Source organism: Paenibacillus sp. UNC217MF (genome assembly GCF_000686865.1).
Lineage (GTDB): Bacteria > Bacillota > Bacilli > Paenibacillales > Paenibacillaceae > Paenibacillus_B > Paenibacillus_B suaedae.
Genome location: NZ_JMLT01000003.1, coordinates 1 through 461,373 on the forward strand (window position 1 = coordinate 1; position 461,373 = coordinate 461,373).

Sequence of the window (461,373 nt, forward strand, 5' to 3'; positions counted from 1 at the left end):
AAGACCGACCTCCACCCCTAGGTTAGATGTGACGAAGGAATGAAAGGGCTTAGACCCGTTGAGACATGGGAGAGAGAATCGCTAAGGCGAAGTGGAGACGTGCGCATATGGAATAATATAGGTGGTTGATGCCTCACCTTTGTTTTCGCATGCCCTTGCTACGATCCCCAAGTCACCGGCTACTACAAGTCTTCTTCCCTCACATTTACCATAGGGTGAAATCCTGCGAATTCATGAGTCTGAGTGAGGAAACTTAATCATTTTGAGGGAGTTTAATAACCACTAAGGATAGATGAATTCGATTTTTTATTTGTTGCGCCGATTTCCTATAACGTTCTTTTATCTACGAACCCTCACTGGTCTTAAGGGAGTGACAGGCCGCGACGTGGTTAGGCACAGGTTTGTCTAGCTGACCCCATTTCTCCGAAACCGATTCGGATCAACCTCAATAAGATCTTACATTGTCTGTTTAGTCATCAAAAAATCTTGAATTTGTTTCATATGGTAGCTTTCATGAGATATAAAGAATTCTGTTAAGTATGTTCCAATAGTGAATCCCCGATCTCCCGGGTAAACTACAGAAAATTGATTATCTTCCAGCTTCATTAAATTATTTATCATTATTTGGCGATTCTTAATTGTTTCTTCGATGATTTCTTTCTTATTTCTCCCCTCTCCATAAATAATGGATTGTTCATTAAATCCTAAATAGTCCGGATGTTCTCTTAATTCAGGAGATTTACTTTTTAATAAATTTGGGAATGTGACGTTATTAAAATAATCATCCCATTTCATGATATGGGTAATAACATCATGAATTCTCCATTTCCCTTCACCAAGGGGTGAAAACCATATTTCATCCTTTACGTTATCTAAAGATTCTACGAACGATACAAATTCATCTAATTCAGAAATTAATTGTAGTCTCATTTTCTTTCCCCTTTGTAAATTCATCCAGGGAAATTATACCACACCACAAGAATGTATGTTCTCTTTTATATTCTAAATCTTCTTTTATGCACTTGCACTGGTATCAGTATTCATGACATCAATCTCCCTTGGATAGCGCTTCTATCTTAGGATAATCGATGTGTCCAGCTGCTCTCGCTTCTCTGCATCTCAGTTGCCAGTCGGAAACTCTTCAGCCGCCAACCGGATCGAGGGGCGAATGCACCAATCGTGAGTCACGCTTTCCTCAATGAAAATAGAATATAGATCGATTCAATTTCATGGAATTCTTCCAAAACCCACGAGGTTTTAGTTAAAATTCGCTGCAATCCCTCCAGCCCAAGATAGCGGATTTGCACGCCAATAAACTCTGTAAATCCAAGGTATCCCGGATTTACATGCGCCGATCGAAAATTAAGGAACCCGTGACCCGGGCATCTGCTGGGGAGGTGGTAAACAAATGGTTTAGATTCTCAATGATATCTGAATCCGAACCTTACTCAAATAGCCCGCCCTCCGATGAACAGAACTGAATCCATCCAGCTCGTTCCAAACTCAACTTCAGCAGTTCCTCTGGTTGGCTCCAGTCATAATGAATGATATTGAGGGTAATGTCCAGACCATAGAAGCGTTCCCCCGGCTGCTTCAGAACATCGATGCATCGTTTTGCGAAATTGGGTCCGTAGGTATCGATATCTAATATGTTGATTTCAATCTTCCGTCCCTTGAGTAATTCCGGATCCGATTCCTGAATTAGAATCAGAGTGTTGATACTGTCGGTTGCCGCACCTCCAGCGATATTGAAGAAGCAAAGGTTCCGTTCAGGGAATTGTTTGAGTTGGGGCTGCAAAATTTTCGATTGGTGCCGGCAAAGATCCCTCAGCCTGATCCGCAGCCCCATGAAAGAGGTTTGCTTCACCGCCCATTTGTCCCGGAAGCCTAATTTTATCCCCCCGCTTAACTCGGGACCAAGTTTGTACACCAGGGTACGCATACCGCTAAGATATGAATTGTCAACACTCGACATTTTCACAAATATGTTCTGAATAAAGCGAGGCATCTTCTTTAATGATTCAATACTCCGGGCTGACTTGAGACAGTTCAAATGATACGCCTGTTCATCAATACTTGCGTTGAAAAGGGGATGAGTAATATCCAGTATAGGTAATTGAGTTTCATTCTCGAAAACTGCATAGGGAATGCGCTGATCTTGATTTGCCTTCATCATTTTCAACCCCATCTCACTTGAAAGACGATTTGAATCTAACGAAAACCCACAGCGAGCGTTGATCTTCCTTTAGAATTCAAAGGGACTCTGAACTCGAAATAGAAATTAATCCTTAGACTCCTTGAACGTCAATTATTACTTCGTTTGGTAACGCCACTTAATTTCCGATAACGTTGTCGCGGCTGATGATTTTCATACTGTGATGGCTGATAGCCACGGTCGCGCTCCTTTCCATGCAATCGGCACAATGTTTTTCTGTGGTATTTAATAACAAGTTCGCGTTTGCTAAAATAGCGTGGTTTTGGGAGGATAGTATGAACGAATTAGAGCAAATTGAACAGAAGTACAATTTTACGTACCCGAAACTATATAGACAGTTGTATTTAGACGGTATGTTGGATTCGGGCGGAGAATATGGGCAGGATTGGAACGCAAAGTATTATGCCAAATTAGCCCAAAACCCGCCTATGCTGTTTTTCGGCTTTGACTTTGAGTTGCTGAAATGGAACAGCATCGTTGAAGAAATCGAAGCATTCAAAGACCCTGACGATTATCGTCAGACGAAACCAGAGTTTCAGTTTGTTCCATTTGGTCGACAAAAAAACGGAGATTTGTATGTGTTCCAATTTGATAGACAAAACGGTGAGGATGTACCTGTTACGTTGGTTTATCACGATGATATTACCGCTGTTGTTTTGGCGAAAAATTTACAGGATTTTATTTTTCGGGACTTGCTTGAAGATTTAACGAATATGAAGTATTCCCATACAGCAAGTGGCGATTTAAAAGTCAATTCTGCCAACCTATTAAGAACACACCGAAAGTATTTGAAGCATAGTCAAGTTGAAAAGTTGGAAGAAATATATGCTAGAGATGTTTTTGAATACATAGAAACGACCTCAACTGGGCACGAATTGCCACTGGAAGGGTTAATCTCAAACGTTGAATTAGAACAGGTGTTAAAACAGGAGATTAGTTTCGACGCGCTCGACAACGAGTTTGAGTATTGCAATTCATAGACACGCACAAGACGTCAGCACGTCTACAGGCTGACGTCTTCACTTTGTCTTTTCGATTTGGATTTCTGATACATCCATAAACATAGAAATGCTGTTCCGAATTGATTAGCGCAGGGGGAACAGTGCTTTCTTAAAGCCTTTTCATAATATCTTTCTTCTTCAGACCATTCTTTTTAGCTTTTGCATGCCAAAAAGAGTGTGTCGCTGCAAATCGCCAGGCAAAGCGTGGGAAATTTGGACTGAACAGCAAGGAATCATCACTCCCCTGCGAATGTATATTTTTTGCCAGTCTCTCCATTGCCCTTCCTAGATTTTTTAAAGGGCCCTGGCCAAGTGGTACCTTTTCGATAAAACCCATCATTTCACCAGCGCCTTGCCCGATTCCTTGTCCAAAATGAAGGCCGGATCGTATGCACCAATTTTTGATGATTTCAAGAGCAATGCAAGTTTGCTTCCCCTCATAAAATCCATTGTTTACAAGAGCATAAACGTAAATTTCCTTTTTCCGTTCTGCTTTCATATACCCTTCAAGAGTAGTCAGCATCCCTAATAAATGCGACGGTATTGCATCGAAGTATAGAGGAAATGCAAAAATTAATGTATCCATGTGGCAAAGCTCGATGTATTGCTTATCGGTAAGCGGTTTTTTATTCATGTTATAGTTTGTTATTTCATGCTCGGAAATTATTAAGGGTTCAAGTGCTTTGAGCATCCTGCCCGAATTGCTCTTTCCTAACTTGGGGCTTCCATTTATCATAGCGATTCTCATTATATAACCCCCTTGATTGTTTGCAAGCTGTTATGGAAATACATCTTGTTTCCTATGGAATTTAAGTTCACGCTATTCGCCGCAACCAGAGCTTGTGCGGTTTCCTTTTCTGCGTTGGTTATGTCACTGCCATAAAAATGAACCGATAGAGTGAATTTGTTATCATACCGGAATCGGTGATGGGTTTCTCCATTTTTGATTGCAAAATAAGGCAGAAGATATGGTAAGCTCCTATCCACAATATTGCACACAAAGGGGCTGTAGCTCCCATAAACACATTTACTAATGATAACCAGCTCATGGCATTTTGAAAGAAGTTCGCCCATATTGTCATAACCATCCTTTATAACGCATTCTCCCGGTGTTCTGACCCAGCATCCGAAGCAACCAATGCATTTACGGATTGTTCCATTATCTGATATAACCGTTACGTCTGTATTTTGTGTATTTTGGTTATCATACAGCGCTATGAATTCTTGTTGATTCAAATCATGTATAATCATTTTCATCATTCTATCTCCTTAATACAATTGTTTATAAAAACATGAATCCAGTCCCCGGAATATCGGATACCCTGATTGGTAAGCAGTGAGGCTATGCCGTGTACCATTGACCAAAGAACAATCAATTTTTCGGAATAAGCTTCCTCTGGCAATCCTATGCTGTGAAACATTTGATACGCCGTTGTCCTGAATAAAGCAAATGGCGGATAATCATTGGCGTTATCATTGTCCAAATCAATGGTTAATCCTGAGTGATAGAAAAGAAACTGAAAATATTGCGGATTTTCAATAAAAAAAGAAATATAAGCCTGCCCTAGCAGCGAGGTTGCTTCGAGACTGTTTTCCTGTCCACGAATTGATGTACGCATCTTATCCATAAATCGCTCCGTTACATGCTCGCCCATAGCATATATCAGCTCGTCTATATCTTTAAAATGACTGTATGGTGCGGCATGACTGACGTTGCATTTCGCTGCGACCTTACGCAGGGAAAAACCTTTTAACCCATCTTCATTAATAAGCCCTATACCAGCTTCGATAAGTTTATTTCGCAAATCACCGTGATGATATCGTTTTTCTTTCATTTGATATATACTTCCTTTCATATAACTTGACACTGTAAAGATCATAATAAACAATCTTTACAGTGTCAAGTTGAACTTTCGAATCCCTCTTTCACTTCCTCACGTATTAATTTCCGATAATGTACATCTATTCACGAAAAGCCCCAGCCTTAGATAGCTCTTCAGGCTGGGGCTTTTGTTGATGTTGCGTCTTAATGCTAAATCAAACGTTTTTCGTAAAACACAATTGTCATTTTATCGTTAATTTGCACTAATTCCCCTGTCTTTTGATAACCTAATTTTTCATAGAGATAACAATTCCCCTGCTCTTGTAATATGGTATCCAATTCCCAAATTCGCGCATCGTTGTATATATCTTCGATTATAGAAAATACCTTGTGTGCAATTCCTTTCCCTTGATGCTCAGGCAAAATAAATATTGGGCTGACGCGATAGATTTTATTCTCTTTCCTTACAATTCTAATTGCACCTATTGAAATATTTGAACTTTTTATAATGTAATAATCCGTAAACGATTGATTTAATCGATCAATTATTCGTTCCACAGATTCATAAGCAGGGCTGGTTTCATAATCTTGATATTTATGTAACAGCGGCATAAATGCTTTGATTTGCATTTCGTGAATCATCGTTGCTTCATTAAGGCCTGATTTGATTAACGTGATGTCCATTTTATTACTCCCTCCAGATGCAAACTTATGACGTTACCTTTTTCGGTTTCCAGCAATTGCGTATAACGCCACCGACTTAAGGCGACAAAGTTGCCGGGTGCGATGCGCTTAGTTATCAATTATATTATTTTCGTCTTGTTCTTTTTTTTGTGCTCTTCTTTGTTCCCGTGCTTTATAATAACGAATTACATAATTTATTTCTCTCTTCTCATCTTTTGGAATACTGATCCATTGGGATTCACTTTTAATATTATATTCAAATTTCGCTTGTCCCTTGGCATTTGGAATAGTACCGTGAAACGTATCACCTGCGAAATTCCCATCTACATCATATCTATATAAGCTAAATCCATCAGATTTTTCTATCAGCAATACGAATTTTGCATTTGGGAGCGATCTAGCACTACTTGAATCTCCACTTATTTCTGGTGGAAACCCAATAAAATGCTTTGTTTTTGGTTCTACATCTTGTTTTAAAATAGCAAATTGTCTTAACATCAATGCCTCCAAGAGTTAAATAAAATCGAGCAACGTACATTGCGATGCTAGTAACGATGTTATATGGTGTCGGGGCCTACTTCAAAATCTTTAATAATATACGTTTAAAAAACGAGTCTGACAACTAGTTACCGTTGCATTTTTTGAGATTTTCTATTCATTTAGAATCTTTAAATTTCTTCAACTCATACCAACATATTATCAAGAATAAGATACTACCTGGTAAAAACGTAATAAAATATATCCATTTAGGTGCAAGTCCTGTCGGAGACAAAATACCTCCACACATTATAATGAAACTAACTAAGGATCGAAGCCGAAAGTCTTCCTCTATATTCATTCTTCAACATTCCCATTATCACCAAGGACTCATAATTTTCTTCTGATTTAATACATTCCCTTAACAAGCCTTCTACCTTAAATCCGGCCCACTCATATACGTGTCTTGCTCTATTATTATGTTCTTTAACATCCAACCAAAGCCTATGCGCTTTAAGATGATTAAACACGTATTCTTGTATCAGCTTCATTGTTTCCTTCCCATAACCTTTACCCTTTTCACCTATATTAATTCTAACTAATTCAATACAACCATTTTGATTGGATAGTCCTGATAATATGAAATACCCAATCTTCTGACTATTTGAGTTCTCTACAATCATATATATAAAATCATCGCTTCCCAATGCATCCTGGTGTTTATCCCTGGTCCAAGAAATAATATATTTCTTGCTATCTGGATGTTTTTCTAATGAGATAATGAAGTCTAAGTCCTCTATTCTGGCTCTCCTAAATTGAATGTTTTTCGATCTCATTAAGTACTCTAAGGTCAAATCATATCCTCCTCCTATCATATTTAGTAGCTCTTGCACAAGTTTTCACACTGAACCTTCTTCGATTTGCTCAATCAGACTCATCAATTCCAAGAGATCGGACAGTTCTGCAGTCGGGTTCACCTTCATCTGCTTCAACATTTCTTTATCGGATCGATAAGCTATAAACCTTATCCCTGCGCTAATAGATGCCTTTCCATCTATCCATGAATCGCCTATAGAGAGCCATTCATTCGCTGAGTTCTTAAATTCATCCAACACTCGCAAATATCCATCCGGTGAAGGCTTCAATGATTTCATTAACTCCCTACCAATAATGAAATCAAAATATTCATAAATACCATTATCTCTTAATGCGATTTCTGCAGCTTCAACAGAATTATTTGTTACAATTGCAAGGTGATATCTACCTTGAAGTTTATTAAGGATCTCCACTGCACCGGGCTCCAAATCAGCCCCCTGCATTCCACACACTTCATGCTTCTTCGCAATATCCCACATTTCATTCAGTAACTCTTCAGTCATTCGATTCGTTTGTATTGCTTCCTCAACAATTGTTGATGTTGTATGGTAATCAAGATTATATCCAGCGGGTAGGATCTCTTTCGATACGAGAAAATGATAGGTTTCATACTTCATGGCTTGGAAGTCAATTTTTGAGCTTAAAATCGTATTATCCATATCAAATACAATGCCTTTTAATTGATGCCTCATAGGATACCTCATTTACAAAGATGTGTTCTTAAAAAATCAATCACATTTTCAAAGGCGCTTTGAACTTGTAGTTCACTAAAGTTATGATCAAAAACATGATCCGCTCCTTTTATAGTTATTAACTTTGTAGCTACTCCCTTTTCCTTTAACTTCTTGTGCATTAATACTGATTGTTCGTAGGGAACATCTGTATCTTGATCACCATGAAGCAATAATGTTGGGGGAAAATCTACCGTTATATTATTGATTGGGTTATATTGAATTAATTTAGTAAGATCATGTTCATTATTGATTCCCGTTACTTCTTTTAACCAGACACCGTGCTGTCGGCAATATAAATAATAATTAAATCGTTCCCATTGGCCATTCGTAACTTCACGATCCCCGACATGCTGACAGGCTGCCTCCTTATTTATAGTCGGTTTCTGACAGTAGTATTCACTTGGTTTAGATAACCATTCCCCAAGGATATCCCCATAACCATAAAATGAAACGATCACTTTAGGTCTAATATCCATTGTTCCAATTAATAAGCTGAGATAGCCACCAGCTGAACTACCCATAACTGCAATATTATTTACATCGAAATCAAACCATTCGATTGCTTTCGTTCTTACCCAAGTAATTGCGTCCTTTATATCTTCTATGATATCCTCAAATCCAGTTTCAGGAGCAAGTCGGTAATCAACGCTGACTATACTAAAGCCAGATCGTCTGAAATATTCAATCTGATCTGAGGATAACCATGATCTTGCTCCAAAAATTAACGCTCCTCCATGGATATACAAGATCACAGGAGAATTTCTACCCTGATAATAAATATCTGCACTTATAGAACAATTATTTACTTCTTTATAGATCTTCGTATCTTTCAAGACTTATTCCTCCTTTCGTTATTACCGAGCATTTCAGCTAGCGTTTCTGTATTCGTAAAACGCCCCAGCCGATAACTCTTATCTTAGGCTGGAGCGTTTGTTGTCTGATTATCTTCCATGATTATACATCTAACAACCAAGAGACGTCACTGTCCCATATTCTTTGATTAAGAAACTTTCGTTCCAATGATCATCTTTATACGTTCTCGTTCTTCGTTCTTATCCAGGTACTCAAAAAATCCAAGGCGATTCCCCCAAGGATCTGTAAAGGTTCCCCATTTGACCGGAACCTCTGGTTTTGAGTAAATTTCAAAATCATCTATTTCTAACAGCTCAATTAATCTATCTTTTTCAGCTTCAATATTCGTTGTTCCTAAACGTAATGGTCCATTTCCTTCAGTAGGTATTCCTTCTGCAATCTGTAACCAACATCCGGGAATCAGTTCCCACTCCGCAAACCCTTCATGTGGAATAAAATCAGGCTTTCTATGTAAGAGCGTTTCATACCACTTCTGTCCTTCTTCGATATTCGATACCCGAAATTGAGTAGTCATCTCAAAAATCATTGTTAGCTCCCTCCCAAATTAATTGTTCTGACAATATTAGGCCCTTAGTATTTCTTTTTTCATTATCAGTAAATCTTCAAAAATAGGTCTTTGTACTGTACTAATGTTTGAAATGTCGATTTCTTCTAACGCTTTAAATTCAAGTCTTAAAGATTCCTTGTTAGGATCACTGAATTTTACGGTATTTCCATCATTCCCTATCTTCCCATTGAGATCTACCAGTGCATTGAATATAAACATTACAAATACGACTTCATTCCCATCGGGATACCGATACTGCATTCTAGGTCCACTATATACCCCGTAAAGTTCATTTTTACAAACTTCTAAACCTGTTTCTTCAAGAACTTCTCGTTTCATTGTTTCTTCAATCGTTTCTCCTGGCTCCATTCCCCCACCCGGTAAACCCCAATCCCCATAATCAGAACGCATTTGAAGTAATATTCTGTTATCTTTGTCCCGAATTATGGCTCCTCCTGTTACTATGATTCTCATCTTTGAACTTTCCTCTCAATTTTGTTTTATGGTTTGCGCTAGTTTCATAGTTAGGTATTCGCGACGCCTCACTACCTTAAGGACGAAGTCGGCCGAATAAATTTTTTGCCATATGTACTTCATACTCATTTCTATCAAATTCTTTATAAGAAATTGCATCGTGCCAGGAATTTGTCGTTTCTAACACAATTCTCTTGAATCCTTTAGCTATTGCTCTTCTTTCAAGCTCTTTTAACATTTTTTGAGCTAATCCATGTCTTCGGTATTCTTTTTGTACCGACATTCTAACAATTCTCCCTGTATCAACCTCTTCACGAATTAATGCACCAGTGCAAATAACTTTTGTATTTATTCTGCCAACTAAAAAGTGATTTCCCCTACTACTATAATTAAGGACGATTTCATTGAGATCTTGATTTAATGATTCATCCAACGATCCAAATCTCTCCTTTAGTCCAGCTAAAACAATACGTTTAGCATCTTCTTGTGTGTCTTTACTTACTTCTTCGATTACAAGAGTTTGATAAACTTCTTTCAAATTGAGATCTCCATCCTTGAACTGCTTAAATTGACTACAGCCAAACCAAGGGTCGAATGATCCAAAGCATGAATATTGTGTTAGACGAACCCACTCTGACTCCGCTTTCAATTTCATTTGCTATTCATTTAATTGAATTGCTCCCCACATGTTCCCATTGAGATCTACGAATTTAAGAACCCATCCGAATCCTTCATCTTTATAAAAAGTAATTTCAGCTCCAATTTCTTTCAGATAATCATGGAACTGATGAATTTGCTTGGTGTTGTAGAGCAATACAGGCATCTCTTGTCCATTAAATATGAAGTTAGCACTTGTTATTTCATTGGTTTCCCACAACATTAACATTGGCCCTTCTTCCAATGTTAAAAAGGCATGATGCTGCTCTTTAGATTTCCCTGATAATTTGAATCCAAGGTGCGATACATACCACTCAATTGATTCATCCAAGTCTTTGACTGGAATTTGCATGTGTTCTAATTTTGTTAGAAAAGCATCGCTCATCCTCTTCACTCCTAAAATGAATAATTTCAAACTCTTTGTGATTTTATCTAACTTTTTGTATTCACGAAACGCCCCAGCCCTAGAAAGCTCATATCTTAGGGTGGGGCGTTTGTTGTCTGACCGACTTCCATGATTATACATCCGATACTCTACTCATTATAATTCATATTCCTGTATATCCTTTTTAAGTATCCTGAACGCTTTGTTACTTGGAACAATTAGATAGCTTTAAATATTCATGCTTCAAAATACTCATCATTATACGATCTACATATTGGCCATTTTTATAGACTTCGTCTCTTAGTATGCCATCCTTCTTGAAACCAGCCTTTTCATAAGTCCGAATAGCACCAGGATTATCAGCATCTACCGTCAAATACACCTTATGAAGGTTTAAACGCTCGAACGCAAAACCCAGGACAACACCTGTCACTTCTGTAGCGTACCCTTGCCCCCATACCGTTTTGTCCCCAATCCAAATACCAAATTCAGCATGCTTGGACCAAGGATGGATGTTAAACAATTGGGTACTGCCAATCGCGATGCAGTCTTCTTTTATTATGGTAAAATAGACAGCTGATAGATCTGTTTGTGCGTACCTCCGTGTACCTGGATTGGTACATATTTTAGCCCACAATTATCCGAAGTAAAGCCACGTCCACCTAAGACTCAACTGTAGTTATATTTTACCTTTTTTACATCTGCGTACAAGCGTTCCTATATTGGAAATAAAAAAAACAAATCCGACTCTATCATTCCCTCGAATATCGATTTTCGATCTCTTGTTTAAATACTTCTATTGGCCTGGAGTAATTAATCGGTTTATAAAAACTATCATTATTCCATTTATTTAGCTCAATATAATTTGCAAAATCGAAACTTATATTCTGCATTATTAACACTACGTCATTCATTGTGCTTATTACACTTCTGTTATTTGTGGTTGTAAATATAATATCTGCACAATCATTTATATATTGATTTATTCTTGCCTCATCAAGGTTTTCACTAATTAAATAGTCGGTTAATTCTTTCAAAAAGATATTTTTTAGGTTTTTATATTGAGTACTCCTTACTCCTACTATCGTCAAACTAAGTCTCGATAAATCATTCATAAAGATAAGGTACTTTCTCCTATTTACTACAACTACATTCGCATGCCAGCTAAAAAAAGAATCAGAACTGTCTATTTTTGTTATTGTTCTTTCCATTTTCAAGTCTTGTAATAATTTTTTAGTCCCTCGGATCACAAGCACAAAAATCACCTCTATTTTTGGTTTTAATAAAATCTTTGCAGGTGGTTTCGTCTAACGTCTCTGTATTCATGAACCCCGACGGGGTTGCCTGCCGAAATGCCTCTCCGAAATCCAGTTCTGCAGACCAAGGCTCCGTTAGGAGCCGCTGCATAAATATTAGAGATGTCTGCACATCACTGAATTAATTTCAATGCCTATTTAACATTAAGCACACTATTATCTATCGCCATCAATTACTTCTAGTATCGCAAAATAATATATACTTTACAAAATAATAGGTTTGTAGCTCATTGCTTTATCGACTATCTCTTCTGGGCTATACTCGATATCACTCCAAAATATTAAATCTGAGACATGAGGATCTGGCACATTACTTTCAAGTAAATTCATCATCTCATCTATTTCGTGCTCTGTTCCTTCACAATTCATAATTTTTCTTACGAGAATAATCAATTCATCTCTACTTAGTTTTTTGTTCATTCTTTACCTCTCAAATAAAAAGTTCTCTATTGGGTGATATTCTTTCAGAAATCCTTTTATTTTGTCTTCTCCAAAATAAAAACCCTTAAGCTGTGTATCAAAAAATTTCTTTAATTCTTCTTGATTAATTGAATAAACAACCTGGCTTTTTTTCAGATCTGTTCTCGTTATATATATCTTTTCAAGATCGTATTGAATTCGTATCTCTTTATTGATCTTTAATTTAAACACAATCCCTGCATTAATGCTTCTATTTGAAGGTATTTGGTTCAACTCTATAATTTCTGATTCAGGTACGGAATTAATCCAGTTTGCAATATTTTCAACTTCGTCTTGCCCTAATTTAATATCTACCCAATTGATGAATGCACCAGATCCTTCTTTTGTATATACCGCCTTGGACATCTCAGTACTTGCGATTTGTTTTATTTGAATCTCCTTTGTGATATTGTTCGAATCAACAAACCAGAGATATATTCCCCCTAATAGAACAATGGGAATAATAATTGCTTTTAGACTATTCAATGGGATCTTAATTGCATATCCCCCCCAATTCATACTAACGTTCCTGTATTCAGGACGTCCGATGAAGTCAGATGTGTTCGTAAATCCAGCTTCCCTGCCAAATGCTTCTGCGGCCAAGGGGCGAATGCCCCGTGAATATAATGTTATATGTAGTTGCCTCTGCTTTGAAAGCAAGCTTCCAAAATTCAATGATCTTCAATACAAGAATTTGTTAGTAGTCCGATGATTTGAACTATTTCTGCTTCTGCTACCTTATTAGGTCCCTCCATAAAATATCCCTTCATTCCTACTTCTAATGTTTTTCTATGATGTGCTCTAGAACTAGGAAATAGAATCCACATCCTTGCTGTTCCACTTATATTTACTTGCTTAATTCGTCCATAATAAGATTTCCAAACTCATCTTCAAATTCAGGGTGTATCACCCTTAAATCTATTGTATTATTCATAAAATCCGATTCTATAGCAAAATCACTTCGATAACCTTGATAAGGAAGATTTTGTCTTCCACCTTCTTCAGGTATAAAAAATCGATACTTAACAAGAAAATCTGGAGGATGTTTTCTTAATGTCTCATAAGGAACCCACATACGTTTATGTTCCTTTCTTCTTTTATCATGCTTTGCATTAGGCAATTACTTATAACGTTCTTGTATTCACGACCCCACCGACTTGAGACGACAAAGTCCCTGGGCGCGATGCGGTTAGTCGGTACGGATGTGTCCGCCTGATCCAACTTCTCGGAAATTCCTCGAGTGAATCAATGGGCGTAAGCCCCGCAGTGTAAATACAGTGTTAGGTGAAGTTGCTGACTTCTTCGAAATCCACTTACAAGTTATTTTATTTCTTCCTTTAGATACTCATTTAATTTCTTAACATTGTCAGTTACATATTCAATTTCTTGATTCTCTTGTTTTATTAATACATATAATGGTGTGCTTATTACGTTTATTCTCTTATCTGGAATTCCGATACCTGGTACTCCGAAACTGTAGACACTTATTCTATTACCTGGATCTTCCAATCCTTTAACCTTATTGCTATTACTTGCTGGATACTCATAGACAAAAAGTGTATATTGAGTCTTTTGAAAGGAATAAGTTGCGATTATATAAACAACAAAACATACGAATAAGCCTGATCCCAAATAATATAGATATTTATTTATTGAGTTTTTCATGGTTTAATCCTTTTGTTTTCTTATTTAATTTACTACAGTATTTCCGTCTAACGTCCTCAGTTTTCACGATAAAGGAGCGACAGTAGCTGGGTCGAAAACTTAGCCTCTCAGGATTGTCTGCTGATCCACTTCTTCGAATCAGCAGCGTGAGTACGGTGTTATGGGAAGTCATCGACTCCATTGATATACAAATTATTAATTGTTGTTATTAAGTATAGTAAGGTTATAATTTCGCTATGACCTCGTCAATGTTATCCCATTCATAAATTAATTCATTCAGAGCTTTTCCCCCAATTATTATCTGAGTTGAATCACATAATTTAGCACCATAATGTTCATAAAAATAGCGGGTCTTGTTATCTTCTAGAACATCAACAAAAATGTTTTGATATCCTAAAAATTTAAAATGTAGAAACAATTGTCTGAGTAATTCTTTTCCTAAACCTCTTCCGTGATATTCCTTAAGTATGTATATAGATGTTAAGTCACCTGAATTAGGAACTATATTCGTTTCTCTCTTACCACAATCTGCAAATCCAACAATTTGTCCTTCTGGGTTCTCTGCTAGAACTACAAAATTATCTTCTTTTTCAATGTTTTTGATCCATACATCAGTTCTTTTTTTATATGATAATTTTGACAAGAAATCATCTGGGATAATACCTTTGTAAGTTGTTCTCCAACTATCCACATGAACTTTTGCAATTCCTTCTGCATCGTTTATCGTTGCTTTTCTTATTCGCATAATATAATCACCTCTTAGGATTAGTTAATACAAATATTACAAACACTTATCCATAACTATATATAATGAGTAGTAGCATCTCTTCTGTTGAAATTTATTTACGATGACTTCTCATAACGTTTTGGTACCTACGCCTTCCTGATATACGTAATAATCTTTTTTACAAAATCAGATCTCAAAATATTGATATCTTATCTTAAGACCTTCTTCCAACTCTTCTTTTTCTTGAAAATCAACATTCATATATTCATAAATTTTTCTCCAGAATTGAATTGCGGGAATATAATTAGATAGTTGGCCTATTGCATACCTCCCAGGACATTGTTGAAATAAATCTTGAACAGCCTGTTTCCCTAAGCCTTTCCTACGATATTTTTTTAAAATGAAAAACGAATTAATCAAATAATCATATCGTTCTGGATTCGTAAAAGGAGAGCTTTGAAGTAAAATGAAACCGATAATATCATCCTCATGCTTAATAAAAAATGGAATTAAACCTTCTTTCTCAAAAAACCATTCAAAAGCATCAAATTCAAATAAACCACTCTCTTGATTAAATTCCTGTTCTTCATTAAATTCCGATAAGTCATGAAGAAACAATGTCATCAGGTGTTTTAAAATTATTTTCTGATTCAACTCAACTTTGACTACTGACATCTCAGATTCACCTCAATAATAGGACTTCAAGAATTTCCTTCTTCTAAGTATAACTTCGAAACCTCTTATTGGAAATATAATCCTCACAAAGCAAAAGGGCACATCCATCTACTTATGATGAATGTGCCCCCGATGTACATAACTTTCCCGCTTAAATCCGGTCATCTAGATTGACGGTACTGCAACCGATGCGTCCCTGAACCGAGCGTCGTTTCATATTCTTCAACAGGCTCCCAGATCTGGTTGTCGATTCGCAGTGTCGCAGTCGTATTGGCTGGAATGCTCACTGTCAGTTCGACCATACCATCCTCCAGCTTCCACTCGATTGCAATCTCACCGTATGCTGTTTCCCGCTTCACTCGCAGCCAATCTAGGCCATAACCAAAATGCGGCTGCAAATAGAAATGCTTATACGCAGGCTGCGCCTCATTGATTTCCAAGCCGACGACATAGCGGTACACCCACTCGATAATGGAACCGTAGGCGTAATGGTTGTAGGAATTCATACTGTCATTCCATAGCGAGCCATCCTCCTTAATGCCGTCCCAATGCTCCCATATGGTGGTTGCGCCTTTCTTGATCGGATAGAACCATGATGGATAATCCTCTTGGAATAAGAGCTTGCACGCAAGCTCGTGATGTCCCCATTGACTCAAGACGAGGTTCAAGTACGGTGTCCCTAGAAATCCGGTCGTCAAATGATCCTTCTCATGCTTCAACAATTCTACCAAGCGCTTCACAGCGCGTTCCTTCACGCGCTCACCAGCTAGATTGAACATCAACACCAGCACATGTGCGGTTTGCGTATCAGACGCCAGTCTGCCATTCGGCGTGATGAACTCATCCTGAAGCGCTTGAAGAATATGCCCGTGCAAGCTGCTATAGTACTGAGCATCCTCCACTTCGCCCAGAATAACCGCAATACGCTGCAGCAAGGAGGTCGAATATGCATAGTAAGCTGTCGCGATAAACCATTCCTAACTCAAAGCAAATGGGATCCTCTTTGTTCTCACACCGTACCTTCTTCACTATGAGCATAGTCGTCACCTGATTTCATGGAGTAATAGAAACATAGTACTGCTGCATATTTCCATAAATTATACCTTCAAGTCACTATACTTGGAATAACTATTAAAAGAAATCTATTATTATTGAAGGAATGTGATAGCTGCCATTCAGCCTTTTCTCATGCTCTGACCTTCCAAATGCAGCAAAAAAAAGACGCGCCAATGCCCCATGCACAGCTGCGCGTCTTCTACATCAATTATTTGTATAAACCATGATCCAGTCGCAGTCCATATCTCACTTCTAATTCCCATTGCTCGATCTCCAACTTATGCTTGCCAATCAATGCAGTTCATCCGCATGATGATCATCTACTTCTCCTGCTTCCGCTGCAGTTAGAACATGCAGTGCATCAGCTGTACGCAAGTCTTCTTCCTCCATGTACCAGGGTGGTTCCACCGCAATTGCAGAGTTCGTCTCGCTTGCGGTTCCATCCCACTCAGACTGAGTACTCGCAGCCTCCTGCTTCGGCATTGATTTCACAGTCCGCTTCGCAAGAAGCTCCTCCTTCACTTCCGATGCCAGCTCTTGATTCCGCACCCACCGTGCAATAATTCCGTTCATCTCACGTGCTTGCTTCGTCGGAATTTGGTGCTTAGCCCCCTTCAGCCAATACAAATGATAATGCGGCAAATATCGCTGGAGCTTGACCGCATAACGATGGAAACCTTTGTCCTTCTCGCCATAAATCAGCAGCATAGGCGCCTGAATGCACTTCAACTGCTCTGTGCAGCGATGCTTCAATGACGCTTGATAATACTGCTTCCAATTCGATACATCCCCACGCATCGCCGTACGTTTCAAGTTCCGGTATGTCGTCCGGCTGTCCGCATTTCCGAACGAAATAGCCCACGCAAGCAATGACTTGGCCCTCATCGCCGTCAGTGCGATCGCAAGCGCAATTCTTCCTCTTAGCCAGTAATCGCTTGCTTCCGCCATCGTACTCACAAGAATGCCGCCCTTGAATCGATGCGGGTGTGATAGTAGCGCCTGAAGCGCTACGGCTCCGCCAGTCGAGTATCCACAAATATAGGCCTGCTTAATGCCAAGCTCGTCAAGCAGCTTCACCATATCTTGGACAATGAGCGGATACGTAATGGGTTCCTTGGAAGCATCACTCTCCCCATGGCCGCGAATATCGAAGGTGATGACTTGATGAGTAGACGATAATTGCGCCGCTTGATATCGAAAGTTGGCCGAGGTCAACAGTGGCGGATGAATAAACAATATGGGTGTACCTGTGCCATACGTATGGTAGTGCAGATGAATTCCATTAATAAGCCTCTTGGGCATCAGTCTCACCTCGTAACGAATATAGAGGTAAAGATACCCTTTCTCCGCTCGATCTATGCACATTTGCACGTTTACCCGCTGTTCAATAACACGCTCAAAGCGAGACGACATACACAAATGCACTGCTGGTCTCCCACCCATATTTGTGCATTTTTCTCACGAGACAGTACAGGTGTACAGACTCAATTCCAAGTTCCCCAATATAATGTACCATCTTAACAGAAGGAGTTGTTATTCATGACATGTCCTCGTCCGTTCTGCCCGCCAGCAGAACCAATCGTATGTCCGCCAAGACCAGTAATTCGTGATTTCTTCCATCCTCAAATACTGCCTATCATTCATCCGATCGAAGTGATCAACCGTCATCATTGCTGCCCGATTCCTAAGCATGTATTCACGGTTGTCGAAAGAGAGGAAGTTGTAGGCCCTGTAGAAATCAGAAGCGTGAAAAATGGCAAGCGTACTGTTGGCACTCGCGGCGTTCGTCCAAAAACAAAGCGCAAATAACATCACCTGATTTTCAAACTACGCATCTTCCTATTTGGCAGGTTTATTGTCAAAAGAGTCGGTACACGGCTCTTTTTTCTTTGATCCCCTTCGGACATGCATAATGAAATTGCCCATCGGTACATGCTTGTTTCGTCGAAGTACTTAGATTGGATTCGGCTGGGATGCTTCAAGCGTCTTGATAAATGTCCTGATCTGGCCGAAATGCATGGCTTCATGACTTAACAAGAAGAAGAACATTTGGCTAGCCTTCGTAAATTGAAGAAAAGGATTGACCAAGTCGAGATCCCAGTTTCCCACAATTCGCTCACCGATCATATGACGCTGTGCCTCCAAATGGGTGATGATCTCCGCCAGAGCAGGAGCATCCCCATTCCATTGCGAAGGACTTGTTCCATTGGCGAAATAGCCCACATAATGTTCAGGCAAGTGCTTTTCCATAAAGACATTCTGGAAAATTCCTTGATCCCATGCCACAGCAAGGTGACCCGCATGCCAACGGATAGAGTTATTGCACCCTGCTGGGATCGTATCGACAATTTCCACGTCTACCTTATTCAAAACTTCGATTACCCATCCTCTCCAAGTTTGGAAACTATTTAGCACCTCATGCTCCAAATGAACCGATTCCACTACACTTCACTCCAATCTGAATGAAAGAGTCATCCCTTCTCCTTACATATATCGCTCTTGCCATCAGTTCAATGCCTAAAATTATGAATTTCCAACGAATTCTATCCTAAGCTTTCCTAAAACCGATCGCCTGTTACGCCCTTGTGTCTCACATCTGTATATCCAAGCTGTCCTGCGTGAAATTCATTCGCGCAGCACAAAAGCATGGGAGTACAGCTTTATTGAATCCTGCTGATGAAAAAAGAAAGAAGACAGCTGTCATCAGCCGTCTTCCCCCTTGGTACGATCATCGGTTATTTATTCTGCTACTCATGTGAACCTTGTGGTTGACCGACCGCCGTCATGCAGCGGAACACCGCGTGCTGGGAGCACACGCGGTGCGAAAAAATTCAATACGCTGCACACCATCTGCCGCTACGCATCTGAATCTTTCTCGACGTGGCCGACAAGGCGATCCAATCTTGCAATTTGGAAGCCGTATTCATACATGGCCGCGGCAACAATGGACAACCTTAGCATCTCACTGCCATCTTGGGAACATAGCTTCATCGTGATCTGCATGAACTGCTCATTATCTTCCTCCATCTTATCCAGTTCCAAGCTGTTCGGCTTTACCTTGTCTTCGAACTTCAACAGTACATGCTCATGACATTTAATCAGCATTTCCAAGTGTTGATCGAACATTTGATTCGTCTCCGGCTCACGGGCTGCTTGGAAGTAATGTTCATCGATAGCTTCCAGCACCTCAATTCCGCTGCGGAGCGTATGCAGCAGCTGCTTATATACAACCAACTCGCGTGAGCGGCTATACTTCGCTCGCTTCAGCTTCTTCGTCTCTTCTTCGAACAGCTTATACTTATCGGCGAGTACCTTCAATGAATCCACCAGACTTTGCTTCTCTTCCTGGAACACGGATTCCTTCATTTCATCCGAGATGACGGTTCTCAGCAGCAGCGACATTCGACTGAAGCATGATTCAATCAACGTAATGAACTGTGCCTTCGGATTCGGCGGGAAGAACAAAATATTAATAAGACAAGCAGAACCAATCCCGATCAATATCTGCGCGAAGCGAAGCAGGGCGAAATCCCATTGACCTGATGCTTCCATAACGGCAATGACGGTCACGAGCGTCAACCCTACTGTCTCTTCCATTTTCATTTTCAGACAAATCATAATGACCAGTACGCATACAATACCGACGGCTATCGGCTCATGCGAGAAATACATCCCTGCCAATAAGGCGATTGCAGCGCCCAATGTATTCGTCTGGAGCTGTTCAAGAAAATATCTCCATGAACGATAAATCGAAGGCTGCATCGCAAATATCGCGGCAACGGCGGCGATGACCGGGGTTTTGAACTGGAATATTTGACTAATGAACAACGCTAGCGTAACCGCAATCCCTGTCTTCAGCACTCTGGCTCCGAATGCCATCCTCGATCCCTCCATTTCTGCTAGACGGCACTCACACTCCCTTATTGTATACACGAATCCATCCCGCTTCAAGACAAGGTAGACGGCTAATAAAATGGATCACGCCTAAATATTCTGCTCTGTTGTTGTTTCTTCGCCCAGCACCGCAGCGATAGTCGACGCAGCTGCTTCTGAATGCGATAAGGGAAAATGATGCCCGTACGGCAAGCGAACTAGACGCTCATCTCCCTCGAGTAAGGCAGGCAGCTGATGCAGCCTCTCCTTCTCCCCCCATACGATTCCTACGAGCGAACTAGCCAGCTTTACTTCTTTGGGCGAAGTCATCGTTTTCGGCAATTGATGATAGATGGCTTGCATGATAGAAGCATTCGCATTAGCAATCCGAGGAGAACGAAAACTAGCCTTCATTCTTGACACATACCCGTGTGGAATTGACGATGCATGTTCGAACACTCCCTCGCGTAGCATTGCCTTATTCATTACCGAAGCAGGCATGTGCTTCAGCATAAAAGCTGCAAGTGTGCGTCCGCGGCTGATAAACGCCCTTACAGCACCACGCGGCCGCTGCAGCACAGGCTGCAGCATAATCAGCTCCTCCACACTGCCATGTAACCGAATGGCACATTCATTCGCTACCCACGCACCATAAGAATGACCTATCAGGGTTACGGGCTCTTGAAGCTGAATGGCCGCCGCAACGCTGTCCACAATGCCCGCAGCCAGATTTCGGTCAGCCCCATCAATTGAAGGTGAGCGACCGAACCCCGGCAAGTCAGGAACAATTAGTGGACGGCCCGTTCGCTGATACAGTTCAGCTGCCAACGGAAGCAGATCGTCTGCTTGACTAAGCCAGCCATGCAGCAGTACAATCGGCACTCCGCATCCTTCCCTTATCCACGCAGCCATCGAACCGAATCGACCTCTGGCGAAGCTTCTCTCCCCTTTGTCTTCCGAAAATGTGAGACGGTAATCCATATCTGCAATAGCAAACGGTAATATGTCTCTGCAATCCAGTGGTGTACGATTCGAACCCTGACGTATCGAACTCTGATGCAGCAGTTGCTTCGCCGAATCATTATTGAAGCTGCGATCCGTTACGAACGCCAATGATTGCGACGGAATGCCCGTCAGTTTTTCCCCACCATATCTCATAATGGCCGATAGCAACCGGATTGGCATAGACATCACTGGCGCTCCTACGTGGAGCTGCCGAGCAATTTCGCGTAATAGCTCCTTCATATTTGGTTGTTCGGCCTTATCACCAACAAGATTGTATGTTGCTGATTGACGAGTTGAATTCGCCTGATCCCTAGCCAGCAACACAATAGTTTCTGCGACCTCGTCATTCGTTACAAGAGGCAGCCAATAATGCTTCCCTCCTGGAACGACCGGCATCAATCTGCTGCGAACCGCCTTCACTAAGATCCCAAGGCCATCCAGCTGCGGCGTACTTCCAGTTGGCCTAGCACCAACAACGGTGCTAGGATTGACAACAGATAGCGAATAGCCAACGCGAGCAGACTCTTGACGAATCCACAGATCCGCCATGAACTTCATACGTTCGTAAGGGGCAGCATCGGGCGGCACGAACCGACTCACATCATCAATGGAAAGCCCGCTAACATTCGTGTCTTGTTGAAAGGGACTCATATAGCCAACTACATGAATGAAGTGTCGAAGTCCCTTGCTACCATGAATCTCTTCCGCTAACCGACTTATTGCCTGAGCACCGTGAAGGAAGGTTCGCTCTGCTGTTGAACTTGATTGAGTAATCTGCATCGCTCCACCGGCATGGATCAATACATCAGATTGCCTCGCTAATTGCCAATCCTCCTTCTTCAATCCCAGACATTCCTGCTCCAAATCCCCCTCGATGAACACAATACGGCTTCTTACCGATTCTGAGTACTTCTGGAACAGCTTTTCTGCTCGTGTCGCGGAACGTACGAGAAGAAGCAGCCTTTCATCACCATCCTTCAACTGCCGGATTACCTCTCTTCCAATAAACCCCGTTGCCCCAGTAATCAAGATCGTTTCCTTGTTGTACATCATGTTATTGCCCCCTCTGATAATTAGTACTATTCAGTTCTAATTCACGTCAAAAAAAAGCCTCGCCTCAGCGAAGCAGTTGAAAAAAATGTGCAACCGTATGCCGGACACGCGGCAGGCTTGGTTCTGTATCACCTAGCAGCAGTGCCCCTTCTATCGCGGACAGCAGTACAACTGCCAATCCATACGGATGATGATGGCTTGCAATCTCTCCGCTTGCTCTTGCCTGCTCGAACATCCGCTCGAACAAAGGCAGCTGCTGAGCGAAGAATTGTCCGATCTGCTGACGAACCTGAACCGCATCAAGCGGGCTCTGCATGAATAACGACATGAAGGGGCATCCCACTTGAACATCACACTGCTCATGCTGCTGCGAAACAGCATCCACGAATGCCACCACTCGCTCCTCTACGGTTAGATCGGTTCGTTCAAGCAGGCTTCCTAACAGCTGTTCATATTGTCCCATCCAATAGACGAGCACTGAACCAAGTAGTTCCTCCTTGCTTTTGAAATGGTAATAGATGTTCGACTTAGACACATTGCTCGCATGCATAATCTCATCCATGCTCGTATAGGCATACCCTTGGCGCAAAAATAGCGCTGCAGCCGTGCCAATGACTCGATCTCGATTCGATAATGGTGGTATTCGTTTTCTCTCATTCATAACTAGTACTATACAGTACTAAACCAATATTTACAACCTCTATTCACGGTTTTTATCTTTCCATACACGAACAGCCCTTGCTTCGACAGCAAGGGCTGAGTGTGATTGTTCACGGATGCAGACAGCCTGTTAAGCGCAAGTGGACTTATGTAACCATCAGCGTAATGACCAATAATTCATACAGAACCAGCGGCAAGATAACGTTATTATACATGTAAGCATTGTATAAGCCTCGCTGCATAACCGGCTGCTGCGTCTGTACGTACACAATTCCCCGATCCACATTTACAATAACACCATCACAGATAAATCCGTCTATTGTCTGAATACGGACGGGTCGATTCATATACGAATGGCATATATGATGCAACTTTTCACGAGTATCTCGCAAGCACTGCAAGTGAGAGCCATCCGCTTGATATATAACTTGCGGCTCGGTTTGAGATGGAAGCGACTGATCGGATGATGGCTTCGAAGCATTCATAGCATACGACCTCCATTCTGTTCGAATGTCACACACTTCCACCTTATGTCTCATACCGTCCGATCATGACCGATTTGCATACATTCTCACGGTATGAACCGCCTGCTCCATCGTTACCAGAGCTGATGTGCTGGCGTCTGGATGTACAAGTTCTACCTTCCCTTCAGCAATATGCTTGCCGATAACGATACGCATTGGACAGCCAATTAGATCCGCATCGGCCAGTTTCACGCCGAACCGCTCATCGCGATCATCCCACAGCACAGTCGCACCGAAGCTGCTCATATCCTCAGCCAATCTCGATGCTGCTTCAGCTTGTGCTGCATCCTTCATCGATACTGGAATGATATGTACCAAGTAAGGTGCGACAGACAACGGCCAGCGCAGCCCTCGTTCATGCTGCATCTGCTCCACCATTGCGCTCATCATGCGGGATACGCCAATACCATAGCATCCCATCAGAAGCGTCTGCATTTGACCCGACTTGTTCATCACCTGTGCGCCCAGCTTATCCGTATACTTCGTTCCAAGCTCGAAGACATGTCCTAGCTCAATTCCAAGATGGAACGACAGTGCATGACCACAATGTACGCATCGTTCTCCCTCCACGACATTCCGATAATCGCCAACCATAGTGAGTTCATAATCTCTCCCAGCCATCACATGCATCAGATGGTAATCCTGCTCATTCGCTCCCACAATCGCGTCTTCCACATGAGCCGCATCCTTATCGACTATGCACTTGATCTTCAATCCAACTGGCCCTGCAAATCCTGTGGGAGCGCCTGTTACTCGCATTACCGTCTCGGCATCGGCGAGTTCCAGCTGATTGGCTGTCAATGCTCGCATGACTTTCGTATCATTTACTTCATGATCCCCGCGAACGAGCACTGCAACTGGCTCACCATCTGCCACATATAACAATGTCTTTATCGTTTGGGACGGTTCCACTTGCAAATAGGCTGTCAACTCATCAATTGTCTTCACCCCAGGGGTATGGATACGTGCAGGCATATTTGCTGTCGATGCCTCTCCTGTTAAACGTGCTTCCTCAATTTGGACAGCCTTCGTGTCGACATCCTTCGTATGTCCAGCTTCGAGCGAATCGGGAAGCGCTTCGGTATTCACCGCAGATGCAGATGCAGAGTCAGACTGACTTACAGCCTTCTCAAGGTTCGCGGCGTATCCGCAATGCCCACAAGACACAATCGTATCTTCACCAATGCTGGTCAGTGCCATAAATTCATGTGTTCGTCCGCTTCCGCCAATCGCGCCAGCATCTGCCTCCACTGCACAATACGTTAGATTCAGACGCTGCATCACCCGATGGTATGCGTCAACCATTCGATCATATTGAGCTTGAAGCGACTCTGCATCCAGATGGAAGGAGTAAGCATCCTTCATGATGAATTCCCTGCATCGCAATAATCCATGTCTAGGCCGTCGTTCGTCACGATATTTCGTCTGAATTTGATACAGTGTAAGCGGCAGCCTCTTATACGAATTGACTTCATCTCGCACCAGTGCCGTAACGACTTCTTCATGTGTCGGGCCGAGTACGAACTCCCGTTCATGGCGATCACACAGCCGCATTAGCTCTTCACCATATACCTCATACCGTTCCGATTGCCGCCACAGGTCTGCAGGCTGCATCGCTGGCATGAGCATCTCCTGAGCACCTGCCCGCTCCATCTCTTCTCGAATCAGCTCCTGTAAATTCCGAAGCACTTTCCAGCCAAGCGGCAAATACGAGTATACGCCCGCCACAACTTGCCGCATGTAACCGCCTCTCAGCAGCAGCCGATGACTGGCAGTCTCCGCATCTGAAGGCATATCCCGCATCGTAGATTGGAACAATTCACTCTGTTTCATCTCAATCCCCCTCTTCTTCTCTCCATAATAAAACAACGCACCCATCCCATAAGGGACGAATGCGTTGTCGTGGTACCACCCTAATTCAGCAGTCGGCATATACCGACAGCTCTCACTTGTTCCATAACGGGCCTGCGCCCGGCAGATCGAATCTGCAGCTGCAAAGTAGGAAGAATGAAGCTGCAAGGGAATCATTGCACCAAGTTGACTCCTCTCTGTACGTGCATCTCGTTCACTCTCATGTCTTTGGTCGTCGCTTTTCGTGGTATATTTTCTAAATAAATTACATGTTCTGTTACTCGGTGTCAAGTATCTCATCCACCGATACCCGATTACCGCATCACCCAGTAGCCCAACTTCAACAATAAACCCAGTACCAATAACGCGATACCGACTCCCCGCTTCTCTTTGTCGTTGTTGAAGGCATATACGCCTCCCACTAAGATTCCGACAATTGGGTAAATAGCGGTGGCAATGATTACGATCAAGAGTGAAGTGCAGCCTATATTGCGCTCTGACGCTTGCTCTTCGCTAGGTCGATCATCTGACTTCTCACTGGCAATCTGATTCGAAATCATGGAACCACAATTTTTACACTCCGTGGAGCCTTGCTCTACATTTCCATTACACTCAGAGCATGTAAGCTCCACTTGCTTCACAGCCAAGATGCCGTTGTATTGCTTATCTTCCTCTGGCGTTCCCTGTAAGGAGGCGTCCTTCAGGGAGTGACTGCAGACGATGCATACCGATGCGGACTTTTCGTTCGAATACCCACAGTTGCTGCATATTTGGATCGCCATGCGCGATGCACTCCTTCCGTTACCCAGCCAAATCTTGAATACGCACTGATTCCGTTGTAAAGCAATTGCAAATTGACACAATCCGTTCCGAATAACCTGTACGCTCCTTTAGCGGCTAGGCTTACTGCTACAGCTACAGCTACAGCTGCATGAACGCTGGGAAATGCTCCTGCAATCCCTGCTTCAGTACATCAATAGGCTGCATGCCGATATCCGCTAAATTACTCAAGGCAATAAGCACCGAATCCGACTTCGCATCCCGAATCATCGTACAGCTGTAGCCCGATAATCCCCCATTATGATACGAGATATGCGGTCTGTCCGGATATACGACCCATCCGTAGCCATAACTGCGTTCCTCATCAATTCGAGCTTGCGGCGTGAAGATCGCATCGATTGACTCCGCACTCGCCACTTGGCCTGAGCGAAGGGCACGATCCCAGCGGAACAGGTCTTCGGTAGTGGAGTAGACAATGCTTCCTGCACTGTTATGGCTTGGTATATCTTCCTTCCAAGCGAGTTCTCCCCCTCTAAAGCCGATCCCCATATTCGGCTCACTGCGAAGTACATCCATACGTCCACCTGTTCTTGTCATACCGAATGGCTCGAAGAATTCCTTCTCGATATACGTTTCATACGATTGATCCGACAGTCTCTCTACAATCAGTCCAAGCAGCGCATAACCGAAGTTGCTATAACGATACGCCCCTTTTGCACCGGATGGCGTGACAGTATCGAGCGCCAGCGTATGCAATGGCCTTAGATCCTCATGTACATTCCAATCAATTAACGCATCTTCGTCCAATCCAGAGGAGTGAGTGAGCAGCTCATGGAGCGTAACATCTGCAAGCCTTGTACACTCAGGTACATACTTCGCAAGCTTATCTTCTACACGAAGCAGCCCTTGCTCCTGCAGCTTCATAATGGCTGTTGCCGTAAATTGCTTGGCAATTGATGCAATTTTGAATACTGTATCCTTATTAATGGGCTGCCTCTCTTCCACGTTCGCTAGGCCGTACCCTTTACTTATGACAATCTCACCCTGTGACGCCAGCAAGATCGATCCGTTATATCCCTGCTTCTCTAACAATTGATCCACCCAAGCTGCCAACTCCATAACGGTCTTATCCCCTTCCCATGTTCTTCACAGCTTGCTGCTCTGAAGATGAACTCTACTAGTGAGTACTACGTCGTTACTGACTTCGATATCTATGGCAGGGTTTCCTTCATTTTCTAATCAACGTCACAAAAACGCCTCCCATGCTGATAGCGAGAGGCGCTTTACAAGATTAATTAAGGTATGGAGTTGTTCCTCATTTGTGACGGATCACGATCTGACTATTCCAATTGCACAACTGCCCCGACGATGCCCTGTCAGCTTCAACATTAAGAAACTAGCTTCAGCCCAATTGCTGCTCCGAGTACCAAGGAGATGAATAAGATTCTCTTCCAATCGCGGGACTCCCCGTAGAAGAGCATCCCGAGGATGGCACCCCCAGATGCGCCAATTCCCGTCCATATCGCATACGCCGTCCCCATCGGGAGCGACTTCATCGCAATAGACAGACAAATGAAGCTAGCGCTGAATGCTGTCGACATAAAGACGAAGGATTGCCAGTTGCGATCCTTGTTCAGTTTACTAATCATCGCCACGCCAAGCATTTCACATAATCCTGCTGCAATGAGACTTATCCAAGCCATTAGGATTCAGCTCCCTTCGCTTCGTTCTCATTCGTCACCAGCTTTAATCCCATCACACCTGCTAGCATCACAAGGATAAGCAGCATTTTGATCATTTTGAACGGTTCTCCAAAGAAAGCCATTTCTGCGAATACAGTTCCAGCAGTTCCAAGTCCAACGAATACGGCATATACCGTCCCTACAGGGAGCTTCTTGCCTGCCATAATCATCACATAGAAGCTGACAATAATTGAAATGGCCGTACCTCCCCATTCCCATACATTGTTCGCGTGCTTCAATCCGATCACCCAGAAGACCTCAAAGAAGGCGGCGATAAATACGTAGATCCAATGCTTATTCATTTGTTGCTCTCTCCCTTCCTTGCTATCTCTATAACGAGCACTATTCCATGCACTGCATCCCACAGATGCAGCTTACACCATTCTTATTTTTTTCTATATTTCCTCTCAAACAAGAGATTCATTGTTCATACCACTTCACGAACTAGTCTCGTGTCAGGCTGCGCCAATATATGCGCCATGAAGCATCGAAGCGGCGTCGGAATCTGTCCGGGCCGCCAAGCAGCATTTCAACGAGAATGCCATCAACAAGACACATATAAGAAGCGGTCATCATCTCCATATCCAGTTGATCAATCTCCGCTCGCTCCACTCCTAGCTTGAACACGGCCATAAGCTCCCGTTCCATCTGATCCAGATGGGCGTTGACCAGTTCCATAACCCGCTCCTGCATGATAACAGGCGGAAAGAACATCACCCGCAGCAAGAATTTCAATTGATTGCTCGTTTCATAGCGTGCCTCATACTGTTGAATCAATCCGTACAGCACATCCTTAATCGGATGCTCACGGTGAGTCTGAATGTACCGCTGCAAGTGTCCCATTTCCTCTTGTACTGCACGGCGGATTACGCTAACAAACAGATCATCTTTATTTTTGAAATGAGCGTAAATAGATGGCGTCTTGATGCCTACCTGTTCCGCGATATTCGCAAGGGAAGCCCCTTCATATCCGTGTTCTGCAAAATGATTCAACGCGACCTCAATAATTCGGTTAGCTGTCATTCTACTCATCTCCTTCAGGATAACTAATATTCGTTAGGTAATGCACGCAGCGTTCCCGCATGCCATTACGACGGCACATTTTATCCTAACTAATATTCGTTAGGTACATCTTTTCACATCTCATCTCTTTTGTCAATCACGAGTTCGATAGTTAAATATCCTTTTATTTATTTTAAATACGATACATCTTCTCTAACCAGAGCTTCACAAGACTTATCGAGAAAAGGATAAAGCAACTCTGCCTACAAATGACGAACAGAAAGTTCAAATGTTTATCCTAATGACATCCAAAAATGCGAAGCAAAACCTGATCCCATTTTCCGATAAAAAGGGACTGAACGCTATAGTAGGATACAAAAGCAGCCATTGAACAGTGAACCTCCCGCTTATCACTCCGGAATTTGGAAAAATGGCGATAATGACAGTAGCATCAAGCCTAATCTGTAAGTGACCTGTAAATGATCTGTACGTGACCTGTACATGACCCCTGTATGTGACATGTGCGTGAGCCGGGAGACGATATCTCCGCGGCTCTTCTGTCGTCTACAGATAGACAGGTTCAGATTGCGAGTACAAACCAACCCACCAACCCTACGAAATCAATACCTTACATAAGCATAATCAATGAAGTGATACAGATGATGCGATTCTCTTTTTCACAACTCACATCGATATAACGCCCTACATATGTTCCGGCGCTTCAATGCCAAGCAGGTTCAGCCCCGCTTCAAGCACATATGCCACCGCTGCGACGATACGCAATTTGTGGCGGCGCTCGATCTCATTCTCCACGAGAATCTGCTCCTGATGGTAATAACGGTTGAACTGCTTGGCTGCATCAAGCAAATACCGGGCGAAGATGGATGGCTCATTGCTAGCCACCGCCATCTGAAGAGCACGCTCATACTTGCTGAGAGACTTCAAGCAGATCCATGCTTCTTGACTTACTCCTCCTGTCGCAATTGATTTCTTTCCCAACTGCTCACCTTGCCTCTCGGCTGCATCCTTGCCAAGCGTCGCGGAATCCGCTGGACAATCAGAGTATGACGTCCATCCCCCTTTGACGAGCAAGCTCTTCGCTCTGACGAGTGTGAACTGTACATAAGGGCCGGTTTCGCCCTCATAGCGCAGCGCATCCTCCAAGTTGAAGTCAACAGACAACATACGACTGCTCTTCAGGTCACCGAAGATGATCGCACCAATCCCAACCTTCGATGCCACCTTGTCTTTCTCTTGCAGAGATGGATTCTTGTCTTCGATAATTTGGAGTACGCGATTCTCTGCCTCATTCAATACCTCATCAAGGAAGATAACCTTGCCCTTGCGCGTAGACATCTTCTTCCCTTCAAATGTCATTAAACCGAACGGTACATGAGCACATTCCTGTGCCCACTCATATCCCATCTTGGTAAGCACAGCGAATACCTGCTGAAAGTGCAGCTGCTGCTCCGCGCCAACTACATAAATCAGTTTGTCAGCCTTCATGACTTCCTTACGATAGATCGCCGTTGCCAAATCACGTGTCGGGTAAATCGTTGTTCCGTTGGATTTCAATATCAAGCATGGCGGCATGCCCTCATCATCCAAACGAACGACCATCGCCCCATCACTTTCTTCGAGCAATTGAAGCTGCTGCAAATGAGCGACGACCGCATCCATCTTGTCATTGTAGAAGCTCTCGCCAAGAACGTGGTCAAAGTGAACGCCGAGTCGTTCGTACATGCGGTTGAATTCGACCATACTTGCGTTAACGAAATACGTCCACAGCTGTACGGTCTCTGCATCGCCCGCTTCAAGTTTGCGGAACCATTCGCGCGCCTCGTCTTCCAGCTCCGGCTGCTGAGCCGCCTCCTCGTGGAATCTTACATACAGCTTCAAGCTCTCACGGATTGGATCTTGGCGCAGCGTATCATCATCCCCCCACAGCTTATAGGCCGTAATCAGCTTGCCGAATTGGGTCCCCCAATCCCCAAGGTGATTCACCTTCAACACTTCGTATCCTGCGGCTTCGTACAGGTAAGCGAGCGCATTTCCAATCATCGTAGAACGCAGATGACCGACATTGAACGGCTTCGCAATATTCGGGGACGACATATCAATAACGACACGCTGCCCCTCTCCGATCGACAACTTGCCGAATAACGGCTCCTGCATGCGAGCAAGACAAGCCTCGCCATAGTAATCTTGATCAAAACATACATTCACATATCCGCCAGAGGCTTCCGCTCGTATCCGAATGTTATCGCTCTCTTGATTGATGCGTTCAGCAAGTTCCACCGCAATCTGCTGCGGAGAACGTCTCCACTGCTTCGCCAATGGGAAGCAAGGGAACGCCAAGTCGCCCAGCTCGCTCTGCGGAGGTACTTCCAAGGCACGTTCGATGTCTGCCCCGTTCATGTTCATTATAGGTTCTAGTACTTGCGCGGCAATTTCTTTTAGCATAGGTTCCTTCTCCTCCTGTTGTTGGTTACGGTTCGCAACACGTCAAAAAGCCCCCGTCTACAAAGAGACGGAGGCTTGAATCCCCGTGGTACCACTCTACTTGACCCTATCCGGAAGCTTGTTGCTCCGAAAAGAATCCACTCAATAAATAACGGCTGTCGCCGGGCTCCCCTACGTCCCCATATATAAGGCAGTTCACAGAGCCAACTCCCGGGTCCGCTTCCTCTTCATTCCGTATCGGCTTCCACCATCCCGATTCGCTGCAGCACGGATTGTGCAGAGTACTCTCCCGTTCAACGTTGTTGCGTCGATTTTCATTTTACACATTATATCCAGAACAATTAGGAAAAATCAACCTATCACATGCATTATTTCAGAAAAATATTTCTTACTCTGCCGCCATTCGAGTACATAACGTCATGACCAGTAATGATTCACATCAAATTCGAGTCTCATTCTACTACTATCCGGCCAGCATCGATTACCGCATTGTATACTTGCGATCCTCAGTTCCATTCAATTCGACCGCAATATCTAGATAAGATTGCTCAATAAATTGGCATACATCTGGATAGATTAGAGGCTTGCCTGTTATATAGCGGCGATCTGGCGTTCCATGATCACGTATTAACAATTCACTGATCACTCTTGCACTGCCAACACCGGTCTCCACATATTGCTTCACGGCCGCCCGTTCAGCAGCAGTAAGCCCATTCCCAGCATTACTAACTTCTTGAACCACAGCAGCAGGCTCGGGCTCCGTCCACGACCATAAGTCGAACTCCTCTAGAATCGGTGCAGGAGCAGGTGCAGGTTCAGGAGCTGCGCTAGGCTCGCTTGTCTTAGGCGAAGGTGAAGCATTCCTCACCACCGGCTTGCGTCGCAGCATATTGATCTGCTTGTCCAACAAGGGCAGTCCAAGCGACAATTGCCGTTGTAGCTGTTCAGGCAAATCTGCCACAGAATAGGCATCTGGTGCAGGTTGCCAATCGTTGGCTATCTTCAACAGGATCTCATCAAGCTCATAATCAATGGCCTCGAATCCCTTCTTAATCGTCGCCACGATTGCAGCATCAATCCCTAAGTGCTCCTTCAAGTGCTCAATGCCGAATTTTTTGATCTCGCCTGTTTTCCGGTTTTTTACCTCATGCTGATATCGAAGAGAACGGCCGCATTCGCATCGCAGCTCTGGACTTATCGTCCCCGCATCTTTATACCCCGTATAAATCCAATCATCTAACAGCGCCTCGATGTCCTCTGGTGCCGCATGTTCTGGAACATGATGCCCCTTCTCCTTCGCCATCGCATTGGCGAACGCCGTGCGGCGAGAGCGAACGAGATAGTGATTCAGGAACTCACGTTGGTTATCATTGAGCTGAGATAACATCTCATCCCGTTCCTGGATAGTTAATATCATATCTTCTCCTCCTCGCGCTTTGCTCCATTACTGTCTATTGTACAGGAAGTAGAGCATGGAAGTGAAGGCATGCCTCACATGAAAAAGCCGCCCTAGCGCAGGCAGTCAATCACTCCCTCGCTGGGCGGCAACCTATGGTAGGCACATCGATAAGAACGGCGATCTCTAGGAAGAGAAGCTAAAAGAAGAATACTTATTCTTCATCAATGGCATTTTACGATCGGATCTGGACTTGCCATTATGAAGCATCAATTCGTTCCTGCGGCGCTTGAAAGCATTTCTTGCATACCTTAATCTGTACGCCATTCCCTCTTGTCCGATTATACAGCAGCTTAATGCGAGTGCTGGCGCAGACCGGACATGTACCTCGGCCACGTGAAGGCAGATTCCATAATGATTTACCGCGTTTGTTCTTCGCCATTCTATCCCCTCATTTCCTGTCAATTCATTCGTTCTCCTACCCTTATGTATGAAGGAGGGGAAATATGACTGTATGATTTAGCTTCATCATTTCCATCAAATCCCACTAACTCACAACACTTGATAAACACATTCCTTCACCGCTTTCGCTTCAACTCATGGTATGATGGAGATAAGTACTTCGGTATGAACATGAAAGAAGAAAAGGAGAATGATAATGGCAATTCGCATTCTTACCGACAGCGCTGTTGACCTCCCTCAATCCGTCATTGACGAGTTGGGGATTACGGTCATGCCGCTAATCGTTACTATAGACAATGAACAATATGAGGACGGAGTAACAATTACGCCGAAAGCCATGCTCGATGGCATGCGCGAAGGCAATGTATATAAGACTTCTCAACTCTCGATGGAGGTACTGCAGACAACCTTCCAATCGATTGCCGAAGCGAACGAGGAAGCTATCTATATTGCGTTCTCGTCGGAACTGTCAGGAACGTATGCCTCTTCCCGCATTATGCATGATATGGTACAAGATGACTTCCCGTCCTTCACTTGCAGCATTATCGATTCCAAATGCGCTTCACTCGGGTTTGGCCTTGTTGTTAGACAGGCTGCGCTCTGGGCGCGTGAGGGATTGCCTAGGGAAGAGATTATTACACGCACACAATCCCTTGCCCGGCAAATGGAGCATGTGTTCACGGTCGATGACCTGCAATATTTGTATCGCGGCGGACGTGTCAGCAAGTCATCAGCCATCATTGGCGGACTGCTCAATATTAAGCCCGTGCTTCATGTTGAGGATGGAAAACTCATTCCCGTCGATAAAGTAAGAGGCAGAAAGAAATCCATTCAGCGTCTTGTCGAACTGATGGAGGAGCGAGCGAATCTCGATGATAAGCAGCAGGTTATCGGCATCGCCCATGGTGATGACGCAGAAGCGATGGAGCAGTTGAAGTCGATGATTACTGAACGCTTCGGGATGACGAACTTCCTGATTAGTTCCATTGGCTGCGCAGTTGGCGCTCATTCAGGCCCAGGAACATTAGCGCTCTTCTTCCCGAATAAATCCTATTCCGTATAAAGGTTTCAGCATGGCTGCCTTGGAATTGAAGATGCAGGAGACGAATTTACTCGCTCCTTGAACAATAAGATGCCCGCACAATCGGCGCTAACCGAATCGTGCGGGCATCTGCTTCTTATGTCAGCTTCTGGACTATTGTTACATCCATTTCGCCAATTGATCCTCTATCGTATCTAATGTTACCTTGGACTTCTGGAATAATGTAGATGGCACGCTCGCGTTATATTTCACGATTTTCTGATTCACATCGGACATCGCAGCCGATACGTCGGCTTGGGGCTGATCCTTGCTCAGCTTCATAATACGCTGCAGTTCATCTCTAATCTCATGCTGAAGCGCAAGCCAGGAAGGGACTACATTCGCGTTGTGCAACACCCCATTCAACGGGTCTCCGCCTCGCACCTCTAGCGGCTTGCCCTTGTCAGGCAAATCATCCAATCCGCCCTTCTTCTCATATTGGGTAAAGACATCATCCAACCAATTGCTCATCATTCGTTCAGTTGCTATCGTTTGCGGTGCGTCCTCTGCGATTTCCGATTTGATCGGCTTAACTTCTGCTGACTGCTTGCTTTCCTTTCGGAACCAACCCATTGCGATCCCCCCAATCACATGAATAACATAATTATCCATTCCATTTCACAATTTTGTCTAGTATGCACCATCCTTTAAATGTGACAATTTCGTGCGAGTTACATTGTGCACTTAACTCCGCATAGCAAAAAACCCATTGGAATTCATCCAATGGGCCGTCACTATTGGTTATTGTCAGACTAGCTTGTTCAGAGCCTAAGAAGCTACAGAATGTTCAGTTTCTTCCTCGCTCTGCGTTCCATCAGATTGCTGCTTCGTACCGTTGAAGAGCAGGTTCATAACCAGCGCGGTAAAAGTTCCTGCTACGATTCCGTTATCCGTTAAGATTCGAACCGTTGACGGCAGGCTCGCGAACAATTGAGGCACTACCGTTACACCAAGTCCCATCCCTACCGAGCAGGCAATAATGAGCAGATTCTCATGACGATTCATATCTACTTGAGAGCCGAGCATCCGCAGACCGCTCGACACAACCATACCGAACATGGCAACCATGGCGCCGCCGAGCACTGAACTCGGAATCAACGTCGTTAATGCAGCAATTTTCGGTACAAGTCCAAGCAGCATCAGCAATCCGCCCGCTACCACGATCACATCACGTGTTTTCACACGGCTCATTTGGATAAGCCCGACATTTTGCGAATAAGTTGTATATGGAAAAGCATTGAAGATACCGCCAATCGTTATGGCTAGACCCTCTGCCCGATAACCACGTGCCAGATCCTTCGAATCCACGTCGCGGTCTATAATTTTGCCTAGAGCCATGAACACGCCTGTAGATTCAGCAATGCCGACCATTGCTACAATAATCATAGTCAGGATAGCCGTCATATTAAATTTCGGAACGCCGAAATAAAATGGCTGTACTGCATGGAACCAGGAAGCCTCCGCTACGGGAGTGAAATCAACCTGACCCATGAGAGCTGCGATCGTTGTGCCAATGACAAGCCCTAATAAGATTGATACCGCACGGATAAATCCAGCGGATAGCTTGTTCATAATAACGATAAATATGAGTACACCGAAGCCAAGCAGCAAGTTCGTTGGACTGCCGAAGTCCGGATTGCCTTGGCCTCCTCCTAAATCCGTGAATGCAACAGGAATTAGCGTTACACCGATAATCGTTACTACAGAGCCCGTTACGACAGGCGGAAATAGACGAATTAACTTGCCGAATAAGCCCCCGAACAAGATGACGAATATGCCCATTGCAATGATGGCTCCGTAAATATACGAAATGCCAAAATCCTTCCCGATTGCGATCATTGGCGTGACGGCTTGGAACGCACAGCCTAACACGACAGGCATCCCAATGCCGAACCACCGATTCGCAAATACTTGCAGCAGCGTGGCGATCCCGCACATAAATAAATCAATGGCAACCAAGTACGTAATTTGCTCTTGATTGAATCCTAAATTGCCGCCCACGATGAGCGGAACGATAACCGCTCCGGCATACATAGCGAGCACATGCTGCAAGCCGAGCGAGAAGGTTTGCAGCGGATTCCGATTTTTTACAAAAATACGGTTATCGGCTCGGCTCATTGCTGCACCGCTTCCGATGTCGTTTCCGCAGTTTCATCCACGAATGTTACGCCCTCATTTGACAGAGAAGCAATGCGAGCCAAGGATTCAACACGGTATCCTGCATCGAGCAGCATTTGGCGTCCTGGTTGGAATGACTTCTCAATAACGATTCCAAAACCAGCTACACTTGCTCCTACCTGCTCCACAATACGAGCCAGGCCAGAAGCCGCTTCACCATTTGCAAGGAAATCATCAATGATCAGTACACGATCATCAGCGGACAAGAAGCGCTTCGACACCGTTACCTCATTCGTCTCTTGCTTCGTGAAGGAGTATACCTTCTCTACAATAATGTCTTCGCGCAGTGTCAATGACTTCTGCTTGCGAGCGAAGATGAGCGGTACATTCAACTCCAGTGCTGTCATCAAACCTGGGGCGATTCCGGAAGATTCAATGGTAAGTACCTTCGTAATACGTTCACCTGCATAACGACGCACGAATTCTTGACCAATCGCTTGCATAAGCGCTGGATCCATCTGATGATTAAGGAACGAGTCCACCTTCAATACATTGTTGCCGAGCACTAATCCCTCTTGAGTAATCTTATCCTGAAGCTGTTTCATGTCCAGTTCCCCTTTCGACGTATACAGTTGAACGTCTCTCTTCTCTAATACGACAACAACCCGATTCCAATCCCCTCCGCTGCAGGAAGGTGATTGGAATCGGGTTGTACGAAACCTGAATGCTGGTTAGTGCTTGTACGATTCGAATCGTCAGCCTAACAAACATGCAAGCTATCGACTGTGAACCTCGTTTCCCAGCAGAATCACTGAAAGAAACGGCCGCGCTGCAGTATTACGGAATACGGACGTATTCACCCAAATCCACGACATAATGTGCGGCACGCTGGTTCCCCGTAGTCCAATCATTCCGGTGATTGGGTAGAAACATGCAGGCCAATTCCTGCACCTATACGAGAAGACGCTGCTTTATGATTGTAGCGGTAAGTATACCTCATTTTTTTACTGAAAGGAAGTAACAATTTCTGAAAATAACTGTTCCTATCTTCTTAATCAAATAATGTCAGCTGCTCAGCTGGGAGCGGCGGATCTTCCAGTCCAAGCATACGCTTGAACTGCTTCCCATTGTGCGCTGCATCGCCTCCCGAATTATTGTTGAAGATCATCCAGCAGCGGTTCGTATTCATCAAGAGAGATTGGATATGTCCCTTCCACTCTGTAAGCTCTTGCTCATCATAACGGTACAAATAACGAACATCTCGCCAATTCGGCTGACCGCTTGCATTCCAGCCAGATTCATTGCGGCCGTGCATCCGAATCATGGTAGCCTCTGCCTGTGTCGATACAAGTACCGTTGGCACACTTCCTTCACCTGCCTGTGGTTCATCGCAAATACTATGAATCCAGCCTTCCTCGCGCATAAATGCAAGCGTCCGCTCACGCACTGGTTCCACAAACCAGCTCTGATGTCTGAATTCAAGAGCAACAGGCAAGCCCTCCATCCATTCCCGCGTACGCCGTAAGATGTCTACATTTCTGCGGTCGCAATGGAACCAGGGAGGATACTGAAACAGCACTGTTCTAAGCTTGCCCGCTTCTTGAAGCGCCTCGACGGATTGACGGAACACGTGAAACATCTCCTTCGTACTCGTATAAGGATGCTTCCCGCGAGAATGCCCTGTCATCCCCTGATACGCCTTAACGATAAATCCGAAGTGCTCAGGTGTCTGTTCGCACCAACCCAGCATTCGCTCAGGAGAAGGAATAGCATAGAAAGAACTGTCCAATTCCACGATTGAAAAATGCCGTGCATATTCACTTAGCTTCTCAGCAGCTCTTGTCCCCGGCCCATACAGCGCATCCTGATCCCCCCAGCCCGCTAGTCCAACTTCAATCTGATGATGCTCCATCCCCGACTCCTTCCACACCTTGTATTTGCTCTTATGTACACGCCATACTCATGTCTTCTTCATAAACGTCGAACCATCGGACAATATTTCCTTACTCATCATGATACATATCAATTTCAGTTCTGCAACTTATGTACATTACGCCCCTTCGTGCCAAAACAACCTTTTTCTGAAAAATATACTCATAACAAGATAATAAATGTACACGCTATAAGTGAGATAAGCGCTCTCCGCATTCAACATCTTGATCGTTGAATCGTTGCTTCAATAACGATAATTATGCTACTATATATTTGTTAGCAAAAGCTAGAAATAGAATATTATACCCTAGATGCGAATATCGCCTTGAAAGGATGACCAAATACGATGACTACATCAATGAATGCTAGCGAAACTATGCTGTCGCGCCACTCTGTTCGTAAATATGTTCCACATACACCAATTGCCTCTTCCGAATTGAACGAGATCTTGGAGCTTGCCGGATCCGCACCATCTGCTTGGAACTTGCAGCATTGGCGCTTCCTCGTCTTCCAACAGGAAGATACGAAGCAGAAGCTTCTGCCCATCGCCTACAATCAGCAGCAGGTTGTTGACTGCTCGGCTGTCATTGCCGTGCTTGGCGACACACAAGCGAACTTGATGGCGTCAGAATTGTATGGCGAGCAGCTGCAAGCAGGCAACATCTCGCAGCAAGTGCATGATACACTGGTAGGCAACATTAACCGCGCCTATGCATCTTCCGAGCAGGTTGGCACCGAAGCAGCGATCCTCAACAGTTCACTTGCTGCCATGCAATTGATGCTTGCCGCCAAAGCTAAAGGCTGGGACACTTGCTCAATGGGCGGCTTTAGCAAGGAGCAGTTCGTTACGGAATTCAACATCCCGTCCCGCTATGTGCCGGTGATGCTTATTACACTTGGCAAAGCAGCTGCACCTGCGCATGCAACAAGCCGCTTGCCATTGGAGCGTACGGTGTTCCATGAATCATTCCCAGCGAATCAATAAGATATGATCCTTATTTTTTGAGCACAATGAAATACAAAAGCGCCCATCCCATGGATGTGGCGCTTTTCTCTGTTGCTTAGGATTAGCTCGGATTCCAGCGCATCTTCACTTCCAGCTCGCAGCATCGTCCTGCCGCAGGATCCGTGTTGAAAATGATTTGGATACCATCTGGCGTAAATTTTACATCCAGCCTCGACTGTACCCCGATCTCGCGTATAAGCCGTATCACCTCAGCCTTGTTGCCCCGCTGCGCTGCGTCCATAACGGCAGTCGCCAGAGAATGCGAGCTCCTCAGTCGATCAAGCACACGTACCGCCTGCTCCGCTAGGGAATAGGTACTGGCTGCTGAGGTTACAAATATGCTCGAATCCATAGGCGGATAAGTTTCTGGAATGCGATCCCGCTTACCCAATACCGGTCGGACAGAAGGCACTCGTATGATGGATTGCAATGATCCTACCCGACACGTAATCCCTGGTTCATTAGACGACATCTCACACATCCCTCGTTTCTAAGTAGTCCGTACGAAGAAGGTACTATGTCAGCCTATGTAAGAGGAGCACATTTCGTGTTCTTCATTGCGGCTTAGCGGCGTGCTAAAAAATGCTCCAATCGTATCGTTCGGACAAAGCGCCAAGCAGATGTACCCCTGCTACACTATTGCCTTTCTTATTCAGGGAAGGCCCAACGACACCGATTCCCATCTTGCCAGGAATGACTGCAAGAATACCGCCAGACACACCGCTCTTGGCCGGGATGCCCACGTGAATCGCAAATTCTCCCGAGGCATTGTACATGCCGCACGTCACCATGAACGAATTCGCAATCTGCACATAATGCTTCGGAATGTAGCAGCGTCCTGTCTGTGGATTGCAGCCGCCATTTGCCAATACAAGAGCCATACGCGCAAGATGGTCGGTATTTACCTCAATTGCGCATTGGCGGAAATACACCTCCAGCGTATCCTCTACATCCGCTTCAAGTACACCATTATCCTTCAAGAAATAAGCCAATGAACGATTCCGATGTGCCGTATCCTTCTCGGATTGGTATACTTCCTCATTCCACGTGATGGAAGGGTCATCCGCCAATTCTCGAATGAATTCAAGCATGCGCATTGATTTTTCCTCAGGCGTTCCCCCCTCAATTAACGAGGCGATAGTAATCGCCCCTGCATTGATAAAGGGATTGAACGGCTTCCCAGGGTCAACGAGCTCAAGCTTCAAGATTGAGTTGAAATCATCACCAGTGGGCTCCATCCCTACCTTATTAAATACAACTGCCTCGCCGCTATCGAGCAAGGCCAAGAGCAGTGAGAAGACCTTGGATATGCTTTGCATTGTAAATTTGAACTTGCAATCGCCTGCATGCACCTGTTCACCTTGAATACCGAACAAGGATATGCACAGCCCATCCTTCGGAGCATTTGCAAGCCCCGGTATATATGAAGCGACCTCTCCATCCTGTGATACTGTCCGGCTCTCCTCTACCCAATGAGGGAGCTCTCTTCTAAGTTGCTGCCAATAGGTCGTCATACGTAATGTACACCTTTCCTTCCTTCAACCAACATTGCGATAAACATATCAGCATCTCGCTGATGAGATATATATGGTTATATCTATCGTTTCTTGGTTAGCGGGTTCACATGCGTCAGCATGTTATGCTGTCCAGCCTGTACTCTAGTCCTCACGCTGAGGCTCCGTAACACGCGAAACCTTGTTCACAATCTGTGATTCATACTGGGCAAACGCAGGTACAACAGCCCATCCCCGCTCCTCCATCATCATTTGCAGCCGCAGCTTCCGTTCATTCAGCTGCCTGCGTGTGTCACCAATCTTCTGTTCATCTTCGGGAGTGCAGGCAGCGAGAAGCTGTTCCAAGCGAACGACTTCGCGTCCTACATGCAGCTCTTCCGGCAACAGGCCCGCATTCTGCATCATCAAATAAGCTGGTCTCAATTCCTCAGGAACATGCGACAAGTCTTTGAGCACCAGAGGCTTCCCCTTGCCTGGCAGCTCATCGAATCCACCTTCATTCATTGCCTCTTGAATCTTCTGCTCTGCCATCCATCCGATAATATCCATGATTGCACACCTCGCTATTCGACTACATCTAATGTAGACATACCCTGTAATAGGATACCACTAATCACCCCAGAATTTTAACTGGAAAATTAACAAAAAGAACTCACCCTCAGCCAATGAGGGCAAGCTCTTGTTATTCGTGCCAGTTCAATTACAAATCAATTGGAATCGCTGCTTGTGATTTATGCCAATCCTCTTCGTGAGTCAGTAAAAATTGCTCTGTCGTTAAGTAAAAAGAGATAGGCGGCTTCTCTTTTAAATAATGGCGCTGCATGAGCAGGTCATAGTGGACTTGGCGGTTGCGTGTTCCCGTGAGTACGGGAAGATCATCATGTTCATCCAAATAATCATCGACCGCAGCCTGAACCATATCTAGATATATCGGAATGTGCTTGTCTTTCTCTTCAAATATTTCGTACGTATAATGGGACATATAGAACTTCTGATCCGATTCCCCACCTAAATAACGGCGCAGGCGTTTCAAATCAATGCTTTGATCCCCTAGGAGCAGGGTCGTTCGTTTAATCTCTTTTGGCATATCTTTCTCATATTGAAGCACCGCTCTGCGGACATCTTCTAACGTTACATGCACCGCTTCAAGAGCTGCCTTAGAGTTTTTCTTATCCCGTTTGAACCATTGTGTGAACCAACGCATATCAGATCCCACCTTTCTGCCTCCGTATGATAAGGAAGATGGAAGCAGGAATCATGTATCCGCTTACATCTCTATTATAACATAATTTTCATTAATCGACATGTTTGGTTGTTCCGGTATTCCTTTAACATATGAATAACCAATGTTCATCTCATTCACTCACGCGCAGGAAAAGAAAAATGTCGATTTACCATATATTACGTATTTTAAATTTGAAGGTTTCACGTTATAAAAAAAGACCATCTCTGCATGGCAGTCGCGATGACTGCGAGAGATGGCCTTTCCCTATGATTAATGAAGAAATATTGAAGGTCTATGTGCGCGCGATGAAAACTAGCGAGGATCAGTTCTTATGCTTCAGTCGATACTGCTGCTTCATGACGTGCGCGAGCGAGCTTTGTTGCTTCTACCATGTTGCGCAGTGCAGCTACCGTCTCCGGTTCGCGGCGCGTCTTCAGACCACAGTCTGGGTTAATCCAGAACGTCTCAACCGGAAGCACTCGAAGCGCTTGCTCGATAATCCGATCAATCTCTTCCACAGCAGGCACACGTGGGCTATGAATATCATATACACCCAGACCAATGCCAAGCTCATAGCTCTGCTCCTCTAGTGTTGCAATCATATCGCCGCCACTTCGTGCCGTTTCGAGCGAGATCACGTCCGCATCCATCTTGCGGATCGTATCAACCATGTCGGAGAAGTCGCAATAGCACATATGCGTGTGTACTTGCGTCTCAGGCGCTGCTCCGCATGTTGCAAGCCGGAAAGCAAGCACCGCCCAATCCGTATAATAGACAGCGTCCTCCGCCTTAAGCGGCATACCTTCCTTCACTGCAGGCTCATCGACCTGGATCATGCCAATACCTGCAGTCTCCAGTGCTGCAATCTCTTGACGAAGCGCGTACGCCAGCTGGAATGCCGCCTGCTCGCGAGGAATGTCGTCACGTACGAACGACCAGTTCAAGATCGTTACCGGCCCCGTAAGCATCCCCTTAACCGGCTGAGACGTCAGGGACTGTGCAAATGCCGTTTCCTTCACCGTCATCGCCTCTGTGAACGCCACATCTCCGTACAGAACCGGTGGTTTTACACAGCGCGAACCATAGGATTGAACCCAGCCGAACTTCGTGAATGCGAACCCGTCCAGCTTCTCACCGAAGTATTCGACCATGTCCGTGCGTTCGAATTCACCATGTACCAGCACGTCAATGCCGATCTCTTCCTGAATGCGAATCCAGCGTGTCATTTCCTCTTCCAAATACGTTTCATACGTCTTCGCATCCCATTCTCCCTTGCGGAAGCGAAGGCGTGCGCGCCGGATATCCGCAGTTTGCGGCATACTGCCAATCGTTGTGGTCGGCAGCAGTGGCAGCGATGGCCAGCGCTTGCGCTGAAGCTCCTTGCGTTCCTCGAATGGAAGACGTTCAATTCCTTTTTCCTTCTCTGCACGAAGCAGTTCTTCCAACGCTTGAACGACTTGCGGACGCTGTCTTGACGGTTCTGTCCGCCATGCTTGAACACGAGCACCGCTCTCTGCTAATGCTGCACGCGTCTCTTCACTCGGGCTTGAGAAGTGACGAGCAAGTAGGGCAGTCTCCTCCAGCTTCTCATCCGCGAACGCCAATGCCTCGCGCACTGGTGCTGACAGCTCAGTTTCCCGCGCCGCCGTGAGTGGTACATGAAGCAGGCTGCATGATGGCTGAATAATCCAGCGTTCCTTCGGTACAATCTCTTCCACAGACTCGAGCCATGCTGCTGCTGCAGCCAAGTCCGTACGCCAAATATTGCGGCCATCAATAATGCCGACAGCAAGCTGCTTCTGCGCAGGGAATCCGAATTGACGAAGCGCTGCTTCATTTCTCCCTCTATCATGAACAAAGTCTAATCCGAGCGTATCCACCGGAAGCGACACGAACGCTTCGTAGTCGGACACCGCATCGAAGTAGGTCTGAACCCATAACGATAAACTTGGTGCTGCCTTACGCAATTCGGCATAGACTTCCTTCACAGCAGCCCAATGCTCGCTTGGCATTTCCAGCACGAATGCAGGTTCATCCAATTGCACAGCCTGCACACCTTCACCCTCCAACTCGCTAAGCAACTGTCCGTATACCCCTACGAATTGGCGAAGAACGTTCAGGCGCTCTTCCGGTTTAATCCCTTTAATAAAGCGGACATAAGTATATGGCCCGATGATGACTGGCTTACCTTCAATGCCATGAATCTGCTTCGCTTGGCGATAGGCTTGCAACGGGCGATTGACCGTAAGTTGCGGCGCCTTGCCTTCCCATTCCGGCACAATGTAGTGATAGTTCGTATTGAACCACTTCGTCATCTCGCAAGCTACCGCATCCTGTGTTCCGCGAGCCAAGGCGAACAGCAAATCTGCGTTCACTTCTCCACCATCATATGCAAACCGTGACGGAATCAATCCAAATGTGGCCGTCATATCAAGCACATGATCATACCAGGAGTAATCATTTACTGGAATTAGGTCAATGCCAGCGTCCTGCATCGTCTTCAGCCGAACATCATTGATGCGCGCCAATCCTTCTTCCAGCTGCTGAACAGAACTATTCCCAGCCCAATATTGCTCCAATGCCTTCTTCCATTCCCGGTCGTATCCGATCCGAGGGTAACCTGCTGTGCTTGTCTTGATTGAATGAACTGTCATCATACTGCCCCTCTCCATGAGTCATTTTGCCGTACGGGATATAATTGGACAATTTCTATCGCTTAACACGGAATTAAGATTGCAGTTGAGCGCTCTACCCCACCATATGTGACTTTATCACTCAGACTTCAGATATTTTCATTGCATCCCAATATGCAAAAAAGACATTCCTGTCCAACAACAGAAATGTCTCGTAAACGTCCATGAAGTCATAGTGGAATAGATCGATCCTTCCGTCTCATTAGCAGACTGCCCTCATGCTAAGAGGAATCGAAAACCGATATCCATGCTTACGAACACTTCCCTATCTCCCGTAGGTACGAACAGTGTTGTCAAAACAGGCAGGTCTCCTGGCTTCAGCTTCATTGGCCTTTGCAGCCTTCCCGATCGATTACGACCAGTGGCTCTCTCGCAATACCTCAACTGTCACAGTGGCGGGACCGCGCCGGATTTCCAACCGGCTTCCCTATTAAGCTTCGACGTTACCCAAAGCACCTGTTTCCTCCTATTCAATTGCATTGAAAGTCGCAGTCACGCTTCCCCCAATTGAGAACGATTATATATCTAACCAGAACGAATGACAAGGATTTTTTCTCATCTCTACCCAAAATAAACAAATACCGGAGCTGTCACATTATCTTCATTAAACTCTAATTCACTAAGCGTCTATCCATGCACAATAGGCGAGCCTCTCGGCTCGCCTATTGATGATTACGGGTTGATGCGCTAGATGACCATTCCTTCATGCAGAAAGACAATATCTTCACCTTTCTCATCTAGCGTCAATTCACGATTATCCAAGAACCATACATCATTTTGCTCCATAAAGAACGTAATGCCGTTCACAACTTCCGTCACTGCTGGATATTGCGGACTGTCTTTCATGATGCCGAATGAATAAGGTCCTGAAGCACTGAATCCGCTGTAGCGGACGAATATGCGTACTGAGTCTCCTGCTGTAAATCCCCAATCAGCCAAAAAACGCTCGACTGCCTTCGCTGTAACGCGTAATTGCATGTTCAGACCTCCTTAATCATACCTTTCATCCGATTTGATCATACCATGTGGCCGCCACTTTTGTTAACACCAAAGTTGACAGTTCGTCAATGATCCGCATCATCATTACCGCATAATACGTTCGGCGATATAATTATATGCTACCTTCTGTTTAGGAACATCACGATCTCTACCGAGAAATTCTGCCAGGTTACAGCTTGATGCGTTGAAGCCGCAGTGCATTCAGTACAACGGATACCGAGCTGAAGGCCATAGCCGCACCTGCAAGCCATGGGGCAAGCAATCCAATTGCTGCAATCGGGATGCCTATCGTATTGTATACGAGTGCCCAGAACAAGTTCTGCTTAATGTTGCGCATGGTACGGCGGCTCATCTCCATCGCATCCGCAATGCCGTTCAAGTCGCCACGCATTAAGGTTACGCCTGCCGTCTCCATTGCTACATCCGTACCTGTACCGATCGCGAACCCTATGTCCGCTGCTGCCAGAGCTGGCGCATCATTAATTCCATCGCCTACCATGGCCACAACACTGCCTCTCTGCTGCAGCTCGCGCACATGCTGTGCCTTCTGTTCAGGCAGCACCTCTGCAAATACATCATCAATCCCTACTTGTGACGCGATTGCTCTGGCCGTGCGTGTGTTGTCTCCCGTCATCATGACAACGCGTATCCCCATTTGATGCAGCCGCTCAATGGCCTTCTTCGAGGAAGCTTTCACTTGATCGGCAACGGCAACTATGCCTTTCCAGCTGCCATCAACCGCGATAAGCATTGCCGTCTTACCTGCCTGCTCCATATCTTGCAATGCTTCCTCTGCATCGCTGCTTGCTACCCCGTTCTTCTCCATCCATCTGCGTGTGCCGACAATAATCTGATGCCCATTCACCTCAGCCGCTATTCCATATCCAGGTTCAGCTCGGAATGAATCCGGTTCGACCGTGCTGATTCCTTGCTCAGTCAATCCCTTCACAATCGCCTGTGCCAATGGATGCTCGGATTGCTTCTCAGCAGATGCTAGTAAGGTCAAGAGTTCTGTCTTCTCGTCTTCATTCCCATCATGCAATACAACATCTGTAAGCGAAGGAGCCCCTTCTGTTACGGTTCCTGTCTTGTCGAGCACAACCGTCTGCACCCGATAGGCGCCTTCCAGATGCTCGCCGCCACGGAATAGTACACCATATTCTGCAGCACGTCCGGTTCCTGCCATAATCGACGTTGGCGTTGCCAAGCCGAGCGCACACGGGCAAGCGATTACGAGTATGGCAATGGTACGAGACAAGGCTACACCGAAGTTGCCTGGTTCAACAGCGAAATACCAAATTAAGAATACAAGCACCGCAATTCCAACGACTATCGGCACGAAGATGCCTGATATTTTATCAGCGATCCGCTGAATCGGAGCCTTGGAGCCCTGTGCCTCCTCAACGATTTTAATAATTTGCGAGAGCGCCGTCTCGGAGCCGACCTGAGTCGCTTTCATCGTAAATGCCCCCTGCGCATTCACGGTAGCCCCGTATACATTATCGCCGGCTTGCTTCTCAACAGGGACACTTTCACCGGTAAGCATGGATTCATCCACGGTCGAAGTTCCGCTAACTACAATGCCGTCTACCGGTACTTTCTCACCCGGGCGAACAAGTACGAGATCCCCACTTGCCACATCCTCCACAGGCACTTCCACTTGTTCACCGTCGCGCACAACGGTTGCCGTTTTGGCACGCAGCCCCATCAGAGCCCGGATCGCTTGAGAAGACCGTCCTTTAGCCGAAGCCTCCAGCCATTTACCAAGAAGAATGAGCGTAATGAGAACAGCACTCGTCTCAAAATACATCTCAGGATGGTGAAGCTCGCCAATCTGCCATTGCCACGCCAAGTACACACTGTACACATAAGCTGAGGTCGTACCGAGCGCAACAAGCACATCCATATTGGCGCTCCCACTGCGGAGTGCCTTAAATGCCCCAACGTAGAAACGTGCCCCTATAATAAATTGAACCGGCGCTGCCAGTACCATTTGTACCCAAGGGTGCATGAACCATTCCGGCACCCAAATCCATGAGGTGAAAGAAAAATGACCCACCATGGACCACAGAAGTGGAATGGACAATAGGGCAGAGACGAGGAACGTATTGCGCAATCGACGCATATTCCGCTGTGTTGGCGATTCCTGTTCACTCTCGCCTTCTTCCTTCTTCAGCCGCCCCGTATAACCTAGCTGAGAGATCTTATTCAATATATCTTCTTGCTTCAATCCAATAAAGGTGACCTTCGCCGTCTCCGTTGCTAAATTGACTGCTGCCGTCTGCACTCCCTGCATACGGCTCAGCCCCTTCTCAATGCGAGTGGAGCAAGCGGCACAAGTCATTCCTTCAATTTGCAAATCCAACGTTTCTACCGGAACCTTGTATCCGAGATGCTCGATCTTATCAACGACTTGCTGCAAGGTTACTGCATCACCGTCATATTGCACAGCCGCTCGTTCTGAAGCAAGATTGACAGATGCTTCTGCGATGCCGTCCATACGATTCAAGCCTTTTTCAATTCGTGTTGCACATGCGGCACAGGTCATTCCTTCAATCGGCAACATTGCTTGCTTTTCTGCCATTGTCATGTCCTCCTTATCCTTCTTAAGCATACCCCTATACCCTATATCTGATTCCAAAAGAAAACTCCTCTGAAGGAGTGTTCTTTGCAGTAATCAATCAGCGTATTCAGCATAATATGAGAATCGGCGCCTAATCATTACACGACGTCGTAGCCTTGCTCCTCAATTGCCTCACGGATTTGTTCCGGCTTTACTTTGGACTCATCATAAGATACGGTTACTTGTTTCGCAGCCAAATCAACCTGTGCAGTTGCACCTGTACCTTCTACCGCTCGTTCTACTGCTTGCTTGCAGTGCCCACATGTCATACCTTCTACTCTCCATGTTTCGTTAACCATCTTACTTCCTCCTCTGTCCATTCCTTAAGGGAACAGGCCATGTTCTTATTTTAGTAATTTATGAATCGTTGTTAGCAGCTCGTCTATGACTTCCGGCTCCCCGTCTTGCAATCGCTCAACGACACAACTCTTCATATGCCCTTCGAGCAGCAATTTGCCAACTGAATGAAGTGCAGACTGGATGGATGCGATCTGATTCAGCACATCGTCACAGTAGGTATCTTTTTCAATCATGGATTTCACGCCTCGCACCTGACCTTCAATGCGATTCAAGCGGTGAACCAGCTTCTTCTTCATCTCATCTGAGTGATGACTCTTCCGCTTCCCGTCTGGAGTGTGGTGCTCGCACCCTTCTTCACTTGTATGGCAAGCATCTTCTGTACCAAAAGCAGCGGTCATCACGTCATCGACTTGTTCATCGATACGTTCGTTTGACATTTGTGTATCACCACCTCATGCATTAACTATACTATACCCCCCTACCCTATGCAAGCCCTTTTTTTGAATGCTTGCTTCTGCAGCTAACTCGAATTTCTCGCTGTGGTAAATTAGGGTTGGTTATTTCTTCGGAAAATGGTTAAAATTTAAGTGTTAGTCTGGCTTCAGGCCCATTGTCTAACAGACGAACTTATTGTTATTACTTTCGAGGAGGCACACTTATTATGACCCAAATGACAAAAGTGTCCCGCGTCGCGTTGATCGGATCGGGCTTTGTTGGCTCCAGTTACGCGTTCGCGTTGTTCAATCAAGGGTTGGCCGCTGAGCTAGTCATTATCGACGCTAACCGCAAAAAAGCAGAAGGGGATGCGATGGACTTGAATCACGGTCTTCCGTTCGCATCCAATATGCGCATATGGGCTGGAGACTATAGCGATTGCAAGGATGCTGACCTCGTTGTTATTACAGCAGGTGCGAACCAAGCACCAGGAGAAACACGTCTTGATCTAATCGGCAAAAATGCGAACATCTTCAAATCAATCGTTACTTCCGTCATGGAGAGCGGCTTTGATGGATTGTTCCTGGTCGCAACAAATCCAGTCGATGTTCTTACATATGCAACCTGGAAATACTCAGGTCTGCCTGCTCATCGCGTCATCGGCTCCGGTACAATTTTGGATACCGCACGTCTGCGTTATTTGCTCGGCGAAAAAATCGGCGTTGATCCACGCAACGTCCATGCCTACATTATGGGCGAACATGGAGATACTGAGCTCCCTGCGTGGAGCAATGTCAGCATTGGCGGCCAGCCGCTCGAGCATTATCGCAAGACGCATGGAGAGCCGACACAGGAAGAATTGGATGATATCTTCCTGAATGTACGCGATGCTGCTTATCACATCATCGAGCGTAAAGGGGCTACCTACTACGGAATCGCAATGGGCTTGGCTCGCTTGACAAAGGCTATTCTGAAGAATGAGAACTCTGTGCTGTCCGTATCTGCCTTGCTGACCGGACAATATGGTCTGGATGATGTGTACATCGGCGTTCCTGCCGTCGTAAATCGCCAAGGCATCCGCGATGTATACGAGCTTCACCTGTCTGAAGACGAGATGCAGAAACTTCATCATTCCGCAGGCGTGCTTAAGCAAGCAATATCTTCGGTATTCCCGAAATAATGTTGGTTGTTGATTGTGAATAAACGAATGGCGCACTGTCCATAGACGGTGCGCCTTCCTAATTACGCATTCACAATCATTGTACGTACTTGCTCTGGAAGCTCCGCAGCCTCCTCCTTCGACAGGCCAGCTGTCGATACTGGAGGAAGAACGGTTACCTCCACATGAGCAGGACTGATCCAATTCCCATTCGCCTCCATCAGCTTGTAAGAACCCGATATCCGAACAGGCACAATAGGGAACCCTGTCTTCGTAGCGACGCGGAAGCCGCCATTTTTGAACTCACCGATGTGTTCACTCTTGCTTCGTGTTCCTTCAGGGAAGATGACGATCGGATGTCCACTTTCTACGAGCTTGCCCGCCTCATTCAGACTGTTCATGGCTTGGCGTACGTTGCTGCGGTCAACGAAGATGCAGCGCAAGTACTTCATCCACACACGAATGAAAGGCAGCTTCGCCAGCTCTGCCTTGGCCATCAGCGCTTTCGGCTTGCCAACATGCCCAAGCATGATCGGCACATCGAAATTCCCTTGATGATTCGAGATAAAGACGGCTCCGCCTTCTGGGATATGCTCCAATCCACGAACCGTTACCTTCGCACCGGCTACACGCAGCAATGACCGCGCCCATTTTCCGACCTGCTTGGCCGTGTAGGCATCCAGTTCTTCATACCGACCTTGCTTATATAGTCGATTGGCCTTCCACATCCCAGGGATAATGAAAAGTAAATAAAGCCAAAAATAAATAAACCAAATCAATGTTCGTATGAATTTCATGATGTGATGTAATTCCCCTCTACAACGTATCGATGTATGATGCCATTATTAAATCATTCCTGTTATGCACATCAAGCTAGACTATCAAGCTATTCTATCAAACCAGTCAATCAAGCCACTCTTGTGAGCAAGGCACACCCTCAACGGAATTCGCTGCAATGATGGCATTATGGACGGCATAAGCAAGCACCTCGGCTGCCCACATGCCCACCAGATCAACAGAGGCGTCTATTCCGCCTGTTGTCATCGCGAACACTGTATCTCCGTCATACATCGTATGGACAGGATAAATGGTACGAGCCAAGCCATTATGCGCCATTTGTGCAATTTTCGTCATTTCGGTCTTTGTGAATGTTCCATTGCAAGCGACTGCGGCAATTGTCGTATTTGTCCCCGGCTTCATCGTCGCTTGGAAGGGATTAGCCAATTGCGTTAGGAAAGACAACGGATCAATGAACTGTCCCTTCTCATCTGCTCTTGCCCCAGCTAATGTTATACCATGCTTCGGATGTCTCACTTCGCCAACCGCATTGACAGCAACAGCCGCACCAATAACAAGACCATTTGGCAATTGTACAGAAGCCGTACCAAATCCGCCCTTCATTGCTCGTTCCACTCCCGCGAACTTGCCAAGCGTTGCACCTGCGCCAGCACCTACATTGCCTTCGGCAACCGCTTCAGACGTCGCATTCTCAACAGCCGAATATCCCATCTCTGCAGTTGGTACGACTGTCGGATTGCCTATCGCCAAGTCAAATAAAATAGCTGATGGAACAATTGGCACCTTAGCAACGCCGACATCAAGTCCAATCCCCTGCTCCTGCAATCGCTGCATTACCCCTTGTGAAGCAGCGAGTCCAAATGCGCTTCCGCCGCTGAGACACAATGCATGAATATGCTGAACGAGAGCGGTTGGCTGCAGTAACTCCGTTTCACGAGTGCCAGGCGCTGATCCCCTGACATCAACGCCGCATACAGCCCCTTGTTCTGCTACAATGACTGTACAGCCTGTATGTGCCTCATTATCATGCGCATGCCCGACAACAATACCTGGTACATCCGTGATTGCGCCAGGATAGCGAGCAGGCTTGCCCCCGGGTTTGATATTCCAATGGGAAGATTGCATATTCGCACCCTTTTCTGTGATCGTTGTTAGATGTCTATTTCCGGTTCTCATGATTCGATGATGCATGAAGCGTCCAGCTGCGGAATCATACAACATAAATGCTACTCGTAACTCGCTGGTGACTCGTCGAGCTTTGTAAATTCAGGCCGATTCATGCCTAATTCTGCGCTTTCCCGAGAAATAATAGGCTGTACATTCCTTGAATTCTGTCTAAGCCGCAACTATCATCTACAAGTTATTACCCCAGCCCCATTCCGTTCACAAGAAGAGAGAGGAGCCCGATGCTAGGGCTCCTCTTATTATTAATTATACGAGTCCGAATAGACGTCGGCAGCGGCCAGGACGATTCGCTCGGAATCGTTCGACATTACCTTGATCCATGATCGTGACGTATACCGTACAGCCGTCTTCGCCGCCGAATGTTACATTCGTGCAGTTGCTTCCATGGAGGCGGATCTCTTCTGTCACGGTTCCGTCTGGAGCAAGAACCGCGACTGTTCCTTTGCCGAAGCGTGCGACATACAGATTGCCGTCAACATCACATCGCATGCCATCCAATCCAAAATCAGGGAACTGATGGAACAGACGCTTATTCGAGATGCTGCCATCCTCCTGAAGATCATATACCCAGATCCGTCGTTGAACCGATTCATTGACATAGAGCAAGCCTTCATCTGGGCTAACCTCGATGCCATTGGTCGTACCCATCCCTGATTCCAGAAGCGTCATTTCTCCATCTGGACGAATACGCCAGATTTGCCCTGTATCATCGGCCCACTTCGGATCGCTAGCAAATACAATATCATTTGCCATGATCGCAATATCGTTCGGTTGATTCATCGTTGGATCATGTGCCAGAACGTGCAGTTCCTTCGTAACGAAGGAATAGCGGAATACGTGATGCCCTGCATAATCCGCAATGCACATGTCTCCATTGCGAGTAAAGCGTATACCATTGCCAATGCATCCCTCAGGCAGCTCCAAGAATACGGAGCATTCGCCTTCTGGCGTTACCTTGCCAATCGTGCCCTGCCGTTCATAATTGACAGCATACAAGTTGCCTTCCTTATCGCAAGCAGGTCCCTCTATGCCTTGTGTAAATCCATGCTGTGGCGTAAATACCTCACTGCTTCGCATCTGAATCCCGGATCCATCAAACGTCTGATCCATGCAATCTCACTCTCCCTATTCGCATGTACATCATTTACAACGTTAACGATCTTGCAAGTGATAGGACTGTACAGAAGCAAATCGCTATCACAGTTGCCCTTGCAGCATGACAGCGATTCTATCCCCGCTTCCTAGCCTGAATCTACATTACTCTCAACACGAACTTCTGGAAGCTTGTATAAATGAATCAATGAATGATACTTGTCCAACAATTGTTCCCGCAAATTAATCATGATCTTCCATATCACCGGCATCCATTTGGAATGTACGCCATTTTTCCTTCTCTTGAACATGTGATTCAATCATGTCGCGCTTCAGTTCCCAAGCCTTCGTGCTTACGTCAACATGATACTGCTCCGGATTCGACTTGCGCAAATATTCCGGCCAGAACAGCTGAAGCTGCTCCTTATGGTAATTACGGATTTCTTCCAGATTCGGACGCTCATAGACTAGTTTGCCGTCCCGATATACAGGTTGAAGCAGCAGTTCTGCTTCATAGTGCTCTACATACTTGTGCAAATATGGATGAATCGGATCGAATAACTTAATCTTTGCCCGACGTTTTACCTCATCTTCTTCAGAGAGGCAAATGTAATCCGCAATTGCTTTTTTCTTCTTCTTATGAATAATGCGGTATACATCTTTCTTGCCTGGTGTCGTTACCTTCTCAGGATTAGCCGAAATCTTGATTGTCGGCTTCATCTCGCCGTTCACTTCACGCGATACGAGCTTGTACACTCCGCCAAGAGATGGCTGATCCGCTGCAGTAATAAGCTGCGTACCAACTCCCCACATATCCACGCGGGCACCCTGTGATTTCAAGTCTGAGATGGTATATTCATCCAGGTCATTGGACGCACATATTTGTACATCCTTCAAACCAGCATCATCCAACAACTTGCGGGCTTGAATCGACAAATAGGCAATATCGCCGCTATCGAGTCGGATGGCTTGCAGCTTCTTCCCTTTCTTCTCCAACTCCATACCAATCTGAATGGCATTCGGTATTCCACTGTGCAGCGTATCATACGTATCAACGAGCAGCGTCACCTGATCAGGCAATGCTTCAGCGAACACTTGGAATGCCTCTTCCTCGCTCTCGAAGCTCTGCACCCATGCGTGTGCATGCGTACCTTTTGTCGGAATGCCGAATCTGCGGCCTGCCAGCATGTTAGACGTTGCATGGAAGCCAGCCAAGTAAGCGGCGCGTGCCCCCCATAGAGCTGCGTCGGCTTCCTGTGCACGACGTGTGCCGAATTCCATCAGAATATCAGTGGAAGCAACATGCTTAATGCGCGATGCCTTCGTTGCAATGAGTGTCTGGAAGTTCATGAAGTTCAGCAGTGCCGTCTCAATCAGCTGAGTCTCGAACACGCGTCCTTCAACACGAATAAGCGGTTCATTCGCAAATACAAGCGTACCTTCCCGAACCGCATCGATCTGTCCCGTAAAGCAGAAGTTGCGCAGTTCCTCCAGAAATGCTTCCTCGTACTGCTCCTCCTGCATGCCGAGATACTCAATATCTTCTGTTGTAAAATGCAAGCGTTCAATATATTCAACGATGCGCTCAAGGCCAGCGAACACAGCATACCCGTTATGGAAGGGCAGCTTGCGGAAAAAAGCTTCGAACACAGTCTGCTGATTGTGAGTGCCATTTTTCCAGTGTGCATACATCATATTAATTTGATATTTATCTGTGTGTAGGGCCATTGATGTATTCATCAGGTCATCTCTCTTTCTACCACTTACCAGTCATACAGTATGCGGCATTAACTATTCTGTGCGGTACCCACTTATAATCTGAGCACCGAGTGAATTGCGGAAGTGCTGTAGCGCCCATTCATGCGCATGCTCATTGAAGGTGGCGACAGCATCCTCATGGACAATAATCTTATATCCCATATTATAAGCATCTACAGCTGTATGAAGCACGCAGATGTCCGTACATACTCCAACTAAATGGACTTCTTCAATCTGTCTTGCTCGCAGTCTCATATCAAGATCCGTGCCGCAGAATGAGCTGTATCTGGTCTTATCCATCCAGTATACTTCGGATTGATGGCGTTCGTATACTTCAGCTACTTGACCGTATAGATTGCGCCCATCCGTGCCCCTAATATTATGCGGCGGGAACAGAGCCGTTTCAGGATGGTAGGGATCTTGTTCTTCGTGCAGATCAACCGCCATCGTTACGAAATCTCCAGCATTCACGAAGGAATCTACCAACTCCGCAACACGATTCTCAATATGTACGGCCGGTTCCCCACATGGAAGTCGGCCCAATACAAAATCATACGTATAATCTATGACAATCAATGCCTTCAATTCCGAATCCATCTCCTCTCCGAGACCTGATATCCGATAGTTAGCTTAACGTCATTATGACAAATCGGTGCTAAATGTCAACCTCCCGCGCGTTGACCTCTCACGTGGAAAGTCCCCGTTGCCATCGTGCCAAGCTCCCCTTGCTCATTCACTACCGTGCCTTGAAGCGTGAGCACGCGCTTCGTTGCATGAACGACATGCGCCCTTACTTCCAATATGCCTGCCTTCATTGGTCGTAGAAAGTTCACATTCAGGCTTCCGGTAACAATATTCGGATCTTGCTTGTATGCGGAAGCGGCGATTCCCATCGCATTATCAAGCAGGGAGGACAACACGCCCCCATGTACAATGCCTATCATATTCAAATGGTGAGCCTTCGCATCTAGCCGGAGGATCACTTTCTTCTCATCCGCATGAACGAGCTCACAACCCAAGTATCCCCAGAACGAAGACTGCGCACGTGCCTCTAATTCATCCCACTGCAGATTCTGCTCATTGCTCATGTTAGCCACCTCTCGATTCTTCCGCCATTATTTACCTAATAGTATACTAACATTATGCCCTTACTTCACTAACAAATTGTTGAAAGTAGAGAAGGCCGATCTCTATCAACGACCGGCCTTCCCCTTCTATCTTATCACAATGCATGCATATTGCGCAGCATCTACTCTTTGTCCTTGTCTGTATCATCTGATGCGATCCCATCCCGATGGCCATCGCGCTGCAGCCGGCGCTGTGCCTCTTCCTCCACTAGCTTGCGCCTTAGCACCTTGCCAACCATTGTTTTAGGCAGCTCCGCTCGGAATTCAATTTGCCGCGGAATCTTGAATGCAGCGAGCTTAGCCCGGCACCATCCTTCCAGTTCCTTCTCTGTAATCGCAGCTCCTTCCACTGGCACGATGAAGGCCTTGACTGTCTCCCCCCGATAAGGATCCGGTACACCGATGACAGCTGCCTCTTTTACCTGCGGGTGCTCGAACAGCACTTCTTCCACATCGCGCGGGAACACTTTAAATCCGCTTGCATTGATCATTTCCTTCATCCGATCGACGATTGAGAAGAACCCGTCGGCATCCATCTTGGCCATGTCGCCTGTATGCAGCCACCCCTCTTTCAACACATCTGCCGTCTCCTCAGGTCGATTCCAGTATCCCTTCATGATCTGCGGCCCTCGTACAGCCAGTTCGCCAATGGCGCCGACTGGCATCGTCTCTCCAGTGTCTGGATTGACGATCTTAGCATCTGTATCGGGAAATGGAATGCCAATGGTTCCGATCTTCCGATATCCCCAGAGCGGATTCGCATGTGTAACCGGTGAAGCTTCCGTTAAGCCATAACCTTCAATTAACCGGCCTCCTGTAATGGCTTCGAACCGCTCTTGCACCTCCAATGGGAGTGGTGCAGAGCCAGACACGCACGCCTGCACAGACGATAGGTCGTACCGTGCTACCTCCTTATGGTGGTTAATTGCAATGTACATCGTCGGAGCTCCTGGGAAGATCGTTGCTCTTTCCTTATGAATGCACTCGAGCACCTGCATCGTATCGAACCGAGGCAGCAGAATAAGCTTGCTTGCCAGATGAATTCCTAAATTGAGCAGTACCGTCAAGCCGAACACATGGAAGCATGGGAGTGCCGCAAGGAACGTTTCCTTGCCGCGCTGCGCGCGATAGAACCAATTTGACGTCTGCACCGTATTGGCAATCAAATTATAATGCGTCAGCATCACTCCCTTCGCTCTTCCGGTTGTGCCTCCTGTATATTGAATCATGGCGACATCCTGTTCGGCATCCACAGAATGCGCGCTCGTTAGGGGCGCACTTGATGCGAGCCATCGCTTATAGCGAACAACACCCGGAACATCAGGAATTGCGAGCGATTGGCCATCCTTCTTCATCTTCAATGGATACAACCAATTTTTTGGGAACGGCAAATAATCCCGAATAGAAGTAACAATCATGTGATTCAGCTTCGTCTTCTGCCTCACATGAAGTACACGAGCAAACAGCAAATCCAATGTAATGATCGCGGTTGCTCCGGAATCCTCCAGTTGGTGGGCCAATTCTCCCTCCATGTACAGCGGACTCGTCATCACCGCAATTCCACCCATCATCAATGTACCGTAATAGGCTATGATCATTTGCGGGCAATTCGGCAGCATGATGGCAACCCGCTCTCCTGGACTCACACCAAGTGAGCGCAGGCCTCCAGCAAATTGATAGACAGAAGCGAGTAGTTCACGATACGTAAGCGTCTTCCCCATAAACTCAATAGCTGCGCGCTCGGGGAATTCTGCCGCAGCCTTCTCTAGCAGGTGGGCCACATTATGCTTCGGATAGTCGAACGACGGTGCTACTTCTTCGGGATAATGGCGCAGCCATGGCCTTTCATCAGAATAGGCATTCATGATGCTACTCCCCTTCCTCGTTCTAGTTGCGCTTCACCATGCATCAGCGCATATTGATTGCTGCTCATTGTTAATCTAGACAACGGTGTAACGCTCGTTCGCAATAATGCGTGCAGCGATAGCCCGCTTCCGCGAGGTCAAGGATAATGGAGTGGTGCGGCTGAATTTCTTGAGCAGCGATAACTGCGTGCGAAGGGCATCTCCTGATGCTGCTTCTTGAAGCGTTTCTTTGGCTCTCTGTTCAATTACCTGAAGCGCATCACGAACGAACACCTGTGTCATTTGCAGAGCAAGCGCAGCCTTCTCTTCACCTAAGCGGCTAACCAGCTTATCCGTTCGGAGAATCGCACTTTCTGCTGCGTAAATATAAATCATCATGTCTGCGAGTGCGGAAAGAACCTCCTGCTCTTGCTCGATGCGCGTACCATACTTCTGAACCGCCGTTCCGCCCACAACGAGAAAAGCAGTTTTCATTTGGTTCAACAACTTATAAAGTTCAGCCATTGGGCCATCTTCTTCATCGCCAAGTGAAGGGCTGAATGCCAGAACCTCTTCCTGCAGCTGCTCTAGGCGCTCCATTAACGGAAGCTCACCCTTTAATGCTTTTTTCAGCAAGGTGCCAGGGATAAGCAGTCGATTAATCTCATTCGTGCCCTCGAATATCCGATTAATGCGTGCATCACGATAGATCCGCTCGACCTTGTATTCTTGGATATAGCCATAACCGCCATGGATTTGCACGCCCTCATCCGCAATCGTGTTCAGTGCTTCACTGCCAAATACCTTAATAATGGAGCATTCAAGCGCAAACTCGGCGATTGCTTTGGCCGGAGATACGCCTGCATGGGCTGAATCTTGCGCTCCCGTACTGGAAGAGCCATCATTGACGCCTTGCAGCATCGCATCAATATATCCTGATGTTCGATATACCATGCTCTCTAACACATAGGTCAGCGTATTCATCTCCGCGAGCTTCTTCCCAATAAGCGGGAAACTGCTGATTGGCTTGCCGAACTGTGTGCGAGCATTCGCATATGCGGAAGCCAACTGGATCGTTTCCTTCGCCGCACCCAAACAGCCTGCCCCCAGCTTGAATCTGCCTATATTCAAAATATTAAATGCGATCAGATGCCCCTTGCCGATTTCGCCAAGCACATTTTCAATCGGAACACGGACATGATCGAAGTAAATCGGGCAGGTGGATGAGCCCTTGATCCCCATCTTTTTCTCTTCCGGCCCAACCGTAAATCCTTCCATGCTTCGCTCCACAATAAATGCTGTAAATTTCACACCATCTACCTTGGCATACACAATGAAAATATCTGCAAAACCTGCATTCGTAATATACAACTTCGATCCGCTCAGAATGTAATGAGTACCATCATCAGACAGCTTAGCCGTTGTTCGTGCGCCGAGCGCATCAGAACCGGATGCTGGTTCTGTTAGACAATAGGCAGCGATCTTAGCGCCTGTCGCCAGTTCAGGCAAATACGTGCGCTTCTGCTGATCCGTTCCAAAGTACACAATCGGCAGAGTGCCGATGCCAACATGAGCGCCAATGGACAATGCGAAGGAAGATGCACGGGCCAAGTTCTCATTGACAATCGTAGAGCTTACCTTATCGAGACCAAGCCCCCCATAGGCTTCTGGGATATCTGTCGCTAACAGTCCAAGCTCTCCTGCCTTGCGCATCAATTGAACAGTCAGCTCATAATTAAGATGTTCAATATCCTCATCATGCGGCAGCACATCTCCCTCAACAAATGCCTGGGTCGTGTCCGCGAACAATCGCTGCTCCGAAGTGAAATCCTCTGGTGTTACTACCCACTCCAGATTCGGCTCGTCAATGACGAAGCCACCGCCTCTTACACGCGTCGTAGACGCAGCTTCCATGCTTCATTCCTCCTATCCATTCTCATTCTTGATCCCGCCGTCTTCCTGTCTAGTACGATTCATGCAGACAAGTCTATGTGCCGTTAATCCTCATCCGAATCTTCGATGCGATTGCAAGATCCTCACCGTTCTCTTTACGCGGCGGCAGAACCTCAAATACGCCTGCAGCCCCCATCCCGCCGCCGATGCACATGGACACAACACCAAGACCACCACCTCTGCGGCGCAGCTCATAAATGAGACTTGTGGTCAGCTTCGCGCCCGTGCAGCCAAGCGGATGACCAAGCGCAATCGCTCCACCATTTACATTCACAATGCTGTCATCAAGTCCCAGCTCCTGAATGACTGCAAGGCACTGTGCGGCAAATGCCTCATTTACCTCATAGAGCGCTACCTCTTCCTTCGTGATTCCTGCAAGGCGAAGCGCCTTCGGGATAGCTTCAACTGGTCCGATGCCCATCACTTCAGGCGGGACGCCCGCAACGGCAAACGAACGGTATACCGCGAGCGGTTCCAACCCTAGTTCTTCTGCCCGCTCCCGGCTCATTACCATGACCGCGGCCGCTCCATCGCTATACGGTGAGGAATTGCCAGCTGTTACAGAGCCCTGTGCGGCAAAAGACGGCTTCAGCTTGCGCAACGTATCCTCATTTGTCTCTGGGCGAATGCATTCATCTATTCGAAAATCGATGGTCGTACTCTTCAGTTTGCCGCCTGCTTCCTCCCAAGTTCGCTTAGCCTGAACGGTCACCACTTCATCGTTGAATTTCCCGTCCGCATAGGCTTGAACGGCACGTTGGTGGCTCCTTGTCGCATATGCATCCTGCATCTCGCGGGTTATGCCAAATTGCTTGGCGACCCGTTCCGCTGTGTGACCCATACTGATATAGATCTCAGGACGTTCTTCAGAGATAACCGGATGAGGAGACAGCTTGAAGCCTGTCATAGGAACATGTGACATGCTCTCTACGCCTCCGGCGATATTGACATCCGCAGCTCCTGTCATAATCCGCTCCGCTGCATAGGCAATTGCCTGCAATCCGGATGAGCAGAATCGATTGATGGTGACCCCAGGAACCGTATGGGGCAGCCCTGCATAAAGCGCGATTGTCCTCGCTACATTCAGCCCCTGCTCCCCCTCCGGCATCGCACAACCGAGAATGACATCATCTATGTCATGCTTCTCTAGTCCTGGGGTTCGCTCCAGCACCGCCTCAATGACGGTCCGTCCCAAATCCTCCGCTCTCGTGTCAGCCAGTGCTCCACGCTTTCCCTTGCCTACTGCTGTTCTTGCTGCCGCTACGATGACTACTTCTCTTAATGCTTTTGCAGGCGTATCCGCTACCATGCATATCCCCCTCTCACCCAATTGCCTTCCAGCAACAGAAACCAATGCCAGCTATCACCGCCCAGTTGCTCTGTTGCTGTTCTGTTGCTCTGTTGTTTTTCTGTTCTGTTGTTCTGTTGTTCTGTTGTTCTGTTACTGGTTGCTTCTTTGTTTCTTTGCTGCTATCCAAACCACTGCTCCGGCCCTGCTTGCCAGTATGATGTCTAATTCGATATGCCCTAATTGCGCAGCGGCTTCCCCTTGCTCAGCATGTGCTGCATCCGCTGCTGTGTTTTCCGTTCTCCGCAAAGAGATAAGAAGGCTTCCCGCTCCAAGTCGAGCAGATGCGATTCAGATACGAGGCGATTGGCAGGCACGTCTCCACCTGTAAGTACACGTGCGAGCTTGCGAGCAATTAACGCATCGTGCTCACTTATGTAGCCGCCCTCCAGCATATTGGATACGGCTAACTGCAGGACGCCAAAGCCTTCCCGTCCAGCTACGCGTATAGATGGTCGGCCTGCCTCCTGTACTTGCCCCACATACCCTGCCGAATCCATAGCGAGAACGGCCTGCTTCGCTTCATAGATACGGCGCTGCTCCGCGAATAGCACACGATCTTGGGATCGTACATAGGCGAGTCGCAGTGCATCATGACCGCTGTTCGACACTTTGGCCATGGCGATCGTCTCGAATGCGCGCACAAGTGATGCGTTCAGATCATCATCGGGATGCGGCAGCCGATGTGAGAGCGCAATCGCCGTTTCCTTGCAGCCTCCCCCACCAGGAATCAGTCCAACTCCGGTCTCCACTAGTCCGAAGTATGTCTCTGGACTGAACACAATCATATCGGCCGGCAGGCACGCCTCCACACCTCCGCCAAGTGTCATTCGGTGCGGTGCAGCAACGACGGGCCGCTGCAAGCCCTTCAGCTTCATCATCGCTCGCTGGAATTGGCGGATAATGAAGTCGATTTCGTCCCATTCCTCGGCCTGAGCTTCGCCGAGCAGAAGCATCACATTTGCCCCAACGCAGAAGTTACGTCCCTCATTCGCAACAATGAGACCTCGGTAGTCACGCGCTACGATATCTACGCTCTTCTCGATCATGGATAAAATATCTTCCCCGATTGCATTGTTCGGAGAATGGAATTCCAGACAGGCCACATCATCGCCGACATCAATAAGACTCGCACCGCTATTGCGTGCGATTGTCCTTCCCTGTTCCTTCAAAGAGCGAAGCAATATCGATTGTTCACTCTCCACGGCTTGCTGCCATTCTCCTGCCGCGGCGAAGAACAATCCGCTGCTTCGCTGCTCATAGAACCGCTCGTGACCTTGTTCCAGCCATGCCTCCACCCAGTTCGGAATTTCTGTGTCCTCCGCCCTCATGCGTGCGACACTATCCCGAAGACCAATCGCATCCCAGCATTCAAATGGGCCCAGCTCCCAATTGAAGCCCCATCGCATTGCTTTATCAATATCCTCGATATGATCTGCAATTTCCCCTACCTTGGAAGCTGCATAGCACAATACCTGCTTCATCATGCTCCAGATGAACTGTGAACCTTGGTCACGGCCGCTGATTGCAGCTCTCAGCTTGGCTGCCGTTCCCTTCTCCCGCTTCGCCTGCTGCAGTGTCACCGAAGCAACCAGCTGCCTCGGCCCATACGTCCAATCCTGCCAACGCAGTGCATGGATCGGATCTTCTCCAGGTAAACCGCTGCGTACCTTGCGATAGAATCCTTGGCCGCTCTTCTCTCCTAGCCAGCCTCGTTCTACCATTTCTTTGAACCAAGGCGGCAGAGCAAACGCATTCCGCTCCGCTTCTGTCTCAGCATGATCAGCCACATTGTTCGCTACATGGAGGAATGTATCTAGTCCGACGATATCCAGCGTTCGGAATGTAGCACTCTTCGGCCGCCCGATAATCGGCCCTGTTAAGGCATCGACCTCCTCGATGGTAAGACCGTACCGTTCCATTTCTTGAAGCGTGATCACCAAGCCGTACGTCCCAATTCGATTGGCAATGAAGTTGGGCGTGTCTTTGGCAATGACTACTCCCTTGCCCAGTCTGCGCTCACACCATTCCTTGGCCCCTTCTAATACCGACTGATCCGACAATGCATTCGGTATAAGCTCCACCAGATGCATGTATCGTGGCGGATTAAAGAAATGAGTGCCGACAAATGATCGCCTAAATGCTTCTGATCGCCCTTCCAACATGGATTCAAGGGAAATGCCTGACGTATTCGAGCTGATCAGCGTCCCTTCTTGCCAGTGGCGCTCTATTTGCGCCAGCACCGTGCGCTTCACGTCCACTCGTTCCGTGACCGCCTCAATAATCCAATCTACCTGCGCAAGTTCCTGCAAATGATCCGCTGTATTACCCGGTATGATACGCTCTGCGAACGCTTCCATATAGAGCGGTGCTGGGCTCGACTTCTTCAATCGCGCAATCGCTTGATTAGCGTGGCGGCTGCGGACATCTGGATGCTCCAGAGTCTTGCCTGCCTCCACTTCGTCCTCCGTCAGCTCTTCTGGCACGATATCTAATAACAGACATCGTATGCCTGCATTCGCCAAATGAGCTGCGATGGCAGCTCCCATTACCCCTGAGCCAATAACAGCTGCCCGTTGAACCTCATTCCATTGTTTCACCTCGGTACCCCTCCTACTGCAGGTGCATGGTATAGCCCAGCTGCCTTTCATTTGCACGTACACACTTCCCCGCAATCTGTCCTTCTATATTCCTCACCCCTTCTCAGACGCTGCCCAGGCCACCATGAGCAAGCCTCGTATGTCAATCAGCTAACGCAGCGTAGAAAAACGGCCATACAAGCATGCCGTGCTTCACTCCACCTCCCTGAACATTAGGTTCCACATACAGACTTGACGAGCAGCTCAGCAATATCGGCACTGCGCACATCGCTTCGCTCTTTCGCCTTGACACCATCCTCCATCATCGTGAGGCAATATGGACATGCAGACCCAATCACAGAAGGCTGAACCTGAAGCGCCTGCTCTACCCGCGCCACATTGACGCGCGTCCCAGACGTTTCCTCCATCCACATCTGACCACCGCCTGCCCCGCAGCACATCGCATTAGCCCCACTTCGTTCCAATTCAAGCACCGTTAGTTCCGGCACTGCACGCAGCAGTTCTCTAGGGAAGTCAATAATCCCGTTGTAACGTGCCAAATAGCAGGAGTCATGCCAAGCGACGCTCTCGTGAACCGGATGAACGAAGCGAATACGCCCCGCCTGCCACAACTGATACAGCCATTCTGTGTGATGATATACCTGCACTTCTGAATCCAACCCAAAATCCGGATACTCTTTCTTCAATGTGTGATACGTATGCGGACAAGCGGTAACGATCCTTCGGACACCATATTTGTGGAACGTTGCAATATTCTCTGTGCACATCTGCTGAAACAAAAATTCATTGCCCATACGCCGCGCGGTATCTCCTGAGCTCCGCTCTTCATTGCCAAGAACAGCAAATGCCACATCAGCTGCATGGAAAAGACGAATTAGTGCCTTCGTTACGTGCTGTGTACGCATATCATAGGAACCCATAGCTCCCACGAACAGCAGCACCTCGAAATCTGGACGCTCCTTAACCGTCGGCACAGTTATGCCTGTTTCCTTCGTCCACTCTGCGGCCCATTTGAATCTGTCATTGCGGCTGATCCCCCATGGGTTGCCCTGACGCTCAATATTTTGCAGCGCTCGTTGTCCGTCCACAGGCATTTGCCCTTGTGTCAGCACCAGATAGCGCCTCATGTCTACAATTTTATCGACATGCTCATTTCCGACTGGACACTGATCCTCGCAGTTGCGGCATGTTGTACATGCCCATAGTTCTTCCTCGGTAATAACATTACCGATCAAATCGATTGACTGAGCAGACGGATGCTGCTCATCAGGTATGTTTCTCAGCCATCTCTCCTGCTGCTTAGCCATCGTCCCCTGCATCCCTTGCGGAAATCGCTGCAGCGCAGCTGGCTCATCAAATGCACCTTCGGCCTGCTGCACACCTTCCTCCGCCATGCGGTGGAACGGCAGCGACCCAGGTGCTGCCAAGCTTGGTACCCACGGGTTGGTCGAAGTTATGGCTGCCCCTTTCTCGGTTAAGTGATCACGCAGCTTCGAGATGAGATGCATAGGAGAGAGAAGCTTGCCCGTATGCGATGCAGGACACACATTCGTACAGCGTCCGCACTCCACGCAGGCATACAGATCAAGCAGCTGCTTCCGCTCGAATTGCTCGATTGCTCCAACCCCGAATGATTCTGCCTCCTCGTCTTCCAAATTGATCATTTTCAGCTTCCCTGTCTCTTCCTCTGGACGCTTCAGCCAGAGATTAATCGGTGCAGTTATCAGGTGGAAATGCTTCGATTGCGGCACATATATGAGAAATGAAAACAAAATCAGCAAATGTAACCACCAAAATAATTCATATCCGACGGTGAGCCACAGTTCTGCATGTGCGCCAACTGACAAGGGCATTACGATAGCCGATGCAATTCCTGCCGAAATCGAGCCATTAGGCCCTCCAACTCCATTCATGGCCTCTAGCGCATAATCGAATGTCATGGTGCCAATGACAGACACCATCAATCCGCCGATGAAGAACAGTACAATTGAGGGCTTCCACCCCCGCTTCAAGCGAGGCAGCCTCTCCACGTAGCGTCGATAGACTGCAAACAATACTGCTATGAGCACCATGAGCACTGTCCATTCCTGAGCCACGATGAAGACATGATGAGCTGGCAGCGGCAGTGAGTGGCCGGTCAACCCCTTCCAAATCAAATCTAGTGCTCCGACCTGCAAATGGAGGAATCCGTAGAACATTACTGCATGCATAAACCCACTTCGCGGATCCTTCCACAGCTTGCCTTGACCGAACGTCTGTCCTATGGCACGCATGGTTCGCCTCGCCTGCTCGGTTGGCTTCGTGCCTGCCAGCCCCAAGCCTATGTAGCTGACTCGTCGTCGAATTGCAGCAGCGGCCAAGCATATGCCTATCGCAACAACGAAGAGAAAGACAAGCCATTTTACATAAATCAGCACCATACCTCCCCTCCCTTTTGGGTGATACATGCATGATCTCGTTTTGCTCAACATAGCTGTTCGTAATGAACTATGTTTGATGGATATGAGTTGGGACATGAAAAAATACGTTCTTGCCTTTTATGACCACTGGTTAATGAAATTCGAATAAAAGTAGTAGAGATAAGTCCGAAGATTTCTCCATACAATGATCGTAATGAAGCCGGAACTTGGGGTGATGACCTTGAATTTAGTTGTGCTTATGAAGCAAACGTTCGACACAGAAGAAAAAGTCATAATTACAGATGGTCTGCTCTCTGAAGACGGAGTAAAATGGATAATAAATCCCTATGATGAATATGCCATCGAAGAAGCCGTACGATGGAAAGAAAATCATGGCGGCGTAGTCACCGTAGTGACTGCCGGTCCTGATCGTTCCGAGGAAGCGCTTCGCATAGCGCTCGCAATGGGAGCAGACGAAGCCGTACATCTTGTTCTGTCGCCAAGTGAAACAGGGGAGATGGATGAATTCACAATCTCTCACTTGCTCGCAAAGACATTGCAGGAGAAACAGCCGGATCTAATCTTCTCTGGTCACTTCTCTGTTGATCAAGGCAGTGCTCAGGTTGCTGTCCGTGTCGCCAGCCTGCTCGACCTGCCACATGTCGCTGCGATCACTTCGATCGAGCGTATCGATGATTCGCAGGTAACGGTCAGTCGTGACGCAGAAGGTGATAACGAGAATCTCAAAGTGACCTTGCCTGCATTATTTACGGCACAGCAAGGATTGAACGAGCCCAGATATCCGACTCTACCAGGCATTATGAAGGCGAAGCGGAAGCCTATCGAAAAGCGGTCGGCTGCCGAACAGCTTCAGAATGAATCTTATGCTCCTGCCACAGAGCGAGTAGCCCTCGAGCTTCCTCCCCCAAGACAGGAGGGGCAGATATTGAAGGGCACTGTATCGGAGCAAGTAGAGCAATTGGTTCAATCGCTACGCGATACTTCCTCTCTCTTCTAACTCTTTCTAACTAGGTTGCAAATTGAACATGCACTTACTTGTAACGATTGAGCCTTAACATGAAGCCGCAAGCGTGCTATCGACTGGAAAGGAGTGCTGCTATGAGCCGCACATATGCTGTTATTGCTGAAATACGCGGAGATCGATTGCGCCAGGTTACATTCGAAGCGCTTGGTGCTGCCGCGCAAATGGCGAAGCCTGATGATCGAATTATTGTCCTTGTCATTGGGTTTCAACTTGCAGAGGACACAATCCAGTCCTTGATGATTCCAGGAATTGCGCAAGTTAGCTGCGCAGATGATGAGAGGTATAAATATTACGAGGCGGAGACGTATTTCGCGGCACTGCATGCCTTTACCGAGCAGCAATCGCCGGACGTCGTGCTGCTTGGGCATACAGCGATGGGACGTGATCTCGCGCCGATGCTAGCAGCTCAGCTCCATACAGGTCAAATATCCGATGTCGTATCGATTCGTGCGGATGACTCCGACACGACCTTCCTAAGGCCTGTCTATGCAGGCAAAGCATTAGAAACTAGACGCTTCGCCAATCAAGCACGACCTTGGATCATCACGGTTAGACCTAACAACTTCACTCCTGTTACTCAACAAGCGGGTTTACTTCCGACTTACGAGAGCATTCAGCAGCCGCAAGTTGATTCCTTGCTTGCCCCCGCCCCATCCCTACGGACGGTTGTCCACGAAGTCGTCACGAAGATGAGCGGCTCCGTTGATTTGTCAGAGGCCAAAATTATTATTTCTGGCGGTCGAGGTGTGAAAAGTGCCGAAGGGTTCAAGCCCCTGGAACAGCTGGCACGTGTGCTGAATGGAGCAGTCGGCGCTTCGCGCGGAGCTTGTGATGCGGGCTATTGCGACTACTCGTTGCAGATCGGACAGACGGGTAAGGTTGTTACACCTGAGATTTATTTTGCCTGCGGGATTAGTGGAGCCATCCAGCATATCGCAGGAATGAGTCAAGCTCGAATCATTGTTGCCATTAATATCGATCCGGAAGCCCCTATCTTTAAAGTAGCGAATTACGGGATCGTCGGTGATTTATTCGAGGTGGTGCCGCTGCTTACCGAACAATTCCGCAAGCTGCTCTCCTGATTGTTTCGCAGGCTGCCAACGGCTCAATCTCGCTGACGACTATACTGCTCCTATGCCGCATACGTCGTCTGTGTACCTTGGAGCAATGCTGCCTACTATGAAAGATAATCGATGATCCCCTCTCCGTTCATAAGAAAAAGAAGGCTTCCCACATCATCTGTAGGAAGCCTTCTTCTATTCAACCGTGCTTAATCGCATGATTCTGGCGCTTCAGGAGTTGCTGCTTCTACTTCAATCTTATCAGATACCGTATCACGAATAACCGACATAACCAGTTGCAGCATGTAATTCACATCGCTCTGGCTTTGCTGGAATTCCACAACGAGTGGAATATTGTCCAGTTCATCCTGGAGCTCACTAATCTCATTCTCGATCTTTTCTACCATCTTCGCATTTTGGAACGATTGGAAGGCAACCAGTTCCTTCTGCTTTTTCTTAATCATGGGGATCAGCTCTTGTACCCTAGTGTGCGTTTGAATTTGCTTCTCAGCTTGCTGATATTGCCGAACCTCATCCGTTGTTATGATGAGTTCAGACAACTGCTTCGCCTTCGCCATAATATCTTCTCGTACTAGCAAATCCCGCGTATTGAACTTCGGTATACCGCATCCCGATCGATGGGCGTGCTCCTCATGATCCGAGTGTTCTGCGTGTTCCGAATTCACCTTCGAAGATTGTGATTGTTGCGTCAATGAGAACCTCTCCCATCTATTCGGCCTGAATTGTATTGGTAAAATCTATCTCTTCTCGTTTATTGTATCCGAAAATAAAGAAAAGGTTAAGAAGTCATTTGCATCGGTTGTGTGACAAGCACACCCTTGATGTAATAGGACATCACATCTGTAATCTTAACATGAACGATTTGACCGATCAACGAGGCCGATCCTGCAAAATGGACAAGCTTGTTCGTGCGCGTTCGTGCGGATAGAATGTCCGGGTTATTCTTGCTCTCCCCTTCCACTAGCACCTCCACCACTTGATCTTGCAGCCTTTCATTGCTTCGACGGCTCTGATCCTGCAGCAGGGCGTTCAAGCGCTGCAGGCGCTCCTTCTTCACTTCCATCGGAACATTGTCTTCCATCCCTGCCGCCGGTGTACCTTCGCGCGGGGAATAGATGAATGTATAGGCAAAGTCGAACTCTACCTCCCGTACAAGTGACATCGTTTCTTCGAACTGTTCGTCCGTCTCGCCAGGGAACCCCACAATAAAATCCGTTGTAAAGACAACATCCGGTATCGCCTGTTTGATTTTAAATGCCAACTCCAGGAAGCGCTCCCGATCATACTTGCGGCTCATCTTCTTCAATATTTCCGTGCTCCCTGACTGTACAGGAAGATGAATATGCTCAACCAGGTTGCCGCGCTTCGCAAGCACTTCAATTAATCGATCGTCAAAGTCTCTTGGATGTGAAGTAGTGAAGCGGATACGCGGCACATCAATAGTTCGAATTTCGTCCATCAGATCGCCAAACGAGTAATCGATGTCCGTAAAGTCTTTGCCGTAAGCGTTGACGTTTTGACCAAGCAGTGTAATTTCCTTGAATCCTTGACGAGCCAAGTCTCTTACTTCGGCAATTACGTCTTCCGGACGGCGGCTGCGTTCTTTGCCACGGGTATAAGGAACGATGCAATATGTACAGAACTTATCACAGCCATACATAATGTTGACCCAAGCTCGCATCCCTTCCCGCTTCTTCGGCAGATTCTCGATGATGTCGCCTTCCTTAGACCACACTTCCACGACCATTTCCTTGTTAAACAAGGCATCGCGCACCAAGATCGGCAAGCGGTGAATATTATGCGTACCGAATACGATATCAACAAATTGATGCTTCTGCATAATGCGATTCACGACATTTTCTTCTTGGGACATACAACCGCACACGCCAAGAATAAGCCCAGGTCTTTGCAGCTTCAATGTCTTCAAATGTCCAAGCTCACCAAATACTTTATCTTCTGCATTTTCACGAATCGCGCATGTATTTAATAAGATAATATCTGCTCGTTTGCGGTCTTCCGTTTTTTCATAGCCCATCTGTTCAAGCAAGCCGCTCATCGTCTCGGAATCATGCTCGTTCATTTGGCAGCCAAATGTATAGATAATATATTTCTTTCCAACACCTAGTCCCTGCAGCTCCTCAGGCACGGCCTGATCATAGTGTACCTGTACATCCTGCTTGCCCCTCTGCTTCTCCTGACGTTGGTTAGGCTCCGAAATAATGTTGATTTCACGACCATTTATACGAATCCGTTTACCTTGTTCATCCTCGGAAATGACTTTGGCATTCGAGAAATCAAAATATTTGGAGTAATCTTTCGACTCTTTGTTCATTGGTCGGCACTCCTTCTTCTCATTCGATTCTGTAGTCTGTAGGTTATCTATGTACATGAACATCACTTCAAATTATACCATCATCCGAAGTGGAGAGCCAAGAATGAACTTCCAGATTTAGTATGAACTCTGTTCTTACGAAGTGGTATCTATGCAAAAAAGGCGCAGCCCTGTGAGGACTGCACCTTTCATTTCGAAAGTATGATTCAATAATTAATCAATGATCTCAGCAGTATCGCCGTTTTTCACGCCAGAAGCATTCGCTTCGTCTGTGTCGATATGCATGTCCAATGCAAAATTCTCAGATACGCGTGCAACCACGTGTTCAAATACAACACCGCGCTCTCCACCTACACGTACGCGAAGCTTTTGCTTGTCTTGAATCCCCCATTTTTCTGCATCAGAAGTATGGAAGTGAATGTGACGAGCAGCTACGATAACGCCGTCTTGCAATTCAACTTCCCCTGCAGGTCCTTTTACAAGAACGCCTGGTGTACCTTCGATATCTCCAGATTCGCGAACAGGTGCTTTTACACCGATTGCGAAGGAGTCAGTGCGGGAAATTTCCAATTGGGATGCAGGACGTGCTGGTCCCAAAATACGAACTTTATTGAAGGAGCCTTTGGAGCCTACAACTTCAACTGTTTCATTCGCAGCAAACTGTCCTGGTTGGGACAATGGCTTGAACTCCGTCAATTGATAACCTTTACCGAACAAAATCTCGATATGTTCTTGAGTCAAATGAATATGGCGAGCGGATACGCCGACAGGTACGTTTTTCATTTCTCTTCCACCTCACGTATGTGTTCTCTCTAGCTAGTACCAAATCATATTATACTACGAAATGCAACAAGGCATGCGCCTAAAGACGCATGCCTTTTCAACAATTATTTGAATTCTGCCACCAATTTGTCAAATTCTTCAGAAGAAAGGCGAATATTTTGCTTCGCTAACGGTTCATCACGGAATCCAGATACAAGATTCTCGTAGCTCTTCTTCGATTTATCTTGATAGATAAGACCTGTTATCATTCCATCTGTTTCCATTAACTTCGTCATTGCTGCGATCCGATTGGACGGATCATAGCCTTCTACGGATTCCAGATTGATGATGTTTTCCTTGAACCAGTCATACGTATTGATCTTGTTGAATGTTACGCAAGGGCTGAATACGTTGATTAAAGAGAAGCCTTCGTGCTTAATGCCTTCCTCAATCAGAGAAGTCAACTGCTTCAAATCACTAGAGAACGACTGTGCTACAAAGGTAGCTCCCGCAGACAGTGCAATCTCAAGCGGACTTAATGTGTTCTCGATTGCGCCATCTGGTGTACTCTTCGTCTTGAACCCAACCGCACTACGTGGCGAAGTCTGACCTTTCGTCAATCCATAGATTTGGTTATCCATGACGATATACGTAACGTTGATGTTCCGGCGAATCGCATGTACGGTATGTCCCATCCCGATTGCGAAGCCGTCTCCATCTCCACCGGATGCAATAACAGTCAGGTCACGGTTAGCTAGCTTCAACCCTTGTGCAATTGGCAGCGCACGGCCGTGAATGCTGTGGAAGCCATATGCATTGATATAACCGGAAATCCGACCAGAACATCCAATCCCGGATACAACAGCCAAATTCTCAGGTTCCAGTCCGACGTTGGCTGCCGCGCGTTGAATGGCTGCCTGAATTGAGAAGTCGCCGCAGCCAGGGCACCAGTTCGGCTTCACATTGTTGCGAAACTCTTTGAACGTTGCCATACTAGACCAACTCCTTGCTTTGTTTGTACAATTCCAAAGGCAGGAACGGAGTTCCATCATATTTATTAATTCGGCGAAGCTTCTCTCCGAATCCAACGTTCAATTTTACTTGATCAGCCAGTTGGCCAGTAGCATTGTTCTCAACAACGACGATTTGCTTCGCCTTCTGCGCATGCGGTGTGAACAGCTCTGTTGGGAATGGATAAATTTGACGAACCGTAATATGGTTGGTCTTTACCCCATCCGCTTCCAAGTGTCTGCGTGCTTCATCAATCGTACCGCCAGTGGAGCCCATGCCTACGATAAGTAGATCTGGTTCTTCATGCGGCACATCTGCGTGAATCGCATTCGTCACCTGCAGTCCATTCAGTTTGTTCAACCGTTTGTCCATCATCTTCTTGCGGTTCACTGCACTCTCAGACGGTCTGCCGATCTCGTCGTGCTCAACGCCAGTTACGTGGTGAAGTCCGCCTTTCTCCCCCGGAACAACACGTGGAGAAATTCCGTCTTCCGTAAGTTCATAGCGCTTAAACTGTTGATTCGCCTCTAGTGGAGGAACATCGCTCATCAGCTTACCGCGATCGATTATAATTTGCTCATAATCAAGCATCTCACAAGTTTGCTTACCGAGAGACAACTGCAAATCCGTCAAGACGATAACTGGACATTGGTACTGCTCAGCCAGGTTGAATGCCTCTACTGTATCGAAGAAGCACTCTTCTATTGAACTTGGCGCAATTACAATCTTCGGAATCTCACCATGCGTTCCGTAGATCATCGCGTTCATATCACTTTGTTCCTGCTTCGTCGGAAGTCCAGTACTTGGACCGCCGCGCTGTGTATTCACGATAACAATCGGAGTCTCCGTCATGCCAGCAAGACCGATTGCTTCCGTCTTCAGGGAAAGACCAGGACCTGCGGATGCAGTCAGTGCACGTACGCCGCCATAGTTGGCGCCAATCGCCATCGTAACTGCCGCAATCTCATCCTCTGTCTGAATAACCGTGCCGCCGAACTTCGGCAGACGCTTAATCAAATATTCCATAATCTCGGATGCAGGCGTAATCGGATATGCTGCCATCAGACGGCATCCTGCCGCTACCGCACCCAAGCCAATTGCATCGTTACCAATCATGAACAGCTTCTGCTTGCCGTCAGCCGGCTCCAGCTTGAAATCGTCAAGCGGACCGCCTGCTTGCTCCAGTACGAACTCCGCACCTCTACGTGCAGCTTCAACGTTCTTCTCCACAACTGCTGGACCCTTGCGGCTGAATTCCTCTTCAAGAGCTTTGTTGAAGACTTCCAGCGGCAATCCAAGCAATGCCCAAGATGCGCCCGAAGCAACCATGTTCTTCATGAGGGAAGCACCGAGTTCCTCAGCAATCGATGTGAAAGGAACCGCGAAGAGACGTGCATCCACACCTTCTGGAACGGATGGATTGAACTTGGCATCTGCGACGATAACGCCGCCTGGACGAAGTTCACCAACGTTCAAATCAATGGATTCCTGATCGAATGCAACCAAAATGTCCAAGTCATCCGAAATTGCGCGAATTGGCTTCGTGCTGATTCGAATCTTGTTGTTCGTATGACCACCCTTAATACGAGAAGAAAAATGACGGTACCCATATAAATAGTATCCAAGACGATTCAATGCCGTCGAGAAAATACGGTCCGTACTTTCTACGCCTTCCCCTTGCTGACCCCCGATTTTCCAAGACAATTGACTAATCAAGCTCGCCCACTCCTTTTGAAAGGTGACTCGCATATGCACCACGACGGATGCCACCAAAATTCGCTAAATTGTAACAAGTAAAATATTGTAATGGTTGAGTCACTCTCATTCTATGTGCAGAGGTTGGAAAAAGCAAGCGTTTTCGCCGATGTCCACGATAGCAAGATTCGATGGATATGATACCTTCATGAGATGAATGGACAATTATCCTTCTCGGGCAGGAAGGTTCGTCTTCAGAAATTGCAGAGCATTGCTATGAGCAATTCGATTGACAAATTCCGACGAATATCTACGCTCTATTGCTTCCAGCAAATTTCCGTACTGTCCAGCATGCTCCAGACCTTGAACTTTGTCATCAATGCCATCGAAGTCCGAGCCGAACATAATATGCTGTTCACCGCCGAGCTCGCAGATCCGATCAATATGGCGAAGCAGATGCTCAATAGTCACTTGCTGGCTATCTGCAATAAAGGCAGGTACAAAGGTGATCCCGATTCTACCATTCCGATCGATTATGGCTTTGATCTGTTCATCACTTAGATTTCTTGGGTGCTTACGCACATGTGCCGAATTGGAATGGGAAGCGAACACTGGACGCTCAGTAAGCTCTAGCAGTTCCCATAATGCTCTTTCATTCAAATGGGATACATCAACGAGTATCCCCAGCTTGTCGCATTCGCGAATAAGCTGCCGCCCTTTGTTCGTAAACCCAGCCTGCCTTGGCTCCATTGTTCCGTCCACAGCCCAGTTCGAATGATTCCATGTCAAGCCAAGAAAGCGAACCCCAAGCTCATATGCAGTCCGCACATACACCATGTCGCCTTCCAGCCCATCAGCGCCTTCTATAGACAGCAGAGCACCCGTTAACTGTGGCGAACGCTCCCAATGCTCTACATCTTCACGCCAGCGAATGAGGGACACATCAGGCAGCGAGCATATGCGTTCACGAAGCAGGTCAATACAGCGCAAGATTTGAGAAAATTGCGGCTGACCGCTAATCAATGCTTCTTCCAGAAATACCGCAAATACTTGCATCCCTACCTGACCGGTCTGCATGCGCGGCAGCGTAATATCTAATGCATCCTTGCTCATAAAATCCAACTTGCCTTCATACAGCATCTTGTACAGAACATCACAATGAAAATCAATGATCCGTTGGCTCATAATTCTACGTCCCCTTCTCAGCTTCTTTAGTTCTTAATCCGGTGAAGGCAGCTGTTTATGTTCTAGTTCTAGTTACCAAGCTGCGCTTGTCCCATTGCATCTCATCTCTAACCCATCTGCTCCCGAGGTAGAACAAAGCAAAAAACCTGCTTACGTTGTAAACAGGCTGAATAAATTCATTACTTACGCACCACTGTCGACGTATATTATCTGGGTTCAACTATCAGTTTGATTGCAGTCCGATCTTCTCCATCGATGACAATATCCGTGAAAGCGGGAACACAAATCAGATCCACACCGCTCGGCGCAACGAATCCCCGTGCAATGGCAACGGCTTTAATCGCCTGATTCAAGGCACCTGCGCCAATTGCTTGCAGTTCGGCTGCTCCCCGTTCACGCAAAACCCCTGCTAACGCTCCAGCTACCGAATTAGGATTGGACTTTGCTGAAACTTTTAATACTTCCATGGAAAGTACCTCCTCGGGATTGTTAAGGTTAGACTCCATTATTAAAACATATTCGTGAAAGTCCTAAAAATTCCTTCACAATGCAGATTCCTTCACTTCCTCACGATGAACCTGAGGCATCCTCCTAATGAAACAGATTCTGTGCATAAAAAAAGCGAGGCCCAGTGCCAACGCACTCACCTCGCTACGCTTTCGTATTCCTATTCCATGATCCAGTCGTCTTCGCGGACGCGGATCTTCTCAAGCTTAACTGCCTTGCCGGTTGTCTCATCGATCTCGACGACAAGTCCATGGAACTGCCATTTCCCTTCGTCAACGACGAAGCGGACAGGCAGCTGTGTCTTAAACTTGCGCAGTACAGCTTCCCGTTCCATGCCTAGTACGCCTTCCTTGGATCCAACCATGCCGACATCTGTTAAGTATGCCGTTCCACCTGGCAGGATTGTATCATCATTCGTCTGAACATGCGTGTGCGTTCCTACAACGAGTGATGCACGGCCATCCAGATGCCATCCCATCGCGATTTTCTCCGATGTAGCCTCAGCGTGGAAGTCAACAAGAATGGCACGCGGCTTCTTGCCAAGTGACTCAAGGATCTCATCTGTCTTGCGGAAAGGGCAATCAATCGCCGGCAGGAATGTACGCCCTTGCACGTTGACAATCACCAGTTCCTTGCCGTTGGCCTTAATGACCGCATGGCCTTGACCTGGTGTTCCTGGCGGGAAGTTCGCAGGGCGAATCATGCGCTTCTCGTCGTCAATCCATTCGAATATATCCTTGTTGTCCCACGTATGGTTACCCATCGTAAAACCATGCACGCCTAAATCAGCGAATTCCTTGACAATGGCCGCCGTAACGCCTCTGCCTCCTGCTGCATTTTCAGCATTCGCAATGATAATATGTGGGTTATGCTTTTGCTTGAGCGACGGAAGAAGCTGCTTCAAAGCCTTACGTCCTGTATTTCCGACGATATCACCGATAAACATTACTTTCATCTAGCCTGAGTCCTCCTTGCAGCAACCTCTATTCGAGCCTGATCGGTACGATCGATCGCAGAGGCCGCTTTATATCTCCTAAAAGGGAGAAGTGGCCTAATAAGGCCACTTCTCCAAATCCTATATGTGCATCTTACTTCGCATATTCAACCGCTCGGGTTTCGCGAATGACCGTAACTTTAATATGCCCCGGATAATCCAATTCGCCCTCAATTGTCTTCGTAATCTCGCGAGCGAGGCGATACGCTTCCGCATCATCAATCTTATCCGGCTGTACCATTACGCGAACCTCACGTCCCGCTTGAATCGCGTATGATTTCTCAACGCCCTCGAACGACTCCGAAATCTCTTCCAGTTTTTCAAGTCGTTTGATGTATGTTTCAAGCGTTTCCCTACGAGCTCCCGGTCTAGCTGCTGACAAGGCATCAGCCGCAGCGACCAGCATAGCGATAACGGATGTTGCTTCACAATCGCCATGGTGGGATGCGATACTGTTAATGACTACAGGATGTTCTTTATACTTCTTCGCCAACTCTACGCCAATTTCGACGTGAGATCCTTCAACTTCATGATCCAACGCTTTTCCGATGTCATGCAACAGCCCGGCACGTTTGGCTAACGTTACATCCACTCCGAGCTCTCCTGCCATCAAACCAGCAAGATAAGCCACTTCCATAGAATGCTTCAGTACGTTTTGTCCGTAGCTTGTACGGAACTTCAAACGTCCCAATATTTTGATCAAATCAGGATGCAATCCGTGTACACCGACTTCGAACGTAGCTTGTTCTCCGTATTCGCGAATACGCTCGTCCACTTCCTTGCGCGATTTCTCCACCATCTCCTCGATGCGTGCTGGATGAATACGTCCATCCGCAACGAGCTTCTCAAGAGATGTTCTTGCAATTTCACGGCGAATCGGGTCGAATCCGGACAGAATAACCGCTTCAGGTGTATCGTCAATGATGAGATCGATTCCTGTCAATGTCTCGAGCGCGCGGATATTGCGTCCTTCGCGTCCGATGATGCGGCCCTTCATCTCTTCGTTCGGCAATGCAACAACGGATACCGTCGTTTCTGCGACATGATCTGCAGCGCAACGTTGGATAGCCATCGTAATAATCTCACGAGAGCGCTTGTCCGATTCCTCACGAGCCTGCTGCTCGATTTCTTTAATCATTTGTGCCGTTTCATGACGCACTTCTTGCTCTACATTCGTCAAAATAATTGTACGCGCATCTTCCATCGTCAGATTCGAAATGCGTTCCAATTCTGTAACTTGCTGCTGACAAATTTGATCGACCTGTTCTTGTGTTTCTTCGATTCGTCTCTCTTTAGCAGCTACTTGTTCTTCTTTACGTTCCAGCGCTTCTAACTTTTTATCCAACGACTCTTCTTTTTGCAATAAGCGTCTTTCGAGTCGTTGAACTTCGTTCCGTCGTTCGCGGATGTCCTTCTCCGCTTCATTACGAAGCTTATGGATTTCGTCTTTTGCTTCCAACACCGTTTCTTTCTTCAGTGCTTCAGCTTCCTTGCGTGCGCCATCCATAATTTGTTCCGCGGCGTGTTCAGCACTCGTTATCTTCGCTTCGGCAAGCGATTTGCGAATCAGGTATCCGATTCCAAACCCCAAGAACAATGCGGCCACAACGAGAACGATCGCGAGCCAAAGTTGAACGTTCATTGCCTCACCTCCCGTTGGTTCCTCCAAGCACTGCTTGGGACAGGTTACATTTGTGGTTTTCAAGTTTCCCTATTCATTAATTAACTCAATGGACTGGCGCGAATACGCCAGCTTATGTGTATGCCTTGCGCATACACGGGCGTCGCCTTGAGGCGACAATCGGAAATCAGTAAATTGGCGAAATGAATCATTAGAAATCAATCTCTGGAAGAGGAGATTGATCTCGTGAAAATAAAGATACATGTTCATTTTATTATTCAAGAAAAGATATTGTCAAGCAAATGACGTGAGTGGTCATTTTATTATTCCTCGATGTCGTGGGAAACTTCCTCTTCTTCACTGCGCTCATCTGCTGCAGTGTAAGCTGCGCGCCTAGCCATATCCATTGGATAGCCTCTACGTGCAAGGAATGCGGCGACCTTCTGCTTGCGCAGATGCAGTTCTCCCTTTGTCTGCCGCCATTTTTTGCGAGCTGCGGTCAATGCACTGTCCCACTCTTCATCTGGGTCTATCGAATGAAGAGCTGTCTCAATATGCCGCTCTTGGACTCCTTTCTGCTTCAGCTCATGCTGAATCCATCGCCGCCCCTTCATATGTCGATTCAAGCGCTGATGCGTCCATTGCATCGCATATGATTTATCATCGACAAGCCACTCTCGTTCCAGACGATCAAGCACCTCTTGCACTATCCCATCCTCATAGCCCTTCTGAGCTAGCTTACGGGCGAGTTCAATGCGAGTACGTGGTTTGCGTTGCAAATACTTGATCGCCTGCACGTAGGCCTTATTCCCTTCGTCTGCGCGCAATATCTCCGTGAGCGAGTCCAGAGACAACTCAGTACCTTTCAATAACCGAAACTTTACCATCACATCTTCATGCACTTCTAGCGGTTCCGCTCCATCGAAATGAATCTTATAACGGCCTGCCTGCCTCTCGATTCGCTCTACACGAGTAATCGTTACGATGCGTTCGCTATCCTTCAAACGACTCTCCTCCATACAAATACATAGAAGCACCTTCGCTTAACGCGAAGGTGCTTGAGCTAACAACAAATTATTCGTCGTCACCTAATTCCAATTCAAGTGCATCATCGTCATCTTCACTGACACCCTTATCAGGGATTGTTGTAGTCAGATTGCTTGCTGCACGAATTTGATTTTCGATTGTAAGGGCAATCTCCGAATGTTCCTTCAAGAATTGCTTGGCATTCTCGCGGCCTTGACCCAGACGCTCTCCTTCGAAGGAGTACCATGCACCGCTCTTCTGCACGATATCCATCTCTGTACCAATATCGACGATGCTTCCCTCACGAGAAATACCTTCACCATACATAATATCGATGTCCGCCTGTTTGAATGGAGGCGCAACCTTATTCTTAACGACCTTAATCCGAGTGCGGTTACCAATCATGTCCGTACCTTGCTTAATGGTCTCAACACGACGCACATCAAGACGAACGCTGGAATAGAACTTCAAGGCACGGCCACCAGGAGTCGTCTCAGGGTTACCGAACATAACGCCAACCTTCTCGCGAAGCTGGTTAATGAAGATCGCAATCGTCTTCGACTTGCTGATTGCACCAGACAATTTACGCAAAGCCTGCGACATTAGACGTGCTTGCAGGCCGACATGGGAATCACCCATCTCGCCTTCAATCTCTGCTTTCGGCACAAGTGCAGCAACAGAGTCAATAACGATAATGTCTACTGCACCACTTCGTACCAATGCTTCCGCGATTTCAAGCGCCTGCTCCCCTGTGTCCGGTTGGGATAACAGGAGCTCATCGATATTAACGCCAAGCTTGTTCGCATATGCTGGATCCAATGCGTGCTCCGCATCAATAAATGCAGCTTGTCCACCTGTCTTCTGTACTTCTGCGATCGCATGAAGTGCAACCGTTGTCTTACCGGAAGATTCCGGTCCATATACTTCAATAATACGACCTCTCGGCAAACCACCGATTCCTAGAGCTATATCTAATGCAAGCGATCCACTTGGCACAATCTCCACTTGCATGTGATTGGATTCGCCAAGTTTCATGATCGAACCTTTACCGAATTGTTTCTCAATTTGACGCAAAGCCATTTCTAACGCAGCGCGACGATCTGACACAAACTCACTTCCTTCACTGATTCGTTTGATATATACATCATAACGTGTTTTATTCAGTTTGCCAAGCATTTTTTCGAACATACATTCGTTTTTCACGAACGTTTATTACTTTTATTTACATATTATCCACATACCAACATCTGGTGCACCAACAAAAAAAACCGCAACAAAGCGTGTATATACACTTCGTTACGGTTCTTCCGTATCTTATGATTCGATTGTATCCTCCACCACTACATTTGTCAACATTTGTTAATGGATATGTACAGTTCGATCCTGCAGCCTTCTCCACAATCGATACATAATAGCATATACAGTACGGCGGCGGATTCCTTCTCGATCTCCGTTCAAGCGAAGCTCTTCCACTACGATTTCCTTGCCCTTCTCCGCAATTGCAATATAAACGAGTCCTACAGGCTTCCGCTCGGAGTGAGCTGGTCCTGCTACGCCTGTTATGGCAACAGTGAAGTCTGTATCTGCAATATCACGCATCCCTTCAGCCATTGCCTTGGCTGTTGGCTCGCTGACCGCACCAGGCGCATTTTCACCCTCGAGCAGTTCATGAGGCACGCCTAGAATGCGCTCTTTCATCTCATTCGAATAGGTTACCGCCCCGCCGGCAAACACTTGAGAGCTTCCCGGAACAGCTGTGATCATGTCTGCAAACATCCCGCCCGTGCAGCTCTCAGCTGCGGACAAGGTCATGCCAAGCAGCGATAACTGCTCCACCAACACCTCTGGTAAAGATACATCCTTGGCAGCATACAAATGCATCCCCAGTCGGTTGTGAATTTCCTGTTCAACCTGATCAAGCTTCACATCTGCCTCGTGCTGATCTGTTCCTTTAACGGCTAAGCGAACGAGAACCTCGCCTTCCTTAGCATAGGTGGCAATCGTTGTGTCCGTCTGCTGTTCAATGAGATCAAGAAGAGTATTTTCCAATCCAGATTCACCTATGCCTGCGAACTTCAACATCCGTGTATATAAGGAAGACTGATCAATGAGTTGCTGGCTCTTCAACCAAGGAATCGCCTCATTATCGAGCATCGGCTTCATTTCACGAGGTGGTCCAGGAAGCAGTACATATGTAGTACCATCATGCCGCAGGGCATTTCCTACAGCAAGCCCAGTCGAGTTCTTCAGTACATCAGCACCGTCTATCACATTCGCCTGACGCTTATTGCTTTCGACCATATGTATGCCGCGCCCCGCAAACATCTCTGTCATTTTGACCATTGCGGGCTCATCATAGGTCATCTTGCGGCCCAACATCTCCGCGAGCACATCCTTCGTCAGATCATCCATCGTCGGTCCTAGACCACCCGTGAAGATAAGCAGATCGGAACGCTTGCATGCCGTTTCAATACATTGTCGAATCCGCACTGCATTATCCCCAACAACCGTATGATAGAACACATCTACACCAACCACTGCCAGTCGCTGCGAAATATATTGCGCATTCGTATTGACGATTTGTCCCAGCAGCAGTTCTGTCCCAACTGCAATGATCTCTGCTTTCATGCCAACCACCATCCCTATAAGTCGTTATCAAGCATTTTACAAGTCTATACATGCGAATAGGTGCCTCTTCCTGCCCGGAGAGCCGGAACTATGGAAAAAGCACCTATTGACCTATCAGCTTCCGTTATCAATCCGAAAGGTGAAGCACATTTTTATTTTTTACAAAGTAGTCAATTCCCGAGTATACGGTAATTAACGCTGCGACCCAAGTCGACAAGATGTCAAACCGGAAATGAACGAACGCAAATGGGAAATTGTTCAGCAGCATCGCTGCAATCGCCGTAATTTGGGTTGCTGTTTTCCATTTCCCCCACTTGCTTGCAGCAACAACAGTTCCTTCGAGCAAGGCAACTTGCCTTAGGCCAGTAACCGCAAATTCACGGCTAATAATAACAACCGCAATCCACGCATCACATTTTTGCATCTCAACTAGTGAGATAAGTACCGCCGCTACGAGCAGCTTGTCTGCAAGTGGATCAAGCAGCTTGCCTAAATTTGTAACCATTTTGCGTTTACGGGCGATATAACCATCCAATCCATCGGTACTTGCAGCAATAATGAAGATCAAGGCCGCAATAATCTGGTTGTAAGTAATCGAGAAACCCTCTAGTTCAATCGCAGGCAAATAATCAAAGTTCACCAATAGGAAGAACATCATTATTGGCACAAGAAAAATACGGACTAACGTTATCTTGTTCGCCAGATTCACGCGAGACCCTCCCCGGCTAAGTCAAATTCAAGCGCATGAGTAATTCTTACCTTGGCAATTTCCCCAATACTCAATGGCTGGCCGGAAATAAATACTTCCCCGTCAATTTCAGGGGCGTCGAATTGCGAGCGGCCGATGAACACATCATTGCGGCCATCGTAACGCTCAACAAGGACTTCCAAAATATCACCAATACGCTTTTCACTTACTTCTTTTGATACTTGGCGTTGAATTTCCATAAGGGTATTCGCACGCCATTCCTTAACATCATCAGGCACATGGTCTGGCAGCCTCGTTGCAGGCGTGTCCTCTTCGGAAGAATAGGTAAATACGCCAAGCCGATCGAACTTCATCTCCCTGATGAAGTCGCATAGTCTGTCAAAGTCTTCGTCCGTTTCTCCAGGGAACCCTACGATAATAGACGTACGCAGCGCTACACCAGGGATTCGTTCACGGATTTTGTTCACCAGCTCTCGTGAATCACGCTGGCGACCAGGACGTCTCATACGCTTCAAAATGCTATCTTCGCTATGCTGCAATGGCATGTCGATATACTTGCAAATCTTCGGATTGCTCGCAATCGCATCCATAAGCTCCTCAGTAAAAAATCCAGGGTATGCATAGTGCAGACGAACCCATTCCACACCCGGAATTTCGCTTACTTTATTCATTAACTCCGGCAGCTTGAAACCGTCGTATAAATCCACACCATAATTCGTGGAATCTTGGGCAATTAGGCTAATCTCCTTGACCCCTTGTCCTGCAAGCTGAGCTACCTCAGCAAGAATCGATTCCATTGTACGGCTGCGGAACTTACCTCTCATGATTGGTATACTGCAAAATGTGCAGTTATTGTCGCAGCCTTCGGCTATTTTGACATATGCCGTATAGCGCGGAGTCGCCACTTTGCGTGGAAGGATGCGATCATAATCGAATACGGGATTGCCTACACGAATTGGCCTGCTTCCTTGCAGGGCTTCATCAACAATATCATTGATTTTGTCAAAATCACCGGTACCAACGATACCGTCAATCTCCGGCATTTCATCAAGCAGCTGCTCCTTGTATCGCTGCGTTAAGCATCCAGATACAATAAGTGCCTTCAAGTCAGCAGTTTCCTTCAAATCTGCTAGTCTTAAGATCGTATTAACCGATTCTTCCTTAGCAGCATCAATGAATCCACATGTGTTGACGATGATTACCGTTGCTTCTTCTTCGTTTTCCACCAGTTCATATCCACGCTCATAAATTAAGCCGGACATAATCTCGGAATCAACCAAGTTTTTGTCGCAGCCCAACGTTACGATTTTAATCTTTTCTGTCATTTTACATCCCCCATAAGGCAGACTCCTATTGGAGTATTTTCACATCCGTATGTCTATGTACCTCATCAAGTATAATACAGGCATGACTTTGGAGTCAAAAAAACAAAAAGAGCCCAGCATCCTTCCCTCTTGCAGCTTAGTGATGATGGGCTGTCGTTTACCGATAATTCGTAAACTGTAGATCTAGTGGCAGATTTGCACCTCGTAACAGCGTCATAACAGCTTGCAAATCATTTTTACTTTTTCCAGTAACCCGAATCTGATCACCTTGGATCTGACTCTTTACTTTTAGCTTCGAATCACGGATCATAATGTTAATTTTCTTCGATACATCCTGATCGATTCCTTGTTTGCATTTCGCTCGCTGCCGCACCGCAGCAGAAGCTGCAGGTTCAATTTTGCCGAACTCCATATTTTTAATGGCTACGCCGCGCTTGGCCATTTTGGACTGCAAAATATCAATGACATTTTTCAGTTTGTACTCGTCATCCGAAACAATTATCACTTCATCCTTCTCAAGTGTAATTTTACTTTTGCTCCCCTTGAAATCGTATCGAGATTCGATCTCCTTCATTGCTTGTGTAATCGCGTTATTCATTTCCTGTAGATCCAACTTGGATACAATATCAAATGAACTGTCCGCCATCATTAGCTCCCCCTTCACAATACTGCTGTCAAATCAAACCCTTTGTATGTTCATAGTTATGTATATACACAAAGGCATTCTTACACAGACCTAAGCCTGCAAAAGAATGCCTCTGTAGCATGCGATTGTCTAAAAACGGACACGTGCTGGCGCTCGGAACATATCAATAATACCCAGCAAAATATGAGCCAGTCCGAAGCCTAACACACCGTACCCCCAAACACTTGGCGTCAAGTAATACCCTAACAAGCTGACCACAATACCTGCTCCGGTAACGATCCAACTGGTTGCCATCGCTCGACACCTCACTTTATTTTATTGGAGAATAACAATGATCGCCGCAGCTATTATTGTCTCCTCTCACAAAGTGAATATGTCATGTATCATGATGCAATTCACACCAAGTACCTAAGGGAAAGGCCGCTAGCTTAACGTGAGCCTTGGTTCGCATTGTTCGTTGAGGCTTGACCTTGCTTCTCCGTTTGCAGCTTCTGAGCTTCCTCATAAGATACCCACTGCAGACGAATATTTTTGGAGCCTTCGTTATCGGATTTCGTCAATGCTTCGCCGGCAACTGTTACTTCAATTGCTTTGGCGTAGCCTGCGCGAATGAACATGCCTTGTTCGGTCATATCGAACGTAACGGTCTGATCCTTCTCCAATGTTGCATAATGAAGCTTCTTCCCGCTGCTGTTCTTCTCATGAACAGCCAGCCAGCTTCTGTCTCCTGCCGCTTTAATTTCAACCTTCACTGGCGTGTTTGCTGGAGCCGATACGTTGTACACATCCTCAGAACGCTTGGAGGATTCCAACACGATGATTGGCTTCTGCTCCTGTTTCGGAGGTTCAGGCGTAGTAGGCTTAACCGGCTGCTGAACCGCTCCACCGGCATTGTTTTGTCCTGCTTTGTCGCCATTCGCCGCTCCATTTGAGCCTGTAGATGGATTTTGTGTCTCTGTAATATTCGTATCATCAGAAGTGTTATCCGTTGTGCTCGGATTCACTTTCATCACGACGAAGAAATATACTATGACACCAATAAGAATGATGAATGCCCATAGAAGCAGTGTCGATGCCCAGCGTCCGAATCGATCAGACGGCGCTTGTACACTACGTTTCTTCGTACGCATTAGCGGTTCAATTGTTGGCTCTGGTTCCGGCGTTGGGATGTCGTTGCGGTAATACTGCAATACTTCATCAGGATTCAAGCCTACCGTCTCTGCATACGTCTTCACGAAAGCACGTACATAGAACGAACCCGGCAGAACCTTATAGTCCCCTTCTTCAATCGCTTCCAAGTAACGTTTACGTATCTTCGTTGCTTCTTGCACATCATCCAGAGAGAGATTTTTCTCTACTCTTGCTTTTTTCAATAATTGCCCTAATTCTGACACAACTTCACCTCCTGTCCTTAATCCAAGCTGCACTTGCGTACTGCTTTATGTTAAATTTCATTATAATTTATCGTAAACGATTCATACGTAATTTCCTCATCCGGGTTATTGCGCAATTCAATAATATAATCGAAGAAATCATAACTATAGCCGGTTTCTTGAACAAATATGTCTGGATGCTCTATAACCTTCGTGGATGGCATGTTGATAATTTCATCTAGCAATACAGCATGCTTCTCATTTGAACGAATCGTGCTGACAATGCCATCGATAATAAAAATATTGTTAGGATTCAATTCTTCATCCGACATTTGGCTGCGTACGGTCTGCCTGAGCAGCGTCGAAGATACAAACGTCCAGCGCTTCATCGCACACACACTTCCAGCAATGATGGACTCTGTCTTGCCAACCCGCGGCATTCCTCGAAGTCCGATCACCTGATGCCCATCACGCTTGAATATTTCACCCAGAAAATCAACCAGCAGTCCAAGCTCATCCCTTGTAAAGCGGAATGTCTTCCGATCATCAGAATCGCGTTCAATATATCTGCCATGGCGTACAGCCAGAATATCAACCAACTTAGGCTGCCGTAGTGCGGACACTGTAATATTGTCAACCTTTTTCAGCATCTGCCCCATAATTTCGATCTTCTCATCATCATCCGTTTGTAGAAGCATTCCTCTTGTCTTGTCTTCCACACCATTAATCGTCAAGATATTCACTTCTAGCATACCAAGCAGCGAAGCAATGTCTCCAAGAAGACCAGGTCGGTTCTTATGTATCTTATATTCCATATACCACTGTTTGTACTCCATGACACACCTCATCCACGGTTATCCGCCGTTTTCCATTCTACAATACATGGGACACAAATTCCACCGGAGTATAGCTAAAAAACGAGAAAAAACGCAATACTTTCTTATTTTCTCCGATTAAGTACCATTATAGCAGGTTTTGAGCATGTATTCATGTCGTTTGCGCGTGGTTATGGGTATGAAAAGAAAGAAAGTTCGTACCAGAACTTCCTTTCTTTTGATATATGGACAAAATGACGAATTACCCGTTTTGATCAGCCAATTTTACCATCAAACGAGCAATCGTTTGCCGCTCTTCATCAGAGCCTACATTCCATAACTCCCTCAATGCACTTTCTTCTGCATTTTTAGGATCAACCTTTTCTTCCAGAAATGATCCGATCTCAAAAGCAAGCTTGGAAATCGTTTCTTCAGACATGCCTAGCCCTTTTGCTTGCTTGACACGCTCACCAAGAAACTTTTTCCACGAGTCGAAGTTTTCAAGTACTGATGACATGAGAACGCCCTCCTTGTGGCCTAGTGTGAATTCATCAGTCGTAATATGTGCCTCTGCCGCCGGAATTATACGTTCTGTCTGCAAACAGATCGCTTACATCTGCCATCCACCGTTGGGACTAATAATCTGTCCTGTAATATAACCGGATTCCGGCAATGCCAAATAGTAAATAAGGGAGGCTATTTCTTCAGGGGTTCCAAGCCGTCCTAACGGAATATCTTCTTGCAATGCCATTCGCTCTTGTTTATCCAGATGCTTCACCATATCGGTATCCACTACCCCTGGAGCTACTGCATTTACGGTTACACCAGAAGGAGCCAGCTCTTTGGCCAATGCTTTTGTAAACGCATTAACCCCGCCTTTGGCCATCGAATACATGACTTCACAAGATGCTCCAGTGATTCCCCAAATTGAAGATACGTTGATGATTCGACCGTACTTCTGCGTAATCATGTAAGGAGCGAACCGCTGGGTGCACATAAACATCCCCTTCAGATTGATATCCATGCAGTCCGTCCATTCTTGTTCTGTCACATCCGTGAACAATCCGTAATAGGCAACCCCAGCATTGTTAACCAAGATGTCGGGTGTAAACCCCAGTTCATCAAGCTTGTCCTTCATTCGATCTAGCTGTTCCATATCTCTAAGATCAGCTGAAATCGTCATTACTTGCGCCCCGTGATTGATGCATTTACGGGCCACCTCATTTGCTGCTTCATGTGAATGCAAATAATGAATAACAATTTTCATGCCGACTTGGGCGAAGCGCTCCGCAATCGCAGCTCCAATTCCTCGGCTTGCTCCGGTAATAAGAACAGAAGTATCTGACAATGCTTTCATACATGTTCTCCCCCTATGGACAAGTATTCTCTTTAGATAAAAAAAGAAGACGCACCTATTGATAGGCACGCCTTCGTATGTTACGGTTGTTCGACAATAGATACTGCCAGCCGATTCCAATCAAAATGATCTTTCAACCGTTGATGAACTTGTTCTAACGTTAGCGTCTCGTATACCGAAAGTATATCAAATAAATCGGTATCACGGAACTTATACTTCGTAAATTCATTGGCAATTGCTTCAGGTGAATTAAGCATGCGCAAGTATGAGCCAATCGCTTTGTTGCGAATACGCTCAAATGCTGCCTGCTCAAAGCCCGACGCCTTGCGTTCATCAATTAGCTCCTGCACCCGCTTCACTAGGCCATCAGGGTCTTTTGATTCACCGCCGATAATGGAGAATGCATAGTCCGGACTGCAGGTATATTCGCTGCCAAAAGAATCTGTCGTCAAACCCTCCTCATACAGGGTCTGATACAACTGCGAACTACTGCCCATCATCAAGTCCAGCATGAGGCGGGTTGTCACTTCGTATTCCAAAAGCGCTCTGCCCTCTAAGCCCGGACGCGGTTCCTTGCAGCCAAATAGACAACGCGGCAGAGAAACGGGCAGCTTCGCCACACGTCTTGCTTCCTTAACCTCTACAGGCTCCTCTTCAAAGATCCGGCGAATGTCGCCCTGTGGCTCGAATGATTTGGCCGCTTGATTGCTCCGCACAAGTTCGAAGATGCCATTCGGATCAACACCGCCTACAACGAACAGCAGCATATTGGAAGGATGATAGAAGGTATGGTAGCACGTATAGAGCGTCTCCTTCGTAATGGTTCCAATCGATTCGATTGTGCCTGCTATGTCGATATGTACAGGATGGATGTGGTACATTGCCTCAATGAGGCCGAAGTACACTCGCCACGCTGCATTGTCGCGATACATGTTAATCTCTTGGCCGATAATGCCTTTTTCTTTTTCTACATTTTCATCTGTAAAATAAGGTCTCTGCACGAAATCAATCAATGTCTGCAGGCTCTCTTCAATGTGTGAAGTGGAAGAGAACAAATAGACCGTACGATCAAATGAAGTGAAGGCATTCGCAGATGCCCCCTGTTCAGCGAACTTCGCGAATATATCCCCTTCTGGCTCTTCGAACATTTTATGTTCTAAAAAATGGGCAATCCCATCGGGGACTTGAACCTCTTCTTGTCCTTCTACTTGAAAGTGATTGTCGATGGAGCCATATTTTGTAGAGAATGTTGCGTATGTTTTCTGGAATCCCGCTTTTGGCAGCACATACACATCTAGACCATTGTCCATCCGCTCATAATATATAGTTTCTTGCAAATTGGAGTATTGACGTTGTTCCATCGATTAAGCCTCCTCCTTATTGCGCAAGAAATAAATGGTATCCAAGTGGAAGGTCTGCGCGACTTCTTGAATATGTGCAGCTTCAATATGCTCTACCTCATCAATGAGCTGGGATGTTGTGCGCTCTCTTCCCGATAACACTCGATTGAAATCAAAGCCAATCATCTCAAACGAAGAATCATCAATCTCCCGCAATTGATTCGCAATCATGGCCTTCGTCTGGCTAATTTCAAGCGATTGCAGCTGCCCAGCCTTCATCGCATCCAGCTGCTCGATAATAATTTGACGGGCTCTGTCGAAGTTCTCGAACTCAATACCTGACTGAATGGTACAAATACCCTTGTGGCCTTCAAAGCGAGAAGCTGCATAGTATGCAAGGCTGTTTTTCTCCCGTACATTTATAAACAGCTTTGAATGCGGGTAACCGCCTAATATGCCATTGTACATAAGCACGGCAGGATAAGCATCGTCCGCATACGTAATCGTAGATCGAAGCCCCATATTCATTTTGCCCTGGCTAACCTCCAAACGTTCAATGACGGTGTTCGGTTCACCAATACGTGGTACTGGAATAGAACGTGCATATGGTGTCTCCACGTTTCGATCGATACGGAATGAAGCCTCGACACAGCGTTCTACTTCTTCATAGGACGTATCTCCAACAACATATACATCAATCGCCGCATGCTCAAGCAGCCAGCGATACTTATCGGTTAAGGTCGCTGCATCAATTCCATCCAGATCGTCCCGATTACCAAGCGCATGCAGTCGATACGGTTCATTCTTGCACATTTCTTCCACACAGCGTTCTGCTGCGTAGCGAATTTTATCGTTGACAATAGATTCAATCCGCTGACGCACTGTCTGCTTCTCTTCTTCTACATACTTATTGCGCAATGTTCCATTGTCCATAACTGGTGCTGTAATGGCTTCACCCAAAAACTGAAATGCTTGGGCAAGCAAAGACTCAGATGAATTTACAAATGCATCATTAATAACGTCCATGCGGAACTGGATAATTTGATAATCTGCTCGCTTGAACACATCGAAGCCGAAGCCCGCTCCATACAGCTCATCAAGTCGCTCGCGGAACCGAATCGTCTCTGGATAAGAAGCCGTCCCTCTCCGTAATACAAAAGGCGTAAGTGCCGTACTCGTTACGGTATCCTCTTGAAGAGGAATGCCCACATACACAGAGATGGCGAACGTTTTGAAGCGCTTTGTCGGCATAACATGAACACGCATGCCTTTAACCTTTCCCCGTTCAAATGTCGGTTTGCTCACCATATCTAACCCCATTTCTTCCGTGATTGTCACGGTGAATTGCAACCATGTTGCATGTTATATTCAGTGATAATCCAATGTATACCTTCTCGCTTCCGTACACATATGATCAATCGTTCAACATCCCTAACATACCGAAATGGAAACAAAGAAGCAAATGGACTGAACGCCATTGCTTCTTCATCCCGCTTCTGTATGTAGCATCCCGTACCGTCTCATCTCAACCGTCGCTTCGGTCACTTGATTACATACAGAAGATATGTTTGCCGATTGTTTTGACTTGAGGTCGAGTCCAAATCCACTTCGAAGTTGCCGTCTCAGGGTTGAAATAGTACAGACAGCCACCAGAAGGATCCCAGCCATTAATGGCGTCCTTCACTGCTCGTTTGGCATTCTCGTTCGGTTCCAGCCAAATCTGTCCATCCGCTACTGCAGTAAATGCCCCTGGTTGAAAAATTACGCCATACGCTGTCTTCGGAAAGCTTGGCGACTTCACACGGTTCAATATTACCGCAGCTACAGCTACTTGTCCCTCATAAGGCTCACCGCGCGCTTCGCCATACACGGCATTGGCCATAAATTTTAAATCATTCTCCGACAACCCTAAATTGTTGGAGCCGCTAACATTATTATTTGTTGAGCCAGATGGCTTGTTAGGTGCCGTTCCTCCCGAAGTTTCAGGCTTCCAATTTTTTGTAGCTTTTACTAGCATTTCTTTGGTTTTGGATCCAACGATTCCGTCTGACTTCATTCCGAACTTCCATTGGAACCATGTCACTGCATTCTTCGTCGCGGGACCAAAGATTCCATCTGTCTTGCCATCATAGTAACCAAGGAATTTCAATCGACCTTGTAACTCCTTCACATCTTGGCCTTGGGAGCCTTGCTGCAGTGTTGCATTGCTAAATGTGGCTTCCGTCTTGCCCATATGCTTGTACTGGAACGCTCCAATTAGCATGAATACAATACATATCGTGATCCAAATCATCCGTTTTCTCATGCCTAACGTCTACCTCTCTCTTGTGAATTTAACAGGATTGGCAACATTATTATGAGATAACGGATAGAGATCTATGCACTTACAGCCAACACCTACTGCATAAGCAAAAGAGAGCGCAGGGCGCTCTCTTTCTGTATCCTATTTAGGATGAAATTTTGCTTTGTTGATATTGTTCCAATGTGATCAGCACTTCACGCGGCTTACTGCCCTCATGCGCGCCAATCAAGCCCTGCATATGCATATGATCAATCAGACGACTGGCGCGGTTATATCCGATGCGCATCCGGCGCTGCAGTAGCGATGCCGAGGCTTGCTGCGCTTCGAGCACGATTTGAATCGCTTGATCATACAACTCATCGACCGGTTCATCAGAAGCATGTCCACTCTCATCGATTTCCGGCACCAGCTCTTCGTTGTATTCCGCCTGCGCTTGACCGCTTACGAACCCAACGACTGCCTCGACCTCTTGGTCGGACAGGAATGCGCCCTGCACACGAATCGGCTTGGATGAGCCCATCGGTAGGAATAGCATGTCCCCACGTCCGAGCAGCTTCTCGGCGCCTGCCATATCCAGAATCGTTCGTGAATCCACCTGGGACGATACACCGAACGCGATACGAGACGGAATATTAGCTTTAATAACCCCGGTAATAACGTCAACCGATGGGCGCTGGGTGGCAATAATCAGATGGATACCAGCTGCACGCGCCATTTGAGCTAATCGGCATATTGAATCCTCTACATCATTGGCAGCGACCATCATCAAGTCCGCGAGCTCATCGACAATAATGACGATATAAGGAAGTACCTTGTCTGGCTCATCTGCAACCAGCTTGTTATACCCTTCAATATTCCGAGTCGCCGATTTGGAGAACAACTCATAACGCTTTTCCATTTCAACAACGATTTTCTTCAAAGCAAGCGAAGCGCGTCTTGGATCAGTAACGACTGGCGCAAGAAGATGCGGGATGCCATTGTATACATTCAGTTCTACCATTTTCGGGTCGACCATGAGGAACTTCACTTCATCCGGCTTCGCCTTATACAAGATACTCGTAATAATCCCGTTGATACATACCGATTTCCCCGAACCTGTAGCACCTGCAACGAGCAAATGAGGCATTCGAGCAAGGTTGCCTACAATCGGCGTCCCGGCAATATCACGGCCTAATGTAATGGACAACCGTGACGGAGCATCAATGAAAGTTGGTGTCTCCATGACCTCTCGCATCGTAACGATTGATACTTCATTGTTCGGAACCTCGATCCCAATCGCGGATTTCCCTGGTATGGGCGCTTCCATCCGAATGTCCTTCGCTGCTAAGGCAAGTGCGATATCATCAGACAGGCTGACAATGCGGCTAACCTTAACCCCAATGTCAGGTTGGATTTCATAGCGGGTAACTGCCGGCCCTCGAACGACCTCTAGTACCTTCGCTCGAACGCCGAAGCTCTCGAGCGTAGCTTCCAGCTTGCGAGCTGTCTGCATGAAGTCGGCTTGATCGCCGCCCTTCCCATTTCCCTGCTGCTTCGCAAGCAGGTTGAATGGAGGCATCTTGTACGGCTTCGGAGGCGGCTTTTGGACAACGACTGCCTGCCCTGAGCCTTCACCGTCACTGAGCAATCCATCTGTCTCCAGATGGATATCACCCTCATCACCTGTAAGCTCATCCGCATGGTTATGCTCAATCTGCCCGTGCTTCATGTCTTTCGACTTAGCTTGGTTCTCATTGTTCCAATCATCTTCAATGTCGTCTGCTGCCTCATCAATAGGAGAAGTGTGCGGCTTGGTAAATCCACTGATTGCTACATCCTCTTGGGAATCCGAATTATCAATATGATCGACGTCCGCAGTTGCTGTAAAATCACGGAACAATGGAGCATGGGATTGTTCGTCATCCTGTTCAATACGAGCAAGGAGTGCGTTCAGCTTCGAAGCTTTGCTTACCGTATTCATTGCAGCGGCTCCAGCCTCTGGCTGTATAGTGTGCTCTTCATTTAATCTAGCTGCGTGCGGCTTGCTTGTATATACAGCAGAACCTTCATTGTATTCTTCATCATCTTCTTTGGTGGCGAGGAATCGCTTCTTGCTTGCCTCACTGATTTTGCCGAATATCTGCATAAATACAGGTGTGCGGCCTTGTAAATTCTCATCATCTTCTTCATCATCAAGCGCATCATCGAGCATGTAATCGTCGTCTGCGTCCTTCTTCGCCGATTTACGCTGCTTGTTTTCCATTCGTTTGCGCTCATTGATACGCGCTTTGCGCTTCTTCTTCATGACAGCCGCGAATTTCTTCAATTGGGTGCGAATCAGCCTCACAAGCTCAACATAGGAAAGCTGTGTAGCCAGCATGAAACCAATGAAGAGCATGACGATGGTGAGCAGTTTTGTTCCTAATGCACCAAATAATACAAATAAGGTACAATAAAGAATTGCACCTATATATCCGCCGCTAATGTCTTTCTGCAGCATCGTTCCAGCCGTGCCTGTATCGGTTGCTTGCACGAGTTCTAAGTTCAAAGCATTATGTATGTCTTTCAATATGTATCCAGCACTTACTTCATCCGTTGCAGTTGGCAAAATACGTTGTTCTACCGCGTGCACGGTACTTATCATCGTCAAAGCAAGAATAATGACCATGATGCCGCTCTTGCGGGAGTTCCAGCCTGAAGGCCACTGGCGTTTAATCATTACCGACAATCCAATATATATGAACACGAGCGGTATGAAAAAGTACCATTTACCAAGCAGCAAGCCTGATATTTTAGATAAGGAGCGCCCGAACGCCGCCCCGCCAGCCAGCGCAATGACGGAACAGGTAATCAGCAATATGCCATAAATTTCGTATTTCAGGCTCTTGCTGAAGGATTGCTTTTTCTTCTTCTTACGGGCCAAAATGCCGTCACCTCCATCCCTTATTATAACACAGAACAACCGTTCTTCCTATGACCATTCCATAACAAGGGAATTGAGAAAAATAAAAAAGACAGAGCCGGGTAGGATCTGTCTAAATGAGAAATATGGATCAGTGTGGATCACGTGACCTCACATCGCACAAGATAACACTTAGCGTAGAGGAATAATCGTACCGGGTGAAAACCCCGGATCCAGAAAATCATGCATACTTGTGTCTTTCAGCAATCGTTCGATACGAACCGTCGTATTGTCAACCTGCTGTACAAGCAAGGTGCGTCCCTGCCACTGCATTTCGAAAAAAGACGGCTCCTTGTCAATCCCTTGCAGCACTTGCTCCATCGGAATAATTGTGTGCAGCATTATCCTCGCTCCTTTGCTGGCACATACATTGCCTGTGTACCAGTATGCTGCGGATTAGTCCCACACTGTCCACCTAATAGCATTGGCTGCTCAGACGTGTTGGCCTGATGTTCACAATGATTCGAATGTGCTCCATGCTGGGCATGCTCATGATGGCCTTGATTATGTTGTGCTTGTTCATGCTGGACGTGCTCATGATGACCTTGATTATGATGGCCTTGATCATGGTGCCCCTCCTTCGAACATCTCTCTGCACGCTTCTCTTCAATCAAGCGATTCAAATGCTCCAATGCAGTACCAATTCCGCCGACTTCATCAATTAGGCCATGCTTGACAGCATCCTGTCCGATTACCGTCGTCCCAATGTCGCGGGTCAGCTCGCCAGTTGTGAACATTAAGTCCTTGAATTTGTGTTCCGAAATATTCGAATGAGCTTTAACGAAGCGAACGACACGTTCCTGCATTTTCTCTAAGTACTCAAAGGTTTGCGGAACGCCAATGACAAGACCTGTTAATCGAATCGGATGAATCGTCATCGTCGCTGTCTCCGCGATTACACTCACATTGGCAGACACAGCAATCGGCACTCCTATACTGTGCCCTCCTCCAAGTACCAAGGTCACCGACGGCTTGGACAGGGAGGATATCATCTCTGCGATAGCCAGACCTGCCTCTACATCGCCACCAACCGTGTTCAATACGATAAGTACACCCTCAATTTTATGATTTTGCTCCACTGCGATAAGCTGAGGAATGACATGTTCGTATTTCGTTGTCTTGTTCTGTGGAGGCAATACGATATGCCCCTCAATCTGACCGATGATATTCAAGCAATAAATATTTGACTCACCAGTTGACGGAATCGATGCCGTCCCCAGCTGTTGGATCGTTTCTACCGTTGGCGGACCCTTGGGTAGCTGCTGCGGCTGTCCCTGTGGATCTAAAGGCTGTTCGTTCATCATGTTCCATTACCTCCAATTGACCGGTACAATGCCGTCATAGCATGCTTCACCCTGCGATGTTTTATACAGCAGCGGGAACGCAAAAAGCCGCCGTCCCTACCTTACGGCAGGAACGGCGGCTGATAACGTTCGTGAGCGAGAATGACTGGTGACTGGGATTCTCGCTCACTTCGTTCTATACTTCCATAATGATTGGCAAAATCATTGGACGACGGCGCGTTTGCTCGTATAAGAAACGTCCAAGCGCATCCTTCACATTCGTCTTCAGTGATGCCCATTCGTTCACATTTTCATTCATTAGCTTATGCAGTGTTGAAGTGACGATGCGGTTCGCTTCATCAAGCAGTCCTTCCGATTCCCGAACATAGACAAATCCGCGAGAGATGATGTCTGGTCCTGACAAAATCGTACCTTCCTGCTTGCTGAGTGTAACAACAACAACCAAAATTCCGTCTTGGGAAAGCAGCTTCCGATCGCGCAATACGATATTGCCGACATCGCCGACACCAAGACCATCGATAAGTACATAACCGGATTGAACCTTAGAGCCACGACGTGCAACACCATTTGTAATTTCAACAGTATCACCGATATCTGTAATGAAGATATTCTCGCGCTCAATTCCGACTGCTTCCGCCAAATCAGCGTGGTTGCGCAACATACGGTATTCACCGTGAATCGGAATAAAGTACTTCGGTCTCATCAGATTCAACATCAGTTTCAATTCTTCTTGACTGCCGTGACCAGATACATGGACGCCAGTCTTCGATCCGCCATAGATGACATGTGCGCCTAGTCGGCACAATTCATCGACAGTTCTACCTACGTATTTTTCGTTTCCTGGAATTGGTGTAGCTGCGATAACTACGGTATCACCTGGCAGAATATCAACCTTGCGGTGCGTAGAACGCGCCATGCGCGTCAAGGCTGACATCGGCTCGCCTTGGGAGCCTGTGGACAGGATTACTACCCGGTCAGCAGCCATCTTGTTCACTTCTTCAGGTTCGATCAGCATTCCATCAGGTATGTTCAAGTAGCCAAGTTCGGAAGCGATCGTGACGACGTTCACCATGCTCCGACCAATGACTGTTAATTTACGGTTTGTTGCATATGCTGCATCAATGACTTGTTGAATACGGTGAATATTTGAAGCGAATGTCGCAACAACTACACGCTGCTCTGCCTTCCGGAAGATATCTTCCAGAACGACACCCACACTACTTTCTGATGGTGTAAAGCCTGGGCGTTCTGCATTCGTACTGTCGGACAGCAGTGCAAGAACTCCTCTCTGGCCAATTTCCGCCATACGCTGCAGGTCAGCATACTGACCGTTGACCGGCGTATGGTCAAACTTAAAGTCTCCTGTATGAACGACGCATCCTTCGGGTGTATCAAGACATACACCAACCGAATCCGGGATGGAGTGGTTCGTCTTGAAAAAGCTTGCACGAATAGCTCCGAGCTGAATTTCCGAGTCAGCTGTAATTAGAATTCGCTTTGTTTCACCTAGCAAATTCGCTTCCCGCAATTTGCTCTCAATCAATCCGAGCGTTAATCTTGTTCCGTATACTGGAACGTTCAAATGCTTCAGTACATATGGCAACCCGCCAATATGATCTTCATGTCCGTGCGTAATCAAGATTGCTCTTACTTTATCTCGATTCTCCGTGAGGTATGAAATATCCGGGATGACAATATCTATTCCGAGCATGTCTTCTTCCGGGAACTTCAACCCTGCGTCTACGACGACGATATCGTTACCGTATTGGACGACGTACATATTTTTTCCGATTTCACCTACGCCGCCCAATGCGAAGATGGACAATTTATCAACGTTGTTTTTCTTCGACAATTGGATCTTAACCTCCTATATTCAATTGGCCGTCGTACCAATGAACATCCTTCTTTTGAAAAATATACCGCACCCAGTCACTTGATATCCATTATACATGAACAAAAGTAAAAAACACAAGTCGGCGATTTGTCCTCCTATTGTTGCCGAAAAACACAAAACCGATGCTGGTTCTCAGCATCGGCTTCGTAAGTGCGCTATTATGCACATTGTAAAAGTTCTATTTTCCTATTATTTCTTAATGGATTGAACAAGCTCACGGATCGCTGCAGCCTCATCCGAAGTTGCCTCAACAAGCGGCAAACGGACGCTCCCTACCTCGAAACCAGCTAACTGGAGAGCATACTTCACTCCAACTGGATTCGGGCATAAGAATATTCCCTTAAATACGGGGAACAGTTCGAGATGCAGTCTGGCTGCTTCTTCATGTTGACCAGCCAGATAATGTTCAATCATCGCTTTCATCTGTGCACCTACGAGATGGCTAGCAACGCTGACAATCCCATACGCACCAACGGCCAAAGTAGGCAATGTCATAGAATCCTCACCGCTATACACTCTAAAAGAAGCGGGTGCACCAGCAACGATCTGCGATGTTTGCTCAAGACCAGCACACTCCTTCGTAGCAACTACATTTGGCAGTTCAGCCAAACGTAGCGTCGTCTCGACAGAAATGCTCGATGCAGTCCGTCCTGGAACGTTGTACAGCATGATTGGCAAAGAGGTAGAGTTCGCAATGGCCTCAAAATGTCGATACATGCCTTCTTGTGTCGGACGATTATAGTAAGGAGCGACAAGGAGGATGCCATCAACGCCCGCTTCCTCTGCTGCCTTCGTCAAATGAATGGAATGAGCTGTATTATTGCTACCTGTACCAGCAATAATGCGTGCACGTCCATTTGCCTTCTGAGCTGCAAAACGGAATAGCGCAATCTTTTCGTCGTCTGTCAATGTAGGAGATTCCCCTGTCGTCCCACACACAACGATACTGTCGCTCTTCTGTTCTTCAATCAAAGCATTCAGCAAACGCTCGAACTCAGACCAGTTTACCTCATTATGTTCATTGAACGGCGTCACCATCGCCGTAATTAATCTACCAAAATCCACTAAAGGCTCCTCCTCCTGCGACAATATGCACAAGACCCGGACATCCCTAGCGCTGCGTGCTATCGATTCAGATGGAACTTCGCATGCAGCGCTCGCAAAGCCCGAACCATATCTTCCTTGCGTACAAGAACCCAAATCGTTGTATTGGAGTCGGCGGATTGAAGAATCTGAATTTCTTGCTCTGTCAAGGCTTCTACGATGTGTGCCATAATACCTGGCACCCCATTGATGCCTCCACCGATTACAGATACTTTCGCACAACCCGATAACGATTTTGGCTCGAATCCCATCTCTTTGAGCACATGCAGTGCCCGCGGCGCATCGCTATCAAATACTGTATAAACCGCACCAGAAGGGGTTACATTAATAAAATCAACGCTAATTTGATTTTGTGCCATTGCCTTGAACACTTTTAATTGCAAATCATATACGCCTTCGCGCGATTCCACCGTGATTTGCGTTACATTGCCGACGTAGGCAATTCCCGTTACAAAGCGATCAACGATGTCAGGCTGCATATCTCGGAACCCTTCCGGATTCGTAACGAGCGTTCCTTCTTCATCGCTGAATGTAGAACGAACGCGAACAGGCACCTGCGCTTGCATCGCAATTTCCACCGCGCGCGGATGAATAACTTTGGCGCCGTGATGTGCCATGTTGCATATTTCTGCATAACTAACGATCGTAAGCGGCTTCGCGTCCTCTACCAGTCGAGGATCTGCCGTTAGGATGCCGTTAACATCCGTATAAATATCGACAATTTCTGCGTGCAGCGCCGCACCCAATGCTGTTGCAGATGTATCACTGCCACCACGGCCAAGAGTCGTAAAGTCACCTGTTTCTGTTTGGCCTTGGAATCCTGTTACAATTACAACCTGTACATCTTTCCACGCATCAACGACCCGATCCGGAGTAACATCCAGAATACGGGCATTATTGAAGTGGCTATCTGTCTTGAAACCAGCTTGAGCACCTGTTAGCACAGTAGATGTAATCCCCTCACTGTTCAACAAGCTGCACAGGGTTGTAGCCGAGATAATCTCGCCGCAGCACAATAGCATATCCTTCTCACGTGCTGGCAAACTGTCCCCGTTCTGACCGGCCCAATCAAGTAATGTATCGGTTGCATATGGCTCTCCTCGTCTTCCCATTGCTGATACAACCACAGCTAATTGGTAACCCTGCGCCAGTTCCCGACGGATATGGTGTATGACTCTTTCTCTGGCTTCGGGTGTAGACAAGGAAGTTCCACCAAATTTTTGTACTAATATTCGCATGTATTATTTCCCCCAACTAATGAACACTGACTGCCAGAACGAAATATAAGGCTATTCAACGAATCACGCAGTGACCAAGCTGAACACACCTTGTCAAGTAAGACAAAAAGGCAGGAGCGGCCTGCCAATTACTGCCGCTCCGAAGCGATGTACTCTGCGATTTGTACCGCGTTCCATGCAGCGCCTTTCATTAAATTGTCGGATACGACCCACATATTCAATGCGCGTGGCTGAGACAGATCACGACGCAAACGGCCAACGAAAACATCTGGCTTGCCTGCAGATTCGGTAGCAAGCGGGTATTTCTGTTCAGAAGGCTCATCGACGAGCGTCAATCCTGGCGCGTTTGCCAACAGCTCGCGCACATCCTCCATTTGGAAGTCGTCCTTCAACTCAACATATACAGATTCAGAGTGGCCATATACGACCGGAATTCGGACGCATGTTGCCGTCACTTGAAGGCTATCATCATTCATGATCTTCTTGGTTTCACGGATCATTTTCATTTCCTCGAGCGTGAATCCATTATCTTGGAACTTATCGATTTGAGGAATAGCATTGAATGCGATTTGATGCTTCACGGGCAAAGAACCAACTGGAAGAATGTCCGGCTCAACTTCATTGCCTGCAAGCACTTCTGTAGATTGACGCAACAGCTCGCTAATCGCTTTGCTGCCAGCGCCTGACACTGCTTGATACGTAGACACGATGATGCGGGAAATACCGTAGCGATCATAGAGCGGCTTCAAGGCTGCTACCATTTGAATCGTGGAACAGTTCGGATTGGCAATAATGCCTTGGTGTTCCTTCACTTTCTCGATGTTCACTTCTGGAACTACGAGTGGTGTGTTGGGATCCATACGGAATGCATTGGTATTGTCAATACATACCGCTCCGCGTTCTACAGCTGCTGGAGCCAACTCTTTACTAACGTCGCCGCCTGCGCTGAACAGGGCAATATCAACGCCTTCGAAGCTCTCCGGTTTCGCTTCCTCAACCGCAATTTCTTGACCGTCAAATACGATCTTCTTACCGGCTGAACGTGCCGAAGACAACAACTTCAAAGATTGAATGGGGAATTGACGTTGTTCCAATAATGCAATGATTTGTTCCCCTACTGCACCCGTAGCACCGACTACAGCAACATTATACCGCTTCTGATTCGTCATCTGTCGTTTCTCCCCTCTATACCCACAATCTTTCAAACATCTATATTATGATAATTTGCGTGGTATGCTATGTTCAGTATAAGAACCGTTCAATTAATACCGGTTGAAGCTGCTTGCCTTCTAATGCTGCATAGCATGCCTCTGGTACCAAGTCCATGCGCGCCACCAATGAATTCGGCTTCTGCTGTGGATTATCTTGGCCGAACGGAACGAAGTATATGTTCTTGGCTACAAGGAGTTTGGCTATATTGGCTGCGTTTAAACCGAGTCCATCATTAGTCGAAATCGCAAGCACAAGAGGGCGCTGGTTGCGCATTTGTGCTTTGGCTGCCATTAGGACAGGGCTTTCTGTCAATGCATTTGCCAGCTTACTCGTCGTATTGCCTGTGCAAGGCGCGATCACCATCACATCCAGCAATTTGGATGGTCCGAGCGGTTCTGCGTCCACAATTGTAGAAATGATATCATTACCAGTAATCTCTTTCAACTGTTTCTGCCAGTGATCGGATTCCCCGAAGCGTGTATCGGTCGTCATGACCGAATGTGATGCAATCGGGATAACGCGCGCTCCAGCATCTACGAAGCGTTTCACCTGAGGCATTACTTCTTCTAATGTGCAGTGTGAGCCTGTTAGTGCATAGCCAACTGTCTTCCCCGTGAAGTTCATTGTCCATTCCCCCGATTCCGCATGTCCTCAAGCAACAGCTGCGTGATACTCTGTGCCAATATTCGTCCAGCAGACTTCGGTGCGACAATGCCTGGCAATCCTGGTGCCAGCATAGCCTTGATCCCCCGCTTCTCCGCGAATCGGAAATCCACGCCACCCGGCAGGGAAGCAAGGTCGATAATCACGGCACGGTTAGGGATTTGCGCTATGACCTGCGCTGTGACTATCATAGTCGGTATCGTATTAAAAAGCAAGTCGATATTTGCCGCCTGACGCGCGAGATCTGCTATGAAAAAAGGCTTGAAACCCATTTCTGTCGCTCTGGCAAAATGTTCATCTCTGCGCACCCCAATCCGCACATTAGCCCCTAAGCCAAGAAGGGTACGTGCCAATGTGAACCCTGTTCTCCCCATCCCAAGTACGACCGATTCAGAACCATGAAGGGTGATATCGGTGTTCTGAATCGCCATCATAATCGCGCCTTCAGCCGTCGGAATGGAATTGTATATTGCAACATCATCCCGATCGAACAATTCAACAAGCGAGAGGCGGTATTTCGCACACAGCTTGCTTAAATATGGTTTGGCCATCCCCGTAAAGACAACACAGTGCTCCGGCAGTACCGCAATATGCTCTTCCGTCAGCACCAATTCATCCGATGTAAAGATGGCATGAACCTTCCCACTGTCATCAGTTCCTACAGCAGGAAGCACAAGAGCATCCGCCTGCTTCAACAGCTCGATAGAGAGGGATTGGCGCTGTACGCCATGATATGGGTTTTGCAGTTGATCGTACCCAACGATCGTGACACTGGCATCTAATTCAGTCAGCTTATGGATGATCTCAAGCTGGCGAGCATCTCCGCCAATAAACACGACCTGAACTCCAGTCAACATCCTCGCTGATCACTCCTTTCACAAACGTGCACACAACGTATAAAACATCTTATGCGCACGCCTAAAAAGGGTGCAGCCATGTGCAAGCCCATCTCAAGACGTAAAAAAAACGCAGCTGATTTACCAAAACGGTAATTCAACTGCGTCCTGTTTAATCATTATTTTACTTCGTTCCGGTATGGCCGAAGCCGCCTTCTCCGCGTTCCGTATCAGTCAACTCGTCTACCTCGACAAGTTGAATAGAAGGAACGAATTGAATCACCATTTGCGCAATACGCTCATTGCGCTCAATCGTGAAGTGAGTCTGTCCAAGGTTGGCAAGCAAGACCTTCACCTCGCCGCGGTAATCGGCATCAATCGTTCCTGGTGAATTCAAGCAAGTAATGCCATGCTTATAGGCAAGTCCGCTGCGTGGACGAATCTGTGCCTCTAAGTATCCAGGCATTGCCATGCAAAATCCAGTAGGCACGAGTGCGCGATGGCCGGGTGCTAATGTAAGCGGCTCTTCTACCGCTGCATATAGATCGAAGCCTGCTGCGAGTTCGGACATTTTTTGAGGGAGCGGTACATCCTCATTGCCTGGCAGGCGTTTAATTTGAACTTGGTGTGATTGTTGTAACAAGTTGATCCCTCCTGAAAGCCGATATTGCTTTATCATTTGCTCCGACCATTGAACCTGCGAATGGATGGGAAAGCATACGGTTCAATACAAAGGTAACGTCTTCTAGTTTAATCGATTCAATTCGAGCGATGATCTCATCCAGCGTGAAATGCTTGCCTAGCATCAGCTCATTTTTCCCTAATCGATTCATTCGGCTGCCTGTGCTCTCAAGGCCGAGGATAAGGCTTCCCTTCAACTGCTCCTTGCCTTTGTGAAGTTCTTCCTCAGACAAGCCCTTCACTGCCAGTTCACCTAGCATATCCAAGGTTAAATCAAGCACTTCCTTCGTCTGCTTCGGTGCGGTTCCTGCATAGAGCGTGAATAGACCGCTATCTGCATGTGACGAATGATAGGAGTAAACAGAATAGGCAAGTCCACGCTTCTCTCGAATTTCCTGGAACAGGCGAGAGCTCATGCCGCCACCGATCAAGTTGTTGAGCAATATCATAGCGTAAAGGCGCGGATCTGTCATCGAACAGCCTGGCAGGCTGAGACAAATATGATTCTGTTCTGTCTTCTTCTTATGATATATGAATTCACTATGGAAGCTTGGTTCCGTTAATATGGCCGCAGGCTCATCATTCGTGAATTGTCCGAAGTGCTTCTCCAGCAATTCGATGATCGAGTCATCAAAGTTACCTGCTACTGCAATGACCGTATTCGAGACCGTATAATGATTCTTCATATATGCGCGGAGATGAACAGGCCCCATTGGTGTCAGGCGTTCCTTCGTTCCTAATATCGGATATGCGAGCGGGTGTGCGCCAAAGGCAGCACGAGTAACCAGATCATGCACCGTATCATCCGGTGTATCCTCATACATCGCAATTTCTTCAAGGATTACATTTTTCTCTTTCTGCAATTCCTCGTCCAGCATGGATGACCGGAAAAACATATCGGACAGCACATCAACCGCTATCGGCAAATGCTCATCCAATACTTTTGCATAATAACAGGTATATTCTTTGGAAGTGAACGCATTAACACTTCCTCCGATCGCATCGAAGGAGTCTGCGATTGCTTTCGCATCAAACCGTTCTGTTCCTTTGAACATCATATGTTCGATAAAATGGGAAATCCCGTTGGTCGTTTCATCCTCATTGCGTGAACCTGTCTTAACCCATATCCCAAATGAAACGGAACGGCAGGTTGGTATTTTCTCCATCACGACACGAAGGCCGTTAGACAGCTGCACTTTTTCCACCGGCAATTCCTCCTCGTCCAAGTACATTCCAAGTATGCCTTTCTAATCCTACCAGAAATCTGATCACCTCTCAACTTCAATCGGAGGCACCCGCTTCTCAGAAAGTGTTTCTCCTACCGTACCTGGTACAATGCCCTTTTGCTTCAATATCCGAATCATTTCCTTCAAGGCTGTACTGGATGGCTCCGTTGGATGCATGAGGATCAGTGATCCCGGTTCTGTCTTCTCTTGAAATCTACGCAGTATCGTAGCCACAGAGGGCTTCATCCAGTCTCTCGTATCAAAGGTCCACAGCACTGTCTTCAATCCGAGTGCATGTGCTGTACGTACCGTCAACATATTGAAGTCTCCTGATGGTGGAGCGAACCATTTATTCTCTACGCCAAGCGTTTGCTTCAGCAATTGCTTCGTCTTCTCAATTTGCTGCGTCTGGTGCCCCTCGCTTAGCTCGCTCATATTGGGATGAGAGTATGCATGATTCTCCATCTCATGTCCCGCCGCCTGAATCCGCTTCGCAATGTCAGGATTTTTCTTCAACCAGCTGCCGTCTAAGAAAAATGTCGCATGCACCTTCTCATCTGCTAGCACTTTCAGCATTGGATCGATGTACTCGTTCCCCCAAGCGACATTGATCATAAGCGCTGCCATCGGCTTATTCGGATTCCCTCGATAGATGGGCTGTGGATCTAGACTCGTCAATGAGACCTCCGGCTTCACCTCGCGCATGACCATTTTCAATTCAGCCGAACGATCTTTCCCCGAATTGGCAGTGTACGTTCGCTCAATATCTACTTCCTGCCCATTGTATCCGGGTATTGCCTTCCACACCCGATCAATGCGGGCATTAATTGGAGCAATATATCGTTTGGCTGCTTCCTCCTTAATTCGAGCCATTAATGGATCATTCGCAGCCTTATCCTCTACCCCCGATTGGTAAGCATAGCTCACGGCGAGCTCTGCCTTCTTCTCCTGCAAATAGCTTCTCACATCGGGCTGCGCTACTGCTGCCAGCACGATGACAACTCCTGCTGTTACGGCGAACCATTTCTTTAACATTGGCTGCATCCAGTCCATTCCCTTCCAAGATAGTCCTTTTGATTCTATGCGATTTCGGGACGAGTTATTCGGTCTGGAAGCAATCTATGCCTATCATGCAATCAATACCTATTTTTTGCATCAAAAAAAGAGCCAGAAACCAGTCTGCCTCTTTCCTTGCTACGTATGTTGCCTTCTCAGGCTTGTCTTGCTCGCTGTATCCGACTTAGCTTTGCGGCTTAGACGGACGCGGTCCGCGAGGTGGACGATTGCCGCCCCCTTGTGGTGGTCTGCTGCTGCGTGGACGTTCTGTAGCTGCAGCTTCGGAGCTTGCAGTTCCTTCTGTCTGTGCAGGCTGAAGCAGCACTTTGTGGGACAAATTGATGCGTCCCTGTTGGTCGATCTCGACAACCTTAACCTCAAGCTTATCGCCAATTTTAACGACATCTTCGACTTTCTCTACACGCTCAGTTGACAATTGAGAAATATGCACAAGACCTTCCTTGCCTGGAAGCACTTCAACAAATGCACCGAACTTCTCAACGCGTTTCACTGTTCCTGTGTATACTTCACCAACGACAACTTCCTTCACGATACCCTCGATAATTTCACGGGCACGCTCATTGGACTCTGCATTTGTAGATGCGATGAAGATGCGGCCATCCTGCTCGATGTCAATTTTGACACCTGTTTCCTCGATGATTTTGTTGACGACTTTACCGCCGGCACCAATAACATCACGGATCTTATCTGGATTAATATGCATCGTCAAGATCTTAGGCGCATACTGTGACAAGGATTCACGTGGAGTTTGGATGACTTCATTCATTTTACCCAAGATGTGCATACGTCCTGCACGTGCTTGATCCAACGCTTGTGTCAAGATGCTGCGGTCGATACCATCAATTTTGATATCCATTTGAATGGCTGTAACACCTTCAGCTGTACCAGCAACCTTGAAGTCCATGTCGCCGAGGTGGTCTTCCATACCTTGAATATCGGACAAGATGGAGAAGTGTTCCCCGTCTTTGATCAGACCCATTGCAATACCTGCAACCGGTGCCTTGATCGGAACCCCTGCATCCATCATCGCAAGTGTGCTTGCACAAATACTTGCTTGGGAAGTAGAACCGTTAGATTCTATGACCTCGGATACAAGTCGGATTGTATACGGGAATTCGCTCTCAGGCGGAATCACCTTGGACAAGGCACGTTCACCGAGTGCACCGTGACCAATCTCGCGGCGTCCAGGAGCACGAAGCGGACGAGCTTCCCCTACGGAGAATGGAGGGAAGTTGTAGTGATGCATGAAGCGTTTCGACTCTTCCAAGCCAAGACCATCCAAAATTTGCACATCTCCAAGCGCGCCTAGCGTACAGATGCTGAGTGCTTGCGTTTGTCCACGTGTGAACAAGCCAGATCCGTGAGTACGAGGCAAGAGTCCTGTATCACAATCGATCGGACGAATCTCCTCAAGCTGTCTGCCGTCTGGACGAACTTTATCATGTGTAATCAAGCGGCGAACTTCTTCCTTCACGATATCGTACAAGGTTTCGCTCACATCACTCATATTCTCAGGCGTTTCCACATACAATTGTTCGAAGTGTGCAGTTGCTTCCTGATTGACTGCATCAATCGCATCTTGACGCGCATGCTTCTCAGGAATACGAATTGCCTCAACGAGACGTTCCTTTGCGAACGCACGAACAGCTGCATTCACATCTGTATCAACTGCGTGCAACTTCACTTCCATCTTCGGTTTAGCTGCCATCGCAGCGAATTCTTCAATCTTCGCTACAATTTTCTTAATTTCATCGTGACCGAACATGATTGCTTCAAGCATAACCGATTCCGGTACTTCGTTCGCTTCTGCTTCAACCATCATGATCGCGTCTTTTGTACCCGATACAACAAGGTGAATATCGCTCTTTTCCTCTTGTTCAACGGTTGGGTTGATAATAAATTGACCGTCAATACGACCTACAATCACGCCTCCGATAGGGCCATTAAATGGCACATCAGATATCGTCAATGCAGCGGATGTTCCGATCATTGCCGCGATTTCTGGCGGGCAGTCTTGATCCACGCTCATAACCAAATCCACGATTTGCACATCATTGCGGAAACCTTCCGGGAACAATGGGCGGATTGGGCGGTCAATAAGGCGGCTGGCAAGAATCGCTTTCTCACTTGGACGACCTTCGCGCTTGATGAATCCTCCAGGAATTTTACCTACAGCATATAATCTTTCTTCGTAATTGACAGTCAATGGGAAGAAATCTAGATCTTTAGGTTCCTTCGATGCGGTAACGGTACACAATACGACTGTATCACCGTACTCGACTTTGACTGCGGCATTTGCTTGCTTGGCCAAACGACCCGTTTCCAGGACAAGCCTTCTGCCGCCAAGTTCCATCTCGATGCGGTTCATCGGATCCCTCCTTAAGTTTCACTTTATATTCTTCGTTACTACTCCCATTATTTCCTGCATTTCATTTGAAATACCGTCCTGATGGGAGTTTGTCTACTATCACAATATGTAGTATCATATGCAATCACTAAAAAGCAACCCGGTTGCATGCCGCGATAAGAAGCGGCAATGAACAACCAGGCTGCTTTGGTTCGTGCTATTAACGGCGAAGACCGAGTCTTGCGATCAATGCGCTGTAGCGTTTAACATCTTTGTTCTTAACATAAGCCAACAATTTACGGCGTTGACCTACCATTTTCATCAAACCACGACGGGAATGATGATCCTTCTTGTGTGTACGAAGATGGTCCGTCAAGTTTACGATGTTTTCAGTAAGGATAGCGACTTGCACCTCCGGAGAACCTGTATCCGTAGCGTGCGTCTTATGTTCTTCAATAAGCTGTTGTTTACGCTCTTGAGTCATAGCCATCCTATTCACCTCCTAAAATATGTGTTAGTTTACGCCATTAGCCTCGTCATCGACGGTGAGATCGAATAACCAAGCTATGGACAGGTCGTTTTTCACGACAACGTTATTAGTATAGCATCTCCATCTACAAAAGTAAAACAAGTCTTAGCAATCAATTCGTACAAAGATAGAAGGCTAAGAATATTGTGCACAATATTAGACGCCAATTGTTACTGCAGGCGCCTTATCCATCGTGCTTAGACGTTGGCGCGCTTCCTCTGAATCCGCAGTAATCTGTGCGATCAGCTCTTGTATGGAGCTGAACTTGCGCTCTGGACGAATGTAGCTCATCAGGGCAACCGTTACGGTCTCCCCGTATATATCTTGATCAAAATCAAACAGATGCGCTTCAACCGATTGGACGGTTTCTCCCGTCTTGAATGTCGGCTTCAAGCCAATATTCAGCACACCATCATGCCACGTCCCGTGAACCAGCACCTTCACTGCATATACGCCATTCGCTGGGATGACATATGCTTCTTCTGCCCGGACATTCGCAGTTGGGAAGCCCATCGTACGACCACGGGCGTCACCGTGAACAACCTCGCCGCGAATGATATACGTTCGGCCTAGCAGTCGATTCGCATTGACAACATCACCTTGCAGCAGACTCTCGCGAATCCGTGTGCTGCTCACCTTCACTGCGGTCTCAACATCATTATGTGCCGGTATGATATCCACAGTAAAGCAACCCTTGCCCCATTCCTGCAGCAATTGCGCAGTGCCTTCTCCACCATGACCAAAGCGATAGTCGAAGCCGACAACGACGTGTTTTACCTTCATACGGCAGATCGCTTCTGCGAACTGCTGCGCGGTAACCTTAGCGAATGACAAATCAAAATGTACAACATACAAACGGTCAAGCCCAAGCTGACTCAAAATCCGTTTTTTCTCCGACAATGGCGTAATGAATCGTTCATACTCCGGCTTGCCGAATACTCCCTTGGGATGTGGATGGAAAGTCATCAGACTTACGGGCAATTGATGCTGCTTCCCGTAGTCCAACGCATGCCGAATGACCTGTACATGTCCCTCATGAATACCGTCAAAATGTCCTAATATTAATACTTGCGGCTGCTCCTGCAGTCGCCAGCTCGAATCATCGAGCGCTGCATGTAATGCTATCGTTTCCATTGTAATCAGAGCCCCTGCGTATTATCGATTTGTGGTTAAACTCCCAATCCAGTTACACGGACAGTAAACCAAAGTTCCTACCTACTAGTATGTTCTCCCTTTCACAAGAGTAGACAAAAGCTAGCGCAAGCCGAGTCAATTGCCTGCTCGAATCGCGCACAGCATTATATACATTACTCGTTCGGAAGAAATACCTTCACAGGACGCAATACCGATTGCCCCTGTGGAACTTGGAATATCCCATAGAACGTTCCTTGTTCATCATACAATCGAATCGTACCATTCGTCAAAGGTTTCGGCTGTAAAGCGTGCAAAGGAATTGATCGGCCGGTCAATGCATAGTGGGCAAACTTCTCAGAAACCTGAATTCTAGGCATATCTGAGATTGCATCCTCCACAGATAGAAGCATCGTTTCAAATGTTCCATCCGCGACAGCCTGCTCAATCTGATCGAAGGTTACACATTGTGAAGGAACAAACCCAGCAGATACCGTTCGCATCAGCTTCGCCATTGTAGATGGAACGCCAAGCTTACGACCGATATCAACACATAGTGTTCGGATATAAGTTCCTTTGGAGCACTCAACTAGAAAACGTACTTCCGGTTCAGAGGTGCCTAACTGTACATCTAGAAGATCAATGTTATGGATCGTAACTTGGCGCGCTTTACGCTCCACCGTCTTCCCCTCACGCGCTAGATCATACAGTCGCTTTCCGTCTACCTTAACAGCGGAGTACATCGGAGGCACTTGTTCGATATCCCCGATAAAGGATAGAATCGTCTCACGAATCATCTCTTCCGTCAAATGCGAAGCGTCCGAGCGCTCCAGTACCTCTCCACTTAGATCCTCGGTATCTGTTGATACACCGAATCGGAGGGTTGCCTCATACTGCTTAGGCATCTCCTGCAAATACTCAACGATCCGTGTCGCCTTGCCTATACATAGCGGCAGCACTCCAACAACCTTCGGATCCAATGTTCCCGTATGCCCGATACGCTTCTCCCAAATAAGGCGGCGTACTTTGGCAACTACGTCATGGGACGTCCAGTCCTCAGGCTTCCATACGGGTAATACACCATGATAGTTACTCATAAAGCTTGCTTCACCCGTTCTATTACAATGGTAATGACTTCTTCTAAAGTACCAGTAAGCTTGCAGCCTGCTGCACGGACATGACCGCCTCCACTAAAGGATTGAGCAATCTCAGCCACATTAGCAAGCCCTGCGGAACGCATACTCACTTTTACTCCTGTATCATCTACTTGCTTAAATAAAAGACCAACTTCTACACCATCGATATTGCGTGGATAATTGACCAAGCCTTCTAGATCTTCATTAAGCGCCCCGGTCTCTTGCATATCCTGAGGAGTCACGTACAACCAGGCAATTCGATGATCCTCGCTAAATGCCAATCGCGATAGGCCGCGCTGTATTAGCTGCATCTGTGCCATCGACATCTTCTCAAGCAATCGATCCGCAATGTCATTGCCGTTAACACCCTGCTTAAGCAGCTCAGATGCGATCGTCATCACATGTGGTGTCGTGTTGCTGTACCGGAATCCCCCCGTGTCAGTTAGCAAGCCAGTATACAGTACTGTCGCTACATCTAAATCGAGTGCAAGCCCGTAGGAAGCAATCATATCGAATAATATCTCAACGGTCGCCGCAGCATCCTCGCGGATGACTGCAACTTCCCCATAGTGGTCATTCGTTGGATGATGATCAATATTTAAAATACGAGCATCCTTATCGATCCATTCTGCTATTTTTCCGATGCGCGCATAGTCCGCACAATCCACACAAATAACAGTATCAAATGGCTTGACAGCAATGTTTTCAAGTTCTGCATGAACGTTGATTTGATCAGAGCCCGGCAAATAATTTAGCTTATTAGGAACTCCATTCTCATTCACCATGACATAGGATTTGTTCCATTGACGAAGCAGCCAGCCTACCGCCAACGTTGAGCTTATCGCATCTCCGTCAGGCTGAACATGTGCAACCACAAGAAAATGATTGCCCTCTTGAATAAAGTTTCTAGCTCTCTCGATCTGCTGTGCATAAGATAGCGTCGTTAGTCCAGTCATTAATAACCTCCATACAGACAAGTGAATCGAGCCTTGGCCCGATTCACTTGTGCGTTCTTATGCTGCTGACTTAGTTATTGTCGCGACCGCGAATTTCACCAAGCAGCTTTTCAATATGGCTACCGTATTCGATTGAAGAATCGATCTTGAACAGCAGCTCTGGAGTATGACGAAGACGAATTCGCTTGCCAATCTCGGAACGAAGGAATCCGCTCGCCTTCTCCAATGCTTTCATGGATTGTTCCTTTTGTTCTTCATTGCCCATGACACTCAAGTACACTTTGGCTTGTGACAAATCGTTCGTTACATCAACGCCTGTCACCGTAATGAAGCCGATTCGAGGATCCTTAATCTCGGTTTGGATCAACTGGCTAAGTTCCTTCTTCATCTGCTCGCCAACACGTCCGGAGCGAAAGTTCGCCATGGGAAACACCTCATTTCATATATAGCTTACAACATCATCTGAGTTGAAACCATTCTATTTGCGTTCGATGGTTTCCATGACAAAGGCTTCGATGATGTCGCCTTCCTTCATGTCATTGTACTTCTCAAGCATAATACCGCACTCGTAGCCTTGCGCAACTTCCTTCGCATCATCCTTGAAGCGCTTGAGCGAGTCGATTTTGCCTTCGTGAACAACTATGCCGTCACGAACAAGGCGTACTTCTGCAGAGCGGGAAATCTTACCTTCTGTAACCATACATCCTGCGATTGTACCGACTTTGCTGATTTTGAATGTATTGCGTACTTCAGCATGACCGATCACAACTTCTTTATATTCTGGATCAAGCATACCCTTCATCGCCTGCTCGATTTCTTCAACAATCGAGTAGATGACACGATGCAAGCGAACATCAACCTTCTCTTGATCAGCAGTAATCTTCGCTTGTGCGTCTGGACGGACGTTAAAGCCGATAACGATAGCGTTGGACGCTGTTGCCAAGATGATGTCAGACTCTGTAATTGCACCAGCGCCGGAGTGAATAATCTTAACGCGAACTCCCTCAACTTCAATCTTCTCGAGCGAGCCGCGAAGTGCTTCAACAGAACCTTGAACGTCACCCTTGATGATTACGTTCAATTCTTTCATCTCGCCGTCTTTAATGTGCTTGAACAAGTCATCCAACGTTACACGAGTGTTCGCACCCAATTGGCTCTCTCTATATGTTGTCGAACGCTTCTCAGCAATGGAGCGAGCCTTACGCTCATCATCGAACGCGACGAACATATCGCCAGCTTGTGGAACATCTGTAAGACCTGTAATTTCGATCGGTGTAGATGGGCCTGCTTCTTTCAAGCGACGACCACGGTCATTCACCATTGCACGCACACGGCCAAAGCATGTGCCTGCTACGAATGCATCTCCTACTTTCAGCGTACCTTGTTGAACGAGGATGCGAGCAACTGGTCCACGGCCTTTGTCCAGCTCTGCCTCAAGCACCGTACCGCGAGCATCCTTATTCGGGTTCGCCTTGAACTCGTTCACTTCGGATACGAGCAGGATCATTTCGAGCAATTCTTCTAAGCCCGTACGCTGCTTCGCAGAAACGTTAACGAAGATAGTGTCTCCGCCCCACTCTTCTGGAACCAATTCATATTCAGTCAATTCTTGCTTTACACGATCGACATTGGCTTCTGGCTTATCGACCTTGTTAACAGCTACGATGATTGGGCAGTTCGCTGCCTTTGCGTGGCTGATTGCCTCTACCGTTTGCGGCATAACACCATCGTCAGCAGCAACAACGATAATCGTAATGTCGGTTACTTGTGCACCGCGGGCACGCATCAACGTAAACGCTTCGTGGCCCGGTGTATCCAGGAACGTAATCTTCTTCGAGTTGAACTCAACTTGGTATGCACCAATATGCTGCGTAATACCGCCTGCTTCTCCACCCGTAACGTTCGTCTTGCGGATTGAATCAAGCAATGTCGTTTTACCATGGTCAACGTGACCCATAATCGTAACAACTGCTGGACGTTCAACCAAGTCTGCTGCATCTTCTTCTTTTTCTTCTGTTTCCTCGAAAGGATCTTCGGATACAGGCAGCTTCAAATCAACTTCAACCTTGAATTCGTCTGCAATCAACTGGATTGTATCCAAGTCTACTTCTTGGTTGATTGTTGCCATAACGCCCATGAGCAAGAACTTCTTAATAACCTCGGAAGCGTCTTTATGAAGCAATTTTGCCAATTCACCTACTGTCATTGCACCGCGTACAATAATCTTTTTCGGCGTATTGTCAATTTTCTCACGCTGTACCTGCTGTTGATTATTTCTGCCTCTGTTCTTGCCGCCGCGGCCGCGCATGCCTCCGCCATTACGGTTGTCATCGAAGCGTCTCTTATTATTATTATTGTTGTTTCTTGATTGATTTCTTCCACCGGAGAAATCCTCACTGCGTTCACCGAAGTTTCTGTTCGGACGCTGCTGAGTGCCTTGACCGGTACGTGCTTGATCACCTTGACGCTGCTGGCCGCCTTGTGCAAAGCGCGCTTGACCACTGCTTTGTTGGCTGCCTTGACCTGGACGTGATCCGCCACCTTGGCCTGGACGCGAGCCGCCGCCTTGACCTGGACGTTGTTGTCCGCCTTGGCCTGGGCGCGAGCCGCCACCTTGACCCGGACGTTGTTGTCCGCCTTGGCCTGGACGTTGTTGTCCGCCTTGGCCTGGACGTGATCCGCCACCTTGGCCACCTTGGCGAGGGCCGCCACCTTGACCTGGACGGGATCCGCCCTGTCCTTGACGCGGTGCGCCTTGGCCTGATCTTTGCTGGCCGTTAGATCTGTTACCTTGGTTTTGCTGTTGTTCACCTGATCGACGTTGTTCTTGTCCGTTCATATTCCCCTGTTGGTTTCCTTGTCTATTATCCATATTAATGTTTATCTCGCCCTGTCTATTATGGTCTTTTTGACCGTCACGACCTTCACCGCGATTACTGCGATCCTGACGTTCATCACGCCCGCCTCGGTTATCTTCGCGCTGATGGTCGCGACCGTCACGTTGCATTTGCTGCTGTCCAGCACGTGAGTCGCGCTGATCCGACTGGTCCTGACTTGAATTTCCTGCCGATTGGCCAGCTGTTCTATCTGGTACTTCTGTTGTTTTTGACTGGCTGATGTTCACTTTCGGGTGTGGGGTGCTATTGCTTTCCCGCTTCGCCTGCGCATTCTCCTTAATCGTGCGCATGTACGATTCGACTTTCCCCACGGCATCATTCTCCATTACGCTCATATGATTGTTAACTGGTATGTTAAGACGTTTGAGTATCGTAATAATTTCTTTGCTGCTCATATTAAGCGATTTGGCATATTCGTAAACTCTTGTTTTGTCCTTAGTGTTCTCTTGTTTGCTCAATATACTCCACCTCCGACATCGTTTTCAGCCCGTTCGTCATCATGGTCGCAAATCCATCATCCGTTACCGCCAATACTACCCGTTGCAATTTCCCGATGCTCTCACCGAGTTCGGTTCGCGTAAATCCGATAGCAAGTGGCACCCCGTACGACTTACATTTATCTCGAAACTTCTTCTTCGTGTTGTCAGAAGCGTCCGCCGCAACAATCACCAAGCGTGCTTGCTTATTGCGAATCGCCTTGAGGACTATCTCATCACCAGTCGCAAGCTTCCCTGCCCGCTGGGCAAGACCTAGCTGCGACTTGACCTTACTCATGATCGTCCTCCTGCTCCTTCAAGGCGTGGAATTCATCCTCCACCTTGATGAAATCTTGAGCAAGCTGTTCATAGATGGCAGAGTTCACCTGATGCTTCAAAGCCCGATCAAGCGCACGAGACTTATGTGCAAGTCTGAAGCAGGACAACTTCCCACATAGGTATGCGCCGCGTCCAGACTTCTTCCCTGTCAAATCGATTAGAACCTCGTCCTGTGGTGTCTTCACAACACGGATTAGCTCTTTCTTCGGCATCATTTCTTGACATGCGACACACTTGCGAAGTGGAACTTTCCTTGTTCTCATGACTCAATCCCCCCTTACGATTCGGTCATACATCCCTGATTGAAGGAGACGACCGCTTCATATGGCGTTGGTCGCGCCTTCAGTGTTTATTCGCTTACTTCCATGCTGTCATCTGGTGTGTGCTCATCAGAAGACATTGGAAGCCCTTCTTCATCAGCTTGAGTCTCGCTTTTAATATCAATTTTCCAGCCAGTCAATTTTGCAGCAAGTCGAGCGTTCTGACCCTTAATCCCAATTGCCAGTGACAACTGATAATCAGGCACGATGACACGAGCCATTTTCTCAGCTTCACGAACTTCCACATCAACAACTTTGGATGGGCTCAGTGCATTCGCTACATACTCACTTACATCTTCTGACCAGCGCACGATATCAATTTTCTCGCCACGCAGCTCATTAACAATTGTCTGGACACGCATACCTTTAGGGCCAACGCATGAACCAACTGGATCAACTTCCTCGTTGCGGGAGTATACCGCAATTTTAGAACGTTGACCCGCTTCACGAGCTACCGATTTGATTTCAACGACGCCGTCGAAGATTTCAGGAACTTCCAGCTCGAACAAGCGCTTTAGCAGTCCAGGATGCGTGCGGGACAAAATAATTTGCGGCCCCTTGGTCGTGTTCTCCACTTTCGTAATGTATGCTTTGGTGCGATCGCCGTGCTTGAACTTTTCATTCGGCATCAACTCATTCAATGGAAGAACTGCTTCCACTTTACCCAAATCTACATACACATTACGCATGTCCTGACGTTGTACAATACCTGTTACGATATCATCCGACTTGTCGATGAACGCGTTATAGATAAGTCCACGCTCAGCTTCCCGAATACGCTGTGTCACAACTTGTTTCGCTGTTTGCGCAGCGATACGGCCAAAATCACGAGGTGTAACCTCAATCTCACAAATATCATCCATTTGGTAGTTCGGATTATGTTCGCGAGCAGCATGAAGTGAAATTTCAAGACGTGGGTCCAACACCTCGTCCACTACGTTCTTGCGTGCATATACTTTAATTACTCCAGTTGCCCGATTGATGTCTACACGTACATTTTGTGCAGTATTGAAGTTGCGCTTATAGCTCGAGATCAGAGCCGCTTCAATCGCATCAATGAGTACTTCCTTGCTAATTCCTTTTTCTCTTTCGATTTCCGACAACGCGTCAATAAAATCCATACTCATTTGGTGAGTTCCCCCTTTCAGCCGAATCCGGCTTCATTCCAATAATGTTACATTCAGCAGAACGATATCCAATCGTTGATTACAATCGTCCTAAAAAACGATAGCAAGACGTGCGCTCGCTACCTTCTCATACGGAATTGCATGTTCCTTCTTGCCGACTTGAACGACAACCGTCTGTTCATCGAAGGAAGTGAGAACCCCTTCGAACTCCTTCAATGCGCCAATGGGTTCGTATGTAGTCACATACACATGCTTGCCTACTGCCTTAACGAAGTCCTTCGTCTTCTTCAGCGGGCGTTCCGCGCCTGGAGACGATACTTCCAAGAAGTACGCGTCTGTAATCGGATCGTTTTCGTCCAGCTTCTGGCTTAATACTTCACTAATACGGCCGCAATCCTCAATGTCAATGCCGCCTTCCTTGTCCACAAATACGCGAAGAAACCAACTACTGCCTTCCTTCACATATTCCACATCGACAAGTTCGAAGTTGTTCTCTTCCAAATAGGGTGTGATCATATTCTCAACTGTCGATTTGATATTGGCTGAGCTCAAATTCAAGAACCTCCTGAATGTTAGGAATAATGATGTTCCTCTATGTTAGAACCCGATACTAAACATGAAAGAGTGGGTTTCCCCACTCTTTACGTAACGGATTTATCCACATGATTACCAAAAAAATTATATCATAGCCATCTACAATATGGCAAGGGTGTCTCCGATCATGCACTAGAACAGAGATAATTGGTTTGTCTCCGGCAGTCCCCGGAAGCATCCCATCTGATTCAGGAGCTCGACAATCGTCTTCGTTGCCTTGGAACGCATCTGGAAATCCTCGATGGACAAGTACTCCACCCCATCGCGAGAAGCCGCAATATTGCGTGCCGCATTATCCCCGATCCCTTGTACTGCAGAGAATGGCGGGATGAGCGAGTTGCCATCGACAAGGAATTTCGTTGCATCTGATCGATATAGATCGATTGGCTTGAATGAGAATCCACGGGCTGTCATTTCAACCGCCATCTCTAAGATCGAGATCATGGCCTTCTCTTTCGTTGTTGCTTGGAAGCCCTTCGCCTCGATCTCATCGATCTTCTTATTGATCGCATCATAACCTTGGCAGCATAGTTCGATATCGAAGTCCTCCGCACGAACAGTAAAGTAAGTTGCATAGAACTCAATTGGATGGTACAGCTTGAAGTAAGCTGTACGTACCGCGGAAATAACATAAGCAGCAGCATGGGCTTTCGGGAACATGTATTGAATCTTCAAGCAGGAATCAATGTACCATTGCGGCACATTGCAGTTTTTCATCTCTTGAATCCATTCATCACTAAGACCTCGGCCCTTACGAACGCTCTCCGTAATTTTAAATGCAAGCCCAGCGTCCATACCGGCTTTGTAGATTAAGTACAACATGATCTCGTCACGACAACCGATTACGGTCTTAATCGTACAGATCCCATTCTTAATCAGTTCCTGTGCATTACCGAGCCATACGCCCGTGCCATGGGACAATCCAGAGATCTGCAGCAAATCGGCGAACGTGCTTGGCTGTGCTTCCACAAGCATCTGGCGCACGAAACGTGTTCCCATCTCCGGTACGCCAAAGGTCGCAACCGGTGTCCGGATCTGCTGCGGCGTTACGCCGAGTGCGTCAACGGAGTTGAACATACTCATGACCTTCGGATCATTCATCGGAATCGTCGTCGGATCAACGCCTGTCAAATCCTGCAGCATCCGCATCATCGTCGGATCATCGTGACCCAGAATATCAAGCTTCAACAGGTTATCTTCGAAGGCATGATAATCGAAGTGCGTCGTCTTCCATTCAGCCGTTGTATCATCCGCCGGATATTGAACGGGTGTTACGTCTTCCACTTCAATATAGTCTGGCACAACGACGATACCGCCCGGATGCTGACCTGTGCTGCGTTTTACGCCGGTACATCCTGCTGCTAGACGGTTAAGCTCTGCTCCGCGCCATCGCTTGCCGTGATCTTCTTCATATTTCTTCGCGAATCCATAAGCCGTCTTCTCCGCTACCGTACCAATCGTTCCCGCACGAAATACACTCTTTTCACCGAACAGCACCTTCGTGTAGTTGTGTGCGACAGGCTGATAGTCCCCCGAGAAGTTCAAGTCGATATCGGGAACCTTATCCCCCTTAAATCCAAGGAACGTCTCGAACGGAATATCTTGTCCATCGCCCTTCATTGGCTGGCCACACTCCGGACAATCCTTGTTCGGCAGGTCAAATCCACTCGGCACACTGCCGTCCGTGAACCATTCGCTGTGCTTGCATTCCGAATTGCGACACGAATAATGCGGTGGCAGCGGATTAACTTCTGAGATACCAAGGAACATCGCAACGACGGAAGAGCCTACGGATCCCCGTGAACCAACCAGGTAACCATCTTCATTGGACTTCTTCACAAGACGCTCTGAGATCAGATAGTTCGCGGAGAATCCAAATTTAATGATTGGTACCAGTTCCTTCTCCAGACGCTGCACAATAATATCGTTCAACGGTTCCCCGTAAATGCTCATTGCCTTATTGTAGCACTTATCACGAATTTCCTGATCTGCACCCTCGATGTTCGGTGTGAATAATTCCTTCGGGAACAGGTCGAAATCTTCAAATCGTTCCAACAGCGTGTTCGTATTCTCTACAACAAACTTGTAAGCTTGTTCCTTACCCAAAAATTCAAATTCTTGAAGCATTTCATTCGTCGTGCGGAAATGCGCATCCGGTTTGCGAATATCCTTCAGTGGACTGAAGCCCGTAATTCCATGAATGGTAATATCACGGAACATCTTGTCTCGTGGATGCAGGTAATGCACATTGCCTGTTGCGACGACGAGCTTATTCTGCTTTTCGCCAATCTGAACAATTTTGCGAATAGCGTCTTCGATCTCGGCCGTCGATCCAACCAAACCCTTCTCTACCAAATGCATATACATCGTCAAAGGCTGGATTTCAAGGACGTCATAAAACTCTGCTACTTGCTCGGCTTCCTCCACCGACTTGTTAAGAACGGTCTCGAAGAATTCGCCTTTCTCACAGCCGGACATAATGAGCAAGCCTTCGCGCATCCCCACCAGTTTACTCTTCGGAATGCAGGCTACCCGCTTGAAATATTCTGTATGAGACATGGACACAAGCTTATACAGATTTTTCTTACCTACTGCATTAAGCGCATAAATGCCGCAGTGAAATGGACGGGCATTTTGTAGGTTCTGACCTACATAATCATTCATGCGTTCCAGCGTCTCGATTCCGATAAGCTGCTGAGCGTCCTGAAGTAGTCCCGTAAGAATGCCGCCTAGTGCAATCGTATCGTCAATCGCACGGTGATGGTTCTCAAGTGATACTTTATATTTAGCTGCCAACGTATTGAGTCGGTGATTTTTGAGTGTCGGATGCAGCAAACGCGCTAGCTCCAAGGTATCGAGCACCGGATTCATCATATCTGGCAGATTCATTAGCTTCAAGTTATGCTGGATAAAGCCAATATCGAACCTCGCGTTATGCGCAACAAGAATGGTATCCTGGGCAAATTCCACAAACTTCGGAAGCACTTCTTCGATATCTGGTGCATCAGCTACCATTTCATCCGTAATATTAGTAAGCTGTTGAATGTTATAAGGAATCCGTACATGCGGATTGACGAAAGTGCTGTACCGATCAATTTCTTTGCCTTCTTGCATTTTGACAGCTGCAATCTCGATGATTTTATTGTTTGTTACAGACAAACCGGTTGTCTCGATATCGAATACGGTATAGATGGCATCTTTCACCGGACGATTGTCCGCATTTAGAACAACTTCCATATTGTCATTCACGACGTTCGCTTCTAAGCCATAAAGCATTTTAATGCCATTTTTCTTGGCTGCCTTCGCTGCCTCTGGATAACACTGAACGTTGCCGTGATCCGTTACCGCGATCGCCTTATGGCCCCACTTCGCCGCCTGCTTCACATAATCGCTGATAGACGTAACTGCATCCATTGCACTCATCGTGGAATGAAGATGGAATTCCACGCGCTTCTCCTCAGCAGTATCCTTGCGTTCTGCCGGTGCCTTTACTTCATTCAGATCATTTGGCATCATGACAAGCTCAGGGACTTGCATGAAGCGATCGTACTCAACACGTCCACGAGCTTTGAGCCATTGACCATTCGAGATGAGGCTCAGCATTTTAACGTCTTCCTTCGTCTTCGCGAACATTTTCATCGCCATAGAGTCAGAAAAATCAGTTAGGTTGAATGTGAATAAGGTACTGCCATTGCGAAGTTCCTTCATCTCAACGCCAAATACCGCACCTTGAATCGTGACACGCTTCTCTTCATCCTGTACATTCATGATTGGAGTCGGCTCATCCTTAATGTCGTATCCGACATGCAGACGCTCTGGCGCTTCTCCTTCTTCTTCCTCGATTTCACGTGCTGATTCTTCCATCATTTGCTGAATAACTTGGCGCTCTTCTTCCATCAGCTTCTGCTGGAATGCTTCATAGGCTTCCGTATCATGGCTGCCCTGCTGCATCGTTACACGAAGTGTGCGTGTGAAATACGTCTCAAAGAACGTCGTGCAATATTTATCAATCTGCTTCTTCTTCGCCAGCTCTAATGATGTCGCATCCGGCAAAAAAAGCTTGATCAAATCTTTCTCAACTTCATACTGTCCTTTGTGCAGCCAACCGTTAACTGAAGCAACCTCTCGCTTGACCCATTCCATGAACAAACTCCAATAGGCATCTACGATCTCCTTATTTGGAAGCTGCTCTTCATAGTGGAATATGATCTTAATCTTGGCAATGTGGGACAACTTGTCCTGTACACGCAGGCAAAACGTACGGTAAGCTTCTGCCGGAACGACAGTTGACTTGCCTATATAAATCGTCCACTCCTTATTGGAGCGGCTGCACTCCACTCTATCAATCCATCCATCATGGAAAAAGCTATCTAACAGTTCAACAGGAACCTCCGCCTGTCTCATCAACAATTCAAATCGCTTCCGTTTATCTGTCATATAGACTGAAGCACCTCCCAACCCCATACTGCTGCCGTACCTAATGGCAAAGTGGCAGTGTGTGAACAAAGAGAAGCCCCCCTCAATCGAGCCATCGTCCGGTGTTCCGTTGGATGTTCCAATGATGGAAGCTTCCCTTCATTGCGCCCCTGCTTCGAGGAGCATGTATCTAATTAATACGCTCGTGCAAATACGACCGTATGCTTGGCATCTTCTCCGCAGACAAGGCACTTGGTCTTTGTCGTTTGCGGTTCGAATGGAATGTTGCGGCTTGTTGCACCAGTCTCATCCTTAACATGCTTCTCGCACGCTTCCGATCCACACCAGCCAGCAAGTGTAAATCCACGTTTTTCTTCCATTTGTGCCTTCATCTCGTCAATTGTCTCTACCGAGTAGAAGTGCTCATCACGGAAGGAACGTGCACGCTCGAACATTTCTTGATGGACGTCAGCAAGCATGCGGTTCACTTCTTCAACCAAATCCGCCTGCTGTACAATGCGCTTCTCGCCTGTTACGCGGGATACCAATACGCAAACACCATTCTCCATATCACGCGGGCCAATTTCAAGGCGAACAGGCACGCCGCGCATTTCATACTCATTGAATTTCCAACCTGGGCTAATATCAGAGCGATCATCCATGCGAACACGTACGCCTGCTTGCTTCAATTCGCTGAACAACTCGTTAGCTCGTCCCACAACTTGCTCGCGCATCTTCGCTGGCCCAATTGGAATCATAATAACCTGTGTAGGAGCTACCTTCGGAGGCAATACAAGACCTCTGTCATCGCCATGCACCATAATCATGGAACCGATTAGGCGGGTGCTGACCCCCCAAGAAGTAGTATGAACAAATTCCTGTTCATTTTCACGCCCCAAGAATTTAATATCAAAAGCAACCGCAAAATTCGTTCCCAAGTAATGCGATGTTCCGGCTTGAACGGCTCTGCCGTCTTTCATCATCGCTTCAATGGAGAACGTATCTACTGCGCCGGCAAATTTTTCAGAAGGAGTCTTCTGACCTTCAATGACCGGAATTGCGAGATAATCCTCTACGAATTCACGATATGTTTTCAACATGAGCATCGTTTCTTCGCGTGCTTCCTGCTCAGTCTCGTGCGCAGTATGGCCTTCCTGCCACAAGAACTCACTTGTACGCAAGAACGGCAATGTGCGCTTCTCCCAACGAACTACGTTCGCCCATTGGTTAATCAACACAGGCAGGTCACGGTACGATTGAATCCATTTGGAGTACATATGGCCAATCATTGTCTCGGATGTCGGACGAATCGCCAGCTTCTCCTCTAATTGTTCGCCGCCTGCTTCGGTTACCCAAGGCAGCTCAGGATTGAAGCCTTCGACGTGTTCTTTTTCCTTCTGGAAAAAGCTCTCTGGTATGAACATAGGGAAGTAAGCGTTACGATGGCCAGTAGCCTTGAAGCGGCGATCCAGCTCGTCACGAATATGTTCCCAGATTTCGTATCCATCTGGGCGGAATACGATACATCCCCGGACTGGAGAATAATCCATCAAATCCGCCTTCTTAATCACATCAATATACCAACGGGAGAAGTCCTCCTGCTGTGGGGTAATCTCCGTAACAAACTGCTTCTCTTTCGACATAACGGTATACGTTCCTCCCGATAAACACGGTTATTCGTATTCTAGTATAAATGAAATGAACCGTGATATAAATGTTAACCTTTAACCAATCGTAATATATCATTGTAGGTTACAGCAAGCATCAATAGCATGAGCATTGCAAAACCTACAAAATGAACCATGCTCTCCCTGCTCGGATCAACAGGCTTACCTCTGACAGCCTCCAGCCCAAGGAATACGAGACGGCTTCCATCCAACGCCGGGATTGGAAGCAAATTGAAGATTCCCAAATACAAGCTCAAAATCGCCGTCCATAATGTAAGCTGTTCGATCCCTTTCTTCGCAATCTGTCCTGTTACTTCGAACGTCCGAACCGGACCGCCCAAGTCGTCCAGTTTAAATTGACCAAAGATAAGCATGCGGAATCCTTCAAAAATCTTCTCCGTCGTATTCACCATTGATGTTGAGGCGAACGATAGCGTCTCTCCGAATGAGGCCGTTCGTGTCGGCAGTACCGGTACGATACCAACCTTGCCGCCTTCTTGACCTTCTACCTTCTGCGGAGTCAGTGTCGTAGTGAAGCGTTCTTCACCGCGCACAATAAGGAATGTCATCGGCTTGCCTTCGGATTCAGCAATCAGCTTAATTAATTTGTCACGATCGCCGCCAATCTGCTTGCCATTCACTTCCTCGATAATATCTCCCTTTTGCAGTTGTGCCTGTGCAGCAGGAAGTCCTGGCGATACGTCCCCAATCTTCACAGACGTCGGGTTCTCGACTGGAACGCCCGAAATGGCTACCGAAACGCCAAACAAAATAAATGCGAGCACAAAGTTCATAAATGGGCCTGCAAAAATAGCAAGCGCCCGTTGGCCCACTGTCTTGCTGCCAAACTGGCGATCATGAGGCGCGATCTGAATTTCGTCGCCCTTCACAATCATTTTAGCTTGCGGATGAATATCGTACGTAACTTCTTCATCCTCAACATCCAGCGTCAGCTTCAACGTATGCTCCAGATCAATCGTCTTCACTTCGCCACGCACAACCTGCTTGCGCATGTCTAATTGATCCAGATACAGCTTCGTCACCCTGTTATCACTGGACACACGTATCGCTATCGTCTGCCCTGGACTGACCTCTACAATTTCAGGATCTTCGCCTGCCATCCGTACAAAGCCGCCCACTGGCAATAACCGGAGTGTATATTTGGTTTCCCCACGAGTATAGGAGAATACTTTCGGCCCGAATCCGATAGCGAACTCTCTAACGAGAATCCCCGCCCGTTTCGCGAAAATAAAATGTCCCCATTCATGAATCGTTACGATAACGAAAAAGACGAGCACGGTTAAAAATACGATTTGCACCATCTGCACTGCGTAGAATCCTCCTTTGTGTGCGTGTTCAATCGTCCTAGCACAACACTAGGCTTCAAGAACGGCCCAATAACAATCGGACAGCGGTTTGTCTATATAGATTATCATTATTCTCCAATCCCGCACAAGAGAATCCATATCTAGTGAATGGCGATTATAAAATGGACAGAGCCTCCGAACGCGTTCGCATATCTGTCTCCTGAATAGCTTCCAAGGACGGATGCGGAATCGCAGTATGTTTCGATATTAAGGTACTCACGATACGTTCAATATCCAAGAAGGAAATTTCACCGCGCAGGAATCTTGCTACAGCCACTTCGTTCGCAGCATTAAACACGGTAGTAGCTGTACCCCCTGTTCTGCCGCATTCATAAGCATAACGAACCATAGGGAATCTCTCTGTATCCATCTCACGGAAATGAAGCTTCGCCACCTCAGCTAAATTAAGCGAAGCCGATGTATTCGGAAGTCTTTCCGGATACGCCAATGCATACTGGATAGGTACGCGCATATCAGGAACCCCCAATTGCGCAATAATGCTTCCATCCAAATATTCGACAAAAGAATGAATAATACTTTCAGGATGGATAAGTACATGAATTTGATCATAAGGCAAATCGAACAGCCAGCGAGCTTCAATCACTTCAAGCCCTTTATTAGCCATTGTTGCTGAATCGATCGTCACCTTCGCGCCCATAGACCAATTCGGATGCTTAAGTGCATCCTCAACGGTAACATTCGCCAGCTCGTCCCTTGTACGATCGCGGAAGCTGCCGCCTGATGCTGTCAATGTAATGCCACGAACTCCGCGCATCGGCTCTCCGTTCAAGCATTGGAAGATAGCGGAGTGCTCACTGTCAACTGGCATCAGCTTGACGCCTTTCGCTTGTGCACGTTCTGTTACCAGATGACCAGCTGTTACCAGCGTTTCTTTGTTAGCAATGGCAATCGTCTTGCCTTCATCGATAGCCGCGAGCGTTGACTTCAGACCGACACTTCCTACAACCGCTGTAACGACCGTATCGGCGTCAGTACCCGCTGCCACTTCGACCAATCCATCTTCACCATAATACAGTTCAACACCCTGGGGCAGTTGTTCCCGCAGGCGATCTGCTGCAGCCTTATCGTGAACCGATACAATGCTGGGCTTGAACTCTCGTATCTGCTCAAGCAGCAATGTTGTATTGTTCCCAGCTGCTAACGCTTCTACCTTAAACTGCTCAGGATGCTGTCTGACGATGTCGAGTGTCTGTGTCCCGATGGAGCCGGTCGATCCAAGTATGGATATCCGCTTCATGACCTCACCTCTTCATCCTATTCATAGCTATATCTATTACATGATAACATCATCGCTGTTCTCTCGATGACGTTCAATTTACAACGTTAATAATCCGATCAAATGCACAAATGGAAATACGACAAGCCAGCTGTCGCATCGATCCAGAACACCGCCATGCCCAGGCAGCAACGTACCTGAGTCCTTCACACCACGAACTCGCTTATATGCCGATTGAATCAAATCACCGAACTGACCGACAACAGCAGCAGATATCCCAATGCCAAATGCAAGCGGCAAGCTGACAATATCCGGTCGTCCGACAGCAAATAATAGCGCCACAATAATTGATGTCAGTACACCGCCAATTGCTCCTTCAATCGTCTTATTAGGACTAATCGACGGCCAGAGCTTGTTCTTGCCGATCGCACGCCCAATGAAGTAAGCACCAATGTCCGATGACCAAATGGCTGCAAACAGCATAAGCGTCCAGAATAAGCCGTCCTCTCCCATTGAAGTACGCGTTAGCATCATATATTTGAAGCCAATACCAATATAGAATGCTCCTAGCCACAATTGTGACACTGCTTCAATTGACACTTTGTTTTTGGATAATACGGTCACACCCAGCATCAGCAGCAGGCTGATCCATACAATAGCCTCCAATGACAGATTCCATCCAATTGATAAGCTTGTCCACGGAATCACAATCAAGGACATCGTTGCGTAGCCAATCAACGATGCCAGATCGAACGGTGATACATGATGCATTCGAGCAAATTCATAATAACCTACAAAGGCAAGTGCGAGGAGCAGCAGTTCATATGGCAGACCGCCAATTATGCATAATGCGCCGAACAATAGTCCTGCTATAAGCCCTGTAACGATGCGCTGTTTCATATAGACTGTTCCTCCAACTTATTGTAATCCACCGTATCTTCGCGTTCTGCGCTGATACTCCATAACGGCCTCCATTAGATGTCGCTCAGTGAACTCTGGCCAGTAATCATTGGTGAACCACAATTCGCTGTACGCGATTTGCCAGAGCATGAAGTTACTTAATCTCATTTCTCCGCTTGTACGAATGAGCAGATCAGGATCAGGCAAGCTGCTGGATAAGAGATGATCATGGATCATGCTCTCATCAATCGAACCAACTTCAATCTCACCTGTTTTCACTTTACGTACAATATCACGAACACCTTCTACGATTTCACGCTGACTACCATAATTCAAAGCAAAATTCAAAATAAGTCCTGTATTGTGCTTCGTCTTTTCAATGGCTTCCTCAAGTGCCAGAATCGTATGTTTAGGCAATCGGTCACGATAGCCCATCATACGCACTTGAACATTTTTCTCAATCAATTCTTCGAGTTCGATCGCCAAAAATTCCTGTGGCAATTTCATGAGAAAATCGACTTCGTCCTTTGGGCGTTTCCAGTTTTCGGTCGAAAAAGCGTACATCGTAAGCACTTTTACGCCCATATCATTCGCTGCGATGGTTACGCGCTTAACGGCTTTCATTCCTGAATGGTGGCCGGCAACGCGCGGCAAGCCCCTTTTTTTAGCCCAGCGACCGTTACCGTCCATAATGATCGCCACATGTTGTGGGATATTATCCGGCATCAGTTCCAGCTGCTTGTGGCCTCCACGCTGCTGTAACCATGTTTGGAATCGCTTAATCATTCGGTCTCCTCCAACCCGGTGATGAAAAAAAGACAATAAACCCCACCGTTCGGAGGGGCATGAAGAACAAAAAGAATAGGTTCTATCGTGTCTAACTTTTATACTTCCATAATTTCTTTTTCTTTAGCAACTAATACTTTATCAACTTCAGCGATGTATTTGTCAGTCGTCTTCTGGATATCTTCTTGATGGCGACGGGACTCATCTTCTGAAATATCCGTTTTCTCAAGCTTCTTGATGTCATCATTCGCATCACGACGAATGTTGCGGACAGCAACTTTTGCTTCTTCACCGAACTTCTTCGTGTGCTTCACGAGCTCTGCACGACGTTCTTCTGTCAACGCTGGAATCGCAAGACGAATCATTGATCCATCGTTAGCTGGAGTCAGTCCAAGATCCGACTTCATAATTGCGCGCTCAATATCAGACAATGAGGATTTGTCCCAAGGCTGGATCATAAGCGTGCGCGGATCTGGCGTGCTGATGTTCGCCAATTGGTTAACCGGCGTCATCGCGCCATAGTATTCTACTTGAACACGATCAAGCAATGCAGGTGTTGCGCGTCCAGCGCGCAATGTTGCCAGTTCCCGTTTTAGAGCGGCAATCGCCTTTTCCATGCGTTCTTCTGCGTTTTTCTTCACTGCTTGTGGCACTATTCTACACTCCCTTTTACAATCGTTCCAATCTTCTCGCCGAGCACGACGCGCTTGATATTGCCAGACTCCGTAATTGCAAATACAATAAGCGGAATGTTATTGTCCATGCACAGCGAGGATGCCGTTGAATCCATTACACCCAAGTTGCGGTTCAATACTTCCATATATGTCAATTGCTCAAACTTCTCAGCTGTCTCATCCTTGAATGGGTCAGCCGAGTATACACCATCGACTTTATTCTTCGCCATCAAGATCACATCAGCTTCGATTTCAGCGGCACGAAGCGCAGCTGTCGTATCCGTCGAGAAGAATGGATTCCCGGTCCCTGCTGCAAAAATAACAACACGTCCCTTTTCCAAATGACGTATTGCACGACGGCGAATATATGGTTCTGCGATTTGTTGCATCGCAATCGAAGTTTGTACACGAGTCGGCACGCCAATTTGTTCGAGGGCATCCTGTAAGGCAAGCGAGTTCATAACCGTTGCAAGCATCCCCATGTAGTCTGCTGTTCCGCGGTCGATTCCTTTTTCACTTCCCGCAATACCGCGCCAAATGTTGCCGCCTCCGCAGACGATTGCGACCTCTACGCCAAGCTCTACAACTTCTTTCACTTGCTCGGCAATGGAGTTGATCATTTCGGATTCGATGCCGTATCCAGCTTGCCCGGACAACGACTCTCCGCTTACTTTAAGTACGATACGTTTATAAACCGGTTGTTTCAATGTATACCCTCCACTTTTCCATAACGGCCGCTAAAAAAGAAGGAACACGATGTGTTCCAACTTTTAAGCGCGTCTGTTGATTACGTAGTAGCCGCGTTCGAATGCTCTCTTTTCAAAAAGAAAAGATTACTTCAGGTTCGCTTGAGCCATAACTTCTTCAACAAAATTATCTTCTTTTTTCTCCAAGCCTTCACCAAGCTCGAAGCGAGCGAAGCGACGGATAGAAATGTTTTCACCGATTGTTGCGATTTTTTCTTTCAGCAACGTTTCGATTGTTTTGTCTGGGTCTTTAATGAAGGATTGCTCCATCAAGCAATACTCTTCATAGTATTTACCGATGCGGCCTTCAACCATTTTTTCAACGATTTTTTCAGGCTTGCCTTCGTTCAATGCTTGTGCTTTCAAGATTTCTTTTTCTTTCTCGATTTCCTCTTGAGAAACTTCTTCGCGGCGAACATATTTTGGAGCAGTCGCTGCGATTTGCATAGCTACATCACGAGCGAAATCCTTAAAGTTGTCCGTTTTTGCTACGAAGTCTGTTTCGCAGTTGATTTCAACCAATACGCCGATACGTCCGCCAGCGTGGATGTAAGACTCAACCACACCTTCCGTTGCGATACGGTCGGATTTCTTTGCTGCTGCTGCAAGGCCTTTCTCACGAAGCAATTCAGCTGCTTTCGTCAAATCGCCGTTAGCCTCTTCCAATGCTTTTTTGCAATCCAGCATACCTGCGCCTGTTTTTTCGCGCAATTCTTTTACTGCACTCGCATTTACTGCCATGTCGTATTTCCCTCCATCAATAAATTGGTACCCACGTATATGTACGATTAACGGCACCGAACGTTATACAGCTTAAAAAAAGGGCGGCGAGAGGTGAACCACCTGCCAACCACCCTTTTGTTCATCCAATTAGTATTCCAAAATTACGCTGTTGTTTCTTCGCCTTGATGAGCTTCAACAATTGCGTCAGCCATCTTAGCAGTCAACAATTTAACTGCACGGATTGCATCGTCGTTACCAGGGATAACGTAGTCGATTTCGTCCGGATCACAGTTTGTATCAACAATACCTACGATTGGGATACCCAGTTTACGAGCTTCCGCAACAGCGATGCGCTCTTTGCGTGGATCGATAACGAACAACGCGCTAGGCAAACCTTTCATATTTTTGATACCGCCCAAGAACTTCTCGAGGCGATCTTTTTCTTTGCGAAGAATGATAACTTCTTTCTTCGGAAGAACTTCGAATGTTCCGTCTTCTTCCATCGATTCGAGTAGCTTCAAGCGATCGATACGTTTTTGGATTGTTTCGAAGTTAGTCAATGTACCACCCAACCAACGTTGGTTGATAAAGTACATACCGCAACGCTCAGCTTCTTCCTTAACGGAATCTTGAGCTTGCTTTTTCGTACCTACGAACAAGATTGTTCCATTTTCTTCGCCGACGGATTTTACAAAGTTGTAAGCTTCCTCGACCTTTTTCACTGTCTTTTGCAAGTCAATGATGTAAATACCGTTACGTTCTGTGAAGATATATCTGTCCATCTTCGGATTCCAACGACGTGTTTGGTGACCGAAGTGTACCCCAGCTTCCAAAAGCTGTTTCATGGAGATAACTGCCATCTTCACTACACCTCCTAATATGGTTATTTATCCTCCGCCAGTATCCTCTTTCGTTGAGACTTCCCGCAGTCAACCCGACAGAAAGCACCCTCACTGAAATACACTGACGTGTGTTCTTAACACCGTCATTTAATATACCATAACGCCTACCCGGTTGCAACCACTTTATCCACTGTTCGGGTCAAGTTATACTACTTGTTATTCGAACTTGCAGGCTGCTGCGGTACAAGCTTATATCCAGCCTGCTCGGCAGCTCGATGAAGCTCCGTATCCGACATCGGTTCTATCGAACGCTGACCGATAAGACATAGCTGAAGAAGGAGACTCCCTAGCACAATTCCGGCGCCTAACCCGATAAGAAAGCGGCGATCCTTAATCATGTGATCCCTCCTGCTGCCCCAACCGGATAATTAACTGGAGCTCACCAATTGGCATTCCCAGATGGTCTGCAATAGCCTGCTCTGTCCATCCGTTCTGAAAGAGTCTAAAGATCTCCGCGTATCGTGTTTGAATGGGAGCGCTAGACTGTTCTTCATGAAGTTCTTCATGAGAATCAGCTTCATCTGCAGCATGAAGTTCTTCCTTACGAGACGAGGCAGATCTATGTCCGCTCGGAACGGATAACGATCCCATCTGCGAGGGAATCGTCTCTTGTAATTCTGAGTCTTGCGTATTGGCCGTGCGCTGCTGAAGCTCCTGCTCGCATTCAGACAGTGCGGAGGGATGACCTGCTTCTAATTCCGTATGTACAGGTTGTGCAGTTGTCTGCTCTAAGCTGCTCCATTTGCTCTCCCATGCTTGTTCAAGCTTGTCCATTCGCTTGCGCAGCGCTTCATCCCGGTACTCTCCCTCTTGCTTCATCCGCTCAATGACTTTTAAGAGCTTCTCATTTTCTTCTTCAAGTTCTGTCATATAATGCTCAAGTGTCTCTTCCATATTACGTCGTATTTCTGTGGTGTCCATTGTTGCCTGAGCGCGAGGACGAAGCCATCCAATGACAGCGATGACACCACCTAACAGCACAATGTAGATCCAAGGTTCCATGTATGCACCTCCTTATGTTGTCACGCTTCCTAAATGCAAGCGCCGCGATCCTCACGTTATGCGGGAACCCGGCGCCACCATTTAACACATGAAATCGATATGCTTTCCTTTGAAAGGATGTTGAGCCGGAACCATGACTTGCTCAGTTTCATCTTGTTTTTGCTCCGAATGGCTGTTATCGCTTCCATCTCGTTCTGCATGGTTCCCACCTTCATGATGTTGATTGCGAATGAGAGCATCCTGTGATGACTCCACCTGTGCATTTCGTTCCCGCGACTTTTCCATCAACCTTTGGGCTTGTTCGTTCAGCATCGCTTGTTCTGTTACAGGACGCTGTTGCTGTTGATGCTGCAATGTCGATGACTCTTGCGTTCGTGGTATCGCGATTTGCATTTCTACGGGCTTCCAATTCATCGAATCACCCCGGTTAGGCTATTGTCCTTCACCTTAACGGTAAGTTGTCATCATGATATCGCCGTCAACGATCCGGAAGGAAATACGCTGTGCCATGTCTTTGATGAAACGAACATTGCGGCCAATAACCAGCTTAGCTCCACCGTATATCGTATGAGACACATCTATGGAAGACACAGCTGTGTCCTCAAGCAACTTCTCAATCTCCAGCATACGCTCTCGCATTTCAGTCTGCTCTCCAACAAGCTGCTTTTTCGTAGAATTCAGCTTAATGCGCATGCCTAGCTTCTCCCCTGTCAACTGCCCAGTAGCGGCAAGCTGATCGAGTATGCGAAGTGCCTTTTCGGTTTTTTCTACGTTCTCAATATTATATTTAAGCTTAGTCCGTAAATCCGTCAATTCATTGCGCAAATCCGGCAGCACCCCTACTTCAATTACGGTGGCCGTGGACATCGTATTGCCAATTGTACGTGCAATCACTCGCTCACCTGCTTGTACAATCCCGCCCACAATAAGTCCCTTGGTGCCTTGGCATACAACCCGCTTGCCTGCTCGAATATTGGAGTGCATAATACTCTGCGATACATTGACCTCAGTGCCCGCAACGACGGTCGCCTCCTGAATGAACGAACATTTCACATGGGTTCCGGCCTTGACCATCCCTTTATTGCCGGCAATAATGCCTCCGCTTACCTCAATGCAGCCTTCCGCAGTAAGCGTTGCACCTTCTACACCACCATATACGCGAATATCTCCTGAAGCTTTCACAGTAAAGCCTGTCAGCACATTGCCGCGAATGACAATCGTACCGACAAAATCAATATTACCAGTGCGATAGTCCACATCTCCGTTTACTTCATACACAGGGAACACACTGATTCGTTCCGGCTCAATACGGGATATGAGTCCGTCAATCGCCGAATAAAGCGCATTTTCCGCCTCATCTAAAACAACATTCTTCCCTTGCTTGAATCGTGCCTCACGCCCAGTGATGGCCTTCATCTCCTCACCAAGAACGGACATGCCGGGTATCCCTTCTTGGCTCGGAATTCGCTTGGCTATCATTTGACCCTTCTTCACATTGTCCAACTGCTTCACTTCACGGAAATTAACCGTTCCGTCTTCCCGTTCAGCCGGCTTGGACTCCTTCCCGTTCTGCGGAAGCAGAAGCTCTATTCGACCATCTACACCGTGTACGGGTGCTTTTCCATGAGCGACCATCGTCGCACCTCGAGCAAAATTGTTCGGATTCGCAGCGATATCCTTCAATACCTGAGACTGTACTCCATATCGAATGCCGTAGGAACGCAGCAATTCGTCCAGCTCTTCAATCGTGCACGTGAGCCCTTCAACAGCCTTCTTAAAATGGAGATGCGCCTGCAATTTATCTTCAGATACGGTTACTTCCAAATACTCTTCCAATGCCAATGTCATACTCACGAAAAACCCCCCTTTCTTTTTCTCTTTATTCAGCGTAGTTTCTTCTCAACTATTCCGTATCCCATCAATTTTCCATCAGCATTGGCTTCTGCTTCTCCAATACGGTTCGAAGTCTCAGTATCGCCTTAGAGTGCAGCTGCGAAATTCGAGATGGTGATAGTGACATCACTTCCGCTATCTCACTTAGTGACAAATCCTCATAATAGAACAAGGAGATCACTGTTCTCTCTTTATCGGTTAATTTATCAATTCCCTGAACAAGTGCTTCCTTTAAATAGTACTCATTTACCTTATACTCCGGATTCTTCGCCGTCTCATCGATAAGAAGCGATATTCGCGTCTCAGAGTCGTCCTCACGAATCGGATCTTCCAATGAACAAATCGACATGATCGATACGTCTTGAAGCATCCCTTGGAAGTCCTTCTCACTGACTTGCAAATAGGAGCTCATCTCTTCATCCGTAACTGTACGCAAGTATTGCTGCTCCAATTGCTGATAAGCCTCTTCAATTTTCTTCGCCTTCTCTCTTACCGAGCGAGGTACCCAATCTCCAGAACGCAGTCCGTCTAGGATGGCTCCACGAACCCGCCATGAGGCATAGGTTTCAAATTGCAGCCCTCTGTGGTAATCGAATTTCTCAACAGCATCTATCAGGCCAATCACACCATGGCTTGCCAGATCGTCCTTACTTACATTGCGAGGCAGACCTGCAGCAAGTCGATTCGATACGAAGTCGACGATCGATAGATGATTTTCTATCAATTGCCGCTTCGCATCCTGATCACCATGATCCTTCCAGCGTTCCCACAGTCCCTCTTGCGAGCCAGGTTGTAATTTCTGTACGCTCACCGACAGTCAACCTCCTTACTTTTGTACGAAGTGACGAACAGCCTGTGCCAATTCCTCCGCATCTGGTTGCGCTTTGGTCACGAGCTTGGGTGGTTGCAGCGGTTGGAACGAGCCGCCTTCATCTTCTACCGGATTTGACTTCGAATCTGCACCGTTCGGCCGCAGTAAATCTCGAAGAACATCCTCTTCATCCGGAGTTGTCATGTCCAACATCGTCCCTGCGTTTGGATTCTTAGATGCGCCGGCCTCAGGCTGCTTGCCTTCATCGTCAGATAGCAGCACGCCCAAGGCAAATCTGACCCCATATGCGAGTCCGAACCATATTACAAACGCAATAATTGCTCGGAGCAAACTCGTCGTCCATACATTATTGCTCCATGACACCATTAAGGCAAAGATAGATCCAACAGCACCGAATATGTAATTCCAACGTATTGTTCCTCTCATGCTATATATCCTTTTCACCCATCTGCACGCTGCGAATGTGAAGTCTCCCGTCATCACAGAACAGTTCTATCGTTCTCCCATAATTGGCGCCTGTGTCTTCGGCATGAAGCGGGATACTGTATTGCTCCAACATCGATTTGCAGGAATCTACATTCCGTGGTCCGATACGCATCATATCGTTATTCGAAGCAAAAGCAAACATCTGGGCGCCTCCTGCCATCTTCGCATGAACCCGGGACAGAGAAGCACCCGCTTCTGTCATACGGCGTATCAATTCTGGAATGGCAGTATCCGCATACTTGGCGATGTTGCGATTCCCCTCTCTAGCAATATCCGAAGACGGCAGCATAACATGCGCCATTCCGGCAATTTTGGCAACCGGGTCATATAACGTCAATCCAACGCACGATCCGAGACCGGTCGTTCGTAAGGAACCGAAACGGCATACCTGCAAATCAGCCATTCCGACTTTTACAACCGTCGACTCTTCTATCATTCGAATGGCACTCCCAATGCAGCAAATATTTTGTCAAAAGAGTCCGGGTCAGGTATTAAGAAAAAGGTTCCTTGCACTTCATCACAGTCTTGCAAAAACTTCGTATCGATTAGCAACGCACTGTCTCCCATTTCCCCGTATTGCAGTATTCCGTAGTTGAGCACTGCGCCCGCCATATCGATAGCAAGTTGAGGAACCGTTGGCGACATCGCCATATGAGTGAAATCTGCCAAGGAAGACAAGTAAGAACCTGCTAAAATGTTGCCGATCTCCGACAAGGCGGACAATTCCATGTCATTGAAACATTGACTCGTATCTGATGGCAATGCTTCCAAGTGCGACAAAAGACGCTTAGCGGCATCCGTATCGAACATAAAGAACAAATGACTTGGCGCATCTCCTTCGACACGAAAATATATTGCAATCACAACATGTTCTGCGCCACCAACCTCGTCCGCAATTTCCTCGAACGGCAGAAGCCGCACCTTCGGTACAGCCATGTCAATCGGTCGGTTGAGCAGCCGGGATAGTGCCGTTGCGGCGTTGCCAGCACCAATATTCCCGACTTCCTTCAGAACATCCAGCTTGAACTCTCCGAGTCGTTCGAATAAGTGCACGCTGTTATGCCTCAAGCTGTTCTAATCGAATAATTTCACTCTTATTCAGCACCTCGGCCAAATGGAGCATAATAAGTAAACGCTCATCCCCAATCTTAGCTACGCCGCGCAAGTATTTGGCTTGAATGCCGCCCACAACCTCTGGGGCCGGTTCGATATCTTCGTCCATAATATCAATAACATCATTGGCACTATCCACGATAAAGCCAACTTCCAAATCTTCATAAGCTACGATAATAATACGAGATTGTTCCGTCACTTCCGCAGACGGCAATCCGAATCGACCACGAAGCTCGATGACCGGAACAACAACCCCGCGCAAGTTAATAACACCTTTAATGAAGTCGTATGTTTTCGGAACCCGTGTGATAGGGAGCATACGCTCTATCGTTTTTACCTTTTCAACTTCGATTCCGTATTCTTCTTCCCCTAACGTAAAGACAACGACCTTTAACTCTTCTGCCATGTCACGTCCTCCTTCATTTGAATATGACTATTTTGCAATCATAAATAGACATTGAGGATTACTTCAGCAACGCATTCGGATCAATGATCAATGCAACTTGTCCATCACCGAGAATCGTTGCTCCTGAGAAGCCTGGCGCATTTTTTAAATAGCTTCCTAATGGCTTCAAAACAATTTCGCTTTGACCGATAAAGTCATCGATAGCCAATGCTGCTATACGTTCACCTTTGCGTACGATGATGATCTCAACCTCTTCTTCCTCCATATCCGAGTAATTCGGGCAATCGAAAAGTGTGCTGAGTGATAGAAGAGGGATTACACTGTCTCGGTAATCAACCATCCGGATACCACCATGAACCCGGCGTATTTTTTCTTTCTTGACCATGCTTGTCTCCACAATAGAGCTAAGCGGAATCGCATACTTCTCACTTCCCAAACGGAAGAGCATTGCCGATAATATGGACAATGTAAGCGGGAGCTGAACGATAAACTTCGTTCCTTGTCCTAGCTTAGACTCAACAATGACGTGTCCACCTAAAGATGTAATCTTGGATCTTACTACATCTAGTCCAACACCCCTGCCAGATATATCCGAGACCTTCTCTGCCGTACTGAATCCAGATGCGAATAGCAGCATATATACCTGCTCATCACTCATTTGAGCTGCTCTCTCCGCAGTGACAACGCCATTCTTGATGGCTTTCTTCAATACCATCGCACGGTCGATTCCGTGACCATCTTCTTCGATTTCGATGAAGACATGATTGCCGCTGTGGAAAGCCCGCAAATGAACAGTCCCTGTTTCTGGCTTGCCGGCTGCGATACGATCCTCAATAGATTCAATACCGTGGTCAACTGCATTGCGCAGCAAGTGAACAAGTGGATCTCCGATCTCATCAATTACGGTGCGGTCAAGCTCTGTCTCAGCACCGGTTATAATAAAGTCTATCTTCTTATCAAGTGATTTGGCTAAGTCACGCATCATCCGCGGGAATCTGCTGAATACCGTATCAACAGGAACCATGCGCAGCTTAAGCACAATATTTTGCAAATCAGAGCTTACTCGTGACAAATGCTCCACCGTATCTGTCAAATCATGATGCTTGAGATCACCTGACAATTGCTCGAGCCGTACGCGATCAATGAGCATTTCGCTTAGTAGATTCATCAGTACATCGAGCCGTTCAATATCTACGCGAATCGTCCGGTTTCCAACTGCTTTTCCAGTTGCTGGCGTGCTGCTTGGTTTGCGTGCAGGCGCATCCGAAGCTTCGGATGCCGCTGGCTGCTCTGTCTTCACTTCTGGCTTGGCTGGCGCTGCGGTTGCTGCTGCTTCTTGTCTGCCTGCTTGTACTTCTTCGATTTGACTATTCCAATTGCGGATGTCTTCAAGCGTGAATGGCTGTACTTGTACGCTGTCCAGCTCTGAGACTTGTCCGATCTCTTGCTGCAATCGCTCGGCATCTTCACCGCTGACAAAGAATACGGTAAAGCCATTGTCGAACTTATCCTGCTCTATGTCCTGTGCAGGAGGATTCGACTTCACTACTTCACCGTACTGCCCAAGCACCTGAAATACCATATAGGCTCTAGCTGCCTTTAGTACGCAATCTTCACGCAATTGGATGTGGATGTAGTACACATGCATGCCTGCTTCCACCGATTGTTCCAAGATACTTCTCTGGAATTCATCAAGCCGCTCATTTTGCTCTTCAGCATCATCTGCGGAGCTTCCGTCTGCGGAAGAAGCTTCCTTCTTGTAATCGCCTTTGACAATCGATTGGAGAGCTGCAACAATTGCCGTCACATCTGCCTTGCCTTCTCCACCGTTAGTAATATCGGAGACCATAGCTTCCAAAGCATCCAAGCTTCGGAATAACGTATCAAAAATGAAGGAGTCCATCGCGAGCTGTTGGTTTCTTACAAGATCCAATACGTTTTCCATCTGGTGTGTTAATGAGGCCAAATCCTCAAACCCCATTGTCGCCGACATCCCTTTTAAGGTGTGGGCCGACCTGAAAATGACTTGCACGATCCCAACATCGTCTGGCTGGTTCTCCAACTCTAGCATGTGCTCGTTCAACGCTTGCAAATGGTCGTTCGCTTCGTCAATAAACATGGACAAATATTGATTCAAATCCATGCTCGAACACCTCCTTTAACGATTTGCACAACAGTATCTGATCATTTCATTGCATGTGTAATGGACTTTGCCATCTGATGTAGTGGAATTACTTGCGATACGCATCCCAACTCGATTGCCGCGCGCGGCATGCCGAAGACGACGCAGCTTTCTTCACTTTCGACAAAGGTTGAAGTTACGCCCTCGTCGGCCAACCGTTTCATCATTTTCGCACCGTCACTACCCATTCCCGTCAACAGCACGATATGCCGTTTCAGTCCCTTCAACGGCAGTAGTGATTCGAACAGGGAATCTACTGATGGACGATGTCCGTTGCGGGGCTCACCTTTGGATAAAGCAATCGAATATTTCCCCTCTGCATTGCGCACGGCCATCATATGCATGCCACCTGGTGCAATGTAAGCTACCCCAGTCTGCAGCACATCGCCATGCTGCGCTTCCCTTACTTCAATATCACTGTAATTGTTCAAACGTTCAGCTAATGATTTTGTGAAATTAGGCGGCATATGCTGAACCACCAATATCGGTGCGGGAATATGTTTAGGTAATGCTGACAACAGCTCTTTCAATGCACGCGGACCGCCCGTCGATGTCCCAATGGCAACTATTTGCTCAAATCTCGTTGAGTTGGCTGCATTCGCTGTTCCAACGAATTCTGAGGCATTCAGATGCGTGACATCTAGGCGCTCTTCGTGATTAGGATGCAATTCCTCGTTCGCATTCGGAGCAACTGGCTTCCCGGCACGAGTACGGCCAATAATCGGCGTATCCTCCATGCTGCGCTGTGTCTGCATTTCCTTCGCTGCCAATTTTGCAGCCGCTCTAGAAGTAATCGGGCTCTTCGCTCTCAGCTTATTCCCATCATCTGTACGAGACTTTAAACCGGATTGATGCGGAGGCCTTGGGACGAGCTCTTCTGTCGGTAAAGCAGCTGCGTACTCCCGCTTTAGCCGCTCCCCTTGTTCCCGCAGTCGTTCCAGCTGACGCTTTCTTTCTTGAGAAGCAATTGCAGTATGCAGCTTCTCCCGCAGCATTTCTCCAACCTTATGTATATCTTTCGTCCCACCCGCAGGGCTTGGTTTACATACGAAGTCAAAAGCTCCATATTCAAGTGCGGATAATGTCTCCGAGCGCCCTTCTTCTGTTAAACTTGACAGCATAATGACCGGGGTAGGGCAATCTGTCATTATGCTCTGAAGTGCTACGAGGCCATTCTGAATCGGCATCTCAACATCCAGCGTCACTGCATCTGGCTTCAGTTCCATCACTTTGTGTACAGCATCTACGCCATTTGAGGCAGTACCGATAATCTCAAAGGAATGATCCTGGATAATTAAATCAGATATAATCGTTCGCATGAAGGCCGAGTCGTCCACGACAAGCACTTTCTTGGTTGTCAATTTCTCATCACGCTCCCTAAGCAGCCATTTGTGAATGCTGCGTCCTCCATTTCTTCATGCCTTACATTTAGGAGGACCATCTGCCCAGCCATTTCCGCAAAAATTGCTTAACCCCTCCAGCTTGTCCAGTCTGCCCGATTCCGTGAATGTAAGCATTGGCTAGTTCACGAAGCTGCTTGGCAACTACACATTGTGGATACAAAATAGCGAATGGAATTTGCCTCTTTACGGCCTGCATCACATGGGGATCATCATATAAAATCCCCAGCGTCGGAATCGGATGATTCAAGAATCGTTCCGCTACCGTTGATAATCGCTCAGCCGTCTGGCTTCCCTCTTTCCAATCTGAAGCTCGGTTGATGACAAGACGGAACGAATGATCAGGTCTCGCAGCGGAAACGACCTTAATCAGTGCATAGGCATCCGCGATGGCCGTTGGCTCAGGTGTGGTTACAACAAGCGTCTCATCCGCTGCTGAGAGAAATTGCATCGTCTCCTTACTCAGGCCCGCTCCCGTATCAAACAAGATGACATCATACTGTGATGACCATTTCTCCATTTCTTGGATGAAGTGTTCAATATGAACGGAAGGCATATCCAATAATTCTTGGAACCCGGAGCCCCCTGGAATGTAGTGCATTCCTCGAGGACCTACCTGAATAATATCCTGCAGGGAGTGCCCGTCTCGCAAGACGTGCATGAGGCTCACACCTGATGTCGCACCGAGCAGAACATCAATGTTCCCCATGCCGATATCCGCATCGAATACAAGTGTTCGATACCCCGCATCTTGGAGGGAGAGCGCGAAGTTCAACGTAAAATTGGATTTCCCCACGCCGCCCTTACCGCTCGTAACGGCAATAGTACGTGCAGATCGAACTTCAGAGCTTCCCTGCGCCATCCGAGATGACACCGTGGAACCAACTCTTTCATGACGGGATTCTACCAACTGTCTTAGTCCTTCTGCTTGATCGTAGCTCATTTCGTCATGCACCTACTATTCGTCTTACCGCTTCATCCACCTGGAACGGCTCGATATCGTCCGGGACATTCTGTCCTGTAGTTATATAACTGAACGGAATCGTCGTTCGATCTGCAAGTTCAAGCACTGAACCGAATGTATCTGTCTCATCCGCCTTCGTGAATATGATCCGATCGATGCGCTGTCTTGAGAAACGCTCCAGTATAGCGATCATATCTTCCGTCTTGGAAGTTAAGCTCAATACGAGGAATGTCTCACTGTCTGGGAACGGCTTAAGCATCGTATTCAACTCATTCACATACATATCGTTGCGGAAATTGCGCCCTGCTGTATCCATAATGATCAGATCACAGCCTTGAAGCGCCCGCAATGCCCGTTCCGTGTCATTGGGCGAGGTCACAACCTCCATCGGAACGTTCAATATCGATGCATATGTTCTGAGTTGTTCAACAGCTGCAATTCGATAGGTGTCAGAAGCAATTAGACCTACCTTGCGTTGATGATGGAACATTTGATCTGCAGCCAGCTTCGCAATCGTCGTCGTCTTACCCACTCCAGTCGGCCCAACGACATACAAAATGCGGGTAGCAGGTGTCAATCCATGGACAACATGCGACTGAAGCTTCTCTTCTACGATATCTTTCACATAGCCCCTCAGCACATCAGAATCAGGCTCTTCCTCACGGTTCAACTTGCATTGCTCCCAAGCCTGCTGCACGTATCCATATGCAGCCTCTTGCGACAGTCCTTGAAGCCTGAGATGACGCTCTACCTCCTGTGCGCTCTCTGACCATGAATCATAGTTGACGCGCTCCATTACTTTACGCATCATCCGTTTCATTTCAGCCAATTCTTTCTGTAAATGCGGGTCAGTCGGATCTTGTTCAATCGATGTCATCGGCATAACGGCCCGTTCAGACCGTGCAAATGGAAGCTGCGTCCAAGGCACAGCAGTACTCTCTTCTTCTAAATCAGCAGACATCGTCTGCATGGAATTTGGAGGCTGAACCGCCCTATTAGAGATCATTGACTGCGGCATGCGACCAGCTGCATCTGCCTGCGGTTGCGCGGTTCCACGTTCCACATTTATTGCAGACTGACCATTGCTGCCGCCTCCCCCATACATGGAGCGAGCAACCGATGAAGGAACATACGATTGCATCGCCCCATTGACAGGAGGAGTATTGGGTTCTGTGGAAGACTTGGCTGTAGGCTTAGCTTGTTCGTCGACCGCCGCCACTACTTCAATAGCTCGCTTACGGAACATGCCAAGAATACCGCCTGTCTTAACTTCTTTGGTACTGACAATGACCGCATCTTTTCCAAGTTCTTGCCTGATTTGACTCATGGCCTCCGGCATCGTTTCGACGAGGTATTTTTTCACCCTCATACATTCACCACTCCGACGCTTTGAATTTCAACATTTGGTTCAAGCTCATTGTAGGACAGAACCGGAACATCCTGCATCGCACGCTCCATAAGCTGCCGCAAGTACATGCGAATGTTCGGAGATGCCAGCATGATCGGCGAATGTCCGGTCTGTAGCAGCTTCTGAATCTGTTCACTCATGCGCTGATATACCTGCTGTGTCGTATTCGGATCTAGTACAAGGTAAGAACCATGCTCGTTCTGCTGCACATTGTCCGAAATTTTCTTTTCCAAGCTTGGTCCAATTGTGATCACACGCAGCGTCTCGCCTGGAGTTGAATATTGCTGTGTAATCTGGCGAGCAAGCGCTTGACGCACATATTCAGTTAATACATCCGGATCCTTCGTATATGTACCGTAATCTGCCAGTGTTTCGAATATGGTTACCAGATCGCGAATCGAGATCTTCTCTCGCAGAAGCTTCGCCAGAACTTTCTGAACATCCCCGATCGTCAATACATTTGGAATCAGTTCATCCACAAGAGCAGAATATTGTTCCTTAACCGTTTCAACAAGCGATTTCGTCTCCTGACGTCCAATAAGCTCGTGTGCATGCTTTTTAACGATTTCAGTCAGATGCGTAGCCACAACAGAAGGCGGATCTACTACCGTGTATCCTGCCAATTCGGCACGCTCCTTCATCGCATCATCCACCCATAATGCTGGTAGTCCGAATGCCGGCTCTACCGTTTCAATTCCTGATACCGATTCATCATCATAACCGGGATTCATCGCCAGATAATGATTGAGCAGAAGCTCCCCACGGGCTACCGCATTGCCCTTAATCTTGATGACATATTCATTCGGCTTCAATTGGATATTGTCTCGAATGCGGATGACAGGAACGACCAAGCCGAGCTCTAACGCGCATTGGCGTCGAATCATAATAATACGGTCGAGCAAATCCCCGCCTTGCTGTGTATCTGCAAGCGGAATGAGTCCATAACCGAACTCAAATTCAATCGGATCAACCTGCAGCAAATTGATTACACTCTCTGGACTGCGCACTTCTTCAATCTGCAGTTCTTCCTCAAGCTGCTCTTCTTCGATTTGCCGCTCATCGATGTTCTTCTGCATCCGATATCCAGCAATCCCAAGAATGACAGCAAATGGAATCGTAGATCCAATTCCAATTGGCGTAAGTAATCCGAGTAACGCGATCGTGCCTGATACGATATAGAGCAGCTTCGGATAAGCAAACATCTGCGCTCGCAAATCTTCTGCCAAGTTTCCATCAGATGCCGCCCTTGTTACGATAAGACCTGCTGCGGTCGAAATAAGAAGCGCTGGAATCTGGCTGACAAGTCCATCACCGATCGACAATATCGAATAAGTAGATGCTGCATCGCCAAATGATTTTCCATGCATCGCCATTCCGATAATGAAGCCGCCGATCAAGTTAATAAGCAGGATGATGATACTTGCAATCGCATCCCCTTTTACGAATTTACTGGCACCGTCCATGGCGCCATAGAAATCCGCTTCTCGGCTAATCTTATCGCGGCGATCACGGGCCTGCTGTTCGTTGATAAGTCCTGCATTCAAGTCTGCGTCAATTGCCATTTGCTTACCCGGCATCGCATCGAGCGTAAAGCGTGCTGATACTTCAGCGACCCGCTCAGAGCCTTTCGTAATAACAATAAACTGTACAATGACAAGAATGAGGAAGACGACAAGACCAACCGCAATATTTCCCTGGGTTATCCACTCACCGAATGTGGCAACAACGTCACCAGCTTCGCCATTCGTAAGGATTTGCTTCGTAGTGGATATGTTCAATGCGAGTCGGAACAATGTCGTAATGAGCAGCATAGCCGGGAAAATCGAGAAGTTCAACGCTTCCCTCGTATTCATGGCAATGAGCAAAATCATGAGCGCGATCGATATATTGATTACGAGTAAAATGTCAAGCAACCAGGTCGGTATAGGTAAAACCATCATGAGTACGATACCGATAATACCGACCAAGACGAATAAATCTCTCGTTTTCACGGAATGCACCCTCCATCCTTGATCAAGATTAATCAATTGCCTTTGCCTTTTACTTTGTATACGTATGCCAGTACCTCAGCCACGGCTTGGAACAAATCGGCCGGAACGGTATCGCCAATATCGGCCCTCTGATACAAAGCACGGGCGAGCGGCTTGTTTTCCATCGTTATGACGCCGTGTTCCTTGGCAATCTGTTTAATACGGAGCGCGACGTAATCCTGTCCCTTGGCTACAATCTCCGGTGCTTCCATCGCACCACCATCATATTTCAGTGCAATTGCGAAGTGCGTCGGGTTTGTAATGACGACGTCTGCTTTCGGAACCTCCTGCATCATACGCATGAGTGCCATACGTCGCTGTCGTTCACGAATTTTACCCTTAATTAGAGGGTCACCTTCGGTCTTCTTGAATTCGTCCTTAATGTCCTGTTTTGACATCCGTAAGCTTTTCTCGTATTCATATCGTTGGTACATGTAATCCAGAGCGGCAAGCACACATAAAGCCACTCCAATCTTCATGCCAAGCATAAGTGTCAAATGCCCTGTAAATGACATGATGTCATTCAAAGGAACATGGGACAGCATGACGATCGTATCTCGCTCCCCCCACAATGAGGTGTAGACGATTACACCGATCGTCGTGAGCTTCATAATGGATTTTAGAAATTCAACTACAGAACGCATGGAAAAAATATTTTTGAAACCTTTTACCGGATCAATCTTCTCCAGCTTCATCTTCAGCGGCTCACCAGTAAATAAGAAGCCCACCTGCATGTAGTTGACGACGAGCGCAATAACGATTGCTGAAATAAACAATGGTGCCAGTATAACCATCAGTTTAAGAAATATGGAACTGAAGTAGTCCAGCACATTGTTCGCCGTCACATCCATTGTAAGCCGATTCTGCAGCACATCTTGGAACAGCTCGACGATCCGATCCTTCATAAAACCGCCGAGCACGAACAAGCAAGAGAACCCAGCCAAGAGAATGAACGCTCCTGAGAGATCCATACTTTTGGCAACTTGCCCTTTCTTGCGGGTTTCTTGCCTCTTTTTCGGCGTTGCTTTCTCTGTCTTCTCTTGCGAGAACAGCTGCAAATCAAGAGGATAACGCAGTACATATGCGTGGCGATTCGACTCATCTCTGTGTACATCGTGAAGCTGCTTCATCATCTCGCCCCCTGCATCATGCGTAGCAGCTGATCGAGCGCTTCGAACAGCGTAGAGAACAATTGCTGCAGTACGTAAACAAGACCTGGTACGACTAGCAGCAGCATAAGAAGACCAACAATTAGCTTAAGCGGAATCCCAACGACGAAAATATTGAATTGCGGCGCCGTTCGCGCTAGAAATCCAAGTGCTACGTCCGTTAAAAATAGAGCGACGATAAGCGGTGCAGACACTTGGAAAGCAATGATGAATGCTTCAGTGAATGACTTAACAATGAAATCTGTAATATTCCCATTTGCGATTTGAGCAAAAAAAGCATTCTCATCTAACGGCAGCCACTTAAAACTTTGCATAATTCCGTCGATAAAGTAATGGTGGCCATTCATTCCAAGAAACAATAGAACAACAAATATGTATTTAAAGTTGCCCATCACAGGCGAACTTGCCCCGGTCAACGGGTCAATGACATTGGCCATGCCGAACCCAATCTGCATATCGATGAACGAACCTGCTGTCTGCACGATAGAGAAGAACAGCTGTGCTAAATATCCGATGAGCAGGCCTATCATTATTTCCCGGACAATATAAATGATATAAGTTCCATCTGTCGGTACACTCTTACCAAGCCCAAACAATAAATAAGCGATTAAGCTGACAAAGAATGCAAGTCCGATCTTGAACCTAATCGGCACGCCTCGGGAAGAAAAGACAGGAACAGCGACAAAGAACGCCGTGATTCGACACATCGAGAGCAAAAAAACAGGGAAAGCTTGTACGAGCATTTCCATGGCTTCACTGCCTAACCGATATAATGATGCAAATTATTTAAAATATTGTGCGTAAAATCCACGAGTGTCGTTAAAATCCAGGGTCCGAACAACAGCACAACGATCATAACTGCCACAATTTTCGGTACGAACGCAAGCGTCTGCTCCTGAATTTGTGTCGTCGCTTGAAAAACGCTTATTAACAATCCGACGACCAAGGCAACTACCAACATCGGTGCGCTCACTTTAAGAACAGTGAACACAGCCTGTCCTGCCAGACCCATAATAAATTCTGCACTCATGTTCATTCCTCCCGTTCGCCATGTCTGACTCGCGTCATGTATTGAAGCTCATGAGCAGCGATTTCACTACGAGATACCAGCCATCTACGAGCACGAACAATAAAATCTTGAACGGCAGCGATATCATAACCGGAGGCAGCATCATCATCCCCATGGCCATAAGCGTACTGGCCACAACCATATCAATGACCAAGAATGGAATAAAGATCATAAATCCCATTTGGAACGCCGTCTTCAACTCACTGATCGCGAAAGCAGGCACGAGTACGGTTAACGGAATATCTTCGTATGTTTTCGGTTTATCCGTTTTGGTGTATTTCATAAATAAGAGCAAATCTTTCTCACGTGTATGTGAGAACATAAACTTCTTCATCGGAACAGATGCCTTCTCGAGCGCTTGGGTCTGGTTCAACTCACCCTTTAAATACGGCTGTAGGGCTGATTGATTCACTTCGCCAATTGTCGGGGACATCACAAACAAAGTTAGAAAGAGCGCCAGACCAATCAACACCTGATTGGGCGGCATCTGCTGCGTCCCTAGGGACGTCCGCACGAACCCAAGGACAACCACAATTCGTGTGAAGGAGGTCATCAGCACCAGAATTGCTGGAGCTATGCTCAATATCGTAATAAGCAGCAATATCGAAATTGATGATGCTCCCGGTTGTCCTCCGCCCCCGACCTTAATGTCGATGTCCGGAATAATGGGAGATGCCATAGCCCAATGAGCTGACATGCTGGATACAAACAGTGCGACGGTTACAGATAGTAACAATTTTTTGTTCATGAATCCATCTACCGATCTTCTTTATTATCTTCCTTCAATAACTGCTCCACTTGCTCGCTGCGCTTCGGCATGCGCTCAAGCTTCTCATGAAACATTTCATGGAATGAGACAGACTCCGTCTCTTCTGGCTTCGTGTTACTGTCAATAGTTCGTCCATTGCGTCCAACTCGCAGACGTTGTTTCCACTCCGACCAGGATGTTGGCCATGCCGCTGTCGGCTGCTCGCGTTCAAGCGCCGCGGTAAAGCGTGCCGCTTGGGCCGGATCGGATATTTTATCGATAAGCGTAATATCTTCCCCAATGCCCAATACATAGACGACATCGCCAACTTCTACGATTTGCATCGACTTGTTTGGTCCGAGGCCGGTGCCGCCCAACGTTCGGATACTTTGGTTCATTTGCCACATTCGGTTTTTGCGGCTTAACAGCTTGATGAACAGCACGATAAGTACGATGATGACGGCAAGTGACAACAACACGGTCAATAAGCTCGATAAATATCCATCGACACCAGATGATTGCATCAGTTGACCGCTGTCAGTTTTCATACAATTAACCTAATGTCTTCTTGATTGCTTCGATTACGCGATCCGCTTGGAACGGCTTCACGATGAAGTCCTTCGCTCCTGCTTGAATCGCATCAATAACCATTGCCTGCTGTCCCATCGCGGAACACATAATGACTTTGGCATTCGGATCGGATTTGCGAATTTCTTTAAGCGCTGTAATTCCATCCATTTCCGGCATTGTAATATCCATTGTAATCAGGTCTGGTTTATGTTCTTTGTACTTTTCGATCGCCTGTGCACCGTCCGATGCTTCCGCGACAACATCATAACCATTTTTAGTTAAAATGTCGCGAATCATCATTCGCATAAACGCTGCGTCATCTACGATCAAAATACGGTTTGCCATCGTTGAGAATCCTCCCCAAATCTTATTGTAGTTTTTGAATTCGATCCCACTGATTGATAATATCTGTGACACGCACGCCGAAGTTCTCGTCGATTACAACAACCTCGCCCTTCGCGATAAGCTTGTTGTTGACAAGAATATCGACAGGCTCGCCTGCCAGCTTGTCCAGCTCGATAATGGAGCCCTGGGAAAGCTCCAAGATGTCCTTGATCTGTTTGTGTGTCCTACCTAATTCTACTGTGACTTTGAGTGGGATGTCCAACAATAAATTTAGATTAGATTCATCCGTTTGTTGGTATGGAGCCGATTGGAAACTTGCGAATTGCACAGGCTGCACGTTCACATTCCGATTCGGTGCAGTCCCAAATGCTGCAGCGTGATCTCCACGCATATCCATACCAGGTGTATGCATTGGAGCATTTGTATAAGGTTGCTGCATAGCATGCCCTCCTCCCATTGGATCATGATAGCCCTGCATCGGCGGCATATGGGATTCCATTGCCGGTTGAACTGGTGCTGTCATAGATGGTTCATAAGCTGATTTGGCTTCAGGCTGCATTTCTGCAACCGGAGTTTCTGCAGCAGCCGCAGGTTCATCTGAAGCTGAGCAAAGCAGCAGTGAGACCATATTCCGCGCAAACGGAACTGTTAATATTTGCATGATCGTTGAATCGATCAGATCACTAATCGTCAATCGGAACGATACCTTAACGAGTACATTATCTTCAGGCAATGTATCTACGCCTGTTCCATTAGACATATCCAAGATGCCAATTCCAGGAGGAGAAATATTCACTAAGCGATTGAAGATAGTAGACATCGAAGTCGCTGAAGATCCCATCATTTGGTTCATAGCTTCTTGAACGGCACTAATATGAATTTCAGTCAAATCATGACTCGTGTTCGTGCCATCTCCGCCAAGCATCAAGTCTGCAATTACCTGAGCATCCGATGTTTTGATAACGAGTGAGTTTACACCCTCAAAGCCTTCTACATAGCGAACGTGTACGGCCACGTGCGGCTTCGGAAACTCATTCTCCAAGTTCTCACGCTGAAGCAGCGAAATACGAGGCGTTGTAATCTCTACTTTCTTGCCAAGCAGCGTGGACAGTGCTGTTGCTGCACTGCCGAATGTGATGTTGCCAATTTCGCCCAATGCATCAATTTGAATCGGGTCCAAAAACTTTTCAATGGAAGGAGTACCGGCTTCTTCGGCAGACGGTTCATCTGATGATCTCTTCAACAACGCGTCAATTTCCTCCTGTGACAAGTAGTCCTTACTCGTCATGCTCTTCCACTCCTTCATCTACAACGTGATCGATTTGTACTGAGACTCGATCCTTATACACACCAGGTGTTCCTATATATTTCTCGCGTTCGCCGACCCGAATTGACAATCCACTGTCAACCGGCTTATTCAACGCGATCACATCGCCAACCGCGAGCTGCATTAGCTCATGCACCGTAATATTGGATGTCCCCAGCTCCACCGATATCGGCAGCTTCGCCTTTGTTACGCGCTGGCGTAATTTTTCAACTTCAATCGGCTCTCTTGTCTTCTTCTCTGATACGAACCAATGGTGCACAGAGAGCTTCGGCATGATCGGCTCAATGACGACATGCGGGATACACAAGTTGATCATCCCCGTCGTATCCCCGATTTTCGTGCTCAAGGAGATGAGCGCTATCGTTTCATTCGGCGATACGATCTGCATGAACTGTGGATTCGTCTCCAATGCTTCAAGTCTTGGTTCAATATCAAGGACATTTTTCCAAGCTTCTTGCAAACTGTCGAACGCACGGCTGAATATTCGCTCCATAACCGTCGTCTCAATCTCTGTTAACGCATTGATTTTCGATGGAGCCATACCCGTACCGCCCAACATGCGATCCAGCATCGCAAAGGCTACGTTAGGATTTACTTCGAGTACCATTCGCCCCTTGAACGGCTCAGCCTCGAAAATATTCAGAATCGTCATCTTCGGAATAGACCGAATAAATTCGTCATACGGCAGCTGTTCTACCTGTACGACATTGATTTGTACAAATGTCCTGAGTTGCGCAGAAAAATATGTCGTTAAATATCTGGCAAAATTCTCATGGATGCGTGTTAAGCTGCGGATATGATCCTTAGAAAATCGAACAGCCCGCTTAAAATCATAGGAGCGAATTTTACGCTGCGTCTCCTCTTTCTTAAGCTCTTCTGCATCCATCTCACCTGAGGACAACGCCGCCAGCAAGGCGTCAATCTCGTTCTGTGACAGCACGTCAACCAATCGTTTCACCCCCTTACAGGAATCAACTACAACAGATGTAACCGCCCTTGTTAGAGGCGTTGCATAATGAAATCGGTCAAGTCGATTTGAATGACCTTGCCCTCTGGCAACTGCTTGTTAATCAATTCGAGCAGCTTGGAACATAACTGATCTTGTCCCTTCATGCCTTGCAGTTCCTCCGGCTTCATGTCTGCGAGCGTGCGTAAGATCAATGGTTTAATACGCATGTCTTTGATCTTGTCAAACTGCTCCTTGGTCTTCTTGCTGTCCAATTGAAATGCGAATCCTGTCAGTACGATATAGTCGTGATCTGCCAGGTTCGTCTTGATTTCATTCATACTGGACGTCATTTCTACAATTTCATCGGCAGACAGTCTAGGCACAGCAATGTTCCCAGTCGGGTTAGCTTGTTTCCCTGGTGTTGAGTTCGACATCATAATAACTACCAGTGCAATTAACGTGAGCGCTAGCAGCACCGTAATCATCCACGGCAGCATTCGTTTCATGGTTGTCCCTCCGATAATTCTGTCTTCTTCGTTCCGGCAATAATGCCTACAGAACGTATGTATTGTTCAATGCAACTAATGACTTCCTGCCCTTTCTCCAGCACAATAAACTTCTTGCCTGTCGTCAGGGTAATATACGTGTCGGGTGTCTCCTCTACAGACTCGATAAGAAGGGCGTTCACCCATACAGGCGATCCATTCAATCTCGTAACAGATATCATTCTATTCCTCCTTTCGAGCGCCGTCCGTCATCCCGCAGACGGGGGATTATGCCCCCACAGCCTGCGGGATTAAGGAAGCAGGATTACCTACCGCTTATCGCTTCAAGTTAACAACCTCTTGCAGCACTTCATCGGAAGTTGTGATGATGCGAGAGTTCGCTTGGAAGCCGCGTTGCGCAACGATCATTTCGGTAAATTCAGAAGTCAAATCAACGTTCGACATTTCCAGCTGTCCGGAAATGATCGCGCCTGTACCAGCTTCTGGACTGTTTGCTTCCGACAATTCATCAAGAGCGCCGCCCTCAATCGCATTCGGAGTCAATCGGTACAAGTTGCCTCCCACCTTCTCCAAGCCTTCTGGATTCGGGATCTTCGCAACACCAATTTTGACGCCTGTTGCTTCAGTCGTACCATCATCTCTCTTCGCGATAATTTCGCCATTTTGTGCAATAGTGAACGCAACGATCTCTTCATCCAATTGAATTCCGCCACCGCCAGCGTCCAGCACTCGCAAACCATCGGAAGTTACCAATTGACGCATTGCATCGAGATGGAAATCACCAGCGCGAGTATAGAAGGTCGCACCATCATCACCCATTTTTACTGCAAAGAATCCATCTCCATCAATGCGCAAATCGAGCGGACGGTTCGTCGTCATCGCACTGCCGCCTGTATGCACATTGTCTATGGAAGCAACAACAGCACCAAGTCCGATCTGCTTAGCATTGACGCCCCCCATACCACCATCGCCTGGTGCAGTCGTTCCTGATACCGTTTGGCTCATAATATCCTTAAAGGTTACGCGTCCAGCCTTGAAGCCTGCTGTATTTACGTTCGCAATGTTATTGCCGATTACATCCAGCTTCGTCTGAAAGCCGCGCATTCCGGATACACCAGAGTACATGGATCGAATCATTCTTTTTACCTCCGACTATTCGTTATTCCGCTCACTTCTGTCGTTCCATGAGCGATGGCCTCCTTAACGGTCCAGCCATTTCATACCGTGCCCTGCCATTTACACATTTCTCAACCTCATCAATGTAACTGCCAATGAACATTAATTCATAAGGACGGCACTGTCTATTTGCGTAAAGATGTGATCCTGCTGAGAAGCTTCATCGAGAGCCGTGATTACCGTTCGAGAGTGAACATTCACAATGAACGCCTGCTTGTTAACAACAACCAGTGATTGCTTAGCTCCTTTGGATTCCGCTTGTGAAATAGCCTGCTTCATCTTTTGCATCAAATCCGGTGTCATGGACATCCCGCGCTCCTTCATCCGAAGTTGCGCATGGTGACTGAACCGTACGTCTTCCTGCTTATGCAGCTCTTGATTCAGCAGCTGCTGAAACTGGAGGGCAGCGCTTGTCTTTCCGCTTGATGTCGCCCTCGACAAAGAATTTGTCTGTACAGGACGAATTGGCGGCAAATGCCCTAGTGAGCCTTGGATATTCATGAATTGCCGTCCACGGCTTGTTCCGGCTTGCTTGTCGCATTCCCATCCACTTGTCCGCTTGAAGGCATGCGAATTTCAGAAATGTACTTCATTTCGACTTCGTCCTTGCCTACTTTGGCGTACATCTGATTGTCACGAACTAGAATGGAATCCACGATGCCCGTCTTGATTTGGGTTGTGCTTTCCTTACCGTCCGTACTTGCCGCATCTTTCTGCGCAATCCATGTAATCTCCTTGCCGATCATATTGGAGGACATTCCGAGTGTCTGCTGCATCGTGTTCATTTGCGTCGAAATGTTCATTAATTGTTCGACAGAGCTGAATTGCGCCATTTGTGCGATAAAATCACGATCTTGCATTGGCTGCATTGGATCCTGATTTTGCAATTGCGTGATCAGAATTTTAAGAAATTCATCCTTCCCGAGCTTCTTCTCTTCCACACGACCGGCCAACGCCATATTGTCCTTGTGATAGTTCGGGAAAGTCACGACCTTTTGGAAGTTATTGCTCTTTACATTGTTAACTTCTCCTGGCACTTCCGCCCCTCCCTTCTCCTTGCTTGCTGCTACCAAATGCGCATCAATTATACAGATGCTGAGAAGGTGGATTGACCATGAGCACGCAGTGCTTCCTTCACCTGCTCTTCGTCCTGCTTCAGCGCTGCTGTATCTTCAATAGCTGCTGAACGCTGCTTCGATTGACGCTCCGATGATTGTTGACGATTGGCATTGGATTGCCGCTGTTCCTGGAACATCGATGAAGCCATTGACGAAGATGGCTGCTGGGCAACTTCAATCTTCTCAACTTGAATGCCCTGCGTCTGTAATGCTCCTCGAAGCATTGACATCTGCTGTTCCAGCATCTCTTTCGCTATTCCATGCTCCGTCATAAAGCGAGCTGTCAATTGTCCGTTATGTATTGTCAAGCGAATATCGACCTGCCCCAAATGCTCAGGGTACAACGATATTTTCGCTTCTGATACTGGACCCAGCTTGCTAAAGCGAAGCTGCTTCACGATGAAGCCGGACATTTCATCCGCAAATCGATCCGCATGAACAACAGGTGTAGATTTCGTTGTATTCAATCCTTCCTGTCTCATCGCCCATTGACCTGCCAGCATGACCTGCTGCGTTGGCTGAGCTTCTGTGCTATCAATCGTAGTCGATTCTACAACCGCTCCTGCCGCAGCGGAAGTAGCTGCCGGACGAAGCAGTGTGTTTAATTCGGTAAGCTTCTTCATAGCACCAAGCACTTGTCCCGCCTCTTGATCATCACCACTTGTCAATGCCGCCTGATTCGCTCCACTGCCGTTAAGAAGACGCATTAGTTCTTGAGACCCATCTGCATCAGTCTCAAGCCCATCCCCCTTCGATTGAAGGGCAGCACGCAGCATATGTGCGAAGTTATCCGATTCCCCCGTGCCTTTTGGCGCATCCAAGTATGACGCTAACTGAGCCATAATATCGCGCACTGCAATGGTGATTGTCTCAGGCTGTGCAATCAGATTTTGAAATTGTACGGAATCGCCTTGCTGCCCTGGCTGCTGTTCTTGCAGCCACTGATGAGCTTGCATTAGCCATTGCTGCAGCGCAGCCATAAGAGCAGGGTCTGGATCTGCTGCAAGCTGCTCATCCAGCTGCTTTAGCGGGTCATCGAACCATTGCCCAATCGCCTCAGTCAATGATTCCTCTCCTTCCGAACCCAGTGATGCCAATATTTCATTTGCTGACATCATTGAACCGAGTGTTGAGGACATCATTGCGTCTCCTTCTGCTCCGGCACCGCTCATGCACTGAGCAAGTGTAGCCCAGAAACCAGAAGCTCCTGTATCGCCTTTCGATTGAACTCCACCGAAAAACGATGCCGCATTAACAGCAGATACGTTCGTAATCGTTCCTGACATGTTTTCACCTCCTTCCGTTACATACGGTTATTGGTTCGGCAATAATTTGGCAACTAACTTAGCTGTCTTCGTCTTGTCTATGTCTGTCATGGCATTAATCAATTTCGAGCGTGTCGCATCGTCAACCGAACTCAGTACTGTCAGTGCTTTGTCCGGATTTATTTTTGCTGTTTCAAGCAGGAAGCTTGCTCCGCTCTTCGGTGTCATGCTCGAGAACGTTTTGCTGAGCTGCGAACGATCCAGCCCTGTTTGCGCCTCTTTGCTGTTCTCGTTTTTCTTGAGTCTCGCTTGCAGCGCGCGAATTTCCAAATTGTCGGACGGCTTAATATCCTTCAACATCATGGATGCTTCAGCTGCCACCTTGGGATTCATCTTCTCGAGAACTTTGACCCGGTTGTCTTGTTTCATTGCATTCAGTACGAGCACAATCTCTTCCGTTGCCATATTCTCTAAGATCGGAGCTGCTTTACTCGGCATCATCTTGGCATACACGTTCGCCAAATCCTTAATTTGACGATCATATTGCTCTTGATTCGCCTGCTGCTCCTGATGATTGCTTTTCAGACTTTGAAGCTGGTGCTTCAACTCAGAAACTTCCCCCTCAAGACTTTTCCGTTTGTCGGCCAAGACTCGCAAATCCTGATCTTTAGAAGCAAGCAGCGCCTTTAATTCTGTAATTTGTTCAGATTGCGCCTTGGTTTCTTCCTTCTGTGCCTTCTTTTCTTCCTTCGCTTTATCCTTCGGAGCTTCCTCTGGAGTCACCCACTTGTTCACGATAGGAATCTCACTGGCAATCGACACGAGCTGGCTGCGCCAATTCGCATTAAAGAGTGTCAACAACACACCGATTAAAATAATCGCAAAAATGATTGGTGTCACAAAGAACAAAAAACGCTCAAAACCTGAATAATTGCTTTCTTTTTCTTCTGTCATCATCTCTGACACTGCTATCCCTCCTGCTTGTGCGGCGGGTTCGAACCGGTATCCATGTTAGCGGGCGGCCATGTGATAGCGGACCGTTGCGAGCTCGTCCATCTCACTTTGCTCCCACAATGCCATCTGCCGCTTGAACTCCTCTTCTGCTTTTTCACGGGCTTTGGTCCATACCTTTTCATCCGTCATTCGTTCTGCAAGCTCACCCTGCTTGTCCTGAACATGGATTTCTGCTGACCGTACCCGTGTCCTCGCATGTTGGATTTGCTGTTCCACATGGGAGATGTACTGCTGCCAAGCTTGAACTTCAGCTACTGGCGCACAGCTGTCCACACTACTCTGCAGCTGCTGCCTTGCTGTCTCGAATTCTCGAAGACATTCTTGCAGGCTGTTCTCTTCCGCATGCAGATGTCCAACAGCCTCTGACAGCATCCATTCCGCTTGTTTCTTCTCATTCGTCCTCAGATCCAGAACCTTCTGGAATGAATAATGAAAAGCTCGCACTGCTCATTCAACTCCCTGGAAATTGCATCATTAATTGTTCCACCGTATCCTCATAGGAAGCTTCCTCTTCAATACGCTGCTTCGTAAAGGTTTCGATCTGCTCGATATAGGCAATCGCTTCATCGATAGCAGGATTGCTGCCTTGCTGATAAGCGCCGATGTTAATCAAATCTTCCGATTCACGGTAGACTGCCAGCAGCCGCTTCAACTGCTCTGCTGACAATTGGTGATCCTTCGGCACAATATCCTTCATAACCCGACTGACGCTGGCCAATATATCAATTGCAGGAAAATGTCCCTTATTGGCGATGTTCCGGTTCAATACAATGTGTCCATCCAGTATCCCCCGAACCGCATCGGCAATTGGTTCGTTCATATCGTCACCATCTACTAAAACCGTATAGAACGCAGTAATTGAACCGCTTGTTCCCGTTCCTGAACGCTCTAGCAGCTTCGGTAAGCTTGCAAACACGGACGGTGTATAACCGCGTGTCGCCGGAGGCTCCCCAACGGCAAGTCCAACCTCACGCATTGCCATTGCATAACGAGTTACTGAATCCATCATCAGCATCACATTCATCCCACGATCTCGGAAATACTCTGCTATCGTTGTCGCAATAAGCGCGCCCTTAATCCGAACGAGCGCAGGCTGATCCGAGGTTGCAACAATAACAACCGAACGAGCAAGCCCTTCAGGTCCTAAATCCCGTTCGATAAATTCAAGCACCTCGCGTCCGCGTTCCCCAATCAGGGCGATGACGTTTACATCGGCATCTGTATTGCGTGCAATCATGCCAAGAAGTGTACTCTTCCCGACACCAGATCCGGCAAAAATACCAACCCGCTGCCCGTTCCCAATCGTTAGCAAACCATCAATTGCCCTTACTCCTACTCCAATCGGTTCGCTTACACGCTGACGCTTAAGCGGGTTGGACGGAATATTATTTGTCGAATACTGCGACATTCGTGTCGGCAAGAAAGATCCGTCGAGCGGTCTTCCTAGCCCGTCTAACACCTTGCCAAGCAGTTCTGAGCCAACCGATACACTCAATGGCTTTCCTGTGCCTACAACATCACAGCCAGGGCCAATGGATTGCAGCTCGCCAAGCGGCATAAGAAGCACTTTATTGTCACGGAAGCCTACCACTTCCGCCATCAACGGCTCGCAGCCCTTCGTCGGGTAGATATAACATACTTCCCCAACACTTGCATCCGGCCCCTCAGATTCAACCATCAGCCCGATTACTTGCGTTACCTTACCATTAACACGAACTGGATCTATTTGCCGTAAATGATCCATATATTTATTCGCATTCCATTTGTAATTAAGCGCCATCGTCTATACGCTCCTCTTGCTGAATCGCCACCTGCAGAAGTGCCTTCTTGATTTCAGACAACTGTGTGTCTATGCGGGCGTCGATGCTTCCAAGGGATGACCGTACAACACAACCTCCATCGTTCACGCTTGTATCTGGAATAATCTCCAGTTCTGCTTGAGAGTCTATTGCAAATCCAAGCTCCTCACGTGCTGCATGGACGAAGGAGAACTGCTCAGGCGACACACACAGTGTAATTGTGCCGCTCTCACGCTTGCGGGCAAGTGTTCTTCGAGCGATTTCGAGTATAATGTCTGGGTCAACCGTGAGCTGCTGCTGAATGACCTTCTCAGCAACGGCACAGCTAAGCGTAACGACGAAAGGCTCCGCCTCCTGGAGGATTTGCTCTTTGGCCTGATACGCTTGCTGCAAAACGGCTTGAGCTTCAGCAATCTTGCGCTCATATGCCTGCTGTATTTCCTGCTCCGCTTGTGCCATCCCTTGCTGATAGCCTTCGTCATATCCTTGCTTCTTCATTGACTCGACAAGCTGCTCATCTTGTTCTCTTCGCTCTGTCCACCAGGCATCGATCTGTTCACGAGTTTCGCTTAACATCGTCTCAGCCTCGTCTGCTGCATTGCGTACATGCTCTTCAGCGAACGATTCTGCATCATCGAGAATGGACTGCCGCAAGCTTGCAAGCTGCTCATCCTTATTCAAGACATGTTCCGCAGTCAACGGCTCAGCTTGATCTTCTACCGGTGCTGCGTCCTGTCTGAGATGGCGGCGCACCGCCTCCAGCATTCTCAGCTGCTCGACAGGAACATACTCGGTTGATTTGATGACATTAGACAACGATATCATCTCCTCCGCCGCGAGCGATGATCACTTCACCCGCTTCTTCTAAGCGACGGATAGTCGACACGATTCGAGTCTGTGCTTCTTCCACATCACGAAGCCGTACAGGCCCCATAAATTCCATTTCTTCCTTGAATGTATCCGCCATACGCTTGGACATATTCCGGAATATCGACTCGCGTACCTCTTCGCTTGCAACTTTGAGTGCGAGCTGCAAATCGCTGTTGTCGATGTCGCGGATAATGCGTTGAATCGAACGGTTGTCGATATTGACGATATCCTCGAATACGAACATTCTCTTTTTGATTTCTTCGGCCAATTCCGGATCCTGAATTTCGAGAGAGTCCAGAATCGTCCGCTCTGTTCCTCGATCGACACCATTCAAGATATTGACGATCGATTCGATGCCGCCTGCGCTTGTGTAATCTTGGGTAACCGTCGACGAAAGCTTCTGTTCAAGCACCTGCTCCACCTGACTAATAACTTCCGGCGAAGTGCTGTCCATCAACGCAACTCTTCTCGCCACCTCTGCCTGCTTCTCAGGAGGAAGCGAGGATAGGATGACCGAAGCTTGTTCGGTCTGCAAGTAAGAGAGAACCAGCGCAATCGTTTGAACATTCTCGTTCTGTATAAAGTTGAAGATCTGCTGTGCGTCAGCCTTGCGTGCGAAGTCAAACGGTCTCACCTGCAGCGTTGCTGTCAGGCGATTAATAATATCCAGCGCCTTCTGCTGTCCGAGTGCCTTCTCCAAAATTTCTTTTGCGTATGTAATACCGCCTTGCGATATATATTCCTGTGCTAGGCAAATTTGGTGAAATTCGCTCATTACCGCTTCTTTTTCCGCTGCATCTACTTTGCGGACATTTGCAATTTCGAGCGTAAGCTGCTCAATTTCTTCATCCCTAAGATGTTTGAATATTTGAGCTGACACTTCCGGCCCGAGCGTTATGAGCAAAATCGCCGCCTTCTGTCTGCCTGTTAATCCGCCTTTGACCATTCCGCTCACCTCGATTCCTCTACTAGCCATGTGCGCAGCAATTTAACAAATTCATCCGGTTTCTTCTTCGCTAGCGATTCCAGCTGTTTGCGTACCTGATGCTCGCCAGTCAAATTCTCTAAGTCAATAGAAGGAAGTTCGAGTTGAGACGGACCAGACATTTCGGTCTCGTAATATTCTTCTTCCTCTTCTTGTCTGCGTTTGCGGACGACCGCGTAGGTAATTCCTCCTGCCACAGCTAGTAATCCAAGCGCACCCGCGCCATACCATACCCAGTTCGGAATCGACTGATTGTCCGACACGACTCCATCTTTAGAACCATTTTGAGTCATAACAGAAACTTTTTGCGTCAGATCAACGTCTGTATATGTAACACCTGAATCTCTCAATTGAGTGGCAACAATACTGCGCAGCACCTTTTCGACTTGCTGCACTCGATCTTGTTGCATTTGATCTGAGTCGATTGCTGCATGAATGGTTAAATCTTTAACAGCATATGGACTTGCTTCAATCGTGTTCGATATCCGATTCACATCGTAATTGGTCGTGCGTTGGGATTTCTCGGAGTTCGTCTCTCCGCCGTTAGATGCAGAAGGATAATTCGTTACTTCTCCATCGCCAACGCCAGCAACACCACTTTCAGGTGAACCTTTACCTGTATGGGATTCCTGCATTTCCTGTACGCTAATTTCAATTCCTTTCATCTCTTCCTTATTTACAGGCTCGACAAGATCTTCTTTCTTGTGAATTTTGTCGAAATTCAATTTGGCAGAGACAAGGATATGAACCTTGTCAGCCGGAAATTGGCCATTAAGGAACTGCTGAACGGTCATGCGAATATCGTTTTCATACTTACGCTGAATTTTGAGTTGCTCATCGACTTCACCGAGCGCGTTTTTACCATTACCGCCGACTGAACCCGAAGCGAAGAACATACTTTCATTGCTAGAAATCGTAATATTTTCAATCGGCAAATGCGGCACAGCTGTCTTCACCAAATTGAAATATCCATCAACTTCTGCCTGGTTCGGCTGATAGCCGCCTTTAAAGCTAAGCACGATGGATGCCGATGCTTGTTCTTGATCCGGTGTAGCAAATACCGTCTCTTTAGGCAAATTGACGATTACTTTTGCATCCTGAACGCCTTGCATTTGACGCAGTAACCGTTCGACTTCTCCGTTCAATGCGTTCTTATAACGCACGTCAAATACATTGTCGGTCATTCCGCTCATTAGCCCGTCAGCGCCGAATGATTCGAAGCCGATCGAGCCATTCTTCACAATCCCTTGCGCACCAACATCCACCTTAACTTTTGCAGCTGAGGTGCTTGGGACAGATATTTGGCTTCCATTGGAACTTAATTGATACGGAATGTTGTTTGAATTTAGATACTCAATGATGCCAGCCGCATCATTTGCGTTCAAATCGCGAAATGCGAGTTCATACTCGGTTTTCGAAAATAAATACGTCATGATAACTGCAGCTACGAGTACAAGGCCAATTGTCGACAACAGCAATGCCTTTTGTTTCTTGCTGAATTGATTCCAATATCGAGACGCTTTATCACGATATTGGGTCACTTTTTCATTCACTTCACGTCACCCCACCCAAACTATGTAAGACATCACGCTGTTATAACTGCATGCGCATAATATCCTGATACGCTTCAACGACCTTATTGCGCACTTGAGTAGTCAGCTGCATGCCGAGTAGCGCACGCTCTGAGGCGATCATGAGTTGATCGACATCAACTTCACCCAGTATAAACTTGTCATTCATCGTCTGGACTTGCTGCTCTTGTCCTTCAAGTTGCTGGAGTGCATCTGCAAAGAAAGTGCCGAAAGACTTTGTCACTTCTGCTGGTGAATTCTGCTTCAGCCCTGCTGCGGCCGTAGAAGACGTGGCCGGCTGAGCCATATGTATTGGGAGCATTGTATTCTGAATCACTCTTTTCCCTCCTTATCCGAATGGTTCGGCAGATTTTTGTCGAAAAATAGCGAAATTATCCCTTGCCGATCTCGAGCGCCTTCATAACCATCGATTTGGAAGCATTGAGTGCTGTCACATTCGCCTCATATGATCGAGTTGCTGAGATCATATCGACCATTTCCTTCGCTATGTCGACGTTAGGCATCGTTACATAACCATTCTCATCTGCATCCGGATGTGTCGGATTGTATGCGATCTTGAAGGCCGAATTATCCGCTTTAATTTGGGATACCTTAACCCCTCTTGATGTCGGCTCACCCTTCATCGCAGCTTCAAAGGATTGTTGAAAAGTCGGCTCTGTCGGTGACATGACGACAACCTTGCGAGTGTAAGGTACGAACTTCCCGTTCACATACTGTGCACGCGTCGTCTCCGCATTCGCGATATTGGAGGAGATGACATCCATGCGCAATCTTTGAGCGGTTAAACCGGACGAGCTAATTTGAAAACTGTTGCTAATCTTCATAACTATCGATTACCTCCTAACATCCATTGATGTTCGCATCATATTAATATGATGGTTAAGCTGCTGTATAAAGGTGTTGTAGCGCAACTGGTTTTCCGCCTGCATCGTCATTTCCCGATCCATGTCGACGTTGTTGCGATTATTGCCCATCACGGTAGCTTGGTCGCGAATCACCTGCATGGACGGCGTTGATTGAGAAGGCCCAATATAAAAGTGCTTTTCATTCGTTCGGCGACCTACCAGAGACCCGCCCTCCATCTGATCTCTCAGGAGAGATTCAAATTGCACTTCCGAACGCTTAAAATATGGCGTATCGACATTCGCAATATTATTTGAAATCGCATTCTGCCTCGCTACAGAAGTTTGAATGGCACCTTCCAGGCGCGACATATGAACGCCATTCAATAAATCCACAATAACCCCTCCTTTTCGTTGTTTAAAATTTTGACTATATTACTATACCATTTACTTTGACGTTTCTCCTTCTTTTTTTCGACAAAATATTTGTTTTTGTGCATAAGTCGAAGGACGCATGTGCATGATTCGCGATTATTCATTCAATTTGTTAATTTTATGACAGAAGAAGATAATTAACGCCATACCTATCATCTTAAACTTTGGGTTATAACACAATAAGAAAAAAGCCCTATCTTTCGTCCGAAAGTCAGGGCTTTTTCTAAATAGTTTGTCGAACATTTTGACTGGTCTATATCTCAATAACAATTGTCACACTTTGTCGGATTATACTACAATATATATTGGCTCAAGTCCCGGTTCTGAGAAATATCTGCTAGTTTTTCACGTACATATTCCGGTGTAATCTGAAATGTCTCCAATGTCAGCTCTGGCGCCTCGAAAGACAAGTCTTCGAGCAGCTTCTCCATGATCGTATGAAGGCGTCTTGCCCCGATATTCTCCATGTTCTGATTCACCGTTGCAGCAATATTGGCAATCTCCCGGATTGCTTCATCCGAAAATTGTATTTCAATATTCTCTGTCTTCAATAATTCGACATATTGCTTCGTCAATGCGTTTTTCGGCTCCGTCAAGATGGACACGAAGTCATCCAGCGACAGATTGTTCAATTCGACACGAATCGGGAATCGTCCCTGCAATTCGGGAATAAGATCAGACGGCTTGGCGATATGGAAGGCACCTGCTGAAATAAACAACACATAGTCTGTTTTTACAGGCCCATACTTGGTCATAATGGTTGAGCCTTCTACGATCGGCAAAATGTCTCGCTGTACCCCTTCTCTGGATACATCCGGGCCAGAACCTCCCCGTCCGCTGGAAGCAATCTTGTCGATCTCATCAATGAAGATGATGCCGGATTGCTCTGCACGTCGAATGGACTCCTGAGTAACATCGTCCATATCAATTAACTTACCCGCTTCTTCTTGTGTTAAAACTTTGCGTGCTTCCTTAATCGTCAGCTTGCGCTTCTTCATGCGCTTAGGCAGCAGATTGCCGAACATCTCCTGCATGTTCATGCCCATCTGCTCATTACCTTGGCCAGACAGGAAATCAAGCATGCTCGGTGTATTCTCTTCCACGTCGATTTCAATCATATCGTTCTCGAGCTGTCCAGACAACAATTCGAAACGTACTTTGCGGCGCTTCTCTTGGATGCCTGGGTCTGGCTCTTTCTCAGGATTTGCCTGTTCCTGGTTGTTGCTCTGGCCGAACAACATCTCAAACGGGTTACGGCCATTCTTATTCGATTGAGGTGTAGGGACTAGCAATTCGACAATACGCTCGTTTGCCATTTCCTCTGCTTTGTCCTTCACCTTCTCTGTACGCTCCAGCTTCACCATTCGAATCGATGTTTCTACCAGATCTCGAACCATGGATTCGACATCTCGACCGACATAACCTACTTCGGTGAATTTCGTCGCCTCCACTTTAACAAATGGCGCATGAACAAGCTTAGCCAGGCGACGGGCAATTTCCGTCTTCCCCACACCTGTAGGCCCGATCATTAAGATATTTTTCGGAACGATCTCATCTTGGATGCTCTCATCAAGCAGTCCACGGCGATATCGGTTGCGCAGTGCAATCGCAACGGCACGCTTCGCATTCTTCTGACCAACAATATACTTATCCAATTCAGTAACGATTTGTCGCGGTGTCCACGCTTGCTGATTCATTACTATCCCTCCGCTCCGGCTGCCATACGGCTATTAAATTTGTTCAACCACAATATTGTCATTCGTATATACACAGATTTCACTTGCAATCTGAAGTGAAGCTTCCGCCATTTCTTTGGCTGTCATATTCGGAGAATGTCGTTTCAAAGCGCGTCCAGCAGCAAGTGCAAATGATCCACCAGATCCGATTGCGATGACATCGTCATCAGGCTCAATAATCTCTCCCCCGCCCGAAATGAGCAGCATATGGGTCGCATCCATTACAATCATCAATGCTTCTAATTTGCGAAGCACACGATCTTGACGCCAGTCCTTCGCAAGCTCGACTGCTGCGCGCTGCAGATTGCCGTGATGCTCCTCCAGCTTGCCTTCGAACTTCTCGAACAATGTAATCGCATCCGCTACCGAGCCTGCAAATCCAGCGACTACCTGACCGCGATATAAGCGGCGAACCTTGCGTGCGTGCTGCTTCATCACCATGTTGTTGCCAAAGGTCACCTGGCCGTCGCCTGCAATCGCAGCTGCACCATTATGTCTTACCGCACAAATCGTTGTTGCATGAAATGAATATTCCACTCTACCAAGCCTCCTGCCTTATGAACGCGCAAAGGAACCAGACATGCACAAAACGGCCGCTGCTTCCTTACGCTTCACCAATTATTTGATGTGGATGCCATGCTCTTCCTGAAATGCACGCAGCGTATCAAGCGCACGATGTGCGATGGCTTCGTTCTTTTCTTTTTTGTTGCGAATACGAGTCTCCAGCGGCGGGAACAAGCCAAAGTTCGCATTCATAGGTTGGAAATGTTTAAAGTCCGCAGTGGTAATGTAATTCGCCATGCTTCCTAATGTCGTTTGCTGCGGCAATACAAGACATGAATTGCCCGCCGCATACCGTGCTGCATTCAATCCTGCAATCAATCCCGATGCTGCAGATTCCACATAACCTTCTACCCCTGTCATCTGACCAGCAAAGAACAAGGATGGTCGGCCCTTGAATTGATAAGTTGGTTCGAGCAGCTTCGGTGAGTTAACGAACGTATTGCGGTGCATAACACCATAACGTACAAATTCGGCTTGCTCCAAACCAGGAATCATGCGGAACACCCGCTTCTGTTCTCCCCATTTCAAGTGAGTCTGGAAGCCAACCATATTGTACAGTGTGCCTGCTGCATTATCCTGACGAAGCTGAATAACAGCAAACGGCGTCTTGCCTGTATTCGGATCAACTAAACCTACTGGCTTCATTGGCCCGAACAGAGCTGTCTGTTTGCCGCGGCTCATCATGACCTCAATCGGCATGCAGCCCTCAAAGTAAACTTCCTTCTCGAATGTCTTCAGTTCAGCTTTCTCTGCTGTAATAATCGCCTCGTAGAACGCATTGAACTCTTCTTCATTCATTGGGCAATTCAAATATGCAGCTTCACCCTTATCATAACGAGAAGCCAAATATACCTTGTTCATATCGATTGTATCTTTATCAATGATAGGCGCTGCCGCATCGTAGAAGTAGAAGTACTCCTCACCCATCAATTCTTTAATACGTGCGGATAACGATTCGGATGTCAAAGGACCTGTCGCAATGACAGTAATACCATCTTCAGGAATATCCGCAACTTCCTCGTTGCGCACCTCAACTAGCGGATGCTCCTTCAGCGTGTTCGTAATCTCATCCGAGAAGCCTTCACGGTCAACCGCCAATGCTCCACCTGCTGGTACAGCATGTTTATCAGCTGCGCTCATAATCAATGAGTTCATGTAGCGCATTTCTTCCTTCAATACACCTACTGCATTGCTCAATCCATTTGCTCGCAGCGAGTTGCTGCACACCAGTTCAGCAAACCGTCCGCTATGGTGAGCTGGAGTCTGTTTGACAGGTCTCATTTCATATAGTGTGACAGGCACGCCTTGCTGTGCAATTTGCCATGCCGCCTCGCTCCCCGCCAATCCTGCACCAATGACGGTTACTCTAGGCTGATTCATTTGTTGATATCCCCCTCAGTTGTATGCAAAAGCACTGATCGCGGCTCCTTGAATAAGCAGCCGCGATGCAGAGCTAACCTTTATTATCGTAATTCAGACTGTAAACTTGTGAAGATAGCACAAGAATTACAGCAGCGAAGCCTGACATCCCACAGCATGGTCACGTTCATTTATGTGTATGCCAGCAGCTCCTTATTCATCATCTGAATCTTCTTGCACCTGCTCATTATGATCACAGCTTGTGCAGATTAGCTTCGTTCCTTGCTTGCTCCGTTTCTCAATCATCAAGCTTCCGCACGAAGGACAAGGCTTAGCAGAAGGGCGATCCCACATCACATTATCGCATTCTGGGTAGCGGTCGCATCCATAGAAGACACGTCCCTTCTTACTGCGGCGCTCAACGAGCTTGCCTTCGTGGCACTTCGGACAAGTAACACCGGTATCTTTTACAATCGGGCGTGTATTGCGGCAATCCGGGAAGCCTGAGCATGCCAGGAATTTACCGAACCGACCCATCTTGTATACAAAATGACGTCCGCATTTCTCACAAATCTCATCGGACACTTCATCCTCGATTTCGATTTCCTTCATTTCCTCTTCCGCTACAAGCAGTCGTTTCTCGAAGGATTCATAGAAATCCGCAAGTACCTTGACCCAATCCTGCTGTCCTTCACCGACATGGTCTAAATCCTCTTCCATGTGAGCGGTAAATTCGACATCCAAAATTTCTGGGAAGAACTCTTCCATGAGTTGAATGATCAGCTCTCCCAATTCTGTTGGGACGAACTTCTTCTCTTCAATCGCTACATATCCGCGCTTCTGAATTGTCTCCAGTGTTGGCGCGTATGTACTCGGCCGTCCGATTCCAAGCTCCTCTAGCGTCTTGACCAGTCGAGCTTCTGTATAACGCGGTGGCGGCTGTGTAAAATGCTGCTTCGGCTCAATCTGTTCGGTCTGCATGCTGTCTCCAACAGTGAGCGGAGGCAGAAACTTGTCATCCTCAACCGTGCCATCGTCGTTGCCCTCCACATATACCTTCATAAAGCCAGGGAAGCGGATTTTAGATCCGTTCGCACGGAACATCGTTTCTCCAACCTTAATATCTACGGTCATCGTATCCATAATGGCAGATGTCATCTGGCTTGCCACGAACCGTTCCCATACCAGCTTGTATAGGCGGAACTGATCCCGGCTCAAGAAGGACTTCATCTCGTCAGGAGTTCGCATTATGGATGTAGGTCTGATCGCTTCATGCGCATCCTGCGCATTCGCATTTTTCTTCACATATTGACGCGGAGTCTCAGGCATATACTCATCGCCGTAATGACCCTTAATGAACTCTCCCGCTTCTTCCTGTGCTGTCTGGGAAATACGCGTAGAGTCCGTACGCATATACGTAATGAGACCTACCGTTCCCTCTTTGCCAAGGTCGACCCCTTCATATAATTGCTGTGCAACAGACATCGTCTTCGCCGCACGGAAATTCAATTTGCGGGCAGCCTCCTGCTGCAAGGAGCTTGTCGTAAACGGAGGCGAAGGATGACGTAGACGCTCTCTCTCTTTCACTTCGCTGACGACAAATGAATTGCCCTTAATTGCTTGAAGAATTTCATTTACTTCAGCTTCGCTCGTAAGCTCTCTCTTCTCCCCATTGATACTGTAGAACTTCGCATCGAATGAAGACTTGCCCATGTTCAAGCGTGCTGTAATCGTCCAATACTCTTCCGGAATGAACGCGCTAATTTCATTTTCCCGGTCGATGATCAGTTTGACGGACACGGACTGTACGCGTCCGGCCGACAATCCTTTCTTCACCTTCTTCCACAAAAGCGGACTTATCTTATAACCGACCAAACGGTCAAGGATACGTCTCGCTTGCTGTGCATGAACGAGGTCCATATTGATTTGACGCGGGGTTTTGAACGCATCCTTCACCGCTTGCTTCGTAATTTCATTAAATACGACTCGGCAAGCTTCTGACTGATCCAATTCGAGAGCGTGTGCTAAATGCCAAGCAATCGCTTCTCCTTCACGATCGGGGTCAGCTGCGAGATACACTTTTTTTACTTTTTTCCGAGCATCCTTCAATTCTTTCAGGACGCTGCCTTTACCGCGAATCGTTATATACTTGGGTGCAAAATTGTCCTCGATCTCAACGCCAATTTGACTCTTCGGCAAATCGCGAACATGCCCCATTGATGCTTTCACTATATACTTGCTTCCTAAATACTTTCCAATTGTCTTGGCCTTCGCAGGTGACTCGACAATTACTAGTGAATCCGCCACAGGCGCATCCTCCTCTCCAGCATACTGCACTATCATTCCGAGCTATATACGGCCCCCGGGCCTTCTCGGATTCGTTTTTTTAATTGTAAGGATAACAAAACTTCATGGAGTTGCGCAAATGTCGAACTGCTGCGCTGCATTAAGTCATCGATTGTACTGTCTTGATCACAAATGAGCTTATAAATGCGCTTCTCTTCATCAGTTAGGGGTTGTTCCCCAATAGCGTCGACCGTTTCATTATTGTACGACGAAGGGATTGTTGTCAACCAACCTTTGAATTCTTCCACAATATCACTAGCCGAACGAACTAATTTAGCCGAGCCTTCGTACAGCAATTTCAACGTCCCTGCCGACTTCGGAGATGTAATCGGACCAGGAACGGCAAATACTTCGCGATTCGACTCTAACGCCATGTCCGCCGTAATTAAGGCGCCACTGCGCAAATTGGCCTCTACAACAACTGTTCCCAGAGACAACCCCGCAATAATTCGATTCCGAAGTGGGAACATTCCCGGGTGCGTCTTCATGCCGAGCGGATACTCGGTAATGACAATTCCGTTCTCTACAATTCTTCCTGCCAAGCTTCGATTCTCGGGTGGATACACTCGGTCAAATGACGTCCCCATGACTGCAACCGTTCTGCCATACTTGAGAGCGCCTTCATGACTGGATGCATCTATCCCTCTCGCTAGCCCGCTAACCACATGCAGCCCTATATGTCCTAGCTGCTCCCCTAGTGTAGCTGCGACCTTCTTGCCATATGACGTAGGCATTCGTGTACCTACGATACTAACGGAAGCTTCCCCGAGGCATTTCCAATCTCCTCTACCATATAACACCCAAGGATATTGAGGGATTTCCTTCAATAATAATGGGTACTGTTCATCAAGCGCCGTTATCCATTCAATGCCGCTGCGCTTCGTGAGCTCAAGTCGCTGCTCGAGACGGTCGGAACGAAACTGTGCAGCTAGCTTGTCAGCCACATTCGGCTTCAATCCAGATTCCTGCCACTGCGAGGAAGATCGATCGAACCAGCATGGCAGCCCCAATAGCCCTATTCTATCCATTAAGTCACGAATAGTGTGCCATCCAATTCCTTCTGCTTCATGTAGTGCAAATAAAATGTGACGTTCAGTCCATCTGCTCATCGCATTCTTTCCCTTCATTAGAGAAGCGCGAATCCGCTTCCCTTATTTTGCTTGAGATATTAACAGATTGCAAGTGTCAACCCATTGTTTTTGAAATTCATAGAACTTTAATTTGCTAACAAAATAAAAAAAAGCAACCTTTATACACGTTTCCGTGCAATAAAGGTTGCTTACCTTTTGAATATTAGGAATTCACAACATGCGTCGTGCAGGACTCAAGCATTCCACGCTCTTCAAGTACAGCAACAAGCGTGCTGCCCATTTCCGAAGGAGTAGGCGCAACTCTTACACCACAAGCCTCCAGCGTAGCAATCTTCTCAGCAGCAGTTCCCTTGCCTCCTGAAATAATGGCGCCTGCGTGACCCATACGCTTGCCTGCAGGTGCTGTCGCTCCGCCGATGAAACCTACTACCGGCTTCTTCATGTTATCACGAATCCACTCTGCTGCTTCTTCTTCAGCTGTACCACCGATCTCACCGATCATGATAACAGCATGTGTATCTGGATCTTCATTGAACAGATGCAAGATATCAATGAATTCAGAGCCTTTGACCGGGTCACCACCAATGCCAACTGCAGTAGATTGGCCGATGCCGCGCGTTGTTAATTGATGAACAGCCTCATATGTGAGTGTTCCACTTCGGGATACGACGCCTACATGACCTGGTGCATGAATATATCCCGGCATAATACCGATCTTGCATTGTCCTGGTGTGATGACACCCGGGCAGTTCGGACCGATAAGACGTGTGCGCTTGCCTTCCATGTAGCGCTTAACCTTGACCATATCCAATACAGGAATACCCTCTGTAATACAGATAACCAGATCTAGATCGGCATCTACTGCTTCCATAATCGCATCTGCTGCAAATGCTGGCGGCACATAAATAACACTCGCTGTTGCGTCTGTTGCATTCTTGGCTTCCACTACCGTATTGTAAACAGGAAGTGTAACCACTTCACCGTTATCAAGCGTAATGTCAACCGTAGTTCCGCCTTTGCCAGGGACAGCGCCTGCTACCATCTGTGAGCCATACTCAAGCCCGCCCTTTGTATGGAACATGCCTGTAGCACCCGTCATATTTTGTGTAATAATCTTGGTATGTTTATCAATTAAGATACTCATTGACTCTCATCCTCTCGTCCGTGAATTATTGAACCAAAGCGACAATTTTCTGCGCACCGTCTGCCATCGAATCGGCTGCAACAATATTCAATCCGGATTCATTCAGAATGCGCTTGCCGATCTCCACGTTCGTACCTTCCAGACGGACGACGAGCGGCCGATCAAGACCAATTTGCTTCGCAGCTTCAACAACACCGTTTGCAATGACATCACAACGCATAATACCGCCGAAGATGTTTACAAATATGCCTTTTACATTTTCATCCGACAAAATGATCTTGAATGCTTCTGTTACTTTCTCCGTTGTAGCGCCGCCCCCTACATCTAGGAAGTTAGCCGGCTCTCCACCGTAATATTTAATGATATCCATCGTGGACATCGCAAGACCTGCACCGTTAACCATACAACCGATGTTGCCGTCGAGGGCGATATAGCTCAAATCGAACTTGGATGCTTCGATTTCCTTCTCGTCTTCTTCATCCAAATCGCGCAGTGCTTGAATGTCCTTATGGCGATACAGTGCATTAGAGTCAAAGTTCAGCTTCGCATCCAAAGCCATAACTTCGCCTTCACCTGTTATAACGAGTGGGTTGATTTCTGCAATCGAGCAATCCTTCTCAACGAATGCTTGGTACAGGGCAACCATAAATTTAACAGCCTTGTTGACCAGTTCAGCAGGAATATTGATTGCATATGCGAGCTTGCGCGCTTGGAAGACTTGCAGACCGACCGCAGGATCGATTACTTCCTTCACGATCTTCTCCGGTGTTGCTGCAGCAACCTCTTCAATTTCCGTGCCGCCTTCTTCAGACGCCATCATCACGACGCGACCTGTACCACGATCAACAACTACACCAATGTAATATTCCTTCTTAATGTCGCAGCCCTGTTCAATCAACAGACGCTTTACTTCCTTGCCATCCGGACCTGTTTGATGCGTCACGAGCACTTTGCCAAGCAATTCCGTCGCATATGTACGCACGTCATCTAAGCTCTTCGCTATCTTCACTCCGCCCGCTTTACCACGGCCGCCTGCATGAATTTGCGCCTTGACGACAACAATGGGAGTGCCCAATTCTTCAGCTGCCTGGACGGCTTCATCCACCGTAAAAGCAACCTTCCCTTCTGGAACAGCAACGCCATATTGCTTCAATACACTTTTGCCTTGATACTCATGAATATTCATCGTGCATCCCCCTATCCGATCGTTAGCCTCATGGGCTTATTCCGATTCGAAGCCGAGGTTGTAGGGCAGAAGCATAATGAGTTAGCTCCTGTTACTACACCTCGCGGCGCGTCCGTGAAATTGGGGAACCGCTTCCGCCGCTTCGCCACCGCTACTCACAATAACGGAAAATATATACAATCCGAACACATTGTATCATGATTTTAAAACGCTTTCCTCTCATTTTCGTCAAGAACGTACATTTTTTTGATATTGATATCATCTCATTTTGAGATTAATAGGGAACAACTCTTCGAAATCGCCGCCGAAATTGACGCAAGTACTGCCTACAGCTATAATAATTATTACCTGCGCCTAATCTGCTTGCAAGAAGCCTGTTCCAATATATTAGGTAGATTAAGGAGATTAGTAGATTGAGGAGATTGCAATTACGGATTTTTTGATAAATGCTATCGTAGACGCTATAGTTATATAACGAGTGTAGATAAGGAAGCACCTTTCCCTCGTATTCCAGTTTTCGGCTGAGAATAACGATTGAGAGGTGTTTTTTTGTGTACGGAAATTTATGGGGTGCTTCTGTGTACGGCGTAGAAGGAAGACTCATTCATGTGGAAATTGATATTTCGCCCGGGCTACCTCAGGTGACGATTGTTGGCCTCCCCGATGCCGCCATTCGCGAATCCATTGAACGAGTGCGAGCCGCTGTTCGCAATTGCGGCTGGAAGTTCCCACTAGAGCGGATCACGATTAATTTGGCACCTGCTGATCTGCGCAAGGAAGGGACATCATTCGACATCGCCATGGCGATAGGACTGTTATGTACGAGCGGACAGATTCCAAACCAGCCATTTGAGGATATGCTCCTCATTGGAGAGCTGGCACTCGATGGTTCTACCCGTGCGGTTCCAGGTGTGCTGTCTCTTGTTGACGAAGCGCGCCGAAGAAAGTTCACCCGTGTTATGGTTCCTGCAGACAATGTTGCTGAAGCATTACTGGTAGAAGGAATCCAAGTATTCCCGCTCCGCCATCTAAGTGAGCTGCGGGAAATCCACAGTGTAGATGACTTGCCGATTGCTTCACGAGAAGCGAGAGACAGAGATAGTAGTGAAATGAAAAAGGAGGAAACGGTAGCAAGGAATTTGGAGGATTACGCCGACGTAAACGGTCAACTGCATGTCAAACGTGCGTTAATCGTTGCAGCAGCAGGGATGCATAATGTACTGCTGAGCGGCCCTCCGGGCACCGGCAAGACAATGCTTATCAAGAGACTTCCTACAATCTTACCGCTTCTGAATGAAGCTGAAGCGCTCGAGGTATCCAAGATCTATAGTGTATCGGGGAAATGGAGCCACTATGGTATAGGTCTAATGATGACACGCCCCTTCCGCTCCCCCCATCATTCCATCTCTGCTGCTGGACTTATTGGTGGAGGTGCGATCCCGAAACCAGGTGAAATCAGCTTGGCTCACCGTGGCGTCCTCTTTTTGGATGAGCTGCCCGAGTTCCCGCGCCAAGTGCTTGAAGTGCTCCGCCAACCACTCGAAGAACGAAGCGTTACCATCGGCAGAGCACGCGCCGTCTTCCGTTTCCCTGCTCACTTCATGCTGGCAGCCTCCATGAATCCATGTCCTTGTGGATATGCCGGTTCCCGTACAGAAGAATGTCGTTGTTCACATGGACGACTTGAGCAATATCGAAACAAGCTGTCAGGCCCCCTGCTCGATCGGATTGATGTTCAGGTTGAAGTACCTCGTTCCCCTATTTCCGATTGGTCCAGCAGCAATCTAAGCTCCGAGGAGATGCGCAAGCAGGTTATGCGAGCACAACGGGTACAAGCTCAGCGCTATGAAGGACTGAATATCCAATTCAACAGCGAGCTCTCAGGCTCTTATTTGAAGACATACTGCTGCTTGTCGGATAACGCGAAGAATATGCTGCAGCAGGCTTATGATCAGCTAGGCATGAGTGCACGAGCACATGATCGCCTCTTGAAGCTATCCCGAACGATCGCGGATATCGAAGGAAGTGAAGTTATCGAGGTTGCACACGTAGCGGAAGCGATCCAGTACCGTACATTGGACAAGCGGAATCATGCTTGAATGAACGGATTAGAATGCTCCCTGAAATAGTTCAATGTCGGGTGGAGTTCTATGATCCGTCGAGTAGGTAATCGCTACTGCATCGAAGCGTATATGAACCTCATCTAAGCGATGTCGATGCATATATGCCGTTGCCACTGCTCGCACCTTGCGCTGCTTGCGCCAATCGATTGCCTCTGCCGCACCGCCATAACGCAATCCCGCGGTGCGGCTTCTAACCTCGACAAACACCCACACATCGCCATCGTTCGCAACAATATCAATCTCACCTAACTTACAACGCCAATTCACATCAATAATGCGGTAGCCTCTACGTTCTAAATAAACAATCGCAAGCTGCTCTGCCTCAGTTCCCCGCTCACGACGATTAAGCTTCATCGGCACACTGCTCTTCCGGCTACCTGACATATGAGGTGGATTACCCGCATCAGCTGATGACATCTGTTGATTGTTCCTATGTGATGCCTTCCCATGATGATTACGTTCCACGATTGATCCACCCCTTATCCGCTCGCTGATCCGCTTTATATACAAAGGAGAGCACCTCTGCAACCAATTGATAAAGGGCTGGTGGGATTTGCTGATCGATATCTAGTTTAGACAATACTTCAACTAAGGAAGCGTCCTCTTGAATAGGGACTCCGCTCTCCTTCGCCTTTTCGAGAATGCGATCAGCTATTTGACCATGTCCCTTAGCTACAACAACTGGGGCTTCCCCTTGTTCGGGATTATAAGTAAGTGCAACTGCCTTTTTGCGTGGTGTGGCGCCACCTGCCTTCGCAGACGCATGCGTCTCTTCTCTAACACCGTGACGTGCTTCTTGCTGATTCCAATAACTCGTTCCCGAGTTAGGTGGTGGCTGTACAGGCTCAACGGAAGCTGGTCGAGGGATAGACGGTTTGTTATTCATATCTTCATGTCCACCCCCTTGTAAGGCTTCGCGGCATAATCATCCATGCTGATTTCTGGAGATTGCACTGACCCTGCATCAGAACGCTTCTCAGGAAGCGGTAGTGTTCGGAAAGCGGACAGCTGGTAACCGATTTGCTCCAGTGCTTCTTCCGCTTCATCACGCAACCCATCCATCCATTCACCAAGCCGTTCATCAGCATGATGGATATGCAATGCAACCGCATTATCTACAACTTGAACATCTACGAGCGTACGCCCGAGCACCTTCATATTCAAATCGAACCAGAGTCGGCAATTGCCCGCATCAAGCTCTCCTCGCTTGCTCTGACGGGATTGAATGTGAACGGCCGCAGTTTGCTTGCCTTCCGGCGTTACAAGCGGGACAAACAATGTAATATGGGAGAATGGAGCTTGGCGATCAGACGCGAGCAGCAGCTGTTGGCCGGTGACATGCTGTACAAGCTGTTGGGCTGCCTCACGGAGTGCATGCGGGACTCCATCCGCTTGCAGCAATTGAAGGAGGGCACTCTTCAGCGACTCTCCAACTGCCGCTCCCTGCTGTGTTGCACTGGCTGTCAGGTGGTTCATATCCAGCTGTGCCATCCCTGATACAACTGGTGCCGCTGCCGTCCCTGCCTTCGCTGCTGCCCCGCTAGACATCACTTCTTGAGAAGCTGCACTGCGCCCCGTTCCTCCATTCATAACAGATGCTTTGTCCGCTGCTGCATCATCCGCAGCCAATGCTGAAGCATGCACAGTTGCCGCTGCAGACTGTGCGGGAGTCCCGAATTGCGGTGCTGTGTTTCCACTGCCGCTTCCCATTAGTCCACTACTTCCTGATGCACTTGAGTTGCCTGATGCCGCAGCAGTGCTACCACCGCCGCCAACAGCCGGCTGTCCATTTTCACCCACTGTCTGCTGCGGCTGCTGTGAAGTCAGCTCCATGACTGCAGCTCGATGAGCCTGCTGTTCATGCGACACGCCGAGCAATTGAAGGACTTTACCAATCCATGCACCACTCTGAACCATCGGTTGAGGAGAAGATGATGTTCCAGAAGCTCCAGCAGTCCCTGAAGCACCGTTTCCGCCCAAATTGCCGTTCTGAAGGGAGATAGATCGTACTTGTTCTCCATTTTGGACACCTCTGCCCACAGCTGATGTCGGATCCATACTCGTGCCGCTAGTACTCCTATTAAGTGTCTCAGGCATAGGAGAGGCAGAAGACTGACCACTAGGAGCACTTGTGGCGCCACCATTCGCAATTGCAGCCGCCCCCGCTCCTCCGTTAGCCTGCTGACCTGATGTTTGCAGTCCCTCTGCAAGCAGTGCACGTATGAGTGTTTGTGCCTCGCGCAGCGGTTGTGTCCACAGTGTACCTGCATTGCCAGTATTGGCTCCGCTGCTGCCAAGAGAGCCGCTGCCCAAGACCAGAGACTCATCCCCAGCGCGCATAAATCCTGCAAGCATATCCGTCAGCGGCTTGCCGAACAGTGCTTGCCGCAGACCGCTTAATGTATCTGCTGTGAGCGGCAATTGCCGACGAAGCGCAAGACCTGCTGCTTGCATCCATTCCGATGCTGCCACTCCAGGAGGTTTCGAGGCCATCGCTTGGCTTAGCTTAGCTGCAAGCTCCTTCGTTAGCGGCAAACCAGCCCGCTGTAAATCTTGCAGCAAGCGGCGTGCCCATGCTTCATCCGGCAATCCAGATTGCTTGAGTGCTTCTTCCATTGATGGCAATGTGCCGACAGAAGGGCCCTCCGTCTGTTTCAATATAACCAATCCATCCGACTGCTGCCCCTGTACCTGCATCCACGTCGTTTGCCCTGGCTGCATCGGCGCATCCAGCACTGCACGTACAGGAACACCATTTACTGATACGACGGCCTCGCGCCCGTTTTCAGACACTTCCGTTACAGTCGCACGAACGACCTGACCCGTTTTTAGTTCCAATGAACGCTGCTCGCCGGGTCTCGCCTCCCCAGCCAAACTTCGTACCAATTGTGATATATTCATGTCCATCCCACGTCCTCTGCAAATAGCTATCTTATATATCGGCATAGAGCAGACGAATAATGAGTATTTATCCGCAGCCATCGTTCACTAGAACAGAATAATAGATAATTACTTACCGTTTATCAGATGGTGCTAGAACAGCGTCAACTGCTCCTCTTCAGGAAATAAGGAGGACAAGAAGCTCTTGCGATGCATCGGCGTTGGCCCATGAAGGAGCAGCTGTTCCCGATGCAGCTTCGTTCCATACCCTTTATGAACGGCTATGCCATACTCTGGATAGCGGTCATTCCATTCGCCAATGCATAGACGGTCACGCGTTACCTTAGCGACGATCGAAGCAGCTGCGATCGATTGACTATTGGCATCACCTTTAATAATCGCCTCTTGTGCATATGGCAAATCTATCTTCTCTGCATCGACCAACAGCACTTCAGGCTGAGTCACCAACCCTTCAACTGCTTCTTTCATAGCACGACGAGCTGCCTGCTTAATATTAATCTGATCGATAGTAGCGGCATCTACATGTGCAACTGACCATGCTATCGCTTCTGCTATAATAATGTCATACAGCTCATTGCGCTTCTTCTCCGACAGCTTCTTCGAATCATTGATCCCATCAATAATAAGACCTTGCGGCAATATGACAGCTGCTGCAACAACATCACCAAATAGACAGCCGCGGCCGACCTCATCAATACCTGCAATATGCTGAACGCTGCGTTCCCAATATTCTCGTTCCCAAGCTAATAAGTCAACGGGCTCTGCTGTTGCCTCCTGCTTCTTTCTCCCCATGCGAACATGATCCTCCCCAACCTGTCTTTACTTCACTGCCATATTAGTAACGGCTGTACCTAAAGAAATAGCGCCGTACACCACTCCGGCGTTAACGGCGCTATCCTCATACTCCAAACATCCTACCTATATCTACCGAACAGCTATTTCACCATAAATGAATAAGGCTCTTCGAACGTAAGACGCCCCAACTTGCCAGAGCGCAGCTCTCGCAAAATAATGCCAGATGCCTTCTCTAAGTCGACTCTTCCGCCACCCATTAAGCACCCGCGCTTGCGTCCAATGTCCTCCATCAAACGCACAACTTCATCTGGATTGTCCACATCTATGACTTCGTCCGTCATGCCGAACCGCTCAGACAGTCGATCCCAGTAATGGGATGCAACATATTTCAGCGCGTAAAACGCGATATCTTCCACATTCAATATTTCTTCGCGAATTGCTCCGGTTGTCGCCAATCGGTAACCTACTTCCTGATCCTCGAACTTAGGCCACAAAATCCCTGGTGTATCGAGCAGTTCCATTTCGGAGCCTACACGAATCCATTGCTGACCCTTAGTAACGCCAGGACGATCGCCAGTTGCAGCTACCGATCTACCAGCCAGCTTGTTAATGAGTGTAGACTTCCCTACGTTTGGAATTCCAACAATCAATGCACGTACTGGACGCGGCTTCATTCCCTTTGCAATTTGTTTCTGGAACTTCTCTTCGAGCAACTTGCGCGCTGCCTCAGGAATCTGCGATACATTGCTTCCTGTTGACGCATCGACAGCAATTACAGCGTGACCTTCATTGCGGAAATATTTCATCCACTTCGCCGTTACGTCTGGATCTGCAAGATCGCTTTTGTTCAGAATAATAAGGCGCGGCTTATTGCTGAGTATATCGTTAATCATTGGATTGCGGCTCGACACAGGCAGGCGCGCGTCCAACAGTTCGATCGCTACATCTATCAGTTTTAACTTCTCCTGGATCTGACGTCGCGCTCGCGTCATATGACCCGGAAACCATTGGATTGACATCGCTATCCACCTCCTTGGCAGCCGTAACTCAACTAATGATGTTGAATCAACTTAACATGCGAGATTGGCCAGAAGATGACGTCTGCGCGTCCAATGACATCTTTCAACGGAATAAATCCGAGCATGCGGCTATCGGTACTGTTGCTCCGATGGTCACCCATGACGAAGATATGTCCTTCTGGAACTTTGTTCGGCTGAGTCGAATCACTTGGGAAATTACGGTCATTATATAACATATCATTTTTATGAGCTTGATCTATTGCTTCTTGTATGTACGTCTCTTCTACCTTCTTGCCATTAACGTACAAATCATCACCGCGATATTCGATCGTATCACCGGCAACACCAATTACACGCTTAATTAAATCGCGGTTCTCTTGTGGAACGTGAAATACAACAACTTCTCCTGTCTTAGGCTGTCTGAACTCATACAAGATCTTATTCACGATGAGCCTCTCACCCGTCCAGAAGTTAGGTTCCATCGAAGGACCATCAACTATAAACGGAGCGAACAGCAACCATCTTACGACAACGACAAGGACAACAGCTATCGCAATCGCTTTAATCCATTCCAACAATTCGTTTTTCTTCGGGCTGGCCGGCTTTTCAGCCGTTTCTTCCGGCGTATTCGGTTCCATCAATTGGTCGTTTTGATCCATTCGCTGTGCCCCGCTTTCTCCTAGGATGCGTATTTGAAGTTCACGTCATGCGCATTGCGCACTCCAATCCATACAAATAGCAAAAGGGAGCTTGCAGTCAAGCAAGCCCCCCGGTTGTTCCTTAACGGATTTCTTTGATTCTCGCTGCTTTACCGCGAAGATTGCGAAGATAGTACAGCTTCGCACGACGCACTTTACCACGGCGAGCCACTTCGATTTTATCGATTTTCGGAGTATGAAGCGGGAACGTACGCTCAACACCTACACCGTAGGAAATTTTACGAACAGTAAACGTTTCACTGATTCCGCCACCACGACGCTTAATAACAACACCTTCGAACAACTGGATACGCTCGCGAGATCCCTCGATAACTTTAACATAAACCTTCAAAGTATCGCCGGGACGAAAGCTTGGAATATCCTTGCGAAGCTGTTCTTGCGTAATCGCTTGTACGATATTCATCTAGGACTCCCTCCTTCCACACAGGTGTTCTTGCATCTCAGCATGCCTAGTGCATTCGCCTCATCGTATGCAGAGGACCACCGTATTCCAAACAACGAAATTAATTGTAGCATATGAACGAATAGAACACAAGCGCCTTTTCAAGGCTTGGCTTCTTTCCAATAATCATAGGCATGCACTGCATAACCGGTATAAGAATGGTGATCTGCAAGCATCTCTGGAAGCTTGTCCAACTGCTTCAGCATTTCTTCAGCACCCTTCTCATAAAAAGAAACATGCGCGCCTTCAAAACTCTCCTTCATTTCCACAGTAACTACGAGACGTTTGCCTAACCGATCCGCCATCTGCATCTCCTGCTTCACCACAGCAACAATTCCATTGCTGCCCCCAGCCATATTACGGAACGCCATCAATGTCACATAATCCATACGCCCTATCATCCATTCACTAACCGACAGTTCCGACTTCCCCGGAATAAAGGTTCGATCCAGCCACACTGCGAGATCGACACTCGTCTCAAGCTGAGAATCAGACTTGGTCGATTCGACAAAAAACGCCATATTGTCTACCCACTGTAAAATGACCTCGTCCTTATCACTGCGCCATTGCGGAAGTACATAAGGCTCTACATCCAAATGAATGCCATAGAAGCGCTCTTCAGGCGCGACAGCGCGATTGTAGCGTTTGACATAATCAACGAGCTTCGATATCCGCTGCCGATTCTCTGTTAATGCCCAACCAGGATGTCCACCCATAGCATGCATCTCAATTCCAGCATCATGCGCTTTCTTGACAAATTCACGGTACGCTTCAAACGGTTGCTGAAGATCCAAGCGAACATACAAAAAGTTGATTCCCTTTTCCTTTGCAAATGCAATGATGTCATCAGGCTGATTTATCGCTAACTCTGCTTGCCATACATAGGTTCCAATGATGGTTCCTGTACGATCAATTGGAGGCGGCAGCGGGACAGTAATCTCCCCTGGATTAGGATTCGGATCTGGTTTTGGATCTGGTTTTGGATCTGGAACTGGGTCAGGCTCTGGCCCTGGGGGATCCCCTGGTTCGCCATCTCTCTCCAGCATATGATTCCAATAACGATAATCATGGATGGCAACTCCTGTGAAGGAGGTATGATGCCGCAGCCGCTCCTGAACCTGATTCAACACCGACTCCATTGCCTGCACACCCGCATCATAGAAGGTAGTGTGAGCTTCCTTCATTGGCTTCGTGTTGACCCCAATCCATATCGGTGTCCCGACGCGGTCTGCGATCTCTATTTCATTCTGGACAAGCTCCAAAATTCCGTTCCCGCCTTCTATCTGCTGACGGTACGCCATTAACGTTACATGATCGAAACGGCGAATGATCCATTCCGACAACGATGTCTCTTGTGCATCTGGAACCGTGATCGAGTCAAACCATACCGGCATGTCGACGCTGAGCTCTAAATCGCTGCGGCTCTTGACAGCATTCAGCCAATCGCTCATATTTGCCGTCCAAGAGCGAATGATCGATGGCTGATCATCTCCCCAATCTGGAAGCACGTAGGGCTCAACATCCAAATGCAGCCCCTTGAAACGCTCATCCGCAGCAGAATGCTGATTATAAGCGCTAACCCACTCTGTCAACTTCATCATCTTGTCCCGATATTCACGCAAAGCCCATAAGGGATGCCCTGCCAAGCCATGCACTTCAACTCCTGCTTGACCTGCCTGCTTCAGAAAGCGCCGATATGATGCTTCTGGAATCGTCATATCCATATGCAGATACATTACATTAATGCGATTCTTTTTGGCAAAATCAATCAGTTGCTCCGATTCTGTCTCTATTCTCTCCGCCTGCCATATCCACGTCGCCTTTCGCGTATCATCCGGCTTTGAAAAACCGACCAAAAACATGGTCGTAATCAGAAGCAGCAGCGTTCCGATACGCGAAGCATATCTCTCCACGATATCCCTCCATTCACAATTTATATTGCTTTTTCAACCATTTTCGACATGCTCAAAATGGTGACTCCATTATAAATGTGTAAGATTGGAAAATATACGTGAGGATAGACCTGTTTTTCAAGACGTCGTATTAACGAGGCCTGACCCAATGATTGCAGCACATGTACATTAGACTATCCTTGACCCAGAGTAAAAGTATGCAAACGCTCATACATAGGACTTTGATTCATATGTGTCTGGAACAGCACGATCTCTTCACCCGTCCATTGATTCGGAGGAAGTGGTTCGCTGTTCATGGTGAAGGGCTGACCTTCCCCTCCGCGATACTTGCGGGCCAGCGTAATATGCGGGCGATAAGGGCGTTCCTCCGGTTCGAATCCTAAAGGCGAAGTAGCGGCTGTAACGCTATGGTGCAATTGTCGCAGTTTGTCGATTGCTCCTCCTAGACCAGCCCATAGCACACGTGGGGCTTCTTTTGTCCCAAAGCTTCCCACGCCATCGAATTGCAGATCAATTGGAGCGCCCCCTCTGGACACCTCCTTCAATACATGTACAATCCGCTCAATAACATGCTCATCTACCGCCCCAAGGAATTGGAGCGTAATATGAAGATCCTGCGGGTGTACCCATTTTGCAAATTGCCAGCGCTGCTTCCCTGCTGTGCACCAATCTTCCAATACTTGAACAGCAGACTTCGGCAGTGGCATCGCAATAAACAACCGCAATCCATTCTTACGGATCTCATTTTTACTCATAACTTTGCCTCATTTCATTGGAATTCATGATGTCCCATGTTACATGCGACCTATGAACAATATTGTCCCCATTATTTATTATTTTCGTAAACAACGGTTATGCAATTTGGCTTATACGCGTAACGAATGAATCCAATAAAAAAAGACTGAGATTTTATGTCCATCGTACATAGAATCTCAGTCATTTATGGTGGAGCAGTCTATTCACCAATCCACTCATTGAACCGGTTAGCTCTCATTAAGCGTTGCTTCGCTCGGCATCACTTTTCAAGCGTTGTACTATTTTCAGGTCGTCCTTACTCAGCTCCACATGCTCCAGCAAATCAGGACGCCGTTCCAGCGTCCGCTTCAGAGCCTGTTCGCGTCTCCATATCTCTATATTGGCATGATGGCCACTGATGAGTACATCAGGAACCTTCCAATCGCGGAACTGTGCAGGACGGGTATAATGCGGATATTCAAGCAGTCCTGTACTGAACGAATCCGTTACAGCAGACATCTCATTGCCCAGCACGCCAGGAAGCAGACGAACAACAGAATCAACCACGGTCATTGCGGGCAATTCACCGCCTGTCAATACATAGTCCCCTATAGATAGTTCATCCGTCACCAAGTGCTCACGAATGCGCTCATCATATCCTTCATAATGGCCGCACACGAATATTAAATGGGACTCCTGTGAAAGCTCCTCTGCTTTCTTCTGCGTGAAACGCTCTCCTTGCGGGCACATTAAAATAACGCGTGGTTTCGCAGCTTTATCGTGACTACCCATCGGTTCTGCTATTCTTGAAGCCCTCTCTTCGCCTGCCTTCACCATTAAGTCTTCGACCGCCGCAAAGATCGGCTGCGGTTTTAGCACCATACCACCGCCACCGCCATACGGATAATCGTCAACAGTTTGATGCTTATTATCAGAATAATCGCGGAAGTTGACCGTGTTAATAACAACATGTCCATTCTCACGCGCTTTCCCTAATATACTGGATCCGAATACCCCTTCGCACATCTCTGGGAAAAGGGTCAACACATCGATACGCATATTAAATAAGTCCTTCCATAATATGAACCGTTACGACCTTCTCCTGCACATCAACCGTAAGCACAACGTCATCAATGACCGGAATCAAGATTGATTTTCCTTTCGCAGGCTTCACAACCCAGACATCATTTGCACCTGGAGACAATATCTCATCAATGATCCCAAGCTCTTCGCCTTCGTCTGTCACGACTTTACAACCAATAATCTCATGGTAGTAATATTCATCTTCATCGAGCTCGTCCAGCTGCTCTTCGCTAACTTTCAGCATCCAACCTTTATATTTCTCAACCTCATTGATATTGTCGAATTGCACAAATTTAATGATGTACATATTTTTATGTAAACGCGACCGCTCAACGGTAACGGATACACTGTTATTGGAGTTCGGTTGCTGCAGAACTAACTCGCTCTTTTGAGCGAAGCGTTCCTCCGGGAAATCTGTTGTCGGGATAATTTTCACTTCACCCCGAATGCCGTGCGTATTGACCAATTTGCCGACATTAAACATTCTTTGAGCCATGACTTATCCTCCTGCCGTTGGTAATCACCATTCATTCAATCTATCGTAAATATTCGGAGGCCCAACCTGCGAATATCTTCTTTCTAGTGTAACACATTCAGCCTCATGCATACGAAAAAGGGCTAGGATTTCATCCTAACCCTCTTGCGTGCAATTATGAAATAATGTCCACGGCAACTCGTTTTGGAACTTTAACAGCTGCCGACGTGACGACCGTGCGAAGCGCCTTAGCGATACGACCTTGCTTCCCGATAACCATTCCGACATCGTCAGGATGAACGTGAAGCTCATACACGATGACATGGTCCTTCTCCACGACGTCCACACGGACCTCCTCCGGATGATCGACCAAAGCGCGTGCAATTACTGACACTAACTCTTCCATTCGCGACCCTCCGAACGGTTAGATTATTTCTGGTGTTTCAGTTCATGGAACTTTTTCATTACGCCAGCTTGGCTGAGCAAGTTGCGAACCGTGTCAGATGCTTGAGCACCAGTTTGCAACCATTTCAAAGCTTTTTCCTCGTCGATGTTAACGACTGCTGGTTGAGCTACCGGATTGTAATGACCGATTTCCTCGATAAAACGACCGTCACGCGGGGAACGGGAATCGGATACAACTACACGATAGAATGGTGCTTTATGAGCACCCATGCGTTTCAAACGGATACGTACTGCCACGAAATTCACCTCCTTAACGGAATTCGAATAATCAATCGAGCGAGTATAAAAACTGCGCTCGTCTATGCATTAACGGAAAGGAAATCTCATTCCTTTACCAGCCTTGCCTGCTTTACTCTTCAAGTTCTTCATCATCTTAGGGCCTTTCGGACCCATCATGTCGGAGAACTGTTTCATCATCCGGCGCATCTCATCAAATTGCTTGATAAGACGGTTCACATCAGCCAACTGAGTTCCGCTGCCCGCTGCAATCCTCTTACGACGGCTGTGATTAATTAGATCTGGATCTTGGCGTTCTTCATTCGTCATCGAACGGACAATCGCTTCGATTCGACCCATTTGACGCTCATCCACCTTCAGGTTCGCATTTTGCTTCACCTTATTCATCCCTGGAATCATATCCAGAATCTGATCGATAGGACCGAGCTTCTTTACTTGTTGCATCTGCTCAAGGAAATCATCGAATGTGAAGGCTGCGTTGCGCATCTTCATTTCCATTTCCTTGGCTTTCTCTGTGTCGATGTTCATTTGCGCCTTCTCGATCAAGGAGAGCATGTCCCCCATGCCGAGAATCCGTGATGCCATCCGCTCTGGATGGAACGGTTCAAGCGCGTCCATCTTCTCACCGAGTGTAGCGAATTTGATTGGGCAACCCGTAACTGCCTTAACAGACAAGGCTGCACCACCACGTGTATCGCCATCGAGCTTGGTCAGCACAACACCTGTAAGCTCAAGCTGTTGGTTGAAGCTCTCTGCAACGTTGACCGCATCTTGACCAGTCATCGCGTCAACGACGAGCAGCACTTCATCTGGCTTCGCTGTAGCATGAACTTGCTTCAGCTCTTCCATCAATGCTTCATCGATATGCAGGCGACCTGCAGTATCGATAATGACATAATCAAGGTTATTCTCCTTCGCATGCTCCAATCCGCGACGAGCGATTTCTACCGGACTCACTTGGTCACCAAGTGCAAATACCGGAACCTTAATCTGCTCGCCAACCACTTGAAGCTGCTTAATCGCAGCTGGTCGATAAATATCGGCAGCGACAAGAAGCGGCTTATGATTCTGCTTCTGCAGCATCTTCGCAAGCTTGCCTGAAGTAGTCGTCTTACCAGCACCTTGGAGACCGACCATCATAATGACAGTTGGCGGCTTGTTAGCCTTGGCCAGCTTCGCAGCTGTACCACCCATCAATTCCGTCAATTCCTTATTGACGATGTCGATAATGACCATGCCCGGTGTGAAGCTATTCATCACTTCCTGACCAACGGCCTTCTCTTTCACCTTGCCAATGAATTCCTTAACGACCTTGAAGTTAACATCCGCTTCGAGCAGCGCCAGGCGTACCTCGCGCATCGCTTCGTTGACGTCATCTTCACCAACCTTGCCTTTGCCGCGCAGCTTGCTGAATACATTCTGTAATCGGTTCGTTAATCCTTCAAATGCCATATTATCTCACCCCGTTCCCTTAATCCAACGCCTGCAGTTCACGGACAATCGTCTGCAGTTCCGCGCGCTGCGGGTCGGGTATGCTATCCATATCGTCCATTGCACGTTGCAGCGCCATTACGATCTCTGTCCGACGTTCGAACTTCGACAGCAAGCCGAGCTTGCTCTCATAAGATTCGAGCGTCTGCTCCGCCCGCTTAATATGTTCATACACCGCTTGGCGGCTGATACCGAATTCGGCTGCAATCTCGCCTAGTGAAAAATCATCTTGAAAGTAACATTTCAGGAACGTCTGCTGCTTCTCTGTAAGCAGTGGTTCATAGAAGTCGAACAGCATATTAATTCGGTTCGTCTTAGCCAGTACCTGTTCCTCGTTCATACGGGCCACTCCTTTCGTAAAGGAAAAACACTTTACAGCCCATCGACGTTTCTTATCATACCTAAATCACAACTCCATGTCAAGGGTTGAACCTTAACATGGTGGAATTATTTTTTTGAGACCCAGATCTCAGTGTTTCTTCCTGCCTTCTAACTAGATTACATAGCGGTAGATACATACAAAGTGCAGGACAGAGCCGGCTAATACGAACAGATGCCAAATCGCATGATGATAAGGAAGCCGGTGCCACACAAAGAATGGGATGCCTGCCGTATAGCATACTCCCCCAATCACCAGCAGCATAACACCTTCAAAAGGAATCGCCTGCACCAAGCTGTCCCATACCGTTATCATCAGCCACCCCATAATTGCATAGGCAATCGTAGAGAACCACATATGACGTCCTGTATAGAATGCCTTGTATATAATCCCTGCAATCGCAGTCCCCCATATTAAACCTAGCAGCTGCTGGCTGAACTCATCATGCAGCACGACGAGCAGGAAGGGAGTGTACGTTCCCGCAATAAATAAGTAAATTGCCATATGATCAAGGATCGTAAATCGGTACTTCGATCTCCCCTCCGGCAAGCCGTGCATAATCGTCGAGGTTGTAAACATCATAATCAAGGTAATCCCATATACTGAAGCTCCGATCATATGCGCCGACGTCCCGCGCTCCCACGCGGCACTGATAAGCACGCCTAATGCCCACACACTGAACAATAATCCAACTGCGTGGGTAATTACGCTTGCCCGCTCCTCACTGGATATATTACGGCTCCACTTCATAGTCATCCCTCCCCGCGGCAATCCTAGCTGCCTGCTGTGCATACGCCCATATTTCACGGCGGATCACATTATATGCACATCAGATAGTGTCGGTGAGAAGGAAGGACTTAAGCGAGTTTACCTATTTTATTTGCACTGACTCTTCATAAATCGAATGCTTTCTCTTGTATCATTTAAATACTGAACGGCCGCATCATATGGATTGGACGCCACATAAATGAACAATACGTCAATAATGTGCAGCTGCACAAGCCGCGAAGAAGAAGCTGCCCTGCCTGCTTGGAATTGGCTAGAAATAAAGAGTGAGAAAGGGAGAAGAGCCCGCAAGGATTACGTAATATGTCACATTTATCATCCCATTATAGACAAAAACCCCAGCACGTATGGTTCTGCCGGGGTTCCTTATCGTTGTTCCAAAGACTTACTCAACCTCGTTCTGAGCAAAGTTGATCTAGTGGAGGCTCAAGGATCAAAGATTCTTATCCATATCTTTCAATCCGTCTTCCACGCGTTTCATTGTTCACCGCACTATTATTTGGTTCGTCGTTTGAACTCGCAATTTATTTACAGGGTCTTGCTCATAAGGTCATAGCTCTTCCACGTATGGAATCCAAGCTTCGCATAGAAGTCGACCAGTTCCGTCCAGTCAATGACTAGCTGGCGCATGCCGCGCTGCTGCAATTCAGCGATTCCCGCCTTGACCAGACCAAGACCGTATCCCTTGCCGCGGTACTGATCATCAACACCAAGCGGCCCAATACCGCCAAGCGGCTCTTCGAACAATGGCGCCCAATACGTATTCTGCGCAATCAGCGGAGAATGCTCGTCATTGACCCGGCAGAAGCCGATCATTTCACTGCCTTGGAACAATCCTATGAATTCTCTTCCCTGTCCTCCGCGTTCCCAATAGCATTGTGCCTCATACAGCCATCTGCCCGGAAAGCAGCGACGGAAAAATGTCAACATTTCTTCCTTGTCCTCAGGCGTGAGCAACTTCACGTTCGCTCCATCTGCAAATTCTGGAGTCACGATCAGATCGGTCTCATCTGAGGACAGCATGTCGCTAACCTCATAGAGCTGCTTGAATCCTCTCTTCTCCAGCCATTGACGGTGCATTGACAACGCTTTCGGGAGGCCCGGAACATAATGCCACGGATCACGTCCGATGAATACTTGAGATGCGCCAGCTTCACGCAATGCCTCTTCAGCCCGTCCGAGCAATTCAGAACCTATCCCCTTCCCCCTTGCTTCGGAACGAACGACAAGTGCCTGAATCCAGCCTCCTCCTTCTCCTAGCTTCATCTCGCGCTCTGTTTCCTGCCATTTCTTCGCGATGATAAATCCTAGAAGTCTGCCATCTGAATCTTGGGCGATCCAGGAGCCAGGCAAGTAAACGTTTACATCTCGAAAACTATTTTGTACGAACAGCTGTTGTCTCATTGGGAACAGGTCGCCCAGTTCACGGTTCCACAACTCGCACATCGGCTCCGCCCATGCTTCATTAAGTGGAATGACGTTCACATTTAACCCCTCCTACGATGAAGTCAATCGTCCCCGCCAATTGACTACATGGATGTCTGTTAGTATGTTATTAAAATATAATTACAAGATTATTATAGGTAATCTGAAATATTACTTCAACATCTTTTCCGCAAAATAGTCTACGACGTGCATGACCTTCACTTGCTCGGCTACGCCATCCCGTTCTACGCCTACTTTCATTTGCATTAAGCAGCCCGGGTTGCTTGTCAGGATAATCGAAGCCTGTGTCTCGCGAACAGCATCCATCTTCCGATCAACAATCGAGTTAGCCATGTCTGGCTGTACAATGTTGTAAATACCAGCGGATCCACAGCATACATCCGCGCCTTCCAGCTCTTTGTATCGGATGCCAGGAATGCGGCGAATAAGCTGTCTTGGCCCACTCGAAGCCCGCATAACGTTCCGCAAATGGCAGGAATCCTGATAGGTTACCGTTTCAGATGGTTCGGATGATTCAGCAGTCCCACAGTTGCCTTGCGGCATTACCGGAAGATTGCTCCAACGCTGTGAACGCATAAGCAAATCACTGATATCCTTCACTTGCTTTGCGAATTTCTTAGCCGGCTCCACCCATTCCGACTCTTCTTTCAGCAAATGATCATACTCTACAAGCAACGCTCCACATCCGCCTGCATTTGAGGCAATATAATCAACACCCGCATCACGGAACGCCTCAATATTTTGCTTCGCCAAATCCCTAGCTGTAGCCGTATCACTTCCGCCATGAGCGAACAAAGCTCCACAGCAGCCTTGGGATTCCGGAATGATGACATCATAGCCGGATTCGGTTAGCAATCGGATTGTATTCACATTCGTTTCAGTGAACAAGACGTCCATAATACACCCACGGAATAACCCTACTGTGCCGAGCTTTTCGCCTTTGGCCAGGAAGTGACGGCCACCAGCCCGCTTCACTACACCTTGGCTATCCGCTTCAGGCAGGATGCGCTCCATCATTTGCATCTGTGGAGGAAGCCAGCGCAGCAAGTTCTTCTTCCGTGCAAAACCCTGCAATCCCGAACGCTGATACGTTTGGAGAAGCTTACTCATCCGCAACAGACGATTGTGCTTCATAAATACAGGGCGCGCGATGCGATTCAATCCCTTAACCGCAACCGGCGGCTTATTGTGCGCATGCATGGCTTCTTTCGTCTGCTCAAGCAGCTGACCGTATTTCACATCCGACGGACATACAGGCTCGCAGGCCCTACAGCCCAAGCACAAGTTCATCTGTTTCTGGAAAGATTCATCCGGTTCCATAATGCCATCTGCTACTGCCTTCATGAGTGCAATTCGTCCACGAGGGGAAGCAGCTTCCAATCCAGTCTCTTGATAAGTCGGGCAAGTCGGCTGACAAAATCCACAGCGCATACAGTTCATCAGCTGCTCATAATCGAGCGTCTTCACGAGTTCTTTCTGCAGGGGATTGTTTGTCTTCTCTAGTTGTTGTTGACTCATCGGGAAACCACCAGCCTTTTGCGAGCAGCCTTAGCAAATATCTTGCCTGGATTCATAATTCCATTCGGATCGAACACTTGCTTAATGCCTTTCATCACGTCGATGCCTGTAGGTCCAACCTTCCATTCAAGATATGGAGCCTTTACCGTTCCAACTCCGTGCTCACCGGTAATCGTGCCGCCCAAGCGAATCGCTTCCTCGAAAATGTCCGCGAACGCTTGCTCAACACGGTGAATCTCATCCTCATTCCGCGCATCTGTCGGACAGGTCGGATGAAGATTGCCGTCTCCTGCATGCCCGAACGTACAAATATTCACCCCATATTGCTCTGCAATACGATTGATGGCCAGTACCATTTCCGCAATCTTCGAGCGCGGTACGGTCGCATCCTCTAAAATTGTCGTTGGACGAATACGAGCCAATGTGGACAATGCGCTGCGGCGTGCCTTCATCAGCTGTTCAGCCTCAATTTCATCCTTCGCAGTCTGAACGCGATCTGCACCTTCCTCACTGCATATCTTCGCAATCGCTTCCATATCGCGCATGACAACGTTCTCATCTTGACCGTCCTGTTCAATAAGCAGAACTGCCTGCATGTCTGTTGGAAGCCCGATATGATTATACTCCTCAACTACGCGAATCGTCGGCTGATCCATGAATTCAAGTGTTGCTGGGATGATGCCTGCGCCTACAATACGTGACACGCTGCGGGCAGCAGCATAAATATCTTTATAGGATACGAGCATTGTCTTGCGGATACCCGGTGCGGGCAGCAGCTTAACCGTTGCCTCTGTAATCAACGCAAGCGTTCCTTCGGAGCCTACTAACAGTTTCGTTAAATCGTAGCCTGCTACATCCTTGTACAACTTGCCTCCCGTGCGGATCACTTCGCCATTCGGCAGTACCGCCTCGAGTGCAATCACATAATCCTTCGTCGTGCCGTATTTCAAACCGCGCAGGCCGCCGGCCCCTTCCATGATATTGCCGCCCAAGGTTGAGATAGACATGCTGCTTGGATCAGGCGGATAGAACAGTCCACGCTTCTCCACTTCCCGATGGAACGTCTTCGTATTCAAGCCAGGCTGGAAGGTTGCTGTAAGGTTCTCGGTGTCCATTTCAATGAGCTTATTCATACGAGTCATGGCTACGACGATTCCCCCTGCTACAGGGACAGTTCCGCCGCACAGGTTGCTTGCAGCGCCCCTAGGAACAATGGGAATACGGTATTCGTTCGCAGTGCGCAAGATCTCCTGCACATCTGCTGTCGATTCCGGATATACAACAGCATCAGGCAGAGACTGCATCATCGGTGTAGCATCATAAGAATGCGTGACCAAGCTCTCCTTATCATCGCGATACCGCTCTGGCCCAAGCAGCTTGAGCAGTAGCTCGCGTGCTTCAATCGTTATCATGAATGAACTCCTCCTTGGTGTCTTGGATCCAAGTCAACATCTGAAGTGAACGATTCAACACTCTCCTCCACATCTGCTGAATTGTTCAGGTCATCTGATGACTTTTGGCATATTATAACGTATGATTGAGACAAATGTCACTCGATTTCGAAAAATAATTTTATAATATTTATTATTTTTGATTTAATATTTCAGAAAGAGAGGTTTACAGCAACATGACCGAATTTCGATTAAAAAAAGGCTCGGAGCTCATTCAAGAACATTTACTAGAGCAGCTGCGTGGAGGAATATATATGCCCGGCGACAAGCTGCCTTCTGTCGAAGCACTTGCTCAACAATATGCAGTAGGTCGTTCTACCATACGTGAGGCCCTCAGCGCACTTAAGGCAATGGGCTGGCTTGATATCCGTCACGGCGGCGGAACCTTTGTACGTAAGTATGAGCAAACACCATCTGAGCAGTTCCAAGGATGGCTAACCGATGTGGAGTCTGTGAAGTCACTGATCGAGGTTCGTAAAATGATAGAGGTTGGATCAGCCGGACTCGCAGCCAAAAGACGTACATCCGCTGATTTGCAGGCTATGGCTGCGTGTCTGCATCGTATGGAGAAGCATCTGGAGGATGAAGAAGCTAGTCAGCATGATGACTTCCTGTTCCATGTTCTGCTGGCTGAGGCCAGTCACAATGAAGTGCTTATTCCGATGCTACAAATGTTCCATCAGAAATGTGCTGAGCATATGGGCGAGACTAGACGCATGTGGTTGTTCGGAGAGCGTTCCTCCACCACTCAGCTTCTGGAAGAGCATCGGCAAATCTACGAGGCAATTGACGCGCAGGATGACAAACTCGCGTCTCACCGCATGCTCGAGCATTTATCCAAAATTGAAGCACGACTGGATTAAGAGAAACAAATGATGAGAGCTTCAATTCACCCAGTCTAGTATTATTATCTTTTTAAAATAGTTATTAAAAAGAAAGATCATCCATGCTATAATGTTAAAATTATGAAATTGCATAGGATGTGAGACGCATTGAATCGTTCGTTCTACTCGCTTCTATCCAGCAGATCCTTCGCTAATCTCGCAGGATCTCTGTACATGATGACATTGATTGCAGCAGTCTACCAAATGACGGATTCAGCTGCCTTTGCCGGAGCCGTGTCCTTTGTCCGTTCAATGGCGATACTGGCGAGCAGCTTCATGCTGCCAATCTGGTACCGCCGCATGAGTATCGCTCATGTTACGCGATTGTTTTTGCTTTTGCAATTCGCATTATCAGCCGTTGTCGCATTCTCTATATCGCCACTTGCATCAATGTTATCGACAACACAGTTTCTCGCCTATTCTTTCTGTGCCATAGTTGGTATCGGATACGTAGAAGGCTGTGCTTCTGCAGCGGCAAACGCCTTATATCCGCGCCTAGTTGAAGAGGATAAGAGAGTTCACGCCAATAGCCTTGTTTCGACCAGCATGCAAATGCTGTCTCTGCTTGGATGGACTATGGGGGGAATTCTCGTCGCTAAGCTTGGACATTCCCTTGTTCTTCAATTGTCCGCAGGCCTTCTCTTTCTTGGTTGTCTCTGTATCTTGCGATTGTCGCACAATCAAGAATCAAGTGTAGGCGCAGATAAGAAATCTCATTCCATTATGGCCGGCTGGACGTACCTGTTCACACATCCGAAGCTGCGCGTTATTACGTGGATGGACATCTTGGAGGGAGTTGCAGGCGGAATATGGATTGGCGGTGTGACACTCGTCTTCGCGCAAGAGGTGCTTCATAAAGATGAAGCCTGGTGGGGATATATTAATGCTGCCTATTATGCGGGAACGATTCTCGGCGGACTCCTTACACTGAAACTGTCTGCACGCATTCATAAACATCTAGTCGGCACAATTCTGATCGGATCATTTGGAGTTAGCTTACTCGTATACGGATATGCATGGAATACGCAAGCATTTGTCGCTTTAGCTATCGTAGTTCTGATGGGTCCATTTTATCAGCTGCGAGATATTGCCCAGCGTACCTATGTGCAGCACATCACCCCACTTGAAGAGCAGCCGCATGTATTTGCCGCTCAGAGCACCATCTCATACATATTGTTCGGAGTTTCCGTACTGTTCGCCGGAACAATCTCCGATATTTGGGGAGCCCAGGCCGTATATATCGTTGGCGGCACGATGTATCTGCTGTCTTCCGTTACAGGATTTTTATTGCGGCGCAAGCAAGGAGCTTCAATCTCGGAGGACAGTCCCCCTTACTCCACCTGACTCGCATAAAAATGCTGTCAATAATGAAGAAGACGGAGAGCCACTTCAGGCTCCCCGTCTTTGCGTCGTCCACATTTATTCACTTATATATTGCGGTGCAATGAAATCAGCTAACCAGATCGTATGATTGCCGTGATAGAACAAAGTTCCTTCATGCGCGGCTCTCGCCGCATCAATGACAAGCATTACAGGGCTATTGTCCTTTCGTCTTCCTACAACCATGGCCGTCTCTTGATCCGCTGACAGGTGAACATACTGTCTTGCCATGGGGCGCAGTCCTTCTCTGCGTATTTGGTCTACGATGCGCCGAGACGTTCCGTGATACAGCAGGTCTGGCGGATGAGCTGCGCTTTTCTTTATTTTGTGCGGTATCGAATGGCCATACATTGCCCGAATCCTTCCATCCAGCACCTCGAACCTTTTCTTGTCTGACAGCTCAATCATTCTTACAAAGTCTGTCTCTAGCAAACTTCGCTCTGGATGGCTGAAATGAAGTGCATGGGAAAGTTGTTCAATCCCCACCCAGCCCTCTTCATCCATCTCCAACTCATACTCCCATGGCGCATGACGAAGCGCGTAAGAAACCTCTTTACTAAATCTCGCGTAATCCACAGGCTCACCATCCATACTGGAACGATATGCTTATTATTATATCATTAGATTCAACATTCACCTATGAGAGTTGGGCGCGAGCTAGGAACGAATCTTGCGTTCTCTGCGCAATAAGTAAAGGAAATACGGAGCACCGATTACGGCAGTCACTAACCCCGCCGGGAATTCGATTGGCGGAACGATAGCGCGTCCAATCGTGTCGGCCGTCAACACCAAGATAGCGCCTAACAAGCCTGATACGGGCAAGAGAATGCCATGTTTAGCACCAACAAGCCGACGCGCCATATGCGGAGCGATCAAGCCCACGAAGCCAATCGCGCCGACAACCGCCACCGATGCTCCTGCCAAGGCGACCGAAACAGCTACCAGCGCAAGACGAAGACGCTTCACCCGTTCTCCCAGGCCTGTCGCTACATCATCCCCCAGACTCAGTACATCCAGCCTCGAAGACAGCAGCAGCGCAAGCGGGATGAGTGTCAGCATCCACGGCAGCACACCCATCACCTCGTCCCAGCCTCTGCCCCATATGCTTCCGGTAAGCCAAATAAGTGCTGCATTGACGCTAACCGGATATTTGAACATGAAGTACTGGATGCCTGCATCACACATCGCTCCAAGCGCTATACCCGTCAGTGCCAGCGTCGTGGGACGAGCTCCGCGCCTGTATACGAATGCAAATAGAAGCAGGGCTACCAAAGCCGCTCCTGCAAACGCGGATAAAGGCAGCGCGACTGCCGATGACCCGGGAAATAAAATAATGGTTGCACAAGCCGCCAGGCCTGCCCCCTTCGTAATTCCGATCACATCCGGAGAGGCCAGCGGATTCCGCAGTACGCCCTGCAGGACAGCTCCTGATATAGCAAGTCCGGCACCCACAAGAACGGACAAGACGATTCTGGGCGAACGGTATTTGCCAAGGATGAACGCATGTTCCTTGCTATGCCCCAACATTGTCTCTATCACTTGGTTTGGCGTTATATAGACCGCCCCCACTCCAAGACTGATCAGACCCACGATGAGAAGCAGCGCAACTAATGCGAGCACGACGAGCCGATGGCGGCGCGCCATATTTGCAGATTTATTCATTGTGCTTCCCTCCTGCATATGCCAAGTACAAGAAGAATGGTGTCCCCAGCATGGCAGTAACAATCCCGATTGGCGCCTCATACGGATACGATATATAGCGCGAAACAATATCCGCATACACCAACAGAACTGATCCATACAGGGCGGAGCAAGGCAGTACATAACGCAGATCAACACCGACCATCAGCCGGACGATATGCGGTACCAGTAGACCTACGAAGCCAATCGGGCCAGCAACGGACACCGAGCCTCCCGCCAAAATAATGACGAGCAGACTGCCGACTAACCGTGTTGCCTCGATTCTTGCCCCGAGCCCCCTTGCCACATCATCCCCCATACTCAGCATCGTTAACGGCTTCGACAGAGCCAAGGCGCCCAGCAAGCCGATGCTTGCCCACGGAAGAAGCACGCCGACATGGTGCCAATTCCGATTACCTATCGCGCCGACCAGCCAATAGAGAATGCTATCCGTCGTGTTCTCATGGAACAAGATCAATCCTTGTGTTATGGACGAAAGAAAAAAATGGATGGTCATTCCGACAATGGCGAGCCGAGCCGGCTTCAAATCCCCACCTGCGCTGATGAAATACACGATAAAGCCGCTTAAGGCCGCTCCCGCAAATGCGGAATAAACAAGCTGCTGCTGCGTCAGCTCCGGCAGGAATACCGTTGATGCTACGACTACGAGCGAAGCGCCCGCATTGACGCCGAACACCTGTGGATTAGCAAGCGGGTTGCGCGTCATCGCCTGCATAATCGTACCCGCAACTGCCAAACTCGCACCGATCAGAATCGCGATTAGCGCACGGGGCAATCGGATCTCCTGCACGATAAGCATCTCCTTCGTTCTGTCCGCGAAGAACAAGGCCTTCAGCAAAGTTGGAAATGAAATCGAGGAAGAGCCCAGTGACACATTAATCATGACCCCTGCCGATAATAATGCGAAGCCAAGCAGCAGTGACAGTCCGAACGCCTTGCGCCTTCCGCCGCGATGTAATCCCGTCATGCGTTACAATGCCTCCTTCTTTCTCGTTCCTAGGCAGACAAAAAATAGGCGTTAACAAGTAACGCCTACCTCGCCCGCTTCCTGTCGCACAAATTATTTCTCCGCTTTCCCGCTGCCGTACAGTTTCGAAATTGCTTCTTCCATCATTAATTCCCCAGCAACGATGCCACGCCAGCGTGTCCATAAATTGCGATCCACTTCAATGACCTTTTGGTTCTTCACGGCCTTGAGCTCCTGCCACAACGGACTTACGGACCACTCGTCCACGATCGTTTGCTCTCCGTCTGTCTTCATCAGGAACAAAATATCGGGATTGATATTCAGCAACTGCTCCAAAGTTAGCTCCGCATAGGGTTCCTTCGGATCCTGTATCGCATTCATCAGACTGACCTTTTCCAATACGGCTCCGTCATAGGAGGAAGATGTATGTGCCTTGAAGCTTTCTTTGCGCAAAGCAGCCGACATGACGGTCTGCTTCTCGTCTGATGGCGGCACTTGAGCCTTCAAAGCATTGATTTTATCCTTATGCTGCTCCAACCGCTTTTTCCCTTCCTCACTCATGTTCAAGGCATCCGCTATCGTCTGGAAGGAAGCCAAATTGTCTTCATAGCTTGCTTCTAGACTCTTCAGCACGATTGTAGGAGCAATTTGCTTCAAATCTTCATAAATCGCTTTATGACGTTTCCAATCCGCGATAATCAAATCCGGCTGCAGCGAGCTTATTACTTCCAGGCTTGGCTGCTTGCGAGTCCCAACTGACGTATAATCTCCAATCTTATCCGCCAGACTCTTCAAAATTCGATCTTTATTTCCGTCATCGGCAATGCCGACAGGCTTCAAATTAAGTGATGCAAGTGCATCAACAAAGGAATATTCGAGCACAACGACCCGCTTGGGCGATCCTTTCACTTCTGTTGTACCAAGCTCATGCTTAATTTCTCGCACGGCTTCTGTTTCCTTAGCGGCTGGTTGATTTCCGCCAGCTTGGCCGCCCTCACTTGCTTGAGAGCCGCATCCCGCAATAAGAAGTACTGTGAATAAAATCGCTAGTATTGCTTGATATTTCTTTTTCAAAAGTTACTACCCCCTGGTGTCCAACATAAAGCTAAATACACTTCTCATTATTACTGAGAATCATTATCACTTGTACATCATATTGAGATTTGATCTAACTGTCAATATAATCTGAAAATATAAGTTATAGTATTTTATGGTAGTATAAATCTCGCTTATATTTCTGTCTCCAATGCACCTTCATTCGAACTTGATTTTGCATTCCCTTTTTCGTGAACGTTCGTTTTGTGGTAAACTAACACTAACCTATTTTGAATCTTTTATTGAGAATAAGGGAGAAAGCCATCATGTATCCGGATATTCAGCATTTTAAGGCGGAGTTTTTCAAAGCTTTAGCGCATCCTCTTCGAATTAAGATACTTGAGATCTTATGTGAAGGGGATAAAACGGTTAACGAGATACAAGCCATACTTGGCACGGAGGGATCTTCTGTATCGCAGCAGTTGGCTGTTCTGCGCAATAAAAACGTAGTATACGGCGTTAAGGATGGAACCTCTGTCATTTATTCCTTGCGTGACCCAATGATCAAGGATTTACTTGAAGTCGCGAAGCAAATATTTAACAATCACTTAGTCAATTCCATATCCATGTTGAAAAACATGAAAAACCAAGAATCATCCTAAAAAAGAGAGGAATATGAGTCCGTGACTCCTGTTTCCTCTCTTTTTTGTATAAAAGCATGCCACACCCCTTCCTATACGCTTTGACAGGTATGCGAAACACCTTTATCATTTTAAATATTCAAATAATCAAATATTTAGAAATGGTGGGTATTATACATGAAACCGTTGTGGTGCGGACGCTATGCCAACTATAGCTTCCAATCATTCAAGAAAGATATGATTGCAGGCTTAATCGTCGGTGTGGTTGCCATTCCATTAGGCATGGCATTTGCCATAGCCTCCGGCGTCAAGCCTGAATATGGCTTATATACGACGATTATCGCCGGATTTTTTATCTCGTTGCTTGGTGGATCCAAGTTTCAAATCGGAGGCCCTACCGGCGCATTTATTCCGATTTTGTTCGCCATTGTCATGCAATATGGATTTGAGAACCTGCTAATCGCTGGCTTCCTTGCAGGTATTATGCTTGTATTGATGGGATTGCTGCGCTTAGGAGCCGTGATACGCTTCATCCCGCGGCCTGTAACCATCGGTTTTACCTCAGGGATTGCCGTCATTATTTTTACAGGTCAAATTGCCGATTTTTTAGGGCTTCACTTAGAGAAGCAGGACAGCTTCATCGCCAATATGCGCGAGCTGATCATTCATATCCCAGCGTTCAACATCTACAGTGTTCTAACATCCTGTATTTGTCTTGCTGCCCTCCTGCTCGTGCCGAAGTATATGCCAAAGATCCCGGCTTCTCTAGTCGGTCTCCTCTTAGCCAGTTTGGCAGCAGCTTGGTTGTACCCTGGTCAGGTTGCTACGATTGGAACGACGTTCGGGGCGATACCTAGCGGCATTCCAGCTTTCCACTGGCCAGCGCTAAGCTGGGATCGTATCATTCTGCTGCTTCAGCCTGCATTCGTCATTGCACTGCTCGGCGGAGTGGAATCTCTGCTATCCGCACTTGTTGCCGACAGCATGACAGGTGAAAGACACAACAGCAATCGCGAGCTGATCGGGCAAGGCATTGCGAATATGATCGCACCATTGTTCGGGGGTATTCCTGCAACCGGTGCAATTGCTCGTACGGCAACCAATATACGCAGCGGGGCTGCTTCTCCGATTTCCGGGATGGTGCATGCCATCGTCGTACTGCTCGTGCTGCTGTTCCTTGCTCCTTATGCTTCGGCAATCCCACTGGCTGCAATGGCACCGATATTGATGATGGTTGCCTGGAACATGAGCGAGCGTAAAATATTTGCGAAGATTGCACGTACCAAAACGGCAGATTCACTTATTTTATGTATTACTTTTTTGCTCACTGTGTTCACGAACCTGACAGTCGCCGTTCAAGCAGGTCTCGCGGTGTCCATTATTTTGTTCATCAAACGAATGAGTGAAGAAGTGAAGGTGAATAAAGTTCTTCCTGATCCGCAGGATCAAAAAGCCAAAGTATCTGCAAGAGTCGTAAATGATGGACGAAAATGTCCGCAAATTAGTATCGTAAGCATCGAAGGAACGCTGTTTTTTGGTGCTGCTCATACACTGGAGCAATCACTGTCCTCACAATTCGAGGAAACTCCTCGTGTACTAATCTTGCGAATGGGTCGCGTGCCATATATGGATACAACAGCCGCTGCGCATCTATCTACATTCGTTAGTCGCATCCGCCAGCATGGAGGAATCGTGCTGATAACCGGCATTGCTCCCCAACCTGAAGGGATCATGAACAAAACGGGTCTGGCAGCGATGATCGGGACTGAACATTTCTTCCAACGTACTGGAATTGCCATAGATTATGCACTGACTCGTATTGTTAACGTTCAATGTCAGGGCTGTACGCATTTTGCTTTTCGGGAATGCAGGCAATTATCAAATGTTCAGACTCTGCCTGAACTGTCAAATCAGCCGCTTTCGCAGCGCAGCACTCTACAAATTTGATATCGCTATACACAAGCTTCAAAATACCTGTGATAACAAGAGGTAAGAGAAACCATTCCTTCTTCTCAACCAGCATCATCTTGCAAAAAAAGGCGTCCCAAAATGGGACGCCTTCTATCCGTATTCAGATTCGATTTAAGCTTGCTGATCATCCGCTTGCTCATCTTCTGCTTGTTCTGCTTCTGCAATCAATCCTGCGAACAAGGCATGGACGAACTGCTCGGAATCGAATTCCTGCAAATCCCCCATCTTCTCGCCGAGTCCGACCAGCTTCACAGGCAAGTTCAATTCTTGACGGATTGCTATGACGATACCGCCCTTCGCTGTACCGTCAAGCTTCGTGAGCACCAAACCGGTAACCCCACTCTTCTCGCCGAACAGCTTCGCTTGATTGAGAGCATTCTGCCCTGTGGTTGCATCAAGCACCATCAACACCTCATGTGGAGCGTCAGGTACTTCACGCTGAATGACACGGAAGATCTTGTTCAGCTCTTCCATCAGGTTCGACTTGTTCTGCAACCGGCCCGCCGTATCGCAGAGCAGCACATCAACATTGCGCTGCTTCGCAGCCTGCACCGCATCGAACATCACCGCAGCAGGATCAGAGCCTGCCTGTTGCTTAATGACATCGACTCCTGCACGCTGGCCCCATACTTCCAATTGCTCAATTGCCCCGGCACGGAATGTGTCTCCGGCAGCGAGAAGGACAGATTTACCTTCCTGCTTGAACCGATGTGCCAATTTTCCGATCGTAGTCGTCTTGCCGACACCGTTGACACCAACGAACAAAATAACCGTCATGCCATTCGGATTCATATTCAGCTTGCTTGTATCATCGCCGCGCAGAAGCCCGACAAGCTTCTCGGACAATACCGGCTGCAGCTCAGCTGCTTCCTCGATTTTACGCTTCTTCACCTCATCGCGAAGTTCGTCAATCAAGTTCATAACCGTTGTCACGCCAACATCGGCACCGATTAAGATTTCTTCAAGTTCTTCATAGAAAGCTTCATCAATCTTTTTGCGCCGCGTAATAAGCTCTGTTACTTTCTCCACGAGCCCTTTGCGAGTTTTCTCCAAGCCTTCCTTGAAAATATTCGTTACGGACTCGGTCTTTGCCGCGATGCTTTCCTTCAGCTTCTTAAAAAAACTCATGTCCTTCCCCGCCCCTTATGCAATGATTGCTTCGTCATCTTCCAACTTCACGGATACGAGCTTCGATACGCCGCCCTCTTCCATCGTGACACCGTACAGTACATCAGCTTCTTCCATCGTCCCTTTGCGATGCGTGACGACGATAAACTGAGTCTGCTCGGAGAATTCACGCAAATATTGGGCGAAGCGTGTAACGTTCGCTTCATCGAGTGCCGCTTCAACCTCATCAAGCACGCAGAACGGCACTGGCTTCACGTGCAAAATAGCAAATAGCAGCGCCATTGCTGTCAAGGCACGCTCACCGCCGGACAACAGCTGTAAATTTTGCAGCTTCTTGCCTGGTGGCTGCGCCACAATGTCAATCCCCGTTTCCAGTATATGTTCCGGATCAATCAGAACGAGATCAGCCCGTCCACCGCCGAACAGCTTGGAGAACACGACTACGAACTGTTTGCGGATCGCATCGAATGTTGCTTTGAACCGCTTCGACATCTCGTCATCCATCTCGCGGATAACTTGATAGAGCGTCGTCTTCGCTTCAATCAGATCATTTTTCTGTTCACTGAGGAACTGATAGCGCTCATTCACACGTTCAAACTCATCGATCGCACCAAGGTTTACTTCGCCAAGTGCTGCAATCTGTTTCTTCAGATCGCGCACTTCCAGCTTCGCTTCCTCAATGTTCTCAGGTACTACGTATCGATGCTTCGCCAGTTCAAAGCTAATCTCGTACTCTTCACTGAGCTTGCGCAGCAAGTTATCCAGTTCAACGTCAAGGCGATTCGCTTGAATCTCCGTCTGACGCATCGACTCCTCCACTTGCTTCAGCTCCGTACGCTGCTCCTTCGTATCGCTTTCTGCAAGCTCCAGTCTTGCCACACATTGCGCACGATCCGCACGTTTGAACTCAATCTGCTTGCCCGTTTCTTGTTTCTTCACATGGAAATGGTTCAAGTCTTCAGTCTGCTTCATCGTCTCACGCTCAGCGGTCTCCAGATCAATCTGTACCTGAATCAACCCTTGCGTCAACTGCGTATACTCATGTTCGTACGCCTTGGCTTCCTGCTCAGAGCGTGTCAACTGCTCCTGCAGCGAGAAAGATTCCTGATCGAGCTTCCCTTGACGAACCTTCAAGTCCGTAAGCTGCGATTGCAGCACTTCCTTCTCTGACTCGTTCGCCTTGCGTGCAGATTCAGCAGTCTCTATCGAGACATGCAGACGATCCTCATCAATCTTCAGCTCGTCAAGCCGAGCCTCCGCGGTACGACGCCCAGCGTCCAGCGTGGACATCTCCTCCGCAGCGTGTGTAAGCTCCTGCTGCTCCACCTCGAGCGCTTCTGCCAACTGGCGTTCTTCCTTCTCCAGCTGCGCAATCTCGCTCGTCAGCTGCTGTTCATTGATGCGCTTCGTTTCGCCTTGCTCGCGAAGGTCATCGAGCCGCTTCAGTCCTGTCGTTGTGCGCTGCTTCAGCTCCGTATACGTCTCCGTGAGCTTGGCAAGCTGCTTATCAGCTTCCTTAATATCTGCTTCCAGCTGTTCCAATTGACGCTGGCGTCCGAGCAGGTTCGCGCTCTTCTTATTCAAGCTTCCGCCTGTCATTGAGCCGCCGGCATTGACAACATCGCCTTCAAGCGTCACGACACGATAACGGTACTGCAGCTTCGCCGCAATTCGGTTCGCATCTTCCAGCGATTTCGCAATGACCACATTGCCGAGCAAGCTGCCGACAATACTTGCATACATGTCGTCCGACTTTACCAAATCCGCCGCTACACCTACAAAGCCTTCCGTACCATTCACAATACGACGATCTGTCTCATGTAAGGAGCGTGGTCGAATAACATCCAGCGGCAAGAATGTCGCACGTCCTAATTGACGCTGCTTCAGGAACATGATGGCATTCCGCGATACCGACTCATTCTCCATAACGATATGCTGTAAGGCTGCGCCAAGTGCAGTCTCAATCGCCGTCTCCAATTGCTCTGGCACACGGATCAATTCCGCAACCGCACCATGTACGCCCTGCAATCCATTCGGTCGACGTGCAGCCTTAAGCACTTCCCGTACGCCGAGCATGAAGCCGTCAAAGTCATTTTGCAGCTCCTGCATCGTATCACGACGAGACACCATTGCATCGGCTTTTTGCTGCCATTTGCGCACAGCCTGCTCCGTCTCGGAGAGAAGCGACTCATCCTGCTTCAACTGCTCACTCTCTGTAAGATAACGATTACGAATGTACGCCAAATCTCCTGTTAGCGTTTCACTGCGGCGCTTGGCATCTTCGACCTTCTTCTGAAGATCCTTCTGCTCCTGCTCGCGCTTGTTGCGTGCTGTATTCATTTTATCAAGACGCTTTTGCAGGGATTCCTTCTGCTGGTCATAGTAGCGAATATCATTGCGCTGCTGCGCCATTTGATTCATTACTTCGAGCAGCTGACCCTTCAAGCTCTCTTCCGCGTCTGAGCTTGTCCCGCCAGCTACGCCAGCAAGCCGTGTCTCTTCGGCAACAATAAGTCCGCGAATTTCAGCCAGTTCAGTCTGCAAGGCCAACAGCTTCTCGCGAACAGATTGCACTTCCAACTGCTTCGCACGCATTCGTTCCGAAGTCGTCGTCAGCGTTGTCTTCATCTGCTGCTCATTGGACGTCAGATTCCGCTTGCGCTCCCTCAGAACCTCGCCTTGTCCTTCGCACTTCTCATACTCCTCACTGTAATGAAGAAGCGTTGCCTGGAGCTTCTCGAGCTCCTCTTCCAGCTTGCGAAGCTCAATGCGGTGCACTTCCAACTTGGCATCATGCTCGCTTACTACCGTTGACAAGGACAATTCACGTTCCTTCAACTGTCCTAGCTTCTCGTTCGCCTGTTGCCAAGTGATGTGAAGCTCCTCTATTTGATGAACGTAAACTGCAATTTCTTTGTTCTTCAACCATTCACGAAGCTGCTTATAGTGTCTAGCCTTCTCAGACTGCTCCTTAAGCGGCCCGATCTGATCCTCTAATTCCACCACAAGATCGTGAATGCGGAGCAAGTTCTGCTCGGTCTCATCCAGCTTCTTCTTCGCGTCTCGCTTCCGAGACTTGTATTTCACAATCCCAGACGCCTCTTCGAATATCCCACGACGATCTTCTGAACGAGTACTGAGGATTTCTTCAATTCGGCCTTGTCCGATAATGGAATATGCTTCTTTCCCGATTCCTGTGTCCATGAACAGTTCGGTGATATCCTTCAATCGACAAGCTTGCTTATTAATAAAATATTCACTGTCGCCGCTTCGATGCACACGACGTGTCACCGTCACTTCATTGAAATCAAGCGGAAGTGTCTCATCGCTGTTATCGAGCGTTAAGGACACTTCTCCATAGTTCACTGCTTTGCGCGCATCACTGCCTGCAAAGATAATGTCTTCCATCTTGCCGCCGCGAAGTGACTTGGCGCTCTGTTCCCCGAGCACCCAACGGATTGCGTCAGAGATATTACTCTTTCCGCTGCCGTTTGGGCCGACAACGCCGGTGATTCCCTGGACGAACTCTAATTCCGTCCGATCCGCGAACGATTTAAAGCCCGCCAGTTCTAACCTTTTTAAGAACATCGTTCTACGATCACCTCAACGATTATTGTACCATATCGCGAATCCGAATCGTCGCATGGACATGCTGTCAAATTTCCGCGCGGTAACGTAGCTTCGGACAAAGAAAGAGCAAAAACCAGCCTGTAAGCAGCTCCAATTCCGCTCGCTTCGCGCGCTGTTCTTTGCTCTTTCTGCGAAACTGGCCGACGCACGCGCCGGCCTTACAGTACGTTATGATTTCGGAATGACTAATTGCTCGAGCGCCTGTGCCGCGGCTTGTTGTTCCGCTTCTTTCTTCGAGCGGCCAACTCCGCGACCTAAACATTCGTCACCCATACATACTTCAGATACGAATTCACGTTCATGTGCTGGGCCGCGCTCTTCGATAATTCGATATTCGAGCGAACCCAAATTGTGATGCTGCGTCAATTCCTGCAGCTGTGTCTTGTAATCATTCGTCTGCAGCTTGCCGTCAAGCGTGATTTGCGGGAAGATATGCTCACGCAGAAAATCCCGCACCACCTCTAAGCCTTGATCCAAATAGAGCGCGCCGATGAACGATTCAAAAACATCCGCCAACAATGCGGGACGCGTACGTCCTCCCGTCAGCTCCTCTCCCTTGCCTAACAGAACATACTTGCCGAAACCAAGCTGGTTAGCAAATTTGACAAGAGATGGCTCACAGACGATGGAAGCACGCATCTTGGTCAACTCCCCTTCGGGCCGTGTCGGACATCGGTGATACAAAAATTCTGACACCGTCAGCTCCAACACAGCATCGCCCAAAAATTCAAGGCGTTCGTTGTCTTGGTGCTGGCCGAAGCGGTGTTCGTTCACATAGGAAGCATGGGTGAACGCTTGTTTCAACAGCTGTCTGTTCCGAAAATGAATGTTCAGTTTCTGTTGTAACTGCTTCAATTCTACACTCAACTGTCTGACTCCTTATGCTTCGTATTTCTTCAAGACAATTGTAGCGTTATGTCCGCCGAAGCCAAATGAGTTGGACATCGCTACTTGTACATCAGCTTTACGAGCTACGTTCGGAACGTAATCGAGGTCACATTCCGGATCCTGATTTTCCAGGTTGATCGTCGGTGGAATCATGCCATGCTGCAGTACCAAGCTGCAAATGACTGCCTCTACGCCGCCTGCTGCACCGAGAAGATGCCCTGTCATGGATTTCGTTGAACTCACTGCTGTCTTATAAGCATGGTCGCCTAGCGCTGACTTAATCGCTTTCGTCTCCGAACGATCTCCTACTGGAGTTGAGGTACCATGTGCGTTGATGTAATCAATCTGCTCTGGTGCCAATTCGCCATCCGCCAGCGCACGAGTCATGCACAATGCTGCTCCTGTCGGGTCAGGCTCTGTCATATGGTGAGCGTCACCGCTCATCCCATAGCCAGCCACTTCCCCATAGATACGAGCGCCGCGTGCTAGAGCATGCTCCAGCGACTCCAGAACAAGTACGCCTGCTCCTTCGCCCATAACGAAACCGTCACGGTCTACATCGAATGGGCGGCTAGCGCGCTCTGGCTCATCGTTGCGAGTCGACATCGCACGCATCGCGCAGAAGCCTGCCATACCGATCGGACGGATCGTCGCTTCTGCTCCGCCACAGATCATTACATCCGCGTCGCCGCGCTGAATAATCTTGTATGCGTCGCCAATGGAATGCGTCCCCGTCGCACATGCGGATACAGCTGCTGTATTCGGTCCGCGAGCTCCAACAGTGATGGAGACTTGGCCAGATGCCATGTTCGCAATCATCATCGGAATGAAGAATGGACTAACGCGCTTAACGCCTTTCTCCATCAATATCGTATGCTGATCTTCCCATGTGCCAAGACCACCAATACCGGATCCGACGATAACGCCAACACGATCTGGATTCGTCTGTTCTCTTACGTCCAGCTTCGCGTCTTCCAAGGCGTTCTTACTTGCAGCTACTGCGAATTGAACAAATCGATCCATACGCCTTGTTTCTTTTTTATCCATGAAATCTTCTGGATTGAAATCCTTCACGGAAGCGGCAATTTGCGTCGGATAATCGGTAACATCAAATGCTTCTATGTGAGATACTCCAGACTTCCCTTCCAACAGGTTATTCCAGAATGTCTCAATATCCGAGCCGAGAGCGGTCACGACACCCATGCCGGTCACTACAACCCTGTGCTTCAATCAGAATCACCTCTACTTCTGCAGTTCAAGCTTCTATATGATGGAGAATGCGGCATACCGCCGCATTCAGATATTGCAATAATGAGGAGAAGTCCCGTTAACGAAGAACGGGACTCAGTAACTTAGGTATGAGATTGTATGTAATTCACTACTTCTCCAACCGAAGTAATTTTCTCCGCGTCTTCATCAGAGATTTCCATATCAAACTCATCTTCCAATTCCATCACCAATTCCACAACATCGAGGGAATCAGCGCCAAGATCCTCCTTGAAAGATGCTTCAAGCGTTACTTCTGCCTCATCAACGCCAAGGCGTTCAACGATGATGCGCTTTACACGCTCCAACACTTCTGCTGACATCCGGTTCACCTCCTCTTTGGTATTATACGAAAAAACATTGTAAATTGCCATATCAAAACGGCTTGCTGGTAGAAACGACCTGATCTCTCACAGTCGTTTCCACTTATTAGGTAAAAGATGCATTATTGCTGATCGCTCAACACTTATGCACACCCACCCATTATATCGCTTAACGTTCATGCTGCCATGAACGGAGAAGCCTCCTACATGTACATGCCGCCATCCACATGGATCGTCTGGCCTGTCATATATTCCGCATCATCAGATGCCAAGAAGCGAACTGCCTTCGCAATATGCTCTGGCTGACCTAGACGATTAAGCGGGATCTGACTAAGCAGCTGCCCCTTCATCTCTTCAGACAGTGCATCTGTCATATCTGTCTCAATAAAGCCTGGCGCCACACAGTTGACGGTAATGCCACGGGATGCAAGCTCGCGCGCAGACGCCTTAGTAAGGCCGATTACACCAGCCTTAGCTGCTACATAGTTGGCTTGACCCGGATTGCCAATTACACCTACGACGGACGAGATATTAATAATGCGGCCAGAGCGCTGTTTCATCATCGGGCGAGTCACTGCCTTTACGCAATTGAATACACCCTTCAAATTCGTCTCAATGACTTGATCAAACTCTTCTTCCTTCATCCGCATAATTAAATTATCTCTTGTAATTCCGGCATTATTCACCAATATGTCAATACGGCCAAATTGATCCAACGCTGACTTTACAAGAAGATCCGCCTCTTCTGTCTTGCCCACATTTGCTTGAACGGTGATGGCTCTGCGTCCCATTGCCTCGATCGCAGCTGCAGTATCCTTAGCTGCCGCTTCGCTGCCTGCATAGTTCACAACAACATCTGCACCAGCCTCAGCCAGACTTAGCGCAATTGCTCGTCCTATGCCGCGAGAAGCGCCTGTGACAACCGCCACTTTGCCTTCTAAGCTCGACATGGTCATGTTCCTCCCTTATACTTGCCCGGGCGTATACCGCAGCGGGTTACGCCCAGCATCACTAGAATGATAATTGCAGACATAAGATAGATATAGAATATCGATTGTATGAATAACTGCTAACTATTGCTATTATTCTGCAAGATACGCTTCTATGGCTGCTAGGCTATTGATCGATACAATCTTCACCGAACGGTCTATCTTCTTAATCAGTCCAGCAAGAACGGAGCCTGAACCCAGCTCAATGAATGTATCAACGCCCTGCTCGATCATATAGCGCACACTGTCTTCCCACAATACTGGCGAGAACACTTGCTCTACGAGCAGCTCACGAAGTAGCTCGCCCGCTTCCTCTGGACGTGCAGATACATTGGCCACAACCGGTACAGATGCATCTTGGAAGGTAACGGTCTTCAAGACTTCGCCCAGTCGTTCTGCTGCTGGCTTCATTAACAGTGAATGGAATGGCCCGCTAACCTCCAGTTGTTTTACACGTTTAGCGCCAGCCTCTTTCCCACGTTCGGCAACCGCCGCTACACCCTCCGCTGTACCTGATACAACGATTTGGCCAGGACAGTTTACGTTCGCCATCTCTACTGAACCTGTTGTTCGGCTAATATCATCACACAGCGCTCCCAACTGCTCGCGCTCTGCACCTAATACAGCCGCCATGGCACCTTGTCCATGCGGAACAGCCTGCTCCATGAATTGTCCGCGCTGCCGCACAATTGCGACTGCATCCTCGAAGGATAGAACCCCCGCTACAACAAGCGCACTATATTCACCCAAGCTGTGTCCTGCGACGAAGTCTGGACGAACACCAGACGCTTCAAACGCGCGATACAGTGCATAGCTCGTAACAAGAAGCGCTGGCTGCGTGTTTGCTGTCTGCTTCAAGTCTTCCTCTGGCCCATTGAATACGAGCTCCTTCAGAGGGAATCCAAGTACCTGCTCTGCTGTATCGAAAGCCTCCTGTGCAGCAGGAACGGCCTCATAGACGTCCTTGCCCATACCAACCGCTTGAGCACCTTGTCCAGGAAAAACGAATGCAATTTTACCCAAGATTGTCCACTCCTTAATTTATCCATGAATGAGTATAAATCAGAACTGTGCTTTCCTTAATCACGGAGAAGGACATCCCTCTACCAAACGATAACCGAAGCTCCCCATGTCAAGCCGCCGCCGAAGCCAACGAGCAGGATCGTGTCTCCCTCTTGAATGCGGCCTTGCTCTGCAGCCTCTGCAAGTGCAAGCGGGATGGAAGCTGCCGACGTATTCGCATAGTAAGGCAAATTAATAACGCATTTGTCCTCCGACAGGTTCAGCCGCTCCAGAGCTGCATGGATAATCCGCGTATTCGCCTGGTGTGGAACCATCAAGCTAACATCTTCCTTTTTCTTCCCTGCCTTCTCAAGCGCTTCTTCTGCCGCATTTCCCATAATGCGAACAGCGAACTTGAATACTTCGCGACCGTTCATATAAAGATAATGGCGCTTGTTTTCAACCGTCTCCGCCGACGCAGGCATACGCGAACCACCGGCTTCAATTTTCAGAAGTTCACCGCCATTGCCGTCTGCGCCAAGCACGAAGGATTGGAATCCTCGGCCTTCCGGTACTGGACCAAGCACCGCTGCACCCGCACCATCTCCGAACAGGATGCAAGTATTGCGATCCGTGTAATCCGTAATGCGCGACAAGCATTCTGCACCGATTACAAGTGCGTACTTGTATGTGCCCATTGCAATAAAGTTGCTTGCATTAGCAAGTCCATATACAAATCCAGAGCATGCTGCTGACAAATCGAATGCTGCCGCTTTCGTCGCCCCAAGCCGCTTCTGAACAAGACAAGCGGTGGACGGGAATGACATATCTGGTGTAACAGTAGCTACGACAATCAAGTCCAATTCTTCTGCTGAGATGCCCGCCGCTTCCAGTGCCTTCTCCGCTGCATAAAAAGCCAAGTCAGAGGTTGCCTCATGCTCTGCCGCGATCCGGCGCTCCTTAATTCCCGTTCGTGATACAATCCACTCATCGTTTGTATCGACCATTTTCTCCATGTCCGCATTTGTCAACACACGTTCGGGTACGTACTTACCTGTCCCAATAATTCCTACTGACCGTAAGCTCATCACGCATCACTCACTTCCCACTGTTAGTTCCGCCGACTCCCATAGAAATCGTCTCAATCAAATCATTTTGCAGCGCTAAACGTGCTTGCCGAACTGCATTATGAACGGCTCGCGCATCTGAAGAGCCGTGCGCCTTAATTACAAGTCCGTTCAAGCCTAACAGCGGAGCTCCGCCATGTTCCTTGTAATCCATCGTCTTGCGCAAGCCCTTAAGTGCTGGCATCAACATCGCTGCCGCAAGCTTCGTATACCATGTACGCGTGAACTCCCGCTTCAACACGCCAAATAATGAGCTTGCCGTTCCTTCCAGCGACTTCAACATGACATTGCCAGCAAATCCATCGCACACGAGTACGTCACAAGTACTCTCCAATACGTCTCTGGCTTCGACATTGCCTACGAATTGAATCGGCAGCTCCGCGAGCAGCGGATAGACCTGCTTCGTCAATTCATTGCCCTTCATCGCCTCTGTACCTACGTTCAGCAGTCCGACGCGCGGCTTCGCCATGCCATGTACCTTCTCGCGATAAATACTGCCCATCAAGGAATACTGCGCAAGATGCTCAGGCTTGGCATCCATGTTCGCACCCAAGTCCAGCGCTAGCACGCCTCTGCCATCCATCGTCGGGATCATTGGAGCCAGTGCAGGCCGCTCCACACCATTCATACGGCCTACAATGAGAAGGCCTGTCGTCATCAACGCTCCCGTATTGCCTGCCGATATCATGCAATCCGCTTCACCTTCACGAACCATACGTCCCGCAACAACCATCGAGGCTTCCTTCTTGCGACGAACTGCCTTAACCGGTTCGTCATCCGCTTCAATTGTATCTGGCGCATGAATGATGCGCACATTCGATGGGGAAGTGGTCATATACGGAGTGAGCTTTGCTTCGTCTCCCACAAGCAGCAGTTCAACATCCGACCATTCCTTGGCTGCCGCCAATGCACCTTCTACATTGCTCTTCGGCGCATGATCTCCACCCATCGCATCAATGGCGATTCTCATGCAGTTCTCCTCCTTCGCTGCTAATCACCGTTCCTGCCGAACGATAAATGACAAAGTTCCCTTGGAACACCATTTCTTCTCCCACATAACTAAACACTTCCACCTTCGCCTTGCTTCGTTCGCCTGAAATTGAGCGTACATACGCTTTCGCGATACACTTCTCTCCCAGCTTCACGGAACGAAGAAAGCGAATATCCGCTGATGACGTTAATGCAATCTCGTCATTAATGACCGCAACCGCAAGCGAGTTCGCTTGCGCGAACAGATGATGACCGCGTGCGATATGTGTTCTTGAGAAGACGTGTTCATCACGGATTTCAAATATCGATATCCCGCTGCGATCCAGCTGCAGGTCAACAATATCACCAATAACTTCATGTAGCGGCAAGGATCTTACTTGATCGTAGGATTGCTCTGCCATTAGCTTCAATCGTTCCCTTAATTCAGGAATCCCGAGCTCCATCCGGTCAAGCCGAATCGTCTGGATACTCACCTTCAACTTGCGGGTTAATTCCTGATCAGTCACGAATGGATTCTCTTCAATGATTGCGGCCAGCTGCTGCTGACGCTGTCTCTTAGGTAAACGCTCGATGTCCCGCACCACCTTTGCTCTTTGCCCAATATGCTAAAGGCTTGGCTTGCCGCATAAGCTGACTGTCCAACCCTTATGTATATCATAGATCATTTTCATCGATTTGAAAAAAGGTATTTAGAACCTGGTACTAAGAGTAGTATATATAAAAATGGGTCTAAAGGAAAGCACCAGTTTTTATACCCCCTCTTTCCCTCCTAATATTATCCAGGGTGAGAGAACAAAAAAAGTAGCACCCGTGAGATCACGAAGTACTACTTTTCCTGCATAGATATCCGATTATTGTTTGATAATCTCTCTAGCTTTGTATGTTCCGCACACTTTGCATACATGGTGCGCCAATTTCAACTCACCGCATTGTTCGCATTTTACCATGCCCGGCACGGACAATTTGAAGTGCGTACGGCGCTTGTCACGACGTGTTTTCGACGTTCTTCTTTGAGGTACTGCCATGTTTACACCTCCTTACCCAAGTTACGTGTTATTTCTACTGTCAGCTTTCTATTTCTTAAAGAAATCTTGTAACCCCGCCAGTCTCGGGTCGATTCGCTCAGTCGAGCATCCGCATGGATGTTCGTTGCGGTTCGTGCCGCAAGTCGGGCACAAACCCTTGCACGCCTCGTCGCATAGCGGCGCATACGGCAAGTTCATTAAGAGCGCCTCTTCCACGTAAGGCTTCAAGTCGACAAGGTCGTCCGCCACCGTAATGACGTCCTCCTCATCTCCTTCAGCGGGAAGATCAGTAGAGTCCTTCAGCTTGAACTGCTCATCAAACGGAATAACGTACGTCTCGGTAAACGATGTTAAACAACGCGAGCATTGCAGTTCCATCTTAGCAGTCAGCTTGCCATGAGCTCGAGCGAACCCATCACCTTCCGCCTTTACCGACAGTTCGACATGAACCGGTTCAGAAATGGCAACATCAGAGCGCTCACGCGCTACCTCATCGGCACGAAATGCCGTATCAATCTGCGTTTCCCCTCTACCAGCAACTATGTCTCGAAATCGAAATTCCATACTATCACTCCAAACAAACAAAATTAATTATAGTATAGCGATTAACGTCATGCTTTGTCAACCAAATTCGTTTGACAGTTTGCCAGAGCCGGAGCGCGATTCCCCTTCCTATGGAAAACCATTCAATCATGGTATGATTTGATTATCAATACCCGTGGATTGTCTGGGAAAGAGATCCGTCAATAAGCATTCAATGCATCTACTATAGATACTATTGAGATACCATATTACCGCATTCAGCGCCTGAAAGGAAGAGACGTGAATGAGAACGCTCGGAATCGTTGTTGAATACAATCCGATGCATAACGGTCATGTATATCATCTCCAGCAATCGAAAAAAGTTTCAAATTGCGACGCAGTGGTCGCTGTCATGAGCGGACATTTCCTACAGCGTGGCGAACCAGCCTTGACCGATAAATGGTCGCGAACGGATATGGCACTTGCAAATGGCGTCGACCTTGTCCTCGAATTGCCTGTGGCCTACGCTGTTCAGCCTGCGGAATGGTTCGCCTACGGCGCTGTTGCCACCCTGCAAGCGACAGGCGTAGTTGACGCTCTCTGCTTCGGCAGCGAGCTTGGTGATGTTGAACCGTTCTTACGTGCAGCAGATATCCTCGTTAACGAGCCTTCGGGCTTCACAGATCAGCTGCAGGAGCATCTGAAGGCAGGTTTAACCTACCCTGCTGCTTATGCCGCAGCAGCGGGACAAGCAATGACGGCAAGCCGCACCAGCCCTTCTTCATCCGAGGCTGCAGACTGGATGGCGCAGCCCAACAATTCCCTTGGCCTGCACTATGTAATGGCGCTCCGCCGATTGAATAGCGCAATCAAACCGCACACGATTGCTCGCACTCAGGCCGGCTACCATGATACGGAAGCACCAGAAGGCTCAATCGCGAGCGCAACCGCCATTAGACGATTATGGACGGAAGAAGGCACTCTCGAGACATGCGCACAATATTTGCCGTCAAGCACACTGCGTATTCTTGAGCAGGAGCATCGCTTCGGCAGAGCACCAATGTGCTGGGATTGTTATACGCGTGAGCTGATATATCGACTACATCAGTTGTCCCCTGAATCCATTGCGCGTCATCTAGAGGTTACGGAAGGGCTCGAGTATCGGGTGAAACAGGCACTCGGCCAAATGACAGCACAACGCGTGGAATCCCTGCTTGAGCAGCTCAAGACGAAGCGCTATACCCGAACGAAGCTGCAGCGGATGCTCGCGCATATTTTGCTTCACCATGACAAATTCCATTTTGGATCCGATGGCTTGAAGAAAGGGCCCTGGTACATTAGAGTTCTTGGGTTCACGGACACAGGACGCGCCCTGCTGAAGCGAATGAAGCAAAGCGCAGAACTGCCGATTGTGTTAAGCGTGAATCGCGATAACTTCAATCTCGGAGGTTATTGCGGTCTGGAAGCTGATATCCGAGCAACATCGCTGTATGCGAACGCCTTTGAGCGTTGGAATGCTCGTGATGCTTATCGGGACTATTACGAGTCACCTCGGCGACATCAATCAAACTGAGGGAAGAATAAGCACAAAAGATCGAGCATGGGAGCATTCGTCCCCCACCTCGATCTTTTGTCTATCTAGCCCTTATTTCATATTGAGAAGATATATCAGCCTGTATTCCCTCATATCTGCATCACGATAGTTGCCCACTCCATGATCAGACAAGCTTTGCTTCATGCTATTAAAGCTCGCCGCTACTTATTCCACGAGCCCTTCGCTTTACTCTATACGTTTACTGAGCAGTCTTCTGCTCGGCGCCAAACTTCTGAATTGCGTTCAGTGCATCGCCCACTGTACGTACCGATACCAGCTTCATTTTCGTATTCATCGTTTCGAGCTTCGCCTTCGCTTCCGCATAATTGCCTTCTGGAGCAAGGAATAGCGCCGTCTTCTCACGATCAGCAGCCACAACCTTAAATTGAATGCCACCAATCACACCTACATTCCCGCCAGGTTCAATCGTTCCTGTTCCTGCTATCCGATAGCCTTCAGTTAAGTCTCCTGGGGTTAAGCGGTTTATCAGCTCCAAGGTAAACATAAGCCCAGCGGATGGACCGCCAATGTCACTGTCTTTGAAGGTTATGGTTTTTCCTTTATCCTCAGGTATAGCTTCCTTGCGTTGTCCGTACCGAAGACCAAAGCCAACTCGCTTCTCCTCTTTCTTATTTGGATCCGTCAGTTCCACCAATGTCGCCTTTACAAGCTTCTCTTTCTTGTCACGCTCAACCTTGACCTGCACCGTTTCTCCAGCTTTGCGGCCCTTCATAACTGCTTGTAATGCTTCGAAATCATTAACCGGCTTACCATCGACTTCGATGATCCGATCATTGGTCTCGAACTCATTGTGCGCAAGGTTCGGGTAGTTGTAAATAACATACACGCCTTCGGATTTCAATTGGTACGGGATCTTCAACTGGTTATAGGCAGCCAGTACCGCGCCTAGCTGGGAATCACTCATGTTGAACAATTGCTCAGTCACATATTCCTGTTCGCTTCTTCCTTGTAGGGAATCCGCCTTCTTCCCAAACTCGGCATGCGGGTCAAATGATTTCCATAATAGCAATGCAAGGTTCGCATATGTGCGGCGCACCGTGGTAAGCATAAATGTCCCTTCTTCTGTGTCGTCTCCAGCTTGGACACTTACCATTGGCTTCACCTGCTCGGCACTGCCCGGCGTATATATCACATATGGTGTTGGCATATACACCATCACATACAAGAACAAGAGTGCTGCAAAGAACCATTTCCAACTGCCTAATCGCCAACGCTTCGAGCCTTGGCTGTCACGTACTGCTTCTTCTTCCATTATTGCATTCCCTCCTGCTGCTTCCGCTCGCCCCTGCTTCGTTGTACAAACTGGTCTAAAGCCTGTCTTTGGTACGTACATATGTGGAAGTACCCTACTTCCAATACTGTTGCAAGAGGTGAACATCATGTTTTCATTTCGAACGCCGCTATCCCAACACCCGTTAACGACGCTGTTGATGGGAAGTATGGCAGTTCTTCTCGTTATTTGCATTGTATCGTATCCGGATCAAGCATTCCAAGCATCACTTCAAGGCTTGAAAATATGGTGGAACATTATATTCCCGGCATTGCTGCCGTTCTTAGTATTGTCTGAAATGCTCTATGCTTATGGATTCGTCCATGGACTTGGTTCCTTGTTGGACCCCCTTATGCGTTTGTTGTTCCGTCTGCCTGGAGTTGGCGGCTGGGCGTGGGCGGTCGGCTGGACGGCCGGCTATCCAGCAGGAGCCAAGGCTGTTGCCCAACTGCGCAATCAACAGGTTCTATCTCGTCAGGAAGCTGAGCGGCTGCTCTGTCTGTCCCATACGAGCAGTCCCCTTTTTATTATAGCAGTCGTAGGTGTTGGGTTTATGCAGAAGCCTGAGCTTGGGCTAATCATCGCCATTATTCACTGGGCTTCCTCTATCCTAACTACACTTCTAATGCGGTTCATTCACCGCATGCGCCCTGAGTCGCAACCATTACGCACATCTGCTTCACTATCGAAATCTCACCAGAAATTCTACCAACGGATCATTGGGCAGATGGAGGGCGCCCATCGTCAGGATGGCCGTCCCTTCGGCAGAATGCTGGGCGAGTCCGTTACTTCAGCTGTCCAAACCTTAATGATGGTCGGCGGCTATATGATGATATTCTCCGTTATCATTCAAGTGCTGCGCATCGCAATTCCGCAGGAGCTTGGCAAATATATCTTGAACGGATTGCTTGAAGTAAATTTAGCGGCATATACGCTCGGTTCAGCAGCGTTCTCATCTCCTGTATTTCAAGCAGCGCTGCTCAGTTCCGTTATTGCCTGGAGCGGCATCAGTGCTCTTCTTCAAGTTCACAGCATTATGAAGACGACGGATCTACGCTTCGGCCATTTTATACTATCCCGTCTGCTTCATGCCTTATGTGCATTTCTGCTTACTTATATGCTATGGTCGCCACTTCATTCCCTGCTCCAATCATCAGATTCAGCAATGTCAGCATTATGTACGCTAGCAACCAACCCATCCAATGCCTATGATGCGCCTGTGATCGCGGAATCAAGCAGCCTGCTTCCGTTATTGACTTTCATTAGTCATTTGCCAATATGGGCTCAAGCTTCCATGCTCATTCCCGTAGCCTGTCTATTCCTATTCACTTTATTCATACTGGCACAAACCGTTGGACGGCTGTTCACCCGAGGCTAAACAAAAAAGTCCATATCGACCGTTGATTCATACTGGCGACATGGACCTGCTGCTTACTTCGTATCTTTGTATTTATCACGCAGTGCCAATTCTACTTCAGGTGCCACCAATTCGCTGACGTCACCATTGAATTTCGCAATTTCCTTGACCATGCTTGAGCTCAGATAGGAATATTTCGGATTCGTCATCATGAATATCGTCTCCACTCGTGGGTTAAGCTTCTGATTCGTGGAAGCCATCTGCAGCTCATATTCGAAGTCGGTGACAGAGCGAATTCCGCGCACGATCACATGGCCCTGCTTCTGCTCCATATAATTGACCAGCAAATCACGGAAACTGTCAATTTCCACATTCGGGATATGCTGAGTAATCTGCCCAAGAAGCTCCTTCCGTTCCTCTACACTGAACGTTGGCTGCTTCGACAAATTGTTCAACACCGCTACGATGAGCTTATCAAATTGCTTAGCCGCTCGTTGTATAATATCAAGATGCCCAAGTGTAACCGGATCGAAGCTTCCCGGATACACCGCAATGCGCGGCTCATGCACTTGCTCTGTATGTTCCGTCATGACAATGGATCCTCCTTATGCCCTACAGCAGATTAAATTCTTCTGCGCGTTTCATTTCCTCATATGGTTAGAAGCTTATGCGTTCTGTTCAAGCTCAGCTTCCTTCTCTGTCTGTTCCTTGACCCGATATACCGTAATTCCAATTTCTCCGTACTCTGTTTTCTTCCATACGTAGAGAGGACCGATCTCTTCGGGATATTCATGCTTCGAGTCATGCTCAACGACAATCGTCGCATCCTCCGAGATTAACCCGTCATTCCACATGCCTTCCAGCAGTTCGTCCGCATCCTTCAATCGATATGGCGGATCAAGAAAAATAAGTTCAAATGAAATATCACGCTTCGTTAATGCCTTAATCGCCCGCTTGGCATCATTGCGGTATACTTCACTCTGCTCCGCGACCCCTGCCGCCTGAACGTTGTGCTTCACAACTTCGACAGCCTTGGGATCCTTGTCCACGAATATCGCTTGTTCCGCACCACGGCTTAGCGCCTCGATGCCAAGTCCACCTGTTCCTGCGAACAGATCCAGCACACAGCCGCCATCAAAATACGGCCCGATCATGCTGAACAAGGCTTCCTTGACTTTATCTGTCGTCGGCCGCGTCCCCATGCCGGGTACCGGCTTCAACGAGCGACCTCTTGCTGTTCCTGAAATAACTCTCAATTCACTCCACCCATTCTTATGCGCCTCAGCGCAGCTTATCCGTATAATCATGATGGTATGTAACGGTAAACTTCATGTATTTCGACGTTTATCGTATCACATTTTCTCCTAATTTGAAAAAGGAAAACGTGTCCTCATTCAGAGTTAGCTTCTTCATCACACAATCCCTCTATAAAAAGAAAAGCTCCTTATCCGGAAATTAGGGTTCCCGATAAGAAGCCTTATCTATCAACGTCAACTTAGCGATGCAGCTTCTGCAGCAGTTCCTTCACACTAACAAGCATCTGCTTGCGCGCTTCATCGTCAATTGTCGTCACGGAGGCAAAGAACCGATGTACAAGCACTTTCATGCCGACAAATTCAAAAATGCCGCTATCTGTCGTCTTCTGCATGGCCTCATACATGCCGCTCTGCTCATATTGCTCATGTGTGTTGCCATGTGTGGACAAGAGCAGCGCCGACTTCCCTAACAGCAGCTTCTCTATGCCGTCAGCACCATATTTGTAGGCGAAGCCATACGAAAACACACGGTCGATGTACCCCTTCATAATGGCAGGCATACTTGCCCACCAGATTGGATAAATCATGATGATATGATCTGCCCACGTAATATGACCCTGCTCCTCCTCAATATCAGGGGGCAGCTCATGCTGTCCGAACAATTCGAAGTCTTTAGCCGACAGCACCGGATTGAACTCCATTTCATACAAGTTGCGAACCAATGCGGCATGTCCCTGATCCTCCAATTCAGCTTGTACCATTTCCATAATGGCATGATTGAAGCTGTTCGGATTGGGATGTGCGTATATAATCAGATGCCTCAACTCGATCTCCTCCTACCTATGTGACCATCAACCCTGCTTATACAGCCGGGCATGTCCATTTTGGTTATAGGATGTGAGAAAGCGGCATCATTTATCGAGCCCTACAATTTTTTTTCGACATGTATATTTCTGCCCAATCGGGCAATCATTAAAGTATCGACATCATCGAATGTCGTAGACAACCGCGGAGAAGACTTACGTTTCCCCATAAGCTCTTCGTCCGGTTTCTCCTCTCCCATGAGGGTGTCCTAGCAATAGGGCACCCGTTTTAATTTACTCCAAACCCTTATTACATTAAGATTTCAAACGTTCTTTACATGTTGATTTATTCAGCGAGATTATCTTGGTGTGAGGACTTAATGGGGACTTAGCCAAAAGCGGGATACTCTGTCCAAGCAATATCCAACTATGCTCTTAACCGCTCACTAATTTCACTGAAGTGATGTATACGGCTGCTAAAGCATTATATTGCTGGATATGATGAACTTTTCAGAGTACCATTTTAATTCTCATGCTTTACGTTCTTCAAAGCTGTAGGGAGTTTCTTAGCACCGAAAACGATCTTTGCTTTTTTCGCTTCTTTTTCAGCACTTTTCTCCAATCGTTTCATGAGAAACATTTCAATGTTCTTTTTCATCCTTGACACCTCCTTTCGGTAGTAATGTTAAGGCTTGTACAAAGAGAACAATCGCTATAACACTAGATTGCAGAATTAAGTTACCACTTGCTATCAACATTGCTATGTACTTATACAGTATATCATTTTTCTGGACAGTAAGATCCTCAAACCAATTTGGGGCTCGAAAATAATAGATACAAACGGATACCAAAGTCAAAACAACAGCAGTCGTTTTCGATAGGAGTATCATAGGCGTTATCACACAAAACAATGAGGATATGATCATACATGCAGTTAGTGAAGAAAAATGTGCCCCTCCAGAAAACCTTCTACTAGCAGCTAATGCCACTAATGCTAGTATAGATTCATATAGATGTCCGAAGATAGTCCCTAAAGTAACTGTAATCAAGATTACTCCATATTTATTTAATTTCATTGCAATTCCATATTCTAAAACCTCTACATCAACATCACTCTCAGGGTTGTTCTTCTTCAATTTTATTGCAATGCTTCTCGATATCGCCTCTAACACTTTCGTAATCTCCCCGATCCGAGTAATAGTAAGCAATGCCAAAGCTTGCTAATGAAAGTATCATGAGCAATATGTAATTCTGAGACAGGATTATTAATAAAGTCAAGAATATCGTTACTGCCGATATCATTCCCGAAATAACAACAATTCGATGACTATACTCTGAATACTTAATTCTGAATGTATCATGAGGCGGCACGATGATGAATGAAAATCCTCTTCCCGTCATCCATAGGAATAAGGCAATGGCCGCACCAACAACAATAGAACATAATTGAATAGCGTTAACAGGGAACCCCGTATAAACAAATATTACTGATTTATCAGCTATCCCTATGGCGGCCAAACAGTAGTATACAATCATTTGGATCGATATGTATGCCGATAATCCTGATCCGATAATAAATGCTGCATAATGCAGCCTGTATTCCAACACGGAATAGTAAAACATTACAAATATGATATATTGCAAGGGCAAATCCAAAGCAGGTAAATTAATTACAGTCCTCATTAAAAATGAACATATTACTAATGCTACGGATAATACAAGTATTTTATACTTGTACCTTAATAAAGGCTGCTTATATATCTTTAGGATCAAAGCATTAACAACTGCAGCATCGAGGATACTAAATAATATGTAAGTTAAAGACTGACTCACTTTGCACCACCCTTTATAGTTATATAAGATTATTATAAGACAGTATCTGAGAGTATGGTAATGTTAATTGACATTATGAACCAACAAAAAAAGCCCTAGATGACCTAGAGCTTTGATCAATCATTATCTTTTACATCGAGTTCGACATAAGGATCATTCTCGCCGGTCTTTACACCATCTACTGGAATCCCAAGCACCTTCATTTGACCACCTTCCTTTTTATCCAGTATACCCAATGAAAAACCTACATGAAAGGAATTCGACTAGCTTGGGGATTCACCTAAGTTATTGAACATTTAAAATGTCGTCCACACTCACCCATTGCCTTTCCCCATCGAGTTAGCAACCTAACGCGTTTACCAAGTGAGTCTACACTTAACACAATACCTGTAAGCATACAACTCTCGAATGGGTCGTAGATCTCCATAGTTAAAACAGTTTGCTCCTGCATAGATTCCTGCAGCCTGCTGCCGATCAGCTCCCACTCTTATTCATCGATCGGAGAAGGTGCTCATGCTAAAACGATATCTAATCGATCGGGCCATTCTAAAATAGGAACAACCATGGACGTCTATGGGCATATTTTCGAATCAGTGGATCGAAAGACAACTTCCATTTTTGATGATGTATTATTCAGTGGCGATGGGGACTAAACTTGAAATTTGGGGACTAATTGTACTAATCATTACATTTTTTCGTCTTTTTTAGTCCATTACCAACAGTGCGCTTCCCTTATTCTATAAGTGTTTATCCATCATGACCGTTTAATACCGTTTATCCATTTCCACATTTCCCATGAGGTGTCCTAGCAATAGGGCACCCGTTTTAATTTGTCAGAAACCCTTATGTATGGAACTTATGATGCGTCTTGAAAAAAAGTTGATCCAAGGCTTGCCTTGGATCAACTTGATATTTAAACACACACACTATTTATATATCGGCATTACGTTACGACAAATTCGACGAGGATTGGGGTAGCAGGGTCAAGCGCATCTCCTCCAGGAATCGTTATCGTTGTTGTCGTTACTGTCGACGTATCTGCTGTCTGGATAGTGCCATTAATATAGAGAATATAATAAGCGAATAAACCTGGGAATGCTGTTGCTGCAGCACCAGCGTCATTCGTAAAAGCTGTTGCGGCAACAGCGAATGTGGCGCCAGTTCCAGTCCCGACTCCAATCGTAGCTGCAAATTTCCGACTTGCTACAAATGGTTGAGTAATAGGCATTATTTTCTCCTCCTTTTCTTAAGGGATGCTATATTAGATGCAAGTGGGACAAGTATTGAACCTTGCAGTTGTCTTAAAGAAAAAACACATTTAAAAACCAACATAAAAACTGCTCTGGAATATAACCAGAACAGTCTATGATCAGCATATGAAACAATCGTTCTTGGTTAATTCACAATAAACTCAACGATGAGCGGCGTGGCAGGATCAAGCGCATCGCCGCCAGGGATTGTTATTGATGTTGTCGTAACTATAGACGTATCTCCCATTTGGAGAATCCCATTGATATAAAGGTCATAGTAGGCAAATGAGGCTGGAAATGAAGTTGCTGCAGCACCAGTATCATTTGTAAATGCTGTGGCCGCAATCGTAAACGCAGCACCTGTTCCCGTGCCTGCTCCGATGGTCGAACTGAATTTCCTGCCTGCCAGAAACGGTTTAATAATTGCCATTTATTTCACTCCTCTTTTGGGATACCTTATCTAATGCTTATCCTAGAGGTACTGATTGTGTACATGACATGGTGAACGCTCAAGTTACAATTTGATCTTTTCCAAAAATAAGCATGCTTGCAAAATTTTCGTGTTTTCTTTCCTCCAACAATCTTGGAGAAAGAGAAAGTATACCTTCTTTGGTTAAAGGTCTTTCTCGACTTAAGGTAATATCTATGTATCCTATTTTTTCACCTCCTGTTGTAAGATTGCGGATCGAAATTATATCCCACATACAGGAAACAAGCGACTAATTGGCCCCTCATGATCTGTTCCCCGCTTTCTTAAGTTTGTTTGATCCCTAATCCGAATCACCCCATTTCCGCATGAAAAATTCGTATGAACTGAAGCGTTATAGGAACGCCGTCCACTGGCACCTCATCAATGGTTAATGCCCCAGCCGACACCTTGTACACAATAAGCGGCTGAAGAACGCCGTTGATGAACAAGTTCGTGTAGGATACAGTTGCCGGATCCAGTATGTCCGAGCTTCCGTATTGCGGCAGCGCATTCTCGTTCGTGTACGTGGATTTTACCCCGTCGCTTCTTGTAATGAATTGGAACGTTTCTACCCTCAGCACTTTGCCCGTCTCCGGTGGAGTCGGCGGTACCGGTGGAACAGGAAATATTAGCGCGCACCCAGGGGGTGGCCATATGCTTCCGGACGTCAGCCCACTCGCCTGGGCATATTCGAATTTCAGCTTACTACTCCAAGGTTTCGACGTTATGCGAATCACATTATCACCGTTCATATATCCACCTGTCCCCTTACCCAAATTTATGTCGTGCTTTGATAATGCTTATGATATTCATATCCTTTTAGCCTGCTTAGGGCATATGTACATTTCATAATCAAATCCGCAAAAAAAGGCTGCACAAGAGCCAATAACAATGCTCTGAAACAGCCCTTCGTCATCGTGTTCCGCAATATTCAGCCGAAAAACAAGCAACTTGATAACCATCATCCGGTCTCTGACCGGCCTTACCTGAAATTTATGTAGAAGCAACATATTTTCCACAAAGACAGCCTTCCTTCGAGATCAGTTCACGTTCACGGATAGAATAAGGAGTGCCTCTCATTCCAGCATCAAACATACTAGCTGTCCAAGGCCACTCCTTCCTTCCACCGCGGCATCGCGTTCAAGGCTCGTCCTTTTTGAACAACAGCTTAGATTTGAGGGGAGTTGTCATCTTTCTCCTGCTGATTGTCTCGCTTATCCCCCTTCTGACTGTCGTCTCGATCGTTACTTTTATCCTTCAATACAAAGATCGCCTTTTTGATTACATTTGGGACTGGCACACCGAGTCGGCCTCCATTCTCAACAATCGAAAGCACTTCATTAGCCATATAAAAATAGGTTGTCGCATCTCGAATCATCTCTTTGCTGTCAAACGCGATATCGATCTGATGAGCGAGTGCAATAATGAAGAAAATGAATACTTTGCGCGCTATCCCGATAAGACCGACCCGACTCAACAATTTCCCTTCAACAGCGGAAGCTAACATCCCTGTCACATAATCTAATATTACCATCGTTAACAGAACCTGAACTAACGCAGGCCATCCTCCAAATACAAACGAAAACGTCCCTCCAACAGCTGCAGCACCCGTTTTGAGTAGAAGATTGAATCGGTCCATGCTTGCCCTCCTCTGCAGTCGTATACACTTTGGCCTGTATCTAGCACTTTCAATGCCTCTGCTAGAGTATTGACGAAGCACTCGCAGACCCTGACTATATGTTATGCAGCATGCTCGTTGCCCGACAAAGGCAAGCCTCCTAACTCGCTTTCATTGCACAACAATGGTCAGGATGATTTTGATTTACTAGAATGAAAGATTTGCACTCAGTCAAATAATGGCCTAACCTCCGCTTCCCCCTGCACTTGATCAACAGCAAAATACGGTACCCCACGGAGTACCGTATCCCTATGCCCCTATTCCTTATTCAATATTCCGGCTCGCTTCAATTGTCCCTTTACCTTGGACTATCCGTTCATGGCTCACTTGAATGGATGATCCAAGATCCATCGAAATCCTTGCAGGAATGAGTTCGAAGGTAGAGACAACTGCCCGATGATCAGACGGCCATGGCGTAATCGCAATATCAGTATAGGGACCTCTCTCGCCTACAATACAGCTGTCAATCGTAGCAGACGGCCCTCCCGCATAGACAAAATCAATTCGATCATGGACTTCATCCGGTTCAATATGTCCATTCCCTCCTGGCGTCCAAGTCACGGCCGGCTTCGTGAGCGGATCCGAGTGCACTTCCCGATAGGAATCTCGAAACTGTAGCTGCTCCAATCGTATGGATACCGACCATTCGACAGCTACGCCAAAGTGCATGCTCTTCGCTTCATCTGTCCAATCCAGATGGGATGGAGCATTGAAATCGCCTGTGAGAAACACGGGAACGCCTTGACTTGCCAATTGTCCGAGCAGATGGAACCGACTGTTCATCTCCTGCATATGAATTCGGTTCTCGTTCGCCACCGCAGCTGCAGCATTCAGCCCATCCCGTATGTCATAGGGTCCATACGGCTCGTGGCACAGGTGAACATTGCTCATGGCAGCCACCTCGTCCGGCGCAACCTCTACCCAAATGAACTCCTTATGCGCCGATTGATGAAGTGGATACCGGCTCAAAATACTGTGCCCCTCATCATAGTAAAAGTTCAGCTTGCGAGCGAGCGCAGGAAGCTGTCCATCTGCTTCTTGTATGCCGATCACATCCGCTTCTGCGGTTCGAATGGCTTCCGCAACCTGAACAATCGAAGTACTGCCTCTCCAGATATTGAATGTCATTACCTTTAGGTTACGTCCGCTCTCCATTTCTTGAACAAACGTATCCCGCCTGTTCCTCATCACATAACTCCCTCCCCAACCCAGTAACCCAGGTTACGAACTCTCATAACGTGTATGAACCGCTACGGATGAACATGACAAAATGTATCGTTCTATCACTGACATTCTCCATAACGCTCGATTCCCCTTCTAGTCCTCTAAGAGAAAAACAAAAGCCGCTGAATGCTCAGCGGCTCAAATTCGTAACCATCATAGATGGAATGTTCCATTACGCATAGGGTTCTGCTAGACAGTACTCGTCCTCCATATGGCGAATCCATTCTTCCAGCTCATCCAGCTGTTCGAAGGTTCGTACTGCAATAGGAGCACGGTTAGGTACGTCTCGCTGCAAGATGACAGTATCGCCCGCCATCATGCGTTCCCTTGCATGTCTATAGATTGTATCCACCCGTTTCCAATCCTTGTGTTCATAAGCGCTCCCAATCTGCGTGAGATCGATAGTGATATTCATACGCTATCCCTCCCTTGAATGGGTATGCCTTACAATATATAATATAACCTATTTTTCTCAAAACGTACCCGATTTTTAAAGATGAGCCATCCAACTATACACCATCTGAGTTCGTGCTCTGTTCCTTGCCACGAACTCGCTTCTTCCCGAATAGCGATTTACTCCCTTGAATCCCCTTATCGACCAGGTTGTATATGCGCTTGGACTCCTTCGTTAAGAGCGGACCTAAGATCGCCAGCAACAATACATATAGCACGGCAAAAGATTGGACAACCGGTAGCAGCCCTCCAGCCTTGCCGATATTCGCCATAATAATGGAGAACTCTCCTCTTGAGGCCAATGTGAAACCAATGTTAATGGAAGCACGGCTCGATAAGCCTGCTGCGCGACCTGCCAGCATCCCTGCGATGACATTCCCGATTATTGTCAAGATCACGGCGACAATCGCCATACCAACTGCTCCCCCTAATGTCATCGGGTCAATCGTTAAGCCGAAGCTGAAGAAGAACACAGCCCCAAAGAAATCACGGAAGTTGATCACATAATGTTCAATCCGCTTCACATGCTGGGAATCAGCAAGTACAAGTCCTACTAATAGAGCTCCAATCGCCTCTGCCACATGCAGTGTTTCCGAAAATCCAGCTACGAGGAACAGTGTTGCCATCACCAAAATAAGGAACAGTTCTGATGATTTCCCGTTCAAGATTCGATCAATGAACGGCATCGCCTTGCGGCCCAAAATAATGAATAACAAAATGAATACAAGTGCAGATCCTGTTGTCATCAGTACCGTTCCGAGGGATGCGCCCCCGCTAAGTACAAGACCGGACAAAATGGACATATGAATGGCGATGAATAAATCGTCAAACATAATCATGCCCATAATCACTTCAGTTTCCGGATTCGCCGTCCGTTTTAAATCGACCAATACTTTCGCTACTATCGCGGTTGATGAACTTGTCATAATCCCGCAAATGACCAGTGTCTCCGCAAGTGGCATTCCCATCAGCCAACCTATCAACAAGCCGGAGACGAAGTTAATCGCAATATAGGAAATTCCTCCAACCACGATGGATTTCCCTGATTTGAGCAAGCGTCCTACGGAGAATTCCAGCCCCAAGTAGAACAACAGGAACAGTACCCCAATACGACCCATAAAATCAATAAAGACTGAACTCTCAATGAAACGGAAGTCAAATATCCAAAAATGCGGCGCGTGCGGCCCAACCGCCATCCCGATTAGAATATAGAAAGGAATGACAGAGAAGCGAAGCTTCGTTGCAATAACGCCCACTAGTCCAATTAAAGCAATAGCTAATCCAACCTCGAAAATAATCGTATCCATAGTTCACCCCGTTTTCTGCTTATTCGCTTCCACTTAACAGCCAAGGCTTAAGCAGCTTAATATGTTGTCTTTCCCCTGCAACGACAAGCGTTGTATGAGCAGATAACACGACATCAGGTCCTGGATTGATTATTTTCTTATCCTTTTCAAGAATCGCTATAATCGTTGCCCCTGTCGTTTCGCGTACTTTAATTTCTCCGATGCTCTTGCCAACGCAGGCTGCATGAGTCTCCACCTTGTACCATTCAATCATGAGGTCATCCAAGGCAACATTGACCGTCTCGAGTGCCTTCGGCTTATAGATAAGCCCACCAACGATAGCAGCAACTGCGCGCGCCTCGTCATCATCCAATGTCACCATCGAAATACTCTCTTCTTGATCCTGCTGATCAAAATGATACATCTCCCGACGTCCATCATCATGCACTATGATGACCAATTGATCTCCATTGCGAGCTTCCAACTGATATTTACGACCGATTCCTGGCAATTCTGTTTCTTTCATATTCAAATGAAATCCCTCCAACCGTCCATAGGTTTATTTTTCTCACATTGTGAAATAAGGAACTTTATATACATGTCAAATACATCTTTCTTGCAGCACAAAATAATCCATGTAAATAACGATTTTTAATGCCATAGAGAACATCTTGCACTGCTATTCCTTATTCAATTTCAAGCACAGTCTTGTGAATGAATGTAAGAGATTTACACTACGAACGTAGAGGTGAATTTGATAGGCATGAGAAATAAACGCTTCCGTATAACGAAGAAACAGCTGTGTAGATACCTAATAACAGGGGGCATACTAAAGGTGAATTCCTTGAAGAAGAGAATAAACATCACTACAATCTTCTTCACAAATAGCTGCTTCATGGCAGAGGTATGCCGTGAAACCGGTATAAACTGCTGCTCATGAAAAGACTTCGTCAGCTTGGAAGGATTGTTCCAGTTGACGCGATCTTCCTCGACCATAAACGTGGAAAATACCGAACACAAAAGCAGGAGGGCAACACACACAACACCAAGTATGCTGTTTTTCTCCCACTGCACACTCAATCTTGTCATATCGCACCCCCTGTCGTTAGTTAATCGTACATTTTTTTATTAGAAATAAAGATTATCATGCAGATCTGTATCAAGCAAGAAAGATCGAATATCCATTCTCTGGATGAAAGCGATTCCGCTCAACTGCAATGGTTCACTTCGACGCTCGAGTCGACATTGCGCCAGATGATTGTGGATCCTTATCATCACCATGACCGTCCTGTACTTCATGATCTTCCTTCTCATCATGAAATTCCACGCTCGATTGCGCTGTAATATAATCGAAGGGCGTATAATGAACCTCGACCGGCTCCCGCTTCACGAATTGCTTGTAACCAACCCATCCTACGATCATCATCAGAAATAAACTAAACATGCCGGTCATAACTGTGAAATAGATCATTGCATCCTCCTCAGTCGCAGAAATGAGCGTTACTAGATACTACGCAGTACAAGTGGAAACGTTTCATTTTTTCATAATCATTCATTCGTCTAATTACGGAAGCCCCCATCTGAATGGATAATTTGCCCCGTAATCCATTCTGCTTCGTCACTCACCAGGAATGACACTAAGCGCGCTGCATCCTCTGGTGTACCAATGCGCCCCGTTGGGAACTTCGGTCTTAAGAAGTCCTGCACGAATGCTTCCATTCCGGAATCGGTCGGACCAGGATCGATCGCATTCACCGTAATTCGATGAGAGGACAGTTCAGCAGCCAACGAAGTAGTGAAGGCGGATACTGCCCCCTTTGAGGCTGCATAAGCCAAGTTGCCAGGCTGCGGTTCCTTGTCCTGCCCGGACACGAAGTTCACGATTCTGCCGCCTACTTCCGCTGCCTCAAGCCGCTTCGCGAATTCCACTGATAACATCATCGTTCCTCTTACGTTCACGATACAATGATGATCGATAATCTGTGCCGTCACATGGTGATGGTCGACCTCTATACAATGTGTAGCATTGTTAATGAGGATCGTGGGTCTGCCTAGGCGATTCTCGACTTCATCCAGCAGCCGAACAGCAGCATTGGCATCGAAGTAATCGAGCTCCATATGTTCTACCCGAACCCCGTATTCCCTAAGCTCCTGTGCAAATTGCTCTGGCCAGCTGCCATTCGCGTCCTCATAGCCGGTCTCCTTATCGTAGTGGCACAAGTGTGTAAAGAACACATCGACGCCTTTCGCTGCAAGCTCTCTGCAAATAGCTGCACCAATTCCTTTGGAGCGGCTTGCTCCAGTTACAATTGCAATATTACGTCTATTCTCGTTGTACATATTTATCGTCTCCTTATGGGTAAGGAACGGCAATCGCAAGCGTATCGGAGATGCCCATGTACCAAAAAAAGCAGACACCCATGGCGTCTGCTTGGTCAGTTCATAGCACTTAACCTTGCGTTCCTTGTAATGGGTATAAATAGACACACCTATCCCGTCATCGAATCTCGTTCGGAATGGTACGATCTATTCAGTTACGGCTCCATTACAAAGTCCACATATTAAATATGAATCCCCTCTCATACATCTCCTATGCCCTATTGTATGCCTACATTCGTAATATATCAAGGTTTTCTCGCCATCATCCGCCGCGGGCTGCACGTACTGTGCTTGGGATGAGCTCACTGTCAAAAAAAGACGCCCGGCAGAATGCCGAGCTCCTCTTCTCATGCTTATGTCATTTCATGCGCCATTTTCAACTAGCGAACAAATCGCAGCCATACAATATCTCTTCCTTCATTGACCCCAATGCGCACGTTTGCTCCAGGATGAATACTTCGATACTCCTCACCCTGAAGATCAGTGGATCCAGTCAAGCGGAATACTTCCTCACGATCCCCCGAATGAATCGTAAGCCGCTCTGCCTCTATTGCCTTGACACTGCCTTCATATTCTTGCACGACAACAGCCGCCTTACCTGGCTCGATCATCGTGGAATTCACGAAGCCAATCGTAAATGCAGCGGTTCCACCAATAAGTACGATTACAGTTAGGACAATCCACATCCATTTTTTCATACGCAATTCCCCTTCTGACTGACTCGGTGCACATACCGCCTTTGCTCCATCAGCGTTTGCCTTCATTATAACATAGGCACTCATGTACCTCACCTTATCAATGACTACGGTGCTTATACTAAGTTCCTGATGTTTATCCTTGGGCAGAGTCAATCTGGGCAGGTTCGCCAAGCTCTAATACCGCCTGCTGCTCGGCAAGAATTCCTGTCATAATCGCTGCATACAATTCACCGATGACCGCACTGGATTCATTGAACGGCTCCAAGCCATCCATCGTCAATACACCGTACGTTCCAAGTGAAATGCAAATCAATGAGCGATAAGGACTCTTCGATTCTTGATTGCGTTCCCAATCCTCGTCTTTCAGCACATCTGCACATTGGACAGTAACCTGCTTACGGAAGGAACGTCCCGCTACAGAGCGATCGATATGAAGATGGCGCTGTCCAACATAATGGTTCGGGAAGCCAACCGAAGCAAGCTGTAGAATTAGTATGGGCTCCTCATACTTCCAAATGCCGCAGCGATGATGACCGCCTGGAGCGCACTTCATATCTACGGCGAGCATATCCAACATCCGCTGCAGCAGGAAGTTCGATTCGTGAAGAACAGCATACGGGTCTGCCATTCCCCGCAACCCATTAAGCGCATCAGCGAACGGCTTCATATTGCGCAGCGCGGACAGCATTTGAGAAGATGCGTGCTCCGTGAGGCCTCCTGTCACTTGCAAATTGTCCACTTTATCCTGCAGCAGCTTCATTCGATCCTCCCGATTGAGCACCTCATGAATAACTTCAGTAAACTTCTTGTTAATATAGAGTGTCTTAATGAAATAAAACACCAATCCTGCCGCAATCACAACAGCAAAGAGCTGATATGACCAGGCCGGCAGCTTGTCAAGCATCGCTTTAATGATCGCTTCCATATCGTCCCTCCTCTCTTACCTGTCCTTGGATCAAGAATATGACGGATAATGAGCGAACATGCATTCTGCCTTTGATTTTTTTCGAATATAACAAGAAAGAACCGTTCAGTCCTCCCTGATCAGGAAGCAACCGAACGGTTCTCTGTATCCCAAACTCGTGCTTGATTATCCGTGTTGATGCCGGACTGCTGGTCGTACCGGGATGGAACGACTGCGTGTCGTGCCAATCTGTACCGTCCACGTAATTACCTTGCCTGCTATGCTGACAGCTAGTATCGTATACAGCGTGTCGACAAGCGGCAGGAAGAATAAGGACAGCAGCAATACCGCTATATCAAAAATAATAAATACTGTACCTATGCTTAAGTTCATCTTACGGCTCATAAATAATGCCAGAATGTCATCACCACCTGAAGCGCCTCCATGACGCAGCACGAGACCTGCTCCAAGTCCTGTCAACAATCCAGATAGAACAGCTGCAAGCACCATATTACCGCCTAGATTCATATTCCATGGCGAAAAGCGCTCGCACATCTCGTACGTTAACGAGAACACTCCTGTTGCAATTGCCGTATTCATAATGAATGTCCGCCCTTTCAAAAACCAGGCAGCAATAAATACCGGAACATCCATGCATAACACGGTCAGCGCCGGCGACCAATTAAACGTATACTTGCCAAGCAGCGCTAAACCAACAAACCCGCCTTCAGCCAAATGATTCTGAAAATTAATGTGATAATAACTGAAAGCCAACAACATTGATCCTACCATCATCCAAAAAATCTTACGTAATTGTTCGTTCCCCATCTTCGTAACCTCTCGTTTCGTAATGTAGCCCTTCGACTAACCGAGAGGAGACGGATAGGGGTTCCTATCCTTCGAACCATCATAATTCACGCATCCTTCTCGTGTCAGTCTCCGTCATAGCGACAATTGACAAATCAACGAGAAGAAGCTAGATGTAAGAAAGATCATAACGTTTCCAGACTGTCCTTTGGGGTTTCATCCTTCGGGGACGCATTGGTATCCTGATCCTTTCTTGTTTTGTCTTTTGTATTGCTTTACTGATTGTATTATACCATAATGTATATTCCCTCTAAACCAATCCCATTCTGCAAATATCGCTGTCGTTCGGATTTATTTGCAATGAACTGCTCCGAGCTTGGCATAGTCCTAGTTAAGATCGATATCCTCCCTGATTTCCTCCGAATTACTCACAAATTGGACACTTTTACATTTCATTTTTCAATTTTGTCCTATTCGTTGTTGCGTTCCTCTTCTGTTACTCCTCTATTTTTTCATCATGTTCATAAAGCTATCATATTTAGTGTGCGCGAGATCACATTGTGACGAATATCACATCTATAAAATAACAGCATAAACCACTGTGATGCCGCATGCATTCGTTCATAATCTACTGCGCATCGTATGATCGTCATTAATTAAGGAGGAAACTCTTATGTTACAACCTCGCACGATTGAAATTGTGAAATCTACAGTTCCTGTATTAGCTGAGCACGGCTCTCAAATTACAACACGCTTCTATCAGCTCTTGTTCAGCAATCATCCAGAGCTGCTTAATGTATTTAACCATGCCAATCAACGACATGGCAAACAGCAGATGGCACTTGCCAATGCGGTCTATGCCGCTGCAGCGAATATTGACCGATTGGAGACAATCTTGCCAGTCGTACGCCAAATTGCCCAGAAGCACCGGGCACTTAACATCAAGCCAGAGCACTATCCAATTGTCGGCAAGCATCTTCTGCTTGCTATCAAGGATGTACTAGGCGAAGCTGCTACTGATGACATTATTGAAGCCTGGGCAGAAGCATATGGCGTTATTGCCGACGTATTTATTCAGGTAGAGGCAGAAATGTACCAGGAAGCCGAACAGCAAATCGGCGGCTGGTCAGATGTGCGACGCTTCCTCGTTGTCCGCAAAGTGGAGGAAAGCGACATGATCACCTCCTTCTACTTGAAGCCTGAGGATGGACAGCCAATCTCCTCCTTCCTTCCTGGCCAATATTTAACGGTTCGGGTTCAGCCGGAGGGACATGAAAATACCCATTATCGCCATTACAGCTTGTCCCAAGCCCCTCAATCCGATACTTACCGCATTAGCGTAAAGCGCGAGAGCGGCGGCGAACATGCACCTGCCGGCATCGTCTCCACCTATCTGCATGACGAGGTGCAAGTAGGTGATGTCATCGAAGCGACTGCACCTGCTGGCGATTTCACGTTGAAGCCAGGTACGGCCCCAGTTGTGCTGATTGGCGGCGGTGTTGGGCAGACACCTCTTCTCAGCATGCTGCACACGCTGGCGGCAGCAGAACCGAAGCGGGATGTCTATTCAATTCATGCTTCGCGCAATCAAGCGGCGCATGCTTTTGGTCAAGAAATGAATGATCTAGCCGCTCAGCACAGCCATATCCACACTTTCTTCTGTTATGAGAAAGGCAGCGAGGCAGAAGCTTCTGTTCACACCGGCTTCGTGGACGCGCAGTGGCTTAGCTCCATCGTTCCCGCTTCCGTATGGGAGGATGCGGACATTTACTTCTGCGGCCCAGAACCATTCATGAAGGCCATCTACCGAGCAGTGAAGCAGCTTGGGGTTTCTCCTGAGCGTATTCATTACGAATACTTTGGCCCAGCAGGTTCCTTAGAAGTTTAAACCGCAATGACGACAGAAGGGACACTTCTTGCGCTCAGCAAGGGTGTCCCTTCTTCATGTTCGTTATCCGAATCTCTTAACATTCTCTATATACAACTGTTGGGAATTAGAATACTTTTTTCAGTTCCCGCTCTTCCTTCAAAATCTCGACAGCCTCCCGGAAGCGCAAGGAGTGCACGACTTCCCTCTCACGCAGGAACTTCAATCCATCCTGCAAGTCGACATCATCCGTCATGTCGATTAACCATTGATACGTAGCACGCGCCTTCTCTTCTGCCGCAATATCCTCATACAGATCCGCGATCGGGTCGCCCTTGGCCTGTATGTAGGTCGCCGTCCATGGATCACCAGCCGCATTGCTGTAGAACAGCGCTTTCTCATGCGCTACAAAATGTGGCCCCAGCCCTGCATCTTCCAGTTGTCGCGGTGTTGCATCCTTCGTCAGCTTATATACCATCGTGGCGATCATTTCGAGGTGAGCAAATTCCTCGGTCCCAATATCCGTCAACAGCCCAATTACTTTATCTGGTATCGTATACCGTTGGTTCAAGTAGCGCAGCGCCGCTGCCAGTTCTCCATCCGCCCCCCCATATTGCTCCATCAACAGCTTCGCCATGCGAGGATCACACTTGCTGACACGTACTGGATATTGCAGCTTCTTCTCATAGATCCACAATTCCGCATTCCCTCCTGTCCATCAAGTTATTTGCCGCCTGACGACACACTGCTAAACCTGCCATGGCCAAGGCGTGGTAGCCCATGTAAATGGACAGCCCGAATAAGAATGGCCGAAGTTCATAAGCGGGCCATACTGCTCTTGGAACTGATGGGCAACCTTCATTCGCTCACTAACGTAGTAATTGAACTGCTGAATCGCCTGCAGATCTCCCGGATGAGTGTCCAAGTACAGATTCAGCTCCAATAATACGAAGTCGATTACTTGCAGCTGCTCCAAGCTTCTGCGGTATTCCTCGGTTTGATAAGGATGTACACTCATCGTCAAGCTTCTTCCTCCCCTCGCTGGTTTCTGCGGGAATGGTACGGGCTGTATAGGGCAGGCCATAAGGTTCCACAGCGTAGTGCCTGCGCAGGTGGAAACTGTGGGAGATTAGGCGGCTGGAACGTGATGAACTGGTTGATGGGTACGACAAAGACGGAATAAGGCAGTGGCGGACAGGGGTCACACGGACTTCGGAACGGGAAAAATACACGCTCCTGCGGCACAGCCTGTTCCGTCGGACAACAGCCGCTTCTCTCTTGCTGTCCAACCGGAGGCAGATCTTCTGAAGCTAAATTTCGCTGTAATTCGTGTTCCATGACACTCTTTACGCCTCCTTGCATTCATGTTCGCATTTACTCGATCTCTTACTTGTATGTGAGAGTAGGAATGTCCCATGTACATAATTTAAGCCAAGATGTGACAGATCTGCTTCTCTGTACACCTTGGCTTTGTTGGCGGTATAGGAATGAATGTCAAATGATAAAGAAAGAGTGTTTAGCTTCGTTTCTGTCGCTTACGATACAATCCCTTTGTTGGTGATGCCGTATATCGCTTGCTGTTCGCCAAATCTTTGCACCGTATCCCGGAAGCTCATGCCGATTCGTTCCAAGAGCCTGCATGAGGCCTTGTTCGCAGCTTGTGTTTCGGCGATCACTTCAGGCAATCCTAGTTCGCGAAATGCGTAATCAATCACTGCTGTAACTGTCTCTGCCGCATATCCAGAGCCCCACCATTCAGGCAGGAGCTCATAAGATACCTCCGTACTGACGCCATCATGGTGCGTATCCAGAGAAATCAACCCGATAAACGCATTCGTTTGCTTTTCTCTAATGATCCAGAACGAGGCTCCTTCCTGAGAAGCAAGCATTCTGCGGAAGCTGCCTGTAATCGCCTCTTCCTCTGTCCATGCCCCGCCCAGATATTTGCGTACCTCCTCGTTCACATACAGCCGTCTTACATTATCATAGTCACTTGCTTGCAGCTTGGTAAGTGTACAACGTTTCGTCTCAAGCAACATATAGCCCTCCGATATGATTACAGGATTCAAAATGATCCTCCTATTAAAGCACACTTGGGTGGCATTTGAAATCCCATCCTATATCTTTATTTACATAGATCTATATCTACACCGGCACGAGCCCTCACGGCACAGCGCTTGTCAGCTTCAAATAGCTCGCGCATGTTTATGTAATTCCTAAGCATGCGTGTTATCCATTCTACCCGTGTTGACCCTGACGAAGAAGCCGATTTACTGTTTCCCGCCGCACACCAATAAATTGGCCGATTTCTTCTTGTGTCAATAATTCGGTAATAGGCATCGTATCCGCATAGCTTCTCAGCCATGCTGACAACAGCTCTAGTCGTTCACTCGGTGTCCCGATAGTCAAATGATCAATGCGCTGCTGCATGAAACGCAGCTTATCTTGAAGCAGCTTCGCAACATCCAGCGCCTTGTCCGGCTGCTGCCGCAAGCCTTCATACCACTCCTCAGCCGGAATCCGTTCCACGACCGTCTTAACCATCGCGATCGCTGTTCCGTGACATTCCTTCGGCGTGATTAAGGAATGATGCGGGACGATTTCGCCCGTGTATACGAGGTTGAACAAAATAATATTGCCGTTCTCATGCAAGCGTGTAACCTTGCACAGCCCGCTTATAATGCGGTACAAATACGTTCCTTGATCTCCTTGTCGAAATAAAACTTCTCCCCGATGCAGTGTCATAATCATTTTTGCTGCCCCCCTTAATTGCCGTTCCGTCTATGAATGCTGCCGCATTCGCACGTATGTTGTACCTATTGTACCGATTTCTCACCCTTTTGACCACGTTTGGTTGTTGAAATACGAATATTTGTTCGGTATTATGGATATAATAAGAACAAGGGTTCCCCTTCCGCTCTTTTTAAATAGATATCTCATGCCTCACACGACATGAGGCCATGCATATGGCACACACGCGATATATACAAGGAGGAAGAACGCGCATGGGCACACCATTCGCATCGAACGGCTCTCCCCCCCACAACGGAGAAGATGCCTACATCGTCAAGCAATATATTATTCAAACGCTAATCTTGGATGTGCTGGAACGCGACATTGAACGGATTGGAGCCTCTAATTTGAAGATGGCCGACATCTACACACAATGTCTAAGACAAGCACAAGATAATGTTTCTCTCGATTTGTACCGCCTACGCAAACAGTTTCGCAACCGCGGCATTAAAGTGTATGAGGAGGAACGGCTTGAACATGGGATTCGTGTCCAATACGTATGCCGAGGCTATCAACATTCGTTCTACATGCTGCGCGGCTTGATTCGTGCAGAGGTGAAGAACCGCATGCAGGCTTACTTGAACATTGCCGCCTCCCAAGCTTCGAATCCAGACACAAGTATGGGCAGTCCCCTTACTCGGCACCAATAGGTTTACAGCCCCATATTCACCGCTGCCTCATCTTATCCACTTCCTCAGAACAATGCCCCTTGGCAAGGACGGAGCAGCCGCTCTTCTGATGTTTGCTAAGGGGCATTTCTGATCACGTGCTTGCCCAGCATCGTCAATGAGACAGCCCGCAGAATTCACTGCATCCTCGAACTTTCGATTGTTGGAGTCTATCCCCTATTAACGCTGTGGATGAATACACAATGGAAAAGATAAAAACCTGTTGAGGATTTCTCAACAGGCTAACCAGTCCCGAGTTGGGGAAATTGGCATTCTTCGTTATGGCTTTGTCAGGCTTAGAAGTCAAATTAGGCTCAGGTGCTCTCTTTCTTCTTCTCTTGACTCGATTAATAACGCGGCTCTATTTCAACTAAGTTGCTTAATTTAGTGGTAAGTCTGTCCGTGTATCGAGCTAACCTTCTGCTTATCTCCATCTTCATGTACTCTTTCGTTATATGAAAACTATCCTCATAGCCATGGTACGCATAGTGTAATATCATTGTACTATCATGCTTCTCTTCATCTACAATACGAATTTCTTTTTTCAACATCTCCTGTCTTCTTTTGGACAGGTCGGTAGAGATATCATTTGCAAGGATTTGAGCAGCCTTGGTATACAGAGATTTCAATGTCTCAGAGGATCCCTTCATTTCGTGAATTTTCTTAGTTACCATCGTACACATCACCGAAAGTAGAACATAATCGCGCATTAATTCAATATCTTCCCTCTTTGGCTGGTTTAACTCCCCGCTTGACATATCACTATGCCTTCTCAACAGAGCCTCCCGATGTTGTGGCAACATCATCCGGCTGGACTCCCAAAGACCATTCTTCTCGAGCTTTTTACTCATTTATAATGCCCCCCGATTTTCAGGGATCTCTCTACCGCTTGACCTGCATAGGTAAGAGAAGAAGCTCTGATAATTGCCGCATTGCCATATCGATCCTTAATCATATCCGTCACCTTATCCAGTGCTCTAGCTCTGACTTGATCTTCAAAGAGCGTTAGTTGATACTGCTGGTCATCTTCCAATGTGCTTAGCATAACACCTACACGACGTACAGGCATTCGATCCCAATATTGATAAAAAATTCGCTTGACCATATCAAATACTTTATTTGTATGATTCGTCGGATCCGGCATTTTCATTTGGCGTGAGAATCCTGTGGGCGCTTCATACGGGCTGCACATGCAGCTTACGGTTACGACCCAGCCCATATACCCTTTTATCCGACAATCTCGGCAGACTTCCTCCGTCAACTCCAACAGGATAGTATCGATCTCCGTAGAATGCACATAATCCCTCGGCAGGGTCATCATGTGACCAATCGATTTGGGAGGTGTTTGAAATGTACCCGGTGTTACCGGACTATCATCCAAGCCGTTCGCAGTTCGCCACATCACCTCGGCATGAATATCCGACTGTTTGCCGAATCGAGCTCGAAATTTATTTTTGAGCTGGGGCAATGGAGTTCTCGCAATATCCCCAATCGTAACTATCCCTAGTTTCGCAAAATGCTTGCACATTCGAGATCCAACACCGAACATTTTATGAACGGGCTCTTTCCACAGCATGGTGGGAACGTCGGATGGATGCAAAGTAAAAATACCGCTTTTATTTTTTTTGGCCCAAATATCCGTTGCCGTCTTAGCCAATATTTTATTGGTACCGATCCCGATTCGAATCCGCACCCCTGTCTGGAGCATTACCCGTTTCTGGATTTCCTTCGCAATGGTGATTGGATCACCAAAAATGGATTGACTGGCTGTCACATCCAAAAATTGTTCGTCAATACTAAACACTTCAACCAAATCCGTAAACTCTTCATAAATCTGAGTAATCATCAATGAAACATCGATATAATGCTGCATACGAGGACGCATAATGATGAGATCGGGGCATTTCTTGAGTGCTTCACCCAACCGTTCGGCTGATGTCACACCAAAACTTTTAGCGATCGGGCACGCGGCCAGAATAATCCCTGAACGACGTGTAGGGTCACCAGCTACTGCTACTGCTTTATTTTGATATTCTGGATGATCTGCTTTTTCTACACTTGCGTAGAAGCTTTCGCAATCGGCCAAAAATATTACCCTTTCCCTTTTCTGACTCACATTAAAGCCCTCCAATAGTTATAAATCATATTACATACACAATCACAAAATAAGAACGTATATTCCTATTGTATGACGAACGTACATTCGTTATGCAAGTAATAGGCTGCCCGGCACATCCAAATGCTGTTCATCCATACGGGGCTAAACAACAATAAGGTCTGCACATTTACTAATGGCTTCGCCAAGTCGAGCCGCCCCACTGTATGACACCATGCTTCTTAGTTGTAGGGCAAGCTGCAAGTGCGATACCAGCACGACGAGCAGGATCGCCTACTACAACTAGCAGACGATCCTTGTATTCAGGGTGTGAAACCTTCCCCGCACTCGCATAGAACGATTGACAATCTGCCAACATAATAACTCGTTCTCATGATTTATTCGGTTTGCCATCCATACACCCTTCACCCCACTGAGAACGTTTGTTCTTATACACTCAGAATACCGAACATACATTCTCTTTTCAACAGGGATATTTTGAAAATTCGGATCGAATGGTGTCGAGCAGGCAAGGATCTACTGCGGATGGCGTATAACTTCAAATTCACGCTGAATGTATGTAAAGTTTAAGTCGTTTCATGTGACTGAGGGATCACCTCACGGGAAGGAAGAGAATGTGATATGATGAGATCACCATAGGATAGAACGGACAAGAGAGGAAGACGTAACGTGTGTGGACGATATACATTAACCGTGACCATTGAACAGCTAATGGCGCACTATCTGCTTGATTCAGGAGCCCTCGTGCCCTTCCATGAGCCGCGCTACAATATTGCGCCGAGCCAGCAAGTACCTGCCCTGATTCATGATGGTACGAAGCTGCGGCTTGGACCGCTTAAGTGGGGCCTCATTCCAGCTTGGGCGAAGGACGAGAAGTTCGCTGCACGAACAATTAATGCACGCGCCGAAACCGTTGGGGACAAGCCCGCCTTCCGCCTCCCATTCCAGCGGAAGCGATGCATTATACCAGCAGACAGCTTCTATGAATGGAAACGCAGTCCAGATGGAACGAAGCAGCCTATGCGTATTAGACGCACTGATGGCGGTATTTTCAATATGGCAGGATTATATGACACATGGGTCAATCCCAATGGGGAGAAAATCAGCACCTGCACGATCATCACGACGACTCCGAACGAGCTGATGGAGCCGATTCATGATCGAATGCCGGTTATTTTACCAGAGGATCAGCTGTCATTCTGGCTTGATCGCCGAATGACCGACACTGGGAAGCTTCAATCCGTTCTCCTTCCCTATCCGTCTAAGCTAATGGAGGTCTACCCTGTCAGCGCTAAGGTGGGGAATACACGAGTGGACGATCCCTCCTGTATCGAGCAGATAAGCGAGCAGCACCAAGAGGAGACACCAGACAGCGTCCCCCCTACCTTATTTACGCTATAAACCTATCTCTAGCATATAGCAGTATCACGCCATGCTCCTTCATCTCGCAATCGCGCACCTTAGAGCATCCGATACTCCGATGCTCATTCAATACGAGGCTGATGGAGTTCCCCGGAGAAATTCCGCCAGGCGTCCCCGCTGTAGAGCATGGTGGCGGAAGTGCATATCCACAAGCAAGTACCATTCCATCGCACTCAAGTAACCGAAGCCTGGATGCATCGTTCTATGATGCTCTGGAATCGAAGCAATAACAGGTTCAAGCTCGTTCATGCGCCGCAGTACTGCCTGCATGCCTTCTACAATCTCCTCCTTGCTGGCCGGTTGGGGTGGCGTATATTCTGGAGAGGCTGGCACCTTCACACGAATAGGAGGGATGCTCCCGGCCGCAAAGACCATACTGCCCTGCTGCGTCTTCTCCAACTGGTCACTACTAGCTGCATCTGCAGTCATGTCGCGGCATACTTCCACCTGGCGAAGCTGCATAAAGAGCGCAGAGCGGATCAAATGCATATAGACCTGCCCGAGCGACCACTCCTCCTCACTTGGCTTGCGTGTAATCTCCTCCATACTATAAAGATCAAGCTCCTGCACAACCTGCTTCACTGATTCCTCCAGGCTTAACAGTGACTGATGCGGGGTCATATTTGTCATTAGTAAAGCTCCCTTCGAACGAATATACCCCTACTATACGCGAACGCTACTGACAACAGTATGTCAGTAGCGTTTTAACTGCTGCAATATTTTTTCTGCCTCAAAGCGGACAAGGGCTGTAAGCGACTCCGGTTCCAATACAACAGCTGCCGAACCCCACCCTAGAATCCAACCAAGCACATCTTCAGGTTGTCTCACTCGCAATGTCACAAGTGCCCCTTCTGGATGTTCCTCCATGGTATCGATAAAGAAATATCCCTGCTCCTTCACACGCTCAGCGGCAGCGGCGTGCAGAAGCACACGTACAAGGAGCTGGCGATCATCTGTCGGCTGATAAGACTGTAGGGAGAAGTCGGGCGGACGAGTGAATGATTCATCGAGCAGTTCTAAATCCTGTATGCGACTAAGTCGGAAATGTCTAAGTCCCTGTCTAAGATGACAATAAGCCACCATCGACCATGTTCCTTTGATATGCACAATCCCGTAGGGATCTACCTTGCGAACATGTTCTCTACGGCCATCGTCCCCTTGAACAAGCTTCACATAGCGGAGGCGCACACTTCGCTCCTCCATTACAGCACGCCGCAGCAGAGCAAGTCCTTCTGCATGCGCAGAATGGGCAATGAGCTTCAAGGAAGAGCGCATCCGTTCCGTATCCTGCCGTACCGATTGTGGCATGACTGATTCAAGCTTGCGCCGAACGGCCTGTATCGTATCTTCATGAGCTCTTCCGAACTGCTGCTCCATATAATCTACGCCAAGCAAAATCGCCTCTGCTTCCTCCGCTGTAAAATGAACAGGCGGCAGAAAATAGCCATCCATGAGCGAGTATCCTTGGCCGGGAGCTCCGATAATCGCAACCCCTGCTTCACAGAGCGCCTGAATATCGCGATAGATTGTACGGACACTCGTCTCGAATACAGATGCCAGATCTTCTGCACGCAGCGTACCTCTGCGCTGCAGCTCCAGTACAATCGCCATCATGCGATCCGTCTTATTCATCGCTAGCTTTACTCTTCAACAACAAGCTCGCCCTTCATTCCATCATGGCCAGAACCGCACATGATCGAACAATGGAACTCAAATGTACCCGCCTTATCTGCTGTGAACTCGGCAGTTGCGCCGTCTTCCTGCAGTTCTACGTTGTAGTCCTCCAGCTTCAAACCGTGCAGACCCTGCTTATTGCTCAGCGTCAGCTTCACCTTATCGCCCTTCTTCACCTTAATGGTTCCAGGTTCGAATTTATAATTTGTTGCCTTAATGGTTACCGCACCTGTCCCTTCAGAGGAAGTAGCCGTCCCCTCCAACTCTTTGGCGGAATCTTTCGCCGAGCCGCAGCCAGCAAGAGATACAGCCAGCAGCATGGCAGCTAATGCAGCTGCGCCAATTTTCATCTTCTTCATGTCATTCGCCTCCACATATAAATTGATTAAGAAATGTCAATCATCTACAAACGTTATACCCCTATATAAGCATATTTTGCATGTACGGATCGCAAAAATATTGAAGTGTGCCGAATTCGTCACCATTGCAAGGCCATTTCGTGAGCAATGTACTCGATGATCATCATTCTCTACTATTCAGAATCCTCCCTAGACCTATATTGCTGCAATGAAGCCAAACCCTATTAACCAGCATAGATCCGGCATAACGCACAAGAAGCCCAGTCCTCCTAAGAGAACTGAGCTTCTGCGTATAACTATAGAACCAAGGCTTCAAGAAAAGGGCGTGTATCAGCGGAACATCCCCCATAGCTTCAATAAATGGAACGTATTGTTCGGATCGATCTTCTGCGCAATGATAAAATCAGCGAACTGATCCTCCTGCTGGCTCGTTAGCGGCTCATTGAGCACCTTCGCGATTTGCTTCATCAAGCGCTTAATTGTCGCGCGATTTTGCAAATCTGCCTTGCTCAATCCTTCGACAAGCTTTTTCACACGATCTTTCGTCACCGGATTTTTCAATTTCAGCTTTATTCGCTCCACCAGCTGTGGGCTAATGCCGTATTTTACATAACTCATGCGGGCAGCACCTCCAGAACATATCCTGCAAATCCATGCAAGTTCAAAAAGGTTGGTTATCAAAATCATGCGTTTTGAACAACCTCTAAACGGAATACTGTTCCAATATATGCTTGCCCGCTTGTCTACTATCCGCCCGTTTTCATTCTATCCGCACTACTACCATCGACTAATCGAGAAGCTCCCCTTGGAATAGCTGCTCCTGCTGGGCAGCATCGCGGAGCGGAGCGTATTCAAGCGATGTCCAATACGCCTCAGATCGGATAAGCTCTGCTGCATCATCCCGCGCCTGTTCCAGCACAGCGAAGTCGCTCGACATATCCGCGACCTTGAAGTCTGGCATCCCGCTCTGCTTCGTTCCGAAGAAGTCGCCAGGACCGCGCAGCTCCAGATCGCGCTCTGACAATTCGAAGCCATCGTCTGTTTCCGTCATAATGCGCATACGTTCTTGCCCAACCTCCGACTTCGGATCCGCAATGAGTACGCAATAAGACTGATGCTCGCCGCGTCCGACACGTCCACGCAGCTGATGAAGCTGAGACAAGCCGAAGCGCTCTGCATCCATCACGATCATGAGCGTCGAGTTCGGTACATCAACACCAACCTCGATTACAGTCGTCGATACAAGTACATGAGTTTCTCCTGTACTGAATGTGCGCATGACCTCGTCTTTCTCTGATGGCGTCATGCGGCCATGCAGCAAGCCAACATGCAAATCCGGAAAGGCCTGCTGCATTTGCACATGCACATCAATCGCATTTTGCACATCCAGCTTGTCCGACTCTTCAATAAGTGGACAAATAATATAGGCTTGGCGACCAGCGGATACCTCACGACGGATGAAGCCAAGCACTCGATCCATCATGTCATGCTTCACCCAGTATGACTTAATGGCTTTGCGTCCTGCAGGACGTTCACGGATTGAGGATACATCCATATCGCCAAATGCCGTAATCGCCAGCGTGCGCGGAATTGGCGTCGCCGTCATCAGAAGCACATCTGGATTCATCCCCTTGCGCCGTAATATACTCCGCTGATTGACACCGAACCGATGCTGCTCATCTGTTACGACAAGGCCGAGCTTCCGATAATGAACGTCATCCTGGATAAGCGCATGCGTCCCAACCAAGATATCGATCATGCCCATCTGCAAGGAAGCAAGCAGATCCTTCCGTTTCCGTCCAGTCAAGCTGCCGGTTAACAGCCCAACCTCAATGCCATGCGGTTCGAACAGTTTCGTTAGCGAACGCATATGCTGCTCCGCTAATATTTCTGTAGGCACCATGAGCGCTCCCTGATAGCCTGCACGTACGGTAGCGTACAGGGCAACAGCGGCAACAACCGTCTTACCAGAACCAACATCACCCTGAAGCAGACGGTTCATGCAGGTGTTGGCCCGCATATCACGTAAAATATCGGTTACTGCCTTCTTCTGGCCATCTGTAAGCTCGAAGGGAAGACTGCGGACGAACTCGCGAATTGTCGCATTATCCACCTCATGTGCAACGCCGTCGGCGCGCTCGCGAGTCACTGCACGGAATACATGCAGCTTCAACTGGAATAGCAGCAGCTCCTCGTAGACCATTCGTCTTCGTGCTTGCTTGCCTTCCTCCGCATCTTGCGGCATATGCATCGCTCGTACTGCCAGCTTGCGCGGCATCAGTCGATAGCGCCGCATCAATTCCGGGGGCATTAGCTCAGGAATTGCTTCTCCGAACTGTTGGAGCGCTTGGGTAATCGTCTTGCGCATCCATGTCTGCGTAATCTTGCTGCCAACCGAATAGACCGGCTGCAAGGTATTCTTACGCCCTCCCCCACGGTCAGAGAATTCGGATGTCGACACCGTCATTTGCAGCCGGCGTTGATCCCACTTCCCTGTCAATACAATCTCCCGGCCTTGTGTCAGCTGCTCGCGCAAGTAATGGCGGTTGAACCAGGTGGCCGTAATGAGCCAATCTTCTACCATCACCTTGCAGGACAAGCGAGACTTGCCCCCAAATCGCTGAAGGACAGGAGCACTCATCACCCGTCCCTCAACAGTTACTTTCTCTCCATCCTTCAGCTCGCTAAGCGGACGAAGATGAAAATCATCATAACGATATGGAAAATAATCAAGCAAATCAGCAACGGTAGAGATGCCAAAGGCGTGAAGCTCTTGTTGTTTCGAAGCGCTCACGCCTTTGATCATCGTTACCGGACATTGTTTAAGTTCAATCATAATTGCACCACACTTACCCTATTGCATAGATTCGGCAGTATCCGTATCAGCTCGCCACATGAACACAGCGCCTACGCCTGTTCCGACGTGGGTGCCGATAACGGCTCCGATGGCCGTATATGACAAGGAGCGAATATCAAACCGCTCCTTAATCGCTTCCATTAGTTCATCTGTTGCAGATTGGTCACTCGTGTAGCCCATCACGACATGAACCGGATGGCCTCCGTGATCCCGCTCCAGCAGTTCAACGATGCGTGCAACAGCACGCTTATGACCGCGAACCTTGTCCACTGCACATACTTCACCTGCACGATCTACAGACAAGATAGGCTTAATGTTTAGCAGAGTACCGAACATCGCAGCAGCTTTGCCGATACGTCCGCCTTTATGCAAAAATTCCAATGAATCCACTAAAAAGTATAAAGAGCGCTCCGCTTGATAACGATCAATCATGGACAGTATCTCGTCCTTGGATTGACCTGCTTTCGCCATGCGAGCCGCCTCAACGACAATCAATCCAAATCCATAAGAGGCTGACATCGAATCAATAATTGTAATATCCGCCTCATCCTCGATCATACTCTTGGCGAGAACCGCAGATTGATACGTTCCGCTGAGCGCTGCGGACAAATGTATCGAAATAACTTGGGTGTCTGATTCTGTAGTCAAACGCTTATATACATCCAAAAACTCAACTGGCGAAGGCTGAGATGTTGTAGGAAGCTTGTCAGCCTGCACCAGCTTCTCATAGAACTGTTCCGCGGTAATCGTTACAGAATCTTTGAACATATCCTGACCGAAATGCACCTTGAGCGGAACCATCTCGATTCCGTAGCGTTCACGCACATCCTGCGGAATATCCGCTGTACTGTCCGTTACGATACGAATATGACTCATACAGAATCCCCCTCCACATTGTCCTACTCTACGGAAATGATATAGGAATAGATCGGTTGACCGCCTTGATGCACTTCTACTTCAGCGTTCGGATATTGCTCGCTGAGCCATGCAACAATCGCTTCCGTATCCTCGTCCTTCGCTTCTTCTCCTGTAAGAAGCGTCACGACTTCCCCATTGTTCTCCAACATCTTTGTCATCAGCTGCTGCAGCGTATCCGCAACCGATTCCGTCGTCGTTACGATCTTCCCGTTTACAATACCCATATAATGTCCAGCCTTAATTTCCAGACCATCCAACGTCGTATCACGCACCGCGTACGTCACTTGACCAGACGTAATATGAGCGATAGCGTCCTCCATCGCACAGCGGTTCACTTCCAAGCTCTCGTCTTCTTGGAAGGCGAATGCCGCTGCAATCCCTTGCGGAATTGTCTTGCTGACAAGTACTGTTACATCACGTTCCACGATTTCTGCAGCCTGCTTCGCAGCCATCACGATGTTAGAGTTGTTCGGCAAGATGAAGATATGCTGTGCCGAGATCGACTCAATAGCGTCGATGAAATCTTGTGTACTTGGGTTCATCGTTTGTCCACCAGAAAGCACAACGTCTACGCCCAAGCTGCTGAAAATATCCCGGATGCCATCACCCATTGCTACAGCGATAAAGCCATAAGGTGCAAGTTCTTCAGCTGGCGGCTCAACCAAAGTGGATTCTACAGCTACTTCCTGTACAGGAATTTCTGCGAATAATTCAGGCATAGCAGACACATCGCCGTGTTCGCCATGAATGATCTCACGGTGCTGCTCGCGCATATTCAAGATGTGCATTTGCGTCAGCTCGCCATACTCCATGGCCAGATCGAATACTTCACCTGGCTTGCGGGAATGAACGTGAACCTTAATGATCTCATCATCTGGAATCACAATGATCGAATCCCCATTTTTGGCAAGCGCTTTCCTGAAATTGTCTTCATCGAACGGCTTAGATACTCCGCGCGTACGATCAATGAAAAATTCCATATCATACAAGAACTCAATATCTTCCGTATGCAGCTTCGCTTGTGCAGAAGCATTCACATGCGGAGTCGCTGCTCCGGATGGTATATGAACGGCTGCAGACGACGCAGTCGACTCATGGAAAGAACCATCTGCGGATTCCAGAACAGCCAAGAAACCTTCATAAATGTATACGAGGCCTTGTCCACCGGAGTCTACAACGCCTACTTGCTTGAGCACGGGCAGCATATCCGGCGTCTTCGCTAATGCTTCCTTGGACTTCGCCAATACCTCACGCATAAACTCCGTCAAATCCGGAGTACGACGAGCAATTTGAACAGCGTACTTGGCTGTTTCCTTCGCAACTGTCAGAATCGTCCCTTCAACCGGCTTGACGACAGCCTTATAAGCGGTATCAACACCACTCTGCATCGCATGGGCGAACTGAACCGAGTTCACCTCATCCAAACCAGCAACACCACGGCTAAAGCCGCGGAACAATTGAGACAAAATAACACCCGAGTTACCCCGGGCTCCCATTAGCAATCCTTTGGACAAAACTTCTGCCGACTTGGCGATGGATGCAGACATCTTCGCTTTCAGTTCAGTAACGCCTGCTGTCATCGTCAAATTCATATTCGTTCCCGTATCCCCATCAGGTACCGGAAAGACATTTAATGAATTGACATGCTCTGCGTGGCGATTCAGACTGTCCGCACCACTTAGCACCATATTGGCAAATTGTGTTCCATTTAAAGAACGTATATTCAACGAATATTCCCCTTCCTAGCTTAATACGCGTACGTCTTGGACAAAGATGTTGACTTGCTCTACTGACAGGCCAGCTACATCATTCAATACATATTTCACTTTCTGTTGAATGTTGTGCGCCACTTCGGATATTTTCGTTCCGTAGCTAACAATAATATATAAATCGATATGTAGCGCATCTTGCTCCCGGCGCACTTCGACACCACGCGTCAGATTTTCGCGACCAAGCAGCTCAGCAATGCCGTCCTTCAACTGCTTGCGCGAGGCCATGCCCACAAGTCCATAACATTCCATTGCCGCTGATCCGGCGATGACTGCTACGACCCCTTCGGAAATATTCACAGCTCCGAGATTGGTATCCAATTGAATGGCCATGGTTGTTCCACCCCTTTTTGTGAGTATTATGGACTAATCAACATTGTACTATAATAGAAAACAGAAATAAACAAAGTTTTTGATTCAGTTGACGAGGCTTTTTCATATATGATATCATATTTGAGTATTTAATTGTATGAGGGTTGTTTTGGGATAAGGAGGTGTAAGGCATGGCTCGCAAATGTTATGTAACGGGGAAGAAACCTGGATCCGGTAATCACGTGTCGCACGCGAATAACAAAAACCGCCGCACTTGGGGCGTTAACGTTCAGAAGGTTCGCATCTTGGTAGATGGCAAACCTAAACGCGTCTACGTGAGCACACGCGCTTTGAAAGCAGGTAAAGTGACTCGCGTCTAATCCCATGTAAGATATACAAAAAGCACCTTGACGCGATCAGGTGCTTTTTTTCATATCGGGATGAACTCCTCATTGACATCGTTCAATGGGGAGTCTTTTTTTATTTTTCCTTATTTTACATGAAATGACATGATTTTATGCCATCTCGCAGGAAACGGTCGGACCTCCGAACGGGACGGAACAACCGTTTCTGCTGCATGCCGGAACCCGCTATCGTTCATATATGTGCTGAGCCTGTTGCTCCGTTCCCGCTGCCCTTCATATACGAATACGTTCGGGTGGTGGATGATGGATACGGATTCAGCATCATGGCCGCCAGGAACGTCAGTTTTTTTGAAACGTATTTAAGATGGCCTTGACGAAACCTCCCAAGAACTTAGGCAGCTTAAACGTATAGAACTTCATACTCCACCCTCCTCGTCATCTCATCTACCCTACACTTCTATTCGCCGACATGTCCGAAAGACCCGTCATGATAAGAAAAAAGGTTACATGAGATCTGTGCTCATGTAACCACTATATGCCGACCCCACAAGCTCTATGCATGGAGAGCAAGCCCGATTCTGAAGGATTCAGGCAGCAGGCGTAGGCAATTGCTTCAAATATGTGACAACTGACATCATGAATAAAAAGATGAAGTAAAACAATACGGACAAGGATATAAACCAGATCCGAATGCTCTTGGTCTGATACCGCTTGAAGAACTTGTATCCAAGAAACAAAGCCCCCACCGAGCATACCAAGTTAATCGGAAAGGTCAAAAATGCATACAATCCTATTAGTGATCCGCACACAAAGCTGTACAGCGTCAGCATTAGCGCTGTTACCCACATGCTTTTCTCCCCTTTGCCACTCAGCAGCATCACGCGCGTTCTCCCACACGCATATCCCATGATGCCGCTGCGCAATCTAGTTGCCGTGTCACCCTCTTCTTGCTGCTTCGCGAAGCACACGAATCGCTTCTGCACGATCCGGTGCCCCATACACCGCGCTGCCTGCCACGAGTACATCCGCTCCCGCTGCTGTAACGAGGCCAGCTGTTGCTGCCGATATTCCTCCATCCACTTCAATATGGACGTCCTGTCTGCCACGTTCGTTCAGCATTGTACGCAGACGCTTGATTTTATCCGTCATCGAAGAAATGAATTTCTGTCCGCCGAACCCTGGATTGACCGTCATGATGAGGAACAAATCCACATCACCGAGCAGCTCCTCAACAGCCGACAGCGAGGTGCCAGGATTCAACGCGACGCCTGCCTTGGCACCACATTCCTTAATTTGATGCACCACACGATGCAGGTGCGGGCAAGCTTCCGCATGTACGGTGATGACATCGGCTCCTGCCTTAGCAAAGTCAGGAACGTACTTCTCCGGCTCCACAATCATGAGGTGAGCGTCCAATGTCAGCTCCGTATGCGGACGGATAGCATCTACAATGAGCGGACCAAACGTCAAGTTCGGAACGAAGCGGCCATCCATCGCATCGATGTGGATCCAGTCGGCGCCACCTCGCTCTACGTCACGAATATCCTCCGCAAGCTTCGCAAAGTCAGCGGACAAAATGGAAGGGGCAATTCGGATGTCGTTCTGCTGTGTCATGTTAGTACCTCCGTTTTTTCTCTTTCATTTCCTCGAAAAATAGCACATAGTGCTCATAGCGGGATTTCGCAATATCGCCTTGCTCCAAAGCCATCTTTACCTGACAACCGGGTTCATGAATATGCGTACAGCCACGGAATTTGCAGCCGTCTGCATATGCTCTGAACTCGCGGAAACAGTCTCCAAGCTGATCAACGCCCAGTTCCAAGAAATCCAGCTGGCTGAATCCCGGAGTATCCGCAATATAGCCGCCACGGGGCAATGCAAGCAGCTCCACATGACGTGTCGTATGCTTGCCTCGGCCGAGACGATGGCTGATCTGGTTCGTCTCCAGCGATACGCCGGGCAGCATCGCATTAAGTAGCGATGACTTGCCGACACCAGACTGACCCGCAAATACACTGATGTCTTGATTCAACTTGCTCTCCACTTCACTATAGCCATACCCGCCTCGGGCACTGGTAGAAATAACGTCGTAGCCGACATTGGAATACAGACGAATTGTCTCTTCCATCTCCTGACGTGCAGCCGACTGCTCTGTCTCTGGCAGCCCTTCGATGATGTCGCACTTCGTCAACACGATAACCGCATCAAGTCCCGCGTGCTCGATATGTACAAGGAACTTGTCCAGCAATTGGCGGTTCAATACGGGTTCAGCTACCGAGAAGACAAGCGCTGCCAGCCCCACATTCGCAATTGGCGGACGAATCAGCTCTGTCTTCCGCTTCTCAATCTGATCTACCGTACCTTCTCCATTATCCGTCATAGAGAAGGTGACGCGATCCCCGACAAGCGGGGACACGCCTTTCTTCTTGAAAATGCCGCGGGCACGGCACTGAACGACCTCTTCATCTGTAGACTCATCGGGCCGAACATAATAGAAGCCGCTCAGCGCCTTTACAATTAAACCTTCTGGCATATATGTTCCTCCAAGCTCTTCACGTTCCTGCTGTTCATTGCACGGCAGCGAGGCCAACTGTTAGTTCCCAGTTTCCTCACCGCCTGCCCCTGCCTCTCCGTTCTGTCCATCTGTTCCATCCGCAGGAGGTGTGACCCCTTCGCCATTGCCTTGGCCGCCTCCCTGTTCTGGAGTACCTCCTGGCGGTGTAGTAGCCGGAATATCAGGAGGTGGTGGGATGTGTACCGTTCCCTGCTTCGCATCGGTATAAGAGACAGGGTAAGCATCTACGAATTTGCCGTCACGCTCAAAAGACACAGCTCCATCCTTATTTGGTGCAAGAATAAGCTCCACATTGAACGTTTTGGCCGTCGAAATGGTCTCTGTTCCCCATTCCCTCTTCTCTCCGCGTGCATCCGTATAATAGATCCGAATCTTGCTCGACTTGCCTTCCACTTCCGGATACACCGTTAACGGGAACGTATATCGCAATGCCTCAGGCGGATAGCCTGAGCTAATGTAGATACGAACTTCCGCACCCTTCGTCACCGGATCATTTGCCTCGTACGGCTGCTGCTTAATTACCTTGCCTTGTTCTTCATAACTAGGTTCTTCCACAACCCCGTCCCTAGCCAGCTTCAGTCCACTCGATTCAATCGCGGCAATGGCCGCTTCCTTGGTCATGCCTTTCAAGTTCGGCATGCCGAACGATTCCTTGCCCTTGCTGACCATAAGCTGAATCGTTGTCTTCTTTGGATCGACCTCCGTATTCGGGCTAGGAGACATGCTGACGACCAGACCTTCTTCCAACTCATCATCATAGACGAGCTTCTTCTCAATCTGTGAATTGTCGAAGCCTAGATCTAACAGCTGCTGTACGACATTGTCGACCGACTTCCCCTTGTAATCAGCAAGCTTCACAAGCGGGGTGCCTTTGCTCACATATAAGCGAATGGTCGAGCCTTCCTTCACCATCGATCCAGGGGGCTTGCTCTGGTCGAAGATTTTCCCCGCCTCGAAGCCTTCCTTATATTCCTCAATTACAGGATCCTCAATCTCAATCTTGAGAGCGCCCAGTTCCTTCTGGGCCTCTTGTAACGTCATGTTGATCAGTTTCGGAACTTCAACATCCTTCACAACAAGCACACTCTTCACGTAATACACTACACCGATTAAAATCGCTAGGAATACAACTGTCACACTTGCCCAAATCGCAGGCTTTACCCAAGACTTGCGCTTGCTTGCTCCAGCTGCAGCAGATGATGCCGAGCGCTCAGGAGGCTTTCCCGTCCTTCCCTGAGGGCTAGCTGCATGATCTGACGTCGTGGAGCGAATTGCAGGCATCACCCGCGTTTCTTGATCGTCATCATAGACAGGCCGCGGCTTGAAAGTAATTTTGGGCTCATGCAGACGTTCAGGCAGCAAGCATGTCTCCAGATCACGCATCATCTCGGCTGCGGATTGATATCGTTCAGCAGGATTTTTGCGCATCGATTTCAGAATGACGTTCTCCACACTCTGAGGAATATGCGGATTAACCACTCTTGGTTCATCGAACGGCTCCTGCAGATGCTTCAGCGCCACGCTGATCGGGCTCTCCCCGAGGAACGGAAGCTTGCCGGTAAGCATCTGATATAACACAATCCCGAGCGAGTATAAGTCAGACTTTTCTCCTGTCGACACGCCTTTCGCGTGCTCTGGAGAAAAATAATGAACCGAGCCGACCACAGATCCAGTCTGTGTGATCGTCGATGAAGTAACCGCGCGTGCAATCCCGAAGTCTGTCACCTTGACGCGGCCGTTCAGGCCAATTAAGATGTTATGCGGTTTAATGTCGCGGTGAATAATATGATTCTGATGGGCATGATCAAGCGCGTCACAGATTTGCGTAGTGATTCGCACCGACTCGTCAACCTGCAGGGGAGCCCGCTCCAGAATAATCTCGTTCAGATTATGCCCTTCCACATACTCCATAACGATAAAGTGAGTATCTTCTTCCTGTCCAACATCATAAATGCTGACTACATTTGGATGAGACAACGATGCAGCAGACTGAGCCTCCCGGCGGAATCGGCGGATAAACTCTTCATCATGAACGAACTGCTGGCGCAATACTTTGACTGCTACATAGCGGTTCAGCAAATTGTCAAGCGCCTTGTACACAAGCGCCATGCCGCCTCCACCAATCCGCGTAATGATCTCATAGCGACCAGACAGTATGGTGCCAATCATGAGCTACCCCCCTCTTCCACAACGCTGTTCTCCAAACGATCCAGAAGGACAATCGTGATGTTGTCATCCCCCCCGGCATCAAGCGCTTGTCCGAGCAGACGATCCGCTTTGACAGGCAGCGGGAGCGAAGGATCAATGACAACCCCCCATATTTGTTCAGCATTCAGCATATTCGTCAATCCATCACTGCATAGAAGCAGCACATCTCCAACACGAATTTCAACAGACAGCAGATCCACTTCCACCTGCTCGTCCGTTCCGAGCGCACGAATAAGTACATTGCGCCGCGGATGACGCTCTGCCTCCTGTGGTTCGATCTGACCGCGCTTCACCAGCTCATTGACTAGTGTATGATCATCCGTCAGCTGCTTGATTCCACTGCGATTAATCACATAGGCTCTACTGTCGCCGATATACCCGATAAATCCTTTCCAATCGGATTTATCGAAGAGGGCTGCGACAATTGTCGTTCCCATGTGATGATACTTCTCATCTTGAGAGGCAATATGAAAAATCGTCTGGTTCGCCCGGATAATCGCCTGTTCAAGCGCACTGCCCAGCATCTCCTGATCCAACTCACCTGGCAATGCTGACAATTCAGATATAACCGTCTCGACAGCAAGTCGGCTTGCAATATCTCCCGCCTGATGTCCACCCATTCCATCGGCTACGATAGCTGCGTAATAGCCGTTCGACAACTCGGACAGGAAAGCACGGTCTTCATTGACCGCACGGACGCGTCCTACATCAGAACGTTGTACAGCTCTCATTTTCGATCACCTCGCATTAGACTCCATATGCTTCGCTCGCAATTGTCCACACGCTGCAGCAATGTCATGCCCCTGCTCCCGGCGTATCGTCGAATTAATACCTCGATCCTGAAGCGCACGGTGGAATGCAAAAATATCGTTGCGAGGGGTACGTACATAATTCCGCTCCGGTACATAGTTGACCGGAATCAAGTTGACATGTGCGAGCATTTCCATACGTTTCAATACATCTGCAAGTTCTTCCGCATGCTCAACCTTATCGTTCACACCGCCAATAAGGGCGTATTCGAAGGTTATACGGCGTCCAGTCTTCACTTGATAATGCTTAAGCGCCTTCATCACTTCCTCGAATGGGAATCTGCGGTTAACAGGCATAAGCTTCGAACGCAAAGCATCATTCGGCGCATGAATTGAAATCGCCAAGTTGATTTGCGTATTCTCGTCAGCAAATTTGTAAATGCTTGGCACAATGCCGCTCGTTGATACCGTAATATGACGTTGTCCGATGTGCAGCCCCTTCTCATGGATCATAATGCGCAGAAACGCCATCGTCGCATCATAATTTTCAAACGGCTCTCCCGTCCCCATAATAACGATGCTGCTCACGCGCTCTTCGGATTCGTCCAGAATTTTCTGCGCAGCGACGACTTGGGCTACAATCTCGCCCGCTGTCAGGTTCCGCTTCAACCCGCCAAGCGTAGAGGCACAGAAGGTACAGCCTACACGGCATCCGACTTGGGTCGTTACACAGATGCTGTTCCCATAACTATGCTTCATAATGACAGTCTCAATCGCATGATCATCGTGTAGTCCGAATAGGAATTTATACGTTCCATCCTGCGATTTCATGTGTGTAATTTCTTTCAGTGTTACAAATTGGAAGCTGTTCTCCAACTTCTCACGAAGCGACTTGGACAAGTTTGACATCCCTTGGAAGTCATCCACACGCTTCACGTATAGCCAATCAAAAATTTGTCCGGCACGGAATGCCGGCTCTCCTTGCTCCTTCAACCATTCTTGAAGCTGTTCAAATGTTAGATCGTATATAAATGGTTTCATTTGTTTGTTCAACCTCTACCTTTCCTCAATCATGCAGTTCGATTTATTTTACCACAAATGGGCGAAATGCTAAAAGCGCGTGTTGCAAGCAGCAGATCTTCCCTACCTGAAAAAGAAAGCCGCAACGTTCAAGAAGCCTCGTCTTGAGCGTTGCGGCGTATGCTTCACACCCTATGCAGGTATCAACATCATGCAATTCGCACGATGATATGCTTACTTGCGCTTCTTCAGGCAAGCGATGAAGAAGCCATCCGATTCCGCATCATGAGGCAGTACCTGCAGCATGCCTTCCGGGCTCCGCTTCAGTGCCGCAGCGAGGGGCTCCGCTGGAAGAGCCGCCTTCCACGTATCATCCAGTTCCCAACCTTCCTCAGCAGCGTATGCTAGGAAGCGGCGAACCACATCCTCATTTTCCGCACGCTCAACCGTACAAGTTGAATAGACGAGGCGTCCGCCTGGGCGAACCAATTGAGCTGCCTGATCAAGCAGCTCAGCTTGAAGGGAAGCAATAGATGCTACGTCCTCAGGACGCTTGGCCCACTTAATGTCCGGCTTGCGTCGAATGACACCGAAGCCTGTGCACGGTGCATCGAGCAGCACTGCATCAAAGCTGCCAGAAGGCAGTTCGCGGCTTAGTGTGGACGCATCCACATTCATCATCGCTACTGATGTCAAGCCAAGACGTTCAGCCTGATCTGCGATGAGCGCCACCTTATGAGCATGAACATCATTAGCCACTACCTCACCCGTATTGCCCATTCGCTCCGCAATATGTGTCGTCTTGCCTCCAGGAGCTGCACAGCAGTCCAGCACTCGCATGCCAGCCTCAGGACGAAGCGCCTCAACGACGAGCATGGAGCTCTCATCCTGCACAGACAGCTCGCCATTGCGATACCACTTGCTTAACGCCAGATTCCCTGCACCCTCAGCTACGATTCCATCTTTGGAGAGCAAAGAAGGCGTTGCATGCAAGCCTTCCTCCTTCATATCGGCAAGCAGCTTCTCACGATTCGTTCGCAGCGCATTTACACGTACGCTACCGTGCGGAGGACGATTGTTCGCCTCACACATCGCTGCTGTGTCTGCTTCCCCGTAAGCATCGACCCAGTCGGAGACAAGCCAAGCCGGATGCGAATGCTCCCATACAATTCGTGAGACCGGATCTGAACCAGCAGGAGTATCCCATAAATTCGGCTCGCGCATAATCGCTCGCAGCACTCCATTGGCGAAGCCGCCCATGGACTGTCCACCGCGTCGCTTCGCAATCGTAACCGCTTCATTGATGGCGGCATGGGCAGGAATGCGATCCAGATAATGCAGCTGATAGGCTGTCATGCGCAGCAGATTGCGCATCCACGGCTTAAGCTTGGACAAACCACGCTGCACCTTCTGCTCCAGCACACCATCAATCGTATTCAATCGCTGAATCGTTCCGTATACAAGTTCTGTCGCCAGACCTGCGTCAACTCGCGGTAAATTCGCTCCTTGGAGTGCCTGGTTCAATTGCAAATTGCTGTAGGAGTGCTCCTTCTCCACTTGAACAAGCACCTCGAGCGCAACATCGCGTGCTGTCTTGCGCTTCTTCGCGCCTCCCGAATGCTGCTCGCTCACTTCAGCACCATCCCTCTCATCATCTTGCCGCCGCGAACGAATTCGCTAGCAGCCATTGCCTTCTTGCCAGCAGGCTGAACCTCGGTCAGCCACAATGTGCCTGCACCTGTCTGAACCTCAATGCCGCGTGGGCTAAGTGTCAACACAGTTCCCGGCTCCTGCGATCCCTTGGATGCATCAGCCTCTGCCTTGCTCGGCGCCTCACAAGCCCACACCTTGAATACCTCATCGTTCCACAACGTAAATCCGCCAGAGAACGGTACAAGGCCGCGAACCTGATTGAAAATCTCACGCGCAGAGTGTGACCAATCGATCTTCTCATCCTCGCGCTTCAAGTTAGGGGCGTAAGTTGCTTCCTCATGAGGCTGCGGTATCGCCTGGATACGACCTGCGATTAGATCCGGCAGCGTATCGATCAGAAGCTGTGCTCCTGCAGCGCTTAACTTCTGGAACATCGTGCCGGCATTGTCCTCATCCGTAATCGGCACTTCAATCGGTCTGATCATATCTCCTGTATCCATGCCTTCTGCCATGTACATAATCGTTACGCCAGTCACCGGCTCACCATTCATGATCGAACGCTGAATTGGCGCACCTCCACGGTACTTCGGCAGAAGCGAACCATGTACATTAATACAGCCGAGACGTGGAATATCAAGCACAGACTTCGGCAGAATCTGTCCGTAAGCTGCAGTAACAATAAGATCAGGCTCCAAAGCGCGAATATCCTCTATCGTGGTAGAGGTACGAAGCTTCTCCGGCTGCCATACAGGAATCCCATGCTCCAGCGCAGCAGCCTTCACCGGTGTAGGCGTCAGCACACGTTTACGCCCTACCGGACGATCCGGCTGAGTGACCACCGCTGCAACTTCGTACCCTTCCTTTAACAAATTCTCCAAGCAAGGAACCGCGAACTCAGGCGTCCCCATAAATACAATCTTCGTCATCATTTATTCCCTGCCTTCGCGGGGCACCTCATATACCCGTTCTGCAATCTCGGTGAACAATACACCGTTCAAATGGTCGATCTCATGCTGGAATGCACGAGCCAAGAAATCTTCAGCTTCGACCGTAATTTCACGGCCATTGCGGTCAAGCCCTTTTACCGTGATTTTCTGATGGCGGAGTACGTCGCCATTGATTCCTGGAATGCTCAAGCAGCCTTCTGGGCCAAGCTGTTCTCCTTCCGCAGACAGGATAACAGGGTTCACCATCTCGATCAATCCATGCTCATCGCCGACATCTACAACAATGACACGCTTCAAGATACCGATCTGCGGTGCAGCAAGTCCGACACCTTCAGCATGGTACATCGTATCTGCCATATCTGTCAGCAGCTTCTGGATATTCGGCGTAATCTTAGGAACTTCCTTCGCTATTTGGTGTAGAACCTCATCCGGTTCGTGTACAATAATTCGTAATGCCATCGGGCACACCTTCCTTTTTGAATCGTTTATTTATAGTTTATTCACCATATACGCTGATGACGAATGCTCCAGTGCTTTATATTCATCTCTACATCATCATTTGCGGGTCGATATCTACATTGAACCATACATCCTGTTCTTTGGATACCATGTCGAACTCCTTCATCGCATCTGCCATCAAAGAGGACAAATCAACATTTCCTCTGCTCTTGATAATGCATTGGAACCGGTAGCGGTTCTTAATTCGCGGAATTGGAGAAGCAACTGGCCCCAAAATTTCAACCGCATTGGCTGCTTCGTTCAGCCCATGAAGCCATCCCCGCTGCTCAGCCAGCTCCTTCAGCCGCAGGGCAGCGTTCTCTGCGACACGCACGAGCAGCGGCAGCTGTTCATGGGTCATAGAGAGCAAGGCCAATCGACAAAAAGGCGGAACCATCTGCTGCATTCTATGCCTTAGCTCATCTGAGGCGAAAGCCGAGTAATCATGCTGGGCAGCATGGGTAATGGAGTAATGTTCCGGTGCATACGTCTGCACAATTACTTCGCCTGGCAGCTGATGTCTGCCTGCACGGCCTGCGACCTGCGTAAGAAGCTGGAATGTCTTCTCCGCCGCTCGGAAGTCCGGCATGTGCAGCGCAGAATCCGCAGCGATAACACCTACCAATGTCACATAAGGGAAATCAAGTCCCTTCGCGACCATCTGCGTCCCCAGCAGTACATCTGCCTTGCGTTCACCGAACTGGGCAAGCAGACGTTCATGCGATCCCTTCTCCGTCGTCGTGTCCACGTCCATCCGAATGACACGTATGCCCGGAAAACGCTTGGCTAGCTGCTCTTCAACACGCTGTGTCCCTGTGCCAAAGTAGCGTATATGCTCGCTTTCGCATGAGGGACAGACGACTGGTGCCCGTTCCGCGTACCCACAATAATGACAACGCATATGCCCAGACTTCATATGATAAGTCAGCGAAATATCACATTCAGGACATTGGGCAACATACCCACACGTCCGGCACATCACGAATGTGGAGTAACCACGTCGATTCAACAGCAGAACTGTCTGCTCTCCCCGTTCGATCCGCTCCTCCAGCGCCTTCTCCAGCGGAGCGCTGAACATCGAGCGATTGCCTATCTTCAGCTGCTCACGCATATCCACAATCGTCACGGGCGGAAGCGCTCTGCCACCAACGCGGGTTGGCATGGCCAGCGGAGCCAAATCCCAAGCAGGCGGCTCCAGCCCTGACGGCGGAGCTTCATATCCATGAAGCTTGGCCGCGTAATACGTCTCCATAGAGGGCGTCGCTGATCCAAGCACAACAACGGCGTCATGCAGTCTAGCTCGCTCTACGGCCACATCGCGGGCATGATACTTCGGTGTCTCCTCCTGCTTATAAGAGGTTTCATGCTCTTCGTCCATAATGATAAGACCGATATGCTCAAATGGAGCAAATATGGCAGAACGCGCTCCAATCGCGACCTGAACGCGCCGCTCTCGTATTTTCCTCCACTCATCATAACGCTCCCCTTGGGACAGGCGACTGTGCATAACAGCCACCTTTGAGCCGAATCGTCCCTTGAACCGCTCTACCATTTGAGGGGTCAGTGATATTTCCGGTACCAGCACGATCGCTTGTCTGCCGGAACGGAGACAGCGGTCGATTGCCTGCAAGTATACTTCTGTCTTGCCGCTTCCGGTCACGCCGTGGAGAAGAAATGATTGTGCAGAGCCCTCATCCAGCATTTCGGTAATTCGGCTTAGAACGCCCTGCTGCTCTTCTGTTAGAGGCAGCGGCTGAGTCGGCTTGAAGCGCCGGTCGGCGTATGGATCACGCATAACCTCAACCTCGTCGACAACGATCAATCCTTTGCCTTCCAAGGCTTTCACCGCAGAAGCATTGAGCGAGCGAAGCGGAAGTTCCCCGCCGAATTCAAGAAGCTGCCGAAGCAATTCCTGCTGACGGCGAGCGCGAGCGCCAATCTCCACCGCTGCTTGCTCAGCCTGATCCGGTTCCACAGCAAGGCGAACACGCTTCAGCTTCTTCACGCCGATACGATCTTTAATTCGCTCCGTCTCCACGAGCCACCCGTGCTGCATCGCCTCTTTGATTAGGGCAGCTCCGGCTGGGAATGCCTGCAGCAGCTTATCGGCAGCGATTGGCTCGTTCCGTTCTACATAAGCAAGCAGTTCAGCGGTGAGGCTGTCCGCAAGCAGTTTATGCGGCATAAGCTCAAGTTGATCGGGAAGCTGCGTGTCCACAATTGAAGGATCGTCAGCCTTCATCTGCTCTTCATGAAGGCGTGTGTGATGCATATACAACACCGCATCTTCCCCAAGTTGAACGGCCTTCTCCCGTTTGCCCTTCATTGCGCCGGGAATCATAACCTTCAGCGCTGCCGTCAAAGTACATACATAGCGGTCACTCATCCACTTCGCAAGCTGCACCAAATCAGGACGCAGAGGAGGGACAATGTCGAGCAGCTGCTGGATGGGCTTCAATCTAGACTTCGGCACATCCGTCGTATCTGACAGTCCGATGACGAATCCTTGTACGGTTCTCCCGCCAAAAGGAACCCCAACTCTGCTGCCAATTTCGAGCCATGCCTCCATATCCTGCGGCACTGCATAATCAAATGGGCGATTCGTTGCCTTGCTAGATACATCAACAATGACCTGAGCCACATTGCAGCGAGTTCCTTCATCCAAGACTGTGGCCCCCACCGCATGGAACAAAGGCTCATGTGCAGGCATCCAGTCATGTTCACTACTCAATCGGATGCACCTCTTCAGCACCTGCCAGCACCCGGGTCGGATCCTTCATTCTCGATGCAGCCAACTGCAATATACGCTTCGCAACCCCGCTCTTCGCCATAAGCGGAATTCGTTCTACAAGACCTTCCGCGTCATAAATCGATACCTCATTGTTATCAGATCCAAATCCACCTTCTGATCGCGATACATCATTCGCAACGATGAGATCAAGCCGTTTGCGGCGCAGCTTATCTGCCGCGTATTGGTCAACATGCTCCGTCTCTGCGGCAAAGCCAACGAGGAATTGCTTCGACTTTTGGCGCCCAAGCTCTTCTAAAATATCCGGGTTCCGTTCCAACTCAATGATGAGACGTTCCCCAGTCTTTTTCAACTTTTGAGGTGCCCGTGCGACCGGGCGATAGTCCGCAACTGCTGCTGTCTTTACAACCAGATCAATCTCTGGATAGCGGCTCATGACTTCCTCGTACATATCCTGTGTGGATTCCACGCGGACAATCGTTACCCCTTCTGGCGGGCATACTTGCGTTTGTCCTGCTACTACGACCACCTGAGCCCCCATATTTCGCGCCGCCTCTGCGATAGCAAATCCCATCTTGCCTGAGGAATCATTCGTTATATAGCGAACGGGGTCAATGCGTTCAACAGTTCCACCTGCTGTGACAAGTACCGTTTTGCCATAAAGAAGCAGTTCTTCTTGTGCAGCAGCTTCTGGCGGTACGCCAGAGCCATTCGCCTTGACGCTTGTCATCACATTGCTCAGCCCGGATCTCTCAGGCAGCTTGTTGGAAGCCATCCACTGCTTGAGCTGCTCGATGATATGCTCGGGCTCTGCCATTCTTCCCTTGCCTGTATAGCCGCAGGCGAGAAGGCCCTCTTCTGGCTCTATGAAGTGGACTCCACGCTCACGCAGCATCCCCATGTTATGCTGAACTGCAGGATGGACATACATATGTACATTCATCGCTGGCGCAACAATGACAGGAGCCGTCGTTGCGAGCAGCGTTGTCGTCAGCATATCATCCGCAAGCCCGTGTGCCATCTTCCCAATTACATTCGCTGTTGCAGGTGCTACTAGAATCAGATCAGCCCGATCCGCCAAGTCAATATGAGAGACGACAGATGCATCCCTCTCGTCAAACGTATCTGTATATACGAGATGACGAGATAGCGTTTGGAAAGTCAACTCGGTAATGAATTCCGTTGCCGATTTCGTCATAATGACGTGAACTTCTGCACCTTCCTGCTTCAGCTTGCTGCACAAGGCAGCAGCTTTATAAGCGGCAATGCCTCCAGTAACTCCGAGCACTATCGTTTTCCCTTGCAACATTGTATCCCGCCTTTCCGTTCAGCCGACATTCCCTTTGCCGCTAGCTATTCATGACCATACTGCATGCGATTAATCAGCCAGATATGCCGCCAAACGTATCATTCTTTAGGAATTATTGCTATTACAGTACTTCCTTGTTCCTTCTTCTTGAAAAAAATAACAACCTTGCGGTTGTTATCCATTTTCAAGCTTGTATGAACTTCCGTCCTGCTATGCGCCGCTGGTCAACTCGACTTCATTCTCTGACCAAGTCTTCCAGCTCGCATTTACAGTTGTATTTATTCACCTGGTTGAAGCTGACTGTGGTCTTGCTCCGTGTGAATGTAATCGCCATAAATTTCTTCCAAAGCCACGCCCACTTGTTTATGGGATTTTGCGTTTTTCAATTCCGTACGACCGCCTTCACGCAATTGGCGTGCGCGGCGTGAAGCTGCAACTACCAAAGAATATTTACTGTCAACCTTTTTCATCAATTCATCAATGGAAGGATAAAGCATGGTTCAGCACTCCTTTTTTTGTATCCTCGCTTCTGACGCAGACGCCCAGCAGATAATATATGCCGTTTATCCATGTTATAGAAGCCGCTCTCTTCTAATAACCGTGACAAGGCACACTTCTGATGAAAGTGCGCCTTGCTGCAGCTTATTCGTGAGTTCTAATCTTACAATGTTCGGCAATGATGATGCTCTCTATACGCTTGCACGCAAGATCAATCTCATCATTAACGACCGCGTAATCATAGTTCTCCATTAACGCAATCTCTTCAACGGCTACGTTCATCCGGGAATCGATAACGTGCTCCTGCTCCGTACCGCGTCCACGAATGCGATCCTTCAGTTCGTCGAGCGATGGCGGAAGCAAGAAGATGAAAATTCCGTTCGGGAATTTCTCCTTCACCTTCATTGCACCCTGCACTTCGATTTCCAAAATAACATCACGGCCTTCAGTCAACTTCTGTTCAACGAAGTCACATGGTGTTCCGTAATAGTTACCTACGTATTCCGCATATTCAAGTAGGCGATCTTCCTCGATCATCTGCATGAATTCTTCGCGTGATTTGAAGAAATAATTCACACCATCTACTTCGCCGGCCCGCGGCTCGCGTGTCGTTGCAGACACGGAATAAGTAAGATCGTTGGTTTTCTTCAGTAAAGCTTTGCATACTGTGCCCTTACCGACGCCAGATGGGCCGGACAGCACAATTAATAACCCCTTCTTCATCTTCGTCTCCATCTTATTCGTCGTTGTCGTCATCCTTTGTAGATAGACGGTGAGCTACCGTTTCAGGCTGCACAGCGGACAAAATGACATGGTCACTGTCCGTAATAATTACGGCACGCGTGCGTCGGCCGTATGTAGCGTCAATCAGCATATGACGGTCTCGAGCCTCTTGAATGATTCGTTTAATTGGAGCCGATTCCGGGCTCACAATCGAAATGATCCGGTTGGCAGATACGATATTACCAAATCCGATATTGATTAGCTTAATCGCCATTACAGGTCCTCCCTCTACTTTCGAGCGCTCCACAATTTATTCAATATTCGCTGCTTGTTCGCGAATTTTCTCCAGCTCCGCTTTCATTTCAACGACGCGGTTCGTTATTTCCAAATGATTCGCCTTGGAGCCGATGGTGTTCGTTTCGCGGTTCATTTCTTGTACAAGAAAATCAAGCTTGCGTCCTATCGCTTCATTACTTTCGAGCAGTCGTCTGAACTGTTCGAAATGGCTCTTCAGCCGCGTCAGTTCTTCATCAATGTTGGAGCGTTCCGCAAACAGTGCCACTTCCAGTGCAAGCTTATGCTCGTCCATTGGAAAACTGGCATCCAACAGTTGTTCGATACGTTGATTCAGTTTCGCTCGATAATCGGTCACAACGACCGGAGCCCATTCTGTGAGTTCCGAATGGAGCAATTCCAACCGGCTCAGTCGTTCCGCCAAATCTCGGTTGAGGTGGCTGCCTTCCATGGCACGCATCCTGCACAATCCATCCATTGCTTCCAGCAATCCCGATTCCAGAGAAGCAGCAAGCTCCTCCTCCGACCAAGAGGTTAACTCTCTAACCGTGAACAAATCAGGAAGCGAGAGCAAGTCGGTAACCGACAAATCTCCCGCTACACCATACTCACTTTGAACTTTCGCAGAAGCTTGAAGATACGCTTCGAGCGTTTGCCGATTCAATTCCACAACCGACTTAACCTCGCCGTTCCGCTCCTTATTCATAAACACATCGATTCGGCCGCGACTAACCTTCTGCTGAACGATGCGCCGAAGACGATCCTCATAGCATGTCCATTCTCTCGGCAAGCGAAGCACAGCTTCGCAGTAACGATGGTTAACAGACTTCGCTTCAATCGTTATCTTGTACCCGCCAATCTCGCGGGTAGACTGACCGTAACCAGTCATACTATAGACCACGGGCACCACATCCATTACCCTATTTTAATTGATTATGTCAGACGATACAAGGGGTCTGCCTGGCGTTCCGCTTTTTCCCATACATACTGGGTCAATTCGGCTGTCATTTCATAGAACATGAACGGCGTCATGAAGTAGATGCCCTTAAAATGGGTAAGCGCGACATCCAGCAGTTCCTTCGCGATGGCGACCCCTTCCTTGCGCCCAGCTTCCCCTTCTAATCCGCTCATTCTACTACGTACTTCATCGGACAGTTCGATACCGGGAACCTCATTGTGGAGATATTCAGCATTGCGTCCGCTCGCAAGCGGCATAATCCCGATAAAGACTGGTACATTAAGATGTTTCGTACCTTCTGCTATCCGTACAATTAACTCTTTATCATAGACGGGCTGCGTCATAATGTAATCCGCGCCGGCCTCGATTTTCCGTTCCAAACGCGCAATCGCTTTATCCAGATGCTTCACATTCGGATTGAATGCGCCGCCAACGACGAACTTCGCCTTCTGCTTGAGCGGCTTGCCTGAGAATGCGAGACCGCTATTCAACTGCTTAATCATCCGAATGATCTCGAAAGAGGTCATGTCGTATACCGAGCTCGAGTCAGGAAGATCACCGAATCGGGCTGGATCTCCCGTTACAGCGAGCACATGGTCAATGCCAAGTGCATGAAGGCCCATCATGTGGGACTGAGTTCCTATCAGATTGCGATCTCGGCATGCAATATGGACAAGCGGGCGAATGCCGACTTTATCAAGTGCCATGTAACCAAGAGCCAAGTTGCTCATTCTGGTAACGGCAAGCGAATTATCTGCCAACGTCAGGGCGTCAACCCCCGCCTCCTTCAATACCTGTGCACCCTTCATGAACTTCGATACATCCAGATCACGAGGCGGATCCAGCTCCACGATGACTGTATGACGGGATCGCACCATATCGACTATTGATTCCTCAGCATCGTGTCCATGATCACAGCCGTCGTAGCAAGGAGCACCGTCATGCCAAAGCATAGATTCTGATTCCTCTTCAATAATGATGCTTTCCACAGGCTGCACAGGGAGCTCAGGAACTTCCACATCCCGAAGTGCTTCTACGATCGCCGCAACATGTTCAGGTGTCGTCCCGCAGCAGCCGCCGACAATCCGAGCACCCATCTGCACGAATTTAACCGCGCTTTGCGCCATATATTCTGCGGATGCAACGAAGTTATAGCGTCCATCGACATAATCAGGCAGACCTGCATTTGGGAATGCAGACAACGGCAGGTCGATACGCCCTTGAACACCCTCTAGCGCACGCAGCACGCCATTCGGACCCATATGGCAGTTCAAGCCTACTACATCCGCTCCATCGTCACGCAAGACGCGGAATGCTTCCAGCAAGCTCTTGCCATCCTTCGTTCTCCGAGATTCCTCCACGGCGAATTGACAGATTACAGGAACATCTTGATCCAGTTCTCGCACCACTTGCAAGGCAAGACGCATTTCTTCCAGATCGTAGAAGGTCTCAAACATAATGCCGTCAACGCCTTCTTCCAGCATGGCCGACATCTGTTCATGATAATCTCGAATGACTTGGTTGGTATGAACATTCTCACGTTTACCTGCTCGAATAGAACCAAGCGCACCTATCACATAAGCATGATTTCCTGCTGCTTCACGGGCAAGGCGGACAGCCGCTCTATTAATATCCTTAACGAGATGCTCTTTGCCATGTCTGTAGAGCTTCTCCCGATTCGCAGTGAATGTATTCGTCTCTAGCAGGCCCGCACCTGCATCCACGTACTGCTTATGGATATTGCGGATCACCTCTGGATCGGTAACATTCAGTATTTCATACGAGATACCAACAGGATACCCAAGTTGATACAAATACGTCCCCATTGCACCATCGCCAATTATGATTTGCTCGTGCAGTGCTTCCCGAAAGTTCTTCATCCTGTCTCGCACCCCAATCTCCCATCGTTGGTGAATCCTCTGTATATAGTAGTAACTTGCTTAGTAAACATTCTATCAAGAAACCGCGGTTCATCAAGTAAAATCGCCCATTTTGTTCGTCTTTTTTTGAAAAACTCATAGAATTTCCACCAAAATACTGTGTTATACGTACATCACAGCATAAAAAAGAGGCCCGCTGCATCGACTACAGCTGCCCCCTCATGTTCTTATCTCATCATGTTTATTAAGTTCCTTACTCCCATACACCATCAAATACAAATGTTGCAGGCCCTGTCATGTAGACATGATTATCCCCCGCATTCCATTCAATAAATAAGTCTCCTCCTGCAAGCGATACGGTTGCCGCTCTGTCCGTCAACCCATTAAGCACACTCGATACGAGCGTCGCGCAAGCGCCTGTTCCACATGCAAGAGTAGCCCCTGCTCCCCGCTCCCATACTCGCATCGTGACATGATCGCGTGTATGAATAGAGACAAACTCTACATTGATGTTCCGCGGAAAATAAGAGTGACTCTCCAACAGCGGCCCCCATCCATGGATATCGAACGTTGCTGCATCATCCACATAGATGACACAGTGTGGATTACCCATAGATACTGCAGTAAACGTAAATGCGTGGCCGCCTGCTTCAATTGGCTGGTCAATGACAGCAGGCTTATCAAATACCGTCGGTACCTGCAGCCCTTCAAGCACTGGCTCTCCCATATCTACACGCACGGCATGGACGCATCCGTCCTCACGAATGATCTGAACATGCTGCACACCAGCCTGAGTCTCGATCGTAAGCTCATCTCGCTTCACATATCCATGCTCCACGACATAGGTCGAGACACATCGAATCGCATTACCGCACTGTTCAGCTTCTGACCCATCCGAATTAATAATTCGCATTCTCACATCAGCAGATTCAGAAGGCAATATATATACAAGACCGTCAGCACCAATACCGAAATGGCGATTACAGACTGCAACCGCCAACTCAGATACGTTAGCTGGAAGCTCCTGCTCTCCATGAACAATAACGAAGTCATTGCCGAGTCCATGCATCTTTGTAAATTCCATCGTAATCAACCTTTCATACGGCAAACTAAGTTTGCATTATTGACCACATTTGAGTCATTCATAACAACTCAAAGTTTACCGAATCAAGGCTTATTAATCTATAAACCTAGTGGAGTAATATTTGCACTTTTTGCATAAATACATTCTTCAACATTTACCAACTTCAAGCCGCTCTTCGATTGGAGGTATAGGCGGGATTCGCCCCACTTGGCCGTCCCGACTTCTTGCCGGTCAGGACTGATCCGATCCCCATCAAGAAGGTTGGAATGCCAGCCATAACAAATGTAATCGCCCAATCTCTGAAGTTGAGCGGAACCGTCTTGAATATTGGCTGCAACGACTCGATATAGAGCACACCAAGCAGAAGCACAACCGAGGAGGCAACTGCCAGCACCAAGTAGCGGTTCTGGAAGAAATTCCGATGGAAAATCGAACGAGAGCTTCGGCAATCAAACACATGTATAAGCTGGGCTAGTACGAGTGTCGCAAATGCAACGGATTGAGCCTTCGTAAGCTGTGCAGCACTGTCTGGATCCGTACTCCATGTAAGCCAAAATGCGATTAACGTACATACCCCAATCAAGATGCCTCGGCTAATAATTTTCCAACCCAATCTCCGTGAGAAGATACTTTCCTTTGCAGACCGCGGCCGATGCTCCATTAAATCCTTCTCAGGCTGATCGACGCCGAGCGCCATTGCAGGCAGCCCGTCAGTCACCAGATTCACCCATAAAATTTGTATCGGTACAAGCGGCAGGGGAAGTCCTAGTATCATGGCAAGGAACATGACTAATATTTCCCCTACGTTCGAAGCTAGTAAGTATCGTATAAATTTGCGAATATTCTCGTAAATGCCGCGTCCTTCCTCAATAGCCGCTACGATCGTTGCAAAATTATCATCGCTCAGGATGAGCGATGAGGCTTCTTTGGTTACATCGGTACCTGTTTTCCCCATCGCAATGCCGATATCTGCAGCCTTAATGGCAGGAGCATCATTAACACCGTCCCCTGTCATCGCCACAACATGACCCTTGCGCTGTAATGCCTTTACGATTCTCAGCTTATGCTCTGGCGAAACCCTCGCATATACATAGGCATTGTCCACGACCTTATCCAGTGCATCATCATCCATCGTAGCAAGCTGCACTCCGCTCATCGTTAATCCGCCGCGCGGGATGATGCCGAGCTGATTGGCGATCGCTTCTGCAGTCAATTGATGATCACCCGTAATCATTACCGTCTTAATTCCAGCACGTCTGCAGATAGCAATGGCTTCTCTTGCCTCGCGGCGCGGCGGATCAATCATACCCGCTAATCCTGCGAACACGAGCTGGGATTCCACTGCAGATTCATTCTCCGCATCTTCACTGGGTTTCATTTCACGATAGGCAAGCCCCAGTACACGGAGCGCCTGCTTCGCCATAGCTTCGTTCGCTGCTAATGCCTTCTGCTTCAATGTCGCCGTGAATGGAACGACCTTGCCATCCCACAGTGCATAGCTGCACCGTTCCAGCAGCACATCAGGTGCACCCTTCACCAAAGCGAGACGACCACCCTGATGCTTCACAATGACAGACATCCGCTTGCGATCCGAGTCAAAGGAAATTTCTCCAACGCGTTCATACACGGCGGACAATGACTGCGGCGTCATCCCTAACTTCGCAGCCAGTACAACCAGTGCTCCTTCTGTTGGATCACCCTTAATGTCCCAGATCGGCCTCAGCTCTTCCTTTTCTTTGCCCGCAGCTTGCTTACCGTTCTTCCCTTTTTTACGTTCAGACGGAGCGGCTTGTTGTTCGGTCGGATAAGATTCGATAAGGGTGGCATTATTGCACAATGCACTGATCTGCAGTACTCGGCGCAGAGACTGATCGTGCTTCAAATCCAACTGCTTGCCTAGTTCTGTAATTTGTCCAGTCGGCTCAAATCCTTCCCCGCTAACTTCAAGTGAACGCCCACCTGTCCATATGCGGGTTACCGTCATCTTATTCTGCGTAAGTGTTCCTGTTTTGTCCGAGCATATGACAGAAGCGCACCCTAACGTCTCCACTGACGGCAGCTTGCGAACGATAGCCTTGCGCTTAATCATGCGCTGAACGCCCAGGGCCAGCGCAATCGTAACGATCGCTGGCAATCCTTCAGGAATTGCAGCAACGGCCAAGCTGACACCCGCCAAAAACATCGTCATCGCGGGTTGTCCATGCATAATACCAGCAGCCACAACCACTACCGTCACCAGAAGGGCGACGATAATTAGAATTTTGCCTAATTGCTCAAGACGATGCTGCAGCGGAGTTTCCATCGATTCGGTGTTTTCGATCAGATCTGCGATTTTCCCCATCTCGGTGTCCATACCCGTTCGAATAACAACGCCTTTGCCGGAGCCGCGGGTAACCATTGTGCCCATGAATCCGATATTCTTCATGTCTCCTAACGGGATATCTTCCTTGTCTATCGGCTTGGCATGCTTGCCGACAGGTACTGACTCTCCCGTCAAGGCTGATTCCTCAGCATACAAGCTGTTCGTCTCAAACCAACGGATGTCGGCAGGCACACGATCTCCGCTCTCCAGAAGCACGATGTCTCCGGGTACAAGCTCACTCGCGGGCACACTGCGCACTTGCTTGTTGCGAAGCACATTGGCCGTAGGCGCAGACATCTGCTTTAATGCATGAAGCGATCGTTCCGCTCGAAACTCTTGAATGAAACCGAGTACAGCATTCAGTGAAATAATCGCAATAATCGTTATGGCATCAAGATACTCTCCGAGTATCCCAGATACGAGCGTAGCACCGGCAAGAACCAGTACCATGAAATCTTTAAATTGGTTTAAAAACAAGGTGATCGGCGAGATGCGCGCTCCTTCAGACAGCTCATTATGCCCGAAACGCGTTTGGCGAGACGCCGCTTCTTCATCAGAGAGCCCTTCTTCCCTGTGGACTCCCAGCGCTTGAAGCAATTGCTCCGAAGATGCCTGGTGCCACTTCATTTGATCCATGGTTCGTACCCCTTTCCATTCCCGTTATTGTTCCGTATGATAGCCTTGCAAAAGTGTCCAAGCAGACAGCCTCTACGCTATAGGTATTCGGACGAGTCCAAAAATATCCCAACGATCCAAGAGACACTTAAGTTTTCATTAAAAATATGGCATGATAGGAGATACAGCATATTGACGTCCGTCATATGCGCTTTTGTTCACAAATGAAGGATGATCAGTTCCCGCTACTAGAACGAAGCACGGTATATGTAGAGCATATGCTCAGATATACCGCTTGCTGCGGCAGGCTTGCCGAGGAATTGAATTTCGATAGACAGGAGTTAGTTCATAATGTCATTAGATGGAATTGTAACCCGTGCCCTCGTCGATGAACTGCAACAGACGGTAGGCGCTCGCATTCTTAAATTATATCAACCTACCGAACACGACTTGATTCTGCATATCCGAACGGGAGGCAAAAATCGCAAACTGCTGCTCTCCGCCAACCCAACGTATCCGCGCATTCATTTTACAGAGCATTCGTACATGAACCCGCCGGAACCGCCAATGTTCTGCATGCTCATGCGCAAACATTGCGAGGGCGGCGTTATTGAGAAGATCGAGCAGATTGGCCGGGAACGTATTGTACATATTACCGTTCGTTCGCGGGATGAGCTTGGAGATGAATCACTGAAGAAGATCATCATTGAGCTTACAGGCAGACACAGTAACATTATCATTGTTGAACCGTCATCGTTCACCATTATTGACGGCATTCATCATGTCACTCCTGCCATCAGCAGCTTCCGCATCGTCATGCCTGGATTCACATATACGGCACCGCCTGAACAGCACAAACTGGATCCGCTGAGCGTGGAACCCGCTACCTTCCTATCCATGTTTGTGGAGCAGGCGGAAGAGTCAGCGGAACAACCGGAACAACGCATCGACTCCAAATATTTGTCCAAATGGCTTGTCCAGCACTTCTCGGGTGTAAGCCCACGATTGGCCGATGAGATCGTATGGCGTACAGGATTGTACGCTGTACCAACCGCCACGGAATCCACCGAGGAGACGCGTACACCGGAAACATTAGCCCAGCACCTGAGCGAAGCCTTTCTCCAAGCAATGGACGATGTCGCTAATCAGCGGTACAAGCCTACCCTGCTTGCAGATGAACGCGGTAAAACGTATTTTTCAGCGCTGAATATTACCCATATTCACGGGGAAGCACGATACTTCGATACAATGAGTGACTGTATGGAGCACTTTTATGGGGACAAGGCCGAGCGCGACATGATTAAGCAGCGTGTTGGCGATTTGTTCCGCTTCCTGCAACAGGAGCATACGAAGAATGCGAAGAAACTCGACAAATTAGAGGAAACGCTTAATGAAGCACAAGATGCGGATCGATTACGCATTATGGGTGAGCTGTTATTTGCATCCCTGCATATGATTACGAAGGGTGATAGAGATATCACACTCATCAATTATTACGATGAGAACGGTGCGTCCATGACGATACCGCTTGATCCGCTGCTCACTCCTTCAGACAATGCACAGCGTTATTTCAAAAAATATAATAAAGCTAAAAACAGCATCGCCGTCGTCCAAGAACAAATGTCTGCTGCCAAAGAGGAAAATCGCTATTTTGAAACTCTTATGCAGCAGTTGGAGGATGCAACGGTGCAAGATGCGCAGGAAATTCGAGAGGAGCTTGTTGGCCAAGGCTACTTACGTGACCGGGGTCGCAAGGACAAGCGGAAGAAGAAGGATGGACGTCCAACCATCTATTGCTACACGTCATCGGAAGACATTCCAATCTACGTAGGCAAAAATAATTTGCAAAATGAATATGTAACCAATCGCCTCGGCAAGCCAAACGATACTTGGCTGCACACCAAGGATATCCCTGGATCACATGTTGTCATACGCAGCGAACAGTTCGGAGATGCGACATTAGAGGAAGCAGCCCAGCTTGCCGCTTATTTCAGTCAGGCGAAGCATTCCAGCCAGGTGCCTGTTGACTATACACTTATCCGCCATGTGCGGAAGCCTAACGGAGCCAAACCTGGGTTCGTCATCTACGAACGTCAGAAAACGTTATTCATTACCCCTGATGCAAAACGCATTGAGGGCATGAGCCTGACCGTGAAGCAGGGCGGCTAACCGCAGTCTTGCACAGTATGCCAACCCGCTCACATACGAAGAAGACCTGCTAATCAGCAGGTCTTCTTCTCTATTCGTTCAAGTTGATCCTGTTAAGGAGTATCCCGAATTTGTTTGCTAGGTCTTAGTTCATTTTCATTTAGCTTCTTCGCTCCGCTTGATATTGCTCTGACCGCTCTTGAAGCTGCTGAACCATTTGCTCATGAACCCTACGTCCGCCCAAAGCCCCATGGAATACATCCCCCTTGCGCGCACCGTGGAAGTCAGAGCCTGCCGTTTGCAGCAAGTCTCTTGCACTTGCCATCTCGCTATAACGCTTCGCGTCCTCTTCCGAATGATCCGAATGCCATACCTCTATGCCATCCCATGGCGCCGTATCCAGCAACTGAAAGACCAGATCATCACGATGGTAGATGCCCGGATGTGCCATAACTGCAGCACCGTCCGCTTCATGAATCCACCGCACTGCCTCTTGTGGCCGTATGCGCGGCGGGTTCACATAAGCCTTGCCGCCAGCACCCAAATACTCATCGAAAGCCTCCTTCATATTACGAACAACGCCTCGGCGAACCAAGGCATCCGCGATATGGGGGCGTCCTACCGTCTCGCCTGGAGACAGCGGCCGCCCAAGCTCGGACACCACTTCCTCCATCGTCAGTGGAATTCCCAGCTCCGTCAGCTTCGCTACAAGCATTTCATTGCGCCGATCCCGCACAGCTCTCAAATCAGCCAACCGCTCCAGCAATCCTGCATCCTCAATATCTAAGAAATAACCAAGCACATGAATATCAATTCCTTCTTCCACCGTACTGATCTCAACCCCCGGTACGATGTGAATGCCATACTGTGCGCCGGCCTCAATCGCTTCAGGCACACCAAGCACCGTGTCATGATCGGTAATCGCCAGAGCCCTCAGACCCGCTAAATGGGCGAGCCGCACATTATAGGCAGGCGATGTCATCCCATCGGAAGCTATCGTATGGGTATGCAGATCCGCCCCGCCTGGCTCGACACTAGAACCGCCCATTCCTTGTCTTGCAAACAACATCGTCTCATCCACTTGAATGTCTTCCTTATGCTTATTCATCGTAATAGCTCCTTATCATGTCGATTGCGCAGCATCGTCAGCAGTGCCGTCGCAGACAGCGACAGCAGATCCGCTTGGGCATGAACCGCATAAAATTGCCGCTTCATGTTCACCTGCTGAATACGAACAGTCTTCAGCAGCCCGAGCGCTTCTTCATGCCGTACAACATACGGCGACAGCATCGTTACGCCAATTCCTGCCTCTACAGCAGATTTCACCGCTCCCGTGCTTCCTAGCTCCATCACAACATGGAGCTTCTCTGGGTCAACTCCCTGCTGGCGAAGCGCTTCCTCCATCACAATGCGCGTACCCGATCCCATTTCCCGCAGCACAAATGGATAAGACAGCACATCCTCAAGCTTCACTTCACTGACCGCTGCCAGCGAGTGATCCCGCGGCACAACCAGCAGCAGCTCATCCTCCATAATCGGCTCGACATGGATGTCATTATCCGCTACCGGAGCTTCCACGAGCCCGAGATGCAGCTGTTGACTGCGAATCCCCTCTACAATTTGCGAGCTGTTCATCACGCGCATATGGATGTCCAAATGCGGGTGCAGCTTGGCAAAATGACCGAGGAACGGCGGCAACATATATTCACCAATGGTCAAACTCGCTGCAAGCACAAGCTTGCCATGCAAGTCGAGTGTATAATTTGACATCATTTCCTCTGTTTCACGAACAAGCTCCATACAACGCTGCGCATAAGGGAACAGCTTATGGCCCGCCTCAGACAATTGCAGCTTCTTCGTAGAACGGTGCAGCAGCTTCGTTCCGAAATACTCTTCCAATGCCTGAATCTGCATCGTTACCGCCGGCTGGGTCATATGCAGCGCTTGCGCAGCAGCCGAGAAGCTTCCTCTTGTTGCGACGTTATAGAAAATATGCAGCTGATGAAAGTTCAACCCCATACGCCTTTCCCCTCTTTCCTAACTCTTCTGCTCTATTATAGCGTAAATCCGTAAGATGCAATAAGACTTCTCCTCCCACTGATATCATTGCGGCACCAACTCAGCTCGATGCTGTTGCCAAATCAAAAAAACCAATCAGATAATCTGATTGGCCTATTATATATGCGATGCAACTCGGAGAAGCATTCATCTATGTTTGCGGCTATTCTTCACCAACGTCATGCGCCGCGAATGCCGCAGCCATGAATAATATGTCTTCAAATCACGCAGTTCCATCGTCTCCGACATCTTGCCGAGAAAGGTAACGATAATCATCTTAGACAATGGATCACCTGCCAAATCGAACTCCGTGTCCGATTCCACGAACTCTGCTACCACAACCAAATCATCATCGATTAAGAACACATCCTGCTCATTACGGTAGTAAGAGATGATCCGATTCTGCTTCAAGCTGTCCCATATGAACGCTGCTATAGACTCAATATCCGCCTCTTCCTTCGCGATACGATCATTCCAGCGAGCCCGTGCATGATTCGTAATGACAACATTGGCTACTTTCTTATCGCCTAACAACACATAGAAAGGTTCATAGGTGCTCCATCGATTCATTACTTTATCTCTCATTGGCTTCACCACTCTCCACCATGTTAGGTCTTTATATCTATGTACATATACCCAATATATTACATGATGCGCCAACTGTTCACAAGTTCAAGACAGAACTTTTTCCTTCATTTTAGGAAATCTTTAACATAAAATCAGAAATTACAAAAAAATAGCAGCCCCCTCCAAATAGAATGGAGAGTTCTGCTATTCTGCTCTAATCTGATTTTACATACCGTAAAAACGAGTTTTGTCTGGAACATCCTTACTGTATTCCGTTTTAATCTCATTTCGATACGAGCGCTCAATCTTCTTCACGTAATTCAAGCGTTTCACATTTTTGACCGTCTCTTCTGCCTTCTCCGCATTTACATAAAGAACAGCATACTGCATCTTCTTCGATACATAGTGAAGCGTTCCGTATTTATCCAAGTTGCGCGCTGCTTTCACATCGTTTACCCAAATGATATACCCCGTCCGTTCAGGAATCATAACTCTCCTCGCTTTCCCCTAGCCGAGCTGCTATGAACAACTGCTGCAGCCGCCGCTGCAACCGCCGCTCCCGCATCCACCTTTCGGTTGTGGATCATTGCTCGGCACCTTGATCGTCTCAGATACTGCAAGAGCAATTGTTTCTGACAAGTTGTGCAGCAGCTTATCGACTGCTTCCTCAGCTTGCTTGAATTGAAATACTTCTTCTATAGACTCCAGCTCATGCTGTACAGCGAGCACTTCATCCTTCGCCTTATGATAATCGGGATGGAAGTGACCAAATCGCTCCGCTTCTTCAAAACGTTCCTTCTTACGGGCAAATTCGCGTACGAGCTGCTTAACCTGCTCATTGCCTTCCATGCGTTCTTTCCACATCACATAATCGGCAACCTCTATCGACTGGTTGATCATGTCGCCTAATTCATATGCATTGGTGAGCAGAACGGCCATATCGGCAACATCTTGCTTTTCTTCTATTGGCACGTTATCACGCTCAATTCTCTTGAAAGTATTGCGATTGAGGGCATACAGCAGTCCAACCCTACAGCAGCCCCTCCGGTACGATCAAGCGAACCTTGTCCCACTTCTCAGGAGACAGGTTGACAGGCTTGTCGCTCGACAGGCACGGCAATACGTAAGCTGTTACCGCCCAGCTCTTGTCATCGGACACCTTCGAGGTTAGCGGCACAATCACGTGCGTTCGCCCCTCTTCCTCGACTTCAAGCTGTGTCTGATGCCGAATGGCGGCCATCACCATATCACGCTTCGTTGAAGTATGATAGGGCCGCAATGCCTTCGTCCATTGGCTGGAAATGTCGTCGTAGCTATTCTCATCAACATCCTGCGCCATCGAACCGGTATCCATTTCATAATACTGCAATGAGGATGGACTGTAAACTGGCGCTTCATGATCTGCTTCCAGTTCCTCTTGTTCGCGTACCTCATTCTGCCATAGACATGGCATCCGCATCCGCTCTTCTCCACCCCAGCGCTGCAAGGGCGGCAGCTCGAAGCGAGCCAGTTGATTGGATACTTCATCAACATGTTCCCGATCGACAATATAATCGAGGGCACCTACGGGAATAAGCCATCTCTTGAGCGGCTCAGAACTGTCCATTGCGGACTGTACAGCCTGGGCTGTATCCGCATCTGTACAACGAAGCAGAATGACTTCTGCGAACTGAACTCTTCCGTATTGACGGCCCCACATTTCGATTGCATCGCGTACATGCCCCGGTACCCCCGTTAGCGAGCAGTTCTCTAGAAACGACAGAACCGACTGAACGGAGCGGCCATGCTCCAATCCGTTCTCGAACGAATCACGAGTCAAGCGATACGTGTCCATCTGATCGGACTTCCACAGTTCGGCAAAGACCTCCAATTCGAAACGAATGAGAAATGAGGTGTGAGGCGGCACCATAATCTCAAAATCGGGCTGGACGAATAGAACGCGTTGATGTACTCCTTCTTCCTGTTGTATGCTGCGGAACATCCAGCACCCATCCGACGTACCAACATCGCACACACCTAAGGAGTGGGCTGTTCTCAGCCAGTCCCGAATTTGCTCCCGCACCGCCTCATATGTATGTTCACTATCTTCGAGCCACCCAAGATGCCGACAAGCGTTCACAACACTCTCTTCCGAGCTCCACTTGCGCAAACTTCCATAATAAAGTGCGGAATAAGCAATATGTCTTGCCAACGCCTCATTAGGCAAATAGTGCTCAATTACAACTTCGGCTATTGCCCGAAGTGCCTCGTGCGAAGGCAAGCTGAACCACCACTTCAACTGTTCAATCTGCACCGCATAGCTAGTTGGGTCTTTACGCAGCAGCCCAAGCCGGAGAGCCATATCCAGCACGATGGCTACATGAATGGGCAACGACTCTGAAAACGGAATTTTGATGTTCCAAGATGCAAGTGCTTGTCCATCCAAACGAAGCAAGGAATCAAGCCGCGTGATTGCCCTCTTATGCAGGTTCCCTTTAGCCGTAAGCGGAAGGCCTTCATTCATGGCGTATACGAGCATTTGGAACAAATCAGTCAGCATCCCCTTGGAAGCTTCTACCGAGATTACACCGCCTCCAGGGAGAGGATGAAGGGAATACAGGAACGCATCTTCCATTTCCGCTACTTCCGGTACGTAATCATTCTTCGAGAACGCATCGTCTAGACGCATTGCAAGCAAATGCTCGTAAATGTCCTTCGGAATGAACAAAAGCCGCTCTCCCCATGATGTTCGGACACTTGCCAACAGACCTGACTTCAACAACGATCCGCAAGCAGCGCGCAGCATCGCCCCTGTTGCCTGAGGACCATGCCATTTACGCAGAGAATCCAATGCGAAAGGGAGAGTAGCGGTTCGATCGATCATGACATCGTACGAGACTCTATGCTCCTCAGACAGTGCTGCATATGCCTCGGCAATCCGGGCAGGATTGTCGTTGAATGTTCTCCACTGCTGGCTGCGTGGATGCTCCTTATCCTGTTCCGTTCGCTTCCATAGTTGATACGTATTCATGGCTGCCCTCCAGTTGCTCAATTGCATATTGGTACCCCTGTTCCACGAGGAACCGCTGTCGCTTCAAGGCGTAATCCCGCTCCTTCGTATCTTCGCTCACAACTGAATAGAAGCTTGCTTGTCTCCCATCCGCCTTCGGACGAAGCAGTCTTCCTAACCGCTGGGCCTCCTCCTGCCTTGATCCGAAGCTGCCAGACACTTGTATCGCTACCGTAGCATCCGGCAAATCCACAGCAAAGTTAGCAACCTTGGAGACAATCAACACTTGTATCGCTCCTTGCTTGAACTGCGCATACAACTGCTCCCGCTCCTCTTGCGGCGTCTTCCCAGTCAATACAGGGGCATTCAGTGACTGCGATAACCGATCCAACTGCTGCAAATATTGCCCGATAACCAGAGTTGGAACACCGGGATGGCGCTGAAGGAGACGCTTTACAGCCTCTATCTTCAATTCATTCTCTCCCGCGATTCTTGCCTTGTCTCGCTCGCCGGCTTGAAGGTAGTACCGTCTGCCTGCCTCTGATAAGGGTACACGAACCTCTACACAATCCACCTCGGCAATCCAACCATCCTGCTCCAGCTCCTTCCAAGGGAGCTCATACCGCTTCGGACCAATCAAGGAAAATACATCCCGTTCGCATCCATCCTCACGGACGAGTGTTGCCGTCAAACCAAGCCGTCTGGTTGCCTGTAAATCTGCCGTTGTGCGAAATACAGGAGCCGGAAGCAAATGCACTTCGTCATAAACGATAAGCCCCCAATCCCGCTCATGAAATAAGTGCATATGCTGGCACTCCCCATCCTTGTCTTGACGGTAAGTCATCATTTGGTAGGTAGATATCGTTACCGGCCGTACCTGCTTCGTTCTGCCCGTATATTCGCCAATCTGTTCATCTAACAGGGTCGTTCGCGCCAGTATTTCCCGCTTCCACTGCTTCACTGAAGTTGTATTCGATGTGAGAATCAAAGTCTCGCTTTGCAGCTCAGTCATAGCCGTAATCCCAACGATTGTCTTGCCCGCTCCGCATGGCAGCACAATGACGCCATCTCCCGCAGCACGTTCTTCACTGCCGATAAAAGCCCGTACGGCTTCCCGCTGATAATCCCGTACTCGGAAGCCTCCTTCATCTCGAAACCGGAAATCTAGCGGCTCCCCATCTCTGAATCCAACCCGATCCACAACCGGATATCCTGCATTAGCAAGCGCCCGCTTCAAGCGTCCACGATGCTTCGCTAATATAGCCACACAGCCATCCTGCGGCTTCCCTGTGAACAATCTGCCGACCTCTCGGTCTGACAACATGCGCTCTAACACTTTCGCATCCTTAGCATGCAAGGTAATGCTGGATTCTTTTTCTTCCCCATGCAGGACAAATAAGCCATACCGCCCCATCCACATCGCGATCTCTTGCTTGGCCTTAACAGGAACAGGGTAGGTTGCATGAGCATCCAGCACCGAGCAGACCATCTCCGCAGTCTTGCCGCTTGCCGCAGCATTCCATAGCGTAATTGGAGTCATTCGAAAGGTATGCAGCCCGTGCGGATTCTTCACCAACTCAGCAAATCCTAACAGAGCTCGGCGTACAACTGAATAGCCATCGGACTGCGCATTAACCAGTATCGTCATGTCCTGCTGAACTGCGAGCGTAAACATCTCTTTCGTCAATTTGCCGCACCTCCCTTCGCTTGTTACTATTTTTATCTATATAAGAATCCCCGAACTGTCCTTAACACAAAATGCAAAAAAGTCCATCCCTCCTCATAACAGAAGACGAGATGAACTGTGCATGTTACATATCTTGCCTAATGTGTGTAAGGCGATTCAGAAATCTCGCTGAGCGCCTGGCCTGCTTCATCCGCAAATGGCGTCCGTTTCGCTAAGTCGCCGATGGACACGACCCCTACGAGCTTGCCGTTCTTCACGACAGGAAGACGTCTAACTTGCTCTTCAGCCATCAATGCAGCTGCGTCGTCAATCGTCGTATCCGGTGATATGCTAACGATCTCTTCTGTCATAATATGCGAAATCCGTGTGGAACCAGGGTGCTTGGCTGCAATGCCGCGAAGCACCAAATCACGATCCGTTACAGCCCCAACGAGTCGTTCTCCGTCAACTATTGGAATAAATCCCGTATCGTATTGCTTCATCTTGACGGCTGCCTCGTAGATGTTATCCAATACTGTACATGATGCACAGTTTGTCGTCATTACCTCTTGTACCGTTGACATCAGCATCCTCCTATTCAGGCATAGGTTGCCCTAATTTGGAGGAGAATATCCAAGGTTATCAACCATTCTCCCAGCATAGTGCGCTCTAATGCTCAGCCACGTATGTAATTGCCGAACACGTATGTAATGCTGAATAAGAGGTTAGCTGGCTCAAATTTATTCTCATCCAATGGAGTCTGTTACGTATTCTATACTACTATATCACAGGCAGCCAATGGCTACTTCTTCTCGGCCAATGCATCCAGAGCTAATCCGATCAACATCTGACCAGCGAGCAACATGGCAGACTCGTCGAAGTCGAACTTCGGATGATGGTGTGGATAACGAGCGTAGTCCTCGTTTCCAGCACCGACAAGTACGAAGCAGCCTTGAATCTGCTTCACGTAATAGGCAAAATCTTCGGCTGGCATCATCATCTCTGCTTCCCGAACGCAATCCTGCCCCACCACTTCTGCTGCAATGCGGAAGACACGCTCAGCTTCGCTGTTGTCATTCACGAGTGCCGGATAGCCAACTCGAAATTCTAAGTCATATTCAGCTTCGTGCATTGCACAAGTCAGATCTACGATACGCTCGAAGCGCTGACGAAGCAGCTGGCGGACATCCGGATCAAACGAGCGTAATGTCCCCTTTAATTCCGCACGTTCTGCAATCACATTTTGGGTCGTACCCGCCTGTATGGAGCCAATGGATAGTACCGCAGGCTGAAGCGGCGATACGTTGCGGCTAACGATGGATTGCAGCTGCTGCACAAGCGAGGCTCCGATTAATACAGCATCTGTGCACAGATGCGGCATTCCTCCATGCCCGCCCTTCCCTGCAATCGTCAAGCGGAAGTCATCCACAGCTGCCATCATCGGCCCTTGACGCGTAGCTATGATGCCTGTAGGGATCGGTGTCCACAGATGAACGCCGTATATCCGATCTACACCTTCCAGCGCGCCATCACGGATCATAGCCTGAGCGCCGCCAGGGCTTACCTCTTCCGCAGGCTGGAACAGCAACCGTATTTCTCCTGACCAATGGCTTCGATGCTCTGACAGCACCTTAGCTACCGACAGCAGCGTAGCCGTATGTCCATCATGACCACATGCATGCATCACGCCGGCAACCTGTGAACGGTATTCACACTGCTTCTCATCTTGAATCGGAAGCGCATCCATATCTGCACGCAGGGCAACGACTGCACCATCACCATTGCGAATGCGGCCTACCACTCCGTTGCCACCAATGCCGGTTTCAACCTCAATTCCGAAGGAACGCAACTGTTCCGCTACAAATGCGGATGTCTTCGATTCTTCATAGGACAGTTCCGGATTCTGATGCAAGTAACGTCGCCATGCAATCATCTGGTCAAACTGCGCTGACAAAGCTTCCTTCCATAAGGACGATGCCTGAGACACACTCATCCTTCTCTCCCCCTACGTTTCCATTTTCATAATTGTACCATAACATGCATTCTTTCGTAGACATCTTTGCATGATTCTGCCTGAAATATGGAGCCATATCCGCTCCTGCTAGAGGTGTCTTGCGCAAGCGTAGGAAACATACTATCATGGTAGAGAGTAAAGATGGTTGTACTTACAAGGTAGACGAGAACTCGAAGGAGGAAAGTGGTACATGATAATCGAAAATTCTGGCCTGATCGGGCTTGAATCCGACCTTGCTTATCTTGATGAAGCAATGGAGAAGCTCGGTTTCTTTCGCGGCCAATGGGAGTATTACCGTGCTACATACGACTTGAAACTGGAAGCAGGCAGCGAAGACTATTATTTGCGTATTAACACACGGGTGAAGGAAGGCAAGCTGGAGAAGCCAGATGCGATTCTGGCAATCGAAGCGGTCTACATGGGACGTGCGTCTTTCCCGCACGGATTGGATTATGAAACACCCATTCCGCAAGCACAGCTCAACACTGCTACCCAACGCCTGCATCAATTGAAGGAAGCGCTTAGCGCGTAGTGGTTCTCATTTGAGTAGATCAACATATAAACCCATGAAACGAGATACCCCGTCTCCACCAGCCAAAGGCACGCCGGATTTCACCTTGCTCGTGCTTACGTTATTGCTAGTTGGATTCGGTGTCGTCATGGTATATAGTGCGAGTTCTAGTCTGGCTGCCGTTTCTGCTTTATACAACCATGATGCACTTTACTTCGGCAAGCGTCAGCTCATGTGGGCTGGACTTGGATTCATCGCAATGCTCATTGCAATGAATATCCCGTACAGGATGTATAAAAAGTTATTTATCCCTTTATTTATTGCTACGATTATAATGCTAATGCTCGTCCCGTATATAGGTAAGGATGTGAACGGAGCGCGCAGCTGGTTCGGCATTGGTGGTACCATTGGGGTACAGCCGACAGAGCTGGCTAAGATTTCAATTGTTCTGTACTTGGCCGCCTTAATTACCAAGAAGGGCGAGAAATTTCGAGATTTCAAAAAAGGGCTCTTCCCTGTTATGATTATCGTCGGCTTCGTTGTCGGCCTGATCATGCTGCAGCCCGACTTTGGGTCTGCCATGATTCTAGCCTTCTGTGCCGGTGTTATCGTCATTGCAGGCGGAGCCAACCTGAAGCACATCATGAATTGCCTGTTGGTAGGACTGACAGGTGTGATTGTCGTTCTAGGATTGCATTTTTTGTTATCGCCTGGGAAGCTGACGGACGGATATCAATTCGCCCGCATCCAGTCCTGGCTCGATCCCTTTCACGATTCGCAGAATACCAGTTATAATCTCCTGCAATCATTGAAGGCGATCGCTCATGGCGGATGGACTGGCGCTGGGTTCGGTCAGAGCATCCAGAAGCTGCTCTATCTGCCCTACCCGTATAATGACTTCATCTTCGCCATCATCGCCGAGGAATGGGGCTTTATTGGAACAAGCATTTTCCTGATCGTCTATTTGATGTTCATCTGGCGCGGCATCATGATCGCTCTACGGTGTCCAGATACGTACGGGACACTTGTTAGTGTCGGCATCGTTGGGATTATCGCCGTTCAAGCCTTCATTAACATCGGGGGCGTAACGAGAACGATCCCGATAACCGGTGTCACGCTTCCACTCATCAGTTATGGCGGTTCCTCGCTGCTCATTACGATGGCGAGTATCGGCATATTGCTCAGTGTGTCACGCGAGGCGAATCGGATGAATCATGATAAGAAGCCAATTGGGAGCTTGCCGAATTCCCGCGAGCGAACAACCAAAAAAGACTACCGGCCCCTTAGGTCCGTGTAGTCTTTTTTTTCGTGGTGTGCATGCAAGCATAAGTGCCTATTTACTGATTCGCTGGATCTCTTCCAGTTCCTCATCTTTAAATGCGACGCCCTCAACCTTAACATTAATTTCAACGACGCCTAGTCCGGTCATATTCTGAACCGCTTCGCGGACGTTTAATTGCAACTGGCGGCACACTTCCTGAATTGGCATGCCATACATGACAATCACTCGTAGATCTATAGCGGCTTCCACTTGGCCTACCTCTACAGATACACCCTTTTGTACATTCTTGCCGCTCAATCGCTTCGCCCAGCCTTCGGACAGTCCGCCTGACATAGCAGCAATACCTGGAGTTTCAAGCGCAGCAAGACCAGCGATTGTGGCGACGACATCGTCGGATATCCGAATGTTACCTTCCTGCGTGTTCAATTGTTCCTCAGCCATCGTCATCCTCCTTTCTGTCTCCCCTATATTGTAGTCGATTTTTGAACATGAAAGCAAACAGTGTATTCAACTCGAATCAGATTCAATTTCACACCGACGATATGGATCAATTGGCATAGTTTACAAACGAAAATCAGTTCGCTATATTAAATATCAGATGTTTTGCCCCATACCTTATGAACGTTAGGAGTGATCGGTTTGCGCAACCGACTGTTTTTTGCGCTTTTGTGCACTACATTCGTCCTTAGCGGGGTAGGTCATTACCTTCACTGGAATATGACATTGCAATTCGTCATCTCCGCAGTCTCGATTATTTTCGTCGCCGGCTTTCTTGGACGGGCCACAGAGAGTGTATCCCACTACGCAGGGCAGCGGCTCGGTGGCTTCCTTAATGCAACCTTCGGCAATGCAGCTGAGCTCATCATCGCAATCTTCCTTGTTCGGGAAGGATTGTTCGACATGGTCAAGGCCAGCTTGACTGGTGCGATTATCGGCAACTTACTGCTTGTATTGGGGCTTAGCTTATTTGTAGGGGGCTTAAAATACAAGGTGCAGCGCTTCAACATCGAGCTTGCAGGCATGAACGGTTCTCTGATGCTGCTTGCTGTGATTGCCTTATTCGTGCCTGCCGCATTTTTCACCACTCATTCGATTAGTGCAGAAGGCACGAAGACGCTCAGTCTCATCGTTGCCGGCGTATTGATCGCTGCTTACTTGCTCTGGCTCGTGTTCTCTATGATTACCCATAAGGACCTGCTCACCGATGAATCAGCGGTTGGCGAGGAACAGGCAGAAGAAGAGCCAGCTTGGTCAAAGTCAAAGTCTATCGTATTCCTGCTCCTAGCTACGGTTATGGTCGCATTCGTGAGTGAATGGCTGGTTGGCACCCTTGATTCGTTCACCGCACAATTCGGCTTATCCGAACTGTTCGTGGGCGCATTCGTTATTGCAATCGTCGGTAACGCCGCAGAGCATAGCGCAGCCGTCATGATGGCGATGAAGAATAAGATCGGCGCAGCTGTCGAGATTGCAATCGGCAGCAGCTTGCAAATTGCTCTGTTCGTAGCACCAGTACTCGTATTTGTCAGTGCTCTCTTCGGGCAAACGATGGACATCGTATTTACAACCATTGAAATGGTGGCCATTGCGGTCTCTGTCTTTATCGCGAAGTCGATTTCTCAGGATGGACGTACAAATTGGTACGAAGGACTGCTGCTGCTCGCTGTGTATATTATTCTTGGCGTATCTTTTTACCTCGTATAGGCGTTCTGATTCATGATTCGTGTATGGAAACAGCTTGCCGTTGTCCCCTTCCTTCCATTTGCCAACAAAACACAAAAAGCTTGGGACTTGTCCCAAGCTTTCTTTGTATTCAGTCGTTTGCGCACTGAGCAATTTCATTCATCTTATTTCTCTTCTTTGTTCAATGCTTCATACAGTACAGCAAGATTCCGCTCTAATCTGCTGACCAGCATACGTCCGACAGCCTCTTCTACCAATCCCGCTCTAACTGCAAAATCCACCTGTCTAGAAAAACCATACATTTGCGTATCTAGCACTTCCTCATAGAGAGGGCAGTAACGCGTCGCCAAGTTCTCCATTTGAACTTGAATGAGTTTCTCTATTTGATGCGCATCATCTTCAAGCAGAGCGAGCGCTTTATCATTGATCTGTTGTACCACATCCGACGAAGACATGCCTGATTTCCCCCCTATGACCCGAAGTCACGTTTGTTCTATTTCTAATATTAGACGATCATGACCTGTAACACAAGATGCACCGCGAACTTCTGTATGACAATGCGCACTTTTCCACCTGCAATTCCCTGTACCAAAGTGAAGCGACGCCTTGCATGGTCAGCATAATTGCCATCTCATAGAGAAAAACTTGAGAGAGCAAAAAAATAACAGCGTATTTCAATAATAAGCAGAAAGTGCTTGTCCAAAAGAAAGAAGAGCCGAGACAATACGTCCCGCCCCCCCAATTCTCGATCCGAATTATTCGGCTACAACAGTTACATTCAGACCATGCTTCTCGAATACTTCAGACATAGCTACTTTCGCTTCGTCTACATCCGGTCCATGAACATGCAGTTCATACGCTTGATTGCCAACGAGTGTCGTGAACAAACCAAGAATACTTTTTACGTCAATGTATTTGTTGTCGGCTTGTAACACAATCGAAGATCTGAATTTGTTCGCTGTTTGCGAGATTTCCACAATTGCCGTGTTATTAGACATTGAAATCCCTCCGTCTCAGTAAATCACATCTAATTTATACGCTTCCATCATACCGTGAATAAGAGGCTGGGCGCAAGGTGAAATCCATCAGATGAAGCAGGCAAATATAGACTACTTCAAATGTTCAGGGTTCAAGCATTCCAGCTCTGGAATAACAAAGCGGCCGTCTTTGCGAACAAGCACATCGTCAAAGTACATTTCGCCGCCGCCGTACTCTGGACGCTGAATCAGAACCAGATCCCAGTGGATGGAAGAGCGATTGCCGTTATCAGCAGTATCATAGGCTTGCCCCGGTGTGAAGTGAATGCTGCCTGCAATCTTCTCATCGAACAGAATGTCCTTCATCGGGTGTAAAATATACGGATTGACGCCAATTGCAAATTCACCGATGTGGCGAGCACCTTCATCCGAATCCAAGATTTCGTTCAAGCGATCCGTATCATTGCTTGTTGCCTCCACAATTTTACCGTTCTCAAAACGGAATTTCACGTTCTCGAATGTGAACCCGTTATAGATGGACGGTGTGTTGTAGGACAAAGTGCCATTCACCGAATCACGCACTGGAGCCGTGTACACTTCTCCGTCTGGAATGTTCCGTTGTCCGGAGCATTTGACAGAACCAATGTTCTTGATGGAGAAGCTGAGATCTGTTCCTGGCCCGACCAAGCGCACCTTGTCTGTACGATCCATCAAGTTTTTCAAGGAATCCATCGCAGCATCCATCTTGGAGTAGTCCAAGTTGCAAACATTGAAGTAGAAGTCCTCAAATGCTTCTGTCGACGTGTTCGCCAGCTGAGCCATGGAGGCATTCGGATAGCGAAGCACAACCCATTTCGTACGTTTAACGCGTTCTTCCATATGTACTGGATGGGAATAGATCGATTCGTACAACGCCATCTTATCTTTTGGCACATCGGCCAATTCGTTCGCATTCTCACCAGCACGGATTCCAATGTATCCCTGCATATTCTGCATCCGAAGCAGATCATACTCTTTCCATGTCTCCATCTGCTCTTTCGTTGCATTCAAGAGAAGCGAACGCAGTACAGAACGATCCGTCAGCTGTACAAATGGACGACCGCCGCGCTTAGCAATCTCATCCACTATACACTTAACCAATTCACGCTCAGATCCAATCATCTCTACAAGGATATTTTCCCCTGGCTGTACATCAACTGAGTATCCAACCAAGTTTTTCGCAAGCTGTTCTATTCTTGGGTCTTTCATCCTATGGTTCCTCCTCGATCAGTTAACATGAACTTACGATTATCATTGTATCACGATGATCATGCAGAGTCAGCGTGTTCCTGCACGGTACAGCAGACTTCTACTCATATATAAATTGTGACTGCATGTGAACCAATTCTTCTCTCGGTTCCCCTTGCTCCTTATAGGATGACGTTATCCAACCTTCGACATAGGCAGGGAGTGAATCCCGCTTATTCACCCACACGACATACTTCGCCTGCACCGCTGCATCCTCCAGTCTTGCATGGAGCTCCTTGCGGCCTTGGGCAGCAAGAACTGCTAACTCCTTCTGAAGCTTCTGCTCATCAGCCTGCGACATGCTGCCCTTCATTTGCTGCAGCTGCACGTTCGGTGTAATCAGCCGTTCGTAATCTTCAACCAATTGTTTGGTATACAGGCGCTTTGCCTGATCTGCACCGATTACGATTTGCAATGGAATCAGGTCTGCCCGCTGCTTCGCATCGATGCTCATTACACGCATTTGGTTGGGCAACCCAGCATGCGTCTGAACAACTGGATCAGAATCCGTCAGCAGCTTCACCCGCTTCGCCCCATCGATTCGAAGCTCTTCCAATTGTCGCAGAGGATTCCATCTGCTCTCGGTCGTTGTCTGCTCCGCTTGAGGACTAATTCGCATATGGGTACCCTTATGCTGTTGAATTTCCCCCTCGTATCTCAGCTGCTTGGCTAGCAGTTTATCTTTGCCTGTTCGGATTTCGGCCATGCCCTGAAAGCGGAACTGATCCTTGCCTACCATTCCATTGAGCGCTCTATCGAGCAATACATCAGGAGGAGTATGGTCGGCAATCGAACATCCATGAGCAATAAGCGCAACAATCAGCAAAGTTGCCATCCATATGACACGGCGCCGCTTCTCCCGTAATGTTGATCGTGCTATAGTCATTAAGTCACCTCCACTGTAAATGAACAAAAAAAAGAGGTCGGAATTTGCATTCCTGCCTCTTTTAGCGTGTCACGTCTGTTTTGGAATTATGCGGCGCACCAAAATGATGCTTACTGCTTCTTCTTGCTCATTTGAATCTGATTGCGGCCGCCATGCTTCGCTTCATATAAGGCGACATCCGCACGGTAGAACAGGGATTCAACACTGATCTTCTCATCCTGCCAGTTCCAGTCCGCGATGCCGCATGAGACTGTTACCCTCGGGTCTGTCTCGTTCGCAACCCGAGCTCGTATGCGTTCAGCCACCCGTAGTGTTTGGGGCAGGGTCAACTGCGGCAAATAAATTGCAAGCTCTTCACCGCCCCAACGAGCTGCAATATCAGTCTCCCGAATTGAAGTACGAATAATCCGGCTGACTTGGTTCAAGATTTTATCGCCAATTTGATGGCCATACGAGTCGTTAATCTGTTTAAAGTAATCGATATCCGCTACAATCAATGAACCGCAAAAGTCGTTTTTTTGCAACCGATCAATCTGCTTATCCAAATAATGCCGAGCATAGAGACCAGTCAGCTGATCTTTGTTGGCAAGATGCTTTACCCTAGCATGCAAGGTGGCGTTGGCAATCGCAAGGCCGATATGAGTGGCAAGCATTTGCAACAGTTTCAAATTCTCATACGTAAAGAACTGCGGCCGCTTGTCTGCCAGCACGACAATTCCAACCAGCTCACCTCCGCCAAATAACGGTGCAGCAATCACAGAGCGCAGTCCAAGCTTTTCAAAGAAGTGCATGGATGTAGGGCTCTGTTCCTTGCTGTCTGAGACAATAATTGGCTCGCGCAATGAGATCATGTAGCCGAACAATCCTTCATCCGCTGGCATATGAGCACCATCAAATTCTTCGAGGTTGCAGGATACAACCTCGAAGCGGTTCTTCTCGGCATTGAGCTGTAGCAGTACGCAGAACTCAGCCCCGAATACTCGGAGCAATTCGTGCGTCGCATCCCGGAATACATCCCGCAACCTCAAGCTCTGATTAATTCGCTTCGTCAAGTCATTAATGAAGCGAAGCTCTTGAATGACTTCATTGGCCTGCTCATGAAGGCGAGCATTTTCAAATGCCGTACCTGCTGTCTCGACCACGAGTTGAATGAGCTGTACATCGGAAGGATCCGGTTCCTCGTATGGAAAGCAGACTTTCAGCACGCCGTACGAGCCCTGCTTGCCGCAAAGCCCGAAGGCAACTTCGGTGTGACCCTCTTGCGTCCGGCCGTAGCATAGCTCTCCCTTCATAAATGCCTGCATGACAATCGGATCGCCCCAAGACTTGAACACGAGTGTCTTCACCTTCGGGTTCACACTATGGTGATCCTGTGATAGATACACTTCAATGCTCGATTCCGGCACAAGCCGCTCTACACTTTCCATTATTTGCGTCAGCACCGCATCAACATCAATTCGATCATGCATGTGACGCACCACATTATATAGAACATCTCTGCGTTTGTATTCTCGTTCAACAATGCGCTGAGTGTACATAAGTTCCTTAATAAATGTATATTCGAATGCAAGGTAGAACTGCGAGCGAAGCGCGTGTGTCCACGCCTCCAGCGCTGTCATGGCTCCACTCGACATAGCTGCCGACAACTTGTAAGCAACGGCTGCGAATACATTTTGCCCCTCGCGTGTCTGCAGCGGGCAGATAACCAACTGTCCATTGTCTATAGCTGCTGTTGTCTTGGTTCGTTCTTGCAAGCATTCATTCAACGCTATACTTATTCTGCTATCCGCATGCAGTGACTCATCCCCTGCCAACCATCCTCCAGCATAATCGTAAATCGCACTGCTTCCAATTATAGAAATCGCTTCATACGGCATATCCTTCAGCCATGCGCGATATGCGGATTGCAATTGCGAGGCAATATAAGGGAAATCATGCGTCGTCACGTCACGCTGAAGCAGCCATCCTTCTAATGCCAATTCTTCGTCGACAGGAGCAGGATCTTGGCAATCCTCTGTCTCTGTCTTTATTGGTTCAAATTCAGTTGTGTATTGTGGAAGTTGACGTTCCGTCATCCTCTTCTCCTTCATTTTCGAAAGGTTGTTCAATTTCTATCATACATGATTTTGCAATTAAAATGTACTATATCCCGAAAACCAATTCTATTTTTTTGGTCCATTTGAACCATGCCAAAAGATCTAACTAGAAATCAGATTCTAACTCAATTTGATTATATAGCTTGACAGGAGCGTACTCTATCTTATAATATTATGTGATGTATATGGGCGAAACTGTTGTGTCACCCTCACGATAATCATCACCGGCTAGGCAGCGGCTGAAAACCTGAGTCGGAGCTGACCGAATTATCGGAAAGCATAGGATGATTTCGACGCAATGACACCCCACAATCTAACGATAATTTTGATTGAGAAGGAGTCAATATAACATGGCACGTTACACAGGTCCTAAATTTAAATTGAGCCGTCGTCTTGGAATTTCCTTGAGCGGTACAGGTAAAGAATTGAAGCGCGCGTATCCTCCAGGACAACATGGTCCAGGACAACGCAAAAAATTGAGCGGCTACGGCGTTCAATTGCAAGAAAAACAAAAATTGCGCCACATGTACGGTTTGGGCGAGAAGCAATTCCGCACACTGTTCAACCGCGCATCCAAATTGCCAGGTATCGCTGGTGAGAACTTCATGTTCTTGCTCGAAAGCCGCTTGGACAACTTGGTATACCGTCTTGGCTTTTCCAACTCCCGTGCAGGTGCTCGCCAATTGGTAGCACACGGTCACGTGACTGTAAACGGCAAGAAAGTAGACATCGCGTCTTACCTCGTATCTCCTGGTGATGTAATCGGCTTGCGCGAAAGAAGCCGTAACTTGAAAGTGATCAAGGAAGCTCTTGAAGGCCGTCATCACTTGGCAGGATACATGGAGTTCAACGAAGCTGCTATGGAAGGTAAATTCGTACGTTTGCCTGAACGCGGCGAGTTGTCCCAAGACATCGATGAAAAGCAAATCGTCGAGTTCTACAGCCGATAAGATTCGCTCTATCGCATAGAAGCGACACCACAATCGCCTTCCCTAGCGGGAGGCGATTTTTTTATTTTTCCTGCTATATTATCATCAGGAAATGCGATAACGGACGCTCTTTTTCCTCTCACTTTTATGGTATAATGGAAAGCGCTGCAATTACTAAGGAGGAAATAATGCATGGTTGAGGAGAAAGTGACGGAAAGCGGCAAAAGACCAGCACGCAAGAGGTCGATTGGCCGCACGATATGGTCCGTTATGAAGTGGCTCATGCTGTTCGGCCTGCTATGCGGCTTATTTGCTGGTGGCGCTGGTCTCGGTTATGTAACGTCCTTAGTCAAGGACGAACCGGTTCGCCCACGAGAAATGATTCAGCAGAAGATTCAGGAGAATGCCATAACCGGATTCGCTTTTTTTAATGACGGCAATCCGATCGGACAGCTTCGAACCGAAGAGGATCGTCGTCCCGTCTCATTAAAAGATATCCCCCAATCCGTCATTGATGCCCTTGTTGCGATTGAAGACAATCGATTCTATGAGCATATGGGCGTTGATATTCGCGGACTGTCTCGGGCTGTTGTACAGAAAGTATTGAATCAATCTGTGCAGACAGGCGGCAGTACGCTTACTCAGCAATTGGCAAGACGTGTATTTTTGAATTTGGATCGTACCGACAGTCGTAAAGCAAAGGAAATACTGCTCTCCATGCGTATGGAGCGTGTATTGTCCAAAGATGAAATTATTGTTGCATACTTAAATAAGGTTCCTTTCGGAAACGGTTCAACAGGCTACAACTTATACGGAATTAAAGCAGCAGCAAAAGGTATTTTTAATATTGATAATCTGAGCAAGTTGAACATCGCCCAATCTGCGTATCTTGCAGGCCTTCCACAGCTTCCATCCGCTTACTCGGCCTTTACCGGTAAAGGTGAAGTCAATGAAAAAGGGATTGCACGCGCAATTGAACGGCAGAAGCTTGTTCTCAAGCGAATGCTTGAAGAAAATAAAATTACGATGCAGCAATATAATGAAGCGCTGGCGTTTGATATTCGCAAATCAATTGCCCAGCCTCGGGAGAAGGCATACGCTACATATCCATATCTGATGATGGAAACAGAACGTGCCGCAGCAGAAGTACTCGTACTTCAGCAGAATCCTGGACTTACGAAGGCAGACTTGCGCAAGCGCGAGAACAACGATATGCTGCAGTCGGCACGCGAGCAGCTGCTTCGCGGCGGTTATCTCGTGTATACCACCATTGATAAGAAAATATATGATGCAATGAAGCGCGTCTCTGCTAATCCTGATAACTTCTCCCCTGACAGCAAGACGAAGGGTGTTGAACAGGTAGCATCGCTGATGGTCGACCATAGAACAGGTGCCATTCTTGGCATGATCGAAGGTCGCGACTTCAAGATCGAGCAGATGAACTTCGCCACGCAGATGCTGAAGCAGCCTGGCTCGACAATGAAGCCGCTCGCAGCTTACTTGCCGGCACTGGATCAAGGGTTAATTCAACCCGCATCCATATTGGACGATGCTCCAATTGTACTCAAGGATGGCTCCAAGGGTTACCATATTCCAGGCAACGCCAACGGACGCTATCAAGGTCTTGTTACTGCTCGGAGCGCATTAAGTCAATCGCTCAACTTGCCGGCGCTCAAGATCTATATTGAGAAGCTCGGTGTGAAGAAGGCACTGGACTTCGTACAGAAGCTCGGCATCACGACCATTCAGCCTGAAGATTATTACGCGCAGACTGGCGTCATCGGCGGCTTGCGGTATGGAGTAACGGTTGAAGAAATTACAAACGCGTTCGGAGCAATTGCCAATCAGGGCGTATTCAACGATGCGTACTTAATTAGCAAGATTGTAGATTCCAATGGCAATATCGTGTATCAACACAAGGAAGATCCGCAGGCAGTTGTCTCGAAGCAAAGCGCATACCTGATGACTGATATGATGAAATCCGTCATTACGGATTCCAGAGGTACCGGGCGCCGCGTGAGAGGCGAATTTGATCTCTACGGGAAAGTTGAGGTTGCGGCCAAGACCGGATCAACCCAGAACTATGCGGATACGTGGTTCATCGGCTCGACACCAGATGTCACGATGGGTGTATGGGTCGGTTACGACAAGCCGATTCATGTACTGAACCGCGACGCTCGTTCACGCTCAACAGAGATCTGGTCGAAGGTGATGAATGAGGTGAACAAGGCCAAGCCTAATTTGCTCCACACGAAGGAGTTCACACGTCCTGACGGTATCGTGAGCATGACTGTGTCTGGTTATAGCGGCAAGCTTCCGAATGAGTTAACGAGACTCGGCGGCAAATTCGTCACGGATATTTTTAACCGTAAATATGTGCCGAAAACCGAGGAAGACGCGCTTGTTCACATGAAGTACATCACCTATGACGGCGTCAACTATATTCCACAGGACAGCACTCCTGCCGATATGATTGGTGAGAAAGTAGTGCTGAAACGCGAGAAGCCGATTCAAGTGCTCGTGGAGGAATTGAAGAAAGCGCTGGGGCATCTCTCATCCAGCAGCAATCGACGCTCTTTTTCGGATTACTTGCCAGAAGATGCTAACAACGACGCGCCTGCGAAGGTCGATCCGCGCAAGGATGACGGCAAGGCACCTTCTGCACCACGGAGCGTTGGAATCGCTGCCTTGAAGAGCGATGCCGTTCGCATTACCTTCTCGCGAAATCCAGAATCTGATGTTGTAGGATACCGTCTGTATCGATCAATGGGCGGCGGCGCTTACCAACAACAGAGCGGAACCGTTCTGACCGGAGAAGAGACGAGATTCACTGGCTATGTATCAGGCAACAAGCAGTACAGCTTCTATGTAACAGCTGTCGACGTGGGCGGCCATGAATCGATCCCATCGGAGATTGTACAGTGGGGCTCTAATGGTTCAGGAGCTGGCACAGAGGTAACGCCTACGCCGGGTTCCAATGATCCAACAGAATCAGGGAGCAGCAATTCAGGTAGAGAGGAGGGCAGTCATGAAGTCGACAACGGCAGCCGACAGGAACCGCAACGGGCTGCTGCTCAAGTACCTGATGCACCAAATGGACTGAAGACGGCACTAACGGACATGGGCGTGCGTCTCTCTTGGAAAGCTGCGTCCAACAATCCAAGTGAATATTATATCTATTATAGTGCGAGCCAGAACGGCTCTTACGAACGCATCGGCTCGTCAACGTCAACGGACTTTGAGTTGATTACTTTGACACCAGGCGGATGGTATTACGTGACTGCTACAAATAGTGCAGGAGAATCTACTTCCTCTCCTGCCGTCCAGGTCAATAACTGAGCAATTTACACAGAAGGGGGTGTCCCAAAAGTCTAAAAAGACTTGGGACGCCCCCTTTTTTTCATTCTGTATGTTCTTGTCATTGCTACATGCAAAATCACATTTATATGCTTACATTTTTCCGTTGAACAAGCCGTTCCAAATGCATTGTAAGAAATCCGATTTCTTCAGGTGGAACCGTCTTCTCCAGCCCTTCTGCAATCCAACCTGCTAATAACACAGCCTTCTCGTAGGCTTCTTCATACTCTTCACGAATCTGAACGAGAAGCGGATTATTTAGTGTCTTCCCTGCCCGTACCCGATCTATGAGTCCCTTCAGATGTCCGATGAACAGGACTGTAGAAAGTGATTCGTCAAAGTCTATCCCAATATTCTTTCCTTCCTCCAGTACCCTCGATATCATCTTCAATTCTGCAACTGACTTATTGCCCTTACCGCCCCTTCGTGCACCGTGGAAATGCATAGCCAAAAAAGCAACCTCATCTTGAGGCAAGTTCACTTTCAGCTGATCATTCAAATAGTCAATCGCTCGTTCTGCCACTCGATATTCATCTCGATACAAGTGCTGAATTTCGAACATAAACGGGTTGCTAATGACAAGCCCGCGCTTGCAGCGTTCAATCGCTAAATTAATATGATCAACGAGTGCAGAGTGAATCGTCTCCGAGAAATCCCCTTCTAAATGCCCCTGAGCGAAAGCGATGACCTCTTCGACCACACCAATAATCTTGAAATCAACCGCATGCAGAATATGCTCGTAATGCTCCAGCACATCCGTTGTGTGCAGCAAAAATTCCTGTTTAATATCAGATGCATCTACCTCCATCCCAGGCTTTTTTTGAAAGCCTATCCCTTTGCCAAAGGCAATGGAGTTCTTCCCATTGGATAGTTTGGCCATTACCACATTATGCGACAGGACATGAACAATCTTTCGTTCAATCATCCGCTCTCCCCTTCCAAGAATCGAACTGCCCAGCTGATGGATAACTGAGAATGTGCCCGCTAACCGTTAATAAATGCCGATACACTTAATCTTCGCTCAATCTTCTCCCGCAACAGCTCCGAATCCGTCCCCATCACAATATGAATGTGACCCTTGGCTACACGCATCATGCCATATGCACCAAGACACATAATTCCTACTTCATCTACCTTGGATTCATCTTCAAGCTGCAGCCGTAGTCGAGTAATGCACGCATCAACAGAGCGAATATTCCCCATTCCTCCTATATAGCCAAGCAACCGTTCCAATAGAGCATCTGCATCATCTTGCGTTCTAGCAGTCGGGCTCGGGCTTGTTGCCCCGCTCGCCCGATCCTCCTCTCGGCCAGGTGCGTGGACATGAAACATCCGGATCGCGATAGTCGCAGTCGCATAATACAATCCAAAATAGAGGACGCCAAGCAGCAGTAAGAGCAAAGTATCCTTTACGCTCGTCCACGATATGAACATATCGATAAAGCCCGCTGAAAATCCAAACCCTGCTCGTATGGCCATGAGATCTGCGAGCATGAGCGCTAAACCAGTGTACAACGCATGTATCCCGTAGAGGACAGGCGCCGTCAACATAAGCGTGAATTCAAGCGGTTCCGTAATTCCGGTCAGGAAGCTTGTCAGCGAAGCTGTTAGCATAATCGAAGCGATACGCTTGCGTTCCTGCAATTGAGATGAGCGGACGATTGCGAGTGCGTAGGCCGGCAATCCAAACATCATAACAGGGAAAAAACCTGCCATAAAGGTTCCCGCCGTAGGATCGCCAGCATGGAACCGCCACAAATCCCCTCGTACTATCGTCCCTGCATCTGTTACATATTCTCCAATTTGAAACCATGCAATATTGTTCAGTATATGATGCAATCCTGTAGGTATGAGCAATCGGTTCAACAAGCCATACAAGCCCGCTCCCCAGCCCTTCGCGGTCATGATACTGGTACCTGCATCACGAATGGCCTCTTGAATCGCGGGCCAAATAAGACCAGCTCCAACTCCAACAATGACCATAACCAGTGAAGAGATGATTGGAATGAAGCGCTTGCCTCCGAAGAAGCCGAGTGCTGCCGGCAGCCGAATGTCATGATAGCGCTCATACAATATTGCTACAATTGCGCCGCACAGCATCCCGCCAAGCACTCCGGTATCGAGGGCAATTTCATTCTCGAAATGCTTCATGACATTGGTAAATACGAAGTATCCAACAGCAGCAGCCAAGGCGGCAACCCCTTGGCCTGATGTTAATCCGATCGCTACCCCAACCGCAAAAAATAACGGCATATGATCAAAAATGGCGTTCCCGCCTAATTTGCATACACTTGCTGCTGCGTCCACCCACGGAATACTGGATTTGATATCTCCAATCCGCACTAATATTGATGCTGCGGGAAGCACTGCAATGGGAATCATCAGCGATCGGCCAATTTGCTGCATATACGTCATCATTTTCATTTCGCAACACCGCTCCCCTTACCTAGCTGCTAGGATGCTGCATTATTTTATCGCTCCGGCCATCATGCCGCTTGTAATCTGCTTCTGGAAGATCATATATAAAATCAGCACAGGGATGATTGAGAGCAGCAATCCCGCGAATAACGGCCCCCATTCTGTCCGATACTGCATCTCTGCCTGCATGATTGCGATGCCGACAGGAATTGTATACTTCTCAGGATCGTTCACCAGCACTGTACCAATAATATATTCGTTCCAAATGTTCAATACGTTCATCATACCGACAGAGATGAGTCCAGGCTTGGCAAGTGGAAGCATAATACGGAAGAAGACCCCATAATGCGAGCTTCCGTCGATGGAAGCTGCCTCATCCAATTCCTTAGGCATTGAACGGAAAAACCCGACGAGTACAAATACACCAAAAGGCAAATTAGTCACCGTATAAACAAGAATCAGTCCAAGGAGAGAATTATCTAGATGCAGATTGGAAAGTAGAAAAAACAGCGGTATCAATCCAAGAATAAGAGGAATCATCATACTGGACAAATATAGATTATACAGTGCCATGCTGCCGCGAAACGGAAATCTAGCGATAATATATGATGTCGTTGAAGAAAGCAGCAAAGCCAACACTGTGCTTACAACCGTAACAATTAACGAGTTCATGAAGTACGTTCCTAGGTGATAGTTGTTCCATACTGTTGTAAAATTAGCCCATTCAAACGGCCACTCCGGCAAGCTCCATGGCGCATTTAGCAGGAACTGCTGATTCGTCTTGAACGAGCCAAGGATGGACCACAGCAGCGGATAAATGACGAGTAACGTCCATATCCCTAGTAATGCATACATCAAAGCTCTAACCATCATATAAGAACGCTTACGAGGATATTGCTGCATGGATTCCATAGGCCGCCCTCTCCTTTTCCAGTCGAAATAGTTAAGCCATTTCAATTGCATCTCTGCGCAATAGCCGCTGAAGCGCCAACGTCGTAATGAGCGACAGAATTAGAATAAGTACGCCTATCGCAGAAGCATAGCCGAAATGGAATTGGCGGAATCCCATCTGATACAAGTACGAGCCCATGACCTGTGTCGCATTATCCGGGCCACCTTCGGTCATCATCCATACGATAACAAATGATCCATTTAACGTCGTCATCACAACCCATAAAATCGATACTTTAATTTGTTCCCACGTAAGCGGCATCGTAATGCGCCAGAACTGCTGCCATTCCTGAGCGCCATCGATGCTGGCCGCCTCATATAAATCCTTCGGAATGTTCAAGATTCCCGCGATAACTAGAATCATAACAAATCCTACACCCGCCCATATTGCTGGAGGAAGCAGCATCCACATCGCAAGATTTGGGTCTCCAAGCCATGGCGTCTGAACCTTATCCGCCGTGAACAATGACAAAAATGAATTCAAGAATCCGATGCTTGGGTTATATATATAATTCCATAGCACTCCAATGACAACGACAGACAGAATATTCGGGATAAAGAACACCGAGCGGAAAAACCCGCTCCCACGGATCCGAAAGCGAGTCATCAGCACCGCGAATAAGACCCCCAGCCCAACAATGCCAACTACTTTCCAGAATACGAAGAAATAGTCATTCAGAATGGCCTTCCCGATAATCGGATCATTCGCTAATTCGCGATAATTATCAATACCGATTAGGTTCTTCGTCTCCGATCCTCCCGACCAATCTGTGAAGCTGAAATATAGTCCGTGGAAAATCGGATATATCATAAATAAACAGAAAAATAACAACGTAGGTACGGTAAATACGAACATGAAGATCTGGCGCTTTCGCTTCCATGAAAGGCCGACCCGTCCGCTCACATCCCCCTTAACAGGAGTCTTTTGTGCAGGCACCATCTTGTTCAACCAACCCCCTCCTTATCGCTCTCCATTCATCAATTTGTCGATGCGGATTAGGATGCATACGTCTGTTCACGCATGCATCCTCTCTTAACCGCTGTACACTTTACTTCCTTGCCTTCGCAGCAGCCTTCTCCATACGCTCCATCCATTCATCTGGAGTAATGCTGCCCATCATAAGCGAGAGTGTGGAGTCTGATCGCACCTTATCCACGTCCGCATTCAATTCAATGTAAGGGGCGACAATGGTATTGTCTGAGCTATAAAATTTCATAGCTGTCTTGGACAGCCCACTCGCATTGGATTTTTCCAAATCTGCCTTCAAGTTGCCCAGTGCACCTGTCTCTTCCGCCCATGTAATGGCAGATTGCTTCGTGAACAAAAATTCAAGGAATGCTTTAGCGGCTGCTGGATTTTTCGCCTTCTTCGCAATGCCAACCGTAGCCGTAAATGGAATGGCTACAAATTTTCCGCCCGGCTTTTGAGTTATAGATGGAATGAAACCGAATTCAAAACCTTGCGGAACATCTTTCTTCATTTCATTTTCGAGCCAGAGTCCATTCGGGATAAACGCATTTTTATGTTGCAAGAATAGCATTTGCGAATCGATATGGTTAATTGGGGCTGAAGCAGGATCAATGAGACCTGCATCACGCATTTGCACCATTTGCTCCAATGCCTTCTTCACAGGCTCGCTCTTGAATACGCCTTCCTTCAAAGCGAACATGTCCAGCAGAATCGAAGTATCGTTGTTGTTGTTCACGACGAATGCGGAATCCATCACACCACTTTGGAAATAGTATGGATACTTGCCTGTAAATATAAATGGTGCATTGACCTTGCCAGACTCCTTGATTTTCTTCGCTTCGCTCATAAAAGTGTCGAAATCCTTCGGTTCCACCCAGCCATTGTCTGCAAAGAATTTCTTATCGTAGAAAATTCCCCAGGAACCGAAAACAAATGGAATTGTATACGTTTTGCCGCTGTAATCGATTGGCTTCAGCAGCAGCTCCTCTGAAATCTTGTTGCCGTCCGCGTTCTTAGCCTCTTTAAAGTAATCGGTCAAATCCATCAGTTGATCATCTTGCACCATTTGGGTTGCATTTGAGCCCGCACCGTCAATGTAGACGAAGTCAGGAGGATTGCCTTGAATCCAGCGCGGCTTCATCTGATCATTGATTTTCGGGCCTGCTGACTCTTTCACATTTACATTTGGGTACTTCTTCTGAAACTCAGCGATAATCTTCTTCCAGCCCTGATCCCCATATCCGCCGACGAAATACTGAATTTCAAAATCACCGGACACCTCACCGCCAGATGAATCTGTCTTGCCTGCATCGCTGTTGTTGTTTTGTACTTGCTCCGTTGTCTTTCCACTGCTTCCGTTATTCGATTCCCCATTCTTCTGACTGCCCGAGCTGCAACCTGCTGCCATCATTAAGACAAGTGCACTAATGATAAGCAGCAGTAAGGACCTGCCCCACTTGTGATGCATTCCGTTCATGGATATACCCCTCTCCGTCAACATGGATTGAATTCGCGATAACGGTGCAACGACAAAAAAAGGCATACGTTAAGAAGGCAGTCACATAGCGACTGAACTTCCATAACGAATGCCCTTGCGGTAACATGTTATGTCCATTCTATTGTACTTGTCGTTTCGCGTTGCAGATTCGCTTCGCTATTGGGATAATATCCCACGATTATGGATTTGTCAACAAGATTTCAGGGATTAGTCCTCGATCGTTGATAAATCACCTGTTGGCAGGTTCAGTTCCCAAGCCTTAAGCACACGCCGCATAATCTTGCCTGAGCGTGTCTTCGGCAATTTATCCTTGAACTCAATCTCGCGAGGAGACGCATGTGCAGACAATCCTTCCTTAACGAACCGCGCTATATCCGCCTTCAATTCGTCTGACGGCGTATAGCCTTCCCGCAAAGAAATGAAAGCCTTTATAATCTCACCGCGCATTGGATCAGGCTTGCCGATAACACCTGCTTCAGCAACTGCCGGATGCTCTACCAGCTTGCTCTCTACCTCGAAAGGCCCAACACGCTCACCTGAGGTATTAATGACATCGTCAATACGGCCTTGGAACCAGAAGTAGCCCTCATCATCCATATAGGCAGAATCACCTGACACATACCAACCAGTCAGACGGAAGTATTCCTCATACTTGGCAGGGTTGTTCCACACCTTGCGCATCATCGAAGGCCACGGCGTACGAATTGCCAAGTTCCCCATACGGAACGGAGGCAGCACGTTGCCTTGATCATCAATAATTGCGGCTTCTACACCTGGAACAGGACGGCCCATGGAACCAGGCTTAATGGCCATTGCTGGGTAGTTGCAAATCAGCTGCCCGCCTGTCTCTGTCATCCACCAAGTATCATGAATCCGATGATTGTATACTTTCATTCCCCAGCGAACAACTTCTGGATTAAGTGGTTCACCGACGGATAAGACGTGGCGCAAGCTCGATAAATTAAAGTTCGCAATCACGTCATCTCCAGCACCCATCAACATGCGGAATGCAGTCGGAGCGCTGTACCATACCGATACCTTATATTTCTCAATCGTCGCATACCAGTCTTGTGGACTGAAGCGTCCGCCGCGAATAACGTTCGTAGCCCCATGCAGCCATGGCGCGAAAATTCCATACGAAGTCCCCGTTACCCAGCCCGGATCTGCCGTACACCAATATACGTCGTCTTCTTTCAAATCTAGTACAACATTGCCAGTATGATAATGTTGCAACATAGCATTGTGAACATGGAATACACCCTTCGGCTTCCCTGTCGAACCAGATGTATAGTGAATAAGGAGTCCATCCTCGCGCTGCAGCCATTCGATTTCAGCTTCCTCGGACGCTGTAGACATTTCTGCATGAAAATCCACTATACCTTCTTCTTGTTCTACGCCCTCGCCAACAAGAACAATATTCTTCAATGCTGGCAGCTCGGAGCGAGGAACACGATGAACGAGCGATGGCGTCGTCACGATCGCAACCGCCCCGCTGTCCTCCAGACGATCCCGAACCGCTGTCTCCATAAATGCTTCGAACAGTGGACCTACGACCGCACCGACCTTCAATGATCCTAGCAAGCTGACGTACAATTCAGGCGTACGCGGCATGAAGATGAAGATACGATCTCCCTTCTGAATGCCAAGCTTGCGCAGCACGTTCGCGAACTGATTCGTCTTGCGGCTTAAGTCAGCAAACGTATACGACTCATCACGCGCAGCATCGCTATAATAGAGCGCTACCTTATCACCACGCCCGTTCGCAACATGCCGATCAATCGCTTCATAAGCCATATTCACTTTACCTGTCTCATACCATGAAAATTGCTTCTCTACGTCTTCCCATTTGAAATCGGCCGACCATTGTTCATAGTCACTCATGTTCGGATTGCTTGCTATAGCAGCAATAATTTCTCCCTGCACGTTACCCATATTGTTCCATCCTCCTATATCTTTTTCATTCTTTATTCATGCTTCACTATTCACGCCTAAGCGCAATAAATCGCTTTCATGAAGAACTGTACTAAAGGACGATGATGCAGTTCGTGGTGTCAAGGGAAAAAATCATGAACTTTAAGGCAAAATCATTATAGCATACGTTTTCTTTTTCGCCTATTCTTTTCCTTTTCAAATCAACCTTTTTTTGCTATAACGGAATGGAAGAGACGAAAGGAGCTGCTCGGTGTGGAACATCCAAAGAGATACTACGCTCATGTTATTCCTCATACGGAACGAGAACGAGTTGTCGTCGTCGAAGGCCCCGTACGTTCCGATATTCTTCGCACCTTGACTATGCACACCGATCTGAAGGCATTCCGCAGGCCAGCAGAACAGCAACAAGCACTTATCGAGATTGCGGATTTGCCGGAAGGACGCATTATTATTGCTAGGGAAGGCTCTACCATCGTCGGATATGTCACCTTCCATTACCCTGATGAACTAGAGCGCTGGTCAGATGGGGGAATGGATGATCTCATTGAGCTTGGCGCCATCGAGGTAGCCAAGGATTATCGCTCGCTGGGCCTTGGCAGAAGCATGGTATCGACGGCTTTTGAAGATGAACAGATGGAACGCTATATTATATTTACGACTGAATATTATTGGCATTGGGATTTAGACGGCACCCGGATGAACGTATGGGACTATCGTAAGATGATGGAGAAATTGATGGAATCCGTAGGTATGATCTGGTATGCAACGGATGATCCTGAAATTTGTTCCCACCCTGCCAACTGCCTTATGGTCCGCATCGGCAAGGACGTCCCGTTAGCGTCAGAGGAGCAATTCGATCGCGTCCGATTCCGCCAGCGGTTCATGTACTAGTATTGTAGAGAGGGATGTTGGACATGTCAGGTAAGGCCCTATACTTCATGCATGAGGAAGCCCTCCGTTATCGATTTAATGCAGATCACCCATTCGATCAGCAGCGGCTTGCCATGACGCATGACCTGCTAGAGTACGCCGAAGCATTAGATGAAGGCGCTGTCATTCGCCTTCAGACGCAAGCCTCTGATACCGAACGCTGGCTGCCCCTCATTCATCGCGCTGACTATATCGACGCAGTGAAGCATCTCAGCGATCCAAACCCATCAACCGAATGGGTAGCCCGTGCCGCACAATACGGCCTGCATACCGAGGATACCCCTTACTTCACAGGGATGCATACAGCGGCATGTGCGATAGTTGCCGGCTCCATCGCTGCATGCGAGGCTGTCATGACTGGAAAATCACAGCATGCCCTGCATTTAGGCGGCGGCCTTCATCATGCGTTCGGCGATAAGGGAGCGGGCTTCTGCGTCTATAATGATGCAGCTGTTGCAATTGCATGGCTGCAGCAAACGTACCAAGCACGTGTCCTCTATGTGGATACCGATGTCCATCACGGAGATGGCGTTCAATGGTGCTTCTATACGAACCCGGATGTGTTCACTTATTCCATCCACGAGACAGGGAAGTTTCTGTTCCCTGGTACCGGCTTCGTTCATGAACGTGGCGGCGGCGAAGGGTTCGGCGCGTGTGTCAATGTTCCTCTGGAGCCGTATACGGAGGATGAATCTTGGCTGGAATGCTTCACTGAAACCGTGCAAAGTGCAGCCGCGGCATTCAAGCCAGACATTATTATCAGCCAGCATGGCTGTGATGCTCATGCACTCGATCCATTATCTCATATGCATTGCAGTACCCGTATCTACAGTGAAATGCCGCGTATCATTCATCGGCTTGCTCATCAATACTGCGATGGCAAGTGGGTTGCCGTTGGCGGCGGCGGCTATGACATCTGGCGTGTCGTACCGCGGGCTTGGAGCATGCTGTGGCTGGAGATGAGTGAGCATCCACTGGCTCATTCGTTACAGAACCACCCCCAGCAGCCATTGCCGCAGCAGTGGTTAGCGAAGTGGTCGATGCAATCGCCTGTGCCTCTCCCGCATACCTGGCACGATGATGCCACAGAGTGGGCGCCAATGCCGAGGCGCAGCATTATCGAAGATCGTAATGCACGTGCCAAGGAGCTCGCACTTGAATATATCCGATAGAACGAGCAGCGGCGCAGGCAGGTCCGATGTATGGGACTGCTTGCGCCGCTCTATTTATCTGTTGGAGGCTATGATTTCGCAATTAGACCGTAAGTCCTTGCAGCATGCTGTCTACAATTTGATGGGAACGATGCGACGCTTCCACCGTGAATTCAGCAAAGTTCACATGAGCAGAGCCGTCTGCCTTATCCGACATTGAGCGGATAACGACGAACGGAATCTCATTAATGAAGCATGCTTGCGCTACAGCAGCCCCCTCCATCTCTGTGCAAGCCGATCCGGCGAACGTCTCATGCAGTTGACGCACTTTGTCCCGATCTGCAACAAATTGATCGCCTGATAGCACGACACCTTTGCGATATCGGCCTGGAACAAGCTGTTCACACGCGCGTTCTGCCAGTTCAATAAGACCCGTATCCGCCATAAACTGCGAAGTCTCTTGAAATGGAATGATCCCTGGAGCAAAGCCTAACGCTGTGACATCCATATCGTGATGCATGCACGATGTCGAGATGACAATATCACCAATGTTCAGCTCTGGATGAACCGCACCTGCTACACCCGTGAATATCACCTTCGATACATGGAAGCGGTCAATGAGCACCTGCGTGGTGACAGCAGCATTCACCTTGCCGACTCCAGACTTGCAGATCACGATATGCTTGCCGTGAAGCGAGCCTTTGTAATAACGCAATCCCGTTACATCTACTTGCTCTACAGGCTTAGCTGCCTGAAGCAGCAATTCGATTTCCTCATCCATCGCCCCAATTATACCAATAACCGCTTCATGCGCATTTGTCATCGAGACCTACCTCCTGTATGTATATCATCTTTATAATCATACAAAAGGCCCCAATACATGGGGCCTTGCGTATATACCAACACGGTATCTTTATTGATTCACATGCACCAAACGATAACCCTATACTTCACTTACAGACAAACGAAGTATTGTCTCATGCGGCAAAATAACACGTGAATGTTCTACATTTTCCTTCTTCATCAGCTTCGTCAGCAAGCGCATCGCAACCGCACCAATGTCATACATTGGCTGAGCTACTGTTGTCAATTGCGGACGAACCATAGACGCCATACGGATATTATCAACACTGATGACAGAGAAGTCATCTGGCACCTTCAAGCCAGCATCTTGAATGCAGTGGATTGCACCGATAGCCATCTCATCCGTTGCGGCAAAGATTGCCGTCGGACGCTTCTTCAAGCCGAGGAAGTACTTCATCGCCTCTACGCCGGACTCATAGCGGTAGTTGCCGATTCGAACCAAGTCCTCCTTGTATTCGATGCCCGCGCCTTCCAATGCACGCTTATATCCTTGGAAACGAGCAAACCCGTTCGCAGGATCTTGAAGCGTACCGCTGATCATCGCAATATCGCGATGTCCATGGCGAATAAGCGTATTTACGGCATCAAATGCTGCTGCCTCGTGATCGATATCAACCGATGGGATAATGCCATGCTCATCTGTAGTTGCACAGAGAACAATCGGCACCGAAGCGGTACGGAATGCTTGAACATGATCCTCCGTAACAACTCCGCCCATGAACAACAGTCCGTCCACCTGCTTCTCCAGCAGTGTATTAATAACCCGAATTTCTTTCTCCTTCTTCTTGTCCGCATTGCACAGGATGATATTGTAATGATACATATTGGCAATATCTTCAATACCGCGCGCTACTTCGGCAAAGATAGAATTCGAAATATCAGGAATGACAACCCCAACGGTTGTCGTCTTCTTACTCGCAAGTCCGCGTGCAACTGCATTCGGGCGATAACCTAAACGTTCAATCGCTTCGTATACCTTTTTACGCGTTTGCGGCTTCACGTTCGGGTTGTTATTGACAACCCGGGAAACGGTGGCCATCGAGACGCCCGCTTCTCTTGCTACATCATAAATAGTTACCGTCACGATCCTTCTCTCCAATTAACGATAAATTTGTTGCGACCATTGATATTATGTTAATGATACGCTATTTTCAGAAAATTCGCAATGTCACGAGCAAATCAGCTACCGTTTGTCATTATTTACCGTTTATTGCCCAAGGACGCTCTCCAGCTTGTCGTATCGTATCGCATGATGCGATTCATTCCATGCTGGCTCCCCATCCCGCAATACGATGACCTGAGGGGATTCGTGCTGAATGCCGAGCATATCCGCACACGCGAGCGAGACATCACGATTTTCCACAACCAGTATTCGGCCTATAGCAATCCCTTGTGGCTCGAAATCCTCAGCTACCTTCACCATCTCTTCATCCGCATGTGCGCTAATTGGACAGCGTGTGCTGTGCTTGAATAGAATAACTGTCTGCTCCTTCGACCGTTCAATTAGTGATTCCAATGCTTCCATCGTCGTAACTGCTTCCATCGTAGTGCCTCCTATGCTTCGATATATATTCCCTGTCATGTATGAGAAGATCATTCATATTCCAAGCAATGATCTATGAAAATGCGCTTTAACTTATTTTAACCCGATATGACTCAAAACTAAAACCGGAAATCTGCTTTAATCTACATTGCAGCTCATCCATCCATAACGTGTCATTGCATGTTCGAGCAAATAAATACAAATCAAGCAATTGATTGACACGCTCTGCAATGCGGCATTCCAATCGAGACAGCATATCATCGCTTTCTTCTTCATCCAGCAAGGATACGATGACACTGGCCAACTCATTCTGCTCATCAAAGGACACATGCAGAGGAGCTTTCCCAAGTGCAAGTGGATTCTCAGCAATCATATCCATGCGGCTGTGTATGAGAGCGGCTACATCTTTTTTGACAAAAGCAAGCAGTTCCGAACGCCCACAACTCACACAAGTCACCACCGGAACGCGGTGGATATGAATTGTACGCGCATGTACAACGGTACGAACGGTAATATCCATGTAATGATCACAAATGCATCTTGTATACATATCATTCACCCCTGAACATACAAGGTAGTCTTACCATATCTCTAGATGAACCTTATGACTTCTTGCTGCAAATTTGTGCAGATTTCTGTATTTCGATTTTGGGTTATCCTAATATTCGACTACGCTCCACAATCTCCTTCCATGCGTGGATATGTATTTTTTTACACTTTTAACAGCGGATCGATTGTCGTTTTTCTTTTTTCAATGAGGAATATCACGTTGCCAAGGCAAATCGTACATGCCCATGTATGCTTTTTGCAGGCAATATGGTTAAATAATAGGTGGACAACACGCGATATTCTGTTGTCTATGATCGTAGGTCATAATGGCAAAAGAGACAATGGACATTGTATGGGAAAAATCCCAATTCTCTGAGAGAACTGCAAGAAATAGGAGAGGCTCCGTGAAAAGCTCTGCTATAACCATACGAAGGAGGGACAACATTCATGCGTTTAAGTGGCAAGCGAATTGTTGCATTTGTAGATGAAGAATTTGAAGATTTAGAATTGTGGTATCCGGTACACCGTGTGCGCGAAGAAGGCGCTGAAGTGCATCTGGTAGGTCTAGAGCGCGGCAAGACCTATATCGGCAAATATGGTGTTCCTGCAACCTCAGACTATGCTTATGCAGATATTGATGCAACTCAATATGATGGCGTACTCGTCCCTGGCGGGTGGGCACCGGATAAGATCCGTCGCTACGCCGACGCCCTTCGCATAGTGAAGGAAATGGATGCAGCCGGCAAACCTGTCGGACAAATCTGTCACGCTGGCTGGGTGCTTATCTCTGCAAAAATCTTGAACGGTCGCACAGTGACATCAACACCGGGAATTCGCGACGACATGGAAAATGCAGGCGCCACATGGCTTGACGAAGAAGTTGTTGTAGACGGCAACCTCGTATCTGCACGAAGACCGCCTGACTTGCCTGCCTACGGCAAAGCTTTCTGCGACAAGCTTGCAGAGAAGTAAATGGATATCCCGCTTCATGCGAAAAAGGCATGCCTTAGTTTCGGTACTAAGGCATGCCTTTTTGTATATGGTATTTCTCCTTGAAAGGATCTCCTATTAACGCTGTTCAAGCACCATCTCAATCTCTTCTTTCGTTCCGGACTCGAACACACTATCTGCAATACGCTTGCACTGCTCCACCGTCGAACGGCGAACTGCCGCCTTCACGCGTGGAATGGAGCGTGAGGACATACTTAGTTTATTCACGCCAAGTGCAAGCCAAATCGGAACCGCCCGCGGATCCCCTGCCATTTCACCGCATACACCGACCATAATGCCTGCCTGCTTCGCCGCCTGAACCGTATAACGAATCAAGCGCAGCACCGCTGGATGGAAAGGATCATACATATGTGCAATCTGCTCGTTCATCCGATCCACGGCTAGTGTATACTGAACCAAGTCATTCGTTCCGATACTGAAGAAGTCAACTTCCTTCGCCAGCTGATCGGCAATCATCGCAGCGGCAGGAACCTCAATCATAATGCCTACCGGCAGCCCTTCATTGAATGGAAGTCCTTCTTCCCGCAGCTCTGCCTTGGCCTGTTCCAATATGGACTTAGCCGCTTGCACCTCATTCACCGATGTAATCATCGGGAACATGACCATAATCGGGCCATGTGCGCTTGCCCGCAAGATCGCCCGCAGCTGCGTCTTGAACAGATCCTGCCGATCGAGACAAATGCGAATCGCCCGATACCCAAGGAATGGATTATCCTCTTCCGGCAGATTCAAATAATCCATTGGTTTGTCTCCGCCTACATCCAATGTGCGGATAATCACCGAATTATCCTTACAATGCTCTGCCGCCTCCAGATAAACCGTAAACTGCTCCGCTTCTGAAGGCGGATATGAACGATCCATGTACATGAACTCGGTACGGAAGAGACCAACCCCCTCCGCTCCATTCTGATCGGCAATATTCAGCTCACGTGTGGAGCTGATATTCGCCCCCAGCTGAACAACGAAGTCATCGAGTGTGACAGCTGGCAGGGATACAATCTTCTGCAGCTCGTCTGCTTCCTGTACATAGGCATCACGCCGCGCTTCATAGCAAGTGATCACATCTTGTGGCGGAGCAATATGTACGATGCCATATTCCCCATCGACAATGACGGTATCCCCGGTCTGAATCGGCTTCGCAACTTTCCCTTCCAGTCCAAGCACAAGAGGAATGCCCAGCGCTCTAGCCATAATGGCCGAATGCGAGGTTTTCCCGCCTTGAAGCATCACAATGCCAAGCACATTCTTCGGATTTAAATGAACCAACTGTGACGGAGACAGCTCCTTCGCAACAAGAATATACGGCTGTGTGTCCGTTGGAAGTGTAATTTCCGGTGCACCCAGCAAATGCTTGAGCAGTCGGTTGCCGACATCCTTGATATCCAGCGCCCGCTCCTTCATATATTCATCATCGAGCAGATCGAACATCGTTACGAAATGATCGATCGCTTCCTTCACCGCAACCTCGGCAGCTTTATACTGCCGCTGAATGATCCCTTGAATCTCATTCATGAAGATCGGATCTTCCAGAATGGCCAGGTGCGCATCAAAGATGCTGGATTCTTCACTGCCAACCATTTCTTTAATTTCACTCTTAATAAATTCTATCTCATGCTTCGAGGAGCGGATTCCGTCATACAATCGTTCGAATTCACGCGCTAAGTCGGCTGGATCCATCTTTTCCTCAGGAACATCCCACTCCCAAGTCGGCAATACGAATGCCTTGCCTATGGCAATGCCTGCGGATGCACCGATACCTTGGACTTTCTGTGTCATCGGCTTGCACCTCCAACCGCGTGTTCATGCATAATGACTGACATGACTGAAGTCTGTCCCTTCCGAACAGGCGCATATGGCGCTATACTCCACGAAGCGACAGTGTCTGAGTTCGTAATCACCATCGGTGTCGCGAGCGATTTACAGCGCTTCTTCACTTCCGGCAAATCGAATTTTATGAGCAGCTGTCCCGGTTTCACTTCATCACCTTCCTGTACTACTGCTTGAAAACCGGCGCCATTCAATGATGACGTCTCAATTCCAATATGTAACAACACTTCTAACCCTTCCGGCGTTTCAATGCCGATCGCATGCATCGTAGGGTAAATGTGGCGGATGCGTCCGCGCACAGGCGATACAAGCTCTCCCTTATCCGGATAAAAAGCTACGCCATGGCCAACAAGCTTCTTGGCAAATATCGTATCCGGCACTTCTTCGATTGGTATCATCCGCCCCTGTACGGGTGCTACGAACCAGATTTGGTTCGGATCACGCTGCAGGCGCTTCGCCATTTCGTCCTTAATCAGCTCCGAGTAGGTTCCAAATACGACTTGAATATGTCCTCCCCCAAGACGAATGACCCCTGCTGCACCGATAACACGAAGTGCGTGACGATCTACCAACTTATCGTTCTTAACCCTTAATCTCAATCTCGTAATACAAGCCTGCAGATCAATGATGTTATCTTTACCCCCAAGCGCCCGAATAATAAGCGGCACCCTCGGCAGCAAATCTCCTGCCATATCATCAAGCAATGAACCGTCAACTCTGCCTGGCGTCGGAATTTGGAATCGCTGAATGGCAAAGCGGAACACCACATAATAAATGAATCCGAATACGATTCCAATCGGGATAATCCATAGCGCCTTCGTTGCTTGGTGGAAGTTAATCACATAATCAATCGCTCCTGCTGAGAAGGAGAAGCCGTGTCTCACACCAATCTCAGCGGTCAGCCACATCGCAGCTCCGGTTAACAGCGCGTGGACAACGAATAGATACGGCGCTGCGAACAAAAAGGCAAACTCAATCGGCTCGGTAATCCCGGTCAACAATGATACACAGGCAGCCGTAAAGTAGGTTTTGCGCACCTTCGGGCGCAAGTCCTCTCGTGATTCATGCACGATGGCCAGTGCGACTGCTGGAAGTGCAAACATCATAATGGGATACATGCCTGCCATATAGATGCCAGCATTCGGATCTCCAGCGAAAAACCGCGGCAAATCTCCAGTGAAGGTCATTCCTTCACTATTCGTATAGGAGCCGATTTGGAACCAGTATACGTTATTAAGCAGATGATGCAATCCAAATGCCACTAACACCCGATGCAGAACCCCGTATAGAAATACCCCGAATCCTCCCATCGCAAGCAGCTCCTGGCCAAGAAACATGACCCCTTGCTGTAAAATCGGCGAGAACAGCTTCATCAGCCAGGAAAGCAGGATTGAAGCCATAATCGTAATCGCAATGACGAATCTCGGGCCGCCAAAAAACTGTAAATATTCTGGCATTTTTATGTTTTTGAACCGTTCATGCAAGAAGCCTGCCATTACCCCAAACAGGATGCCGTTGAGGATCGTTGGCTCGAATGTAGCTTGCCATTGGACGAGCAGCTGCCTGAAAATAAACATACCAAGCAGGGACGATAGTGCAGCTACACCGGCATTATTGGACAGTCCAAGTGCAACCCCGACTGCGAAAATATAAGGAAGAACAGCAAACACCGTCTTCCCTGTCAGTTCAAATAGTACCGCAGTATCCGTCAAACCTGCGCTGTGAAGCAAATTGCCGATTGCTATCGCAAGCGCGGCGGCGGGGAGTGCGATTAGCGGCTGCATGAGCGCACGCGACAATTGCTGCAATCGCCCTAATTGATTCAATGCACATCCTCCCTTCTACCAAGAATGGTAAGGGCATCACGCTTTGTTGTCAAAGCATTTTACAGCCGCGTCCCTCTCTCGTAGCCACTTCTATCTCCTATCACACGAAAAACCGGACCCCTTCATCGCAGCAGCAACTAGGAATGCCCGGCTTTCGTCTTTACACTTTATGTGGAAGCAGACTCACCCTTGCCATGCGGCAATAAAATCGAGTCCAGTACCTTAATGCACAAATCCATCACGACAGTCATTCCGTGCTCTTCTGCAATGGCAGCCGCCTCTTCACTAACGATCCCCTGCTGCAGCCAAATTGCCCCTGCGTTAACAGCCGCAGCTTCACGAGCAATATCCGCACAGTATTCACTGCGTCGGAACACATTAACAATGTCGATATGATCCGGTACATCTCGCAGCGAAGCATAGCATTGTTCTCCAAGGATGCTCTCCGCCTTCGGATTGACCGGAATGATGCGGTATCCCTTGCGCTGCATTGCCTCCGCCACCATATAGGACACGCGAGTTGGATCGTCTGACAGTCCGACGACTGCAATGTTTGTGCTGCTTCGCAGCAGCTCCTTGATCGCCTCTTGCGATGGATGCTGATAACTCATCGTAACAACTCCCTTCCAATGGACAGCATACTGCTGGTTTATCAATCATTGTGTATCATACATTACATATCATGCAATACATTATGCTGTACATGTCAAGCAAAAGTATCATGCATTACGCATTTTCTTCGACCCATTCTACTTGCGCCCCCAGCGCACGCAGGTGATCGAAATACTGCGGATACGACTTGGCAACATGGTGAGCATCCTTAATTCGAATCGGCTGCTCTGCGCGCAAGCCAACTACCGTCAATGCCATAATAACACGATGATCATAATGAGCGTTAATTTCTACGCCTCCTGTAACGCCTTCTGGGCGTCCATGAACAATAATCTCCGCTTGACGCTCCTCCACATTCGCTCCAGCCTTGCGAAGTTCAGTGAGATAATCGGTAATCCGATCACATTCTTTGTAGCGTAAATTCTCTACATTATAGAAGCGGGATGTACCTTCTGCGAACACCGCAGCAGCCACCATAGCGAGGACTGCATCCGTTGCCACGTCACCATCAATCTCAACGGCCTTCAGCTTGCGATTCCCTTGGACTCGAACGACTGAATGCTCATGCTGCAGTGGTACTTCCATCATGAGGAGCACATCGACAATGGCTCGTTCTCCTTGCTTGCTGTCCTCAGTCAATCCGCGAATGATCACATCAGAATCAACGACAGCCGCTGCAGCGAGAACTGCTGCAGAGCCCGGATAATCGCCTTGCACCGTATAGGTCTTCGCTTCATATTGTTGGTTGCCGGCAATCTTGAAATACATCAGATCTTCTCTCGCCTCGATCCGAATGCCCGCTTCCGCAAGCACTTCAAGCGTCTGTCCAACGACAACCTTCGATTTCAAATCATCTACTACTTCAATTTCACTGTCTTCCTCCAGCAACGGAGCCAAGAACAATAGCGAGCTTAAATACTGCGAACTCACATTGCCGGACACCTTGATTTTCCCTCCACGTGGTTTCCCACCGCGGATCGTAATCGGAAGTTTGCCTTCCCGATGCTCAATCGCTACGCCCATTTGTTCAAGTGCAGTAATCAAGTCGTCGTGTGGACGCTTCCCTAAGGAATCCGGATACGTATTAACAAACTTCACTTCCTCCAGCAGAGAGGCTGTGCCCATCAAGAAGCGCAATACCGCTCCTGCATTCCCTACGTTCAGCTCATGAGAATTACTCAATGTTGGATGCTTACCGAAGCCGGTAATGACAATCTTCTCTTCGTCCTCAACCAGCTTGGCACCCAAATCACGGAGGCAGCGGCGCATCGCATCGCTGTCTTCACTGTGAGCTGGATAATAAATCGTGCTTGTCCCCTCTGCCAGTGCAGCTGCAAGAAGATAGCGTGTCGTATAGTTTTTCGAGGATAAAGCCTGAATATCTCCTTGCAGTTTTGGTGTTGATCGAACGATTACGTCCATGCGCTTCCACTCCTTTATCTTTCAACGTATAATAACTCTTATCTCGAATGAATTCCAGATAAGAAAGGATGCCTAATCGTTATGAATCCAATTGCTCAAATTGATGTCGCTGTGTTGAAACAACGCCTAGAACGCGGCGAAGCACTAAATTTAATAGATGTACGGGAAGATGAGGAAGTCGCTCACGGAATGATTCCCGGTGCCAAGCATATCCCCATGAATGAAATCCCAGATCGTCTCGACGAAATCGAGCGGACGGAAGAAATCATTTTCATTTGTCGAAGCGGATATCGCAGCGAACGAGTATGCGAATACTTGCAGCATATCGGCTTGGAGGGCTGTGTCAATATGGAAGGCGGAATGCTCGCCTGGAGTCAATTGGAGCACACCTCTAAATAACGCCCCAAATAATCTGCACGCCCCTCTTGCTAGGGGCTTTTATTTACAATTTCCTTCGACCAGCTTACAAATGCGAGCAGCCAATTGCACAGCTGTCTCATGGTCGGTCAGAACTGTTGTATGTGCAAAATCATACAGTCCCTCGCGCTGCTGCATGAGCTTAGACACCCGTTCTTCCACATCGCCTTGAAGCAGCGGACGATTGCGATCCCGCTTCACACGCGACAGTATCGTCTCCTTGCTTGCTGCTAAATGCACGATGAAGCCTCCATTTCGCATCAGCTCTCGATTGCTCTCCTGGAGGACAATGCCACCACCCGTTGCAATGACATGCCTTGTCGGACTGTTCAATATTCCAGCTAGAACATGACTTTCTTGTTCTCGAAAATAAGCTTCTCCATCAGAGGCAAAGATATCAGGAATCGTACGTCCCTCTAGCGCGACCACAGCAGCATCCAAGTCTGCAAAGCTGCAGCCCAGCTTCTTGGCAACTTCTTGCCCAACCGTCGATTTCCCGGTGCCCATAAATCCGATTAAAATAATATGCTGCATCATTTCCCGCCTCACTTCTCTAAGTCAAATGGCTCATCGTGAACGAGTAGGTCAGATGATGACCAATATGACGGTAAACTTCCCACATGATACCACACGTTTCTTTTATTCGACAATGGTGATAGGTATAAAATGAAGGAGTTCAACATAAAGATGAATAATAGCCCTGCCATCGTCAATGAAATTAAGTAATCGTCTAGTGCCATTTTTTATGTAGGAGTGAATGAGACATGCCCCAATTGCCTGTCCCAGAACCGCATCCATCCAAATCGACCATTCAGCGCTCCACATCTGTTCGCCTGGCTCGTATTATGGATTCGAATCATCCATTGTGCAGGGAAGACATCGTATGGGCGCTCAATGTAATTAAGCAGCAGCTCACAGATTATCCTGACAAGTGGGCTATGCTTGAGCCGAATCAATTGGTTCGCCGCTTCCATAGCTATGCCGAAATCTCTTCTCTGCTCGTGTACAGCAGCAGTTACGGGCAAGAATCGGATCGGATTCGCAAATATTTGGCTGAACTTGTATCCGGTTTATATGAATGAATGCGAATAATCAACCGTACGCAAAAACAACGCCAAGTCCTAAGCGGGCTCGACGTTGTTTTTTTGATCTCTATTATGACATCCAGTTGTAATGGAATGTTCCTTCTTTGTCTACACGCTTGAATGTATGCGCACCGAAGTAGTCGCGTTGTGCTTGCAGCAAGTTCGCTGGCAAGCGCTCTGTGCGATAGCTGTCGAAGTAAGCAAGTGCACTTGCGAATCCTGGAACAGGAACGCCGTATGCAACCGCAGTGCTGATGACTTCGCGCCAAGCGTCTTGGTACGATTCCACGATATTTTGGAAATATGGATCAAGCAGCAGATTCTTCAGCTCTGGTTCGCGGTCGTAAGCTTCTTTGATGTTCTGCAAGAAGCGGGAACGGATAATGCAGCCGCCGCGGAAGATCATTGCGATCTCACCATAGCGAAGGTTCCAGTCGAACTCTTCGGAAGCCGCACGCATCTGTGCGAAGCCTTGCGCGTAAGATACGATCTTGGACGCGTACAAAGCCTTGCGGATGCTCTCGATGAATGCCTCCTTGTCTCCAGTGAATGCAGGGGTCTTCGGCCCTTTCAACACTTTGCTCGCTACAACGCGCTCGTCCTTCAATGCGGACAAGAAGCGGGAGAATACGGATTCCGTAATCATGGACAATGGCACGCCAAGATCAAGCGCGCTTTGGCTTGTCCATTTACCCGTACCTTTTTGACCGGCAGAGTCAAGAATGACGTCAACCATTGGCTTGCCTGTTTCTTCATCGTACTTGGAGAAGATATCTGTTGTAATTTCAATCAGATAGCTGTCAAGCTCGCCTTTGTTCCATTCGCCGAAGATGGAGTGAAGCTCCTCAGCACTTACACCCAGTACATTCGTAAGCAAATGATAAGCTTCACAAATCAATTGCATGTCGCCATACTCGATGCCGTTGTGAACCATCTTAACATAGTGGCCAGCACCGTCCGGCCCAATATATGTACAGCAAGGGTCGCCGCCTACTTTTGCTGAAATGCTTGTCAAAATTGGCTCAACCAAGCGATAAGCACTCTCTTGGCCGCCAGGCATGATTGCAGGGCCTTTCAATGCGCCCTCTTCACCGCCGGATACGCCTGTTCCGATGAAGCGGAAGCCCTTCTCTTCCAAGTACTTGCTGCGACGCTGTGTATCAGGGAAATGAGCGTTACCGCCATCAATAATAATATCGCCTTGATCCAAGTGTGGAAGCAACTGCTCAATCGTTGCATCTGTAGCTTGTCCAGCTTGTACCATAATCAAAATTTTACGTGGTGCTTCAAGAGATTGTACGAATTCCTCAATGGAATATGTACCAGTCAGGTTCTTGCCTACTGCTTCGGCAATGAGTGCATCTGTCTTCTCGCGGGAACGGTTGTATACCGATACTGTGAAGCCGCGGCTCTCGATGTTAAGCGCCAGGTTCTTACCCATTACGGCAAGGCCAATGACACCGATTTGATTGTTAGCCATATGGTTGTTCCACCCTTTATCCATAAATTTATATAGTTTGCATTACGCTTATTGTACAGCACAGCAAAACACCCTGCAACCATCTCGCCCTTGCAATTCATCCATACATTTGGCGGATGGGAGGGTGATTAAACCATGAATAACAATTACCATTCCAGCTGAATCATCTCGGAACGAAGCTCATTCAGCTTCTCTTTGCATCTCTCTATAACAGCTATTTTTTGCTCATTCATCGCCTCAAACAGCTCCGCGAGCACATAATCCATTTCGAGCCGCAGCACACGCATACGCTGCTCTGCCCGATTGGATAAGAATGCCTGCATCATCTCCTCAGTAGTTACAATAGGCCTCTTCTGATACAATACGCGCTGCTTCGGCCCTATGACCTCAACCAGACGAATTCGTTCGCCGAACAAAATATTCTCGATAAAAATCTGTCTATCTTTGAACCGTTTGACGACCGCATGCCCGCGTGAATCGCCGATCAGTTTTTCCATAAAGTCAGCCAGCTTCTCATCCCGAATCGTATAGTCGCCGACAATTTTGTAGCGCTGCTCCATACGTTGGAACCGAAGTTTGACCAACTTCCTTCCTGTTCGGATAGATACGATAAATAGCGATTCATTTTCACTCCAATACAAGGAATAACCTTCTTGTATAAGATCACGGATGAGGTTCTGGATTTGCCGACGGTCAAAGCGTAGCTCCAGGTTGCAGTATTCCACCTCGTCGCTGCGATTCACGGCAATCCCTCCTTACCTTGTCGTATATTCCATCATATGATTCATCAACTTGGATTATTGACTGGATTTCCAAACAAGAGGCTTGTTCCATCAAAATATAATAATTATAATTTGATAAACATTCTCAATATATTATGATATACTGAGTGGGTGACTGCTTGTTCGACACAGGCAACATGCACGGACTACTTGATGTTTAAATTCCCGAGCGAGTAAGTAAGTGAGTTTCGATAACTTCTGTACCAGCTCGTGTATAGATGACAACAGCTTAGAAAGGAAGAGATGAATGACGTTTTCTGGATTTTCTCCTTCAGATTTTGAAACCTTTACAATTGAGGGGCTTGATGCCCGTATGGAGGCCATTCGTGATCGTATTCAACCGAAATTCCGCACCATTGGAGAACAGCTAATTAGTGATGTAGCGATGCAAAGCGGAACTGAAATGTTCCTCCATATTGCGAAGCATGCTCGTCGTACGGTTAATCCACCGAAGGATACATGGCTTGCCATTGGGCCGAACAAACGCGGATACAAATCCCTTCCCCATTTCCAGGTTGGCTTGTTCGATGATCATGTCTTTATTTGGCTGGCTTTCATTTATGAGGTGGCGAACAAGCGCAACATTGCGCAGGCGATGCTTGATGACCAAAAACAACTTAGAAGCATCATCCCTAATAATTATGTATTGTCCATGGATCATATGAAGAAAGACGCCGACCAAATCGGAGATCTGAGTGAGACGGAGATGGCTGACAAGCTTACCCGCTTCCGGGATATCAAGTCGGCAGAATGGCTAGTTGGACGCCACGTTCCGATGAATGATCCACTGCTGCAGAACGGTGAGGCCTTTATGGAGCTTGCTAGGCAGACGTTCACGACGTTAATGCCACTGTACCGGTTGGCTGTCGAAGCTTAATTAACGTCATATAGAGGTTGTTCAAAAAGTCCACTTTTGATCACGAAGTAAATCATGAAGTGGACTTTTTGAACACGCACATATAACGTCATATAGCGACACTCAACAAAAAACTGCGCTCAGCGATTACGTAACCAGCAATCTCCAAGCGCAGTTTTTGCACATGTTCTTGTTTATGCAGTTGTGTTCGCGGCCGTCTGATTTCGATCCAGCACAGCAAAGCGGATGAGAAGCCAAATCGCAGCAACACATAAGACTGCTCCGATTATGTAAGGAAGATTCATGTTCCATCCGAACAGCCCCGTGGCAAGCAGCGGCCCTGTAATACGGCCAAAGCTGTCCATCGAAGAATTCAAACCTGAAGCAACACCCTGGCTAACCGTCGTCTTCTGTGTGATCAATGAAGTTACACACGGGCGGATCAAGGCATTGCCGATACCGAACACGCATAAGTAAATGGTTGCGTCGACAACACTTGAGGACAACAAGAGCAGCAAAAATCCTGCAGCAGAAATAATCAGACCTACCGCAATCGCCTTCTTCTCTCCTCCACTCTTGATGTAGCGTCTTACAACCCCACCTTGAACAAGCGCACCTGAAAGGCCACAGAAGAAGAACATGTATCCGATCTGCTCCTCTGTAATTCCTGGGATTCTAGCTGCTTCAAAATACAATAGCGTCGCTTCCAATCCTGCCAGCGTAAAGGTAACAAAGAAGGACAATACATACAAATACTTCATTCGTCCCGTAAAGGCTGTCCAGCGTGAAGGAGCCGATTCGCGGCTTCCCTTGCGCTCCTCAGGAGTCAGCGATTCCTTAAGTAATACGAAGCCTAGCACGCATGTGATAAATGTCAATGCTGAAGCTGCGAAAAAGGGCGTATTATAACCGTATCTGCTTAAAATACCGCCAAAGGCTGGCCCAAATGTAAAACCTAGCCCAATCGACATTCCAACAAAGGCCATACCCTTCGTGCGTTGCTCAGGTGTCGTGATATCGGCGACGTAGGCAACAATAACTGAAGCTACAGCACCAGAGAAGATGCCTCCCAATGCGCGGGAAACATACATCATCCAAAGCTCACCATTCGCTAATCCGAACAGCAGATAACTTATACTGAACCCGAGAGTCCCGATAAGGATGATGGGACGCCGACCAACCTTCTCCGACAATGCTCCCCATATTGGAGACACCACGAACGCAATTAATGAATAGATCGAGAGCATAAGCCCCAAATGAAATTCATTGGCGCCTGCATTCGTTATCATTCGAGGCAGAACCGGAATCACGATACCGAAGCCAATGAACACCATCATCAGCATGAACATGACAACGGACATTTTCTTTTTCATGACAATTCCCTCCGATATGTACATCCTATCACACCATACCTTGAAACGAAAATGAATAAAGTGCGAATACTTATTCATGCTCCCCCCCTACTATAGAGGAAAAAGATCTTGCATTCCGGGTCGTTTTTGTTAAACTAAACCTTGTTTGCGCAGGACACGCCATGCGCAGCTTAGTAGATTGCCAACATGAAAGGTTGTGATACGGCGATGAACCATCATCGGACGCCCTTATTTACCGCACTTACGGAACATGCCTCCAATAATCCGGTGCAGTTCCACATTCCAGGTCATAAAAAAGGCGCAGGGACAGATGCAGAATTCCGAAGCTTTATCGGAGATCAGGCGCTCTCTATAGATCTGATTAACATTGCTCCGCTTGATGACTTGCACCAGCCTACGAGCGTCATCGCCGAGGCGCAGCAACTTGCTGCTGACGCACTAGGTGCCGATTATACGCTCTTCAGCGTACAAGGCACAAGCAGCGCAATCATGACAATGATTATGTCCGTATGCTCTCCAGGAGATAAAATCCTGGTTCCACGCAATGTTCATAAATCGATCATGTCCGCCATTATTTTCGCCGGTGCAAAGCCTGTATTCGTCTCGCCAGCGCGCGATGCGAATTTAGGAATCGATCACGGCATCACAACCAGCTCGGTACGCAGAGCCTTGGAGAAACACCCAGATACGAAAGCAGTGCTCGTCATTAATCCAACGTACTTCGGGATTTGCGCGAACTTGAAGGAGATTGTCGACTTAGCACATTCTTACGATATTCCTGTACTTGTTGATGAAGCACATGGTGTTCTTATTCATTTCCACGAAAAGCTGCCGATGTCAGCCATGCAGGCCGGTGCCGATATGGCTGCGACAAGTGTGCATAAGCTGGGCGGTTCCCTAACCCAGAGTTCTGTGCTTAATGTAAATACGAAAAATGGACTCGTAAATCATCAGCGTGTACAAACCATATTCAGCATGCTGACAACGACTTCCACTTCCTATATATTGCTGGCATCTTTGGATACATCCCGTCGCAACTTGGCTCTTAACGGTCATGAAATGGCGGAACACACCATTGAACTGGCCGAATTTGCCCGTCAGCAAATTAATGAAATTCCTAGCCTTTACTGTTTTGGCGAAGAGATTCTCGGCGGAGAAGCAACTTACAGTTATGATCCGACGAAGCTGACCATTCATGTCCGCCATTTGGGGATAACCGGTTATGAAACGGAGAACTGGCTGCGGGAGCACTACAACATCGAAGTCGAACTGAGCGATATGTACAATATTCTCTGTCTCGTCACGCCGGGCGACTCCAAGGAGACGATCGACATTCTGCTCCGCGCATTGCGCGACTTGTCCAGTCTTCACCATGAACGCAATGAAGTACAGGAGCTCGTCGTCAAAATTCCGGAGATTCCGCAGTTGTCCCTCATTCCGCGCGATGCCTTCTATGCGGATACTGAGGTCATACCTTTTAAGGAGTCTGCAGGACGAATTATTGCAGAATTTATATACGTTTATCCGCCTGGCATTCCGATCTTGCTTCCAGGCGAAGTCATCTCGCAAGAAAACATCAATTATATTCGTGATCACGTCGATATTGGGCTTCCGGTTAAGGGACCAGAAGATCGCAATATTGAATTTGTTAAGGTTATTCGTGAGGAACGCGCGATCTTCTAATGCACAATACAGGGTGCCCCGATATGGGGCACCCTGTATTCATTCTCTGCAGGATCATTCAGTATTGATCCTGCACCTCGAGTGGATGTATTCGCGTAAGCAACAGCTGCGCCGCTTCACTTGCCGCCTCAGCATGAGGCAAATTGAATTTGACTTGGAGAATTTCTGGACGCAAATCATCCGCACATAATAATGTCGAGCGACCAGTCTGCATACATACAACTAATGTCTTACCGATAAAATGATCGGAATAAATGAGTGCGAAATCATAACGAATCTGTTCTGTGGCCCAACCGACAAAGGTAACATTTGCTTGCTCCGAAACTTCATACAAATGGTCAAACATCGCACACCTCCTCGGGATATCCTTTTCCAAGAACACAAACCATTTAATGGTTATACGATCGAGTATAACATAAATCGCGTTCCTAGAACAAGATTCGAACTTTCATTCCATGTAAATATTGCCATCACATTCAGTCAAATGGTATGATGTAAGCGATTCGTGCTATAAGTAGAAGATGTCCCAAGGGGAGGATAGATTCGATGAGTCAAAGCGCATTCATTACGTTTGTCGATGGTTCGGAGGTTGCGTCCATTACATTAGATGAATTGAAGGGCCAACTTCTCCATTACCGGGAACAAACCCAATTAACCGGAGAACAATTAGGCTGGGATTATGCCGAGGCTGCCTTTCCATATACAATTGAAACAAAGCCTGGGCAAGAGCAGGAATGGTTCTATTTAAAAGGTTCCAATCCATTATATCGACATATCGTATTTGGTGTTGGTGAGAAAGAGGACTTCCGCCGCTACGTCCAAATGGTTCTGCCTGACGATGCCACTCACGGAGACAAGGCCAAAGGAAACGAGTTGTGCAAATATTTGGCGAAAAAGTGGAAGGCAGAACTTACGCTGTTCAACGGTAGAATTATGTATTACAATCCACGCAAATAAGAGCATCTATAAGAATATCCCAATTGATCCGCTCCGAACGGAATCATGCTCAAAAAAAGAACAAGCCCCGGAATTCTCCGGAGCTTGTTCTATACCTGTATATTGGCAGAGCGAATGAATTACTCGCCTTGCTCAGCTACCAATTCGTTGTATGCTTGCTGTACGCGTTCCCACTCAGCGTCATCTTCGATAGGAAGCATTGCCATTTCTTCACCTTGCTCTTCCAGACGTACGATAATGCCGTCCGCTTCTGGATCGTTGCGTTGGAGAAGAAGTGCATATAGCTGCTCGTCGACGTTGAACGTCTCGACCATCGTCATGTCGATTTCGTTGCCGTCTTCGTCTACCATTGTAATAATCAATTCATGATCGTGATCGTGGTCGTGATCATGATCGTGTCCACATCCGCAATCATGGTTATGTTCGCTCATGAGTAAATCTCCTTTATGTTCAGGTAGTGGTTATACTCACGTATCGTACCACTTTCTGCGAAAGAGGTCAACGAACGCCTACTCGCTTCAGTATGTATAATAACCGAAAGCTAAAGTTTAGATATTGCAGGCAACTTTTTCTGCGATATAAGGGTGAATTCACCATTCTTCTGTCTCAAATAACAAGAGATCATATAGTCGCCCTTGGCCTTGAAATCATACTTATGCTCATTCGTACGGAACCAGAAATTATCTTCATTTGTTGGAACACTCGATTCCTGAAGCTCCGTTGTCTTCCCTTTCGGATCTGTGATCGTAATCTTGATCGCATCAACTGTCGACTGCAAACTGTCGACTTGGACGAATACTGTAAATGAGGTCTTCCCCGTCTCGACTTTGCCAAATGTTTTATTGTCCTTGAACAGCAGCAAGTCCACATTAGGCTTGTCAATTACAACCTTCTTATTGGCATCATCCCAGAATATAAATGCCTGAAGTGCTTCTTGTATTTGTCGTACAGACAAATAAGCACGTCCATCTATCATATACCCGCCTTCATTTACCGCATTCCCATTCAGAACAACATCAATCTTCTCAGCCACTGGAGCGGCTTGCGCAGAACTAGGTGCGACATCTGTCTGTGCCGATGCATACGCTCCACCCACAATAGAACCAAGCAGAACGAATGCTGCAAGTCTCCTGCATTTCATCTCGTTACCCCCAAATTTCTTTGTTGTAAAGTTATACTCCAATCATGCTTTAGAGTTGCGCCTAATTCGCAAATAACTCTCACGTGCATTCATACTATCATGAACAAAGCCATGAACTATTTCACCCGCAAAAACTTGTGGTATGCCAGCAATGCTCTCACCCTTCCTTCATATCCTCATATAACCGGCTCCATGGAAAGTTAGGGCCTGGACAGTTCGCTTTTCTTATGGCATCGATCTGAAAATGTCCCAACACATGTTCATAATCCAAGGAGATCCAATGTCCCCACTTCTCCATTACATATCGTTGTATATAACGATGCAAACGAAGACATGCCTGATACTGTTCGTCTGTCAGCAGCCCGTCCATTCCTTCATGCTCGATTGATACCGCATATCGATTAGGATTCATTCCTTTTTCACGTACAACAAAAGCAGGCGCTAAGGCAATTCGTTCTCCTTCTAGTCCTTGTGAGAATGCCATTCGCTCAATGGATACATATTGATGAATTGTCCCATTCTTGGACACTGCAAAATGAGCTGAAGAAATCTTGTTGTCAGGACATGTGTACCATGCATCTAGACTCGTTAAGCTCTGAGCAGAAATATGATTCACAATAATTGCAGGGATCTCCCCCTTGCGATCACTCGAATTGGTATGCTCATTTCCCTTCCATACAATCTCCAACTGCATCACGATCCCCCCATTGTTCAATAGGTAAGACGATTGTAGGTGATTCGCGCGATCCGGAAATCCATTATGTCCCGGGAAATGATTGGGTGTGCAACAGACATGTTATCACCCCGGGAACATGTACCCTATTGTGTAGGGTAGGGATAATTAGCCGCCCAGTTTGGTACGAGTTAGGATACAGGGAACGCCATTTCCAACTGCGCCTGGCTGAGACATCCGCTCCACATAATCCATCCCGCGCGTGCAGGGTGTCTTACACGCTTCACACCGATCTGAAGTTACTATTTTCATCGTGAACTGTTCACGACCAGACTGAAGACTCGTCTTCTTTTTGCCCTTCCCCTTCGTCATGCCCTTCACCCGCTTCATGTGCATTTCACGTTGCCTGCCGCTTCCGGCCGAACCTGATTATTGCACATTATGCAGATTGCGCTGCCTTTGCTTGTGCATTTATCCCAGACATGGTACAGTATAGGCGTAATTCTAGCCTTGTCAGCCAATAGGAGGATGAAGATGAACCTTCACATACAAATGTTAGGGACAGGCAGTGCATTTGCCAAATCATACTTCAATAACAACGGATTACTTTACTCTGGTGGATTCACACTGCTCATCGACTGTGGAATTACGGCACCGATGGCTCTACACCATTTGAATAAGTCATTCTCTGACATCGATGGTGTTCTTATCTCTCATATTCATGCTGATCATGTTGGGGGATTAGAAGAATTGGCCTTCCAGATGAAGTTCAAATATGGACGTAAGCCAAAACTGTACATAGCTTCTCCACTCGTATCCGTATTATGGGAGCATACATTGAAGGGTGGACTAACCCAGGAGGGAATAAGCTGCTTAGAGGATGTATTCGATGTACATGCAATTGAGCCAGGGCAGCCCTATGACATTGCAGCGGGTCTTACCGTCGAATTATTAGAGACTCCACATATTGAAGGCAAGCGCAGCTTCTCTCTTCTTATCAACAATCATTTTTTCTACAGCGCTGATATGCAGTTCCAGCCGGAACTGCTTCACCGCTTAGTTGAACAGCGTGGAGTAACCATTATCTTCCATGACTGTCAATTAGGTGGGAATGGAGAGGTTCATGCGACATTGGCAGAGCTCTTGACGCTTCCAGATACACTGCAGAAGCTTACCTTCCTCATGCACTATGGAGATGAACGGCCGCAGTACGAAGGGCATACTGGCGCCATGTCCTTTGTCGATCAACACCAGCTCTATACAATCGAATAATACACCAAAGAGCACTTTACAACGACCCAATTTGGCCGCTGCAAGTGCTCTTTCGTTATGTCTTCTATACCGTTATTGGAAAGTCGGCAAGTTATCCAGATTGTTGCTTGGATCACCATCAGCATCTCCACGAAGATAAGTACCGCCGTCTCTTCCCTTGAAGGCATTCACACCCGCAATTTCTCCATTTTGCACGGCTTGAAGAGCCTGCTCGTAATTTAAGATTCGGCCTGTATTCGTTTGGAACGCCGTTAGATCCCCATCCCCATTCTTCTGAACAGCTACAATGGATTCTCGCTGTGACATGCGAACATCATCCTCCTAACTATATACATCCTACATTAGATGCGTTTGTTAGGTAGAGTGTCCATAACCCACAACTTTTATGAACCGAAAATCGGTACAACGAATTACAGCTTCTTCTCCATGCGAATATGAGGAATACCCGCATCCAAGAATGGCTCCTCTGACACTGTCTCATACCCTAAAGAATGATAGAACCCTTCCGCTTGGCACTGACCGTCCAGCACGCATTTCTCCACACCGTGTTTCCGGGCGATTTGCTCCAGACCTACCATTAAAACTCTTCCAATCCCTTTCCCGCGGAATGGCTTTCTTACTGCAATACGCTGCATCTTAGCAGTGAATTCATCCAACAGCTTCACTCGTCCTGTTGCAGCGTACTGTCCGTCTGACATCAGCAGGACGTGAAAGGCCGGAGCATCCAAGTTATCGTACTCGTCACATTCTTCTTCTTCCGGTACATGTTGCTCAGCAACGAATACTTCCTTTCGTATCGCAATACACTCGTCCAGTTGTTCCTGTGTCTTAACCTCAATGATTTCAGCAGCCACTCCCGCTCACCTCCGAATGAAATGTTGCAACAGCGATTATGTATAATATCTTAGCTGCTGCAAACGAATTTATATTATACAAAAAAATGAAATTCATGTATAGTTGCAATAACGGACACGCTTACATTAGCAAGGGGGTACACGATGGATCCGATACTGGCTACAGTAATCGCAGTTGTTGTCATGGTAGTAGGCATGGTGCTTCTGCTTCTCTACGTGACGAAGAAAGCCTACGCACGTAAATGGGATGCAGAAGAGCCTATAGACAGCACAGCTAGGCAGCCCAATCATTCATCCAACACAGATTAATGAAGCATAATGAACGACATTTATGAAGAAAACAGCCCTGGAGATCCTTAGGATCTCTAGGGCTGTCGGCCACTTGTATGGTTATACTCTAGGGCTCATACACTTCCTCAATAATTGGCTTACCATACACATCCTCATAGATCGGTATCTTCTTCTCTACAGGATCAATCCCAGGATAGAAGCGACTTGCGTCGACAGCGTTCATACTAAGCCCAACAAGCAGGACGCCCGTGATGATTCCGGCCAACATTACCACGCCTATTACGTTCCATCGTCTACGCATGCTGCTACCCCCGCTAACAACACTAATAACTTCACGATATAGCCCCTATTCTCACCGTAAAGTTAATCCCTTAAACATCTCATGCCCTTGCTCATGACTTCATTCCTTCTTGCTGGCATCCTCTTCAACTGAGCGAAGCCATACAAATTGCTCATCATGCTTTGTACTATCAAAGATGAGAAGCTTGGATAAAAACCAACAGACAACCGCTACGATCCCGAACACACCGATTATCCATACACTCAATTCGGCTCCCATAACCCAACCTCCTCCGCTTGTCCCCATTCAATAGCGAAACATTCGTTATACCTTCACTATATGAAAGCAGTTGCAAGTTTAGTTCTTGCAATTACGAACAAAATAAAAAAGCATCCATCACCCGTTAGATACGAATGAGAGATGCTTGGTCTTGTAATAATATATATTTCGAGGCACACACACTCGCTTCCCCTGCAAACAAGGCATGACGGACTTGATCACCAGAGAAATCAATAAAATAGGCAGAGAATGAGTTATATTAAACTATATCATTGATCTGATTTTTCTTAATGCATGATGTTGACAATATAGTGGTTTTGTATCATCTGTCGCATCACTTTCATTGAGCAAAGAAGATTCTGCTGCAGGTTTGCACTGTTCAAAGGAATAGAAATAGAAAAAGCCTTGATAATCAAGGCTTTTGACGTTTATAGTATGGTGATCTGTAGTGGGCTCGAACCACTGACCCCCACCCTGTCAAGATGGTGCTCTCCCAGCTGAGCTAACAGATCATGTTTATTAACAAATTTAATATAACATCAATATATTACCATGTCAATTACTAGAGAAGACTTTTTTCCTGAATGATCGGCAGCCCATTGAACCACTTTCATAGTATATCGCTCACACCTTCTTACAAGCATACAACAACTTACTATTCCATGAAAGCAGTTCACGATGACGCCTATTCCTTATTTAGATATTAGGGACTTGCCAGTCGATCTCCTGCTCGCCCCATTCGCGCAGCTTATTATTAATTTTCGAGTACGGCTTGCTCCCAAAGAACCCACGATGTGCAGACAATGGACTTGGATGCGGCGCTTGTACAATATAATGCTTTGACAAATCAATCATGCTCGCCTTCGCTTGTGCATGGCTTCCCCATAGAACAAATATGATTGGGCGATCTCTGTCATTCAACAATTGAATGATACGATCGGTGAACTTCTCCCAGCCCTTCCCGCGATGTGATGCTGCTTGTCCTTGTTCGACGGTCAGTACTGTGTTAAGCATGAGGACGCCTTGCTTGGCCCAGTGCAGCAAGCTTCCGTTGTTCGGCATCTTCAGACCAACATCTGCTGCGCCCTCTTTGAACATGTTCTGAAGTGAAGGCGGCAGCTTAACACCCGGTTGAACGGAGAAGCTTAACCCATGAGCTTGTCCTGGCCCATGATAAGGATCTTGCCCAACGATGACAATCTTCGTATCCGCATAGGACGTCGCATTCAATGCAGAAAATATAAGTTCATATGGCGGATAAATGACTGCACGCTTGTATTCTTCTCGAAGCCAGCCCCACAGCTGCTTGAAATATGGCTGTCTAACTTCCTCGTGAAGCAATTCCGCCCAATCATTCTGTACATGCATTCCCACTGTACATTCCCCTTCCATGTTGGTATCTATTAGTCTATTACGATTATTATGTAATCCTCAAATCATTTCACATTTCATATTAAAAAAGAGTATAAAGCAAAAAACTCCTCACTTGTTCAAGGCCTGAACAGGAAAGGAGTTCTCATCATCAATACGTGGTGCCGAGGACCGGGATCGAACCGGTACGGTAGTCACCTACCGCAGGATTTTAAGTCCTGTGCGTCTGCCAATTCCGCCACCCCGGCATATTTGCCACATCGTCATGTGGTTCAATATGCTGCATCATTGCGCACTACAAGCTGCTCATCCACTTTCGCTTCAAAACACTGTACATCGCAACCGACAAGATATAATATATCATACGCCTTCATATGATGTCAACAATAAATTTATCAATGTGAATGTTCGCAATTGAACATTCATCATCTGGCCTTTTTCCTCCTATTGAATTATCTTCACACCAATTTTGTTACCATTATTTTCATTGGAATATTTGGCTTTTGTCGTACAAAAGAACTACTACAATTTAGGAGGATCCGGGCAGTGAAGAGAATGACTAGCCTACTATGTGTTTCTTTCATACTCCTTTCAGGCTGTTCTAGCATCTCGCAATCCTCATATGACGATATGGTATCTGCGAACGAGAACCTGACCGCTAAAGTAAGAAACCTGCAACAAGAAAATATACAATTGAAAGGTACAATTAACGAGTTAAAGAAAGAAATCGATGATATCAAAAATGGAGCTGACCGCATGCTTGCCGGAGCAAAGGATAGTCTTACTAAAGGGGCATTAGGCAACGCAAAGGACAAACTAAATGCTTTAATGAAGAAACATCCCGGAAGCAAGGAAGCAGGCATCGCCAAAACATTGATTTCGCAAATTGAAGAAAAAGAGCGTAAGAAGATCGAGGCCGAGCAGTTGGAGAAAAAACGTAAACAAGCGGCGGAAGAAAAGCGCTTGGCGCAAGCACTATCTAAGATGAGAAAAAGTGTAGATGAAGTCAAAAGTATTACCTGGTATTATGACAAAACTTCACCTCACTATGCGAATGAGAACAGTTTCTTCTTATATATAGGGAAAGAAGCAAATATATCTTGGCTGCGGTTGCGTATTCAATACGAAGCTGAAAATTGGCTGTTCATCGAGAAGTACACATTGAAAGTCGATGATAAGACCTATTCCATCTTCCCTAATAGTGATGAGATCATCCGAGATAATAATACCTGAATCTGGGAATGGGCCGATGTCGCTCCATCTGAATCAGATATCTCAATGATTCGCGCCATTATTAAATCAAAGAAAACCATCATTCGCCATGAAGGCGATACTTATTATGATGACCGTACGATAACAAAAAAAAGAAAAGGCTGCACTCCAAAATGTCCTCGATGCCTACGATGCGTTGCAAAAAAGAAAATAGCGACACAAAAAAGGAAGCCCCTCCGCAAAACGTTGCAAAGCGGGCTCCCTTAGATCCTCAATAATAAAAAAACACCTATCTCATGCAAATCTAGCAAACTGCTAGAACTGATGATGAAAGATGCACTTTACAAAACTATGTATCTATGAAATTAGAATTGGTGGGCCCTGAGGGACTCGAACCCCCGACCAATCGGTTATGAGCCGACCGCTCTAACCAACTGAGCTAAGGGCCCTCACCATTGCAATTTCATGAGGTTTGGTTGCGGGGGCAGGATTTGAACCTACGACCTTCGGGTTATGAGCCCGACGAGCTACCAGACTGCTCCACCCCGCGATATGATTCAGCAGCTGAACTTCTTCAGCAGCGACAAGTATTACTATACAATAGTTGCATATGTTCAGTCAAGAGAAAAATTAAAAATGTTTGAATAAGTTGTACATGATGGGCTAAGGAAGAAATCGTACCCCGTATTTTCCTCTACGTGATCGATATACTTCAATCTCCTTCATTGCCTCATATCCATAAATCCAAGCATCATGCTCCAGACGCTGCTGCAAACAACGAGCTTGAAATCTGGAATCGTACAACTTGCCCCAATAGACCCAGTGCACTTTATCACCCTCTTCTTGTCATCAGCTCCCTCCCCTTCCCCTACTATTCCCCAATCGTGCAAAAAAGAACCGGCAAGCTCACTTGGAGCCACCGATTCTTCCTGCATTACGATGATTAACCCTTGTATACGTTTCCTGGAGGAGTATCATTACCGTTCGGATTCTTTTTCGCTTGAATCAAAATTTGGTTCCCTTTTGTTTCCCATTCCTTCAAGGCATCCGCAACTGATTTCTTCTTCTCGATCACTTGCTGCATCAACTCCGTACCAAGCTGATTGATCTGCCAGTAGCTTCCGTCCATCATGAACTTCTCCATATCTGTCTTTGTAGGAGGAACCGGCTTTGTTTTGTAGAACGCACTGACATTAATGTTAGTGCCATCCTTAGGCTTAATGTACTTTTGACGAGATACCATTTCCCAACTGCTGCGGGAACGAAGCTTAGCCCAATCTTCACTGTTAATAAATTTCATGAATTCCCAAGCATCGTCTGGATTCGCTGCTTTTTGATTGATTGCAAAAATATTATACAGCTGAGAACCGCCAGATACACCTGGAGATTCCGGGTGTGATGGCATGGTTACAACATCCCAGTCAAATTTCGTAAAGCCTTTGATTTTGTCAGCATTCTTCATGGCATCCGACAATTCCGTATTAATGTAATTATAGTCTCCGATCGCCATAGCTACCTTCCCTGACAGGAAGTTATCATGTCCGAACGGATTTTCATTTTCCGGCGTTTGTACAGGCATTTCAGTACTGTTGGCAGGTGGGACGATTTTCTTGATCGCCAGATCACTTACCGTTGTCCATACTTTTTCCCATTGCGGCGTGTTTACCGTCATCTTCTCGCCTTTTTCATCGAACATACGAAGATTTAATGGCGTAATATATAAATTCATCATATCGCTAAACACATCGGAACCACTATAACGGTTGAAGCTGAAACCATACTTGCGATCTGCTCCGTCACCCTTCGATAGGTTAGCTGCGAGCGTAAATACTTGATCCCATGTCATATTATCAGTTGGCGGTGTAATGCCTGCATCACTGAAAAGCTTCTTGTTGAAGAACAGTGCATTTGAGGAGAATGTAGGCGAAAGACCATACAAGCTGTTGTCTCCCATTGCTTTTATCCCATCAATAACCGTTGGTACAAAGTCAGACAAATCAATACTGTCCTTCTGTACAAGCGGATCAAGCTGCTTCAACATTCCTTCTTCCACAAGCTTGCGGAACTGGAACGAATCCGTGACGATGATGTCAACTGGATTCGCAGAATTCAGCAGTTTTTTCATCGCTTCATAGCGATCCGGCTGTTTCTTCGGATCTCCAGAATTATCATATCGCATATCTGCACCATCAAGTGCTGGTACAAGCTCAATACGGATTCCTTTGTGTGTAATTTCAAATGTATCCGTCCATTGCTGACGGAAATAGGTGTCGTCATATCCTCCATACTGCATGCCAATGCGCAATACTCGCTCTTGTCCTGGAACAACCTCATCTTTGTTCGTACATGCAGCCAGCATTGGGATAATCATCGTCAATACCAGTGTAACTGTTAATAATTTACGTACCCAGTTTTTTTTCATCTGGTTACTCCTCCAATTCCTTAGGTGTGCGGATAATAATTTTATCTCCGTCTAATTCCATCGATGCCTTGTCTTGAATATCGAGAGCTTCCAAATACTCCTTTGGCACTTGCAATCGACCGACACGATCAACTACCACGTAGGCTTCATGATGATCCTGAAGCCCGAATCCTTCCTCACCTCCACCAGCATCCAAATTCGGATTACGCTTGATGAATTCTGTGCTAGTTAAGCCGTCACGTATGGCAACGACACGATCCACCTTCCCTGCAAGCGACAAATCATGGGTTACGATAACCACTGTTACCCCTAATTCCCTACTCATACGGCGGAAAATATTCATGATCATATCTGATGTCTGCGTATCCACAGATCCAGTAGGTTCGTCGGCAAGCAGCATCTGTGGGCGATTCGCTAGTGAAATCGCAATGGCCACCCGCTGCTGCTCACCGCCTGATAGCTGTTGCAGCTTATTGTGCATGCGATGACTTAGCCCAACCCATTCAAGCAGTTCCTTCGCATATTTGCGATCCATCTTGCCGGCCAGCATCATCGGCACTTCAACATTCTCTAACGCCGTCAAATAAGGAAGCAAGTTGCGCGCATTGTTCTGCCAGATAAATCCGACAGTATCCCGCTTGTATTCAACAAGCTCTTTATCCGAAATTTTAAGCAGATCCCACTTCCCTACCTGAACGGAGCCGGCGGATGGCCGATCCAACCCGCCGAGTATGTTCAGAAGTGTCGATTTCCCGCTGCCGCTGTTGCCGATAATCGCCATCAGCTCGCCTTGCTTAACAGACAAGTTCAGCCCTTGCAAGGCAACAACTTCAATATCATCTGTTTTGAAAATTTTAACTAGCCCTTCACAATGTATCACCGATTAACGCTCCTCTCCCATCTTCACGGCTTGATGGACACGTAGACGACGAATATGCATGAACAACAAGGTCGCCCCAGTAAAGATCATCACGCCAACGACGATGTACAGCTGGATCGTATCTCGTGATTCAAATACAATCCGGAATGGCGGCACCTGCATCTTGGAGCTTTCTGCCGTCTGTAGGAATGGCAGGAACAAGCGGCTCGCCACCTTCCCAAGCAAAATGCCAAGCAGGATAGAAAGCCCTGCTGTAAATAGCTGTTCCAGCAGCAGCATACCGGTTAGTTGTCTGCGCGACAACCCCATTGCACGCAAAATCCCGAACTGAAGCACACGTCTTGTCAAGTTAAAGAACCAGAACAACAAATATCCAATCAAGGAGATAATGACGGATATTAAGAAGCCCATACTCAGAATGCCAAATACGCCGCCCCGGGTAGGATGCTTGCTCTGTGTTGCAAGCTCGCTTCGTACATCCGTCCTACTGAATATTTCTATCCCTTTCTTTTGCAGTTCTGTAAGGACAGGACCTAGCGGTGCTTTGTCCTTCATCTTCAACCATACCTCATACGGTGTGATTGGTACTTGATCATAAATATAATCTAAGTTCGCAATAAAGAACGGTTTCTCGTCCGGATACATACTCGGCCAATATGGTAGTACACCAACAATTACAAATTCAACCAACTGCTCCCCAAATCCGATGGAGATGATGTCGCCTTCCTTCAATTGATACTGCTTCGCGACATTGCTCGGGATAATCACAGCGGATTCCGTATACTTCCCTAGTGCATCCAAATAGTGGAACGGATGGGATGGGAACAAGTCCTGACGGAACCAGGCTACCTTCGAGAAGTCGACATTGTCGATTCCCATAATCTCACCTTGACCAATCGAACGTCCGGAAATGATTACATTCCCCTTCGTCTTCAACACACGTGCGGCTCCCTCAACACCAGGCATCTTCTTGAAGAGCTCGAACGGCGGCTCCGTGTAGATCGTCTTGCCCGCCTTCGGCGGCTGGTTGCCACCACCACCTTGCCCTGGATTGCCTCCTCCTCCGCCTCCATTGTTTCCTTTGCCTTTATCCTTATCTCTAATAATCTCTTGTTCAGATTCCCATACCGTCTGGATAACGACGTCTGTACCATATTTGTACAAGGTGCGTTCTGTCGAGTTAATGTCAATCGTACGAGCTGCTGACGCATTGTATACACCTAGACCAAGTGTAAGAATAAGCAGAATCATAAGCGGATAATACGTCTTGGCAGAACGGGACAACTGCGTAAGCGTCAAATATAGCGGAACTGGCAGCAGCTTTCCGCCAATCCACTGCACGATTTTAAGAATAAGCGGGAACAATCGTAAAAAGAACAGTCCGCACGCAAAAATCGCAAGTGCCGGCACAAAAAATAGAAATGGCTGTACTTGCAGCTGATCAGAGCTCACTCCTGATTGGAATGTCAACAACTGTCTCTCATTAAGCAGGTAATAGCCATAACCCGCCAAGCCCAGCAGCAGGACATCAAGGAACCAGCGCTGCCATACAGGCTTGCGGTCTGATCGTGCCATCTTCTGCTTCAAGTTCACGATAGATGAACGAGCGAAGACTACTGCTGGTATAATGCTTGCGAACAAGGCAATGACAACTGCAGCCACGCCAAACAAAACAGCATCTGTCGTAAATCCTACCGGAATAGACTTCCGATTTACGAACTCCAGGAAGCCGTTCGCTGAGCCTATTGACTTCGCCATAAACCAGCCGAATATAGGGGCCAATGCCAGAGCCAACAAGCCGAGAATGATTCCTTCCAATAGATAAAGCCATATAATTTGCCGCGTACTTGCTCCACGGCTTCGCAGCACAGCAATATCACTTTGCTGCTTCTCTAGCGATTGACTTGCATTCATCGCAATATAATAGAACACCATTGCAATCATCGGTGCAGCAAGCGTGAACAGCATCATTTGCAACTGTACGCTCTGACTGCGGAATTCATTCAATACCTTCGCGAAGGAAATCTCCACTTGCGTTCCCTTCAGCTTCTGGTACAAATCAATATTCAAGCGTTCCAGCATAGAGCTAAGTGAGGACAACTGACTTGTCTTTACCTCGCGAAGATCAAACGCATAATACCAGCTGGATACAGAGATCGGCAGCTTTTTTTGTTCCATCAAATGATCGAACGTTGCCGGTGAGACGTACAAGGAATTCATCATTCCTTCTAAGCCCTGGAACCAATAAGCACTCGTATCTTCTTTCGGCTTAAAAGTACCTACCAACTTCACCTTCAGCACGGTATCCGTGCCGGTTACTGGGTATTCAAGCTCGTCACCAATATGGAGATCATTACGGTACATGGCTTCCTCCATCATGACAACCTGCAATGTCCCATTCTGCTCGCCATCTTCATATTCCTTACCCAGTGTCCACTCTACTCGGTCGTTCAAATCGGATAAAGAGCCAAGCGTCATCGTTCGAACCCGGCTGGCATCAACCTTGCTCGGATCTACAGGGTAAACTTCTGTTCCTCGGAGCGAACGCGCATTGACAAAGATTTGAGCTGGAAACCCAACCTGCGCCTTCACATCCTCACGTATGTATCGATCAACTTCCTTTAATTCTTTCGGATCCGTCTTAGTTCCACCTGTCGCCTGGTACTTGATTGACAACGAGCCGGCTGGCATCGCTGAACTATTGTCCTCCAATGTCTTCGAGACAACCCGCTTCAAGGCGCCATCAGCATACATCGGAATGCTGACTGTAAAGGATACAGCCACAATGAGCCCTAGAAGTGTGCTGAACGTAAGCCAGCGGGTATTCCACATTTTCCGGAATAGAAACCGCAACAAAGGAATGCCCATTAGCGACCCACTACTTTCTGTCCAGGCTCAAGTCCTTTTTTGATTTCCAATCTCGTTGCATCCTGTTCACCGATTTCCACGTCAACCTCACGTTTTCCATTGTCATCAACGACTTGAACATAGGTTCTAGCACCAAGCGTACGAAGTGCGGATGGCGGGATATAGACAACATTGCTCCGTTTCTTCGTAATAATGGTCGCACCAAGCATGGATCCACGCGTTACTGTAGAAGGCAGCTTATCATTCAATGTCACCGTTACATATTTATCAATCCGATCCTGTTCAGGCATATTGCCCCCGCCCGGATTGTTGTTGTTGTTGTTCCCTCCGTTGTCCTTGTCTGATGTAGGAGCAGGAAGCGCCTTAACCTTTCCTTTTAAAATTTTGCCTGTCGAATTAATGCTTAGTTCAACATCCATTCCAGGGGCAATTTTCTTCAAATCATCCTTCGGTACATCCACCGTAACAACCAATCGGGATGTATTGGCGATTGTCGCGACAGGGTCATACTTCTTCGTCATATTCCCTTTCTTCGCAGCGACGTTAACGACCGTTCCAGCGAATGGAGCAGTAACCAATCCTTTTGCAATATCGTTTTCTACTTCCGCAATCTTTTCGAGAGCCTCTTCGTATGCGATTTGCTCATCTTCGAATAGAATTGGATCCATCTCATCCTTCTGGCGGAGCGTTTCTTTCATCTTCACTTCCAACTTGCGAAGCTCTCTCCGCTTTGAACGCAGGTCCCTTTGCATTTCTTCAACATCAAGTACTGCCAATACCTGACCTGCCTTTACGTTGTCGCCGTTCTTGACCTTTACATCCTTGACAGGCTTATTATCAAGCGTGAAGAAGAACGTCTCTTCCTGCTCCGACATTACCTTCCCTGTTGCCTTCACATCAGATATCCATTCGCCCTTCATAACATCATATTCGGGCTTCTTCGAGATTGCTGGCGGCGTAATTGTCGGCAGTGTCTCTTCTTGTTCCTCATCTGGAAGCAAGGAACATGCAGAGGTAAGCATCATGACCCCGCACATCAATATCAGCGCGGAGCGGCGCCACTTCTTCCTTTTATCTACTGCCTTATGAGATGAATTTTCCGTCGACCATTTCATAAACATGATCAGCTACCTCCAAAATTGTAGGATCGTGGGTTGTCATACAGATTGCGATCTTCTCAGAACGTATAATTTGCCGGAATACTCCCATGACCTGTGCACCCATCTGTGAATCAAGTTCTGCTGTAGGTTCATCTGCAAGCAGCAGCAGAGGCTTATGCGCGATCGACTTCGCAATCGCAACACGCTGCTGCTCACCGCCGGACATTTCGAACGGACGGTGCTTCATTCGCTTTCCGAGACCAACCAATTCCAAACAATGCTGTACGCGTTCCTTCCATAAATGACGCGGAATGTTCGCCATACGCAGCGACAGCTCGACATTCTCATATGCAGATAACAACGGCATCAAAGCAAACGCCTGAAATATGAATCCGATATCATTGCGTCTTGTAAAGGTGCGCTTGTTATCGCTCCAAGATGAGAGCTCCTCTCCTCGAAAATAAATCTCGCCTTTTGTAGGCAGGTCCAGACCGCCGAGCATGTTAAGAAGAGTCGTTTTCCCTGAACCGGAACGACCTTTCAGCATTACCAACTGACCTGGGTTAACCTGCATATTGATGCCTTTCAGGACATGAAGCTTCTCACTGCCCACTTGGAAGGTTCGTTCCACACCGCGAACTTCGAGGATAGGTTCATCTGTAGCGACAGGAACCGCACGTTCAGGCCATTCTGAAGATGTTTTTTTGTCGTCTATGTATTTCGCCTCATTATTCGCAACTGTCTCGTCCTGATTATGCACTGCGAGATTTGGGGTTGCCTCGTTAGCCTCGACCTCGTCAGCCTGCTTCCGTTTGCGAAGCCATTTCATCCTTATATCTGCCCCTTTCTCGGACATGACGTCAAACTCTCCTCAAGTATAAACGAAAGTTTTGCGTGAAAAGTTACAATGATCTTAACCGTTTTTCTGTAAAAATGACAAATATTCTGATTATTTTTTGGTAGTCTTTTGTCAGTTCATGACTCTAGCAAAAAAGAGACCCTTCCTCATGATGCAGGAAAGGTCTTCAAGAAATGTTATCTATAGAAATAGAATTCAAAATCAAATTCAAATTCGCCTTCTTTTCTTCTTAGTTGCCCCATGTCGTTGGATCATGACGCCATGCTTGGAGCACATCCATATCTTCGGCTTGAATAACACCATGATCCAGTGCCGTCTGCGTCAGTGCTGTATAGTTCGACAGCGTGCGAAGTGGAATCCCTGCTTCCTCGAATGCAGAAGTTGCTTTTTCCAATTGGTAGCTGAAGATCGCCAGTACTGCCAATGGCTTAGCTCCTGCTTCCTTCACGGCAAGTGCGGCTTTCAAGGAGCTTCCACCTGTAGAAATCAAATCCTCTATGACAACAACCTTCTGTCCAGGACGAATGATTCCCTCAATTTGATTTTGCTTTCCGTGGCCTTTTGCCTTGTCGCGAATATAAGCCATTGGCAAGCCAAGTTTGTCCGCTACCCAAGCAGCATGCGGAATGCCTGCTGTAGCTGTGCCTGCGATAACTTCTGCATCAGGAGCGTATTGTTTCACCAAGGAAGCAAATCCTTCTGCAATTGCATCTCGAATCTCTGGGTAGGACATTGTCAAGCGATTGTCGCAGTAGATTGGAGATTTCATGCCTGACGTCCACGTAAATGGTTCATTTGGACGAAGCGCTACCGCTTGGATATTTAATAGATGCTGTGCAATTGTGCGTTCCAGGTTCGTTGTAGTCATTAGTTCAACAGCTCCTTCATAATAGATAGAATCGCGTCGCGTGGATTCGGTGCAGCAGTTATCGGGCGGCCGACCACAATATAATCTGTTCCTTGCTCAAATGCTTGTGCTGGAGTCATGACACGGGATTGGTCACCCTTTGCACTACCTGCTGGACGGATCCCAGGCGTAATCGTATGGAATTCTTCTCCGCAAGCAGCCTTAATTGCAGTTACTTCCTGAGGCGATGCCACAACCCCGTTAAGCCCTGCTAGCTTTGTCAGCTTCGCATAACGTACGACAGTGTCAGCTACCTTGCCAGGAATTCCGAGTTCCTCATTCATCACCGTTTCATTCGTGCTCGTTAATTGCGTGACTGCAATCACGACGGGTCGTTTCAACTCCGCATTTTCAGCCAGTGCCGCTTCTACACCCTCCATAGCAGAAGCCATCATCGCTGCACCGCCGCCTGCATGGACATTGAACATATCAACGCCTAGCTTCGTGATGCTGTTCGCTCCACCCTTAACTGTGTTCGGGATATCATGCATCTTTACATCAAGAAAAACTTTGTAGCCTTTATCCTTCAGCTCGCGAACAAACGCTGGGCCCGCTGCATAGAACAACTGCATGCCTACCTTCATATAACAAGGGATTCCTTGCAGCTGCTGCAGCAGCTCTCTCGCTGCGTCTGCATTCGGATAATCCAGTGCGACCATAATTCTGCCCGCCGCTTCTGCCTCGCTCCATCGTTTGTTCATCGTGACACCTCTTCGTATTTTTCTCGTACCTTGCCCCAAGCTTCGTCCATAGCCTATTCATACTCCGAGGAGGCCTTGCGGCCTCCTCGATTCTGCTTTATTGTGAGACGATACTCGTCTATTTCTTCAGTGATTACTTCTGAACAACCGGCATTGCGCGGGATGAGAAGTTGATTTGCTCCAGCATGCCCAGCAGCGCGCGTACAGTATCCAGCGATGTCATGCAGACTACGCCGTTCTCTACTGCTTCGCGGCGAATGCGGAAGCCATCGCGTTCTGGCGTTTTGCCCTTCGTCAAGGTGTTGACAACGAAGTGCGCCTCTCCTCCGCGGATGAGATCCAGAATGTTAGGCGAGCCTTCTGTCAGTTTCTTGACATTTGTCACGCTCAGACCTGCATTTTCAAGCGCAACCGCTGTTCCACCTGTCGCAATGATCTTGTAGCCAAGGCCCACGAAACCGCGCATCAATTCAACTGCTTCTTCCTTATCCTTATCTGCTACTGTACAGATGATGGCGCCAGTGGAAGGAATCTTCATACCGGAACCGATAAGGCCTTTGTACAATGCCTTCGCATATTGCTTGTCGCGTCCCATAACTTCACCTGTTGATTTCATCTCAGGACCGAGTGTCGGTTCAACGCGGCGCAGCTTCGCGAACGAGAACACAGGAACTTTAACCGATACATGGTCATCTTCTGGCCACAAGCCCTCTTGATAGCCAAGGTCACTCAGCTTCGTACCCAAGATAAGTTTCGTTGCCACATTCGCCATTGGAATGTTCGTCACTTTACTTAAGAATGGAACCGTACGCGAGGAGCGTGGATTCACTTCAATCACATATACTTGGTCATGGTAGATGACGAACTGGATGTTAATCAAGCCGACTGTCTTCAGTTCCTTTGCGATGCGAATCGTAACATCCACGATTTGCTGCTTCAGCTCTTCGGACAAGTGCTGTGGTGGATATACCGCAATCGAGTCACCGGAGTGTACCCCTGCGCGCTCAACATGCTCCATGATACCAGGGATAAGCACCGTCTCGCCATCACAGATGGCATCGACTTCAACCTCTTTGCCAAGCATGTAGCGGTCGATGAGAACCGGATGCTCAGGGTTGATTTTCACTGCTTGCTCCATGTAGGTCAACAGTTCTTGGTCAGAGTACACGATTTCCATTGCGCGTCCGCCCAGAACGTAGGATGGACGAACAAGTACCGGGTAGCCGAGTGATTGTGCCGTACCTACTGCCTCGTCAACAGATGTTACCGTGCTGCCTTGCGGCTGTGCAATATGAAGGCGCGACAGCAAAGCTTCGAATTTCTTCCGGTCTTCCGCTTCATCGATGCTCTCCAAGCTCGAACCGAGAATCCGCACACCAGCAGCTGCCAGCGGTGCTGCAAGGTTGATAGCCGTTTGTCCACCGAATTGGACGATAACCCCTACCGGCTTCTCCTGCTCAATAACATTCATTACGTCTTCGAAGAAGAGCGGCTCGAAGTACAAGCGGTCTGATGTGTTGAAGTCCGTTGATACGGTCTCAGGATTGTTGTTGATGATTACTGCTTCATACCCTGCATCTTGAATCGCCCATACCGCATGTACAGTCGAGTAGTCGAATTCGATACCTTGACCGATGCGAATTGGACCAGAGCCAAGTACTAAGATTTTTTCTTTATTGGATTCAATAACTTCATTTTCTACTTCATAGGTCGAGTAGTAGTACGGTGTTGTCGCTTCGAACTCTGCCGCACATGTATCGACCATTTTATAGACAGGCTTCAAGCCTTGTTGTACCCGATAGTCACGAACCTCGGCTTCCTTCGTGTAAGTGCCGCCAGGCTGGCCTTCACTGCGCAGTTCAGCAATCGCGCGGTCTGTGAAGCCCATGCGCTTCGCTTCGTAGAGCGTTTGCTCAGTCAGTGTTTCTTCTTCACGAATGCGATCCTCAAACTTGACCATGCCTTCCAGCTTGTCGAGGAACCACCAGTCGATTTTCGTGAGATCCTGCAACTGCTGCAGTGTGTATCCGCGGCGGAATGCTTCTGCCAGCAAGAACATGCGCTCATCATCTGGTGTTTGCAGACGATATCCCAGTGTTTCTTTGTCCAGCTCTTCCGTACCTTTCAACATCAAGCGATGTACGCCGATTTCCAGGGAGCGGATTGCCTTGTGCATGGACTCTTCGAATGTACGTCCGATAGCCATGACTTCGCCAGTTGCTTTCATTTGCGTACCGAGCTTACGGTTCGCTTGTGTGAATTTATCGAACGGCCAGCGTGGAATCTTCGATACGATGTAATCGAGTGTAGGCTCGAAGCATGCGTATGTTTGCCCCGTAACTGGATTCACGATTTCGTCAAGTGTGTAGCCGACCGCGATTTTCGCTGCCATCTTCGCAATCGGATAGCCTGTTGCTTTCGAAGCGAGTGCAGAAGAGCGGCTGACACGAGGGTTAACCTCGATGACATAGTATTGATAGCTGTGTGGATCCAGCGCGAACTGAACGTTACATCCACCCTCGATGTTGAGCGCGCGGATAATTTTAAGCGATGCGGAGCGCAGCATTTGATACTCGCGATCCGACAGCGTTTGGCTCGGTGCTACGACAATACTGTCGCCAGTATGGACACCTACCGGGTCGAAGTTCTCCATGTTGCAGACTACGATACAGTTGTCGTTCGCGTCACGCATAACTTCGTACTCGACTTCCTTCATGCCCGCGATGCTCTTCTCAATCAAGCACTGTCCGATTGGACTGTAGCGGATACCTGATGCAACCGTATCGCGCAACTCTTCTTCGTTCGCACAAATACCGCCGCCTGTACCCCCAAGCGTATAAGCAGGACGGACGATGATTGGGTACCCAATCGTATTTGCGAAGTCAACTGCTTCCTGTACCGAGTTGACAATAACACTTTCCGGTACCGGCTGCTCCAGTTCACGCATCAGGTCGCGGAACAAGTCACGGTCTTCTGCGCGCTCAATGGAATCTAGCTGCGTCCCGAGAAGCTTCACGTTCTCTTGCTCAAGCACACCTGCACGAGCAAGTTCCATAGCCATATTCAAGCCAGTCTGGCCACCCAGTGTCGGAAGCAATCCATCTGGGCGCTCTTGGCGGATAATCTGTGTTACAAACTCCAGAGTAATCGGCTCGATATACACCTTATCGGCCATATTTGTATCTGTCATAATCGTAGCTGGGTTGCTGTTGATAAGAACGACTTCCATGCCTTCTTCTTTCAGTGCTTCACATGCTTGTGTTCCTGCATAGTCGAACTCGGCTGCCTGACCGATTACGATCGGGCCTGATCCGATAACAAGGATTTTCTTGAGGTTGTTATTTTTCGGCATTTTATAGTTCCCCTTTCAGCTGTGCTACGAGCTCCGCTTGGCGCGGAGTCTTAGGTTGATTGCGTTTATGCTCTCGAATCATATCAATGAATTGGTCGAACAAGTAGCTGCTGTCATGCGGACCAGGAGCCGCTTCTGGGTGATATTGTACCGAGAAGGCTGGGTACTTCGCATGTGCAAGTCCTTCAATTGTTTTATCGTTATTGTTGATATGAGTTACTTTCAATTCCGTACCTTGTACCGAATCCTCCAGAACTGTATATCCATGGTTCTGAGAAGTAATATAGCAGCGATTCGTTGCGAGCTCTTTAACCGGATGATTTCCACCGCGATGGCCGAACTTCAATTTCCCAGTGTCAGCTCCGCAAGCGAGTGCGAACAATTGGTGTCCCAAGCAGATACCGAAGATTGGGTACTCTCCAAGAAGCTCTTGCAGCATCTTCACAGCATGCGGCACATCCTTCGGATCCCCAGGGCCGTTGGACAATTGAATTCCATCAGGGCGCAAGCGCCGAATTTCGTCTGCTGTTGTGTCATGAGGAACGACGACTACATCACAGCCGCGCTTTGTCAGCTCGCGCACGATACCGCTCTTCGCGCCGAAGTCGACAAGTACGATGCGTTCTTTGTCACCAGGGCTGGAGAACAGCTGCTTCGTTGAAGTGCGTGCTACTTGATCCCGCATCAATTCCGCAACACCTAGCATTTCCTTCAATTCTTCTATTGATTGGTTGCCCGTTGTCAGCAATCCCTTCATCGTACCAAAGTGACGAAGCTTGCGAGTCAGCATGCGCGTATCGATGCCGCTGATGCCTACGATGCCGTATTCTTTCAGAAGACGGTCTACCGAATACTCAGCGCGCCAGTTGCTAGGAACTTCTTCATGTCTGCGCACGACGAACCCGTTTACGTAAGGACGAATGGATTCGAAGTCATCCCGCGTAATGCCGTAGTTGCCAATCAGCGGGTACGTCATCGTTACAATTTGTCCACAGTAAGATGGGTCGGACAATACCTCTTGATATCCTGTAATCCCTGTATTAAATACAACCTCACCTACAGACTCACCGTCTGCACCGAACCCCGTTCCTGTAAAGAGGGTACCATCTTCCAACAACAATCTTGCTTGCATGTCCGTCACTCCTCGCTCTCTATCTTGTGCACTTCACGTTGCTATTCTTATCTATCTATAATGGACTATCTATCGATCTTGTTACTTGCTCCATACAAGACGGCCGTCTACGAATGTCTTCACTGGCCATCCCTTCAAGCTCCAATCTGTAAACGGCGTATTCCGTCCCTTAGTCAAGAATTCGTCCGGATTCACTTTATGCTCGGTCTCCAAGTCAATAACCGTAATGTCTGCCGGCGCTCCTTCTTCAAGACGTCCTGTATTCAAGCCGAACGTTCTTGCCGGGTCGCTTGTCATGCGATTGATGAGCAGAGATAGCGGCCATTTGCCTGTCGCTACAAATTTCGTATAAAGGAGAGGGAATGCTGTTTCCAATCCGACAATACCGAACGGTGCAAGCTCCATCCCTTTGGCTTTCTCTTCTTCACTATGTGGCGCATGGTCTGTTACGACAATGTCGATTGTGCCATCTACCAGCGCCTCAATGCAGGCTTCTACATCGCGAGGAGAGCGAAGCGGTGGATTCATCTTCCAGTTTGCATCCAATCCCGGGATATCTTCATCTGAGAGAAGCAGGTGATGTGGACATATCTCTGCAGTCACCTTCACACCGAACTGCTTCGCTTGACGGATAAGCCGAACGGACTGTTCTGTGCTAACGTGGCACACATGATAATGTACGCCTGTCGCTTCTGCCAGCAGCACATCCCGGCCTACATGAATCGCTTCCGATTCATTCGGAATCCCCTTCAATCCATGCTTGCGGGCGAACTCTCCATCTGTTACTGCCGCACCTTTAACTAGCGAATCATCTTCACAGTGTGCGATAACCGGCATGCCCAGTTCCTTGGCCCAGTTCATCGCATCCTTCATCATTTGGGCATTCTGTACGCCAACCCCATCGTCAGTGAAGCCGACAACACCTGCATTTTTCAAGGCTACAAAGTCTGTAAGCTCTCTTCCCAGCTCACTCTTCGTAATTGAGCCATAAGGCAAGACCTTCACATAGCCTTCTTGCTTAGCCTTATCGAGTATAAGTTGTACCGTTTCTGGTGTGTCTGTGACTGGACGTGTATTTGGCATACATGCGATTGTTGTAAATCCACCCTTTGCCGCGGAGTGAGTACCTGTTGCAATCGTTTCTTTATGTTCAAAGCCAGGCTCTCTCAAATGAACGTGCATGTCGATGAAGCCTGCCGATACGAATTTTCCTTCGATGTCATGAACTTCTGCTCCCGCTGGAGCAGCTTCTTCGCGATTCGTAATCCGACGGATGACGCCTTCTTCCATCCAAATGTTAGCGTCAACCAATTCGCCTTCGGTATTTAATATCTTTGCATTTGTTAATACGATCATCGGTTTCTCTCTCCTTACAGTGCCATTGTGAAGTGTTCGTCCGTCTGGTTGGTATTTTTCAATTTCATTCAATTTCAATCTATCGATTTCTTCTATATAAGAAGTGATTCCTATGAGAGTGCTCGCTCCAGTACTGCCATCCGTACGGGAACCCCGTTTGCCATTTGCTCGAAGATTCGCGACTGTTCTGCTTCAACGACCTCGTCATCAATTTCTACATTGCGATTGACAGGGGCTGGATGCATAACAATCGCATGTTTCTTCATCAATGCGACGCGTTCAAGCGTCATGCCGTACTCTGACCGGTACGCCGCTGTCGAGTGCATCACTTCTGATTCATGACGCTCAAGTTGTACGCGAAGCATCATGACCACATCTGACTGCAGCGCTTCATCTATCGTCACATACGGTGCGTCCAAATCATGAGCACGCATATTATCCGGTGCACAGAAGCTTACGTTCGCTCCGAACTTGCGAAGCGCGTATAAATTAGAGCGTGCCACTCGGCTATGCTCAACATCTCCGACTATCGTGACATTCAGTCCATCTAGCTTTCCAAAATGCTTGCGCATTGTGTACAGGTCTAGGAGTGCCTGTGTGGGATGCTCATTATTCCCGTCGCCTGCGTTGATCAGCGGCATCTTGACGCGTTCCGCAATTTGTTCCAAGAGCCCAATCGGCTTCAAGCGGATAACCCCTGCATCCATGCCCATAGATTCGAGTGTTCGAACCGTATCGTAGATTGATTCGCCCTTCTCTACACTCGAGGAGGATGCAGAGAAGTTGATAACCTCTGCACCCAGACGCTTCTCGGCTACTTCGAACGAACAGCGGGTGCGCGTGCTGTTCTCGAAAAACATGTTGGCTACAAATTTATTTTTTAATGCATCTTGTACTTTAACATCCTGCCCATCCCAATGTGCGGCTCGATTCAATATGGATTCGATTTCGAATCTGCTTAGTGACTTTAAGCCCAGTAAGCTGCGGTCTTTTACCGTACGTTCCAACTGTATTGTCATTACTGCTACCCCCTGTGGTGTACGATTTTCACTTCATCGATGCCGTCTAATTCCTTCAAGGCAACTTCAATCTCTTCGGTGCGTGAAGTCGGTACGTTTTTACCGACATAATCAGGTCGAATCGGCAATTCCCGATGCCCTCGATCTGCCAGTACCGCCAGCTGAATCATTTGCGGTCGGCCCTGATCCATTAGTGCATCCATTGCTGCACGAATCGTCCGCCCTGTATAGAGCACATCGTCGCACAAGATAATTTTCTTATCCTGTATTGGGAATGGCTCACTAATGTCTGCCGCCTCCCGCTCTTCCCGCTTCTTGTCATCGCGATATCTCGTGATATCCAACTCTCCGACTTGAATGTTCACATTCTCAATCAGTTGGATTCGTTCGGCAATGCGCCTTGCGAAGAAGATCCCTCTTGTCCGGATTCCGACAAGTACACAGTTTTCAATGCCTTTATTTCGTTCGAGAATTTCGTGTGCGATCCGTGTTAGTGCTCGTCGAATCGCTGCTTCATCCATAATGATGTTGAATTCGGTCGTGCTCATTTGGATTTTGTCTCCTTCCGTTTTCCCACCCTTACACGAGTAAGGACTGGGCTGTTTATCGATAGTGTGCGCAGATACAAAAAAACTCCTTGCCCGTAGGCAAGGAGTTGTGCATTCACGATATGCGCGGAAAGAAGCTGCATGAAGCTACAGCGCAGAAGTAGAAGCTCTTCGCGATCCATCATAGCTCTCGGCATCTGACGGACATGCTTCTTCCTTCCGCTCTTCACGTGTTCTTTCTCGTAAACGAGCGTTACCTTGCCAGTCTCACGGGACTGATTTAAAGGTCTTATTTGATTAACTGGATTATCCCACTTCTCACGATCCATGTCAAGTAATACTACTCATATAAATTTTAGAAAATATATTCAACGTCGGTAAGTCTGCGCTTGAGCTCACTCATTACACGCTTCTCTTCCGCCTCGCCCCGGGCTTGGAACGTAACTGAAAACCGAATAAAGCGTCCTGCATCATCCCAAGGCACTGTCGAGATTAACTTCTCTCGAATTAAATATTGGGAGAAGTCCTCAGCCGTTCTGAATTCTGGCCCTCCCTGTACCGCCTTTGGCGCTTCAACATAGAGGAAGAAGGAACCTTGCGGCTTAACGGCACGGAATCCCGCTTCATTAAGTGCTGCAACTAGCAGGTCATGACGGCGAGAGTATTTGTCAGCGATCGCTTCCGTAATCTCTGGATGAGCCAGACCGTATGCAGCTGCCTTCTGGATCGCGATGAACTGGCCGGAATCGTTATTGTCCTTGACGTCACCGAATGCCTTCACAATGAGCGGATTGCCGGCAATAAAGCCAATGCGCCATCCCGTCATGTTGTACGACTTGGACAAGGAATGGAGCTCAACCCCAACGTCCTTCGCCCCAGGTACGCTCAAGAAGCTTAGCGGCTTGTTGCCGTCATAGGTCAACGCTGCGTAAGGGGCATCATGTACAATGATGACCTTGTGCTGCTTCGCCCAAGCAATGGCCTTGGTGAAGAACTCAACACTCGCTACTGCTCCAGTTGGATTGTTCGGATAGTTCAAATAGAGCAGCTTGGCCCGTTGGCACACCTCTTCAGGGATCGCATCCAAATCAGGCAAGAAGTTATTGTCAGCCGTAAGCGGAATGTTATACACTTCTCCTCCTAAATATTTCGTGTGCGTACCCATTACCGGATAGCCAGGAACCGTCATAATCGTAATGTCCCCTGGATTGATGAAGCAGGAAGGCAGCATCGCAAGCGCTGGCTTCGTACCAATGGAATGAAGCACCTCAGTGTCTGGATCAATCCCTTCGACCTGAAATACTTCTTTCAAATAGGTTGCCGCAGCATGCTTAAACTCTGCAATTCCATTATCAGCATAACCGCGGTTTTCAGGCTTGGACGCTTCTTCTGCCAATGCAGCCACGATACCTGCGTCAGCCATTTCATCCGGTTCACCGACACCCATATCGATTAATTCCACATCAGGGAACTGTAATTTGGCAGCAGCCTTAGCTCGTTTGATCTTTTCAAATTTGTAGATATTCGTGTCTTTTCCGTAATTGGCTCCGCCAATTCGCTCTGCAAATGTATGTTGAATATATGTGTTTTGATAAAATTCTGTCGTCATCTTATCCAGCCCTTTCTCCTGCACTAGTCTTATATCATCGGTTATGATGCCAATGTATTAACTATGCTTGATAATGACGACGAAAGGAATGAACGATCTCCAATACAATTTGCACTTTTTTCATACGAATATAAGAATACACACTGTTTTACAACTAAATATCATGGTTTAATTTGCATAATTATGACTAAACAGCAACTATCTATTGCGAATGGAATGAAGCAAGTTCTCCATGTCTTCCGGAAGCGGAGCATGAAGTTCCACAGTCTCCCCGCTTGCAGGATGTACGAATCCCAGCGTCATGGCATGTAATGCCTGTCCATTCATAGTCAGACCGCGCGTCCCTCGACTGTACATTGGATCCCCGACAAGAGGATGACCAATGAATTTCATATGCACACGGATCTGATGTGTACGACCTGTCTCCAATTGCAATTCAACAAGGGTCGCGTCCCCGAACCGCTCCATTACTTTAAAATGTGTCACCGCATGCTTGCTGTTATTCTCGGTTACGGTGTACATCTTCCGATCATGGGTATCACGCCCAATTGGGGCGTCGATTGTTCCTTGATCATGAGGCACATTCCCGTGCACAAGCGCCACATATTTCCGTGTAACCGAATGCTCTTTCAGCTGTGCTGCCAGGTGAACATGTGCGCGATCATGCTTGGCCGCCATCAGCAAGCCTGATGTATCCTTATCAATGCGGTGAACAATTCCAGGCCGAAGTTCGCCGTTAATACCAGACAAATCACGACAATGGAACATCAATGCATTAACAACCGTCCCCGAGGTATGTCCTGGTGCTGGATGGACAACCATACCACGCGGCTTATTAATTACAATAACGTCCTTATCTTCAAAATATACATCCAGTGGAATATCCTCAGCTACAATATCGGCAGACTCCGGCTCTGGCATTGTCAGTGTGATGACATCTTCGGCAGCTACTTTGTAGTTCGGCTTCACTGGATTACCATTCACGAGCACATGCTGATCACGTATCCATAGTTGGACTTGTGACCGAGAAACCTCTTCTTCAATTGACTCTGTAATAAATTTGTCGATCCGATCTTTTGCATTAGCCAACTCGACCGTCCATATGTATGGCTCCCGACCTTCGTCCCCTGCTTGTTCTTGCATTTGATGTTCTTCTGTCATTGCTTACAATCCCCTCTATGCTAATCCTATGCTTGGTTCGATGAATGATCTTGTTGTTCTGCAGGTGTACCCGTGCCGGATTGATTCTCCCGCTTCACGGTAACGAGCGCATCAAGCAGTACCAGTCCTACTCCGATACAAATTCCCATATCTGCTACATTGAATATTGGGAACGTGTAAGACCCGAAATTGAACTGCAGGAAATCAACAACTTCCCCTGTAAGCAGACGGTCGATAAAATTGCCAATCGCCCCACCTAAGATCAAGCTGAGTCCCAGTGGTAATATGACCCCACTCTGGTGTTTAATCTTCTGCATATACCATACAAGTCCGATTACTACCACTATCGTAATGACAATGAAGAACCAGCGTTGATTTTCTAAAATACTGAAGGCCGCCCCCGTATTCCGATGCGACGTAATCAAGAAAAAGTCACCAATTACCGAAATTTTTTCTCTCAGTTGCAAATTCGTAGCGATCATCCATTTGCTTACTTGATCAATCAGCAAAACGATAAAGGCGATAATATAGTACCACACGTGCCACAGTCACCTCATTTAATTTTTATTAAGTGTGAAAGAACTTGAAGCTGTGCTCATTGTATCACAGGAGCCGAACCCAAACCAATCCAACGCCTACGCCATTTACCACGCAGGAACGTCCTTCAACTTGCACATGCTAGACATAAGTTACGCCAACGCGAAAGGAGCGTTCTGCACGAATGAATCGACTATCCTCTGAACAATTAAACAGCTTGCAACAACAATTGCTGCAATCCAAGGCTCAGATCGAGCGCCGTCTTCATCACGGAGATCATTATGGCTTGTCCAATTCTTTACGTGAAAACACAGGAGAGCTATCTACACTGGACAATCACCCCGCGGACGTTGGTACTGAGATGTTCGAGCGCGGTAAGGACATCGCACTAAATGAGCACGATGAAATATTGCTTGAACGCATTGATACTGCACTATCCCGCATGGATAAGGGACAATACGGCAAGTGTGTTGTATGCGGCAAAGACATCCCTTATGAACGTCTTGAAGCCGTCCCTTCCACGATGTATTGCGTCGAGCATTCCCCTGAGCAGATTGTGTCCGAACGTCGGCCGGTCGAAGAACAGTTTCTTATGCCTCCATTCGGGAGGACTAGCCTTGACGAAGATACGCAAAATGGCTTCGACGGTGAAGATGCTTGGCAAATAGTCGAGTCCTGGGGGACATCCAATACACCTGCCATGCATGAAGAACGCGACGTCGATGATTATGGCAATCTCTACATCGAAGCATCCGAAGAACTCGATGGCTGTGTTGAAGCCTATGAGAGCTTTGTCGCTACGGATATGACAGGACGCCATGTAACTATCGTTCGCAATCGTCAATATCGTCAATATATGGATAACCAAGAGGGCGTCGGGTTATTCGAGCCTGATCAAGAATATGATGCCGATTACGATGGGAATCAATAGAACTTCGCATCAAGCTGATGTTGAACGATCCGTACAATGTCAGCGATAAAATCACCGATGATAGGCAGATTGAGCGCGCCTAAATATTGCAAAATGTAGACAATGATAGCCGTAAATAGCGTAAATCCAATCGCAATTCCAACACCGCGGGCCGCTCCACCCATAAGGTTCACCCAGATCAGCTTGCGCGGATTGAACAGCAATTCATTGTATTCTGAAATTCTAGACTTCTCCATCGCTTGTGCGATTTGCAGCGTATAATCATGAATGCTCTTCATCATTTTTTTAGCATCTTCTTCATCTTGGGGAGAGGTGATCGAGCTGCCTGCTTTCGATTCTCCCTGGGTATCCAATGAACTCGAATCCGTGAGTTGCTCCTTACCCTTGGTTATGTGAGTATCATCCTCTTGTTGAATTATTGTTTGTTCACGCTCGGCACTTGGGTTATGCGGATTTGTAGAATTGTTCGAATCATGCTCTGTCATGACAGACATTTCCTCCTCTGTGAAAGCCGATGTACTGCATCCCCTTATATCGCAAAAAGAGCGTGACCGAACAGATGGATTATCCATCTGCAAGGTCAACGCTCTCCCCTCTTATACTCGTCCGCGATTAACGACCACTATAGATTCCCCTGAATTGGAAACATCTATACGCAGGAACTGTTACGCAATTGCGACACGGATCGTCTTCTGTCCCAAATCAACGGATTCCATACTCTCTTGAGAACCAAACGACAAGTTCGCAACGAGTACGTTATCACGCAGTGTGGACTCGAACGCTTGAATCGCCGCTTGCAATTGCGCATCGACATCCAGAACGATATCGACCCGTTTCTCAATTGGCAGATCAAGCTTCTTGCGCAAGTCTTGGATACCGCGAACAACTTCGCGAACCCAGCCCTCTTGCTCGAGTTCCGGCGTAATCTCCGTATTCAATGCGACTGTAGTTTGATAACCTGATGCTGATGCGAAGCCAGATTTCGCTTGCTTCTCAATCAGAAGCTCCTCACGTGTCACCTCGAAGCTCTCACCGTCTTGGTTCGTGAAGTTCCATACACCGGATTCGACGATACGACGAGTGTCCTCAGCAGCCATCGACTTCAAAGCGCCTTGCAGGACACCGACATTTTTGCCGTATTTCTTGCCCGCTACTTTGAGGTTCAGCTTCAATGTGAAATCAACAAAGCCGGAGTCGCTTGTCTCGAGGCGAATCTCCTTCACATTGATCTCTTCCTTGATGACTTCTTCATAAGCCTCCAGATGGAACTCACGATCCATGGACACGATAAGCTCAGACAGCGGTTGACGCGTCTTGATGCCTGTTTCATTACGTACGTTGCGTGCCAGCTCAACGATTTCGCGAGCTGTTTCCATATCGCGTTCCAATTCGGCATCGATCAAGGCTTGATCTGCAACAGGATAGTCAGCTAAGTGCACACTCTCGCTTGTGCCGCCAAGATTCATGTAGATGTCTTCTGCAATCATCGGAGCATATGGCGCGATAAGTTTGGACAACGTGAGCAGAACACGGCGAAGCGTTTGGTAGGCGGACAACTTGTCCTCTGTCATCTCGCTGCCCCAGAAGCGGTCACGGGAACGGCGGATGTACCAGTTGCTCAACTCATCGATGTAAGACTCGATAGCTTTTGCCGGATTCAAGAAGTCATTCGCTTGCAGTCCTTTGCTTACACTTGCGATCAGCGTATGCAAGCGAGACAAGATCCAACGATCCAGCTTGTTGTTCGACGGACGCTCTTCATATGCACTAGCATCATATTGATCAATGGAAGCATACAGCGCATAGAAGGCATGCGTGTTCACAAGCGTATCAATTACTTTGGATTTCGCTTCTGCTACGATTTGCTTCGAGAAGCGCTTCGAGTTCCAAGGTGCACTATCCGACAGCAATGCCCAGCGAAATGCATCTGTACCGTACTCATTGATAATATCCCATGGGTCGATAACATTACCCTTCGATTTGGACATTTTCTGTCCATTTTCATCGAGCACGTGACCCGTTGAGATAACGGCCTTGTATGGCGCTATGCCTTTATACAGTGTTGCAACGGCGAGCAAGCTGAAGAACCAGCCGCGAGTCTGGTCAATTCCTTCACAGATGATGTCTGCAGGGAACTGTTCTTCGAACTTCTTCTCATCTCCGAACGGATGATGATGCTGAGCGAATGGCATCGAACCACTATCGAACCATACGTCAATAACTTCTGACGTACGTTCCATCTCACCGTGTTCGCAATGCGGACAGTGCAGCTTAACTTCATCCACATATGGCTTATGCAGCTCCAGGTTCTCATCTACCGGCATCGTCGCACGATCACGCAAGTCTTGATGACTGTCTGGCGAGTATTCACCTTTACAGGATCCGCATACCCATACGTTTAGCGGTGTGCCCCAGTAACGGTTACGGCTAATATTCCAGTCCACCAAGTCTTCCAAGAAGTTGCCGAAGCGGCCTTCGCGAATATGACCAGGGTACCAGTCGACCTTGCTGTTATTTGCTATTAATTGATCTTTAACCGCTGTCGTCTCAATGAACCACGATTCTGTCGCATAGTAGAGAAGCGGCGTTTTGCAGCGCCAGCAGAATGGATAGCTGTGCTCGTATTTTTCCTTGGAGTACAAGATTCCGTTCTCAGACAGCTTCTTCACGATGTCGATATCGCAATCCTTCACGAAGCGGCCTGCAAAATCAGTAATCTCATCGTTATAGCGGCCTTGGGCATTCACAACACTGATGAAGCTGATTCCGTTCTCACGGCAGCTCTTGTAGTCGTCTTCACCGTGAGCCGGGGCCATATGAACGATACCCGTACCGCTGGAATCTGTTACGAAATCAGCAGCGACGATAAGATGTCCCTTCTCGGGCATCACATATGGGAATGGAGCAGCATACGTCTTGCCAATGAACTCAGAGCCTTTATGCTCAGACAAGATCGTGTACTCGCCCTGCATCACATCTTCAACCAGATTTTTCGCAACGATATATACACCGTCTTCTTGCTGAACGCGAACATAATCCATGTTCGGATTCATGGCAAGTGCAGCGTGTGCTGGCAATGTCCACGGTGTGGTTGTCCAAGCAAGCACATATTCGCCATTGTCATGCAGCTTGAACTTCACAGTTGCAGACAAATCCTTAACCGTTTCATAACCTTGTGCTACCTCATGCGAACTGAGTGTCGTTTGGCAGCATGGGCAATATGGACTTACACGGTGCCCACGGTACAACAATCCTTTTTTATGAATCGTGGACAGGATGTGCCACACACTTTCAATATAGTTGTTATCAAGCGTGATGTATGGATCATCGAGATTCGTCCAGTACCCGATCGCTTCCGTAAGCTCACGCCACTGCTTCTCATATTCGAATACACTCGCTTTACATTTTTTAACGAATGCTTCTACCCCATAGTTCTCAATTTCCTGTTTGCCAGAAATGCCAAGCTGCTTCTCAACACCAAGCTCTACAGGTAGACCGTGTGTATCCCAGCCCGCTTTACGCACGACACGATAGCCGGACATTGTCTTGTAGCGGCAAATAAAGTCCTTAATTACACGTCCAAGCACGTGCCCAATATGGGGCTTTCCGTTTGCTGTAGGCGGTCCTTCATAAAATACGAAATTAGGTTTGTCTGCGCGATGCTCGATGGACTTGGCAAATGTATCTTCCGCGTTCCATTTCGCCAATACACGCAGCTCCCGTTCCCGGGCGCGTTCTTTGACATCAACTTTTCTCACAGTGATACTTCCTTTCTTCGATACATAATTGAGGAAACAAAAAAAACCTCCTCCCAAAAAGGGACGAGGTTCTGCTCGCGTTACCACCCTTGTTCCGTCCAACAATGACTTACAACATTGACGTACGGCACCTTCATCATGCATGCTTCTCCAAGCATACAAGCCCCCAATAACGGAGGGGATCCGGATATACTTACTACGCCAGCCTTAATCCAACCAACTGCATTCGGCATATCTTCTCTGGGATGATGTCTGAACACGATTCGTTCGTCGGTTCTCACCTGCTCCGACTCTCTGAAGAACGGATGGGCGTGTCAGTGCGTTCCCGTCATTGAATATCACGTTATTAATACATATTTATATCGTGTTTTGCGGCAAATGTCAATCAGCCGCCCCTACGACTAATACAATTCTTTAACTTCCTTCACTTCTTCACGCTCAAGCGCATCCCAGCCGTCTTGATTGAGCAGCTCCATCTGAGCCTCAACCAATGTGCGGAAGCGTGCACGATAAATCGAGGATTGCTTCTTAAGCTCCTCAACTTCCAACGCAACTTTGCGCGACTTCGCCAGTGCATCGTTCACGATGCGATCTGCATTTTTCTCAGCTTCTTTGACGATAAGCTGTGCTTCCTTCTTCGCATTGCTCTTCACTTCATCCGCAGCTTCTTGTGCAACGATGATCGTTTTGCTCAAGGTTTCCTCAAGATTCGCGAAATGGTCAAGCTTGTCCTGCAAGGAGTTTGCATGGTTTTGCAGTTCCTTGTTCTCGCGAATTAGCGCTTCATAATCTTTAATAATCTGATCGAGGAACTCGTTAACAGCGTCCTCATCATAACCGCGCAGCTTGCGGCTAAATTCCTTGTTATGTATGTCTAGTGGTGTCAATGGCATCGTGTGCACCTCCTCAAAATTACAAAAGCATGCGGCAAATCATGTCTTTTCGAACCCTCTTAGCTGCAAACGTACAAACTACAGCGAGCTCAACGTGTATAAGTACCTACCGAAATACGCATGCGGCCTTTTTTCGACACGCCTTCAATTTCTATTACTTTGAATCGTCCGAACCCTTGCAAGGAGACAACATCCCCCGCTTGGAGCTGGGTGGACGGATTTTCTTCTACCTTCCAGTTCACCTTGCATCTCCCCGCCTTGATCGGGGTTACGATCTTCGTTCGGCTAAGTCTGAATACATCGCTGGCAATGCCATCCAATCGAAGGGATGCAACACTTATGGACATCATATTCAGCTCTGCATGAGCAGTACGAAGCTCGGATAATGGGACAATCTCGGTCATTACATTCACGCGATGTACCTGACGCAGATGTGTATCGAGAAAAGCCCCAATTTCTTCTGTGATCACAATGTGGCAACGATCATCGTTAACGTGAATATCGCCAATTTTGTCTCGCTTTATGCCAAGCCCGAGCACAGCTCCCAAGAAATCGCCATGCTCAAGCTGCCCCCAATTGCGGTCGGAAGAAGTAATTTGAAGGACTTGCATCCCCATTTCTTCTCCGTCTGCGTATACATAATCAGGAGCAATGAGCGCACGCTTGCGTTCGGCCTGCTCATGCCCTCCATCCAAGCGCAGCTGAACATCAGCATTCCGATTGACCAATGTAGCCACAATAAAAGCTTGTCTCGGATCCAAAAAATCAGTACGACGGATCTCGTGGACTTGCGCCGCACGTTCCACCCACTCCGCAGCGCGATCGACAAACACACGCTCATCAGGGTGAAAGTGCGTATAAATATTTTCATTTGCTGTCATCACTAGCACTCACCTATTGCTAAATAAAATACTGAAGTACAGCAATTACACCTCTGTACACGAACTCAAGCGTGAACAATGCCACGATTGGGGAAATGTCCAGCATCCCGCCGATTGGCGGAATAATACGGCGGAACGGAGCCAAATAAGGCTCAACAATCTTGCCTAGAATCTCGCCGATAAAGCTCTCGCGTACATTAGGTACCCAAGACATCAAAATATAAACAATAATTAACCATCTGTATATGTTGAACAGGTAATACACGTATTCAGCAATCTGATACTCCAACAAGGTCACCTCGTTTGCATGTTTTCGTAATCGTCGTGTAGGATTTCTGTGATGGAACCTTGAATTTCAACCTGCTCGGGGGTACACACGAATATATTTCCACCAACCTTGGATATGTTTCCGCTTAATGCATAGACCGTGCCACTCAAGAAATCAATAATCCGAAAAGCTTGATCCTTCCGAACTCTTTGCAAATTCACGATAACCGAGCGCCGTGAACGCAAGTGATCCGCAATCTCTTGGGCCTCATCATAAGAACGCGGCTCATATAGCACCATCTTGGAGGACTTCTGTGAGTGTATGCTCACTACATTAGCAGCCTTAGAGGATTTGCGCTGGTCAAAATTCGGCGCTTCTACCTCTTGCTCGTTCATATCCGTTACTACCTTCTCACGCTCAATGATTTCTTCTTCTTCTTGAAGTCCTAGAAAATTCATAAATCGGTTCATTACACCCATTACGTTTCCCCTTCCTTCCCAACTAGGACGGATCCAAATCTCAGCCATGTCGCCCTCTCTTCCACAGCGACTTCAAAATCATTGGACATCCCCATCGATAAGTGCGGCAATGATATGGACAACGATGATCCAAATTCGTCTCGCAACTCACGTAATATGCCGTAATCTGCGAAATACGGGTCTCGTATGTTCCGGTTCAGCTTCGTATGGAGCCATCGTCATTAGTCCAATCGGCTCAATATGAGGAAACGCGCGCAATTGCTCCACAAATGCCGCGGCTTGTTCCGGTTCTAATCCATGCTTGGATTCCTCACCCTAGATATTCACCTGAATGAAGCAGCGAATGTTCCGCCCTATAGCTTCGATTCGTTGCTGCAGCGTCATTCTGTCATCCCTTCTTCCAGCCAATCCAACTCATCATGCGTCCGGTCGTCCCACCCTCCATTCGGTGGGAATAGAACATATCTATATTGCAACCGGTGCACAGTGTAGTACATTCGATATTTGTTGCCAAAATTCCTGCTTGGATCAACAAATGTCGATTCAATTCACGCAAATTAAGCATAGCATGCCCAGATGTTGTCGGACGGATGATATCATTCTGAACTTGATCCGCTTGTGGATCGCCTGCGAGCACACGCCGCACTTCGCCAATTACGCGCTCGTCCACCTCATAGCAGCAGGAGCCAATCGATGGTCCAACCGCTGCTTGAATATGCTCAATACGGCAGCCAAACTGCTCCTGCATCTTATGTACCGTTGCAGCGCCAATATTGCTGACGGTTCCTTTCCACCCTGCATGTGCAAGACCGACCACGCGCTGGATCGGATCTAAGAACATCAATGGAACACAGTCGGCATAAAATGAAGTCAATAGAACTCCCGTAACATCAGTAACCAAAGAATCCGTATTTTGAATCGCATCTTCACGATTCAGCCTTCCTTTTCCTCGTTCTTCCTCTGTAACGACATGAACATGACTTCCATGCACCTGCTCACCACATGTCCATGCTTCAAATGGCATGCCGCACGCTTTGGCGACAAGCTCGCGATTATGGATGACATCTGCCTCATTATCGTGTACATGCAGCGCACAATTCAATGAGTTAAAATGCTCACTGCTCACGCCGCCATTTCTTGTTGTGAAACCAGCCGTCAACTCTGGATAAGCCTCTGTCCATTTCTTGACATTCAATAGGACAGGCCCTTCTGCTGCCTCAGGCTTCTGTAATTGAAATGGTTCCATGACGATAATCACCTCACCGTACAGTTTACCACAAACCGTACGGTGAAGCCTATTGTTTCTGTACAAAGGCAGTGCTGTCATATTCTTCAGTTCGCGCTTGCTTCATTTCCTCCATTTTCACCAGAACGACATCAGCGCCGATCTTAACAATATTTCGCCAAGGAATGATCAACTCGCTTCCGCCACCGAACAACCCCATGAACTTACTGTAATTGGGAACAACGATGGATTCAATTCTTCCCTGTTTCATATCGAGCTCTACATCGCTTACTTGACCTAATTTCTTGCCGTCGATAATGTTGATTACATCCTTCGTTTGAAAATCAGAAATTTTCATCGCAATCACCATTCCACCAGGAATTTGACCGTAGCCAGCGTACATACCTTAGTATATGACTGCATTGGGCAAAATGCCCTGACAGACATAAAAAAAGCCGCCGCTTAACCGCGGACGGCTTATCTGTTCAAACTAGGTATTTACGTGCGAACATGCTTCTGCATCTGATTGATTGCGGATTTCTCTAGCCTAGATACTTGCGCTTGTGAAATGCCAATCTCGTCTGCAACTTCCATTTGGGTTTTGCCTTCGAAAAAACGCATCGATAAAATCATCTTCTCACGTTCGTTCAACTTCCGCATTGCCTCACGCAGCACGATCTCTTCGATCCATGACACGTCCTTATTCTTCTCATCGCTAATTTGATCCATCACATAAATCGGATCACCGCCATCATGATAAATTGGCTCGAACAAGGACACAGGATCTTGAATCGCATCAAGTGCGAACACGACATCTTCCTTCGGAACATTCAACGCCTCCGAGATTTCGTGAATCGTCGGTTCACGAGAATTCTGATTGGTTAAGGAGTCGCGCACTTGCAATGCTTTATACGCGATGTCCCGCAAGCTTCTGGACACCCGGATTGGGTTATTGTCCCGCAAGTATCTGCGAATTTCTCCGATAATCATCGGAACCGCATATGTAGAGAATTTAACATTCTGACCAAGGTCGAAGTTGTCAATGGCTTTCATTAATCCAATACAGCCAACTTGGAATAAGTCATCAACGAATTCGCCTCGGTTGTTAAATCGCTGGATCACACTCAATACGAGCCTCAAATTACCGTTTACCAGCTTCTCCCGAGCCGATAGCTCGTTTCGCTCCTGTAATGACACGAACAATTCCCTCATTTCGGCGTTCGTGAGGACGGGCAACTTCGATGTATCGACACCGCAAATTTCGACTTTGTTTCGGGTCATTCGTATTACCTCCCAGGGATGAAACATTAATGTACATTATCTCCCCGGGGTGCTTTTTTATTCCTGCGTTTCCTGCGCCTGATTAGTTCCGATTGAGCCGTATTCCGCACCCGTTCAAGCAGTGAAACGTTTACACCATCTTATTAAATTCTTTGCGCAAACGCTTAATAATCCGTTTCTCAAGCCGGGAAATATACGACTGGGATATGCCTAGCATATCGGCCACATCCTTCTGTGTCTTCTCTTCTCCATCTGTCAATCCGAAGCGCAGCTCCATGATCATTCGTTCCCGATCACTTAGCTTATCCAAGGCTTTGTGCAGCAGTTTGCGGTCAACCTGCTCTTCAATATTTTTATAAATTGTATCGTTCTCTGTGCCGAGCACATCCGATAACAGCAATTCGTTGCCATCCCAATCAATATTGAGCGGCTCGTCGAAGGATACTTCCGTTCTTGTCTTGCTGTTACGTCTCAAATACATCAAAATTTCATTTTCGATACAGCGCGATGCGTACGTAGCAAGCTTGATTTTCTTTTCTGGATCAAAGGTGTTAACAGCCTTAATCAGTCCAATTGCACCGATCGAGACCAAATCTTCAATATGGATGCCTGTATTTTCAAATTTGCGCGCAATATAAACAACGAGACGCAAATTACGCTCAATCAACATTGCTCGTACTGCTGACTCCCCGGTCGACAGCCGTGACAGCAAAAATTCCTCTTCTTCCCTGGTTAATGGTGGAGGCAGCGCCTCGCTTCCGCCAATATAGTAAATCTCATCCCGCTTCAGTCCTAGCCAGAATAACAGTCGATAATAGTGTAGCTGCATCCTCAGTTTCCATTGCAAACGCATCGCCAATCCTCCTACAACTTAGTGATGACAGGGTCGTTCGTATAGGTACATCAGTATAATCGATAGAATAATAGCAATGTTCATCCTAGCAGGCCGCTTACGAAGCGCGGTGAGTAGAATCCGGCATAGCATGATAGGCAGACTCATTCTCTGAAGTTTGCAGCAAATCTGGATGCACGATGGCTTGGAAGGCACCATCATGTGACAATGTCCCGCCATCCAACCCGATAATTACTTTCGTACATAGATAAGTCTCGTTCTCTGTGCGTATCCGAACCGAATCCGGACGCAGTCCCATCATCCACTGCATGTCACGATTCACCCCACGATAAGGGATGAGCCGTAGCCGGGATTCGTCCAGCATTCCTCCGTCTTCACTTGTACCCTTCCAAGACTGAAGCATATCAAATGGCTGCTCTGACCGAAGCCTCTTCAACCATTCAGAAGGCAGAACGCCCTCCCACAGCCTCGACTCCGTTACCACTACAGGCGCTCCTCCTAGTGGGTCTCGCAGATGATTTCCCGTATCTACGAGTCCTGTACAATGTCGAACTGTATCGCCTATATAGATATCCAATTGCACCAGCTGCTTCACTACCTGCTGCTGTCTTGCACTATGTCGCCATACGAGACGGAATAATGCGTAAGAGGCAGGAAGAGCTACTACGAGAAAGCCGATTCCAGCTTGAAAGGTAGTGCGATGAGCATCCATCCATTGTGTTGCACGATCGGATATTGTCCAAGCCCGCGCATCCTGCAGCAAATATTGCAGCCCAAATGCCCCGCCAGCAATGACAAAGGCTGAAAAATAAAAGACAGCAACATTTTTAAGAAAATATCCGGCATTCTGAAATCCAAACGCCAAGATGATCATAAGTATAGATAAGAGTAATTTGCCAACATACGTATAGAGGATCGGATAAGAAGGAATAAAGAGCACTGCTGCATACGCAGTACCCAAGCCTGCTGCGGCAACGATCCGCCAGCGCGAAAACTGGATTCCGCGGATCTTCGCAGTCATTCGCAGCAGCGTCCAATCCAATACTAAGTTTAGGCCGAATAGAAGATCGGCATAGATGACGGTCAATGCGCTTCCCTCCTTTTTCTGCCGCCAACTATTGGGAAGTTATTAATTAGTATAAAGAGTGATGTATTCGAAGTCTGTCTAATGATGGGTGTGGAATGGCACTTTTTTTGTCGATCATTCCAATCTTCATCGGGAAGGACCATTAGATAATAGCGCTAGCCGCCGTCGGAGGTAGTTGTGGAAAATGCAAAAAGCGTCTGCCCTTAACGGGCAGACGCTTATAGTAAAGTAGTACGTATTATTCGTTATTTGTGCTGCGTGGACGGTTACGCAAAAACGTTGGAATATCCAGCTGATCAGACGCTGGTTGATTGCCGAACGGGCGCAATGTAGACGAGGAACGAGATTCCTGAGATTCGCCAGAGCTTGAACTAGTCGAGCCAGCAGCTGGACGACGTCCTGGAATTGGCGCAGCCGCCTTGCTCTCGAATCCTGTCGCAATAACCGTAACTTTAATATCGTCCTTCATATTCTCATCGATGATCGCACCGAAGATCATATTTACTTCCACATCGGAAGCTTCCGTAACGATTTCTGCTGCTTCATTGACTTCATACAAGGACAGATTTGCGCCACCTGTAATGTTCATGATAACACCACGAGCACCATCAATGGAAGTCTCGAGCAATGGACTCATGATCGCCTTGCGTGCAGCTTCAGCAGCACGGTTCTCACCGTTCGCAACACCAATCCCCATCAAGGCAGAACCACGCTCAGTCATAATCGTCTTCACGTCCGCGAAGTCCAAGTTGATAAGACCTGGTACCTGGATCAAGTCAGAAATACCTTGCACAGCTTGACGGAGTACGTTATCAACCTCGCGGAAAGCTTCCAGCATTGGTGTCTTCTTGTCTACGATTTCTAGCAAACGGTCATTCGGGATTACGATAAGCGTATCTACCTTTTCCTTCAAAGCTTCGATACCGATTTCTGCTTGCGAAAAACGCTTGCGGCCTTCGAATGTGAATGGACGCGTAACGACACCAACAGTCAATGCGCCGCATTCCTTCGCGATCTCAGCAATTACAGGAGCAGCACCAGTACCTGTTCCGCCTCCCATACCGGCAGTAACGAATACCATGTCTGCACCTTTCAGCGTATTGCTGATCAACTCGCGGGATTCTTCTGCAGCCTTCTTCCCTACTTCTGGGTTCGCACCTGCACCAAGACCGCGCGTCAATTTGTCGCCGATCTGCAGCTTGTGCTCGGACTTCGCAAAGTGAAGCGCCTGCGCATCCGTATTTACTGTAATAAATTCAACGCCCTGAACGCCATTATCAATCATTCGGTTAACCGCGTTGCTACCGCCGCCACCGACACCAATAACTTTAATTTGGGCCAACTGTTCCATCTCAAATTCAAATTCCAACATGAGTCCTCCATCTCCTCTTCATTGTGCACCGATGGCCTGAAGTCAACTTTTATTAAATGAATTCACTAAACATATTTTTTAACCGATCAATGAAGCTAGGTTTGTTTGATGATTCCATTGGAGTTGGCTTCCGAGTTGCCGCTTTCTTGGCGCCACCTGCACTGCGTGGACGAACGGAGCGCAACACATGATGCAATACCCCAACACCGCTTACGAATCCTGGATCGCGTACACCAATAAAGTCAGGTACCGCGATTCGTACCGAAGTCTGCATGGCAGCTTGGGCGGACTTCAGGACTCCAGGCATAGAGACTGTGCCTCCAGACAGAATATACCCACCTGGCAGCTCCGTGAAGCCAAGTCGCTTCACTTCATTTTTGACAAGCTGGAATATTTCTTCCATACGTGGTTCGATGATGTTGGCAAGAAATACTTGATTGAATTCCTTCTCCACATTGCTGCCGATACGCGTTACTTTGAACACATGATCCTCTAGCGCGTCCTCAATCCATGCACAGCCGAACTTCAGCTTTACTTTCTCTGCATGGTCAGACATGGTTCGAAGACCATATGCGATATCGTTCGTAACGAAGTCCCCGCCAATAGGCAATGTAGATGTAGCAGCAAGCGTTCCATCTTGGAACACAGCAATAGTTGTAGCACCTGCACCGACATCTACAAGGACGGAGCCCATCATCTTCTCATCTTTAGACAATGCCAACTGCCCTCCGGCAAGAGACATTAATATTAGATCCTTGACATGCAAGCCAGCCTTCTCCACACAACGCAACAAGTTATGTACAGCTGTCTTCGCCCCAGTTATAATCGTAGCATCGACTTCCAAGCGAACACCTATCATGCCTCGAGGATCATGAATATCCTCCAGTCCATCAACAACATATTGCTTTGCAACCACGTCGATGATTTCACGTTCTGGTGGCAAAGCAATAACTTCTGCTGCTTTGAGCACACGCTCAATATCCTCTTCGCCAATCTCACGGTCTTCATTCGATACCGCGACAACTCCATGGCTGGATTGCAAGCCGATATGATTGCCTGATATGCCTACGTACACTTCCGTAATTTCAATGCCGACCATTCGCTCCGCATGCTCTACCGCATTACGAATTGACTGGACAGTCTGATCAATATCTACAATCGCACCTTTGCGAATACCTTCTGAGTCAGCAGATCCAACGCCGATAATTTGTAGCGTTCCGTTGTTAATTTCCCCGATGATAGCGCGCACTTTGGATGTACCGATGTCCAAACTCACAATGATGTCATTGCTGCTCAACCCGTGGCACCTCCTAGTTCCCAATCAATTGGTATGTTTGTATCCCCGGACACTTTGTATGTATTCAACAAAGTTTAGTCATTCCCTCTTTTTTCTACAAATTTTTTGAAGACAAATTCCTTCCATATAAGCAGTAACCGTCTTCTTTCTTAAAAACGTGAAGAAAAAAGAAGGAGAGAACGGAAATACCCATAAGTTTTATTCTAGCATTTTTTCCGTTTATTGAGTAGAGTTTTTTTATCTCTCCATATTTTGCTCATTCATGGATGAACCATTGTCTTATTCCGTTTCCTTGTTTGTTTCTTGGCCTTTCTCAGGTTCCTTTATATCATTCTCTGCGTCAGCTCCTTTTTCCTGCTCAGATCCACGTACTTTCTCATTTGTATTCTCCGAGCCGGTGCCTTCCTTATTCTGCTCTGAGCTTTCAGCTTCTCCCTTGTCCTCTTTGGCTCCCTCGAGAGCCTCGATGTCATTTGGCAGGCTGGAATACGGAATGTACGAGTCTGCCTTCAGCATCGTTATCCGTCCAGGAGACTGAGATTCCACGACACCGCTTAAGTAAGCTATCTTATCAGGAAGTAGAGGCACAGTCGTAACCACTTCGAACCCAGAACGTGTATACATCTTAATCCGATCAGGATAAGAAGAGGACGGGTAGTAGCGGATCTCCGAAATATCAGCCAGCAGCCCTCTTGGCGTAGCCGCAAGTGCCTTGCTTAGCTCGGTCTTCAAGTCGGCTTGACCTTCCCACTGTGTAAGAACCGGCTTCTCCAGTACAAGCTTCTGCTTGTCCTTCAGCGAGATCACCGCACCATTCTCCAAGCACGCTTGGATGCTCCCATCTTCCGTCAACTCATAAGCAACTGGAGCATATTCTTGAATATAAATTTCAATGACACTTGGGAACTGCTTGTCCACTTGAACCGATTTGACAAATGGGAACTCCGCCTTGATTCGTTCCGCAACAGAACTTTCACTCGTTCCGAAATACGGTTCACCCGGCTTCACACCACTGCTGCTGCTTAATTGTTCATAACTGACGAGATGATTCCCAATCCAGCGAACTTCTTTTATTTTACTGATTGATGACCTGAAGAACAGGACAACAAGCAGCACAACTAGAAGGAAGAGGAGCAGCCATTTCACTCTGACACCTATCCGTTTCTTCCTCACCGGCTTATCAGGCAGCGGGGGTATCGTTCTCAATGACACTGGATTCATCCCCTTCTATCAATACACATTTCAAAGTAACTAGAAACATCAATACGAGAACTACTACAGTCCCCTTCCGTATCAAAGAAGGGGACCGAGTATAAATTATTGCATTATCCGTTGGCAATATCAAGCTTAGGCACAGACGTGATTCGTTCAATCTTCGCGCCGAGCCTAGTAAACATATGCTCGATACTATCGTATCCGCGATCAATGTGATGAACATTCTCTACGACGGTACGACCGCTTGCGGCAAGCCCAGCAATAACGAGCGCCGCTCCTGCGCGCAGGTCGGTTGCCTCGACTGTCGAACCATACAATTCTGGCACACCTTTGATAAATGCATTACTCAGATCAACCCGAATATCTGCTCCCATTCTGGCGAGTTCCTCGACATGCCGGAAACGGCCTTCAAATACCGTCTCCTTCATCACACTTACCCCATCAGCAAGTGACAGTAACACCATCAGCTGAGATTGCAAATCAGTCGGGAACGCAGGATATGGCGACGTTACAATTCGCTCTACAGCCTTCGCTCTACCAAAGCTAGTTACGTTGATTATACCATCACTCGTTGCGATCTGAACACCGGCGCGACGCAGGATATGGATTAGCGAAGTCAAGTGGCTCGCATGCGCATTGGTCAGCGTTACTGCTCCTCGGGTTGCCGCAGCGGCTATCATGAGCGTACCCGCTACAATGCGATCAGGCATCACTTCATATTGGCTTCCTCTTAGCTTCGTAACGCCCTCAACGACAATTGTGTCTGAACCGGCTCCTGACACCTGTGCACCCATGCTGTTCAGAAAATGCTGCAAGTCAACAATTTCCGGTTCTCTTGCTGCATTCGTTATGACACTCGTTCCTTCTGCGAGAACGGCTGCCATCATCACATTCTCCGTGGCACCAACACTTGGAAAATCAAGATGAATATCTGTCCCAATGAGCCGTTCTGCACGGCATGTGATTCGATTGCCGCAATGCTCCAGCTCTGCGCCTAATGACTGCAGTCCACGCAGATGCAGATCAATCTTCCTCTCACCGATTGCACAGCCACCTGGCTGATAGATGTGAACCTCCTTAAACCTTGCAAGCAGCGGCCCCATCAAGAAAATAGAAGAACGCATCTGGCGCATCAAATCCTCCGGCACATGCGTGGAATGGGCGCTTGACGTATCAATGGAGACCGTCCCTCCATCTTGGATCGTCCTGCAGCCCAGACTTCGCATAATGTGCTGCATGACTTCGATATCTAGCAATTGCGGAACGTTCTCTAGCCTAACGATGCCATCGGTTAGAATCGAGGCTGCCATAATTGGTAAAGCGGCATTTTTAGCTCCTTGGATACGAATCGTACCAGATAGAGGCCTTCCACCCTCAATCACCAATTTGTCCAATGTGTCACCTCCGAGATTACCGCTCACCCACTACTCGATTTTCGGCACCAACGCTGCATGATTGTATCTCTTGAATCATCTGTTGAATGCACGCTATAAGGGCAAGCACGTCTGACGCTGTTGCTTGACCGGTGATAACAATGAAATTGGCATCCCCTATGCTGAAGAGCTTAGCGTCGCATTTCCGACAAACCTGTTAAGCAGCGCAGAGGGCCGTATGCGAAAAATGCACAGGAAAAATGCACAGGTTCCGTCATTTCACTCACCAATTTCCCTATCCCAGTTCAATCTCAGCAGTATCAATTATTCGTGACACATCCGACCCGTGCGCTCCTGCACTCATGGATACGGCGCTTCAGACCGTTCATGAATGCGCTCAGCATATTCAAGCCTCGACAGCTCTACACTGTGTGTGGATAGCTCCATCTTCATGAAGGGAGGGTCGCTCCAGCATACCAATTTGCCTTCCTCGCTTCCGTGGCAAAGCCACGCCACACCATCTCACAAGGATTGTGAGCTGCCGTCAGCTATACTTAGGTTCATATTCACAAGCCGTGCAATCTTGAAGAGTGTACGACGAGGCAGCGGTCTGGGGGAATCTGTCACGATGTATAGAGTATATTATGTTCGGGCGAAACGTTGTGTGACAGGAGCCCATTCCCGATTCTTCTACTATATGACGTTCTGACAATTTCAGGACAATAGCTACATATCAAATCCCTTAAGCTCGTAAATTAGGCACAAAAAAATCGGGCAAGCTTACTTGCCCGATAATCGTTGTAATTCAGCTACTACTCTTGCAGCTGCATCTGGCTGTCCAAATGACTTAGCAGCGTCAGACATGTTTTTTCGCTTCGCTTCATCAGTCATCAACGACTTGATATGGCCGAACAAGGCTTCTGTCGACAGTTCTTTCTCAGTAATCATAATGGCTGCTCCCCCATCCTGCAAGGAGCGCGCATTCGCTTCCTGATGATTGTTCGTCACATTTGGCGACGGGATCAAGATGGAAGGAATTCCGAGAGCAGTCATCTCTGCAAGTGAAGAAGCTCCCGCTCGACTGACAGCGAGCGTTGTTGCCGCAAGCACTTCAGGCATGTTGCTGATGTAAGGCAGGACATGCAGATGATTGCGAACTGCATCACTCGTCTGCAGCACAGCCTTCCGTGTATTTTCATAATAGTTCTGCCCCGTCACATACACGAAGTGTACATCCGGCAATTGCTTCAGTAATGGCGCCATGCCGATCATCGCTTCGTTCACTGCCTTTGCACCTCGGCTACCGCCTACGATGAGGACAATTCGGCTGTCGCTCGGCAATCCGAGAGTCGCGAAGCCGCGTGCTTTCTCCGCTTCCATCACTGCCGTTGCTCGCGGATTCCCACAATAAACTACGTTTTTTGCTTTCTTGAAATACGGAACCGATTGCTCGAAGCTAACCGCAACTGTACTCGTATATCGGCTTAGAAACGTATTCGTCAGACCCGGAATCACATTCTGTTCATGAATGACGGTCGGAATTCCAAGCTTCGCTGCAGCGTATACAACGGGACCGCACACATATCCACCCGTTCCAACGACTACATCAGGCTTGAATTCTCGCAGCATTTCTTTGGCCTTGCCTACACCGCGAATGAAACGCATGATCGTCTTGAAGTTTTCCATTGAAAGCTTGCGGCGAAATCCTGTAATTTCAATCGCCCGAAAATCCAAGCCCTCTTCAGGAACGAGACGGCTCTCCAATCCCTTCTCTGTTCCAATATATAAAAAAGCGCTGCCGGGATACTGCTTCTCGCATTCCCTTGCAATGGCGACTGCCGGGTAGATATGTCCACCTGTCCCGCCACCGCTGAGCACGACGCGCATGACTTTCACCTCGCATAACGTGATATATTCAGTAAAATTCCTAGTGCAGTCAGCATTAAGGTCAGCGACGAGCCACCATAACTAATTAATGGCAGCGTTATTCCCGTAACTGGCATGAGTCCAATTACGACACCAATATTGATGATCACTTGAACTGCCACAATTCCAACAATGCCTGCCGCCAGCAGGCTGCCGAATTTATCAGGCGCCGTCAGAGCAGTTCGCATACCTCGCCACACTAAGATAAGAAATAAAATCAAAACCGTAACTGCACCTAAAAATCCTAGTTCCTCTGCTAAAATCGAGAAGATAAAATCAGTTTGCGGCTCAGGCACATAGCTGTATTTCTGGCGGCTGGCACCGAGGCCAAGTCCCATAAGACCGCCTGGCCCTATAGCAAATAACGACTGAATCGATTGGTATCCAGCCCCCAGCGGATCCTGCCAAGGATCAAGAAATGCGGTAATCCGCAGAAGCCGATAGGGCGCAGCGAGCACGAGTCCAACGAACCCAGCTACCCCAACTGCAGCAAGCGACAGCAAATGCTTCATCTGAGCTCCCGCCACAAAAATAACAAGCAACACCGCACCAACCATGACCGTTCCTGTACCGAGATCCGGCTGCAGCATGATAAGTCCGAACGCCGTTCCCATAATCGCAAGCGGCGGCAGCAGCCCCTTTGTAAAGCTCGTAATGCTCGTTTGCTCCTCGGAGAGCATTTTGGCCATGAACAGAATCATCCCGAGCTTCATAAACTCGGACGGCTGTATGCCAAACGAACCGATGCCTAGCCAGCTTCGCGCCCCACCCCGAACATTGCCGATTCCCGGAATGAGAACAACAATCAGGAGCACGAAGCAAATAAGAAGTCCAATCTTCGCATATCGCTTCCATACGCGATAGTCCGTATTCATCGTAACGAACATCGCAGCAATCCCCAGCAGAGCAAACAGCAATTGACGCTTAACGAAGTAGAACGAATCTCCATATTCCCGGAAGGCGAGAACAGCACCGGCGCTGTATACCATAATCATACCGATCGATAGCAGGGACAGTACCGAGACGATTAGCCACAAATCGGGCGCAGTGCGTGCTTTGACCATGCGGTACACCTCTATTAGGACAATGTAGGGGCTTGAACACCCCCCTACTACAGACTATGCACCGCCGCTTTAAACATGCGTCCCCGATCTTCATAAGACGGGAACATGTCCCAGCTTGCACATGCTGGTGACAAGAGAATGATATCGCCTGGCTTCGCATAAGCGTGCGCCATATCGACAGCTTCCTTCACTGCGTCGGCTGCATGATCTACATTGTCGACGACAGATATATCCGTTAAACCTGCCTTCTCGGCAACTTGTTTCAAAATGTGACGCGTTTGGCCCATCGTAACAACAGCCTTCACTCGCTCTCCCATAATGGGGATCAGCTCATGGAAGTCCAGCCCTCGGTCAAGTCCACCCGCAATAAGAATAATATTGCGTTCGAATGCGCCCAATGCCATCAGGGTAGCCTTCGTATTCGTAGCCTTGGAGTTATTGTAGTACTTCACACCGTCCTGCTCGCATACGAATTCAAGACGATGCTCTACCCCTTGGAACGAACGCAGAGGCTCTGCAAGTGCTGATGGCTCTACACCCGCAGCAATCGAAATGGCACACGCTGCCAAGGCGTTGTCCACGTTATATCTTCCTGGGATGCCGAGTTCCACGACAGAAAAAATCCGATGCAATTGGCCTGTGCCATCTGCATAGACGATCATTCGCTCCTCTTCCTTCGCCTCAAACTCATAGGATGGCTCTACGAATACGCCGCGCTCCACGCGCTTCATCGAAGATACCCACCACTTCGTCGCTTGAATATCGGATGCAAGACTACAGCAAGTCTCATCATCTGCGTTCAGCACCGCAATATCTTCACTTCCCATATTGGCGAATAATCGTGCCTTCGAATTGACGTAATCCTCCATCGAGCCATGGTAGTCAAGATGTGTCTCAGCAATGTTAAGTAAGCATGCAATGCGAGGGCGAAAAGCGCTTGTCCCCTTCAACTGGAAGCTGCTGAGTTCCACAACCAGTGTATTGTCCTCGTCCGCATCCTCAGCCGCCTGACAAAGCGGAGTGCCTATGTTGCCTGCAACAATCGGCTTCATTCCTGCAGCTTCCAACGTCTTGCCTACCCATGTTGTCGTTGTCGTCTTCCCATTGCTTCCCGTAATCCCGATAATCGGAGCTGGACTCAGCTGATACGCAACCTCTACCTCCGTTACGACCTCGATGCCGAGTTCCACAGCGCGGGCTACTGGAGGAGCCGTATAGGGGATTCCCGGATTTTTGACTACAAGCGATACCTGCTCATCGATCAAGTTATCTGGATGATGCCCGCATACAACACAAATGCCCAAAGCTTCTAATACCGAAGCTTCGGGGCACTTGTCGCGATCCTTCTTATCATTGACGGTGACAACCGCACCGAACTTGTGGAACAATTGCGCTGCGCTGACGCCGCTCTTGGCTAAGCCAAGTACGACGACACGCTTCCCTTGATACGTTTCTGGGTGATTCATTCGTTACATCCCCTTGTTGATCCATAATCCAAGTCCGGCTAATACGATTCCCGCAAGCCAGAACGTAATAACTACTCGCCATTCCGACCATCCACTCAGTTCAAAGTGATGATGGATCGGGCTCATCTTGAACACGCGCTTGCCGCGTGTCTTGAAGGATACGACCTGAATAATTACCGACAGCATTTCAATGACGAAGATACCGCCAATAATAATGATGAGCAGTTCTGTCTTCGTTAGAATCGCTACCGCTGCAATGGCTCCACCAATCCCGAGCGAGCCTGTGTCGCCCATGAATACCTTAGCTGGATGCGCATTGAACACGAGGAACCCGAGTACTGCGCCAACCATAGCTGCTGCGCTGACCGCAGCCGATATTTCCGATGCCTGCATCGCGATGATTGCAAATGCCGAGAAGGCAATCGCACTTGTACCGGCAAGCAAGCCATCCAAGCCATCTGTGAAGTTGACCGCGTTGCTCACGGCAAGCATCATCAGGACGATGAACGGATAGTAGAACCATCCGAAATCAAGCCCTAGAGACGTCCCTGGTATCGAAATAACTGTACTATGACCGGACTGCCACAACAGGAAGCAAATGAGTCCTGAACAAATGAGCTGTCCAATCAGCTTCTGCTTTGCAGTTAAACCGAGCGAACGTTTAAAAATAATTTTAATATAGTCATCTAAAAATCCAATTAAGCCAAATCCAAGTGTTGCGATAAGCAGCACATAGAAATCGGTATCCATCACCGAAAATTTAAGGAAAGAGAGAGCAAACGCAAGTAAGATAATTGCGCCACCCATCGTTGGCGTTCCTGCTTTTTTCAAATGAGCCTTCGGACCATCGTCACGAACCTGCTGACCAAACTTCAACCTACGAAGAAGCGGTATCGTTAACGGGCCCAATATGACGGCTAGGAGAAAAGATACACCGATTGTCATTAACATCAACTTGAAGTCCAATCCTTACACCTCCCGTTACACAACCCATTAATGATGGACACTAGTCCATTCATTAACAACTTCTTCTAGTTTCATTCCTCTGGATGCCTTCACAAGCACGGTATCGCCCGCCTGAACATGCTGCAGCAGGCAAGCCTTCAATGCTGCCTTATCATCAAATGAATAAACGGCGTTCTCTGCAAAATGTTGCAGGGCACCCGATCCAATTTCACGGCCCAGTTCGCCATACGTGAGCAATAGATCCAAGCTGCCCGGGCGTATGGATGCTCCTACTTCATAGTGGAGCCTCGCCTCATTAGGGCCTAGCTCTAGCATATCGCCGAGAATCGCAATCCGTTTGCCGCCCTGCAGTTCAGCAAGCACGTCAAGCGCAGCCTTCGTCGCAGTCGGACTTGCATTATAGGCATCATTTAACAACACCCATCCGCCAGACGTAATCGTCCGTTCAAATCGCATCCCGCTTATTTGTGCATTGCCAAGACCATGCGCAATCTGCTCGTCAGTCAGACCGAACAAGCGGCCTATTGCAACAGCAGCCAACGCGTTAATGACATTGTGCTTGCCTAAGAGCGGAAGCTCGACAGTCAACGCATTCTGACTGCCTGATGCCGCAACTGTGAATGTTGTCCCCGCCTCATGAAGATCGATATGCTCTGGTCGAACATCACATTGCATACCTGCACCGAAGCGAATAACTGACATATGCTCAGGCCGCTTCGTCGCTTCTTCTGAAAGTGCCATGTCAACGAGTGGTTCGTCTCCATGACAGATGAGCACTCCATTTTCTCGTAGTCCGCTAGTAATTTCTAGCTTAGCACGCGCAATCTCTTCCCGGGAACCAAGCTGCAGCAGATGCGCTTCCCCGATGTTTGTAATGACTGCTGCGTCAGGCTGAGCGATGGAAGACAGAAGTTCAATTTCACCTCTTCCGCTCATCCCCATTTCGAGAACTGCAATTTCCGTATCTTTCGGCATGGACAATATCGTTAACGGAAGGCCAATATGATTATTGAAATTGCCATCCGTCTTGTGAACACGATAACGTTCCGCAAGAACAGAAGCAATCATATCCTTCGTGGTCGTCTTGCCATTGCTGCCTGTAATGGCTACAACCTTAACCTGCTGCTGGGCTAAATAAGCTTGTGCCAGCCGCTGAAGCGCCTCTAATGTGTTGTCCACCATAATGAGCGGATAGCCTTGCGGCATATCGTCATGATTGGACTGCCACATCGCAGCCGCTGCCCCATCCTTCAAGGCTTGATCCGCATACAGATGTCCGTCGAATCGTTCCCCTTGAAGCGGCACGAACAATACACCAGAATCGATCTTGCGCGAGTTCGTGCTAACCCCTTTTACCGTGCGGTTCCCATAGGAGGGATCAGAGAGTGTCCCTCCACACAAGTCCGCTACTTCTCGTAACGTCGTTTCAATCACTGAACTTTGCCCCTTATCGCTTCTTTGGCCACCAAGCGGTCATCGAAGTCAAATGTTTCCTTGCCGATGATTTGGTAAGTTTCATGGCCTTTCCCCGCAATCAATACTACATCGTGCAGGCTTGCCATTTCAATAGCTTTCGTGATGGCAGCACGGCGATCAACGATGCATTCATAACGGCTTGGATCCAAGTTCACTTCATGAAGGCCCGCTACAATATCCTTAATAATCAAATCAGGGTCTTCCGTACGAGGGTTATCGGAAGTTACGATGGAATAATCCGCGTATTTCGCCGAGATTTTGGCCATCAGCGGACGCTTCGTACGATCTCGGTCTCCACCACAGCCAAATACACTGATGACACGTCCTTCAGCGAACTCCTTCACCGTCTGCAGCACATTCTCCAGTCCATCCGGTGTATGCGCGTAGTCCACGATCACGGCAAAGGATTGTCCTGCCTCAACAGCTTCTACACGCCCGTCAACTCCAGCAACACTTTCAAGGCTCACACGAATCGCATCCAGTTCGATGCCTTCAATGAGTCCTACAGCAATCGCTGCTAATGCATTGTATACATTGAACTTACCAACCATACGCAGCTGAATGTCTGCCGAGCCTCTGAATGTATGAACTGTGAAGCTCGTTCCTTTTGCCGTAATCCGAATATTCTCGGCACGAACATCCGCCTGCTCTGTCATGCCATACATGATCGTCTCAGCGGTTGTCATGCTTGCGAAGTATTCAGAAGCCGGGTCATCTGCGTTGAGCACCGCATAGGAGCGATCTTCCTCAGCGTCAGAGAATGTATTGCCTAGCCGTGAGAACAACAGGCCTTTGGCTTCACGATATGCTTCCATCGTCTCGTGATAGTCCAGATGATCTTGTGTTAAGTTCGTGAAGACAGCCGTACGGAAACGGCAGCCTTGTACACGTCCCTGTACGAGTGCGTGGGAAGATACCTCCATAGCCACGGCATCTACACCCTCGTTCACCATGTCATGAAGCGACTTTTGCAGTTCGAAGGCATTCGGAGTTGTACGCGACATTGGGAACACCTTGCCTGCATAACGCATTTGAATCGTTCCGATGACACCTGCATTTCGCTTCGCATCATTCAAGATTTTTTCAATCAAATACGTGGTTGTTGTCTTACCATTCGTTCCCGTAATGCCAATTAGATTCATACTGCGGCTAGGTGAACCATAGAACGCATCTGACAGTACTGCAAGTGCATGTCTAGCACTCTTCACAATCAATTGAGGAACCGGCAGCTCCAATTCACGTTCTACCACAAGTGCAGCTGCACCAGCTTGAACCGCCTGCTCTGCATAACGATGGCCGTCTTCGGCCGTACCAGAAATACAGAAGAACAGATCCCCCTGCGCCACATGGCGTGAATCCATCGCGAGTCCTGTTACGACTGTATGTTCGTCTCCCTTGCACTTCGCTGTCAGCATTCGTGAGCAAGCTTCAGCCAATTGCATCTGTTGCATGAATTATTCCTCCGTCTCTTTCTCTTCTCCCATATAGATTCGAATCGTAGATCCTCGATCTACACGGGTTCCGGGCTTAGGCGCCTGATGAATAATGGTGTTGCCCGTACCGGATTTGGCTAATTGAAAATTCATATTCATATCTTCGTAGATATCAGTCAAGGTCTTCCCTACTAAGTTAGGAACGACAACAACCGGCGTCTCATCGAAACGATACTTGCGAGAAACTTGTTCCTTCCGCGGCTCAACGCCCATATAATGGAGCGTATCTTCCATAATCCGCTTCACAATCGGCGCAGCTACAAGACCACCGAATTGTATGCCTTGCGGATTATCAACTGCTGTATAGATAACAACCTTCGGGTCATCAGCAGGTGCGAAACCAACGAACGATACAATATGCTCGTTCGGTGAATATCTGCCATTGATAACCTTCTGTGCGGTACCTGTTTTGCCACCAACGCGATAACCATCGATAAAAGCATTTCTCCCCGTGCCTTGAGCAACCACATGTTCAAGAGCATCACGCACCTTGCTTGAGGTCTCTGGACTGATGACTTGTCTGACCAATTCCGGCTTAATATCTTCAACAACCATCCCTGTCTCCGGCTGAATGAATGACTTCGCCACATGCGGCTTGAACAGCTTGCCTCCATTGATGGCCGCAGACACTGCCGTAATTTGCTGAATAGGCGTGACAGATACCCCTTGTCCGAACGCAGTAGTGGCAAGCTCAACAGGGCCTACCCGGCTAAGCTTGAACAAAATTCCGCTTGCTTCTCCACTCAGGTCAATGCCTGTCTTCTGTCCGAAACCAAAGTTGCGTATGTAATCGAACAATGTCTCTTTACCCAGTCGATTACCAAGTGCAACAAAGCCTGGGTTGCACGAATTTTGGACGACTTCCAAGAAGGTCTGACTGCCATGACCCCCGCGTTTCCAGCAGCGCAGCTTCGCTCCACCGACTTCTACACGTCCAGGGTCAAAAAAATGTTCATTGTACAGATCAACCTTGCCCTCCTGTATCGCAGCAGCAAGCGTTATGATCTTGAACGTAGAACCCGGCTCATAAGTCATCCAAATGGGCAGGTTGCGATCATATACATCAGAGGGGAAGTCCTTGTAATGAGCCGGATCGTAGCTTGGCTTGCTTGCCATTGCCAAAATTTCACCCGTATTCGGATCCATGGCAATCGCCAGCGCCTGATTCGGCTTCAATTCCTCCATCGCACGATCAAGTTCCCGCTCCATAATTGTCTGTATCTGCTTGTCAATCGTCAATTGCAAATTTAATCCATCTCGGGGAACGATGTACTTTTCTGAGGAATTCGGCATCTGATTTCCACTTGCATCAGACAAATAGGCGATGTTCCCTCGCAAGCCGGTTAATGCAGAATCATACCTCTGCTCAATACCTGTCAACCCTTGATTGTCTATACCGGTGAAGCCGAGTATATGAGCCGCCAAATCGCCATAAGGATAATATCTTTTATTATCCTCTGCCACGACGATCCCCGGCAAGTTCAACTCCCGTACTTTTTCCGCTGTTTCAAGCGATATTTTACGACCGCCGCCCTTAATCTGCTTCACAGACTGCCCTTTCGCAATCATGCGCTCTACAACTTCCGTTTTCATCCCAAGGAGAGGTGCAATTTGTGCTGCAGTGGCTTTCTGGTCTTCAATTTGCACAGGAATAGCCCATATCGTTGGAGAACTGATATTGTAGGCGATTCTTTCGCCTTTGCGATCCAGTATCTCACCGCGCTTCTGGGAAATAGGAATCTCCCTCCGCCACGAATCTTCTGCCAGATTCGCCAGATCTTTGCCCTCCCACAACTGCACATACGCCAAGCGGACAATGAGCGCGATAAATCCAATCGATATGAGCACCATTCCAACGATTAACCTCTTACGGATCGTCACCCCTGTAACCTTCATATATACCCTCCCTCGTCCGACATCGGTTCATAAACAACCTATTCGGGACAACCAGCGGATAGAACAAGCTTCAAGAGGATGATCCGTAAGCCTACACAAGACCACTTTTTTCCTTCTCCGCCTCACACCTTACGGATGTTTCGGCTCCAATTTAATATGAACGATACGTGCCCCATTTTCATTGGTTTCTTTTTGTTCGGTGACGTAGCCTTCTCCATCAACACGAACTTCCCAACCGAGCATGGAGGTGATCTCCATGACATCACGCAGCGATTTGCCCTTAAAGTTCGGCAAAGGCAGCTTATCAGGCTCGTCAGTAAGCAGGTATATCCGTTGGCCGATTGCCAATGGCTCGCCTGGCGCCGGATATTGACGCTTCACTTTCTCCCCTGCTCCAACCGTCTCGAAGACGATGCCTTGCTCAGCCAATCGCTGTTTGGCATCGTAAGGCTTCAGGCCCTGAATATCAGGTGCCTTAACGGTTGTTGGTGCACCCGTCTTCTTGTCACTGCCCTTTTCTTGGCCGGAGATTGAAGAAGGAACACCCATGTAACGCAGCGACTGCGATACGATCTTCTTGAACATGAGCGGCGCTACAAAGCCGCCACCTTCCCAATAATCCTGCGGATCATCCACAACAACCAAAAGAGCAATACGTGGATCCTCAACAGGAGCAAAGCCGACGAAAGATACTACCGCACGAGTCGTGGCATATTCACCGTTAATGACCTTCAATGCTGTACCTGTCTTGCCGGCAACGCGATATCCTTCGATATACGCATTTTTACCTGTACCAATCTGCTGATCCGCAACAACCTGTTCCAAATATTCACTTACCGTTTTTGCAACGCCTGGGTCGATTACTTGACGAACTACCTCCGGCTTGCGTTCAGTCACTTCACCCGTAACGGGATCATGAACCTTCCGAACAATATGCGGTTTCATAAGCTTGCCGCCATTGGCTACAGCTGCCACTGCCATAATTTGCTGGATTGGCGTAACTTGAACCTTACCGTGTCCGTACGATGCCGCAGCCACGTCTGCCGGATATTCAAATCGGATAAGACCATTGTTCTCTCCGGGAAGTTCAATGCCTGTCGGTTTGCCAAAGCCAAATTTCTCAATGTACGCCTTCAAGCGCTCTTCCTTCAATTGCTCAAATCCAAGTTTAACGAAGGCAACGTTACTGGATCGCTTAAGACCTTCGAAGTACGTAATTCTCCCCCATCCATCACGGTTAACGTCGTGGATGAGCCGTCCTCCCGCATAGATGCGTCCAGAAACGAATGTCGCATTCGGATCAAAGATGCCTTCCTGCACAGCCGCGGCCAGTGTCACAATTTTGAATGTTGAGCCCGGCTCATATCGAGACTGAACCGCATGATTGTAAAAAGCTGCAATGTCCTTAGCATCCCAATACGTATTCGGATTGAAATCTGGCATATTCGCGAGCCCCAATATATCGCCAGTCTTCGGATCTGCTGCTATTACCGTCATGCTATGAGGAGAGTATTTATTGTACACCTCACGCATCGCATCTTGAATATATTGCTGAATATTACGATCGATAGTGAGGTATATGTTGTCTCCATCCTTAGATGGCTTGTATACTTCCGAAGCCTTCGGCAGCTTATTACCCATCCGATCTTTCTCATATTGGAGCATCCCTGCAGCTCCGCGCAGCTGTTCGTCATACAGCTTCTCAATTCCGCCAATCGGATTGCCCTGCTTATCTGTATAACCAAGCACATGCGACGCCAATGATTCTTTCGCGTAGAAACGCTTCACCTCAGGCAAGAGGTAGAGTCCGACATCTCTCAATTCTGTCGTCTTCTTCAACTCATCTGTGAAGTCTCTTAGCTTCTGTGCAGTCTCATCGTTCACCTTCCAGCCTTCACTGCGAACTTCTACCTGCGCATAGAACTCATCCTTGTCTTTCTTCTTGCGGACGAGCTCATACAATTCGTTCTCAGGTTTCTTCAGTATGACGCTCAGTTTTTCTACGATAAGCCGCTCTACATCAATATTCTTCTCAACTAACTTCTTCGAGGTGCGCAGTTCCTGAATGATCTTAGGGCCGACCGCTACTGTGTATGCAGGTGCATCCATAGCAAGCACTTCACCATTCTTGTCATATATCGTGCCTCGAACTGGGGTAATCTCCTTCTTCACAGCCCAAGACTGCTTGGCTTCCGCCATCCAAAATGGCTGATTAATAACTTGGTACCAAAACAGTCTCCCAATAATGACAATAAAAAAGAGGGTGAATAAGCCCCCGATCGTCAACGTGCGCAACTTAATTCGTTTGACCATCTTCATCCCTCGTTTAATCGTTTCCTACTTGTTGTTTGTATACTTCGATCTCAGATAATGTCTCAGGGAAGCGCAAACCATTCTTTCTTGCTTCGCGTTCAATCCGATTCCAATCGGACAGCTTCTCCTTCTCCACCGTTAGCTCCGACACTTCATTCGTCAGTGCAACCGTTGCCCGCTTCGTTTCTTGAACCTTCAGGTTCATGTTGTAAATATTGGCATACCCACTAATGATGAACAAAGCTACGCCCGCGCAGAAACCGATTGTGCCCAAATAAAGCAGCTTCTCTCGAGTAGGTAGAGTAGATTTCCGGGTTACCTTCTTCTTCGTTTGACGATATCGAGGCTTCTGCTGTGTCTGTTTCTCTGGACGCATCGCCAGGTTGCCGCGCACATAGGCCATTTATCTGCTCCCCCTCATCCCAATTTTTGAGCAACACGCAACTTAGCCGAACGCGACCGCGGGTTGTCTGCCAACTCGTTATCATTCGGGGCAATTGGTTTGCGATTCACTAACGACAATACACTTTTGTGGCCACATGCACACATTGGCAACCCCGGTGGGCATGTGCATTTTCCTACATACTCATTCATAATGTGCTTACAGATCCGATCCTCCAGCGAGTGGAACGTAATCACGGCCACTCTTCCTTCCGGTTTCAAGCAGCGTACCGCTTGATGTAAGGCATCTTCAAAAGCGCCAAGCTCGTCATTAACAGCAATTCGGAGCGCCTGGAAGCTTCGCTTCGCAGGATGTCCGCCTGTTCGTCTTGCAGCAGCAGGAATACCTGCCTTGACCAGCTCTGCGAGTTCTCCGGTCGTCTGAATGGGCTGCTTAGCGCGAGCTGCGCCAATCTCTCTGGCAATACGCTTCGAGAATTTCTCTTCCCCGTATTGATACAAAATTTTCGCGATATCGGCTTCTGACCAGCCATTGACAATATCGTAAGCTGTCAATTCGCCATTCTGATCCATACGCATATCCAGCGGCGCGTCATGGTTATAGCTGAATCCACGCTCTCCTTCATCAAGCTGAGGCGATGATACGCCAAGATCGAATAGGATCCCATCCACTTGTGGAACTCCATCCACCTGCGGTACACCCGCTTGAATCAATGCTTCCTCCAAATGGCGGAAGTTGGTTTTGACAAGCGTTACTCGATCCAAATAAGACGCAAGCCGAACCTTCGCATTATCCAACGCCCAATCGTCCTGATCCAGCGCAATTAGTCTTCCGGCAGATGACAGCTGAGAAACAATTCGCTCGCTATGTCCAGCTCCTCCTAGCGTACAGTCGACATAAATGCCGTCAGGACGTATTCGCAAGCCTTCTACCGATTCTTCTTTCAACACGGTAATATGATGAAACAACGCAATACCTCCCAATTTCGGTTCCCATCTAGCTGCGATGCGTTATGATAGTCCTGATGTTCACCTAAAAATTAAAATCAACCAACGTCTCCGCAATTTCGTTAAATGCGGATTCCGACTGCTCTACATATTGTTCCCAAGCATCCTTGCTCCAAATCTCTACCCGATTCTGGACACCGATAACCATGCATTCTTTTTCCAAATGTGCATAGCCGCGCAAATGGGAAGGGATTGTAACCCTACCTTGCTTGTCCCATTCACATTCACTTGCCCCAGAAAAGAAGAAACGGGTAAAGGCTCTAGCATCAGCCTTCATTAAGGGAAGTGCCTTTAACTTCTGCTCAAGTGCTTCCCATTCATTCATAGGGTAGACGAAGAGACACTGATCCAACCCTCGAGTCAGTATAAATGTGATTCCTAAAGAGTCACGCAGCTTAGCAGGTATGATGAGACGGCCTTTGTCATCGATGCTATGTTGATACTCGCCCATAAACATCAGCCACCACTCCTCCCCCTAAATCCACCACAGTGCCCCACTTTCCTCCACAACGAATGTATACTTCGCCATAAAAGAAAAAAATCCTGCTAGAAAGCAGGATTTTATTGCGAAATAGGCCTATATAAATTTTGGATATGTTTCCATTAACACATACAAAGACAGGACATCAGCATGCCTAATCATGCTCTTACCTTCTATCTTCGCCATTGTCTACAGCCGAGTTGCCTGTGTCACTCTGCACTTCAGAAGAATCCGCAGCCTTGTCTTTACTTGCGTCTTCTAATGCTGCCTCTGCCGCCTCAGCATCTGCTGGTGTTATTGATCCCAACACATTCTCCCCGGTATTCCCGCTCAAGTTTCCATTCCTTCCTCTCTTCTTTCTGGTGATAAGCCAGATCGGAGTTCCGATAATGAGCAGCGCACAAAGAAAAGGAAGCAGCGCAACAAGCACGAGAACAATAGACTTCACACATTTTACAAGAGCGTCCCAACTGCCTACAAGGGTATCCGCTACTTGAGTTCCAAATGCATCCTCAAGCGCTTGACCACGCTTCGCTTTAAGCCGTTGAACCATATCCAATGTAATCGTGGACATCGCTACATTGTTATCATAATACCTCATTTTCCCCACAATTTGTTCAATTTCCGATTGTACATTCCCCAGCTCATTCGAGAAGTTTAATAAATCTTCCGATTTCGTGGCCTTCTCCATGAAGGACAGCAGTCTTGACTCTACTGTGCGGCGCGCCTTAAGCCGCGCCTGTAAATCAACATACTCCTCGGTCACATCATTAGCCGAATATTGACGAGTATAGGAGATCGACTCCCACTTGCCTAGCTCATCAATGAACGATTGAAATCCAACAGCAGGAATCTTAATGACATAGGATCCGCCTCGCTCGCTGTCTGTCTCCTGATCCGAAAATTGCAGCACATAGCCTTGTGATTGCGCAATGAATCGATTCAGCTTCTCTTTCACAGCCCCGTAGTCGGCAACTTCCATGCGAAGCTGCGCTTCATAAATGAGCTTGCGATCGGTCTTTACCTGCACTTGCTGCCCCGCACCCACCTGTAATGGTTCCTCTCTGCTTACAGCAGCATCATTACTAGTCGCTTCCATCTGAGCCGCTTCTGGCGCTGTATTCCCCGCCATTTTTAACCCTTGACTGTCTGATGCCGAACTACAGCCACCAAGAAGCAGCAACAGCAGAAGCGACGCCAGCACGACTGTTTGCCATCCCCAATTTCTCTTTTTCATCCCATATGCCCCCTCTATCATCTTGGCATGGATATCTTGGATGTAATGGCTTTGTTCTCCATACTCAATCAATAGACGAATTGCCAAGAAATATGTTGCATAGGTAAGCTTCATACACAAAATAAAACCGCCACTAACATATCGCTAATGGCGGTTCTTCCTTCTTGTCTGATACAGGCTTCATCGCTTCATTCCATCAGTGCTCTTGCCAGCTCTCCAAGTAAGACTTTTGCTCGCTGCTAAGCGTGTCTACGGAGATTCCGAGCGACTCCAGCTTGTAGCGTGCAACTTGCTCGTCAAGCTCATACGGCACATTGACAACTTTTTTCCCAATGGATTGATATTGATCATTTACATATTTCAAGGACATTGCTTGAAGCGCAAATGTCATATCCATAATTTCAGCTGGATGGCCATCCCCTGCAGCCAGATTGACTAGACGGCCTTCAGCCAGCAAGTAGATGCTGCGGCCATCTTGCAGCTTGTATTCTTCAATGTTCTTGCGTACCGTACGTACAGATGTGGAACGAGCCGCAAGCTCAGGCTTATTCACTTCAACATCGAAATGTCCAGCATTGGACAAGATGGCACCGTCCTTCATCACGTCATAATGCTCACCACGGATGCAATCACGGTTGCCTGTGACGGTCACAAAGATATCTCCTACACGAGCGGCCTCGATCATCGGCAGCACTGTAAATCCATCCATGTAGGCTTCTACGCCTTTGATCGCGTCCACCTCGGTAACAACGACATTCGCGCCGAGACCTTTGGCACGCATAGCAACCCCCTTGCCGCACCATCCGTACCCGACCACGACCACCGTCTTGCCGGCTACAACCAGATTCGTTGTACGATTAATGCCATCCCATACCGACTGACCAGTACCATAACGGTTGTCGAACAAATACTTGCAATACGCATCATTAACGGCAACCATCGGGAATTGAAGCGTGCCATCCTTCTCCATCGCCTTCAAGCGGAGAATGCCTGTAGTCGTTTCTTCCGCGCCGCCTCTCACTTGATCACGCAAGTCAGGGCGCTCAGCGTGCAGAATCGAGACCAAATCTCCTCCATCGTCGATAATCAAATCAGGCTTCGTCTCCAATGTGTGAATAAGCAACTGCTTATATTCTTCCGGATCTGGGTTGTACTTGGCGTATACAGTAATGCCGTCTTCAACTAGCGCAGCGCATACATCATCCTGCGTCGACAACGGGTTGCTTCCTGTTATCGTTACATCTGCGCCACCAGCTTGAACGACCTTCGCCAAATAAGCGGTCTTCGCCTCCAAATGAAGCGATATTGCTACTTTGAGTCCTTTGAATGGCTGCTCCGCCTCAAATTGTTCCCGAATGCGGTTAAGCACAGGCATATGCGCTTGAACCCATTCAATTTTCAAATGACCTTCTGGTGCCAATGCAATATCTCGGATGATGCTCTTGTTTGCCGCATTTGTATTACGAGTTGGTGTATTACTCATGGACAGTTCATCCTCTCCCATTTTGGATTAAGAAGCCATTTCATGATCCGTCTTGATTTCAGGAAATCGGGTCTTTCCAGCTCATGCTCTTAACATAGCTTATGACAACAGGGCGATGCGATGTTCCCCTCTCCATACGACAGGAGCTTCCATCAACATCGCAAACCAATTCTCACCGTAACGGCAGGCATACCCTAGCATATTCAATACACGTTCCTGTGGTTTGCCAAGCGGATGAAGGGAGACATGCAGCCGTTCCCATTGCCGCAAACCTGATTCATGCTGCTTCGCCATCGCGTCCTTAGCACGGTGATGAAGGAAATCAATCTGTTCAAGTACTTTATTATGATTCGTAGCACCAAGTTTCCCAAGTGCAGGAAGCGATACGACAAGGTCCTCCAGCAGCTCGGTATATCTAGTATCCACTTCTGCACGCAGCGTCTCGAAGCGTTCATCCAAGTGAAGTGCATCCTGCGCTTGCAACCACGAAGCTCTTCTTGCTTCGTAATGATACACAACATCTTCAACCGACAACTCATACTTATCTAGAAGCTTATTTAGTGTCCCCTCAATACAAGTAAATCCCATGCGTGGCCATATGATTGGCATTCTCATTCCCAGCTCTCTGAATGCCTGCTTCGTCTGCGCCCAGTAAGCAATTTCTCCTGGTCCAAGCACGGTAGCCAGTACTGGGAATAAATAGTCCTGCATAAGCGGTCTCGTCAATACATTATTGCTCAGCTCCTGCGGTGAATTCCGTGCGATGTCCAACATCTGCTCCATCGTGCACGATATTCCTTGGCGATGATTGACAAATTGCCCGTTCTCCTTATGCAGCAAGTGTCGCTCCCCGTCACGCACGAGGAACACATTCGCGCTGTGTTCGGAACGTACCGCCTGAGGGCTATAGCCATAAGAAGCAAGCTGCTGCTCACTGGTGTCGTAAGCCTTCTCCAGTCGGTCATTGTGCTGGAGGATCGCCTCGAACATAGGCGCTTCAAGCTCGCGCAGTCCGTCATCTGCCGAATCGATGAGCACGAGTCCATATTCACCAAATAGTCGGCCCATAGTCGCTGCGAAGGAATCTGACAGCGTGGCACAAGTAGCCACTGATTCGCGCAAGTGCTCGAGCAGCCCTGGTGTAAACTCCGTCTTGGGCAAGGAACTCTCTAGCTCTGTAAGAACCGATTCCCATGCAGCAGCATCCAGCTTCACATGGCTCACAGGGGCACGACGATCACCTGGCTTCTCCATTCGTATACGCTGTACAGCAGGATCGGAGGTTACCACATACGTATGATCAACCTCATCAAAATCATGATCCTCTCCAGCAATCCAGAAGACAGGAACCACTGGTCTTGCTAATTTGATTTCTGCTTCTTGCGCCATTCGAATAATGGAAATTGCTTTATACAGAACAAGCAGCGGACCCGTAAACAAGCCGCCCTGCTGTCCCCCTACAACGACTAACGACCGCTCACCCTTCAGTCGTTCTATGGAATCTCGTACAGCTTGGCTGTTATTGAACCGCTCATTATAGCGGGTAAGCACATCGGCCAAGCGTGTGCGATTCACTCTTAGCTGTCCCGAACGCTCCACCCAATCCGCTCTCTTCTCCCAATCCAAGTCCGGATGATATTCGTAGAACGTCTCGACAACAGATGGTTCGCGTTCCATGTACTGTACGGTCAGCGGTTGCTGAACCGGAATAGATAATATTGGCCATTTCAAAGATAGCCGCCTCCCTTTTTGCCTCGTCTCGATTGTACACAATGCGGCTTCTGACCGTCAAAACAAAGATTATGTATTCCATTCCTTCATGCTCAATTCAACAACTAGCTGCCATCATCCATTGATATTGACGCATGAGTCCTATCAATAATCTACCTTTATGAGTATAGCTTATCCTACATGCTTGCCGAATAAATAATTATTCCAATCAATAGCAAGAAAACGTACAGTACGCCAAGCAAGAAGAAAGTTATTCGCCAAATGACACGAATCAATTTTCTCGGATCCCACCTGCCATACTTCTGCTGTTGCAACCCACCGATTAACCCTGCTGCGATTAACAGAAAGAACAGTATCCAATAAAATCCTGCCTTAGAATCAAACAACGTATTATATAAACCGCCTACCGAGGCAATGAGAAACACCGTCGTTATATCCATTGCCAGCTTAATTGCCCTCTTCTTCGGTTTAAGCAGCCCCCTACCAATTAGCCAAGTAATAAGAAATGGGAAGAAGGGCAGTAAAGAAAGCAGAACGAATCCGTCAAACATCAGTTGAAACATATTCGGGTAGACTCACTCCTCTCAACAAGGGATCAGCACGGGAAATGTTATTCGCAACTTGCTAGAATAAGACGGTACATCATACGATGAAGCGGTACTGCAATCTCATATCGATCAGCCATTCGGATAAGTGCCCCCGTTATTGCCTCTATTTCTGTCCTTCTTCCCGCTTCTACATCTTGAAGCATGGACGACGAATTGGACGAAGTCATCCGGCACACCTGAACAACCCGCTCCCAATCCTTCTCTTCATCGATAGAAATATGAGCCGCTCGGTATACCGCAGCAGCCTCACCGAACAACTCCTTCATTAAAGACAGCCTGTCCTCTTGCAGCAGCAGTTGACCGTTCTTGATGCGCAGCACAGCCGTTAATGGGTTAATAATGACATTGACAAGCAATTTCTGATAAACCATACCTTCGATGTTGTTCGACAAAAACGTTTGAAATCCTGCATTTTCTAGCAACTTCTTTGTTGACAAACATAAAGAATTGACTAATTCCATCTGTTCTGTTCGGCTTCCAGCAGGCTCCCAGATGCCAATTGACGTATGCCCGTGCCCCGTATGTACAACCTCATTGCAATTTACTCGCTTAGCCGCTTCCGTTGTAACCGCCCATATTAATTGCTCGTGCGGCCATATCGCACTAAGTGCTTCCATATGACCAACCCCATTCTGATAGCACACCAATGAAGCTGTCTGCTCTCTAGGAAACTTCTCTAACTGACTAAGAAGCTCAGAATCAATATGTGTCTGCTTCACGAACAACCATATGCTGCTCGCTCTCATACCTGTCCGTTCAAGTACTTCTCCTGCTTCTGCCAACGGATACGCATGTACTGGATAGATATGGGCCTGCCTCCCATCCAGATCCTCGAGGTGAATCCCTTGACTACGAATTAGCTCCGCCTGCTCCGGAGTTCGTGTCCACATCCTCACCTTTGTATTGCTGCTATCTATTGAATTACGTGTTCTCATCAGCATCGCTGCATGAAGCAGCCCCAATGACCCCCCGCCAATAATATCGATAACCATATCAGGCACCTTCCCTTGTGTACAAGTATCTATTTGTTATATCAAACCGAATGCAAAAACACAAAAAAGCGCAAAGAGTGAGCAATGCTCTCCCTTCACGCTTTCTGTAAGCGGATGGAACTATTCAATTCGCTCTAGGTTGCCATTGGCGTCCATCCGAAAGCGAGTTTTGGAGTCGTCCTCTTCTTCACTTAAAATCGCTAATCTGCGAGCACGATCCATAATTTGAATGAGCGCCTTATAATCATCATTTACCGTACGGTAATCCGTTTGAACGGCATTCACCTGTTTGGAGAGATACTCATTCTCTTCACGCAGACGGTGATACTGCTCTTCCTTCTCATGCAGTTCTTTCTCCGTATGCTTCAATTGACGCGACAGCTCTTGATAACTGTTGCGCCATTGACGCAAGAAGCGGATCACCATATCCATGGAAAGTGATTCTTCGGTAATGAGCTCTGGCTTAAGGCCGACTTCTTCACTGTCCGCCAATGCAATAGAGGCCACCTGTGCACCAATAGGCTGCTTTTTCATATAGTTTCGCTTTTGACGCTGTGCTTTTGCAAGCTGAATGGCAGCTTCATATTTTTTACGGACACAGCTATTCCAGCGGAATCCGCAAGCCGCAGAGGTGCGGCCAATCTTTTCCCCTACTTCTTCAAAAGCAGCTAGCTGGGTACTTCCTTCTCGAATATGTCTTAACGTCACTTCTGCCAAAATCAAATCATCGTCCGCTGTCCACGCATCTTGTCTAATTGCTGTCATGCGATACCCTCCTAACGACACTCATTCAATTCGGTTGTATACAGCACCCACGCCATATGCATTGAAGCAAGTGACGAAGGATGATCAGTCGGTAATCAACCGCTTATTCCATCTCTATGCCCATGGTAGAGTTCATAGAATCTATCGGATACTAAAATGTATATCCATTTTTTCTATGAATCATACGTATGCCTGTCCATACAATAGATCACAATGAAGGGGAGATTCCGAAAAAGTTCGTTAATCCATCAAGATTGGCAGTTTACACCAGATGGCTAGAACGCTATAATGTCAATAGTAAATGTTGGGTTTAACGTAACGAGAGGGGGATGAATCGTGGCACGGATGTATCGCGTACTCGGCTTCTGGACATTAGTAATCGGTCTGATGGCGTTCGCAGGAGACATGATTGAGATGGCGCTCCTGTTCTTCATGCAGACTGCTTTTTTTGTGTTGCTGGGTTACTTGAAATTGTCCGAACGTACATATACAATGCTGTTTTGGGCGTACATGGTCGTATGCTTCAGCGGCTTTTCGTACTGGAGCGTCTTCGTTATGAAAAACCCTTACTAAGCAGCATCACTGTCTGTTGACTTGTTGCGGACGGATAATGAATGAAAGAATGAATAGATACAGAAAGAAGCGTCAAGAGATCGGCGATCTCTTGGCGCTTCTTTTGTGTTGAATCTTATAATATTCCAATTTCCGATTCCGAACCGCAAGACAGCAGGAGTACATGAAACCGTTCACTCATCTGATCACTCAGCAGCAATTGTCGAATGGCACGATTGCGACGCGCTTCCGCACTGAACGGATCTGGGTTGGTATGCTGCTGCAATTCATTTAGCAACCCCTGTTCGAGTAAAAATGACTTTTGTGTCATATAACCGATGATCGCAGCATTCACTTGCTTCGCAACACGCTGGCAAATATCGAAATCCACCATCGACGTGATATCTTGCTCGCCAATATGAATCCAAGGGTTGTCATGAGCCTGATGACGATGGTAACACATCAGTGTCCCCTCCATCCGATGTGCTGCTGTCAGCTCATTCGTTCCATCCCCATAATCAATAAATATGAACTCTGCTTCCCCCACCTGACTTAAAATTGAGGTCATCCAGGCCGTCATCGCAATCCCCGCATCAAAAATTTGCTGATCCACAAGTTGAATTTCATGTTCCTCTAGCCATAGGAGAATATCTTCCGTTGCGGGCAGCCATAGCGGCATGAATTGCTCCTTCTCCTCATCCCACTTCACATAGCACTGTTCATACCGGCCATCATGATGCCGGATGCGCTCGACTGGGAATGCATCAAGCAGTTCATTGGCTACAACGAACAGGCGCCGTGTAGGAGCCTCTTGTTCAAACACCTGTTCATCCCACCATGTAATTGGAACCCGCTCTCCTCCGAGCAATTCGGATACTAGTCTCTGATGATGCGGGCTTCTTTCCACAATGACATGCTTATAGCCTTCGAAGCGATCATACTTAAGCCGCTGGCTCATCTGCAGTGCGAGACGTCCTGTACCAGCTCCCCATTCTACCAGCGTGATGGAATCAGCATCCCAGCCACGCTCCCTTGTGCGTCGTTCTACATAGACAGCAAGCATCTCAGCCATGATTGAGCCGATATTCGAGCTTGTATAGAAATCGCCATTACGCCCAATCTTCGGTCGTTCTGACATATAATATCCGTCTGTTGCGTGATACAGACAGGTGCCCATAAACTGCGAGAAAGGAATGCAGCTGCTATCGGATTGTTCAATTTGGTTAATTAAGTATTGAATGAGGACGGGATTCGGCTGATAATGAGACATACAGTCCTTCCTTTCTATCTATGCAGGTTCAATAGAAGTATCTTGCTAAGTCATGCAAGTATCATCCATGTATACAACTCTATGTACACAACCACGAGTTCAGGTCATGTCCAACCCGATCTGAACATACGATAATGTTGTGCAACTATTTAAGGAGGTCGCCTCATGACCATAACGACACGCGCATGGCGCTCGCTTATCGGACTTCTACTATCGATGCAGCTCATCGCGATCGTTCCGTGTGCGACAGGTGCGGAGCCAGCTTCGCCTGTACAATGGAGCATTCAGCCTACCGCTGAAGAGCTGCAGCTGCTTCAACAGAGTCTCTCTATCACAGAACTGGATAAGGAGATCGATCGTATCTCCGTTCAGGAAGCATCGACAGCCAAAGAACGTTCACGAACGGAAGCTGAGCTTCAGACCCGCGAAGCCGCCTTGGAACAGAAGCGAGAACAAGCCGGTCGTGTGCTTCGCGCTTATTATATTGGAGAACGAGACATGATGCTCCAGGCTGTTCTCTCTGCGGATCAGCTGCAAGATATGTTTCAGTTATTCGAATATTTCCAGATCCTCTTCCAGTCTGATCAGGACATTATGAATGACTATAAGGAACAAACGCAAGCCTTGCGTCAGACAAGAGATCAGCATATGCGTCTGGAAAGGGAGCTTTCAACGGTACGCACTCAGCTGATTGATCAGCGCGATCGGCTCAAGCGGCTGCAGCAGAAGCTGGACGCTGACATATCGGCCAGCAGTGATCCTAAAGCGATGAATGCACTTATACAAGAGTTTACAACTTACTGGCAGAACGTTGGACTTTATGAAGTTCGTCATTATTTCCGAGCATTGGCCAATGCGATGAACAAGCTCCCCGATTTTGTCAAAAATAGTGGAAGCCTTAGCATCGAGGGTACTAATTATACGATCACAGTCAAGGAAGAACAACTCAATCAGTTTCTCCGTGAGCAGGATCCCATGTTCGAAACCTTTGCATTCCAATTCAAGGAAGGCATGATCGCCGCTGAAGGCTCGCGCTCTGGCATGAGCGTACGTATCGAAGGGCATTATACGATAGAATCGGAACCTGAGAATCGAATCTTGTTCCATGTTGATCGAATGTTGTTCAATGGGCTTGAACTGCCCGAGTCGACGCGTACAGAGTTGGAGGAAAAATTCGATCTTGGCTTCTACCCGAAGCAGCTCGTATCTTTTATTGAAGCCAAAGAAGTGACAATTGAAGACAAAAGCCTTACCGTCAAGCTGGCGCTCAGCTGGTAAGGCGGTAAGGCTAGAACTTCTCCTCGTCAGAGAATCAGCAGATGGCCGTATCCAGTGCATTGTACCATGGATGGATACTCAATCCCGCTATCTGCTGATCGTGCTTGAATGATTCCATTCCTTCTGGAGCTGCTCCGTTGTTGCAGCCCCCTTCAGCCAAAGCTCAGCTGTCCCAATCCATCCATAAATCGGTTCCATTGCATGAAATAACGCCGCTCCTTGATTGGCTTGAGGCAGGAACATATCTGGCAGCCAGCGACGGATATCTCTCCAGCGATCTATGTATGCTTGTTCGTGAGCAGGCAGCACAGACAATGTATCGTACCATTCTCGCTGAACCGCAAGACTTGTCATATAATCAATCCATTGCCTTGCCTCCGCTTCATGCTGTGAACTGGAAGCAATCATATAGCTTCTGCTTGTTGCCCACTGCCCAGCAGGAAGATGTACATCGGCTGGCGCTTCAATCGCTAGCGGTTCACTAACCTCGGCCACTGCTTCCGAATAGGGAACGATCCCAAAGGCTACTCGACCGGCACGCAGCAAATCCCACGTATCTGTTTTGCTCGCTTTCTCTCCCCAAGGTATAAAATGAGCTCGATAAGACTCCAGCTGGGCTAACTGTTGGTTCCACTTAAGACCGGATCCTTGCGCATTGTCGGCAACTCCCTTCGCATACCAATCGGCACGCATCAATGGCGCTTGATTCACTTCCGGCCATAGCAAGCCCAACCGCCGAATTAACGATAAGAAGGCTTCCTTATCTCCATCATGCCAGGCAAACCAGGCTTGAGGCATAGCACGCAATTCTACAGCAGCTGTACCACGCTCAAGCAGAGCAGAAGCCCCCTCCTGACTGCTAGGGTCAAGGATCCTCTTCCACTCCTCCCAATTAGAAGGCAAGGATTCTTTGGTTCTGCCGGCCATTAATTCCTTGTTCCATACCAGCACATAAGGATCAATCTGAGCAGGTACTCCCCACGTATACCCATTCCACTTCAGTTGATTCATTAGCCATGCCGGAGAGGAGAAGCCAGCATTCGATGACTGCTCAATCGGCAGCAGCCACCCCTTTTTGGCAAAGCCCATTACGGAAACACTGTCTGACAGCATAATGTCCGCACTATATTCCTGAACCAGCTGATTGAACCATTCAGCATCAGTCAATTTATCTGTCGTATTGACAAGCTCTACATAGATGCCCGTTTCGTCAATAAAAGTCTGATTGGCTTGATTGAGTTGGATAAATGATATAGGTGACAGGTTCACCTGCACTCTTAGCTGCTTCCACGTTTCTGGACTCTTCTTCGCCTTAGGCGGCCGATTGGCTACCTCATTCGTTGAGGGCTGTGATGGTACGAATAATTGATCATCTATATGAAATTGGGACAGCAAGAGTAACGAAACGAAAATCATAATAACCGCAACTAGCAGCTTTTTTAAGTTCGGCACTCATTCTCCTCCCACGTTACCATTTTTGACTTTTCCACCTCCTTATTGTAGCACCGAACGCACTAGCTGTCCCTATCTGAATGCGTCATTAGAGCAAAAAAATAAGCCCCTGGGACTATCCAGAGGCTCTGAGGGCTGTCGCTCACTAATGACTCTATAGGAGATCAGCTGCAAGCTGAGCGAGTCGGGAGCGTTCTCCCTTCTCAAGGGTGACATGGCCGCTTACACTTTCTGTCTTAAACCGTTCCACCAGATAGGTGAGACCATTGCTTGCTGAATCCAGATAAGGATGATCAATCTGCGCTGGATCTCCCATGAGGACAATTTTACTTCCTTCCCCGACTCGGGATACGATTGTCTTCACTTCATGTTTGGATAAATTCTGAGCCTCATCAATGATGATGAACTGTCCTGGTATGGAACGGCCACGAATATAAGTGAGCGCCTCAACTTGAATATTGCCCATACCCAGCAATATTTTCTCAATGTCCCCAGCTTTTTTCGTATCGAACAGAAATTCCAAATTATCATAAATCGGCTGCATCCAAGGCCGAAGCTTCTCTTCCTTCTCCCCTGGCAAGTACCCGATATCCTTCCCCATTGGCACTACTGGCCTTGCAATGAGAAGCTTCTTATACTTGCGCTCATCTTCCACCTTCATGAGGCCAGCTGCAAGCGCCAACAACGTCTTGCCTGTACCTGCCTTCCCTGCCATAGTGACAAGGGGAATATCGTCATTGAGCAGCAGCTCAAGCGCCATACGCTGCTGAGCGTTCCGTGCAGTAATGCCCCACACGGGATCATTACTGAGAAATAGCGGCTCAAGCTTCTTGGCGTCTGCGCTCACCTTGAGCAAAGCAGACTTACTCGTCCCCATGTTATCTTTCAAGATGACGAATTCATGCGGGTGAAATGACATATTGACATTTAAGCTGCGGATGGGGAGATGCCGGAAGGAATAAAATTCATCGATCACCCCAGGATGAACGAATAAGGTGACGCAGCCATTATACAACTCATCGCCAGATTGTACGGTACGATCTGACATATAGTCCTCTGTATGCAATCCCAATACATCTGCCTTGATTCGTACAAGCACGTCCTTGCTTACTAGAATGACAGTTGCTGGCTCGGATTGCCGTTCCTCCTGCTCTAAATGATAATTCAATGCCACGGCCAAGATCCGATTGTCATTCGATACTTCCCCGAACATCTCCTGTACTTTGACAAAGCTGCGATGATTCAACTCCACCTTCAACGTTCCACCGTTGTGCAGTTTAACCCCCGAATGAAGATGCCCTACATCGCGGAGCCCGTCTAGCAAGCGGGAAACAGTACGGGCATTGCGCCCGATTTCATCTGCATTTCGTTTCTTCGAATCAATCTCTTCCAGTACAACTGCCGGGATAATCACTTCATTGTCGCCAAATGCAAATAATGCGTTCGGATCATGCAGCAACACATTCGTATCCAGTACAAAAATTTTACTCATAGGATCTCCCTTTCAGTTCGCATGCCCGTACTTGCAACACCAGCGGACAGCCGCGCTCGGTGTTACATAAAAAATGCAGGCACCGCTCACACTATAGTCAGTACACATGCCGCACTACTTATTTGACCAACGAACAAAGAAAGGAACGATGAATTCATGCGTATATTGCTAATTGCCATGCTTGTCATCGGACTCATCGCCGGATGCGGAAACGCGAATAAGCACGCTGCTACGAATAACTCCTCCAATCAAGTTAAGGCGAGATCAACGAATAATGGAAAACCGGTCATTCACGATCGGGAAGCCGTTCGCGAACACTTAACTGCGCTGGCTAGGAAGGTGCCGGGGGTTCGCAACGTTAACTGTGTCGTATTCGGCAATACCGCAATTGTCGGGATTGACGTCGATGCGAGCCTAGAACGCTCTCGAGTCGGAACTGTCAAATATTCCGTTGCAGAGGTTCTCAGCAAAGACAAATATGGCGCCCATGCACTTGTTACCGCAGATATCGATTTGAATCAGCGTCTTCATGAGATGGCGGTTGATATTCGGCAAGGCCACCCTATTTCTGGCTTTACAGAAGAACTTGCAGATATAATGGGCCGCATCGTGCCGCAGATGCCAAGCGACGTCCAACATATTGATCCATCCCGCAATACAGACCAGCCTAAACTGAAAAAACAGATGTAGCTGCATGATTGCCGCACGGCCGCGTGAAGACCGGACAAGCATATTGACGCACGAAAAGCCTAGTGGGGTTCCACTAGGCTTTTCGCATGAAGACATCGTCATATTCATGATCCAGCATAACAGCTGCAGATGGGCAATAGGCCGTCCCGATGCCTGTTTGATCGGATAACAGATGAGACCCTTGGGACATCTTATGTTGCAATAAGGGATTACCCATCATCAAAGCTTCGGACATCACTCAGACCTCCTCCACATCATAATTGCAGCTTTACTCTATTATATTAATGATGCTTCAAAAATTGCATACCCTTATCCACTTAGGAGCCAGGTTGGGTTGTATTCGCATGCTGCGAGTCCGCTCCACCTTCTCCGGATAAGGTTGATTTCAATGATTTGCCGGCAAGTACATCCTTAATCGCCTGCTTGCCCTCTTCCAACTTCACCGTGTCCGGATAGATGTACGGGCTAACCCAATTCCCATCTACTGAAATGTAGTGAATGTTATCGCGGTTAATTCCTAAGTACGTAGAAATGGAACTGCGAATTTGATCCGGTGTCATATCAATTTTGAAGTTATCAGCCATCGCATCAATAACGCCTGTTACCTTTGTTAGTCCGCCAAGCGATTGCATGTTGCCGACGATTTCCTTCAGCACTGCATTCTGGCGGACGTTGCGATCCGCATCTGTCGTGCCCTTCGTCATTGGACGGCAGTTCGATTTGCGGTAGCGAACGAAGTCAAGGGCGTTCTTGCCGTCGAGCGTCTGCTGGCCTGTCTTCAGCTTGATATGGGTTCCATCCGCATTATCGTTATAGCACATATTCTGATCCACGTTCACGTTGACGCCGCCGACTGCATCCACGACATCAGAGAAGCCTTGGAAGTTAATCACTGCGGCATAGTCGATCGGCATGCCCATATACTTGCCAAGCATCAGTTTCATCTCATCTTCTGGAGTAGCGCTGTCCAGCTTGCCTTGCTCCTTAAGTGTGAAGAACTTCGGATAATAATGATTTAGCTTATCCGGATGATAGCCGGGCAGTTCGAAATACGTATCACGCGGCAAAGAAACAAGCACCGCTTCCTGTGTTTCCGGATGCATTGCGCCGACCATGACAACATCAGTACGACGTCCAGGCAGTTCTGGCCGATAGTCGATACCGAGCAAGATGAAGGAAAAAGGCTCCTTGTTCGGTGAAAGCGTATCTTGCACCGTTGAACTGCCGCCGCCCTGTTTAGCAACTGTAGAAATATCGTTCAACTTGTTGTTCGCATACCAAGCAAAATATCCGACAATGAATATAACGACAACAGCTGCGATAAGCGCGGTGATAAGGGTCACCTTCAACCATTTCGGCATCCCTCGCTTCTTCGTGGAAGACTTCCCTTCGGAGGGCTTCCTCTCAGGCGACTTCCGCCGTTTCTGCTTCGTTCTAGGTGGCAATGGTGTCGATGAATTCATATCTTACCTCACTTACTCATTGTATTTCGGATTCGCTTCGATGTCCTGCCATAATCGCTCTGCATCTTCGCGGTCGAATACTTCTGTACTCATTTCTTCTTCCCGCCAATACGTAATGACATATCGCTCATCCGATCCATCCAAGCAAGCCTCGAAGGAGGTCAGTTGATGATCCTCCTTCAAGATTGTCTCAAAAAATTGTACCGTCTCCTTCGCTGCCCCATCATCCGGGCGCTGCTCAGACACAATATGAATTTGCAGCCAATTGAATAGTGCAACTTGCAGCTTCATCATCCGGCCTTCTCTCCCCTTTGCGTGTCGGTGATGGTGATAACGATGACGCACAATCCATTAGTTCTTTGAATCTGTCGCCTTCTTGCGGCGAGCTTCCATAAAATAGCGAATGCGTACCATGAACATCAAAGCGACCGCGACAAACAAACATTGAATGATTGGCAGCTTGTCTATTTGGAAGATGAGCAGAACAAACGCGCCCAATCCCATCAGCAAATAGATCAGTACCTCCTTCAATATCGGGAGTTTCTGCACACGGAAGACTTTATTGAACACATACACGATTAACAGATAAATAAGCGCATAACTTACAAAGGGATGGGAAGCCAACCATTCCTGCATCGTAAACGCTCACTCCTTTGCCAAAGTTGTCCAAATCCCATTATACATGGGATTCGGATACTTTGCGCGTCTTTTCTGCGCGTTCACGCTCGCTTTTGTTCAGTATTTTTTTGCGTAACCGTACAGAAGACGGTGTAATCTCGCAATATTCATCATCATTCAAATACTCTAAAGCTTGTTCCAAAGAGAATAGAACAGGAGTTTTCATCTTGACAGTATCGTCTTTGGTTGCGGAGCGAACGTTCGTCAACGCCTTCTCTTTACAAATATTTACGACGATATCGTTGTCGCGGTTGTGCTCACCAACGATCATACCTTCATAAATTTCAGTACCTGGGTTTACGAACAACGTACCGCGATCTTCAACGGACATAATGCCGTACAGTGTTGAATTTCCTGTTTCTGTCGATACGAGAACGCCTTGGTGACGTCCGCCAACTTGACCGCCAGCATATGGGCCATAGCTGTCAAACGCGTGGTTCATGATGCCGTATCCGCGTGTCAGCGTCAAGAAGTACGTGCTGTATCCGATAAGACCACGTGCAGGGATCAAGAACTCCAAACGCACTTGGCCATTGCCATGGTTAATCATGTTGACCATTTCTGCTTTTCTCGTTCCCAAGCTTTCCATTACCGGACCTGTAGCTTCTTCTGGAATGTCGATAAGCAAGCGCTCAATCGGCTCCGTCTTCTTACCATCCACAACTTTGATGATAACTTCTGGTTTCGAAACTTGCAGCTCGTATCCTTCACGGCGCATGTTCTCAATCAAAATACTCAAATGCAATTCACCACGACCCGACACGATAAATGCATCCGGGCTGTCGGTCTCTTCAACACGAAGGCTGACGTCTGTCTCCAGTTCCTTCATCAAGCGCTCGCGCAGCTTACGTGATGTAACCCATTTACCTTCACGTCCTGCAAACGGGCTGTTGTTCACGAGGAACGTCATTTGCAGAGTAGGCTCATCAATATGAAGAACCGGAAGTGCTTCTGGATTCGCCGGATCTGCAATCGTCTCACCAATGTTAATATCCTTAATGCCGGCAATGGCAATGATATCGCCCGCTCCAGCTTCTTCTTGCTCAACACGCTTCAACCCTTGGAAACCGAACAACTTCTCGATGCGTGCCTGCTTCGTCTTCCCTTCACGGTTAATAACCGCTACAGATTGACCTTGACGGATCGTACCACGGTTCACACGACCAATCGCAATACGTCCCATATACTCGTTGTAATCGAGCAAAGTAACGAGGAATTGCAATGGCTCTTCTGGATTTTCAGTTGGTGCAGGGATGTGGGAGATGATCGTCTCATACAACGCCTGCATGTTCTCTTCCTGTTTCGCAGGATCGGATTCCATGCTCGATGTACCGTTAAGCGCAGATGCATATACAACTGGGAAGTCCAATTGCTCATCATTCGCATCAAGCTCGATGAACAGCTCAAGCACTTCGTCGATGACCTCTTCTGGACGAGCATTTGGACGGTCAATTTTGTTTACAACAACAATTGGCGTCAATTGGCTCTCAAGCGCTTTGCGAAGTACGAACTTCGTTTGCGGCATGCAGCCTTCAAATGCATCCACGACGAGCAATACGCCGTCAACCATTTTCATTATGCGTTCTACCTCGCCGCCGAAGTCAGCGTGGCCTGGTGTATCTACAATGTTAATCAGATTATCTTTGTACGTAATGGCTGTATTTTTAGCCAGGATCGTAATTCCGCGTTCACGCTCCAAGTCATTGGAGTCCATTGCGCGTTCTTGAATAGCTTCATGCTCACGGAATGTACCGGATTGTTGAAGCAGTTTGTCAACCAAAGTCGTTTTCCCGTGGTCAACGTGTGCGATAATTGCGATATTGCGAAGTAAGCTTCTGTCTTGCATCGTAAAATCTTTCCTTTCTGGGTGTGGAATCATACCAAAAATCCAAATCAAGCTAACCACGAATAAAGCCGCCATAGAGGGCGGCATCTATTCCTACGATAGGTCATTCTGAAGCATGTTAGAGCGGACACTTCAGAACTTTACGCTTACATGTTCGCCAGCTAGTGCTTCCATTAACGGAATCGATTTCTGAGTCCGCCAAATGCAAGCCCTGCTCCGGCAAGTATGAGTGCAACGGCAATCATATACGTACCAATTGCAAATACGAGCATCAAGATCAGCATGGATACACCGACCCCACCGAACAACAGCGCGCCTTGCCATGCGCCTCTCGGATGGTATGGATCGTATGCGTAGTATCCATACAGGCCCACGCCAATCCCAATGAGAAGCAGTGGCCATAAATACCCGAACAGTCTCCAATTGATCCAGTGGCTTAGCATGAACAGGACGCCATACATCGTCAGCATACCTGCTGGAACCATCATTACAGGCGGCAGGATTGCCATTCGTGCAAATACATACAAGGCAATACCGATAAGGAACATGAGGAGCGGCCACATCGTACCGCCGATGAAAGCAAACACTCCCATTTTCCCAAGCAAAATGAATAAGCCTGCAGCCAATATAGCAATGCCAATCACTTGTTGGTTTCTAGGCATAGGTCAACCTCCATGTCCAGATTTCTGATTCGGACACGATGTGACGCAATTCGCGTCGTTTTTTACTTTTTCTAGTGTATATGAAAGTTCGTAAAATTACTACCTGCTCCTTGAAAAAAACACAATACCCTTACCAAACCCTCCTGAGACTTCCATAACCGCCCTCTATTCATAATAGAAAAAACCTGCCATCAGCGTACTTCGGCAGGTACAAAGCATCTGTTCCGATTATCTATTGCAGAAGATCAAAAAGAGCTAATAACGTACCTGGCGCCGAAACCAAAATCCGAGCAGCACGACGAGCGCAAGAGCGATCCACGGGAATCCGTAATGAAGCTTGCTCCACATGGCGGGCAGCCATACCGCCAATCGTTCATCAGACGCAATCATCTCGCCCGCGGTATAGCCAAGTATCCCTGCACCCGCATACAGAAGCATCGGCATTTTCTGAAGCCATATGCTGATGAACCCGCTTCCCCACACGATAATAGGAATACTTAGCGCTATGCCGATTGCAACAAATGCCAGATTTCCTTTGGCTACCGCTGCAATCGCCAGCACATTGTCGAGACTCATGACCACATCGGCTAATAGAATAATTCGAATAGCCCCCCATAAGGAGTGGGCCTCGTTATCCCGGGTATCTGCAGGCTCCTGTTCAGCAATCAGTTGAACCGCGATAACGAACAACATAACCCCTCCCGCTGCCTTCAGGAGCGGAATGTTGATTAACCATAATGCCGCTACAGTCAGCACAATGCGAAGTACAACCGCGCCTGCGGCGCCCCACCAGATGGCCTGCTGCTGTTGTTGCTTAGGCAAGCGTCTGCTCGTCATGGCAATTACGACTGCATTGTCTCCACTAAGCACCAAGTTAATCAGCATAATCTCCACTAACAACCATATCGATTCCACAGCCCGTCCCTCCCCTGTAGTTAGGTCTATGACAGAGGAGGCCGAGCTATTCCGCTATTCGCTAGCCAATGCGTAGAACAAGTCAATCCAATTGTTTAGAACCAATCTCCAGTTGCTGGCGCTGCCGGCCCAGCAGACTCATCTGCTTTCTGTACAACCTGAGCAGGCTCATTCGCATTCGCTACCTTGTCTTTGTCTTTACCCGACAACACGATTGCATCATCAGGCGAGCCACCCGCCTTCAGCAGGATCGCTTCCGTGTTTTCCACAGCAGCTTTAATGAGATCATCCAGCTCGGGGATAGAACGTTCCGCATGCTCAACGATATTCAAATTCGGATTCGTCGCCGGCGATTTCGGAATGAATAGAGTACAGCAATCTTCATAGGGAAGAATGGACAAGTCGTAAGTTCCGATATACTCTGCTTCACGAATGATCTTATCCTTGTCCACCGTAACAAGCGGACGAAGCAATGGCAGATCTGTCGCACGGCCGATGACATTCATGCTGCCAAGCGTCTGGCTCGCAACTTGACCCAAGCTGTCTCCCGTTACGATTGCCAGCGCATTGCGCTGCTCTGCAATTTGTGTGGCAATGCGCAGCATGGCACGGCGCATCAGCGTAATAAGCAAGTTATCATGTCCACTCTGATGAAGGCGAGTCTGGATATCTGTAAAGGGAACCATATGCACACGCATCCGTCCTGCATAGTTCGCAAGCACTTGAGCAAGATCGAGTACCTTCCGCTGCGCCCGTTCACTTGTGAACGGATAGCTGTGGAAATGAATCGCATCCAGTTGCAGCCCTTTGCGCAATGCTTCATAGCCGGCAACTGGACTGTCAATCCCCCCAGATAGAAGCAGCACGCCGCGGCCGTTGGATGCCAATGGGAAGCCTCCCGCACCTTGTACAACTTCGCTATACACATAGGTCCATTCTTCTCTAACCTCAACGCGCAAATCAATTTCAGGCTTGCGCACATCGACCTTAAGCCCCTCAAACTCGCGCAGCACAGGCGCACTAACAAGGTAATTCATCTCCTGGCTGCCATGCGGGAATCCCTTCCAAGCACGCTTCGCAGAAACTTTAAAGGTTGTCCCATCCGCAGGATTCATCTCACGGATTAATTGGACGGCCGTTTCAATAATCGGCTCTAGCTCAGAAGGAGTTCGTTTAACTGGACTAATGGACACCACACCGAACACATGCTTGAGCACTTGAATCATTTCGTCTAATGGCTCACCATTCAGCTCAACATAGAGTCGACCGTATTCTTTAATGACTTTAGCATTAGGAAAAGGACTAAGCATTGCATTGACATGCTGGTAAGCTGCCTTTTCAAACTTGCTGCGGTTCTTGCCTTTAATTGTGATTTCCCCATAACGAAGAAGAATCATATCGTATTCCATGATTTTCTCTTTCCCTGCCTTTCGCTTGCTATCGATTCCAATACCTATATTATCGCTGCACAAGAGATTGCAATTGTTCTGTCATTTGCTTGAAACTCTGTACAAGCCGCTTCAACTCATCCTCAGAGCAGTTCGCATCCAGACTGATGCGGATTCCGCTTGCAGCAACTTGAGAGTCATGCGTCATCGCCAGCAGCACACGGCTGGGCTTATGGAGCTTCGATGAACACGCGGATTGTGTTGAGACAATAATGCCACGCTGTTCGAGGGCATGAACCACAACCTCTGATTTCATTCCAGGGTATGATACATTGATGATATGTGGAGCGCCATATGGAACAGCAGGACTGTTCACAACAAGCGGCTTCATCTGTGACAAATGTTCAAGTACGAATTGACGCAGGCGAACAAGCTTGTCATAGCGTTCAGACTGCCCTTCGACCGCTAGTCTGACCGCCTTAGCAAGCCCTACAATGCAGGGGACATTCTCTGTACCAGGACGAAGCTCCCCCTCTTGAGAACCTCCATACATTAGCGGCTTCAATGCGACTTGCTTCCGCTTAACGAGCACGCCAGCCCCACGTGGCCCTTGAATCTTATGTCCCGAGAGACTATATAGGTCTATACCCCATTCAGCAAGACGAACGGGAACCTTGCCTAGGCCCTGCACCCCATCCACATGGAACGTTACTTTTGGGTAGCGGCGCAGCATATCTCCAATTTCTCCAATAGGCTGTATAGCACCCATTTCATTGTTGACGTGCATGATACTAACGAGTACTGTATGAGGCCGAATTGCAGCCTCCACTTCGTCAGGACGGACTCGGCCGTTCTCATCCACAGGAAGGTAGGTAACCTCAATCCCCTCCTGCTCTAACTGCTGAACACATTTATATACGGATGCATGTTCAACTTCAGATACGATCATATGGATTGGCTTGCCTGCAGCTTGATAGGCCTTCGCAATTCCGAATATAGCAATGTTATTGCTCTCTGTCGCCCCTGATGTGAACAGTATATCTTCAGGCTCCACTTCCAGGGCGCGAGCTACAACCTCGCGCGAGCGTCGAATAAGCTGCTCTGCTTGCCCCCCAGCACCATGAATCGATGAAGGGTTGGCATACACCTGCCCCATCACCTCCGCAACCGTCCGAATAACATCCGGATGGGGGGGAGTCGATGCACAATGATCGAAATACAACTGAGTTGCGCTCACCACATTCCCTCCTCATGACAACAAAAAAGATCAAAATCGGATCGAGGCGCAATCGGCTCCTCACCGTTGTTGATCTCATGTACGAAATAAGATGTTACTTATTTTACACGTTTCAACATAAAAGCACCATCCCTAATCCCATGTTCTTATCGATCCTTCATGCAGCTAATGCTCCCTTGCTCCCCATATAGAAAAAGCCTGATCCGGGGCAACTTACCGGTTCAAGCTTGAATGCTCACTTATGATGACATCGTTATGAATTGGACAAGGACGGCTAATAACCCAACAACGGTCGCAAAGATTCCAGATGAACGACTTCCCTGCAAGTAGGCAAGAACACCTAACGCGGCGGCCCCAATCCCCATCGGAATTGGAAATAGAAAGAAGGCGATAATCGAGAAAATAACGGCCAGCATGCCAATACCCGACCAATGATTGATCTTCGAATGCTGTGTTGCAATGCGAAGCGTGTCTGAGAGAGTTCCCGCTTCTTGCCCAAATTCTACATCCTGCTGCTGTTCTCGATTTCTCGCGGTATGACTTCTAACCCGGTGCCGCTTCAAACGGCGTGAATTGCGTGCTTTGTGACCTGACATCACACCTCACTCCTAGCTTCCGTTCAAGATCATTTGGGCACAAACGTCTGACAGCATGTTGAAGAGGACTTAGAGGCTGTATCCTTATGATCGCCTCGGAACGATTCGTCCGCGAACTCTGAATTGGCCTTTACATTAGCATGTGCATCAATATCAATCATAATTTCAGAAGCTTGACAGCGAAAATCCCCCCAAAATTTACAGTTGGATACGCTGCAGCGAACTACAGGTTTTTCACTCACATCCATCACCTCCGTGTTATCAGCATGTCCTAGTCCGTGATGTCATATCCTGCTCTCTTCCTGCCATGATCTAACGAAAAAGACGCTCCGTGGCATAAACGGAACGTCTTCGTAATTGATATATTTGGAATTCCTTATTTCGAGCCTTGCATACGACGCTGCGTTAAATAGTCACTCTCATAATAGGCAAGCTCATCGCGGAGATCTTCGAACAGCTTCACAACCGACAGAACAATATCCCTCGCTGCTCGAACAGGCTTCTTCCGGAAACGAATTGCGTCTTGACCCGTATACGCGTATCGACCATCCTCTGAATAACACTCATTCTTCGGGTAGAAGAAGGCATTCACACAATGATGATACACTTCGTACAAGCAGCGCTCGCCAAATGCCGTATCAAAGGTTGCTCTTCTTAACGCAACACCCAGCCGTTCATAGCTCTGCTCCGTGAATACGAGCAAATGCCGAATATCCGTCAGGAATCCTTTATAGAAACTAACAGTCTCGTCTTCCTCATTCCCTTGAACAAGAGCAGTTAGCGAATACTCATTTAAAAATTGCTCAAGCTTATCAATCGCTTCCTTAAGTTTGTCCTTCGAAACTTCGCATTGCTGCTTCACATTGGATGCTGGCATGAAAGCTCCCCCTTACCCCATTCGTCCATTTGGAATTTCAACTCTTCGGGCATCCGATTTGGAATCATTTTCATTTCCCCTTCATCCTACCACAATCCGATCATGATGGGTATCATTTTCCGCCGCGTCCCGAATAAATTCGTGTACCAATTCTCAACCTATAAACAGGTCTGTTCACGATACGATATCTGCAGCCGAGAGGCGCTTGATATCAAAAGGCAGGACAAATAGGAAGGAACGCTAGAGGAGGAAGTTGTATGCAGCGACGATATGTGGTTGGAATAGTTGCTCTCTGTGCAGCCATACTTACGATTCCGCTATTGTGGGCTCCAGATCGCCATCCCGAGCCAAGGGGCATGACGACAGCCGCACACGAAGAGAGCATGAAAAAACAAATCCTGAATCAGGACGTTACACGCACAAGCCGGATGTTCGCCATTGATTCCAGACGTGATCTGGAAGATGCGCTTGCCAATTGGGGAGCCAAGACTCATGCCCAGAAGCAGGATACCGTTCAGCAATTTATGAAATCCCATCCCCACTTCGTGTACATGAAATGGGTCGAGGGTGGTTCAACCGCTTGGGAGAAAGGAAATGTACCGAAGGATGAGCGCTGGGACGCCAACAAGCAGCTCGAGAGTTACGTTCGGACTGCTACCATGAACGTAACGAAGCAGCAGTCATATTCCTCTCCTGAAGTGTTAGTGAATGGGAAAAGCCATATGGTCATTGGCATTGCCTCTCCCCAATCGCAGCAGGGGATTGTCGCAATCGTGAATCAAGATGTCATCCAGACCGTACGCAAGCATCAGCAAAAAAATCTTCGGCTTGTACCTTACCCGCCTGAATCCAAGTACCGTGTCAAGTCTGTCGATTCCAACTCGATGCGGGATGTAAAGGTTCAAGACGGAGAAGATAACGCCGGCACAAGCCATTATTATGAGAATGAAATCGTCGTGCGCTTCCGTTCTGACCCCGACTCCATTCAATTGCAGCGTATGATGCGGGATACTGGGTGCGCACACCCGCGCAAGCTCGGTTACACGTATGTGTTTCGTTCTCATAAGATGAGTGTTAAGCAATTAACTTCTTATTTCAAACAATTCAATCCGATATACAGTGAGCCTCATTTTCTATATATGACAAATGAGAAGCCTTCACTAGTTCCATCGACTCCTTCTTCTCAAGCTCGCCCCAAGACATTGAATGAACCGACACAAGGGGATGCTGCTGAGGAGCCAAATGATGCGTTGTACAAGGCTTATCAATGGAATTTGCCGAATATCCATACGAACCGAGGATGGATGACGAGCAAAGGGGCCAAAGATGTCATTGTGGCGGTTGTCGATACCGGTGTCGATTCCAATCATCGTGATTTGCAAGGCAAGCTGCTGAAGGGTTATAACGTCTTTGATAAAAACCAGCCTCCAAAAGATGAAGTCGGACATGGTACTCATGTAGCCGGCATTATTGGCGCCACTGTCAATAATGGTGAAGGCATTGCCGGGATTACATGGTACAATCCTATTCTTCCAGTCAAAGCGCTTGACAACAACGGATCAGGTACATCGTACTCTGTTGCGGAAGGAATTATTTGGGCGACAGACAATGGAGCCAAGGTCATCAACATGAGCTTAGGCAACTATGTCGATGGCGCATTTCTGCATGATGCAGTCAAGTATGCCTATGATCGCGATGTCGTGCTGATCGCTGCAACGGGCAATGACAATACCCGGCGTCCTGGATACCCTGCTGCTTATCCTGAAGTATTTGCCGTATCCGCTACGGATGCGAATCAGAAGCGCGCTTCCTTCTCCAACTACGGCAACTACGTAGATGTTGTGGCGCCCGGCACGTCGATTGCAAGTACTTATCCGAACAATCAATATGCGGCATTGTCAGGCACTTCAATGGCTTGCCCGCATGTATCCGCATTGGCTGCACTTATTCGCTCCGTGAATCCTTCGTTAAAGAATACGGAGGTGTACGATATTATGCGGCAGAGTGTAGTCGACTTAGGAACACCGGGTAAAGATATGTATTATGGCTATGGTGAAATCGATGTCGCACAGGCCTTAAGCCTTGCAGAGCAAGGATCAACATCATTGTCGCTGCTTCCGCAAAATATTGCACGCGAAATCAAGCGCACGATTGCTCAATATGTGAAGCGTCCATCTACGCCATCTTCAATAATCCCCGCTTCCCAGCCGTAAACGACTTATGGCCGTGGGATGGGACATTGTAGATGATGTCCCCCAAACCAAAAACCCCCGCACAGCTTGTGTGCGGGGGTTATCTTATAGGCTTCGAACAATAAGTGTTGTAGCTCCGGAAAGTTTGCCGTAAGCCGGGTTCTGTACTGATCGTGGTATTACGGGAGCTACCCTTCCACTACAAAGTGACAATCATCTATCTAGACCGTACATTGCTGCACGGTTCAAGCGACCAACCCAGACGCACCTCGGGCTAAGGTTGCCCTTGCGGGCATGCATCTCATTAGGTCTTGCTCCAGATGGGGTTTACCAGGAACGAAGTCACCAACGCTCCTCGTGGTCTCTTACACCACGGTTCCACCCTTGCCTGTGCTGCCGAAGCAGCCATCGGCGGTCCATTTCTGTGGCACTATCCTTCAGCTCGCGCTGACTGGACATTATCCAGCACCCTGCCCTATGGAGCCCGGACTTTCCTCTCGTGACCAAGTCACCAGCGATTGTCTGTCAAACTTTCCGTCAACATTCGTTAGTATACAAGTTTCGCGCAAGAAACTCAACCGTCAACTTTTACAAAAACTGAAATGGCTCGGTATTTGTGGAAGAAGCTACGAATTGCGTCGATACTCCCTTGTCAGATGCCACCTGCTGCAGGCGTCCTGCAACATCCTGCTTCATCATCTTCTCTGCATTATGGCCCGGATCAATTATTGCAAGACCTGCAGCGAGTGCATCGTGGGCAGTGTGGTAATCCACATCTCCCGTGACGAGCACATCCGCTCCATGGAATATCGCATGATGGATATATCGGGCGCCTGAACCGCCGAGGACAGCAACCTTGCGTACAGAACGCTCCAGATTGCCGACCACGCGTACATTCGATACCTCGAAGCTGCTCTTCACCTGCTCTGACAATTGACGGAGAGTTACAGATTCCGTCAGCTTGCCTACTCGGCCCAAGCCATACTCTGTTCCTTGAATATCTACAGGGTAGAGATCATAAGCGACTTCCTCGTATGGATGCGCCTTAAACATCGCTTGCAGCACGCGGCTGCGAACCGACTTCGGAATAATTGTCTCAATTCGTACTTCTGGTACATTCTCCAGCTTGCCCGCTTGTCCGATATGCGGATTCGTGTCGTCGCCAGGCTTGAACGTGCCGAAGCCTTCACTATTGAAGCTGCAATGGCTGTAGTTCCCAATGTGCCCAGCCCCGGCATCCAATATTGCAGCACGGACTTCATCTGCATGCGTCTGCGGTACAAATACAACCAGCTTGTGCAGTTGCTCCTGCTGCAGCGTTTCGAGGACACGGACATTCGTAAGCTGGAGGCGTTCCGCCATCAAATCATTCATGCCCCCTACTGCCACATCGTAATTCGTGTGTGAGATATATACCGAGATGTCATGCTTGATAAGCTTCTCGTATAATCGGCCGGCAGGTGTATCTGTCTGTAAATGCTTCAAAGGTCGGAAAATGATTGCATGGTGCGCGATAATGAGGTTCGCTTGCTGAGCGATAGCTTCTTCCACGACCTCTTCATTCACATCGAGTGCAATGAGCACTTTCGCTACTTCCTTATTTAGCGAACCTAATTGAAGCCCAATTCGATCATCTGGTACAGCCAATGACTTAGGCGCAAGCTGCTCCATCCACTGAATTATTGTTGACCCTTTCGCAAACATTCAATAATCGCCTCCAGTTCCGCTTTGTTCTGAACGAATACTTCACGACGCTGCTTCGCCTCTTCACTCTCGGCCTGTTCCATCGTACGCAGCACACGCTCCCGCTTCGCTACTTCACGCTTCCATTTCTCAAAGAATACATCTGTAGGAGCTTGCGACAGCAGTGGGCCGAATTGCAGCAGCCACTCCTCTGACAGCGTCTTCCCACATAATAAAGGCCGAGACTCGTACAGACGAGCGTTATGTGTCTCTGCTGACTCGAACTGGCGCTCTGCAAGCAGAACCTCATAAATTTTGCCGTCTTCCTCTAAAATATGCTCCTTAAGCAGTGCCCAGCCTTCCTTGCGAAGCCAGCGACGAACGGTATCCTCACCCACATTCGGCTGGAGGATGAGTCGCTTGACCCCCTCAAGCTTCTCAGGTTGAGCTGATAATATACTGACAATGAGGCTCCCCCCCATTCCAGCGATAGAAATGCAGTCCACCTCATTAGGCTCCAATACGGCAAGCCCATCACCAAGCCGGACCTGTACAATATTCTCCAAGCGAGATCCGAGCACTTGACGTCTAGCTGCTTCATACGGACCTTGATTCACTTCACCTGCGACGCCATAAGAAATAATGCCTTGCTTTGCCAAATAAGATGGCAGCAGCGCATGGTCAGAACCGATATCTGCAAGTTTGCTGCCTTCAGGCACCCAATCCGCAATCCATTGTAGTCGTTTGGACAGTTTGATGTTCACGAATCCATTTCACCCACTGTTGTCTAAAGTAATATCCCATGTAAAACGTAATAAAAAGCTTCATTAGCATAAATAGCAGAACCTCGCCACCAGCATTAAGCTTCAGTGTGATGATTCTGCCAAGCCAAGCGGCCTCAGGCATATGCCAAGCAATCAGGGAAGCTATCAGCAGCCCTGCTGAAGCTGAAGGAAGAACTCTGTGCATCACCCAAGCCAGCCAGATGAATAATAAGCTCTCTGGAAGCCACAACCACTGCGTCTCAATGAGCGTAAGTTCTCCCCCCATTGAATAGAGAATTACCGCATAGGCGATCGCCAGCAGGAGCCAACCGAACCCCTGCATTCCGCCGCGCCGCAGTAGCAATCCTGTTATGATCCATAAGAGCCCTGCTCCAATCAGCCACAGCGCCACGCCATACCAAGAAAGCCATTGATGCAGCATGAGAATGGCAAGCGCGCCAAGCATGCTTACAGCGTTGCCGAGACTTGTAAATACCGCGATTTACACTTTACTTTTCTTTGCCGCATACTTTGAATTGAAGACGGCAAGCCCATAGTTAATAAGGGCAAATAAGGCGACAGCCCCAATTTGCATTGGAATGTCAAAAGCGGTAAAATGAAATCCAGCAGTACAGAACAAACCAGAAATGATAAATAACGCCAGCCATTTGGCGGCAGGAAGATTGGCCAGCCATTCCGCGAAGCGTCTGTTAGATACCGCAGACGGCTCAGCTGCTTCTGTTGATTCTGGCAGTTGATACAATTGAGCAAGGAATTCGCAATAGCGTTCCGGCAATAATCGATTATGTCTCCAACGTGCAATTTCCTGCGACATCCATTGGCGCTGCTTCTGATCCATGAGGCTTGTCACGCTCCTGTGTGGGAATGCCTTACATGGCGACAAAAGACCTTCCCCACGCATACTGCGCGCAAGAAGGTCTCGTCGTTAGCCACTATTCAAGAAAATCTTTAAGTCGCTTGCTGCGGCTCGGATGACGCAATTTACGAAGTGCTTTCGCTTCAATTTGGCGAATCCGTTCGCGTGTGACACCGAATACCTTGCCTACCTCTTCCAAGGTGCGAGTACGGCCGTCATCGAGACCAAAGCGCAAACGAAGCACATTTTCTTCACGTTCTGTCAATGTGTCAAGGACATCCTCCAACTGCTCCTTCAACAGCTCATATGCTGCCGCATCAGCAGGTGCCAATGCTTCTTGATCCTCAATGAAGTCTCCCAAGTGAGAATCGTCTTCTTCACCAATTGGTGTCTCAAGCGATACCGGTTCCTGAGCAATCTTCATGATCTCGCGTACTTTCTCAACACTAAGTTCCATCTCTGCTGCAATTTCTTCTGGAGTTGGTTCGCGTCCAAGTTCTTGAAGCAATTGACGGGATACACGGACAAGCTTATTAATCGTTTCTACCATATGAACAGGGATACGGATTGTACGCGCTTGGTCGGCAATCGCTCTTGTAATCGCTTGGCGAATCCACCATGTTGCATACGTACTGAACTTGTATCCTTTGCTATAGTCGAATTTCTCAACAGCCTTAATCAGTCCCATATTTCCTTCTTGAATCAAATCGAGGAACAGCATTCCGCGTCCAACATAACGCTTCGCAATGCTGACTACGAGGCGCAAGTTCGCTTCCGTCAAGCGTTTCTTCGCTTCTTCGTCCTCCTGCTCAATTCGCTTCGCAAGTTCGATCTCTTCTTCTGCTGACAAGAGCGGAACACGGCCGATCTCTTTTAAGTACATCCGAACCGGGTCATTAATCTTAATTCCCGGCGGCAGCGATAAGTCATCATCGAAATGGAAATCTTCGTTATCCCCATTCTCCCGATCACCATTATTGCGATTGCCCATTCCATCTTCCGTTTCATTTACCACTTCAATGCCCAAATCAGATAGCTGTTCATAAAACTCATCCATCTGCTCAGGGTCTTGATCGAACGTCGATAACTTTTCAGTAATATCTTTATAGCTGAGCGAGCCGCGCTTTTTACCGAGCTCAATCAATTGATCCTTCACATGTTCCAACGCTGCTTCGGCATCTAGTCCAGTATGTTGATCATTCGCCATTTTCCGACTCCCTCCTCCCTAGAAACTTCTGCTTCCTACCGCTTCAGTTGTTGCTCTAGGGCTATAATATCTTGTGCAATTTGCGCGGCACGCAAGATGTCTCCAGAACGCTCCGCCTGCACCATTTCTTCCTTTTTACGCTCAATTTCACGATGCCTAGGCACTTTCAAGATCTGACCGATGTAATCGTCTAATAAGGCGGTGTCATTTCGCAATGGCACTTCAGCCATCGATATGGATGCAGCCGTTTTCTCTAATCGGTCATCTTGCAACGTCGCCAAATAACAACTGAAATCAGGCTCCTTGCCTTGCGCGTAATAAGCATATAGATAAGCGGCAAGTGCCGCATGATCATCTACATTGAATTGCTCACCAAGATTCCGCTCCACATAGTTGGACACTTCAATATCTTGGAACATTAGCGCCAGCAGACTGCGTTCTGCATAGACATATGCTGGACGCAACACGGGCGGGGAGATAACTTGTTTATCATTCCTAACATTATTCCACCAATTGTCTTGATTATCCCCGTTTTGGTTGTTTTTTTGCAGTTTTTGACGGATATTCGCGCATTCTTGCTTCAAAGAAGCAATCGCAGAATCCCCTGATAATTCAAGCAGTGAAGCGAGCTCCTTCAAATGCATCTCCCGTTCGACAGGAGATTCAACCTGCGCCACAACACGCAACGCCGCATCTTTGAAGCGCCGTTTGCCATCATCTTCTAGCAGTATATGATTTCGACGTAAAGATATAAGCTTGAATTTGGTTGGCGTAACAGCTGACGCGATGATCGCATGCCTGAACCGTTCAGCTCCGTGTGCCTTAATAAATTCATCAGGATCCATCCGATCAGGGAGCATGGCGACAGCAACATGAAGGCCGCTTCCCTCTAATAGGTCAATCGACTTCATGGCGGCTGCTTGTCCAGCATCATCGCCGTCATAACATAACGTAACACTATCTCCGAGCTGCTTCAGCAACTGGACATGCTCAGAGGTTAACGCAGTTCCCATTGTTGCAACGCCATTCATCACTTGGGCTTCCCACGCTTGAATAACGTCTGCAAATCCTTCAAACAGAACAATTTCTCCGCTGCGCTTAATGTGCGGTCTTGCTTGATGCACATTGTACAGCAGCTTCGATTTGTTGAATAGCATGGTCTCGGGTGAGTTCAAGTATTTGGGCTGACTTCCGTCCAGTACCCTTCCTGCAAATCCAACAATGCGTCCCCGGCGATCCCATATCGGGAACATGACCCGGTTACGGAAACGATCGACATACCCTTCACCATTCGTTCTAGCCGATACGATACCGCCCTTCTCTACCAGAGCTAGGTCGAACTGCCGTTTCGTTAGAAACTTCACGATCATATCCCAATTCGGCGGTGCGTATCCAATCTGAAACTGTTCGATGAGCTTGTCATTAATGCCGCGTTCACGCAAATAGCGAAGCGCTTCCTGACCTTCCGTCGTATTCATTAATATGTAATGATACATCTTCGCAGTCAGTTCATGTGCTTCAATCAGCCGATCCTTCGCTTCATTCCGCGGATTGCGTTCAGCATACGAGTCACCGCTTCCCCATGTTATAGGAATGCCCGCCAACTCAGCTAGATGGGTAATCGCTTCAGGATAGGAATATCCTTCAAGGCCCATCACAAATTGAATGGCTGTCCCGCTCTTCCCGCAGCCGTAGCAATGGAAAATTTGCTTCTCCGGCGTGACCGTGAACGATGGTGTCTTCTCTGAATGAAAAGGGCAGAGCCCCTTCAAATATTTACCGTTCTTCGATAAGTGGACGTATTGTCCAACAATATCGACGATATCGTTGCGCTTCAATACTTCATCGCGAACTTCGTCAGGAATAAGTCCATATCCGTTCATCGTCAATCACCTTCATCTGAACACGTATTACTAATTCGCTATGGGCGCATTTTCTCCTGCTCACGAAGCAAAAGTTTTGTCAGTTTATGTTGGAAAATTTCGCGGTCCTCTTCACTCATCGCTCGCGGACCTTTCGTTCGTAAACCTGCTCTTCTCGCTTTGCTTGAGATATGCCGCCTTGTGAGGTACTCATCTACATTATCGCCAGTCAGCTCGCTGCCTCTCGGCGTAAGTACGGATGCACCTCTTGGCAAACAGAGCGCGGCCAACCCGTAGTCGCCTGTAACCACTACGTCCCCTGACCGCGCTGTGTTGGCAATATAAATATCCGCCGCTTGAAACGCTTGATCCACAAAAACAGTATGAATATCAAGATTCATAAGCTGCCAGTCTGGAGCAAATGCAGCATAAGAAGCTACAAAAATAACTCCTGCACCCATTTCAATGGCTGCGGCAACAATTTCATTTTTCACAGGACAAGCATCGGCGTCTACTACGATTCGAAGTTTAGAAGACATGTTCTCACCATTTTCGTAAAGCGTCGGAACTTTCATTAATCGTTTCACCGTTTATATTATATACGCTGTATCGTTTAAAATTCCTGCTTCGAAATCCGGATTTCCTCTACATCAACTCAGTTTTTGTCGAATCGATGAAAATAAGGATGGAACATGTCGAAGAGAATCCGAAGAATCCCTTCTTCATGTTCCATCCATTTACAACAACTACCCTACTGTCCATAGACGATAAATCTCATTGTTGCTTATTACGCCCAGACAAGCTTGGAGAAATCTGCGAAGCGCTGAATGTCATTTGCAATATTCGCAAGCAAAGCCAAGCGGTTCGCCCGCACCGCTTGATCCTCAGCCATAACCATCACTTGTTCGAAGAACGAATGGACTTCATCCTTCAGCTGGGACAATACGCTCAGTGCCTCTGATGGATTGCTATAAGCTGCTTCATAAGCTTCATGCACACGCAGCCAGCTCTCATGAAGATTGCGTTCTGCATCATGCTCGAACAGCTCAGAACGTATCTCCTTGCTGTCTGCTTTAGCAGCCAGATTACCTACACGGTTGAACGATTCAACCGTCAGCTTAAACTCATCTGCCTGTACAGCATGCATAAGTGCTTCTCCACGAGCTACTGTGAGCTTCACATCGTCATAGCCAGCAGCCATTACCGCATCAACAACATCGTATCGAACGGAATCAGACAACACATTCTTCACCCGCAAGCCGAAGAATTCATACAATTCTTTACGAACTTCCTCACGTTCACGTTTCAACAATCCTGCTTGTTCATATACATCAAGCGTAATGTTGAAGAGCGTATGCAAAGTAAGTGGAAGATTGCGTTCCAATAGAATTTGCACAATACCTGTCGCCTGTCTCCGCAAACCATATGGATCCTGCGATCCTGTCGGGATTATGCCGATGCCGAAGCAGCCAGTCAACGTATCCATCTTGTCAGCCATGCTGATAATCGAACCGACAAGTGAAGCTGGTGCTGGATCGCCTGCGAATCTAGGCTTGTAATGCTCATTGATCGCTTGGGCTACCGCTTCTGGTTCCTCTGCCTTGCGAGCGTAATCCTCACCCATAACCCCCTGCAATTCAGGGAATTCATAGACCATTTGCGTAACAAGGTCGAACTTGCAAATATCCGCAGCACGGCTTACCCACAGCGCTGTCTCACGATCCGTCTGAACCGCCAGCGCCAATGCATCCGCAATTGCATGAATGCGGCGCACCTTATCCCCGATCGAGCCTAGCTCCTCGTGGAACACGATTGAATCTAGCTTGTGCACGCAATCGATAATTTTAAGCTTTTGATCTTCTTCATAGAAGAACTTCGCGTCAGACAGGCGTGCGCGCAGCACCTTCTCGTTTCCTTTTGCAACCATCTCCAATCCCTTGGAGTCACCGTTGCGCACGGTTACGAAGTAAGGAAGGAGCTGACCCTCTGCATTCAATACAGGGAAGTAACGCTGATGCTCACGCATCGAAGTAATCAACACTTCTTGAGGAATGTTCAAGAATGCTTCATCGAATCCACCGAACAATACGGTAGGGGTTTCAACCAAGAACAGTACCTCTTCCAGCAAATCTTCCTTAATCGCAATATGCCAATCCTTGCTCTTTGCCAGCTCTTGAATTTGGTTCTTAATATTTGCTTCGCGTTCTGCCACATCAACGATGACGGACTGTTCACGAAGGCGCTCCACGTATTGAAGCGGCGCATCAATAACCGCCTCATCACCAAGGAAACGATGTCCACGAGTCGTGCGGCCCGCTTTTACGCCTGCAATTTCAAGTGGGATAACATCCTCGCCATGCAGAGCAACGATCCAGCGAATCGGACGAACGAAGCGCATATCCTTCGCACCCCAACGCATATTTTTCGGGAAAGTCATTGCATGAATAATAGAAGTCAATCCCTCAACAAGAACATCCGCCGTATTCGTACCAAGGCTGCTCTTATTCGCGTAGATATACTCGACTCCGTTCAACTCTTTGAAGAAGAATTCCGACGGATCTACGCCTTGACTGCGTGCAAATCCAAGGGCTGCCTTCGACCACTCACCGCTCGCATCGTGAGCAATCTTCTTGGCTGGCCCCTTCACTTCCTCATGAACGTCTGTCTGCTTATCTGCAACGTCCTGAATGAGCACTGCGAGACGTCTTGGTGTTGCATACGCAGATACCGTTCCGTAGGCAATCCGCGATTCTGTCATCCAGCGTTCCGTACGCTCCTTCAGTTGTTCCATCGCACTGCGAATGAAACGTGCAGGCACTTCCTCTAAGCCAAGCTCGAGCAATAAATGTCTAGGCATCTTGTTCCTCTCCTTTCTTCAAGAGTGGGAAGCCAAGCTTCTCACGTTCTTCCAAGTAAGTCGCAGCCACATGGCGTGCAAGATTGCGCACGCGTGTAATGTACCCTGTACGCTCCGTTACGCTAATCGCACCGCGTGCGTCAAGCAGGTTGAATGTATGGGAGCATTTCAGCACATAATCATATGCTGGGAATACCAAATGGGCATCCATCGCACGATTTGCTTCTTTCTCGTACATATTGAACAACGTAAACAACATCTCCGTATCGCTTACTTCGAATGTATATTTCGAATGCTCGAATTCAGGCTGGTGGAATACGTCGCCATAAGCTACGCCTTCTACCCACTCCAGATCGAACACATTTTCTTTGTCTTGAATATAGGACGCAAGGCGTTCCAAGCCGTACGTAATCTCTACAGCCACTGGATGTGCGTCGATACCGCCCACCTGTTGGAAATAAGTAAACTGCGTAATTTCCATACCATCAAGCCATACTTCCCAACCTAGGCCCCATGCACCCAATGTTGGCGATTCCCAGTTATCCTCTACAAAACGGATATCGTGGATTGTCGGATCGATCCCCAGGCGGTTCAAGCTCTCCAGATATAATTCTTGAATATTGTCCGGAGATGGCTTCAAAATAACTTGGAACTGGTGATGCTGATACAATCGGTTCGGGTTCTCCCCGTAACGGCCGTCAGCTGGACGACGAGATGGCTCTACATAAGCTACGTTCCATGGTTCTGGCCCGATGGAACGAAGGAAGGTCATCGGGTTCATCGTCCCCGCACCCTTCTCTACATCATACGGCTGTACGATGATACAATTCTGCTCGGCCCAAAATTGCTGCAACGTCAAAATCATTTGTTGAAAATTCACAGTCAGGACTCCTTTGCCTCATATTGACGGCATTGACGTATGGGAGAATGCAAAAAACTCCCGCCTCTACGCCTGATGCCAGACGTAGGGACGAGAGTTATATTCCCGCGGTTCCACCCTACTTGATCGAAATAGTCCGATCCACTTTCACATGAGCCTTGCTCCAAAGTGCCATTTCATTCGTTCGTTCGTTCAGGCTTCCACTGCCCCTGAATCGCTGCATTCAAACGCTGCGAACTACTTTCTTCTTCAACACAAGGTATACCTCAATTTATTGATATATTATAGCGAAATGGATATTACTCGTCAAGCTGCGCCAGATCATATTTCTCCATCTGCTCAAGGAACTGCAATGATTTCAGACGTACCCCAACATGCGTATCCATGTAACCACGCATGCAAGCCCGAAGCTGCAGCTTAGTTGCAGGCTTCAATGTAATATTGCCCAGACGATGCAAGTCTGTCATCTCGAATTTTTGAAGCAATGCAAGCATTTGCAGATTGGCGACGTAATTCGCATGTTCCCTCGGCTTGCAGCTTGCACACAGCGCACCACCTAACCGCCAACTAAAAGCAGCAAGCCTCTCCTCTGTACCGCAAGCGACGCATGCATGCAGTTGAGGAGCTACGCCAGTTCGCTGCCACAATTTCATCTCGAAGAGATGGGTTGTCACCTGTACATCCTTGCCTTGGGCAATAGCTTGCAAGTAGGCATGGAATTGATCAAACATTGGCCCCCCAGCTTCTTCATCATGCAGTGCCTTATCCACTAATTCAGCCGCATAGGACGCATAGGCTGCCAGATGGAGCTGCTCACGAAGCTGATGATTCGCCTCTACTATCTCACAAGAATTAAGAGTACCAATATGCCCCATTCCACGAAAGAACACATACTCTCCATAAGTGAACAACTGAGTCGCCGCAGCATGTCGGCTGCGAACCTTTTTCGCGCCGCGAACAAGAACACCGACTTTGCCGTGAGATTTCGTACAAAGTGTGATGATCTTATTGCCTTCCCCATAGTCCATGCTGCGGATGACAATTCCTTCAACCCGATATAACACTCTCGTCCTCCCATGATTGACGCTGCATAATCATTATTAATCTGCAGATTGCTCCACGATTGGCGCAATCTCTGTTGGGTGCTCCTCAAGCTCTTCAGTCATTCCTGCCTGCTTATATAGCAAGTAAGCGTCGACATCCCCTGTCTTCGCAAATACATTCCATGAAAAATCACGCATTGCAACAATCCCCTTTCGTTAAGAGAACCTTAATCAATGACATGCTCCTATGATGCCCGCAAGCAACAATAGTGGCAGTTATAGTTGCTGTACCTGAAGCGGACGTTCGAGGCAATATCTTCGGATACAGACCAGTAAGACTATGCGTCATCATTTAGGTTGTGCTGCTTAGAAGGGAATATCCATTGCAAAAATTGGAGTGTATGGTTTAGACCAGCCTGTTCCTCGCTAGATTTACTCGTGTCTAAAACCAAGATCTCGCAAGACTCGATCCTGATTTCGCCAATCTTTTTTGACTTTCACCCATAGCTCCATGAATGTCTTGGAACCGAGCAAGTTTTCGATATCCTGTCTCGCCAACTTTCCAATTTCTTTCAACAAGGCACCCTGCTTGCCGATAACAATTCCTTTTTGTGAATCCCGTTCCACGAAAATAACTGCCGAGATATATACAACGCCATTCTCCTGCACACGCATATCCTCGATCGTTACCGCAATGGAATGAGGAATTTCTTCTCGCGTCAGGTGCAATATCTTCTCACGAATCAACTCTGCAACGACGAATTGCTCCGGATGATCCGTAATTTGATCATCTGGATAGTACTGCGGTCCTTCTGGCAAATAGCCTCCGAGCACATCCAGCAGCCGGTTGACGTTGCTTCCATTTATCGCCGAGATCGGCACAATCGCTGCGAAGTCGTGCAGCTCATTGTACTCTGTAATCATCGGCGGTAGAGCCTCTGGATGAACCTGATCGATTTTGTTCATGACGAGTATGACAGGAGTACGGACTTTTTTCAATTGTTCAATCACATATTTATCTCCGCCGCCAAGCCCAGCAGATACATCGACAAGGAAGAGAACAGCCTCTACCTCATTCAAGGTGTTCAATGCCACATTGTTCATATAATCGCCGAGTTTCGACTTTCTCTTGTGGATACCGGGAGTGTCCAAAAATACAATTTGCGAGTGATCCGTTGTATACACGCCATGAATTTTGTTGCGTGTCGTTTGCGGCTTATCTGACATAATGGCGATTTTCTGGCCGATCACATGGTTCATCAGTGTAGATTTGCCGACATTTGGGCGACCTACAATCGCGACGAAGCCCGATTTATACGTATTACGATTCATTTGATCTTGATTATGAAACATGAATTCCCCTCCAAAACTTCTCTGTATGTGCATACACGGCGCTCTGCCGTTCAATAACGACAATAGCGCCGTGTATGAATGTCTTCATCCGTGCATAACGCGCAGAATCGTACCAAGCAGCTTCATTCCCGGTTCGAAAAAGATAGCAACGCCAACTATAACGGCGAATACCGCCGTCACGAGCACGGCTCCTGCGGCGGTATCTTTGGCTACCTTCGCCAATGGATGCGGCTTCGGCATCACAAGATCGACGACAGATTCTACTGCGGTATTCAATAATTCAGCTGAGATTACGATGGTAATGGCGAGTCCTAGCCACAGCCAGTCCGAAGTCGATATTTGCAGTACAGCCCCTAATAGAAGTGCCAACACACTCATTGCTGTATGTACCCTCATATTGCGCTGCGTTCGTATTGCATAGGCTATTCCTGCGAAGGCAACACGAAAGGTATCGCTCCACGGACGCTTCATTAGCGGCGCAAACCTACCTTCTCCAGCACTGCTTCCTGCTTGTCCATCATAATTTGTTCACTTGGCTCATCCTGATGATCATATCCGAGCAAGTGCAGGAAGCCGTGAACAAACAAGAATCCAATTTCACGCTCCAAGGAGTGACCATATTCATCAGCCTGCTCCTTGGCGCGTTCTGTTGAGATGATGATATCGCCAAGCAGATCATTCATCTCATCCAATTCTTGCTCATCCTCAATTTCGTATAGAATGTCCAATTCCTCTTCAACAGATTCGTTCAAGGCAAAGGACAATACATCTGTCGGACGATCAATTCCTCGATATTCACGATTTAACTCATGAATTTGCTCATTATCAACGAACGTTAACGCGACCTCTCCCTCTTGAATGCCCTCCATCGCCGCAGCTTCCTGTAGGATACGCTCCAGCAGCTCAATTAGGGAAGGATCTATCGGGTAAATGTCTTGATCGTCATTCCATTCCAGCTTCATACTCGACATGTTCGTTGCTCCTTACTTGCAGTTTTAAGATGTACGTTCAACCGAATCAATCGCAGGCTACGACTTCGGAGCTTCCGCTGCAGCACCCGCGTCCTTATTCTTCAACTTCGAGTCATCCGGATACTCAATACGGGAGTGGAAGATTCCCATTACAGTCTCCTTCAGTGACTGAGCAACAATATCCAGCTCGCGCAGTGTCAGATCACATTCGTTGAACTGATTGTCGTCCATCCGATCCTTCACAATTTTATGAATCATCGATTCAATTTGCTCGACCGTCGGATGACGAAGTGAACGCACTGCAGCTTCCACACAATCCGCTATCCCTACAATAGCCGCTTCCTTCGATTGAGCTTTAGGCCCAGGATAACGGAAATCATCCTCAGTAAAGTCAGGCTCAATACCCTGTTCTTCCGCCTGCTTCTTCGCTTTGAAGTAGAAATACTTCAAGAAGGTTGTACCATGATGCTGCTCAGCAATATCCCGTATCGGCTTCGGCAGCTTGTAATCCTTCAGCATCTCAGCGCCGTCTCTGGCATGAGCAACGATAATGGACGTACTCAGCTTCGGATCGATTTGATCATGCGGGTTGTCCATATTCGTCTGATTCTCAATAAAGTAACTTGGACGCTTCGTTTTGCCGATATCATGATAGTAGGCACCTACTCGACACAGCAGTCCATTCGCACCAATCGATTCCGCAGCCTGTTCAGACAGGTTCCCTACCATCACGCTATGGTGATAGGTTCCCGGTGTTTCTGTCAGAAGTTTGCGCAGTAATGGATGGTTCGGATTGGACAATTCAACCAGCTTAAGTGCAGACAAAATGCCAAATGTAACTTCAAAAAACGGCATCAGTCCGAGTACAAGGACTGATGTGAGCAGTCCGCTGGCAAAAGCAAATGCAGCCGACAGCATCGTATGACTCTGATTCATTGGCTCTCCATATAGCATGGACAGCGTCAAAGCCGTTACACTGCCGAAGATACATACCATAATGCCTGCCTTCAAGATCGTGGAGCGTTGGCTTGCACGATGAATGGCGAATATCGCTGCGTAACTGGTCACGAGCGCAAAAAATCCAAAATGGAAATCAAACAACGTGCCTTGGTTGGTGTTCAAGATCATCCCCGCAAGGATACTCAGAACGACTGCACATATATACGCTAGCGGCAGATCGATGAGCAGGGTAATCAGCATAACCCCCATCGCAGTTGGTGCGACATACCCAATATAAGGGATTTCCTTCGTCTGCGCGTAGCCGATTATATGAATCGCAATAATATTGATTATGAAAATCAACACAAGCATCAGCAACTGCACGTTGTTGAACTTGAAATGAGTATGGCTTGATTGACGCATAAACATAAATAAGACGAGCGAGAACATCACCGACAGAAGCAACAAGCCAAATTGCGGCCAGTAGTTAACTTCTGATTTCAAAAGATCGTTCTCTTTTAGCAAATCATAAGTCTCTTGAGAGATAACCTGCCCTTTTTTAATAAAGATATCGCCCTGCTTAATGAAGATTGGCTGCGTATTCTCCCGCGCCTGAACCTTTGCATCCTTCGTTGCGTCATCATTGTAGAACTTGTTTGGCGTAATACAGAGGCGAACGAGCTCCTGCACCACCTCGCGAGCAGAGCGTTTATCCAGCGAGCTTGCATTGACGTATTCCGGCACCTTAGCTCGCGGCACAGAGGCATCTGGAACCGCGTCAGCCATCAGCTTAGACACTAGTTCCCGAGCAACAGGCTTCATTTGGGCGACGTCTTCTTTAGTCAAGCGTGCAATTTTCAGATACGTTTCTTCAGGGATATCGTATTTCTGCTCGTCAATGCGTTTACTTACTTCGTCAAGCAGTGTACTCGAATATGTATCCTTATTGCGGCTTGTCGTCAGAAATTCCCTAAGATACTTACTGACCTCATCAGGGATGACGGTGCGATATAAGCTGATCTTCTGTGCGTACGATATGAGCTCATCGTCATTTAACTGGTCGATACGCTCGAACAGAGAATCGATTAAGCGCTCATTTTTGAGCGAGATAATCTCATAAATGGGCTGCACGCGCTCGGCAGCCTGCTCTTGGGCTTTAAGCGTTGCCTTCTTATCTGGGATTTGAATCGGTGCGATAATATCCTTCTCACTCTTCGCATTGACTTCAATATCCAGCTTCTCCGGCAGAATGCTCGGCGCCAAACTGAAATAAAATAATAATGTTAATAAGAAAAACAGAAGAAAACGTACACCTACGCTATACTTCCATCCCGTCATATTGACTTGACGTTTGCTATTTCCGTTGCCGGAACGATTTGTCTGTAGCATAGAGAACAGTCCTCTCTATCCTTGGTTTTCGCTTTCCTTCTGGTAAGCTGTAATAATTTTCTGCACTAAGGAATGACGAACGACATCCTGCTCGGCAAAATGCACGAATCCGATCTCCTCAATCCCGTTCAAGATTCGCCCTGCTTCCACGAGACCTGATCTCTTACCGCGAGGCAAATCAATTTGGGTAATATCCCCGGTAATGACCATCTTCGATCCGAAGCCAAGTCGTGTCAGGAACATCTTCATTTGCTCAGGGGTCGTGTTCTGTGCCTCATCCAATATGATGAACGCATCATCCAGCGTCCGTCCCCGCATATAGGCGAGAGGCGCAATCTCAATCAATCCACGCTCAAGAGCCTTAGCAACCTGTTCCGTGCCCATCACGTCATACAGCGCATCATAGAGAGGGCGCAAATACGGATCTACCTTCTCTTGCAAATCTCCAGGCAAGAAACCAAGGTTCTCTCCGGCTTCTACTGCAGGCCGAGTCAGAACGATTCGCTTGACGGCTCCTTCCTTCAACGCAACGACGGCAAGTACAACGGCAAGATACGTTTTCCCTGTACCTGCAGGCCCTACACCGAATACGATGTCTCTCTTCTTAATCGTTGATACATAATGCCGCTGACCTATTGTCTTAACGCGGATCGGTTTGCCGCGGTATGTATGAGCGATTTCGCCCCTGAATAAATCAAGCAGCTCGTCAACCTTCCATTCCTGCGCTAAATCGACTGCATACATGATATCCCGTTCAGACAGGATAATATTGTTGCGAATCAGCTCGAGCAGAACGAGGAATAACTGCTCCAATTTTTCAGTTTCTTCCGCTTCCCCCGTAATGACAACCTCCGCCTCGCGCGATGTCACTAGTGCATCTGTACGGCTTTGAATCAAGCGCAGATGCTTATCTTGCGGCCCGAACAGGGCTAGTCCTTCAGCAGCATTTTGTAGTGAAATTTTAACAGTCTGTTGTTGCGACAAAAACCTCAGTCTCCTTGTATTCAGTGTCCTTGTTCATGTGGTTCTGATTCCGGTTGTGATTTCTGTTCAAACTGGCGAACAAGCGGAAGTTCTTCCGCTATTGATTGCTCCACTTCAAAAAGCACCTTCATGACCACTTTACCATTGTCCGTCTTCTGATGCAAAATTTTTTCCGAATGAATGCGGGCATTAGGTCCGTTCTTGCCGAGCACATCCGCCCTAGCTTGCTTCAGTCCTGCCTCTGCAGCTTGCGTCTCCGTTCGTTCCTCAGATGCGAACTGAACTTCCTTAATTTTCTCATTTGTCCAGCCAATAGGCAGCGACAACTGCCTCCATTTCAGCGTGTTGTCCTCCTGCAGCTGTTCATAATGAGCATAAGGAATATCTCCGAATCCAGAGACCATAAGCCTCCGGTTGCCTGTCACGATATATTTTCTCTCTTTCTCTTCCCCTGTGTATACTTTATGCTTCATGACGAGCGGCGAGGAAATCTCATATTGGTGCCAGACGAGCCCTCTTGCTTCTCCCCTGGCCGCCACATCCTTCGGTTCAGTTTCAGTTCCAACGGCCCCGGAAATAAGTACAGCGCCTTTTTTGACGCGGGCATTGCGGGCAACGACAGCTCGTCCATTCTCCGCGATAATATCAGTTACGATTGCATCCTCTGAAGCAACAATATGTCTTGGATTAACCAATTTCAATGAGTCGGGCTTCGTTGCTTCAATCACTTGAATTGATACCCTGGTCCCTTCCCAATTGACTCCCACCCATGATGCCTCTTTCAGCTTCGTGTGCATCGCCTTCGCAATTAGATCAGGGTCACGCAGACGGAATGTCCACTGAAAAGGATATATCCCCTGCTCTTTCGCAGCCGCAAGCACCTGCTCTGTTGATATACGATCATTGCCCTTCACATCAATGGACCATACCAGCGAGGAGAGCATGTACAATCCAAGCATAAACATAGCGAAGCCAATCAAGAAGAACTTGCGGCGGAGAACTCGTCTCAACGCAAAAGGCCATCCTATCCGCTGCTCCACATGAACCCGACAGCCTGTCTGCTTCAAAATGGGCCTCAGGTTAAAATATTCAGACAGCAGTACATAGCACTGGAAGTCTTGGAACGAAATCCGCTGCACATCCCACACTTGGATTTGTTTGGAGACGACAGCATTAATAAAAGACTCCGCATTCCCTCCTCGAATGCGAACCCGAACATAGCCGCGAGCATTGGCCAACGTAGGTGCCTTCACTTCATTTCCCCCGTTCCATTGTATGTGATATTGCGTATGATTCCTTCAATACGTATCTCTTCCGTCCATATCGCCCGAATAACAAGCTCTGATCCGGATATCTCTAGTTCTCCATTGGTTAGCGCCAACCGAACCAGCTCGTTCGAAAAATGCACAATCCCGCGGTGGTTCTCAACGATAAGATGCCGATTTCCAATCATGGCTAACCGGGGCGTATCCGATAATGTATCCTGCGGCAGATCCAGCCAATTCGCTGTCCAGTTGCTTAATTTGCGGCCAAAGCGACTCATTTTGCGACGGGCCCCCTTCCTATTCGTTACAATTTATGCGCAGAATGACGCGATTATAACGATTGCAGCGACCCTTCACGCGAGATCCTCGAGGAATATTCCATGTTAATGATTGTCTGTGGAACTGCAGAAATAAAAAAAAGCCCCACTATGCAGGCTTAGCACGTATTGTACTAACCCTGTATGTGGAACTTCTCTCTTCGCCTACAGTTGTTCCTGAACGGAACAGCATGGACTTGTATTAATACTTATAGATTCAGCGGCGATGCTGATAGGGACGCTTGGCACGCGGTGGACCGAGCACCTCCGCCCAAATGACTCCCTGCATCACTTCATCAGGTGTAACTGCACGGCTTGAAGAACCCTGCACCTGTTCGGGTGAAGCAACTGATGAAGTATGGCGCTTAGAGGCTCTGGAAGCTGATCCGGACGAGATAGAGCTCGCCATTCGGTCAATTGCAGCCAGACGCTGCTCTAGCTCCGTAAGACGCGCCTCATCCGAGTCAATGGAATCATACGAGTTACCCGGACTTGAAGCCATCCCTGCTGGCGCTGGACGTTCAGCGCTGGTCGTAAACACAGGCTGACGTTCTGGCTTGCGTTCTACCTCCTCATATTCCTCCTCGCCTGCATCTTCATACCTCTTGTCATCGCTGCTTTTTGCAGCCCCTCCACTAAAATCAGGCATCCGGTTGGTTTTGTCCTTTTTCTTCGAGCCGCCCAGTGAAGAAAAAAGAGCTCCCAAAATAATAATCGCTATTAACGGATTGCTTGTGACGAAATGAATAATCTTCTCAATGATCACCATGGCTCATCGCCTAGCTTTCTGATTTGTTGTCGTGATTATTGTTGGGATTGTTGTCGGATACCTTGCCGATTGTACCGCGCATTTGCGTATCGGCTTCAATGTTTTTCAAATTCATATAATCCATAACACCCAATTTGCCGCCACGAAGCGCTTCAGCCATAGCAAGGGGCACTTGAGATTCCGACTCAACAACAAGTGCACGCATTTCAACGACGCGTGCCTTCATCTCTTGCTCATGTGCGACTGCCATTGCACGGCGTTCTTCTGCTTTTGCTTGCGCAATGCGCTTATCCGCCTCAGCTTGCTCAGTTTGCAAATGTGCACCGATGTTCTTACCTACATCGACGTCTGCAATATCAATAGACAAGATTTCAAAGGCCGTTCCTGCATCCAAACCTTTGCCGAGTACAGTACGGGAGATAAGATCTGGATTCTCCAGAACGTCTTTATGGGATGCGCTGGAACCTACAGTTGTAACGATACCTTCGCCAACACGCGCGATAATCGTCTCTTCCCCAGCACCACCGACTAGGCGCTCGATGTTCGCACGTACGGTAACGCGCGCACGAACCTTTACTTCAATACCGTCCTTCGCCATAGCGGCAACGATAGGCGTTTCAATAACACGCGGGTTAACACTCATTTGCACCGCCTGCAATACATCGCGTCCTGCAAGATCGATTGCTGCTGCGCGTTCGAATTCAAGATGAATATTCGCACGTTGTGCAGCGATTAACGCATTAACAACACGGTCAACATTACCGCCAGCCAAGTAGTGACTCTCCAGTTGGTTAATATTCAGTCCAAGACCGGCCTTAGTAGCCTTAATCATTGGGTTGACGATACGGCTTGGCGTTACACGGCGCAGACGCATAGCGACGAGTGAGATAATCCCGATCTTCACCCCGGATGCAATAGCCGAGATCCAGAGCATTACTGGGAAGAAGCTAAAGAATACACTTAGTGCAATAACAATAACAACCCCTATTAATAGCGCAGTTACCGTAGATGGATCCATATTCAATCATCCTCCAATATTTTGTTATATGTGTGAAGCAAGGGTTAGAACCTATAGTCAAAAATAACATAAAGGGGTCAATCTTTGGTCAACGATCGTACGACAATCCGTACGCCCTCCACCTCAACAACCTCAACCTCTTCGTCACGGCTTATAAAACCGCCATCTGTGACGACATCATATTTGATATCCCCAATCAGAGCCGTTCCCGATGGACGCAATGTTGTCAATGCACGCCCTGTCTTCCCGAGCAGCTCTGTATGATTTATATTCGACACGTAACCTTCATCTGTCGTCAAGGAATCACGGAGAATGAACTTATTCCAAATACCGCGGTGCTTGAAAACACGAACGACGATGATAACCACAACCAGAGCAGCTGCGAAGGCAATGCCAAGCGACATCAGCGCATCTGCAGTATCATTAGCAGCTCGCACGACACCCGTAATCAAGCTTAACGATCCTAGTATGCCCAATATGCCGAAGCTCGGGATGAACAACTCCAGTGCTAGCAGTATTAGCCCAATGATGAATAGAACGATGGTCTCCACCCCCGCTAGTCCTGCAATGTAGTGACCGAAGAAATACAAACCAAATCCAGCAATCCCCAGTATTCCTGGGACACCGAAGCCTGGTACGAACAGTTCGATTGCAACACCTGCGATTCCAAGGAACAGGAGCAATGTCGCAATCCCTGGATGAACAACAAAGGCTGCAATTTGTTCTGAGGTAGAAGGCTCAATCTGAACAAGATTTGCTTGATCCAGCTTCAACTGTTTCAACAGATCTGCCGTATTGGAAGCTACATATTCCGCATACCCGGCTTTACGCGCATCCTCCGAGCTCAATGACAACACCTCACCCGATGGTATTGTCCGTCCCAGCTCCTTAATTTCGTAAGCGCCTTGCAAATCAGCCATTGCTTGTGCAACGAGCGGATCTCTGCCATTTTTTTGTGCAACGGCTTTCATTTTGCTAACCCACATGGCAACCAGCTTTGGATCATTTACATAATTGTGAGCTCCATCAACCAAGGCTGCCGATCCGATTGCACTGCCTGGAGTCATTGCGATCTCATTGGCGCTCAGTGCAAGATAACTGCCTGCCGATGCTGCATTGCCCTCTACGAACATAATCGTACGCACAGGACTGGAGATAATTCTCTGGCTGATATTGCCCGCAGATCCCAATTCTCCACCCGGTGTGTCCATCTCGATAATAATTGCTTCAGGACTTAGCTGTTCTGCCTCATCAAGTGCACGGAACAGGAAGGATTCCATAACTGGATTCACCGTTCCCTTCAGTGGAAGGACAATCACATTGTGTGCCGAACTGCCTTCCGCTTTCACTTGAGCGCTTACAAATGGGATGCAGGAGAACAGGATCATGATCGCTGTCAAAACTAAGGTGGCTAATCCTAGTGGTTTCCCTCGAAAATACCGCATGGTGGATGACTACCCCCTTTCTTATTCTGTTGTAGACAAATGCGATACGTGCTATTCAAAAAGCTTGCTGACAATTGTGGCATGACTCACATTGTGAAAACAGCCCTTTTGAACACATATAATAATACGTCCTGATCATGCCTTGCGTTTCATCTTTAGATATATAGAAAAAAACACTCCTTATGAATAAGGAGTGTTTTTTATCGTTTCGTCAATAGACGTAAAGAGATCGTTTATTGCAGACATTGTTGCACGACAGAATTGACTAACTTGCCGTCTGCGCGCCCCTTCACCTTTGGCATGAGGGCACCCATTACTTTCCCCATGTCGGCTTTCGAAGAAGCACCGGTCTCTTGGATGGTCTCTTGTACAATCACTTTTATCTCTTCTTCGGAAAGCTGAGCAGGAAGATAAGGCGTCAAGATATCAATTTCCGCCCGAACCCCATCTGCCAAATCGCCTCGACCTGCTTTTTCGAACTCGTGGAGGGCATCTTTCCGCTGTTTGATCTCACGACCTAGAATTTCAAGCACTTCATCGTCATTCAAAGTTCTTCTTTCATCTATCTCAACATTCTTGATCGCCGAACGAACCATTCGGATGGTGGAGAGTTTGAACTTGTCTTGACTTTTCATCGCTTGCTTCATATCTTCGTTCAATCTTTGGCTAAGATCCATTGGTGCGTAATCCTCCTAAAACTTTCTCTTGCGGGCAGCCTCGGACTTCTTCTTGCGCTTAACGCTTGGCTTCTCATAGTGCTTGCGCTTTTTAACTTCAGCCAATACGCCATCCTTCGCGATGGAGCGCTTAAAGCGACGAAGTGCAGCATCGATTGTCTCGTTTTTGCGAACTTTCGTTTCAGACACCAGTTATCCCTCCCTCCGAACAGACCGTCCAAGAACAAAAACACGGTTCATCAAATTACATTATATGTGATTGTAAAACTAGGTGTCAACCATGTGAACAGATTATAACGACATTTCATGGTTGGAAATGTTTGCACAGCGGCATTTTCCTGCATGTTTATCTACCACTATATGGCTATAATACGCGATTTATCCAACCAATGCTCCCAGCTGTTCGCCGCCAAGCAAATGATAATGGATATGGAATACCACTTGTCCACTATCCTTGCCGCAGTTGTTAATCAAGCGGTATCCCGATTCTGCAATGCCTAGCTCACGTGCAATTTGCTGAGCAGCGCGATGAATGTCTCCAATCAGGGCGAAATCCTCGCCTTCAGCATCGTTCATTGTTGCAATATGTTTCTTCGGAATCACGAGAATATGTACTGGAGCTTGGGGAGTAATATCGTGAAATGCTACTACCGTATCATCCTCATACACTTTTTTCGAAGGAATGGAGCCTTCGACAATTTTACAAAAAATACAATCCATCTCTTTTCATTCCTCCCTTAATATGTATTCGCTCTGAGCCTGAATTCAGGCGGTATGTCTCTTAATTTGGCGTACCCTTATCATAGCAAAAAAAAGAAGCCTGTCCAAGTGATCTATAAATAGCAATAGCGTTTGTATGCGCACATACCGTACTATGAGGTTGGAATTTATCAAAAAAAGGACAAAAAAAAGAGCACCTCGTACCCCGCAATTGCGGGCAGCGCGTCAGCGCTGTGAGCGTACTGTTGCTGCATGCATCGCGACTCTGATTATTGATCACGACTGTTTGCAGACACAATACGATCACCGAGGTGCAAATAGGAAAATTATTGATGTCGGCTGCCTGTATTATAACAGCCTGTTGAAACTGTTACTGTGAGCTAGTTCACAACTATCTAATTCGTTTCCATTACGATTCGTGACCCTTCTCCTGCTTGTTCTGCCGGTATGACAGCCAGCTTTCTCGCCAAGCGAGCACGCAGCTCCGGAACATGGCTGATTACCCCAACTGACAAGCGATCCGAATGCAGTTTCTCCAGTGCGGTAACAACCGTATCAAGAAGCTCAGGATCGAGTGTCCCGAATCCTTCATCAAGGAAGAAGAACTCGAGAGGGTACTTGCCTCGTAATTGAATCTGAGAGGACAGTGCAAGAGCCAGTGCAAGCGAAGTCAAGAAGGTTTCTCCTCCCGATAGTGTAGATACCGGTCTGCGGATACCTCCATTGCCATCATCGCGGATGACGAAGCCCCCGCCAGAATCCACTTCCAGCGCATAGCGCTGCTTCGTTAATACCTTCAATCGTTCTGACGCAGCGCGGCTAACCTGCATAAGCTGTTCTTCCGCAATAAATTCAACGAAGGCGTTACCACGGAATACAGCCTGCAGCTGGTGCAATCGGCCCGCATATTCTTCGGTGCGCGAGCGTGCTTCCTCAAGTTCTGTCCAGCGTGCATGCTTACTACGTAACTGCTCCGCGTCCCGCTCTGCCTTTGCTTTCCGAGCAAGGGCTTCCTCTGCCGCTGCTTCGGCCGCCACTTTCTTCTCGCTGCAAGCGTTCCACTGCTCATCCGTAACCACTGAAGAACCTATTCGCTCTTGCAATCGATTTAGCTGCGAACTGACATCCCGAACTGAATCGTGATAAGCGAGCAGCGTTTGCTCTAATTGTGAGGTGAGTTCTTCTGTCATCCGAGCGGCATGCACATCTGAAATTTCTGTAAAGGAAGACTTCGACAGCAGATCTTGAAGTCGTTGACCGCTCACTTCTACCTGCTCGGCCAGACTCGTCAAGGCTTGCGCAGCAAGAGCCGCCTGACGGCCTGCAGCTTCGCTTGCAGCCCGTAACCTTTCAGCCTCGTCCGCTGTTCGCTTAACTCGTTCACGAAGCTCTGCTAGACGAGCTGATGTAGCTGCTGCAAGCTCCTCTATGGATTGCTTCTGCAACCATGGCTTCAACCGAGTCTCGTAATCCCCTAGTAGACGGGCAACACCATTACACTCCGCTTGCGCATTGACACGCTCAACCTCAGCAGCTTGACGCTCTTTCGTGTATTGAAGAATTCGTTCTTTCATTTCCTCTATATAAACTGCACTCTTCTCCAGTCGTTCCCGGCAATCGCTCACGACTGCTTCTCTTGCAGTCCATTCCTGCTGCAAAGACGGCATCTGCGCGAATTCCCATTGGAACGCTTTGTAACGAAGATTCCATTCCTCATGCTGCTTGGCCAGAGCCTCTTCTGCTTCCTTCCATGCACGATTGGCGTCACGCAACGCCACAAATGAAGATTGGTAGCTAGACGACAATTGCTGCAGCTCCCATTGCTTGCCTGCAGCATCCTTCAGCAGTTGCTCCATAAGGCCTTCCATTGCACGAGCATTCTGGATGAATGACTGCACGTCTTGCTGTAGAGCTGTCAACTGATTCTCCACTGCAGTCAAATCCAATTCTTCAACATCTTTGTACGTATGTGATCCTGCTTGCTCAGAAGCTGCTCCTTCGTCGGCTTGCAGCGGCGATTCATCTTCCAACAGCATGTCCTTGTTATCTAAACCGAACGATTGCGCGGCAGCAAGCTCGGTCATAGAGTCTCTCCACGAAGGATGTTCGCCTCTCAGTTGGTCTTCTTCAGCCACTGCTGACAACTGATCGCGTATCAGTTGCGACGCTCGCTCGGACACTTCCTGCAGACGCTGCATCCAGGTCGAGAACTGTTCACGACTACGAGCTGCTTCAGCGTCCACATCCAGAAGCAATCGACTCGATATGTTCTTCAGTTGCTCCCATTGCCGCCATCGCTCGTCTCCATTTGTAGAGTTGACCTTAGCACTCGCATGTACATGGGCGGGGGCTGGATGTTCCTTCGATCCGCATACCGGACAGGACTCATTATTTACCAATGACAATGCTAACTGGACAGCCATTTGCTCCGCTGTTTCCTTCCACTGCTTCTGGCGCTCATCATCCATTGCCGATTCGACCTGTACAAAGAGATGGGTCACTTGCTCGCGAAGCCGTCTCCAGCATGTTCTTGAATGAAGCCCCTCTTCCAGTTTATGTCGAATCGTCCCAGCTGCGGACAACAGCTCTTCAAGCTTATCATTAAGCTTGCGATTGACAGTCTCTGTCTGTGTTTCATGCTTCATTCGATGATTATTCAACTCATTGGAGCGTCCTTCCATGAACGTGATCTTATCATAGTAAGAGATCGCCTGATGGAAGTGTTCCTGCTCCTCGGCAGTCTTGACATGTGCCACAAGCGTCGTTCGAAGCTCCTCTTGACGTGCCGCCGCCTTCTTAAGCAGCTGCTCTGATCGTTCAATATCAGACGCTGCAGAGTCATAGCGTGCATGGGCACTCTCCAAGCGGAGCTTCCATTCGCCCTCCTCCTTGCGTAGACGCTCGCATTCCTGCTGCAGGCGAACTGCCTCTTGAAGCTGCTCACTCCGACGGAGCAATTCCGGCTCTTCACGCTCTTGAACGTGCTTCGCCTCCTCGGCAGCAGTCACAGCCTTCTGTGCATCCGATGCAGCGATACCCGCTTGTTCTTCACGAGATGCATGCTCTGCCACAGCCATGTTCCGCTTTACAATCAACTGCTCCGCTTCCAAGGCAATAGGTGCAATCCGCTCTGCCTCTCTCGCACGATTCAGCTTCGTTTCCTCTTCAGCGCGCTTCGGCGCCTCATTCTGCAGCTCAGACATTCTTCTCGATATTCGTGCATGCTCCTGTTGAAGCTCACGCTGCTCAGCCATAGCGTGATACTCCTGCTCAGCAGCCTGCTTGGACGCCTTGGCCAGTTCTGCCTGTTTCGCCGCTTCTGTCAATGCCTGTTCTGCACTCGCCAGCGCTTCCTGCGAGGCATCACCCAATCCCTGCTGTTCAGCCGAGTAAGCCATCAGTTCGGCTTCAGCATCCTTGGCACGACGAGATATACGAGCAGACAGCTCATCTCCATATTTCTCAAGCGAGAAGAGACGCTGAAGCATTTGACGTCTATCGCTGCCCTTAAGCGACAAGAACTCTGCGAACTTGCCTTGAGGAAGAACGACCGCTCTTGTGAAGTCATCCATTTTCAATCCAATGTGCTGTTCAACACAGCGAGTTACCTCAGCCAGCTTGTCAGCTAAGACGACCTCGCCTTCAGGCGTAATCTCAACAAACCGACTGACCGAGTTGCTTACTGTAATATCGCCCGTCCGCTTGAACCTGCGCTCTACGCGGAACGCCCTACGCTCCCCAGCACCGTTCAACTCAAATGTAAACGCAACAGACAATTGATTTTCCGCCTGATTCAATATGCCCTGCGTGCCATTCGTAGCTCGCTCTACCTTCCCATACAGTGCGAGCGTCATCGCATCCAAGATCGTAGACTTGCCGCTTCCTGTCGGGCCAAATATACCGAATAAACCTGTCTCGCACAGTGTTCGGAAGTCGAGGCACTGCTCTTCTCGATAGCTTTGCAATCCTGCCAGCTTCAACTCGATTGGCTTCATGCACCTTCACCTTCCTTCTCCAGCCCATCTTCTCCGATCAATTCCAAGAAGCAGTCCACTAATGCATCGTCAGGCTTAGCTCCTCCAGTCTGACGCTCATAGAACCGCCGGAACAGTTCATGTACCGGTAGTTCACTACGGCGTCCTTCTTCAGCCGCAATTCGTTCAATCTCTGGATAAATGGGACGAATATTGACGATACCTTCATGATTTCGACGCAGCTTCTGAATCTGCTCTAACGTCAGTGCTTCTGTAAGATGAATGCAGACATCCAGCCAAGCACCAGCATCCTTGCCCTCCTCAATCCAGCGAAGCGTCTCTTCATACCCACCGCGAACATTCCATTTCATGAGCGGCTTGCCGGAAGAGAGGAATCGCTCCTGAGGAACAGCCTCCTGACCCGGTGCCAAATCCAGCAGAGTGACCGACTTCGCCTGACCCGCCTCTGAGAAGCTGTAGCCGAGCGGCGATCCACTGTAGCGAATAACCCCCGGCCCCTTCACTGCCTGTGGCCGATGTAAATGGCCAAGTGCACTATACTGCGGTGCAGCAGGAGCTCCCATACAAGCGAACACGCTTGGATCAACAGTATAAGCTCCACCCACCTGAATTGGGCGCTCAGAATCACTCTCCAGTCCGCCAAGAACGTACAAATGACTCATAATCAAATTAACGGTAGAAGGTCGAAAATGCATGGCCTGATGAAGCAGCAGCTTCCCTACCTTCGCGCTGTATGCACTGCGCAGCTCATGTTCTTCATTGGAGGCTGTAAGCAGCTCTCCTAATCGCGCCTCAGATGGATAAGGCAGCCCTGCAATAACTGCATCTTCCCCCGTTCTCGCACAATGAATGGTCACTGGCTCCAGACTAGGCTGCCCGATTAGCGTCACGCCAAGCTCATGCACGAGTGGCGCTGATGCCGATAAGCGATCTGGGTGGTCATGATTCCCGGAAATAATTACGACCGGGCGCTTGCCCTGCTGCGACAATCTGGCAGCAGCCTCATAGAACAGCTGCTCTGCCGCTGCCGGGGGGTTAACCGAATCATATACATCCCCTGCGATCAGGATCAGGTCTGCCTGCTCTTCATCCGCCAGCTGTATGAACTCTTCGACGAAAGCAGCCTGTTCGTTTAGACGGCTCCTGCCTTCCAGCGTCCGCCCAAAGTGCCAATCCGCTGTATGCAAAATACGCATGGTTGTCTCTCCTTTCTTCCTGCGATTGTAATAGACTATAGTTCACACGCTTGCTTAGTATCGAAAAAGTACAGCACCTTACGGTCGACTGGACGATGCCAAATCTGTTCGATTGCACGTGCGTATAAATTCAACTGGAAACGATAATGCTCCGTTAGTGCCTCTAGGCCGCCTCGATGTGCAAGCACCCTATCTGTCTTATAATCGAGCAGCACGAGCTGCCCTTCCCATTCGAACAGGCAGTCTATGACCCCTTGAACAAGTACCGTCTCCTGATCTAGCAAGCCAGATGTGTCTCGTGCCGCGAAGGTCGAAGTTGCCACAAACCGCTCCATCGACGATTTCCCCGACCGATCGTTGTCCAGCGTTGGTTGTTCGCTAGAAACTGGCTCAGCTACCGGCACATCTTCATGAGCAGGGGGCTCCTGAGCGAGATTGCTATTCCCGGAGCTGAGATGCAGCTGTCTCGTCAATTCGATCGTATAAGCTTCAGCAGCTGTCAGACCATAGCTGAACGGAAGCTCTCGCTTCACCCATGTTGCCTGCAGCAGTTGACGGCCAACCTCACTCTCGAAAAAGCCAGCTACCGCAGCTTGATCAATCGCTTCCGCCTGCTTGTCCGTCATATATTGATGCTGTACCAAATAGAGCAGGGTATTGTGAACAGTATCTATCGTCACATCCGAATGCAAAGGCATATGCTGCATAAATAAATGATATAACGTCCCCCGTTCCGTTGGCGTCACCTTGCTAGCCTCCATAAATTTAGGACGGCGCAGATGCAGCGTGAAGCCTTCTTCACTCCTGGGAGAAGATGTAGCGGAGCCATTTCCCCCTGATGTCTCCAAGGAGTGGCCATTGTCCATAGTTGTTTCATTCCCAGCCATCGCTCTATCGACCGGCTCATGCTCGTCGGTACGAGGCTCTGAAATCCATTGGTCGGCTGGCCATTCATCCGACGCCGACATCCGTTTCATTTCCGTGACTGAAGTCTTCGCTGGTAGTAAAGTTGCAATCCGATTCGGATCCCGCCAGCGAAGCCGCTCATCCAGCGCAGCTTGCCAATCGCTTGACGGCATGTTCTCCTGCACTTCCAACCGCTCCAATGCCTCAAGCACCTGCGCCTTATCCTCATCCAGTTCCACTCCGCCGAGTGCTGTACCAGATGCAAGAACCGCGGCGGACATAATTGACAGTCTCCACTCCGAGCGATCGTCATGCAGGCACTCCCCGTTCCGATTCGGAAGCCCCGCGAATCGGCGCCATTCCGACGCGGACATATGTCGAATAACAGATGGCCCGATCCAATCCATGTAGGAACGTGCCCGTGCCACCATATAATCAGGCAGCAGCAAGGACTCTACATCGAGTGCTTCTCCCCACTCCCGAATTGACTTCTCTGGATCATTGACAGTACCGATTAGAATCATCTTCTCCTTCGGTCTTGTCAAGGCGACGTACAGCACCCGCATCTCCTCAGCAAGCAGTTCCAGTTTCATTTGCCTGCGAATTGCTAAGTTCGGAAGTGTCGGGTAAGAAACTCGGAGCTCTTCATCTACGAACTTCGGCCCAAATCCGAGCCGCTTGTGCATCAAGAATGGCGAGTTCAAGTCTTGCTGATTGAATCGCTTCGACAGTCCTGCAACAAAAACAACTGGAAACTCCAGCCCTTTACTCTTATGAATCGTCATAATGCGAACTACATCTTCTTGTTCCCCTAACGCACGAGCAGTTCCCAAGTCTCCTCCTGTATCGCGCATGCGGTCAATAAAGCGTAGGAATCGGAACAGACCGCGAATGGAAGAGGATTCGTATTGACGTGCCCGATCATATAGCGCTCGCAGATTGGCCTGCCGCTGCATACCTCCTGGCAATCCGCCTACCCATTCGTAATAGCCCGTCTCCCGGTACAGCCGCCATATGAGCTGCGATAGACTTCCTTGACGGGCCGCCGACCGCCAATGCTCCAGCTTGTACAGAAAGCGATACAGCTTATCCTGCAAGTCAGTGTCGCTTGATACCTCCTCAGCTTTTTGTTCTCCCGCTTCATTTTGCATCATTTTACACACAGCATCATAGAAAGAAATACCCTTTCCCTGAAGTCGAACTCGTGCCAGCTCTTCTGCCGTAAGTCCGACAATCGGAGAACGGAGAACCGCCGCCAATGGAATATCCTGCTGCGGATTATCAATAACGCGAAGCAAAGAGAGTACAACCTCTACCTCCGTAGCCTGAAAATAGCCCGTATTGAACTCGGCGTAAGCAGGAATGCCTTCCAATCTCAGTTCTTCTACCATGAGTGGTGCCCATGCTTGCGTCGCCCGAAGTAAAATTACAATATCCCGATACGTCGCTGGACGCATTCGCTTCAAATGCTTATCGTACACGAGGAACGGCTCTGTTCCTTCATCCCCGAGCAGCCTGCGGATTTTTGCCGCAATTGCCCGCGCCTCAAGGCGTGCTGTTTCCATTTCAGCAGGATCAAGCGCTTCGACAGCCGCAGCTTCCACATCTGAATCAATATCCTCAACTTCATCGGAGGCCAGCTCACCATCAGAACTTGTACTAGCCTTCTCAATGAGCACCAGCTCGGTTGCATAGTTTTGGCGTTCTGCAAGCTGCTCCATATTCGGCTCGCGCTGAGCAGCACGCAATTCATTGCTGATTTGTTCCAAGGTTGGATAAGTCGCCCCGCAAACGAGCTCAGCTGCTTCATCATATTTCAGCTCAGCCACTCGGTCATTCATGATCTGGCGGAACAGCATATTGACCGCATCTACTACACCCTGTCGGCTGCGGAAATTGCGTGCCAAATCAATGCGTATCCCCTTCTGCTCGGAGCTGTCTGAAGAATAGGATTCATATTTGCTCAAGAACAGACCTGGTTCGGCAAGGCGGAAGCGGTAAATACTCTGCTTAACGTCCCCTACCATGAAGCGGTTGCCAGCGCCGGAACGCGTAATCAGATTCACAATCGCTTCTTGAACCATGTTCGTGTCCTGATATTCATCGAGCAGGATCTCAACGTATTGTTCTTCATACTGTCTAGCTGCTTCTGAAGGAATCGTATGCGCTGGTGTCGAGTCTGGATGGCGCAATATTCGAAGGCAGTAATGCTCCAAGTCCGAAAAATCCAGCCATCCCTTCTTGCGCTTTGCTTCCTCAAAGCGTTCACCGAATTCAATGACAACATCAGCCAGCGTATGCATGATTGGGGCTATCACGCTTAGTTCCTGTAGAAATTGCTCTGGTGTTCTGCGGAACAATTCGTCCCGCAGCTGCTGCAGCCTCGCTTTTGCTTGGTCGCGAAGACGCTTCACCTGCTCCTGCAGTGATTTATCGTACTTATCTCCCCGGCAAGCAGCCAAACGGCCGAACGCCAATAAGTCAAATGAGGAGAAAAGCCTCTCCCATGGTTCATGTTCAGCGGCCTCAGCCAATGCAGCAGCACCTGACAATTCCTGAATTAGTGCCTCCCGATAGGGCTCAGGGCCTCCAGGAGCGTCCAATAATCGATACGCCTGCCGCAGCAGTTCTACAATTCCATTCAAGGTCAGGCGTGCATCCTGCATAACACTTGCCGTCCAAGGTGACTTGCCCAGTTCTTCCACCGATTGCACCTCGAACGAAGCGGACATCTCCTTCATCCATTCATCCGGCCATGGATGACTGCGCGAGAAGTCGAACAACTGCTGCACTAAGCGGAATGCGGCTTCATCGCTGCGTTCCCCGCTGAACCAATCAACCATTCGCTTGAATTCCGAGTGACCGTCCGCATAGCGCTGTTCAAACAATTCCTCCAATACGTCCTGCCGCAGCAGCTCTGTCTCCGTGTCATTTGCTATGCGAAAGGCCGGATCGAGCTGCACCGATTGGAAATGGCGCTGAATAACCTCCAGACAGAAGGAATGCAGTGTCGTGATAGAAGCGCGATTCAATAGCGCCAGTTGACGGCGCAGATGCTCAGAATCAGGCTTCGCCTCCAATTCCCGCTCCAAGGCAAGCCGAATACGCTCTCTCATCTCGGATGCAGCCGCCTTTGTAAAGGTGGCAACAAGCAGCTGGTCGACATGGACGGGTTGTTCTTCATCACTAATCGTCCGAATAATACGCTCCACGAGAACCGCTGTCTTCCCTGATCCAGCAGCAGCTGCGACAAGCACATTTTGTCCCCCGTCAACGACAGCACGCCATTGTTCATCTGTCCAGGTGCTTCCTTCCGGCTTATCTGGCAGCACCCTTACTGTAGGCGATGCCTCTACAGCATCCGAACGAGACTGTGTCCAATTCAGCAGATCGAACTCCAGCTCCTGCTGCCGCTTGCCGCCGAGCGCTTCGTCCCCATTATGATTCTCGTTCTGATTCATTGTCCGCTGCTCCTCCTTCCATCTTCATCCACACTTCGTCCTTCGTCATCCGCGGCAATACATGATAGTCGTTGCCTTCGGTCAACTCATCGAATTGACAGACTGGCTTATAACTGCAAAAATCACATGCCTTCTTCGTCCCAAGGCGATAAGGGTCTATCCGAACATCACCATCTGTAATCCGGGTTCCGATATCTTGGATCACATGGCGAGCCGTTCCCCGCAGCATATCCCATTGCTCCGTAGTCGCAACAGATGCATTGCTGTAGAACGACCCATCCGCCTTCACCGCAACCGGGAGAATGTCTGAATACCCTTTTTCAAGCGGCTCATCCATCAAGGACACAACTTCGCGATCCGCCAGGACGAGTCCACGCATTTTATATTTCTTCATCATTTGCTCATAAGCTTGCTCCACACTCATTCCATTCGCCGCCTGCAACAAAGGATTGTGAACATGGAAATAGAGTGTGCCAGCAGGCAATGCCGACGAGCCGAGCCACAGTTCCGCATACGTAATCAATACATCCAAATAAGTGAGCATTTGCAGCGACAGACCGTAATACACTTCCTGCAGCTTCAAATCTGTCGAACTCGATTTATAGTCAATGACGCGAAGCAGCACGCCGTGGTCACTGTCCGCCTTGTCCACCCGGTCAATCCTTCCGATGATCTCCATCGTACATCCATTGCTTAGAGTAAATCGAAGCGGCGGCAGCGGCTTGTCCGGACCAAAATCCATTTCCAGTCCAATTGGCTCAAACTGACCTCTGCGAGCATGCTCTCCAAGCACGGAAGCAGCACGGCCAACGATTCGCTTCAGCTTGAGCGAGATATGCTCATAACGCTTCGAGCTAAGAAGAATCTCCCCTTGCAATTTTGGGGCAAGCATATCCACGATACGATCTGCTTCTGCTCGACATTCATCCGCCGACAGCGCTGCCCAAGTTCGATTCGAGCTCTGCAAATCTATGGCAAAGCGGCTGAGCGCTGCATGGAACAACTGCCCGATGTCTGGAGCCTCCAATCTATATACCCGACGTTCCTTCAGCTTCAAGCCATGGGAGGCGAAGTGCGAGAACGGACAGGCTACGAAGCGCTCCATGCGAGACACACTGGTTCGCAAGGCAGTACCGTACAAGTGACGGCTTGTGGTCGGAGTAAGTGTCTCTGCTTGATTCCGATACAATAGCGAGCCCATCAGCACCTTCAGCCGATCATGCCATGCTGGCTGCGCGGCGAACCAGCGGTATACATCCCACCATATATTCGCCATTGGTCTTCCTTGGCGCCACTGTCGCAGCTGAACAATCAGGTGTTTCAGCGCAGATTCCGGATAGACAGCGAATTCCGATTGCTCCTCCTCAATCATGAATTCATTCGGCTCAGCCATGACGAGCCGCTCTTGTACACGTGGGAACATGCCGCGTACATGCCGAACCACCTCGGACGGCAGCAATGTCTTCCCTTCTTCATCAGCGAGTGCGTAGCTAATCCACAGACTGTCGCTAGGCGTCGCGAAGGACTGATAAATTAAGAACCGCTCGTCCAGAAGCTTGCGGCGGACGCCAGGCGCGAGCTCCATGCCTATCTGCTGCAGAGTGTCCCGTTCATGCTCCGTAAGCACGCCATCCTCAATCGGACGAGCTGGTATAACGCCATCGTTCACGCCAAGCATATATAAGTGCTTAATTTGGCCGGGTCTTGTCCGATCCATCGAAGCAATGAGCACTTGATCCAGCGCTGGCGGAACAAGCGCCATCTTGATGCTCTCAAATCCGGTATCCAGCATGCCGCCGAACAATTCAATGCTCATCTTCTCTTCGCCGACCATCTCTACCATTTGATCCAGTATATCTAAGAGAGCCCCCCATATTTGCCGATGTTCCCGTGATAGTTGAACCTCTCCGTCAAGCAAAGCATCTTGGCTCATGCGCTCCAGCTTATGAGGCACACCAAGCGCCATCCAGAACGCATACATAGCCTCGCACATGCCGCGAACGTTCGAGCTCGCCTTCATTGCGCGTGCAAGCTCAGCAATCGGATCGGCAATGATGCTGCGGCATTGCTCCACCCACTCTGGAGCATGTCTTGGCCGTTCAACAGCCTCAGCTTCTTCAGCTGTGCCCTCCGCTGCTCCATCTGCATGATCAGGATCAAGCGACATTTCCGGCATTGCAGGCCATGGACGCTTGCTTGTCCACCTGCCCCCTTCGATGCCGCATGCAAGCACATAGTTCTCCAACTTGTCAAAGTGCTCTCTTGTAATCGAACCATCTTCGGACAGCAAAAAATCGGTTTTGACAAACCGAAATACTGCGTCGTATTTCCAATTGCCTATTATGATATCAAGCACCGCTCGCGTCATCTCAACAAATGGATGATGCAGGACTGATTTCTTCTGATCCGTAAAATAGGGAATCCCCGCCTCGGTGAATACCGTATCAATCAGCTCACCATAATGTGCAATGTTCCGCACCATTACCGCCATGTCCCGCCAGCGTACCTGCTCATTGCGCACACGCCGCAGCATTTCCCCAGCAACCGCTTCAACCTCGGCGCGGCGATGTACTGCCGCCTGCACCGTAACCTCTCGATTCGTATCGTGATCGGACGCATGGCTATCCTTGCTCTTCACATTAACTTCCGGCTCACGATAGGGCACTTTGCGTTCAAAATGCCGCTCTAGATGAGCAAGCTTCGGGGAAGTTGCATAACGCGGAAGTGGTTCTTCGTTCGAGTCAAGATGCGTTATACTCCCGATGTCCACGCCAAGCGTATCGGCCATCTCTAACAGCTTCAGCATGGTAGTAGCCGTCGGATGGAACAAATTCAGCTCATGCGGAACTTCGCCAAGCGCGTACGCCTTATCCAAACACAGCGTCACACTTACATTCGGCGCATGGAGAATGAGCGAAGCGAGAACCGCATATTCTTGTGGGGTAAATCCGTGAAACCCGTCAATCCAAATATCAGCGCTCTTCACGTACTCCGATGCTGCAACACCCTCGGACAACCGAGCAAGCACGTCTTCCCCATCCAAGTAACGACCAGCCAATTCCGATTCAAACTCATGCAGGATGCTGGAAATGTCGCGAAGCTTCGCGGATAACAGCGGTTGTCCTGTCATGTGAGCGTCCAAAAAAGCAAGATGCTCCTCAACTTCACTGGACTCTACTCGATACCGCTTCATCTCATCAAAGAGATCGTTAAGCTTCTCGATAAATCCGAATTGTTCTGCTGCACCCGCAAATAAAGGCAAATCTGACTTGCGGCGCTGCAAAATCTTGTAGAGCAGCATCTTCTTGCCCTCTTCATTGATCGCTGTTAGTGCAGTGCCGCCAGCCTCTTGCATGACGCGATACGCAAGTCGCCGGAAGCTTAGTACTTGCGCTCTCAATATGCCAGCGATTCCATCCTCACGAATGAGAGCATGCTCTGCCTGAAAGGTTGCCTGTTCGGGGACTATCCATATAATCGGTGCCCCGTCCGCTTGGCTGCGAAGCTCATCTCGTACGCTTCTTAACACATGCTCCGTCTTGCCACTGCCGGAACGACCGATGACAAAATGCAACGGCAAAGTGATCCCTCCATTTCCCTAAATGCGATTCATGGCATCTACTTGCCACGATATGATACACTATGATCAAACCAATAATTGGTATATAATTTCGGTTACACCCGATTCTAGCATTAGGTTTCATTATATCATATTTCAAACTAGCGATAGAACACATGTTTGGAAACGATGCCGATATTCGCCATCTGCTTCTTGTGAGTTGCAGTGCATCATGTAACTTCGTAATCGAAGGCGAGGCTCATGTTCAACCTACCCTCTATTCGAATAAGGAGGCTGATTGTCATGATACATATTGTCAATGGAAATTGTACTGCCATACAGCTAACCAAAGTCGCCGAACAGCTGTGGAATGAGCAGGTATGGGTATATTCAGAGCTGCTGACCGAAGGCCCCGTATACGCTAGGCTTGAGCAGTATCTGGCTTATCGAGCGCTGCAATTGGAGCGAATGTGCGGGCTGCCTTCCACTGTTTTTTTGCAAAGAGGAAATGAACAGGAACGCACGTGGAAATCAGATATTTTGCCTGCTCAAGAGATTGCATTATGGTTCGAACACGATCTGTTCGACATTACCATGCTGCTCCGCTTAGTAGATCGCCTGACACAAGAGAATGCGCATGCCAAGCTATATTGGATCGACATCGCCTCCATTGCTGAACATGATCGCTATCTCGGATTTGGGGCGCTGACGGGAGAGCAGTTGGCCCCTTATCGAGATGCCGCCATACGGTTATCCGCTGAGCACATCGAATGGATGCGTTCTGCTTGGATTGCGTATACAAGTCCAAACCCACTGAAAATTGCACAATGGGCTCAGGAATCAAGCAGTATCCCTGCTCCATTTTGCGCTATTACGGAAGCGCTTCAATTCCACCTCTCCCGTTACCCCTCAACACAGGATGGAATCGGGATTGTAGAGCGATCCACGCTAGGCGCAGTTCAAGATGGAGCTGTTACATTTCAGAAGTGCTTCGAGATTGTTCGCAATCAACTGCCGCAATATGGACTTGGGGATATGCAATTCTGGGGGTACCTGCGCCGAATGACCTGCGGAGACGCTCCTCTGCTCGGGCTATCTCCCTCCTCATCCTCCTTGCCGGAACCTTTCAAGTCTCCATTAGCCGATGCTGGTCACCTCCTCTTAACCAAAAGCGGCCAGCAGGTACTGGATGGCACTCTCAACTGGGCTCAGTCTGGTGGATATGGACGCTGGCTTGGCGGCGCATTTATTACCCGTTCGACAACTGGAATAAGAGCATAGAGTGAGGAAACCGAAGAAATTCAAATATATGCTAACTGCTGACTTTATCCCATATATACAGCAAGCGCCATTCATTGCAGACGATCCCAAACCTGTCTGCAATGAATGGCGCTTTTCTTGTTTATTCTTCCTTATCCTATCGATACTTTAGGAAGATTACTTCGAGCGAACCTCGAAGATGGCGAACTTCAAATAATGGCCTTCATCCACTCCCGCAATTTGCGGGTGATCCTTGCCGGCAGGACGCCATTCGACAAGGCGCAGCACCTTGCCTGCATCCTGGGCTGCATCCAATATCGACTGCATGAACATGTCCGGACGCATATGATAGGAGCAGCTTGCTGTCACAAGATAGCCACCTTCATTGACCAGCTTCATACCATGCAAATTGATGTCCTTGTAGCCCCGATACGCGCCTTCGACAGCACCTCGCGTCTTCGCGAAGGCCGGAGGATCCAACACGACGACATCCCACGTACGTCCGCCTCCAGCAGTCATCGGTTTCGAAGTATCCACCTTCTTCGCACTAGATTCTCCGCTTGCCCGCTGCGTGCGCTCCTCCAAGCCATGAACCTGCTCACGCAAATAAGCGAAGGCATCCGCAACGACAAACTCGACACGGTCTGTAAAGCCGTTTAGTTCGACATTGCGCTTTGCACTCTCGATCGCATGCTCGGAAATATCGAGACAAGTGACCTTCTTGGCTCCATATTTACAAGCATTCAACGTGAAACTTCCTGTGTGAGAGAAGCATTCCAACACCGTCGCACCATCCCACCATGGGAATGTAACCGGCTTTCCCTTCGCATTGAGTGGCAAGCTCTGCACGGTTCCATCCTCGGCCTCTACTTCGCCCATGTGGATGCCGCTGCGAGCTCCCCAGCCTGTCATAAGCGGCGCAATGGAAGCGCGGTTCTCACGCTGGTCGAAGAAGTAGCCTGTCTTCTGTCCTTCTACGATATCAACTTCTATGATAAGCCCGTTCTCCTCTACTTGGACATGGCGCGGACAATCTCCATACAGCACGCCTGTCTTCAGTTCAAGACCCTCACGCTCACGAATTGGCACATCGCTGCGCTCATAGATGCCGCGCGGCTGCATGACATCGACTAGGGCTGCCACCAACGCTTCCCGATGGACATCCATGCCCAGCGTCACAATCTGCACAACGAGAACATCGCCAAAGCGATCCACGATAAGTCCTGGCAGAAAGTCTGCTTCGCCGTATACGAGGCGATAAGCCTTGGCTCCAGGCAGGAAGCGCTGACGATGTGCAACACAACGTTCGATTCGCTCTTTGAAGAAGGCCTCATCCATTGCTTCAATCGGCTCATAGGATACGATGCGCACCGTAATTTGCGAGGCAGGATTATAATAGCCTGTTGCAATGTATTTCCCCTGAGCGTTCTGGACATCGACAAGCATCCCCGGCTGAGGATTTCCTTCGACTGTTTCAATCTCTGATTGATATACCCAAGGATGGGAGCGTTCAATTCTCTTTTTCCGCGAACGGATTAATTTCACATAAGGCCTATTCAATTACAGTTCTCCTCTCAGCTCCAATGGCATGTCATGGTTGTCCACTCGCAAGCATAGAATGGAATAGCTTATTGCGGCGAATTATGGATGACAAAGGAGCCCTTCATGTTTAAAGAAATTTGGTTCCCGCTCCTTAGCGGATTGGCACTGTTTCTATTCGGAATGAAAACGATGGAGCTTGCCCTGCATGCTTGGGCTGGCCCCTACCTGCAGCGGTTTCTACACCGTTCTACCCGCACCCCTATACATGGAATGCTGTTCAGCACAGGCATGACAGCCGTACTGCAGAGCAGCACGGCCATCACGGTCATTACGATAGGTCTGGTCAATGCCGGTATTATGAACTTCTCCCGCACGCTCGGCATCATTCTAGGCACCAATATCGGCACTTGTCTGACAACCGAGTTGATTAGTCTAAATATAAGCCAATTCGCCAAGCCCCTCCTCTTCCTGTCCTTAGCCGGATGGTTCATTGGGGCATTGGCCGACGAATATCAGCCTAAGCTGCTGCATCGCATCGCCTCTTGGTGGCCGCCGCTCCAATTCGGCTCCCTTGCCGCGTCAGGCTTCGCCTTCATTATGCTCGGCATTGAATGGATGAAGCAGATTAGTGAGCCGCTGCAGCAGCGCGGACTATTCACTTGGTTCTTGGAACGATCAAGCGACAGTCTGCTCTGGGCGCTGGCAGCGGGCGTCGTCATAACAGCACTCGTGCACAGCAGTGCAGCTATTATTGCAATGGCCATGGGATTATCAGCTACCGGGGCATTACCCGTTGAAGTTGGCATTGCGATCGCAATTGGATCTAATGTTGGCACCTGCTTCACAGCCGTAATTGCTTCACTTGGCGGGACAAGAAGCGGACAGTTCGTCGCCTGGACCCATGTCGTGCTGAACATTGGCGGCGCTGTCCTATTCTATCCTTTTATCAGCCAAATCGGACAGCTTAGCGCCGTATTTGGCTCCGACGCCGCCGGTCAGATTGCACACGCCCAGACCATTTTTAATATTGCAAGTTCCCTCCTGGCCCTGCCTTTGTGTTACCTGCCGGTTTGGAACCGGATCCGTTAACAATTGCAATACCGAAACTCGTGCCGATGCGCGTTGCTCCCGCTTGAATCATTGCGAGCGCTGCGGCGGTATCCCGAATGCCGCCGGAAGCCTTAACGCCCATATGCACAGGTACATGTGCCCGCAACAGACGAATATCTTCCAGCGTTGCCCCGCCCTTGCCGAAGCCGGTCGACGTTTTGACAAAGTGGGCACCTGCCGCTTCCGATGCTTTGCATGCCGCAATCTTGTGCTCTGTATGGAGAATGCCTGTCTCCAAGGTGACCTTGACGATCGCGCTTCCCTCAACCATCCGGACAACCTGGGCGATATCCTGTTCAACAGCCTTCAGATCTCCGCTTAACAGGCTTCCAATCTGCAGCACCATATCGATCTCAGAAGCCCCGTCCTCTACCGCCCGGGCCGCTTCAAATGCCTTGGCTTGACTGGCACTAGCCCCCAATGGAAACCCGCATACCGCCGTCACATTCACGCCGGTTCCATTCAGTAGATTGCGACAAGCGGATACCCAAGATCCGTTCACGCACACACTGTAGAAGTGATATCGGCTCGCCTCCGCGCACAGCTTCTCAATATCGCGCGCTGTCGCCTCCGGCTTTAACAGGGTATGATCGATATATGGTGCCAATTGAAGCTGATCCGTCATGCAAACTCTCTCCTTCCTGCAATGTGCAGAGAATTAAAGATTTACGGATATGGACAATTCTTCAAATGCCTTTTGCAGGATGTGGTCGTTGTTATCATATCCGAACTCACGCTGCTTCTCCCACGCTTCTTGTGGACTGTACCACTCTACGCTGCGAATTTCCTCAATTTGCGCATGAAGCTTGCCTTCCTCTGCCTCAACGAGGAAATAATGCACCTCTTTATCAATTGTACCCGCTTGTGGTTGTACATATTGATAATAAATGGTATCGAGTTTGGTATCGATTCGTCCATGAATCCCGGTCTCTTCCCATATTTCACGCAACGCCGTCTGTTCAATCGTCTCTCCGGCCTCCATCTTGCCCTTGGCCAGCGAGATCTTGCCATACCGATCTTGGATCAGTTGGATCTCAATTCCTTCCCCTCTTCTGCGGTAAACGACTCCTCCTGCGGATACTTCCTTCATCTTGCGCACCTCCATCTATGTTCGTTACTCCTATGTATATATCCTAACCGAAAAGAAAGAGGATTTCATCCATTCAGCCATTGCTGAGCGGAGAATCCTCCTCGATTCTTTATTCAGTAGTTTCGGTTGTTTCGTTCTCTAGCTTATTGCATTTTTCTCTATTTCCAATAGCCTATCCTGGTTAGACAAGGCGATTAGGAAGCAACATTTGGCTCCTGGCCAATAACGCGTGTAAGAATACCTTGATTCTCATTCACGCCCGCTTCTGTAATTTTCACACGGCATAATTGGCCAATCAAGGACTCATCTCCTTCGAAGATTACTTGAAGGTAATTGTCCGAGTAGCCCATCAGCATGCCAGCACCTTCATCGCCCTTCGTGTTCCGTTCTGGAATCACATCGACAACTTCTCCAACGAACTTCTGTGCATATTCCAGCTGCATTTGTTCAGACAGATCAATCAGCTCATGAACGCGAGCATGCTTCACTTCTTCATCCACTTGATCCTCCATGCGCGCAGCCGGAGTACCTGTACGCTTCGAATACGGGAATACATGCATTTCAGAGAAGCCCACTTGCTTCATAAATTCATAGCCTTGACGGAAATGCTCATCCGTCTCACCTGGGAAGCCTACAATGACGTCTGTCGTAATCGCCACATTCGGCATTGCCTCGCGAATACGAGCAATCTTCTCCGCGAATTCTTGCGTCGTATATTTGCGGCGCATCCGCTTCAATACTTCGTCATTGCCCGCTTGAAGCGGAATATGCAGATGACGGCACATTTTCGAGGACTTGTTCAGTACTTCGATCATGCGATCATCAATTTGGCTGGCTTCAATGGAACTGATACGAATACGCTCAAGCCCCTCTACCTTGTCCAAATCCCACAGCAGATCGGTCAAGTCATAGTTCTCCATATCGTCGCCGTATCCACCGGTATGAATCCCTGTGAGCACAATCTCCTTGTAGCCTGCCGCTACGAGCTGGCGAGCCTGATTCAACACACTCTCCGCTTCACGGCTGCGGGATAGACCACGCGACCAAGGAATAATACAGAATGTACAGAAGTTGTTGCAGCCTTCTTGAATCTTCAAGAACGCACGCGTCCGCTCTGCGAAATCAGGCACGTCCAACTCCTCGAATGCACGTGTCTTCATAATGTTGCGTACCGCATTAATAGGCTGGCGCTGTTCATGCAGCTCACGAATGTAATCCATCAACTTCTCACGATCCTGTGTGCCGATAACGAGATCAACGCCTGGAATGTCAAGAATCTCCGCAGGCGATGTCTGCGCATAGCATCCTGTTACCGCAATAATTGCGTCAGGATTGCGGCGCACAGCGCGACGAATGATTTGACGGCTCTTCTTGTCTCCTGTATTGGTTACGGTACACGTATTAATCAGGTATACATCTGCCGTCTGCTCAAAGTCGACCTGCTCATAGCCTTCATTTTTGAACAATTGCCAGATCGCTTCTGTATCGTAAAAATTGACTTTGCAGCCCAATGTGTAAAATGCTACTGATGGCATCGTTCACATTCCCCCCATTTCTCCGAATTGATACATGATGCAGGCACATGCAGCCATTCCTGCCGTTTCTGCTCGCAATATGCGGCGGCCTAAGCTGACACATCGTGCTCCAGCTTCCACAGCGGAATGAATTTCCTGCGCAGCAAATCCACCCTCAGGCCCGATGACAACCATCATTCGAGCTTGCTTTGCCATACTTCCCTGCATGTCGCCCTGTGTAGGTGCGAACGCTTCTAATACGTCGCGCAGCATCGTCCCTCGCTCATCCTCATAGCAGATAAGAACAAGGTCATAGGATGCGAACTGGGCCGTCAAGGCCTTCCAGTTCATTGATGATGCAATCGTCGGGACAACATTCCGATGAGACTGCTCGGCTGCTTCCTTCGCAATCTTGCCCCAACGCTCCAAGCGCTTCGCTTCCTTCTTGCTGTCGTATTGAACCACTGTCCGTTCTGAGATGAACGGCATGAAATGCACGGCACCAATCTCCGTGCATTTCTGAATGATAAGCTCCATTTTATCGCCTTTCGGCAAGCTTTGCGCAATGGTTACTTGTACGGTCGGCTCTCGGTCGAAGTCCCTCATCTCGACAATTCGAGCTTCTACCCCATCCGCATCGCACTGCTCAATCACGACGACCGCCTCACGCTTCTCCCCATCGCTGACCAATATCTCAGCTCCAGGCTTGAGGCGCATTACGTTCATAATATGGTGGGCATCATTGCCCGTAATTTGTATGCTTTGATCTCCGAACTGCGCGGAGGGCACAAAATATTTCTGCATCGTAATCAACATTCCTCATCATACACGTTTTAATCGGCATTCGCCAGCATTGTCAACATTTTTCACTCGTATTCTGGATACTCCTTAGACAGCGTGGACAGCTTGCTGCGTGGGCTTTCTTAACTGCCTACGATGAACATAGCTGCTCGGGACATCTCCCTCATGATCGGCTGGATCAAGCTGAACAAAGGCCCTAGCGTCTTATCCCGCAACACAGGGATGAACACGATAATCAAGAAGATAAAGATCGACCATTGTTCAATCTGCTGCAGCCGGGAACGTACATGAGCCGGCGCCAAATCTTCCACTATGCGATATCCGTCAAGCGGCGGCAGTGGAATTAAGTTGAACAAGAACAGCAGGACATTGTTCGAGATCAAGAAGGACAAGAAATAAAATAATGCCAAGTGGATCCGATTTCCAGATCCCACATCGACAAACCCAAATTTAAATCCAAGATGAAGCACCAATGTACCAATGAACGCTAATAGCAAGTTGCTGAGCGGTCCGACTGCGGATACAACAATCCCCATTGCACGCGGCTTTTTGAAGTTGTCCCGATTGACTGGGACAGGCCTTGCCCATCCGAAGCCAGCGATGACGAACAACAGCATACCAAGGAAATCAATATGCTTCGTCGGGTTCAAACTGACGCGGCCGAGCATCTTCGCTGTCGGATCACCAAATTTCCATGCGGAGTAAGCATGTGCAAATTCGTGAACTGTGAACGAAATCAACAGTGACAGTACGAGAAAGGGCAGCAACTCCAGCTTGACTACCAGCAGGCTATTTAGAAAATCCATAAATTGTCCCCTCTCCTCTATTCAAACGGCTTGCGCGCAACGAATGCAATCCAGTCTTCTTCCCGGTGCTTCGCTTCAACAATGAAGCCTTTCGCGAGCAAATCCTGCTCCACGACGTCTTCTTTATTTTTGTAAATGCCTGACGCGATGTAAACTCCGCCCGGCTGCAATGCTTCGTAGACATCCGAGACGAACAGCAAAATGATCTCCGCCAAAATATTGGCCACTACGATCTGAACCGGAAGCTGCACACCAAGCTCCTGCTCTTCATCGGTACCGCTCGTTTTGATAATACTAAGCAGATCGCCTTCTCGGATCGTAATTTCATCGGCTAGACCGTTCAAGCTGGCATTTTCCTTCGCACTTAATACCGCAACCGGATCCAGATCAATCGCAAGCACATGCTTGGCGCCAAGCTTGCAAGCTCCGATTGCCAATATGCCTGAGCCTGTCCCAACATCAATGACATCTTCTCCGCCTTGAACGACACTTTCCAAGGTACGCAAGCAGAGCGAGGTCGTCGGATGCGTTCCCGTTCCGAATGCCATCCCTGGATCCAGCTCAATAATCTGCTCACCTTCTTGCGCCGTGTAGGACTCCCATGGCGGCTTAATGGTCAATCGCTCTGTAACACGCGCTGGCTTGAAATACTGCTTCCATGCATTTGCCCAGTCATCCTCATGAACCGTCTTCCACGAAATTAGAGCTTCACCCGGATCGATCTGATAGCTTCTGAGTTCTTCAATACGCTCACGAATGACCGCTTCTACTTCCTTCAAATCCGTTCCATCTGCAAAATATCCTTGTACGACTGCTTGTCCCTCAGGGATATCGTTCAGTGGAGATTGATACAATTCCCCATACGTTGTATCGCGCTGCTTGTTAAGCGTCCCCGATTCTTCAATCGTCACGCCCCCAGCGCCAGCCTCATGCAAAAAGTTCGATATCATTTCAATTGCTTCTTCGGTTGTATGTATCGTTAATTCATGCCAATGCACGATCGTACATCCTCCTATACATCTTAAAATAGCTACACATTCTATTTATTGTACACAAAAACAAAACTCCATACAACGAGCGTTCACTAAGGAGCGCTATCGCTGTGGAGTTTTGCCTCTTTATGTTGATTCATTCAACGCATTATTCAGTTGTTGGCGCTCACTTGGAGGCTTCGCCTAAATGGTCGCGGATGAGCGCATAGGCCCGATCCAGCACGTCCTCTCCAACATCCGCGCTGACCATGTAATAGTCGTCGCCTGCCGTAATACGTATGTCTTGCCCTCTTAATGCCCCCAGCTTGCGCTCACATACATCTGCAGCCGAAGCATGCTCAAACGTAGCTGTTATGCGTGTCACGACTGTTCCGCACGCTCATCGGCCTGATTCGCACGCTCTAATGCCTTTAAGTCATCGCGATCCGCCTCTTCATATGAAAATTCCACATCCTCAAACTTGCCGTCCGCTGGGACAGCCTGTTGATTAATGTCCGCATCTGCCTGCTCGCTGTAAGCGCTTGAGGGGCGGTTATGCGTATCATGGAAATTGTTCATCGGTGCGCCTCCTTCGGGTTCGTCATCAATATATCTCCTCCATAACTTGAGTCATTTCCCATCGGATTATGCATATGGCGTAAATACAGTCGTATATAGTTCTCTAGGAAACAATAAAAAGGATCACAACATACGCATTGAAAATCTCAATACGTTCGTTGTGATCCTTCTCTATGCTCCAACCGAAATTATGAACATATACATGAATGATAAATGGTATGGACAAATCCGCCAATCGCAGTTGTATGAAATTATTGTTAATCTCCGCGGAAAGCACGCTTCATCTTATCAAAGAACGATTCTTCATTCCCGCCGTAGTTCGGATGTTCGCCACTCTTCTCCGCGAATTGGCGAAGCAGCTCCTTCTGCTCGTCAGACAGCTTCGTCGGTGTCACGATAACAACCTTAACATGCTGATCGCCCTGACCGGAACCGCGCAGGCGAGGAACCCCTTTGTTGCGCAGGCGGAAGAACGTGCCCGTCTGTGTGCCAGCCGGTATTTTCAGCTTCACCTTCTCCGTCAGCGTCGGAATTTCAATTTCGTCGCCAAGCGCTGCTTGCGCGAACGTAAGCGGAATCTCGCAATAGATATCGTCCCCGTCACGCTCGAAGAACTCGTGTCGTTTCACGCGGATTACGATATACAGATCCCCACTCGGTCCGCCGCGAAGTCCACTTTCCCCTTCGCCGCTCATGCGCAGCTGTGCGCCATCATCGACACCCGCAGGAATGCGGACATGAATTTTGCGCTGTTTCTTCACAGTACCCGCACCGTGACATGTTCCACACTTCTCACGAATAATTTTGCCTCGGCCTTGACATGTCGAACATGCACGACGGTTGACCATGCGGCCAAACGGCGTATTCTGCACGACTTCTTGCTGTCCTGTTCCGTGGCAAGTCGTACACGCATCTGGCTTCGTTCCCGGCTTCGCTCCAGAACCATAGCATGTGTCGCATTGCTCGGTACGCGGGATGGTAATATCCATCTCTTTGCCAAATACAGCTTCCTTGAATTCGATCGTCATCGTGTACTGCAAATCTCCGCCACGCTGAGGCGCGTTCGGATCCTTGCTGCGGCCACCGCCGCCGAAGAACATATCGAAGATATCGCCAAATCCACCGAAGTCGCCTCCGCCGCCACCCATACCTTGGTTCGGATCGACATGACCGTATTGGTCATACATTGCCCGTTTTTGATTGTCACTTAGCACATCGTACGCTTCTTTGACTTCCTTGAACTTGTCTTCTGCGTCCGCGGCCTTGTTGACATCCGGGTGATATTGGCGTGCGAGCTTGCGATACGCCTTCTTAATCTCGTCGTCGCCAGAACCTTTGGCAACGCCAAGCACTTCATAATAATCTCGTTTCGCCACTATTCCACCCCCATACGCTTTCGTAGATACCTCTATAGAAGACTATACGAATTCACTGCAAAAGGAAAGTCAAAGCCGAGTGCTCCCGGCTTTGACCTCACCATCGAAAAGCTTATTTCTTGTCTTCGTCTACGACTTCATAATCAGCATCAACGACGTTGTCTTTCTTCGCTGCGCCTTGCTCTGGCTCTTGGCCTTGTGCTGCTTGCTGAGCTTGAGCAGCTTGCTCATACAGCTTCACAGACAACTGCTGTACGATTTGCGTCAATTCTTCTGTTGCTGCTTTGATCTCGTCAACGTTGTTGCTTTCGAGTGCTTTTTTCACTTTTTCTTTTGCTTCGTTTGCTTTATCTACTTCAGCCTGGTCAACCTTGTCGCCCAAGTCTTTAATTGTTTTCTCCGTTGTGTATACCAATTGGTCAGCGCTGTTCTTCACTTCGACCATTTCTTTGCGCTTGTTGTCTTCTTCCGCATGCATTTCTGCTTCCTTCATCATGCGGTCGATTTCCTCATCGTTCAAGCCGCTGGAGGAAGTAATTGTGATGTTTTGAGTCTTACCAGTACCTTTGTCTTGTGCAGATACTTTTACGATACCATTCGCATCGATATCGAAGCTAACTTCGATTTGTGGCACTCCGCGTGGAGCTGGTGGGATATCCGCCAGCATAAAGCGGCCAAGTGTCTTGTTGTCAGCAGCCATGGAGCGCTCACCTTGAAGCACATGGATTTCTACGCTCGTTTGGTTGTCTGCATAAGTCGAGAACACTTGCGACTTGCTTGTAGGAATCGTAGTGTTGCGCTCGATCATCTTCGTGAATACGCCGCCTGCTGTTTCGATACCGAGGGACAATGGTGTTACGTCGAGCAATACAACGTCCTTCACGTCGCCAGTCAATACGCCAGCTTGAACGGCTGCACCAAGTGCAACCACTTCATCCGGGTTAACGCCTTTGTGAGGCTCTTTGCCTGTAAGCTTCTTGATTGCTTCTTGTACCGCTGGGATACGAGTAGAACCGCCGACAAGAACGATCTTGTCGATGTCAGCAGGAGTCATGCCTGCATCTTGCATTGCTTGGCGAGTTGGGCCAAGTGTACGCTCAACCAAGTTCTCAGACAATTCTTCGAACTTCGCACGAGTCAAGTTTACTTCCAAGTGCTGAGGCACTCCATCAACAACCGTGATGAACGGCAAGCTGATTGTTGTTGTCATTACGCCAGACAATTCTTTTTTCGCTTTTTCAGCAGCATCTTTCAAGCGTTGTACAGCTGCTTTGTCTTTAGCCAAGTCAATGCCATGCTCTTTCTTGAATTCTGCAGCCAAGTAATCGATGATCACTTGGTCGAAGTCGTCGCCGCCCAATTGGTTGTCGCCGCTTGTCGCTTTAACTTCGAAGAAGCCGTCGCCGAGCTCAAGGATCGATACGTCGAATGTACCGCCGCCCAAGTCGTATACGAGGATCGTTTGATCGTTTTCTTTGTCTGCGCCGTAAGCAAGTGCTGCCGCTGTAGGCTCGTTGACGATACGAAGAACTTCAAGACCTGCGATTTTACCAGCGTCCTTCGTTGCTTGACGTTGGGAATCGTTGAAGTATGCAGGAACTGTGATTACGGCTTGAGTAACCGGTTGGCCCAAATAAGCTTCTGCATCGGATTTCAATTTTTGCAAAATGATTGCGGAAAGCTCTTGCGGTGTGAAGTCTTTGCCATCAATTGATGTTTTATGGTTTGTTCCCATATGACGCTTAATGGAGATCACGGTACGATCAGGATTTGTGATCGCTTGACGCTTCGCTGTTTCACCAACAACGCGCTCTCCATCCTTCTTGAAACCTAATACGGAAGGGGTTGTGCGCGCACCTTCTGGGTTCGGAATAACGACAGCTTCGCCGCCTTCCATAACCGCAACGCAAGAGTTTGTTGTACCTAAGTCAATACCAATTACTTTACTCATGAATATATCCTCCTCTAACTAACTTCGATTCTCATTTATCATGAATTTCTTAATGTGATGTGCTCATACATTGGCCGTGTAATCCGGCTTGTACGTTCACGTTATCCGCTAACTTTGACCATTGCCGGACGCAATACTTTGTCCTTCAGCAAGTAGCCCTTCTGCAGTTCTTCAACTACAGTGCCTTCTTCAAATTCATCAGTTTCGACTGTCATTACCGCTTGATGGAATTCTGGATTGAAAGGCTGGCCGACAGCTTCCATCGGCTTCACACCTTCCTGCTCCAGCACTTGGCCCAACTGGCGGAAGATCATGTCTACCCCTTTGATGAATGATTCAGCTTCGCTCGCCGCTTGCTCAGTTGCAAGTGCGCGCTCGAAGTTGTCGAGCACAGGAAGCAGCTCGGTAACGAGCTTCGCAGAAGCATACTTCGCGAGATCTTCCTTCTCCTTCAGTGTGCGGCGGCGGAAGTTATCGAAGTCTGCCTGCGCACGCAAGAAGCGCTGCTGGTATTCCTCTGCTTCTGCTTTTGCTTTGGCAAGCTCAGCATCCTCCACTGCACCTTCGCTCGAAGAAGTATTCCCTTCGCTGGACTCCGCTGTCGCGTTATCAGCAGCAGGAATGTCTTCTGTATGATTATGGGCAGCTTGTGCCGCCTCTTCATTCATCGTTTCAGTTGCGATGTTCTCTTCTTTTTCTGGGTTCAACCCCTTCACCTCCCCTTCGTAGTTCAATACTTTTATCTATAGTTGCATATACATTGTTACCTAGTTTTAGCTCAGGCGAGCGTTCTCCAATCAGGATCGTGCTCTCATCTTAATTACCGTATGGATGCGAAGCACCGCTGCGGCTACTTCTCCTGCAGCACGCAAAGCATGCAGCTTCACGGCTGCCGGGTCATAAATGCCCGCCTGTGCATAATCGAGCAATGCTCCTGAATCACAGTCAATGCCGATTGCATCATTGTTCGAGGCAAGCTGCGCCGCGCGCGCCTCCTCCAGCTTCTCAAGCGGATTGAATCCGGCATTGAGCACGATCTGTGCCATCGGCTTGCGCAGTGCCTGTGCGACGGCAGCGATGCCGAATGCCTCCATGCCGCGCACACTCTCGCGGTAGCGCTCCAGCCGATAGGCGAGCGCTACCTCTGTCGTGCCTCCGCCGGGAAGCACGCCGCCTTGAATGGCGGCCTGCAGCGCGGAGGCGGCATCTTGGGCGATGCGTGCTCGCTCGCCCACCACCTCGCGCGTGCTTGCGCCGACGATGAGCGTCACCTGCGGGCGATGCGGCGCCGAAGCTGGATCCGGGACGGAGCCGGCTTCGGCGTTCCGGGCTGTGTGGCCCGGCGGTGCCGGGGCATACAGCCGTACGCGCTCCAGGCGCTCATCGTAGCGAGCGCAGGCGGTGCGCCCGAGCAGCGGCTCCAGCTCGCTGCGCTGCTTCGCAAGCGCTGTGCGCTTCAGCGGCTTGGCACCGCTTAGCCGGCAGACGCGCATAATATCCTCGCGGCTTACGCGCTGCACGACCATCATATCGTGATCCAGACAATATTGTTCCGCATCGGAATGAATGCCGCGCTCCAGCACGATAAATCCTACACCAAGCTCGTGCAGTTGTTCCAGCATATGCATGAAACGAGCCTGTTCCGCCATATACTGCTGGAAGCCAGCTTCCGTCGTCAGCAGCTGCTCATCAAGCGCCACTGGCTCCAAGCTGTCCTGCAATACGAGTACCCGGCAGTTCAATCGCTCTGGCAGCCAATCCCGCTGCAGCGGCTTCTGCTTGAGCATTACACCGTGGAACCATTCATTCTCTGCCTTCTCATGCGCGACAATACTGTCTGCATACCGATAATTCGTTTGTCCTAGCTGTTCCCAGCCTACCGCCTGTCCGGCTTCAAGCACGAGCTGCACAATATCCTTTTGCTCTCGTCCTGCTATATGTACAGCGCGATGGAGCCGATCATCACTCCATCCGCTGAGCGGCACCGCGCGATGGCGAAGTTCCTCGCATGCGGCCGCAACCCCATGCATAAGTCCTGTAACCACCTTAGCGGCTGGAACACCGCGTGTGACTTGGGCTACTCCCTCTTGTACCAATGCACCTGCAAGGACGGTAGCCGTAGTCGTGCCATCGCCAACTTCATGCTGCTGTGCACGCGCCACTTGAATGAGCAGCTTGGCAGCCGGGTGGGATACGTCCATCTTCTCTAGAATCGTAACCCCATCATTCGTAATTATGACCTCGCCGTCACCCCCAACGAGCATGACATCAAGACCCTTGG

At 47.9% G+C, this 461,373-nt stretch carries 442 protein-coding genes, 4 tRNA genes, 1 other RNA gene, 4 pseudogenes, 2 riboswitches and 1 other annotated feature (1 of these 454 only partly in view); of the genes and pseudogenes, 42 read left to right on the forward strand and 409 right to left on the reverse strand.

What is annotated here, in order from left to right; all coding sequences use genetic code 11:
- Positions 1-456: 456 nt before the first annotated feature.
- Together BP95_RS0100005 and BP95_RS29260 are read right to left on the reverse strand one after the other, a co-directional pair.
- The gene (locus BP95_RS0100005; protein ID WP_028531131.1) at positions 457-930 is read right to left on the reverse strand and encodes a DinB family protein; all 474 of its coding nucleotides are present in this window, start codon (positions 928-930) and stop codon (positions 457-459) included.
- Positions 931-1,444: 514 nt separating this feature from the next.
- Positions 1,445-2,176, reverse strand: coding sequence for a hypothetical protein (locus tag BP95_RS29260; RefSeq protein ID WP_231515016.1), 732 nt, complete (start codon positions 2,174-2,176; stop codon positions 1,445-1,447).
- Positions 2,177-2,490: 314 nt separating this feature from the next.
- On the opposite strand from BP95_RS29260, the gene BP95_RS0100015 reads away from it, so the two are divergent.
- Positions 2,491-3,195 (forward strand): SMI1/KNR4 family protein, encoded by a 705-nt coding sequence (locus BP95_RS0100015; RefSeq protein WP_028531132.1) that lies wholly within the window; start codon positions 2,491-2,493, stop codon positions 3,193-3,195.
- A gap of 130 nt (positions 3,196-3,325) precedes the next feature.
- On the opposite strand, the gene BP95_RS0100020 is transcribed toward BP95_RS0100015, so the two are convergent.
- The 23 genes and pseudogenes from BP95_RS0100020 to BP95_RS0100130 all read right to left on the reverse strand — a co-directional run bounded on the left by BP95_RS0100020 (position 3,326) and on the right by BP95_RS0100130 (position 17,945).
- Complete coding sequence (locus BP95_RS0100020; protein ID WP_028531133.1) at positions 3,326-3,964, reverse strand: flavodoxin family protein; 639 nt, start codon at positions 3,962-3,964, stop codon at positions 3,326-3,328.
- On the reverse strand, positions 3,964-4,476 hold the full coding sequence (locus BP95_RS0100025) for a hypothetical protein (protein WP_036666467.1): 513 nt from the start codon (positions 4,474-4,476) through the stop codon (positions 3,964-3,966). The genes BP95_RS0100020 and BP95_RS0100025 overlap by 1 nt, the downstream gene beginning before the upstream one ends.
- The gene (locus tag BP95_RS0100030; RefSeq protein WP_028531135.1) at positions 4,473-5,051 is read right to left on the reverse strand and encodes a TetR/AcrR family transcriptional regulator; all 579 of its coding nucleotides are present in this window, start codon (positions 5,049-5,051) and stop codon (positions 4,473-4,475) included. The genes BP95_RS0100025 and BP95_RS0100030 overlap by 4 nt, the downstream gene beginning before the upstream one ends.
- 197 nt (positions 5,052-5,248) lie before the next feature.
- Complete coding sequence (locus BP95_RS0100035) at positions 5,249-5,722, reverse strand: GNAT family N-acetyltransferase (protein WP_028531136.1); 474 nt, start codon at positions 5,720-5,722, stop codon at positions 5,249-5,251.
- A gap of 108 nt (positions 5,723-5,830) precedes the next feature.
- Positions 5,831-6,220, reverse strand: coding sequence for a hypothetical protein (locus BP95_RS0100040; RefSeq protein ID WP_028531137.1), 390 nt, complete (start codon positions 6,218-6,220; stop codon positions 5,831-5,833).
- Between the two features lie 299 nt (positions 6,221-6,519).
- The gene (locus BP95_RS0100045) at positions 6,520-7,074 is read right to left on the reverse strand and encodes a GNAT family N-acetyltransferase (RefSeq protein ID WP_051613953.1); all 555 of its coding nucleotides are present in this window, start codon (positions 7,072-7,074) and stop codon (positions 6,520-6,522) included.
- Between the two features lie 24 nt (positions 7,075-7,098).
- Positions 7,099-7,767, reverse strand: coding sequence for an HAD family hydrolase (locus tag BP95_RS0100050; protein WP_028531139.1), 669 nt, complete (start codon positions 7,765-7,767; stop codon positions 7,099-7,101).
- A gap of 8 nt (positions 7,768-7,775) precedes the next feature.
- A complete protein-coding gene (locus BP95_RS0100055) occupies positions 7,776-8,642 on the reverse strand; it encodes an alpha/beta hydrolase (RefSeq protein ID WP_028531140.1) in 867 nt (288 codons plus the stop codon).
- 167 nt (positions 8,643-8,809) lie between these two features.
- Entirely contained in the window at positions 8,810-9,208 is a 399-nt protein-coding gene (locus BP95_RS0100060; protein ID WP_028531141.1) for a VOC family protein, read from the reverse strand.
- A 36-nt stretch (positions 9,209-9,244) separates the two neighbouring features.
- On the reverse strand, positions 9,245-9,703 hold the full coding sequence (locus tag BP95_RS0100065; RefSeq protein WP_028531142.1) for an NUDIX domain-containing protein: 459 nt from the start codon (positions 9,701-9,703) through the stop codon (positions 9,245-9,247).
- A gap of 76 nt (positions 9,704-9,779) precedes the next feature.
- Positions 9,780-10,241 (reverse strand): GNAT family N-acetyltransferase, encoded by a 462-nt coding sequence (locus BP95_RS0100070; protein ID WP_028531143.1) that lies wholly within the window; start codon positions 10,239-10,241, stop codon positions 9,780-9,782.
- A 120-nt stretch (positions 10,242-10,361) separates the two neighbouring features.
- Positions 10,362-10,745, reverse strand: coding sequence for a VOC family protein (locus BP95_RS0100075; RefSeq protein ID WP_028531144.1), 384 nt, complete (start codon positions 10,743-10,745; stop codon positions 10,362-10,364).
- Between the two features lie 205 nt (positions 10,746-10,950).
- A complete protein-coding gene (locus tag BP95_RS29265) occupies positions 10,951-11,382 on the reverse strand; it encodes a GNAT family N-acetyltransferase (protein WP_231515017.1) in 432 nt (143 codons plus the stop codon).
- 115 nt (positions 11,383-11,497) lie between these two features.
- On the reverse strand, positions 11,498-11,995 hold the full coding sequence (locus tag BP95_RS0100085; protein ID WP_139170652.1) for a DUF6933 domain-containing protein: 498 nt from the start codon (positions 11,993-11,995) through the stop codon (positions 11,498-11,500).
- A gap of 270 nt (positions 11,996-12,265) precedes the next feature.
- Positions 12,266-12,481: a bacteriocin immunity protein gene (locus BP95_RS0100090; RefSeq protein ID WP_028531146.1), complete on the reverse strand. Its 216-nt coding sequence runs from the start codon at positions 12,479-12,481 to the stop codon at positions 12,266-12,268.
- A gap of 3 nt (positions 12,482-12,484) precedes the next feature.
- Positions 12,485-13,123: a hypothetical protein gene (locus tag BP95_RS29270; protein ID WP_231515018.1), complete on the reverse strand. Its 639-nt coding sequence runs from the start codon at positions 13,121-13,123 to the stop codon at positions 12,485-12,487.
- Between the two features lie 244 nt (positions 13,124-13,367).
- The gene (locus BP95_RS33680) at positions 13,368-13,595 is read right to left on the reverse strand and encodes a hypothetical protein (protein ID WP_231515019.1); all 228 of its coding nucleotides are present in this window, start codon (positions 13,593-13,595) and stop codon (positions 13,368-13,370) included.
- 245 nt (positions 13,596-13,840) lie between these two features.
- Positions 13,841-14,185, reverse strand: coding sequence for a hypothetical protein (locus BP95_RS0100105; RefSeq protein WP_028531147.1), 345 nt, complete (start codon positions 14,183-14,185; stop codon positions 13,841-13,843).
- A 223-nt stretch (positions 14,186-14,408) separates the two neighbouring features.
- The gene (locus tag BP95_RS0100110; protein ID WP_028531148.1) at positions 14,409-14,930 is read right to left on the reverse strand and encodes a GNAT family N-acetyltransferase; all 522 of its coding nucleotides are present in this window, start codon (positions 14,928-14,930) and stop codon (positions 14,409-14,411) included.
- A 168-nt stretch (positions 14,931-15,098) separates the two neighbouring features.
- Entirely contained in the window at positions 15,099-15,587 is a 489-nt protein-coding gene (locus BP95_RS29280; protein WP_051613955.1) for a GNAT family N-acetyltransferase, read from the reverse strand.
- Positions 15,588-15,748: 161 nt separating this feature from the next.
- Positions 15,749-16,558: pseudogene (locus tag BP95_RS29285) on the reverse strand (alpha-L-rhamnosidase-related protein); the annotation flags it as partial.
- Between the two features lie 204 nt (positions 16,559-16,762).
- On the reverse strand, positions 16,763-16,906 hold the full coding sequence (locus BP95_RS33685; RefSeq protein ID WP_231515020.1) for a hypothetical protein: 144 nt from the start codon (positions 16,904-16,906) through the stop codon (positions 16,763-16,765).
- A 28-nt stretch (positions 16,907-16,934) separates the two neighbouring features.
- Complete coding sequence (locus BP95_RS0100130) at positions 16,935-17,945, reverse strand: alpha/beta fold hydrolase (RefSeq protein ID WP_028531149.1); 1,011 nt, start codon at positions 17,943-17,945, stop codon at positions 16,935-16,937.
- 237 nt (positions 17,946-18,182) lie between these two features.
- On the opposite strand from BP95_RS0100130, the gene BP95_RS0100135 reads away from it, so the two are divergent.
- Entirely contained in the window at positions 18,183-18,452 is a 270-nt protein-coding gene (locus BP95_RS0100135) for a hypothetical protein (protein WP_021254928.1), read from the forward strand.
- Between the two features lie 144 nt (positions 18,453-18,596).
- Here the strand turns inward: BP95_RS0100135 and BP95_RS29290 are convergent, their stop codons facing one another.
- The 14 genes from BP95_RS29290 to BP95_RS0100205 form a co-directional block, all read right to left on the reverse strand.
- Positions 18,597-19,085 carry a DinB family protein gene (locus tag BP95_RS29290; protein ID WP_051613957.1) on the reverse strand — a complete coding sequence of 163 codons (489 nt, stop codon included), beginning with the start codon at positions 19,083-19,085 and terminating at the stop codon, positions 18,597-18,599.
- Between the two features lie 414 nt (positions 19,086-19,499).
- The gene (locus tag BP95_RS0100145; protein WP_021254930.1) at positions 19,500-20,522 is read right to left on the reverse strand and encodes an FUSC family protein; all 1,023 of its coding nucleotides are present in this window, start codon (positions 20,520-20,522) and stop codon (positions 19,500-19,502) included.
- A 105-nt stretch (positions 20,523-20,627) separates the two neighbouring features.
- On the reverse strand, positions 20,628-22,574 hold the full coding sequence (locus tag BP95_RS29295; protein WP_051613958.1) for an alpha/beta fold hydrolase: 1,947 nt from the start codon (positions 22,572-22,574) through the stop codon (positions 20,628-20,630).
- Between the two features lie 64 nt (positions 22,575-22,638).
- Positions 22,639-23,235, reverse strand: a complete 597-nt coding sequence (locus BP95_RS0100155; RefSeq protein ID WP_028531150.1) for a TetR/AcrR family transcriptional regulator — start codon at positions 23,233-23,235, stop codon at positions 22,639-22,641.
- A gap of 145 nt (positions 23,236-23,380) precedes the next feature.
- Positions 23,381-23,719: a hypothetical protein gene (locus BP95_RS0100160; RefSeq protein WP_021254933.1), complete on the reverse strand. Its 339-nt coding sequence runs from the start codon at positions 23,717-23,719 to the stop codon at positions 23,381-23,383.
- A gap of 63 nt (positions 23,720-23,782) precedes the next feature.
- On the reverse strand, positions 23,783-25,591 hold the full coding sequence (locus BP95_RS0100165) for a proline--tRNA ligase (protein ID WP_028531152.1): 1,809 nt from the start codon (positions 25,589-25,591) through the stop codon (positions 23,783-23,785).
- 332 nt (positions 25,592-25,923) lie between these two features.
- Positions 25,924-26,391, reverse strand: a complete 468-nt coding sequence (locus BP95_RS0100170) for a zinc ribbon domain-containing protein (protein ID WP_021254935.1) — start codon at positions 26,389-26,391, stop codon at positions 25,924-25,926.
- A gap of 139 nt (positions 26,392-26,530) precedes the next feature.
- Positions 26,531-27,508 (reverse strand): serine hydrolase domain-containing protein, encoded by a 978-nt coding sequence (locus BP95_RS0100175; RefSeq protein WP_028531153.1) that lies wholly within the window; start codon positions 27,506-27,508, stop codon positions 26,531-26,533.
- 269 nt (positions 27,509-27,777) lie between these two features.
- Positions 27,778-28,092 (reverse strand): DMT family transporter, encoded by a 315-nt coding sequence (locus tag BP95_RS0100180; RefSeq protein WP_021254937.1) that lies wholly within the window; start codon positions 28,090-28,092, stop codon positions 27,778-27,780.
- Positions 28,092-28,433: a DMT family transporter gene (locus BP95_RS0100185; RefSeq protein ID WP_028531154.1), complete on the reverse strand. Its 342-nt coding sequence runs from the start codon at positions 28,431-28,433 to the stop codon at positions 28,092-28,094. The genes BP95_RS0100180 and BP95_RS0100185 overlap by 1 nt, the downstream gene beginning before the upstream one ends.
- Before the next feature lie 142 nt (positions 28,434-28,575).
- The gene (locus BP95_RS0100190; protein ID WP_021254939.1) at positions 28,576-29,154 is read right to left on the reverse strand and encodes a TetR/AcrR family transcriptional regulator; all 579 of its coding nucleotides are present in this window, start codon (positions 29,152-29,154) and stop codon (positions 28,576-28,578) included.
- Positions 29,155-29,835: 681 nt separating this feature from the next.
- On the reverse strand, positions 29,836-31,596 hold the full coding sequence (argS, locus tag BP95_RS0100195) for an arginine--tRNA ligase (protein ID WP_028531155.1): 1,761 nt from the start codon (positions 31,594-31,596) through the stop codon (positions 29,836-29,838).
- Positions 31,597-31,656: 60 nt separating this feature from the next.
- Positions 31,657-31,902 (reverse strand) — a binding site (T-box leader).
- Between the two features lie 175 nt (positions 31,903-32,077).
- Positions 32,078-33,013 (reverse strand): DUF3895 domain-containing protein, encoded by a 936-nt coding sequence (locus tag BP95_RS0100200; protein ID WP_028531156.1) that lies wholly within the window; start codon positions 33,011-33,013, stop codon positions 32,078-32,080.
- 238 nt (positions 33,014-33,251) lie between these two features.
- Positions 33,252-33,434 (reverse strand): hypothetical protein, encoded by a 183-nt coding sequence (locus tag BP95_RS0100205; RefSeq protein ID WP_021256440.1) that lies wholly within the window; start codon positions 33,432-33,434, stop codon positions 33,252-33,254.
- A 216-nt stretch (positions 33,435-33,650) separates the two neighbouring features.
- On the opposite strand from BP95_RS0100205, the gene BP95_RS0100210 reads away from it, so the two are divergent.
- On the forward strand, positions 33,651-34,517 hold the full coding sequence (locus tag BP95_RS0100210; protein WP_021256441.1) for a DegV family protein: 867 nt from the start codon (positions 33,651-33,653) through the stop codon (positions 34,515-34,517).
- Positions 34,518-34,655: 138 nt separating this feature from the next.
- Here the strand turns inward: BP95_RS0100210 and BP95_RS0100215 are convergent, their stop codons facing one another.
- The 4 genes from BP95_RS0100215 to BP95_RS0100230 form a co-directional block, all read right to left on the reverse strand.
- Complete coding sequence (locus BP95_RS0100215; RefSeq protein WP_197035270.1) at positions 34,656-35,108, reverse strand: DnaJ family domain-containing protein; 453 nt, start codon at positions 35,106-35,108, stop codon at positions 34,656-34,658.
- A 195-nt stretch (positions 35,109-35,303) separates the two neighbouring features.
- Positions 35,304-36,653 carry a nucleobase:cation symporter-2 family protein gene (locus tag BP95_RS0100220; RefSeq protein ID WP_028531158.1) on the reverse strand — a complete coding sequence of 450 codons (1,350 nt, stop codon included), beginning with the start codon at positions 36,651-36,653 and terminating at the stop codon, positions 35,304-35,306.
- On the reverse strand, positions 36,650-37,258 hold the full coding sequence (locus tag BP95_RS0100225) for a xanthine phosphoribosyltransferase (RefSeq protein WP_021256444.1): 609 nt from the start codon (positions 37,256-37,258) through the stop codon (positions 36,650-36,652). Before BP95_RS0100225 ends, BP95_RS0100220 begins: the two co-directional genes overlap by 4 nt.
- Before the next feature lie 274 nt (positions 37,259-37,532).
- A riboswitch (purine riboswitch) is annotated at positions 37,533-37,632 on the reverse strand.
- Positions 37,633-37,704: 72 nt separating this feature from the next.
- A complete protein-coding gene (locus BP95_RS0100230; protein WP_021256445.1) occupies positions 37,705-38,565 on the reverse strand; it encodes a DUF72 domain-containing protein in 861 nt (286 codons plus the stop codon).
- Positions 38,566-38,931: 366 nt separating this feature from the next.
- On the opposite strand from BP95_RS0100230, the gene BP95_RS0100235 reads away from it, so the two are divergent.
- Positions 38,932-39,570: a nitroreductase family protein gene (locus tag BP95_RS0100235; RefSeq protein WP_021256446.1), complete on the forward strand. Its 639-nt coding sequence runs from the start codon at positions 38,932-38,934 to the stop codon at positions 39,568-39,570.
- Between the two features lie 82 nt (positions 39,571-39,652).
- Here the strand turns inward: BP95_RS0100235 and BP95_RS0100240 are convergent, their stop codons facing one another.
- The 9 genes from BP95_RS0100240 to BP95_RS0100280 all read right to left on the reverse strand — a co-directional run bounded on the left by BP95_RS0100240 (position 39,653) and on the right by BP95_RS0100280 (position 49,382).
- The gene (locus BP95_RS0100240; protein WP_021256447.1) at positions 39,653-40,063 is read right to left on the reverse strand and encodes a YuzC family spore coat inner layer protein; all 411 of its coding nucleotides are present in this window, start codon (positions 40,061-40,063) and stop codon (positions 39,653-39,655) included.
- Positions 40,064-40,166: 103 nt separating this feature from the next.
- Positions 40,167-41,105 (reverse strand): glutaminase A, encoded by a 939-nt coding sequence (glsA, locus tag BP95_RS0100245; protein ID WP_021256448.1) that lies wholly within the window; start codon positions 41,103-41,105, stop codon positions 40,167-40,169.
- Between the two features lie 144 nt (positions 41,106-41,249).
- Positions 41,250-41,654, reverse strand: a complete 405-nt coding sequence (locus BP95_RS0100250) for a DnaJ family domain-containing protein (RefSeq protein ID WP_021256449.1) — start codon at positions 41,652-41,654, stop codon at positions 41,250-41,252.
- A gap of 151 nt (positions 41,655-41,805) precedes the next feature.
- Entirely contained in the window at positions 41,806-42,309 is a 504-nt protein-coding gene (locus BP95_RS0100255; RefSeq protein ID WP_021256450.1) for a DUF3939 domain-containing protein, read from the reverse strand.
- Between the two features lie 350 nt (positions 42,310-42,659).
- Positions 42,660-44,984 carry a 5-methyltetrahydropteroyltriglutamate--homocysteine S-methyltransferase gene (metE, locus tag BP95_RS0100260; RefSeq protein ID WP_028531160.1) on the reverse strand — a complete coding sequence of 775 codons (2,325 nt, stop codon included), beginning with the start codon at positions 44,982-44,984 and terminating at the stop codon, positions 42,660-42,662.
- 323 nt (positions 44,985-45,307) lie between these two features.
- A riboswitch (cobalamin riboswitch) is annotated at positions 45,308-45,498 on the reverse strand.
- Positions 45,499-45,710: 212 nt separating this feature from the next.
- Positions 45,711-46,001 carry a HesB/YadR/YfhF family protein gene (locus BP95_RS0100265; protein WP_021256452.1) on the reverse strand — a complete coding sequence of 97 codons (291 nt, stop codon included), beginning with the start codon at positions 45,999-46,001 and terminating at the stop codon, positions 45,711-45,713.
- 190 nt (positions 46,002-46,191) lie between these two features.
- Entirely contained in the window at positions 46,192-48,606 is a 2,415-nt protein-coding gene (locus tag BP95_RS0100270; RefSeq protein WP_028531161.1) for a heavy metal translocating P-type ATPase, read from the reverse strand.
- A gap of 137 nt (positions 48,607-48,743) precedes the next feature.
- Positions 48,744-48,944, reverse strand: a complete 201-nt coding sequence (locus tag BP95_RS0100275; protein ID WP_028531162.1) for a cation transporter — start codon at positions 48,942-48,944, stop codon at positions 48,744-48,746.
- Positions 48,945-48,989: 45 nt separating this feature from the next.
- A complete protein-coding gene (locus tag BP95_RS0100280) occupies positions 48,990-49,382 on the reverse strand; it encodes a metal-sensitive transcriptional regulator (protein WP_028531163.1) in 393 nt (130 codons plus the stop codon).
- 224 nt (positions 49,383-49,606) lie between these two features.
- On the opposite strand from BP95_RS0100280, the gene BP95_RS0100285 reads away from it, so the two are divergent.
- On the forward strand, positions 49,607-50,560 hold the full coding sequence (locus BP95_RS0100285) for an L-lactate dehydrogenase (protein WP_021256456.1): 954 nt from the start codon (positions 49,607-49,609) through the stop codon (positions 50,558-50,560).
- Between the two features lie 62 nt (positions 50,561-50,622).
- On the opposite strand, the gene BP95_RS0100290 is transcribed toward BP95_RS0100285, so the two are convergent.
- From BP95_RS0100290 to BP95_RS0100350, 11 genes are all read right to left on the reverse strand, one after another.
- A complete protein-coding gene (locus BP95_RS0100290; protein WP_028531164.1) occupies positions 50,623-51,336 on the reverse strand; it encodes a lysophospholipid acyltransferase family protein in 714 nt (237 codons plus the stop codon).
- 106 nt (positions 51,337-51,442) lie between these two features.
- Positions 51,443-52,462 (reverse strand): P1 family peptidase, encoded by a 1,020-nt coding sequence (locus tag BP95_RS0100295; RefSeq protein ID WP_028531165.1) that lies wholly within the window; start codon positions 52,460-52,462, stop codon positions 51,443-51,445.
- A 306-nt stretch (positions 52,463-52,768) separates the two neighbouring features.
- Positions 52,769-53,632: an SMP-30/gluconolactonase/LRE family protein gene (locus BP95_RS0100300; protein ID WP_036666479.1), complete on the reverse strand. Its 864-nt coding sequence runs from the start codon at positions 53,630-53,632 to the stop codon at positions 52,769-52,771.
- Positions 53,633-53,857: 225 nt separating this feature from the next.
- Positions 53,858-55,354 carry a nicotinate phosphoribosyltransferase gene (locus BP95_RS0100310; protein WP_021262387.1) on the reverse strand — a complete coding sequence of 499 codons (1,497 nt, stop codon included), beginning with the start codon at positions 55,352-55,354 and terminating at the stop codon, positions 53,858-53,860.
- Between the two features lie 51 nt (positions 55,355-55,405).
- Complete coding sequence (locus BP95_RS0100315) at positions 55,406-55,957, reverse strand: cysteine hydrolase family protein (RefSeq protein WP_028531167.1); 552 nt, start codon at positions 55,955-55,957, stop codon at positions 55,406-55,408.
- A gap of 77 nt (positions 55,958-56,034) precedes the next feature.
- Entirely contained in the window at positions 56,035-56,460 is a 426-nt protein-coding gene (locus BP95_RS0100320; RefSeq protein WP_028531168.1) for a PaaI family thioesterase, read from the reverse strand.
- Positions 56,461-56,621: 161 nt separating this feature from the next.
- A complete protein-coding gene (locus tag BP95_RS0100325) occupies positions 56,622-58,364 on the reverse strand; it encodes a long-chain-fatty-acid--CoA ligase (protein WP_028531169.1) in 1,743 nt (580 codons plus the stop codon).
- Positions 58,365-58,439: 75 nt separating this feature from the next.
- Positions 58,440-60,257, reverse strand: a complete 1,818-nt coding sequence (locus BP95_RS0100330) for an acyl-CoA dehydrogenase family protein (RefSeq protein WP_028531170.1) — start codon at positions 60,255-60,257, stop codon at positions 58,440-58,442.
- A 73-nt stretch (positions 60,258-60,330) separates the two neighbouring features.
- Positions 60,331-61,605 carry an acetyl-CoA C-acyltransferase gene (locus BP95_RS29300; protein ID WP_081819783.1) on the reverse strand — a complete coding sequence of 425 codons (1,275 nt, stop codon included), beginning with the start codon at positions 61,603-61,605 and terminating at the stop codon, positions 60,331-60,333.
- Positions 61,606-61,823: 218 nt separating this feature from the next.
- Positions 61,824-64,244, reverse strand: coding sequence for a 3-hydroxyacyl-CoA dehydrogenase NAD-binding domain-containing protein (locus tag BP95_RS0100345; RefSeq protein WP_028531171.1), 2,421 nt, complete (start codon positions 64,242-64,244; stop codon positions 61,824-61,826).
- Positions 64,245-64,456: 212 nt separating this feature from the next.
- Positions 64,457-66,664: a (Fe-S)-binding protein gene (locus BP95_RS0100350; protein ID WP_028531172.1), complete on the reverse strand. Its 2,208-nt coding sequence runs from the start codon at positions 66,662-66,664 to the stop codon at positions 64,457-64,459.
- A 220-nt stretch (positions 66,665-66,884) separates the two neighbouring features.
- Between BP95_RS0100350 and BP95_RS0100355 the strand changes: the two genes are divergently transcribed.
- Positions 66,885-67,661 (forward strand): electron transfer flavoprotein subunit beta/FixA family protein, encoded by a 777-nt coding sequence (locus BP95_RS0100355; protein ID WP_028531173.1) that lies wholly within the window; start codon positions 66,885-66,887, stop codon positions 67,659-67,661.
- Positions 67,662-67,762: 101 nt separating this feature from the next.
- Entirely contained in the window at positions 67,763-68,770 is a 1,008-nt protein-coding gene (locus BP95_RS0100360; RefSeq protein ID WP_028531174.1) for an electron transfer flavoprotein subunit alpha/FixB family protein, read from the forward strand.
- Between the two features lie 188 nt (positions 68,771-68,958).
- On the opposite strand, the gene BP95_RS0100365 is transcribed toward BP95_RS0100360, so the two are convergent.
- The 100 genes and pseudogenes from BP95_RS0100365 to sucC all read right to left on the reverse strand — a co-directional run bounded on the left by BP95_RS0100365 (position 68,959) and on the right by sucC (position 172,765).
- Entirely contained in the window at positions 68,959-69,462 is a 504-nt protein-coding gene (locus BP95_RS0100365; RefSeq protein ID WP_028531175.1) for a YlbF/YmcA family competence regulator, read from the reverse strand.
- An 86-nt stretch (positions 69,463-69,548) separates the two neighbouring features.
- Complete coding sequence (gene miaB / locus BP95_RS0100370; protein WP_028531176.1) at positions 69,549-71,102, reverse strand: tRNA (N6-isopentenyl adenosine(37)-C2)-methylthiotransferase MiaB; 1,554 nt, start codon at positions 71,100-71,102, stop codon at positions 69,549-69,551.
- 213 nt (positions 71,103-71,315) lie between these two features.
- The gene (gene pduL, locus BP95_RS0100375; RefSeq protein ID WP_021256473.1) at positions 71,316-71,885 is read right to left on the reverse strand and encodes a phosphate propanoyltransferase; all 570 of its coding nucleotides are present in this window, start codon (positions 71,883-71,885) and stop codon (positions 71,316-71,318) included.
- Between the two features lie 104 nt (positions 71,886-71,989).
- On the reverse strand, positions 71,990-72,856 hold the full coding sequence (locus BP95_RS0100380; RefSeq protein WP_021256474.1) for a 2-oxoacid:ferredoxin oxidoreductase subunit beta: 867 nt from the start codon (positions 72,854-72,856) through the stop codon (positions 71,990-71,992).
- A gap of 1 nt (position 72,857) precedes the next feature.
- Entirely contained in the window at positions 72,858-74,591 is a 1,734-nt protein-coding gene (locus BP95_RS0100385; protein WP_028531177.1) for a 2-oxoacid:acceptor oxidoreductase subunit alpha, read from the reverse strand.
- A gap of 204 nt (positions 74,592-74,795) precedes the next feature.
- Positions 74,796-75,755, reverse strand: coding sequence for a dipeptidase (locus BP95_RS0100390; RefSeq protein ID WP_028531178.1), 960 nt, complete (start codon positions 75,753-75,755; stop codon positions 74,796-74,798).
- 206 nt (positions 75,756-75,961) lie between these two features.
- Entirely contained in the window at positions 75,962-76,222 is a 261-nt protein-coding gene (locus BP95_RS0100395) for a stage V sporulation protein S (RefSeq protein WP_005550495.1), read from the reverse strand.
- A 200-nt stretch (positions 76,223-76,422) separates the two neighbouring features.
- Entirely contained in the window at positions 76,423-77,217 is a 795-nt protein-coding gene (locus tag BP95_RS0100400) for a TIGR00282 family metallophosphoesterase (protein WP_021256477.1), read from the reverse strand.
- 133 nt (positions 77,218-77,350) lie between these two features.
- Positions 77,351-78,898: a ribonuclease Y gene (gene rny / locus BP95_RS0100405; RefSeq protein ID WP_021256478.1), complete on the reverse strand. Its 1,548-nt coding sequence runs from the start codon at positions 78,896-78,898 to the stop codon at positions 77,351-77,353.
- Between the two features lie 302 nt (positions 78,899-79,200).
- Positions 79,201-79,881: a regulatory protein RecX gene (locus BP95_RS0100410; RefSeq protein ID WP_028531179.1), complete on the reverse strand. Its 681-nt coding sequence runs from the start codon at positions 79,879-79,881 to the stop codon at positions 79,201-79,203.
- A 70-nt stretch (positions 79,882-79,951) separates the two neighbouring features.
- Positions 79,952-81,010, reverse strand: a complete 1,059-nt coding sequence (recA, locus tag BP95_RS0100415; RefSeq protein WP_028531180.1) for a recombinase RecA — start codon at positions 81,008-81,010, stop codon at positions 79,952-79,954.
- A gap of 252 nt (positions 81,011-81,262) precedes the next feature.
- Positions 81,263-82,531, reverse strand: a complete 1,269-nt coding sequence (locus BP95_RS0100420; protein WP_028531181.1) for a competence/damage-inducible protein A — start codon at positions 82,529-82,531, stop codon at positions 81,263-81,265.
- A 127-nt stretch (positions 82,532-82,658) separates the two neighbouring features.
- Positions 82,659-83,240 (reverse strand): CDP-diacylglycerol--glycerol-3-phosphate 3-phosphatidyltransferase, encoded by a 582-nt coding sequence (gene pgsA / locus BP95_RS0100425; RefSeq protein WP_021262407.1) that lies wholly within the window; start codon positions 83,238-83,240, stop codon positions 82,659-82,661.
- Positions 83,237-84,565: a 30S ribosomal protein S12 methylthiotransferase RimO gene (rimO, locus tag BP95_RS0100430; RefSeq protein WP_021262408.1), complete on the reverse strand. Its 1,329-nt coding sequence runs from the start codon at positions 84,563-84,565 to the stop codon at positions 83,237-83,239. Before rimO ends, pgsA begins: the two co-directional genes overlap by 4 nt.
- Before the next feature lie 157 nt (positions 84,566-84,722).
- Positions 84,723-85,214: a YajQ family cyclic di-GMP-binding protein gene (locus BP95_RS0100435; RefSeq protein WP_028531182.1), complete on the reverse strand. Its 492-nt coding sequence runs from the start codon at positions 85,212-85,214 to the stop codon at positions 84,723-84,725.
- 126 nt (positions 85,215-85,340) lie between these two features.
- On the reverse strand, positions 85,341-85,505 hold the full coding sequence (locus tag BP95_RS33430) for a hypothetical protein (RefSeq protein ID WP_021256485.1): 165 nt from the start codon (positions 85,503-85,505) through the stop codon (positions 85,341-85,343).
- 134 nt (positions 85,506-85,639) lie between these two features.
- Complete coding sequence (locus BP95_RS0100445) at positions 85,640-86,605, reverse strand: helix-turn-helix domain-containing protein (protein WP_021262410.1); 966 nt, start codon at positions 86,603-86,605, stop codon at positions 85,640-85,642.
- Between the two features lie 50 nt (positions 86,606-86,655).
- A complete protein-coding gene (locus tag BP95_RS0100450; RefSeq protein ID WP_021262411.1) occupies positions 86,656-87,420 on the reverse strand; it encodes a DUF3388 domain-containing protein in 765 nt (254 codons plus the stop codon).
- A gap of 241 nt (positions 87,421-87,661) precedes the next feature.
- On the reverse strand, positions 87,662-87,916 hold the full coding sequence (locus tag BP95_RS0100455) for a DUF3243 domain-containing protein (RefSeq protein WP_021256488.1): 255 nt from the start codon (positions 87,914-87,916) through the stop codon (positions 87,662-87,664).
- 93 nt (positions 87,917-88,009) lie between these two features.
- Entirely contained in the window at positions 88,010-88,756 is a 747-nt protein-coding gene (gene ymfI, locus BP95_RS0100460; protein WP_021256489.1) for an elongation factor P 5-aminopentanone reductase, read from the reverse strand.
- Positions 88,757-88,836: 80 nt separating this feature from the next.
- On the reverse strand, positions 88,837-90,117 hold the full coding sequence (gene yfmH, locus BP95_RS0100465) for an EF-P 5-aminopentanol modification-associated protein YfmH (RefSeq protein WP_021256490.1): 1,281 nt from the start codon (positions 90,115-90,117) through the stop codon (positions 88,837-88,839).
- A 3-nt stretch (positions 90,118-90,120) separates the two neighbouring features.
- Positions 90,121-91,401 (reverse strand): EF-P 5-aminopentanol modification-associated protein YfmF, encoded by a 1,281-nt coding sequence (gene yfmF, locus BP95_RS0100470; protein ID WP_028531184.1) that lies wholly within the window; start codon positions 91,399-91,401, stop codon positions 90,121-90,123.
- 244 nt (positions 91,402-91,645) lie between these two features.
- Complete coding sequence (gene sleB, locus BP95_RS0100475; protein WP_021256492.1) at positions 91,646-92,401, reverse strand: spore cortex-lytic enzyme; 756 nt, start codon at positions 92,399-92,401, stop codon at positions 91,646-91,648.
- Positions 92,402-92,543: 142 nt separating this feature from the next.
- The gene (locus BP95_RS0100480) at positions 92,544-95,300 is read right to left on the reverse strand and encodes an FtsK/SpoIIIE family DNA translocase (protein ID WP_028531185.1); all 2,757 of its coding nucleotides are present in this window, start codon (positions 95,298-95,300) and stop codon (positions 92,544-92,546) included.
- A 171-nt stretch (positions 95,301-95,471) separates the two neighbouring features.
- Positions 95,472-95,681, reverse strand: coding sequence for a YlzJ-like family protein (locus tag BP95_RS0100485; RefSeq protein ID WP_021256494.1), 210 nt, complete (start codon positions 95,679-95,681; stop codon positions 95,472-95,474).
- A 251-nt stretch (positions 95,682-95,932) separates the two neighbouring features.
- Positions 95,933-96,643: pseudogene (locus BP95_RS0100490) on the reverse strand (ClpP family protease); the annotation flags it as partial.
- Positions 96,644-96,818: 175 nt separating this feature from the next.
- Positions 96,819-98,495, reverse strand: a complete 1,677-nt coding sequence (locus BP95_RS0100495; protein WP_021256496.1) for a ribonuclease J — start codon at positions 98,493-98,495, stop codon at positions 96,819-96,821.
- A 231-nt stretch (positions 98,496-98,726) separates the two neighbouring features.
- Positions 98,727-99,602, reverse strand: coding sequence for a 4-hydroxy-tetrahydrodipicolinate synthase (gene dapA / locus BP95_RS0100500; RefSeq protein WP_021256497.1), 876 nt, complete (start codon positions 99,600-99,602; stop codon positions 98,727-98,729).
- A 59-nt stretch (positions 99,603-99,661) separates the two neighbouring features.
- Entirely contained in the window at positions 99,662-100,879 is a 1,218-nt protein-coding gene (gene dapG / locus BP95_RS0100505) for an aspartate kinase (protein WP_021256498.1), read from the reverse strand.
- A 128-nt stretch (positions 100,880-101,007) separates the two neighbouring features.
- Positions 101,008-102,048 (reverse strand): aspartate-semialdehyde dehydrogenase, encoded by a 1,041-nt coding sequence (locus BP95_RS0100510; RefSeq protein WP_028531187.1) that lies wholly within the window; start codon positions 102,046-102,048, stop codon positions 101,008-101,010.
- 73 nt (positions 102,049-102,121) lie between these two features.
- Positions 102,122-102,715, reverse strand: coding sequence for a dipicolinate synthase subunit B (locus tag BP95_RS0100515; protein ID WP_021256500.1), 594 nt, complete (start codon positions 102,713-102,715; stop codon positions 102,122-102,124).
- A complete protein-coding gene (gene dpsA / locus BP95_RS0100520; protein WP_021256501.1) occupies positions 102,712-103,611 on the reverse strand; it encodes a dipicolinate synthase subunit DpsA in 900 nt (299 codons plus the stop codon). The genes BP95_RS0100515 and dpsA overlap by 4 nt, the downstream gene beginning before the upstream one ends.
- Before the next feature lie 163 nt (positions 103,612-103,774).
- A complete protein-coding gene (gene dut / locus BP95_RS0100525) occupies positions 103,775-104,233 on the reverse strand; it encodes a dUTP diphosphatase (RefSeq protein ID WP_021256502.1) in 459 nt (152 codons plus the stop codon).
- The gene (locus BP95_RS0100530; RefSeq protein WP_021256503.1) at positions 104,202-105,476 is read right to left on the reverse strand and encodes a M16 family metallopeptidase; all 1,275 of its coding nucleotides are present in this window, start codon (positions 105,474-105,476) and stop codon (positions 104,202-104,204) included. The genes dut and BP95_RS0100530 overlap by 32 nt, the downstream gene beginning before the upstream one ends.
- Positions 105,477-105,539: 63 nt before the next feature.
- Entirely contained in the window at positions 105,540-106,532 is a 993-nt protein-coding gene (locus tag BP95_RS0100535; RefSeq protein WP_227774550.1) for a polysaccharide deacetylase family protein, read from the reverse strand.
- A 205-nt stretch (positions 106,533-106,737) separates the two neighbouring features.
- On the reverse strand, positions 106,738-108,942 hold the full coding sequence (pnp, locus tag BP95_RS29305) for a polyribonucleotide nucleotidyltransferase (protein ID WP_021256505.1): 2,205 nt from the start codon (positions 108,940-108,942) through the stop codon (positions 106,738-106,740).
- Positions 108,943-109,141: 199 nt separating this feature from the next.
- Positions 109,142-109,411, reverse strand: a complete 270-nt coding sequence (gene rpsO / locus BP95_RS0100545; RefSeq protein ID WP_021256506.1) for a 30S ribosomal protein S15 — start codon at positions 109,409-109,411, stop codon at positions 109,142-109,144.
- Between the two features lie 195 nt (positions 109,412-109,606).
- On the reverse strand, positions 109,607-110,584 hold the full coding sequence (locus BP95_RS0100550; RefSeq protein ID WP_021256507.1) for a bifunctional riboflavin kinase/FAD synthetase: 978 nt from the start codon (positions 110,582-110,584) through the stop codon (positions 109,607-109,609).
- Positions 110,585-110,757: 173 nt separating this feature from the next.
- A complete protein-coding gene (truB, locus tag BP95_RS0100555) occupies positions 110,758-111,678 on the reverse strand; it encodes a tRNA pseudouridine(55) synthase TruB (protein ID WP_021256508.1) in 921 nt (306 codons plus the stop codon).
- Positions 111,675-112,673 carry a DHH family phosphoesterase gene (locus tag BP95_RS0100560; RefSeq protein WP_021256509.1) on the reverse strand — a complete coding sequence of 333 codons (999 nt, stop codon included), beginning with the start codon at positions 112,671-112,673 and terminating at the stop codon, positions 111,675-111,677. Before BP95_RS0100560 ends, truB begins: the two co-directional genes overlap by 4 nt.
- 70 nt (positions 112,674-112,743) lie before the next feature.
- Positions 112,744-113,097 (reverse strand): 30S ribosome-binding factor RbfA, encoded by a 354-nt coding sequence (rbfA, locus tag BP95_RS0100565; RefSeq protein ID WP_021256510.1) that lies wholly within the window; start codon positions 113,095-113,097, stop codon positions 112,744-112,746.
- 54 nt (positions 113,098-113,151) lie between these two features.
- On the reverse strand, positions 113,152-116,028 hold the full coding sequence (gene infB / locus BP95_RS0100570; protein ID WP_028531189.1) for a translation initiation factor IF-2: 2,877 nt from the start codon (positions 116,026-116,028) through the stop codon (positions 113,152-113,154).
- Positions 116,006-116,344: a L7Ae/L30e/S12e/Gadd45 family ribosomal protein gene (locus tag BP95_RS0100575; RefSeq protein ID WP_021256512.1), complete on the reverse strand. Its 339-nt coding sequence runs from the start codon at positions 116,342-116,344 to the stop codon at positions 116,006-116,008. The genes infB and BP95_RS0100575 overlap by 23 nt, the downstream gene beginning before the upstream one ends.
- Positions 116,337-116,648, reverse strand: coding sequence for an RNase P modulator RnpM (gene rnpM / locus BP95_RS0100580; protein ID WP_021256513.1), 312 nt, complete (start codon positions 116,646-116,648; stop codon positions 116,337-116,339). The genes BP95_RS0100575 and rnpM overlap by 8 nt, the downstream gene beginning before the upstream one ends.
- Positions 116,649-116,734: 86 nt before the next feature.
- The gene (nusA, locus tag BP95_RS0100585; RefSeq protein ID WP_021256514.1) at positions 116,735-117,832 is read right to left on the reverse strand and encodes a transcription termination factor NusA; all 1,098 of its coding nucleotides are present in this window, start codon (positions 117,830-117,832) and stop codon (positions 116,735-116,737) included.
- A gap of 90 nt (positions 117,833-117,922) precedes the next feature.
- Entirely contained in the window at positions 117,923-118,384 is a 462-nt protein-coding gene (rimP, locus tag BP95_RS0100590; RefSeq protein WP_021256515.1) for a ribosome maturation factor RimP, read from the reverse strand.
- Positions 118,385-118,558: 174 nt separating this feature from the next.
- Entirely contained in the window at positions 118,559-122,884 is a 4,326-nt protein-coding gene (locus tag BP95_RS0100595; RefSeq protein ID WP_028531190.1) for a PolC-type DNA polymerase III, read from the reverse strand.
- Between the two features lie 152 nt (positions 122,885-123,036).
- A complete protein-coding gene (proS, locus tag BP95_RS0100600) occupies positions 123,037-124,485 on the reverse strand; it encodes a proline--tRNA ligase (protein ID WP_028531191.1) in 1,449 nt (482 codons plus the stop codon).
- Positions 124,486-124,559: 74 nt separating this feature from the next.
- Entirely contained in the window at positions 124,560-125,837 is a 1,278-nt protein-coding gene (rseP, locus tag BP95_RS0100605) for an RIP metalloprotease RseP (RefSeq protein WP_021256518.1), read from the reverse strand.
- Positions 125,838-125,991: 154 nt separating this feature from the next.
- Positions 125,992-127,134, reverse strand: coding sequence for a 1-deoxy-D-xylulose-5-phosphate reductoisomerase (locus BP95_RS0100610; protein WP_021256519.1), 1,143 nt, complete (start codon positions 127,132-127,134; stop codon positions 125,992-125,994).
- A gap of 78 nt (positions 127,135-127,212) precedes the next feature.
- Positions 127,213-128,013, reverse strand: coding sequence for a phosphatidate cytidylyltransferase (locus BP95_RS0100615; RefSeq protein WP_021256520.1), 801 nt, complete (start codon positions 128,011-128,013; stop codon positions 127,213-127,215).
- An 18-nt stretch (positions 128,014-128,031) separates the two neighbouring features.
- Positions 128,032-128,799 carry an isoprenyl transferase gene (locus BP95_RS0100620; RefSeq protein WP_021256521.1) on the reverse strand — a complete coding sequence of 256 codons (768 nt, stop codon included), beginning with the start codon at positions 128,797-128,799 and terminating at the stop codon, positions 128,032-128,034.
- A gap of 98 nt (positions 128,800-128,897) precedes the next feature.
- Positions 128,898-129,452, reverse strand: coding sequence for a ribosome recycling factor (gene frr / locus BP95_RS0100625; protein ID WP_021256522.1), 555 nt, complete (start codon positions 129,450-129,452; stop codon positions 128,898-128,900).
- Positions 129,452-130,180 (reverse strand): UMP kinase, encoded by a 729-nt coding sequence (gene pyrH, locus BP95_RS0100630; RefSeq protein ID WP_021256523.1) that lies wholly within the window; start codon positions 130,178-130,180, stop codon positions 129,452-129,454. The genes frr and pyrH overlap by 1 nt, the downstream gene beginning before the upstream one ends.
- Positions 130,181-130,306: 126 nt before the next feature.
- On the reverse strand, positions 130,307-130,960 hold the full coding sequence (gene tsf, locus BP95_RS0100635) for a translation elongation factor Ts (protein WP_021256524.1): 654 nt from the start codon (positions 130,958-130,960) through the stop codon (positions 130,307-130,309).
- A gap of 143 nt (positions 130,961-131,103) precedes the next feature.
- Positions 131,104-131,802, reverse strand: a complete 699-nt coding sequence (rpsB, locus tag BP95_RS0100640) for a 30S ribosomal protein S2 (protein ID WP_021256525.1) — start codon at positions 131,800-131,802, stop codon at positions 131,104-131,106.
- Between the two features lie 191 nt (positions 131,803-131,993).
- Positions 131,994-132,182 carry a hypothetical protein gene (locus tag BP95_RS0100645; protein WP_021256526.1) on the reverse strand — a complete coding sequence of 63 codons (189 nt, stop codon included), beginning with the start codon at positions 132,180-132,182 and terminating at the stop codon, positions 131,994-131,996.
- Positions 132,175-132,846 carry a DUF6115 domain-containing protein gene (locus BP95_RS0100650; protein WP_021256527.1) on the reverse strand — a complete coding sequence of 224 codons (672 nt, stop codon included), beginning with the start codon at positions 132,844-132,846 and terminating at the stop codon, positions 132,175-132,177. The genes BP95_RS0100645 and BP95_RS0100650 overlap by 8 nt, the downstream gene beginning before the upstream one ends.
- Before the next feature lie 81 nt (positions 132,847-132,927).
- The gene (locus tag BP95_RS0100655) at positions 132,928-133,260 is read right to left on the reverse strand and encodes a hypothetical protein (protein ID WP_028531192.1); all 333 of its coding nucleotides are present in this window, start codon (positions 133,258-133,260) and stop codon (positions 132,928-132,930) included.
- 33 nt (positions 133,261-133,293) lie between these two features.
- The gene (locus tag BP95_RS0100660; protein WP_028531193.1) at positions 133,294-134,700 is read right to left on the reverse strand and encodes a DUF342 domain-containing protein; all 1,407 of its coding nucleotides are present in this window, start codon (positions 134,698-134,700) and stop codon (positions 133,294-133,296) included.
- Positions 134,701-134,764: 64 nt separating this feature from the next.
- Positions 134,765-135,550, reverse strand: coding sequence for a FliA/WhiG family RNA polymerase sigma factor (locus BP95_RS0100665; RefSeq protein ID WP_021256530.1), 786 nt, complete (start codon positions 135,548-135,550; stop codon positions 134,765-134,767).
- Positions 135,551-135,565: 15 nt separating this feature from the next.
- Entirely contained in the window at positions 135,566-135,997 is a 432-nt protein-coding gene (locus BP95_RS0100670; RefSeq protein WP_021256531.1) for a hypothetical protein, read from the reverse strand.
- Between the two features lies 1 nt (position 135,998).
- Positions 135,999-136,493 (reverse strand): chemotaxis protein CheD, encoded by a 495-nt coding sequence (locus BP95_RS0100675; protein ID WP_021256532.1) that lies wholly within the window; start codon positions 136,491-136,493, stop codon positions 135,999-136,001.
- Positions 136,490-137,110 carry a chemotaxis protein CheC gene (locus BP95_RS0100680; RefSeq protein ID WP_021256533.1) on the reverse strand — a complete coding sequence of 207 codons (621 nt, stop codon included), beginning with the start codon at positions 137,108-137,110 and terminating at the stop codon, positions 136,490-136,492. Before BP95_RS0100680 ends, BP95_RS0100675 begins: the two co-directional genes overlap by 4 nt.
- Positions 137,111-137,114: 4 nt before the next feature.
- The gene (locus tag BP95_RS0100685) at positions 137,115-137,576 is read right to left on the reverse strand and encodes a chemotaxis protein CheW (protein ID WP_021256534.1); all 462 of its coding nucleotides are present in this window, start codon (positions 137,574-137,576) and stop codon (positions 137,115-137,117) included.
- Positions 137,577-137,634: 58 nt separating this feature from the next.
- Positions 137,635-139,719: a chemotaxis protein CheA gene (locus tag BP95_RS0100690; RefSeq protein WP_028531194.1), complete on the reverse strand. Its 2,085-nt coding sequence runs from the start codon at positions 139,717-139,719 to the stop codon at positions 137,635-137,637.
- A gap of 41 nt (positions 139,720-139,760) precedes the next feature.
- The gene (locus BP95_RS0100695; RefSeq protein WP_028531195.1) at positions 139,761-141,119 is read right to left on the reverse strand and encodes a protein-glutamate methylesterase/protein-glutamine glutaminase; all 1,359 of its coding nucleotides are present in this window, start codon (positions 141,117-141,119) and stop codon (positions 139,761-139,763) included.
- Between the two features lie 67 nt (positions 141,120-141,186).
- Positions 141,187-142,101, reverse strand: a complete 915-nt coding sequence (locus BP95_RS0100700) for a MinD/ParA family protein (RefSeq protein WP_028531196.1) — start codon at positions 142,099-142,101, stop codon at positions 141,187-141,189.
- A 4-nt stretch (positions 142,102-142,105) separates the two neighbouring features.
- On the reverse strand, positions 142,106-143,491 hold the full coding sequence (gene flhF / locus BP95_RS0100705) for a flagellar biosynthesis GTPase FlhF (protein ID WP_028531197.1): 1,386 nt from the start codon (positions 143,489-143,491) through the stop codon (positions 142,106-142,108).
- Entirely contained in the window at positions 143,488-145,521 is a 2,034-nt protein-coding gene (gene flhA / locus BP95_RS0100710) for a flagellar biosynthesis protein FlhA (protein ID WP_021256538.1), read from the reverse strand. Before flhA ends, flhF begins: the two co-directional genes overlap by 4 nt.
- 32 nt (positions 145,522-145,553) lie before the next feature.
- Positions 145,554-146,690 (reverse strand): flagellar biosynthesis protein FlhB, encoded by a 1,137-nt coding sequence (gene flhB, locus BP95_RS0100715; protein WP_021256539.1) that lies wholly within the window; start codon positions 146,688-146,690, stop codon positions 145,554-145,556.
- A complete protein-coding gene (gene fliR, locus BP95_RS0100720; protein ID WP_021256540.1) occupies positions 146,690-147,478 on the reverse strand; it encodes a flagellar biosynthetic protein FliR in 789 nt (262 codons plus the stop codon). Before fliR ends, flhB begins: the two co-directional genes overlap by 1 nt.
- An 11-nt stretch (positions 147,479-147,489) precedes the next feature.
- Positions 147,490-147,759, reverse strand: coding sequence for a flagellar biosynthesis protein FliQ (fliQ, locus tag BP95_RS0100725; RefSeq protein ID WP_021256541.1), 270 nt, complete (start codon positions 147,757-147,759; stop codon positions 147,490-147,492).
- Between the two features lie 34 nt (positions 147,760-147,793).
- Positions 147,794-148,546, reverse strand: coding sequence for a flagellar type III secretion system pore protein FliP (fliP, locus tag BP95_RS0100730; RefSeq protein ID WP_021256542.1), 753 nt, complete (start codon positions 148,544-148,546; stop codon positions 147,794-147,796).
- An 8-nt stretch (positions 148,547-148,554) separates the two neighbouring features.
- On the reverse strand, positions 148,555-149,094 hold the full coding sequence (locus BP95_RS0100735) for a flagellar biosynthetic protein FliO (protein ID WP_021256543.1): 540 nt from the start codon (positions 149,092-149,094) through the stop codon (positions 148,555-148,557).
- A 4-nt stretch (positions 149,095-149,098) separates the two neighbouring features.
- A complete protein-coding gene (locus BP95_RS0100740; protein ID WP_005550576.1) occupies positions 149,099-149,461 on the reverse strand; it encodes a response regulator in 363 nt (120 codons plus the stop codon).
- Between the two features lie 22 nt (positions 149,462-149,483).
- A complete protein-coding gene (gene fliY / locus BP95_RS0100745; RefSeq protein WP_028531200.1) occupies positions 149,484-150,749 on the reverse strand; it encodes a flagellar motor switch phosphatase FliY in 1,266 nt (421 codons plus the stop codon).
- Positions 150,739-151,737, reverse strand: a complete 999-nt coding sequence (gene fliM / locus BP95_RS0100750; RefSeq protein ID WP_021256545.1) for a flagellar motor switch protein FliM — start codon at positions 151,735-151,737, stop codon at positions 150,739-150,741. Before fliM ends, fliY begins: the two co-directional genes overlap by 11 nt.
- Before the next feature lie 50 nt (positions 151,738-151,787).
- Positions 151,788-152,243: a flagellar basal body-associated FliL family protein gene (locus tag BP95_RS0100755; RefSeq protein ID WP_021256546.1), complete on the reverse strand. Its 456-nt coding sequence runs from the start codon at positions 152,241-152,243 to the stop codon at positions 151,788-151,790.
- Positions 152,240-152,464 (reverse strand): flagellar FlbD family protein, encoded by a 225-nt coding sequence (locus BP95_RS0100760; RefSeq protein ID WP_021256547.1) that lies wholly within the window; start codon positions 152,462-152,464, stop codon positions 152,240-152,242. Before BP95_RS0100760 ends, BP95_RS0100755 begins: the two co-directional genes overlap by 4 nt.
- 94 nt (positions 152,465-152,558) lie before the next feature.
- A complete protein-coding gene (gene flgG, locus BP95_RS0100765) occupies positions 152,559-153,380 on the reverse strand; it encodes a flagellar basal body rod protein FlgG (protein WP_021256548.1) in 822 nt (273 codons plus the stop codon).
- 141 nt (positions 153,381-153,521) lie between these two features.
- The gene (locus BP95_RS0100770; protein WP_021256549.1) at positions 153,522-153,920 is read right to left on the reverse strand and encodes a TIGR02530 family flagellar biosynthesis protein; all 399 of its coding nucleotides are present in this window, start codon (positions 153,918-153,920) and stop codon (positions 153,522-153,524) included.
- Complete coding sequence (locus tag BP95_RS0100775; protein ID WP_021256550.1) at positions 153,917-154,456, reverse strand: flagellar hook capping FlgD N-terminal domain-containing protein; 540 nt, start codon at positions 154,454-154,456, stop codon at positions 153,917-153,919. The genes BP95_RS0100770 and BP95_RS0100775 overlap by 4 nt, the downstream gene beginning before the upstream one ends.
- A gap of 47 nt (positions 154,457-154,503) precedes the next feature.
- Complete coding sequence (locus BP95_RS31690) at positions 154,504-155,823, reverse strand: flagellar hook-length control protein FliK (RefSeq protein WP_028531201.1); 1,320 nt, start codon at positions 155,821-155,823, stop codon at positions 154,504-154,506.
- A 27-nt stretch (positions 155,824-155,850) separates the two neighbouring features.
- Positions 155,851-156,759, reverse strand: coding sequence for a MotE family protein (locus BP95_RS0100785; protein ID WP_065291910.1), 909 nt, complete (start codon positions 156,757-156,759; stop codon positions 155,851-155,853).
- 54 nt (positions 156,760-156,813) lie between these two features.
- Complete coding sequence (fliJ, locus tag BP95_RS0100790) at positions 156,814-157,260, reverse strand: flagellar export protein FliJ (protein ID WP_028531202.1); 447 nt, start codon at positions 157,258-157,260, stop codon at positions 156,814-156,816.
- Positions 157,261-157,267: 7 nt separating this feature from the next.
- Entirely contained in the window at positions 157,268-158,596 is a 1,329-nt protein-coding gene (gene fliI, locus BP95_RS0100795; protein WP_021256554.1) for a flagellar protein export ATPase FliI, read from the reverse strand.
- Positions 158,586-159,431: a FliH/SctL family protein gene (locus BP95_RS0100800; protein ID WP_028531203.1), complete on the reverse strand. Its 846-nt coding sequence runs from the start codon at positions 159,429-159,431 to the stop codon at positions 158,586-158,588. The genes fliI and BP95_RS0100800 overlap by 11 nt, the downstream gene beginning before the upstream one ends.
- The gene (gene fliG / locus BP95_RS0100805) at positions 159,424-160,431 is read right to left on the reverse strand and encodes a flagellar motor switch protein FliG (protein ID WP_005550597.1); all 1,008 of its coding nucleotides are present in this window, start codon (positions 160,429-160,431) and stop codon (positions 159,424-159,426) included. Before fliG ends, BP95_RS0100800 begins: the two co-directional genes overlap by 8 nt.
- 5 nt (positions 160,432-160,436) lie before the next feature.
- Positions 160,437-162,023 carry a flagellar basal-body MS-ring/collar protein FliF gene (fliF, locus tag BP95_RS0100810; RefSeq protein ID WP_021256556.1) on the reverse strand — a complete coding sequence of 529 codons (1,587 nt, stop codon included), beginning with the start codon at positions 162,021-162,023 and terminating at the stop codon, positions 160,437-160,439.
- 40 nt (positions 162,024-162,063) lie between these two features.
- The gene (gene fliE / locus BP95_RS0100815; RefSeq protein WP_021256557.1) at positions 162,064-162,378 is read right to left on the reverse strand and encodes a flagellar hook-basal body complex protein FliE; all 315 of its coding nucleotides are present in this window, start codon (positions 162,376-162,378) and stop codon (positions 162,064-162,066) included.
- A gap of 55 nt (positions 162,379-162,433) precedes the next feature.
- On the reverse strand, positions 162,434-162,886 hold the full coding sequence (gene flgC / locus BP95_RS0100820; RefSeq protein WP_021256558.1) for a flagellar basal body rod protein FlgC: 453 nt from the start codon (positions 162,884-162,886) through the stop codon (positions 162,434-162,436).
- A gap of 9 nt (positions 162,887-162,895) precedes the next feature.
- Positions 162,896-163,300 carry a flagellar basal body rod protein FlgB gene (gene flgB, locus BP95_RS0100825; RefSeq protein ID WP_021256559.1) on the reverse strand — a complete coding sequence of 135 codons (405 nt, stop codon included), beginning with the start codon at positions 163,298-163,300 and terminating at the stop codon, positions 162,896-162,898.
- 332 nt (positions 163,301-163,632) lie between these two features.
- Positions 163,633-165,036: an ATP-dependent protease ATPase subunit HslU gene (gene hslU, locus BP95_RS0100830; RefSeq protein ID WP_021256560.1), complete on the reverse strand. Its 1,404-nt coding sequence runs from the start codon at positions 165,034-165,036 to the stop codon at positions 163,633-163,635.
- Between the two features lie 33 nt (positions 165,037-165,069).
- Positions 165,070-165,612: an ATP-dependent protease subunit HslV gene (hslV, locus tag BP95_RS0100835; protein ID WP_021256561.1), complete on the reverse strand. Its 543-nt coding sequence runs from the start codon at positions 165,610-165,612 to the stop codon at positions 165,070-165,072.
- Between the two features lie 81 nt (positions 165,613-165,693).
- Positions 165,694-167,019, reverse strand: a complete 1,326-nt coding sequence (trmFO, locus tag BP95_RS0100840; protein ID WP_021256562.1) for an FADH(2)-oxidizing methylenetetrahydrofolate--tRNA-(uracil(54)-C(5))-methyltransferase TrmFO — start codon at positions 167,017-167,019, stop codon at positions 165,694-165,696.
- A gap of 192 nt (positions 167,020-167,211) precedes the next feature.
- Positions 167,212-169,305, reverse strand: coding sequence for a type I DNA topoisomerase (topA, locus tag BP95_RS0100845; RefSeq protein WP_028531204.1), 2,094 nt, complete (start codon positions 169,303-169,305; stop codon positions 167,212-167,214).
- A 32-nt stretch (positions 169,306-169,337) separates the two neighbouring features.
- Positions 169,338-170,453 carry a DNA-processing protein DprA gene (gene dprA / locus BP95_RS0100850; RefSeq protein ID WP_028531205.1) on the reverse strand — a complete coding sequence of 372 codons (1,116 nt, stop codon included), beginning with the start codon at positions 170,451-170,453 and terminating at the stop codon, positions 169,338-169,340.
- Positions 170,454-170,637: 184 nt separating this feature from the next.
- Positions 170,638-171,579, reverse strand: coding sequence for a succinate--CoA ligase subunit alpha (gene sucD / locus BP95_RS0100855; RefSeq protein WP_021256565.1), 942 nt, complete (start codon positions 171,577-171,579; stop codon positions 170,638-170,640).
- A 25-nt stretch (positions 171,580-171,604) separates the two neighbouring features.
- Positions 171,605-172,765 (reverse strand): ADP-forming succinate--CoA ligase subunit beta, encoded by a 1,161-nt coding sequence (gene sucC, locus BP95_RS0100860; protein WP_028531206.1) that lies wholly within the window; start codon positions 172,763-172,765, stop codon positions 171,605-171,607.
- A gap of 551 nt (positions 172,766-173,316) precedes the next feature.
- On the opposite strand from sucC, the gene BP95_RS0100865 reads away from it, so the two are divergent.
- Entirely contained in the window at positions 173,317-174,864 is a 1,548-nt protein-coding gene (locus tag BP95_RS0100865) for a YifB family Mg chelatase-like AAA ATPase (protein WP_028531207.1), read from the forward strand.
- A gap of 9 nt (positions 174,865-174,873) precedes the next feature.
- Here BP95_RS0100865 and BP95_RS0100870 read toward each other — a convergent pair whose 3' ends face one another.
- From BP95_RS0100870 to BP95_RS0100960, 19 genes are all read right to left on the reverse strand, one after another.
- Positions 174,874-175,353 carry a YraN family protein gene (locus BP95_RS0100870; protein ID WP_021256568.1) on the reverse strand — a complete coding sequence of 160 codons (480 nt, stop codon included), beginning with the start codon at positions 175,351-175,353 and terminating at the stop codon, positions 174,874-174,876.
- Entirely contained in the window at positions 175,343-175,774 is a 432-nt protein-coding gene (locus tag BP95_RS34450) for an EscU/YscU/HrcU family type III secretion system export apparatus switch protein (protein WP_021256569.1), read from the reverse strand. The genes BP95_RS0100870 and BP95_RS34450 overlap by 11 nt, the downstream gene beginning before the upstream one ends.
- Complete coding sequence (locus BP95_RS0100880; protein WP_021256570.1) at positions 175,771-177,789, reverse strand: hypothetical protein; 2,019 nt, start codon at positions 177,787-177,789, stop codon at positions 175,771-175,773. Before BP95_RS0100880 ends, BP95_RS34450 begins: the two co-directional genes overlap by 4 nt.
- 132 nt (positions 177,790-177,921) lie before the next feature.
- Positions 177,922-178,581, reverse strand: a complete 660-nt coding sequence (locus BP95_RS0100885) for a ribonuclease HII (protein ID WP_021256571.1) — start codon at positions 178,579-178,581, stop codon at positions 177,922-177,924.
- Positions 178,582-178,724: 143 nt separating this feature from the next.
- The gene (ylqF, locus tag BP95_RS0100890) at positions 178,725-179,603 is read right to left on the reverse strand and encodes a ribosome biogenesis GTPase YlqF (protein ID WP_028531209.1); all 879 of its coding nucleotides are present in this window, start codon (positions 179,601-179,603) and stop codon (positions 178,725-178,727) included.
- A 32-nt stretch (positions 179,604-179,635) separates the two neighbouring features.
- A complete protein-coding gene (gene lepB / locus BP95_RS0100895) occupies positions 179,636-180,262 on the reverse strand; it encodes a signal peptidase I (RefSeq protein ID WP_021256573.1) in 627 nt (208 codons plus the stop codon).
- A 121-nt stretch (positions 180,263-180,383) separates the two neighbouring features.
- On the reverse strand, positions 180,384-180,725 hold the full coding sequence (gene rplS, locus BP95_RS0100900) for a 50S ribosomal protein L19 (RefSeq protein ID WP_005551919.1): 342 nt from the start codon (positions 180,723-180,725) through the stop codon (positions 180,384-180,386).
- Between the two features lie 140 nt (positions 180,726-180,865).
- Positions 180,866-182,677 carry a hypothetical protein gene (locus tag BP95_RS0100905; RefSeq protein WP_028531210.1) on the reverse strand — a complete coding sequence of 604 codons (1,812 nt, stop codon included), beginning with the start codon at positions 182,675-182,677 and terminating at the stop codon, positions 180,866-180,868.
- 173 nt (positions 182,678-182,850) lie between these two features.
- The gene (thpR, locus tag BP95_RS0100910; RefSeq protein WP_021256575.1) at positions 182,851-183,432 is read right to left on the reverse strand and encodes an RNA 2',3'-cyclic phosphodiesterase; all 582 of its coding nucleotides are present in this window, start codon (positions 183,430-183,432) and stop codon (positions 182,851-182,853) included.
- Between the two features lie 238 nt (positions 183,433-183,670).
- Positions 183,671-184,471, reverse strand: coding sequence for a tRNA (guanosine(37)-N1)-methyltransferase TrmD (gene trmD / locus BP95_RS0100915; RefSeq protein ID WP_021256576.1), 801 nt, complete (start codon positions 184,469-184,471; stop codon positions 183,671-183,673).
- Between the two features lies 1 nt (position 184,472).
- On the reverse strand, positions 184,473-184,991 hold the full coding sequence (gene rimM / locus BP95_RS0100920) for a ribosome maturation factor RimM (RefSeq protein WP_028531211.1): 519 nt from the start codon (positions 184,989-184,991) through the stop codon (positions 184,473-184,475).
- Positions 184,992-185,145: 154 nt separating this feature from the next.
- Positions 185,146-185,376 (reverse strand): KH domain-containing protein, encoded by a 231-nt coding sequence (locus BP95_RS0100925; protein ID WP_005551913.1) that lies wholly within the window; start codon positions 185,374-185,376, stop codon positions 185,146-185,148.
- A 23-nt stretch (positions 185,377-185,399) separates the two neighbouring features.
- A complete protein-coding gene (gene rpsP, locus BP95_RS0100930; RefSeq protein WP_021256578.1) occupies positions 185,400-185,672 on the reverse strand; it encodes a 30S ribosomal protein S16 in 273 nt (90 codons plus the stop codon).
- A gap of 69 nt (positions 185,673-185,741) precedes the next feature.
- Positions 185,742-187,124 carry a signal recognition particle protein gene (ffh, locus tag BP95_RS0100935; RefSeq protein WP_021256579.1) on the reverse strand — a complete coding sequence of 461 codons (1,383 nt, stop codon included), beginning with the start codon at positions 187,122-187,124 and terminating at the stop codon, positions 185,742-185,744.
- A 19-nt stretch (positions 187,125-187,143) separates the two neighbouring features.
- Positions 187,144-187,503, reverse strand: coding sequence for a putative DNA-binding protein (locus tag BP95_RS0100940; protein WP_021256580.1), 360 nt, complete (start codon positions 187,501-187,503; stop codon positions 187,144-187,146).
- A 153-nt stretch (positions 187,504-187,656) separates the two neighbouring features.
- On the reverse strand, positions 187,657-188,292 hold the full coding sequence (gene trhA / locus BP95_RS0100945) for a PAQR family membrane homeostasis protein TrhA (RefSeq protein ID WP_028531212.1): 636 nt from the start codon (positions 188,290-188,292) through the stop codon (positions 187,657-187,659).
- 564 nt (positions 188,293-188,856) lie between these two features.
- Positions 188,857-189,813, reverse strand: a complete 957-nt coding sequence (locus BP95_RS0100950; protein WP_021256583.1) for a GNAT family N-acetyltransferase — start codon at positions 189,811-189,813, stop codon at positions 188,857-188,859.
- Between the two features lie 111 nt (positions 189,814-189,924).
- Positions 189,925-191,292, reverse strand: a complete 1,368-nt coding sequence (locus BP95_RS0100955; protein ID WP_021256584.1) for a (Fe-S)-binding protein — start codon at positions 191,290-191,292, stop codon at positions 189,925-189,927.
- Positions 191,289-192,704, reverse strand: a complete 1,416-nt coding sequence (locus BP95_RS0100960; protein WP_021256585.1) for an FAD-binding oxidoreductase — start codon at positions 192,702-192,704, stop codon at positions 191,289-191,291. The genes BP95_RS0100955 and BP95_RS0100960 overlap by 4 nt, the downstream gene beginning before the upstream one ends.
- A 215-nt stretch (positions 192,705-192,919) precedes the next feature.
- Here BP95_RS0100960 and BP95_RS0100965 point away from each other — a divergent pair, with 215 nt between their 5' ends.
- The gene (locus BP95_RS0100965; RefSeq protein ID WP_021256586.1) at positions 192,920-193,606 is read left to right on the forward strand and encodes a FadR/GntR family transcriptional regulator; all 687 of its coding nucleotides are present in this window, start codon (positions 192,920-192,922) and stop codon (positions 193,604-193,606) included.
- Between the two features lie 129 nt (positions 193,607-193,735).
- Positions 193,736-194,971 carry an MFS transporter gene (locus BP95_RS0100970; RefSeq protein WP_021256587.1) on the forward strand — a complete coding sequence of 412 codons (1,236 nt, stop codon included), beginning with the start codon at positions 193,736-193,738 and terminating at the stop codon, positions 194,969-194,971.
- Between the two features lie 75 nt (positions 194,972-195,046).
- Here BP95_RS0100970 and BP95_RS0100975 read toward each other — a convergent pair whose 3' ends face one another.
- From BP95_RS0100975 to BP95_RS0100990, 4 genes are all read right to left on the reverse strand, one after another.
- On the reverse strand, positions 195,047-195,583 hold the full coding sequence (locus tag BP95_RS0100975; RefSeq protein ID WP_231515022.1) for an RNA 2'-phosphotransferase: 537 nt from the start codon (positions 195,581-195,583) through the stop codon (positions 195,047-195,049).
- 81 nt (positions 195,584-195,664) lie between these two features.
- Positions 195,665-196,669, reverse strand: coding sequence for a FecCD family ABC transporter permease (locus BP95_RS0100980; protein WP_021256589.1), 1,005 nt, complete (start codon positions 196,667-196,669; stop codon positions 195,665-195,667).
- Positions 196,662-197,675, reverse strand: coding sequence for a FecCD family ABC transporter permease (locus tag BP95_RS0100985; protein WP_028531214.1), 1,014 nt, complete (start codon positions 197,673-197,675; stop codon positions 196,662-196,664). The genes BP95_RS0100980 and BP95_RS0100985 overlap by 8 nt, the downstream gene beginning before the upstream one ends.
- A gap of 93 nt (positions 197,676-197,768) precedes the next feature.
- The gene (locus BP95_RS0100990; protein ID WP_021256591.1) at positions 197,769-198,749 is read right to left on the reverse strand and encodes an ABC transporter substrate-binding protein; all 981 of its coding nucleotides are present in this window, start codon (positions 198,747-198,749) and stop codon (positions 197,769-197,771) included.
- Positions 198,750-199,036: 287 nt separating this feature from the next.
- Here BP95_RS0100990 and BP95_RS0100995 point away from each other — a divergent pair, with 287 nt between their 5' ends.
- The gene (locus BP95_RS0100995; RefSeq protein WP_021256592.1) at positions 199,037-199,372 is read left to right on the forward strand and encodes an ArsR/SmtB family transcription factor; all 336 of its coding nucleotides are present in this window, start codon (positions 199,037-199,039) and stop codon (positions 199,370-199,372) included.
- A 156-nt stretch (positions 199,373-199,528) separates the two neighbouring features.
- The gene (locus BP95_RS0101000; RefSeq protein WP_021256593.1) at positions 199,529-201,298 is read left to right on the forward strand and encodes a SulP family inorganic anion transporter; all 1,770 of its coding nucleotides are present in this window, start codon (positions 199,529-199,531) and stop codon (positions 201,296-201,298) included.
- 135 nt (positions 201,299-201,433) lie between these two features.
- Here the strand turns inward: BP95_RS0101000 and ftsY are convergent, their stop codons facing one another.
- The 12 genes from ftsY to BP95_RS0101060 form a co-directional block, all read right to left on the reverse strand.
- Positions 201,434-202,450, reverse strand: coding sequence for a signal recognition particle-docking protein FtsY (gene ftsY / locus BP95_RS0101005; RefSeq protein ID WP_028531216.1), 1,017 nt, complete (start codon positions 202,448-202,450; stop codon positions 201,434-201,436).
- 15 nt (positions 202,451-202,465) lie between these two features.
- Complete coding sequence (smc, locus tag BP95_RS0101010; protein ID WP_021256595.1) at positions 202,466-206,038, reverse strand: chromosome segregation protein SMC; 3,573 nt, start codon at positions 206,036-206,038, stop codon at positions 202,466-202,468.
- Between the two features lie 210 nt (positions 206,039-206,248).
- Positions 206,249-206,947 carry a ribonuclease III gene (rnc, locus tag BP95_RS0101015; RefSeq protein ID WP_021256596.1) on the reverse strand — a complete coding sequence of 233 codons (699 nt, stop codon included), beginning with the start codon at positions 206,945-206,947 and terminating at the stop codon, positions 206,249-206,251.
- A gap of 12 nt (positions 206,948-206,959) precedes the next feature.
- On the reverse strand, positions 206,960-208,198 hold the full coding sequence (fabF, locus tag BP95_RS0101020; RefSeq protein ID WP_021256597.1) for a beta-ketoacyl-ACP synthase II: 1,239 nt from the start codon (positions 208,196-208,198) through the stop codon (positions 206,960-206,962).
- 122 nt (positions 208,199-208,320) lie between these two features.
- On the reverse strand, positions 208,321-208,557 hold the full coding sequence (gene acpP / locus BP95_RS0101025; protein ID WP_005551886.1) for an acyl carrier protein: 237 nt from the start codon (positions 208,555-208,557) through the stop codon (positions 208,321-208,323).
- A 203-nt stretch (positions 208,558-208,760) separates the two neighbouring features.
- Positions 208,761-209,507 carry a 3-oxoacyl-[acyl-carrier-protein] reductase gene (gene fabG / locus BP95_RS0101030; protein ID WP_021256598.1) on the reverse strand — a complete coding sequence of 249 codons (747 nt, stop codon included), beginning with the start codon at positions 209,505-209,507 and terminating at the stop codon, positions 208,761-208,763.
- A gap of 132 nt (positions 209,508-209,639) precedes the next feature.
- Positions 209,640-210,569, reverse strand: coding sequence for an ACP S-malonyltransferase (gene fabD, locus BP95_RS0101035; protein WP_021256599.1), 930 nt, complete (start codon positions 210,567-210,569; stop codon positions 209,640-209,642).
- An 80-nt stretch (positions 210,570-210,649) separates the two neighbouring features.
- Positions 210,650-211,636: a beta-ketoacyl-ACP synthase III gene (locus tag BP95_RS0101040; RefSeq protein ID WP_021256600.1), complete on the reverse strand. Its 987-nt coding sequence runs from the start codon at positions 211,634-211,636 to the stop codon at positions 210,650-210,652.
- Between the two features lie 10 nt (positions 211,637-211,646).
- Positions 211,647-212,645 (reverse strand): phosphate acyltransferase PlsX, encoded by a 999-nt coding sequence (plsX, locus tag BP95_RS0101045; protein ID WP_021256601.1) that lies wholly within the window; start codon positions 212,643-212,645, stop codon positions 211,647-211,649.
- Entirely contained in the window at positions 212,629-213,249 is a 621-nt protein-coding gene (gene fapR, locus BP95_RS0101050; protein WP_028531217.1) for a transcription factor FapR, read from the reverse strand. Before fapR ends, plsX begins: the two co-directional genes overlap by 17 nt.
- 267 nt (positions 213,250-213,516) lie before the next feature.
- Positions 213,517-213,690: a 50S ribosomal protein L32 gene (rpmF, locus tag BP95_RS0101055; RefSeq protein ID WP_019424932.1), complete on the reverse strand. Its 174-nt coding sequence runs from the start codon at positions 213,688-213,690 to the stop codon at positions 213,517-213,519.
- 48 nt (positions 213,691-213,738) lie between these two features.
- On the reverse strand, positions 213,739-214,254 hold the full coding sequence (locus BP95_RS0101060; RefSeq protein ID WP_021256603.1) for a YceD family protein: 516 nt from the start codon (positions 214,252-214,254) through the stop codon (positions 213,739-213,741).
- A gap of 262 nt (positions 214,255-214,516) precedes the next feature.
- Between BP95_RS0101060 and BP95_RS0101065 the strand changes: the two genes are divergently transcribed.
- On the forward strand, positions 214,517-215,785 hold the full coding sequence (locus BP95_RS0101065; RefSeq protein WP_028531218.1) for a nucleotidyltransferase: 1,269 nt from the start codon (positions 214,517-214,519) through the stop codon (positions 215,783-215,785).
- Positions 215,786-216,005: 220 nt separating this feature from the next.
- On the opposite strand, the gene BP95_RS0101070 is transcribed toward BP95_RS0101065, so the two are convergent.
- Positions 216,006-217,079, reverse strand: a complete 1,074-nt coding sequence (locus BP95_RS0101070) for a YlbL family protein (protein WP_021256605.1) — start codon at positions 217,077-217,079, stop codon at positions 216,006-216,008.
- A 127-nt stretch (positions 217,080-217,206) separates the two neighbouring features.
- Here BP95_RS0101070 and BP95_RS29320 point away from each other — a divergent pair, with 127 nt between their 5' ends.
- Complete coding sequence (locus BP95_RS29320; RefSeq protein ID WP_021256606.1) at positions 217,207-218,475, forward strand: nucleoside recognition domain-containing protein; 1,269 nt, start codon at positions 217,207-217,209, stop codon at positions 218,473-218,475.
- A 53-nt stretch (positions 218,476-218,528) separates the two neighbouring features.
- Here the strand turns inward: BP95_RS29320 and coaD are convergent, their stop codons facing one another.
- The 20 genes from coaD to BP95_RS0101185 form a co-directional block, all read right to left on the reverse strand.
- Positions 218,529-219,044, reverse strand: coding sequence for a pantetheine-phosphate adenylyltransferase (coaD, locus tag BP95_RS0101080; protein WP_021256607.1), 516 nt, complete (start codon positions 219,042-219,044; stop codon positions 218,529-218,531).
- Between the two features lie 75 nt (positions 219,045-219,119).
- Entirely contained in the window at positions 219,120-219,710 is a 591-nt protein-coding gene (gene rsmD, locus BP95_RS0101085; protein WP_028531219.1) for a 16S rRNA (guanine(966)-N(2))-methyltransferase RsmD, read from the reverse strand.
- Positions 219,711-219,949: 239 nt separating this feature from the next.
- Positions 219,950-220,534 carry an NAD(P)H-dependent oxidoreductase gene (locus tag BP95_RS0101090; protein ID WP_021256609.1) on the reverse strand — a complete coding sequence of 195 codons (585 nt, stop codon included), beginning with the start codon at positions 220,532-220,534 and terminating at the stop codon, positions 219,950-219,952.
- A 502-nt stretch (positions 220,535-221,036) separates the two neighbouring features.
- A complete protein-coding gene (locus BP95_RS34160) occupies positions 221,037-221,171 on the reverse strand; it encodes a hypothetical protein (RefSeq protein WP_260612203.1) in 135 nt (44 codons plus the stop codon).
- The gene (locus BP95_RS0101100; RefSeq protein ID WP_021256610.1) at positions 221,155-221,649 is read right to left on the reverse strand and encodes an accessory gene regulator B family protein; all 495 of its coding nucleotides are present in this window, start codon (positions 221,647-221,649) and stop codon (positions 221,155-221,157) included. Before BP95_RS0101100 ends, BP95_RS34160 begins: the two co-directional genes overlap by 17 nt.
- Positions 221,630-222,346 (reverse strand): hypothetical protein, encoded by a 717-nt coding sequence (locus BP95_RS32845; protein WP_028531221.1) that lies wholly within the window; start codon positions 222,344-222,346, stop codon positions 221,630-221,632. Before BP95_RS32845 ends, BP95_RS0101100 begins: the two co-directional genes overlap by 20 nt.
- 943 nt (positions 222,347-223,289) lie before the next feature.
- Positions 223,290-223,574 carry a DUF4183 domain-containing protein gene (locus BP95_RS0101115; protein ID WP_021256612.1) on the reverse strand — a complete coding sequence of 95 codons (285 nt, stop codon included), beginning with the start codon at positions 223,572-223,574 and terminating at the stop codon, positions 223,290-223,292.
- 167 nt (positions 223,575-223,741) lie between these two features.
- Positions 223,742-224,026, reverse strand: a complete 285-nt coding sequence (locus BP95_RS0101120; protein ID WP_021256613.1) for a DUF4183 domain-containing protein — start codon at positions 224,024-224,026, stop codon at positions 223,742-223,744.
- A gap of 350 nt (positions 224,027-224,376) precedes the next feature.
- Complete coding sequence (locus BP95_RS0101125) at positions 224,377-224,817, reverse strand: DUF4183 domain-containing protein (protein ID WP_021256614.1); 441 nt, start codon at positions 224,815-224,817, stop codon at positions 224,377-224,379.
- Between the two features lie 416 nt (positions 224,818-225,233).
- Positions 225,234-225,704 carry a phage holin family protein gene (locus BP95_RS29325; protein ID WP_021256616.1) on the reverse strand — a complete coding sequence of 157 codons (471 nt, stop codon included), beginning with the start codon at positions 225,702-225,704 and terminating at the stop codon, positions 225,234-225,236.
- A 303-nt stretch (positions 225,705-226,007) separates the two neighbouring features.
- Positions 226,008-226,931: an endonuclease/exonuclease/phosphatase family protein gene (locus BP95_RS0101140; protein WP_021256617.1), complete on the reverse strand. Its 924-nt coding sequence runs from the start codon at positions 226,929-226,931 to the stop codon at positions 226,008-226,010.
- A 208-nt stretch (positions 226,932-227,139) separates the two neighbouring features.
- The gene (locus BP95_RS0101145) at positions 227,140-227,382 is read right to left on the reverse strand and encodes a hypothetical protein (protein WP_021256618.1); all 243 of its coding nucleotides are present in this window, start codon (positions 227,380-227,382) and stop codon (positions 227,140-227,142) included.
- Between the two features lie 94 nt (positions 227,383-227,476).
- Positions 227,477-228,727 (reverse strand): cation:proton antiporter, encoded by a 1,251-nt coding sequence (locus BP95_RS0101150; RefSeq protein WP_021256619.1) that lies wholly within the window; start codon positions 228,725-228,727, stop codon positions 227,477-227,479.
- 19 nt (positions 228,728-228,746) lie between these two features.
- The gene (locus tag BP95_RS0101155) at positions 228,747-229,232 is read right to left on the reverse strand and encodes a cation:proton antiporter regulatory subunit (RefSeq protein WP_036592496.1); all 486 of its coding nucleotides are present in this window, start codon (positions 229,230-229,232) and stop codon (positions 228,747-228,749) included.
- A 203-nt stretch (positions 229,233-229,435) separates the two neighbouring features.
- Positions 229,436-229,795 (reverse strand): hypothetical protein, encoded by a 360-nt coding sequence (locus tag BP95_RS0101160; protein ID WP_021256621.1) that lies wholly within the window; start codon positions 229,793-229,795, stop codon positions 229,436-229,438.
- A gap of 133 nt (positions 229,796-229,928) precedes the next feature.
- Positions 229,929-230,177, reverse strand: a complete 249-nt coding sequence (locus BP95_RS0101165; RefSeq protein WP_021256622.1) for a DUF3951 domain-containing protein — start codon at positions 230,175-230,177, stop codon at positions 229,929-229,931.
- An 89-nt stretch (positions 230,178-230,266) separates the two neighbouring features.
- The gene (locus tag BP95_RS0101170) at positions 230,267-231,046 is read right to left on the reverse strand and encodes an SDR family oxidoreductase (RefSeq protein ID WP_036666481.1); all 780 of its coding nucleotides are present in this window, start codon (positions 231,044-231,046) and stop codon (positions 230,267-230,269) included.
- A 419-nt stretch (positions 231,047-231,465) separates the two neighbouring features.
- Complete coding sequence (locus BP95_RS0101175; RefSeq protein ID WP_155987170.1) at positions 231,466-231,783, reverse strand: hypothetical protein; 318 nt, start codon at positions 231,781-231,783, stop codon at positions 231,466-231,468.
- Positions 231,784-231,916: 133 nt separating this feature from the next.
- The gene (locus BP95_RS29330) at positions 231,917-232,708 is read right to left on the reverse strand and encodes a hypothetical protein (RefSeq protein ID WP_021256625.1); all 792 of its coding nucleotides are present in this window, start codon (positions 232,706-232,708) and stop codon (positions 231,917-231,919) included.
- A gap of 165 nt (positions 232,709-232,873) precedes the next feature.
- The gene (locus tag BP95_RS0101185) at positions 232,874-233,515 is read right to left on the reverse strand and encodes a YitT family protein (RefSeq protein ID WP_028531224.1); all 642 of its coding nucleotides are present in this window, start codon (positions 233,513-233,515) and stop codon (positions 232,874-232,876) included.
- A 652-nt stretch (positions 233,516-234,167) separates the two neighbouring features.
- Here BP95_RS0101185 and hmpA point away from each other — a divergent pair.
- Positions 234,168-235,382, forward strand: coding sequence for an NO-inducible flavohemoprotein (gene hmpA / locus BP95_RS0101190; RefSeq protein ID WP_028531225.1), 1,215 nt, complete (start codon positions 234,168-234,170; stop codon positions 235,380-235,382).
- A gap of 106 nt (positions 235,383-235,488) precedes the next feature.
- Here hmpA and BP95_RS0101195 read toward each other — a convergent pair whose 3' ends face one another.
- The 5 genes from BP95_RS0101195 to BP95_RS0101215 form a co-directional block, all read right to left on the reverse strand.
- Positions 235,489-236,058, reverse strand: coding sequence for a manganese catalase family protein (locus tag BP95_RS0101195; RefSeq protein ID WP_021256628.1), 570 nt, complete (start codon positions 236,056-236,058; stop codon positions 235,489-235,491).
- A gap of 51 nt (positions 236,059-236,109) precedes the next feature.
- On the reverse strand, positions 236,110-236,379 hold the full coding sequence (locus BP95_RS0101200) for a spore coat protein CotJB (RefSeq protein ID WP_028531226.1): 270 nt from the start codon (positions 236,377-236,379) through the stop codon (positions 236,110-236,112).
- 2 nt (positions 236,380-236,381) lie between these two features.
- Complete coding sequence (locus BP95_RS0101205) at positions 236,382-236,699, reverse strand: spore coat associated protein CotJA (RefSeq protein ID WP_081677085.1); 318 nt, start codon at positions 236,697-236,699, stop codon at positions 236,382-236,384.
- Positions 236,700-236,896: 197 nt separating this feature from the next.
- Entirely contained in the window at positions 236,897-237,430 is a 534-nt protein-coding gene (locus BP95_RS0101210) for a GNAT family N-acetyltransferase (protein ID WP_327194873.1), read from the reverse strand.
- 169 nt (positions 237,431-237,599) lie between these two features.
- Positions 237,600-238,112: a Crp/Fnr family transcriptional regulator gene (locus tag BP95_RS0101215; protein WP_036666483.1), complete on the reverse strand. Its 513-nt coding sequence runs from the start codon at positions 238,110-238,112 to the stop codon at positions 237,600-237,602.
- 254 nt (positions 238,113-238,366) lie between these two features.
- On the opposite strand from BP95_RS0101215, the gene BP95_RS29335 reads away from it, so the two are divergent.
- Positions 238,367-238,804, forward strand: coding sequence for a YhjD family protein (locus tag BP95_RS29335; RefSeq protein ID WP_051613960.1), 438 nt, complete (start codon positions 238,367-238,369; stop codon positions 238,802-238,804).
- Between the two features lie 365 nt (positions 238,805-239,169).
- Here the strand turns inward: BP95_RS29335 and BP95_RS0101225 are convergent, their stop codons facing one another.
- The 3 genes and pseudogenes from BP95_RS0101225 to BP95_RS32850 all read right to left on the reverse strand — a co-directional run.
- The gene (locus BP95_RS0101225) at positions 239,170-239,673 is read right to left on the reverse strand and encodes a YhjD family protein (RefSeq protein ID WP_028531229.1); all 504 of its coding nucleotides are present in this window, start codon (positions 239,671-239,673) and stop codon (positions 239,170-239,172) included.
- A complete protein-coding gene (locus BP95_RS0101230; RefSeq protein ID WP_021256635.1) occupies positions 239,670-240,938 on the reverse strand; it encodes a DNA polymerase IV in 1,269 nt (422 codons plus the stop codon). The genes BP95_RS0101225 and BP95_RS0101230 overlap by 4 nt, the downstream gene beginning before the upstream one ends.
- Before the next feature lie 147 nt (positions 240,939-241,085).
- Positions 241,086-241,296 (reverse strand): annotated as a pseudogene (locus tag BP95_RS32850) (Y-family DNA polymerase); the annotation flags it as partial.
- A 311-nt stretch (positions 241,297-241,607) separates the two neighbouring features.
- Between BP95_RS32850 and BP95_RS0101235 the strand changes: the two are divergent.
- Positions 241,608-242,339 carry an SOS response-associated peptidase gene (locus tag BP95_RS0101235; protein WP_028531230.1) on the forward strand — a complete coding sequence of 244 codons (732 nt, stop codon included), beginning with the start codon at positions 241,608-241,610 and terminating at the stop codon, positions 242,337-242,339.
- 87 nt (positions 242,340-242,426) lie between these two features.
- Here the strand turns inward: BP95_RS0101235 and BP95_RS0101240 are convergent, their stop codons facing one another.
- The 8 genes from BP95_RS0101240 to BP95_RS0101275 all read right to left on the reverse strand — a co-directional run bounded on the left by BP95_RS0101240 (position 242,427) and on the right by BP95_RS0101275 (position 250,270).
- Positions 242,427-242,990, reverse strand: a complete 564-nt coding sequence (locus tag BP95_RS0101240; RefSeq protein ID WP_021256638.1) for a DinB family protein — start codon at positions 242,988-242,990, stop codon at positions 242,427-242,429.
- 63 nt (positions 242,991-243,053) lie between these two features.
- Positions 243,054-243,992 (reverse strand): helix-turn-helix transcriptional regulator, encoded by a 939-nt coding sequence (locus BP95_RS0101245; protein WP_021256639.1) that lies wholly within the window; start codon positions 243,990-243,992, stop codon positions 243,054-243,056.
- A gap of 8 nt (positions 243,993-244,000) precedes the next feature.
- Complete coding sequence (locus tag BP95_RS0101250; RefSeq protein ID WP_021256640.1) at positions 244,001-244,393, reverse strand: cupredoxin domain-containing protein; 393 nt, start codon at positions 244,391-244,393, stop codon at positions 244,001-244,003.
- Between the two features lie 330 nt (positions 244,394-244,723).
- Positions 244,724-245,011, reverse strand: coding sequence for a stage VI sporulation protein F (locus tag BP95_RS0101255; RefSeq protein WP_021256641.1), 288 nt, complete (start codon positions 245,009-245,011; stop codon positions 244,724-244,726).
- A gap of 169 nt (positions 245,012-245,180) precedes the next feature.
- Positions 245,181-247,229: an ATP-dependent DNA helicase RecG gene (recG, locus tag BP95_RS0101260; protein ID WP_021256642.1), complete on the reverse strand. Its 2,049-nt coding sequence runs from the start codon at positions 247,227-247,229 to the stop codon at positions 245,181-245,183.
- A gap of 18 nt (positions 247,230-247,247) precedes the next feature.
- Positions 247,248-248,126: a DegV family protein gene (locus BP95_RS0101265; RefSeq protein ID WP_021256643.1), complete on the reverse strand. Its 879-nt coding sequence runs from the start codon at positions 248,124-248,126 to the stop codon at positions 247,248-247,250.
- 23 nt (positions 248,127-248,149) lie between these two features.
- Positions 248,150-249,856: a DAK2 domain-containing protein gene (locus BP95_RS0101270; protein ID WP_036592511.1), complete on the reverse strand. Its 1,707-nt coding sequence runs from the start codon at positions 249,854-249,856 to the stop codon at positions 248,150-248,152.
- Between the two features lie 54 nt (positions 249,857-249,910).
- On the reverse strand, positions 249,911-250,270 hold the full coding sequence (locus tag BP95_RS0101275) for an Asp23/Gls24 family envelope stress response protein (protein WP_021256645.1): 360 nt from the start codon (positions 250,268-250,270) through the stop codon (positions 249,911-249,913).
- 170 nt (positions 250,271-250,440) lie between these two features.
- On the opposite strand from BP95_RS0101275, the gene rpmB reads away from it, so the two are divergent.
- Positions 250,441-250,629 carry a 50S ribosomal protein L28 gene (gene rpmB, locus BP95_RS0101280; protein ID WP_005548278.1) on the forward strand — a complete coding sequence of 63 codons (189 nt, stop codon included), beginning with the start codon at positions 250,441-250,443 and terminating at the stop codon, positions 250,627-250,629.
- Between the two features lie 324 nt (positions 250,630-250,953).
- Here the strand turns inward: rpmB and spoVM are convergent, their stop codons facing one another.
- The 19 genes from spoVM to BP95_RS0101375 form a co-directional block, all read right to left on the reverse strand.
- Positions 250,954-251,034 carry a stage V sporulation protein SpoVM gene (gene spoVM / locus BP95_RS29340; RefSeq protein ID WP_019424875.1) on the reverse strand — a complete coding sequence of 27 codons (81 nt, stop codon included), beginning with the start codon at positions 251,032-251,034 and terminating at the stop codon, positions 250,954-250,956.
- A gap of 167 nt (positions 251,035-251,201) precedes the next feature.
- Positions 251,202-251,597, reverse strand: a complete 396-nt coding sequence (locus BP95_RS0101290; protein WP_231515023.1) for a hypothetical protein — start codon at positions 251,595-251,597, stop codon at positions 251,202-251,204.
- Positions 251,551-252,228 carry a ribulose-phosphate 3-epimerase gene (rpe, locus tag BP95_RS0101295; protein ID WP_028531232.1) on the reverse strand — a complete coding sequence of 226 codons (678 nt, stop codon included), beginning with the start codon at positions 252,226-252,228 and terminating at the stop codon, positions 251,551-251,553. Before rpe ends, BP95_RS0101290 begins: the two co-directional genes overlap by 47 nt.
- Position 252,229: 1 nt before the next feature.
- Positions 252,230-253,147: a ribosome small subunit-dependent GTPase A gene (rsgA, locus tag BP95_RS0101300; protein ID WP_028531233.1), complete on the reverse strand. Its 918-nt coding sequence runs from the start codon at positions 253,145-253,147 to the stop codon at positions 252,230-252,232.
- Positions 253,148-253,207: 60 nt separating this feature from the next.
- A complete protein-coding gene (pknB, locus tag BP95_RS29345; protein WP_021256649.1) occupies positions 253,208-255,358 on the reverse strand; it encodes a Stk1 family PASTA domain-containing Ser/Thr kinase in 2,151 nt (716 codons plus the stop codon).
- Positions 255,355-256,128, reverse strand: a complete 774-nt coding sequence (locus BP95_RS0101310) for a Stp1/IreP family PP2C-type Ser/Thr phosphatase (protein ID WP_021256650.1) — start codon at positions 256,126-256,128, stop codon at positions 255,355-255,357. The genes pknB and BP95_RS0101310 overlap by 4 nt, the downstream gene beginning before the upstream one ends.
- Positions 256,129-256,134: 6 nt before the next feature.
- A complete protein-coding gene (gene rlmN / locus BP95_RS0101315) occupies positions 256,135-257,187 on the reverse strand; it encodes a dual-specificity RNA methyltransferase RlmN (protein ID WP_028531234.1) in 1,053 nt (350 codons plus the stop codon).
- Positions 257,188-257,400: 213 nt separating this feature from the next.
- A complete protein-coding gene (rsmB, locus tag BP95_RS0101320; RefSeq protein WP_021256652.1) occupies positions 257,401-258,798 on the reverse strand; it encodes a 16S rRNA (cytosine(967)-C(5))-methyltransferase RsmB in 1,398 nt (465 codons plus the stop codon).
- Complete coding sequence (gene fmt, locus BP95_RS0101325; protein ID WP_028531235.1) at positions 258,795-259,745, reverse strand: methionyl-tRNA formyltransferase; 951 nt, start codon at positions 259,743-259,745, stop codon at positions 258,795-258,797. Before fmt ends, rsmB begins: the two co-directional genes overlap by 4 nt.
- 3 nt (positions 259,746-259,748) lie before the next feature.
- Positions 259,749-260,225, reverse strand: a complete 477-nt coding sequence (gene def, locus BP95_RS0101330; RefSeq protein ID WP_021256654.1) for a peptide deformylase — start codon at positions 260,223-260,225, stop codon at positions 259,749-259,751.
- Positions 260,226-260,313: 88 nt separating this feature from the next.
- Positions 260,314-262,995 (reverse strand): primosomal protein N', encoded by a 2,682-nt coding sequence (priA, locus tag BP95_RS0101335; protein ID WP_231515024.1) that lies wholly within the window; start codon positions 262,993-262,995, stop codon positions 260,314-260,316.
- Positions 262,988-264,322: a bifunctional phosphopantothenoylcysteine decarboxylase/phosphopantothenate--cysteine ligase CoaBC gene (coaBC, locus tag BP95_RS0101340; protein ID WP_021256656.1), complete on the reverse strand. Its 1,335-nt coding sequence runs from the start codon at positions 264,320-264,322 to the stop codon at positions 262,988-262,990. Before coaBC ends, priA begins: the two co-directional genes overlap by 8 nt.
- Before the next feature lie 278 nt (positions 264,323-264,600).
- Positions 264,601-264,819 carry a DNA-directed RNA polymerase subunit omega gene (gene rpoZ / locus BP95_RS0101345; RefSeq protein ID WP_021256657.1) on the reverse strand — a complete coding sequence of 73 codons (219 nt, stop codon included), beginning with the start codon at positions 264,817-264,819 and terminating at the stop codon, positions 264,601-264,603.
- A 145-nt stretch (positions 264,820-264,964) separates the two neighbouring features.
- Positions 264,965-265,543 carry a guanylate kinase gene (gene gmk, locus BP95_RS0101350; RefSeq protein WP_028531237.1) on the reverse strand — a complete coding sequence of 193 codons (579 nt, stop codon included), beginning with the start codon at positions 265,541-265,543 and terminating at the stop codon, positions 264,965-264,967.
- 13 nt (positions 265,544-265,556) lie between these two features.
- Positions 265,557-265,817, reverse strand: a complete 261-nt coding sequence (gene remA, locus BP95_RS0101355) for an extracellular matrix/biofilm regulator RemA (RefSeq protein WP_005548256.1) — start codon at positions 265,815-265,817, stop codon at positions 265,557-265,559.
- 36 nt (positions 265,818-265,853) lie between these two features.
- Positions 265,854-266,738 carry a YicC/YloC family endoribonuclease gene (locus BP95_RS0101360; RefSeq protein WP_028531238.1) on the reverse strand — a complete coding sequence of 295 codons (885 nt, stop codon included), beginning with the start codon at positions 266,736-266,738 and terminating at the stop codon, positions 265,854-265,856.
- A gap of 32 nt (positions 266,739-266,770) precedes the next feature.
- On the reverse strand, positions 266,771-268,675 hold the full coding sequence (locus BP95_RS0101365; RefSeq protein WP_028531239.1) for a bifunctional homocysteine S-methyltransferase/methylenetetrahydrofolate reductase: 1,905 nt from the start codon (positions 268,673-268,675) through the stop codon (positions 266,771-266,773).
- A 253-nt stretch (positions 268,676-268,928) separates the two neighbouring features.
- Positions 268,929-269,759: a diaminopimelate epimerase gene (dapF, locus tag BP95_RS0101370; protein WP_028531240.1), complete on the reverse strand. Its 831-nt coding sequence runs from the start codon at positions 269,757-269,759 to the stop codon at positions 268,929-268,931.
- A 163-nt stretch (positions 269,760-269,922) separates the two neighbouring features.
- The gene (locus tag BP95_RS0101375) at positions 269,923-272,757 is read right to left on the reverse strand and encodes a cation-translocating P-type ATPase (protein ID WP_028531241.1); all 2,835 of its coding nucleotides are present in this window, start codon (positions 272,755-272,757) and stop codon (positions 269,923-269,925) included.
- Positions 272,758-273,087: 330 nt separating this feature from the next.
- Here BP95_RS0101375 and BP95_RS0101380 point away from each other — a divergent pair, with 330 nt between their 5' ends.
- Entirely contained in the window at positions 273,088-274,905 is a 1,818-nt protein-coding gene (locus BP95_RS0101380) for an Rqc2 family fibronectin-binding protein (protein WP_021256663.1), read from the forward strand.
- Positions 274,906-275,044: 139 nt separating this feature from the next.
- Here the strand turns inward: BP95_RS0101380 and BP95_RS0101385 are convergent, their stop codons facing one another.
- The 9 genes from BP95_RS0101385 to BP95_RS0101425 form a co-directional block, all read right to left on the reverse strand.
- Positions 275,045-275,992 (reverse strand): PHP domain-containing protein, encoded by a 948-nt coding sequence (locus tag BP95_RS0101385; protein ID WP_155987171.1) that lies wholly within the window; start codon positions 275,990-275,992, stop codon positions 275,045-275,047.
- Positions 275,989-276,903, reverse strand: a complete 915-nt coding sequence (locus BP95_RS0101390; RefSeq protein ID WP_021256665.1) for a selenium metabolism-associated LysR family transcriptional regulator — start codon at positions 276,901-276,903, stop codon at positions 275,989-275,991. Before BP95_RS0101390 ends, BP95_RS0101385 begins: the two co-directional genes overlap by 4 nt.
- Before the next feature lie 186 nt (positions 276,904-277,089).
- Positions 277,090-277,527 carry a hypothetical protein gene (locus BP95_RS0101395; protein ID WP_021256666.1) on the reverse strand — a complete coding sequence of 146 codons (438 nt, stop codon included), beginning with the start codon at positions 277,525-277,527 and terminating at the stop codon, positions 277,090-277,092.
- A 207-nt stretch (positions 277,528-277,734) separates the two neighbouring features.
- Entirely contained in the window at positions 277,735-277,998 is a 264-nt protein-coding gene (locus tag BP95_RS0101400) for a YlbG family protein (RefSeq protein ID WP_021256667.1), read from the reverse strand.
- Positions 277,999-278,028: 30 nt separating this feature from the next.
- On the reverse strand, positions 278,029-278,448 hold the full coding sequence (locus tag BP95_RS0101405) for a YlbF/YmcA family competence regulator (RefSeq protein WP_021262570.1): 420 nt from the start codon (positions 278,446-278,448) through the stop codon (positions 278,029-278,031).
- A 91-nt stretch (positions 278,449-278,539) separates the two neighbouring features.
- Positions 278,540-280,519 (reverse strand): helicase-associated domain-containing protein, encoded by a 1,980-nt coding sequence (locus tag BP95_RS0101410; RefSeq protein ID WP_028531243.1) that lies wholly within the window; start codon positions 280,517-280,519, stop codon positions 278,540-278,542.
- Positions 280,479-282,173: a DNA repair helicase XPB gene (locus BP95_RS0101415; protein ID WP_036666560.1), complete on the reverse strand. Its 1,695-nt coding sequence runs from the start codon at positions 282,171-282,173 to the stop codon at positions 280,479-280,481. Before BP95_RS0101415 ends, BP95_RS0101410 begins: the two co-directional genes overlap by 41 nt.
- 149 nt (positions 282,174-282,322) lie before the next feature.
- Entirely contained in the window at positions 282,323-282,748 is a 426-nt protein-coding gene (locus BP95_RS0101420) for a CBS domain-containing protein (protein ID WP_021256671.1), read from the reverse strand.
- A 218-nt stretch (positions 282,749-282,966) separates the two neighbouring features.
- A complete protein-coding gene (locus tag BP95_RS0101425) occupies positions 282,967-284,157 on the reverse strand; it encodes a M20 metallopeptidase family protein (protein ID WP_028531245.1) in 1,191 nt (396 codons plus the stop codon).
- Positions 284,158-284,368: 211 nt separating this feature from the next.
- On the opposite strand from BP95_RS0101425, the gene BP95_RS0101430 reads away from it, so the two are divergent.
- A complete protein-coding gene (locus tag BP95_RS0101430; protein ID WP_021256673.1) occupies positions 284,369-284,710 on the forward strand; it encodes a YugN family protein in 342 nt (113 codons plus the stop codon).
- 34 nt (positions 284,711-284,744) lie between these two features.
- On the forward strand, positions 284,745-285,986 hold the full coding sequence (gene ftsW / locus BP95_RS0101435; protein ID WP_021256674.1) for a putative lipid II flippase FtsW: 1,242 nt from the start codon (positions 284,745-284,747) through the stop codon (positions 285,984-285,986).
- 36 nt (positions 285,987-286,022) lie between these two features.
- Here the strand turns inward: ftsW and BP95_RS0101440 are convergent, their stop codons facing one another.
- A complete protein-coding gene (locus BP95_RS0101440) occupies positions 286,023-286,412 on the reverse strand; it encodes an Asp23/Gls24 family envelope stress response protein (RefSeq protein ID WP_021256675.1) in 390 nt (129 codons plus the stop codon).
- A gap of 198 nt (positions 286,413-286,610) precedes the next feature.
- On the opposite strand from BP95_RS0101440, the gene cax reads away from it, so the two are divergent.
- Entirely contained in the window at positions 286,611-287,675 is a 1,065-nt protein-coding gene (cax, locus tag BP95_RS0101445; protein ID WP_028531246.1) for a calcium/proton exchanger, read from the forward strand.
- A 143-nt stretch (positions 287,676-287,818) separates the two neighbouring features.
- Here cax and BP95_RS0101450 read toward each other — a convergent pair whose 3' ends face one another.
- The 5 genes from BP95_RS0101450 to BP95_RS0101470 form a co-directional block, all read right to left on the reverse strand.
- The gene (locus BP95_RS0101450; protein ID WP_021256677.1) at positions 287,819-288,109 is read right to left on the reverse strand and encodes an Fpa/YlaN family protein; all 291 of its coding nucleotides are present in this window, start codon (positions 288,107-288,109) and stop codon (positions 287,819-287,821) included.
- Between the two features lie 300 nt (positions 288,110-288,409).
- Entirely contained in the window at positions 288,410-288,652 is a 243-nt protein-coding gene (locus BP95_RS0101455; protein ID WP_021256678.1) for an HPr family phosphocarrier protein, read from the reverse strand.
- A 111-nt stretch (positions 288,653-288,763) separates the two neighbouring features.
- Entirely contained in the window at positions 288,764-289,879 is a 1,116-nt protein-coding gene (locus BP95_RS0101460; RefSeq protein ID WP_021256679.1) for an aminopeptidase, read from the reverse strand.
- Positions 289,880-289,979: 100 nt separating this feature from the next.
- Positions 289,980-290,804, reverse strand: a complete 825-nt coding sequence (locus tag BP95_RS0101465) for a hypothetical protein (protein ID WP_021256680.1) — start codon at positions 290,802-290,804, stop codon at positions 289,980-289,982.
- A 110-nt stretch (positions 290,805-290,914) separates the two neighbouring features.
- Positions 290,915-292,879, reverse strand: coding sequence for a GGDEF domain-containing protein (locus tag BP95_RS0101470; RefSeq protein ID WP_021256681.1), 1,965 nt, complete (start codon positions 292,877-292,879; stop codon positions 290,915-290,917).
- Between the two features lie 371 nt (positions 292,880-293,250).
- Between BP95_RS0101470 and rpsD the strand changes: the two genes are divergently transcribed.
- Positions 293,251-293,850 (forward strand): 30S ribosomal protein S4, encoded by a 600-nt coding sequence (gene rpsD / locus BP95_RS0101475; RefSeq protein WP_021256682.1) that lies wholly within the window; start codon positions 293,251-293,253, stop codon positions 293,848-293,850.
- 171 nt (positions 293,851-294,021) lie between these two features.
- Positions 294,022-297,168, forward strand: coding sequence for a penicillin-binding protein 1A (locus BP95_RS0101480; RefSeq protein ID WP_028531247.1), 3,147 nt, complete (start codon positions 294,022-294,024; stop codon positions 297,166-297,168).
- Positions 297,169-297,271: 103 nt separating this feature from the next.
- On the opposite strand, the gene BP95_RS0101485 is transcribed toward BP95_RS0101480, so the two are convergent.
- The 6 genes from BP95_RS0101485 to acsA all read right to left on the reverse strand — a co-directional run bounded on the left by BP95_RS0101485 (position 297,272) and on the right by acsA (position 304,955).
- Positions 297,272-298,111: a PRD domain-containing protein gene (locus BP95_RS0101485; RefSeq protein WP_021256684.1), complete on the reverse strand. Its 840-nt coding sequence runs from the start codon at positions 298,109-298,111 to the stop codon at positions 297,272-297,274.
- Positions 298,112-298,170: 59 nt separating this feature from the next.
- The gene (locus BP95_RS0101490; RefSeq protein ID WP_028531248.1) at positions 298,171-299,610 is read right to left on the reverse strand and encodes a PTS transporter subunit EIIC; all 1,440 of its coding nucleotides are present in this window, start codon (positions 299,608-299,610) and stop codon (positions 298,171-298,173) included.
- 42 nt (positions 299,611-299,652) lie between these two features.
- Positions 299,653-300,507, reverse strand: a complete 855-nt coding sequence (locus BP95_RS0101495; protein WP_414813123.1) for a carbohydrate ABC transporter permease — start codon at positions 300,505-300,507, stop codon at positions 299,653-299,655.
- A 40-nt stretch (positions 300,508-300,547) separates the two neighbouring features.
- A complete protein-coding gene (locus BP95_RS0101500) occupies positions 300,548-301,495 on the reverse strand; it encodes a carbohydrate ABC transporter permease (protein WP_051250043.1) in 948 nt (315 codons plus the stop codon).
- A 109-nt stretch (positions 301,496-301,604) separates the two neighbouring features.
- Positions 301,605-303,002 carry an extracellular solute-binding protein gene (locus tag BP95_RS0101505; RefSeq protein WP_081819787.1) on the reverse strand — a complete coding sequence of 466 codons (1,398 nt, stop codon included), beginning with the start codon at positions 303,000-303,002 and terminating at the stop codon, positions 301,605-301,607.
- A 228-nt stretch (positions 303,003-303,230) separates the two neighbouring features.
- Positions 303,231-304,955 (reverse strand): acetate--CoA ligase, encoded by a 1,725-nt coding sequence (acsA, locus tag BP95_RS0101510; protein ID WP_028531250.1) that lies wholly within the window; start codon positions 304,953-304,955, stop codon positions 303,231-303,233.
- Positions 304,956-305,207: 252 nt separating this feature from the next.
- Between acsA and BP95_RS0101515 the strand changes: the two genes are divergently transcribed.
- Positions 305,208-305,846, forward strand: coding sequence for a GNAT family N-acetyltransferase (locus tag BP95_RS0101515; RefSeq protein ID WP_021256690.1), 639 nt, complete (start codon positions 305,208-305,210; stop codon positions 305,844-305,846).
- A 23-nt stretch (positions 305,847-305,869) separates the two neighbouring features.
- Positions 305,870-307,057: an acetoin utilization protein AcuC gene (locus tag BP95_RS0101520; protein WP_021256691.1), complete on the forward strand. Its 1,188-nt coding sequence runs from the start codon at positions 305,870-305,872 to the stop codon at positions 307,055-307,057.
- A gap of 82 nt (positions 307,058-307,139) precedes the next feature.
- Here the strand turns inward: BP95_RS0101520 and BP95_RS0101525 are convergent, their stop codons facing one another.
- The 4 genes from BP95_RS0101525 to BP95_RS0101540 all read right to left on the reverse strand — a co-directional run bounded on the left by BP95_RS0101525 (position 307,140) and on the right by BP95_RS0101540 (position 309,993).
- The gene (locus tag BP95_RS0101525; RefSeq protein ID WP_028531251.1) at positions 307,140-307,859 is read right to left on the reverse strand and encodes a 5'-methylthioadenosine/adenosylhomocysteine nucleosidase; all 720 of its coding nucleotides are present in this window, start codon (positions 307,857-307,859) and stop codon (positions 307,140-307,142) included.
- Between the two features lie 120 nt (positions 307,860-307,979).
- On the reverse strand, positions 307,980-308,984 hold the full coding sequence (gene ccpA, locus BP95_RS0101530) for a catabolite control protein A (protein WP_021256693.1): 1,005 nt from the start codon (positions 308,982-308,984) through the stop codon (positions 307,980-307,982).
- A 123-nt stretch (positions 308,985-309,107) separates the two neighbouring features.
- Entirely contained in the window at positions 309,108-309,443 is a 336-nt protein-coding gene (ytxJ, locus tag BP95_RS0101535) for a bacillithiol system redox-active protein YtxJ (protein ID WP_028531252.1), read from the reverse strand.
- 88 nt (positions 309,444-309,531) lie between these two features.
- On the reverse strand, positions 309,532-309,993 hold the full coding sequence (locus tag BP95_RS0101540; protein WP_021256695.1) for a hypothetical protein: 462 nt from the start codon (positions 309,991-309,993) through the stop codon (positions 309,532-309,534).
- Positions 309,994-310,439: 446 nt separating this feature from the next.
- Here BP95_RS0101540 and BP95_RS0101545 point away from each other — a divergent pair, with 446 nt between their 5' ends.
- Positions 310,440-310,964, forward strand: a complete 525-nt coding sequence (locus BP95_RS0101545) for a type 1 glutamine amidotransferase domain-containing protein (protein ID WP_021256696.1) — start codon at positions 310,440-310,442, stop codon at positions 310,962-310,964.
- A gap of 96 nt (positions 310,965-311,060) precedes the next feature.
- Here the strand turns inward: BP95_RS0101545 and ptsP are convergent, their stop codons facing one another.
- The 4 genes from ptsP to aroA form a co-directional block, all read right to left on the reverse strand.
- A complete protein-coding gene (ptsP, locus tag BP95_RS0101550) occupies positions 311,061-312,779 on the reverse strand; it encodes a phosphoenolpyruvate--protein phosphotransferase (RefSeq protein WP_021256697.1) in 1,719 nt (572 codons plus the stop codon).
- Positions 312,776-314,656: a glucose PTS transporter subunit IIA gene (locus tag BP95_RS0101555; protein WP_021256698.1), complete on the reverse strand. Its 1,881-nt coding sequence runs from the start codon at positions 314,654-314,656 to the stop codon at positions 312,776-312,778. Before BP95_RS0101555 ends, ptsP begins: the two co-directional genes overlap by 4 nt.
- Before the next feature lie 167 nt (positions 314,657-314,823).
- Positions 314,824-315,267: a CoA-binding protein gene (locus BP95_RS0101560; protein WP_021256699.1), complete on the reverse strand. Its 444-nt coding sequence runs from the start codon at positions 315,265-315,267 to the stop codon at positions 314,824-314,826.
- A 115-nt stretch (positions 315,268-315,382) separates the two neighbouring features.
- Entirely contained in the window at positions 315,383-316,690 is a 1,308-nt protein-coding gene (aroA, locus tag BP95_RS0101565; protein ID WP_021256700.1) for a 3-phosphoshikimate 1-carboxyvinyltransferase, read from the reverse strand.
- 81 nt (positions 316,691-316,771) lie between these two features.
- On the opposite strand from aroA, the gene BP95_RS0101570 reads away from it, so the two are divergent.
- Complete coding sequence (locus tag BP95_RS0101570; protein ID WP_021256701.1) at positions 316,772-317,089, forward strand: rhodanese-like domain-containing protein; 318 nt, start codon at positions 316,772-316,774, stop codon at positions 317,087-317,089.
- Positions 317,090-317,128: 39 nt separating this feature from the next.
- Here the strand turns inward: BP95_RS0101570 and BP95_RS0101575 are convergent, their stop codons facing one another.
- Positions 317,129-317,644 (reverse strand): shikimate kinase, encoded by a 516-nt coding sequence (locus BP95_RS0101575; RefSeq protein WP_036592430.1) that lies wholly within the window; start codon positions 317,642-317,644, stop codon positions 317,129-317,131.
- A gap of 227 nt (positions 317,645-317,871) precedes the next feature.
- Here BP95_RS0101575 and BP95_RS0101580 point away from each other — a divergent pair, with 227 nt between their 5' ends.
- Positions 317,872-318,189: a hypothetical protein gene (locus tag BP95_RS0101580; RefSeq protein ID WP_021256703.1), complete on the forward strand. Its 318-nt coding sequence runs from the start codon at positions 317,872-317,874 to the stop codon at positions 318,187-318,189.
- Between the two features lie 73 nt (positions 318,190-318,262).
- Here the strand turns inward: BP95_RS0101580 and gndA are convergent, their stop codons facing one another.
- Both gndA and BP95_RS0101590 read right to left on the reverse strand, forming a co-directional pair.
- A complete protein-coding gene (gndA, locus tag BP95_RS0101585) occupies positions 318,263-319,672 on the reverse strand; it encodes an NADP-dependent phosphogluconate dehydrogenase (protein ID WP_021256704.1) in 1,410 nt (469 codons plus the stop codon).
- 146 nt (positions 319,673-319,818) lie between these two features.
- The gene (locus tag BP95_RS0101590; protein ID WP_021256705.1) at positions 319,819-320,415 is read right to left on the reverse strand and encodes a hypothetical protein; all 597 of its coding nucleotides are present in this window, start codon (positions 320,413-320,415) and stop codon (positions 319,819-319,821) included.
- Positions 320,416-320,701: 286 nt separating this feature from the next.
- Between BP95_RS0101590 and BP95_RS0101595 the strand changes: the two genes are divergently transcribed.
- On the forward strand, positions 320,702-321,331 hold the full coding sequence (locus BP95_RS0101595) for a YktB family protein (RefSeq protein WP_021256706.1): 630 nt from the start codon (positions 320,702-320,704) through the stop codon (positions 321,329-321,331).
- Positions 321,332-321,504: 173 nt separating this feature from the next.
- On the opposite strand, the gene BP95_RS0101600 is transcribed toward BP95_RS0101595, so the two are convergent.
- The gene (locus BP95_RS0101600) at positions 321,505-322,683 is read right to left on the reverse strand and encodes a tetracycline resistance MFS efflux pump (protein ID WP_028531253.1); all 1,179 of its coding nucleotides are present in this window, start codon (positions 322,681-322,683) and stop codon (positions 321,505-321,507) included.
- Between the two features lie 207 nt (positions 322,684-322,890).
- On the opposite strand from BP95_RS0101600, the gene BP95_RS0101605 reads away from it, so the two are divergent.
- Entirely contained in the window at positions 322,891-324,366 is a 1,476-nt protein-coding gene (locus BP95_RS0101605; RefSeq protein WP_028531254.1) for an aminotransferase class I/II-fold pyridoxal phosphate-dependent enzyme, read from the forward strand.
- Between the two features lie 58 nt (positions 324,367-324,424).
- Here BP95_RS0101605 and BP95_RS0101610 read toward each other — a convergent pair whose 3' ends face one another.
- Complete coding sequence (locus BP95_RS0101610) at positions 324,425-324,712, reverse strand: DUF3055 domain-containing protein (RefSeq protein ID WP_021256709.1); 288 nt, start codon at positions 324,710-324,712, stop codon at positions 324,425-324,427.
- 200 nt (positions 324,713-324,912) lie between these two features.
- Between BP95_RS0101610 and BP95_RS0101615 the strand changes: the two genes are divergently transcribed.
- The gene (locus BP95_RS0101615) at positions 324,913-325,323 is read left to right on the forward strand and encodes a DUF1885 family protein (protein WP_021256710.1); all 411 of its coding nucleotides are present in this window, start codon (positions 324,913-324,915) and stop codon (positions 325,321-325,323) included.
- 119 nt (positions 325,324-325,442) lie between these two features.
- On the opposite strand, the gene BP95_RS0101620 is transcribed toward BP95_RS0101615, so the two are convergent.
- From BP95_RS0101620 to BP95_RS0101635, 4 genes are all read right to left on the reverse strand, one after another.
- Positions 325,443-325,754: a DUF1292 domain-containing protein gene (locus BP95_RS0101620; protein ID WP_021256711.1), complete on the reverse strand. Its 312-nt coding sequence runs from the start codon at positions 325,752-325,754 to the stop codon at positions 325,443-325,445.
- A gap of 110 nt (positions 325,755-325,864) precedes the next feature.
- On the reverse strand, positions 325,865-326,464 hold the full coding sequence (locus BP95_RS0101625; RefSeq protein ID WP_021256712.1) for a stalk domain-containing protein: 600 nt from the start codon (positions 326,462-326,464) through the stop codon (positions 325,865-325,867).
- A 157-nt stretch (positions 326,465-326,621) separates the two neighbouring features.
- A complete protein-coding gene (locus tag BP95_RS29350) occupies positions 326,622-327,158 on the reverse strand; it encodes an N-acetylmuramoyl-L-alanine amidase (RefSeq protein ID WP_021256713.1) in 537 nt (178 codons plus the stop codon).
- 147 nt (positions 327,159-327,305) lie between these two features.
- Positions 327,306-327,509 (reverse strand): hypothetical protein, encoded by a 204-nt coding sequence (locus BP95_RS0101635; protein ID WP_028531255.1) that lies wholly within the window; start codon positions 327,507-327,509, stop codon positions 327,306-327,308.
- Between the two features lie 162 nt (positions 327,510-327,671).
- Here BP95_RS0101635 and BP95_RS0101640 point away from each other — a divergent pair, with 162 nt between their 5' ends.
- The gene (locus BP95_RS0101640) at positions 327,672-328,409 is read left to right on the forward strand and encodes an MBL fold metallo-hydrolase (protein ID WP_028531256.1); all 738 of its coding nucleotides are present in this window, start codon (positions 327,672-327,674) and stop codon (positions 328,407-328,409) included.
- Positions 328,410-328,481: 72 nt separating this feature from the next.
- Here BP95_RS0101640 and BP95_RS0101645 read toward each other — a convergent pair whose 3' ends face one another.
- Entirely contained in the window at positions 328,482-328,715 is a 234-nt protein-coding gene (locus tag BP95_RS0101645; protein WP_021256716.1) for a DUF3892 domain-containing protein, read from the reverse strand.
- Between the two features lie 104 nt (positions 328,716-328,819).
- Positions 328,820-329,263, reverse strand: coding sequence for a GNAT family N-acetyltransferase (locus BP95_RS0101650; RefSeq protein WP_021256717.1), 444 nt, complete (start codon positions 329,261-329,263; stop codon positions 328,820-328,822).
- Between the two features lie 144 nt (positions 329,264-329,407).
- Between BP95_RS0101650 and BP95_RS33435 the strand changes: the two genes are divergently transcribed.
- Entirely contained in the window at positions 329,408-329,572 is a 165-nt protein-coding gene (locus BP95_RS33435) for a hypothetical protein (RefSeq protein WP_162833935.1), read from the forward strand.
- Between the two features lie 88 nt (positions 329,573-329,660).
- On the opposite strand, the gene BP95_RS0101660 is transcribed toward BP95_RS33435, so the two are convergent.
- The 5 genes from BP95_RS0101660 to BP95_RS0101680 all read right to left on the reverse strand — a co-directional run bounded on the left by BP95_RS0101660 (position 329,661) and on the right by BP95_RS0101680 (position 331,732).
- Positions 329,661-329,855: a hypothetical protein gene (locus BP95_RS0101660; RefSeq protein WP_021256718.1), complete on the reverse strand. Its 195-nt coding sequence runs from the start codon at positions 329,853-329,855 to the stop codon at positions 329,661-329,663.
- Positions 329,856-329,954: 99 nt separating this feature from the next.
- Entirely contained in the window at positions 329,955-330,113 is a 159-nt protein-coding gene (locus tag BP95_RS32855; RefSeq protein ID WP_155987172.1) for a hypothetical protein, read from the reverse strand.
- 436 nt (positions 330,114-330,549) lie between these two features.
- Positions 330,550-330,625, reverse strand: a tRNA-Val gene (locus BP95_RS0101670).
- 184 nt (positions 330,626-330,809) lie between these two features.
- Positions 330,810-331,481, reverse strand: a complete 672-nt coding sequence (locus BP95_RS0101675; RefSeq protein ID WP_021256719.1) for a uracil-DNA glycosylase — start codon at positions 331,479-331,481, stop codon at positions 330,810-330,812.
- A 162-nt stretch (positions 331,482-331,643) separates the two neighbouring features.
- A tRNA-Leu gene (locus BP95_RS0101680) sits at positions 331,644-331,732 on the reverse strand.
- A gap of 298 nt (positions 331,733-332,030) precedes the next feature.
- Between BP95_RS0101680 and BP95_RS0101685 the strand changes: the two genes are divergently transcribed.
- Positions 332,031-332,717 carry a hypothetical protein gene (locus tag BP95_RS0101685; protein ID WP_021256720.1) on the forward strand — a complete coding sequence of 229 codons (687 nt, stop codon included), beginning with the start codon at positions 332,031-332,033 and terminating at the stop codon, positions 332,715-332,717.
- Positions 332,718-333,068: 351 nt separating this feature from the next.
- Here the strand turns inward: BP95_RS0101685 and BP95_RS0101690 are convergent.
- From BP95_RS0101690 to lspA, 19 genes are all read right to left on the reverse strand, one after another.
- Positions 333,069-333,145 (reverse strand) — tRNA-Ile (locus tag BP95_RS0101690).
- A 24-nt stretch (positions 333,146-333,169) separates the two neighbouring features.
- Positions 333,170-333,246, reverse strand: a tRNA-Met gene (locus BP95_RS0101695).
- 113 nt (positions 333,247-333,359) lie between these two features.
- Positions 333,360-333,524: a hypothetical protein gene (locus BP95_RS33440; RefSeq protein ID WP_175400557.1), complete on the reverse strand. Its 165-nt coding sequence runs from the start codon at positions 333,522-333,524 to the stop codon at positions 333,360-333,362.
- A 115-nt stretch (positions 333,525-333,639) separates the two neighbouring features.
- Positions 333,640-335,118, reverse strand: coding sequence for an ABC transporter substrate-binding protein (locus BP95_RS0101705; protein WP_021256722.1), 1,479 nt, complete (start codon positions 335,116-335,118; stop codon positions 333,640-333,642).
- 4 nt (positions 335,119-335,122) lie between these two features.
- On the reverse strand, positions 335,123-335,998 hold the full coding sequence (locus BP95_RS0101710; protein ID WP_021256723.1) for an ABC transporter ATP-binding protein: 876 nt from the start codon (positions 335,996-335,998) through the stop codon (positions 335,123-335,125).
- A gap of 3 nt (positions 335,999-336,001) precedes the next feature.
- The gene (locus BP95_RS0101715; protein WP_028531258.1) at positions 336,002-338,866 is read right to left on the reverse strand and encodes an FtsX-like permease family protein; all 2,865 of its coding nucleotides are present in this window, start codon (positions 338,864-338,866) and stop codon (positions 336,002-336,004) included.
- Complete coding sequence (locus BP95_RS0101720; protein WP_021256725.1) at positions 338,866-339,987, reverse strand: efflux RND transporter periplasmic adaptor subunit; 1,122 nt, start codon at positions 339,985-339,987, stop codon at positions 338,866-338,868. Before BP95_RS0101720 ends, BP95_RS0101715 begins: the two co-directional genes overlap by 1 nt.
- Positions 339,950-340,822 (reverse strand): ABC transporter ATP-binding protein, encoded by an 873-nt coding sequence (locus tag BP95_RS0101725; RefSeq protein WP_021256726.1) that lies wholly within the window; start codon positions 340,820-340,822, stop codon positions 339,950-339,952. The genes BP95_RS0101720 and BP95_RS0101725 overlap by 38 nt, the downstream gene beginning before the upstream one ends.
- A gap of 232 nt (positions 340,823-341,054) precedes the next feature.
- Positions 341,055-341,693 (reverse strand): orotate phosphoribosyltransferase, encoded by a 639-nt coding sequence (gene pyrE, locus BP95_RS0101730; RefSeq protein ID WP_028531260.1) that lies wholly within the window; start codon positions 341,691-341,693, stop codon positions 341,055-341,057.
- Positions 341,693-342,433 (reverse strand): orotidine-5'-phosphate decarboxylase, encoded by a 741-nt coding sequence (gene pyrF / locus BP95_RS0101735; RefSeq protein WP_028531261.1) that lies wholly within the window; start codon positions 342,431-342,433, stop codon positions 341,693-341,695. Before pyrF ends, pyrE begins: the two co-directional genes overlap by 1 nt.
- A 133-nt stretch (positions 342,434-342,566) precedes the next feature.
- A complete protein-coding gene (carB, locus tag BP95_RS0101740; protein WP_028531262.1) occupies positions 342,567-345,785 on the reverse strand; it encodes a carbamoyl-phosphate synthase large subunit in 3,219 nt (1,072 codons plus the stop codon).
- Between the two features lies 1 nt (position 345,786).
- Positions 345,787-346,917 (reverse strand): glutamine-hydrolyzing carbamoyl-phosphate synthase small subunit, encoded by a 1,131-nt coding sequence (gene carA, locus BP95_RS0101745; protein ID WP_021256730.1) that lies wholly within the window; start codon positions 346,915-346,917, stop codon positions 345,787-345,789.
- 81 nt (positions 346,918-346,998) lie between these two features.
- Positions 346,999-348,273 (reverse strand): dihydroorotase, encoded by a 1,275-nt coding sequence (locus BP95_RS0101750; RefSeq protein ID WP_021256731.1) that lies wholly within the window; start codon positions 348,271-348,273, stop codon positions 346,999-347,001.
- A 110-nt stretch (positions 348,274-348,383) separates the two neighbouring features.
- On the reverse strand, positions 348,384-349,292 hold the full coding sequence (locus BP95_RS0101755; RefSeq protein WP_028531263.1) for an aspartate carbamoyltransferase catalytic subunit: 909 nt from the start codon (positions 349,290-349,292) through the stop codon (positions 348,384-348,386).
- A 5-nt stretch (positions 349,293-349,297) separates the two neighbouring features.
- Positions 349,298-349,840 carry a bifunctional pyr operon transcriptional regulator/uracil phosphoribosyltransferase PyrR gene (gene pyrR, locus BP95_RS0101760; RefSeq protein WP_021256733.1) on the reverse strand — a complete coding sequence of 181 codons (543 nt, stop codon included), beginning with the start codon at positions 349,838-349,840 and terminating at the stop codon, positions 349,298-349,300.
- A complete protein-coding gene (locus BP95_RS0101765; protein ID WP_028531264.1) occupies positions 349,837-350,169 on the reverse strand; it encodes a hypothetical protein in 333 nt (110 codons plus the stop codon). The genes pyrR and BP95_RS0101765 overlap by 4 nt, the downstream gene beginning before the upstream one ends.
- Before the next feature lie 26 nt (positions 350,170-350,195).
- Complete coding sequence (locus BP95_RS0101770) at positions 350,196-351,449, reverse strand: LL-diaminopimelate aminotransferase (RefSeq protein ID WP_028531265.1); 1,254 nt, start codon at positions 351,447-351,449, stop codon at positions 350,196-350,198.
- 198 nt (positions 351,450-351,647) lie between these two features.
- On the reverse strand, positions 351,648-352,610 hold the full coding sequence (locus BP95_RS0101775; protein WP_021256736.1) for an RluA family pseudouridine synthase: 963 nt from the start codon (positions 352,608-352,610) through the stop codon (positions 351,648-351,650).
- A 26-nt stretch (positions 352,611-352,636) separates the two neighbouring features.
- Positions 352,637-353,149 (reverse strand): signal peptidase II, encoded by a 513-nt coding sequence (gene lspA, locus BP95_RS0101780; RefSeq protein ID WP_028531266.1) that lies wholly within the window; start codon positions 353,147-353,149, stop codon positions 352,637-352,639.
- A gap of 182 nt (positions 353,150-353,331) precedes the next feature.
- Between lspA and BP95_RS29355 the strand changes: the two genes are divergently transcribed.
- Positions 353,332-354,078: a TraR/DksA C4-type zinc finger protein gene (locus tag BP95_RS29355; protein WP_021256738.1), complete on the forward strand. Its 747-nt coding sequence runs from the start codon at positions 353,332-353,334 to the stop codon at positions 354,076-354,078.
- Here the strand turns inward: BP95_RS29355 and BP95_RS0101790 are convergent.
- From BP95_RS0101790 to BP95_RS0101945, 34 genes and pseudogenes are all read right to left on the reverse strand, one after another.
- The gene (locus BP95_RS0101790; RefSeq protein WP_414813124.1) at positions 354,072-354,395 is read right to left on the reverse strand and encodes a DUF5665 domain-containing protein; all 324 of its coding nucleotides are present in this window, start codon (positions 354,393-354,395) and stop codon (positions 354,072-354,074) included. The two genes, BP95_RS29355 and BP95_RS0101790, sit on opposite strands and share 7 nt — an antisense overlap.
- A 348-nt stretch (positions 354,396-354,743) precedes the next feature.
- Positions 354,744-357,836, reverse strand: a complete 3,093-nt coding sequence (gene ileS / locus BP95_RS0101795) for an isoleucine--tRNA ligase (RefSeq protein ID WP_028531268.1) — start codon at positions 357,834-357,836, stop codon at positions 354,744-354,746.
- 80 nt (positions 357,837-357,916) lie between these two features.
- A complete protein-coding gene (locus tag BP95_RS32860) occupies positions 357,917-358,117 on the reverse strand; it encodes a hypothetical protein (protein WP_155987173.1) in 201 nt (66 codons plus the stop codon).
- A 120-nt stretch (positions 358,118-358,237) separates the two neighbouring features.
- Positions 358,238-358,729: a DivIVA domain-containing protein gene (locus BP95_RS0101800; RefSeq protein ID WP_021256741.1), complete on the reverse strand. Its 492-nt coding sequence runs from the start codon at positions 358,727-358,729 to the stop codon at positions 358,238-358,240.
- A gap of 89 nt (positions 358,730-358,818) precedes the next feature.
- Positions 358,819-359,610 carry a YlmH family RNA-binding protein gene (locus BP95_RS0101805; RefSeq protein WP_028531269.1) on the reverse strand — a complete coding sequence of 264 codons (792 nt, stop codon included), beginning with the start codon at positions 359,608-359,610 and terminating at the stop codon, positions 358,819-358,821.
- A gap of 19 nt (positions 359,611-359,629) precedes the next feature.
- On the reverse strand, positions 359,630-359,902 hold the full coding sequence (locus BP95_RS0101810) for a YggT family protein (protein WP_036592436.1): 273 nt from the start codon (positions 359,900-359,902) through the stop codon (positions 359,630-359,632).
- Positions 359,903-359,904: 2 nt separating this feature from the next.
- Positions 359,905-360,357: a cell division protein SepF gene (locus BP95_RS0101815; RefSeq protein WP_021256744.1), complete on the reverse strand. Its 453-nt coding sequence runs from the start codon at positions 360,355-360,357 to the stop codon at positions 359,905-359,907.
- Positions 360,357-360,747: pseudogene (locus BP95_RS32865) on the reverse strand (alanine racemase); the annotation flags it as partial. The pseudogene BP95_RS32865 and the gene BP95_RS0101815, both read right to left, overlap by 1 nt.
- Positions 360,746-361,603 carry a peptidoglycan editing factor PgeF gene (gene pgeF, locus BP95_RS0101820; RefSeq protein ID WP_021256745.1) on the reverse strand — a complete coding sequence of 286 codons (858 nt, stop codon included), beginning with the start codon at positions 361,601-361,603 and terminating at the stop codon, positions 360,746-360,748. The pseudogene BP95_RS32865 and the gene pgeF, both read right to left, overlap by 2 nt.
- Before the next feature lie 49 nt (positions 361,604-361,652).
- Positions 361,653-361,940 carry a YlmC/YmxH family sporulation protein gene (locus BP95_RS0101825; RefSeq protein WP_036592529.1) on the reverse strand — a complete coding sequence of 96 codons (288 nt, stop codon included), beginning with the start codon at positions 361,938-361,940 and terminating at the stop codon, positions 361,653-361,655.
- 140 nt (positions 361,941-362,080) lie between these two features.
- The gene (gene sigG, locus BP95_RS0101830; RefSeq protein ID WP_005548072.1) at positions 362,081-362,863 is read right to left on the reverse strand and encodes an RNA polymerase sporulation sigma factor SigG; all 783 of its coding nucleotides are present in this window, start codon (positions 362,861-362,863) and stop codon (positions 362,081-362,083) included.
- A gap of 130 nt (positions 362,864-362,993) precedes the next feature.
- Positions 362,994-363,716 (reverse strand): RNA polymerase sporulation sigma factor SigE, encoded by a 723-nt coding sequence (gene sigE, locus BP95_RS0101835; protein WP_028531271.1) that lies wholly within the window; start codon positions 363,714-363,716, stop codon positions 362,994-362,996.
- A gap of 97 nt (positions 363,717-363,813) precedes the next feature.
- The gene (gene spoIIGA / locus BP95_RS0101840) at positions 363,814-364,803 is read right to left on the reverse strand and encodes a sigma-E processing peptidase SpoIIGA (RefSeq protein ID WP_021256748.1); all 990 of its coding nucleotides are present in this window, start codon (positions 364,801-364,803) and stop codon (positions 363,814-363,816) included.
- Between the two features lie 238 nt (positions 364,804-365,041).
- Complete coding sequence (gene ftsZ, locus BP95_RS0101845) at positions 365,042-366,175, reverse strand: cell division protein FtsZ (RefSeq protein ID WP_021256749.1); 1,134 nt, start codon at positions 366,173-366,175, stop codon at positions 365,042-365,044.
- Between the two features lie 52 nt (positions 366,176-366,227).
- On the reverse strand, positions 366,228-367,472 hold the full coding sequence (gene ftsA / locus BP95_RS0101850) for a cell division protein FtsA (protein WP_021256750.1): 1,245 nt from the start codon (positions 367,470-367,472) through the stop codon (positions 366,228-366,230).
- Between the two features lie 279 nt (positions 367,473-367,751).
- Positions 367,752-368,684 carry a cell division protein FtsQ/DivIB gene (locus BP95_RS0101855; RefSeq protein ID WP_051613961.1) on the reverse strand — a complete coding sequence of 311 codons (933 nt, stop codon included), beginning with the start codon at positions 368,682-368,684 and terminating at the stop codon, positions 367,752-367,754.
- A gap of 113 nt (positions 368,685-368,797) precedes the next feature.
- The gene (gene murA / locus BP95_RS0101860) at positions 368,798-370,081 is read right to left on the reverse strand and encodes a UDP-N-acetylglucosamine 1-carboxyvinyltransferase (RefSeq protein ID WP_028531273.1); all 1,284 of its coding nucleotides are present in this window, start codon (positions 370,079-370,081) and stop codon (positions 368,798-368,800) included.
- Positions 370,082-370,840: 759 nt separating this feature from the next.
- A complete protein-coding gene (gene murG, locus BP95_RS0101865; RefSeq protein WP_028531274.1) occupies positions 370,841-371,947 on the reverse strand; it encodes an undecaprenyldiphospho-muramoylpentapeptide beta-N-acetylglucosaminyltransferase in 1,107 nt (368 codons plus the stop codon).
- 5 nt (positions 371,948-371,952) lie between these two features.
- Positions 371,953-373,050: a stage V sporulation protein E gene (gene spoVE / locus BP95_RS0101870; RefSeq protein ID WP_021256754.1), complete on the reverse strand. Its 1,098-nt coding sequence runs from the start codon at positions 373,048-373,050 to the stop codon at positions 371,953-371,955.
- Between the two features lie 47 nt (positions 373,051-373,097).
- A complete protein-coding gene (gene murD, locus BP95_RS0101875; protein ID WP_028531275.1) occupies positions 373,098-374,516 on the reverse strand; it encodes a UDP-N-acetylmuramoyl-L-alanine--D-glutamate ligase in 1,419 nt (472 codons plus the stop codon).
- Between the two features lie 3 nt (positions 374,517-374,519).
- Positions 374,520-375,482 carry a phospho-N-acetylmuramoyl-pentapeptide-transferase gene (gene mraY / locus BP95_RS0101880; protein ID WP_028531276.1) on the reverse strand — a complete coding sequence of 321 codons (963 nt, stop codon included), beginning with the start codon at positions 375,480-375,482 and terminating at the stop codon, positions 374,520-374,522.
- Positions 375,483-375,509: 27 nt separating this feature from the next.
- Complete coding sequence (locus BP95_RS0101885) at positions 375,510-376,916, reverse strand: UDP-N-acetylmuramoyl-tripeptide--D-alanyl-D-alanine ligase (protein ID WP_028531277.1); 1,407 nt, start codon at positions 376,914-376,916, stop codon at positions 375,510-375,512.
- Positions 376,913-378,400 (reverse strand): UDP-N-acetylmuramoyl-L-alanyl-D-glutamate--2,6-diaminopimelate ligase, encoded by a 1,488-nt coding sequence (locus BP95_RS0101890; protein ID WP_028531278.1) that lies wholly within the window; start codon positions 378,398-378,400, stop codon positions 376,913-376,915. Before BP95_RS0101890 ends, BP95_RS0101885 begins: the two co-directional genes overlap by 4 nt.
- Positions 378,401-378,412: 12 nt before the next feature.
- A complete protein-coding gene (locus BP95_RS0101895; RefSeq protein ID WP_021256759.1) occupies positions 378,413-380,347 on the reverse strand; it encodes a stage V sporulation protein D in 1,935 nt (644 codons plus the stop codon).
- A gap of 129 nt (positions 380,348-380,476) precedes the next feature.
- Complete coding sequence (locus BP95_RS0101900) at positions 380,477-382,660, reverse strand: penicillin-binding transpeptidase domain-containing protein (protein WP_028531279.1); 2,184 nt, start codon at positions 382,658-382,660, stop codon at positions 380,477-380,479.
- Positions 382,661-382,673: 13 nt separating this feature from the next.
- A complete protein-coding gene (ftsL2, locus tag BP95_RS0101905) occupies positions 382,674-383,063 on the reverse strand; it encodes a cell division protein FtsL (RefSeq protein ID WP_021256761.1) in 390 nt (129 codons plus the stop codon).
- A gap of 14 nt (positions 383,064-383,077) precedes the next feature.
- Positions 383,078-384,031, reverse strand: coding sequence for a 16S rRNA (cytosine(1402)-N(4))-methyltransferase RsmH (gene rsmH, locus BP95_RS0101910; protein WP_021256762.1), 954 nt, complete (start codon positions 384,029-384,031; stop codon positions 383,078-383,080).
- A 64-nt stretch (positions 384,032-384,095) separates the two neighbouring features.
- Positions 384,096-384,527 (reverse strand): division/cell wall cluster transcriptional repressor MraZ, encoded by a 432-nt coding sequence (gene mraZ / locus BP95_RS0101915; protein WP_021256763.1) that lies wholly within the window; start codon positions 384,525-384,527, stop codon positions 384,096-384,098.
- Between the two features lie 190 nt (positions 384,528-384,717).
- The gene (locus BP95_RS29360) at positions 384,718-385,788 is read right to left on the reverse strand and encodes a DUF4349 domain-containing protein (protein WP_081819801.1); all 1,071 of its coding nucleotides are present in this window, start codon (positions 385,786-385,788) and stop codon (positions 384,718-384,720) included.
- A gap of 196 nt (positions 385,789-385,984) precedes the next feature.
- Positions 385,985-387,271 carry an adenosylhomocysteinase gene (locus BP95_RS0101925; RefSeq protein ID WP_021256765.1) on the reverse strand — a complete coding sequence of 429 codons (1,287 nt, stop codon included), beginning with the start codon at positions 387,269-387,271 and terminating at the stop codon, positions 385,985-385,987.
- Between the two features lie 99 nt (positions 387,272-387,370).
- Positions 387,371-389,002 (reverse strand): bacillithiol biosynthesis cysteine-adding enzyme BshC, encoded by a 1,632-nt coding sequence (bshC, locus tag BP95_RS0101930; protein ID WP_028531281.1) that lies wholly within the window; start codon positions 389,000-389,002, stop codon positions 387,371-387,373.
- Positions 389,003-389,178: 176 nt separating this feature from the next.
- Entirely contained in the window at positions 389,179-389,565 is a 387-nt protein-coding gene (locus tag BP95_RS0101935) for a DUF3397 domain-containing protein (protein WP_021256767.1), read from the reverse strand.
- Positions 389,566-389,612: 47 nt separating this feature from the next.
- Positions 389,613-390,602: a ketopantoate reductase family protein gene (locus BP95_RS0101940; RefSeq protein ID WP_021256768.1), complete on the reverse strand. Its 990-nt coding sequence runs from the start codon at positions 390,600-390,602 to the stop codon at positions 389,613-389,615.
- 120 nt (positions 390,603-390,722) lie between these two features.
- Entirely contained in the window at positions 390,723-391,367 is a 645-nt protein-coding gene (locus BP95_RS0101945) for an RsfA family transcriptional regulator (protein ID WP_021256769.1), read from the reverse strand.
- A gap of 336 nt (positions 391,368-391,703) precedes the next feature.
- On the opposite strand from BP95_RS0101945, the gene BP95_RS0101950 reads away from it, so the two are divergent.
- Positions 391,704-391,940 (forward strand): DUF2626 domain-containing protein, encoded by a 237-nt coding sequence (locus BP95_RS0101950; RefSeq protein WP_021256770.1) that lies wholly within the window; start codon positions 391,704-391,706, stop codon positions 391,938-391,940.
- Between the two features lie 115 nt (positions 391,941-392,055).
- Here BP95_RS0101950 and BP95_RS0101955 read toward each other — a convergent pair whose 3' ends face one another.
- Positions 392,056-393,189, reverse strand: a complete 1,134-nt coding sequence (locus BP95_RS0101955; protein WP_021256771.1) for a class I SAM-dependent methyltransferase — start codon at positions 393,187-393,189, stop codon at positions 392,056-392,058.
- 165 nt (positions 393,190-393,354) lie between these two features.
- On the opposite strand from BP95_RS0101955, the gene BP95_RS0101960 reads away from it, so the two are divergent.
- The gene (locus BP95_RS0101960) at positions 393,355-394,467 is read left to right on the forward strand and encodes a coiled-coil domain-containing protein (protein WP_021256772.1); all 1,113 of its coding nucleotides are present in this window, start codon (positions 393,355-393,357) and stop codon (positions 394,465-394,467) included.
- An 87-nt stretch (positions 394,468-394,554) separates the two neighbouring features.
- Here the strand turns inward: BP95_RS0101960 and BP95_RS0101965 are convergent, their stop codons facing one another.
- Positions 394,555-395,919 (reverse strand): extracellular solute-binding protein, encoded by a 1,365-nt coding sequence (locus BP95_RS0101965; protein ID WP_021256773.1) that lies wholly within the window; start codon positions 395,917-395,919, stop codon positions 394,555-394,557.
- Positions 395,920-396,073: 154 nt separating this feature from the next.
- Positions 396,074-397,411: a PhoH family protein gene (locus tag BP95_RS0101970; RefSeq protein WP_021256774.1), complete on the reverse strand. Its 1,338-nt coding sequence runs from the start codon at positions 397,409-397,411 to the stop codon at positions 396,074-396,076.
- Between the two features lie 156 nt (positions 397,412-397,567).
- Here BP95_RS0101970 and BP95_RS0101975 point away from each other — a divergent pair, with 156 nt between their 5' ends.
- Positions 397,568-398,101, forward strand: coding sequence for a YhcN/YlaJ family sporulation lipoprotein (locus tag BP95_RS0101975; RefSeq protein WP_021256775.1), 534 nt, complete (start codon positions 397,568-397,570; stop codon positions 398,099-398,101).
- A gap of 73 nt (positions 398,102-398,174) precedes the next feature.
- On the opposite strand, the gene BP95_RS32875 is transcribed toward BP95_RS0101975, so the two are convergent.
- The 12 genes from BP95_RS32875 to BP95_RS0102035 form a co-directional block, all read right to left on the reverse strand.
- On the reverse strand, positions 398,175-398,336 hold the full coding sequence (locus BP95_RS32875) for a hypothetical protein (protein WP_155987174.1): 162 nt from the start codon (positions 398,334-398,336) through the stop codon (positions 398,175-398,177).
- Positions 398,337-398,418: 82 nt separating this feature from the next.
- Positions 398,419-399,564, reverse strand: coding sequence for an LCP family protein (locus BP95_RS0101985; protein ID WP_021256776.1), 1,146 nt, complete (start codon positions 399,562-399,564; stop codon positions 398,419-398,421).
- 12 nt (positions 399,565-399,576) lie between these two features.
- Entirely contained in the window at positions 399,577-399,855 is a 279-nt protein-coding gene (locus tag BP95_RS0101990) for a hypothetical protein (protein ID WP_028531282.1), read from the reverse strand.
- 60 nt (positions 399,856-399,915) lie between these two features.
- A complete protein-coding gene (locus BP95_RS0101995) occupies positions 399,916-400,200 on the reverse strand; it encodes a YlaH-like family protein (protein WP_021256778.1) in 285 nt (94 codons plus the stop codon).
- Between the two features lie 40 nt (positions 400,201-400,240).
- On the reverse strand, positions 400,241-402,088 hold the full coding sequence (typA, locus tag BP95_RS0102000; protein WP_021256779.1) for a translational GTPase TypA: 1,848 nt from the start codon (positions 402,086-402,088) through the stop codon (positions 400,241-400,243).
- Between the two features lie 173 nt (positions 402,089-402,261).
- Complete coding sequence (locus tag BP95_RS0102005; protein ID WP_021256780.1) at positions 402,262-402,750, reverse strand: LiaF transmembrane domain-containing protein; 489 nt, start codon at positions 402,748-402,750, stop codon at positions 402,262-402,264.
- Between the two features lie 255 nt (positions 402,751-403,005).
- Positions 403,006-403,665 (reverse strand): TerC family protein, encoded by a 660-nt coding sequence (locus BP95_RS0102010; RefSeq protein WP_021256781.1) that lies wholly within the window; start codon positions 403,663-403,665, stop codon positions 403,006-403,008.
- 95 nt (positions 403,666-403,760) lie between these two features.
- Entirely contained in the window at positions 403,761-405,074 is a 1,314-nt protein-coding gene (gene thiI, locus BP95_RS0102015; protein WP_028531283.1) for a tRNA uracil 4-sulfurtransferase ThiI, read from the reverse strand.
- A 49-nt stretch (positions 405,075-405,123) separates the two neighbouring features.
- Entirely contained in the window at positions 405,124-406,290 is a 1,167-nt protein-coding gene (locus BP95_RS0102020) for a cysteine desulfurase family protein (RefSeq protein WP_021256783.1), read from the reverse strand.
- A gap of 239 nt (positions 406,291-406,529) precedes the next feature.
- Positions 406,530-406,886, reverse strand: coding sequence for a hypothetical protein (locus BP95_RS31695; RefSeq protein WP_021256784.1), 357 nt, complete (start codon positions 406,884-406,886; stop codon positions 406,530-406,532).
- A 29-nt stretch (positions 406,887-406,915) separates the two neighbouring features.
- Positions 406,916-407,134, reverse strand: coding sequence for a DUF1540 domain-containing protein (locus BP95_RS0102030; RefSeq protein ID WP_028531284.1), 219 nt, complete (start codon positions 407,132-407,134; stop codon positions 406,916-406,918).
- A 128-nt stretch (positions 407,135-407,262) separates the two neighbouring features.
- Positions 407,263-407,763, reverse strand: a complete 501-nt coding sequence (locus BP95_RS0102035) for a DUF3907 family protein (protein ID WP_028531285.1) — start codon at positions 407,761-407,763, stop codon at positions 407,263-407,265.
- Between the two features lie 257 nt (positions 407,764-408,020).
- On the opposite strand from BP95_RS0102035, the gene BP95_RS29370 reads away from it, so the two are divergent.
- Positions 408,021-409,976 carry a S8 family peptidase gene (locus BP95_RS29370; protein WP_051613962.1) on the forward strand — a complete coding sequence of 652 codons (1,956 nt, stop codon included), beginning with the start codon at positions 408,021-408,023 and terminating at the stop codon, positions 409,974-409,976.
- Between the two features lie 115 nt (positions 409,977-410,091).
- On the opposite strand, the gene rnpB is transcribed toward BP95_RS29370, so the two are convergent.
- The 29 genes from rnpB to addB all read right to left on the reverse strand — a co-directional run bounded on the left by rnpB (position 410,092) and on the right by addB (position 446,113).
- An RNA gene (gene rnpB, locus BP95_RS31735) (RNase P RNA component class A) lies at positions 410,092-410,489 on the reverse strand.
- A 54-nt stretch (positions 410,490-410,543) separates the two neighbouring features.
- The gene (locus tag BP95_RS0102045) at positions 410,544-411,659 is read right to left on the reverse strand and encodes a Nif3-like dinuclear metal center hexameric protein (protein ID WP_021256788.1); all 1,116 of its coding nucleotides are present in this window, start codon (positions 411,657-411,659) and stop codon (positions 410,544-410,546) included.
- Complete coding sequence (locus BP95_RS0102050; RefSeq protein WP_051250033.1) at positions 411,635-412,402, reverse strand: tRNA (adenine(22)-N(1))-methyltransferase; 768 nt, start codon at positions 412,400-412,402, stop codon at positions 411,635-411,637. Before BP95_RS0102050 ends, BP95_RS0102045 begins: the two co-directional genes overlap by 25 nt.
- Entirely contained in the window at positions 412,350-412,844 is a 495-nt protein-coding gene (locus tag BP95_RS31700) for a hypothetical protein (protein WP_155987175.1), read from the reverse strand. Before BP95_RS31700 ends, BP95_RS0102050 begins: the two co-directional genes overlap by 53 nt.
- 60 nt (positions 412,845-412,904) lie before the next feature.
- A complete protein-coding gene (locus BP95_RS31705) occupies positions 412,905-413,261 on the reverse strand; it encodes a hypothetical protein (protein WP_051613964.1) in 357 nt (118 codons plus the stop codon).
- A 94-nt stretch (positions 413,262-413,355) separates the two neighbouring features.
- Positions 413,356-414,486: an RNA polymerase sigma factor RpoD gene (gene rpoD, locus BP95_RS0102060; RefSeq protein WP_021256791.1), complete on the reverse strand. Its 1,131-nt coding sequence runs from the start codon at positions 414,484-414,486 to the stop codon at positions 413,356-413,358.
- Between the two features lie 35 nt (positions 414,487-414,521).
- The gene (gene dnaG / locus BP95_RS0102065; RefSeq protein ID WP_028531287.1) at positions 414,522-416,369 is read right to left on the reverse strand and encodes a DNA primase; all 1,848 of its coding nucleotides are present in this window, start codon (positions 416,367-416,369) and stop codon (positions 414,522-414,524) included.
- A gap of 38 nt (positions 416,370-416,407) precedes the next feature.
- Entirely contained in the window at positions 416,408-416,923 is a 516-nt protein-coding gene (locus tag BP95_RS0102070) for a YaiI/YqxD family protein (RefSeq protein WP_021258132.1), read from the reverse strand.
- Positions 416,924-417,135: 212 nt separating this feature from the next.
- Positions 417,136-419,205 (reverse strand): glycine--tRNA ligase subunit beta, encoded by a 2,070-nt coding sequence (glyS, locus tag BP95_RS0102075; protein ID WP_028531289.1) that lies wholly within the window; start codon positions 419,203-419,205, stop codon positions 417,136-417,138.
- Positions 419,198-420,085, reverse strand: coding sequence for a glycine--tRNA ligase subunit alpha (gene glyQ, locus BP95_RS0102080; protein WP_021256795.1), 888 nt, complete (start codon positions 420,083-420,085; stop codon positions 419,198-419,200). Before glyQ ends, glyS begins: the two co-directional genes overlap by 8 nt.
- A gap of 299 nt (positions 420,086-420,384) precedes the next feature.
- Positions 420,385-421,149 (reverse strand): DNA repair protein RecO, encoded by a 765-nt coding sequence (gene recO, locus BP95_RS0102085; RefSeq protein ID WP_021256796.1) that lies wholly within the window; start codon positions 421,147-421,149, stop codon positions 420,385-420,387.
- Between the two features lie 36 nt (positions 421,150-421,185).
- The gene (locus BP95_RS32205) at positions 421,186-421,326 is read right to left on the reverse strand and encodes a YqzL family protein (RefSeq protein WP_081676194.1); all 141 of its coding nucleotides are present in this window, start codon (positions 421,324-421,326) and stop codon (positions 421,186-421,188) included.
- Between the two features lie 234 nt (positions 421,327-421,560).
- Positions 421,561-422,481, reverse strand: coding sequence for a GTPase Era (gene era / locus BP95_RS0102095; RefSeq protein ID WP_370510413.1), 921 nt, complete (start codon positions 422,479-422,481; stop codon positions 421,561-421,563).
- An 84-nt stretch (positions 422,482-422,565) separates the two neighbouring features.
- The gene (locus tag BP95_RS0102100) at positions 422,566-422,952 is read right to left on the reverse strand and encodes a diacylglycerol kinase family protein (protein ID WP_021256798.1); all 387 of its coding nucleotides are present in this window, start codon (positions 422,950-422,952) and stop codon (positions 422,566-422,568) included.
- On the reverse strand, positions 422,952-423,452 hold the full coding sequence (ybeY, locus tag BP95_RS0102105) for an rRNA maturation RNase YbeY (protein WP_021256799.1): 501 nt from the start codon (positions 423,450-423,452) through the stop codon (positions 422,952-422,954). The genes BP95_RS0102100 and ybeY overlap by 1 nt, the downstream gene beginning before the upstream one ends.
- A gap of 57 nt (positions 423,453-423,509) precedes the next feature.
- Positions 423,510-425,780, reverse strand: a complete 2,271-nt coding sequence (locus BP95_RS29380) for an HD family phosphohydrolase (RefSeq protein ID WP_051613965.1) — start codon at positions 425,778-425,780, stop codon at positions 423,510-423,512.
- Positions 425,781-425,795: 15 nt separating this feature from the next.
- Complete coding sequence (locus BP95_RS0102115; protein WP_021256801.1) at positions 425,796-426,764, reverse strand: PhoH family protein; 969 nt, start codon at positions 426,762-426,764, stop codon at positions 425,796-425,798.
- Positions 426,765-426,784: 20 nt separating this feature from the next.
- Positions 426,785-428,017 (reverse strand): sporulation protein YqfD, encoded by a 1,233-nt coding sequence (gene yqfD / locus BP95_RS29385; RefSeq protein WP_051613966.1) that lies wholly within the window; start codon positions 428,015-428,017, stop codon positions 426,785-426,787.
- Positions 428,014-428,307 carry a sporulation protein YqfC gene (yqfC, locus tag BP95_RS0102125; RefSeq protein ID WP_021256803.1) on the reverse strand — a complete coding sequence of 98 codons (294 nt, stop codon included), beginning with the start codon at positions 428,305-428,307 and terminating at the stop codon, positions 428,014-428,016. Before yqfC ends, yqfD begins: the two co-directional genes overlap by 4 nt.
- Positions 428,308-428,563: 256 nt before the next feature.
- A complete protein-coding gene (locus tag BP95_RS0102130; RefSeq protein ID WP_028531290.1) occupies positions 428,564-429,115 on the reverse strand; it encodes a hypothetical protein in 552 nt (183 codons plus the stop codon).
- Positions 429,116-429,125: 10 nt separating this feature from the next.
- Positions 429,126-430,133, reverse strand: coding sequence for a flotillin-like protein FloA (gene floA / locus BP95_RS0102135; protein WP_028531291.1), 1,008 nt, complete (start codon positions 430,131-430,133; stop codon positions 429,126-429,128).
- A 77-nt stretch (positions 430,134-430,210) separates the two neighbouring features.
- A complete protein-coding gene (locus tag BP95_RS33700; protein WP_028531292.1) occupies positions 430,211-431,578 on the reverse strand; it encodes an NfeD family protein in 1,368 nt (455 codons plus the stop codon).
- A gap of 233 nt (positions 431,579-431,811) precedes the next feature.
- Positions 431,812-432,255: a GatB/YqeY domain-containing protein gene (locus tag BP95_RS0102145; protein ID WP_021256807.1), complete on the reverse strand. Its 444-nt coding sequence runs from the start codon at positions 432,253-432,255 to the stop codon at positions 431,812-431,814.
- A 15-nt stretch (positions 432,256-432,270) separates the two neighbouring features.
- Positions 432,271-432,444 (reverse strand): 30S ribosomal protein S21, encoded by a 174-nt coding sequence (gene rpsU / locus BP95_RS0102150; protein ID WP_005547957.1) that lies wholly within the window; start codon positions 432,442-432,444, stop codon positions 432,271-432,273.
- 189 nt (positions 432,445-432,633) lie between these two features.
- Positions 432,634-432,975 (reverse strand): histidine triad nucleotide-binding protein, encoded by a 342-nt coding sequence (locus BP95_RS0102155; protein ID WP_021256808.1) that lies wholly within the window; start codon positions 432,973-432,975, stop codon positions 432,634-432,636.
- A gap of 395 nt (positions 432,976-433,370) precedes the next feature.
- A complete protein-coding gene (locus BP95_RS0102160) occupies positions 433,371-436,970 on the reverse strand; it encodes an AAA family ATPase (RefSeq protein ID WP_028531293.1) in 3,600 nt (1,199 codons plus the stop codon).
- Positions 436,967-438,166, reverse strand: a complete 1,200-nt coding sequence (locus BP95_RS0102165; protein WP_021256810.1) for an exonuclease SbcCD subunit D — start codon at positions 438,164-438,166, stop codon at positions 436,967-436,969. The genes BP95_RS0102160 and BP95_RS0102165 overlap by 4 nt, the downstream gene beginning before the upstream one ends.
- 35 nt (positions 438,167-438,201) lie before the next feature.
- On the reverse strand, positions 438,202-442,533 hold the full coding sequence (locus BP95_RS0102170) for a UvrD-helicase domain-containing protein (RefSeq protein WP_028531294.1): 4,332 nt from the start codon (positions 442,531-442,533) through the stop codon (positions 438,202-438,204).
- Positions 442,511-446,113 carry a helicase-exonuclease AddAB subunit AddB gene (addB, locus tag BP95_RS0102175; RefSeq protein WP_021256812.1) on the reverse strand — a complete coding sequence of 1,201 codons (3,603 nt, stop codon included), beginning with the start codon at positions 446,111-446,113 and terminating at the stop codon, positions 442,511-442,513. Before addB ends, BP95_RS0102170 begins: the two co-directional genes overlap by 23 nt.
- 282 nt (positions 446,114-446,395) lie before the next feature.
- On the opposite strand from addB, the gene BP95_RS0102180 reads away from it, so the two are divergent.
- Complete coding sequence (locus BP95_RS0102180) at positions 446,396-447,373, forward strand: DUF1835 domain-containing protein (protein ID WP_021256813.1); 978 nt, start codon at positions 446,396-446,398, stop codon at positions 447,371-447,373.
- A gap of 156 nt (positions 447,374-447,529) precedes the next feature.
- On the opposite strand, the gene BP95_RS0102185 is transcribed toward BP95_RS0102180, so the two are convergent.
- Positions 447,530-448,912 (reverse strand): class I SAM-dependent rRNA methyltransferase, encoded by a 1,383-nt coding sequence (locus BP95_RS0102185; protein WP_021256814.1) that lies wholly within the window; start codon positions 448,910-448,912, stop codon positions 447,530-447,532.
- Between the two features lie 105 nt (positions 448,913-449,017).
- Between BP95_RS0102185 and BP95_RS0102190 the strand changes: the two genes are divergently transcribed.
- The gene (locus BP95_RS0102190) at positions 449,018-449,983 is read left to right on the forward strand and encodes a Na/Pi cotransporter family protein (RefSeq protein WP_021256815.1); all 966 of its coding nucleotides are present in this window, start codon (positions 449,018-449,020) and stop codon (positions 449,981-449,983) included.
- On the opposite strand, the gene deoC is transcribed toward BP95_RS0102190, so the two are convergent.
- The 12 genes from deoC to BP95_RS0102250 all read right to left on the reverse strand — a co-directional run.
- Positions 449,916-450,629: a deoxyribose-phosphate aldolase gene (deoC, locus tag BP95_RS0102195; protein ID WP_028531295.1), complete on the reverse strand. Its 714-nt coding sequence runs from the start codon at positions 450,627-450,629 to the stop codon at positions 449,916-449,918. The genes BP95_RS0102190 and deoC overlap by 68 nt on opposite strands.
- Positions 450,630-450,662: 33 nt before the next feature.
- On the reverse strand, positions 450,663-451,094 hold the full coding sequence (locus BP95_RS0102200; protein ID WP_028531296.1) for an NUDIX hydrolase: 432 nt from the start codon (positions 451,092-451,094) through the stop codon (positions 450,663-450,665).
- Between the two features lie 194 nt (positions 451,095-451,288).
- A complete protein-coding gene (gene mtaB / locus BP95_RS0102205) occupies positions 451,289-452,629 on the reverse strand; it encodes a tRNA (N(6)-L-threonylcarbamoyladenosine(37)-C(2))-methylthiotransferase MtaB (RefSeq protein WP_021256818.1) in 1,341 nt (446 codons plus the stop codon).
- A 3-nt stretch (positions 452,630-452,632) separates the two neighbouring features.
- Entirely contained in the window at positions 452,633-453,412 is a 780-nt protein-coding gene (locus BP95_RS0102210) for a 16S rRNA (uracil(1498)-N(3))-methyltransferase (protein WP_028531297.1), read from the reverse strand.
- A 119-nt stretch (positions 453,413-453,531) separates the two neighbouring features.
- Positions 453,532-454,215, reverse strand: coding sequence for a site-2 protease family protein (locus tag BP95_RS0102215; RefSeq protein WP_028531298.1), 684 nt, complete (start codon positions 454,213-454,215; stop codon positions 453,532-453,534).
- Positions 454,216-454,232: 17 nt separating this feature from the next.
- Entirely contained in the window at positions 454,233-455,213 is a 981-nt protein-coding gene (gene prmA / locus BP95_RS0102220) for a 50S ribosomal protein L11 methyltransferase (protein ID WP_028531299.1), read from the reverse strand.
- Positions 455,214-455,373: 160 nt separating this feature from the next.
- Positions 455,374-455,571: a hypothetical protein gene (locus BP95_RS0102225; protein WP_028531300.1), complete on the reverse strand. Its 198-nt coding sequence runs from the start codon at positions 455,569-455,571 to the stop codon at positions 455,374-455,376.
- Positions 455,568-455,765 carry a YfhD family protein gene (locus BP95_RS0102230; protein ID WP_028531301.1) on the reverse strand — a complete coding sequence of 66 codons (198 nt, stop codon included), beginning with the start codon at positions 455,763-455,765 and terminating at the stop codon, positions 455,568-455,570. Before BP95_RS0102230 ends, BP95_RS0102225 begins: the two co-directional genes overlap by 4 nt.
- A 257-nt stretch (positions 455,766-456,022) precedes the next feature.
- Positions 456,023-457,144: a molecular chaperone DnaJ gene (gene dnaJ, locus BP95_RS0102235; protein ID WP_036618714.1), complete on the reverse strand. Its 1,122-nt coding sequence runs from the start codon at positions 457,142-457,144 to the stop codon at positions 456,023-456,025.
- Positions 457,145-457,253: 109 nt separating this feature from the next.
- Complete coding sequence (gene dnaK / locus BP95_RS0102240; protein ID WP_021256825.1) at positions 457,254-459,092, reverse strand: molecular chaperone DnaK; 1,839 nt, start codon at positions 459,090-459,092, stop codon at positions 457,254-457,256.
- A 101-nt stretch (positions 459,093-459,193) separates the two neighbouring features.
- A complete protein-coding gene (grpE, locus tag BP95_RS0102245) occupies positions 459,194-459,760 on the reverse strand; it encodes a nucleotide exchange factor GrpE (RefSeq protein WP_051240298.1) in 567 nt (188 codons plus the stop codon).
- A gap of 129 nt (positions 459,761-459,889) precedes the next feature.
- Positions 459,890-461,373, reverse strand: the 3' portion of a protein-coding gene (locus tag BP95_RS0102250; protein WP_028531302.1) for a TCP-1/cpn60 chaperonin family protein. Its footprint extends 112 nt past the window's final position; 1,484 of the gene's 1,596 nt are visible here — the last part of the coding sequence; its start codon lies off the right edge, out of view — the gene reads right to left on this strand; the stop codon is at positions 459,890-459,892.

Excerpts from the sequence above, each read along its gene's own strand:
- BP95_RS32205 (WP_081676194.1), bottom strand. The coding sequence starts at position 421,326 with ATGCGTGATTTTTCATGGAATGTATTTGCGAAGACAGGGGATGTCGAC.
- pyrR (WP_021256733.1), bottom strand. The coding sequence starts at position 349,840 with ATGAGCACGACCGAATTCAACATCATTATGGATGAAGCAGCGATTCGA.
- BP95_RS0101255 (WP_021256641.1), bottom strand. The coding sequence starts at position 245,011 with ATGAGTTATGTAAAATACGGCATTAGCCCACAGCTGGTGGAGCGAATA.
- BP95_RS0101955 (WP_021256771.1), bottom strand. The coding sequence starts at position 393,189 with ATGTCTCATTATCAGCCGAATCCCGTCCTCATTCAATACTTAATTAAC.
- ybeY (WP_021256799.1), bottom strand. The coding sequence starts at position 423,452 with ATGTCGAGTATGAAGCTGGAATGGAATGACGATCAAGACATTTACCCG.
- BP95_RS0101675 (WP_021256719.1), bottom strand. The coding sequence starts at position 331,481 with ATGCATGTACAGAATGATTGGGCGGAATTGCTTCACGAGGAAGTTAGA.
- BP95_RS0100880 (WP_021256570.1), bottom strand. The coding sequence starts at position 177,789 with ATGAATATATCACAATTGGTACGAAGTTTGGCTGGGGAGGCGAGACCC.
- BP95_RS0101970 (WP_021256774.1), bottom strand. The coding sequence starts at position 397,411 with ATGAGTAAAATTTTTGTACTGGATACGAATGTGTTGCTGCATGATCCG.
- grpE (WP_051240298.1), bottom strand. The coding sequence starts at position 459,760 with ATGAATGAAGAGGCGGCACAAGCTGCCCATAATCATACAGAAGACATT.
- flhB (WP_021256539.1), bottom strand. The coding sequence starts at position 146,690 with ATGAAGCAGCTTCACGATGTACACAGAGATGAGTCGAATCGCCACGCA.
- ftsZ (WP_021256749.1), bottom strand. The coding sequence starts at position 366,175 with ATGTTGGAATTTGAATTTGAGATGGAACAGTTGGCCCAAATTAAAGTT.
- fliY (WP_028531200.1), bottom strand. The coding sequence starts at position 150,749 with ATGACGAGTAAGGACTACTTGTCACAGGAGGAAATTGACGCGTTGTTG.
- BP95_RS0100965 (WP_021256586.1), top strand. The coding sequence starts at position 192,920 with ATGACCGAATTTCGATTAAAAAAAGGCTCGGAGCTCATTCAAGAACAT.
- pgeF (WP_021256745.1), bottom strand. The coding sequence starts at position 361,603 with ATGGAACCATTTCAATTACAGAAGCCTGAGGCAGCAGAAGGGCCTGTC.
- BP95_RS32875 (WP_155987174.1), bottom strand. The coding sequence starts at position 398,336 with ATGTCCGAAGCTTTGATGATGGGTAATCCCTTATTGCAACATAAGATG.
- BP95_RS0102215 (WP_028531298.1), bottom strand. The coding sequence starts at position 454,215 with ATGGATTTTCTAAATAGCCTGCTGGTAGTCAAGCTGGAGTTGCTGCCC.
- BP95_RS0100510 (WP_028531187.1), bottom strand. The coding sequence starts at position 102,048 with ATGACGAATCAGAAGCGGTATAATGTTGCTGTAGTCGGTGCTACGGGT.
- BP95_RS0101500 (WP_051250043.1), bottom strand. The coding sequence starts at position 301,495 with ATGGTGCCTGCACAAAAGACTCCTGTTAAGGGGGATGTGAGCGGACGG.
- BP95_RS0101165 (WP_021256622.1), bottom strand. The coding sequence starts at position 230,177 with ATGATCTATTTCACAGTTATGACCGGCATGTTTAGTTTATTTCTGATG.
- BP95_RS0101990 (WP_028531282.1), bottom strand. The coding sequence starts at position 399,855 with ATGAAGCTGCAAGTTGCACTATTCAATTGGCTGCAAATTCATATTGTG.
- BP95_RS0100035 (WP_028531136.1), bottom strand. The coding sequence starts at position 5,722 with ATGGACATCACGTTAATCAAATCAGGCCTTAATGAAGCAACGATGATT.
- BP95_RS0100180 (WP_021254937.1), bottom strand. The coding sequence starts at position 28,092 with ATGGCTTGGATAAGTCTCATTGCAGCAGGATTATGTGAAATGCTTGGC.
- BP95_RS0101560 (WP_021256699.1), bottom strand. The coding sequence starts at position 315,267 with ATGAGTTATCAGCATCCATCGCAAGAGGCGATCAAGGAGCTGCTGCGA.
- carA (WP_021256730.1), bottom strand. The coding sequence starts at position 346,917 with ATGCAAGCAAGATTGTTGTTGGAAGATGGTACCCTCTTTACAGGAACG.
- BP95_RS0101620 (WP_021256711.1), bottom strand. The coding sequence starts at position 325,754 with ATGAGCGAACATAACCATGATTGCGGATGTGGACACGATCATGATCAC.
- rpsD (WP_021256682.1), top strand. The coding sequence starts at position 293,251 with ATGGCACGTTACACAGGTCCTAAATTTAAATTGAGCCGTCGTCTTGGA.
- BP95_RS0100280 (WP_028531163.1), bottom strand. The coding sequence starts at position 49,382 with ATGTCAAACGAACGTATCGATGAACAAGTCGATGACGTGATGACCGCT.
- BP95_RS33435 (WP_162833935.1), top strand. The coding sequence starts at position 329,408 with ATGGATCCGATACTGGCTACAGTAATCGCAGTTGTTGTCATGGTAGTA.
- BP95_RS0101265 (WP_021256643.1), bottom strand. The coding sequence starts at position 248,126 with ATGAGTCATATTCGTATCGTAACGGACAGTACAGCGGATATTCCGCAG.
- glsA (WP_021256448.1), bottom strand. The coding sequence starts at position 41,105 with ATGACGACCTATTGGCAGCAACTTAGAAGAGAGCTCCCTCATTGGGTA.
- BP95_RS0102170 (WP_028531294.1), bottom strand. The coding sequence starts at position 442,533 with ATGAATCAGAACGAGAATCATAATGGGGACGAAGCGCTCGGCGGCAAG.
- BP95_RS29325 (WP_021256616.1), bottom strand. The coding sequence starts at position 225,704 with ATGGACCGATTCAATCTTCTACTCAAAACGGGTGCTGCAGCTGTTGGA.
- BP95_RS0100030 (WP_028531135.1), bottom strand. The coding sequence starts at position 5,051 with ATGAAAGAAAAACGATATCATCACGGTGATTTGCGAAATAAACTTATC.
- BP95_RS0100110 (WP_028531148.1), bottom strand. The coding sequence starts at position 14,930 with ATGCGAATAAGAAAAGCAACGATAAACGATGCAGAAGGAATTGCAAAA.
- BP95_RS0100240 (WP_021256447.1), bottom strand. The coding sequence starts at position 40,063 with ATGTCGTCTAATGAACCAGGGATTACGTGTCGGGTAGGATCATTGCAA.
- dnaG (WP_028531287.1), bottom strand. The coding sequence starts at position 416,369 with ATGAACGGATATGGACTTATTCCTGACGAAGTTCGCGATGAAGTATTG.
- rlmN (WP_028531234.1), bottom strand. The coding sequence starts at position 257,187 with ATGAAACCATTTATATACGATCTAACATTTGAACAGCTTCAAGAATGG.
- BP95_RS0101430 (WP_021256673.1), top strand. The coding sequence starts at position 284,369 with ATGATAATCGAAAATTCTGGCCTGATCGGGCTTGAATCCGACCTTGCT.
- BP95_RS0100760 (WP_021256547.1), bottom strand. The coding sequence starts at position 152,464 with ATGATATCTGTTACGAGATTGAATGGATCGCCTGTATGGGTGAACGCC.
- BP95_RS0101365 (WP_028531239.1), bottom strand. The coding sequence starts at position 268,675 with ATGAAGAACTTTCGGGAAGCACTGCACGAGCAAATCATAATTGGCGAT.
- BP95_RS0100160 (WP_021254933.1), bottom strand. The coding sequence starts at position 23,719 with ATGAATGCTTCGAAGCCATCATCCGATCAGTCGCTTCCATCTCAAACC.
- BP95_RS0101595 (WP_021256706.1), top strand. The coding sequence starts at position 320,702 with ATGACGTTTTCTGGATTTTCTCCTTCAGATTTTGAAACCTTTACAATT.
- BP95_RS0100700 (WP_028531196.1), bottom strand. The coding sequence starts at position 142,101 with ATGAGCTACGATCAAGCAGAAGGACTAAGACAGTTGGTAGAATCCCGT.
- gndA (WP_021256704.1), bottom strand. The coding sequence starts at position 319,672 with ATGGCTAACAATCAAATCGGTGTCATTGGCCTTGCCGTAATGGGTAAG.
- nusA (WP_021256514.1), bottom strand. The coding sequence starts at position 117,832 with ATGAGTATGGATTTTATTGACGCGTTGTCGGAAATCGAAAGAGAAAAA.
- BP95_RS0100420 (WP_028531181.1), bottom strand. The coding sequence starts at position 82,531 with ATGAAAGCAGAGATCATTGCAGTTGGGACAGAACTGCTGCTGGGACAA.
- BP95_RS0100285 (WP_021256456.1), top strand. The coding sequence starts at position 49,607 with ATGACCCAAATGACAAAAGTGTCCCGCGTCGCGTTGATCGGATCGGGC.
- BP95_RS0100615 (WP_021256520.1), bottom strand. The coding sequence starts at position 128,013 with ATGAAACAGCGCATCGTTACAGGGCTTATAGCAGGACTATTGTTCGGC.
- BP95_RS0100270 (WP_028531161.1), bottom strand. The coding sequence starts at position 48,606 with ATGGCAGAAAAGCAAGCAATGTTGCCGATTGAAGGAATGACCTGTGCC.
- mraZ (WP_021256763.1), bottom strand. The coding sequence starts at position 384,527 with ATGTTTATGGGCGAGTATCAACATAGCATCGATGACAAAGGCCGTCTC.
- BP95_RS0102005 (WP_021256780.1), bottom strand. The coding sequence starts at position 402,750 with ATGCCTAGAAACCAACAAGTGATTGGCATTGCTATATTGGCTGCAGGC.
- BP95_RS0101425 (WP_028531245.1), bottom strand. The coding sequence starts at position 284,157 with ATGAGTGTGTCTCAGGCATCGTCCTTATGGAAGGAAGCTTTGTCAGCG.
- BP95_RS0100190 (WP_021254939.1), bottom strand. The coding sequence starts at position 29,154 with ATGACAGCTAACCGAATTATTGAGGTCGCGTTGAATCATTTTGCAGAA.
- BP95_RS34450 (WP_021256569.1), bottom strand. The coding sequence starts at position 175,774 with ATGAATAACAAACCGTCTATCCCTCGACCAGCTTCCGTTGAGCCTGTA.
- dprA (WP_028531205.1), bottom strand. The coding sequence starts at position 170,453 with ATGAGCAGATGGACTGAACGTCACATTTTATTTGCACTACATGAAGCA.
- BP95_RS0100250 (WP_021256449.1), bottom strand. The coding sequence starts at position 41,654 with ATGGATATTATCGGATGGATGGCAGAGCAGAAGATTCAAGAGGCAATG.
- hslU (WP_021256560.1), bottom strand. The coding sequence starts at position 165,036 with ATGAATCAGCAAGCGTGGACACCGCGACAAATCGTTACTGAATTGGAT.
- BP95_RS33685 (WP_231515020.1), bottom strand. The coding sequence starts at position 16,906 with ATGGGAATTAGAAGTGAGATATGGACTGCGACTGGATCATGGTTTATA.
- BP95_RS29350 (WP_021256713.1), bottom strand. The coding sequence starts at position 327,158 with ATGCAGTTGGAGATTGTATGGAAGGGAAATGAGCATACCAATTCGAGT.
- BP95_RS0102230 (WP_028531301.1), bottom strand. The coding sequence starts at position 455,765 with ATGAACAATTTCCATGATACGCATAACCGCCCCTCAAGCGCTTACAGC.
- metE (WP_028531160.1), bottom strand. The coding sequence starts at position 44,984 with ATGACAGTTCATTCAATCAAGACAAGCACAGCAGGTTACCCTCGGATC.
- BP95_RS0100995 (WP_021256592.1), top strand. The coding sequence starts at position 199,037 with ATGTATCCGGATATTCAGCATTTTAAGGCGGAGTTTTTCAAAGCTTTA.
- dpsA (WP_021256501.1), bottom strand. The coding sequence starts at position 103,611 with ATGTTGACTGGAGTTCAGGTCGTGTTTATTGGCGGAGATGCTCGCCAG.
- BP95_RS0101185 (WP_028531224.1), bottom strand. The coding sequence starts at position 233,515 with ATGGGGAACGAACAATTACGTAAGATTTTTTGGATGATGGTAGGATCA.
- rimM (WP_028531211.1), bottom strand. The coding sequence starts at position 184,991 with ATGGCTCAAAGAATGTTTAATGTCGGCAAATTGGTCAATACGCACGGC.
- BP95_RS0101520 (WP_021256691.1), top strand. The coding sequence starts at position 305,870 with ATGTCAGGTAAGGCCCTATACTTCATGCATGAGGAAGCCCTCCGTTAT.
- BP95_RS29355 (WP_021256738.1), top strand. The coding sequence starts at position 353,332 with ATGAATCGACTATCCTCTGAACAATTAAACAGCTTGCAACAACAATTG.
- floA (WP_028531291.1), bottom strand. The coding sequence starts at position 430,133 with ATGGATCCATCTACGGTAACTGCGCTATTAATAGGGGTTGTTATTGTT.
- rplS (WP_005551919.1), bottom strand. The coding sequence starts at position 180,725 with ATGAATATCGTACAAGCGATTACGCAAGAACAGCTTCGCAAGGATATT.
- BP95_RS0101460 (WP_021256679.1), bottom strand. The coding sequence starts at position 289,879 with ATGAAAGACCCAAGAATAGAACAGCTTGCGAAAAACTTGGTTGGATAC.
- rsgA (WP_028531233.1), bottom strand. The coding sequence starts at position 253,147 with ATGCCAGAAGGTTTAATTGTAAAGGCGCTGAGCGGCTTCTATTATGTT.
- BP95_RS0100675 (WP_021256532.1), bottom strand. The coding sequence starts at position 136,493 with ATGATAGAAGAGTCGACGGTTGTAAAAGTCGGAATGGCTGATTTGCAG.
- glyS (WP_028531289.1), bottom strand. The coding sequence starts at position 419,205 with ATGCCTAGACATTTATTGCTCGAGCTTGGCTTAGAGGAAGTGCCTGCA.
- BP95_RS0100045 (WP_051613953.1), bottom strand. The coding sequence starts at position 7,074 with ATGATAGGAGGAGGATATGATTTGACCTTAGAGTACTTAATGAGATCG.
- BP95_RS0100310 (WP_021262387.1), bottom strand. The coding sequence starts at position 55,354 with ATGAATACATCAATGGCCCTACACACAGATAAATATCAAATTAATATG.
- BP95_RS0101405 (WP_021262570.1), bottom strand. The coding sequence starts at position 278,448 with ATGGCCGTTCTGCTCACCAATGCATATGAATTAGGCGACATGATCAAC.
- BP95_RS0100380 (WP_021256474.1), bottom strand. The coding sequence starts at position 72,856 with ATGGCAACGTTCAAAGAGTTTCGCAACAATGTGAAGCCGAACTGGTGC.
- BP95_RS0100215 (WP_197035270.1), bottom strand. The coding sequence starts at position 35,108 with ATGGGTTGGTTCCGAAAGGAAAGCAAGCAGTCAGCAGAAGTTAAGCCG.
- BP95_RS0101065 (WP_028531218.1), top strand. The coding sequence starts at position 214,517 with ATGAGAACGCTCGGAATCGTTGTTGAATACAATCCGATGCATAACGGT.
- plsX (WP_021256601.1), bottom strand. The coding sequence starts at position 212,645 with ATGAGAATCGCCATTGATGCGATGGGTGGAGATCATGCGCCGAAGAGC.
- BP95_RS31700 (WP_155987175.1), bottom strand. The coding sequence starts at position 412,844 with ATGCTGCATCAATGGCTTTCTTGGTATGGCGTGGCGCTGTGGCTGATT.
- BP95_RS29380 (WP_051613965.1), bottom strand. The coding sequence starts at position 425,780 with ATGCTACAGACAAATCGTTCCGGCAACGGAAATAGCAAACGTCAAGTC.
- BP95_RS0100050 (WP_028531139.1), bottom strand. The coding sequence starts at position 7,767 with ATGAGGCATCAATTAAAAGGCATTGTATTTGATATGGATAATACGATT.
- BP95_RS0102035 (WP_028531285.1), bottom strand. The coding sequence starts at position 407,763 with ATGCCAGCATCCAATGTGAAGCAGCAATGCGAAGTTTCGAAGGACAAA.
- BP95_RS0100645 (WP_021256526.1), bottom strand. The coding sequence starts at position 132,182 with ATGATTAAGGATCGCCGCTTTCTTATCGGGTTAGGCGCCGGAATTGTG.
- BP95_RS0101940 (WP_021256768.1), bottom strand. The coding sequence starts at position 390,602 with ATGGTTATCGATATTATTGGCGGGGGGTCATTGGGGCTGCTTCATGCA.
- BP95_RS0100295 (WP_028531165.1), bottom strand. The coding sequence starts at position 52,462 with ATGCAATCTTCCCATTGGAATATCAAACCCGGGGGCAAGCCTGCTCGC.
- recG (WP_021256642.1), bottom strand. The coding sequence starts at position 247,229 with ATGATTGAACTTAAACAATGTCCGGTAACGATGATCAAAGGCGTGAGC.
- BP95_RS0102030 (WP_028531284.1), bottom strand. The coding sequence starts at position 407,134 with ATGGATGTGAGTGAAAAACCTGTAGTTCGCTGCAGCGTATCCAACTGT.
- BP95_RS0102155 (WP_021256808.1), bottom strand. The coding sequence starts at position 432,975 with ATGGATTGTATTTTTTGTAAAATTGTCGAAGGCTCCATTCCTTCGAAA.
- BP95_RS33700 (WP_028531292.1), bottom strand. The coding sequence starts at position 431,578 with ATGCGGTATTTTCGAGGGAAACCACTAGGATTAGCCACCTTAGTTTTG.
- BP95_RS0102165 (WP_021256810.1), bottom strand. The coding sequence starts at position 438,166 with ATGCGTATTTTGCATACAGCGGATTGGCACTTTGGGCGGACGCTGGAA.
- BP95_RS0101275 (WP_021256645.1), bottom strand. The coding sequence starts at position 250,270 with ATGGCCATTCAATTGGATACCAATCTCGGAGCTGTGAATATTTCCGAA.
- BP95_RS0100135 (WP_021254928.1), top strand. The coding sequence starts at position 18,183 with ATGACATGTCCTCGTCCGTTCTGCCCGCCAGCAGAACCAATCGTATGT.
- BP95_RS0101815 (WP_021256744.1), bottom strand. The coding sequence starts at position 360,357 with ATGGGTGTAATGAACCGATTTATGAATTTTCTAGGACTTCAAGAAGAA.
- BP95_RS0102210 (WP_028531297.1), bottom strand. The coding sequence starts at position 453,412 with ATGCAGAAATATTTTGTGCCCTCCGCGCAGTTCGGAGATCAAAGCATA.
- BP95_RS0101380 (WP_021256663.1), top strand. The coding sequence starts at position 273,088 with ATGTCATTAGATGGAATTGTAACCCGTGCCCTCGTCGATGAACTGCAA.
- BP95_RS0101995 (WP_021256778.1), bottom strand. The coding sequence starts at position 400,200 with ATGCAGGAATGGTTGGCTTCCCATCCCTTTGTAAGTTATGCGCTTATT.
- BP95_RS0100275 (WP_028531162.1), bottom strand. The coding sequence starts at position 48,944 with ATGGTTAACGAAACATGGAGAGTAGAAGGTATGACATGTGGGCACTGC.
- BP95_RS0100650 (WP_021256527.1), bottom strand. The coding sequence starts at position 132,846 with ATGGAACCTTGGATCTACATTGTGCTGTTAGGTGGTGTCATCGCTGTC.
- BP95_RS0100985 (WP_028531214.1), bottom strand. The coding sequence starts at position 197,675 with ATGACGGGATTACATCGCGGCGGAAGGCGCAAGGCGTTCGGACTGTCA.
- BP95_RS31705 (WP_051613964.1), bottom strand. The coding sequence starts at position 413,261 with ATGGATCAGAAGCAGCGCCAATGGATGTCGCAGGAAATTGCACGTTGG.
- BP95_RS0101575 (WP_036592430.1), bottom strand. The coding sequence starts at position 317,644 with ATGATGCAGCATATTATTTTAATCGGATTTATGGGCACCGGGAAATCG.
- BP95_RS0101225 (WP_028531229.1), bottom strand. The coding sequence starts at position 239,673 with ATGAGTAAAAAGCTCGAGAAGAATGGTCTTTGGGAGTCCAGCCGGATG.
- BP95_RS0102145 (WP_021256807.1), bottom strand. The coding sequence starts at position 432,255 with ATGGATCTTAGCCAAAGATTGAACGAAGATATGAAGCAAGCGATGAAA.
- BP95_RS29370 (WP_051613962.1), top strand. The coding sequence starts at position 408,021 with ATGCAGCGACGATATGTGGTTGGAATAGTTGCTCTCTGTGCAGCCATA.
- fabG (WP_021256598.1), bottom strand. The coding sequence starts at position 209,507 with ATGTCGAGCTTAGAAGGCAAAGTGGCGGTTGTCACAGGCGCTTCTCGC.
- BP95_RS0100090 (WP_028531146.1), bottom strand. The coding sequence starts at position 12,481 with ATGAACAAAAAACTAAGTAGAGATGAATTGATTATTCTCGTAAGAAAA.
- BP95_RS0102180 (WP_021256813.1), top strand. The coding sequence starts at position 446,396 with ATGATACATATTGTCAATGGAAATTGTACTGCCATACAGCTAACCAAA.
- mtaB (WP_021256818.1), bottom strand. The coding sequence starts at position 452,629 with ATGCCATCAGTAGCATTTTACACATTGGGCTGCAAAGTCAATTTTTAC.
- BP95_RS0101490 (WP_028531248.1), bottom strand. The coding sequence starts at position 299,610 with ATGAAAATGATGACGTATATGCAGCAAATTGGCCGATCGCTGATGATT.
- BP95_RS0100735 (WP_021256543.1), bottom strand. The coding sequence starts at position 149,094 with ATGAAAACTGACAGCGGTCAACTGATGCAATCATCTGGTGTCGATGGA.
- rpmF (WP_019424932.1), bottom strand. The coding sequence starts at position 213,690 with ATGGCAGTACCTCAAAGAAGAACGTCGAAAACACGTCGTGACAAGCGC.
- BP95_RS0100155 (WP_028531150.1), bottom strand. The coding sequence starts at position 23,235 with ATGAATGAGAGAAAACGAATACCACCATTATCGAATCGAGATCGAGTC.
- rpe (WP_028531232.1), bottom strand. The coding sequence starts at position 252,228 with ATGACACAGCAGAACGACATCCGAATTGCCCCTTCCATTTTGTCCGCT.
- BP95_RS0101480 (WP_028531247.1), top strand. The coding sequence starts at position 294,022 with ATGGTTGAGGAGAAAGTGACGGAAAGCGGCAAAAGACCAGCACGCAAG.
- rpsB (WP_021256525.1), bottom strand. The coding sequence starts at position 131,802 with ATGGCAGTTATCTCCATGAAACAGCTTTTGGAAGCTGGGGTACACTTC.
- BP95_RS0101375 (WP_028531241.1), bottom strand. The coding sequence starts at position 272,757 with ATGGATCAAATGAAGTGGCACCAGGCATCTTCGGAGCAATTGCTTCAA.
- remA (WP_005548256.1), bottom strand. The coding sequence starts at position 265,817 with ATGGCGATTAAGCTAATCAATATCGGATTTGGTAATATCGTATCTGCC.
- BP95_RS0100105 (WP_028531147.1), bottom strand. The coding sequence starts at position 14,185 with ATGAAAAACTCAATAAATAAATATCTATATTATTTGGGATCAGGCTTA.
- spoVM (WP_019424875.1), bottom strand. The coding sequence starts at position 251,034 with ATGAAGTTCTATACGTTTAAGCTGCCTAAGTTCTTGGGAGGTTTCGTC.
- BP95_RS0100455 (WP_021256488.1), bottom strand. The coding sequence starts at position 87,916 with ATGTCATCAGTACTTGAAAACTTCGACTCGTGGAAAAAGTTTCTTGGT.
- BP95_RS0101570 (WP_021256701.1), top strand. The coding sequence starts at position 316,772 with ATGAATCCAATTGCTCAAATTGATGTCGCTGTGTTGAAACAACGCCTA.
- ylqF (WP_028531209.1), bottom strand. The coding sequence starts at position 179,603 with ATGTCAATCCAATGGTTTCCGGGTCATATGACGCGAGCGCGACGTCAG.
- coaD (WP_021256607.1), bottom strand. The coding sequence starts at position 219,044 with ATGACGGAACATACAGAGCAAGTGCATGAGCCGCGCATTGCGGTGTAT.
- BP95_RS0101640 (WP_028531256.1), top strand. The coding sequence starts at position 327,672 with ATGAACCTTCACATACAAATGTTAGGGACAGGCAGTGCATTTGCCAAA.
- BP95_RS0101145 (WP_021256618.1), bottom strand. The coding sequence starts at position 227,382 with ATGAATATCACTATCGATCTCACGCAGATTGGGAGCGCTTATGAACAC.
- BP95_RS29280 (WP_051613955.1), bottom strand. The coding sequence starts at position 15,587 with ATGTCAGTAGTCAAAGTTGAGTTGAATCAGAAAATAATTTTAAAACAC.
- fmt (WP_028531235.1), bottom strand. The coding sequence starts at position 259,745 with ATGACGAAGATTGTATTTATGGGGACGCCTGAGTTCGCGGTTCCTTGC.
- spoVE (WP_021256754.1), bottom strand. The coding sequence starts at position 373,050 with ATGGTCAAAGCACGCACTGCGCCCGATTTGTGGCTAATCGTCTCGGTA.
- BP95_RS0100230 (WP_021256445.1), bottom strand. The coding sequence starts at position 38,565 with ATGGAGCATCATCAGATTGAAGTTGGACTAGCGGGCTGGGGGGATCAG.
- BP95_RS0102070 (WP_021258132.1), bottom strand. The coding sequence starts at position 416,923 with ATGAAAGTTCCGACGCTTTACGAAAATGGTGAGAACATGTCTTCTAAA.
- BP95_RS0101890 (WP_028531278.1), bottom strand. The coding sequence starts at position 378,400 with ATGCAATTGGCTGAAGCTTGCTCACGAATGCTGACAGCGAAGTGCAAG.
- BP95_RS0100610 (WP_021256519.1), bottom strand. The coding sequence starts at position 127,134 with ATGAAGCGGATATCCATACTTGGATCGACCGGCTCCATCGGGACACAG.
- pnp (WP_021256505.1), bottom strand. The coding sequence starts at position 108,942 with ATGAACCGCATCGAGATGGAACTTGGCGGCAGAAGGCTTGTCCTGGAA.
- BP95_RS0101170 (WP_036666481.1), bottom strand. The coding sequence starts at position 231,046 with ATGTACAACGAGAATAGACGTAATATTGCAATTGTAACTGGAGCAAGC.
- dapG (WP_021256498.1), bottom strand. The coding sequence starts at position 100,879 with ATGCGAATATTAGTACAAAAATTTGGTGGAACTTCCTTGTCTACACCC.
- acsA (WP_028531250.1), bottom strand. The coding sequence starts at position 304,955 with ATGGGTAACGTGCAGGGAGAAATTATTGCTGCTATAGCAAGCAATCCG.
- thpR (WP_021256575.1), bottom strand. The coding sequence starts at position 183,432 with ATGAGTAAAAATGAGATCCGTAAGAATGGATTGCGGTTGTTTATTGCG.
- BP95_RS0100025 (WP_036666467.1), bottom strand. The coding sequence starts at position 4,476 with ATGATGAAAATGATTATACATGATTTGAATCAACAAGAATTCATAGCG.
- BP95_RS0101600 (WP_028531253.1), bottom strand. The coding sequence starts at position 322,683 with ATGAAAAAGAAAATGTCCGTTGTCATGTTCATGCTGATGATGGTGTTC.
- BP95_RS0102045 (WP_021256788.1), bottom strand. The coding sequence starts at position 411,659 with ATGTTTGCGAAAGGGTCAACAATAATTCAGTGGATGGAGCAGCTTGCG.
- BP95_RS0102200 (WP_028531296.1), bottom strand. The coding sequence starts at position 451,094 with ATGAAGGAAGTATCCGCAGGAGGAGTCGTTTACCGCAGAAGAGGGGAA.
- BP95_RS0100170 (WP_021254935.1), bottom strand. The coding sequence starts at position 26,391 with ATGGCGATCCAAATATGCAGCAACTGTGGGTATTCGAACGAAAAGTCC.
- ftsW (WP_021256674.1), top strand. The coding sequence starts at position 284,745 with ATGAAACGAGATACCCCGTCTCCACCAGCCAAAGGCACGCCGGATTTC.
- argS (WP_028531155.1), bottom strand. The coding sequence starts at position 31,596 with ATGCTAAAAGAAATTGCCGCGCAAGTACTAGAACCTATAATGAACATG.
- BP95_RS0101420 (WP_021256671.1), bottom strand. The coding sequence starts at position 282,748 with ATGTCAACGGTACAAGAGGTAATGACGACAAACTGTGCATCATGTACA.
- BP95_RS0101245 (WP_021256639.1), bottom strand. The coding sequence starts at position 243,992 with ATGAATAAGACGGATCGCATGATGGCGATTGTACTGGAGCTGCAGCGC.
- acpP (WP_005551886.1), bottom strand. The coding sequence starts at position 208,557 with ATGTCAGCAGAAGTGTTGGAGCGTGTAAAGCGCATCATCGTTGAACGC.
- flgC (WP_021256558.1), bottom strand. The coding sequence starts at position 162,886 with ATGAAGATTAGCAACAGTTTTCAAATTAGCTCGTCCGGTTTAACCGCT.
- proS (WP_028531191.1), bottom strand. The coding sequence starts at position 124,485 with ATGTCGAAAGAGAAGCAGTTTGTTACGGAGATTACCCCACAGCAGGAG.
- BP95_RS0101545 (WP_021256696.1), top strand. The coding sequence starts at position 310,440 with ATGCGTTTAAGTGGCAAGCGAATTGTTGCATTTGTAGATGAAGAATTT.
- BP95_RS0100685 (WP_021256534.1), bottom strand. The coding sequence starts at position 137,576 with ATGGCAGAAGAGTTAAAGGTCGTTGTCTTTACGTTAGGGGAAGAAGAA.
- BP95_RS0102100 (WP_021256798.1), bottom strand. The coding sequence starts at position 422,952 with ATGAAGCGTCCGTGGAGCGATACCTTTCGTGTTGCCTTCGCAGGAATA.
- gmk (WP_028531237.1), bottom strand. The coding sequence starts at position 265,543 with ATGAAGAAGGGGTTATTAATTGTGCTGTCCGGCCCATCTGGCGTCGGT.
- BP95_RS0101750 (WP_021256731.1), bottom strand. The coding sequence starts at position 348,273 with ATGATCGTATTAACAAATGCAAAGATATTAAATACCGAAGGCGAATTG.
- BP95_RS0101175 (WP_155987170.1), bottom strand. The coding sequence starts at position 231,783 with ATGAAAAAATGGATGTGGATTGTCCTAACTGTAATCGTACTTATTGGT.
- BP95_RS0101215 (WP_036666483.1), bottom strand. The coding sequence starts at position 238,112 with ATGATTATGACACTGCATCGGGGAGAAGTTTTATTTCGACAAGGAGAT.
- rbfA (WP_021256510.1), bottom strand. The coding sequence starts at position 113,097 with ATGGCGAACTTTCGCTCCGGACGTGTTGGCGAGCAGATGAAGAAGGAA.
- BP95_RS0102130 (WP_028531290.1), bottom strand. The coding sequence starts at position 429,115 with ATGGTGATCATTGAGAAGATTATTCATTTCGTCACAAGCAATCCGTTA.
- BP95_RS0100040 (WP_028531137.1), bottom strand. The coding sequence starts at position 6,220 with ATGTTAAGACAATTTGCTATTTTAAAACAAGATGTAGAACCAAAAACA.
- BP95_RS0100785 (WP_065291910.1), bottom strand. The coding sequence starts at position 156,759 with ATGATGACAGAAGAAAAAGAAAGCAATTATTCAGGTTTTGAGCGTTTT.
- BP95_RS0100065 (WP_028531142.1), bottom strand. The coding sequence starts at position 9,703 with ATGAGAATCATAGTAACAGGAGGAGCCATAATTCGGGACAAAGATAAC.
- BP95_RS0100620 (WP_021256521.1), bottom strand. The coding sequence starts at position 128,799 with ATGATTAAGCGATTCCAAACATGGTTACAGCAGCGTGGAGGCCACAAG.
- BP95_RS0100395 (WP_005550495.1), bottom strand. The coding sequence starts at position 76,222 with ATGGAAGTATTAAAAGTTTCAGCAAAGTCCAATCCTAATTCGGTAGCT.
- BP95_RS0100670 (WP_021256531.1), bottom strand. The coding sequence starts at position 135,997 with ATGAGAGGAACAATACGTTGGAATTACATATTCGGTGCTGTTGGATCT.
- rimO (WP_021262408.1), bottom strand. The coding sequence starts at position 84,565 with ATGACAGAAAAGATTAAAATCGTAACGTTGGGCTGCGACAAAAACTTG.
- murD (WP_028531275.1), bottom strand. The coding sequence starts at position 374,516 with ATGAATCACCCAGAAACGTATCAAGGGAAGCGTGTCGTCGTACTTGGC.
- BP95_RS0100005 (WP_028531131.1), bottom strand. The coding sequence starts at position 930 with ATGAGACTACAATTAATTTCTGAATTAGATGAATTTGTATCGTTCGTA.
- BP95_RS0101070 (WP_021256605.1), bottom strand. The coding sequence starts at position 217,079 with ATGGAAGAAGAAGCAGTACGTGACAGCCAAGGCTCGAAGCGTTGGCGA.
- BP95_RS0100325 (WP_028531169.1), bottom strand. The coding sequence starts at position 58,364 with ATGAATGCCTATTCTGATGAAAGGCCATGGCTGCGCCATTATCCCGAA.
- pyrF (WP_028531261.1), bottom strand. The coding sequence starts at position 342,433 with ATGAACAAACGATGGAGCGAGGCAGAAGCGGCGGGCAGAATTATGGTC.
- BP95_RS0101485 (WP_021256684.1), bottom strand. The coding sequence starts at position 298,111 with ATGATTGAACGAAAGATTGTTCATGTCCTGTCGCATAATGTGGTAATG.
- ptsP (WP_021256697.1), bottom strand. The coding sequence starts at position 312,779 with ATGACACAGAAAGTCCAAGGTATCGGTGCATCCGCAGGCATTGCCATA.
- BP95_RS0101125 (WP_021256614.1), bottom strand. The coding sequence starts at position 224,817 with ATGAACGGTGATAATGTGATTCGCATAACGTCGAAACCTTGGAGTAGT.
- BP95_RS0101945 (WP_021256769.1), bottom strand. The coding sequence starts at position 391,367 with ATGACAGCAATTAGACAAGATGCGTGGACAGCGGACGATGATTTGATT.
- fliR (WP_021256540.1), bottom strand. The coding sequence starts at position 147,478 with ATGGAAATGCTCGTACAAGCTTTCCCTGTTTTTTTGCTCTCGATGTGT.
- BP95_RS0101775 (WP_021256736.1), bottom strand. The coding sequence starts at position 352,610 with ATGACAGAAGAACATCAAATGCAAGAACAAGCAGGGGACGAAGGTCGG.
- BP95_RS0101635 (WP_028531255.1), bottom strand. The coding sequence starts at position 327,509 with ATGACGAAGGGGAAGGGCAAAAAGAAGACGAGTCTTCAGTCTGGTCGT.
- BP95_RS0100220 (WP_028531158.1), bottom strand. The coding sequence starts at position 36,653 with ATGAGCCGAGCCGATAACCGTATTTTTGTAAAAAATCGGAATCCGCTG.
- BP95_RS0101390 (WP_021256665.1), bottom strand. The coding sequence starts at position 276,903 with ATGGGGTTGAACTTTCATCAGCTGCATATTTTCTATAACGTCGCAACA.
- BP95_RS31695 (WP_021256784.1), bottom strand. The coding sequence starts at position 406,886 with ATGTCAGGTCACAAAGCACGCAATTCACGCCGTTTGAAGCGGCACCGG.
- BP95_RS0101895 (WP_021256759.1), bottom strand. The coding sequence starts at position 380,347 with ATGAAGGTTACAGGGGTGACGATCCGTAAGAGGTTAATCGTTGGAATG.
- BP95_RS0101155 (WP_036592496.1), bottom strand. The coding sequence starts at position 229,232 with ATGAAAGAAACAGAATTGCCAGGAATCGGTCGTAAATATCAGTTGGAA.
- BP95_RS0100575 (WP_021256512.1), bottom strand. The coding sequence starts at position 116,344 with ATGAGTAAGGTCAAGTCGCAGCTAGGTCTTGCCCAGCGGGCAGGGAAG.
- BP95_RS0100175 (WP_028531153.1), bottom strand. The coding sequence starts at position 27,508 with ATGGAGTTGGCAGCTTGGGTGGATCAATTGTTAGAGAAGCAGGGATAT.
- BP95_RS0101205 (WP_081677085.1), bottom strand. The coding sequence starts at position 236,699 with ATGGAACACGAATTACAGCGAAATTTAGCTTCAGAAGATCTGCCTCCG.
- BP95_RS0101060 (WP_021256603.1), bottom strand. The coding sequence starts at position 214,254 with ATGGAATTTCGATTTCGAGACATAGTTGCTGGTAGAGGGGAAACGCAG.
- BP95_RS0100770 (WP_021256549.1), bottom strand. The coding sequence starts at position 153,920 with ATGAATATCCAAGGCTCACTAGGGCATTTGCCGCCAATTCGTCCTGTA.
- sigE (WP_028531271.1), bottom strand. The coding sequence starts at position 363,716 with ATGCGTTTGCAATGGAAACTGAGGATGCAGCTACACTATTATCGACTG.
- aroA (WP_021256700.1), bottom strand. The coding sequence starts at position 316,690 with ATGGACGTAATCGTTCGATCAACACCAAAACTGCAAGGAGATATTCAG.
- BP95_RS29300 (WP_081819783.1), bottom strand. The coding sequence starts at position 61,605 with ATGGTAGCGGATACGCCTGCAAAAGCATTAAGAGAAGTAGTCATCGTA.
- BP95_RS0101120 (WP_021256613.1), bottom strand. The coding sequence starts at position 224,026 with ATGGCAATTATTAAACCGTTTCTGGCAGGCAGGAAATTCAGTTCGACC.
- BP95_RS32855 (WP_155987172.1), bottom strand. The coding sequence starts at position 330,113 with ATGGGAGCCGAATTGAGTGTATGGATAATCGGTGTGTTCGGGATCGTA.
- rpsO (WP_021256506.1), bottom strand. The coding sequence starts at position 109,411 with ATGGCTATGACTCAAGAGCGTAAACAACAGCTTATTGAAGAACATAAG.
- BP95_RS0100320 (WP_028531168.1), bottom strand. The coding sequence starts at position 56,460 with ATGAGCAATGAGCAGAATCTGCAGTGGGATGAATTAGAGGCACGTGCG.
- truB (WP_021256508.1), bottom strand. The coding sequence starts at position 111,678 with ATGAGTAACTATCATGGTGTATTACCCGTATGGAAGCCTGAGGACTGG.
- BP95_RS0100200 (WP_028531156.1), bottom strand. The coding sequence starts at position 33,013 with ATGATATTAACTATCCAGGAACGGGATGAGATGTTATCTCAGCTCAAT.
- trhA (WP_028531212.1), bottom strand. The coding sequence starts at position 188,292 with ATGAAGTGGAGCCGTAATATATCCAGTGAGGAGCGGGCAAGCGTAATT.
- BP95_RS0101505 (WP_081819787.1), bottom strand. The coding sequence starts at position 303,002 with ATGAACGGAATGCATCACAAGTGGGGCAGGTCCTTACTGCTGCTTATC.
- ffh (WP_021256579.1), bottom strand. The coding sequence starts at position 187,124 with ATGGCATTTGAAGGATTAACGAACCGATTACAGAATGTATTCAGCAAG.
- carB (WP_028531262.1), bottom strand. The coding sequence starts at position 345,785 with ATGCCGAAAAATAACAACCTCAAGAAAATCCTTGTTATCGGATCAGGC.
- thiI (WP_028531283.1), bottom strand. The coding sequence starts at position 405,074 with ATGGAATACGATATGATTCTTCTTCGTTATGGGGAAATCACAATTAAA.
- BP95_RS0101615 (WP_021256710.1), top strand. The coding sequence starts at position 324,913 with ATGAGTCAAAGCGCATTCATTACGTTTGTCGATGGTTCGGAGGTTGCG.
- miaB (WP_028531176.1), bottom strand. The coding sequence starts at position 71,102 with ATGAACAAAGAGTCGAAAGATTACTCCAAATATTTTGATTTCTCGAAT.
- BP95_RS0100690 (WP_028531194.1), bottom strand. The coding sequence starts at position 139,719 with ATGGATTTGAATCAATATTTGTCCATGTTTATTGACGAAGCGAACGAC.
- BP95_RS0101900 (WP_028531279.1), bottom strand. The coding sequence starts at position 382,660 with ATGGTCAAACGAATTAAGTTGCGCACGTTGACGATCGGGGGCTTATTC.
- BP95_RS0101400 (WP_021256667.1), bottom strand. The coding sequence starts at position 277,998 with ATGATTCCTGAACGGACGGGGTATATCATTTGGGTAAACGATGTGAAA.
- BP95_RS0100185 (WP_028531154.1), bottom strand. The coding sequence starts at position 28,433 with ATGAATAAGCATTGGATCTACGTATTTATCGCCGCCTTCTTTGAGGTC.
- deoC (WP_028531295.1), bottom strand. The coding sequence starts at position 450,629 with ATGACGGATCAGCTTCAATTGGCACCATATATCGATCATACCCTGTTA.
- BP95_RS0101200 (WP_028531226.1), bottom strand. The coding sequence starts at position 236,379 with ATGAGTGTACATCCTTATCAAACCGAGGAATACCGCAGAAGCTTGGAG.
- BP95_RS0100515 (WP_021256500.1), bottom strand. The coding sequence starts at position 102,715 with ATGAACTTCACGGGGAAGACAGTTGGCTATGCACTAACAGGCTCACAC.
- BP95_RS0100075 (WP_028531144.1), bottom strand. The coding sequence starts at position 10,745 with ATGAGCGATGCTTTTCTAACAAAATTAGAACACATGCAAATTCCAGTC.
- BP95_RS0100015 (WP_028531132.1), top strand. The coding sequence starts at position 2,491 with ATGAACGAATTAGAGCAAATTGAACAGAAGTACAATTTTACGTACCCG.
- BP95_RS0100255 (WP_021256450.1), bottom strand. The coding sequence starts at position 42,309 with ATGCGTTGGTTCACACAATGGTTCAAACGGGATAAGAAAAACTCTAAG.
- BP95_RS29260 (WP_231515016.1), bottom strand. The coding sequence starts at position 2,176 with ATGATGAAGGCAAATCAAGATCAGCGCATTCCCTATGCAGTTTTCGAG.
- BP95_RS0100955 (WP_021256584.1), bottom strand. The coding sequence starts at position 191,292 with ATGAGTCAACAACAACTAGAGAAGACAAACAATCCCCTGCAGAAAGAA.
- BP95_RS29335 (WP_051613960.1), top strand. The coding sequence starts at position 238,367 with ATGGGCACACCATTCGCATCGAACGGCTCTCCCCCCCACAACGGAGAA.
- def (WP_021256654.1), bottom strand. The coding sequence starts at position 260,225 with ATGGCATTACGAATTATTGTACACGAACCGGATGAGGTTCTACACCAA.
- fliI (WP_021256554.1), bottom strand. The coding sequence starts at position 158,596 with ATGGCGCTTAATTACAAATGGAATGCGAATAAATATATGGATCATTTA.
- BP95_RS0101465 (WP_021256680.1), bottom strand. The coding sequence starts at position 290,804 with ATGACTATAGCACGATCAACATTACGGGAGAAGCGGCGCCGTGTCATA.
- ymfI (WP_021256489.1), bottom strand. The coding sequence starts at position 88,756 with ATGAAAGCATTGTCAGATACTTCTGTTCTTATTACCGGAGCAAGCCGA.
- BP95_RS0101470 (WP_021256681.1), bottom strand. The coding sequence starts at position 292,879 with ATGACGGAACGTCAACTTCCACAATACACAACTGAATTTGAACCAATA.
- BP95_RS0100885 (WP_021256571.1), bottom strand. The coding sequence starts at position 178,581 with ATGGGGAGAAAGAAGCAGGAGGCAACAGCAGAGCCCGTTGACTTATTA.
- BP95_RS0100960 (WP_021256585.1), bottom strand. The coding sequence starts at position 192,704 with ATGATAACGATTGAAGCACGCGAGCTACTGCTCAAGCTGCTTGGGCCA.
- fliP (WP_021256542.1), bottom strand. The coding sequence starts at position 148,546 with ATGAACAAAAAATTGTTACTATCTGTAACCGTCGCACTGTTTGTATCC.
- ftsL2 (WP_021256761.1), bottom strand. The coding sequence starts at position 383,063 with ATGGCCTATGTGCGCGGCAACCTGGCGATGCGTCCAGAGAAACAGACA.
- pknB (WP_021256649.1), bottom strand. The coding sequence starts at position 255,358 with ATGATTGGCACCATACTGTCTGGTCGCTATGAGATCATTACGCGGATT.
- fliQ (WP_021256541.1), bottom strand. The coding sequence starts at position 147,759 with ATGAGTGCAGAATTTATTATGGGTCTGGCAGGACAGGCTGTGTTCACT.
- sleB (WP_021256492.1), bottom strand. The coding sequence starts at position 92,401 with ATGAGAAAACGGATGATTTGGATCACGATATGTATTGTATTCATGCTA.
- rnpM (WP_021256513.1), bottom strand. The coding sequence starts at position 116,648 with ATGAGAACAAGGAAAGTTCCACTTCGCAAGTGTGTCGCATGTCAAGAA.
- murG (WP_028531274.1), bottom strand. The coding sequence starts at position 371,947 with ATGCGCGTCGTGCTCAGCGGTGGCGGGACAGGTGGACATATCTACCCG.
- BP95_RS0102190 (WP_021256815.1), top strand. The coding sequence starts at position 449,018 with ATGTTTAAAGAAATTTGGTTCCCGCTCCTTAGCGGATTGGCACTGTTT.
- BP95_RS0101925 (WP_021256765.1), bottom strand. The coding sequence starts at position 387,271 with ATGAGTAATACACCAACTCGTAATACAAATGCGGCAAACAAGAGCATC.
- BP95_RS0101705 (WP_021256722.1), bottom strand. The coding sequence starts at position 335,118 with ATGAAAAAAAACTGGGTACGTAAATTATTAACAGTTACACTGGTATTG.
- BP95_RS0101720 (WP_021256725.1), bottom strand. The coding sequence starts at position 339,987 with ATGTTTATGAAATGGTCGACGGAAAATTCATCTCATAAGGCAGTAGAT.
- BP95_RS0100560 (WP_021256509.1), bottom strand. The coding sequence starts at position 112,673 with ATGACTGGACTAACGACGCTATCTTATGCACAGCAGATCGAGAGAGCT.
- BP95_RS0100020 (WP_028531133.1), bottom strand. The coding sequence starts at position 3,964 with ATGAGAATCGCTATGATAAATGGAAGCCCCAAGTTAGGAAAGAGCAAT.
- BP95_RS0101450 (WP_021256677.1), bottom strand. The coding sequence starts at position 288,109 with ATGTCTTCGTCGGATGTGGTACAACAGATCAATGATAAAGCGCTCGCT.
- trmFO (WP_021256562.1), bottom strand. The coding sequence starts at position 167,019 with ATGAATCAGCCTAGAGTAACCGTCATTGGTGCAGGATTGGCGGGGAGC.
- smc (WP_021256595.1), bottom strand. The coding sequence starts at position 206,038 with ATGTTCTTAAAAAGGTTAGAACTGGCGGGCTTTAAATCGTTCGCGGAT.
- lepB (WP_021256573.1), bottom strand. The coding sequence starts at position 180,262 with ATGGATCAAAACGACCAATTGATGGAACCGAATACGCCGGAAGAAACG.
- BP95_RS0101525 (WP_028531251.1), bottom strand. The coding sequence starts at position 307,859 with ATGACAAATGCGCATGAAGCGGTTATTGGTATAATTGGGGCGATGGAT.
- pduL (WP_021256473.1), bottom strand. The coding sequence starts at position 71,885 with ATGAAAAACGTACCTGTCGGCGTATCCGCTCGCCATATTCATTTGACT.
- BP95_RS0100225 (WP_021256444.1), bottom strand. The coding sequence starts at position 37,258 with ATGAAACAGCTTCAGGATAAGATTACTCAAGAGGGATTAGTGCTCGGC.
- BP95_RS0101140 (WP_021256617.1), bottom strand. The coding sequence starts at position 226,931 with ATGAGGAACAGGCGGGATACGTTTGTTCAAGAAATGGAGAGCGGACGT.
- BP95_RS34160 (WP_260612203.1), bottom strand. The coding sequence starts at position 221,171 with ATGAAAAAGAACATTGAAATGTTTCTCATGAAACGATTGGAGAAAAGT.
- tsf (WP_021256524.1), bottom strand. The coding sequence starts at position 130,960 with ATGGCAGTAAATGCGAGTGCAGTAAAAGAATTGCGCGAAAAAACAGGC.
- sigG (WP_005548072.1), bottom strand. The coding sequence starts at position 362,863 with ATGACCCGAAACAAAGTCGAAATTTGCGGTGTCGATACATCGAAGTTG.
- BP95_RS0101935 (WP_021256767.1), bottom strand. The coding sequence starts at position 389,565 with ATGTTTCAACTGATGTTTGACGGATTCGTTCTGCTTTCTTTACTGCCC.
- BP95_RS0100210 (WP_021256441.1), top strand. The coding sequence starts at position 33,651 with ATGGCAATTCGCATTCTTACCGACAGCGCTGTTGACCTCCCTCAATCC.
- BP95_RS0101440 (WP_021256675.1), bottom strand. The coding sequence starts at position 286,412 with ATGGCTGAGGAACAATTGAACACGCAGGAAGGTAACATTCGGATATCC.
- BP95_RS0102160 (WP_028531293.1), bottom strand. The coding sequence starts at position 436,970 with ATGAAGCCAATCGAGTTGAAGCTGGCAGGATTGCAAAGCTATCGAGAA.
- BP95_RS0100360 (WP_028531174.1), top strand. The coding sequence starts at position 67,763 with ATGAGCCGCACATATGCTGTTATTGCTGAAATACGCGGAGATCGATTG.
- BP95_RS29360 (WP_081819801.1), bottom strand. The coding sequence starts at position 385,788 with ATGAAAAAGAGAAATTGGGGATGGCAAACAGTCGTGCTGGCGTCGCTT.
- BP95_RS0101800 (WP_021256741.1), bottom strand. The coding sequence starts at position 358,729 with ATGCCATTGACACCACTAGACATACATAACAAGGAATTTAGCCGCAAG.
- BP95_RS0100755 (WP_021256546.1), bottom strand. The coding sequence starts at position 152,243 with ATGAAACGAATGCTGCCGTGGATGATTACGGTGCTGCTAGCGCTCACG.
- BP95_RS31690 (WP_028531201.1), bottom strand. The coding sequence starts at position 155,823 with ATGTCAGGAACGATTACGAACGTATCTGCTGTTAATGCGGCATCGTTT.
- BP95_RS0101725 (WP_021256726.1), bottom strand. The coding sequence starts at position 340,822 with ATGTCCGAGAAAGGGGCAGATATAAGGATGAAATGGCTTCGCAAACGG.
- BP95_RS0101770 (WP_028531265.1), bottom strand. The coding sequence starts at position 351,449 with ATGACGACAGAATTTTATCAAAACACATATATTCAACATACATTTGCA.
- era (WP_370510413.1), bottom strand. The coding sequence starts at position 422,481 with ATGTTTCATAATCAAGATCAAATGAATCGTAATACGTATAAATCGGGC.
- BP95_RS0101250 (WP_021256640.1), bottom strand. The coding sequence starts at position 244,393 with ATGAAGAAGATGAAAATTGGCGCAGCTGCATTAGCTGCCATGCTGCTG.
- BP95_RS0100390 (WP_028531178.1), bottom strand. The coding sequence starts at position 75,755 with ATGAGCCAACGGATCATTGATTTTCATTGTGATGTTCTGTACAAGATG.
- sucD (WP_021256565.1), bottom strand. The coding sequence starts at position 171,579 with ATGAGTATCTTAATTGATAAACATACCAAGATTATTACACAAAATATG.
- BP95_RS0101385 (WP_155987171.1), bottom strand. The coding sequence starts at position 275,992 with ATGAATAAGCATAAGGAAGACATTCAAGTGGATGAGACGATGTTGTTT.
- coaBC (WP_021256656.1), bottom strand. The coding sequence starts at position 264,322 with ATGTTGCAAGGGAAAACGATAGTGCTCGGAGTTACTGGAGGCATTGCC.
- BP95_RS29320 (WP_021256606.1), top strand. The coding sequence starts at position 217,207 with ATGTTTTCATTTCGAACGCCGCTATCCCAACACCCGTTAACGACGCTG.
- BP95_RS0100400 (WP_021256477.1), bottom strand. The coding sequence starts at position 77,217 with ATGAAAGTAATGTTTATCGGTGATATCGTCGGAAATACAGGACGTAAG.
- BP95_RS0101985 (WP_021256776.1), bottom strand. The coding sequence starts at position 399,564 with ATGAATTCATCGACACCATTGCCACCTAGAACGAAGCAGAAACGGCGG.
- BP95_RS0101240 (WP_021256638.1), bottom strand. The coding sequence starts at position 242,990 with ATGACAAATATGACCCCGCATCAGTCACTGTTAAGCCTGGAGGAATCA.
- BP95_RS0100300 (WP_036666479.1), bottom strand. The coding sequence starts at position 53,632 with ATGGATCAGACGTTTGATGGATCCGGGATTCAGATGCGAAGCAGTGAG.
- BP95_RS0100330 (WP_028531170.1), bottom strand. The coding sequence starts at position 60,257 with ATGGAAGCTGCGTCTACGACGCGTGTAAGAGGCGGTGGCTTCGTCATT.
- dapF (WP_028531240.1), bottom strand. The coding sequence starts at position 269,759 with ATGGAATTTACAAAGATGCATGGACTCGGCAATGACTTCGTTATTGTT.
- BP95_RS0101975 (WP_021256775.1), top strand. The coding sequence starts at position 397,568 with ATGCGTATATTGCTAATTGCCATGCTTGTCATCGGACTCATCGCCGGA.
- yqfC (WP_021256803.1), bottom strand. The coding sequence starts at position 428,307 with ATGAGTCGCTTTGGCCGCAAATTAAGCAACTGGACAGCGAATTGGCTG.
- BP95_RS0101455 (WP_021256678.1), bottom strand. The coding sequence starts at position 288,652 with ATGTCTAATAACACGGCAATTGTGGAAATCTCGCAAACAGCGAACAAA.
- BP95_RS0100130 (WP_028531149.1), bottom strand. The coding sequence starts at position 17,945 with ATGCCCAAGAGGCTTATTAATGGAATTCATCTGCACTACCATACGTAT.
- BP95_RS0101715 (WP_028531258.1), bottom strand. The coding sequence starts at position 338,866 with ATGGGCATTCCTTTGTTGCGGTTTCTATTCCGGAAAATGTGGAATACC.
- BP95_RS0100350 (WP_028531172.1), bottom strand. The coding sequence starts at position 66,664 with ATGGTGCTGATTTATGTAAAATGGCTTGTCTTTCTCTTCGTTGTTGCG.
- BP95_RS0101310 (WP_021256650.1), bottom strand. The coding sequence starts at position 256,128 with ATGAGAGCTGTACAACGTTCTGATGTAGGACGCGTCCGTGCGGTCAAT.
- BP95_RS0101605 (WP_028531254.1), top strand. The coding sequence starts at position 322,891 with ATGAACCATCATCGGACGCCCTTATTTACCGCACTTACGGAACATGCC.
- hmpA (WP_028531225.1), top strand. The coding sequence starts at position 234,168 with ATGTTACAACCTCGCACGATTGAAATTGTGAAATCTACAGTTCCTGTA.
- flhF (WP_028531197.1), bottom strand. The coding sequence starts at position 143,491 with ATGAGGGTGAAAAAATACCTCGTCGAAACGATGCCGGAGGCCATGAGT.
- BP95_RS0101270 (WP_036592511.1), bottom strand. The coding sequence starts at position 249,856 with ATGGTGCTAAGTGGTGCGGACAGTCTGAATCGCCACGCAGAGCATGTC.
- BP95_RS0101040 (WP_021256600.1), bottom strand. The coding sequence starts at position 211,636 with ATGAGCTTACGGTCAGTAGGAATTATTGGGACAGGTAAGTACGTACCC.
- ytxJ (WP_028531252.1), bottom strand. The coding sequence starts at position 309,443 with ATGGAAGCAGTTACGACGATGGAAGCATTGGAATCACTAATTGAACGG.
- ftsY (WP_028531216.1), bottom strand. The coding sequence starts at position 202,450 with ATGAGTTTTTTTAAGAAGCTGAAGGAAAGCATCGCGGCAAAGACCGAG.
- BP95_RS0100435 (WP_028531182.1), bottom strand. The coding sequence starts at position 85,214 with ATGATGGCGGACAGTTCATTTGATATTGTATCCAAGTTGGATCTACAG.
- BP95_RS0100485 (WP_021256494.1), bottom strand. The coding sequence starts at position 95,681 with ATGCTGCACACAATTATTCCGATGGAGCAAGTGCTGCAAGGGATTGAC.
- dnaK (WP_021256825.1), bottom strand. The coding sequence starts at position 459,092 with ATGAGTAAAGTAATTGGTATTGACTTAGGTACAACAAACTCTTGCGTT.
- BP95_RS0100290 (WP_028531164.1), bottom strand. The coding sequence starts at position 51,336 with ATGAAATTCATACGAACATTGATTTGGTTTATTTATTTTTGGCTTTAT.
- BP95_RS0100655 (WP_028531192.1), bottom strand. The coding sequence starts at position 133,260 with ATGAATTGGAAGCCCGTAGAAATGCAAATCGCGATACCACGAACGCAA.
- BP95_RS0101645 (WP_021256716.1), bottom strand. The coding sequence starts at position 328,715 with ATGTCACAGCGAGAATCCATTGTAGCTGTTCAGAAGAATGGGGATGGG.
- BP95_RS0100980 (WP_021256589.1), bottom strand. The coding sequence starts at position 196,669 with ATGAATAAATCTGCAAATATGGCGCGCCGCCATCGGCTCGTCGTGCTC.
- BP95_RS33430 (WP_021256485.1), bottom strand. The coding sequence starts at position 85,505 with ATGGCAACCAGTTGGATCGTTACCGGAGCAGGTATTGTGGTCAGCTTG.
- BP95_RS0101580 (WP_021256703.1), top strand. The coding sequence starts at position 317,872 with ATGCCCCAATTGCCTGTCCCAGAACCGCATCCATCCAAATCGACCATT.
- typA (WP_021256779.1), bottom strand. The coding sequence starts at position 402,088 with ATGCAAGACAGAAGCTTACTTCGCAATATCGCAATTATCGCACACGTT.
- rny (WP_021256478.1), bottom strand. The coding sequence starts at position 78,898 with ATGAACGTTCAACTTTGGCTCGCGATCGTTCTCGTTGTGGCCGCATTG.
- BP95_RS0100450 (WP_021262411.1), bottom strand. The coding sequence starts at position 87,420 with ATGGAGTACAAACAGTGGTATATGGAATATAAGATACATAAGAACCGA.
- BP95_RS0101150 (WP_021256619.1), bottom strand. The coding sequence starts at position 228,727 with ATGGATACGATTATTTTCGAGGTTGGATTAGCTATTGCTTTAATTGGA.
- rpoZ (WP_021256657.1), bottom strand. The coding sequence starts at position 264,819 with ATGCTTTATCCTTCCATTGATGAATTGATGAAAAAGGTTGACAGTAAA.
- BP95_RS0101540 (WP_021256695.1), bottom strand. The coding sequence starts at position 309,993 with ATGTATACAAGATGCATTTGTGATCATTACATGGATATTACCGTTCGT.
- BP95_RS0101805 (WP_028531269.1), bottom strand. The coding sequence starts at position 359,610 with ATGACAGCAAATGAAAATATTTATACGCACTTTCACCCTGATGAGCGT.
- BP95_RS0100940 (WP_021256580.1), bottom strand. The coding sequence starts at position 187,503 with ATGAACGAGGAACAGGTACTGGCTAAGACGAACCGAATTAATATGCTG.
- BP95_RS0101660 (WP_021256718.1), bottom strand. The coding sequence starts at position 329,855 with ATGCGTAGACGATGGAACGTAATAGGCGTGGTAATGTTGGCCGGAATC.
- BP95_RS0101765 (WP_028531264.1), bottom strand. The coding sequence starts at position 350,169 with ATGGATCGTGAGAAGTGGGATAATCCAGTTAATCAAATAAGACCTTTA.
- BP95_RS0100550 (WP_021256507.1), bottom strand. The coding sequence starts at position 110,584 with ATGGAAACGATAGCATTACATGCAGCGCTCGATGATTCGAGCTGGCGA.
- BP95_RS0100235 (WP_021256446.1), top strand. The coding sequence starts at position 38,932 with ATGACTACATCAATGAATGCTAGCGAAACTATGCTGTCGCGCCACTCT.
- BP95_RS0101755 (WP_028531263.1), bottom strand. The coding sequence starts at position 349,292 with ATGACAATACAGTTGGAACGTACGGTAAAAGACCGCAGCTTACTGGGC.
- rpoD (WP_021256791.1), bottom strand. The coding sequence starts at position 414,486 with ATGGCGAATGATCAACATACTGGACTAGATGCCGAAGCAGCGTTGGAA.
- sucC (WP_028531206.1), bottom strand. The coding sequence starts at position 172,765 with ATGAATATTCATGAGTATCAAGGCAAAAGTGTATTGAAGCAATATGGC.
- BP95_RS0101415 (WP_036666560.1), bottom strand. The coding sequence starts at position 282,173 with ATGTTTACGCTCGCAGTTCAGCAGGACATGACGATACTGGTTAATGCG.
- rpmB (WP_005548278.1), top strand. The coding sequence starts at position 250,441 with ATGGCTCGCAAATGTTATGTAACGGGGAAGAAACCTGGATCCGGTAAT.
- BP95_RS0101960 (WP_021256772.1), top strand. The coding sequence starts at position 393,355 with ATGACCATAACGACACGCGCATGGCGCTCGCTTATCGGACTTCTACTA.
- BP95_RS0101115 (WP_021256612.1), bottom strand. The coding sequence starts at position 223,574 with ATGCCTATTACTCAACCATTTGTAGCAAGTCGGAAATTTGCAGCTACG.
- BP95_RS0100145 (WP_021254930.1), bottom strand. The coding sequence starts at position 20,522 with ATGGCATTCGGAGCCAGAGTGCTGAAGACAGGGATTGCGGTTACGCTA.
- BP95_RS29295 (WP_051613958.1), bottom strand. The coding sequence starts at position 22,574 with ATGATGTACAACAAGGAAACGATCTTGATTACTGGGGCAACGGGGTTT.
- BP95_RS0100740 (WP_005550576.1), bottom strand. The coding sequence starts at position 149,461 with ATGGCAAACCGTATTTTGATCGTAGATGACGCAGCGTTTATGCGAATG.
- BP95_RS0100925 (WP_005551913.1), bottom strand. The coding sequence starts at position 185,376 with ATGGAAGAGTTAGTGTCAGTAATTGCACGCGCTTTGGTCGATCATCCG.
- BP95_RS0101410 (WP_028531243.1), bottom strand. The coding sequence starts at position 280,519 with ATGAATACGTATCAACTATGGAAGCGAACGGAACAGGATAAGGAGCAT.
- BP95_RS0101395 (WP_021256666.1), bottom strand. The coding sequence starts at position 277,527 with ATGAGAGATAAAGTAATGAATCGATGGAGCACCTATGAACCTTTCTAT.
- BP95_RS0101160 (WP_021256621.1), bottom strand. The coding sequence starts at position 229,795 with ATGACAAGATTGAGTGTGCAGTGGGAGAAAAACAGCATACTTGGTGTT.
- trmD (WP_021256576.1), bottom strand. The coding sequence starts at position 184,471 with ATGCGTATCGATGTGTTGACCCTTTTCCCAGAGATGTGCGAAGGGGTA.
- BP95_RS0101610 (WP_021256709.1), bottom strand. The coding sequence starts at position 324,712 with ATGTTTGACCATTTGTATGAAGTTTCGGAGCAAGCAAATGTTACCTTT.
- BP95_RS0100165 (WP_028531152.1), bottom strand. The coding sequence starts at position 25,591 with ATGAAACAGAGTGAATTGTTCCAATCTACGATGCGGGATATGCCTTCA.
- BP95_RS0101625 (WP_021256712.1), bottom strand. The coding sequence starts at position 326,464 with ATGAAATGCAGGAGACTTGCAGCATTCGTTCTGCTTGGTTCTATTGTG.
- pyrE (WP_028531260.1), bottom strand. The coding sequence starts at position 341,693 with ATGACTACAACGAACCTGGAACGCACAATTGCACAGCATCTATTAAAT.
- yfmH (WP_021256490.1), bottom strand. The coding sequence starts at position 90,117 with ATGGAACAACGTCAATACTCCAATTTGCAAGAAACTATATATTATGAG.
- BP95_RS0100060 (WP_028531141.1), bottom strand. The coding sequence starts at position 9,208 with ATGATTTTTGAGATGACTACTCAATTTCGGGTATCGAATATCGAAGAA.
- BP95_RS33680 (WP_231515019.1), bottom strand. The coding sequence starts at position 13,595 with ATGTGGGTTCCTTATGAGACATTAAGAAAACATCCTCCAGATTTTCTT.
- BP95_RS0101000 (WP_021256593.1), top strand. The coding sequence starts at position 199,529 with ATGAAACCGTTGTGGTGCGGACGCTATGCCAACTATAGCTTCCAATCA.
- fliG (WP_005550597.1), bottom strand. The coding sequence starts at position 160,431 with ATGGTCAAAGGCGGATTAACAGGCAGACAGAAGGCGGCGATTTTGCTC.
- BP95_RS0101495 (WP_414813123.1), bottom strand. The coding sequence starts at position 300,507 with ATGCAGCAATATCCTCGTAAGCGTTCTTATATGATGGTTAGAGCTTTG.
- BP95_RS29330 (WP_021256625.1), bottom strand. The coding sequence starts at position 232,708 with ATGGAAGCGATCATTAAAGCGATGCTTGACAAGCTGCCGGCCTGGTCA.
- BP95_RS0100265 (WP_021256452.1), bottom strand. The coding sequence starts at position 46,001 with ATGCAATTACGCGTTACAGCGAAGGCAGTCGAGCGTTTTTTGGCTGAT.
- flgG (WP_021256548.1), bottom strand. The coding sequence starts at position 153,380 with ATGATTCGATCCATGTACTCTGGTGTATCCGGAATGCGCGGCTTTCAG.
- BP95_RS0100205 (WP_021256440.1), bottom strand. The coding sequence starts at position 33,434 with ATGGCGAAGAACAAACGCGGTAAATCATTATGGAATCTGCCTTCACGT.
- BP95_RS0100535 (WP_227774550.1), bottom strand. The coding sequence starts at position 106,532 with ATGTTAAAGAAATGGTTCGCCGTAACAGCAGGAGTTGTCATCGTGCTG.
- BP95_RS0101825 (WP_036592529.1), bottom strand. The coding sequence starts at position 361,940 with ATGAAAATTTCTGATTTTCAAACGAAGGATGTAATCAACATTATCGAC.